A 461,373-nucleotide genomic window follows, 5' to 3' on the forward strand; every position below is an offset into this window, starting at 1 on the left:
ACCGTTGCCAGGAAATCACGCGTTCTTTGATGTACCGGTTCATCCAGCACCTGTTTTGCCGTCCCCGTTTCTACCACTTTCCCTTGATCCATAAAGATGATTTGGTCCGCCACTTCGCGGGCAAAACCGATCTCATGCGTCACCACCACCATAGTCATGCCAGAGTGCGCCAGGCCTTTCATCACCTGCAGCACTTCGCCAACCAATTCGGGATCGAGCGCAGAAGTGGGCTCATCGAACAGTAGTACCTCTGGCGTCATCGCCAGGGCGCGGGCGATCGCCACTCGCTGTTGCTGTCCACCAGAAAGCTCGCGTGGCCAGGCGTGAATGCGATGTTCCAGCCCGACGCGGGCCAGCAGCGCTTTTGCCCGTTCCACCACCAGGCTTTTCTTTTCCTTTTTGACCAGCAGCGGGGCTTCAGTAACGTTCTCCAGCACTGTGCGGTGCGGGAATAAATTGAACTGTTGGAACACCATACCGATGCTTTTACGCTGTTCGGCCACTTCGCGTTCCTTCAGTTCATACAGCTGGTTGCCTTTTTGGCGGTACCCGATGAGTTGCTCGCCCACCCGAATGGTTCCGCCGTCGAGTTTTTCCAGGTGATTGATGCAGCGCAGCAAGGTCGACTTCCCCGAACCGGAAGGGCCGAGGATCACCGTTACCGAGCCTGCCGGGATCTGCAGGCTGATATTTTTCAACACTTCGGTGCCGGAAAATGACTTGCGCACCTGGTTGATCTGAATGGCGGCGCTCATGATTGTGCCTCCTGTGACGGACTGGATGCGGCTTTGCGGGGACGGAACAGCCAGTTGCTGCGCACCGCCTGGCTACCTCGACCAAAATAGCGCTCAACATAGTACTGGCCGATCGACAAAATCGAGGTCATCACCAGATACCACAACGTGGCAACCAACAGCAGCGGGATCACCTCATAGGTGCGCTGATAGATGATCTGCGCCGAATAGAGCACGTCCTGCAGGGCAATCACCGACACCACCGCAGTGGTTTTAAGCTGCCCGATCACCTCATTGCCGGCAGGGGGCAAAATGGTGCGCATGGCCTGCGGTAAAACTACGCGCCACAGGATTTGTCCACGGCGATACCCCAAGGCCTTGGCGGCTTCCAGCTGGCCACTGCCGACGCTTTGGATACCGGCGCGTACAATCTCCGCCGCATAAGCCGACTGATGCATCACCAGGGCGATCACCGCCGCGCTGAAGGTACTGATGATGGTGTTGGTCGGAGCGCTGGCCACTTCACCCAGGAAGGGGATCCACAGACTGATGCGCGGGTAGAGTGCGGCGATGTTGTACCACAGGAAAAGCTGCACCAGCATCGGCACCGCGCGGAAGAACCAGGTATAAAACCAGCTCACCGCCACCAGCACCGGGTTGGCCGACAGACGCATCAACGCCAGCAGCACGCCCCCGGCGAAGCCGAAGATCACAGAAATCACGGTGAGCTTCAGCGTCATGATCACGCCATTGATAATCGACGCTTCGGTAAAGTTTTCCGCCACCACCGCCCATTCGAAGCGCGGGTTATGCAGCATCGAATTGGCGATAATGCCGACGATCAGCAGCACCAACAGGGCGCTGAACCAGCGCCCATAATGCCGATGACCGACGATGCGCAGTTCGGCATCACCGGTCGCTTGTGGCCCATTCATTTTGCAATCTCTTCATTGATGCCGGCGGTTTTCACCGCACCGAAGCCGATATCCCAACCGTCGAGGATTTTCTGGTAGCTGCCGTCGGCAATCAGCGAGTTAAGCGCCGCCTGCACCGGTTTCACCAGGTCGGAACCTTTCGGCAAGGCGATGGCGACCGTGGTGCCTTCAATGTTGATGTCGCCTGCCAGCGCCAGCGGTTTAACATGGGTAGCCTGATAACGCAGGCCTTCATACGGACCAAAGAACATCGGCACGCGTCCGCTGATTACGGCCTGAACACCGGCTGGACGATCGGGGAAAATCGGAATGGTGATCGCCGGTTTTCCGCCGCTGACGCAGCTGTCGCTGGCCTGCTGCAAGCGGGTAATTTGTGAAGTGCCGGCCCCGGCGCCGACGGTTTGTCCACAAAGCTGCGCCAGCTCGGTGTAAGGGCCGAGGGCGGCATCTTTACGGGCGATCAGCGCCAGCTTGGACGCGTTGTAATAGCCGACAAAATCGACCTGTTGGAAGCGCTTCTTGTTTGCGTCGATATTGGCCAGGGCAACGTCATAACGGCCGGATTTAAGGCCGGGGATGATATTGTCGAAGCCGCCGGTATCCTTCCAGTGGATTGCCACGCCGAGGCGATCGGCGATGGCGCTCATCACGTCGATTTCACGCCCGGCCAGCGTTTTGTTGTCCGCTTCATAGAAGGTGGTCGGGGGCGTATTGGGATTGGTGCCCGCCACGATGTAACCGGCTTTTTTTATTGCTTCCGGCAGGCTGTCGTGCAGTGCGGGATCGGCGTTGGCTTTTACCGCGGCGCGGAAGGGCACATCGCCTTCAGCGGCATAACCGACGGCCAGCGGAGCCAAGGTAGCGCCAGCCAGCAGCAGGGAGAGTACGGTGCGTTTGAGGTTGGTTTTCATCATGTTCCCCTGCGAATTAAGCCGATTTTACGTTAGCGAAGTTGATTGCCGGTTGCGGCAGGCCCAGGTTTTCACGCAGGGTTGAATACTGATATTCCTCGCGGAACAGGCCGCGACGGCGTAGCTCCGGGATCACCAGTTCGACGAACAGTTCCAACTGATTCGGCAATACCGCAGGCATGATGTTAAAGCCATCGGCACCTTGCTGTTCCAGCCACTGCTGGAAGTCATCGGCGATCTCTTCGGCGGTTCCCACCACCACGCGATGCCCGCGCGAACCGGCAGCAACCGCCGCCAGTTCACGCAGCGTCAGGTTTTCGCGTGCCGCCAGATCGGTCAGCAGCTTCACCCGGCTTTGGCCGCCTTCGGTCGCGCCGACGTCCGGTACCGGGCCATCGAGCGGGAAGCCGCTAAGATCGAAGCCGAAGCGGGCGGAAAGCTGTTCGATGCCGTTATCGATATCCACCAGTTGATTGAGCTGATACCAGGTTTCCTGCGCCTCGGCTTTGGTGCGGCCCACGATCGGCATCACGCCCGGCAGGATCAGCAGGTGATCCGGGTTGCGGCCGGCATCGGCGACAAATTTCTTCTGGCTGCGATAGAAGGCCTGGCCTTCCTCCAGCGTGGCGGCGGCGGTAAACACCACCTCGGCGGTTTCTGCGGCCAGCTGTTGTCCGGCCGGCGAAGAACCGGCTTCGATGATCACCGGGCGCCCCTGTGGCGAACGGGCAATGTTCAGCGGGCCTTGCACCGAGAAGTGCTTGCCTTGGTGGTTGGCCGCGTGGATTTTCTCGTCAATGGCATACACGCCACTTTGCTTGTCACGTACGATAGCCCCTTCCTCCCAGCCGTCCCACAGCTTGTAGCTGGCTTCGAGAAACTCTCGTGCCACTTCATAACGCTCGGCGTGCGAAGGCAGATCGTCACGGCTGAAGTTACGTGCCGCATCACTGGAGAATGACGTCACCACGTTCCAGGCGGCGCGGCCGTGGCTGATGTGATCGATAGAGGCCATGGCGCGCGCCAGGTGGAAAGGCTGGTCGAAGGTGGTGGAGGCGGTGGCCGCCAGGCCGATGTGTCGAGTTCTGACCGCCAGTGCCGCCAGCAGCGTCAGCGGCTCCAGGCGGGACAGGGTGGAAGGCAGACGGTGCACGCTGGTCGCCAGCGCATCGCCGACGAAGAACATATCAAAGGTGCCTTCTTCGGCCTTTTGGGCGATCCAGGTGAACCAGTCAATGTCCGTAGGCGAGCCGCTGGCCCCTTCGGCACGCCAGCCGCCGACGTGATGGCCCAGAGCCTGAACAAACAGGCCGAGACGTAATTGACGCGATGGTGTTGAAGGTGAAGTACTCATAATTATTCCTATATTTATTATTGGTTTAATAATTGGATTAAACGGCTCAGCGCGGCGGGCTGCGTTAGCGCGCAGTCCTCGATCACGCGGTCACCGTTCAAATGCGGCAGCAATAGCAGGATGCTGCGCAGTTTCGCACCGACGTCGGTCTGTCGGGCGGCGGTTTGCTTTCTTGTGACGATGTCACTTAACTGGCGGCCGTCGTGCAGCGTTAGCGTAACGCGGTGGAAACGTAACTCCGCATCCAGCTCGTCTGGCGGTGCCGTCAGGTCGGCATGGCGTTCAACCCGTGCCGCCAGGGCTGAAATATTTGGGTCAACGGGGGCCTCACCGTAGTGCATTAGCGGCACGCTGCCGCTGTACAACGCATCGGCGATGACGTATTCCAGGCTAAAACGCGCCTCAACGCCGTTTGACGGGCGGCGAATATAGGGAGCGGTATCGGCACCCGGTGGAAAACTGACCTGGATCTTGGCGATGGCAGCGGAAATATCCTCGACGGCAATGCCTTGTTCGAGCAGGCGTTCGCGCAGGATAAATGCGGCCTCCGCAGCGCTGTGGGTACCGCCGCAGGTGGGATAGCGTTTAAATTCCAGCCCCGGTTGCAGGATACGCCACGGTGCCCCCCAATCGGCCGTCAACAGCTCGGGCCGCTGCCGTCCGTCGCCATGCGAGCTCAACAGGCTGTCTATCACGCCTTCCGGCTGCCCGGCAAAACCCAGCTGCGCCAGCAGCACGGCATTGACTGCCGCCCGAGCGGCGATCCCTGCGTGCAACGGCTTGGCGGCTGACCCGAACTGACTGCGCAGCCCAGCGGCCTGGGTGGCCGCCAGCCCAAGGGCGATCTGCGTTTGGTGCAGCGTGAGGTGTAAATAGCGTGCCGCCGCCGCAGTGGCGGCAACGGCACCAAGGGTGGCAGTGCTGTGAAATCCCAACTGATAGTGCTGAGTACCGGCAGCCAGCCCCAGTCGCCCGGCTGCCTCTACGCCAATGACATAGGCGGTCAGTAGCGCGTCAACGTCGGGGTTATCGTCGGTCAACGCCAACAGTGCAGAGAGCACCACCGTGCTGGGGTGCCCGCGCAGCGCGGGGTGATAATCGTCAAAATCCAGCGAATGGCTGATATAGCCGTAATAGAGCGCACGGTTCTCGGTACTGGCGGGCGGGAACACTTTTTTTACCGCTGCCAGGCCACTGTCGGTGAGTACGCCCTGGGCGATCGGCAACGCGCAGGCAAAATAATCTATCAGCCCAAGGCGGGCGGCCGACAGGGCTGATGCTTCGGGCCGGCTATCCAGCACCAAATGGGCAAATTGAGCGGTTATGAGCGATGACAAGATATAAAACCTGATTTTTTATGCGGTTATGCGCCGGCCTGCGATTCAGATTTCATTGTGTGGCGATTTCATTAGCCCCGAAAGAACGAACGGAAATTTCATATTTCAAAATGGAATATGGTAGATGCCGATCCCGGCAATAAAGCTGGCTCAATACCGCGGGGCATCTGGCTTAGTCATTTTAAGGCAAAGCAAAGTCGCCATTTGGCTTAAGAAAAAAGGGCGCTAAAGCGGGAACAGTTGTTCACTCAGCAGATCGATAAACACCCGCAGTCGGGGCGTCAGGTGCTTGCTGGAGGGCCAGAGAATTTAACGTTGCCGAATTCCGCAAGCACCTGTTGGGAGCGTTGCTCTGCCACTAACAGGTGGAAGTAACCTTGGCCGACGGCGTCACTCAATCATTGCCATAACGCGTTGGAACAGGATGCTGTCGGGGTTGGCCAACTCGTTAACCAGCGTGAAATGGTTGTTGTGCCGATCTTCCAGCAGCGCCACATTCAGCCCTTTTTCTCGGCAGGCGGCGAAGTAAGCCAGCGTCTGGTTTCTGAACCCCTGGGTTTCTTTGGCGCCGACGTCGAGCAGGATCTGCGGCGCATGTGCCTTTTCCGGCAGCATAAACAGCGGACTGAGGGTTACCGCCTGCTCAGGCGACAGGCGCATCCAGTCATTGATGTAGATATCGCACAGCGGTCGTATGTCGTACAGGCCGCTCAGCGCCAGCGCCCCTTTGATCACGTTGACGGGCACCTGATACAGGTGCTGCCAGTCATCGGCAATCAGCATGCCGCACAGGTGGCCGCCGGCCGAGCTGCCGCTGACGAAGATGCGTTCTGGATCGATGCCGTACTGGCCGGCGTGGTGGTAAAGCCAGGCTATTGCGCTACGAACCTCGCGGACGATTTCTGCCAGCGTGGCTTCAGGTTGCAAGGTGTATTCCAACGTAGCGACCGCTACGCCATGCTGGGTGAAATTTGCCGCCATCGAACAGGCTTCTTCCTTACGCTGGGAGTGCCAATAACCGCCGTGAATAAACACCAACAGCGGTGACGGTTGTCTGGCGGCAGGGAACAAGTCCAGGCGCTCGGCGACGCCCATCCCGTAGTGGATATCGTAAATCCCCGGCGTCTGCGCTTTGGCCTGCGCGGCCAGTTGTTCATAGTGCGCCATACAGGCGTCAAAATCCTCTACCGAGGCACGGGCGTTGTACTGCACGGCGCGCATCGACAGATCGTCAAACAGCAGGTCGATTTTCATTATCTATCTCTCCTTGAGGGGGTGCCCTCATCATCTACCTGAAGCCGTTTTGGCGTTTGCTTCTTAATGCGGGTACAGGTCCGCCGTGACATGGCGCCTGGTGCACTAATAAACTGCATTTGCTGCGCCTTCCGCCTGCTCTCTGGACGGCATAGGCTACTGACAGGTTCTTTCAGGAGTCAGCAACATGAAGTCAATAACCCAACACGCCAGCCCGCCGGTCAATTTGCGTGGGATCCTTGCCAGCCTTTGTTTGTCGATGCTGGTTTCCTCACTGGGCGCCAGCATTGCCAACGTGGGCTTGCCGACGCTGGCGCAGGCGTTCAACAGCTCTTTTCAGGCGGTACAATGGGTAGTTATCGTCTACCTGCTGGCCGTTACCACGTCGATTATTGCCATGGGCCGCTTGGGGGACAGGATGGGGCGCCGCCGCCTGTTGCTGACGGGGATTGCTCTGTTCACCCTGGCGTCAGGATTGTGTGCTATTGCGCCGGGCATCTGGCTATTGTTGGCGGCGCGCGTTGCTCAAGGTTTGGGAGCGGCCGTCATGATGGCAATGACCATGGCGCTGGTTGGTGAGGCGGTGGGTAAAGAAAATACCGGCCGTGCCATGGGATTGCTGGGCAGCATGTCGGCCATTGGCACGGCGCTTGGCCCTTCGCTGGGGGGCGCACTGATATTGGGTTTCGGCTGGCGGGCGATGTTTCTGGTCAACATACCGGTGGGCGTAGTGGCTTTTCTGCTGGTTTATTGCTCCCTGCCGCAGGATGAACGGCAACGGCAAAAAGAACGCGGTCGGTTTGACTGGGCAGGGACCTTACTGCTTGGGGTAACGCTGGCCTGCTATGCGCTGTCGATGACGTTGGGGCGCGGTGACTTTGGCGTCGTCAACCTGACGTTGTTGCTGGGCGCGGCGCTGGGGATGGGGTTATTTGTCCGGTTGCAAAAGCGCACGGCGCTTCCCCTGATCCAGTTGGCACTGTTCCGCCAACCGGGGCTGAGCGTCGGGTTGGCGATGAGTGCGCTGGTCATGACCATCATGATGACGACGCTGGTGGTAGGGCCATTTTATCTGACGCATGGGCTGGGTTTGGCGGTTGGGCAAGCGGGACTGGCGATGTCGGCGGGGCCGATAGTGGCCGCGTTGCTCGGGGTACCGGCCGGTCGGTGGGTGGATCGCTTAGGAGCGCAAAGGATCACTTTGATGGGGCTGACGACCATGGCTGTCGGGGCAGGCATCATGTCGATGATGTCGCTGAATCAGGGCGTGTTCGGCTACGTGGCACCGCTGTGCCTGATGACGCTGGGTTATGCGCTCTTTCAGGTCGCCAACAATACGGCCTTGATGAAGCATGCCGCCCCCGAGCAGCGTGGGGTGATCTCGGGCATGATCAACCTCTCGCGCAACCTTGGGTTGATCACCGGCGCTTCGGCCATGGGGGCGTTATTTATGCTGGCAACCCACACCGGCGATATCAAGTTGGCTTCGTCGCACGCCGTTGCAAATGGCATGCAGATAACCTACCTGGTCGCCGGTGCGCTGGCGGCGTTTGCGCTGGTGATGGCTGCCAGAAACGGTGGCGTCCGCCCGCACGAGGATGATTACAGCAGGTCGCCCCGGTAGGCGATATGAATTTTGTTGCCGTCCGGATCGCGGAGATAAGCGCCAAAATATCCCTTGCCGTAATGGGTCCGCTCGCCGGCTTCACCTTCCGATGTGCCGCCCGCCGCCAGCCCGGCGGCATAGGCTTGCCGAACCTGTTGTTCATTCTGGGCGGTGAACGCCACCATACTGCCGTTGCCGGCACTGGCCGGCTGTCGGTTATAAGGTTGGTAGGCGTAAAAACGCGGCAATGTCCGGTCAGGCAATACCCAGCAACGAGCCCCGGGGCCGCCATCGGGCGTGACCGGGCGTTGCTTGAGTCCCAGTGGCAGCAAAATCGCATCGTAAAATGCAGCGGCTTTGTCCAGATCGCTGACGCCTACGGTGATATGACTAAACATAGTTTCCCTTATTTGACCTTGCTTACACGTTCCTTCAGCTTAGGCTTAATAGCCCCAAAAGGAACGACGCGGCGCTGAATTTTCAGCCCAGATATTCAATGATCGACAAACCGCCGTTGTAATCCGTGCTGTAAATGATCCCCTGAGCGTCGACAAATACGTCGCACGACTGAATAACCTGCGGACGATCGGGGCGTGTGTCCATCATCCTCTGCGGCGCAGCGGGAACCAAAGCGCCGGTTTCCTTCGGTTGATAAGGGTTGCTGATGTCGTAAGCGCGAACGCCGGCATTTTGGTAAGTGGCGAAAATCAGCGTCGAACTGATAAAGCTGCCAGGACGGTTCTCATGCAGATTATGGGGGCCGAAGTGTGCGCCTTTGCTGACGTAATCGCGTTCATCCGGCTGTGGGAAGGTCGCGATGCTCACCGGGTTGGTCGGTTGGCGAATATCAAACAGCCAGATCAACTTTTCGCCGTCCTGCTGGTTGTCGAGCACCGCCTCATCCAATACTACCAGCAGGTCCCGATCCGGTAGCGGTAGTGCGGTGTGGGTGCCGCCGCCAAACGGCGGGCTCCAGTTGCGATGGGCAATTAACTGCGGTTGACTGCGGTCCTTGATATCCAACAGGGTTAGCCCCCCGTCGCGCCAACTGGCATAGGCGGTATCGCCGCTGATGATCGCATGGTGCAAAGCGTAGCGCTTGCCCTCCGGCCAGTTGGGCGTTTCACCCCCGGCGCTGTGCATACCCGGTAGCCACCAACGCCCGGCGATTTGCGGATGACAAGGGTCGGCCAGATCGACGGTCAAAAAAATGTAGTCGCTGTAGCCGTCGATCAGCGCCGAAACGTAAGCCCAGCGCCCGCCCACGTACCAGATGCGGTGTACGCCGATCCCTTCCAGCGCCAGAAAACCAATCTCCCGTGGCCGGTCCGGGGCGGAAATATCGAAAATACGCATCCCGGCGCTCCAGCCGCGGAGATCGCTGCTCGATACCGTCTGGCTGATGGCGCGGGTGTAATAGACTTTTTCATCGGCAAAGCGGACGTCGGCAAATAAATCCCGGGCGTTAATCACCAGCAGCAAATCGTCATGCGCCTGTAAATGCACATTCCAGGTGCCGGGTGGCGCAGGGACAAAGCCGGCGGGTTTCGGATCCTTCGCATCGCGTACGTCGACGATGGAAAAGCCCTGCGAAACCATATGGCCGATATAGGCATAGCCCCGATGAACCATCACCTGTACGCCGTCCGGCCTGCCGCCCTGATCGCTGTGACCGATCAGCCGCATATTGCGGCTGTATTCGGGCTGCACAAGGGGTTGCGTTGCCATCATCGCTCCTTATTTCTTAGCCTGTTGCGCTTCAAGCGTGGCGAACCAGGGGGCGATGAAATCGTCTGATTTACCCCAGTTCGGGATCACTTTCGCCAGCGAGGCGACGTTGGTGGCCGCCGGATGGCTGAGCAGCAGGGCCTGCGGGATTGCCGCAGCTTTAAATTCATAGGTTGCAGGGGTTTTCTCGCCGCCAATTTTATTGGCCACCAGGCGCAGGTTAACGGCGCCGATCAGCTTGGGATCCACCGCCACGCTGAGCTTCCAGGCGCTGTCTTTAGCGCGCATCAGCGCCAGATCCTGGTTGGAGATATCGATACTGTAGAGTTTGATTTCGGTACGGCCATTCTCCTGCAAGGCCTTGTAGGCCCCCTGGCTAAACGCATCCCAGGTACCCCAAATGGCATCGATTTTGCCTTTTGGGTATTTGGCCAGGATCGCGCCAATTTTGTTGGCCGTATCGCCCTGAACGTCGGAGGACACCGCACCGATGGATTCCAGCTCTTTGATGCCGGGCTGTTGTTTAAGCAGTTTCTGGTACTGCGCCTGACGTCGCTCCATGGGCGGGAACCCCGCGACCCATAGCTTGATGATATTCGCCTGACCGTTGAAATCTTTTACCAGTTGGCCAAACGAAAGATCGGTCAACGAAGCGTCGTCCTGCTGGGTAATGGTCACGCCCGGAATTTCGCCCTGCACGGCGGTATCAAAGGCGGCCACCGCGATGCCGCTGTCGGCGATGCGTTTGAGCAGGGCGGTTGAGTAAGGATCGCGCCCCTGAGACAGAATAATGCCGTCGTACTTTTGGCTGATGGCCTGATTGACGAAGTCCTGGAATTTGGCGTCGTCACCGTTGGTCAGGAAGGTATTGACCTGAAAGCCGAGTTTGCGGCCTTCCTGCACCGCCCCGGATACGAACTGCGTGGTATTGTCGTCAGAACCCAAATTGCGGATCACCGCAATGCGGATCGGCCCTTGATGATTCGCTATCGCTGCCGGGATTGGGGCGGCAGTGGGGGCGGATAGTGCCGGAAACACGGCGAACAGGCTGAGCGCCAGAAGTGAGGTGTTGAACAATTTCATTGAGTTTTACCCTGCATGGTTAAGCATCATTAAAAAGCGAGAGGACAATTCATCGTCACCATTGGGATGGCTTTTTATTGAAAGGATGAATTGAGGCAGCCAGTTTCCATGGCCGACCGGCGGATGACAATGAACGAAAAAACATAAGCTAATGCAAAAGAGTATTAGTGATTGGCGTCCTCACCCCTATGATGGCAATAGCTGATAAAATAAGGACTTGAGCATGAGTGATAACTCCATCCGCGTGGTCGTCGGCCCCGCCAACTATTTTGCATTCCCCGGAGCCATTGACCAACTGGCGCAGTTTTATTCCCCGCAACAGCTGAGCAAGGCGCTCTGGGTGTACGGTGAGCGCGCATTGGCGGCGGCAAAACCCTGGTTACCGGCGGTATTCGACGACGCCGATGCTCGTCGGGTGCTGTTTAACAGCCACTGCAGCGAGAGCACCGTGCAGGATATCGTGCGCCAGGCCGGCGCGGATCGGCAGGTGGTGATCGGCGTTGGCGGCGGTGCGGTGTTGGACACGGCCAAAGTGGTGGCCCGTCGCTTAGGGCTGCCGCTGGTGGCGATCCCGACCATTGCCGCTACCTGTGCCGCCTGGACGCCGCTCTCGGTGTGGTACAACGACCAGGGGCAAGCATTGCGCTATGAGATTTTCCATGATGCCAACCATCTGGTGTTGGTCGAGCCGGAAATTATCCTGCGTGCTCCAAAGGAGTACTTGCTGGCTGGGATCGGCGACACCCTGGCGAAATGGTATGAAGCGGTGGTGCTGAGTCCGCAGCCGGAACGTTTGCCGTTAACCGTGCAACTGGGCCTCAATACCGCACTGACGCTGCGCGACGTATTGCTCAACCAAAGCGAGGCGGCGTTGCAGGCACAGGCGCAAGGACAATTGAGTCAGGACTTCCTTAATGTGCTGGAGGCGATTATCGCCGGTGGTGGTTTGGTGGGGGGACTGGGCGATCGCTATACCCGCATCGCCGCCGCGCATTCGGTGCATAACGGGTTGACCGCGCTACCGCAAACCGATGCCTTCTTGCATGGCACCAAAGTGGCGTACGGCATTCTGGTGCAGAGCGCACTGTTGGGGCAACCGGAAACCGTGGCGCAACTGATTGCGCTTTACCGGCGACTGGATTTACCGGTCAGCCTGGCAGCGCTGCAGGTGGATATCCACGATGAAGCGCAAATTAAACGGCTGATCGAACGCACCCTGCAGCAGGGCGAGTCGATTCACCTGCTGCCGATCACGATCGACGATTCCAGCTTGCGCGCTGCGCTTAGCTTTGTGGAGTCACACCATCGTTGAGGGGTACGGATGGCGCTGGGTGTGCGTCATCTGACGTCAGGCGTTGTCCACCCGAGGATTGGAGTGGGTCGGCTGGCTGGGATACTCCACCTGGTGTTTGTGCAGATAGTCACGTATCAACTGACGGATCACCTGAGAGGGGGTCACGTCCTGTTGCAGACAGAGTTCTTCCAGGGCTTTTTTCTTGTCTGGGTCGATGAGGACGGTCAGACGCGCCGTTTTCTTTTCCATGGTGATTGCTCCAGAGGATGATAATCAAATGATAATAGCAGGGCGGCAATACTGCCTTAGCTAAAGTGCAGCCGTTCAATTTTGCGTGACAGGTAGCGAAGATCGCAGCTAAAGCTTGGCCCGACCTCAGCGGAAAGGCGGCGCAGCAGGCTGAGTGGCGTTTCGGTATTGGCAAGCGCAGCGTAGATAATCACGTTGCCGCTGGGTGCCACGCAGTACAGAACCGTGTTAAACACCCGGTGTAAGCTGTGATACAGCAGTGAGCCCTCATCCGGCACTTCATGGTAGTTCAGTACTAACCAGCCTGGATCCGAAAGCCGCTCGGCGCACTGCGCCAAAAAGGCCTGTGTGCCCTGTTGCGGATCCATGGTAAAGGCGCTGTAGAGGTCGGAAAAAATCAGGTCATAGCGCCGCTGGGCGGGGGCTTGCAAGAAATCCGCGGCATCGGCGATGTGCATCGTGATGTTATGAACGGCAGGCAAAGTGAAGTATCGGCGGGCGACGGATACCACCGCCTGGCGCAATTCCACCACTTCCAACAGCATATTGGCATCATAGGCGTGCAGCGCCCGCACCAGGCCACCGCCGCCCAGCCCCAGGATCAGTGCCGAGGCGGGGGGCTGCCAGGCGACCGCCATCAGCATGGTTTTGATGTAGTTATGAACTGGCACCTGCGGCGCGCTGATGCACATTTTGCTCTGTTCGCAGATACCGTCAAAACGCAGGGTGCGGTAACCCTTGTGATCGGAGACGATAATTTCGCCGCAGTGATCCAACTCCCGTGCAATCACCTGACCACGAGGGGAGAAATCCAGGCTATTTAGCAGCTTATCAACCAATGACATAGTAGTTTCGTCGAGCCTCCATCCTAAAAAGGCAGCCTTACTTACGGGCGCACATAAATTCTGCGGTACAGATCCTGCGGCCATTGACCGACGCACGGCCAGAGAATCGGGCAATGCCGGAGCGCTGTCGGACAAATGTCACTTCCATACAGAGTTGGTCACCGGGCCGTGCCGAACGATAGAAACGGGCGCGATGGATGGCCGCAAAATAGTAATGCTCGCCTGGCAGCAACGGGCTGAGAAAATAATGTGCCAACAGACCGGTGGTTTGCGCCAACGCTTCCACCATCAATACGCCGGGAAACACCGTCATCTGATGATGGCCGGTCCAGAATGTCGGTTCGTTGGCGGTGATATTTTTGATGGCGCTAAGGCGGCCTTCGGCAATGCAAGTGCCGGCAGGCAGGATGCGGTCAACCAGCAGACAGGGAAAACGGTGTGGCAGGATAGATTGAACATCCTGGTACTGCAGTGGATTACCATTTAGCGGCATGTGTGTTTCGGATCCTGTCAGCGGGCAAAGCTCAGCTTGCGTGGGCCTCTGTGCCGGTCGAAGTGTAATGACATTATAATGTTATTATCATCAGATGCACCAAATGAAAGCCTTCTGGGTTGAAAAACAGCGAATAACGTCAGCCGATTCAAACGCCAGTAATTACAACTTGTTGAAGATATTGCGTGTTTCGAGGGGGAGGAAGTTAGCCGCCAGCAGGAGAGCGGCGGCTAAGGGGGATCAGTTTTTGTAGCGCGTCAGCTTATCGAGGTAGCCCATCACAAAAGCCGAAAGGACAAAGGTCAGGTGGATGATCACATACCACATCAGCTTGTTGTCCGGCACGTTTTTGGCGTCCATAAACACCCGCAGCAGGTGAATGGAGGAAATGGCGACAATTGAAGCGGCCACCTTGTTCTTTAGAGAGGTGGCATCCATCTTGCCCAGCCAGCTCAGTTTCTCTTTGTTTTCGCTGATATCCAGCTGCGAAACAAAATTTTCATAGCCCGAGAACATCACCATCACCAGCAGGCCGCCAACCAGCGCCATATCGACCAGCGAGAGCAGCGTCAGAACCAGATCCGCTTCGGCTATGGAGAAAATGTTCGGCAGAACATGGAATATCTCCTGGAAAAATTTAATCGACAGCGCCAGCAAGGCCAGGGACAGGCCGAAGTAAACCGGGGCAAGTAGCCAACGGGAGGCATACATGGCATTTTCTAGAAAGCGTTCCATAGTCATCTGAGTTCGTTACAAAAAGTGGGATACAGTATAACGCAAGAGGCCCGTCAAAAGGCAAGAGAGCCCGCGAGGATTGAAAGGGGATTTCGCCGGGATGAGGGAATGCCATACGAAAGAAATAAGCCCCTTTAATCACTGCGTGTTTTTAAGCTATTTACTCCGCAAAAAAATATTTTATCAATATATATTGAGCTATCCGAAAATCAGACTAGCCTTTAAATGCTGCATAATGACATTGCAGTGGGTTTTTATATCGCGAGCGAATTATATATAACGGAAATGAATTAACCTAATGGAGATGGATATGGATAATTCCCTAAATGGAAAAAACAACGGTTGGGATAGTGTTAATGATTTGCTGAATTACCATAATAGAGGCAATGGTTTAACCATTAATAATAAGCCTTCTTTTGATATAGCAGCGGCAGGCAAGCAAATAGCGCGCAGTGAACAAACCTGGAATGGAACTCACGTCCTCGGCCAAGGCGCCACCGTCACTTACTCCTTCCCGGATTGGGATTATAATCAGAGCAATTTAAATGGTCGCTTTGCCAGCCAAGACACCGGCCTAAGTGCCTTTACCGCCGATCAAAAAGCGCAGGCCAAGCTTTCCCTGCAGTCTTGGGCCGATGTGGCGAACCTTAATTTCGTCGAGGTAGCCCCAGGGCAAAAGTCCAACATTACCTTTGGTAATTATGAGGGCGACGGTCAGGCTTATGCGATTAAACCTTTTACCGGCGCAGGTACGGATTATCGCGGGCATAATACCGACGGTCAAAGCTGGTTCAATATTAATTACGACTATGCAGATCCCCGTGATGGTGTTTATGCCAATTTACATCCTGAATTGGGCAACTATGGCCGCCTGAGCATCACCCATGAATTGGGGCACACTTTGGGGTTGGATCACCCAGGGGTTTACAATGCCGGACAAAGCCCGAGTTATGCCAAGGCTACCTACGCCGAAGATACTCGCCAGTTCAGCGTGATGAGCTATTGGGATGAATCTGTCACCGGCGGCGATCACGGCGGTTATTATTCCGCGGCTCCGCTGGTCGATGATATTGCTGCCATTCAGTATTTATATGGTGCCAATACCACCACGCGCACCGGTGACACGGTATATGGATTCAACTCAAATTCCGGCAGAGATTTCTACACCGCGACGGACAGCAGCCAGAAACTGATTTTCTCCGTCTGGGACGCGGGCGGTAACGACACCCTTGATTTCTCAGGGTACTCGCAAGACCAGCGTATTAATCTGACCGAAGGCTCGTTCTCTGACGTTGGCGGATTGAAGGGCAATATTTCCATCGCCGTAGGCGCTGTCATCGAAAACGCCATTGGCGGTTCGGGGAATGATGTCATTGTCGGCAATGACGCCGCCAATATTCTTCAGGGCGGCGCGGGGAACGACGTTATTTACGGTGGCGGTGGGCAGGATCAGTTATCCGGTGGCAGCGGCAGTGATATTTTTGTTTTCTCCGCCGTGAGCGATTCACCGTTCAAATCGCCGGATAAGATCCTCGACTTTGAAACCGGTATCGACAAGATTGACCTGTCTTTCTTTAATCAGGGCGATAACGGTACCGACTTTATTCATTTCGTTGACAGCTTCAGCGGTCAGGCAGGTGAGGCCACGTTGACGTATAATTCACAAAGTGATTTTAGTGAATTGGCATTGAATATAAGTGGTCATGCGACACCGGACTTCCTGGTGAATATCGTAGGCCAGGCAAATACCGCCACTGATTTTATTGTTTAATTCTGTCACGGTGGGTTATGCCCACCGTTTTATTACGGTTTTATTCCCCTGCGTCCCACAATGTCTCTTCGCCACGTCGGCTACCGACGCCGCTTTGTAAGGATTTCGTAAACGGTTTGGAAGTATCTCATCAATGTATTTAATAAGGTTATAACGACGTTGCTTATGGTAAGCATTGTCATTATTATCAATTTACTGAGTCTGCGAAGAAAGACCTTTATTTTAGCATTATTAATTTCTTTTAATCCCTTTTAACTCGGTTAAACCCGAGTGGCGAAGCAACTGCGAGCGAATACTAATAATTAATGCAGGGCTAACACATGTGCAGAACTTTTAATTGCCGGGGAATTATCGGGCATTCCGCCTTATGGGGCGCATTAATCGCCAGTGCCTTTAACGCCAATGCGGAAGTTAAGAAAACCTCATTAGAAAAGACCACGCAAAGTGAAGAAGAAATAACGGTAGTGGCGCCGGTTATTGAAAATAAATCGGGGACAATCACCACTATTACCGCGCAAGACATGCAGAACAAAGGGGGCAATGATTTCGGCTCGATTATGCGCTATGAACCCTTGATCAGTGCCACCGGTGTCAGCGGGGGCTCATCATCGGGGAAAAGTGGTTTCGATCGCAGCGGGTATACCGGTTATAACATCCGTGGCCTGGAGAGCAATCGCGTCGGATTGGACGTCGACGGCATTCCACAGCCTGATGCCACCGGACGCAGCTACGTCAGCCGCGCCGGGCTCAATACCTTTGGCATCGGCAGGGACTATATCGACCCTTACATGTACGGCCAGGTGGAGATCGAATCGGGCGCAACCTCGATTGAACGCAGTAATACCTCTATTGGCGGTGCCGTTTCGTTTTTACCGAAATCAGCCGATCAGTACCTTTCCCCCACCAAACAGACCTACTTTGGTTACCAGAGCGATTATGATTCGTCCAATCGCAGCTGGCACAATGGCATTACCGCCGCTGCGGGCGATGAACAACTGCGCGGGGTGTTTGTTTACAGTCGCCGTGACGGCCAGGAAACGCGCAATAACAGCGGCACCCACCAGGCCTATCCGGCCAACTGGCACACCAATGCGCTGATGGCCTCCGGTATCTGGCAACCGAACGACGAACACAAACTCACGGGCACGGTGGATTACTATGACAAAACCAACCACACCCATTACGACAGTTGGAACTCGGCCGGCAGCGCCATTCTGGGGACCGCCCAACAGCAAAGCAATACGCGCCGTTGGGGAGTGAGCCTGAAAGATGAATGGACGCCGTACAACGATTTTGTCGATACCCTGACCTCAAAAGTCTATTACCAACAGACTCAGGCGCATGACAACACCTATATGCCCACCAGCACTGGCAGCATGGAACGGGTTTACTCCGACTACAACGTCAACACCTATGGTCTTGAAAGCCAGATAGCCAAAACATGGGGACGGCACACGCTGAGCGGGGGACTCAATGTAAGGTTGACCGATACCGAGCGACCGTTCCGTGAAGAGCCTGCACCCAGTGCATTTACCGCCATCATGCAGCCGGAGTCCGACAGTCGCAGCTATGTGCTGGGCGGTTATGTGCAGGACAGGATCCAGTTTGATCTCGACGGGCACGGCTTTGCCGTGGTGCCGGGCGTGCGCGTGGCTCACCAAAGCACCAAGCCGCAGAACCTGAGCAGTCTGACTACCGGCAGCACGGTGCTGACGGAGTCCGAGTTGGAAACGCTGTACGGCAAAAGCAACACCGATACCCAGGTCCTGCCGTCACTCAGCTTCCAGTACAATCTGACGCCGACGTTGATGACTTATCTCCAGTACAAACGCGGTGCGCAGTTCCCGAACGCCAGCCAACTTTATGGCTCATGGAACCTCGGCTCCAGCTACGCAGGCACCGCGCAGTATGCGTTGATCGGCAACGCCGATCTGAATACCGAGACCAGCAACAACCTGGAATGGGGCGTGAAGGGAGAGGTTGTCGAAGGCGTGACCCTGCGCACCTCGCTGTTCTACAACACCTATAAAAACTTCATTGCCTATACCCGCTACCAGCGCGCCAGCAGTCCGGACAAGTTTGCTAACGTGCCGTCCAATATCTACACCATTTATCAGGCAGAAAACCGCGACAAGGCCTACATCTACGGGGGTGAAATCAGCACCCGGCTGAATTTTGGCACCTGGTTTGAGCAGGTTAACGGCCTGAGCGCCAACTTTGCCCTGGGGTATAACCAGGGCAAGTCCAAGTCCAGTTACTCCGGCGATAAATATGTCGATATCGACAGCGTTGCGCCAATGAAGGCCATTGTCGGCGTGGCGTGGGACGATCCGGCGAAACGCTACGGCGCTGCGGTGACGGCGACCTTCGTTAAAGGCAAGCAGGCAACGGCCACCAACCGTGAAAGCTACAACAACGCCAGCGGCAGTACGCTCACCGACGCAACCACGGAATATCTGCGCGTGCCGGGTTATGGCCTGGTGGATATGTCCGCGTACTGGCAGGTGGCCCGCAATGTGAAGCTGAGTGGCGGTGTGTATAACATCACCGACAGAAAATACCGTGACTACCTGAGCAGCCGCGAACTCACGGACTCGACTCAACAGGATGCTTACGATAATGCGTTGGCCGTTATGCCGGGAAGAACTTTCCAGTTAGGCGTAAACGTGGATTTCTAAGCTCATCCGGTGGATGAAACCTTAACGTTCCTTATGCCGCCCTTCGCCAGTGAAAGGCGGCTTGGTCATCCATCTCCCGTTGAAGGAGACACCCCATGAAACTTTGGATTATCGGCTTGCTGGCACTGCCGTTTTCGCTCTTCGCCACCGAACGCGTGATCTCGATTGGCGGAGACGTCACGGAGATTGTTTATGCGCTTGGCGCCCAGCAAGCGTTGGTCGCACGCGACAGCACCAGCCTGCAACCGCCGCAAGCCACGGCGCTGCCCAATGTCGGTTATATGCGACAGCTCAATGCCGAAGGGATGCTGGCGATGAAACCCACGCTGGTGATCGCCAGCATGCTGTCACAACCCTCGATGGCGTTGCAGCAGGTCGAACAGGCCGGAGTAAAAGTCGTCACCGTGACAGGCAAACCTGAACTGAATGCGATCGACGAAAAAATAACCGCGATCGCCGCTATCCTGGGCCGCGAAAAAGAGGGGAAAGCCCTGCAGGCAGCGTTGGATCGCCAGCTCGCCGCGGTGCCGACGAACCCTCTGCCGGTCAGGGTGCTGTTTATCATGGCGCACACCGGGATCACGGCCATGGGGGCCGGCAGCGGTACCGCCGCCGATGGCGCCATTCGCAGCGCCGGGCTGCAAAATGCCATGGGCGGCGTAGCACGTTATCAATCGTTAACCCAGGAGGGTCTGGTGGCCGCTGCGCCCCAGCTGCTGGTGATAGGCAAAGGCAGTTTGCGACGGATGGGCGGTGAGGCGAATATCTGGGCGCTGCCGGGATTGGCTTTTACCCCGGCGGGTCAACAACGGCGCCTGTTGGTGATTGATGATAATGCGCTGCTGAGTTTTGGCCTGGCCATGCCGGCGGCCATTGGCCAACTGCGTCAGGCGGCTCAAGCCGTCACCCCTTAAACTTTCGTGCCTTTATTGTCTACGTGCCCTAATGAGCGCTCGGGGAAACAACGATCGCGCAAGCGCTGTTTCAATGCCGCCGCATCCGGAAAGCCGCCCTCGATTTTACGATCCCAAAGTACCACGCCGTCGACGGTGATTTCATAAATGCCGCCGGTACCGGGTACCAGGGTGACGGCGGCTAAATCGGTGCTGAAGGTGTGGAGCAACTCTTGCGCCATCCACGCCGCACGCAGCAGCCAGTTGCATTGCGAACAATAGTGAATGGTGACGGCAGGGGATGTTTTCATGGGCAGAACCATAGCGGCGAGAGAGAGCCTGCATCATCGAACGCCGCCGTAGTGCTGTCAAGCCGACTTCCTCAGGGACGCAGCAAGGTCAAATCAATCTGCCACCTGTTGATTTTATTGTACAAGGTGGTGCGCGAAAGCCCGAGCAGACGAGCCGCCTGTCGCAGATTACCGTTACTGGATTCAATGATTTGAATGATATGGGCGCGTTCATTGTCCTCCAGACGGCTTGAGGGGACGGCTTCCTGTTCAGGAAAAGCCTGGGCGATCTCCCTGGGCAAATCATCCACGTCGATCAGCAACCCTTCGCACAGGTTCACCATCCGCTCCACCAGGTTTTCCAATTCGCGCACGTTGCCGGGCCAGTGCCAGGCGTTAAGGCAAACCATGGCCTGCGGTGAGACCTGCGGCGGGATCTTCTTCATCCGCGTACTCAGCTTGTGAATAAAGCCGTTGACCAGTCCGGCGATATCTTCCCGACGTTCACGCAGGGGCGGAACGGGGAGGGAAAGGACGTTCAGGCGGTAATAAAGGTCACGACGAAACGCGCCGTTCTCCACGGCCTGCAGCAAATCGCAATGGGTAGCCGCAATAATTCGCACATTCACTTTGACCGGATGCGCCGCGCCAATCCGCAACACTTCGCCTTCTTGCAATACGCGCAGCAGGCTGGTTTGTGCATCCAACGGCATTTCACCGATTTCGTCGAGCAACAGCGTACCGCCGTCCGCCAGTTCGAATTTGCCCGCCGAACCGCCGCGACGCGATCCGGTAAAGGCGCCATCGACGTAGCCAAACAGCTCGCTTTGCACCAGATCGCGCGGCAGGGCGCCGCAGTTGACCGCGACAAAGGGTTCGTTGCAGCGCTCACCGCCGTTGTGGATTGCCTGAGCGAACAGCTCCTTGCCGGTGCCGCTTTCCCCCGTCAGCAAGACCGTGCTGTCACTGCGGCTGCAGGTGCGCGCCTGCATGATCGACTCCCGCATACGGCTGGAATGACCGAAAATCATCTCGAAGGTGTAGCTGGCGCTCACGCCCATGACTCGTCGGGTGATGGCCCGGATGCGCTGATTTTCGCGCAGGGAGAGCACCCGGCCATTATCCGGCGCAGGCATCAGCGAAATCACGCAGGAGAGGGCCGGCTTGCCGACGGGCATAAACACCATTTCACGATCGTTGCAAAACGGCATGGTTAACAACGATCCGGATTGAGGACGCAACAGCTCATCGATCGGCGTATCACCGGGTTCCAGCCCGCCAAAAATTTGGCGAGCATAGCGGTTGACCGTTTTCAGCCGGCCGTGCCCATCGCAGACCATCACGCCTTCATTCAGGGTTTCCAAAATGGACTGCTGCTCGGCCAACAGCCGGTGCAGCTTGAGCTGTTGACCGATGGCCTCCGCGGCCGCCTGCACGGTACCCAGAGTGTGGGCATTGAAATTGTCCGGCGTGGCGGTGAGCGTCAGCACGCCAATCATGACGCCTTCGGCGTTGCGCACCGGCGCGGCGGCGCATTGGCGATGCCGTTGCCGCAGGCCCATCTTCCAGTTTTCACCGCTGAGCACATACACCAGCCGCTGTTCAAGCAGGCAGCGTGCGGTGCAGTTGGTGCCCTGAACCTCTTCACGCAAGATGCTGCCGATCGGCGTCATGTCCGCGCCACAGTAGTGAAGGGTGACGCCATGGGCATCGGTCAGGTTGATGTGACCGTCGGGATTATAGGCCAGCAAATTTTCCATGATGCTGCGCGCCACGGCAATCAGCTCGGCATTGTGCGCCAGAATCGCCAGCAGTTGGTCAGCCGGTGGCGCGTGATAAACAAACTCATCGGGATCGATGCCGTATTCTCGCGAGCGTCGCCAGGATTGCAGGATCGACTTGCGTATCCAGCCGGGCTGGCCGCCTTCATTAAACGCCTGCCACCCTTGCCAAAACAGGCTGTCCCATTCACCGGATTCCGCCCCTTCAGGCAGGCTGAAGATCGGATCGCTCTCGTCTTTGATCGGCATCAGGCCGGCGGCTGTCTGCATGGTGCGCTCCGCTGTTTGGAATGTAATGTTCATTTTATTGACATGTGAAATTGACATGTCAATTTAGTTGTCACTTTGTTATGCCTATCTGTGCAACGTCTCACAAATTCCGCGTGTTTTGAGCTGGCATCCCCTTTGCAATACCCAGGGTGAACTCCGTTGCCCAATAGGGCGTTACCTCACATAAGGAATCACTATGAGTCATTCATCCCAACCTCTGCGTGTTGGTCTGATCGGTGCTGGCAGAATGGGCACTTTCCATGCGGAGTCGTTGGCACGGCGCGTGCCGGGTGCGGTGCTGGCGGCGGTGGCCGATCCTCTGCCGGGGGCGGCGCAACGGCTGGCGGAACGTTTGGGCGTTGAAGCCTACAGCGATTTGCAGGCGATGCTGGACAACCCGGCTATTGATGCGGTGGTAATAGCATCTCCGGCCCGCACCCATGCGGAGTGGGTGATTGCAGCGGCACAGGCCGGTAAGCATGTGTTCTGCGAAAAGCCGATGGCCATCACGCTGGATGAGGCAGACAGCGCCATTGCCGCCGCAAAACGGGCGGGCGTGGTTCTGCAGGTCGGATTTAATCGCCGTTTTGTCAGCGGATTTGCCGCCGCCATCGCCGCCGTAAAGGCGGGTGAGAATGGCACTACGCAGTTATCCCGTTCGGTGACGCGCGATCCCTTGCTACGGGATCCGGCGCCTATCCCGGCGTGGACCATCTTTCTTGAAACCTTGATTCATGATTTCGACACCTTGCTGCATTTCAACCCTGGCGCCAGGCCGGTAGAGGTGTATGCGTTGGCGGACGCCCTGGTGCGGCCGGACTTCAAAGACAAAGGGCTGCTGGACACCGCCGTGGTCACCATTCGCTTTGACAACGGGGCAATCGCCACCGCCGAAGCCAATTTCCAGGCGGTATACGGTTACGACGTACGCGGCGAGGTGTTTGGCAGCAAAGGCATGTTGCAGGCGGGCAATATCAACCTGAACAACTGCGTGCGTTATCACGCCGGAGGCATCGCCATAGAAACCTCGCGGCAGGACACCGATCTGCTGCGTGACGCTTACGTGGCGGAGTTGACCGAATTCGCCCAGAGCATCCGGCAGGGTTGCAGCCCGCGTGCTACCGGACAAGATGCGCGCAATGCGCTGGCGATAGCCTTAGCCTGTATCGAGTCGGTGCAGCAGGGCAAACCGGTCAAATTAGGGGGGCAATAATGGCCAGTTATCAGCTCTCTGTATGCGCAGAAATGGTATTTCTCGATCTGCCGTTTATCGAACGCGTGGCGCGTATCGATGCGCTGGGTTTTGGCGTTGAAATGTGGAACTGGGCCAATAAGGACCTTGATGCTTTAGCCGCCAGCGGGGCGCGCTTTACATCAATGACCGGCTATCTGACCGGCAACCTGACCGACGACGAAGACATTGCCCAACTGTTGCACAGCGCAGAGCAGTCATTGGCCGTTGCCCAACGCTTGAACTGCCCGAGCCTGAATCTTCACGGTACCGGGCTGGATCCTCAGGGATTACCGGTGAAACCGGTGGCGGTGGTAACCGGTGCGATGTGGCTCAAGGCGGCCGATACGCTAAGCCGGCTGGCGCACATGGCGGAGCAGACCGGGAAAGTCTTCACGCTGGAAAACCTCAATTTGCCACGCGACCACCCTGGCACACCCTTCGCCAAAGCCTGCGACACCCTGGCTCTGGTGGAGGCGGTAAACCGCCCGGGCCTGAAGATGAATCTCGATCTTTACCATGCGCAGATTGGCGAAGGGGATCTTATCGAACTGATCCGTCGCTGTGGCCCGGCAATAGGGGAAATCCAGGTGGCGGACGTGCCGGGGCGGCAACAGCCTGGTACCGGTGAAATCAATTACCGCGCCATCGCACGCACGTTAGAAGACATCGATTATCAGGGCGTGGTGGCGATGGAAGGGTGGGCATCCGGTGACAGCACCGAGGCGCTGTTACAGTTCCGCGACCATTTTACCCGATAGCCTGAACACATCCGGGCAGGGCCGCTGCCCGGCATTCAAAATGATGCGTTGATTTTAATAATAAATAAACCTCAACCTACAGGATGTCATCATGAAAACCAAAACCTTGCTACTGATACTGCTGAGCATCGTCATGAGCTTCAGCGCCCAGGCGAAAACCTACAAGGTCGGCGTGGCGCTGGCCAATTTCGACCTTAACTTTGTCTCTATTTTGCGTTCACAGATGGTGAGCGAACTTAAGCAGTTGGGGATGGACGGCCAGTTTGTCGATGCCAAAGGGGACGTGGCGCTGCAGGTGCAGCAGGTGGACGATTTTATCAACCTCGGGGTGGACGCCATTATCCTCAACCCGGTTGACACTCAGGGGGTGAAACCGATGATGGACGCCGCCGAACGGGCCAATATTCCGTTGATTTTCGTCAACCGCAAACCGGAGGTGAAACTGGGCAAGGACATGGCCTACGTAGGCTCTGACTCTGCGGTGGGCGGTGAAATGCAGATGGAAGCCTTGGCGAAAAAGATGAACTACCGTGGGAACGTGGCGATCCTGATGGGGGCGTTGTCCAATGAAGAAGCACGCGAGCGCACCCGCGCCGTGGAAGCGGTGATCGCCAAATACAAAGACATGAAGGTGCTGGAGAAGCAGACCGCCAAATGGCAGCGCAACGAGGCGGTGGACGTGGTGTCCGGTTGGCTGCTGAACGGCCGGCCGATTGACGCGATTGCCGCTAACAACGATGAAATGGCGATTGGTGCCATCATGGCGCTGAATCAGGCCAAAAACAAAACCATTCTGGTGGCGGGCATCGACGGCACGCCGGACGGTCAGCAGTTCATTAAAAACGGCGGCATGACGTTGACCATTTTCCAGGATGCCAAAGGGCAGGCCATCGGGGCGGTGCAGGTAACCAAGGCGCTGTTGGAAAAACAAAAGGTCGAGCCTTATAACTGGATACCTTACAAAACCATCACACAGCAGAATTTGGCAGAATTCCAGGCGGTTAATCAGAAGTAGATATAGTGCCCTTGGTGGCCGTGAGGCGATGGCATCTTAGCCGCAGTGACTGCGGCTATCGGTGATGTACTTTTCAGGCCGCCACGCGCGGGGCGGTTTTGGCGAACAACCTCATTGCCAGACCGCCAGCCGCCGTCAGCGTGGCCAACGTCACTACGCCAGGCCAGCCGGCAGCTTCCAGGATCTTGCTGCCCAGAGCAGCCCCGCCTGCCATGCCGATAAACACCAGCGTAAACATGATGGCGTTAAGGCGGCTGCGGGCGGCCGGATTGATAGCGTAAATAATGGTTTGATGGGCGACCAGCGTGGCCTGAATGCCGAGATCAAAACCTACCGCGCTCAGGGCAATCAACGCCAGTTGGGCGGGGAGCGACAGCAACGGCAGCAGGAACATCAGGGCAAAAGAAACCACCACCATGGCAGCGCCAATCTTAGTGACATAGTCCGGCCCGTGACGATCGGCCAGCATGCCTGCCAAGGGGGCAGCCAATGCACCTGCCGCACCGGCCAAACCAAAAGCCCCGGCGACGGCGCTACCCAACTGATACCGTTCCGCCAACATCACTGCCAGCGTAGACCAGAAAGCGCTGAACGCGATCGACAGCAAGCCTTGCGCCAGCGCTGCACGCCGCAACTCCGGGTAATCGGCCCACAATTGGCCCAATGAACGCAACAACGCCGGGTAGCTGAGGGCAGTATTGGGTTTTAAACGGGGCAATACGGCCCCGATGGCAAAACTGATCGCCAACACCGCCACGGCCGCCAGCAGGTAAACGCTGCGCCAGCCGAAATATTCCGCCACCACGCCGCTGAACACCCGTGAAAGCAAAATCCCCGCCAGCAGCCCGGTCATCACGGTTCCCACCGTTTTGCCCCGATTGGCGTCGGTTGCCAGCGTTGCGGCCGCCGGGATAATGTCCTGCGCCACCGTAGCGGCCAGGCCGATCGCCAGGCTGCTGAGCAGCAACAGCGGGAATGAGGATGAAAAACCACAGAACAGCAGGGTAACAGCCAGCAGCAAGCCTTTTATACGGATGATCTGGCGACGATCGTGACGATCGCCCAGCGGGGCCAACAGCAGGATCCCGAGCGCGTAGCCTGCCTGGGTGAGCGTAGGGACCCAGCCGGCGTCACTTACTCCGGCATGGAACGCATCCCCCATAATCCCCAGCATCGGCTGGCTATAGTAAATGGACGCCACGCTAAGACCGGCGCCGGTCGCCAGCAGAAAGACAACTTTGGCGGAAAGCGCATGGGCCGGTGTGGTGCCGGTATGATTGGCTGGTGAAATCAGGGTCATGGTGATTATCCCGTAGAGGTAAAGTGCGCTTATTTTTGCCAGTATTTGCCGCAAACTGTAGCCCCCGAACGGGTAGAACTGTTATACGTAATACGTATGAATAAAAACTCATTTCCCAATGGCGATCGCATAGCCATGATGCAAACGCTGGTGCGCATCGTAGACAGCGGCAGTCTTTCTGCCGCTGCGGCGCAAATGCAGACCTCACAACCCACCGTTAGCCGGCGCCTGCAGGTGCTGGAACAACTGCTGGGCGTTAAATTAATCCAGCGTACCACCCACAGTATGAAGCTGACGGATGACGGAGAGCGCTGTTATCAGCATGCGCGCAAGCTGATAGAGCAGTGGCAAATCATGGAGGATGAGCTGCGCGGCGTGCGCGATGAGCCGGTCGGCGTATTACGGGTACGAGCGCCGCATGCCTTCGGTCAGGATCAGCTAATCGGGCCTCTGGGTGACTATTTGCAACGCTATCGCCAGACCAGCGTGGAATGGACGCTTAACGACCACTCTCCGGATTTTATCCCCGAAGGCGTGGACTGCGCGATCCACGTGGGGGCCGTAACCGATCCTTCGGTGGTGGCGGTATTGCTGGCGGAAGTGCCGCGCATTGTGGTGGCAGCACCGAGCTTATTAGCAGGTCATGATCCTCTGAAGCAGATCGGTGATTTAGCGCAGTTGCCCTGGCTGGCGTTGAATAGCTTTTACCGTAACGAAGTCACCCTGACTCACAGGGATAGCGGTGAAGCCTATCGTTTTGACATTGCTCCCAGATTAAGCACCGACAGTCTTTATGCGGTGCGTAAAGCCGCGTTGAACGGCGTGGGGGTGGCGATGTTGTCCTCCTGGGTGGTCAAACAGGATTTGGAGCAGGGCGCTCTGATTCCTTTAATGCCAACCTGGCGTGCCGCGCCCTTGCCGATTTATCTGCTTTATCCGTACGCCAGCTATTATCCCGCCCGGCTGCGTAAATTCCTCGAGCTGATGAAAGAGGTGATGCCGCGTATCACCGGCGCAAATGCGCCAACGACCTAAAAACGCGTACAGCGGAATTTGTCGTTAGCGGAGCGATATACAGCGCAAATCTAGAGTGTCTGCGCGCGGATTCAACCTGATTGGCGGCGGTATCTGTTTGATAATCTAAGCAACAGTGACCGTCCCTTTCAATCGAGAGAATCGCCATGCACTTTACTCAAGCCATTGCCAGACTCCCTGCCGACAGCTGCGGCAGCGGACAAACTACCGCCCAATTGGGCGCGCCGGATATCGCGGCCACCGGCCGTCAGTTTTTGGCCTATGTGGACACCTTGCTCCGTCTGGGGCTAAAAGTGACCGTGTTACCGGCAGCACCCGCATTTCCGGATGCACACTTTGTTGAAGACACGGCGGTGGTGATGCCTGAGCTGGCGGTGATCAGCCATCCGGGCGCACCCAGCCGTCAGGGCGAGGTGGCCACCATTGCGCCCTTGTTTGAAGGCGAACGGCCAGTGGTGCGTATGAGCGAGCGCGGTCATCTGGACGGGGGGGATGTGCTGCTGGTCGATCGCCAGTTTTTCGTCGGCCTGACGGCCCGTACCGATGAGGCTGGTATTGGCGAGTTCGCTGCGGCGGTGGAGCCCTATGGCTATCGGGTGACGGCGATTGAAGTCAGCGCCGGTCTACACCTGAAGTCCATTGTTAATTACGTTGGCCGCAATACCTTGTTGCTGACCGAAGACTATCAGCACCATCCTGCCTTTAGCGGTTTCAGTTCGATCGTCATTCCCGAAGCGGAGTCCTATGCCGGCAATACGCTGTGGATCAACGATACGCTGATTACGCCGCAGGGTTATCCGTACACGCTTGCGCAAATCGAAAAGCTGGGCATGCCCATCGTTCAGCTCGACACCAGTGAATTTAAAAAAATGGACGGCGGCCTGACCTGCCTGTCACTTCGTTTCTAATCTTTTCTTTTACCGGGGATCTCAGCGATGAAAAAAACATTAGCGGTTTTACTGACCAGCCTGGCGTTGGGCGGTCCTGCGGCGGCTCAGGCCTTCGACACCATCAGTTTTGGCGTTGACGGTGGCTATCCGCCGTTTGACGTGCTCGCGCCCAACGGTGAGATCACCGGTTTTGATATCGATATCGCCAATGCGCTGTGTACGCAGCTGCATGCCAAATGCGTGTTCGTCAAACAACCCTTCGAAAGCATGATTGCCGCGCTCAATGCCCATAAGTTCGATGCCATTATCGCTTCGCTGACCATCACCGATGAGCGCAAAAAGGAAGTGGATTTCACCGATCGCTATTACCGCAGTTCCGCCCAGTTGGTGGCGCGTAAAGGCAGCGCTTTACTGCCTGACGTTGCCAGCCTGAAAGGCAAAACCGTCGGCGTGCAGACCGGTTCGATACATGAAGCCTACGCGAAACAACATTGGGGCGGAAAAGGGGTGAAAATTGTTTCTTACGCCAACCAGGATAATGTCTATCTGGATCTGATGTCCGGCCGCATTAATGCGTCGTTGCAGGACAATACTCAGGCCGCCAGCAGCTTTATCGATACCCCGCGCGGACAGAAATTTGCCTTTGCCGGCCCGGTGATTGAAGACAGCAGCATTTCCTCCGACGTCGGCATCGCGGTAGGCAAAGACAACCCGGCGCTGCGCGATGCGCTAAACGGTGCGATCAAGGCCATTCGTGCCGACGGCACTTACGAAGCCATCCAGAAAAAATATTTCAGCTTCGATATTTACGGTAACTAAACCGGCGCGCTAATGCCGGCTGGCCCGGCAATCTGTCAAGTATGGGAGGCCGGGTATGGTCACAGAGTATTTACCGTTGCTGGCGCAGGGGGCGGCGCTGTCGCTGTGCGTCATGCTGGTGTCACTGGCGGTGGCGCTGGCGCTTGGACTGGTCAATGCGCTGATCAAACTCTTTGGTCCGCGCTGGCTGCGCTGGGTTTCAACCGGCTACACCACGCTGGTGCGCGGTATCCCCGAACTGGTGATTATGCTGCTGTTGTTCTTTGGCGGTGAGATGCTGGTTAACGGAGCCTTGGGGCTGCTGGGGCTGGGGCCGCTGCGGTTCAACACCTTTATCTCTGGGGTGTTGGCGATTGGCTTCGTGTTTGGCGCTTACTATACCGAAACCTTCCGTGGCGCGTTTCTTACCGTGGAGCGTGGCCAACTGGAGGCCGCGATGGCCTATGGGATGAGCCCTGGCCAGGTATTTCGCCGTGTTCTGTTACCCCAGATGCTGAGCTTTGCCATCCCCGGCATCAACAACAACTGGCTTGGGCTGATGAAGGCCTCGGCGCTGGTGTCGATCCTCGGGCTGGAGGATATGGTCTGGCTGGCCGAGCAGGCCGGGCGGGCAACCCAAAAGCCATTCCTGTTTTATTTCCTGGTGGCGTTGATCTATATGGCGATCACGGCGATTTCCAGTTGGGGCTTTAGCCGGTTGTCGCGGCGGTACGCCTTGGCTTCCTCAAATGCAGGAGCCCGCTGATGAACCTGCAAAATATGCTGGAAGCCGCACCGAGTTTTCTGTGGAGTGACGGGTCCGACGTCACCGGGCTAGCGATGACTGCCAAACTCTTCTTGCTGTCGGTCGTCCCCGGTTTAGTGCTGGCGATGCTGATGGCGATCGGTCAGGTTTACGGCCCGCGTCCGCTATCTTATCTGATCCGCAGCGTGACCTACTTTTTCCGCAGTACGCCACTGTACCTGCAATTGATGCTGATTTATTACGGCCTGTCGCAGTTTGACGTGGTGCAGTTGGGTTGGCAGAACAACCAACCTTTCTGGCTGCTGTTTCGCGACGCGACCTTCTGCGCCACGCTGGCGCTGGTACTCAATACCAGTGCCTACGTCGCGCAGCTGCTGGCCGGCATGATGGAGACCTTCCCGCGCCAGGAGTGGATTGCCGGTGAAGCCTATGGCATGAGCCAGCGGCAGATCATTCGCCGGCTGGTGCTGCCGGCCACGCTACGACGCGGCATTCCAGCACTCAACAACGAAATGGTGTTTTTGCTGCATGCCACTTCGCTGGCCAGCACGGTAACGCTATTGGATATCACCGGCGTGGCACGGGCACTTTATGCCGCCACCTATTCGCCATTTATCCCGTTTTTGATGGCTGCGGCGCTCTACCTGCTGTGCACCTTCCTGCTGATATTCCTGTTTTCGCGGGCAGAGCGACGCTGGTTGGGCTTTATACGTCGTGATTGAGACCGTTCAGGAACGTTTGATGGATTGCAGTTCGGTCAGGGTGACGATTTTATCCACCCGGAATTTCTTGCTGGTCAGCCAGCTGTCGGCCAGCAACCGGTAGTTTTCCATGCTGCGACAGCCAATGCGCACCAGAAAATCGAAGTTGCCGCTGACCAGCCAGCAATCCAGCACCTCCGGGGTATTACGCATCTCCTGCTCAAACGCCGGTTGGGAATGACCGTGGTCGGCCAGCGCGATCTGAGCCTGGATCACGAACGCGTGCTCCGGTTCCGGCAGCTCGATGATGGCACTGTAGCCGCGGATGATGCCGTCGCGCTCCAGCCCACGCACCCGTTCCAGACAGGGGCGAGCGGTCAGATTGACCTGCTCGGACAGCTTTTGATAGGAAATGCGGCCATCCCGGCACAGTATTTCAAGGATTTTTTTGTCGATGCGATCAAGCCGGGCTTTCTTTTCCACAGATAGGGCGTCCAATGAAAAGTAAACATCATAAGTTACCTGAACATGCCCTGGGGGGGCAGCGCCAATTCACCAGTTTTCATTTCGGCCAGCCGGGCAAAGGCGAAAAAATTTACCTGCAGGCCGGTCTGCATGCCGACGAACTGCCCGGCATGCTGGTGCTGCATTATCTTAAAAGATTACTCAGCCAGGCGGAACGGCGTGGTGAGCTGCAAAGCGAAATAATTCTGGTGCCGCTGGCCAATCCTCCAGGGCTGGCGCAGGTACTGCTCAACGGCGGCGTAGGGCGCTTCGACCTGGTTAGCGGTCGCAACTTCAACCGCGATTTTCCCGACCTGGCGCGTCTGCTGCAAAACCACGATTTTACCGCCTCGGCACCTCTTCAGCCGCAAGTCCGGGCCGCCATGCGTACCGTTTTGCAAGCCATGACCGAGGGCAGTGAAGTCACGGCACTGCGGCGGCAATTGCTGCTACTGGCCTGTGATGCCGATGTGGTGCTGGATCTGCACTGTGACGATCGGGCGATCTTGCATATGTACGCCGATCCGGCCTGGGAACGGCAGGCCGAAATTCTGGCGCGCTTTATGAACATAGCGGCGGTACTGCTTTCGCAAGACAGCGGTGCCGGTTCATTTGATGAAGCCTGCGGTTTGCCCTGGCTTCGGCTGGCGCAACAGCATCCTGATCTAAGCCAGCTCAAACCGGGCTGCATGGCGGTTACGCTGGAGTTACGCGGACAGCGAGATATCAGCCATGAATTGGCCAGCGGTGACGCAGAACGCTTGTACAGTTATTTACAGCACCGAGGCGCCGTTGCCGGACCCTCTCCGGCGATACCGCAACGCGAAGTGGCGATGCTGCCGTTCGCCGCCGGGGAGATCGTTACCGCATCCGCCAGCGGTATTCTGCTGTTGTTGCGCCAGCCGGGGGAATGGGTGGAAGCCGACGAGGCGGTGGCCGAAATTATCGACCCGATCACCGATACGGTAAAAGCGGTGCGTGCCAAGGCAGGCGGGCTGATTTATGCCTGTCGGCAAGCGCCTTTTGTCACCCTGGGAGCCGAAGTGATGAAGATTGCCGGTAAAACTGCCTACGCGGGCGGTGGTGAGTTGGCATTCTGAGGGCTGTGTGGCCATCGCTCCAGGGTATGACTGATTTCTGGCCCGAAACCGGTAACCGAAAGGCTGTCGCCATCCAGTTCTACCACGACGAACGGTAGCATTTCATTGCCCTCTGCTGAGGATTTATCTGGTATCAATAATTGATGACAGTTGAGTGTCGACGGAGCTCCTTCCAGAAGAGGAAAGATGGCTCACTGTTAAGAAATGTTAATTATTTTGAAACCTTAATGTCATTTTAATAGATTAAAAAAACAACTATAAATACCGCGCTAAACTTAGGGAATGTGTGATGAATAACTATTTGTTACAAGGGAATGTGATTAAGCTAATGCCGCTGAACTACCCCCGTCATGAAGATATTGAGATCGGATCATGGGATATTATAAATAGCAGTACGTTGATTTTGCAGAACGGCATGCGCTCAGGGATAAATTATGAAACATTTATGATGAATGTAGAGGGTGCTTTAAAAACAAACAGAACTTCAATTTTGAAACATCGCTTGAGTGCCTATGTTGATAACATAATGTTTGCTAACGAAAACAAGAGCAGCAGAAAGGATTTCTTGGCTTTTTCATCTTCAGATAAGATACTCGTTGATATTTTAAGGAGTGATGATGATTTCATTGATTTCATTATTTTTATGGGGCTAAAATTCAGCACTGAAAATGGCATAAGAACAGTGAGTGTTAGGACTGTCCCTGAATTTGATGGAGGTTATACGGAGTTTTTGGATGTTCAGCATTTGTCAACAGAGCTAAGAAAGTTAAGGCGGTTTATTTTAAATAATCATACAGACAACAAGCTTTTTTGTTCAATTATTGCAGCGGTTTTCTTTATGCATATTCATCCCCTGCATGATGGGAATGGCCGTGTATCCAGAGTGTTATTCAATTTGATATTAGGCAGGGATATAAATAACTATATTCCAATGACAGAACTTTGTCACGTGGCCAGGAGTGGGTACGTTTTAAGCTTAAGGGAAGTATTTTTATTTTCAGAGTGGGGTTCAATTATTATTTTTTATTGTAAGTGCATAAGTATTATTCATGAAAATATAGATGAGTAACATGTCTAGCATGTGAATAAATGATCGCATGCTATACATCTTACTTTAATTTATAAAAGGAGCTTACATGCTGAGTGAAAGAGATCTTTTACTGATTAAAACAACAACCATGACTGATACTCAGGTTGACAAAATTGACCCAACACTGGGTTACAGAAGATTTATTAAGCGCTAAAACTAAAAGCATAGTGGGGATTCCCGCTATGCTTTGTGGTATGTGAAAAGGATGCTGGATGAATAAATTTTTATTTATAATCAGATACTTTAAAGGTACATCCAATTTATCAGCTAAGGGAAATTTTTTTGTCATTATAACCATTTCGCTTCTGTCTACGGTTTTAATATCAGTACAGCCGGTTATCATGGCAAAGTTAATCAGTGGAATTGAAAGTGAATCCGTTGATTTTAAGTTCATAATATATGCATTGGCGCTCAGTTACATTGTCGTAATGAGCTTAAGGAAACTCGCATCAGCTTTGAATTTTATTCTCATCACCTCTTTAAGAAGTAACTTGGTCATCAGCATGACAAATGACTATTTCAAAAGCTTGTTTTATAATGCTGATGCTATAAAAATCCATGAAAACACCGGCGACATCACTCAGCGGTTGAATCAGGCTATAGATGAACTCACCGTTTTGTTAAGAAATATCTCTCATAATTTTATACCACCACTGTTGCAGTTAGTTCTTAGCGTGGCTTTTATTGTCATTTCTGGTGATTACATTGTTGCGATGCTGTTCACGCTATATTTTTTGCTGTATTTCATCATTAAAGGGGTTTTTAATCCAAAGATTGTTGGTTTATACAATGATTTTTACAACACTTCAGTAAAAAAATACAGCCTAATCACTGACAGTGTCAAGAATATGGGGGCCGCTAAAGTCTGTAACTCTTATGACTATCTGTTTGGTCGCTATGAGGCTTTGCTTCATAAAATAGAAACAAAACATGAGAAATTGCTAAAGGCAGATATGCATTTTCTGCTGGTCGAGTCCGCCTGCAATATCATTTTTTTTGGTTTGTCTTTCCTCTATTCTTTGTATCAGGTTATGAGTGGAAATATCAGTATCGGCCATTTCGTGATGATTTCATCTTATATATTGTTGCTGTCTTCACCTTTGGAAAGCATGGGGTCCATGTATACTGCACTGCAGAAATCCACAGTGTCTCTTTACGGTTTTATTAGTGCCATGCCAATGATTGTGGCGAGACAGGTTGATTCAGAACAGATCAAGCCTGTCGATTCAATGACAATGAGAGACCTGAGTTTCTCGTATCAAGGTGAGGGGGGAGCTATCATCAAAGACCTTAATCTTGAGATCGATAAAGGACATTTCATCACCTTAACCGGACGTAGCGGTTCGGGAAAAAGTACGGTGGCTAAACTGTTAGCGGGAGAGCTTAAGCCAGAGCAGGGTGAGATCCTTATTAACAATATGAATATTAATGAATTATCTTCGGTTCAGCGGGCTGAGTTGGTTTTCCATGTTTCACAAAATGACTATATTTTTATGGATACGTTGAGATTCAACCTAAAGATAGCCTGTCCGGAAGCTACGGATGAACAATTAGCCGTAGCACTCAGGTTATCCAGGCTCGATGATCTGGTTAATGATGGGAACGCTGATTTGCTGGATATGAGAATCGGTGACAATGGGGTAACGCTTTCTGGCGGCCAACGTCAGCGGTTGTCTCTGGCTCGGCTTTTTTTACGGACGCCCAGTATCATCATTCTTGATGAGGTGACATCAGCATTGGATGTGATCAATGAGAGAGGGATCATGCACAATATTAAAATTTGCTTTCCCAATGCCTTGATATTGAACATCAGCCATCGGAGTTCCACCTTCGATTTCTCGGATGAAATCCTGGTTATGGACAGCGGCCGTATCGTCGCCAGCGGTGACTTTGTGACGTTAAAAAACAATAATGCCTATATTCAATCGATTCTGCGGCAAGAGGCGTTAAAGCAAGCCAGCTGAGGCAGAGCACGAGCAAGTCCGTAGCCGCCGGTCTCAGGCAGTGAGCATGCTGGCGGGAAAGATGGCTTGCGGACCGCGGTCCATGTTAAATTTGTGCCAGGTAACTCTGTATCCCTGATGACAAAGAGAATTTAACATGAAGATCGGCCATTTTTATCCCATCACGAAGGATGTTGCCCCCAAGGCCTGTAACGTGGCTCTGCGACTGCGGGCCATTGAATATCAGCGATAACCGATCCGCCCCGAAGAAGTCAGACGCTATGCGCACCACCAAACCACGCCGCCCGCATGGCCGATGGGTCTACTACATTCTGCATGAAGATATTCTGTGGCCCTGCCCGGTAAAATGGGAGTGGGAGAGCAGTTACCATGCCTGGTTGCCTTTTTACTATTCGCCAACGCTGGAGTTCGTTGCCGGTAACCCTGCCAAAGCGACAAAAATCACTAAAACCAAGCGTTAATCATTATTTTCGTTTCACGACCGCAATCGTGCTGTTGATATTAAATATTTGTTTTTAAACAAAACCCCACATTTCTTGCCCTCGGGGTTATGAGTAACTACATTAACAACTGTACTTCAACTCACCTGAGGAGAGAAATCCTATGAAAGCAGCCGTAGTGACTAAAGACCACAGTGTCGATATTCAGGATAAACAGCTTCGTCCACTGAAACACGGTGAGGCCGCGCTGAAAATGGAGTGTTGCGGCGTTTGCCATACCGATCTTCACGTCAAAAATGGCGATTTTGGCGAAGTGCCCGGCATCACCCTAGGGCACGAAGGGATTGGGGTAGTCACCGCCGTAGGTGAAGGTGTCACCTCGTTGAAAGTCGGAGATCGCACCAGCGTCGCCTGGTTTTATCAGGGATGTGGTCATTGCGAATATTGCGTTAATGGTAACGAAACGCTGTGCCGCTCGGTGAAAAATGCCGGTTACAGCGTCGACGGCGGTATGGCGGAAGAGTGCATCGTAGTGGCGGACTATGCGGTCAAGGTGCCGGATGGCCTGGACTCCTTTGCAGCCAGCAGCATTACCTGTGCCGGTGTCACTACCTATAAGGCGGTGAAAATTTCCGACATCAAACCGGGGCAGTGGATCGCGATTTACGGCCTGGGCGGCTTGGGCAACCTGGCATTGCAGTATGCCAAGAACGTGTTCAACGCCAAAGTGATCGCCATTGACGTCAACCAGGGGCAGTTGGATTTCGCCAAAGAAATCGGCGCCGATCTGGTCATCAACTCCAAAACTGAAAACGCCGAAGAAATCATTCAGCAAAAAGTCGGTGGCGCGCATGCTGCCGTAGTCACCGCGGTGGCGCGTTCAGCCTTTAATTCTGCGGTCAATGCGGTTCGCGCAGGGGGCAAAGTGGTCGCTGTGGGGCTACCGCCAGAGAGTATGGATCTGAGCATTCCACGCTTGGTATTGGACGGTATTCAGGTTGTGGGCTCGTTGGTGGGAACCCGTGAAGACCTTAAGGAAGCTTTCCAGTTTGCCGCCGAAGGCAAAGTGACGCCGAAAGTGACCAAGCGTCCATTGGGCGACATCAACGCGATCTTCGAAGAGATGAAGTCGGGCACTATCCGTGGCCGCATGGTTATCGATCTCTCCGCATCATAATCCCGCGCAAATAACTAAGGCCACCGAGGTGGCCTTAGTTTGCAGTAACGCTAAAAATCAAAACAGCCCGAGCGGCTTACTGTCGTAACTGACCAACAGGTTTTTGACCTGCTGGTAATGCGACAGCGCTACCTTGTGGGTCTCGCGGCCGACGCCGGAGTTTTTGTAACCGCCGAAGGCAGCATGCGCCGGATACAGGTGATAACAGTTGGTCCACACGCGTCCGGCCTTGATGGCGCGCCCCATGCGATAGGCGCGATTTACGTCGCGGGTCCACAAACCGGCACCCAGCCCGAACTCACTGTCGTTGGCCAATGCCAGTGCTTCGGCTTCGTCTTTGAAGGTGGTCACGCCGATCACCGGTCCGAAGATCTCTTCACGGAAGAAACGCATGCTGTTATTGCCGGTGATTAAGGTGGGCTGCAGATAAAAACCGCTTTGCAAAGTTTGCTCATGGCTGGCGCGCTCGCCGCCGGCAATGATTTTTCCGCCTTCGTTTTTAGCGATCTCGATGTAAGACAGGATCTTGTCGAACTGCTGCTGAGACGCCTGAGCACCGATCATGGTGTCGGTGTCAAAGGGGTCACCCTGGCGAATGGTGGTGATGCGCGCCAGCACTTTTTCCATAAATTGCGGGTAAATCGATTCCTGAATCAGGGCGCGCGAAGGGCAGGTACAGACTTCACCCTGGTTGAAGAAGCCAAGAATCAGCCCCTCAACCGCCTTGTCGATGAATTCGGGTTCCGCCTGCATGATGTCTTCAAAGAAGATGTTAGGCGATTTACCGCCCAGCTCCACGGTGCTGGGAATGATATTTTCCGCCGCGCAGGCCAGAATATGGCGGCCTACCGGGGTTGAACCGGTAAAGGCGATTTTGTCGATACGCTTGCTGGTTGCCAATGCCTCACCGGCTTCTTTACCGAAACCGTGAACCACATTGAGCACGCCCGGCGGCAGCAAGTCACCAATCATTTCCAGCAGCACGCAGATGCTGAGCGGGGTTTGCTCCGCCGGTTTAAGCACCACGCAGTTGCCGGCGGCCAGCGCCGGGGCTAGTTTCCATGCGGCCATCAACAGCGGGAAGTTCCAGGGAATAATCTGCCCAACCACGCCCAGAGGCTCATAGATATGGTAGGCCACGGTGTTTTGATCGATCTCAGCGGCGGTGCCTTCCTGTGCACGCAAACAGCCGGCGAAATAGCGGAAGTGGTCGATCGCCAGCGGAATGTCCGCGTTCAGCGTTTCGCGGATCGGTTTGCCGTTGTCCCAGCTTTCGGTCAGTGCCAGCAATTCGAGCTTTGACTCCATACGATCGGCGATCGCCAGCAGCACATTAGACCTTTCCTGAACGCTGGCTTTCCCCCAGGTTTCGGCTGCGGCATGCGCCGCATCCAGCGCTTGTTCGATATCTTTCGCGTCGGAGCGCGGGAATTCGGCGACAGTCTGACCTGTCATCGGGGAGGTGTCGGTGAAGTAGTTGCCTGAAACGGGTTCGACAAATTTGCCGCCAATGTAGTTGCCGTAGCGCTGTTTGAAAGAGACCAACGAACCAGGCAAACCAGGATGAACGTATTTCATGTAACACCTCTCATGGGAACGGAGACTGTAAGGGTGGTGCCTGATAGCCGGCACTCTACAGACACTTAAGCATTGCCCATGCCACATTGATGGAAAGCTGTGCCACATAAATAAATAATATAAAAATATCAACTAACTAAAACAGAATAATAGCTACCAATGCCAATAAAGCCCCTGGCTTACTATTCATTTCTATTGTTTTTTGTGTTCCATGTCGCAACGCATGAGACACATTCATGATACAAAAATGCAACACTTTAATTGGCGGGAGTTGGGTATGCTGCATAAAGACCAGACCACCCAGACCGGGTGTATCTCTGACGACGATCGCCTGTCACTCTCCGGCCCACTTTCCGAATCCTGGTTACGCAGCCGGCACTATGGCCTCAATCGAAGCGACGACCATGTTCCTTTTATCCGGCCGACCCTGTTGAAAGAAGTGCGGGGGCAAAACGGTTGGGTTGCGCAGCTCGCGCGGCCGCTGATCGAGCGCTTGGGTCGTGAGATCAACCGCCAACCCTCCATTGTGGTGGTGTCCGACGCCGGTGGACTGGTGCTGGAAACCTGTGGCAACACGCACTTTTTGCGTAAGGCATCGCGGGTTTCTCTGGCTCCGGGCAATCTGTGGGGCGAGCAGGAGCGTGGCACCAATGCCATCGGTACCGCTTTGGCAATGGGGGCGCTGTGCGAAGTCAATGGCGACGAGCACTTTCTCAATCAGAATGCCGGGCTTTACTGCTCCGCAGCGCCGATTTATCGCCCCGACGGCCTGATCGCCGGCGTATTGGATATCTCGACGCCGGCCCAACATCCTTACAGCGAAGCAGGTTCGTTGATTCTGCAGGCTGTCCGGCACATTGAACATCAATGGGTGAAAAGCTGTGTCACCGACCGACATTGGACACTGCGCCTGCACAGCGATGCGCGGGTTCTCGGCAGCGCCCATGAGATGATATTGGTGTTTCGCGATGAGATCCTCACCGCGGCCAACCGATTAGCGATGCAAGAATTCAATCTCAACGTGGCGGCCTTTGGGTCGATGGACTTTGCCACGCTGTTTCCGGAAATGTCCCTTCAGACACTGAATGCGCCGCGACAGACTCTGGCGGTGAATAATCGTCACTATTATTCACTGTTGCAGATGCCGGAACGCCCATCGCAGTGCGTCAGGCAGCAGTTGCAGCCTTATGATCGTGACGGAGCCGACAGACAGAAGGCCCTGCGTATTCTTAATGCCGGGCTGGCGCTATGCATTAGCGGGGAAACCGGCTGCGGGAAAGAGTATTTCAGCCAGCGTTTGTTCGAGGAAAGCCACCGGCGACAGGGCAATTTTGTGGCTATCAACTGTGCAGCCCTGCCGGAAAGTCTGATCGAGTCCGAACTTTTTGGCTATGCGCCAGGGGCGTTTACCGGCGCCAGCACCAAAGGGTACGTCGGCAAGATCAGAGAGGCCGACGGCGGGGTGCTGTTCCTTGATGAGATTGGCGATATGCCATTGAGTTTGCAGACCCGTTTATTGCGGGTGCTGCAGGAAAAGACGGTCACGCCGCTCGGCAGCCGCGTCAGCTATGCGGTCGATTTCTCGCTTATCTGTGCCACCCATCAGGATCTGGAACAGCGGGTCGCGGCAGGGGCATTCCGCGAAGATTTGCTGTATCGCATTCAGGAATTCAGCCTGCGCATCTTGCCGCTGCGGCAGCGCGCACACGTTGATCGTTTTATCCTCAATCTCTGGAGCGAATTGGGGGGTGATGCGCGGGGCATCAGACTGGCACCGGACGCTATCACCGCCTTGGCCGGTTATTCCTGGCCCGGTAATGTGCGGCAGTTGTTGAGCACCTTGAAAGTGCTGCTGGCTTTGGCCGATGACGGTAACCTGATCAGGCTTGAGGATCTGCCGGAGCAGTTTCATCTGCTTGCTCGCCCCGTAGCGCCGCAGAGCGTATCGGTAGACATGTTGACGGCTATTCGAAACGCCAAGGGCAATATCAGCCTGGCGGCAAAACGATTAGGGATCTCGCGCAGCACGCTTTACCGCAAGATGGAGAAACATCGCGCCGAGAGCTGACAAAGCGGGGGCCCATTCAGGGCCCCGCGTGGTTATTATTTATCGCCCAATCCCTGTGGGTTGATTTCGGATCGTTCGATTTTCTCGTCGCTTTCCGCCCAGCGATCCAACACTTTCAGATAACTGCCGTTGGCAATAGCGCTATTGAGCGACGCCTGCACCGCTTCCACCAAGCCATTGCCTTTCTTCAGCGTAACGGCAATGTTGGCGCTGCGCGGCCAGCCGCCCGGCACGATGCCGACCAACCGGGTTTTACCGGTCAATTTTGCCTGATAAGCGCCGGACACGTTCGGCCCGAAGGTCGCATCCGCACGGCCGGACTGGATGGCCAGCGTCGACGCCGCCTTGTCGGTGACGTAAATCGGCTGAAGGGCCGGTAACCCCTTGGCCTGGTTCTCTTTATCCCAGGCCAGCAGCACAGCTTCCTGATTGGTGCCGGAGTCTACAATGATCTTTTTGCCGGCAATGTCCGGCGCCGATTTGATCGAGGTGATCTTACTGTCAGATTTCACGTAGAAGCCCAACGTATCCTGGCGATAGGTGGCGAAGTCGAATTTGGTTTTACGTTCCTGAGTGACGGTAATGTTGTAAACCGCGGCGTCGTATTTACCCGAGGTGACGCCTAACGGCCAGTCTTCCCATGAGGTCGGAACCAGTTTCAGTTTCAACCCCAGGCCGTCGGCAACCAGCCTGGCAATATCCGACTCGCTGCCAATCACCGTTTTATTGTCGCGCGCGTACAGACCGAACGGTGGGCCGCTGCCCAAGATCGCGACGGCTACAGTCAGCGTCCCCGGTTCAACAAATTTGAACCCGGCGGGGATTTTGGCCGCAGCCTCGGGATCCTTCTGGGTATGAATAGGGGTTTCGTTGGCGATCAGGTCCAGCCCCGGTGCGGCATGGGCCAGGGCGGAAAGGCTCAGGAGAGCCGCCGCTGCGGTGAGTTTTGCGCTATATATCATTATTATTACCTGCATTATTATGTTGTTGAGGCGGTCAACTCACTATCCTTCAAGCCGCTAGATCTGTGAACGAACAAAATTGGCTAACTAATTTTACAAACGGTCAGGTTGCAAAGAAGGGGGAGCGCTCGGTGAGCGTGAGGGGCTTAAACGTCGAGATTTTTACGCATGAAAGCATTTTGCAGCACGATGCCGCGCAGGACCGGACTTTTCCGCTCAACGACCTGAAATCCCTGGCGCATAAAGAAGGGTTCTGCGGTTTTACTGACGTCTGAGGTCAGCTCTTTAAGCCCTAACAGTCTGGCCTCTTTATGGATTCGATTCATCAATAAGGTCCCAATGCCTTGTCGGGGACAGGTGCCGGATACATAGAAATGGTCGATATAGCCGTCAGGCTGGAGATCGGCATAGCCGACAATCTGTTTATCAATCTCCACGACAAAGGGATGCAAATCTCTCATGCGAGCCGCCCAAAGCTGGGGATCAGTATCGGCGGGAGCCCAGGCATTGACCTGCTCAGTGGTGTAGTCGCGTGATGCGACCTCATGCACCGCAGAGAAAAAAACGCGAAACAGCGCAATTTCATCGCCTTTGATGAACTGTCGAATCATCATGCCTTTCCTTAAGAAGTCCCGGAAAGTATTGTACCGGTTCAGGTGTTTGAAGGGACGTTTTCTCGTAGCATATTGATGACTTGGGTCGCTTCGACGGCCTGGCTGAACAGAAACCCTTGCCCCAGGTGATAGCCGGAATCACGCAGCGTTTGCCGCTGCAGCTCGGTTTCAATGCCTTCCGCAATAATATCAATGGATAATTTCTGCCCCAAAATTCCCATACTTTCCACGATGCCCAAAATCGCCGGTTCGTTATTCATGCGGCGGATGAAATCCCGATCCAACTTGATGCAGTCCAGAGGGTAGTCCATCAGGTGCGTAAAGGAGGAGTGGCCGGTGCCAAAGTCATCAAGCGCGATCCTGATCCCCATTTCCTTAAGCATTTGCAAGGCTCGCAGCACATACTTCGACCCATGTTTGTTGAAGGCATGTTCAGTGACCTCCAGCTCGATAAGATGGTGGGGGATGCGAAACATTTGCAGACGCCGCAGGAAAGTTTCGGCGTAGTTATCACGTAAAAATTCGATAGGTGCGGCGTTCAAAGACACCGGCAACACCTCCACGCCAGACGCGATCCAAGTGGCGATATCGGCAAAAACCTTCATCTGCATGGTTTCGCTGATCTTGGTTGCCAGTTCGTAATCGTTGAATGCTTCGACGACGGTATCTGGCATCTTCATACCATGATGCGGACAATACCAGCGCAGCAGCGCCTCAAAGCCCACAATGGCACCGGTTGCCAGGCTGACCTTGGGTTGGTAGCTGGGGCGGATTTGATTATCGCGAACTATCTGCCGTGCGTGATTAAGCTGCGCCGCACGCTCTTTGGCCTTATCCATCATCTGTGGATTAAACATGTACACGCCGCCCCGGCCGCCGTCCTTGAGTTCGTATAACGCGGTATCGGCGCATTTCATCAATTCCGAGGCGTCGCGGGCATCCTGAGGATAGAGGGCGCAGCCGATACTCATGCCGCAATGCAACGCCTTGCCGCCATGGGTAATGGGTGACTCAAGCTGCAACAGAAAGGTATTGGCGATTTTGTAAATATCCTGCTCGTTTTCGACGTCGCCGATCACAATCGCAAACTCATCGCCGCCCAGGCGGGAAACGAACGAGTTCGGATTTAAATAAGCCGTCAGCCGGCGGGACAACACGCGCAGCAGATGATCGCCGGCGGCGTGCCCTAGGGTGTCGTTAACCAGCTTAAAATGGTCCAGGTCCAGCAAAATCAACCCGAGCGATTTATTGCTGCTCAGGGCTCGCTTCATTTCCTGCTTTAATCTTTTCTTGAATAAGCGTCTGTTGGGCAAACCGGTCAGTTCGTCATACTGACTGGCGATCAGCAAACGTTTTTCAGCTATTCGCTGAGAGCTAACGTCGCGCGAGACGCACAATATATTTTCTATTCGATCCTCGTTATCGAAGACCGGACTGAGAATATTGTCCCAGTGCTGCAGCTTGCCGTCAGGCGTGGCGCTAAGGCCGGCGAAGCGGGCGTTTTTACCGGTTAGCACTTTACGCAGCGCTTTTTTGCCGCGCGAGCGCACTTCGGGTTGCAGCAGATTCAGCCAGGGCATGCCAAATTGCGGTTGGTTCTCATCGATGCCCAGCGCGACGCTGCCGGCTCTGTTGATGTGCAGCAGCGTCCCGTCATTATTGATGACCTTGATGCAGTCGACGCTGGCATCAAGCATGTTTTTCTGCGCGGCCAGCGTGGTGGTAATTCGCTGTTTTTCCAATACGGAATCATGGATATCGGTGCCGCTCAGATACCAATCTGTTTCCTCGCTATCAGGCTTTTTCTTCGCGCCGAAAGACAGTAAAAACCAGCGGTACTCGCCGTTGTACTGTCGCAGGCGAACTTCATTAACGAAAGAGGTCGCCGTGGCAATCGCCTGCTGCCATAGCGATTCGATAAGAGGATATTCGGCAGGGTGCAGGGCTTTCAACCAGCAAGCGCCTGGGTTATCAAATGAGGAGAGGCCGGTATATTCACACCAAAGCTTATTGAAATGTCCCCCGAGACTATTACCCATGCCAATGAGATTAGGTAAACCATTAAAAATTTCATTAGCCATATCCACAGGCGGTTTTTCATCACTGCGCTCGGGTAGAACACTCATTCGTCATTTCCTCTGAAAACCACCTGTCTTTTATGCTAGCCAATAAAAAGCCTGCGGGTGGAAATATTCAATAGCCGTTTCTGCGCAATAAAAAGCCGCCAGAGAGAATGAGATATAAAGTCGGTTAACACATTAGGAATACTCTCGTATTTCCGCCTTTTAATGGGCCAGTTTAATGAGATCTAGGCTATTAAACACGTGCCCGGGAATATAAAAAAGCCCCCGCGGTGAGGCGGGGGCTGCGATCATAACCTGTGGTTAGATTTATTTATCAAGTGCATAGGCAATGACGTAATCGCCACGGTCCGGCGACTGACGAGCGCCACCGGCGGAAATCACGATGTACTGCTTGCCGGTTGTCGGTGAAACATAACTCATTGGCGTGCCGCCGCTGCCGACAGGCAAGCGCGCTTTCCACACTTCTTTACCGGTGGAGGAGTCAAAGGCCCGCAGGTAGTAATCCTGAGTGCCGGCAATGAATACCAGGCCGCCCTGAGTCGCCAGAGTGCCGCCGAGCGTCGGCATGCCCACCGGCATTGGTGCACGCATTTTGATACCGAAAGGCCCGGTATCCTGAACCGTACCGGCCGGCACTTGCCACACCACTTTCTGCGTTTTCAGATCGATCGCCGACAGGGTACCAAACGGTGGTTTCTGGCAAGGAATGCCCAGAGGTGACATGAAACGATTTTTGTTCACGCCGTAAGGCGTGCCTTTTAACGGCACCGCACCCATACCGGCATTGACCGATTCACCGCCATTGCTGGCCGGGGTATTGGCATCGGTTTTTTGCGGGATCATCTGTACCCACAGGCCCAAACGCATGTCGTTGGCGAAGATGTAATGATTATTCGGATCGGTCGACAAGCCACCCCAGTTCATGCCGCCCAGAGAGCCTGGGAAGCTGAGTGAAATATCGGTGTCCGGTGCGGTAAACAGGCCGTCATAGCGCATGGATTTAAAGCTGATGCGACACATCAGCTGATCAAACGGCGTAGCGCCCCACATGTCGGACTCAGTCAGTTTTTCAGCGCCAATTTGTGGCATGCCGACAGAGAAAGGTTGAGTGGCGGAGTATTGCTCACCGGGAATGGTGCGGGTTTTCACCGGCAGCTCTTTCACTTCGGTCAAAGGCTTCCCGGTATGGCGATCCAACACGAAGATCTGACCGGTTTTGGCACCAATGACCAGGGCCGGTTTGGTGGTACCGTCCTTCATTGGGAAGTCGATCAGGCTAGGCTGCATCGGCAGGTCGAAATCCCACAGGTCGTTATGAACGGTCTGATAAACCCATTTCTCTTTACCGGTGGTGGCGTCCAACGCCAGGATGGAAGCGCCGTATTTGTGATCCAACGCGTTACGGTTAGCGCCCCACAGATCCACCGAGGAGCTGCCCATTGGCAGGAACACGGTGTTCATCGCCGGGTCATAGGACATCGGTGCCCAGGAATTTGGGGTGCTGCGTACAAAGGTCTGGCCGGGTTTTAAGGCCGAGTTTGGATCCTGATTACCCGGGTCGAACGCCCATCGCATCGCGCCGGTGATCACGTCGAAACCACGCAGCACGCCGCCAGGCATATCCGTTTGTACGTTATCGGCTACGCGGCCGCCGACGACAACGGTGGTGCCCGCCAGCGTGGGTGCGGAAGTCAGCTGATATTTTGGATCGGCCGCATCGCCCAGACCGACTTTCAGATCAACCACGCCCTGGTTGCCAAAGTTCTGACAGAATTCACCGTTATCGGCGTTGATTGCCACCAGGCGCGCATCGATGGTATTCATCAGAATACGGCGCTGGCAACTGTCGCCCGCAGCCAGGGTGACCGGTGTAGCGGGCGTAGAGCCGGGTACGGTCGGTTGTTGCAGGGGCTTGGCAACATCAAAGTAGGCCAGGCCGCGGCAACGGTTCCAGACTTGGGATTTCGCGTTGATTTCACGTTTCCAGATCTCTTTACCGCTGTCGGCATCGACGGCAATCACGTTGTTATGCGGCGTACACAGGAAGATACGGTTGCCGATTTGCAACGGCGTTTGCTGATCTTCAGCGCCGTTGCCATCCGGACTCAACGGAGTATCGCCGGTGTGGAAGGTCCAGGCGACCTTCAGGTCTTTCACGTTGTCGCGAGTGATTTGGTCCAGCGCCACGAAGCGGCTGCCACCCGGGGTATTGCCGTAGTTATCCCAATCTTTTTGTTGTTTGCTTTTGTCCACCGGGATCAGCGGCAACGGCTCACCGCTGAAAGCCACGGTAGGGTGTGGCTGGAACATCTGCACAAAGGTGCCGACCATGCCAACGGCCAATACCGCACTTAGCAGGTAAGACAATTTTGCCAACGGCGTTTTGCCTTCTGGCTTACGCAGTGCCGGCCAGCTCAGGAAGGCCAACAGCATCAAACCGGCAGGGACCATCAGCCGCGAAACCAATGGCCAGAAATCGAAACCGGCATCAACCACCGACCAAACCAGCGTGCCGACAAACACCAGCAGGAATAGCGGCACGGCCGAAGATTTGCGACGGAAGAATTGCACGGCGGAAAGCAGAGTTACGATACCGGCAATCAGAAAGTAGCTGCTGCCCCCCAGCGAAACCAGCTTACCGCCAGCAATGGCGAAGAATAAGCCGACAACGGTAAGGATTATCCCTAATAAACAACACCATAGTTTAAGTTTTATACCCGGACGGGCATTTGATTCAGGCATGTCTGAAAGACTCCAAGATAATGTTTTTCTTCATGTTTACCTCGAATGATCGCGTCCATGCCGTTCCCTGGTGGAGTGAAAGCAGAGCGTAAATCAAACGATGGAATGTCGATATTGTACCATTTGATTCATTATAAAGTTAAGGATATGTTGCCTGCTAACTAAATTCTTAGCCCGAATTGCAACAACTGCAGGGCAGCGTGCTCCATTCTGGAGAGAACGCGGCTTAGGCGTCCAGCAACTCCCCAAGCCCGCAAGGTACCCCCGCGCAAAATTTGTGATGCCTGGTTATTTAAAGGAAGGTAGCAGCCACATACGCCAGCCGTATCTGCTGAACTGCCGCAGTTATTATTTATTGCGTGAAGACAGGATGAGGCACCGCCTTACACAGAAGCAATGGCGAAAGCCTTTAATAGCCCCTGCATCATTGTTGAATGGGATGGGGCATACGCTCGCGTTTTCTGGATTAAAGCTGTGCGTTAATAATGCGGTTATTGACTAATTTATAAACCCTGAGGCGTTTGCTGGAAGTAAAAAGGACGAGTGTTATACAGAGAGAATATAACCCAGTCGCTTTTATATTTTTGCTCTGGCAACGAGGAAGGATTTTCAGGTTACTTTTCAGTTTCTTTAGTTACATAAGGTTATAGAAATTAATTCATTACGTTAACATTAGTATTCCACTATGCAGTGCTTCGATTGATTGGGCGTCATCGTTTTACTGTACTGCATAGTGGGCACTATTAAAGCATTATTAATCTTAAAGCGGAAAATCCCAAAAAACGCCGTCCTCTGCTAAATTTCCCGCTATCAATCACCTGTGAATTTTATCGTCCCACCTCGCCGTTATCTGGCTTATTCAACATTCGCACTAAGGTAGGTTGTCAGCTGTTCCTGACAGAAATCGAGATACGCCCGCACCAGTCGCGAGGGATGTCGTTGTGATGGATAGAGCAAGCTAAGCGTTTGTTCTGGCAACGGGTGAGAGGGTAATACTGCGCACAAACGGCCGGCGGCGATCTCCTTGTTCGCCATAAAGGGCGGTAACTCAGTGACCGCCTGACCCGCGACGGCTCTGCTGCGTAAAAGTGCGTAATCGTTCGCCACCAGTACCGCCTTCGGCTCAAACACCTGATGGCCCAGCCGCCAGAGACCACGGGCGCTGGAGTCCGCCGCCCAGCTCGCACAAGGGTAACGATGCAAATCCTCCACGCTGGCAGGTTGGCCAAACTGCGTCAGTAATGACGGCGCAGCGACCAGCAGATGCCGATACTTCAGCATTTGCCGTGCCACCATAGACTCATGCACGATGGTGCCGACGCGGAGCGAAACGTCAATGCCATCCTGTACCAGATCGATCCGCCGTTCCGTTGAAAATACGCTAACGCTGATTTCGGGAAACCGTTGTTGGAAAGCCCCCAGCAAGTCCCACCAGGGCTCAAAGTTGGGGGGCATCGACAGACGCAGGCGGCCTTTAAGCCGGGTTTCATCATTCATCACGGCCTGCTGAGCTTCATTCAGGGCTTCCACCCCGCGGCTGGCATGTTCATATAAACGGCTGCCGGCTTCAGTCAGCTTGATACCGCGCGGTGAACGCTCCAGCAACTGCACGTCAAGTTCGCGCTCCAGCTCACGTATGCGCCGGCTCAGGGTAGGGAGCGGCACATGGGTCTTGTCGGCGGCGGCCGAAAGACTGCCTGCTTGTACGACTGAGACAAACATTTTGGTTGCGTTGAAGTCCATACGACACTCCTCTCATTTATGAGATTGACGTTACCATTTTCGTGTATTCCCCATCAATATTGGAATCTATACAGTTCAACCTATCGGCGAGATAGTTCGTTGATTAACTCACTGTTGAACTGGAGAACGGTTATGAAAGCTTATGTGATTGAACAAGTTGGCGGCCCGGACGTTTTGCAACTGCGCGATATTCCTTCTGTCGCGCCAAAGGCGGATGAAGTTCGCATTCGGGTACGGGCGTTTGGTCTTAACCGCGCCGAAATTTACCGCCGTGCCGGTAAAATGGGCCCGATCGCCGGACAGGTTGTGCCTGGGATTGAAGCCGTAGGCGAAGTGATTGAGGATGCTTCAGGACTGTTTCGCCCCGGGCAGCATGTGGCCACCGCCATGGGGGGATTGCAGTTCACCCGCAACGGCAGCTACGCCGAGGAGGTCACGGTGTTACGCAGCAACGTCATCGATTTGGACGGCATCAGCCTTTCATGGGAAGAACTTGCCGCGCTGCCGGAGAGCTATCTTACCGTATGGGGGGCTCTGGGCCGCTTAATTGACAACGTACCGGGGCAGACGGTGCTGGTGCGCGGCGCGACCTCTTCGGTGGGTCAGGCTGCCGTGGCCTATGCCAAGGCGCGTGGACAGCGGGTTATCGCCACCACCCGATCGGCCAGTAACGCAGCCCGGCTGACCGCTATTGGCGCTGATGCGGTGGTGATTGATACCGGTGAAATTGCAGAACAAATACGGGGTGTAGCGCCGGAAGGCGTAGATGTAGCCCTTGAGGTGGTTGGCGCCGGCACGGTGCGCGATAGCCTCAATGCGCTCAAACCTTTTGGTACCGCAGTGGTAATAGGCCTGCTGGGCGGGGCACCGGTGTTGGATAATCTGCATCTGATGAACGATCTTCCCAATGCAACACGCTTGACCTTCTTTGGCAGTGGGTTGCTTGGCACCCCAGCGCTGCCTTTGGCCGACTCGCCGCTGAAGTGGATTGCTCAACAGGTAGCGGACCAGACCATGCCGTCGCTGCGGGTGAAAACCTTCGACTTTGACGATGTCGCCAACGCTCACCGCATGATCGAGAATGACCGTGCTCAGGGCAAACTGGTGGTTCGCGTCTGAGGCCAGCAAGGACCATGATGGGTAAAAAACAGTGAGGAAGCCTGTGACTGGCTTCCTCATTTGCCTTACTGTTCTGAAAGCTCAAGCTCGGCAATAACCGGCAGGTGATCGCTTGCCGTTGACCAGGTAAATTCAGGCGAATTATGTGGGATATCCAGATTCTTCACGTTCCACTTTTGCCCCTTAAATGTGAAGATATGGTCTATATCAATAGCGGGATTAACCGCTGGCCAACTGCGAGTATCGGCTCCATCTTTCGCAACTTCATTGAAAAAATAGCGTATTTCTTTCAATGGCTGTTCATCTTGAGTCGAGTTGAAATCGCCGGCGAGGATCTTAATCGAGGAAGCCATATCTTTGAAATCAGATGCGGCATCGCCAATACTCAAATCCAACAGGTAGCGTGCTTGTTCAGTGCGTATTGCCGGATCTTTTTGCCAGTCGAGATGGGTGACCATGATGATTGGCGCTGAATCAAATCCGGGAACCTCAACCTGCGCCAGTAATGTGACGCGCTGTTCGGCATCACCCGAGGGTAATTTCACCACCTGTGAATGTAGAATTTTATATTTGGAAAGCAGTCCTACCCCATACTCGCCGTCATCGAAATCAAGCGCTTTGCCAAAGGCATAATGCATTTTATTGGCATCAGCGATTTTTTTAAGCTGATCGAGTTTTTGACTGCGCTGGGTCTTATTGTCCACTTCCTGGATGGCGATGATATCCGCATCTATTCTTTTAATGGCCGAATTAAGTGCGGTGAAATCGGAGACGGCAGAGGAGGCTTCATTTTTACCGATGTTATAGGTGGCTATCTTCAAATGCGGTTTATCCTGCGTGTAAACCTTGTCTGGCACGCCGCCTTTTTGAACGGCAAGTATTTCATTACCAGCTAGTTTGTCGCTCGCCTGCGCGTTGGCGATAAGGCTGCCCAGCGCCATCATGGTGAATATAACTGTTTTTTTCATGTCACCTAATCTCCCGATAAAATAGATTCCTTATCAAAGAATACAGAAGAAAGGGGGCGGTTATTGTGATACCTGACTCATACTTCCGACGCGATGAAAATTAAGGCGCGAATATCTGCCGGCACAGTGCTTTCAGGTATTTAGCGTGGCAAAGCGTTGTTGAACCACCTTCAACACCCATTGCCGCAGCCAACGATGAGCAGCATCGGCCTCCAAACGCGGGTGCCACATCTGCGAAACGGTGATGCTTTGGGTTTTTACCGGCAGTTCAAACATATAAAGCGCAGTGCCCAGCGGTTGATTGATCAGGAAAGAAGCAGGGACCAATGCCACCAGATCGGACGCCTGAGCCACCGCCAGCGCGGCGGGAAAACTCGGCACCACGGCGGCTATTTTTCGTTCCAACCCCAATTCAGCCAATCCCTGATCTACCGGGCCGGTGACCAGCCCACGGCGTGATGCGACCACATGGCCACAGTCAGCATAGGCTCGCGCGGTGATGTCGGCTTTCTGCTCCAACGGATGGCCCTTTCTGACCACCGCGACAAATCGGTCGCGGAACAGCGCCTGCAAGCGAATTTCCGGCCCCATATCCCCCAAAACGCCGATCTCCAAATCAACCCGTCCCTCACGCAAATGCCGGGAGCTTTTTTCCGGTTTGGGCGCAAAACAGAGTCTCACCAACGGGGCTGCCGTTGCCACGGCGGAGATCAGTGCGGCGCCGAATGCTTCGACAAATCCCTCGTTGGCGCGCAGGGTAAATGTTCGTTCCAACGTTGATAAACTCAGTTCTGATACCGAAGGGCGCAGTATCGAACGTGCCTCAAATACGGTGTTTTGCGTACGCTCACGAATCTCTTCGGCATAGGGAGTGAGCACCATATTGCGGCCGGCCCTTACCAGTAAAGGATCTCCGGTGACTGCCCGCAGGCGGCCAAGCGTGCGGCTCATGGCCGAAGCGCTGAGGTTTAGGCGGCGTGCAGCTTCGGCCACGCTGCCGAGCGTAAGCAACGCATCGAGCGCAATCAGTAAATTGAGATCGGGTTCTGACATGTCGGGGATCCTGGTTTATTGATAGGAGCGGCGTCCGATGCAGGTGATTAGTACAAATGCTGCGTCTTCCGCAATCTATTCAGCATAGTTATATTTTTTACCGCACATGACAACGGAAACACAGAGGAATACTTTCATGCATGCAAACACCGCCAATACAGCAACAGACCATGCTGCTCATTGGCGCATACCGGGGGTTGGGTGTTGCGATGACTCACACATCTTGCCGGTAATTGGCTGGATATTTCGCGCTAAAATGATTGCGTAGATCGCGCGTTATCATTAGTTTTATCTGCCATTACTCAATGCGTTAAGGAAATGCCTCATGCTGAAAGAAAACTTCAATGAGCTGCAAATTTTCCTGGTGGTTGCCAGAGAGAAAAGCTTTACCAAAGCGGCGGCTAAGCTGGGGGTTTCTCAATCTGCATTGAGTCATGCGGTGAAGGCATTAGAACAACGTTTAAATACGCGTCTTCTGACCCGAACCACCCGCAGCGTCGCCCCAACGGAGGTTGGGGAGAAGTTAATCGCCTGTCTCGAGCCACGGCTTGCCGAGCTTGAGCATGAACTTGTAATCCTGCTCCAACCAAATGGCACCGCTTCGGGCAATATCAGACTTTCCGCCGGGGAGCATGCCGCGCGGTGCCTGCTGTGGCCGAAGCTAAAACCTTTTCTCCGGGAATACCCTGAAATCAATATCGAACTGGTGGTGGATAATGGCTTCGTTGACATCGTGGAAGGGCGTTTCGATGCAGGTATTCGCCTTGGGGAAAGCGTAGATAAGGACATGATTGCCGTAAAAATCGGACCGGACATGCGAATGGTGGTTGTGGGGGCGCCGAGTTACTTTGCCGAGCACGGGATCCCGCAGACGCCCCACGAGTTGCAGCAACATCGTTGCATCAACATGCGGCTTCCTACCGCCGGCGGTTTATACCACTGGGAGTTTGAGAAAGACGGTAAGCCGCTGCGTGTGAAAGTGGAAGGGCAACTGACATTTAATCTGTTGGCAGAGAGGATCGACGCGGCATCGTCAGGGTTTGGTATCGCCTGCGTACCTGAAGATATGATCCAAAACGCAGTCAAATCAGGGGGGCTTATCCAGATCCTGGATGAATGGTGTCCGACATTTCCCGGTTACTACCTCTATTATCCCAGCCGGAGGCAACATCCCCCGGCGTTTGCCTTGTTGATCGATGCGCTGCGCCATTAACGGGGTTTGGCCGGACACTGCTCGTGTTGCGTCGGTGACAGATTGCTGAAGGTGCTTTTCCTGCGGACGATGGTGACGATGGTAATGCTACTTCTGCCCAACAAAAAAGCCGATAACAAGCTAATGTTATCGGCTTTTGGCTGCCGGTTAGGGCAGAGCGGGCGGATTAGGCGGCAGGCAACTGCTGCGCGGTTTCTTCCACCAGCGCCAGCAGGACTTTGATATCGTCCAGGCTGACCGTAGGGTTCAACAACGTCATTTTCAGGCAGGTCACGCCGTTAAACTCGGTGACCCCGACGTTGGCGCGGCCAGATTCCAGCAACGCATCGCCGATCCGTTGGTTCAGCAATGCCACGGCGGCATCGCCGGCGGCGGCTAACTGCTGCGGACGATAGCGGAACAGCACGCTGGCCAGCTGCGGCTGCATGACCAGTTCCAGCGCCGGCCGATCGCCGATGTAGTGAGCCACCTGTTGCGCCAGCGTTACGCCATGATCGATGATCGCCGCATATTGCTCCTGCCCCAAAGCTTCCAGGCCCATCCACAGTTTCAACGCATCAAAACGGCGGGTGGTCTGCAAGGATTTGGACACCAGGTTAGGCACGCCCTGAGCTTCGTCGAACTCGGAGTTCAGGTAGGCCGCCTGATAACGCATCAGTTCATAGTGACGGGCTTCTTTCAGCAAGAAAGCACCGCAGCTGATGGTCTGGAAGAATTGTTTGTGGAAGTCCAGGGTGACGGAGTCCACCAATTCAATGCCATCCAGATAGTCGCGGTACTTCTCGGAAAGCAGCAAAGCGCCGCCCCAGGCCGCATCGACATGCACCCAGATCTGATGTTCCGCCGCCAATTGCGCAATGCCGCGCAGCGGGTCGATAGCCCCGGCATCCGTGGTACCTGCGGTGGCGACGATCGCCAGGATCTGCTCGCCATTGGCCTTGGCCTGCGCCAGTTTTTCGGCCAAATCGTTCAGATCCATACGTGCGAATTGATCGGTTTTCACCAGCGTCACGGATTGGTAACCCAGGCCGAGTAAAGCCATGTTCTTTTGCACCGAGAAGTGGGCATTTTCAGAACATAACACTTTAATCTTTCTCAGATTACCAACCAGGCCATCCTGCTGCACAGAGTGGCCCTGTTTGGCGAAGAAGGCGTCGCGCGCCAACATCAGCCCCATCAGGTTGCTCTGGGTACCGCCACTGGTGAACACCCCAGCGTCGCCAGGTTGGTAACCTACCTGGGTACGCAACCATTCAATCAGCTTCATCTCGATGAGGGTCGCTGACGGGCTTTGATCCCAAGAGTCCATGCTCTGGTTAGTGGCGTTGATCAACACTTCGGCAGCCTGGCTGATCACCAGGCTAGGGCAATGCAAATGCGCGACGCACTGCGGATGATGCACCGACAGGCTGTCTTTTAAAAAATACTCAATGGCGCGTTCGATAGCGACCTGGTTGCCCAGGCCCTGAGGGGTAAAATCAAGCTTGATGCGTTCACGCAGCTCGGCAACGGTTTTCCCCTGATACATCTCGGGTTGTTGCAGCCACTGCACCACGGCCTGACTGCTCTGTTCGATCGCTTGCTGGTACGCCTCTGTGCTTTGCGCAGAAGCGGCCAGAATCGGGTTTAACCGGGACATCGACTTCACTCCACATCCACCGGCTTGATGCCGGCAGCTAACAGGGCCTGTTCAAATTTATCCAGGAAGATAGCCAGTTCGTCGTTAGTGATCAGCAGGGAAGGCAGCAGACGCAGCACGCAGCCGTTACGGCCGCCGCGCTCCAGGATCAGGCCGGCTTCGAAGCATTTCTTCTGCAACAGGGCAGAGAGCTGGCCGTCAGCCGGGTAGCAACCCATGTGATCCTGCGCTTCGTTCGGTTTCACAATTTCCAAACCGATCATCAGACCCAGACCACGCACGTGACCAATCACCGGATAACGTTTTTGCAGCTCGGCCAGCTTGGCTTTCAGCCATTCGCCTTGCGCAGCAACCTTTTCGGCCACCTGATTATCTTTGAGGTGTTGCAGGGTGGTCAGGCCGGTAGCCATCGCCAGTTGGTTGCCGCGGAAAGTACCGGTATGGTGGCCAGGCTCCCAGGCGTCGAACTGTTTCTTGATACCCAATACTGCCAGAGGCAAACCGCCGCCAACCGCTTTGGACATCACGATGATGTCCGGCTCAATACCGGCGTGTTCGAAGGCGAACAGTTTGCCGGTACGGGCAAAACCAGCCTGAACTTCGTCGATGATCAGCAAAATGCCGTGTTCCTGCGTGACTTTGCGAATACGCTGCAGCCACTCGACCGGGGCCGGGTTAACGCCGCCTTCGCCCTGAACGGCTTCCAGAATGACCGCCGCAGGTTTGCGCACGCCGCTTTCGACGTCATTGATCAGGTTTTCGAAATAGTAAGTCAGCGCTTTGACCCCGGCTTCGCCACCGATGCCGAGCGGGCAGCGGTATTCGTGCGGGTAAGGCATAAACTGGACTTCCGGCATCATGCCGTTAATGGCTTCTTTTGGCGACAGGTTGCCCGTGACCGCCAGTGCGCCATGGGTCATGCCGTGGTAACCGCCGGAGAAGCTGATCACGCCGGTACGGCCGGTATGCTTTTTCGCCAGTTTCAGTGCGGCTTCTACCGCATCTGCGCCCGAAGGGCCACAGAACTGCAGGCAGTATTCCTGGCCTTGACCTGGTAATAAAGAGAGTAAATAGGCAGAAAACTCATCTTTCAACGGTGTTGTAAGATCGAGGGTATGTAACGGCAAGCCGCTGGTAATGACATTTTGGATGCTTTGGAGGACGTCAGGATGGTTATGACCCAGAGCCAGCGTACCCGCACCAGCCAGGCAATCAAGATATTGATTATTCTCAACATCAGTGATCCAAACGCCTTGGGCTTTCGCAATTGCCAACGGCAATTTACGGGGGTAACTCCTGACATTCGATTCAAATTCAGCTTGTCGCGCCAAATATGTTTCGTTATTTACATTTTCTAAATTCACACCGAAATTATCAATACGGACTTTATCCGTCATCATATCTCTCCTACAACTGGGGGTAACAATGACGCCCTAGTTGAATTATTGAATTGAACAATTAACTACCGTGAGAAAAACGGGCCCAATATATGGCTTTTTACCCCCCGGCTCAATAGTTATTTGGCCGGGGGGAATTTATGGTTTTTTTAATAAAAATCAATAAATTGCTTGTTTTGTGGCCAATAATGGCACGATTTAAGGGCGATTGCGGGCTTGACACGGCACAAAAAACCTCCTCAAGAAAAGTAAGGGTACCGGCCCAATACGTTTATTTTGAAGGTAATTTTCAAACAAAGGTCAGGAACATGCGGAAGGAATTTTGAAACAATGTCTTAATATAAATAAGGCATTGCTTAGACATTAACGGACTTTAGCGGAAAAGGGTGCCATTGGCGCATTACCAGGGAATTTCGCCATGACGATCAAAAAATCCTCCCGTTGGGCCATCGTTTGCGATTGAGGCCAGGGCCACGATCGCATCAGTACCCTCGGTTATCGTCTGGCAACCCAGAGGGTTGAGATCGGTTTGGGTAAAGCCCGGGTTAACGGCGTTAATCTTGATTTTCGGCAACGCCTTGGCGTATTGCGTTACCAGCATGTTGAGCGCCGCTTTTGAAGAGGGATAGGCCAGTTGCAATATTCTGGACTCGAAGGTGCCGCTTTTGCCGGTCATGGTATGAAACGAGCCCAGCGAGCTGGACACCATCACCACTCTGGGGTTGGCGGCGGCTTGCAGCAGGGGGAGAAAGGCCTGCATCATGCGAACTACGCCAAAAACCTGGGTTTGGTAGATTTCCGTCAGGGCTACGGCGCAGGTTTCCCTTGGGTGTCCCCAGGGGCCAGAAACGCCGGCGTTATTGATCAGAACATCTAGGCGATCGTGCACCTTGCTGAAATCCGCCGCCGCCTGACGCACTGACTCCTCGGAAATCACATCGATGATCAGCAATTCTGCATGCAGGCCCTGCTGCGCCAGCTCTTGAATGGCCTGTTCGCCGCGCAGGGGATCCCGCGCGCCGAGGACTACGTGCCACCCGCACCCGGCAAGACGCCGGGCGGTTTCATGACCCAGGCCCCTGTTGGCACCCGTAATCAATACGGTGGTTGTCATGGTTATGCCTTACTCGACAAAATCATGTCTGCGGCTTTTTCACCGATCATAATGCTGGGAGCATTGGTGTTGCCGGTAGGAATGACCGGCATCACCGAGGCGTCGATCACGCGCAGACCAGACAGACCGTGCACGCGCAATTGCGGATCAACCACTGCCATGTTGTCGGTCCCCATGCGCGCCGTACCGACCTGATGGTGGTAGGAAGCCGTCATTCGGCGAATGTAATCGCGCATTTTATCGCGGTTATTCACACCCTCCATGCCCATCTCTTTGCCGCGCCACGGTGCCAATGCGGTTTGCTTCATCACTTCGCGCAACAGCAGGGCCTTGTCGGTCATGACCTCAAGATCTTCGTTTTCAGAATAGACTCGCGGATCCATCAGTGGGGCTTGCAGCGGGTCACGTGAGTTGAGCCAGAGACGGCCACGACTTTTCGGTGCGACCAGACCGGGAGTGACAGTGTAACCCTGAGCGACGCCCGGCATGAACGGCATGGTGAACAGCAGGGACTGGGTGTCCGGCGCGGAAAGCTCCGGGGCTGACTTATGGAAAATCTGCGCTTCAATGCCGGAGGCCAGACCGACAGCCACCGGCTGCGGCGAAGACCAAACCATAGGACACACCAGATGATCGTGCAGGTTTTCACCCACGCCTGGCAGGTTGACCAGGGTCTTAATGCCCATTTTCTCCAGCTGCTCGGCCGGGCCGATACCGGAGTGCAGCAGAATGGAAGGGCTCATCAGTGAACCTGCGCACAGCAGCACCTCATGACGGGCCTCGATGCGATAATCGGTGCCACGATGTACAAAGTGCACGCCGGTAATGTGATCGCCCTGGTTAAGCAGCTTCAATACCCGAGCTTCGGTGATCACCGACAGGTTATCCGCTCCGCGAATGGCATCGCCGTAACAGACCCAGGCGCTGGCCCGTTTGCCGTCTGGCGTCATGGTGTACTGCGGGAAACTGACGCCGGTGGAATCCTGGCCGTTGTTGTAATCCTGCACCAGCCGCAATCCGGCCTGTTGTCCGGCCTCAACAAAGGCGTGGGCCAATGGCGTCATGGCGGGACGAGATACCTGCAGCAGCCCTCCGGTAGCATGCAGGTTAGACAAGCCATCGATATTGCAGTTTTCCGCTTTGCGGAAATAAGGCAGCACGTCCTTCCAGCTCCAGCCGGTGGCCCCCATCGCCGCCCAGTTGTCGTAATCGGAGGGCAGACCACGAACGTACATCATGCCGTTAATAGCGCTGGAACCGCCCAGGGTCTTGCCGCGCGGCCAGTAAATATCCTGTTTGCCGGCGTAAATCTGCGGTTGAGTCGAAAAACCCCAGTCAACGGCGGAATGCCACAGCGCCATGGCTTCCGGCGGGTTATGAATGGCCGGCATATCGTCGCGTGGCCCGGCTTCCAGCAGCAGGACCTTTAATCCGGCATCAACCAGCCGACGGGTCACCACCGAGCCGGCCGAACCGGCGCCGATTATAATGTAGTCGTATTTTTTGTCGTCGCTTCCGGTCCCGGTGCTGCGAGGGGCCGGCTGGCGGGCATAGCCGGAGAAAGGCAGTGCGGCTGCAGCGCTCATTGCCAGACTGGCGGCAATGAACCGACGGCGGCCGGCGTCGGTCTGTAGTTTATCTTGTTTCATGACGATCCCTTTTTATTGGTTTGGACGCAGGAGCTTAGTGAGCGTCGACGTCTTTCAGAGCAATCCAGGTGGCTTTCATTTCGCCGTATTGCCGCATCGCATGTAACGACAGGTCGCGGCCGATGCCTGACTGTTTGAAACCGCCGAAAGGCGAGAGAATATCGCGGGTCAGGAAGTGATTGACCCAGACGGTTCCTGCCTCCAGTTGGCGGGCAACGCGGTGAACTTTGGCGATATCCGGCGTCCAGAAGCCGGCGGTTAAGCCGTATTCGCTGTCATTTGCCAACCGGATGGCGTCTGCTTCGTCTTCAAACGCGATGACCGAAGCGACCGGGCCGAAGATTTCGTTTTGCGAGGCGGTCATGGTCGGGGTGGCGTTGTCGATAACCGTTGGCCAGAAGAAATGCCCGCCCTGGACGACGCTGTCGTCCGCATGGCCACCACAGACGATGCTGGCGCCTTCATCACGCGCGGAGTCGACATAACGCAGGACATTGGCCTGATGCCTGGCATCAATCATTGGCCCCATCATGGTTGCGGGATCGAGTGGATGCCCTGGCTGCCAGCGGTTCACTTCTTCAATCAGCAGCGCGACAAACTGCTCCTTGATGGATGACTGCACCAGCAGGCGGGTCCCTGAGGCGCAGACCGCCCCCTGATTGGCGCAAAAGCCCAAGGCGGCAAAACGTGCTGCACGTGCCAAATCTGGCGTATCGGCAAAAATGATATGCGCGTTCTTACCGCCGCCTTCGAGGTAGGTGCGTTTCATGTTGGACTGGCCGGCATAAATCAGCAGCTGTTTGGCCACCTGGGTGGAGCCGGTAAAGGCCATCACCCGCACGGTGGGGTGCAGCGCCAGTGCCTGTCCGACCTGAGCCCCGCCGGTCACCACGTTGAATACGCCATCGGGGATACCGGCCTGTTGCGCCAGCTGCGCCAGGCGGATGCCGGTTAACGGTGCTTTTTCAGAAGGTTTGAACACCACCGAGTTACCCATCGCCAGCGCCGGCGCAATCTTCCAGCAGGCAATCATCAGCGGGTTGTTCCACGGCGTCATCACCGCTACCACACCCAAGGCCTGGTAGGTGATCATGCCGTGGAAGCTGTCGCTGGTAGGGGCGATTTCGCCGGCAATCTTGTCGATCGCCTCGGCGTAATAACGCAGTGCGATCTGCACGTCCTGCATATCCATATCCAGCGACTCATGGATGGTTTTGCCGGTGTCCAGGCTTTCCAGCAGCGCCAGTTCCTCTTGATGCTGACCGACCAAATCGGCCAGGCGCAGCAGGGCGTTTTTGCGCTGTACCGGCGATTGGTCGCGCCAAATTCCAGATGCAAATGTTCGGGCCGCCGCCGCAACGGCTCGATCTACGGTGGCGGCGTCGCAGTCGGCAACCGCCGCTAGCAGCCGACCGTCGATCGGGCTGATATCGGCAAAAGTGGCACCGTCGGCAGAGTCCTGATACTGACCGTCGATATAGGCACGCCCTTCGATCTGCAGTGCGTTTGCCTGCTGCTGCCATTGTTCAAAGGTTTTCGTCTGGCTACTCATAGGGAGTCCTTGTTTCAGTCTGTGGGGATCCTCTTTCGAGGGATAAAGCTAAACTAGCTGTGGTCAGGCTGAACAACCAGAGGGCTTGCCGTATCACACTGGTGCCGAACAGGCACCAATGGATGACGTATATTGTGCTAATGACGAGCGTGCTGAAGGGACGTGAATGTGGACATGATGAATGCATTACGCATATTCAATGCGGTGGTAAAAGGCGGCAATTTTACGGCGGCTTCAGAGGCGCTTGACCTTTCCCGACCGCGAGTGAGCAAGAGTATTGCCGAGTTGGAACAGCATTTTGGCGTGCGCTTGCTGCACCGTACCACGCGGTCGATGACGCTGACGGAGGCCGGGCGGGAATGTTACGAATACAGCCAGCGCATTGCCGGCGAATGCCAGGCGTTGGAAGCCTATATGGGCAACCAGGGGCAGCCCGCAGGCACCTTGCGTATCAGTGCGCCACACCCCTATTGTCGGGCTGAACTGGCAACCATAGTGGCCGGTTATCAGCGTCGTTATCCGCGGGTGTCGGTGGAGTTCTGCCTCAGCGACCAGTTGATCAACCTGATCGATCAGGGGATTGATGTGGCGATCCGCGTGGCCAATCTGTCGGATTCGTCTCTGGTGGCGCGCAAGCTGTGTGAAATACCCCGAATACTTTGTGCGTCTCCCGATTATTTAAAGCACCACGGGACCCCAGACAACCCACAGGCACTGCGGGAGCACAATTGTCTGGTCTACTCACTGTTGCCCCGTGCGGAACAATGGGAATATCTGGATGAGGAGGGGCGTCTGATCGAGGTGCCGGTATGCGGATCGCTGCGAGCCAACAGTGGCGATGCCTTGTTGGCCAGCGCGCTGGAGGGCAGAGGCATTATTCTTGAGCCGGAGTTCGTGGTGAGAGAGGCGTTGGCCAGCGGCGCGTTGATCAGGTTAATGAGGGATTACACCTGGAGCCATCGATCGCTGTACGTGGTCTATGTTAACCGGCGCTATCTGCCGGTTAACATTCGCAGTTTTGTCGATTTTGTCGCGGAGTACTATCGGCAATCCAGATTACCGCCGGGGCAGAAACTCACGGACACCCCGCCGGCGGCCTGAACGCAGGGCTACTCTGCGTCGAACTTAAAGCGCGCGGCTTCTGCTATCAACTCCCGCGCCAGCGTTTCATTCGCCAACGCGTCCAGCAACAGCAGGTTAAGGCGAGTCAAAAATAGCGCCAGAGGTTCGCCGGTAAACGGCTCGGCGGCCAGATAGAACTGGCTGTACAGCTCATCGAGCTGCTGTTCGGTCAATTTAGCCTGCATCTTTTGCTCCTTGGTTATCGTTCTGCCAGCCGCTGGCCCGCAAGATGGCCTGTTCGATGACGGCAAAGTCCACATCATCACTCTGCGTCCAGCGCCAGCAGACGTGCCCGTCCGGTCGAATCAGATAGAGCGCGCCGGCGGGCCCGCTGTAGGCCGCGTGCACCTGCCCATCAGGATCTTCCACCCATCCGGCAGCGCCAGCCTGCGGTTGTCCAGGCCGCCCCAGAGTGACCACGCGCAGCAACGGATGGTCGCTGATTTCCACAGCGCTGGTAGCGTGCTGCGCCGGGAAGCGCAGCAGGGTGAAGAGTCGCGCATCCAGCAATCGGGTCAGGTGGGTTGGCTCACCATTCAGTAACAGGGGGAACTCCGGCAATACCGCGCCGAGTTTGGGCCCTACAGCCACGGGGGCCGTCACCGTCGGGGTATTCAAGGGCGAATCCCCGTAACAAATGCTGTGGGTCTGACGGGGATTGATCAGCGCGGAAAACTGCGGGTGACGAGCCGCCAGCGACAGCACCGCATTACGCAGCGTGCTGCCGGCCGGGGTCGCCGGGCACATAAACTCGGCGCTGCGGCTGGCTTGTCCGGCATTTTCACGCCAGGCCTTCTGACGTTCGCTGGAATAACTGGCCAATAGCGACGGTGGCGCCAACCCTTTCAGCACGTAGGCCAGCTTCCAGCCGAGGTTATAGGCATCGTCCAGCCCGCCGTTAAGCCCACGTACGCCGAAAATTGGCACTACGTGCGCCGCATCGCCGACGAACAGCACCCGGTCGTGATGATAGTTGTCCAGCGACAGCGCTTTGGCGTTGTACATGCTGATCCAAATCGGGCGCCATTTCCCTTTTTCACCGACCATATCGAGAAAACTCTCGACGACCGGCAGCACGTTTTCCGGCTTCAGTCCTTCTTCGTCGCTGACGCCGTCTTCCAGCAGGTAATCAATGCGCCAGATGTTGTCCGGTTGGCGATGCATCCACATTGGGCCAGGGCGCAGGGCGGTTTCGAACCACACGCGCCGTTCTGCCGGGGTCTCGCTTTCCAATTCAATATCTATGATGGCGAAGCGTCCATGATGCACATCCCCCTGCAGATGCAGACCCATTTGTTCCCGCACCCGGCTGCGGCCACCGTCGCAGGCAATCACCCAGTCGGCTTCTAACTGGTAATCGACCCCGACAGCATTCAGTGACAATGTCACACCTTCGTCATGATGCACCAGGCTCTGGAGCTCGGTACCCCAACGCAGTTCGATCAAATCCTCATGGCGCAGCACCTCGTCCAGCAAAAATTGCTCGATATAATACTGCTGCAGGTTGATCATCGCCGGAAACTGCTGGTTATCATCCACCAGCATGTCGAACTGCATCACCATCTCGCCCTGATAAAAGCTGCGTCCACGGGTCCAGGCGAGACCCTTGCCGACAAAGGTGTCTGCCAGCCCCAGTTTGTCGAGGATCTCCAGGCTGCGGCGGGAGATGCACGCCGCCCGGCTGCCGGTGCATACCTGGGTATCATTCTCCACTATCAACGAAGCGATGCCTTGTTTCGCCAATGCCAGCGCCAGCGATAAGCCCACCGGTCCACCGCCGACAATCACCACCCGATGCCGACGCTGTTCGCGGTTATCGTGCAGCGACGGTAGCTTGACCGCATATTGTTGATAACGGAATTCACCAATCACGTTTTCTTGTTGCATAAAGATTCTCCTTGCCGTTGCCGGTTACTCCGCCACAGGGGCGATCAACTCAGAAAAGGGATGCCGGATCTGGCCCGCCTGCATCGGCATTACCCAATCGGGAAGTTGCTGCGTGATTTCCACGTCCATCAACACCGCTTTTTCAATAAAATGCGCCAGATGCTCCATCGCTTCGGGCCGGGCATCGTGCAACACCATCACCGTCCAGGGCTGATTGGCGATATCTTCCAGCGCACGCGCCACCCAGGCGTCGGTTGGCAATTCCCAATCCCGCGGTACCGAGTTCCACAACACCAGACTGAACCCTTGCTGTTGCAGCACCTCAACCGCCTCTTGATTCAACACGTGCGGTCCGAGGATCCCTTTACCGGCATAGGGGCGAAACAGCGGCGGCGACTCGGCGTATTGACCCAGTCGGGCCTGGCCTTCGGTAATTTCGTGACGGGCAAAACCCGGAGCCCCCAGCCCCAGAGGCAGAGAGTGGGTCAGGGTATGAATGCCGACCCGGTGACCGGCGTCTTTCACCGATTTAACCAGAGCTTCACCGCCAGGCGCGGAGATCTTCTCGCCGATAGGGAAGAAGTTGGCCAGAATGCGGAACTCCTGCAGCGTCTTCAGCACCAGCGGGGTTCCCTGGGGATGGGGACCGTTATCAAAGGTCAAAGTGAGTTTTTTATGCATGTTCCTGCTCCTGAGAAGTGGCCAGCATCAAATCAACTGCGCGCTCTGCCACCATGATAGTCGGTGCATTGGTATTGCCTGCCGGGATGCGCGGGAAAATCGACGCATCAGCGATACGCACTCCCGCCAGGCCACGCAGGCGAAGTTCCAGATCCACCACGGAAGTCGCGGGATCTGCCCCCATGCGGCAGGTACCGGTAGGGTGATACTCCGTTTTGCCATGCTCACGCACGAACGACGCCAACTGTTCATCGCTGTTCAAATTCGGCGCGGGCAACAAAACCCGATCAATCAGTGACGCCAACGCCGGGACCTGGAACAGCTGCAAGCCCAGACGTACCGCTCTGACCTGCGCCGCGACATCTTCCGGCGTCCCCATATAATTGAGGCTGATGCACGGTAACGAACGTGGATTACCGTCGCGCAACCGGACTTCACCCCTGGCCTGTGGCCGCAGGTGCGCCAACTTGAGGGATAGGGCATGTTGGTTTTGCGCCTGTTTTCCCTTGTCGTCGACGTTATCCGACGCCGCCAGCCCCATCAGCTGCACATCTGGCCGATCGTCGTCGCCGGTGGCGAAAAAACCGCCGCACTCCAGCAGGTTGGAGGCGCAGATACCGCGTTTGAACAGCAGCCATTCCAGACCGTTCGCCAACGCCTTCAGGCCTTTGTCTTGCCCGAGCAGGCTAATCGGCTTTCGCAGGCTGGCAATCAGCGAAAAATGCAGATGATCCTGCAGGCGTTGGCCGACCAGAGGGCTGTCAACCTGGAGTTTGATGCCGACTTCGCGCAGATGCTCTGCTGGACCGATGCCGGACAGCATCAACAGTTTTGGGGTCCCGATGGCGCCGGCGCATAACACCACTTCCCGGCTGGCCAGCGCCTGTTGGCGTTTCCCCTCGGCGTCGGTAAATACCACGCCGGTGGCACGATCCTGCTCCAGCAACAGGCGCTCAACCAGCACGCCGGTCATCACCTGGAGATTCGCGTGTTGGCGCACCGGTGCCAGATAGGCTACTGAGGTGCTGCAACGGTGCCCCTGATAGGTGGTAGTTTGATAGAAGCCTATGCCTTGCTGGCTGGCGCCGTTAAAGTCATTGAGATAGGGATAACCCAGCTCCTGACCGGCTTTGACGATGGCGTAGCTGAGCGGATGGCGATAACCGGAGTCGCTGACTTTCAGGTGGCCGCTATCGCCATGATAGTCGTCGTGCAGGCTCTGGTTGCATTCCGACCGGATAAAATAGGGCAGCACATCGCGATAGCCCCAGCCGGTACAGCCGTCCTGGGTTTCCCAATCGTCATAATCCCTGGCATTGCCACGCACGTAGAGCTGTCCATTCACCGAGCTGCCACCGCCCAGAACACGGCCCTGCGGTACGCTCATCGACCGATTGTCCATATGGGGTTCGGCATCGCTTTGATAGGGCCAGACCAGCTTGCCGACAATTTCCGGAAATCCGGCCGGCATGCGGATGAAGATCCCTTTGTCTTCTGGCCCGGCCTCCAGCAGCAAAATGCGCGCCGAGGTTCTTTCCGCCAACAAACCGGCAACCACGCAACCGGCAGAACCACCGCCGACCACAATGTAGTCGTACCTTTCATTCTCTTTCATGCTCTCTCCGTGCAGATGAGGGTGGAAAATTTGCGATGGAAGAAAAAATATATTTTTTAATATAAAGAATATTTTTTGTTGATGTCACTATTTTTTGTCGATAGCATGACATTTATGCAACATCGCACGGCTCAGTCATGAGCTGCCTCGCTAGAAGGAGAGAACGGTTATGGATGTGAGACTGGCTGATAAACGCGCCCTGGTATGCGCTTCCAGCAGTGGTTTGGGTTATGCCTGTGCTGCAGCCCTGCTTAGAGAAGGGGTCAGCGTCTGGATTAATGGCCGCGACGAAGAGCGCCTGCTGGCCGCGCAGCAGCGGCTTAAGGCTGAGACCGGCGGGCGCGTTTTTACTGTCGCCGGTGACATAACCACCCTGCAAGGGCGCGAAGCCTTACTGGCTGCCTGCCCGGATGCCGATATTCTGGTCAATAATAACGCCGGGCCACCGCCGGGGAATTTCTTTGAGTTTGACGAGCAGACCTGGCTGTCGGCGCTGCAAGGGAATTTGCTGGCACCGCTGATGTTGATCCGCGCCTTGATACCGGGGATGCGCGAGCGGAAATTTGGCCGCATCATCAATATCACCTCGGCGATGGTCAGTACGCCGCGTGCGCACATGACGCTTTCCGCTGCGTCGCGCGCCGGTCTGACGGCCGCCTGCAAAGGGTTGTCCCGCGAATGCATTGTCGATAACGTCACCATTAACAATTTGCTGCCGGAACGTTTTGATACGCCTCGCCAGCAGCAGATGGCGCAGGTGGCGATGAAACAGAGCGGCATTACCTTCGAACAGGCGCGCCAACGACAGATTGACTCGATCCCCGCCGGTCGCATGGGCCAGCCTGCCGAATTCGGCGCGGCCTGTGTTTACCTGTGCAGCGACCTGAGCGGATTTATTACCGGGCAAAACATGCACCTGGACGGCGGCGCCTATCCAGCGTTGTTATAACCGTACAGCGAGATAAAACAGCGAATGAACAGCAAACAAACAGAAAACCTGCAATTGCAGAACGGGACTTTCAAAAGCCTGAGCGGCGCCGCCGTGGCGCTGATCCGCCGTCGGATTATCAACGGTGAATACTCGCCGGGCAGCAAACTGGTGATCGGCAATATCGCCGGTGAATTGGACATCAGCCCAGGACTGGTGCGTGAGGCGCTGTCGCGGTTGGTGACGGAAGGGCTGGTGACCGCCCACGAGCAACGCGGTTTTCGTGCCAGTGAGGTATCACTTAGCGAACTGAAAGACATTACCGCCAATCGACAACTGATCGAAACCCATGCTTTGCGGTTAGCGATTGCCAACGGTGATGCTGAATGGGAAGCGGGGATTATCGCCGCCTTTCACCGACTGACGCGCTGCCCGCGCATGGATGACGAAGATCACTCGGCAAACTGGAGCCAGCTCCATTACAGCTTTCATCGCAGCCTGCTGATGGCCTGCAATTCACCGTGGATGCTGCGCTTTTCCGACTTGCTGTTCGATCAGTCGGAGCGCTATCGCCGCCTGCGGTTCGGTTATGAGCTGGAAGGGATGGATGCGCCACGCGATGTCGACGGTGAACATCAGGCCATCATGGATGCGGTGCTGGCGCGCGATGCCGACCGCGCCGTCGAGCTGCTTAGCCAGCATTATCAAAGCACCGTGCAGCGAATTATCAACCAGGCCGACAGCACCATATTCAACGGCGCGGCTGCGTCCCCGGAGGCCAAATGAAGATCGTCAGTTTTATTAGCCAGGGGCGTGCAGGTTATGGCCTGCTGCGCGGAGACGACGAGATTGTCGACTGCAGCCAGTCATTGCCCTATCCGGACGTGCGCAGCGCGTTAGCCGCCGGCAGTTTTAACGTGTTCCTGCCGTTTGTGAATGCGCCTGCCACCCTGAAAGCCAGCGAGGTCAGTTGGTTGCCGCCGGTGCCCAACCCGGACAAAATTATTTGCGTGGGGCTGAATTACCGCCCGCACCTGCTGGAAACCGGCCGTGCTGAGCCCGATCGGCCAACGCTGTTTTTGCGGCTGCCTTCTTCACAGGTCGGACATCAGCAGCCGCTGCTGGCACCGCCGGAGTCGTCTCAATTTGACTATGAAGGCGAGCTGGCCGTGGTGATTGGTAAAGGGGGGCGCCGCATTGCCCAGCGCGATGCCATGCAGCATATCGCCGGTTACGCCTGCTACAACGACGGCAGCGTGCGCGACTGGCAGCGGCACAGCTCGCAATTCACACCCGGTAAAAACTTCCGCCACACCGCGGCCTTTGGTCCCTGGCTGGTCAGTGCCGACGACATTCCCGACCCGCGTGCGCTAACGCTGGAAACCCGTCTGAACGGACAGGTGATGCAACAGGCCTCTGTCGATGACCTGATTTTCTCGATCCCGGCGCTGATCGAATATTGCTCGGCATTTACCGATCTGCTGCCCGGCGATGTGCTGGTGACCGGTACGCCCGGTGGCGTTGGCGCATTCCGACAGCCACCGGTCTGGATGAAAGCGGGGGATCGGGTGGAGGTCGAGATTGCCGGTATCGGCACCCTGAGTAACCCAGTGATTGACGACGCCTGAGGGCGTTAAAGGACTCTTTTCCGACAAACGAGGTGGATTACGATGGCTGATATCAAAGTGCTTCCACAGGTTTCCGCCTTTCTGGCGCAGGAACATGGGCAGTTTATCGATGGACAACTGATCCCGGCGGCGGGCGGACAACGCTTGCCGGTAGTCAATCCGGCCAATGGCCAGACGATCGCCAGCGTGGCTGGTGCCACGGCCGACGAAGTGGAGCAGGCGATGCAATCGGCTGACCGGGCGCTGAAGGGCGAATGGGGAAAAAGCCTGCCGGCCCAGCGTCAGCAGATACTGTTACGCTTTGCCGATCTGCTGGAGGCCCACAGAGAGGAGATTGCCCAGCTAGAAACCCTGACCAACGGTAAGCTGATCGGTTCCTCCAGGCTGTTCGAGGTTGACCATACCTGCGTTTTCATCCGGTATTACGCCGGTTGGGCCACCAAACTGCATGGTGAAACCCTTGCGCCGTCAATCCCTTCGTTTAACGGCGAGCGATATACCGCGATGACTTACCGCGAGCCGGTGGGCGTGGTGGCGGCCATTATTCCCTGGAATTTCCCGGTGATGATCGCCATTTGGAAAATTGCAGCCGCCTTGTGCACCGGGTGTTGCATCGTGGTCAAACCCAGTGAGTTTGCACCTTTGACCCTGCTGCGTCTGGCGCAGTTGGCCCATCAGGCCGGGGTGCCTGCGGGCGTGTTCAACGTGGTCAATGGCGAACGCCAGGTGGGGCAGTGGCTGATCGAGCATCCACGGGTCAATAAAGTCAGTTTCACCGGTTCGGTTCCGGCCGGTATCGCGATCGGCCAGGCGGCGATAAAAGCCGATTTGACCCGCATCACCCTGGAGTTGGGTGGAAAAAACCCGGCGGCGTTTCTTGCCGACGTCGATACCCAGCGGGCGGTGGACGGCATTATGCTCGCCGGACTGGTGCATCAGGGGCAGGTCTGTTCCTCTGCCGAGCGGTTTTATATTCATGCGTCGCGCTTCGACGAGATTGTCGAGCAGGTTATCGCCCGGGTCGAGGCGCTGCAAATAGGTTCGCCGATGGACGAAGCCACGCAGTACGGTCCGTTGGCTAACCAGGCGCATTTTAACCGCATCAAGGCGATGTTTGATCAGGCGCACAGCCATGACCAGGTACTGAGTGGCGGTACGGTGCTGGACGGAGAGGGGTTCTATGTGACCCCGACGGTGATCCGTGCCACCGGTCAGGACGATCCGCTGATGCGTGAAGAAGCCTTCGCCGGGGTGCTGAGCTTTATGCCGTTTGAGGATGAAGAGCAACTCTTGCATTTGATGAATGATTCGTCCTATGGCCTGTCCGCCAGTATCTGGACCAATGACTTCAGCAAGGCGATGGATTTGATGCGGCGGATTGAGGCCGGAATGGTATGGGTAAATTCGCACACCATTATGGATCCGGCGGTGCCGTTCGGCGGGATGAAAGCCTCCGGTATTGGCCGCGAGTTCGGCAGCGCGTTTATCGAGTCCTATACCGAACTTAAATCCGTCATCATGTGCTACTGAATCCCACGGAAACGGGGCCACGGCCCCGGTAAGGAATCACAATGACCACATTGCCCCTCACCGAATACGATCCGCCATTTTCCATTACCCGCGCCAGCCATCTGGTGCTGACCTCGCGTGACCTGGCCGCCAGTGAGCTGTTTTACACCCAGGTGATCGGCATGGTGCTGACCCATCGGGAAGAGGACAGGCTCTATTTGCGCGGGCTGGAAGAGGCTTGCCACCACAGTCTGGTTATCAAGCTCAGTAAGGCGGAGCCCCACTGCGAACGCGTTGGCCTGCGTGTTTTTCGTGAAAAAGATCTGGAGTTGGCCAAGCTGTTTTTGGACCGGCAAGGGTTGGAGAATTGTTGGGCGGAGGTGCCGTTTCAGGGGCGTACTCTGCATTTCACCGATCCGACAGGTACGCTGATCGAACTGTGCGCCTCAATGCCCGTGGTGCCGCGTTTGCACCATCAGGTGCATCTGTACCGTGGCGGCAGCGCCCAGCGGCTGGATCACTTCCAGTTGCACACTCCCCACGTGCAGCGGGCAGCCGAATTTTACATGACGAAGCTGGGATTCCGGGCCACAGACATCTATTTCAATGAGGGTGGAATGGGGGCCGCATTCTTACAACGCAAAGGCAATACGCAGGATCTGGTGTACTTGCATGGCCCCGGCCCGCGTCTGCATCACTTCGGTTATACCATCCCCGATTCGCAAGAGATCCTGCGCGCCTGCGACACTGCCGGCAATCTGGGCTTTGGCAGCAGCATTGAACGCGGGCCGGGCAGGCACGGTATGGGCCATGTCCTCTATGTTTATCTGCGGGATCCGGACGGGCATCGTATCGAGCTGCACAACACCCCTTATCAGATAATCGACATTGAGCTGGAAACCAATATTCTTGCACCCGATCAACGCCAGCAGTTGCTGCCCTGGGGGCTGCCGCCGCAGCGCAAATGGGTCACCGAAGCCAGTGCCTTTGCCAACACGCCGGTAGAACCGACCACCGAGGGCTATCCGCTGGTGCTGGAAGAGTACTTATCCCGCCAATAGGGCTTGATGCCCGAACCATGCCAGGGCAACCCTTGGATAACCTTGTGCCCGGAAACTCTCCGGGCAATAACATCGGCCTTTACTTCCGTTTTTTTTCAACCAATATGGTCCGGCTGAAATGACAGTCGGAGCCGCCATGGCTCCGTTTATCCACAACGTCGTGGTTGTGGCACAAGGCATCGATACGGATATCCCGCCACGATGCCGAATGACGAACTGGAGAGGTTATGGCTAATCCCTATCGCGAACTTCTGACCACGCCCGGCGTCGGGGGGTTAGTGATTGCGAGCTCGGTTGCCCGTTTACCGCAGGCGATGATCGGCATCGGTATTATCACCATGTTGGTACAGCAGAGCGGTCACTATTGGTTGGCTGGTGCGGTAGCCGGTATATTTACGCTGGCGAACGCGCTCATGGGTCCGCAGGTATCGAAGCTGGTTGATCGGCGAGGCCAGAACAGGGTGCTTCCATGGGTCACCGCGTTTAGCATTACCATGCTGCTGGCGTTGATAACCGCTGCGCATATGCGTGCCCCAGTCCCGTTGCTGTGTATTCTCGCCATGCTGGCCGGCACTATGCCAAGCATGCCGGCAATGATAAGAGCGAGATGGACACAGCTTTTCCGGGGCAAGCCGCAACTCCACACCGCCTTCTCGCTGGATACGGTGCTGACAGAGCTGACCTTCGTTATTGGCCCCCCTTTATCTATTGGCTTGAGCACCGGTATCGCCGCCGAAGCCGGGCCCCTCGCCGCGATAGTGTTGCTGGTGATTGGCGTCACGGCTTTTCTTCTGCAACGACAGACGGCGCCCAAAGTCATCAAAAACACGACTGAACACCGCGGCTCGACCCTGCGTATCCCGGGCCTCGGCACCATCGTGCTGGCACTTTTAGCCATGGGGGTGATTGGCGGATCTATCGATGTGGCGGTAGTCGCTTTCGCCAACGCACAAGGGTGGCCGACGGCCGCCAGTTTGATTCTTGCTGCCTACGCGCTCGGTTCCATGGTTGCCGGTCTGGCTTTTGGCGCGATCAGGGTTAGCTTGCCGATAGAGCGTCAGTTCTTTATTGGGGTGCTGTTAACGGCGGCAACGTCGGTGTTGCCGCTCCTGTCTGCAGACGTTTACATTCTGATGGCGACCATTTTCGTGGCCGGTATGTCCTTTGCACCCACCATGGTTGTCGTGATGAACCTTGGCACTATCCTGGTACCGCCGTCCAGGCTCACCGAAGGGCTGACATGGATGACCACCGGCATCAGCATTGGCGTGGCGCTGGGTGCTGCGCTGGCGGGGCTGGTCATCGACGCTTATGGCGCACGCGCCGGCTTCGGCATCGCCATTGCTGCAGGCGTTGTGATGACGATTATCGTGCTTCTCGGTCGACGTACGCTCCACGCTGCCTCGATGCCCCAGGGGGGAGCAACCTGCTCTTAATGCAGCGGCAGCCAGGGATGACCGGGCTGCCGTAAGCGGACTAGACGCTTAACGAGTCATAATTTTTGCGGCGGTAATTGAGCGCGGACAAGATCCACAGCACCACAAACAGCACGATAGCGGCGTAACCGACGCTGCCCAGGTTGTCATTGAGCACCTCAACACCCCGCCACAGCCCGCCCTGTAGCCCCAGCTTATCGGCCAGTAGCCCCAGGCCTTCCAGCCCGCCGATCACCACAGCGATAACCACGCTGGTGGCGGTGATGGTCATGTTGTAATACAGCTTGCGGATCGGTTTATTGAACGCCCAACCGTAAGCGCCAACCATCACAAAATTATCCAGTGAGTCAATCAAGGCCATGCCGCTGGCAAACAGCAGCGGGAACACCATGATTGACCAGACCGACATGCCGGATGTAGCACCGGTAGCGGAGATCCCGAGCAGGCCCACTTCGGTAGCCGTATCAAAGCCCAAGCCAAATAAAAAGCCGACTAAATACATATGCCAGCTTTTATTCACCAGATTAAAAGCAAAGCGGTACAGCCGCGTCATTACGCCGCCGCTGCCGCTCACCAGCAGGGCTACGTCCTGTTCGACCAGGGTTTCTCCGCGCTTCACCCGACGGAAAATGCGGTAAACGTCGCGGAAGATCAGCCAGTTCAACAATGCCATCCCCAGTAAGAACAGCGAGGAGATCAGCGTGCCCAAAGTGGCGCCATACTGATGCAACCAGCCGATGCGATCGCCAAATGCCAATGAGGTGGCGGCAATCGCGATGCAGGCCAGTACCACAATGCTGGAATGCCCCAGAGAGAAGAAGGCCCCGACGGAAACCGGACGTTGGCCTTGTTGCATCAATTTGCGGGTGACGTTATCGATGGCGGCGATGTGGTCGGCATCCACCGCATGGCGCAGTCCGTAACCGTAAGCCAGCAGCGCGGCGGCAATCAGGGCCGGGTGATGGTGAAAAGCAGCAAAGGCCGCACCCCATGCCAGCAGGTTTAGCGCCACTAACGTCAACAACAGCCAAAAGGCGCGGGTATGGGTATGGAAAAACTCGCGGTTTAACATGTTACATCCTGTTGTGTTTTAAAGGGGAGGCGCGCCATGGGGATATGCTGCGCGCAGGCGACCAATGCCTGACCGAATGCCAACCCTCCATCGCCCGCCGGCAGCCGTTGTGGCAGCAGCACGTGCAGCGGGGCCAGATGATGCTGCAGCCGTTGGCGTAACAGGCGGTTGTGCAGTACGCCACCGCTTAACGCCACGTGCCGGAGGTTATGCTCTGCGGCAAAATGTTTGGCCAGGCCGGCAAATCCCTGCGCCAGGGCATCATGAAACGCCCAGGCCCGTTGAGCGGCCGGCGCTTGCCAGGCCAGCCACTGCCGCCACAACACGCCCAAATCGAGCTGTGCTGCGCAACGTGGCAACGTCACCGGGTGAGAGCAAGGGCCACTTTGGTGGGCCAGCGCCTCAAAAATACTGGCGGCTTCGCCTTCCCAACTTTGCCGTTCGGGCGCACATCCCAGCGTGGCGGCGGCCGCGTCAAACAAACGGCCACAGGAGGAGGCGAGCGGCGCATTGATGCCGGCGTTGATGGCTTGGAGCAGGGGGCGCCAGGCGCGTGTCAATAGCCGTTCGGCCTGTGGGCTGCTTTGCCAGTCAGGCACGAAGCGTGCAAAATGCGCCAACTGATTGCGCCAGGGTTGTTGCGCGGCCAGATCGCCGCCGGGCAGTGCCACCGCAGGCAATCCCCCCAGATGACGACAGCGGCGGTAATCGACCCACAGGCATTCGCCGCCCCACAGCGCGCCGTCCTGCCCGTACCCCAGCCCATCCAGCGCCAGGCCGATAACCGCTCCGCCTTCCAGTGGCCAATGGTGTTCGGCCAGGCACGCGGCCAAATGCGCATGATGGTGCAGCACCGGGGTCACCGGCAGCCTCTGTCGGGCGGCCCATTGGTGGCTGACGTAACCCGGATGAGCGTCGCTGGCTAAGCGCTGTGGCTGGCAATGGTACAACGCCATAAAATGCGCCATGGCCTGCTGCCACTGTTGCTGAATGTCTTCCTGTTGCAGGTCGCCAAAATGTGAACTGAGTACGGCATTATTTCCCTGCAGCAGGCAAAAGGTATTTTTGCGATCCCCGCCCACGGCCAATAGCGGAAGCTGTGAAGGGAAGCCCGGAGGCAATGGCAGGGCATCCGGAACAAATCCGCGCGCCCGACGTAACATTTCATGGCCTTCAGGCAGCAGACGCACCAGCGAATCATCGGCGCGCTGCAAGATTTCGCGATCGTGCAGCAACCACAGGTCGGCAATACCGGCCAAATCAGCCAAAGCCTGGCTATTGGTTAATGCCGGAGCTCGGCCGGTGGCATTGCCGGAGGTCATCACCAGGGGCCGTTGTATCCCCTGCATCAGTAAATGGTGAAGGGGATTGGCGGGTAACATCAGGCCCACTTCGTTCAACTGCGGGGCGATAGCCTCAGACAGCGGCGAATGGGGCGAGTGGGACACCAGCACGATAGGCGCGGCAGCGGACGCCAGCAAAACCTGTGTGCGCGCCAGATCAATGCCACGGGTGCAGCGCGTCAGCCAGTCGATATTCGGCAGCATCACCGCCAGAGGTTTGCCGGGACGCCGTTTGCGAAGCCGCAGACGTTCTACGGCCTCCGTCTGGGTAGCATCGCAAGCCAGGTGAAAACCGCCCAGCCCTTTGATGGCCACAATCTGCCCGGCAGCTAATGCGGCTACCGCCTGCTGCAGGGCTTCTTCCCCCTGATGCTGAGGTTGTCCCTCAACGGTGAAACTGAACAACTGAGGGCCGCAGTCGCTACAGGCGACCGGTTGGGCATGAAAGCGCCGGTCGTGCGCCGAACGGTACTCTTGGGCGCAGGGCGAACAGAGCGGAAACGGTGCCATGCTGGTTGCCGGGCGATCGTAAGGCATGGCACGAATAATGGTGAAGCGTGGGCCGCAGTGAGTGCAATTGATAAAAGGGTAGCGGTAACGCCGATCCTGCGGATCGTTCATTTCCTGCAGGCAGTTTGGGCAGGTCGCGGCATCGGGAACAATCTGGGTCGTCATAGCACCGCGTTGGCTGGCGCGGATGCGAAAATCATCGGGCTTTTTCAGCCAGGTAAAGGGCCGTTGCTGAATGTTGTCGATCTGCGCCAACGGTGGCGCCTGCTGGCACAACAGATGCAGCAACAGCTCAAGGTCGACGGGGTTCACCAGCCGAATCTCCACCCCGGCGCTGTCGTTCCAGACTTCGCCACGTAGATTGAGCTGGTTGGCCAGTTGCCAGACAAAAGGCCGAAAGCCGACGCCCTGTACTTTGCCGCTGATACGCAGCAGCAGCCCCGGATAGGACATGGTTTATTACCCTCTTTGGGTTTTTATAAATTATCAGGAGGCACAACCCTGCGTAGCCTCCTGTCAATTTATTCCCTGGTATTCCCTAAATAATTGGAGTTGCATCAAGGCGGCAAGAGCGGGGATCCCCAGGAGCTTACTTAAGTAAGTGACTGGGGTGAGCGCTTGCAGCCAACACAGATGCAGCTTCAAGTATGACGGGATTACATCACGTCTTCTGCGGCGCGGCGCAGGCGAGCTTTCATATCGCTGTAGCTTTGCTGCGCATAGTTCTCCGCCCAGTGCTGGTCGGTAATCGCCGCCAGTTTTACCGCACAGTATTTGGTTTCCGGCGTTTTGGAGATCGGATCCAGGTTTTCCTGCGTCAGTTCGTTACAGGCGCCAATCCACCACTGGTAGGTCATATACACCGCACCCAGGTTAATTCGCTCGTTATAGTTGGCTCGGCTGATCACTTTGCCGCGACGAGAGGCAACCCACACCAGTTGCTGGTCGGCAATGCCCAACGAGGCGGCATCCTGAGGGTTGATCTGCACGAAGCCGGGCTCATCCGCCAGCGTTTGCAAGGCGGCACAGTTACCGGTCATCGAACGACAGGAGTAATGCCCAACCTCACGCACGGTACAGAGCACCAGTGGGTAATCTGCATCCGGGATCTCGGCCGGCGCACGCCAGGTGGTGGCGAACAGTTGCCCTTTACCGGACGGCGTTGTGAACTGGTTACCCTGATACAGGTACGGCGTCCCTTGGCTTTCCAGCGAAGTGCAAGGCCATTGCACGTGACCGAGCTCGCCCATTTTTTCGTAAGTGGCGCCGTAAAACAGCGGGCAGAGTTCGCGCATTTCGTCCCAGATCTGCTGGTTATCCTCATAGTGCATCGGATAGCCCATTTCGCTGGCCAACAGGCTGATGATTTCCCAGTCGCGCTTGACGTTGTACTGCGGCTCAATGGCTTTTTCGAAACGCTGGAACCCGCGATCGGCGCAGGAGAAGACGCCGCCATGTTCGCCCCAGGAGGTGGCAGGCAAGATCACATCCGCCTGTTCGGCGGTTTTGGTCATAAAGATGTCTTGCACCACCACAAATTCCAGCGCTTCGAACGCGCTGCGCACCAGGCTCAGATCGGCCTCGGTCTGCAAGGGATCTTCCCCCATGATGTAGTAGGCCTTCACTTTGCCTTCATGCACCAGGTGCGGGATTTCGGTGATGCGATAGCCGACGTTGGGATCCATTTTTGTGGCGTCGATTCCCCAGGCTGCGGCGAATTTGGCGCGCACGGCCGCATCGGTAACCGCTTGATATCCAGGGAATTCATTGGGCAGCACGCCCATATCGCAGGCACCCTGTACGTTGTTCTGCCCACGTACCGGGCCGACACCCACGTTGGCGCGGCCCAAATTGCCGGTGAGCAGCGCCAAACTGGCGAGGCCTTTGACCACGTCAACCGCCTGGCCGAATTGGGTCACGCCCATGCCCCACATGATGGTGGCCGAAGGGGCGCTGGCATAGGTGCGCATGGCCTGGCGGATCTGCTGTGCGGTCACGCCGGTCAGGTGTTCCACCGCTTCTGGCGCATAATCCGCCAGTTGCTGCCGGTAGGCCTCGAATCCCTCGGTGTATTTGGCCACGTAATCGCGGTCATAAAGATTCTCTTCAATCAGCACGTAGGCGAACGCATTCACCAGCGCCATGTTGCAGCCGTTCTTGATCTGCAGATGCTGGTCGGCAATACGTGCAGTTTCTATCCGGCGCGGGTCGCACACGACGATCTGTGCGCCTTTCTCTTTAGCCTTCAGCACCCGGCGCGCCACGATGGGGTGCGAGTCGGCACAGTTGTAACCGATGATCAGCAGACACTTGGAGTTTTCGATATCGCCAATCGAGTTACTCATGGCACCGTTACCGAGCGTGGCCTGCAAACCCGCGACCGAAGGCCCGTGGCAGACGCGGGCACAGCAGTCGACGTTATTGGTGCCGATCACCGCGCGGGCGAACTTCTGCATCACATAGTTGGTTTCATTGCCGGTCCCGCGAGAGGAACCGGTGTGCATGATGGCGCTGGCACCGTGCTGGTCTTTAATCTGCTGCAGCCGCTGTGCGGTATAGCTGATCGCTTCATCCCAACTGACGGCCTCAAACTTGCCGCCTTTCTGCCGCCGAATCAGCGGCTGGCTCAGACGCGGGGTCAACAGTTTGGTGTCGTTCAGGAAGTCCCAGCCGTAATAGCCTTTCAGACACAGTTCACCCTGATTGGTCACGCCGTCAGCCGCCTCGGCGCGAATGATTTTGCCGTTATCGACCACCAGTTTCATTTTGCAGCCTGCACCGCAGTAAGGGCAGACGGTTGTGATTTTTTTCATCGGTTCAGTTCCTAAAACAGTGACGACATTGTGTCGAGCGCGGCGCGGCGGCGCTTCTCGGCGTTCATTTCCTGCAGCATGTTGCGATCGACGCAGTGCAACGCATTGGTTGGGCAGGTTTCCATGCAGGCCGGGCCGCTGTCGCGACCGATGCACAGGTCACATTTATGGGCTTCGGCTTTCTCGGAGGTGGCGCTCATCATGGCGCCGTTCTGGCGGACCACCGGACGGGTGATCACTTCCATGGCGCCGTAGGGACAGGCCACGACGCAGGTTTTGCAGCCGATGCAGCGTTCCTGCATCACCAGGACCATGCCGTTGGTGCGGCTGATGGCACCGTTAGGACAGACGTTGGCGCAGGGGGCGTCCTCGCACTGGCGGCAAAGCACGGCGGTGCTGACGTTGACGCCTTTAATCACATGCAGGCGCGGGGCAAAGCTGGTGGCGTTCAACGCCGAAATATCCTGGCTTTCGCTGTGCGCCATCACGCAGGCAATTTCACAGGTACGGCAGCCGATGCATTTTTTGGGATCGGCGATGATAAACCGGTTCATCAATAACTCCTGGGTTACCCTTCATCCGGGTATGGCAAAAGAGAGGTCGTGGCTCTGGTTAAGCATAAAACATGCCAATATTGAAAATACTTAAAAAGCAGAGGGTTATCTTTTTATGGCGCCGGGGTCGACAGCAGGTCGACAGAAATGACGATGCCGCGTCAGACATTCGTCACCTCCAGCTGCGGATAACCGCCATTGTCTGCCCAGTGAAACAAGCGTTGATGGAGCACCGTCACCGCCTGTTTCACCGCCGCGCTGATCGGGTAATAAAACGCCACCACTTCGGGCTGAATGCCGATAAAGGTAATTTCCGCTATGTCTTCGCGCAGTTGGTCGATCAGAAAGTTAAGCGGCAGGTTATGCGTCGTCATGATGAACATGGCGGCAATGTCTTTTTCGTCGATCACCCGTGTTTCACCCGGCGCGAGCCCCATGTCGGTGGCGTCGACGATCACCAGGCGATCAGGGCGCAGCGCGCGGATATGCCCGATGTCATTTTCCGGTGCCGCGCCGCCGTCAATCACCTGCCAACCCGCGGGGGGATGACCGGCACAGAGTTCAGCCAGCAGCGGCCCGGCACCGTCATCTCCCATCATGCAGTTGCCCACACACAATAAAACGTCAGTCATCATGCCTCCGGACCATCAGGTAAATGGCGGGTTCGTTTTCAATCGATTGAAGCAGGGCGATCAGCTGTTGGCTCCAGCTTTGCTGTTCAGTGTTCATACGCGGCGCCGCGTGGCTCAACGCCGTGGCCAACAGGTGGGTATGGCTGTTGTCGATACAGATTTCGCCAAACCGATCGACCCCTTCCAGTTTGCGCCGTGCGGTGCTGCCCGCAGGCAACTGCGCTATCCAGGCACGAAACCCCGCCAGCGGGCAGCTGAGTTTGGCTTCCAGGCAGTCGATCACCCCCAGATGATGGCCGATCGCCAGGCTGTAATAGATCACCTCCTGGGCCTTCGGCGGGGCCTTTTTCTCCTGCACAAACTTGCGGCTAAGGGAGTAAAACACCACCTGCCCTTGGGAATCGGTCATAGCCGCAGCTCCCCACGCAGCACCCGTTGATAAATGCCCTGCAGGTTGCCGACAATTTCATTCAGGCGCAGGTCATCTTGCTGGTGCAGATAAGCGGCGATGCGCTGTTCGACCGGTTCTGGTGTCTCTGCTGCCAGCAGTTGCATGAACTGGTCGGCGATTTGGCGACCATAGCGGTAACCGGCCATACGCCGGGCTTCGCGATCCAGCAGCACTCGCAGCGGCTGGGGCAGTTGCGGGTGCAACAGGCGCGTAGCTTCACCGTCGGTTTCATCATGCTGGTGGCCTTTGATTTTCTGATCCAGCAGGCCCAGCGCCATGGCGAAACCGTAAATGGTCGCCGCCGGCGTCGGCGGGCAGCCGGGAATATAGACATCGACCGGAACGATGCGATCGGTACCGCCCCACACGCAGTAAAGATCGTGGAAGATACCGCCGCTGTTGCCACAGGCACCGTAGGAGATGCTGATTTTAGGATCGGGTGAGGCCTGCCAGGCGCGGATCGCCGGAATGCGCATGGCGCGGGTCACTGCACCGGTGAACAACAGAATATCGGCATGTCTGGGGGAAGGAACCACTTTGATGCCGAAACGTTCCGCGTCGAACAGCGGTGAAATGGCAGCGAAAATCTCAATTTCGCAGCCATTACAGCCGCCGCAGTCCACCCGATAGACATAGGCCGAGCGGCGGATATCCTGCAGCAGGGTGGTTTTCAGCTTGGCGATGCTGTCATCGAGGGTGATTGGCACCGGCAGGCCATTTTCATCACGTGGTCCAATCAATGGCGAATTCATGAGATGACCTCCCGGGTCAAATGGCGGCCGATATCAATACGATCGGCCTGGGTCAGATTCTGCTGCTGTTTGCAGGCCGGGCAGGTTTCAAACTGCGCACGGCGGGTTGCCGCCTCCGAGCTGCTCAACCCGAGCAACGCCATCGCATAATCAATTTCCTTTTGCGCCGCATAGGGTTTGCCGCACTGTCGGCAATGACAAATGGCGAAGTCGGCTTGTTCGTACAGATCCTCTTTACGCCACACTGCCAGTTCGAACTGCTGCGAAAGCCGAATGGCGGCGGTTGGGCACACTTCCTCGCAGCGGGCGCAAAAGATGCAGCGCCCAAGAAACAGCTGCCAGCGCAAGGTGCCGCTGTTGAGATCGGGGGTCATGCTCAACGCGTTGGACGGACAGGCGTTGGCACAGGCACCACAGGCTATGCACTGCTGTGGGCTGTATTCGGGCTTGCCGCGAAAGTTCGGATCAATGGCCAACGGCTGGGCCGGATAGGCGACAGTGGCCGGGCCGGTCTTCAGCACTTTTTTAATCAGTTTCAGCATGATGGGCTCCGGTTAGAACGGCTTGTTTTTCCGCTCGATGCCGTAACGTTCGATCTCTTTGTACGGCACGATGATGGACTGGCGCTTGCGTACGTCGACGATGGTCATGCGATCGGTGCAGGAGTAGCAGGGATCGAGACTGCCGATAATCAGCGGGGCGTCGGATACCGTATTGCCGCGCAACATGTAACGCAGGGTGGGCCAATTGGCATAGGTGGCGGCACGGCAGCGCCAACGGAACAGTTTCTGGTTGTCGCCGGTCATGCTCCAGTGGATATCATCGCCGCGCGGCGCTTCGGCAAAGCCCAGGGCGAAGCGGTGCGGTATATAGGTGAAGCCGTCCACCGCCAGCGGTCCGCCCGGCAAGCTTTGCAAACCGAACTCGATGATGCCGAGCGAGTTGAACACTTCGTGAATGCGCACCTTGAGGCGGGAATAGACGTCGCAGCCGCTTTCCACGCATAACTCCACCGGCAGTTTGGCGTAGCCGGCAAACGGATGGTCGATGCGGGTATCGCGACGGTGGCCGCTGCCGCGGATCATCGGCCCCACGTTGCTGTAATCGCGGGCCACCTGGGGATCGAGACGCCCAACCCCGACGCTGCGTTGTTCGGTGTTGGGCGTACTGAGCAAGATATCGACCAAATCCACCAGTTCGCTGCGCATTTGCGCGGCCAGCTTCAGGGTTTGCAGCATGTCCTCTTTCAAAATATCTCGGCGGATACCGCCAATCAGGTTCAAACCATAGGTTTTGCGCGCGCCGGTCAGTATTTCTGCCATCTTCATCGACTGCTCGCGTACGCGGAAGAACTGCATAAAACCGGAATCGAAGCCGACGAAATGGCAGGCCAGACCAAGATTCAACAGGTGGCTGTGCAGGCGTTCCACCTCCAGCAGGATCGAGCGGATCATCTGGGCGCGTTCCGGCACCTGAATGCCCATCGCATTTTCGACCGAGCTGGTGTAGGCCACGCTGTGGGTAAAGCCGCAAATGCCGCACACCCGGTCCGACAGAAAGGTGACTTCGTTATAGCCCATACGGGTTTCGGCCAGTTTTTCCATCCCGCGGTGCACGTAGAACAAGCGGTAGTCGGCGTCGATGATGTCTTCTCCATCGACAAACAGGCGAAAGTGCCCGGGTTCGTCCGAGGTGATGTGCAACGGGCCAATCGGCACCACATTGGCTTTGGCTCCGGCCAGGCTCTCGAACGGATAGGTTTCCACATCGGTGGTGGGTGCGGGGCGTTGACGATAGTCCATCGCGTCTTTGCGTAGCGGGTAAAGATCGTCCGGCCAGTCGTCAGGCAGCACCAGCCGCCGCTCATCCGGCAATCCCACTGGGCGCAGACCGTACATGTCACGCACTTCGCGTTCGCCCCAAACGGCGGCGGGCACGCGCGGCGTGACGGAAGGGAACTCCAGCGTTTGGGCATCCACTTCGGCGCGCACCGTGATCCAGCATTTGGTGCCTTGCTCCATCGACAGAACGTAATACAGCGCGTAATGGCCGCACAGCGTGCGCTCGTCGTTGCCAAACAGCACCGACAACCAACCGCCTTGCTGGTAATACAGCCATTCCACCACGTCCGGCAGCGCGTTGAGCTTAACGGTGACCGTCAGCTGATCGGCAGTTTGCCATTCGGCTGCCAGCATGGCCGCAGGGAATTGTTGCTGCAACGCCGCCAGATAGTGCTGGCCTTGATGTTCGTTAGTCATTATTGATTGCCTTTGTCATTATTCAGCCGACGACCAGCCAGGAAACCAGCGCCAGAAAAGCCAGTCCAAAACCGGCCCAGGTGGTACGGGCCGTTTTCAGGAAGCGCAAACGTGCCACGCTATTTTCGATAATCGCGATCAGCGTCAGCGCGCACAGCAGCTTGAGCAGCGCCAGGACCAGCGCCGCCGACAGGTGAAGGACGGTGAATTGTGCCGCTTGCCCCCAGGGCAGAAACACGCCGAGGAACAGCTGCAGCACCACCAATTGTTTGAGGCTGATGCCCCATTTCAAAATGCCGAGCTCGGCACCGGAATATTCCGTCAGTGGCCCTTCCTGCAGCTCTTGCTCGGCCTCCGCCAGGTCAAAAGGCAGTTTGCCCATCTCGATATAGGTGGCGAACGCACAGGCCAGGGCGGCCAACAGCAGCGGCAACCAAGCGGGGTGTGGCAACGTCAGCAGGCTCTGCACCATGGCGCTCAACTGAGTCGAACCGGCCACCAGGGCGGTCACCCACAGCCCCAACAGCAGGATGGGTTCGACCAGAATGCCCAACACCGCTTCGCGGCTGGCGCCGATGGCGGTAAAGGGACTGCCGGTGTCCAGACCGGCAATGGCGAAAACAAAGCGCACCACGGCGAACAGATAGATCAGGGTGATCACATCACCGATGGCAGGCAGCGGCGAGGCGACAGTCAACATGGGTAACGCACAGGCGATGGCCAGCAGGGTGCCGGTCAGCAAGTACGGCATGGCATGAAAGGCCAGACCGGAAGCCGCCGGTGCTACGTTCTGACGCTTCAACAATTTGGCGATATCGCGGTATTCCTGCAGCACTCCGGGGCCGCGACGGTTATGCATTCGCGCGCGCAGCACGCGGCTGATACCGGCAAACAGTGGGGCGACGGCCAGTAACAGCAAGGCCTGCGCCAGACCGAGTAACACATTGGGATAGGTCATTGTCATCTCCTCAGGCAAAAGCCACCACCAACAGCACCGCAAACTCCACTGCGGCCAGGCCGCGGCAGAAGGCAACGAAGGCGTTACAATGTAACGGGTTGATCAAAGATTCCGGCAGCCAGCGGCGCAGTTGATAGAGCGGGGCGAACATCACCCGAAGCGGTTGGGCAAAACCGGTGGCGGTGATCACCATCGCCTCCTCATGACCATATCCGCAGGTCCAGGCGCTACCCTGTACCCGGCGAGGTTGACGACGGGTCTGATAACGTGCAGCAATCAATAGCGGCAGCAGCGGCATTGCCAGCAACAAAATGGCGATCAACGGGGTAGAAACCAAAGTGTCGGACACGGAGAGGGATTGTTCGGACGTCATGCCGATCAGCCGGGCAAACAGCGGGATGATCCAGGGCGCACCCAGGCCGCAAACCAGACACAGCAACGCGGGCAGCGCATGGCTCAGCGTCAGGAAGAGGTTAGCCTGCACGGCCTGGGCTGCCGCAGCGCAGCGCGGGGCTCCCAGACAGGCGACGCCAAACACCTTGCTGACGCACATCACTGCCAGCGCACCGGTCAGGGCCAGCGCCACCGCCAGCAACGGCCCGAACAGATGGCCAATAAAGCCAGAGGCCGCACTGAAATGGAACAGTCCCTGATAGATCAGCCATTCACTGGCGAAACCGTTCAATGGCGGCAGTGCGGCCATGGCCACCAGGCCGATCAGCAGAGAAATGGCGGTCCAGGGCATCAGCCGTGCCAGCCCGCCCATTTTCTCCATGTCCTTCAGCCCGGTTTGTTGTTCAATGGTACCCGCCGCCAACAGCAATGCGCTTTTGAACAGGCTGTGATTCAACAAATGGAACAGGCCGCCGATCAGGGCGAACGCCGTCAGTAATGGTTGTTGCAGCGCCATACCGACCATGGCACCGCCAATGCCCAGCAGGATGATGCCGATATTCTCCAGCGTGTGGTAAGCCAGCAAGCGCCGCAGATCGTGCTCCATCAGCGCATACAACCCGCCAAAAAATGCGGTGCCGGCGGCCAGCAGCAGGACCAGCAATCCCCACCACAGCGGGGGCGTACCCAGCAGATCCAGTCCTATCTTCAGGATCCCCAGCAGGCCGACCTTCATCAGTGCGCCGGAAAACAACGTGGCGGCCGAGGCCGGCGCGCTGCTGTGGGACTGAGGCACCCAGGCATGCAGCGGCATCACCCCGGCAAAAATGCCAAACCCGGCCAACGCCAGCAGGAAGACGCCGTTACGCAGTGCATCCGGTAATGGCGTCGCGCGGATCACGCTGAATTGCAGGCTATGGCTGTGGGTATAAATCAGTGCGAAAGCGATAACCAACAGCAGGGTGCCCAGGCGCATCAGCAAAAACTGGCTGTGCCCGGCCCGCAGACCTTTCGCGTTCGGGGCGTGGACAATCAAGAAATAGCCGCACAGCGCCGCCAGTTCTAACAGCAACAGCAAGGCCAGTGCATTATCGGCGATCGCGGCGGCGCTGAGCGCTGCCAGCATCAGATTGATCAGCCCGCCCAACCGGCCACCTGCACTGGCGTTCAGCTTCGCGACGCTTCCGATGTGATACAGCGCGGCGCAGATCCCACACAAAGCCATCACCAGCAATAACAACGCATTAATGCCGCTGATTTCCACCGCATAACTCAACCAGGGCAAACGGGCGCTGTGCAGCGGTGCGAACAGCAGTTGTCCCGCGGCCAACAAGGTGGCGATGGCACACAGCAAGGTGCCAACACCCAGCAAGGCATTGACACGCGGCCAGGGGGCCAGCAGCCAGCTCAGCAACGCGAACAGGAGATACCCGACGAATGCCAGAGTCAGCAACGACAATGGGTCGGGCGCAATGGGGTAAAACATCAATTCGGCTCCTTGCGGGATTCTGGGGCGGTAGCGAACGGCAGCTCGGCGCTGAGCGCCTGCATGGCGTTGCGCCTTTTCTGTTCGCTGGCGTTACGCACGTCGTGGTCGCTGACCAAGCGAATGGCCTGGGTAGGACAGGTACGGATACAGGCCGGGCCTAAGGGGGTGAAAGCGCAAAGGTCGCACTTGACCGCCACGGCGCGGACACCGGGCACACAATCCAGGAAGGCGCCGATCGGCCGCGGCGCTTTGGCGGCAGGCAGGGCCAGCGGTGTGTTGCAGTCTGAGGGGATCGCTAACGGGGTACTGCCGCCGAAGCCTATGGCGCCGAACGGGCAAGCAATACCGCAGAGTTTGCAACTGACGCACAGGCTCTCGTTCAGGACGATGGCATCATCCTGATGGCGAATGGCGTTTACCGGACAGACCTGCGCGCAGGGCGCATCCTCACATTGATGGCACATCACCGGTGCCGAATCGCGGGCGTTACGAATCACCTGCAAGCGGGGTAATGCCTGCAAACCCCGTTGCCGATGTTCCGCAGAACAACTGGCCATGCAGGTATTGCAGCCAATACACAATTTGGGGTCCGCAATAATAAAGCGGTTCATGCACACTCCTTGCTTCGTCATTTATGACGAAATCGTCAGTAAAAAATGACGTTTCGACAGTTTTCTGTCAGTGAGTAACGCCGACAGTCAGACGGACAGGGTTATTTTTTTCAGTGCGTCATGAATGGCGTGCCCGTCATGCAGCGAATCAAACAGGCATTGGTAAATAACGGCGATCTTATCCAGATAATGTTCAAATACCGCCGGCATATCGCGATTGTTTATTACACCGTCAATATTACCGTCTTCATCCAGCGAGGCATGGGCGAAGGGGGCGAAATTCTCGGCTTCATGCGGCGATGCCAAATTAATGCGATAGCAGATATCACGGCTGTAAAACCCCTCACTTAATTGAATGCTCACCGTGAAGTGGTTGAACAGTACAAAACGCAGATCGTCGTCCTGACCGTAAGTAAACTGATGATTAATCTTCTTTTTAGTGGTGGTAACCGCTTTGATTAAGGTGCTGTGGTAGGTTTGCCACTGCGCCATCAGGCGGTTGCTTTTGTTGGCGATATAATCGGCCTGGCTGGTTACTTCACTGATAGTACTCATTGTCGTCACTCAAAATTGATGGTCATTGTCGAATCGCTTCGGGTGAACGGCTTAAAGCATAAAGCGTGCCAGTCTCTGGTGATTTTCATTATTTCCTTTTAATTCAATCATCAGGGTTGGAATTAATCTTTAAATTGGATTGGGGGCTGCCAGCTAATTACTGTCGACGTCATGACACTCGACAAATATGCCGAATGGGTTTTGGCACCATATTTGCAACGCAGGGTGACGAAACGTTTTATCACCCTGAGTGGAGGCCGGATGCACGAAATAACCTTGTGCCAACATGCGATGGAAATAATGCAGCAACAGGCTCGTCAACATCGTGCGAAACGTATTACCGCGGTGTGGTTCGAAATTGGCGCATTTTCCTGCGTGGAGGCGGAATCGCTGCGGTTCTGTTTTGACATGGTATGTCGCGACACCCTGGCCGAAGGCTGTGAGCTGCATCTGACTGAACAACGCGCCTTGTCCTGGTGTTATGACTGCCAGGATGACGTCGAGCTGTTGATCCCGCAGGTTTTGGTCTGCCCGCACTGCGCCGGAAGAAACCTGCGGGTGCAGGCCGATGATGGGTTGCAAATAAAACGTCTGGAAATTGAATAACTGAAAGGAGAAAGAACATGTGCAGCACTTGCGGTTGTGCCCATGGGGAAATGACGATTGAAGGGCAAGCAAAGGTACCGTTTCGCCCGCAGCGGCCTCTGCAGGGGGACCTGCATTATGGACTGGGATTGGCGGGCACCCATGCGCCGGGCATCAGCCAGCGGCGAATGCTGGAAATAGAAACCCGGGTGTTGGATAAAAACGATCGTCTGGCCGAACGTAATCGCCAGTATTTTGCCGAGCAACACATCCTGGCGTTGAATCTGGTTTCCAGCCCCGGTTCTGGCAAAACCACCTTGCTGACCGAAACCCTGCTGCGGCTGCGCGGGATGCGTGAGTGCGCGGTGGTGGAAGGAGACCAGCAAACCACCAACGATGCCGAACGTATCCGCGCCACCGGCGTGCCGGCGATCCAGGTCAATACCGGCAAAGGCTGTCATCTGGATGCGCAAATGGTTCACGAAGCCGCCCAGCGTCTGGAGCTCAAAACCAGCAGCCTGCTGTTTATCGAAAATGTCGGCAACCTGGTTTGCCCAGCCAGCTTCGATCTGGGGGAGCGGCACAAGGTGGCGGTGCTGTCGGTCACCGAAGGGGAAGACAAGCCCCTCAAGTACCCGCATATGTTCGCCGCCGCACGTCTGATGCTGCTGAACAAGGTCGATCTGCTGCCGTACTTGAAGTTTGATCTGGCCGCCTGTATCGCCAATGCCCGTCAGGTTAATCCCGACATCGAGATAATTACCCTTTCTGCGACTCAGGGGGAAGGGATGGATCAGTGGTTGGCCTGGCTGGAGCGACAGCTATGTGCATAGGGATCCCCGGGCAGATCGTGGCGTTGGATCAACACCAGCCTCAGCACGCCTGGGCCGACGTCTGCGGCGTGCAGCGCGAAGTGAATATCGCATTGGTTTGCCGGGAGGGTGAACCCAAAGAAGCGATGCTGGGGTGTTGGGTATTGATTCACGTGGGCTTTGCGATGAGCCGCCTCGATCAACAAGAGGCCGAGGATATGCTGGCAGCACTGCAGGCGATGGGGGAAGTGGAACAGGACGTGGCGCTGTTTTTGGCGGGGGAGGATAACCATGGATTACGTAGATGAATTTCGCGATCCGCAGCGGGTAAAGAAACTGCTGCAACATATCTGGCACCGCGCCGCACAGTTGCCGTTTACCGCCGAACGACCGCTGCAAATCATGGAGGTGTGTGGTGGCCATACCCATGCGATATTCCGCTTTGGCCTGGACAAGCTGCTGCCGGCGCAAATCGAATTCATTCATGGCCCCGGCTGCCCGGTTTGCGTTTTACCTATGGGGCGCATCGACGCCTGCTGCGAAATCGCCGAGCACCCCGAAGTGATTTTTTGCACCTTCGGCGATGCGCTGCGGGTGCCAGGACAGCAGGGGTCTTTACTGCAGGCGCGCGAGCGCGGGGCCGACGTGCGCGTGGTCTACTCACCGCTGGATGCCCTGATGCTGGCGCGGCTAAATCCGCAACGGCAGGTGGTGTTCTTCGCGCTGGGTTTTGAAACCACCATGCCGGTCACGGCGATCACCCTGCAACAGGCGCGGCAGGAAGGCCTGGACAACTTCAGCGTATTTTGTCAGCACATCAGCCTGATCCCCACCTTGCGCAGCCTGCTGCAACAGCCGGATATACGCATTGACGGTTTTCTGGCACCCGGCCACGTCAGCATGGTGATAGGCACCGAGCCCTATCATTTTATCAGCAGGCAATACCACAAACCCCTGGTAGTGACCGGCTTTGAGCCACTGGATATCTTGCAAGGGGTGCTGATGCTGGTCGAGCAGTTTCTTGGCCGACAAAGCCAAACCGAAAACCAATACCGGCGGGTGGTACCGGAACAGGGCAACCGGCTGGCACAGCAGGCGATGAGCGAAGTTTTTGTCCTGGGAGGCGGCAGCGAATGGCGCGGGCTGGGCACCATTGCCGACTCAGGCATTGCCCTCACGCCAGGCTACCAGGCTTTTGATGCCGAACGTCGTTTTCGTCCGCAGCGGCGGCAAGTGGCTGACGATCCGCGATCCCGCTGCGGAGACGTGCTCACCGGGCGATGCAAACCGCGCGACTGTCCGCTGTTTGGTCGCGGTTGTACGCCACAAAACGCGTTTGGCGCGCTGATGGTCTCGTCCGAAGGAGCCTGCGCCGCCTGGTACCAATATCGCCGTGAAACAGAGGAGACGCCGGCATGAATAACGTGATTACTATGGCTCATGGCAGCGGTGGTGCTGCCATGCAGCAATTGCTGGATGATCTTTTCCTGCCGGCCTTTGCCAACCCGCAGTTGGATCAGCGAGAAGATCAGGCCCGGTTGGATTTGGCCGAGTTAACGCAGCAGGGCGATCGGCTGGCGTTTACCACCGACAGTTACGTGATTGACCCGATTTTCTTTCCGGGCGGTGACATAGGCAAGCTGGCCATCTGCGGTACGGCCAACGATCTGGCGGTAAGCGGCGCGTTGCCGCGCTATCTTTCCTGCGGCTTTATTCTCGAAGAAGGCTTGCCGCTGCCCGAGTTACAACGCGTGGTCGCCTCGATGGCCGCCACCGCGCAGCAGGCCGGTATTCGCATTGCCACCGGGGATACCAAGGTAGTGCAGCGTGGCGCAGCCGACAAAGTATTTATCAATACCGCCGGTATCGGGGTGATCCCGTCCGGTCTGAACTGGGCGGCGCAAAATATCCGCGTCGGCGATGCCGTGATTGTCAGCGGCACCCTCGGGGATCACGGGGCAACTATTCTCAACCTGCGCGAAAAGTTGGGTATGTCTCTGGGCGTGATCAGCGACTGCGCGGTGTTAACGCCGTTAATTGAGCCATTACGTGCCATTGACGGTGTGCGGGCGATGCGTGATGCGACCCGTGGCGGGGTGAATGCCATTTTGCATGAGTTCTCACGTGCGGCCGGCGTGGGTGTCGAGGTGCAAGAAAGCCTGTTGCCGATCGCCCCGGCAGTGCGTGGCATTTGTGAATTGCTGGGGTTGGACGCCATTAATTTTGCCAACGAGGGAAAACTGGTGGTCGTGGCCGCACCGCAAGCCGCACAGAACGTGCTCAGTGCCTTGCGTGCTCACCCATTGGGCGCGGATGCGGCGCTGATTGGTACAGTGACGGAGGGGCGACAGGTAAGGCTGCAGGGTGCTTATGGCATCAGCCGCCTGTTGGATTTGCCGCATGCCGAGCCTTTGCCGCGGATTTGTTGATCCCGTCGGGGGAGAACGTCGCGGCCCAGCGTTACACTTTGCGATGTGACTCACAAATCTTCATCGCGACTCAGGCAAGTGATAAACAATGTCGAATGCACAATTAGAAAAACAAGAACTACTGGAAATTACCCGCACGCTGCTGAGCCAGCGCAGTTTCACCGATCTGTTGCTGCAACTGCGTCAGATACTGCAACGCCTGCAATTGGCAGATCAGGTCACGCTGGTGCTGTTTGACCCTGACAGCGAACGGGTCAGCTTTTATGGCCTGGATGCGCATCGACAGCCGGTGAGCTATCAGGATGAGACCCTGCTGGCAAATGGCCCGGTAAGTCGGCTGCGACAAAGCCCGCTGCCACAGCGCTGGCAGAGCGATGATCTGCACGCGCGATATCCGCAAATCGGGGCTCTGGCGCTGTATTTACCCTTTAATCAGTATTGCCTGATGCCGCTGCATGCAGGCGGTACCCTGATAGGCGGCTGTGAAGTGTTACGTTGTCACCCAGCGCCGTTCGCCGACGCCAGCCTGGTGCAGTTGCAGACACTGATGGAGTTGGTGGCATTGGCGGCAGAGCAGCTCCAGCTGCGGGAGGAGGCGGAACTCCGTCAACGGCAATTGCGCCATGAACGAGATGATTACCGCATTTTGGTCGACGTGACCAACGCGGTGCTGTCGAAACTCGATTTGGATGATTTGATCGGTGAGATCTCAAAGGAAATTCACCGTTTCTTCAAAATCGACGCGATCAGCATTGTGCTTTGCGTCGATAAAACCGAACAAGTCACCATTTATTCCACCCACTATTTGCAAGAGGACGTGGTTGAGCGTCAGCAGTACAGCGTAGCGCTGGCGGGCACCTTGTCGGAACAGGTAATGCAAAGCGGTGAAATGCTGCTGTTGAATCTGAAGCATTCCGACCGGCTGGCGGCCTATGAGCGCCAGCTGTTCGATCTCTGGCATGAGCAAATTCAAACGCTGTGCGTACTGCCGTTAGTTTTCGGCAACAAAACCCTGGGCGTACTCAAGCTGGCGCAATGTCAGCCGGACAACTTCAACGCTGCCAACCTGCGGGTGTTGCAGCAGATCGCCGAGCGTATCGCGATTGCGGTGGATAACGCGCTGGCCTATCAGGAAATTAACCGGCTCAAAGAGAGCCTGGTGCATGAGAACCTGTATCTGACCGAGCAGATTAATGGTAATAACCCGGACTTCGGCGAGATTGTCGGCCGCAGCGTGGTGATGTCCGCCGTGCTCAAACAGGTGGAAATGGTAGCGAAAAGCGACTGTTCGGTGCTGATCCTCGGCGAAACCGGCACCGGTAAAGAGCTGATAGCCCGTGCCATCCACAACCTCAGCGAACGACGCGATCAGCGCATGGTGAAAATGAACTGCGCAGTCATGCCGGCCGGGTTGCTGGAAAGCGATCTCTTTGGCCATGAAAAAGGGGCATTTACCGGGGCGACCAATCAACGAATGGGGCGTTTTGAACTGGCGGACAAGGGAACGCTGTTTCTGGATGAGGTAGGCGAAATTCCCGTAGAGCTGCAACCGAAATTGCTGCGGGTACTGCAGGAGAGGGAGTTCGAGCGCGTTGGCGGTAACAAGGTGATTTCGGTGGACGTGCGCCTGATTGCCGCGACCAACCGGGATCTGCAACAGATGGTGGCCGACCGCGAGTTTCGCAGCGATCTCTTCTATCGGCTTAACGTCTTCCCGATCGTTATTCCGCCATTGCGTGAGAGGCCGGAAGACATCCCGCAGTTAGTGAAGTTTCTGACCTATAAAATTGCGCGCCGCATGAAACGTACCATCGACAGTATCCCAGCGGAAACCTTGCGCCTGCTGAGCCAAATGCCCTGGCCGGGAAACGTGCGCGAGCTTGAGAACGTCATCGAACGTGCGGTACTGCTGACGCGTGGTACGGTGCTGAACCTGCAACTGCCTGAGTTGCAATACCCGGTCCCTTCGATGGCGCTCCCGGTTCCCAAAGCGGAGCCCAGTCAGCCAGGGGAAGATGAGCGACAGCAGATTATCAGGGTGCTGAAGGAAACCAACGGCGTGGTTGCCGGCCCACGCGGGGCCGCTCAGCGCCTGGGACTGAAACGCACCACGTTGCTTTCACGCATGAAGAAATGGGGCATTTTGGTTAAGTGAAGCGCCGCGTGGGTTAGGGGCAGCTAATGAGGAATATCCCTCATTGCGGCTTTAGGCTGAGTTACCTAAGCTAAAGCTGCAATGCAAATCGCACATAAGGAGATCATCATGACTAACTTACCATCCGAAGATCGTAATCCTGCCCCTGATGCCGCTGAAGAAAATGCGTTCTTTCCGTCACCTTACTCTTTGAGTAAATACACGTCGGCAAAGACGGATTTTGACGGCGCCCACTATCCTGCGCCTTATAAAGGCGGCAAGTGGAAGGTGTTGATGATTGCGTCTCAGGAACGCTATCTGATGATGCAAAACGGAAAGTTTTTCTCTACCGGGAACCATCCTGTGGAGATGTTATTGCCCATGCACCATATGGATCTTGCCGGGTTCGAAATCGACATTGCAACGCCATCCGGCGACCCGGTAAAGCTTGAGATGTGGGCATTCCCTGGTGAGGATGCGGCGGTCAAGGCCACCTATGAGAAATATCGCCGTCAGCTCAAGCAACCGAAAAAGCTGACTGAGGTAGTGAAGGATTTGGATGCGGGTAATTATATCGGTGTCTTTATCCCGGGCGGTCATGGGGTACTAAACGACATTCCCTTCAGCGAAGACGTGAAAAAAGCGCTGTTCTGGGCCCATGACAACGACCGTTACGTGATTTCACTGTGCCACGGGCCTGCCGGATTGTTGGCGGCGGGTTTGGGTGAGGACAAGGAAAACTTCTTGTATCGCGGTTACGAGATCTGTGTGTTCCCGGACTCGCTAGATACCGGCGCCAATATCGATATCGGTTATATTCCGGGCCCAATGCCCTGGCTGGTCGGTGAACGCCTTCGCGAACTGGGCGTCACGATCCTCAACAGCGACATCACCGGGAAAGTCCACAAAGACCGTCGTTTGTTGACCGGCGACAGCCCGTTGGCCTCCAACAATCTGGGTAAGTTGGCCGCAGAGACATTGCTTGCCGACGTTGCGGCTCGATGAACGGCGTCAGTGACGCGACATAGGTTTAAGAACGGCGTTCTGTTTTGCCCTGGCATCTGCAAGGGTGAAATAAATCTGACGACGAAAAAACGATATTATTCAGAGGGGGAGTGATTAAGGCTCAACCCACGCCAGCAGGCGCGGGTTGAGCGGATTCAACAAGATTTATGACGTTGCGTCACCGATATCCATCGGCTTTTGTTTACGAAGCAGGTGCAGCAGCAATGATACGCGGCGCTCTGTCCGTTCCGGCGTGTCCGGTGGCAAGTTATAGCGCAGAGTGTAACGCTCGTTTTTTTCATTGAAGAAATCGATGACCAGTACGGGGACCGAAGCACCCACCACTTTTCGATAGTTCAATGAGATACCTGACAACCTTCTATTCATTGAAACATCCATTATTCATCACCCTACAGCCAGGGGACGACGGGTTGACATGGCGATGCGGCCGATGCCAAAACTGAGCGCCGCGCCCAACAGCAGGATCAGCAATGAACCCCATGCCGCGCGTGATACCTGTTTGGCCGCCACTTCTGCCGCTTCGCGGGCTTTTTGCTCGGCCTGCGCCTTCAGCTGGTCGACCTTTTGTACCGCCTGCTGATAAGCTTGGGCATAGTTGTCTACGATCTGGGTCGCTTCTGCACGGCTCTTGCCTGTACGGGCTGCGACGATATTCACCAGCGCATCCTTATCTGCCGCATTCAGGGTAGGCTCACCGGATTGCTTGACGCGCTCAAACCATTGCTTGAGCTCTGCAGCCGCCTGGGTTGGGTCAGTGGCTGCATCAGTAGCGGTTTGCTTACCATCCGCAGCGACGCTATCGCTCTTTTGTTCCAACTTGGACGGGTCCAGCTCAGCCTTGCCGCTTTGCTTGAGGGTGGTGGTTAACTGGTTTTCCAAACTGCTCCAGTCCAGGCTGATGCCATTTTTGTCTAACTGCTGTTTGACGTTTTCGCCAATGCCCGGCGCTGCGGCGGCAATACCGTTGCCGGCCAAAGAGAGCCCCTTGCCGACGGCGCTACCGGCCAGGCCGACCACGCCGCTCGCCACAGAAATCACCAGCCAGGTCGTCAGTAATGTGGTCACTGCCCAGCTCAGCAGACCGTGCAAACCGCCACGGTTTGGCGAAGTTCTGCCGGCGACAAATGCACCAGCCGCCAGCGAGACCAGGGTAGTGACAAACAACCAGATCCCGGTGCCCGTGCCAAAGCCACTCAGAGGGTTGCCCTCATGCAACGGATCCACGGCCGAAGCGCCGATGGCCGTGCCCAGCACGCTCAGTATCAGATAGGTCACCAACGCCATGGCACTCCCGGCCAATACCGAACCCCATGAAACGTGAAACGCAAAGCGATTGGATTCATAGACAGTGGTCATTGTTATTCCTTATATTGACTAAACAAGTGGTTGTACGCACAGCACAGGGCCGCGCCGACAGAATCAGTCTGCCGCTTGGCACCACTGACCGTCCCGGTTCATTTGCACCGACAAAGCTAGTGCATTCACACCCCGCGAATGCACCTGTTACGCACTATGCTGTTGGGAACAGCGCCACTATCAGGCACTTCGATCGCCGTCAGGCGGCCAAGCCACTTCGTCTTTTGGAGAAAACATGAGTCAGTCCATCCTTGCCAACGAAACTAACCGTAGCCAGCTACAGCAGATCATCTCAGGGTTGTCGGAAGGGGTGATCCTGGCCGAGGTCGACCAGACCATTCTGTGGGCTAACGAGGCAGCGCTGAGCATGCATGGGTTGAGCAAGTTGAGTGAGCTGGGTGCCAATGGCGGTGAATATGCTGAGCGCTTTGCCTTGCGTTATCGCAACAATCACCCTTTGACGCCGGAACAGTATCCGATTACCCGGGCCGCCAACGGCGAGACCTTCAGCGACGTACTGGTCGAAGTTCGGCCCGCCAGCGAATCGGAGTACCTGTGGGTTCACCGTTTACGCAGCCTGGTGATTACCGACAGTAAAGGGCAAGCCGAATTGCTGGTTTTGATCCTGAGTGATGCCACCGAGTGGGCCAGTGCCGAGCAGCGTTTTGAAAAGACGTTCAACGCCAACCCGGCACCGGCAGTGATCTGCAGCCTGAGCGACCTGCGCTACATAAAGGTCAACCAGGGGTTCCTCGATATGACGGGCTATACACGCGATCAGGTGATGGGCACTTCGGTGTATGCGCTGGACGTGCTGGAACAGGCGGAACGCAAGGAACAAGCGGTGCAATTGCTGAGTGAAGGGGCGACCATTCCACAGATGCAGGCCGAACTGAAGCTGCCGGCCGGCGGAACCAAGCTGGTGATCGTCGCCGGCCAGCCGCTGGACATCAATGAAGAAGATTGCATGCTGTTTACTTTTACCGACCTCGAACCCCGTCGCAAGGCGGAGTCGGCGCTGCGCGAGAGTGAAGAGCGGTTTGCCAAGTCCTTTCGTTTAAGTCCGGTGCCCACGCTGGTGTGCACCGCGGACAAGCAGCGGGTGCTGGACATCAATGAGGCCTTTATAAAAACCACCGGATACGCCGCCGAGGAGTTAATCGGCAAGACGGTCGAAGAGATCAATGTTATCGATGGGCAGGGGGAATGCCGTCGGTTATTTGCCACGTTGGAAAAAAGCGGTAACGTCGAGAATCAAGACCTTAAAATACGCAAAAAGAGCAATGAAACCATCGACTGCGTGGCTTCAGCGGATGCCGTGAGCATTCAGGATGCCCGTTGTTATCTCCTGGTACTGATGGACATTACCGAACGCAAACGCTCTGAGCTTGATCTGGTGGCTGCCATCGAGGAAGTCATGCAAGACGCTTCCTGGTTTAGCCAGACATTGCTCGAAAAACTGGCCAATGTGAAAAGTATCAATAAGCCTAACCTGGCGGGGTTTTCCTTCACCGATCTTACCGCACGTGAACGCGACGTATTGGGGTTAATTTGCGAGGGGCTGCCGGACAAAAAGATCGCCGCACGCCTTAATCTTGCCCCGAATACGGTGCGTAATCATGTGGCGACGGTCTATTCCAAACTCGACGTCCATAGCCGCGCCGAAGCCATCGTCTGGGCCAGAGAGCGGGGGCTGTTTGCCGGTGAACGGTCATCTAAAAATGGAAAGTAGGGTGCAAATGCACTGGCCAATCCCCTGCAAATTGACCTTATGAGCGGTTCATCAACGGCTTACTATCGTGAGACAAGGCAGGCATTTGCACTATGCAAGCGTCGAAACAAACCTCACTCAGGAGTGCAGAATGAACAGCGATAAAATCAACGGCGTGATGGATAAAGTGGTAGGCAAGGCGCAGGAAGTGGCCGGTGATGTTACCGGCGATGAGCGTTTGCAGGCTGAGGGATCTACCCGCTACGTTGCCGGCGCACTACAAGAAAAATATGGCGATGCTGTTAGCTGCGTCAGCGATCTGGTCAAGAAGAAACCTCTCACTACGGTAGCGATTTTTGCCGGCGTGAGCCTGTTGGCAGGCCTGCTGCTACGTCGCCGCTGAGGCTGTGGATTGACTGATTACCGCAAATAAACCCCAGCCTGACTCGCCCGCATCCTGCGGGCGAATGCTTTCCCCGCGCCACTGCACATTGTATTTTGTGACAAAAAAGCCTCTTTTACTCCCCTTCGTTTTTTGCGTCTGAGCCATAGGTTCTATATATTTATTAACAGGCTCTGAATAAAGATGCGAATATCAGCCCGCATTGTGCATCAGTGGCCAGTATAATCAGTTTGCAAAGATGTTGACGGAACATGTGCTTTCGGGAGCAGAGTAAAGGTCAGTGAGGAACCTATTGCCTCTTGATGTTGCAACCGAGCAGACAACGACTCACAGGTTACGAGGAACTATCATGCATAAAAGAACACTGGCGTCATTGCACTACGATAAAATGCCTTACGATGGGGTGTATTACCATATTTTGAAACGCGAGGCACATGGGCACACGGCGCTGTTGAAACTTGATGCTGGCAGTCACCAGTCAGCCCGCCTGCATCCGGGCTGGGTCAAACTGATGGTCCTGTCCGGTGAGCTTAAGATCGGCGACCAAACCTTGCAGTCCCATGAAATGTTTATGATCCCGGCCAATACCGCCTATACCGTGGATGCTCTCACAGAGGTTTACTGTCTCGCGATTTCCGAACTGGATGGCGTGGAGTTGGCGCGCTAATTCTTGTTCTGCCAGCCTGCCGAACACTGAGCGCAGGCGATAATCCCACTCTATTTTTCAGACCTGTCTATCACGGGCCAACCTTGTTGGCCTGTCAGGCAGTGCCAATAAGGAGGGCGCTTTGAGCCATTCCACAGCGTTGTTAACCAAAATCCAGTCTCTGGAAACGATGTTGCATCAGCCACTGCTGCGAAACGACTCGGTTACGGTGGAAAAACTGCTGCATGATGATTTTGAAGAGATCGGCCGTTCGGGACAGCGCTACAACAAGGGGCATACCATTGCGGCATTGCAGGAAGAAACTGGCCAGGTGCCTATTTATGCCGAAAATTTCAAGCTGTCCACTATTGCCGAAGGAGTGGTGTTACTAACCTACAGAAGTTTTCAGCGCGGCGCCGACGGCAACGTGACCCGCAGTACTTTCCGCTCTTCAATCTGGCTGCGATCGTCGAGCGAGAACGATGACCATTGGCAGATGCGATTCCATCAGGGAACGCCAACGACAGGGTGAATCCATGTAGTTACGGATCCTCCATCAGGCCTATCAACCGTTGCATATTGTCCCCACAGGAAATACCCTCCGGCCGATTTTTGAGGTTGGCGATCATAGCTAATACTGCTTTTTTGCTCTCCTTAAGTTGTTGTTGTAATTGTTCAATCTCGGCTACGCGGGTATTGAGGGAATGGATCAGCCCTTCGTGATCCCAACCCGCTTGATTGTGCGGCAGGAACTGACGTATTTGTTCAAGCGAAAAGCCTGCCTGCTGGGCGTTATCGATGATCTTCAGTACACCTGCAACTTCGGGTGAGTAGTTTCGGTAGCCATTGCCTTGACGTGGAGGAGGGCTGATTAAGCCTTCTGCCTCGTAGAAACGAATCCGGGAAGGAGAGAGCCCCGTTGCCTTTGCCAAATCCCCAATCTTCATACCGTTCGAAAAACCCCTATTGACCTTAAAGCTAACTTTAAACCTATACTCTCTAAACGGTCAACGCAGGACCGAAGGCAAATCCGCTTTCGGGTACAAGGTCCGGAACCGGCCTTTCCTGCGCGTGGCCGAGAAAAGCATCACCCTTTGACTAATTGCTGAATGGGAGAATTGATATGGGTTACGTAACCACTAGCGATGGCGTTGACATTTTCTACAAGGACTGGGGACCAAAAGATGGAAAAGTCATCTTTTTCCATCATGGCTGGCCGCTGTCTAGCGATGATTGGGATGCCCAGATGCTGTTCTTCGTAAACCAAGGATTCCGCGTTGTTGCGCACGATCGGCGTGGCCATGGTCGTTCCAGTCAAGTATCGGAAGGGCATGATATGGATCACTATGCGGATGACGTTGCTGCGGTAGTGAAACATTTGAGCGTGCAAGGTGCCATGCATGTGGGTCACTCAACGGGCGGGGGCGAGGTGGTGCGTTACATCACGCGTCATGGTGAGGATAAGGTATCGAAAGCCGTACTGATCAGTGCTGTGCCGCCGTTGATGGTGAAAACCGACAGTAATCCGCAGGGAACACCCAAATCGGTATTTGATGATTTCCAGGCGCAACTGGCCGCCAATCGGGCGCAGTTCTATTACGATGTTCCCGCGGGACCTTTCTACGGCTACAACCGGCCCGGCGCCAAGCCGTTGGATGCGGTCATCTGGAATTGGTGGCGGCAAGGCATGATGGGCGGCGCCAAGGCTCATTATGACGGCGTCGTCGCGTTCTCACAGACGGATTTCACCGACGATCTCAAACGTATTTCCATCCCGGTGTTGGTGATCCACGGCGATGACGATCAAGTGGTTCCATACCAAGATTCAGGCGTGCTCTCGGCCAAGTTGGTCAAAAACGGCAAGCTTATTACCTACAAAGGTGCGCCGCACGGCATACCTACGACCCATGCCGATCGGGTCAATAGCGATCTACTGGCCTTTGTAAATAGCTGATGCGGGAAACACGGTTCTCGTGAAAAAAACAGGCTCCTTCTGGAGGGGCCTGTCGCCCGGCCCCTTTGGCAGCGCCTATCTGAGTGCGTAAATAGCGCCATACTGCAAAGATGAGAAATTGAAATGCAAACGATTCTGGGGGCCAATGGCCAGATCGCCCAAGAGCTTGCGCGAGAGCTGAAGCGTTCATACACCGATGATCTGCGGTTGGTCAGTCGTAATCCGCGGAAGGTCAATCAAAGCGATGTGCTTATCGCGGCAGACTTGCTGGATGCACAACAGACTCTTGAAGCCGCAAAAGGCAGCGACACGCTTTACTTCGTTGCAGGATTACCACCGGATTCAGCACTGTGGGAGAAACAGTTTCCAACGATGTTAAAAAATGCGTTGGACGCGAGCCGCTCGGTAGGAGCTCATTTTGTTTACTTTGATAACACCTATATGTATCCGCAGAACAGCGATCTGCAAACGGAAGAAACTCCATTCGCGCCTAAGGGGCGAAAAGGGCAAGTGCGAGCATTGATGGCGAATATGGTGCTAAAGGAAATGGAGCAAAAAAATATTCCCGTCACTCTTGGACGTGCCCCCGAGTTCTACGGGCCGGGGAAAACGCAGAGCTTCACCAATGCGTTAATCATCGACAAACTCAAGGCGGATGAAAAACCGCGTGTCCCTGTACGTGACGATACACTACGTACCCTTATCTGGACACCTGACGCCAGCCGTGCGCTGGCTGTTCTTGGCAATACACCCGATACTTCCGGTCAAACGTGGCACTTGCCGTGCTGCGATGATCGACTGACTTACGCTCAATTCGTTTCTTTGGCCTGTGAGGTATTCGGGAAAAATATCTCTTACTCCGTCATCAACAAATGGGTCCTAAGTGTTGCGGGCCTGTTTTCAAAAGGAGCCCGTGAGATTCGGGAGCTGTTACCGCGATATCAGCAGGACAATTTGTTCGACTCGACAAAATTCAAACGCCGCTTCCCAAACTTTAACGTAACGACGTATCGCGAGGGGCTGGAGGAAATCAGGCGTGAGTGGCAGGGCAAAAAGGTTGGTTGAGCAGAAGCAGTTTCAGTGACAATGTCACAATATCGCGTTATGTTAAATAGAGCTTTAGGTGTCTGAGTTCAAATGACAGTGATAACTACATGTAAAACATGATGTTATTTGCTTTTTGTTAGAATTACGACTTACCGGATACTGAACTGAGTCGAAAATTGCTCCTGAATTTTTAGCGACACCTTAGAAACATGGACAGCGCAGCGACAAATTATCCTGGTAAACAGTTCACCGGTGAGCGGATATCCGCGGGTTTTACTCATGGCATAATCGCTCATCATCAACGAGGAAAGAGGATCTGTTTTACGTCAGGGCTACTGATTTGTGCTTTAATGCTGACCAACTCAGGGTGAATATGCAGATATATTGGTCGTTTTAATGCCAGTTAAACAGTGCATTTTGGCGAAATCTGCAAGGGAAATGCTGCCAAGCTTTCACAGATTTCGCGTAGCGCGATCAAAATAAAACAGGGAAAAAGGATGATGTTTAAGAAAGGCAGGCCGAAAATGCTTTTTCGCAGGGAGAACACCACTGCAAGGGGAGCAATCCGCCATGGTGGTGAGTACCGCTGGCAGCGCCATAAGAAACGCGCGATTGATGAGAACTCACCGATGCGGGAAGGCATGCACGGCAGAATGCAACAAGGTATTGATTACACGCCGTTGTTCAAATTTCTGCTGCGTAACGTTGGGCAACCGTGGGTTGATGTGCATCGTGAAGCAATAAGTCGACTGGATAAGGAAGAGCCGATTTTTTATTTGGTTGCATTACAGCGTAAAAATTTGAGCAGCTATGTACGTTATGGCGAATCGAGTTACTACAGCGGGCTTTGCATCGATGAGCAAGGATTGTTGCAGAAGGTTAATCCTGAATTCACTGCAGAAGACGTCCCGGTTCGATGCCGTTGTTGTACGTATACCTTCAATGGTGAACGAGTGCCTGTAACTGAAAAGAACTGGCTAAAACCTTACGAAAAGGAAAACTGGGAATGATGATGAAAGAACAGGTTCTACAGAAAGAAAACCCTTGGGGGCGGGTAGTCAGGTTAAGGACTCAGTTATCTCAACATGCAATTTAACATAATATACATTATGCGCACCTATGTGGCTCTACGTAGAATCTGAGCTTTTGGGCTTTACCATGGCCTTTTATTCATATCCCGTTATGCCGATGCTTTACGCTTAATGCCATGCTGATTCAAACACTCAATGTTTCATCCGGAATCTCTCCGCCATGAAAAGCAAATTCACACTGAGTTTCTTCTCACCGGTTTTGCACTGTGCACTAAAAAGCATTCTCCCTTGTGCCGATGTTTTCCAGAACAGATAACCTTCTTCACGCACAGGATTATGGCAGTTCTCATCTTGGTGATCGTGCATCGTAAATTGTGGCCTGGTGTTTTGGGATGAAATGACATCCATGGCCGGTGCACTAATATGAAACAGGATCAGCGTTTGAACTCATACTGCGTATACAGCAATTCTGGGATAGAAACATCAACTCGCACCTCACTCACCGTGACATTGTCACCTTAACCAAACTGCTTTTATCTGGGCATATGCCCTGTAACCCCGATTCATTCAGCTTGCGCTTGGTGTCCTGCAGCGTTTCCCGCTGATTACTCAGCGTCGCCATCATGCGATCAATCTCCTCAAGCCGCGCATCAAGCTTCTGCATAAGGCTGTCCTGGTACGCCATTCCTTCCAGCGACAGCACGCCGCGGATCGTATCCAGTGCAAAACCCAGATTTTGTCCGATCTGGATAAGATGCAAACGCTCCAGCGAGGTCTCGCTATAAACACGATACCCGTTGGCGCTGCGCGATGCCTTAGGCAGTAATCCCTGTTGCTCATAGTAACGTATTGCCGATGCGGCGAGACCCGAACGCTCTGCCAATTCCCCTATTTTCATTTCGCTTGACCTTAAAGTTAACTTTAATCTTAGGCACGCCAGAACGGTGCGCAGGTTTGGATGCAGATTAACCATCCTGGCCGCCAGGTCATGGCAAGTATGGGGGGCGAAGCCTGGGCACCGTCGGCCGTTCCCGTGGAAATGGGTAAGCACAGCAAGTTATTCGCACAACCGACGGCCATGAGCCAGGCGCAGATCGATGAGGTGATCGAACGTTTTGCTACCACCGCTTATGCTGCCGAACACGCTGGATTTACTGGCGTACAAATCCACGCAGCACACGGCTATCTGCTCTCGCAATTTTTGTCTCCCTTGACCAATAGACGTCACGATCAATGGGGTGGCAGCCTCGCTAATCGTGCTCGCTTACTGTTAGAGGTCGTGGGAGCCGTGCGTGAACGTGTCTCGCCAAGCTTTTGCGTTTCGATCAAGCTAAACTCGGCTGATTTTCAGCGCGGTGGCTTCTCTGAAGAAGATGCGCAACAAGTGATTTTGTTGCTGAATGAATTGCCAGTCGACCTGATTGAACTGTCAGGAGGCAGCTACGAAAGCCCAGCGATGCAGGGTAACGCCGCGGATGGACGCACATTGGCGCGCGAAGCCTATTTTTTGGAGTTTGCCCGCGATCTTGCCGCCGTCGCCCACATGCCGGTGATGACAACGGGAGGTATCGCCCGTAAGTCCGTGGCGCAGCAGGTGTTGGATAGCGGTGTCGCCGTGGCGGGTATAGCAACAGCCATGGCACAGGTTCCTGACCTGCCGCTCCAGTGGAAAGCCGGTAATGAACCTTATGCACTGCCAAAACCGGTAACATGGGAAAATAAAACCATGGCAGGCTTGGCACGAATGGCTTTGGTCACTCGCCGCTTACGCGCACTGGGCGAAGGGCGTACTCGCGCCAGCCGTTATTCCCCCCTGTTTACATTAATCATCAACCAGTTACGTACCAAGCGCATCACCCGTCGTTATCGTCAATGGCGCCAGCAGCGGGCCTAAGCCATCTCGTTACGTGCGCCCTGTCAGCAAAAATAAACTGCATAACATTCGATCGCTTCGCCCTGCTTATCGGGTGAAGCGTAGAGTTACCCTCTCTGTGAGGCGGCAATGGCAATCGTAAGCCATGGAAAGTACTCGCTCACGATTGCCGCAAAAGGATTGGCTTAGATTTAGATAATGTATGAAAGTAAAAAAGTCATCCCCAAAGCCAGCACCGAAGCGATAAAGGTTGCCGTGGTGTAGTACTTGAACGTTTCATTGAGCGTTGCGCCGCAATACTGTTTCACCAGCCAGAACAATGAATCGGTCACTATGGTGCAACCGATAGCGCCAGAGCCTATGGCAATGGTCACGATCTCCGGGCTGACGTCAGGATAGAGCGCTAACATTGGTGCGACAATGGCCGTTGCTCCCATCATGGCAACGGTGGCGGAACCCACAGCCGCATGAAGAATAAGCGCGACTAACCATGCCAACAAGATCGGATGCATATGCAGGTTGGAAAGCATTAACGCCAGGGTGTCCGCTAAGCCGCTGGTCTTCAATATGCTGTTGAAGGCCCCGCCCGCGCCGATGATCAACAAGATATTGGCTATAGAAGCAAAACCCGTTTCCGTGTGGCGCAACAGCGTACTCATCCCCATATGACGGCGGATGCCCAGAACGTAATAGGCCACAAACACGGCAATGAACATGGCGATAATCGGGTTGCCGATAAACTCCATCAGGCCAAACAGACGCCCTTCTTTAGCCAGGTTCAACTCCGCTACCGTCTTCACCAACATCAGCACAATCGGCAATAGCACCGTAAACAACGTTGCCCGCAGCGAAGGCAGCTCATGTTCTTCTCGTACGGTCAGATTGGAAAATTCGGGCGGTACCGGCTTAAACGGCAAGCGTTTCCCCAGCATTTTCAAGAACAACGGCCCACCGACCAGAGACGCTGTTAAACCGACGAGAAGACCGTAAACAATCACCGTTCCTACGTCTGCACCCAGTTTATTGGTCACAAACAGCGCCGCAGGATGTGGAGGAACGACGCAATGCACTGCCATCAATGCAGTACAAAGCGGTATGGCCAGTTTAAGCAGCGAGGTGCCGGTTTTTCTGGCGATGGAAAAAGCCAATGGAATCAATAACACCACGCCCACTTCGACAAACAGTGTGATGCCGCAAACCAAGCCTACCAATACCATAATGACATCGACGGAAAGCCAACGGCAGCGCTGCAGCGCGATACCAATGCGTTCTGCCGCACCGGAAACCTCCATCATCTTGCCAAGAATGGTGCCCAGCCCAATCACCGCGGCCAGGAATCCTAGCGTGCTGCCAATGCCATTTTCTATGGCATTGACCATATCAATTGGGCCCATCCCCATCATGCCACCGACAAAAAAGCTCGCTAACAACAACGCTAAAAAAGGATGAAACTTGAACTTTACGATGGTCAAAATGATGAGTGCAATACTGGCGATCAGCGTGCCGGCAACCCAAATGTGTGAATCCATGGCCCATATCCCCTGTCATTGAATTGTCTTTATTGGACAGGAAAACGACGATCGGTGACAAACGATATAAATCTCACCTCACATGAGCAATACAGAATCAAACGAGTGACTTGCGCCAAGAAATGGTGCAATTTAGCGACATGCATCAACTTTACTCACCAAACTGATGCGTAGAATGCAGGTTTTTATACTTTCAGGGGGAAATATGTCGGGGAACCATCTGCTAACGGGCCAGCACCGATCGCTTAATGGCTGGCAGCTATCACGGCTGTTTACATTTGAAGTGGCGGCTCGACACGAGTCTTTCGCCATGGCGGCGGATGAACTGTCGGTGAGCCCCAGTGCGGTAAGCCATACTATTAATCAACTGGAAGCAAATCTCGGCTTAAAGTTGTTTATTCGTTCTCATCGGAAAGTTGAACTCACCGCTGAAGGTGAACGGGTTTTTTGGGCGTTAAAAACATCATTGGGTACCCTGAACCAGGAAATATTGGATATCAAGAACCAGGCGTTGTCAGGCTCCCTGACGGTTTACTCCCGGCCGTCGATCGCCCAGTGTTGGATCGTGCCGGCCCTGGCCGATTTTTCTCGCCGTTATCCCGCCATCAACCTGACTATTCTGACTGGCAATGAAAACGTCAATTTCCAGCGGGCAGGCATTGATCTGGCCGTTTATTTTGATGCGACTCCCTCATCACAGCTTCATTACCAATACCTGATGGATGAGGCAATTATTCCCGTATGCAGCCCGGAATATGCAGCCAAATTTGAGCTGGTCAATTTTCCTGGCAACCTCTCACACTGCACCCTGCTCCACGATCGTCAGGCCTGGAGCTATGATTCTGGTACGGATGAATGGCATAGCTGGGCTCAACATTTCGGTGTCAATCTGGATACCTCGCCGGGAATAGGATTCGATCGCTCCGATCTGGCCGTCACTGCGGCAGTGAACCACGTTGGCGTTGCCATGGGCCGTAAGCGACTTATCCGCAAGCAACTCAGTACCGGCGAGCTGGTTGCGCCATTGCCCAAAATGGAGCTGAAATGCGATCAGCACTATTATGTATCAACGCTTTCCGACCGCCAGTGGCCAAAAATTGATGCCTTCATCGTTTGGTTAAAAGAGTTGGTAGACAAATCTGAATAGGTTTCACCACGCCAAAAAAATCAGTATCCCGATTGCCGATAATTGCCGTTATCGCATCGGGACTGCCTGGTAACAAGCGGCGTTATAATTATATCATCATCAAGTTAATACTATAATATTGCCAAACCAAATACCGTTTACTGTTTGGATCAGCGTACCTCTCAGAAAATTCGAACTCATTAATATAAATAGCACGTTTTCCAAAGTTGATAACTGTTATGTGTGCTGCCAGATTCTGCATCGCCAATGACGGTCATAATAAAGCACTATAATCCAACAAGTAATAACTTAGGTCACTATAATTAATGTCATTATGGTTATATATGACAACACCCTATCTTTACATCCATTTAATTTAACACCATAAATAAGGGAAATAATGGAACTACATACACGTAACAAAAGGCGAATTCTAACCCTGGCCGCTTTAGCAGGATTGAGTATCACCGCAATGTCTGCTAATGCTTTTGCGCAGGAGCTTTCACCTGTAGTTCAAATGAGCAAGGGGACTATCGAAGGCGTCAAAAATGACGGGTACCTTCAATTCAAAGGTATTCCTTATGCGAAGGCTCCTGTAGGCAGTTTGCGTTGGATGCCGCCGGTTGAAGAAGAAAAATGGTCGGGCACGTTAAAAGCGAACCATTTTGCCAATACATGTGCCACCAAGCTCACTTTGGGTGGGTTTGGGCCAGTAAGCGCTGCTGAAGATTGCCTCTACCTTAATGTTTATACCCCAGCGGTTTTGCCAGAAAACAACAGTAAACTGCCGGTCATGGTGTGGATACCCGGTGGTGGATTAGGTTCTGGTTCGGGTAATGAATACGATGCCAGCAAACTTGTCAGTAAGAATGTTATTGTCGTCACCATGAATTACCGCTTGGGTATGTTTGGGTACTTTTCACATCCGGCATTGAACCACGAGGGGCATAAGGCAATTAATTACGGCACCTTAGATCAGCAAGCTGCCCTAAAGTGGGTAAATAAGAACATCCAATCATTTGGTGGCGATAATCATAATGTCACGTTATTTGGTGAGTCTGCCGGCGGACATAGCGTATTGGCACAAATGGCTTCGCCCGGTGCCAAGGGGTTATTTAACCGCGCTATTGTTTCCAGTGGTTCATTTTCCCTAAAGCAGCCAACAGTGGCTGAAGCAACTAAAATCGGTGAACTGGTTGCCAAGAATGTCGGCTGTTCGGAAGGTACGGAAGAAAAAATGGCAGAATGTTTACGGGCAGTACCCACCGAAACCATTCTGGATAAAGGCGTTAACTATATGACCACCGCACAGGTTGTGACCGATGGTGAGGTGATGCCTGAATCATTGGAGGCCGCTTTTAGCTCCGGCCGCTACAACGTTGTTCCGATTATTAATGGATTTAACACCAACGAGGGCACCTTCTTTGCTGCCATGATGGAGCTGGATTCAGGTAAACCAATAGACAACATCGGTTTTTACGAGGGTCTGAAAGCTTTCTTTGGCGAGAGTGACGCAAACACGCTAATAAAGCGAGCTGCAATCCCTGCCAAGCAGGTCAATCTTGGCCAAGACTACGCAGATTTCTTTGGCCGAGCCAAATTTATCTGTCGCACGCCGATGATGAATAACCTTTTGGCTAAAAACACGCCGGTCTACAGCTATGAGTTTGCGGATAAAACGGCTCCTCAGTTTGCCAAACCTGTGTCGTTCCCGTACGCAGCCGCGCATACCAGTGATTTACAGTATATCTTCCGTGATTTCCATGGCACTACCGGCGAGTTGCATAAACTCAATCCTGCACAAGAGAAACTTTCAATCTTGATGGTGGATTACTGGACCAACTTTGCCAAAACCGGCAATCCAAATGCTAAAGGCCTGCCGGTATGGGGTGTCTACCACCCACAAACCGAATCGACCCTTTATCTACACACCCAAAACACCAAAATGATCGAGGGAATTTCAAAAACCTTCAATTGTGATGAGTTCGCAGGGGTACTCTGAGTCATCTTTAAGGGCCAGTGATAGAAGCATAAAGACCGCACCATGAATCCTCGGTGCGGTCTTTTTTTAAGGCGATTTTCACTGTTCACATTCCCCTATTCCTCACCACTGAGCAACAATAGTTTGAGTGTCTATCTCCGTAGCAGGATATATCATCACGCTTAGTGTCTGTATTATTTTTCGACAGGACTGCGATATATCCAAACAGTTAAAATGGTTGATAACGTGAACCAAACGGCAATTTCTTTTATCAATAACTCAACCATGTAGAAAATGTTTTAACATTTGCAGCATAAAACAGTACAATTCCGTCCGTTAATTTTGCACTGTTTTAGGATATATGTGTCGTTAATTCGGACTGCCACATCGCGAAGCCATCTCCCGGCCTGTCTGGGGATTTTTGCGATCCTGATGTTGTTCATCGCCCCGGTGATCTCTCGATCGCTGGAGCATGCGCGCGTGGGGCAATCTGAAACGGTCGCAATGACAGACTGCGGCATGGATATGTCTGCACATGGCCATCATCCGCCGCCAGAGCCTGGCGCACAAAGCATGACGATGACCATGCAGACCGGCAGCCATAATATGGCGATGATGATGGATGACAGCGCCTGCGGTTACTGTGTATTGCTGATCCATGTCCCCTTGTTAGACTTGGCCAGTTCACCGCTATTCTGGTCTGGTTCGCTGTTGTCGCGCGCCCCTCCGCTGCATTATATCTTCCCGCTATTCGCCCATGTGATCCACTCCGAGTCCCAACCTCGCGCTCCACCAGCATCGCTTCCGATGATTTAAAAATAAATAGACTGCAGCCAAATTATTCCTGTTGAGACTATTCAACCGGGCGGGTTATTTACGCCTGTCGGAATTCCCCACTGCACTCAATAAACATCGCAACCCTGTTGGCATTATTCTCACGCCAAAACCGGGCCAAAGCTTATTAACGGCGGCATGATGCTCCGGGTTTCACTGCGCCTAAATAACCGGCTATTGCGATGTAAAAGTATTTTTAGCGTCAAAATTGACATTAAGGAACGATGATGTTCGGAAAAACCAACAATTATAAGAAGCGCCCTCTCTCCCTGCATATTACTGCGGCTATGCCGCTGTTTGTCCTGGCGGGCTTCAATGCTCATGCTGCACAACAGCACCAGCATGAAGTAGCGGTAAAGGCCAATGATGGCGACGTGATCACCGTCACCGCACCGCTCTATTCGCCGATGACGATAGTGACCTCACCGAAAACCCCTCGCCAGCCAGTGCCTGCCAGCGACGGTTCGGATTATCTGAAAACTATCCCAGGTTTCTCACAGATCCGGAATGGCGGCACCAATGGCGACCCGGTGTTTCGCGGCATGTTTGGATCCAGGCTGAAAATTTTGACCGACGGTGGCGAAATGTTGGGTGCCTGTCCTTCACGAATGGACGCGCCGACTTCCTATATTTCACCAGAAAGTTATGACCTGTTGACGATTACCAAGGGGCCGCAAACGGTGCTTTGGGGAGCAGGATCCTCTGCCGGTACGGTGCGCTTTGAACGAGAACGCCCGCAGTTTGATAAACCAGGCATCAAAGGCAACGCCAGCATGCTGGCCGGTTCCAACGGCCGTTGGGATGAAAACATTGATGCCAGCCTGGGCGGTGAACAAGGTTATCTGCGCCTGATGGGCAATAAATCACGCTCTCATGATTACCAGGACGGCAATGGCGATCGCGTGCCCTCTCGCTGGGACAAATGGAATGGCGATCTGGCACTGGGCTGGACTCCGGACACCGATACCCTGCTGGAAGTGACCATGGGTCGGGGTAATGGTGAAGCGCGCTATGCCGGGCGTAGTATGGATGGTTCGCAGTTCAAGCGCGAAAGCCTGGGCATGCGGGTAGAAAAATCCAATATTGGCGAGGTGTTCGACAAGCTGGAAGCCCAGGTGTATTACAACTACGCCAACCATATTATGGATAACACCACCCTGCGTTCACCCGGCCAAGGCGGCATGGCGATGGGACACATGGGCATGGGGATGCCTATGCACGCAGGCATGACCATGCAGTTGGATCGTCGCACCGTCGGCGGTCGAGTGATGGGAACCTGGCTGTGGCAAGATTTTAAGTTGGAAAGTGGTATCGATACGCAAACCAACACGCATCGCAACAAACGGGGTAACGCCTGGCAAGAGGATGCGCAGTTCCATAACTACGGTGCCTTTGGTGAACTGACCTGGAGCGCGACCGAACAGAGTAAGATCATTAGCGGTGCTCGCCTCGATCGCACCCTGGTGGATAACTACAAAACCGGCAACGACACTGAGCGTTCCGATACGCTGCCGAGCGGTTTTAGCCGTATTGAGCACACATTGGCCGGCATGCCGTTGATGCTGTACGCAGGGATCGGCTATACCGAGCGTTTCCCCGACTATTGGGAGCTGTTCTCCCCGACATTTGGGCCTGGCGGCAACAAGAGTGCGTTTGACAGCGTGAAGAGTGAAAAAACCACGCAGATCGATATCGGTGCTCAATATACCGATAAGCGGTTTAACAGCTGGATATCGGCTTATGTTGGCCATGTGAATGACTTTATCTTGTTCAAATACGATCCGCATCACGCCCGTATCAGCCAGGCCGATAACGTTAATGCCACCATCATGGGCGGTGAAATGGGTATGGGTTACCAGTTGACCGAACACTGGAAGACCGATGCCAGCCTGGCTTATGCCTGGGGGAAAAACACCAGCGACAACCAGCCGTTGCCGCAAATTCCACCGTTGGAGGCTCGCTTTGGTTTAACCTACGAACGAGGCGACTGGAGCAGTACCGGCCTGTGGCGGGTGGTCAGCAGTCAGCACCGCGTAGCCATCAATCAGGGCAACGTGGTCGGTAAAGACTTTGCCGACAGCCCGGGTTTTGGCGTGCTGTCCGCCAATGTGGCTTATAAGGTGAACTCACACGTCAAGCTCAGCACCGGCCTGGATAACATTCTCAATAAAACCTACAGCGAACACCTGAATCTGGCTGGTAACAGTACCTTCGGCTATTCATCGAATACGTCGGTCAATGAACCGGGCCGCACCCTGTGGGCCAAGGTGAATGTCACCTTCTAACCAGGTGCTATGGGGCGGTGTATGCATGCCACCGCCCCATGTTTGTTATTGCTCCGCGCGCTGATTTTGTTATTCACGGGCAATTTGCTGAAATACAGCCGCTCACATGCCTGAAACCGTGCAGATATCTTATGCAACCGACGAGACAATATGCTCTCGCAGCCATTGATGCGCCGGATCGCGATGGGCACGCTCATGCCATAGCATGGTCATCTCGAAGCCCGGCAGCTCGACGGGCGGCTCCACCACCTGCAACGCGCTATTATTGCGTACCAGACGTGACGGCAGCATGGCCACCAGCTCTGAGGTTGCCAGCACCGACATCACAAACAGAAAATGCGGTACGGAAAGCACCACTCGCCGGGTCAAACCGGCTTCCGCCAACACTTTGTCGGTGATGCCGAAAAAGCCCCCGCCGTCCGGCGAAACCATCACATGTTCCAGCTCACAAAACTCAGCCAGTGAAGGTGGTTTTTGCAAGCCTGGGTGTCCGGCTCGTCCCACCAGCACGTAGCGTTCGCTAAACAAAATTCGTTGTCGCAAATGGGCTGGAGCCCCTTCACGGGTATGAAAGGCCAAATCTATCTCACCCTGCTCCGCCTGCCTGGCGATGCGTGAAGGCACTGTCTCGATCACTGCCAGTCTGCTGTTCGGTGCCGCAGCCCGCAGGCCCATCAACGCCGGCTGAACAATGGTTGACTCGCCATAGTCAAAAGCCGCTACGTGCCAGGTATTTTCAGCCACTTTGGGATCAAAGGGCGCTGAAGGTGACACCGCCTGTTCCAGTGCTTCAAGTGCCTGCCGCAGCGGTTCGCGTAACTCGTCGCCGCGTGCGGTGGGCCGCATTCCTCGTGGCCCCGGCAACAGCAGCGGATCGTTAAAGATGTCTCTGAGTTTGGCGAGATGCACACTGACCGCCGGTTGTGAGAAGTTTAAACGTTGTGCCGCCCGGGTAACGTTGTGCTCTGAAAGCAAGGCGTCCAGCGTGACCAGCAGGTTAAGATCCAGACGTCTGATATTATTCATGCTAATACCTGTAATATTAGAAATTCATTTCTAATATACCTTGCAGCAGCCTAACCTGCCTCCATCAATCAATGGAGGTTCCACAATGAATGTTTTAATCGTCTACGCCCACCCTGAACCGCAGTCATTAAATGGTTCACTCAAGGATTTTTCAGTACAGCGGCTCGAAGCTGCCGGCCATGCGGTGCAAGTTTCCGATCTGTATGCCATGCGATGGAAAGCGACGCTCGACGCCAATGACAGTACGGCCCAACCCGGTGATCGTTTCAATCCGTCGCTCGATTCCCAGCAGGCTTTTGCTCAGGGTTTACAGAGCAAAGACATTGAACTGGAACAGGAAAAGCTGCTGTGGGCCGATACGGTGATCTTGCAGTTCCCGCTGTGGTGGTTTTCGATGCCGGCGATCCTTAAAGGCTGGGTTGAACGCGTCTATGCCTACGGATTTGCCTATGGCGTCGGCGAGCACTCTGACGTCCGTTGGGGGGATCGTTATGGTGAAGGCACCCTCGCCGGTAAACGCGCGATGCTGATTGTCACTACCGGCGGATGGGAATCGCACTATGCGCAACGCGGCATCAATGGCCCGATCGATGACATTCTGTTCCCTATCCAACATGGCATCCTGCATTATCCGGGTTTCGAAGTGCTGCCGCCCTTTGTTCTTTATCGTACCGGCCGGGTTGATGAAGCGCGCTTTGCCGAGGCTTGTAACGCACTGGGGCAACGTCTCGATGAATTGGAGCAAACCTCGCCTATTCCCTTCCGTAGGCAGAATGCGGGCGAGTACGAGATCCCGGCATTGACGCTGAAACCCGATATTGCTCCCGGGCGTAAGGGCTTTAGCGCGCATATTGAATAATTAATGGAACCTTCTTCCAACCCACGGTATTGGCCGACGCTAATGAACAGATGCGGTTGGCGCATGAAGAAACTTTCGGGCCGCTGGCAGCCTGCTTCCGTTTCCATACCGAAGAGGAAGTGATTCGCCGGGCTAACGACACGCCTTTCGGATTGGCCGCCTACCTCTACACTCGCGATCTGGCGCGTGCATTCCGTGTCACGCGCCAGTTGGAAAGCGGTATGGTGGGCATCAATGAGGGCATTATCTCGACCGAAGTGGCGCCCTTTGGCGGCGTCAAAGAGTCTGGCCTGGGCCGTGAGGGCGCGGATGTGGGGCTCGAGGAGTATCTTGAGACCCAGTATGTCAATTTGGGGCAACTGGGCGGCGAATAAATAGCTGTTCGGTCATCAATTGCCCCCACTGTGTGCCCGGCTGCTCTTCTGCAAGCACGAAACCGACGCTTTCATAAAGATGCCGGGCCGCATCCAGCCCTTTGAAGGTCCACAGATGGGTTTCGTCAAAGGCATGCTCATCGCAAAAACTGACCGCCCGGTTCAGCAACTGGCGGCCAATACCGCTGCCACGCAGGCTGTCATCGATAATAAATGCGCGCAAGTGAGCACGGTTGTCTCCCAAGCTTTCGCCATCAATCGAAACAGAGCCGACAATGCGATCACCCTTCAGCGCGGACCAGGTCTGGTTTAATGGATTCGACAAACGCCCGGCCAGATCGGCCAATGCCGCGCCCACCGTAGCTTCGAAGAAGGCGCCGAAACCCACGGTGCGGGAATAGTATTGCATGTGCATTTCCAGCGTTCTGGCGGTGAACCCCGGCAGATAGCCGCTGACAATCTCGATGGGTGCTGCAGGAACCGGCGTTTCTCCCAGGCGATGTGCTCGCAACGCTGTGGCATAGCTCTGCAGTCCATTGGCAATGCTGACGCTGGCGTCTGCCGGTAACTGCTCCAGCGCGGTAAGCACTTGACGATCGGCAAAACGATTGATGCCCGCCAGGGTTTCGCGTCCTTGCACCGTCAGCCGCAGGATCTTCTCTCTGGCATCTCGCGCGCTGGCCTGCGTTTCCAACTCCCCGGCTTTGATCAGCTTGTTCAACATGCGGCTGACGCTGGATTTCTCCAGGTTAAGTACGTTGCAAAGCTCGGCGGCGGTATCAACCTGGCGATCGCCTATTTCAATCAACGCATGCACCGCCGATGGCGGCAGTTCGGTTCCTGCCAGGGTATTGCCCATAAAGCCGAGCTCACGCACCAAATGGCGCGACGCATCCCTGATCGGGTGTAAATACGGACTTGGTTGGGTGATTGACATGATCGGCACTCTGATATGGTTGTATAGTGCAACCATATCAGAGTTATTCAGCAGTGCAAAGGGGCATATGTCTTACAGGACAGCGGCCCGTCAACAGGCACGCTCAGGTTTTTTAGGCGCTCTCGCCCTTTTTTAACTCTTTCAGGTACTTGTAAACCGTGGCGCGGCCGAGGGATAACACGTTGGCGATATAGTCGGCGGCGCTTTTGGCTTTAAACGCCCCTTCGTTATACAGGTCAATCACCAACTGCTTTTTCTGTTCACGGCTCAATGAACCCAATGAAGCGTTTTGCTGGCGGATCCACTCGTGCAGGAAGGTATTGATCTTCTCCTGCCAGTCGTCTTTGAATAACTGCTGTGGCTGAGGCTGCAAACGGGTGACCGACAGGAACATATCCAGCGCATTTCTGGCATCTTCAAATGTCGCGGTGCTCAAATTAATGCACAGCAGGTAGCGGGGAACGCCCTGTTCGTCTTTCGCGGCAATGCTCACCGAACGCATTTTCTTGCCGTCCCAGTTGAGTTTTTCGTACGGCCCGGTCACCTGACCTTCGCTGTCGATGTCAAAATCCTCCAAACCGGCATCGTCACCCGGTTTGCGTTTCGACAGATTATTGGCGAGGTACGCCACCTTATTGGTAGAGAGATCGTGTATCACCACTTCCACATTGGGAAAAAACAGTGCAGCAATGCCGTCGGCAACCGACTGCAATAATTCTAATTGGGACGTGGTTTTCAGCACTCTGCTGTTACTCCATAGCGATAAGGCATGATGATATTGGCGAGTTTTCATCATTGGGTCAGCCGCTTAGCATACCTCAGTTGCCCCGCAATGCCGAGCGGGAGAACGGCTAACCGCCCTCCCGAGACTGGCTTATTCCGCCTCGCGATGGCTTTGGTAAAACACATAACCTTCCTGAGCCACGCTGTCTTTGATTCTAAAGCGCCAAACGATCGCCAGGGTGATAAACCACAGCGGCATGCTGCACAACGCTATCAGGGTATCGCGATCAAAGATCATCAGCACCAGCGTGAAGGCAAAGAATGCCAATGTCAGCCAGGTCATTATCACCCCGCCCGGCATTTTGAACAGCGAACGTGCATGCAGGTCGGGCCGCTGTTTGCGGTAAACCAGATAGGCCGCCAGGATCATGCCCCAGCTGTAAACCACCAGTATCGCCGCCACGGTAGACACGATAGTAAATAGCGTCATGACGTTCGGCATCAGGATCAGCAACATCGTCCCCACTACCATGCAAAAGCACGAGAACATCAGGCTGCGGATCGGAATGGCGGTAGTGCGCGAAAGTATCTTGAACTGCCCATGGGCATGCTTCTCCATCGACAAGCCATACAGCATGCGGGTACTGGAATAGACGCCACTGTTGGCTGAGGACATCGCCGAAGTCAGCGCCACAAAGTTGATGACCGCGGCGGCGGCAGGTAATCCCGCCTGATCGAACAGCATCACAAACGGACTGCTGTCCGGTGAAATATGGCTCCATGAGGTTACGGCGATGATCGCCAGCATGGAGAACACATAAAAGATGATGATCCGCACCGGGATAACGTTAATCGCCTTCGGCAGTACCTTGTGTGGATCCTTGGTTTCAGCCGACATGGTGCCCAACAGCTCAATACCGGTGCAGGAAAAGATGGCGATCTGAAAGCCGGCAAAGAAACCAAGAATGCCGTGCGGCATGAAAATAGCAGGATCGGTGATGTTGTTCACCGAGGCTTTAACCCCGTCTGGCGAAGTCCAGCCAATAAACACCATCCAGGCCCCGGTGACGATCAACGCGATAATGGCGATCACCTTGATGATGGCAAACCAAAACTCCGCTTCGCCAAACATCTTCACCGACAGCATATTGAACAGGCACAACAGGCCTAAGGTCAGTAAAGCCGGTAGCCAGGGTGAAACCTCGGGGTACCAGTACTGTATGTAGCCGCCGCAGACCACCACGTCGGCAATGCACGTCACCACCCAGCTCAGCCAATAGGACCACCCCAGAAAGAAGCTGGCTTTCGGCCCCAGGTATTCGGAAACGAAATCGGCAAATGAGCGGTAGTCGAGCTTGGTCAGCAACAGCTCCCCCATCGCTCGCATCACCATAAACATAAAGAAGCCGACAATCACATAGGTCAACACAATAGAGGTGCCGGAAAGCGCGATGGTTTTGCCCGATCCCATAAATAAGCCAGTCCCAATGGCGCCGCCGATGGAAATCAGTTGAATATGGCGCTCGCTGAGTCCGCGTTGCAATGTTTGGGCGCAGTCAGGCCCCTCGGTTGAAGAAGCCTTCAACCGATGTTGCTTACTTTTTGTCATGGTGTTACCTGTCCGTCATTAAGGCGATTAAGCAGCGGACAGCCGCTGCTGCAGGAGTGAAACGCATTGCGCGTTGTACCGGCAAAAAAATTCAGGCAAAACGATACCGTCCCTTTGTTAAAGGGAAGTTAAAAAATGTACGCATCAGAAAACGGCTGTTCGAGCTGCGCGCTAGCCCACATTTAGCATGCGAAGCATGAGCGTGGAGGGTGATTCATTTATTATCAGTCGGTTATGATTATTTTTGTTCAAGAATAAAACGCTGACAACGTCGATTTAACATGAATTTAACTCTGGCGTCAGGAAACGGCATTGTCAACACGACACTTAAATAAAATGAAACTTTTTGATCACATTCAAGCTTCTGAAAAATAGATAAAAACGGGTTTTATGCATTTTTTATGCATAAACCATGAGTAGCTGCCGCAACCACCGTACAAAAGTAATTAACTATTCATTTTTACGCCGTCAAACCGGCTTGAAAGCGGCCTGTGGCCCGATGAGTGGGGGCTAACAAGCCGCGTTTTTAATGGTAAATTTAGCGTCGCAAAAGTGTTATGCACTTAGTAATCCACGGTTAAACAAAATAAATACCTATATATAAAAAGGTTGGTTATGGAAAAGCTATCCTACGCTTCAGAAAGCAGCACAACGGCCTGGGCCACCTATCTGCAACAAATCGACCGCGTTGCACCTTATCTCGGTGAGCTGTCGCGTTGGGTTGATACCCTGCGTCACCCTAAGCGTGCGCTGATCGTTGATATTCCTCTGCAGATGGACGACGGTTCAATCCGCCACTTCGAAGGTTTCCGCGTTCAGCACAACCTGTCGCGCGGCCCGGGTAAAGGCGGCATCCGTTACCACCCAGATGTTGATCTCGATGAGGTTATGGCGCTGTCAGCCTGGATGACCATCAAATGTGCGGCAGTTAACCTGCCTTACGGTGGCGCCAAGGGGGGGATCCGCGTCGATCCTTTCAAACTGTCTGAAGGCGAGCTGGAAAGATTGACCCGCCGCTACACCAGCGAAATCGGCTTTATCATCGGGCCACAGAAAGATATTCCCGCACCGGACGTCGGCACCAACTCCAAAGTGATGGCCTGGATGATGGATACCTACTCCATGAACCACGGCACTACCATCACCGGCGTTGTCACCGGTAAGCCTATCCACCTGGGCGGCTCTCTGGGCCGTGAAAAAGCGACTGGCCGTGGCGTGTTCGTGACCGGTTGTGAAGTGGCCAAACGTTTGGGCGTACAGCTTGAAGGTGCCAAAGTGGCGGTACAGGGCTTTGGTAACGTGGGCAGCGAAGCGGCTCGTCTGTTCGTCGGCATCGGCGCACGCGTAGTCGTGATCCAGGACCACTCAGCGACCCTGTCCAACCCGGATGGCATCGACCTGAACGCATTGACCGAATGGCAAGCCAAGAACAAGCAGATCGCTGGCTTCCCTGGCGCTAAAGAAATCGAAAGCGAAGCTTTCTGGTCCGTCGACATGGACATCCTGATCCCAGCCGCCCTGGAAGGTCAGATCACCCGTCAACGTGCAGAAATCCTCAGCGCCAAGCTGGTACTGGAAGGGGCAAACGGCCCAACCTACCCAGATGCGGACGACGTTCTGCGTTCACGCAACATCACCGTAGTGCCTGACGTTATCTGTAACGCCGGCGGCGTGACCGTCAGTTACTTCGAGTGGGTACAGGACATGGCCAGCTACTTCTGGAGCGAAAGCGAAATCAACGAGCGTATGGACAAGATCATGACCGACGCTATGGTTCACGTTTGGAACAAGTCCGAAGAGAAGAAATGCAGCCTGCGCACCGCGGCCTATATCGTCGCCTGTGAGCGTATCCTGACCGCACGTAAAGAGCGTGGCATTTACCCAGGTTAATGCGTTATCCATCCCGGCTTGCACTGCAGGCCGGGATCATTTCAAAATATCCCCTTCTAACGCAGCAACCTTTTCAACACCTTTCCGGTGCTGGTCATCGGTAACCGCTCGACAAACTCCACGATACGCGGATATTTAAACGCCGCCAGTCGCTCTTTGGTCCAGGTAATCAAGGCTTCTTCCGTTACCGCCTCGTCCAGATCTTTCAACACCACCACCGCTTTAATTTCCTCTCCCAGCGATGGATGTGGCACCCCGATCACCGCCACAAACGAAACCGCCGGGTGGCGAATCATCAGTTCTTCCACTTCTCGCGGATAAACGTTAAAGCCGCCCCGGATAATCACGTCTTTCGACCTGTCGACGATAAAATAAAACCCATCGGCGTCGCGCCGTGCCAGATCGCCGGTTCTAAACCAGCCGTTTTCCAGAACCTCTGCCGTGGCCTCCGGGCGATTAAGATAACCTTTCATCACGTTGTGACCGCGCACCGCTAACTCACCGACCTGATCGATCTCCGTTATCGTTTTGCCGGTGACATCAACCAGCCGGACTTCAACGCCCCAGATCGGTTGGCCGATAGACCCCACTTTGTTGACGCGTCCTGGGTGATTGAAGGTAGCTACCGGGCTGGTTTCCGACAGCCCGTACCCCTCCAGAATGTTAACGCCGAAACGACGGGCAAAATCTTCAATGATTTGCACCGGCAAACTGGCCCCGCCGGAGACCGCCATGCGTAAATTTTTGCGCAACAGCGCCAGATCTACACTGTCGTCCAACGCGTTCAGCAGTGCCCAATACATGGTAGGTACGCCGGCGAAAAAAGTGATGGCGTGCTTTTGCATCAGCGAGATAGCCAGCTTTGCATCAAAACGGGGCACCAGCACCAGCGTTGCTCCCAAGGCGAAGCCGGCATTCATCTGGACGGTTGAGCCGAAAGTATGGAACAGCGGCAGCGTTACCAAATGGCGATCGGGGCGTTCAACCGAGCTATTGAATAACTGCACCGAACCCAGCGCATTCAACACCAGGTTGGAATGGGTCAACTCCGCTCCTTTGGCACGGCCGGTGGTTCCGCTGGTGTAAAGGATCACTGCGGTGTCGGACTCCAGGGTGCTGGCGCTGTCAAAATCGGTAGGTTGCTGGCGAATGGCCTGGCTGAAGCGGTCACCGCTCAGCGGCAGGCTGTCACCGATAATAATAAAGTCGCGGCACGGTTGCGTAGCATCGAACGCGATTTTTGCCTCTTGCCCCAAGGTTAATCCATGGCCCCCTTCAAAACAAAAGAAGGCCACCGCCTGCGAATCCTGCAGGTAGTATTCAAACTCCCCCGCCTTCAGCAAGGTATTTAACGGCACCACCACCGCACCCGCTTTGAGAATGCCGAAGTAAATCGCCGGAAACTCCCAACGGTTTGGGCAGGCCAACGCCACCCGCTCCCCCGGTTTCACGCCCCGAACCCTCAGCAGATGGGCAACCTGATTGGCGAGCTGATCGAGTTCGCCATAGCTAAGCTGGAATTCGTCCTGAACCAGCGCCAGACGATCGGGGAAAGTACGCGCACTCTCTTCAAGCAATGTGGCCAAATTAAGCATATGGGGGTCTCATGAGCAGAAACCGGGAAGCCCGGTCAGTCGATAATTGAGATACTGCGCCACCTCATTGAGGTTGATCTCCCTGAACCGCCTCCGGCGGTAAAATCAGTATAGATGCACCTACGCCAGAAGCAGGTTCGCGTTCCACACACCGGTAGGCTATATGTTAGGGATTATTCCTCCCGGAGATCCCCGTATGAGCAAGAAAAAGATCCTGATGCTGGTTGGTGATTACGCTGAAGATTATGAAACCATGGTGCCCTTTCAGGCATTGCAGATGATTGGCCATCAGGTGGACGCCGTCTGCCCGGACAAGGCCAAGGGTGATTACATCATGACGGCAATCCATGATTTCGACGGCGCGCAGACCTACAGTGAAAAACCTGGCCACCGTTTCACTCTGAATGCCGACTTTGCCGCGGCAAAAGAAGAAGACTACGACGCGCTGTTGATCCCCGGCGGCAGAGCGCCCGAGTATCTGCGCCTGAACCCGCAGGTGATCAAGCTGGTACAGGCTTTTGACGCCGCACGCAAACCCATCGCCGCGGTGTGTCACGGCCCGCAGCTGTTGGCCGCCGCCGGGGTGTTGAAAGGCAGAACCTGCAGCGCCTATCCGGCCTGCGCCCCGGAAGTGCAGCTGGCCGGTGGCCACTTTGCGGATATCGGTATCGATCAGGCCCATGTTGACGGCAATCTGGTGACCGCCCCTGCCTGGCCGGCGCATCCACAATGGCTGGCGAAATTTGCCGAGCTACTGGCACAGTAACTCCGTTAAAAGGCCCGCAATTTCTTTGCGGGCCTGAAACTGTATTCGGCGCGATGAGTTAACTCATCCAATATTGGGAATATCGCGATATCATTTTAATTGTTCAATCAGAAAGTGGATGTCGTAAAGCCAGCGTTTGGCCCGTGCGGATCGCACCAGCATATAAACATACAATGGCCGGATCCTTTCCATTTCAAGATCCCAGTGATTCGCGCGACGATTTGATGAGGAGAACAATAACGCCGACTTTGACTCCTGACGAAAATACAGCTCATGATTGTAATTGCTGCTGTCGATGAGAAAGGCGTCGAAATAGCCACGCATCAGCGTTTCCGACATTGGCAAGGAGAGGTGCAGCTCTTTGTTTATTTCCGTATTGAGAGTAACGGCAACTCCCTTTTTAAGCAGGCTGGGTGAATTATAGCGATCAATCACTGAAATGACCTGTTGCTGAATATCACTTTCCATTTCAACCTCAATATATTTGGCCGCGGGGATGATGCGATATTATTCAGACCCTGCTGATTGTGGCGAGTTCTCCATCGTCTGGTCATTTTCCCTTTCTTTACACTTCCACCACAGAATGAATATAAAAAAACGCAGCGCGCTATCACCACACTGCGTAATTTAATTATTGCCTGGGCTAAATCTTATTGGTTTAAAGATCTATTGTTGGCAACCACGCCATCGCCCTGCTTTTCTGCCGCGATACCCCCGCCCAGCACTTTATACAGAGTAATCAGGTTCTGATATTCGGTTTGGCGAGCAGCAATCAGCGACTGCTGGGCGGTATATAGCGTTCGCTGCGCGTCCAACATCACCAGATAGGTATCCACCCCATGGCGGTAACGCAGCTCCGCCAGGCGATAATATTCCTGCGAGGCCGCCACATAGCCGGTTTGCGCCGCTAACTGTTCCTGAATTGTGCCCTTGCGTGCCAACGCATCGGCCGTTTCCTGGAATGCCGTCTGCACCGCTTTTTCATAGGTGGCGACGTAGAGGTCTTTCTGCGCCTTGGTGTAATTCAACTGCGCCGTATTATAGCCACCGGTAAAGATCGGCAGGCTGATGCTCGGTGCGAACGACCAAACGCCCGCCCCCTGACTAAACAGGGATGAAAGTTCTCCACTGCCCACTCCGCCGCTGGCGGTCAGGCTGATAGACGGGAAGAACGCCGCTCTGGCAGAACCGATATTGGCATTGGCAGCCTTCAGGTTATGCTCGGCCTCCAGCACGTCCGGGCGGTTCAGCAGCACCTGCGACGACACATTGGCCGGTATATCTTTCATGATGCCAGACAACGCTTCGATCCCATCAGGCAACAGGCTCTCCGGCACGCTTTGCCCGACCACCAGATCCAGCGCATTTTTCGCCTGCGCCGCGCTGGTGGAGTAGCTGGCCACGTCCGAACGCGCCTGCTGATAGACCGTCTCCGCCGACGCCACGTCAACCATCGACAAAATACCGTTTTGCTGATTCTTGCGCGTTACCGCCAACGACTGTTTGGCACTTTCCATGGTGCCTTTGGCGGCGGCCAGATTGCTGCGTGCGGCCGCCACATTTACCCAGTCGGTCACGGTGTCGGCAATCAGCGCCAAACGGGTACTTTTCGCCGCTTCGGACTCCGCCAAATAGCTCTCGAATTTAGCGCGAGTCAGGCTGCGATTTTTGCCAAACAGATCCAGCTCGAAAGAACTGGTGCTTGCCGTCGCTTCGTAACTTTGGCTGATCGCCGTGGCATTGCCATTACCGGTCAATGCCCGGCCACGACTGCCGTCCACTCCGGCATTGATGGTAGGAAACAGATCGGCACGTTGCTCACCGTAGAGCGCCCGGGCAGATTCGATGTTGGCAATGGCCTCGCGCAAATCGCGACTGCTGCTCAGCCCCATCTCAACCACCTGCCGTAACCGGCTATCGACCACATAGTCACGCCATGGGATGTCCGGATAGCTTAATGACAATTTACCCGAGGGCGCAGTATAAGCGGCCCCTTGCGGCAGCGTTGAGGGCACCGGCGCCTGCGGGCGTTGATAGTCCGGATCCAGCGAGATACACCCCGCCAGCACCAGCGGAAAGGTCAAAGTGATTAAACGTTGCAGCACGTTATTCTCCTGCCTGCGGCGCAGTGTTTTCTGTTGGTTTGGCGGAGGTTGTTTTGCGTGAAAACATCCGGCGTACCAATACGTAGAACAAAGGAACGAAGAAGATTGCCAGTAATGTCGCCGTAATGGTGCCGCCGATGATCCCGGTACCTATGGCGATCCGGCTGTTGGCCCCGGCGCCGCTGGAAACCGCCAAGGGCAATACGCCGGCGCTGAATGCCAGAGAGGTCATCAGAATAGGACGCAGGCGCATACGGGAAGCCTCAACGGCGGCGGCGATCAAGGCTTCGCCGCGCTGGTAATTTTCTTCGGCGAATTCAACGATCAGAATGGCGTTCTTGGCTGACAGGCCGATGATGGTTAATAGCGCCACCTGGAAATAAATGTCGTTTTCCAGCCCGCGCAGCGTGATGGCCAGCAGGGATCCCACCACGCCCATCGGCACCACCATCATCACGGCAAACGGGATTGACCAGCTCTCATACAGCGCCGCCAGGCACAGGAACACCACTACCAACGAAATGGCATACAACGATGCCGCCTGCCCGCTGGTCAGGCGTTCCTGATATGACAACCCGCTCCAGGAGAAGCTGCTGGCGGAAGAGAACTGTGATGCCAGTTTTTCCATCTCGTCCATTGCCGTGCCTGAACTGGTACCGGGCGCGCCCTCGCCGGTGATTTCAAACGAGGACAGTCCGTTATAACGCGACAGGTTTTCCGGCCCGTAAATCCAATGTGAAGAGGCAAAGGCAGAGAACGGCGTCATGCTGGTCGTGCTGCTGGAGGTGCCGCGAACAAACCACTTATCGAGATCCTCCGGCTTTGACCGATACTCGACGTCACCCTGCATATAGACCTTTTTCACCCGGTTACGGTCGATAAAGTCGTTGATGTAGGTGCTGCCGAACGCGCTGGTGAGCGTGCTGCTGACGTCGCCGGCGCTCAGGCCCAGCGCCTGCAGTTTGTCGTTGTCGATGTCTACCTGCAGCTGTGGCGTATCCGGCAGGGTGTTGGCGCGCACCGCGCTCAGACTCGGGTTTTTCCCGGCGGCGGCGATGATCTGGTCACGCATCACTTGCAACTCCGCACGGGTGGTAGCCCCTTTAGCCTGCAGTTCGAAGGTGAAACCGTCGGACTGGCCGAAACCGTCGATCGCCGGTGGGCTCATCGAGAACACTTGGGCATCGCGAATAGTGGCAAAGTGCGCCATTGCGCGTTTGGCAATGGCATCGGCGGTGTTGGCACTGCCGGGCCGCTGGCTCCAGTCCTTGAGACTGACGAAGGCCATACCGGCGTTTTGCCCGCTGCCGCTGAAACCAAAACCATTGATGGTGAAAATGGTGCTGACGTTGGCCTTCTCGTCGGTGAGGAAGTAATCTTTTACCGCGTCGCTGACCGCCGATGTCCTGGCATCGGTCGCGCCAGCAGGCAAGGTGTATTGCACCATCACCACGCCCTGATCTTCATTGGGCAAGAAGCCGGTCGGCAGCCGCATATACATCACGGCGGCGGCAATCAGCAACAGACCATACAGCAGCAGATAGCGCATTGGGCTGTGTATCACCCGGGCGACCTTATCGGCGTATTTCTCCTGCAGACGGTTATAGCCACGGTTAAATTTACCCAGCAGGCCCTTATCGGTCAGATCGTCATGAGCTGGTTTGAGCAAAGTGGCACACAATGCCGGTGCCAGCGTCAGCGCCAGGATCACCGACAGCACCATCGACGCCACGATGGTAACGGAGAACTGACGGTAGATAACCCCGGTGGAGCCGCCAAAGAACGCCATCGGCAGGAACACCGCCGACAGCACCATGGCGATACCGACCAGAGCCCCGGTGATCTCCTTCATCGATTTTTCCGTCGCCTCACGCGGCGGCAGCTTCTCTTCCCGCATCACGCGCTCGACGTTTTCCACCACCACAATGGCATCATCCACCAATAGACCGATCGCCAGCACCATGCCAAACAGCGTCAGGGTATTGATCGAATAGCCGAAGGCGGCAAGCACGCCAAAGGTGCCCAACAGCACCACCGGCACGGTAATGGTCGGGATCAGCGTAGTACGCAGGTTTTGCAGGAACACAAACATCACGATCACCACCAACACCACCGCCTCTATCAGCGTTTTCACCACCTCTTCGATCGAGATATTAATAAAATCGGTGCTGTCTTTCGGGTAGGCCACCTTGTAACCGTTCGGCATTGAAGTCTGATATTCCGCCACTTTGGCTTTGACCAGCTTGGCGGTGTTGAGCGCATTGGCACCGGCGGCCAGCTTGACCGCAATCCCGGAGGCTGGATGGCCATTCAACCGGGCGCTGGAAGAGTAATCCTCGTTGCCCAACTCTACCCGCGCAACGTCGCCTAGGCGCACCAGTGCGCCGCTGCTGTCACTCTTGAGAATGATGTTGCGGAACTGCTCCGGCGTTTGCAGGCGCGACTGCGCTTTTACCGTGGCGGTCAGCTGCTGATCGGCACCGGACGGTAAATCGCCGACCTTACCGGCGGAAACCTGGGTATTTTGCGCTTCTATCGCCGTTGATACGTCGGAAGGCATCAGTGAAAAGGACGCTAGCTTGGTCGGGTCAAGCCAGATGCGCATGGCGTATTCCGATCCGAATACCTGCACATCGCCAACCCCTTCGATGCGCGACAGCGGATCCTGAATGTTGCTCACCAGATAGTCGGAAATGTCCGCCATGCTGGCCTTGTCGGTTTCGTCATACAGACCGACGATCAGCAAGAAGCTGCTCTGAGATTTTTTGACCGTAACCCCTTGCGCGGTGACCTCGGTAGGCAAACGGCTTTCCGCCTGCTGCACCTTGTTTTGCACCTGCACCTGCGCGATATCCGGATCGGTGCCCTGGTCGAAGGTGACATTAATGCTCACAGAACCGTCGGAGCTGCTGGTGGCTGAAAAGTAAAGCAGCCCGTCCAGCCCGGTAAGCTGCTGTTCGATGACCTGAGTAACGCTGTTTTCCAGCGTCTCGGCATCGGCACCCGGATAGGTGGCGGAGATGGAAATCTGCGGTGGGGAGACGTCCGGATATTGCGAAATGGGCAGCGAGTTGATCGACATCAGCCCACACAGCATGATGATGATCGCAATCACCCAGGCGAAAACTGGTCGCCGAATAAAGAACTGCGCCATGGTTACTGCTCCCCGCCGTTAGCCGTCGGTTGTTTCACATCAACCGCTTTGACCTCAACGCCCGCAGCCACCTTATTGGTGCCTTCAACGATCAGACGGTCACCGGCATTCAGGCCCTTGCTGACCAGCCAGTTGCTGCCGATAACCTGTTCGGTAATGACCGTGCGTTGCTCCACTTTGTTTTGCGCGTTAACAACCAGCGCCGTGGCTTCGCCCTTGGCGTTACGGGTGATCCCCTGCTGAGGCGCCAAAATCCCCTTGGGATCGACGCCGTTGTCTACCGTGGCGTGAACATACATGCCGGGCAGCAATTCGTGCTCGGGATTAGGGAACACCGCACGCAAGGTGACGGAGCCGGTCGACTCGTCTACCGCCACTTCCGTCAGCTCCAGTTTACCGGGGTGGGTATATGGCGTGCCGTCCTCGAGTTTGATGGCTACCGGCGTGACATCGTCACGTTGCAGCGATGCCTGCTGTTTACGCAGTTTGAGCAATTGACTACTGGACTGAGTGAGATCGACATAAATCGGATCGAGCGCGCGAATGGTCGCCAGGGCGTCGGTCTGACTGGCGGTCACCAAAGCGCCCGGTGTCACAGAGGAAATGCCGATACGGCCGGAGATAGGCGCGCGCACCTGAGTGTACGCGAGATTGATTTTGGCCGACTCCAAAGAGGCCTGATACTGTGCGACGGCGGCAACCGCCTCCAGATAGGTCGCCATGGCATCATCCGCATCCTGTTTGGAAACGCCATTCTCTTTTACCAGTGCGGCGTAACGCTGCGCCTTCAGGCGGCTGGACTTCACGGTGGCCTCAGCGCTTTTCAACTGAGCGGCAGCCTGATCGTAGCTGGCCTGATAGGTTGCGGGGTCGATCTGATACAACACCTGCCCGGCCTTGACCTCGGCACCTTCGGTAAACAGGCGCTTTTTGATAATGCCGTCCACCTGAGGACGAACGTCCGAGGTCATGGTGGCGTTCACGCGGCCGGTCAAATCGCTGCTCAGCGTTACCGGTTGAGCCTGCAGCGTCGCGACACCCACTTCTTGCACGCCACCGGCGCCGGCGGGTGCTCCACCGCTCTGGCCATCACAAGCGGCCAGCAATAACGACAGGCTGACAAGTAAAACCTTTTTCCTTTGCATCGACTATCTATCCTATTGAGAACGTTTATTCTCAATATATAGAAAGCGCCGTTTTTAGTCTGACAGGGTTGCGTAAGGATTGCGTAAAATTGCATCGCAGAGCATGAGGAGAACCGGTGCGCGCCTGCTTTACGCACCGGTTTTGGCGGTTTTACTTATGGCGAAGCGGCACGTCTTTCAGCAACCAGGTCAATGCAAAGGCCAGCGCCATGACCCCGGCGGCAATCTGATACACCGAGTGAATGGCCCCGCCAAAGGCTTGCAAATAGTCGTTCTGCAACGTCAACGGCAGATGGTGCACCGCCGCCGCGCCCAAGGAACGCGGTAACGCCGTCCCTTCAGGCAGCAAACTGGCCAACCGACTGTGCAGCACATTGGTAAAAATCGCGCCAAACACGGCTACCCCGATGGATCCGCCGATAGAGCGAAACAGCGTAGCGCTCGAAGTGGCAACGCCCATGTGTTTTGGCTCGACGCTGTTTTGCGCCGCCAGGATCATCACCTGCATCACCATACCCAATCCCAACCCCAGCAGGCTGATGTAGAGATACAGCAGATGTACCGGCGTCGAGTTTTTCAACGTCCCCAGCAGAATCATCCCTACCAGGGCACAGCAGGTGCCTATAATCGGGAAAATACGGTATTTACCACGCTTGCTGATTAACCGACCGCTAACGATGGAGCTGATCATGATCCCGCCCATCAGCGGCAGTAGCTGCATCCCGGCCTGGGTCGGCGTGGAATTCTTGACCACCTGCAAATACAGCGGCAGGAAAGTCACCGAACCAAACAGCGACATACCGACGATAAAGCCGACCAAGGCGCACAGCAAAAAGGTCCTGTTGCGGAATAAATCGAGCGGAATGATAGGCTCTCTCGCCAGGCGTTCTTCGTAGATAAAACCGCCTAATGACACCAAACCAAAGGCCAAAATGCACCACAGCTGCCCGTCAGACCAGGCCATGACCGTGCCGCCCTGACTGGTAAACAAAATAATGCAGGTCAGCGCGGCAGCCAGATAGCTGGCCCCCAGGAAATCGATTTCATGCTTGACCCGATTGACCCTGGATTGGAACACCGCGCCAATCACCAACAGCGCGAAAATCCCCAGCGGCAGGTTGATATAGAAAATCCAGCGCCATGAGAAATGCTGCACCAGCACCCCACCAATCAACGGGCCTACCACCGTCGCCAGGCCGAATACGCCGCCAAACAGGCCCTGATAGCGTCCGCGTTCGGCCGGCGGGATCACATCGCCCACCACCGCCATGGTGACGACCAGCAAACCGCCACCGCCCAGCCCCTGCAGGGCACGCATCAGGATAAGCTGGGTCATGTTTTGCGCCAATCCGCACAGCACCGAGCCGAGCAGGAAGACCACAATGGCAATCTGCAGCACGATTTTACGGCCGAACAGATCGCCGAACTTGCCATACAGCGGCACCACTATCGTCGATGCCAGCAAATAGGCGGTGACTACCCACGACAGATTTTCCAGGCCACCGAACTCGCCAACAATGGTCGGTAATGCAGTAGAGACAATGGTTTGATCGAGCGCCGCCAGCAACATGACCAGCAGCAATGCGGAGAACAACAGCCGGATCGAGGGCGCCTGCCCAGACGCCCTGCCGCTGTCTTCGCTGCCTGCCAGATGACTGATCCCCATTTAGATGAGCTCACTTGTAATTAATTAATCGAGTAATTAATATATGAGTGATTCTTTTCTCCGGTCAATGGATCTCACCGCGATGACAGCACAAAACGTTCAAGCCCCGCGCCGCCCTGGTCGGCCGAGCGGCGGCACCAAGGGCACAGAAAAACGCGAGCACCTGCTGGACACGGCGCTTAATTTGTTTGCCCGCCAAGGCATTGCCGATACTTCGCTCAATGCCATTGCACGTGAAGCCGGCGTCACCCCCGCCATGCTCCACTACTATTTTCACAACCGCGAACAGTTGCTGGACGTGCTGATCGAAGAGCGTTTCCTGCCGGTACGGCTGGCCGCCGGCAGCGTTTTCGACGCCAATGCGGACGATCCTATTGCTGCCTTCACCCAACTGGCCCAAAGGTTTATCGATATCTCCACCGCGCATCCCTGGTTCGCCCCGCTGTGGTTGCGAGAAGTGATGAGTGATAACGGCGTACTGAAGCAACGGATGGATGAGCGTTTTGGTGATGCACAGCGCAAAGCGGCCCTGAAGTCGATTATGCGCTGGCAGGCAGAAGGCAAGCTGAGTGCCGATCTGGAACCCTCTTTGCTGTTTATCACCCTGTTTGGCATGACGCTGCTGCCGCTGGCCACCGCGCCGAAATGGCACCGTGACAACAACAGCAGCAACGGCCCGCAGAGCGCTGAAGTCATCGCGCGGCACGCCATTGCATTATTAAGCTACGGGCTGGGACCGCAGCGCTAGAACGAGATCCATTTTGGTGCGACTCGCTCCTCCAACGAGCGTCATTTCGCATCGGTATAGATCTTTGTCCTCTGCTACCGCTAACTGTCTAACTGGCACCCTTTTTGCTTTGGCTAATCCTGCTAATTTGGCTTGTTAATCAGGGGTAGCTTATGTTTCAAACAATTAGAGTGGCATTGATCTGCTTCACCTTCAGCTTTGCCGGCGTGGCAAGCGCCGCCGGGGACTTACCGCACATCGTGATTTTAGCCACCGGCGGCACCATCGCCGGCTCTGCGGCCAGTAATACACAAACCACCGGTTATAAGGCTGGGGCACTGGGAGTGGAAACGCTGATTGCAGCGGTGCCGGAAATGCAGAAAGTCGCCCGCGTAGACGGCGAACAGATTGCCAATATCGGCAGCGAAAACATGACCAGCGATATCCTGCTCAAGCTGTCCAAGCGGGTCAATGAGCTGCTTTCACGCAGTGATGTGGATGGCGTGGTGATCACGCACGGTACCGATACGCTGGACGAATCGCCGTACTTTCTTAATCTGACGGTCAAGAGCAACAAACCGGTGGTATTTACCGCCGCGATGCGCCCTGCGACGGCCATCAGCGCCGACGGCCCAATGAACCTGCTGGATGCGGTCACCGTTGCCGCCGACAAGCAGTCCGTGGGGCGTGGCGTTATGGTCGTTCTGAACGATCGCATTGGCTCGGCCCGTTTCAGCACCAAAACCAACGCCACCACGCTGGACACCTTCAAAGCACCGGAAGAAGGCTATCTGGGCGTAATTGTCGGTGGAAAACCCTACTTTGAAACCCGAGTCGACAAGATCCACACCACTCGCTCGGTATTTGACGTGCGTGATGTCAAGGTGCTGCCAAAAGTCGACATTATTTATGGTTATCAGGACGATCCTGAATACATGTACGATGCGGCCATTCAGCATAAAGTGGATGGCATTGTTTACGCTGGCACCGGTGCCGGCTCGGTTTCAGTGCGCAGCTCTGCCGGGATCAAAAAAGCGGAGAAAGCCGGTGTGCTGGTGGTTCGCGCCAGCCGCACCGGCAGCGGTATTGTCCCGGAGGACAGCGGGCAACCTGGCCTGGTGTCCGATTCGCTCAACCCGGCCAAGGCGCGTATTCTGCTGATGCTGTCGCTGACCAAAACCCATAATCCTCGCGTCATTCAGGATTACTTCCACACGTATTGATCCACGTTATCTCGACAGGGCCAAGGCTGGCCCTGTTGTAACAAGGCTTAAACGGCCGGCAGCTGACTGGTCACGCAGTGGATGCCCCCACCACCGGCGGCGATAGCGTCGATATTCAACTGCACCACTTCACGCTGCGGGTAAAGCGCCGTCAATAATGCCAAAGCTGCGGCATCCGCCTCGGCATCGCCAAACTCCGGGGCGATAATCGCGCCGTTGATGACAAAGTAATTGATGTAACCGGCGGCAAAATCCGCATTGCCCTTGCTGAAGCGGCTACGGCGTGGACCCAGCGGTGGCGACACCGTATGCACCTGTATCTTGCGGCCATCGGCATCCGTGGCCTGTTTGAGGATCGCCAAATGATCCAGCGTGACCTGATGGTCGTAGGACTCAGGATCGCTATCCAGATTGGCGATCACCACGCCTGGGCTGACGAAACGGGCGTAAAAATCGACGTGAGCGTCGGTAATGTCTTTGCCTTTAATCCCCGGCAGCCAGATGATTTTTCGCAGGCCCAGCATCGCTTTGAGCTCTTGCTCTACCCGATCACGGCTCCAGCCAGGGTTGCGGTTGCGATTGATCCAACTGCTCTCGGTCATGATGCCGGTGCCATGACCATCCACCTCGATGCCCCCGCCTTCTCCTGTCAAGGCGCTGCGGCGCAGTGGGTTAACGCCGAAATGTCTTGCCTGGAAAGCGGCCAACTGAGCATCTTTGCCGTGCCGTTGTTTATTGCCCCAGCCGTTAAAGTTGAAGTCCACCGCCGCCAATTCACCCGCGTTGTTGGTAACGAAATTGGCAGCGATATCGCGCATCCAAATATCATCGAGCTCGGTAATGACAAAGGTCACATTGTGGCTACCGCATTTTCTCTCCGCTAACTCTCGTTCACGTTCGCGACAAAATACCGTCAGCGGCTGGTAAACCGCGATAGCACGGGCAATGCGCCCCAGAGCATCTTGCACGTCCGCCGTGAACGCCCCCCAAATCGCCCGCTGTGCGCCAAAGGCGATAAAGGCGCATTGCTGAGGCTCACCCTCATCGGGCATGCGCCAGTTTCCGCCAGCCGTTTTCTGAGCCGCGTGGCTGGACAATGATGCCAGCCCCATCGAGGCCGTCAGGCTAATGCCGGCAATCAGGGAAGCCTGTTTGATAAATTCACGACGTGTTGACATGGTTTGCTCCTGTATTGCCGCCAAAACAATAAGCTAAACTATTCAGCAAAAGACGGCGTGATGTCGATAACAGCTATGTTAATCCCTTTAATCCGGGTAAAACAAAGGATACATTTAGCGGACACCTGATTAGATAGGCTTATCAATAATGTTAAAGCACTGGCCCCCGATGAACGCCCTGCGCGGTTTTGAAGCCGCCGCCCGGCTGGGCAGTTTCCACCAGGCCGCCGATGAGCTGCACCTCACTCAGTCGGCGATCAGCCAACAAATTCGCAGCCTGGAAGCTTTCCTGGAGCAACCGCTGTTTTTCCGTAGCGGCCGCAGCGTCAGCCTGACAGATGCCGGTCAGGATCTCTACAGCACCGCCCAGGTGATGCTGCAACAGTTGGCCGTTGGCATCCGCCGTCTGGAGCAGTACCGCAAACCCAACCAGTTGATCGTCAACACCACGCCGGCGTTCGCCCGTCACTGGCTGGTTCCGCGCCTTAAAAGCTTCCACCGGCAGCACCCGGATATCGACCTTTGGCTGTTCACCACCTTCGACCCGCCGGATATGGCGACCGAAACCGTCGATCTGGCGATCCGTGACGATCTCAGTGCGCAAATTGAATGTAGCCTCAAAATGCTGCATCAGGATCGGCTCTATCCGGCTTGCCATCCTGAGCTGCTGAAACAGGACAAGGCACAACGCACCACCCTGCACGGCGAACGCGAGATGGACTGGAGCCATTGGGCCGTTCAGGGCGGCGCCAACGTTGGGCAAAGCAGCCACGGCCTGAACTTCTCCGATCCCGGCCTGCTGTTGGATGCGGCCTGCGACGGCCTGGGCATCGCTCTGGTCAGCGAAATGCTGGCGCAACAGGCTCAGGCACGTGGGGTATTGCAGCCGATGACGGAGCAAAGCGTGCGTGGCCCTCAGTGGGCCTGGCTTATTCATCGCGATAGCGAGAACAACCCGCTCGCCCGGCATTTTTGTGAGTGGTTACTAACACAATTGCCGGCGGTGATTTAACGTTCTACCTCACGCTTCCAAACGCCGGATAAAGCGCGGCGGATTGAGCGGTGCTACTTTCAATCAAGCGCCAGAAAAAGCTTAAACAATGGTGCTAAGTGGTTGTTGAGATTGAATTCACCTGTCATCGTTCAATTCGAAAAGGAAAGGCTATGCATTCTGGTTTATTGAAAACATTGGCACTCAGCGTGGCGCTGGCCACCCTCAGTCCTTCGGTATTCGCCGCTAATTTGAACGCCGGTGCCGTAGCGGCGCCGGATCAATACGGTGCCAAAGTGGCCGCACAAATTTTGCAGGCCGGCGGTAATGCCGTCGATGCTGCGGTCGCCACCGCCTTTACGCTGGCAGTGACCTACCCGGAGGCCGGCAACATTGGCGGCGGCGGTTTTATGACCCTGTACGTCGACGGCAAGCCCTACTTCCTCGACTACCGGGAAGTCGCCCCCAAAGCGGCCACTAAAACCATGTACCTTAACGAAAAAGGCGAAGTGATCGAGAACCTCAGCCTGGTGGGCACCAAGGCCGCCGGCGTACCCGGCACGGTACTCGGGCTGTGGGAAGCGCATAAACGCTTCGGCAAGTTGCCCTGGGCAGAACTGCTGACCCCGGCTATCGGCTATGCGCAACAAGGCTTTAAGGTGGCCGGTCAGCAATACCAATACCGTGAGGATGCCAATAAGCTGTTCGCCGACAAAACCAACTTCGGCGATTACTTTGGCAGCATGAAACCCGGCGCGGTGTTTAAACAGCCGGAGCTGGCCAAAACGCTGGAACGCATCGCTAACAAAGGTGCTGACGACTTCTATCAGGGGGAAACGGCCAAGCTGCTGATCGCCCAGATGCAACGCGATGGCGGCCTGATCACCCAGGACGATCTGACAGACTACCGGGTGAAATGGCGCGAACCGATGAAAATCGCCTGGCGCGGCAATACCCTTTATACCGCCCCGCTGCCGAGCTCCGGCGGCATCGCGCTGGCGCAGTTGCTGGGCATAAAGGAAGATCGTGCTGCAGATTTCAAAGGCGTCGAGCTGAACTCCGCCCGCTATATTCACTTACTGTCGGAAATCGAAAAGCGCGTCTTTGCCGATCGCGCCGATTACCTCGGCGATCCTGACTTTGCCAAGGTGCCGGTTGCTCAATTGGTCGCCCCGGATTATTTGCAAAAGCGGGCTGCGGAGATCAATCCGACCGCCATTTCACCGACCGAGAAGGTACGGCCTGGGTTGGAACCCCATCAAACCACGCATTTCTCGATTGTTGACGCGCAGGGTAACGCGGTCAGCAATACCTATACGCTAAACTGGGACTTCGGCAGCGGCGTGGTGGTGAAAGGGGCTGGCTTCCTGTTGAATGACGAAATGGACGACTTCAGCGCCAAACCGGGCGTGGCCAATGCCTTTGGCGTGGTCGGAAGCGACGCCAACGCCATTGAACCGGGTAAACGCATGCTTTCGTCCATGAGCCCGACCATTATCACCCGCGACGGCAACGTTAGCCTGGTGATCGGCACCCCTGGCGGTTCTCGCATTTTCACCTCGATTTTCCAGGTGATAAACAATCTCTATGATTACCAGTTACCGCTGCAACAAGCGGTGGCCGCGCAGCGCGTCCATCACCAACTGTTGCCTAAAGACACTATCTTCTACGACGCTTTTGCTCCACTGACCGGCAAAGTGGCTGAACAGTTGAAAGCGATGGGTTACACACTGGAAGATCAGGGCTGGTACATGGGGGACATACAGGCGATCCGCGTCAAGGGTGACACGCCGGAAACCGCCTCCGATCCGCGTGGCCGCGGTATGGGGCTGATAGTGAAAAAATAACGATAAAACACCGGGCGGATCCGTTAGAGGTGCGCCCGGTGTTTTTGTTTCTATTTAGTGACTACAGCAGAATTAACCCCGGCGTTCGCCAGCTCGCCATACACTACCTGGCCACGGAAGCCGCGCCGAACCTGCTGGAACAATGCGCGGAAGGCAGGATAATCCTGTGCCTGACAGAGCGCGTCCTTACCGCGAACGGCATTCAGCTGTAGCCGATGATTGACCACCACCTGTTGCCCTTCGAGCTGCCATTCAACCTGGTATTTGCCGGCCGCATTGCTGAACTGCTGGTTCTTGGGGATGGCGATAATCGGCACGTTGGCGGGCAGGTGCAGGCGATAGGTCTCGTCGTACTGCTGCGCGGTGCAGAAGAACGGCGTTTCGTTAGTCGGGGCGGACGTCGTCGAGTAAAGCGTACGGAAAGACTTGCCGCCGGGCGGCGTCGGTACGGCCATACCACCCACCACGCTGAAATCGACATAATCCTCGGCTTTGAATTTATAACTGTAGGCAAACGGCTTTTTGAGATCGAACGCATCGCCGTGCATCGCGATAACCCCACGGCCATCAATGCCTGAGGACGCCATGATGTTCTCTTCGACTCGCGCCCGGTTCTGCTGATTGATTTGCGAGAAATAGCCTCTCAGGTCGATCTCATCCACCTCACCCAGCTTGCGTTCGGTTTGGCCTCGCATATTGCCCGCTTTATCGAAGTAGAAGTCCACGCTGAGCGACGTATTGTTGCGCTGTTCGTCATTGTCAGGGGTACGCGCCAATTTGGCTTCGCGCGTCAGCAGGACCGGAGCCCCAAGGTCAGCCCCCGGCAGTTGGCCAAAGCGCGCCCAGGGGCTGGTAGAATCCAGATACAGATTGAACTCCGGCACGTAGGTAATCGCGTGGTTAAAACGGCCCAGCAGTGGGACCTTCGGCAATATCGGCCCTTGATCCATGCCGATCAGCACCGGTGAACTGACGATGCCCTTGGCGGCCAGCAACGCCTCGAGCATCACCACATGATCCTTGCAATCGCCATAGTGGTTATCCAGGATGCTCTGCGCCGAATTCGGCTCCAGCCCGCCGTTGCCCAAATAGACCGCCACATAACGAATATTCTGTGCCACCCAGCGATAAATCGCCGCCGTCTGCTCACGACGGTCGCTGATGCCGTCGGTAATTTTATCCGCCAGCGCCTGGATCGCCGGGGTCACCTTGGCCGCCTGATTGGCTTTCTGTTGATAGGCTTTGGCCAGCTGTGGCCATTCGCGGTAGGTACTGGCCATGATGGTTGGGCTGAATGTCCAGCTGTTCGCCGACCAGTTTTGCGCTTCTAGCGGTTCACTGCGCCGGTAATGCCAGCGCCAGTAGGCCTGACCGTCGCGGATCTGCGGCTTATCTGCGCCCTCTACTCCTCGGGTAAAGACATGCATCGGCACATTGGCCGGCGCCTGTAAATTGACCTCGGCGTCATCAAACTGGTCAAAGACGCTGAAGGTCTCCCACAGGCCGAAGTAGTCCGGGAAGTACGGGGTATTTTGCGTGCGCAACACCTGATACACCACGCGAGAACCGGGTGCCAGGTTGGAGAAGACGATCACCTTTACCTTGCGATCGGCATACAGTGGCGCAGAGGCGCTGGAGTAGCTTTCCTGGGTATAAATGCGATCGGGCGCGACATCATGGCGCAGTCCATCGGCCGTCAGCGTATAGGCCGAAACCACCTTCAGCGTTTCCATTTTTTCGCTGTAGCTCAGGCGGATTTGGCTGAACTTCTCGACTGCCGCCTTGGTTTTGAGCAGCACCTCATAACTCTCGGTCTTGGTGTTGCTGGCATTGGCATGGACTTGATAATCCGCGCGGTAACGCACAAAGCTGAAATCATTGCTAACGGCGGCATCCTTGGTGGCGACCGACGGCGCTTCCACGGCCAACAGCGTTGCCGGGTGCGTCGCCGCAAGTCCAGCGGCCAACACGAGAGAAGGGATGACAATTTTCATCTTCGTTCCTTGAAGTTTTTTAAACGATAACAGTGACATTGATAAAGTGCTGACCACTGACGCAAGAGCGGCACACTAATACAACTGAGAATCGTTTTCAATAAAATACCGATTCGGCCGGGTGTGACCGACCTAACCCTGCTCTATCAACATGACAGCCGTAGTATCGTTCTCCAAAGCGTCAAAAATATGCTCGCGGTCGGCGGAATAACTGATGTAATCCCCTGCGTTCAATTCTACCGGTTGGTCCGTCGGCCCGACTAGCGCCCTGCCACTGCTGATAATCACATGCTCAATGGTACCCGGCATATGCGGCCGCGAAATGCGGGCTTCGCCCGGTTGAACCTGTAGACGGTAAATATCGCGCTGTGCCCCTGGCGGGCAGGTCGCCAACAGGGTGGCGGCGTAGTTGGCCTGTTCGGAAACCGTGGTCACCCCTTCATGGGCACGGATCACCTGTACGTGCTGGCGTGGCTGAGAAATCAACCGGCTGACCGGCACATCCAACGCCATCGCCAACGCCCACAAGGTTTCCAGGCTGGGGTTGCCGCTGCCGGTTTCCAGCTGCGAAAGCGTCGATTTTGCAATGCCGGCTCGGCGAGCCAATTCGGTAACCGAGAGGCCCAATCGTTCGCGTTCACGGCGAATGGCGGCCGAAAGCAGCCCGATGGGCGTAGCGTTATTGCTGACAAAGTCGCTCATTGTTCACCATATCGTTCGTTTGTTCGTCTTGACGAACAGTTATCGAGTGTTCATCATAATGTTCAGTTGTTCATTTTAATGATAACCGCCAACGGCGGCAAGCGCACTAACAGGGAGAAGGGAAATGAAGATAAGAACCGGCGGCGTATTACAGATGACCCTCGCCATGGTCATTTCCGGAACCGTGGGCTGGCCGGTAATGCTGCTGGGGCAACCGCCCGCTACGGTGGTTTTCTGGCGCTGCGCGTTTGGCGCGCTAGCGATGCTGATCGCCTGCGCCCTGCTTGGCCTACTTAAAAAAGACATGTTAACCCGACGTCAGGCTGCCATTGCGGTGCTGGGCGGTGTAGCCCTGGTGTTGAACTGGGTAATGTTGTTCGGCGCTTACAGCCATGCCTCTATTGCGGTGGCGACCGTCACCTACCACGTCCAGCCCTTTATGCTGGTTGGGCTCGGGGTGCTGTTTTTCGGCGAAAAAATGACGGCGACCAAGTTTGGCTGGCTGGTACTGGCCTTCGTCGGCATGTTGCTGATCATTAGCGGTAAACAAGATGGCGGCGATACCAGTGCCGATTACTTCACTGGCGTGTTGCTGGCGCTGGGCGCTGCCTTTATGTATGCGGTAGCGGCGGCGATCGTCAAGCGTTTGAAAGGGGTGCCGCCGCACCTGATCGTGCTGATTCAGCTCACTCTGGGCGTCGTACTGCTGGCACCGTTCGCCGGCTGGGCCCAACTGCCGTCGACGGCTAACGGCTGGTTGCTGCTGGCGACCCTGGGTCTGGTGCACACCGGGCTGATGTCTTCCCTGCTGTACAGTGCCATCCAGAAAATCCCCACTGCCCTGGTAGGCGCGTTATCTTTCATCTATCCCGTGGTGGCGATTATCGTCGACTGGGCGGTATTCGGACACCGCCTTAGCCTGATGCAGCTGTCGGGCGCCGCCGCCATCTTGCTTGCGGCAGCGGGCATGAACTTTGGCTGGCGACTGGTGCGGGCGAGAAAACCCGTGCGCGTGGTCGGTGATCAACAACCCTGAGCGCGATTTTTAAAACCGTTCGTTGCCGAATGATAAGCGAAACGCCTATCCCAAAAATATCAAAAGCTCAGCGAATTAACGTATTCGCCCTGGCCGGCAAGAGCTGTTATTTATTTAACCAGACACGGGAGGAGTTAACGATGGCACGCTACGTGTGGAATGACCGACTGAAGCAGAGCATCCGTTTCAGTTACTGGAATGAGCTGTGCGTTATTGACGATAACGGGGCCTTGGTGGCCCCGCTTCTCAAGCTAATGGATCTATTTTTCCGCCGTTTGATCGCGTAAGTGACTGACCTGCGCTTGCAGCTCGGGCCACGGCGCTTTCCCCGCATAGTTTTGCCGCAGATAGTTAAGCAATTCGGCGATCTGCCTGTCGTTCAGGTTATGGCGAAATGCCGGCATATAGCCCAGGTTGCTATTGGCCGGCCGTTGAATGCCGTCCAGCACCACCCGAATGGCATTGTCCGGCTTATCGGCATACAGGTTGGTGTTCAGCGCCAGTGAAGGTCGAACGCCGATCAGCTGAGCCCCCTTTTCCTGAGCATGGCATGCCATACAGGCACCGGAGAAAATACGTGCGCCTTCCGTGGTTAACGGCTCGGTCCGCGACTCGGCCCATTCATTCAAACGTTTGGCTTCTGTCACCTTAGACTCGCTCGGATGATAAGTGCGCAGATAAGTGGCTATGGCCTGCAAGTCTTGCTCCGGCAACCGCGAAAGCCCCTCTTCGATCACCGGTGCCATCGGCCCGGCTGCCACGCCGTGATTTGCCGAATACCCAGTGCGCATAAAGCTGAGCAAATCATCTTGTGTCCACTCCAGCGGTGCCAAAGAGCTGCCGGTTAGCGACGGAGCAGTCCAGTCTTCCGCCACGCCGCCGCTCAGGTGCTCAGCGCCGCCTTTCTCGCCAAACATCAGGTTGCGCGGCGAGTGGCAGGCGCTACAGTGGCCAAGGCCTTCGGTCAGATAGGCCCCGCGATTCCATTCGGCGCTTTGTGTCGGATCGGCCTTCATGGCGCCAGGCTTGAGGAACAGCCAGTTCCAGGTGACGATGCCCTGGCGAATGTTAAACGGAAAACTCAACTCGGTGGCCGGCGGCTGATATTTCACGGCCGGTTGCGACATCAGGTAGGCGTACAAGGCCTGCAGATCTTCATCGCTGGTGCGGGTAAACGCCGTGTAGGGAAAGGCCGGGTAGAGATAGTGCCCTTCGCGATCAACCCCATGACGCATCGCTCGTTCAAAGGCGGCATACGACCATTTCCCAATGCCGGTGTCGTTATCCGGGGTGATATTGGTGCTGTAAATGGTACCGAACGGAATCTCCATCGCCAATCCGCCGGTATTGCGCTCGCCGCCGGGCCGGGTATGGCACACCGCGCAGTCGCCGAGATCGGCCAGCACTTTCCCTTGGGCGATCTGTTGCTGACTAAAAACGTGATGATCCTTTTCCTCCAGCGGCGCTATTTCTGATTGCCAGCTGGCTATCGCCCCAATGACCACGGCGGCAACGACCGTCAGACTGCCCCAACCGGCGATTTTCTTTATGCTGCTCATAGTGACTTATCCCTTTCTGCGCTGCCGGAAGCCTGCTGTTTTAACGCCTTTACCACTCGCTCAGGGGTAAAAGGTACCTCTCGCAGACGCACGCCCAGCGCGTCGAACAACGCATTGGCGATCGCCGCCGCGCTCGGCACCGAGGCAGATTCTCCTGCCCCCATAGAGGGTTCATCCGGATAGTCCAGCAGTTGGATATCAACCTGCGGTAACTCGTCAAACCGCAGGATCGGATAACCGCCCCAATCCAGCGACGTCACGGACGCAGAGTCAAAGGTGACGAACTCTTTCAGCACCCGGCTGGCGGACTGAATGATATTGCCGTGCACCTGGTGACGAACCCCTGCCGGGTTGATGATGCGGCCGCAGTCATGGGCAACGAAGATTTTATCCAGCTTGATCTGACCGCTGTGGCGATTAACGCTGAGATCGCACACCCAGGCCGCCCAGGCGGCACCAAACCCAGGGAATTTACTGTGGAAATAACGCGCATAGGCAAAGCCGCGCCCCGTCACCCATTCAGGATCGCCGGACACCGGGCTGCGGTAGGCCGGGCCATCCTGCCAATTGGCCTGCTTTTTCAACGCTTGAATCAGCGCCACGGCACGCGGGTCTTTCAGATATTGCAGGCGGAATGCGATCGGATCCTGCCCGGCTCGCCACGCCAGTTCATCAATCCAGGATTCGTGGGCGAACACGTTGGGTAACGCCGAGACCCCACGCATCCACGAAGCCCGCACAATTGGCGCCGCGTCCTGGCACACCACCCGCATATTGGGATATTCATATTGGGGAATGGCGGTTCTGTCGCCCATCTGCTGCACGTCTGCCAGATTGGGCACTTTACCGGCCAGTACCAGTGACAACGTCACAGCGTTGTTTGAAGGGTAGCTGGTTTTCAGTTCGTAAGCCGCCACCTGATTGTGCTTATCCAACCCGCCGCGGACTCGCATCAGTTGCCCGGTGCCCTTGGGTTCCCAACCTGCCTCTTGTTCACGCATCAACTGCACCCTGACCGGCTTGCCGGTGGCCTGCGATAACAGCGCAGCGTCAGCGGAGACGTCATCGGCACAGTTGCGACCATAGCAGCCGGAGGCTTCCATGCGATTGATATGGACCTGCTCTGGCCGCCAATCGAGCAAATGAGCGATGTCCTTACGCAAATCGTGAGGATTTTGCGTGCCTGACCAGATTTCTGCGCGATCGCGACCGACGTCGGCCACCGCACAGGACGGGCCGATCGACGCGTGTTGATGGTAAGGCCAGACGTAATCAGCATTGACCTCGGTATGCAACGAGGCCAAAGCGGCATCGACCCCGGCATCATCACGCAGCACGCGATCCGTTTTGGGGTTTTCCACCAGGGCCTTATGCAATCCTGTAAGCGAAAGATCGGGTAAACCGGACCAGGGACGCCAGACGGTTTTCAGTTGCCGCATGGCGGCAATCGCCTGCTCTTCGCGTTCGGCGACGATACCGATGAAATCGTTAATCACCACCAGTTTTACAATGCCAGGCAAATGGGCAATGGAATCATGGTCAACCGACAGCAGGCCGCTGCCCAACGGGGCGCTGCTGTCGGCGCCGATATAAGGCGGGCGCACCACTCTGCCATGCAGCATGCCCGGCAGGCGGAGGTCATGCACATAGGTCAGTTGGCCGGTCACCTTGGCCGGGATATCCACCCGCGGCACCGCCTTGCCCACGTAACGGCTCTCCGCCACGCTCTTCAGCCTGATGGTTTTATCCAGGGCCACCTGTAAATTTTGCCCGCGGGCCAGTTCACCATAGCTCAGACTGACGTTGGGTTTGTCCCTCGCAAATACCCGGCCATTTTCAGCCTGCAGGCGTTCCACCGGTAACGCAAAGGCCTTTGCGGCCAGTGCCAGCAGCAATTGTCGCACCTGTGCGGCTGCCTGGCGCAGCGGTATAGCGGTCACCTGAATCGTGGCGCTGGCGATGGTCGGCCCCTGATCCGGCGTGCGCTGGGTGTCACCCAAAATCACCGTAACGTGCTCGAAAGGTACGCTGATTTCATCGGCAACAATCTGTGCCAATGCGGTGCGAATACCGGTGCCAAGATCCACATGGCCGTTAAATGCGGTGACACGGCCATCGGCGGTCAGGCCGATAAAGCTGTCCACGCGATCGAGCGGCAGATCGCCGCCTACCTCTGGCGTCGTTGCCAGGGCATTAAGCGACACAGGCAACAGGCTGCTGACCATTACCAGGCCACCGGCCTGCAACAGGCGGCGGCGCGTTATTTCCAGGCGGCTCATGCTTGCCCCCTTTCCGCCAACAGCTGACGGGCTTTGGCGGCAGCACGCAGGATCTCAATATGGGTGCCGCAGCGGCACAGGTTATAAGCCAGCTCATTTTTGATTTCTTGTTCATCTGCCTGCGGATTTCGCTCAAACAGAGCAACCAGCGTCATGATCATGCCGTTGGTGCAATAACCGCACTGCGCGGCCTGCTCATCGATAAAGCCTTGTTGAACCGGGTGCAGTTGCCCCGCCTCGCTCAGGCCTTCCAGCGTAGTGATGGATTTATCGATAACGCCACTCAGTGGAATGGAACAGGAACGGGCGGCAACGCCGTCGATCAGTACCGTGCAAGCACCGCACTCCCCGAGGCCACAGCCATATTTGGGGCCATTCAGGCCCAGATCATTGCGTAACACGTAGAGTAGCGGCGTTTCGGGTGAAATGGCGCCCAGTGCGACCATCCGGCCGTTTATTTTTATTTCCATGGTGAATACATATCCTTAACCAAACGGATTGCTCCGTAATATCACTGCGGTGAATAATTCACAGCATGCTAATTATAATCATTAAAAGACTTTCTAATGTTAAGGGTATGTAGTGCCAATTGCTTTAACGAAAAGTGGGTATTTATCATCAATTTCGAGTGGCATTAGAGCAGGACGTAGTGATTGCGCACCAGTCGTTGACGGAAGGATCTACAGCGTACGGTCTGCTGGCGACCAACGAGGAAACCCGTGCCGCGCATGAAACTGAGAGGAAGTAAGTGGCTGATTATTTATCTATTAATTCGACTAACTAAGCCATATTCGGCATTTCACACCCGAAAATATTTTGCTTATCATCATGATCTGTCTCTGAGGTTTGCTTCAGGGCCTGTCTACCGGAATTTTTGTCCTTGTTTTGTTCTTCGTGAACGCTCGGCCGCACTCAGGTGCGGCTTTTCTTTTTGTTGCCTCCCCCCGCTTGTTACGCACCCATGTTACCCATCCGTTAAATGACCGGGATCTGCGCGCTCAGCCTGATTTTCGCTCGCAATACGGCAGTTTTTGCTGCTCTTCCCCGGTGACAGTCACCCTTTTCCTTCCGTCGATCACATTACGGGTAACACAGTTTTTTAACACTCTTCAGCGTGATATCTGTCGCAAAACCGCCTGCCGAAAACCGCTTTTATAGCAATACGAAGTAACGCTAATTATTGACAGGTGAAACCATGACGACCTCTACATCCAATGAAGTGCTGTTGATTGCCCCAGTAATGGATAACCTGCTGGCCCGCCTTGAGGCAGCCTTTGTGGTACATCGGTTGTATGAACAAGAGGGTGCGGCCGCTTTTCTGGCCGAAAAAGGTGCGGCCTTCCGTGCGGTCGTCACTCGGGGGGATATTGGGGTCGAGACGCCAGTGCTTGAACAATTACCCAACCTCGGGCTGATTGCGGTGTTCGGCGTAGGCACTGACGCGATTGATCTGAATTACACCCGTAAACACGGCATTGCCGTCACCATCACCTCCGGCGCCTTGACGGAAGACGTGGCGGATATGGCTCTGGGATTGTTGCTGGCTACCGCTCGTCAGCTGTGCCACAACGATCGTTTTGTGCGTGAAGGTCGCTGGCTGAAAGAAGCGCCGGGCCTGTCGGTGCAGGTCAGCGGCAAACGGCTGGGCATTTTCGGCATGGGTAACATTGGCCGCGCCATCGCCCAACGCGCCGCCGGTTTCAATATGCGTATTCAATACGCCAGCCACACGCAGGACAGTTCGCTGCCCTATCGCTATTTCCCAGATCTGCTGACTTTAGCGCGGGAAAGCGACTTCTTTATCATTGCTATTTCCGGCGGTAAAGACAGCGCCGGCCTGGTGGACAAGGCGGTATTCGACGCCCTGCCGTCGCACGCGCTGGTGATTAACATTGCTCGCGGCAGCATCGTTAATGAACCCGACCTGATTAGCGCCCTGCAAAGTGGCGCCATCGCCGGTGCCGGGCTAGACGTTTATGCCCACGAACCCGAGGTTCCTGCAGAACTGATCGCCATGGAAAACGTGGTGCTGCAACCGCATATCGCCAGCGCCACCCAGGAAACCCGGCAAAAGATGAGCGATATCGTGTTTGCCAACGTTGAAGCCTTTTTCAACCGGGCGCCGCTGCCCCACGCCATCGAGTAACTGACGCGTTTTCTTTTCGATTTTATTACCGCCGAATCACAGAACCTCTTCATTGAGAGGTTCTCCCTGCGCCCTATAAAGAGAGATCGCCATGGATAATAAAATACCCAACACCCGCTGGCTGCGGGTTATTGCCCCGATCCTGATCGCCTGCATCATTTCCTTTATGGACCGGGTTAATATCAGTTTTGCGCTGCCCGGCGGTATGGAGACCGACCTGGGCATTACCAGCCAGATGGCCGGGCTGGCCAGTGGCATCTTTTTTATCGGTTATCTGTTTTTGCAGGTTCCCGGCGGACGCATCGCGGTCAACGGCAGCGGCAAGCGCTTTATTGCCTGGTCCCTGTGTGCCTGGGCGGTGGTGTCAGTTGCGACCGGCTTTGTCACTAACCACTATCAACTGCTGGTATTACGCTTCGTATTGGGCATCTCTGAAGGCGGTATGTTACCGGTAGTGTTAACCATGATCAGCAACTGGTTCCCGGAAAAAGAACTGGGCCGCGCCAACGCCTTTGTCATGATGTTCGCCCCATTGGGTGGCATGCTCACCGCCCCGATCTCTGGCGCCATCATTAACGCATTCGACTGGCGTTGGTTGTTTATCATCGAAGGCCTGTTGTCGCTGGTGGTATTGGCCGTGTGGTGGCTGCTGATCAGCGACCGCCCACAGGAAGCGCGCTGGCTGCCGGCCCGTGAGCGCGACTATCTGATAACCGAACTAACGCGCGAACGGCAAGAACGCAGCAAACTGCAACCGGTCAGCAAAGCACCACTGAGAGATGTCTTCCGTAACAAGGGCTTGATGAAGCTGGTGCTGCTGAACTTTTTCTATCAAACCGGCGACTACGGCTACACCCTGTGGCTGCCCACCATTTTAAAAAACCTGACCGGCGGTAACATGGCCTCGGTCGGCTTCCTGGCAATCTTGCCATTCGTCGCGACGCTGTTGGGGATCTACCTGATTTCAGTGCTTACCGATAAAACCGGCAAACGCCGCCTGTGGGTGATGGTTTCATTGTTCTGCTTTGCTGCGGCGCTACTGGCTTCGGTGGTGCTGCGTCATAACGTGGTGGCGGCCTACATTGCGTTGGTAGTGTGCGGCTTCTTCCTCAAAGCCGCCACCAGCCCGTTCTGGTCCATGCCTGGGCGTATCGCCTCCGCAGAGGTCGCCGGCGGCGCACGCGGCGTGATTAACGGCCTCGGCAACCTGGGCGGCTTCTGCGGGCCTTATCTGGTAGGGGTGATGATCTACCTCTATGGCCAGAACGTGGCGGTATGCGGTCTTGCAGTCTCACTGATCATCGCCGGCATCATCGCCTGGCGTTTGCCGAAGGAATGTGACCTGACCGGCAGTGAACCGACGCACGACAAACTGCTGGACAACGCCAAACGGGCCTGAATAACAACGAAAACCACGAGCGGGCTACGGCAAAATCTGCTATGTTAGCCCGCTGATTAAGGTCTGTTGTTACTCGCTGGATTAGGTCTATGTTTACCCATAAAGCAATCGCCGAACTCAATGCGCTGGAATTGTTGGTTTATAACTACATCACCAAAAACAAGAACCCGGTGATGTATATGACCATCCGCGAACTGGCCGAGGCCGCCGGGGTATCCACCACTACCGTACTGCGCTTTTGCAAGAAAATGGGCTGCGACGGCTACTCCGAATTTCGCATCCGCTTCAAGCTGTATCTTGAGCAGACCGAAGCACCGCCGATGGATTTCGGCACCAGCGAAATCATCAGCTTCTTTAAAAGCATTAATAACGACGAATTTAATCAACTGTTAGATCAGGCGGTGCAGCATATTGCCGCTGCTGAGCGCATTATTTTCGTCGGCGTCAGCACCTCCGGAGCATTGGGGAAATACGGCGCGCGTTTCTTTTCCAACGTTGGAAAATTCAGCACCCATATCGACGACCCTTATTATCCCATCAATAGCGACATGTATAAAAGCGCGGTCGCAATAATACTTTCGGTGTCTGGAGAGACCGAAGAAATTTTGCGCCTCGCCAGCCAGTTCAGCCTGCATCACTGCAAAATCATCAGCATCACCAACAACGAAACCTCCTCGCTGGCACGCATGGCGGACTTTAACCTCTCATACCACGTTCCCCCGCAGTTGATCGCCGGGCAACACAATATCACCACCCAAATCCCGGTCATTTACATTATCGAAACCATCGGCAAGCGGCTTGGGCATATTAATTACGCAAAATAAAACAGCCTGTTTTTTTAATGTGACACGTCACCTGAGTGGTGATTTGTTATATCGTGACATTCCATTTCGGCTTGCTACTATATTCTCATTCCGGCAGTTCAGTGCTTTCTGATAATAATCCGATGAGAAACCTACGATGAAACAACAACAGTTACCGAAAGATTTTCTGTGGGGCGGCGCCGTGGCGGCGCACCAGGTTGAGGGCGGTTGGGATCAGGGCGGCAAAGGTCCAAGCATCGCCGACGTTCTGTCGGGCGGTTCTCACGGTGTGGATCGCGTTATGACCGACGGCGTGCAGGAAGGCTATCGTTACCCTAATCACCAAGCGGTGGACTTTTACGGCCGTTACAAGCAGGACGTGGCGTTATTCGCCGAAATGGGCTTTAAATGCTTCCGCACCTCTATCGCCTGGACGCGTATCTTCCCGAATGGCGATGAACATGAGCCAAACGAAGCCGGTCTGCAGTTTTACGACGATTTGTTTGATGAACTGCTGAAATACAATATCCAGCCGGTGATCACCCTGTCCCACTTTGAAATGCCTTATCACCTGGTGAAGGAATATGGCGGCTGGAAGAACCGGAAGGTGGTCGATTTCTTCGTACGCTTCAGCGAAGTGGTGCTGCGCCGTTATCAGCACAAAGTGAAATACTGGATGACCTTTAATGAGATCAACAACCAGAGCAACTACCAGTATCCGCTGTTTGGCTACTGCTGCTCCGGCGTGGTGTATACCCAGGAAGAGAACCCGGAGCAGACGCTTTATCAGGTCTTGCACCATCAGTTTGTTGCCAGCGCCCTGGTAGTGAAACTCGGTCACCAGATTAACCCGGAATTCCAAATTGGCTGCATGCTGGCCTGCGTCCCCTTCTACCCGTACTCCTGCAAACCGGACGACGTCATGTACAGCGTCGAAGCCATGCACTCGCGCTACCTGTACACCGACGTACAAGTGCGCGGCTACTATCCGTCGTACCTGCTGCGTGACTGGGAGCGCAAAGGCTTCCAGATTGAGATGCAACCGCAGGACGAACAAACCCTGCGCGAAGGTTGCGCGGACTACATCGGTTTCAGCTACTACATGAGCAACGCCCTGCAGGCCGATGCGGTGAGCAGCGACAACGAAATGTTCAGTTTCCCCGGTAACGTCCCGAACCCGCATGTCAAAGCCTCGGACTGGGGCTGGCAAATTGACCCGGTCGGGCTGCGTTACTCGCTGAACGTTTTGTACGAGCGTTACCAGAAACCGCTGTTTATCGTTGAGAACGGCTTCGGTGCATTCGACAAGGTAGAGGCTGACGGCCAGATCAACGATGACTATCGTATCGACTATCTGCGCGCGCACATTGAACAGATGAAAAAAGCGGTCATCGAAGACGGCGTGGACCTGATTGGTTACACCCCGTGGGGCTGCATTGACTGCGTGTCCTTCACCACCGGTGAATACGGCAAGCGTTACGGCTTTATCTACGTCGACAAACACGATGATGGCACCGGCACCCTCGAGCGTTCGCGCAAAAAGAGTTTCGACTGGTACCGCACCGTGATCGCCAGCAACGGCGAACAGCTTTAATCAGGGTGAATTTCTTCAGGGCGGTTTTACCGCCCTTTTTCATGCCCACGATATAACCTCATGCGGTATCGATAAAACATTACCGTCACCGCATGACAGCAGCGTAACCTGCACTTGCAGTTACCGGCTAGGGGGTCATAAACTTCTCATAGTTCTGGGGAGTAACCAGTTGGAAAGGAATAAAGTTCACGTCCTTGATAGCTTCCCCCTTTGCCGCTTGCTCCGCCATATCGACCGCGCCGTAGGCCTGCGATTTGGCATCCTGGAACACTGTGACCGTCAGCATGCCCTTTTTTATCGCCTGCAGGCCATTTGGTCCGCCATCGGTTCCACCAATCAGAATATCTTTACCGACGCTCTTGCCATTACTTTTAATCGCCATAGCTGCGCCAATCGCCATTTCATCAGCATTAGAGGAAAGAATATCGATTTTGTCGCCTGACAATATCCAGTTATTCATCAGATTCATGCCATCTTCACGCATCCACTTGGCCGTGTCTTCCAGAATGACGTGCATGTTGGGATTCTTGGCAATAATCTCTTTCGCCCCTTGGGTTCTAAAACGAGTGGCATCGTTACTCAATAGCCCTTTCATAATGGCGACGTTGACGCTTTTACGATCCTTGACCAGTTCAGCCAGGTATTGCATCTGTAACCTGCCGGCTTCAATCTCGTCGCTGCCGATATAACTGATGCCATTGCCCATGGTGGAGTCCGAGGGCATACGGTTAAGATAAATCAGCGGTATTTTGGCCTTTCTGGCGGCCTCGGTGATATTTTTGGTGCCCTGGGTGTCGACCGGATTAACAATAATCACGTCCACTTTCCCATTGATGAAACTCTGCACCTGACTCAGTTGCTTATCTACCGCCCCCTGGGCATCTTCAAACTGTAATTTTAGATCCGGGTGTGTTTTTGCTCTTTCGATAATGTAGCCACGTAACCTCGAGAGAAAAACATCATCCATTTGGGCAATGCTGACGCCAACCTGCACAGCAAATACCGAAGGGCTGAGCGAGAGCAATGAAAGACAGAGTAAGATAATTTTCTTCATAATCGTTTTCCCATTAATGGTGAATAGCGTGTAATTTCAGTACGAAGGGTTAATTATTTACTGCTATGACATTGCGTTGGCCTGTACGGCATAGCTAACGCAGGTGACGCCGCCCGTACGTCAGAACATCCCAAAAGGAACCTGCCATACGAACGGACTCGTCAGAGTGCGATCCAGTTTCGTTCCGCGGATGAGCGTACCGCAGCGTCCACCAGACGCTGTATTTCAACCGCCTCTTTAAAATCTGGCCCTTGTGAGTCTCCCTGCTGAATTGACTGAATGAACTCAAGCATTTCAATGGTTTTTAGATCGTTGAACCCCAGTTGGTGCCCCGGAGCCGGACAAAAAAGCCCGTAAGGCGCGTGCTCCGGCCCGGCAACCAGCGTTTTAAAGCCGTTCAGGCCGCTAGGGCCGTCATAACGGAAATACTGGATTTCGTTAAAACGTTCCTGATTGAAGCTCAGGGCCCCCTGGGTACCGGTGACTTCAAACCCCAGCTGCATTTTATGGCCCGTGGCGACCCAGTTGGCTTCTATATGACCGCGGCAGCCACGAGCAAATATCAGGGTCAGACGCGCAATGTCGTCAACCTCTACCGGTTTCAGCACCCTCGAACCTGCGCTTTCCGGCCGAGCTTTAATCACCGTATCGAGATCGGCGAACACTTCGCTTACCGGGCCGAGCAAAAATCTGGCCATACCCAAAATATGGCTGCCCAAATCCGCCACCGCGCCGGCCCCTCCGGCCGGATCTAACCGCCACGACCAGGGGATTGCAGGATCCGCCATGAAATCCTCCGCGTGGATCCCCCTAAAGCCGGTAATCTCGCCTAAATCGCCGTTGGCTATCATCTGGCGAGCCAACTTCAGCAACGGGTTTTTAATGTAATTGAACCCCACCTGGGTGAAGACACCGGCTTTCTCTGCCGCAAGGCGCATTCGCTCAGCGGTCTCGCTGTCCGGTGCCAAGGGCTTTTCACAGTGCACATGTTTCCCCGCCGCGATGGCGGCAAGGGCCTGTTCGGCGTGAAACCTGTTTGGTGAGGTTATCGAAATAACATCAATATCCGGATCGTCGATCAGATCTTGCCAGCGTTGGGTCCAGCGCATAAAACCAAACTGCTGCGCGGCGCTTTCAGCCGCAGCGGCGTCAATATCCGCCACGCTGATTAATACCGGCTGAATATCACCGGAAAGCGTGGCAGCGGCACGCCAGGCTCTGGCGTGCGATTTCCCCATAAAGCCGGTGCCAATAAGTCCAATACCGATTTTTTGCATCGCCATTCTCCTCAATCCAGCGCCACAGCCGCATGAGTGTCTGCGGAAAGCTGAGCGGCATCCGCCAACCTCAGGGCCATGCAACCGTCATGCACCGTGATCGGCATAGGTGTGCCCTGCTTAATTGCCGAGATAAAAGCGTCTATTTCCAGCCGGTAGGCATCGCTATAGCGCTCCATGAAGAAGTTAAGCAATGGCCCACGCGCTTCGGTTTCTTGCTTGCTATAACGTCTAACCGGAGTCGCCCGCAGGTTGTCATTCAACAACATCCCCCCGGAACCGAAGACCTCCATACGTTGGTCATAGCCATAGATTGCCTGGCGACTGCAGTTGATCTGACACTGTTTGCCTGAGGCGGTGCGCAATTGCACCATTACAGTGTCATAATCGCCCAACGCCTCCAGTTCAGGGGCGAACAGACGGCTGCCGGTTGCAAACACCTCCACCGGCTCTTCGCCCAGGATCCAGCGGGCAAGGTCAAAATCGTGGATCACCATGTCGCGGAAAATTCCTCCCGAGTTTTTCAAATAGCCCATGGGCGCCAATCCAGGATCTCGACTGGTAATGATCACCTGATGAAGGTCGCCAATATCGCCACTGCGGATACGTTGGTTAATCTCACTAAACCCCAGATCAAACCGGCGATTGAAGCCCAGCATGACCTGACTGGCATGCTCGCCCAGTGCCCTTTGCGCCGCATACGCCTTGTTGATATCCAAATCCACCGGCTTTTCGCACAGTACCGCCTTGCCGGCTTTAGCCGCGGCCAGCATCAGATCAATATGGGTATGCGTGGGTGTGCCTATGATGACGGCATCAATATCAGGGTTTTGAATGGCTTCAAGCGGGTCAGCTAACGCAACGCCCCCCCAGGCCGCGGTCAACGCTTTGGCATTTTCGATAACAGGGTCTGCAACAGCGGTAAGAAAAGCATCGTTATGACGAGCCACATTCGCCGCATGTACCTGACCGATACGCCCGGCACCGAGAATCGCAATTCTGATCATGACAGTCTCCATAAGAAGTCAGTTATTTATGGCCATGAAGCTTCAGGGCCTGCTGATTAACCACCAGTCCGCTCTCGAGCTGACCATTGAAAAAATCGAGGATATTGGAAGCGGCCGACACTGACATTCGCATCGCCGCCTCTGCAGTGAGCCCGGCAGAGTGTGGCGTGAGGATCAGCCGTTCAGTTTGCGCTAACAGTGTCGAGCCCAGGTTTGCCGGCTCCTGTTTCAGCACGTCTAAACCGGCGCCGCCGAGATGTCCGCTTTGCAAGGCTTCCGCGAGCGCCTCTTCATCGACAATTCCCCCTCGTGCGGTGTTGATCAACAGTGCGCCCGGTTTCATCGTCGCCAACTGCTGTCGGCCAATCAGCGGTTTCTCGTCACTGAGTGGAAGGTGAACAGTGACCGCATCGGCGGTCTTCAGCCCTGTGCTGATGTCACCCATTCTTTCAACGCCGAGCTGGGTAAACACCTCGTCTGGAAGATAGGGATCGTAGGCCGTAACGCGCATGCGGAAACTTTTAGCCAACCGGGCCACCTCCCTGCCAATACGGCCGAAACCCAGGATGAAAAGCGTCCTTCCGGCCATTTCCATCGCGGAAAACCCGTTGCGTCTGTTCCATTCACCTTCACGAATACTGCGGTCGAAGTAACAGAGACGTTTAGCCAAAGCCAACAGCAAGGAGAAGGTATGTTCAGCTACCGACAGTGAATTGACATCGCCGATAATGGTCAGTGGGATCTGTCGTTCGGTCAAAGCCGCCACGTCCACCGAGTCATAACCCACGCCATGGCGCGAGACGATCCTGAGTCGCCGAGCCGTCTGGATTTCTTTCGCGCTCAAGGGTTGGGTGCGAATCAACAATGCATCGGCCTCGGCAAGATAAGGCGCGTAACTTTCCACGCTCACTTCCGCCACCAGCTGTACCGTAAAGCCAGGTGCGTTGCGTAAGATGGCCAAACCGGCATCGTGGATTTTTCCGGCCACCAGTACATGCGGCATTTCAGTATCCTCCCCGAACGGCGTGCTCTGCGTCTTTGACTTCGCCATTCAACTGACGAAACTGCGCCACGCTGGCTGAAGCCGCGGACCGCAGCAGTTGTACGTCGTTGGATACCGTCACCAGGTCAAAGCCCCATTCAGCGGCTTGCGCGGCATAGGCGGCAGTGCCGTTATGCAACCCTGCCTTCTTGCCTGCACGATGCGCCGTGGCCAGGATATGCTTTATGGCTTCGATGATTTCGGGCTCGTCTCGATCAAACCCGGTACGGTATTTTCGACCGGTCAAGCCAAGCGTCAGATCCGCCGGGCCGATGTAAACGCCGTCCAGACCTGGCGTAGCCACAATGGATTCGATATTTTCAACGGCCTCGGCCGTCTCGATCATAGCCAGACAGACCACCTGCTCATCGGCAAATTGACCATAGTCCGCTCCGGCAGAAATCACCGCACGGGTGGGGCCGAAACTCCGGCTGCCAGTGGGGGGATAACGCACGCAGGAAACCAGGGTACGGGCCTGTTTGGCAGTGTTTACCATCGGGCAAATAATGCCCCAGGCCCCGGCATCCAGCGCCTTCATGATCATACCCGGTTCGAGCCAGGGCACCCTGACCAGCGGGGCTATACCGCTGGCGCGCATCGCCTGCAGCATATGGGTTGCCTGCTCGTAACCGACAAACCCATGCTGGAGGTCTATCGTGAGCGCATCGTACCCCTGCTCAGCCATAATCTCGGCGGTAAAGGAACTGGCAACGCTCAGCCAGCCGTTCAACACCGTTTGCCCCTCATCCCAACGCTTTTTGACGTTATTGCGTTTCATTGCGGCTCCTTAAACCACGATCTGTGCAAGTTTGGTGTTCATGTAGTCGTGGATACCTTCTGAACCCCCTTCACGTCCCATACCGCTGGCCTTGATCCCCCCGAACGGCACTTCAGCCGCTGCCAGCGCATAGCTGTTGATCCCCACCATGCCGGACTCGAAGCGAGAAACGGCTTCGCGGATCCGAGCCGGATCTCGCGTAAAGGCATAGGCCGAGAGAGCAAAATTGGAATTGTTAACCCTGTCCCATAAGGCTTCGCTGTCGCTAAAAGAAGTGATTGCCGCAATGGGGCCGAAATTCTCCTCAGCCATTGCGAGCGCATCGTCGGGTAAATCGGCAATCACCGTGGGCGCATAAAAATAGCCCCCGCCAAGTTCAAGACGATGCCCGCCAGTCACCACCCTTCCGCCTTTGGCGCGCGCGTCGGTAACGATGTCTTCGATCGCGTGAAGCCGTTTCATGTTGATAAGCGGCCCCATGGTGGTGCCCTCATCGAGCCCATAACCCACATTCAGCTGGCTGGCTCGCCGAGCGAAGCCTTCCACAAAGGCCTGATAGCAGTGTTCATGGACATAAAAACGATCGCCGGTTACACACACCTGACCACTGTTGGCAAATTTCGTGGCAACTGAGAGATCTAGCGCTTTATCGATATCGGCGTCGTTAAAAATGACTACTGGCGCATTGCCGCCCAACTCCATGCTGAGCCGCTTGATGGTTGATGCAGAATCGCGGATCATCTGCCGACCGATTTGCGTGGAGCCAGTCAGGGAAACCTTCCTGACCGTTGGCGATGACATTAAAGGCCCATAGGTGGTTGCAGTCGGCCCCACCACCAGGTTGGCGACGCCGGCCGGCAGCCCAGCCTGACGCAAACATTCGAAGATCAGCATCGCGGAACCCGGTACTTCACTCGAAGGACGTAATACCACCGTACAGCCTGCGGCAAGTGCGGGGGCCAGTTTGCGGGCCACCAATACCACCGGGAAATTCCAGGCGGTGAACGCCGCCACCACGCCGATCGGCTCATGCAGGACTTCGCAGCGGCCTGCGGGAACGCGACTTTCGACAATTCGCCCATAGATGCGCCGCGCCTCTTCCGCATGCCAAATAAACTGATCGACAGACAGCTCCCATTCACGTTTTGCCTGCGCCAAGGGTTTGCCACTTTCTTTCGAAACCATCACTGCAGCTTCTTGCGTTATCGCCACCATGGCACGCGCTACCGCCTGAAGCAGATCCGCTCGTTGCCAGGCCGGTGTGTTTTTCCAGCCGGGAAATGCTCGATCGGCACAGTCCAACGCAACCAGCGTATCCACCGCAGACGCCGCCTTAATCTGACCCAACTCGCAGCCCTTGCCCGGGTCGATCACCGTTATCCTTTCGGTGCCACGGCCGGTACACCACTCACCGTTGATAAACTGTCCAAAATTGTCATACATGATGGGTTGTCCCTCAGCATTTTGCTTCGGCAGAGTGCCGCTAAAGCATCAATATTTGCAATACTAGACACACAGCAATAAAAGTTGCAACAACACCACCTTGGGCAAAAAATCATAATTAAAATCGATTTAAACTCAAATATATCAAGACATTAAAAATTATTTTGGTTTGAAAATTTCAATGCGCACCCGTAATTGAAATAAATATTTTAGAGATGAATCACAAATCTCACGAAGAATTTTTCCCAGCCCAAGGCAAATGAGATAGAAATAATTGCATGTGAGTTTTACTTGCAATTTTTATTGCTGTAGCGTGCTGGAAAATGACTGGCTAATGCCTGGAAAGGAAATTCTGATGGTGAAAAAAACAGACCCAACTCTGGCCACACTTAAACCGCTACCTCATGACAATTACGAGCAGGTCGTCAACGAAATCACCCGACGCTATCCGCAGTTGTCGGAGCGCTATCAGCAGGCGGCACGCTACATAACCCAGAACCCCAATACGGTTGCTCTGGAGTCGATTAACGCCGTGGCGGCCAAATGCGGATTACATCCATCGGTGTTGGTGCGTTTTGCCCAGGCTTTTGGTTATAGCGGTTTTAAACAGATGCAGAGCGTTTTCCAGACGCGGTTGGCTACGGCAGCGCCCGGTTACAACGAGCGGATCACCGCACTGGAAAATGATCTGCGAAAAAATGATGAAAAAGGCAGCTTGGGTTTCCTGCAAAGTCTGGTCATTCGTGATATCGCAACGCTGCAGGAGTTATTGAATAACATCACCGAACAGGATCTCGATGAGACCGCCCATCTGCTGAAGGAAGCTGAAACTGTCTATATTGCCGGCCAGCTGCGCTCGGAACCTGTCGCGTCGTTGATGCGGTATCTTTTAACCATGCTCAATCGTCGCGTGATACTGCTGGATGCTGCCGGAGGACTGGCACCGCAAATGGCCAACAATATGCGGGAAAATGATGTGCTTATTGCCATAGCATTTCGCCATTACGCGAAAGAAGTGATCGCCATTGCGGATGATGCCGGTGCGCGTGGCATCCCTATTGTGGCCATTACTGACAGTCAGCTTTCACCACTGGCGAAAAGTGCAAAAGTGCTGTTTACCATACCGGAAGAAGAATACAGTTTTTCGCGATCTCTGGCGGCGCCGGTGTGTCTGGCGCAGAGCATTGCGATGGCATTGGCTGCGGCATTACAGCCGGAAAAAGCCCAGCCCTGCATTGAAACCATTACCGAGCGTGAAAAACGCAGTGAGGGGAACCGCAAGCGTCATCGCAGTTGAATCACGTTTAAAACAGACTTCTGCCCTGTCGGGATGGGAGTCTTGTCGTTTGAATTTGCAATTTTTATTGCCAATTAAAATAAACAGCAATTTAAAATGCAAAAAAAATAATCATGCTGCTTTCAGGCGTTCAATCCGAATGGGGGAAGATATGGCCAAGATTCGTTGTACAGCGGCTCAGGCAGTCGTTCGTTATCTGAGCAACCAGTTTACGGAAATCGAGGGTGAACGCGTCCCGCTTTTTCCCGGCGTGTATGGGATTTTTGGCCATGGCAACGTCACCTGTCTGGGTGAAGCGCTGGAAGCAGTACAGGATATTTTGCCAACCTGGCGCGGCCAAAATGAACAATCGATGGGTTTTGCGGCTATTGGTTTTGCCAAGGCGATGGTTCGCAGGCAGATCATGGTGGTTACCGCGTCGATCGGGCCGGGTACCGCCAACCTGCTAACCGCTGCCGGCGTCGCGCACACCAGTCGTTTGCCCATGCTGATGATTTGCGGCGACAGCTTTGCGCGGCGGCATCCGGATCCGGTAATGCAACAGATCGAGCATTTCAACGATCCGACACAAACCATCAACGATGCTTTCAAAACGGTAAGCCGCTATTGGGACCGCATCACCTATCCAGAACAAATCATGTCCTCGCTACCGCAGGCTGTGGCCACCATGCTAGATCCGGGCGACTGCGGCCCGGCCTTTATCGGCATGTGTCAGGACGTGCAGGAAATGGCCTGGGATTACCCGGAAGCCTTTTTCGCCCCGCAGTTGCATCTGATGCCTCGTCCACGGCCCGATCGCCTTCAGCTTGCTCACGCAGCACAATGCCTGATGAACGCCAAACGCCCATTGATTATCTCTGGTGGAGGCGTGCGCTACTCACAGGCGGAAGCTGAACTGGAGGCTTTCGCGGTTCGCCATGGCATACCCGTCGTGGAAACCATTGCCGGTAAAGGCGCTTTTACGCATGACCACCCTATCCATATGGGGCCGATTGGTATTCTTGGCTCCACCTCAGCCAATGAGTTGGCTTCCCGAGCCGATGTCGTGGTCGCCATAGGAACCCGGTTGATGGATTTCGTCACCGGCTCATGGACGGTATTCGATCAACAGGCACAGTTCATTTCACTCAATGCTGCGCGCTTTGATGCGCATAAACACCGCGCTATTCCGCTGGTGTGCGATGCCCGTGAAGGGATTATCGAGCTAAACCATGCACTGGGCGAATGGGTGGCCGCGCCCGCCTGGTTGGCTAAGGGACGAGCGGCTTTTGCTGACTGGAACGCACTGATTGCAAAAACCCAAGAACCTGGAGTCACCGCCGATGTCCCCAGCTACGCCCAGGTGATCGGCGTGGTGAATGCAGTGGCGGCGCCGGAAGATTACATCATCAGTGCCGCCGGCGGGCTGCCTGGCGAGTTGGTGAAAGGCTGGCGTGTCAAAGATCCCGGCACCTTCGATTGCGAGTTCGGTTTTTCCTGTATGGGTTATGAGCTCTCTGCAGGCTGGGGAGCCGCCATGGCGGGCAAAAAACAGGATGTCTTCGTCATGATTGGGGACGGCACCTACATGATGATGAACTCAGATATCTATTCGAGCGTACTGTCCGGTCATAAATTTATTTTACTGGTGTGCGACAACGGCGGTTATGCGGTGATCAACCGTTTGCAGAACGCCAAAGGCGGTGCTTCCTTCAATAACCTATTGAAGGATTGCCGCGTGAAAGAGCCTTTCCCGGTGGATTTCGTCGCCAATGCCGAGTCGATGGGGGCTTATGCCCGCAAGGTGACCTCGCTCGAACAGCTTGAAGACGCCCTTAAATGGGCCAAAGGCAACGATCGTACCACGGTAATTTCCATTGCCACCGACGCCCACCACTGGACGCCCGGAGATGCATGGTGGGATGTCGGCGTGCCGGAAGTGAGCGAGCGCGAGAGCGTTAACCAGGCGTATCGCGAACATCTCGAAGGACGCAAAAATCAGCGTATCGGCATTTAAAGAAGGGGCAGAACATGGTTCTTAAAGCAAAGCTTGGCATCGCGCCTATCGCTTGGTCGAATGACGATCTCCCTCAGCTAGGGGGCGAAACCTCGTTGGCAACCTGCCTGTTTGAAAGCCACCTTGCGGGGTTTCAGGGCGTTGAAACGGGCGGCAAATTCCCAAAAACCAGTGAGGAGCTCAAACCTACCCTGAAATACTTCCAGCTTGAACTGGTCTCGGGATGGTATTCGGGCACGCTGCTTGATAACAGCCTGAACGAAGAAATCAGCCGTTCGCTGCCACAAATGCAACTTTTCCGCGACTGCGGTGCCGCCTGCCTGGTTTACGGAGAGACTGCCGGTACCATCCAGAACCGGCAGAACGTCCCCCTGGCTGAACGACGTCGGTTGTCCGACGCAGAAATCAGCGAGTACGGCGACAAACTGTCTCGGTTCGCCGCCTTCTGCAAGGATTTCGGCGTGCCACTCGCCTTCCATCATCATATGGGCACGGCAATTGAAGATGAACAGGATATTGACCGCTTAATGGCGGCAACCAGTAAAGACGTTGGCCTGTTATTTGATACCGGACATTTGGTGTTCGCCGGCGTGGACCCTGTCAGGGTGCTGGAAAAACATGGCGATCGCATCATCCATGTGCATACCAAAGATGTCCGTTTGGACGTGCTAAACGGTATCGACCGCCATAAAGACTCTTTTCTGGATGCCGTATTGAAGGGGGTTTATACCGTACCGGGTGATGGATCCATCGATTTCACCGCCGTCATTAATAAGCTTGCCGCTATAGGTTATCAGGGGTGGTTTGTGGTTGAAGCCGAACAGGATCCGGCCAAAGCGCCGCCCCTTGAGTATGCCCGTCTCGGCTATAACACCCTGTGCAAAGCGCTCAGCGCGGCAGGCTATCGCTATACAGAAGGAGATATATGATGGATCAGTTAGTCGGAAAAGTGGCCGTCATCACCGGTGGCACGCAGGGGCTGGGGGCCGCAATCGCGCGCCATTTTAGCCAGCAAGGGGCCGCCGGGGTGATTATTTGCGGAAGAAACCAGGCAAAAGGCGCAGAAATCGCTGAGAGGTTAAATGCAGAAACTGACACCCCAGTGATTTTTGTACGCGCCGATTTATCTTCCGTGGAAGACTGTCGCCGGGTTATCGCTAAAACAGATGAATTATTTGGCCGCGTCGATGTTCTGGTCAACGCCGGGGGCATGACCGATCGCGGCACCATCATCGATACGGCCCCCGAGCTGTTCGACAAGATGTTTGCCACCAATGTTCGCGGGCCGTTTTATCTGATGCAAGAGTCGATAAAAATTATGCGTCGTGAAAATACGGCGGGCAGCATTGTTAACATCTGTTCCATGTCAGCGTTGGCCGGGCAGCCTTTTATCTCCGCCTACTGTTCGTCGAAAGGCGCATTGGCTACGTTGACACGCAACACCGCCTACGCCCTGTTACGCAACCGGATCCGCGTCAATGGTCTGAACATCGGGTGGATGGCATCCGAAGGGGAAGACCGCATAATGAAGCAATATCATGGTGCCGAGGATAACTGGCTGGAAAAAGCCGCCGCCGAGCAGCCTTTTGGTCGTTTGATTCAGCCAGAAGAAGTGGCACGTACCGTCGCTTTCCTGGCCAGCGATGAATCCGGCCTGATGACCGGTTCTATCGTTAACTTCGATCAGTCAGTCTGGGGGGGTTACGATCAGACGCCCTCTCCCTCCGCCCCGCTCTGATTCCTGCTTGCCACGCACATAAAAAGACACCCTGCACTACTCGCAGGGTGTCGGGTCAAAACTGTATTAGCGACTTCCAAGGCGACAACATTTGCCCAAAAATTCACCAAGCCATTTATTTTCCTTAGGCTGCATTCTATTAATGCAGGGTATTACTTCAGATTAAGCATCTTCCCAAGCAAAATGTCTGTGGGTTCGAGGATATCCGTATCAATCCCTGCAGAGGGGGTGAAGGTCAACTCGCCAAAGATGACTTTGCCATTGGAGATATAGAAATCGACACGAACAAACTCGAAGGGCGCCGACAATTTTCTCGCGTATTCAAAAAGATCGTCGTAACCCTCGGGTTTAACAAAAGCGTCGATCTCTTCTGGGCTAAGGGCCAGGCAGTCTTGGCTGTAGCACAGGAACTTGAAGTCTTTGTCAAAAAAGTAATATTTCGGCATGCCTTTATCCCTACCGACACAGAGTAACGTGCAGTAAGGTACGCCATTGAAACAGTATATTTTATAGTCTTCCGGACCATGGCCACCTGCAGACTCTATATACCTTTCACCTATTATCTTTTTATTTATCTTTTTATAGTTTAATTCTGCATAGACTTTCCAGTAGTCCTCTCGCATCCAGTTATCTATGATTTTAGAGGCTCGCCCAATGTCCAACTTACTTTTGTCCTGGCAAATCAGGTTGTAACCAGAACCATGGTTACCCTTGATCACAAACTTTTCGGGTAACGTATCCCAGGGGATCTCATGTACAGAGTCGCAGGCGAAGTACAGCTCGTTTAGAATTTCTTCACATCCCTGCGCCTTCAAATACTCTCGCACTGCGTATTTATCGGCACACTGCGTAACCAGCGCGTTGTTACTGTAATCGTTAAGTTTTAGATAATTTATTTTCTCGTTCCACGTTACCGGTGGATTGAGATTCAATTTTTTCCCGAATGCCTTTTTGTAGATAAATTTTGTCTTGAAGGTCGGCGTAAATGTCGCCAGTTGATTCATGATAAATTTATTAATATTTCTTCTCATACACCCTGTCTCATCATTTGACGACAAAATTAAAACGGTGACTGAATGGCACCAAAGGAAGCTGAAGCTATAGGTTGTTGCTGCTCACTGCGCCATTGGATCATCGCTGGGGGCGTGCTCAGATCAAATTGGTCATGGCCTAATGCGCGATTGAGGATCCGGGCCGAACGCCAGGCCATCAGACTGAGTTGAGGATCGGCAATACCGTGGTGGTGCATGCTGGCGTTAACGGCAAACAAGCAGTTCTCAGCTTCACCTTCGCGCTCAAAGGTGAAATCAGAGGCAATACGGTATTGCCCATCGGCGGTGGTTGATAGACCATGAGCCAGAGATTCAAGAAACGCCGGGCGCACCTGTTGGTAACCGGTAGCAAAAATCACCACGTCTGCATCAACGATTTCGTAGCCTTGATCAAGGTGATGCTGCGTCTCTAACCGATAGAAATTATCTTTGGCTGTAAGGGCGGTCACTGAACGGCTGGGCAACAGTTTCACCCATCGTTTCTCGCGAAGTACATCGAAGCGGTGATACATGGCACGATAGATAGCTAACAGAGACTCGCTGGTGATGCCATCAGATGTCATCTTTTGCTCATGCAACATGTGTTGCTTGGCTGAGTTGTTTAGCGTGCAGAATTTCTCGACATATTCTGGCGTAAAATACTCGTTGGCAAATGCCGCTTCATCAAGCGCGTTGTAGTTATTGCGGCGGGAAATCCAACTCAGCTGTTCTGGTTGGCCCCATTGCCCCTGAAAAATATTCAGGAACAGATCGGCCCCGCTTTGCCCCCCACCCACGATCGCCACACGTTTTCCGGTCAGGTTAGGCTGGCGTAACATCATTTCGCTGGCGTGGAAGCATTGATCATTTTGCTGAGTCACACAGTCTGGCAGCTTAATTTGTTTGCCGATGCCTACACAAAGGTGTTTGGCGTAAAATACGTCGTTTTGAGTGGTAACGACAAACTGTCGCTGACGGTCATCAAACTCCACCCGCTGAACCTCTTGGTTGAACACCAGTGAGTCCAACCCCGTTGCAGCCCAGTTGAGATAATCGGCAAACTCTTCACGAGAGGCGGTACGCTGTTCGCTGGTCAGAAAACGGTAGAACTTTTTCCGCTTCACCAGATAGTTGAGAAAACTGTAAGGATTGGTGGGTGAAACCGCCGTCACCAGATCCTTCAAAAAGTGGGTCTGCATACTGCTATCTGCCAGGATCATGCCCGGATGCCAAGAAAAGTGCGGTTTGCGCTCGAGGAATTTGCAATTAAACCCTTCGATCTCGCTACCAAGCGCAGCAATACTTAGGTTGGACGGACCGATGCCAATACCGATAAAGTCCAAACGCTGGTTCATTGAGTGTGCTCCTGAGTGAATAAATCTTTTTCCAGAAATATAATATTGGTCTGGTAAAATAACGTAACGAAATTTGATCTCGGCATTGACGTTAAAATAAATCGTGCAGCAGTGGCATCTATGTAATAACGCCAGACTTATTGCCATTGAGCTCTAACATCTCACAATGAATAGCTCTAAGATCAAAAGATTAAAACAACCGCATCAACCGCCATTATTATTCTCATGAAAACCTGAACATATCTCTTTTGGACAGTCGTTCTTCAGTTAAAATAAAACCATATTCTGCAGAGTTATAAAATGACATTGCTTTGAGAGAGATTTTCAAGACAATAACATCCACTGAATTAACAGAGTAATCCATAACATGTCCCTATGTTAACTTGCCTATTAAACATGACATCTTCCTTAATTAGACATTACGTAACAAGAGTAGCTTCAAAGCGGATGACTGGCATGTGAAAAAAAATAATATTAAAACCAAAATCGACGTTGTTAATGTAAAATTAAAAGTGAAATCGTAAAAAATCATAAAATTTCATCTTGGTTTAACCAGGGTTGGAGATCGTGTTTATCAAGTGAAACCCGCCGCCAAGCGGCTCTGAGCCTGATAACTGTCCTTACCCCGTACCTTTCCCCTGCAAATCAACTCTAGTTCTAACCTTAGACAGTCTTTTGGCAATGGAGGCTTTTCAATCTACAGAAAATTCAGATATTTCACCGATTATAGCGTGCTTAACCATGACGACTCAGCCCCGTTTTCCGCTTACGTAGGCACTTTGGCATAAATGGGCACGCTCTTAACATTGAGTCGCGTTAAAACCAACGCTGTTTTCTTTCGGATCTTTTCTTTCTTGATCAATGCCAAGGAAAGTTAATATTGAAATCAGGACATATTGGCAGGAGAAAAGGAAAAAAACATCTGAGCAAATATCATCCTGTTATGGGTAGTTAATGTTCTTAGGCTATCTTAGGATTTTTATGTAAAAGGCCCCTGCTTTCGAAACAATCCGCTCACCATTAACTGCAGAGACGAAAAAAAATCAACACGATTTCATGGCATTCTTTCTCAGCACGTTTATTCCCTTCACCCTATTTTTTGAACTACCGTTTAAGCATTCAAAAACCCTAGTGAATAATTATTGCTCACGCCCCAGTATCGGCCTTTGTGTCATTATTATTACTGAGCATACTGCATCGGCGTTTAGGATGACAATGTTCACAAAGCGCTAACCTGCCAGATTGTATTACCAGCTGACCCCGGTTAATCTTAGCCGGTGTCCTCCAAATTATAAGTGACTGATGTTTTGATGAATGATGAGATACCCGCAACCAAACGCAAAAATGACCCCGTTGGCCTGAAGCAACGTATTTTCGCTGCGGCATTAAGTGAGTTTGCCGAAGCCGGTCTTAAGGGTGGACGCATGGAGAACATTGCCGAGCATGCCGCCACCACCAAACGCATGGTGGTTTATCATTTCAAGAATAAAGAATCGCTCTACATAGAGGTATTGGAACACGTCTATCAGCATATTCGCGCTCATGAGTCGGGCTTGGATTTGCATGCTTTGCCCCCGGTAGAGGCCATGACCCGACTGGTAGAAGAAAGCTTTAACTACCATGCGGAACACCCCGACTTCATACGTGTGATCTGTATGGAAAACATGATGCGCGGCCAATACATCCGTCAGTCGTCACGCATCAAGGCGCTGAATCAAAGCGCCCTGACCTTGCTGGAGGATATTTTACAACGCGGTAAACAAGGGCAGCAATTCACTCCGGACGCCTGCGCCACGGACGTGCATCGCTTGATCAGCAGTTTGTGCTTCCACTATGTTGCCAACAGGTACACCTTTAATACGTTGTTTGAAAGTCAGGAACCGCCGGAAGATCAGGTGATCCGCAACCGTCGGTTGGCCGTCGTGGCAACGCTGCGCTATGTGGCGCTTTAACTAACAACCTGAGAAAGCTGTGATGACCAAAACCTGGCTGAGAAGCGTTTACCACGCCTGATGTTTTACTGTCCGCCCCGTGGTGACCTTTGCCAGGGGGCCTAAAGTTATGGCGTCGCTGGCCATATTGAGCCATTTACCCGGATACGCGTGACGACGCCCTGCAGCGCATTACTCTGATTTCGCTACTGCCCGTTTAAAGCGCTTGTGCCGCTTGAGCCAAATATTTCGCCATCTCAGCTTCCGGCACCATGCCGCCACCGGTTGCCCACACCAGGTGGGTAGCATGGTTCATCTGCTCCTCATTCAACCCCTGGCTCGCCAACCACTCCGCATCGGCCGCTACGCGCCATGGCCCCGGCATGCCGGCTAATGCCGAAGGCTCAAGCTGAATATGTTCATGTCGATCCAACAGGCCTAACAGCGCAAACATCTCAGCATCGCTCAGGGTATAGAACCCCGCAAGCAGACGTTCCATCGCACGGCCGACAAAACCGGAGGCGCGCCCCACCGCCAATCCATCCGCGGCAGTCTGGTTGTCGATACCCAGATCCTGGACCGAGATACCGTCGTGCAGCCCGGTATGCACACCAAGCAGCATGCAAGGCGAATGCGTCGGCTCGGCAAAGATGCAACGTACGTGGTCCCCGAAGGCCAGTTTCAAGCCAAATGCCACTCCGCCAGGACCGCCGCCGACGCCACAGGGCAGATAAACAAACAAAGGATGCTGAGCATCGACCCGAATGCCGCTCTCGGCAAACTGGCGTTTCAGCCGCCCACCGGCCACGGCATAACCCAGAAACAGCGTCTGCGAGTTTTCGTCATCGATGAAGAAGCAGCGTGGATCGCTCGCCGCCTGCAAACGGCCCTGTTCAACAGCGACCCCATAATCTTGTTCATATTCCACCACGTTGACGCCGTTATCGCGCAGCTTTTGCTTTTTCCATTCGCGGGCATCCGCCGACATGTGCACGCTGACGCTAAAGCCGAGGCGAGCGCTGATAATGCCGATTGACATGCCTAGGTTGCCAGTCGACCCTACGGCAATGCGATAGCCGCCGAAAAACTCGCGGAACTCCGGCGAAAACAGCTTGGCGTAGTCATCCGTCAACTGCAGCAGCCCGGCTTCCAGAGCCAGCTTTTCCGCATGCGCCAGCACCTCGTAAATACCGCCGCGAGCCTTGATCGAACCGGAGATCGGCAGATGGCTGTCTTTTTTAAGCAGTAACCGCCCGCCCAATGTCAGGCCATAGCGTTGATTCAATGCCGTTTGCATCGCAGGCAGAGCGACAACCTCAGACTCGATTACCCCTTTAGTGGCTTGAGTTTCGGGGAAGGCTACGCTCAGGTAAGGCGCAAAACGCGCCAGCCGCTGTTCTGCCTCAGCTACGTCTTCAGCGCCCAGCCCGACGTGGGGCAAGCCGACCTGCAAAGTCGTCGCTTGCGGGTTGAACCAGGTCACCGGCTTAAGGTCGATCAGCTCCTGCACCAGCGGGAATTGCGTCACTAATTGCTGAATCTGTGTCTTTTCCATTGTTTTTCTCTGCGCTGCAAAAAGGTTAGCCCTAGAGTGCAGCGATTCGCCTGAGCTGACAAATGATAAAAAATCAGCTTTAGATGAGCAGTATTGATGCAATAAGGTGATTTACGTCAATTTATAAACTTTTTGTAGGTTTTGAATGACAAGCAATCATCTAAAGCGCCCCGCAGGCGTACCTTCTGAGGGGCATTTGCCAAGGCCATATTACTCACGAGCCGCCGCTTCCAGCCCGGCGATATCCAGCTTGACCATCCGTAGCATCGCTTCGGTGACCCTTTTCACCTTCAGACTATCGGGGTCAGCCATCAGCTCCGTCAGCCGTTTGGGCACAATCTGCCAGCTCAATCCCCAGCGGTCACGCAGCCAACCGCACTGTTCAACGCTGCCACCGTCGCTCAGGGCTTCCCACAGCCGATCCACTTCCGCCTGATCCGCACACTCGACCATGATGGAAAAGCTGTGATTGAACGGATCCAGGGGCCCGGCTTCAATCGCCGCATAGCGCTGGTCGCCGAGAATAAAAGTCGCGAGTTTGACGCTGCCAGCCGGGCCGCTGGGGGTATCGGCGGGCAAGGTAGAATGCCAGGTCAGGGAGGAGCCGGGGATCAAATCTATGTAGCACCGCAGCGCCGCATCCATATCTTTTTCAAACCATAAGTGTTGGGTGATTTTCACGATATCCCCCTTCGCTACTGATCCAGGATCGGTTCGAAACCGCCGAAAATCATGCGTTTGCCGTCAAAGGGTATTTGGTCACCCAAGGCTTTCATGCGCGGATCGGCCATCATCTTCTGGTTGGCATCGTCACGCACCGCCTTGGAGGGGTACTCAATCCAGCTGAACACCACCACTTCATCGGCTTCGGCCTTCACCGCACCACGAAAATCGGTAAGTTTGCCGTCGGGGACATCATTGCCCCAACACTCAACAACGCGTGTGGCACCGAATTCCTTAAACAGAGGAGCTGCCGCAGCAGCCAGTTTTAGATACGCCTCCTTATTGGCGGCCGGCACCGCCACTACAAAGCCATCAACATATTTCATAGAAGATTCCTCTTGTCGATTCGACAGTCGGGGTGGCGCCGGCGGAGTTGCCGGCGCCCTCTACCATTTTAGACCCCATTAGTGGGGTCAACCATTCAGGCTGCTGGTGGCTTCAGAGGTCGGTATAAGCGCGGGAGAGTAATTCTGGCGTGGCGACCCGATTGCGGCCGCTGTTTTTAGCTTTGTAGACTGCCAGATCGGCGATTTTCAGCAGGTTGTCCAGGTTTTGGCCTGACCCACCAATGCAGGTGACCATGCCGATACTGACGGTAATTTGCAACGAGGTTCCGGCGGGCATGGTGATGGATTCGATTTCCACACGACGGCGCAGCCGCTCGGCCAGTGACAGTGCGTCCTGCTGCTGGGCTATCGGCGCAACAATGGCAAACTCTTCCCCACCCATGCGACCAAACAGATCCTGATCGCGTAGATCAGCGGTAATGGCCCGCGTGAAGGACAGCAGCGCCGCGTCACCGCCGGCGTGGCCAAAACGATCGTTGATCGACTTAAAATAGTCGATATCCAGCATCATGATGCAGACGTGTTCCCCTTTCTGGCTGACCAGCTTGGTACCGCGCTGCATAAACGCGCTGCGGGTTAATACGTGGGTCAATGCATCGTGATTCGCCACATGTTCCAGCCTGCGCAACAATGCATTGCGGGCATAGTTCATGCTGGCAACGGCGATCGGGCCCAACGCCAACAAAGCCACGCCAAGCCGCATCGACACCGTATTCTGCAACAGCTTCATGTCGAGATTGGTCGCAATCAGCCCCATGTCGATGGCGAAATGGCACTACAATACATAGGCCAGCACCGCGATCATGGTGCTGAACAAGGAAAAGGTCATTGCCAGCCACAACAGGATCGGCATCGGGAAAATCACCGCACCGGGGCCGCCGATCAGGACGCTGCAAATGCACGCCACCAGCAGCAGGATTAACACCCCCATTTTTCTACAGATGCTGTACCACTGGCTACGGCGGAACACCGCCTGGTTAAGGCTATGCAGGTAGCCTTTCCAGTCGGTGGGGAAAGTCAGGATAAACGGCATCAGGGTAATGTAATGGGTAAACTCCGAAGATAGCCACAGCGCCATGGCGGGCAGGAATTGGCGGTCGAAAAGCAGCACCGAAGCCCCGGCACCGACTAACCCCGTGGCGGTCGCGCTCGTCAGGCAGATGGCGAACAGAAAAATGCTGGACGAGGTGCGTTCCAGCGTTCTGACCTGCGGCGACAAACGCATAAACAGGAAAAACCCGACCGCGACACCGGTAATGTTGGCGCCATTGAGCAATGCGGCTTTCACGACCGTGCTGCCGGTGAACAGATCCGCCGCCATATACCCCAGAATCGCCATCAGCCAACCCCAGGGGCTGGCCAGCGCCGGATAACGCACCAGCAGCGCCAGCAGCACCGCATTGGCCGGCCAAAACGAGGACAGCAGCCCGGTGGGCCGGCTCACAATGCCAAACAGGCACAGGCCGAACACCAGCAGGAATACGATTAATGCGTGCTGTAATTTTGTGGCACCAGGTAACTCAGTGGTGTGCATCTTGCTTCCAGAAGCTTGCAAAAAATACGAAAAATCCTGTCTGCATGACGGCGTCCAACCCGCTGGCCGGCATGCCTGACGTCGCACGCAAAATGTGCTGTCAGACAGATATTATTGCCAGTTTTCACCGGACTGGCATCAGCTAATTGAAAATTTAAAAATATTATTATGTTTCAAGCTGTCACCTCTGCGGCAGCCTGAAGAGCAAGGGAGCGGATATCGCTATCTTGGCGATTAATCTTCAGATAAAAACACCGCCGACCGAATCCAACACGGAACAATGTGGCCAAATTCCCCCACCAGTGCCCGCTTGATAAACATTCACTACACAAATCCTACACATGCAAATTATAATAATAATGATAATCGTTTTTATTTATTAATTTGATATGGAATGGTATGCATCAGGTAGAAAACCCACGTCCGACTAAAACAAAAAAGCATCCGGCGCTTCGTACACTTCCCCTCCTCGTCACCGTTTTACCGGGGCTGGCCATGACCACCGTCTGGGCCGAAGATGACACGCTTACCGTGACCACGCGCTCACTTCCCACTGAGGGTTACAATGCCGACACGGCCTCAACGGGGAGTAAAACAGCCACTCCGCTCAGTGACGTGCCGCAGTCCGTCAGCGTCGTCACGCCTGAGATCATTAACGACTTTCAGGTTAAAAGCGTCAATGATGCGATGAAATTCGTCAGCGGCGTGACTCAAGGTAATACCCTGGGCGGCACAGAGGACGGCTTTGTCAAACGCGGCTTTGGCGTCAACTCTGACGGCTCGGTATTTGTCGACGGTGTTCGCAGCAATCAGGGGTTGAGCATGGATGCCACCACCGATCGCGTTGAGGTGTTGAAAGGCTCTGCCTCTTTGCTGTACGGAATTCTCAATCCCGGCGGCATCATTAATCTAATCAGCAAAAAACCGCAATACGACTGGAATACCCGCATCAGCGGTGCCACCAGCAGCTTTGGTGGCGGCAGTGGTACCCTCGACGTCACCGGCCCTTTAGGAAACGGTTTTGCTTTCCGTTTTATCGCCGAGCGTCAGCATCAGGATTACTGGCGCAATTTTGGCACCAATGAACATACGCTGTTAGCCCCCTCACTCAGTTGGTATGGTGATAAAGCGACCTTCAACATAGCCTACAGTGAGTATAAGTACGATATTCCTTACGATCGCGGCACTGCCTTTATCAATGGCACGCCGGTCGATGTCCCCTATAACCGCAGGCTGGACGACTATGCCAACCACGCCTGGGGCAAAAACAAACGCCTCAATACTCATTATGAGTACGCGCTGGACAGTACCTGGACCACCCGTTTTAACTATGCCTGGATGCAGCGACGCTATGACAGCAACGAAGTGCGCGCCACCGCCATCAACACTACAACCGGTGTGGTTTCACGCCGGGCGGATGCCAACCGCGGCTTCAACCATCAAACCTCTTACTATTCCTGGGACGTAAACGGGTCGCCGGTGGTATTGAGCATGCAGCATGACCTGCTGGTTGGCGTTGACTATGAAAAAAATGAAACGTACAAGGCCTACTCTTACCGCGGCAAGGTGTCGAATACCTTTAATATGCACGATCCGGTCTACGGAGAAACGCCGATAACCAACAGCAGCACTTACAATGATGCGTTAAGTAATCTGCGCAGCCGCTTATATAGCCGCTCGGTCTACGCCAAAGACAGCATTCATTTAACTGACCAGTGGATTGCCGTCCTGGGCGCACGCTACCAGTCGTACTACCAGAACAACAGCAACGGATTCCAAAACCCGCAAAACACACTGAATGACAAAGGCAACAAATTCCTGCCGCAGGCTGGCGTGGTATATAAGTTGACGCCGGGCGTTTCTCTGTACGCCAACTACAGTCAGTCCTTTACCCCCTCGACGGCGGTGGATGACAACGGTAACGTCGCGACGCCTGAAACCGGCACGACCTATGAAATGGGCGGCAAATGGCAAATCACTCCGGCGGTGGATGCCACGCTGGCGCTGTACCGTATAGATGAAGAAAACATGTCGATCTTCATCAACGGCGTGACCCGCAGCATTCCTAAGGCTCGCTCCACCGGCATTGAGCTGGAACTCAACGGTGAAGTGGCCCACGATTGGGATCTTACGGCCAATTACAGTTACGACAAAACCCAGATTGTCGAAGACAACCTCAATCCGGATAACGTCGGTAACCGGTTGGTCAACGCCCCAACCAATATGGGTAGCCTGTACCTCAGCCATCGCATCACTGTGCCGTTAGTGCCTGGTGATGTGCGCCTTGGTGGCGGCGGACGCTATGTCGGACGCCGCGCCGGCGATCCGGAAAACAGTTTTACCATGCCAGCATATACCGTGGCGGATGCGTTTATTGCCTGGGACAGCAAACTGGTGGGTAAACACACCCAGATTAAGCTGAACGTCAAAAACCTGTTCAACCGTGAATATTATGAGTCCAGTGCAGGGAACCTGCGTGTGATCGAGGGCGAACCCCGTAGCCTGAGTTTGCAGGCTACGGTAGATTTCTGATCCTGTCTCCTCGGATGCAGCCAGCTGCATCCGAGGAGAGCGAACACGGCCGGGATTAAATACAGCTGAGATTTTCTTGCCGCTGATAGACTCGAGTTTCATATGGGCGCAGCCTTTGCAGCTCACCGCTGTCCTGATAATTCCCTAATGCCAGCTGCCATTCACCCAGCGCTAATACCTGTGAATTTATCCGTTGCGCCTCGTTGCTCAAATTACAAAGCACCAACCTCTGTTGTGTACCCAGGGTGCGGCCATAAGCGTAAATATGTGGATGTTCCGCCAGTTGTAACTGATAGCGACCTTCGATCCACACTGGATCCTGCTTGCGCAGACGGATTAGCGCCCGATAGAAATTCAGTACCGAATCGGCTTCTTCGCGCTGACACGCCACGTTGATCTGCGGATAGTTGGCATTGACCGCAAACCAGGGCGCGGCTGAGCTGAAACCGGCGTTGGCGCTGTCGTCCCACTGCATTGGCGTGCGCGAGTTATCGCGTCCGCTGCGGCCCAGAAACGCCAGGATCTGCGCCTCGTCCATGCCCTGCTCGCGCAGCTTGGCAAAACGGTTTCTGGCGGCAATATCGTTAAAATCGGCCAGGCTATCGAAGCGGGTATTGGTCATCCCCAACTCCTGCCCCTGATAGATAAACGGTGTTCCCTGCATCAGGAAATACATCGCGGCGATGGCAGTGGCGCTTTCGCGCCAATACTGCTTATCGTCGCCCCATTTCGACACCACGCGCGGAATATCGTGGTTTTCAACATACAGAGCATTCCACCCCTTGCCCTCCAGCAGCGTCTGCCAGCGGGTAAAGATGTCTTTCAGGCCCAGCACGTCTGCTCCGGCATGCGGCGAATGCTGGTGGTTGTTTTCCCACAGCTTGACGTGCTCGAACTGGAAGATCATGTTCAAGCGGCCGTGCTGCTCGCCCACCCAGTCTTCACCCTGCTCCGCCGAAGCCCCGTTCATTTCGCCCACCGTCATGATGTCATAGCGATTAAACACCTGTTCGCACAGGTCATCGACATACTCCAGCAGGCCCTCATAGTTCAGATGCCGCTCGAAAGACGGCACGTAACGCAGCCCAAGCGGATTGGGCATGTCGGTCAGCCCCGGCTGCTTTTTCATATGGCAGATGGCGTCGATGCGGAAACCGTCAATGCCCTTATCCAGCCACCAGCGCATCATGTCGTACAGCGCCGCACGTACCTGCGGGTTTTCCCAGTTCAGATCCGGTTGACGCTCCGAGAACAGATGAAGGAAGTATTGCTCGCTGCCGGGGTCATATTTCCAGGCCGAGCCGTTGAAAATACTCTCCCAGTTGTTGGGTTCCGCGCCATTTTTACCGTCACGCCAGATATACCAATCGCGTTTGGCGCTGGCTTGAGATGATCGGGACTCAATAAACCACGGATGTTCGTCAGACGTGTGGTTAACCACCAGATCGAGTATCAGCCGCATTCCCCGGGCGTGTACTTCGGCCAGCAGGCAGTCAAAGTCGTCCATGGTGCCAAATTCAGTCATTATGGCCTGATAATCACTGATATCGTAGCCATTGTCGTCATTCGGCGAGCGGTACATCGGACAGATCCAAATCACGTCGATACCCAGCCACTGCAAGTAATCCAATTTGGCCGTAATGCCATTCAGGTCACCTATACCGTCACCGTTGGAGTCCATAAAGCTGCGCGGGTAGATTTGATACACCACCGCCTGCTTCCACCACTGTACTGTCTGCCCACCGCTCATGGCTGTGCTTCCTTAATAAATTAATGCGCCTGCGCCGAGGACAAAATGCGCTGAAACGCCCGACCTTGACGGTCAAACAGATAACAACACTCTACCGGCAGCCGCACGCCGACGGTATCGCCGGCCTGGATGCTGGAGCGCTCAGGATTGCGCAGCACCCAGGGTTCACCGGCGTTGCCGTTGTCCAGATAAAGGTAGGTCTCATTCCCCATGTGTTCGACAAACATCACCTCGCCCTGAAACTCGCACTCCGCGCGTTCGCCCCCCCGAATATGCTCCGGGCGAATACCGACATTGACGCTCTGGCCTTCCGCCTCGGGAGGCGTGGCGATCGGCAGTATCAGCGCCTTGCCGTTGTCCAGCTCGACCACGCTTTGCTGCTCACCGGCACGCCGTAGTATCGCCGGGATCAGGTTCATCTTCGGTGAACCGATAAACTGCGCGACAAACTCATTGGCCGGTTGGTCATAGAGTTCCAGTGGTGTGCCGACCTGCTCGACATGACCTTGGTTCAGCACCACGATACGATCCGCCAAGGTCATGGCTTCAACCTGATCGTGGGTAACATAAATGATGGTCGACCCCAGCCGCTTATGCAGCGACGCCACTTCCATACGCATTTGCACCCGCAGTGACGCATCGAGGTTGGACAGTGGTTCGTCGAATAAAAACAGCTTAGGCTCGCGCACGATGGCCCGACCAATCGCCACCCGTTGCCGCTGCCCGCCCGAAAGATCCTTCGGGCGGCGTTCCAATAGCGGCTCGAGCTGCAAAATGCGTGCGCTCTCGCGCACCCGGCTGTCGATTTCAGCCGCGGAATGGCCCGCCAGCTCCAGCGCAAACGCCATGTTTTTATAGACGCTCATATGCGGATAGAGCGCGTAGGACTGGAACACCATGCCAATACCGCGTTCAGCCGGGGTATCGTCGTTAACGTAGTTGCCATCGATATACATGCCGCCGCTGCTGATCTCCTCCAGCCCGGCGATCATCCGCAACAGGGTTGATTTACCGCAGCCGGAAGGTCCGACGATCACCACAAATTCCCCACTGTTGATGTGCAGATCCAGCGATTTAATCACCTCTGCGTTAGCGCCATAGCGTTTTTGCAGTTTTTCAAGCGTAAGTTGCGCCATATTCCCCCCGTTCTCACCCCAGTTGGCAGTCTGCGGGGCGCCAATGTGCGCCCCGCTATCCGGCTTATTTCAGATAATCAAGCCACGGACTCTGGCGTGAGATCATCACGTCGACCAGCTCAGGGATCGCACGGCATTTGTCGTTGACCGAATCCACCAGCAGCGCCTGGATCACCAGATCGCGCGAGCCTTCAATCACCGCATCGGCGGTTAAATCGTGAATGGCGATCTGGTTGCTGAGCAGCCCGCCGATACCGGCCGGCATATCCACTTTAATGCCGTGCACGCCTTTGCGATCGATAATCGCCGGTACCTCCACCGCAATAAAGTCCGGCAGCTGTTTGATAAAGCCCAGATTCGGTATATTGACCGCCGACTCCTCATAGCCGGAATCGGTCAGGATCCCTTCCATGATCGGCACCACGCGCTCTTTCAGCTTCAATTCGATTTTCGGCTGCACGTGCCCCAGGTAATTGCGATAGAAGGTGTAAAAGTCGAGAATGCCGCAATGATCGCTGACCTCGCTGGCCCAGCGGATATACTCGCCAAAGTGGCTGTCGCCGGTGATTGGCAGGTGGTGGAATTTCTCCAGAATCTCCTTGAACAGGGTACGGTCAGCCCAGGGATAAGCGCTGTCTTTGCCGCCCAACGCATCACGCTCAGTGCTGCCTTCGGTCTGCACCAGTTTACCGTGGGTGCGGGTATACGCCAGGATATCGCTGTAGCCCGGCAGGCGGGAGAAATAGTCCGGTGCCTTGGCGCGCACGTCGCCATAGGCATCCTTGCCGCTGTCTTTGTAACTGGCCTCCAACAACACGCTGAAGTGGTTAAGCCCGGCGGCGCGCAGGTTTAGATTCTCGAACGACGTGCCGAGCATTTCCGGTAAATAGCGCTCAAGTGAGGCGATTTCATGACACATGCCGACAAAATTGAGCTGCGGGAAGCGACGATGCACGGTGGTGCAAATGCGGCTCATCGGGTTGGAATAGTTAAATATCCAGGCGTTGGGACAGATGTCGGCAACGTCGGCACAAATGTCGAGGATCGGCGGAATAATCCGCAGCGAGTGGAACAGCCCGCCAGGCCCACCGTTTTCTCCGTATACCTGCTGGATGCCGTATTGCTGCGGGATCTGCCAGTCGAGATCCCACAGTGCGAAACGGTCACCCACTTCGATGGAGATAATCACGAACTCCGCCCCTTTCAGCGCAGTTTTACGATCGGTAGTGGCGCTGACGGTAAACGGCAGATCTTCAGCAGCCAGAAAGTCCCGGGCGGTTTTCTCGGTCACTGCCAGTGCAGACGGATTGATGTCGTGCAGCACAATCTCGCTGCCGTACAGCGTTTTGCTTTGGAAGATATCCCCCAGCGTGCCATAGCCGAATTGCGCACTGCCCGCACCCACTAAAACGATTTTTGTAGCCATTACTTTTCTCCTGCTTCAGGGTTAATCGAAAATCAGCCTTTTACTGCGCCGTTGGTTAATCCGCTGACGATGCGACGCTGGAATATCAGGACCAGTGCGATGATCGGCAGTGTGACAATGACCGAGGCCGCCATGATGGTGCCCCAGGGAAGTTCGAACTGAGAGGCGCCCTGCAGCATGCCGATGGCGACCGGCACGGTGCGCTTGCCGCTGGAAATGACAAACGTCAGGGCGAACATGAATTCATTCCAGGCGCCGATAAAGGCCAGCAGCCCGGTGGTCACCAGTGACGGCCCCATAATTGGCGCGAAGATGCGGGTGATGATGGTCCAGGTGCCGGCACCGTCGACGATCGCCGCCTCTTCCAGCTCCGCCGGGATCGCCTTCATAAAGGTGGTCAGCACCCAGACGGTAAACGGCAGCGAGAAGGTGGTATAGGACAGCACCAGAGCGCCCAGGGAGTCGTACAGCCCCATAAAACGCACCAACTCAAACATGCCGGACAACACCGCCACCTGCGGGAACATCGAGACGCAAAGAATGGTGAACAGCAGATACTTACGGCCGCGAAAACGGATACGCGCCAGAGCAAAAGCGGCGGTGATCGACACCAGCAGGCAAATGCCTACCGTCAGCGTCGCCACAACAATGGAGTTCAGCAGGCTGCGGGCAATGCCATTTTCCATCAATGCGGTCAGATAATTGCCCCAGTGCAGATTGCCCGGCAGATAAGCAACCTGGAACAGATCCTGCCCGGAACGCAACGAGGTGATCAACGCGTAGTAGAACGGAAACAGGCAGATCACACTGGCCAAGGCGGCCGCGGCGAAGATCAGCGTTTTATGGCCGTATTTCTGCTGTTGGCGGCTCAGTTTCATGCTTGTTTCTCCTTGTCGTTCAGGCGGCCCAGCGTAAGGAAGCAAGCGGCGATCCCCGCCACCATCATAAAGACCAGTACCGATGCGGCCGAGCCGGAGCCCATTTCCTGATAGCTGACCATGCGATCCCGAGCGTAACCGGACACCGATACCGTGGCTTCGCTGTTGGAAGTCAGCACGTAAATCAGATCAAACACCCGTAGCGCATCCATCACCCGGAAAATCAGCGCGACGATCATTGCCGGCATAATCAACGGCAAGGTGATACGGCGGAACCGCTGCCAGGCATTGGCACCGTCGACGCGGGCGGCCTCATACAGATCGCCGGGGATCAGTTGCAGCGCCGCCAGCAACATCAAGGCCATAAACGGCGTGGTCTTCCACACGTCGGCAATCACCACCGCCCACATTGACAGACCCGGCTCCGCTACCCAGGCCAAGGGCGTGGCGATAATGCCGGTTTTAAGCAGCAGGTCGTTCACCACGCCGTACTGATCGTGGAACATCCAGCCCCACATTTTGGCGGACACGATGGTCGGAATGGCCCAGGGCACCAAAATGGCGGTGCGCACCAGCCCCTGGCCGCGGAATTTTTGATTCATCAGCAGCGCCAGCAGCATGCCGAACACCAGTTCCAGCGATACCGACAGCAAACTGAAGCGCAGCGTGTTGCCTACCGCCAGCCACCAAAGCGGATCCGCCAACACCCCGTAGTGGTGGCCGCCCTCGGTCAGATCCAGATAGTTGGCGAAGCCGACAAACCGATAATCGTCCGGCGCGTCCAGCATGGCGTCGGTAAAGCTGTAAAACAGGGTGCGCAGCAGCGGCCAGCCGGCTACCACCGCCAGCAGCAACATCGCCGGTGCCACCAGTAACCAGGCGATGCGGCTACGCCGCTGCTGGTGATTAAGCTTGCTGCGCCTGGCCGGCAGCACCTGGGCTGACTCATCAGGGGTAGCCGTCAGGGATAAAGCGTGCGTATCGCGTTTCATGCATCAGACTCCGGCGGTTAATGGGGAGATGATTCAGCGCCATCCTCTGGCTTTGATCCGTTCCAGTCGCTGCTGTAAATCCGCCACGGCGGTGACACCGTCACTGTCACCGCGCAATACGTTAAAGGTGGCGTTGTAGATGGCTCGGGAAACCTGCGCGTATTGCCGTTTGGTTTGAGTGGCCGGGCGCGGCATGGCCTGCGCGAATATGCCCTTGAAATCTGCCAAATAAGGCGCCTGCGCCAATACTTGCGGATCGTCGTACAGCGCGGTGCGCGAAGGAGCCTGACCCAGTAACGCCAGCGCCCTTTTTTGCGATTCGGCATCGCTGACGATTTTCAGCAGCGCGATGGCCGCCTCGGGGTGTTTGGTATAGCCGTTGATCGCCCACTGCCAACCGCCCAACGCGCTGACCGAATGGCCGTCAGCCCCTTTCGGCAACGGCATCACACCCACTTTGCCGCGGATCGCGCTGCTACTGTCCTGCGCTAGCACGTAGGCGTAGGGCCAATTGCGCATAAACAGCGCATCGCCGTTTTGGAATACCGCCCGCGACTCTTCTTCCATGTAGCCAAGCGTGCCTTTCGGCGTGATTTTGCCAATCCAACCGGCGGCCATATTCAGCGCTTGCGCCGCTTGCGGGTTGTTAATGGTGATATTGCCCTGAGCATCAATAAAACTGCCGCCGTTTTGCGACGCTACCCACTCCAGGGCGTTGCAGGTCAGCCCCTCATAAGATTTTCCCTGAAACACCAGCCCCCAAAAGTTTTTGTGGCCGGCGGCACGCTCAGCTTGCTGAATGTGGGTTGCGACGCGGGTCAGATCGGCCCAGGTCTCCGGCGGTTGTTCACCGTATTTCTCCAGCAGATCCTTGCGGTAGTAGAGCGCACCGCTGTCCAGATAGGCTGGCACCGCTTTGACCCGGCCATTAACCACGTTGTTTTGCCAGGCGGCGGGGAAGAAATCCTGTTTGATGTCGCTCACGCTGTCGGTCAGATCCAGCAGGTGTTTGTTCAATACGCCGATCCATACGGTGTCGGCCTGAAACAGATCGATGGCGCTGGCGTCTTTGGCGGCAAACAGTTGCTGGAACAGCGACAGCTTTTCATCGGAGGCAGGAGGCAGATCGATAAATTCCAGGGTATGGCCAGTCTGAGCCTCAAAGCGCTGTTTGATCTCGTTGCAGTATTGGCGCCCTTCTTTGCTTGGCGCGCATTGCATACGCAACGTGTCGGCCAATACTTGCCCGGACATCAACGCCAGTGCGGCGGCAACCATACTCGGTATCAATCTTCTCATTGCATCCTCTCTGGTGGCGGCTGGGAATACCGGCATAGGAGCAAGCTATCGAAGGCAGGTCATTGGCGGAAATCGTTTTTCACCGCTACGATATAGAAACTTTCTATACCACCAGTGGAAAATATGATCGTGGACAAAATTCTGCGGCAGTTTATCGAAGTGGCGATGTTCAAAAATGTGAGTCATGCAGCAAACAAACTTTGCCTGAGCCAGCCGACGCTGACCCACAACATGAAGAAACTGGAAGAGAACCTCGGGGTACAGCTGCTGGAGCGAACCTCAACCGGGGTAAAAACCACCGAGTACGGCGATCTGCTGTTGGAGCAGGCGCAGATGATGCAGCGTATCTACGACAACACGCTGATCAAACTGGCATTTATCAAAGCACGTCAGGAGCAGAGCCTGCGTATGGGCACCGGTCATGCCTGGTGGTATATGTTTGTACGCGACAGCTTCAATGCCTACCGCAAGCTGCATCCGCTGGTGAATATCCATATCGATCTGGGCAACCACCTGCGCCTGATGGACCTGTTATTGGGCGGGGATATCGACTTGTTTATCGGCCATGAAATTCAGGGCCTGAACCCTAAAGCAGGCATCAGCTTTCTGCCGCTGTTTGGCACCACCGACAGTATGTTCGTGCGGCGCGGACACCCGCTGCTGGGACAAACGGTGGGCCCGGATGCGCTACTGGACTACCCCTGCGTTGAGCTGACGCCGGATGAAAGTCGTTATCATCATATGGTGGAAGATATGCAGCCGAAAAAGCTGGCGCGAAACCGTCTGCATCTGGCGGAGCGGGTAATTTGTTCGACCAATTCCATGATGTCGGCTGTAGACATGATCAACGATTCCGATGCGGTACTGCTGAGCTATCCCTCCTGTATGGCGGGTTATTTTGCGGATTACGGCATTGAACCCCTGCAGCTGATCCAGCCGGGACCACGTTGCACCGTCGGTATCTATCTGATGCGCGAAAAGACGGATGCCCCGCATGTGGTGCAGATGCAAACACTAATGCAGCAGCACCTGGAACAGATCCGCCCGCTGTTGTCGTAGTTACTTCTCGCCGGTCAGCGCCACCAGCGCCTGGTACAGCGGTCGGGCATTGCCCGGCCCCACCACCAGCTGATATTCGGTAGTCAGACGTGGAGTGTCGACCTCCAACAGCGCTTTAACACCGTTCAGGTCTTCGATGCCCGGTCGATCCAGCCGCCCGGCATCGCGCAGTTCCACCCTGATACGGCTGGCGCAGTAGCGTATTTTGGTCAGGTTTTCCGCTCCGCCAAAGGCGGCCAGCACCGACGCTGCAAGCTGATGTGTTTCCATTGTGCCTCCAGAAAAAGATTGCCTATGCAACAACAGCATAGAGCCGGCGGCAGGCCGAAGTGAAATTGGTTTCACCCGGTGCAATATAGACCCTATCTATAACGCATCATTCGGCGCCCCCAATCTGTTACAAGGCATATACTTAACGGAGTGTACAGATAGGAGGTAATTGAGATGAAAGCGATAATTCCCCTGTTTTTGATGCTGATGCTTTCCGGCTGCCTTGGCCGGGGCGGCCCACAGGATGTGCCGCCACCGCCGGTGCATAATGATCCACAAACCTGCAATAATTCCTCCGCCAGCGCCAACAGCGACTGCTCTCAGTCCGTGGTACCGGCGATGCACTAACGCAAGCCATGCGGGCCGCGATCAGATCTCTATACGCAGGCCCGCCGCTTTCCAGTCAGGAAATCCGTCTTCCAGCCTGCGGGCCTCGCGACCTTTGGCGCGCAGCGCAGCAACGGCGTTAACCGAAAGCACGCAGTAAGGGCCGCGGCAATAGGCGACCACTTCACGGCCTTCGGGTAACTCGGCCAATCGACGTTCAAGTTCTTCCAACGGAATGTTCAATGCGCCAGGCAAATGCCCCAGCGCATACTCTTCATGCGGGCGTACGTCGAGCAGAATTACGCCGTTTTCCTCTATCCGCGACAGCAGCTCTTCACGCGAAATGGCCTCTAACGCCTCAGGTTGCTGCAGGCTGTCCGTTACCAGCGCGCGGATTTCCGCTCGGTTATGTTCCGCATACTGACGCAGTGCCGCCAACAGGTTGAGCACCGGGCCGTCGCCGAGGCGATATAGCACCTGTTTGCCATCACGACGGCTCTGCACAAACCCGCTGCGTTTCAAGTGTTGCAGGTGCTGCGAAGCATTGGCGATCGTCAGCCCGGCAAGTGCCGCCAGCCGTTCCACCGCTCGCTCACCCTGGGCAATATGCTCCAACAACATCAGCCGATGCGCGTTCCCCAGGCTGCGTGCCAATTCCGCCAACTCGGCAAACAGCTGCGGTTGAGGATCGTTATCCTTGGTTGACATTCCATCCGCCCTCTTTCATCATTCAATAAATCAATTGAATGATAGTGTATCAAAAACCCCATGAATAATCGACCATCCCCAACAATAAGGAGAATGGGCAGTGAATAACGAAATGGAGTTTATCGTGGCATCGTTGACTCTCGGCACCGGAGCCACACTGGTTATGGATCTTTGGGCTGGGTTACTCAAGCGAGTGTTTGGCATCCCCTCGCTAAACTACGCGATGGTGGGCCGCTGGATCGGACATTTTCCACGTGGCCGCTTTAGGCATGAAAACATCGGACAAGCAGCGCAGGTACGCTTCGAAAAGCCGATCGGCTGGGGGGCCCATTACGCCATAGGGATAGTTTTCGCCGCCTTGCTGCTGGTCCTGGGCGGGCAAGACTGGCTGCGTCACCCTACGCTGTTACCGGCGCTAGCGTTTGGTGTGGTCAGCGTCTGCGCCCCGTTTTTACTGATGCAGCCCGGTATGGGTGCCGGTATCGCAGCCAGCAAAACACCTAATCCGCCGGTGGCACGGTTGCGCAGCCTGATGGCCCACGCCGTGTTCGGCGTAGGCCTTTATCTCAGCGCTGTCCTTTGCGCCGGGCTGTGGTAATCCCAGCTACGAAGATTGTTCTTCTTCGTTGGCCAGATTTTTCGCCTGCTGTTTCATAAACACCACTTCCTGCGGGCTCGACATGTTGACACGGTGTGCCCGCAGCAATTTGAGAATATTGAACAACAGTTCGCTCTTGGTTGAACCGACCATACGCGGGCTGGCGACATAACCGGTCACGCTGAGGATAATGCCGTCCGGGCCGAGCTGGCTGAAGCGCACATAGGGCGCCGGGGCATCCAGAATGGCTTCATATTCCTGATAAGCGCTCAGCAGGATGTTGCGAACCTGCTCCGGATCGATATCCGTCGGGAAGGTCAGCGCAATGGTTACCACCCCCTGCGCATTGCCCATGGTGGCATTACGCACGTTTTGAGAGATAAGTTGAGAGTTAGGTACGATCATCGTCGAGCGATCGCTAAGCTGGATCTCGGTGGCGCGCACATTGATACGACGCACGTCCCCCTCTACGCCGCCGATACCAATCATATCGCCGACTTTCACCGGGCGTTCGGTCAACAGAATCAAACCGGAAATAAAGTTCTTCACGATTTCCTGCAAACCAAAACCGATACCCACCGACAAGGCACTGACGATCCAGGCCAGGTTGTTCCACTGAATGCCCAGCGCCGCCAGGGTAATCAGGATCAACAGCACGTAGCCCACGTTGCTGAACAACGTCACCAGCGACGCACGAATACCGATATCTGCAATGGTTTTTGGCAGCAGTTCCTGGCTTAACCAGCGCTGGGTAACTCGCAGAATATAGATGCCAATGGCCAGGCAAATCACCGCATTGATCAGGTTGCCGGGCACAATGTTCAGTTGTTTCAGCCCTTCGCCGCTAAGAATGGCGATGATCTTTTCCAACAGCGAGTTGGGCGTCGTGGTGCCAAACGAGCCGTTAAACAACGAGACAATCATCAACAACAGCAGCGAGCACTTGGCGATGGCGGTGAAGATGATCGCCATCTGCTCCAGGTGGCGATCCTTAAAATTAAGCGACTTCTTCAGCATCTTGCCACTGGCGGTTTGCGGCGAGAAGATTGCCGCGCACAGGTCAGTGGCGAACAGCACCAGGAAATAGAACGTCATTAACACCAGCGCGATCCAAATCACCTGATAGGTCAGGAAACGGGCAAAAGCGATATACCCTATCAGCAGCGAAAGCAAGATCACGCTTGAACACACCAGGGTGCTCATATGCAAAAGCCCACTGATGGTGGAGCGCTTCTCTACGTGTTCGCCCTGCTGTTCCAACTGACGGCGGATACGCTGAGAACGCAGTGGCATCGCCAGCAACACCATGCCAATCAAGCCGGCAACCAGGCCGTTACCGAAAATGGTGGTGCTCAAACTGGCGCTGACGGCATTATTAATAAGTTCTACCGTACCAAATGCCAATGCCAGCCCGGCCAACAGCGGCGAGAAATAGCGCAGACCTGAGGCAACGGCATTATCCAGGGTGCCAAGGCGCCACGAAGGGCGATTAAGTGACAGCGTTGCGCGCCCCAGTCCGGCAATCAGCGCGCAGAAAATCCCTAACTGATAAAAACTCCCGGCGAAATCCTCCAGCATCACCGGTAAGGGTTGTACGCGTGTGAAGGTGAGGAACAGCAGGTTCAACGCAATGCTGGTAGTAACAACCGTGACGGTGACGGTCATGATTGCCATAAAACTGCGGCGCAAACGCCCGTCCGGAAGATAACGGATGCTCACCCACGCCAGGAAACGCTCGGAAAAATAGCGCCCCCACGACCAGATAACCACCGCCAATACCAACAGACCCAGGGTGCCGTAACGTGAATCTTCCTGCCAACTGGCGTCCCAGGTCTGTTTCATTGCGGCGTTGAACTGATCCAGGCGCTGCACGTCGTCATCGGCAGGCTTTATCACCGGCGTCCAAAATTTGGTGCCCAACACGCTACCGGTATTCAACGCCAACTGACTTTTGAACGCGACGCGACGTAAGTCACTGATTTGTTGCCCCAGATCGAGCACGCCAGCTCTCATCGCCTGTGCGCGTTGAACCGCTTCGTCGAGCTGCTTCTTGCTGTTATTCAAGGCATTGCGCTGTTGTACCACTGCCGCGTTTTCCGCCAACGCACCTGCCGCCGGTTGCGGCCCCAACACGTCCAGCTGCGCCTGCAGCTTCTCTTGCGCCGGTTGCAAGTCGGCCGCCAGCTTTTCCAGCTTGGCGGCCAGATCGTCAGTGGTCAATTTCAGCTTACTGAGCTGGGTATCGTTACTGGCTTTGGAAACCTGCTGTTTGATGCTGTCCAACTGCTTCTGGTAGTTTTTCAGGGCGGTCGCAGGGTCCGGCTGGCTTTCGGCTACCGGGCTGTCATCCTGTGCGGCAACGCTGGTCAGCGGCGCCAACTGCAAGCCAAACAGCAGGAACAGGAAAAGAATAATTTGACGGGGCTTTAACATAAATTCGGGGCTCAGCCTTTACATGATAGACAAACGAAACAGGCGGGCCGGTAGTCACCGACCCGCCTGGCTAATCATAAACTGAGATTATGATAACTGCTTAATCTCCGCTTAAATATCAGTATTACTCCCATTCAGCACGATTCTCATGGTGACAACGTCACTAAAAACAATGAAGAATTACCGCTTACCGCACTGATAACGCTGCGAATTTACACTAGCGCAACCTGCCAAAGCCCCCTATACTCAGCTCATTCATTAACCTACGTTATAAAAGGAGGATTACTATGCCGATGTGTGAATTGTTTTTTTACTCACACTTCTATAGTAATTGCCGCTGCTCAAGCATTACCGGTATCGTGCTGCGATAACCCAGGCTTGAGCGAAGCTTACTAACATTTGAGTCCCTTCCCTCCGGCTTACCGGGTTGTCGTCAGCGATGTTTGACGATAGGCATACGCATGCCTGTAACTCTTGAGTAAGCAATGAGCACATTACTTTCTGCATTATCTGTCGGCTACGACAACAATTTCGGCCCTCTGCTGGTTGAGGTTTCCTTTAGCCTGAAAAAAGGCGATCGCATCGGTTTAATCGGCCACAATGGCTGCGGTAAAAGCACTCTGCTTAAAATCCTCAGTGGCGATCTGCCCGCCAGCGCCGGCAGCGTAACCCCTGCCCACCAGTGCCTGATGGCGCGGGTGGAACAGCACCTGCCCGAAGCTCTGCACGACTGCAGCCTGCTGGATGCGGTCATGGCGCGACTACCGGAAAACCAACGCGTCAGTGAAAGCTGGCAAGGCGAAGTGCTGCTAAGCAGCCTGGGCTTTGCGCCAACGTCATGGACACTGACTGCGGGCACACTGAGCGGCGGCCAGCATACGCGCTTGCTGTTGGCGCGCGCGTTGATTCGCCAACCCGACCTGCTGCTGCTGGATGAGCCGAGCAATCACCTGGACCTGCCAACCCTGCTGTGGCTGGAGCAGTTTCTGCAAAACTGGTCCGGCAGCTTCGTGCTGGTATCTCACGATCGGCATTTGCTGGATCAGGTCACCAACTGCACCTGGATCCTGCGCGATAAAACCCTGCAGTTTTTCCGCCTGCCCTGTACCGCCGCACGCAAGGCACTGGAGGAACAGGATGAAGCGGACGCACACCGCCGTCAGGCGGAGCAGAAAGAGATCGACCGGGTGGCGAAAAGTGCCCAGCGGCTGGCCGTGTGGGGTCGGGTTTACGATAACGAAGACCTGGCTCGCAAGGCCAAGCAAATGGAAAAACGCGTTGATCGGCTGAAAGAAGAGCAAACCACGTTGAGCGCAGGCAGCCAATGGCGGCTCAGGTTAAAGGGCGAGGCACTGGATGCCGATCGCCTGCTGGCCTTGCCGCAACTGGATGTGCGCCCGGCGGCGGAGGCTCCGGTTCTGTTCAGGCTTGCATCGTTGCGGGTTAAAAGCGGGGATCGCATCGCCATCGTCGGGCGTAACGGCTGCGGTAAATCTTCGTTGCTACATCATCTGTGGCGCGAATACCAAGACCCAAACCAACGGGAAGCCGTATTCCACCCGCGAGTCCGTATCGGCTATTACGATCAGAGCCTGCAGCAACTGCGTGACGAGGATACGCTGAGCGAGGCGTTGTCGCATTTCGCGCCGCTGACCGAGGAACAGCGGAAAATGGCGCTGATTGGTGCCGGGTTCCCTTACCTGCGTCATCAGCAACGCATCAGCACCCTGAGCGGCGGCGAGCGTTCGCGCCTGCTGTTTGTTGGGCTGACGCTGGCCAACTACTCTCTGTTATTGCTCGACGAGCCGACCAACCACCTGGATATGGAAGGCAAAGAAGAGCTGGCTGAGACCCTGCGGCAGTTTGAAGGCGCAGTGATGCTGGTCACCCACGACCGAATGCTGATCGAAAATAGCTGTAACCGCTTCTGGTTGATTGACCAGCAAAAGCTGGAAGAGTGGCAGGATCTGGAGCCGGTCTACCACCGATTGGCACAAGCGACGGAGGCCGCGCCAATGACCACCTCGTCCCTGCAGCCTGCCAGTCGCGAATTGCAGCATGCAGACGAGGAGCGACTGTTGGCCGCGCTGTTTGAACTGGAAAGCAAACTGCAAGAAGATCTGGCGCGTAAACCCAAGCATCAAAAAGTGCAGCTGCAGCAGCAATGGCGAAGTGAAATCGCGACCATTACCGCACAGTTAAATCTGGACTAACCTGTACAGGCCGCCTGCGGGCGGCCTTTTCCTTAGGGAGCGGATATGAATATTCATCTCAGGTTGGCAACCCGTGAGGAGCAACCCTTGCTGGCGGCGATGCTGCCCAACTATTTGCGGGAGCTGGCTGCGGATACTGACTATCCACACCTGGCTCGCTATTGGCATGAAAACGGCAGGTACCCGTATCTGATAGTAAACCAGGCACAACCGGTGGGATTTGCCTTGGTCAGAACGCTGCTGCCAGCTACCACTATGGAAATGGCGGAGTTTTATGTCGCCAAACCCTGGCGAAAATACGGCATAGGTAAAAGTGCCGTGCAGGCACTGTTTGCCCTGCATCCCGGTCGTTGGCAGCTGTCGGTGCTGGCAGACAATCCGGGCGGCCTCGCCTTTTGGCTGTCGGTGATACCACCGACGGCTTACCGGGCCTGGGTTGAAAAACCAGGGATCCGGCCTCACTGGGCGCTGTCATTTTCCGTCGGCAGCGCCCAGTGATAAGCACCAGAAACTAGATGCCGGGTTTAGGCTTAATCGGCTCCACGTGCCCTACTGCCCGCGATATGCTGGGATAAAGTGCGCGTAACTGGCGTTCGATGCTGTCTACCGCAGCATGCGCGGACACAATAGAGGCCGCCGGGGAAACCCGGCAATGAAAGTTAACGATAATGCCGTTCGCAGTTTTGCGTGCGCGTATGTTATGCACATCCTGCACCATTTCACCGTTCTCTACCGCCACATGCAGGATCTGACGAATGTGCGCCAGCTCTTCCGGTGCAACATCTTCACTGGCTATCCAGTGGTGCGTCTGCGGTTCAAGATGAGTTTCAATTTCAGTCTCCTCGCCAATCGCCTCACGCAGCAAGGTTTCAATCTCACTGGCGATATCGTGAGCCTGTGCCACGCTGGCGCTGGCAGGTACGGCCAGATCCAGACTGATCGACATGCGTTCCGGCAGCTGTTGCAGGGCCAAATTTTGCACCACCGCTCCGTGGTTGGCGGCGATCACCCGGATACGGGTCGCCATGTCTTCGTCGCTGCGGGTTTGCGGGTTGGCAATCACCGTGGCTTCGGCATTGGCATATTGCCGTTCCAGACGTTCGGCAATCGACTTTTTCAGCGCGTTGATACGCTCCAGCGGCAAGGTGCGACACACGGCGACGGTGACCTCAATGAACAACATGGCACCGGCGTTGCGGATGCGAATATTCTCGGTGGCCAGTATTGCGGGGAAACTCTGGAGCAAGGCATCGATTTCTTCCTTGGCACCGGCAGGCGCGGTATCCATCAGCGAATCGAATGAACGTTTCCCCAGTTTCACCGCCGCGACCACAATAAAACAGGCTACGATCAACGCCGCGATGGCGTCTGCACGGTTGAAGCCGAGCATGACGAACACCATGCCCAACAGCACCACGGCGGAAGCCAACATATCTGAGAAGAAATGCAGCGCATCGGCCTCCAACGCCGCACTGTCAGTGGCCTTTGCCACGCGATTCAGCGCCCTGACGCGGAAAAAATCGACCACAATCGAGATCAACAGCACCGCAATGACCACAGGGGCAGCGACAATTTCATGCGCCTCCCCAAGCAGGCTTTTGCCAGCCTCGTAAACAATCCAGCCGGCAGCCCCTAACAGCAACAGTACTTCAAACAGCGCGGCCAGATTTTCGACCTTGCCATGACCAAAATGATGGTCGTCATCAGCGGGTTTGTCGCTGATGCGCACCGCCAGCCAGGTAATACTGGTGGCAATAAAATCGGTGAAAGAGTGGATCCCTTCAGAAATAAGACCAATACTGCCGGTAAAAATGCCGGCAATAAATTTCCCGGTCGCCAATAGCCCGCTGGCTATCATCGAATTTCTGGCAACGGATTGTTTTTCATTTTGCATATTACGGCTCACATTCAAAGGGGCATTCATTTCTTTATTTTAGTCGAGTATTGCCAGGCAAAAGCAACCAGCAGCATACTACCCGAGAATGTCAGCATTAAACTAGACAGAAATTCTGATTTTCCGGTTGAATAAAAATAAATCTCATTCACACCCACGGCAATCATCAAAATGGCATAGAGCAGACCAAGAATAGAAATAATCATTATCGTTATACTCCACAAAGCCGCATCAGGCGGTCAGAGTTTAATCGCATCCTCCCCGTCGTAATAAAACACTTCGGGGAGGATGCATCCAGGCGGATCTTTAGCGTTCATTAATCATCCCATTTAGAGCTCATATAGGCGGCGAACAGGCCCAGTGAGCTGATGATGCTCAGGAATCCTACAAAGAAGATCATGTTTCCCATTATTTCGTCCTCGATTAATTATTGTCGATAAAAGCCTCTTTAATTAAAAAGTGGATAATCTCATTATTCATGAATATTTACGCACCTCCTGTTTGCTGAGAATTAATTTCCGCTCCGGCAACCACACGGAGCGGAAGCCCCTTTATATCCCCAGCACGTGCTGGGCGATTTTGAAGTAGATAATCAGCCCGGTACCATCAATAAAGGTGGCGATAAACGGCGCCGACACTACCGCCGGATCAATGCCCACACGCTTGAGCAGCATCGGGATAATGGATGAAACAATGGCGCTCCAAACGGTAATCGCCACCAGCGACAGGCTGACCACCATAGTAACGTCCATGCCCACGCCCATGATCCAGGCGCGCGCCCAGGCTGCGATGCCGATAGTAGCGGCTATCAGCAGCGAGGTGGACACCTCTTTGCGGATCACCGCGCCCAGGTTACGCAGGCTGACCTCTCCCAGCGCCATGGCACGTACCAACGTAGAAGTGATTTGAGTACCGCTGTTACCGCCGGTACCGATCAGCAACGGAATGAAGAATGCCAGTGCTATCGCCGCTTCCAGCTGTTCTTCAAAGGCCTTTAACACATTGCCGGTATAGGCTTCGGCGACAAACAGCATCAGTAACCACACCGAACGCTTGCGCCACAATGCCCAGGGGCTGGTTTCGAGATAAGGCTTGTCCAGCGGCAGGCTGGCGCCCTGGCGTTGCGCATCCTCGGTATTTTCGTCTTCAATCAGCCGGGCGATTTCTTTTTCGCCCAGCACGCCCACCAGCGTTTTATTCACCACCACCGGTACTACGTCCAGCCCGCCCTTACCCAATAAATGGGCAACGTCATTACGGTCGTCATCGGGAGAGACCTGGAAATAGCTGTGGTTGATCATCACGCCAACGGGTTTATCATCGTCTTCGCACTGCAATAATTTTTTTACCGACAGCGTACCGCGCAGATGATAATCATCAGCAGTGACAAACAGCTGAGCGGGAATTTCATCTGTTTTTAACTGAGAAAGAAAATATTCCTTGGCTTTGTTGACCGTCATATTGCCGGGAACGGTAATAAAATCGGCGTTCATATAGCTCGCAATCGAAGACTCGTCTTGAGTTTCAGCACGGGCCAGCGCCGGGGAGAGGTAATTTTGATGTGACTTCATTATGTTAGTCCCTATTTCTGTTTAAACTTCAACAGCGAATCGCATAGGGGCGTTAACCACAGAGGGAGTGCAGAAAGCCTATCTCCGCGTCCAGGTTTTAGCACTATACAACGTATCTGATGTGTTAATCAGAAGTTACTTTGGGCTGAACCTTAATCCGATAAAGCCTGTCTTAACCTTGGGCATCTCTCGATGTCGTCAGATCAGTAACCTGTGTTTGTATAGGAGCCTCGCCAAACGAGATACTGCATATAAACTACGGGGGGCAGTATAGGCAGGGTTTTTAATCGATGGGCAAAAATCTGACTTGCCGTTGATGAAACATTTAGAAAAAACATTTTCGGTAAAAATAATAAAATGTGGGACGGAACAATCCTAACCCACATTATTTACCGTCAATGCGCGAGGATATACACGTTTTTGTCGTACAACGGCCCCTGGCGGGTAAAGTCGATGCCTTTCACATAGGGTTTGACCAGCGTGGCGTTAGCCTCGTAGTACACCGGGGCCACCGGCGTATCCACCGCCAACACATCTTCTGCCTGCTGGAAGGCCTGCTGCACCTGTTCCGGGCTTTGCGCCGCGGTAGCCTGGTGCAGTAGCCGATCGTAATGCTCATTGGCATATTTGGCCGAGTTCTCGCTGCTGGTAGAGCGGAATACATTCAGGAAAGTGGAAGGATCGTTGTAATCCGCCAACCAACGGCTGAACGCCGCACTGTATTGACCGTTGTTGATATTGTCCAATACCACCTTGCGCTCCTGATTTTGCAAAGTGACCTCTGCTCCCAGGTTCTTTTTCCACATCGCGCTAGCGGCGATCACTATTTTCTTGATGGTGGCGTCGTTGCTGTACAGCAGAGTGAAACGTAACGGATGCTGCGCGTTAAAACCGGCTTCCGCCAGCAGCTTTTTCGCTTGGGCAATGCGTTGCTCTTGCGACCACCCCGCCGCCACGCCAGGCTGTAAGGTAAAGCCACCGGCGCCGGTTGGGGTAAAGGTCCAGGCCGGCTGTTGACCATAGCCCAAGACCTTGCCGGCAATCACCTGTTTATCCAGCGCCAGATTCAGCGCCTGACGCACACGCACGTCGTTAAAGGGCGGCTGCCGGTTATTAAAGGCAAAGTAGCTGGTCGACAGCAGCGGATAAGTCACCAGTTGCTCATCGCCCAGGTTTTTTTTCAACTGTTGATATAACTCTGGCGGTGCGCTGTAACCCAGTTCGATCTCACCGGCGCGAAAACGCGCCACTTCCGGGAACCCTTGCAGCGGCAGGAATGTCACCTTATTGAGCACCGTGTGGGCGTTATCCCAATACTGGGTATTTCGCTCTAGGACCACTTTTTCATTCACCACCCACTGCGCCAGTTTGAAAGCTCCGTTACCGACGAAGTTTTGCGGTTGGGTCCAGTTTTTGCCGTATTGCTCCACCACTTTCCGATTTACCGGCAGCACCGGAAAATGCACCAGCTGTTTAAGCAAATAGGAGTTAGGTTCAGCCAGCGTCACCTGCAGGGTATGGGCATCCAACGCTTTCACGCCCAGTTCGCTCGGCGGTTTGCCACCGGCGTTAATTTCCGCCGCATTCAATACATAGGCCGACGCCAGATAGCTGCCGTAGGGTGAAGCGGTTTTGGGATCGGTCAAGCGCCGCCAGCTAAAGACGAAGTCATCGGCGGTCACCGGATCGCCATTTGACCATTTCGCTTCTGGCCGCAGATGGAAGGTCCAGACAGTCCCCTTAGTTTCCCACTTGGTGGCCAATGCGGGGATCACCTCGCCATTTTTTCCCACCCGCAGCAGCCCTTCAAACAGGTCATTGAAGATATAAAATTCCACGTTGCTTTCCGCCAGGTTCGGATCCAGCGTAGCCGGCTCGTAACCATTGGCCCGCACCAGCTCCTGTTTGGCGGCCAGTTGAACGCCCGCAGGCACCTCGGCGGCCTGCACCGCCACGCCAGCCTGCAAAGACAAGATGATTAGACCAGCCAATCCCTTAAGCTTGAATGAATATGTCACGTCGTTATCCCTTATTGGTGTTTTGTCGACGCCTATATTCATCGAAGCAGTTGAATAAATTAAATCATTAAACGCTATGACTCATAACCAAAATAACTGGAGTGAAACAACATGAATTTCTTTCATTATCAAACTCCTACTCGCCATCCTGATGAGTCTGTTTTTCACCAGGACTGAAGCAATGTTAACGGCTACCCGGCCAACACTTAATGGCGATGGTTGAATGCATTAAACGGCGTCACTCGTGGTTCTGAGGGCAGTTGCACCGACCGCGGAGATGACAGGCCAAACAGCGGGGTTATTGGTTTCATTTCACTGCCAATCGATTAACGCATTATAAATACTGATGAATTAGCGAATAAAAGAATCAATAATACTCAAGCTTAATTTTTCCTTAAGACAAGATAATTAGTGAGCAATTTATAAAAATAAATTAATACGAATCGTTTTCACTATCATTATTAATGTTCTTATATACAATCAGGGCTGCCCGGCATTCGTCAGGCCTTATTCATTCGCTTTTCTTCTCTGCACTCTCTCAATAAAAAGGATGACTGTATGAAGCTGCGTTTCACTTCTCTCGGCCCCATTGCCCTGTTGGCGTCGTCCATGATGCTGGCGTTTTCCGCCAATGCCGCATCTCAGGATGAAGGTATCGTTATTTATAACGCCCAGCATGAAAACCTGGTGAAATCCTGGGTGGACGGTTTTACCAAAGACACCGGCATTAAAGTGACCCTGCGTAATGGCGGCGACAGTGAGTTGGGTAATCAACTGGTGCAAGAAGGGAGTGCATCCCCCGCCGACGTTTTTCTGACGGAAAACTCCCCGGCGATGGTGTTGGTGGATAACGCCAAACTGTTTGCGCCCCTGGACGCCACTACCCTGGCCCAGGTTGAACCGCAGTACCGTCCACAGCATGGCCGTTGGATAGGCATTGCTGCCCGCTCAACGGTATTCGTCTACAACCCGGCTAAGTTGACCGAAGCGCAATTGCCGAAATCACTGCTGGATCTGGCCAAGCCGGAATGGAAAGGCCGCTGGGCAGCCTCACCTTCAGGTGCGGATTTCCAGGCGATCGTCAGCGCCTTGCTGGAGCTAAAAGGCGAGAAAGCCACCCTGGAATGGCTGAAAGCGATGAAAACCAACTTCACCGCTTACAAAGGCAACAGCACCGTGATGAAAGCGGTGAATGCCGGCCAAATCGACAGCGGTGTCATCTATCACTATTATCCCTTTGTCGACGGTGCCAAGACCGGCGAGAACAGTAAAAATATCAAGCTCTACTACTTCAAACACCAGGATCCAGGTGCTTTTGTCAGCATCTCCGGTGGCGGCGTGTTGGCCTCAAGCAAACACCAGCAGCAGGCTCAGGCGTTCGTGAAGTGGATCACCGGTAAAAACGGCCAGGAGATCCTGCGTACCAACAATGCGTTCGAATATGCCGTGGGCGTTAACGCAGCCTCCAACCCGAAACTGGTACCGCTGAAAGAGCTGGACGCGCCTAAAGTTGACGCCTCCGCGCTGAACGGCAAAAAAGTCGTCGAATTGATGACCGAAGCCGGTTTGTTGTAAGCCAGTCTTGTCCGTAAAGAGAGCTTTTAACCCTATGTCGAATATAGGTTTCAACGCTGCCGGTGCAGCGCCACGTTACGCTTCAGCCCGACGCCATCAGCGGCCGGGGTTGTTTATCGTGGCGGTCGCCATTTTACTCTCCCTGCTGGCACTGTTGCCGTTGGGGTTTGTCATTAGCGTGGCGTTTGAAACCGGTTGGCCGACGGTGAAAGCTCTGGTTTTTCGCCCCCGGGTGGCCGAACTGCTGCTTAATACTCTGTTGCTGGTGGTCTTCACACTGCCTATTTGTGCCGTTCTTGGGGTGGCATTGGCCTGGTTGACCGAGCGTACCACCTTGCCCGGACGGCGTATCTGGTCACTGTTAGCAACCGCACCGCTGGCGGTGCCCGCCTTTGTGCAAAGCTACGCCTGGATAAGCCTGGTACCTTCGATGCATGGCTTGGGCGCAGGGGTCTTTATTTCGGTCATTGCCTACTTCCCGTTTATTTACTTGCCGGCGGCCGCAGTACTGCGCCGGCTTGATCCCGGTATTGAAGACGTCGCCACTTCGCTGGGCACCCGCCCGCTGGCGGTGTTTTTCCGCGTGGTATTGCCTCAGCTGAAATTGGCGATTTGGGGCGGTTCACTGTTGATCGCTTTGCATTTGCTGGCGGAATACGGCCTGTATGCGATGATCCGCTTTGATACCTTCACCACCGCCATTTTCGATCAGTTCCAGTCCACTTTTAACGGCCCGGCGGCCAATATGCTGGCCGGGGTACTGGTGCTTTGCTGCCTGGTGCTGTTGCTGCTGGAAGCCGGCAGTCGAGGCCGAGCGCGCTATGCTCGCGTCGGTTCCGGCAGCGCCCGCAGCCAGAACGCTTACCGTCTTGGGCCTGCCGCTACCCTGTTCGGCCTGCTACTGCCCTTGGTGCTCACCGCGCTGGCGCTGGGGGTGCCCTTTATCACGCTGGCCCGCTGGCTGACCTTGGGTGGATTTGAGGTCTGGCGCAATGCCGAACTGCTGCCAGCCCTGCTGCAAACGCTGTCACTGGCGGCCAGCGGAGCGCTGTTGATCACCTTATGCGCCATCCCAATGGCCTGGCTTTCGGTACGCTATCCGGCACGACTGTATCGGATTTTGGAAGGCTGCAATTATGTCACCAGCTCGCTGCCCGGTATCGTCGTGGCGTTGGCGTTGGTCACCATCACCATTCACAGCTTCCGCCCAATTTATCAAACCGAAATTACCCTGCTGCTGGCCTATTTACTGATGTTTATGCCGCGAGCCTTGATCAACCTGCGTGCCGGCATCGCTCAGGCACCGGTAGAGTTGGAAAATGTGGCGCGCAGCCTCGGCCGATCCCCGGCGCAGGCGCTGTGGAGTACCACGCTGCGACTGGCGGCTCCCGGCGCGGCCGCCGGTGCGGCACTGGTGTTTCTGGCCATCTCGAACGAATTGACTGCCACCCTGCTGCTGGCCCCCAACGGCACCCGCACGTTAGCTACCGCTTTCTGGGCGCTGACCAGCGAGATCGACTATGTGGCGGCGGCCCCTTACGCGCTGATTATGGTGGTGTTATCACTGCCACTGACCTGGCTTCTTTATTCTCAATCCAAACGCACGGCGGGATTATGAGCACGCTTGAACTACAAGGCATCGGCAAGTCCTATAACGCGATCAAGGTGCTGGAGCATGTTGATTTGCAGGTGGCCCCAGGCAGCCGCACCGCGATTGTCGGCCCTTCCGGCTCGGGGAAAACCACCCTGCTGCGCATCATCGCCGGCTTCGAAATACCGGACAGCGGTCGGGTGATGTTGCAGGGCCATTCGATGGACAATGGCAGCGGCTGGGTGCCGGCGCACCTGCGGGGCATTGGTTTTGTCCCGCAAGATGGCGCGCTGTTTCCGCACTTCACCGTGGCCGGCAATATCGGTTTTGGCCTGAAGGGCAGCAAGCGCGACAAGCAGCTGCGTATAGATGCGCTGATGGACATGGTGGCGCTGGATCGTCGCCTGGGTGCACTGTGGCCCCACGAACTTTCTGGCGGGCAACAGCAACGCGTGGCGTTGGCCCGGGCACTCTCCCAGCAGCCGAAATTGATGTTGCTGGATGAACCCTTCTCCGCGCTGGATACCGGCTTGCGTGCCGCGACCCGCAAAGCGGTGGCAGAGCTGCTGGCCGAAGCCAAAGTGGCGTCTATTTTGGTGACCCACGATCAGACTGAAGCGTTGTCGTTTGCCGATCAGGTAGCGGTGATGCGCAATGGCCGTCTGGCACAGGTTGGGCCGCCGCAGGATCTTTATCTACGACCGGTCGACGAACCCACCGCCACATTTTTAGGTGAGACGCTGGTGCTCTCCGCCGATCTGGAACAGGGTTGGGCCCAGTGCGCGTTGGGGCGGATTGCCGTGGACGACTGTAGACGCCGTGGGCCTGCCCGCATCATGCTGCGGCCGGAGCAAATCCAAATCAGTCAGTCCGAGTCGCAACACTCCAGCCAGGCGGTAGTGACCCACATCGATTTCGCCGGTTTTGTCTCCACCCTGAATTTGCGTATGGCCAACAACGACGCCACGATTGAACTTAAAACCGTCAGCCGCGAAGGCCTTCGCGCCGGTACCCTGGTCAATCTGAATATCATCGGTCAGGCACATATTTTTGCCGGGTAATGCCTCCCACTCAGTCAAACCGGTGCCTGCAGAACAGGCATCGGTATCCCCCGAACCTGGCCTTCGCGTTGCAGTACTCTGGCGTCTCACTCAACTCGCTCAACGATAAAACCTATCGCAGCCATCGTTGAGTAAAAACCCTTTCATCAACTACGATTAGTTTGTGACCGGTGCAAGCATTCACCCGTCCGGAGATAACCCACAGAGGATTATCATAATTATTCATGCTGCTTAAAGCCGCCCTTCTTTGATGCGGCTAAGAAAGGTTAATTATGTCACGTACTACCCCCCTCGAACGCTACCGCAATATCGGCATCTCGGCGCATATCGATGCCGGCAAAACCACCACCACCGAGCGGATTCTGTTTTACACCGGGGTCAGTCACAAGCTGGGCGAAGTGCACGACGGCGCCGCCACCATGGACTGGATGGCGCAGGAGCAGGAACGCGGCATTACCATTACTTCGGCGGCGACGACCTGTTTCTGGAACGGCATGCAGCATAATTATCCGCAGCACCGCATCAATATTATCGACACCCCCGGGCACGTAGACTTTACCATTGAGGTCGAACGTTCGATGCGCGTGCTCGATGGCGCGGTCATGGTCTACGACTCGGTGGGTGGCGTACAGCCACAGTCGGAAACCGTCTGGCGCCAGGCCAATAAATACAAGGTGCCGCGGCTGGCGTTCGTCAACAAAATGGACCGCGTGGGCGCTGACTTTTTCCGCGTGCGCAAAATGATGATCGAGCGCCTTAAGGCCAATCCGGTACCGATCGTCATACCCATTGGTGCCGAAGACCACTTCACCGGCGTGGTGGACTTGGTGACCATGAAAGCAATCCTGTGGGACGAAGCAACCCAGGGGATGAGTTTCAGCTTTGAAGAGATCCCGGCGGAACTGCGTGAATCGGCACAGGAATGGCGGGATAAAATGGTCGAAGCTGCCGCCGAAGGCTCGGAGGAGCTGATGGACAAGTACCTTAATCAGGTACCGCTAAGCGAAGAAGAGATCGTTCGCGGCCTGCGCCTGCGCACCGTGGCCGGCGAAATTCAGCCGATGCTGTGCGGTTCCGCATTCCGCAACAAAGGGGTGCAACGCATGCTGGACGCGGTGATTGAGCTGATGCCCTCGCCGCTTGACGTTCCACCGATGGAAGGCCACGACGAGCGCGACAATATCGTGATCCGCCGCGCGTCTGACGATGAAAAGTTCTCGGCGCTGGCATTCAAGCTGATGACCGATCCCTTCGTCGGCCAATTGACCTTTGTGCGAGTTTATTCCGGCGTATTGGCCAAAGGCAGCAGCGTATACAACCCGGTGAAGGGGAAGAAAGAACGTATTGGCCGCATCGTGCAAATGCACGCCAACGATCGTAAAGATGTCGAAGAGCTGCACACCGGTGACATCGCCGCCTGCGTGGGGCTAAAAGATGTTACCACCGGCGACACCCTGTGCGATCCCAACGCGATTATCACGCTGGAGAAAATGGTGTTCCCGGAACCGGTCATCGCTCAGGCGATTGAGCCGAAAACCAAAGCCGATCAGGAGAAGATGGGCATCGCGCTGCAACGCCTTTCCTCAGAGGATCCGTCATTTCGCGTGCGTACCGACGAAGAGTCGGGCCAGACCATTATTTACGGCATGGGCGAACTGCATTTGGAAATTATCGTCGACCGCATGCGGCGTGAATTTGGCGTGGCGACCACCACCGGCAAACCGCAGGTGTCCTACCGCGAAACTATCCGCAAGCGCGTGACCGACGTGGAAGGCAAGTTCGTGCGCCAGTCCGGCGGTAAAGGCCAGTACGGCCACGTGGTATTGACGGTGGAACCCAATGAGCCGGGCAAGGGCTTTGAATTTTTCGATGAAATCAAAGGCGGCGTGATCCCGGGCGAATTTATCCCGGCGGTGAGAAAAGGCGTGCTGGAAGCCTTGAATAACGGCGTGCTGGCTGGCTATCAGGTGGTCGATGTCAAAGTGCACCTGACCTTTGGCTCTTACCACGACGTCGACTCCTCGGAGCAGGCGTTCCGTATGGCGGCCATCTTCGGTTTTAAAGAGGCCTGCCGTCAGGCGGATCCGGTGATCCTCGAACCCATTATGTCGGTAGAGGTAGAAACGCCCGAAGATTACGCCGGCAGCGTGATGGGCGATCTGTCGTCACGGCGCGGACTGGTGCAAGGGATGGAAGATATTCCGGGCGGCGGCGGCAAGGAGATTCATGCCAAGGTGCCGCTGTCGGAGATGTTTGGCTATTCCACCACCTTGCGCTCGATGTCGCAGGGGCGCGCCACCTACACCATGGAGTTCAGCCACTACGCCGAAGCCCCGCGCAATGTGGCCGAAGAGATCATTCACCACAGCAAAAAGTAAACTTACCGCCTGCCGCGCTCTGCGGCAGGCATTACTCCTTGGCCCCAATACTGACCACCACCGGCTGTGGCTTAATCCGCATCGCAGACACCACTCCCACGATCAGGCAGGCAATACCGCCCAACGTCAGCAGCGGTGGCCAGGCCTGGCGCAGCATAAAGGTGTAAGCCAACCCCGCCAGAATTTCGAAGACGATCAGCGGCCCGACCAACACCGTCGGCAGGCGCTGACTCGCCTCATTCCAGCACAATGCGCCAATCCACGAACACAACATGCCAATGGCAATCATCAACGGGACAAATACTTCAGGCCTGGGTCCGAAAGGCAATGCAAACTCCGGCTGGGTAAAAGCCAATTGACCGCAAACCACCACGTAACCGATCAGTGCCAGCGGCAGCGTCACCAGCCCCTGAGCCGTTGCCCAGGTCGCGGACCTTTGCCCCGGGTTCTCCCGCAGCCAGCGGGCATTACGCAATGGGAACCAGGTCCAGCACGCCACCGCCAACACCGCCAGACCCAAGCCGCTGGTATAACGCCAGACGTCAACCGGGGCCGTATTGCCCTGCAGTTCGGCAACGTTGACCAATGCCAGACCGCAGGCAATCAGCACCAGCGCCGGTGTCAGTTTACGCCAGGAAAGTCGGCCATCGTGCTGGCTGTAAAACAGGTTGGCGGTCACCGAAATGACCACCGGCAGCGTACCGATAATCATGGTAGAAACCGGCGCGCCAGTACGTTGAATGGCACTCGCCAGGCACAGGTAATACAGCAGGTTGCCAATCGCCGTTAGCTTTAACGCCTCCAGCCAATCGTGACGATGTAACTTTTTCAAACGATGACGATCAAACCACGCCAACGGCAAGGCAATCAGCCCAAAGGCCAGATAACGCCCGGTCGACTGCAACGCCGCCGGGTATTCAGGGATTAACACCGGGCCGACAAAAATCAGCCCCCACATCAGCCCGGCAGACAAGGCAAATAACACGCCGACAAACATAATGACTCCATCAACAACCGGGTACAGCAATGCGAACCCGTGATTAAATACTTAGAGTCAGCCTAACGAGCTCGGGCGGGAAAATATTGTAGCAGGTTGCTGTTTTAGCGGTTGGTGACCTGTTTCTGGTAGCGCACTGGCGTGACACCGTAACGATTGGCAAAGGCGCGCGTCAAATGCGCCTGATCGGTCAACCCCGCCGCTGCCGCCACCTGGGCCGCGGGCATACCGCGCCCCAGCATCAGTTTGGCCTGTGACAGACGGATCGCCATCAGCATCTGTTGGGGGGATACGTGATATTGGGCTTTGAATTTACGCAGGAAATGATATGGGCTGAGCGAAACCAGCGCCGCTAACTGCTCCAGCGTAATGACAGAGGCAAAGTTATCGTGCAGGTAGCTTTTGACGATATCAAAACGGTGCGCCGCCTCTGCCTTCAACGGACGTGCCGCCTGAATGTGTGGGCGGAAAATGGCAATGACCTGCATCAGCAAGTCGTCGATGGTCAAGGGATCTTTGGCTTGCCACAGCGCGGCCAGGGTGGCGGACAATCGCTGCGCCGCCAATGGATCCTCGCGTACCGCTTCGGTAAACCAGAACCCCTGCTCACCCGACAGCAATTCCAGCGTGTCCGGCTCCAGATACAGCATCCGGTAATTCCAGCCGCCGGCGGTTTCCGCCTCGCCGGTGTGCAACTCGTCCGGGTTCATCAATACCAACGAACCCGGCGCCGCCAAATGTTGCGCGCCACGGTAGCGGAAACGTTCAGCGCCAAAATCGACGGTGCCAATGGCGAATGCATTGTGCGTGTGCGGCTCAAAAACATAGCGCTCTATATGGGCGTGATAAAGCTCAACGCCCGACACCTGCGGCAAATGCCGAAACTGCGCGCTGTCTTTTTCAAAGGGAAACTGTTGTGGAACACCCTGCACCTTGCCACCCTGCTTCTATTTCGCTGGTGCCGATATGATAGTCAACGCGGCAGGTTTTGAGTAGTGCGTAACGCGGTTCTCTGGACGCTGGTACTCATTCAGCGTAGGGTATTTTACTCAGCGCCCGGCGTCAGCAAGCCGGCACCGGCGTCTTGATTATCCCGCCGCAGAACGGGAAACCCGTTTTTAACCCCTTGAAAGTAAGAGGCAACAATGTATCCAGATACTCAACTCTATATCGACGGACAATGGCGTAACGCAGTCGCCGGCAAAACCACGCCGGTCACCAACCCCGCGACCGATGAGGTGATTGGCAGCGTGGCGCATGCCGCCGCAGCCGATCTTGATCTGGCACTGGACGCAACCGAACGCGGTTTTAAAGTCTGGCGCGACACCTCCGCCTATCAGCGTGCAAACCTGATGCGCAAGGCCGCAGCATTGTTGCGTGAGCGCGCCGAGAAGATCGCCGCCATCATGAGTCAGGAACAAGGCAAACCAGTGGCGCAGGCCAAGGTTGAAATTCTTAATTCGGCGGATGTGATCGACTGGTTTGCCGGCGAAGCCAGCCGCACCTACGGCCAGATTATCCCGTCCCGCAGTCGCGATGTGCAGCAGCAAACCCTCAAGCTGCCGGTTGGGCCGGTTGCCGCCTTCACCCCGTGGAACTTCCCGATTAATCAGATCGTACGCAAACTGTCCGCCGCGCTGGCAGCAGGCTGTTCGATCATCGTCAAAGGCCCAGAAGAAACTCCGGCCTCACCGGCGGAGCTGATCAGAGCCTTTGCCGACGCAGGCGTGCCGGCTGGCGTTATCGCGCTGGTATACGGGACTCCGGCGGAGATCTCCGAGTACCTGATCCCGCATCCGACCATTCGCAAAATCTCGTTCACCGGCTCCACCCGCGTGGGTAAACATTTGGCGGCACTGGCCGGCCAGCACATGAAAAAAGCCACCATGGAGCTGGGTGGCCACGCGCCGGTGTTGATTTTTGACGATGCCGATCTGGACGCTGCCGCCAAAGAGCTGGCGTTGGCCAAATTCCGCAACGCCGGCCAGGTCTGCATCGCCCCGACCCGTTTCCTGATCCAGCAAGGCGTTTATGAAGCCTTCGTTGAGAAATTCACCGCTGCGGTGCGTGATATCAAGCTGGGCAATGGTCTGGAGGAAGGCGTCACCATGGGCCCGATGGTTCTGCAACGCAGCGTAGAAGCCATTGATGCCTTTGTGAAGGATGCGATTGCCCAGGGTGCTAAAGCCACGACCGGCGGTCACCGGGTGGCGGGCGTCGGCAATTTCTTTGAACCGACGGTATTACGTGACGTGCCGTTGAGTGCGCGCGCGCGATGTCTGAAGAACCTTTTGGTCCGGTAGCCCTGCTGCGTCCGTTCACCACTTATGAGGAAGCCATTGCCGAGGCTAACCGCCTGCCATACGGTCTGGCGGCTTACGCCTACAGCCGCAGCATCGCCACGGTGACGGCGCTGGGACGCGATGTGGAAAGCGGCATGCTCAGCATCAACCATATCGGTTTTGGCCTGCCGGAAACGCCGTTTGGTGGGGTGAAAGACTCCGGCCACGGTACCGAAGGCGGCAGCGAAGCGATCGAATCCTATCTGGAAACCCGCTTCGTCACCGTCGCCGGCCGTTAAGCCATTCAGGCCGGTACATATGCCCCGTATCATTCATACGGGGCATTTTTTATCAGCCAACCTTGTCGAACAACACCCGCGCCGCCGGGGTCAAGCCCAGCATGTGAATGCAGGCATGCACCATGCCCGGCAGCCGCTCGCAACGCACCGCTACGCCCGCCTCCTGTAACCGCTTGGCATAAAGCTCGGCTTCATCACGCAACGGATCGTATTCGCAGCTGAGAATGGTCGCCGGGGGTAACCGCTGTAACCTTGGGGCATGCAGTGGCTCTGCGTAAGGATCCTGCGGCTTGTCCGCTTCGCCCAGATAGGTGTTCCAACAAAACGCCATCACTTCCCGCGTCAAATAATACCCTTGCGCGTACTCCTCATAGCTTGCGGTATCCATAGCACGACTCAATGCCGGATACAGCAACAGCTGATGCTCAATCTGCGGCCCCTTGCGGTCTCGGGCCAATAACGCCACCGCCGCGGCCAGGTTGCCGCCTGCGCTGTCGCCGCCTACCGCCATGCGGGCAACGTCAACGCCCCACTCATCGGCCCTTTCCACCATGCCGCACAGGGCCTGATACACGTCCTCAAGCGGCCGTGGATAGGGATACTCAGGCGCCAACCGGTAATCAACCGACAGGATCACTCGCCCGGTGGCATTGGCCAGTGCCTGACAAGGCCGGTCATACAGCGCCAGCGATCCCAGACACCAGCCGCCACCGTGGGCATACAGCATCGCAGGCAAAGGTTCACCCGGCGTCGCTCCTCCCGGCGTATAGGCACGAATGGCGATAGCCTGCCCGTCGTCAGCTGTCACCCAACCATCACGGACGCCACCACTGGCTTCAGCTTCACCCTGCAGCGCCAACAAGCCGGCCTGGGCGACCTCCCGCATCTCACTGAGCGATGCAGGCGCTGGTGCCTGCGCAGCCTCCGACAGAAAACGAGCGATCTGAGGATCAAGCGGCATGGTTCTGGCTCCCTGACAGGAAGGGGATCACCAACGCGATAAATTCCTCGTGACACTCTTCGGTGATGAAATGGCCACAGCCGGCCACGGTTTCTCCTCGCAGATCCACCGCGTTGTCACGCAGCGTGACGAATGGCGCCTCGCCAGTAGCATGTTCTGCACCAATGGTCATCACCGGCATGGTTAGCCGAGTTTCTGCCCGCCGCTGGTTTTGGCGGATGGTTTCCGGAATGGCGCGGTAGTAGTCAAAACCGGCGCGCAGGCTTCCCGGTGCTGAATAGGCGGCAATATAGGTTTCTGCCGCCACCCGATCCCGACGATAGGACCAGCGGTTAAAGATATAGCTGAGATACTCCCTCTCACGGCCCAGCGTCAACGTCTCCGGCAGATCCGCCAGTTGGTTGAACATGAAGTGCCACAGGAAAATATTTTGATCTGCCGGGACAAAAATCGGTGGTGCCGGTGCCAGGCCGGGAATAACCGCTTCCGTCAGCACCAGCCCCGTCACCGCCTGCGGAAAGTCGCTCGCCATTGCATAGCCAACCCACATGCCGATGTCATGGCCGATCAGTTGGTAACGTTCATGCCCCAGTTGCAGCATGGTCTGGTGCAGCGTCGCGGCAACGCTGCCGGTGTCATACCCCCCGATCGGCTTGTCCGAATCGCCGATGCCCGGCGGGTCTACCGCTATCGCTTTAAAACCGGCCGCCGCCAGCGCTTGCATGACATGACGCCAGGTAAACCAGGTCTGCGGCCAGCCAGGGATAAGCAATACCGGCTGCCCTTCGCCCAGCGTGACGCAGTGGATGCGGTTACCCTTTACCCGCGTATAGACGTGTTCCGGCTCAGGTCCATTGGTCATGGACCCGTTATTTTGCAGTGTCATTGATGTTCTCCGTCGTGGAATTGCGGGCTCAGCGCAGGCCGAGCAAGGTATTGATTTGCTGTTGATCAACCGGCGCACCGGCGAAGTCATCAAACACCTTGTCGGTCACGTTGATGATGTGATCACGAATAAAGGCGGCACCTTCGCGAGCCCCATCCTGTGGATGCTTCAGGCAGCATTCCCACTCCAGCGTGGCCCAACCGTCGTAACCATGCTGCGTCAGCCGGGAGAAGATGCCCTTGAAATCCACCTGACCGTCGCCCAATGAGCGGAAACGTCCGGCGCGCTCGGTCCATGACTGATAACCGCCGTAAATGCCCTGCCGCCCGGTCGGATTGAATTCGGCATCCTTGACGTGGAACATGCGAATGAAATCCTTATAAATATCGATGTAATCCAGATAGTTCAGCTGTTGCAGCACGAAGTGGCTCGGATCGAACAGTATTTGGCAGCGCGGGTGTCCGCCAACACGCTGATGGAACATTTCAAAGGTCACGCCGTCGTGCAGGTCTTCACTGGGGTGGATTTCATAACACAGGTTCACCCCCTGTTCATCGCAGGCGTTGAGCACCGGCAGCCAGCGTTTGGCCAACTCATCGAACGCGGTTTCAATAAGCCCCGCCGGGCGCTGCGGGAACGGGAATAGATAAGGCCAGGCCAGCGAACCGGAAAAGGTGCCCATTTCGGTCAGGCCCAGTCGCGCTGAGGCTTTGGCCGCCAGCAGCAGTTGCTGGTGCGCCCACTCGCTGCGCGCCTGCGGGTTGCCATGCAATGCCGGTGGCGCAAAGCTGTCGCACAATGCGTCATAAGCCGGATGCACCGCCATCAGCTGACCGAAAATGTGGGTGGTCAGTTCGCTGACTACCAGTCCCTGCTCCGCAAGCATGCCGATCAGTTCGTCGCAATAAGTCTGGCTTTCCGCCGCGGTGGCCAGATCAAACAGTCGGCTGTCCCAGGCGGGGATCTGCAGGGCTTTAAAACCGGTTTCTGCCGCCCATTGAGCGATAGCCGGCAAGCTGTTGAATGGGGCTGCGTCGTCACTGAATTGGGCGAGATGCAGGCTTGGACCTTTCAGGGTTTTCATCGTAAACTCCTATTGTTTGTCGATTGACAAACAATAGGCTCAAATGAATCTCTCAGCAAGCGAATTTTAAAAACTCGTTGGTATTACAATAGATTTAAGCGATCCTGTTTCGCTGAGGGACAGGCAACCAGGAATTGATTAATGGCAGGCAGACCGCGCGAATTCGACCGTGAGCAGGCGTTACTGAAAGCACGAGATTTATTTTGGCGTCAGGGGTACGAGGGCACCTCGATGTCGGATTTGGTGACCGAACTGGGCATCGCTTCCGCCCGTATCTACAAGGCGTTCGGCTCGAAAGAGTTGCTGTTTCGTGAAGCCATCGAAAGTTACGAAAGTCATGAAGGCGGATTTGCCGATCGCGCATTCAGTGAAGAAAGCAGCGTGCGCCTGGCGATAAAACGCATGCTGGACGATGCAGTGGCGCTCTACAGCCGCGCAGACCTGCCGCAAGGGTGTATGGTGGTTTCCTCTGCCGCCAGCGTCAGCGACGAAAACAGCGGGATCAAAGCCTGGCTGGCGGAACATCGTCGGCTTCGCACCCAAGGCATTATTGATCGTCTGCACGCCGCCGTCGCCAGCGGTGAACTGCCGCCCGGTACCGATGCCGATGCTCTTGGCGACTATTTTGCCGCCTTCCTGCACGGGTTGTCGATTCAGGCGCGCGATGGCGTCAGCCGGGCAAGATTGGAAGCGGCGGTCAAAATTGCGCTCGCCACGTTGGATTGATCACTCCGGCAAATCAAAAATCACCAGGGTGCCCTGGCTGCCCGCCAACACCCGATGCGGCACGCCAGCGGCGGCCTGATACAGTTGCCCGGCGTTAACCGTGATTTCCTCACCCTGCACTTCAAGCCGCAGTTGCCCGGCGATCACCAGCAATCCTTCATGATAATCGTGGACCTCTTCGGCAATCTCACGCTGATCCATCAGCAACACTTTGATATTGGCCGCGCCTACCTTCCCAAGTACGCTGGAACGCCATGCCTGCGGCAAATCGGCGGCCAGCGCGGTAAGATCGAATAATGACATAAGCCCTTCATCAGCAAGCAGCGCCCTTCGCTGCCACGGCAATTTACTCCCTCGCGCTTCGACGGCTAAATAACCTTTGCTTTTAACCTATAGCCAGACGGATCAAACCGGCACCCGACGGCTGATCTCCACCACCTGATCGCTGGGCAAATAATAATAATCCGTCACGTGCATGCCGTTGCGCACCATCAGCGCAAAAATATTGCGCTGCCAGGCCGGTAATCGGTCACGGGTTTCACGGCGCACCACGCTTTCATGACCCAGGTAATAAGTAGCATCGTCAAAGTTCAGCCCGGTTTTCTGCGCCTCCGCATGCTGTAATAAACGCGGAATATTGGGCCGTTCCATAAAGCCATAGCTGGCTACCGCGCACCAGAAACCCGGCGACTGTTGCCGCATCACCAAACGTTCGGCATTTGCCACCCGCGGTTCGTTAACAATCATGATGTGCAGCGCCAGCACATTGGCGTGCAGCGAACCGTTGCGTTTAACCTGCCATCTCATCACCGGCGGCGTACCATTTAACGTTCGGGTCAGAAAAATGGCCGTGCCTGGCACCCTTGGGATGTTACGTTCTTCAAGATGCGCCAGAAAATCCGCCAGCGGCAGGTTCTTTTCCCCCAGCGTGCGAGAGGCCGCCAGCACCCCGCGGTGCCAGATTAACATCACGCCATAGACCAGCGTGGCCATCAGCAATGGGACATAACCGCCCTGCATGACTTTGCTGAGGTTAGCCAACAGGAAGCTGAGATCGACGATAAAAAAGCCGCCGGCAACCAACAGGCTGGCGAGCGTTCCCCAACGCCATACTTCGCGCATGGCCACAAACAAAAGCCCGGTGGTCATGATCATGGTGAGAGAAACCGCAATGCCGTAAGCCGCGGCCAGATTGTCGGAAGACTTGAAAAATACCGTCAGAAAAACCGTCACCGCCATCAGCAACCAGTTGATGGCACCGATATAGATTTGCCCGTAGCTCTCCTCAGTGGTCTGTTTCACCCGCAAACGCGGCAACCAACCCAGTTGGATTGCCTGACGGGTCATGGAAAAGGCGCCGCTGATGATCGCCTGACTGGCGATAATGGTGGCCAAGGTCGCCAGGATCACCAGAGGGATCTGCAGCATCGGCGGGCACAGGCGGAAAAAGATGTTTTGGGTGACATCGGCGCCGGAGAGGATCAACGCGGCCTGGCCGGCGTAGTTCAGCAGCAGGCTGGGGAAGACGATACCAAACCAGGCCAGCCAAATCGGCTTTTTGCCAAAGTGCCCCATGTCGGCATACAGCGCCTCTGCGCCGGTGACGCAGAGAAACACCCCACCCAACACTAAAAAGCTGGTCAGCCCGTTGGAAAACAGAAAGTGGATGCCGTACAGCGGATTCAATGCCATCAGCACCGCCGGATGCTGAACGATGCCCCAAATACCCAGCACCGCGATAGAGAAAAACCACAGCGCCATGATAGGCCCAAAGACTTTACCGATACGCGCGGTCCCTAAGGGCTGAATGGCAAACAAGCTCACCAGGATCAGCACCGCCGCAGGCAAAATATAGGGTTTCGACTCGGGCAGTACGATGTTCAGCCCTTCCAACGCCGACAGCACCGAAATCGCCGGGGTAATGGCCCCGTCGCCGTAGATCAGCGCCGCACCGAACAGGCCGGCAAACAGCACCATCGGCCGGGCCTTTTTCTTGCTGACCAGTAACGACATCAACGCCATAATGCCGCCTTCACCGCGGTTATCGATGCGCATGGCAAACATGGCGTATTTCAGCGAGGTGACGATCACCAGCGTCCAGAAAATCAGCGACAGCAGGCCCAGGATCACCGGCGCCGACGGCGCATCCCCCGAGAGATAGAGCACGGTTTTCAGGGTGTATAACGGGCTGGTGCCGATATCACCAAACACCACCCCCAGTGCGCCGCCGGCCAACAGCGGCATGCTTATTTTCGGCGTCTGTTCCTGTTCATTCCCTGTGCTCATCGAAGTTTCCTGAATAAGCCATTACGATTTATTCAGGATAGTCAATTCAGGCGGTTAGCGCGTGCCGATATTGGGTGAGAACCTTCAGTTCCCCGCCTCTTTCAGCAGCCAGCGCTGCAAGTTCAACCCTTCTGGTGACAGTTCATTGTCTTGCCGCACGCACAGGTAGTAATCGCGCCCATCGTCAATCGCCAGCTCAAACAACTTAACCAGCTCGCCGCTGTTGAGATAGGGTTCGATCAGGGGTTCACGCATCAGCGCGCAGCCCAGGCCCGCCTGCACCGCCGCCAACGTTAGCAGACCGTCTTCAAACATCGGGCCGGTACTGCGCAGCGGTCGTTTGACACCGGCTGACTGAAACCACTGCATCCAGGTAGCGCGCTCTTCGTCGTGCAGCAACGGCAAAGGTACAAGTTGCTCCGGCGTGTCCAACAGCCCGTGCAGCTTGATAAAGCTGCGGCTGCATACCGGCACCATTTTGCCGGACATCAGTTTTTCACTGCGATAGCCGCTCCATTGCCCCGCACCAAAGCGGATCGAGATATCTGCGGCATCGCTGAGGTAATTGCGATGATTGGCATACACCACGTTGATATCTATCTCGGGATTTTCGCGCAGAAAGCCGCGCAGTCGCGGAATGAACCAGCCCATGCCGAACAACGGGATCAGGCTGATGGTGACCTGCCGGGAAGCCGACTGCTCGCGCACCTGCTCGGTTGCCTGACGCAATACGTTAAATGCCGAGCGGATAGAACGGTAATAGTCCCGTCCTTCGCTGCGCAATATTAACCGGCGTCCCTGGCGTTCGGTCAGCGGCATTTGCAGAAAGGCCTCCAGCGTTTTGAGCTGATGGCTCACCGCCGAAGGCGATATTTCCAGTTCAAGCGCCGCGGCGCTGATGCTCCCCAAACGCGCGATAGCCTCAAATGCCCGCACGGCGCGCAGCGGTGGATCATTGGGTAACGACGCATTGTATTGTTCTGTTTTTTTCATATGTTGACTATTTTGCTGAAAAATCGCCGATGATTAAAAATTAATATACAAATAAATCAAACAATTAAAAACACACATTTTCTGTATAAGAAATTATTTTTCCGTATTTTACAATTTTTTTTAATTCTCTACTGTGAGCTTCCTGAATCATTATTTTTCGGGACTCCTTCCTATGGATACGCTGGTACAGCAGACCGTCAACGGACTGATGCTTGGCAGCATTTATGCATTGATTGCCCTGGGTTACACCATGGTGTACGGCATTCTGCGCATCATCAATTTTGCCCACGGCGATGTGCTGATGGTCGGCGCGCTGAGCGCGTTGTCCGCCATCGGTGTGTTACAACATCATTTCCCGACGCTATCACCTTACGTCACGCTGTTGCTGGCGGCGCTGATCGCCATGGCAGTCTGCTCGCTGGTATCGATGAGTATTGAGCGTCTGGCCTATCGCCGTCTGCGCAATGCCCCGCGCCTGGCGCCGCTGATCAGCGGGATTGGCGTTTCTCTGCTGCTGCAAACGCTGGCGATGCTGATCTGGTCACGCAATCCCTTAATGTTCCCGCAACTGTTGCCCATGGAGCCCATCGCCCTGACGTCTGGCAGCGCCAACCACGCGCCGGCAGTGATCACCGGTACCGGTATTGCCACGCTGGCTATCGCGCTGCTGGTGATGGCCGGGCTGCTGCTATTGGTCGAACACTCGCGCTTTGGCCGCGCCATGCGCGCCACGGCGGAAAACCCGCAGGTTGCCGGCCTGATGGGCATAGACCCCAACCGCATCATCGTTCTGACGTTCGCCCTCGGCGGTGCTTTAGCGGCCGTGGCGGGCATCATGATGGCCAGCAACTACGGCAATGCCGGTTTCTCCATGGGGTTCCTGCCGGGCATCAAAGCCTTCACCGCCGCCGTATTGGGCGGTATCGGCAACCTGCGCGGCGCCATGCTCGGCGGCCTGTTGCTGGGGTTGTTCGAGTCGCTGGGCACCGGTTATCTCGGCGAACTGACCGGGGGCACCTTCGGCAGTAATTATCAGGACGTTTTCGCCTTCCTGATATTGATCGCCGTATTGGTATTTCGCCCATCCGGCCTGCTGGGCGAACGCGTCGCCACCCGCGCCTGAGGATACAAGATGACTATTTTGACTCACCTACAGCAAACCGATTCCCCTGGCCGCGCCAGACTCGGCGTGGCGCTGTTTATGCTCGGCCTGCTGCTTGCCCCCTGGGTGGCCGGTGCCGCCGGTGGTAACTACTGGGTGCGGGTGATTGATTTTGCCTTGCTCTACCTGATGCTGGCGTTAGGGTTGAACATCGTGGTTGGCCTAACCGGTTTGCTGGACATGGGGTTTATCGCCTTTTACGCGGTAGGCGCCTACCTGACCGCTCTGCTGTCGTCACCCCACCTGACCGAGCAGTTTCCAATACTGTTGCAGTGGTTCCCCGATGGGCTGCATTTGTCTATTCTGCTGCTGATCCCGCTGGCGGCAATATTGGCAGCGTTGTGCGGCATTCTGCTGGGCGCACCGACGCTGCGACTGCGTGGAGACTATTTGGCGATCGTCACCTTGGGCTTCGGCGAGATCGTCCGCATTTTGATGCGCAATCTGGACCGGCCGCTGAACATCACCAACGGCCCCAAAGGGATCTCCGGCATCGATCCGGTTTCACTGTTTGGCCTGAAGTTTTCGGGCATGCATCAGTGGTTCGGTTTCCGTTTTTCGTCACTGTACCTCTATTACTACCTGTTCGCCGCCCTGCTGCTGCTGATCCTGTTTATCTGTCTTCGCCTGCAACACTCACGGGTGGGTCGGGCCTGGACCGCCATCCGCGAAGATGAAGACGCGGCACGGGCGATGGGCATCAATACGCGTAATTTCAAGCTGTTGGCATTCGCCATCGGCGCCACTTTTGGCGGCATCGCCGGCGCTTTATTCGCAGCATTTCAAGGATTTGTCTCACCGGAGTCCTTTACGCTGCAAGAGTCCATCGCGGTACTGGCGATGGTGGTATTGGGCGGCATGGGCCATATCCCCGGAGTGATCCTCGGCGCCTTGTTGCTGGCCGCCTTGCCTGAACTGCTGCGCAGCACCATGGGGCCGCTGCAACAGGCCCTGTTCGGCCAGGTGTGGATCGATCCGGAGATCATCCGTCAGCTGTTCTACGGGCTGGCGTTGATTCTGGTGATGCTGTATCGCCCGGCAGGCCTGTGGCCTGCACGTCATCCACAGGGGGCCACTTTATGACGCCGCTTCTCACGCTTAGTCACGTCAGTAAACGCTTTGGCGGATTGACCGCGGTGGACAATGTCAGTATCAGCATCCGTCAGGGAGAGATTTACGGCCTGATTGGCCCCAACGGTGCCGGCAAAACCACCTGCTTCAACCTGATCACCGGTCTGTACCGCGCCGACAGCGGCGAATTCCGCCTGCATGATCAACGCTACAAGCCGCAGGCTATCGATAAGGTGGCACAGGCCGGTATCGCCCGCACCTTCCAGAACCTGCGCCTGTTCAATGAGATGAGCGTGCTGGAAAACGTGATGGTCGGCTGCCACTTGCGCACCCGCAACGGCCTGTGGGCAGCGATTTCACGCCATCGGCGCGCCCGACAGGAAGAACAGGCCACGCGGGAAAAATCCCACGCGCTGCTCGACTACGTCGGCATCAGTCAGTTCGCGCATTATCGCGCCGGCGATCTTTCCTATGGCCACCAGCGCCGGCTGGAAATCGCCCGGGCATTGGCGACCGAGCCCAAATTGTTGGCGTTGGATGAACCCGCCGCCGGGATGAACGCGGCCGAAAAAGTGGCACTGCGCGATCTGCTGCTACGCATTCGAGACAGTGGCAAAACGCTGTTGCTGATAGAGCATGACGTCAAGCTGGTGATGGGACTGTGCGACCGCATGACGGTGCTCGACTACGGCAAAGTCATCGCCGAAGGCGAACCGGCACAGGTAAGGCGTGAGCCTGCGGTGATCCGCGCTTATCTGGGAGGCGCTGCCCATGTCTGAGCCCTTACTCAGCGTTAAAAATTTAAAAGTGTCTTACGGCGGCATTCATGCGGTGAAAGGCATCGATTTTACGGTGAACAGCGGCGAACAGGTGACGTTAATCGGCGCCAACGGCGCGGGCAAGACCTCCAGCCTGCGCGCTCTGACCGGCCTGCAGCCGTTTGAAGGAGAAATCCTGTTCGACGGCCTTTCCATTCGTGGCGTACCCCCGCATCGCTTGCTGCAGCAGGGGCTGGTGATGGTGCCGGAAGGCCGCGGGATTTTCGCCCGCATGACGGTATTGGAGAATCTGCAGCTTGGCGCTTATTCACGCTCTGACAAACCGGCGGTTCGACAGGATTTGGAGCAGGTTTGCGCGCTTTTCCCTCGCTTGCGTGAACGGCTGCGTCAACAGGCCGGATTACTTTCCGGTGGTGAGCAGCAGATGGTGGCGATCGGTCGTGCGCTGCTGAGCCGCCCGCGCCTGCTCATACTGGATGAGCCTTCTATGGGCTTGGCGCCTATCGTGGTTGAGGCCATTTTTGAGGTTATCAAACGTCTGTCGCGTGACGGTGTCACGCTACTGTTGGTTGAACAAAACGCCAGGCTGGCGCTGGCGTCGACCGATCGCGCTTATGTGCTGGACAGCGGCAATCTGAACCATAGCGGCCGCTCTGCCGACCTGCTGGACGATGAAAAAATCAAACAAGCCTATTTGGGCGAATAAACGTTTTTACTTTTAACCACACCGGGAGTTTTACATGCACAACATAACTCGCTTCAAGCCGTTGGCGTTGGCCGCCGCAATTCTGGTCAGCCTGGGTGCCGCCTCGTCGGCGCTGGCCGATGAAACCATTCTGATCGGCCTGGCCGGTCCTTTAACCGGCCCTTCCGCCCGTATCGGCAAAGATTTGGAGAACGGCGCTCAGTTGGCGATCGCCGATGCCAACGCCCAGAAACCCACGCTGAACGGTAAAGCGGTCACCTTTAAATTGTTGTCCGAAGACGATCAATCCGATCCGCGCACCGCCGTCGCCGTGGCACAACGTCTGGTCGACGAAGGCGTGGTCGGAGTGGTCGGCCATTGGAACACCGGCACCAGCATTCCTGCGGCGCGTATTTACCACGACGCCGGTATTGCCCAGGTTGCGCCGGTCGCCACCGGCCATGGCTATACTCAACAAGGGTTTGATACCAGCTTCCGCGTCATGGGCCATGACGACGATGGCGGTAATTACGCCGGGATCTATGCCGTCACACAGCTAAAAGCCAAGCGCATTGCGGTGATTGACGACCGCACCGCGTTCGGGCAAGGACTGGCGGATGAATTCATCAAGTCGTTGGCGGCTCAGGGTATCCAGCCGGTGGCGCGTGAATATGTCGACGACAAGACCGTCGACTTCAGCGCGGTGCTGACCACCGTGCGCAGCAAGAACGCCGATTTGATCTTCTTCGGCGGCGTCGACTCACAGGCAGCGCCGCTGGCGCGCCGTATCAAACAGTTGGGCATGAACACCCCGCTGATGGGGGCCGGTGGCTTCGTTAGCCAGACCTTCCTGACGCTGGCACAGAAAGAAGGCGAAGGCGTTGTGGCCCTTGAGCCTGGCTTACCGCTGGAGCAAATGCCCGGCGGCAAAGCCTTTGAGCAGGCCTATCGCGACCGCTATAAAACCCATATCGAACTGCATGCGCCGTTCGCCTACGACGCCACCCGGGTACTGATTGCCGCCATCGAGCAGGCGGGATCCGCCGATCCGGCCGATTATCTGCCGAAGCTGCGAGCCATTCATTATCAAGGCGTCACCGGCACCATCGCATTCGATTCGCAGGGCAACCTGCAACAGCCGAGCTTCACCCTGTACCGGGTGGTTGACGGCAAATGGCAGCCGCAGACCGTATTGGGCGGCGCAAAAAAACAATAAAAATCCGCAAGTAATGAGGAGCAAGGCGATGAGCGATGCAAAAAACGAGTTGGGTATTCTGGCACGGCGCCGCATAGAAGCGGAAATCATCAAACCGATCTACCAGATCCTGGTGCGCGAAATCGGCAAAGAGCGCGCACAGGCAGTGATTGGCGAGGCAATTGAAAATGCCGCCATTGAAGCCGGCAAAAACTTCGCCGCGCAGGAGCCGAATGGCGCGGATTTGCAAAGTTTCGCCGCCTTGCAGTACCTGTGGGAAAAAGACGATGCGCTGCAGGTGAAGGTGATCTACCAGGACGAGCAGCATTTTGACTATGACGTCACCCGCTGTCGCTATGCCGAGATGTACCATCAGATGGGGCTGGGTGAGATCGGCCATCTGCTGTCCTGCGCGCGCGACAGCCAGTTTATCGTCGGCTACGCGCCCGAGGTCGAACTGCAGCGCACCCAGACCATCATGTCCGGCGCGCCCTGCTGCGATTTTCGCTATGCCGCCAAAGCGCAGGGAGAAAAAAAGTGACGCATCGAGTAAACGGAGAACGCCTGTGGCAAAGCCTGCTCGACATGGCGCAGTTCGGGGCTATCCCGAAAGATGGCGTGACCCGGTTGGCCCTGAGCGAAGAAGACCGCATGGCGCGCAACCAGCTGCGCGAGTGGGCCCTGGAGGCCGGCTGCAGCGTACGCATCGACCGCATGGGCAATATGTTCCTGCGCCGTGAAGGCACTCGCCCGGATCTGGCCCCGGTGGTCACCGGTTCCCACGTTGATTCCCAGCCCAACGGCGGCCGTTTCGACGGTATTTACGGCGTGCTGGCCGGGCTGGAGGTGATCCGCACCCTGAACGATCGACAAATCGCAACCGAACGTGCGGTGGAAGTCATTAACTGGACGAATGAAGAAGGCGCACGCTTTGCGCCGGCAATGATCTCTTCTGGGGTATTTGCCGGCGTGTTCGAGCTGGAATACGGCCTGTCGCGCCAGGATGCACAGGGCACCAGCATCGGCGAAGCCTTGCAGCAAATCGGCTACGCCGGCGAGCATCCGGTGGGCAACACGCCGATTCATGCCGCCTTTGAGCTGCACATTGAGCAAGGGCCGATCCTCGAAGCGGAAAACATTGAGATTGGCGTGGTGACCGCCGCACAGGGGCAGCGCTGGTATGAACTGGAGATCACGGGGTTCAGCGCCCATGCGGGTACGACGCCAATGGATAGACGGCGCGACGCCCTGCTCGGCTTCGCCGCCATGGTCAAGGCGGTCAATGATATCGGTAACGACTTTATGCCGGATGCCCGTGCCACGGTAGGTATGGCGCAAATCACACCCAACTCCCGCAACGTGGTGCCGGGCAAGGTGTTTTTCAGCGTCGAGTTCCGCCACCCGCAAGAGGCCGTATTGGCGCAGATGGAGCAACGTTTGCTGGCTGCGGTGGCCGAAGTGGGCGTCGATGGGCTAAATGCCCATGCCGAGCGTATATTCCAATATCAGCCGATACGTTTTGATCCAGCTTGTATCGACAGCGTGCGGCAGGCCGCCAAGACCCTGGGCTATTCGCACCGGGATATGGTTTCCGGTGCCGGTCATGACGCCTGTTACCTGAACCGGGTAGCCCCTACGGCGATGATATTTATCCCCTGCGTGGACGGCATCAGCCACAACGAACTGGAAAACATCTCCCCGGCGTGGTCGACCGCCGGTGCCAACGTGTTGCTCAATGCCATATTGGCGCAAACTCACGCCTGATCCCCTGGCTCCGGCCTGTTTGTCGGAGCCAGAAAAAATATTCAACAAACTGGTTGAATATTAGCCTGCCTGTTCTATATTCAACCATATGGTTAAATTATCTTCCTCACAGCTGGACGCCATTTTCCATGCGCTCTCCGATCCGACACGCCGCGCAATATTGCGGTCGTTGGCCGGTGGCGAGCACAGCATTGGCGAACTGGCCGCGCCGTTGCAGATGTCGTTTGCCGGCGCTTCCAAGCATATCAAAGCACTGGAGCTTGCTGGGCTGGTGCAGCGTACCGTGCAGGGAAGAAACCATATCTGCCGGCTTGAACCCGAGCCTATGGCGCAGGCCATGCAATGGCTGCAAACCTACGAGCATTTCTGGACTGAGCGGCTGGACGCGCTGGAAATAGCGCTGCTGCAACCGGAACCGAATCCTCCCAAGGAGTGAACCATGAACGACTACGGCATGATTATTGAAACCGGCACGCTGCGTATTCAGCGGCTGCTGCCCGGCCCTATCGAACGGGTCTGGGCCTATCTGACGGAATCCGACAAACGCGCCACCTGGCTGGCCGCCGGCGAAATGAAGCTGGAAAACGGCGCCCAGGTAGAGCTGGTGTTTCGCAATTCCGAGCTGACCGGCGAACACGAGCAAACGCCGGCCAAATATAAGCACCTAAGCTGCAGCGTCAGTAACGTCGGCCATATCACCTGCCTTTTCCCACCGCGGCTGCTGAGTTTTACCTGGGCTGAACAGGGGCAAAGCCGCCCTTCCGAGGTGACCTTCGAACTGACCGAACAGGGCAAAGCCGTGCTGCTGACGGTCACCCACCGTCGCCTGGCCAACCGTGATGAAATGCTCAGCGTGGCCGGGGGCTGGCATACCCACCTGGATATCCTGGTCGATCGTCTGCACAATCGTCAGCCGCAGCCGTTCTGGAGCACTCACACTCGCCTGGAAGAAGAGTACCGGGCCAGACTGTGATCAGCCTTCATCCCGGCGTCTGAAAGCCAGATAGCCGGTAACCAGCGTAAAGCCGCCGACCAGCAACACCAGCAAAACAAAGCCGTGGTGGTTGCTGGCCAGCGGGATCCCCCCCACGTTCATGCCAAAGAATCCGGCGACGATATTGATTGGCAGTGCCAACACGGTGATCACCGTCAGGGTGTAGAGCGTGCGGTTGTTCTGTTCCATCTGCTTGGCGCCTATCTCTTCCTGTAACAAGCGAATGCGTTCGGTCAAGCTGGCGAGATCGTTTAGCACCACCGTGAACTCTTCGGTAAATTGCCGCAGATCCTGTACCACGTCCCGGCTCAGCCAGGTCGGTGGCCGGTTCAGCAAACGAAACAGCGCCGCGGGCTCCGGCGCCAGCAGACGCTGAAAACGCAGCAGCATACGGCGCATTCTGCCCAGTTCGGTACGGTTGCGTTTCACATGGTTGCTCAGCAGGCGATCTTCAATGGTATCGACGTACTGGTTGGCCTGCCGCACCACCTGCTCCAGCACCTCTTCCTGCTCTTCCAGCAAATGCGCCAGCAATTCGGTAGAAGACGCCAACTGCAGCGGCCCCAGTCGCCCCAGCAGCCGCTCAATCAAACGCAGCGGTTTGTGCCGCACCGTGACCACCAGGCCGCTACGGCAATACAGCCATAGCGTCGCAATCTCCGGGTTGTTCTCTTTCGGGTGGAAGATTACGTCGTTGAGCACCGCGAACAGATCTTCTCCCTGACGCTCTATGCGCGTGGTATGAGAACCGTGGCGGATCTCGTCAAAGAAAAACTCAGAAATCTCGAAGTGGTTTTTTAGCCATTTTTCCGCCGCGGCATGATTTAGGTTGAGATGCAGCCAGATAAATCCCTCCCCCGGCGACAGCGTCTGATAGGCCTGGCAGGCCTGCTGCGAAGAGACCCGCTGCGGTGGCTCTGACGTACGAAAAACGTGGCCGTAAATCAGCCCGGTGACCTCATCGTCAAAATCAAGTTTGTGTAATTTTTCCGCAACCGTCTGAGCCATAAACCTTTGTCCCGAATAACCGCACGCATGAATTAATCAATCTCAGTCTTTATATCAACCTTTAAATGCCAACGTTAATTATTTTCACTGTTCCCGATGATTAATATTAGCGTCATAAAAAAGTCACATTATTTCCCAATACTTTGATGGCAACACCGTACAGCACCGTCAGTAATCTAATGAAGCCTATCGGGAAGGTCCTTTATGAGCGATAACAGCGCCGTTCAAGCGGGTGCGCCATCTGCGTCAAGCCTGCCAAAAATCTACCAAAAGAACAGTCGACTCACTGTTCTTTTTTTTATTTTATTATTAGTGCTGGGGATAGCTTTTGCTGGCGTAAATCTATTTAACGACGTCAGCGATGCCGGCGCGGTTTATACCAGTTACGTTCCGTTTCTTTTATTGGGAATGGCGTTATTGATCGCGCTCGGCTTTGAATTCGTTAATGGTTTCCACGATACCGCCAATGCGGTAGCCACCGTGATTTATACCCATTCCTTGTCGCCGATGGTGGCCGTGGTTTGGTCGGGGTTCTTTAATTTTCTCGGCGTTTTGCTCTCCAGCGGCGTGGTGGCCTTCGGCATCATTTCGCTGCTGCCGGTTGAACTGATCTTGCAGGCCGGTACCGGCAACGGGTTCGCCATGGTCTACGCCCTGCTGTTCTCGGCGATTATCTGGAACCTCGGCACCTGGTGGCTGGGGCTGCCTGCGTCATCATCGCATACCTTGATAGGCTCGATCATCGGCGTAGGGGTGGCTAACGCCCTGATCCACGGCCGCACTGGCACCAGCGGCGTCGACTGGGGGCAAGCCATTAAAGTGGGGTATGCCCTGCTGCTTTCACCGGTGATCGGCTTCGTATTTGCCGCCTTGCTGCTGCTGGCGCTGAAGGTCTTTGTTAAAAACCGTCAGTTGTATACCGCCCCCAAAAATGACTCGCCGCCGCCGTTGTGGATCCGCAGCCTGCTGATCCTCACCTGTACCGGCGTTTCCTTTGCTCACGGCTCCAATGACGGGCAAAAAGGCATGGGCCTTATCATGCTGATCCTGGTCGGTACCATGCCGATTGCCTATGCGCTGAACCGTTCGATGCCGCCGGAGCAAATCCCCCGCGTAGCGGCATTGGCGGAAGTGACAAAAAACCAACTGCTGCAACAGTTCCCAGCGGTCAGTCAGGTTCCTGCACGTGAAGTCCTCACCGGCTATGTTCGCACCAGCGAGTTGACGCCGGAGGTGGTACCTGCCCTGGCCCAACTGACCGGCGCCATCGGCGATCAAATTCGCCAGTACGGGTCGGTCGACAAAATCCCTGCGCAGGCGGTATCCAACACCCGAAATGATATGTACCTGACGTCGGAGGTCATTAAGCACCTGAAGACGGAAAAACAACTTCAGATCCCCGCTGACTCGCAACGCAATCTGGACGCGCTGAAAGGCGAATTGGACAGCGCCACCCGCTTTATTCCGTTCTGGGTCAAGGTGGTGGTAGCGATAGCGCTTGGGCTGGGCACCATGGTCGGCTGGCGGCGCATCGTGGTCACCGTGGGCGAGAAAATTGGGAAAAGCCACCTTACCTATGCGCAGGGCGCCAGTGCCGAGCTGGTGGCGATGACCACTATCGGGGCGGCGGACGCCTTCGGCCTGCCGGTTTCCACCACCCACGTTCTTTCATCCGGCATTGCCGGGACCATGGCGGCCAACCGCTCCGGCCTGCAAATGTCCACCCTACGCAATCTGCTGATGGCCTGGGTGTTGACGCTGCCAGCCTCGGTGCTGCTTTCCGCCGGGCTCTACTGGATCTTCACCCATTTTTAAAACCGGGCTAACACGGAGAATCAACTATGGCTATGCATGAATTTAATCACGACGACACCTTCAACCAGCGCCTGCTGCAGGAATTCTACGACAGCTATGACGAAGAGCTGGAAATGGAACTGGACGACCTGCGCTTTGACGACACCGAGGTGGACAGCGACCAGAAAAAAGCCTGGCGCAAACAGTATTTTCGCGAATTGCTGCGACTGCAGGGTGAATTGGTCAAACTGCAGGACTGGGTGATGCGTACCGGTCACCGTCTGGTGATCATCTTTGAAGGCCGCGATGCCGCCGGCAAGGGCGGTGTGATCAAACGCATCACCCAACGTTTGAACCCGCGTACCTGCCGTGTGGCCGCGCTGCCCGCCCCCAACGATCGCGAACGTACCCAGTGGTACTTCCAGCGCTATATCGCCCACCTGCCGGCTGCCGGCGAAATGGTGTTGTTCGATCGCAGCTGGTACAACCGTGCCGGAGTGGAAAAAGTGATGGGCTTTTGCAACGACGAAGAATACGAAGAGTTTTTCCGCAGCGTGCCGGAGTTCGAAAAGATGCTGACGCGCAGCGGCATTCAAATCGTCAAGTATTGGTTCTCGATCACCGACGATGAGCAGGAACTGCGTTTCCTCAGTCGCATCCACGATCCGCTCAAGCAGTGGAAGCTCAGCCCAATGGATTTGGAGAGCCGCCGCCGCTGGGAGGACTACACCGAGGCCAAAGAAGTCATGTTAGCACGCACTAACATTCCTGAGGCGCCATGGTGGGTGGTTCAGGGTGTCGACAAGAAAAAGGCCCGGCTGAACTGTATCAGCCATCTGCTTAAGCAAGTGCCCTACGAAGAAGCCGAAGGCAACGTGATCACCTTGCCACCACGCAAACGCAGCCCGGACTACAGTCGCAGCCCGGTGCCGGATAATATGGTCGTGCCAGAAGTGTATTGATGCCCTGCCAGGGAGGCGCATGGCCGCCTCCCTGCCTTCCCCTCACGCCAGAACGTTACCGCCGGGTTTTCAGATCCGGAAGGGTCACCTTATTTTCTCCACATTTGCTGTGCAGACTCTTGCTGATATTTTTTCATCAGTCAGGAACGTAGTCACGGTTGCCATGCATTTATTGAATTCCCTTTTTCGCTTTTCCACCTCAGGCTTCGGCGTCATTTTGATTCTCACGCTGCTGTTGTTTCAGCCCTCTGCGCAGGCTGCTGCACCGCTGGCGCTTCACTCTGCTTCGGTATTGGTGGTCAATCAGCGTACCGGTAAAACGCTGTATCAGAAACAAGCCAACCGCGTGTTGCCGATAGCCTCGCTGAGCAAATTGATGACCGCCATGGTGGTATTGGACAGCAAACGCCCGCTGGGCAACCCGATAAAAGTCACTCCTGCCGACCGCGATCTGCTCAAGAAGACCCATTCGCGCCTGACCCTGGGCTCCATTCTCAGCCGGCGCGATATGCTGCATATCGCCCTGATGTCATCGGAAAATCGTGCGGCGGCCGCGTTGAGCCGCGGCTATCCCGGGGGACGAAAAGCCTTTGTGGCGAAAATGAATCAGAAAGCACGCAGCCTCGGCATGAAACACGCCCGTTTTTACGATCCGACCGGCCTGACGCCGCGCAACGTTGCCAGCGCCAGGGATCTGCTGAAAATGGTGAATCATGCCTACCGTTATCAGACCATTCGCCGTTTCAGCACCGACAAGCAGCAAATCGTCCGTCCTGGTCGGGGCCAGCTGATTTATCGCAGTTCCAATGGGCTGATCAACAATCGGGCCTGGAAAATTCAGCTGCAAAAGACCGGTTTCACCAACGAAGCCGGCCACTGTCTGGTGATGCGAACCCTGATCAAGGGGCAGCCGGTGGTGATCATCCTCCTCGGCTCAAAGCAGCGCTACGGCCACTACAGCGACGCTATTCGCCTGAAGGCCTGGCTGGAGTCCTGATGTGAATCGGGCGCGTCAACCACGCGCCCCTATACCACCTCGTGCATATCTAAATCCGTTTTTTATCAATGGAATATCCTATCTCCAATCAATATTACGCCGGTGGTGTTCTGCATGGTATTTGTCATCAATCATCGATGATAAAGGAACAGGAAAATGGCTTATGCCCTGAGCGTGTTGGAAAAAAGTCCGATTGCCGAAGGAGAAAGCGCCGCCGAGGCGCTCAAACGCACGCTGCATCTGGTACAGCAGGCGGAAGTTTGGGGGTACCGCCGTTTTTGGCTGGCGGAGCATCACAATACCCCGCAGCTGGCTTGCCCTTCCCCTGAAGTGCTGATTGCTTACTTGCTCGGACAAACCTCACGGATCCGTATCGGCTCCGGCGGCGTCATGCTGCAGCATTACAGCGCTTATAAGGTGGCGGAAAACTTCAATCTGCTGGCCACGCTGGCACCGGGCCGGGTTGATTTGGGCGTGGGAAAAGCGCCTGGCGGGCTACCGCTCTCGACTCAGGCGCTGCAGGCCGCGCACGATCAGCAGAATAAGCCTGACTTCCCTAAACAGCTCGCGCAGCTAAATGCCTATCTGAACGATGATGCACAGCCCGGCCTGAGCGCAACGCCACAGCCGGTTCAGCCGGCGCAACGCTTTCTGCTGGGCGCCAGCAATGAAAGCGCCCAACTGGCCGCCGAACACGGCTGGGCCTTCGTGTTTGCCGCTCATCTCAATGGCAACCCGGAGGACATCCGGCGGGCGCTGGCTCATTACAGTGAGCAAAGCGGTGGCCGAAAAGCCCTGTTGGCGGTGGCAGCGATCGTCGCCGACAGCGAAAGCCAGGCCAAGGATCTGGTAGCCGGGATCCAGCAGTATCGTGTCCACGTGACCGGTGGGCAAAGCGTGACCGTCGGCAGTCTGGAGCAGGCGGAAAGCTTTGTACAACAGGCCGGCGCTACCGATTACCGTATCGAACCGCGCGAAAGCCACATACTGCTGGGGACCGCCCGGCAGGTGCGTCAACAGCTGGATCAGTTACACCAACAGTACGGAGTAGAGGAGTTTGTGATTGATACCCCCATCAGCCAGCCTGCCGCCCGCCTCGCCTCTCTGCAATTGCTGGCGCTAGCGGGTGATGCTGTTTGATTCAGTTAACCACGGTGCCGGTGCCGATGGCGACGGCCAGATCCTGAGCCAACGTTTCCAGCTGCGCCGGCTCAAGGTTAGCCAGGCTGATGCGGATCGCCGGGCCGCTTTTCAGGCGGAAGGGCTCGCCGCTCTGCACCAGCCAGCCACGCTGCGCCATCATTTGGCTGGCGGCGGCTTCTGAACGCACCGGCAACCAGATATGCACTCCCTCTCCCGGCGATACCGGCACGCCGGTCAATGCGCGCAGCCGCTCGGACAAATCGTCACGCCGCTGCTGATAAGTTTGCTGCGCCCGTGCAAACAGCCCCTCTTGCTGGGCCTGCGTCCACAATTTAACGGCAATCTGCTGCAGGATATGGCTGACCCAGCGTTCGCGAATGTATTGATCCGCCCGCATGGTCTGCAGCAGCTGCGGCTTGCCGCAGGCCAGCGCAATACGCAGATCCGGGCTGAGGAACTTGCTCAGCGATAACACATACAGGCCATTGTCTGCGGTAAAGGGCAAATGCAGCGGCCGCTGCGACAGCGGTCCCCAGAAGTCATCGACGATCGCCAGACAGCCCGGGTTTTGCGACAGGAATTCCCGCCAACTCGCGGCCCGGCCCGCGCTTAATGACATGCCGGTCGGGTTCTGTGCCCGAGGCGTCAGGATCACCGCGGCTCCCAGAGGTGCGGCCTCTTTTTCCGGCAAGCGGCACCCTTGTTCATCAACCGGTAACGGCAAAGGCTTCAGCCGCAGATGCCGCAACAGCGTCAGTAGCGGTGGCCAGCAGGGATCTTCCACCCACACCGAGGCTCCCGGCGCCGCATGGATACGCAACGCCTTTTCGATAGCGTCCAGCGCGCCGGAAAACACCGCCGGTTCCCCCAACTCTGCGCCCTGCTGGCCCAGCCAGTCGCCGGCAAGCCGACATAACGCCGGTAAATCCCCGCTGACGTCATATCCGGTTTGCTGCGGGAAAACGTCTTCGGCGCCCAGCGACAGGGCCGGCAGCAGCGCGGCATCCAGATTACCACTCGCCAAATCCCCCATCCCCTCAGGCACTTGCCGAACATTGCGCACCGTCATTAAAGGTTGCTCAAGTACCTGAGTACCGGCACGCCCGCGGGTAGCCACCAAACCGGCATCACGCAGCTTGGCATAGGCGCTGGCGACGGTATTGGGGTTGACCCCCAACTCGCCGGCCAATTGACGCACCGGCGGCAGCAGGTCACCCGGCTGCAGATCACCCTGCTTTATCTGCGTGCTGATCTGTTCAGCAATCTGGACAGCGCTGCCGCCTTTTGCATACAATGAGCTCATACATAAAACCTTTTTGTATTAGTTCAAAATAGATTACCTGTTTCGAACGGAAAAGTTAAGGGGTAAAGATGGAAAAACATTACGTACTGGATATTAAACAGGGCGGGAAAGCCTTCGGTCGCTTGCAGATGTTCACGCCCTGGGCTGCCGATCAGCTTCAGCAGGCTCAGGCGCTGTTCCCTGCCGATCAGGGCTACCAGTTGAGTATCAGCCAGGTCAAAGAGCGCCGGATAGTTTATCAAAGCGGCATTGGCGGCATCACCATCCTGGGCGATACGCTGGAACTGGAACCTTACCCTCATAGCCAAGAGGTACCACAACAATGAAAAAAGTTGTCGCGATCCGACATGTGAATTTTGAAAACCTCGGCATTCTGGGCTCACTGCTGTCATTGCGTGGCTATCAGATTGATTATTTCGACGCGGGCCGTGACGACATCCGCACCATCGTTAACGAGGATACCGACCTGCTGGTGGTGCTGGGCGGGCCAATCAGCGCCGCTCAACACTTCGCCGGCCAGCAACACTATGCGTTTCTCAACGATGAGTTAGCACTGGTTACCCAGCGTCTCCAGCAAAAACGGCCTACGATCGGTGTCTGTCTCGGCGCGCAGGTGATTGCCCAAGCGCTGGGCGCCGAGGTCGTTTCACTTGGCGTGAAAGAGATCGGTTACGCTCCCTTAACCTTGACGGATAATGAAGACTCGGTGCTGGCGCCACTGGCGTCCACGCCGGTGCTTCACTGGCACGGTGATATGTTTATGATCCCTGAAGGCACGACCCGCCTGGCGGGTACCGAAATCTGCCCTAATCAGGCATTTGAGTATCAGGATTTCGCCCTTGGGCTACAGTTCCATCTGGAAGCCGATCACCGCGATCTGGAACGGTGGCTGGTGGGACATGCCTGTGAACTTGAGCTGGCCGGCATCGTGCCGCAGCTTTTGCGCCAACAGGCTGCGCGTTACGGCACAGAATTGGAGCAACGCGCCCGCCAGGTATTTACGCGCTGGTTGGATAAAATCGAACCAAGGAAGTGATAGATGCAACAAATTTCTCAATTACAGCCGCCGCAGATTGATGTCATCAGTATTCAATCTCAGGTGGTGTATGGCAGCGTCGGCAACGGGATAGCCTACCGCACGCTGTTGAAAAAGGGGCTGGAAGTGCTGCAGGTGCCCAGCGTGCTGTTCGGTTGCCCCCCTTATTACGGTACGCCCAGCGGCGGCGTAATCTCCGCCGAGTGGTTCGGCGGTTTTCTGGCGGATTTGCTGGCCCGCGGCGTGATGAATCGCACCCGGGCGGTGATTGTCGGTTATCTGGGCAATGTCGACCAATGCCATATTCTGGATACCTGGTTACAGCGCGTGCGCGCGATCAATCCGCAGATAAAGATTTATATCGATCCGGTGATGGGCGATTACGGCGAAGGTGTTTATGTCGATAAGCGCATTGTCGATTGCTACCGCTCCCCCTTCCTGCAATTGGCCAATGGCCTGACCCCTAACGGCTTCGAACTGGAGCAGCTTTGCGGTCACCCTCTGACCACTCAGGAACAGACGCGGCAGGCTGCACAGGCGTTGCTCAATGACACCACCGAGTGGGTGTTGGTGACCAGCGCACCGGGCGTGGCGGAAAACGACGATCAACTGGGGTTACTGCTGGTCAAGCACGACGAAGTGCAAAGCTATACCCACCCCAGAATTCAATCAAAGGTCAAAGGCACCGGGGATATGTTTGCCGCGTTGCTGGTCAGCCATCTGCTGCATGGCAAAAGTCTCGATGAGGCGATCGTGACCGCCGGGGGGGAAGTTTGTGATGTTCTGGCGGAAGCGGAGCATTTCGGCCTGGAGGAAATTGGCAGTCTGCGCGCTTTGAAATAGGCCGGGAGTGACGGGGCAGCCAGCTGCCCCTCGCGTCTTGGTTAGCGTTTTTTCTTTTTGTTGAAGTCCAATTCAAACGCAAACACCGCACTCTGAATTTTTCTTTCCATGGCCAAACCCAGTTTCATAAAGCGGCACGACAGGCGTGAAAAATGCACCATGTTGTCGTCGTCATCCAGCTCATGATCGTCGTTGATCACCACCAGCTCCATATTGACCTTGAAACTGCCGTAGCTGCCAAGATCCAACAACGCTTTTTTGAACTGGAAGCCGGGCTGTAGGTTTGGCGGTAACGGACCGTCAACGCGCAGCCCTACACCACCGGCGGACAGATCGTGGATCCTCAGCTGATATTCACTGCCATCGGCGTATTCACCACTGCACAAAAACTGGCGCCAGTGAGGGGTAGTCACACGGAACTGACGGCGGCGCTGGATGTAAACCAGCTGCTTCGGCAATTGGGTTGAACAGACATTGACGCCCTGCTGCTCGATGAATTCGGCCCGACCTACGGAGAACTCGATCTTCGCATCATGGCTTTCAATCACGATGGTGTATTCGCCATCAACCGTCGCATCCACCTCATCGCCGCTAAACACGATGTTGTCCGGCCCGACGCTCAATAACAAACTCTGAAACTGCTGCTTCTCATTTACGACCCGTAGCGGCGTGCGTTGTTTACAAATCTCACGCAGAATCGCCAGTACTTCAAAGCGCTCCTGCTTGATAAACAATCCGTTATCATTCTGCTCCACTTGACGCTCCTGGCACTTCCCAATGACGTTGACACTTTCCTTACAGTTATCATCACTGGGAATATTCCTAAAGTCAAATTTGCCAGCGATGCCAGGCTTGCGGTAACAGTCTGGCGAAGCGTTCTGCCCAGGCCTGTTGACCTTGTTGATCGGCAAGCAGATCCTGGCGGATCTCGATACCGACATAGGGCAATTGCCGGCGCTCAGCATGCACCGGCAGGGTGTAGTCCGTCGCGTCGGTCATGGCATAGGGCTCGTTGATGCCCACCTGCAAATCCCCTTCTTCACGCAGCAGCTCAGCCAGCAACAACGCGAACTCCGGCTGACGGTTGAACAACAGTCCGACCTGCCACGGGCGCGCGTTGCCTTTAAACACCGGCGTAAAGCTGTGCATGGCAACGATCGCCGTCGGCAAGCCGCTACGCTGGCGCGCATCCAGGCTGTCGGTTATCGCCTGATGGTAAGGCAGAAAAATCTCATGCTCGCGCGCCAGCGCCTGTTCGGCCGCAATGCCCACGTTGCCGGGGATCGGCGTCAACTCGGACAGTTCTGGTATGGAACTGGGGATGCCGGGTGTCCGATTACAGTCAATAACCAAACGCGAATAGCGCTGATGAATCAGCGGCGCGTCCAGCTGGCGACTAAGGTGACGTGAAACGTTCAGTGCGCCGATGTCCCAGCCAATATGACGGTCTATTTCGCCGGGCGGCAGCCCAAGATCGCCCAATTGCTGCGGTATTGCCTGCCCGGCGTGATCGCAAAGCAATAAGAAGGGCGCGAGGCCTTTTGGCGTTTCAATCGCGACGGCGGCGGGATCTTCGGCGGACAACAAAAACGGGGCGAACGGCTGTGGCATGAAAAACTCCGGCGGAGGAACAAAGCCTTATCTTAGGCTATTTTCCCCCGCCGGTGCCAAGCTTCGGATTAGATCAAAAACGCATGAGCGCCACGCCAATTACTCTATGCACGCCTCCTGCGGCTGATGCACTGCGATATAACGTTGGAAACGCGCAGGTTTAAGCCGAGTGAGATCGACCAGCACCAGCCCATCAATACAGTTATTGAAGGCCGGATCGGTGCCAAAATCGATGAACTGCACCCCGCCCGGTTCACACAGCTCGGTATATTGTTTATACAACGTGGGGATCGAACAGCCGATATTGCTCAACAGGCTTTTCAGTCGCACCAGATCTTCCTGGTAGTTATCGCCGGCAAACTGCGCCAGCACCTGAGGTAACGAGGCAGGATAAGGCTGCCGCGACTGCGCCAGCGCGCTGTCCGGCGAGAAATACAGCCGGTAGAAGGCGATCAGCAGATCGCGCGCCGTTACCGGCATGCCTCCGGATATAGACACCGGGCCAAAAAGATAGCGGTACTGCGGGTACTTCGCCAGGTAGGCGCCTATGCCCAACCACAGATAATCCAGCCCGCGTTTGCCCCAGTAGGCCGGCTGAATGAAACTGCGGCCCAGCTCAATGCCCTGCGCCAGAATAGGTGCCATATCGCGGTCATAATGGAACAGGCTGTTGCTGTAAATGCCTTCCAGGCCCTTGCGTTCCAACTGCTCGGCGGTTGGGATAAAACGGTAAGCGCCGACAATTTCCAACTCGTCCGCGTCCCACAGCACCAGGTGGTAATAGTCGTCGTCGTAGCTGTCCAGATCGCGGCGGCGACCGGAGCCTTCCCCCACCGCACGGAAAGCGATTTCGCGCAGGCGTCCTAGCTCACGCAGGATAGGCGTACGCGCTTCGTCCTGACGGCGATACAGGAAGATGATTTTGCCGTCCGGGGTAACCCCCAGCCGCTCACAGTTTGCCAGCGCTTTCTTCAGTTCCAGTCGGTCTTCCGGCAAGGCGATCGGAGATTCGCTGGCAAACAATCCTTCTTTACCCTGCCCCAGGCGATAAACGTGACGGCGGAAACGCTCCGCCAGATCTTTCGCGCTGGTATGGCCGTCGTGCCAGTTGGCAAAGGGAATACGGCCACCCACGCGGATTTTAATGCGCCCGCCCTGCTGCTGGAACATTTCGCGCACCAGTAATAGCGTGGACAGAGGTCGATAAACCAGGGAGGTGAAGTAGAATAAATTGCTGTTACGGGCGCTGATGTGGATCGGCACAATCGGTGCGCGCGCCTTGGCCGCCAGACGCAAGAAACCAGTATGCCAATGCCCGTCGCGAATGCCTTTCGGGCTCATGCGCGACACTTCGCCAGCGGGGAACAGGATCAGCGCACCCTGCTTGTCCAATTGCGCCTGCATGCCTTCAATTTGCTTGCGGCTGGTCTTATAGGCGACGTTGTCCACCGGTACGAACAGGCTGCGCAGCGGTTCGATGTAGGTCAGCAGTTGGCTGGCCACCACTTTGACATCCGGCCGCACCGCCGCGACCGCACGCAGCAGCACCAGTCCGTCAAGTGACCCTATCGGGTGATTAGCCACCAGCACCACCGGTCCCTGGCTCGGGATATTTTCCAGATCGCCATCCACCAGTTCACAACTGAGGTTGAAGTAGTCCACCACCTGCTCGATCAGATCCAGGCCTTTCAGATGGGGATAATCGGCGGCAAACTGTTTGAATTCTTTTTCGAAGAGTAAAGTTCTCAGCAGGCTACGCTGCCAGGCAGGGGTATTGCGGTGTGGAAATGCATCATGCAACAGAGAGTCCAAGCTAAACATCGCGTTATCTCCTGGCTTAGTCGCTGCAAAATTAAGCCAGCGCTATGACCCTAACATGTCAGTAACATGACAAAAAAATGAAATCCCTCGACCTATCAGGTATAGCAAATTATTGAAAACTTGGTGGCGACTCTCTGCTTGTCGCCCCCTCGCCGCATTTTATGCCAATTAAATCAGCGCTTCGATCCGCTGATTCACCGCTTCACGCAGCCGCAGCAGCGGTGCTGCCTGATGCGGATAACGTTTAAAAGTGATACGCATCCCCAGTTCCTGTTCAATCAATGCCTCTACCGTGTGGCGATCCGTCAGGCTTTCCAACAGCTGCAGCGCACGCATGTCCTGCAAGCCCTGATGCAGCACCCGTAACCGCAGCGACTCCACCGGCGTCAGGTTTTCGCCGGGGTAAACCACAAAGGCGTCGCCGGAAGGAAACGCATTTCGGCAATCGGTCACCGCGTAGGGGTTAAGTTTTTCTCGCGAATGGCCGCTGTTATAGAAGTTGAACCCCCAGTGCAGAAAACCGCTGATGTTGTACAGGTAAAGCTGGATGCCCAGAATACGATTACGCGCCGAAGGTTGAGCAAAGAAACGGTTGGCCACCTCGGTCTTTTGCACGCAGCAGTAATAGGCCCACAGGCCCGGAACCTGATGCTCAAGGAAAGCGTCTATATGGTCGGTAGCGGCCACTGGCGTTTCCACCAGTCCTTGCCGGTAAAACGCGTAGTCTGACAGCGCGTCAAAAGTGCGGAACCCGGCCAGCAGCGGGCGCAAGGCGGCAACGGCACGCTGATAAACGGCGATGTTCTCCAGCGTTGGCTCATCCGAGATATGGAACCAGACCTGCTGTTGCAACTGGCGATCGCGGAACCATGCGGTCAACGCCGGCAACAGAGCCTGCAAAAACTGTTGATACTCCTGCGCGTGGGCGTCAGTGTGCCAACCGAACAGCGGGCAAAGTGCGCCGTCGATCTCCGCCAGAATTTTTGGCGCATGCGCCGCCCCCCACTGGGTGAACAACGGGGCAATCTCAAAATGTTCAATCCCCTCTTCCTGCGCCATATCCACCCACTGGGCCAGCCGCTGGAAATCAAACCGATAACCCTGCGCGGAACGCTGTACGCCAATCAACTGTACCGTGGTGCGCTCGCCGCCGACGGCGGTATCCAGCGGTGGCGTGAAGATCGGCGTCAGCAGCATGTTGACTCCGCTGTTAACCGCACAGCGAACAAAGTTGCGTACCGCCAGCCAGTATTCGGGACTGAACACCGGCACGCGGTAATAATCCGCCAGACAATCGGTATGCACCCATTCGGTGTGCAACAGGGTTTGCGGCGGCAGTTCAACCGGGACGATATGCAGCGTCAGGGCGGCGCTGGCCAGGGCTTCGCCGCTGATAACATCAAACAAGGTCAGGTTCAGCGGGCAATCCCCGCCTGGCACAGGCGTCGACGGCGGTGTATAGGTCAGCCAAAGGCAGCCGTAATAATTGTTGGCGACAAAGAAACGCTGCTCGGTCAGCGGCATCAGCGGATCGGGAAATAACCCCGGCTCGGTACGCAGATAGTTCTCATCGGTCTGGGCATAACAGGGAAAGTGGCTGGGTACCGATTGCACCTGCCGCACGCTGATATACTCCGCCAGTGATCCCTCAAGACGGTAGCTTAATTCACGCCGAGTTTCGTTATCGGCCCGGTGAAGGCAATAAACCCCCTGCCAGGAAATCATTTCATTGCTCAGGCCACTCAACTTATTTATTTGATCAATCTGTGGTGCATTGTGGCTGTGGAATATCTTTTCCAGACTGTGAGTAAAAGTCAATGAAAGGCGCATAGCAATAATCTCGCTCTAATGGGGAAATACCGATGAGTCATTTTCAGGCTAGCCCCTTTTATCGATTCAAACAATAGTGGTCATTCAAAAAACGGCGTTTACGTCGAGGCAAAGCCTGCCGATACAATTTTTTTGTTTATTTGCATCACAAAAATGAAAGATACCCAGACATGCACAATAAAAATGTTTTTAATCCCCATTATGGTGCAAGGGTTATCACTTATTCCTATGACCCCAGCAGCCAGTCATTGCCCAACGGCAGGGCCAAAACTGCCGCAGAAGGTTAACGAATTGTGAACAACTTACGCTTTCGGTTTACGCCCCAACCCTTTCAATCTTAACAACATCGAAACATTCGCGCCCCATTTTTGGGCAGATCGGGGTGTATTGACACATTGAAAGTTAAGGGATAGAAAGAATTCACGTTACGAAAATATTTATTCGTCGTCCACCGAGGGGAAAGCAATGTCACCGATAAAAAATACCGGCCGTCTTCTGGCGCATTCTGCCATTGCGACGGCATTATTATTGCCGACCATGTTATATGCCGCCGATCAAATAACTTTGCGTTATGCCGTATGGGACAGAAATCAATTACCGGCCGAGCAGGAAATCGCCAAACGCTTTGAAAAAGAAAACCCAAACATTAAAATAGCCATAGAATTAACGCCGTCGGCACAATACTTCGTTAAATTGGATTCCGCCGCAGCTGGCGGCGTAGCGCCAGATATATTCTGGATAAATATGCCTTATTTTGTTCAATATGCCAAAAACGGCATTATGCAACCTTTAACACCTTATATTAGCGGCAGCAGCGTCAAGCTAAATGACGTGGTCGCCAGTTCGGTAAAAGCCTATCAGTATGACGGCCAACAGATGGCCATCCCGCGCGACGTGGACTCTATTGCGGTGTGGTACAACAAAAAGCTGTTCGATCAGGCCGGTGTCAGCTACCCCACCAGCGATTGGAACTGGAATGACCTGAAAACCAAAGCCGCAGCCTTGAAAACCGGCTTGAAAGGCAGTGCCTTCCCGTTGGTGATGGACCTTAGCATCGACGGCCAGGACAGCTACATGAACCTGCTGTTCCAGAACGGCAACCACATCGTCCCGAAAGACGGCCAGCCGACCGACATCGCCAACGACAAGTCCATCTGGGTATATCAGCAGCTGCAGTCAATGATGAAAGACGGGCTGATGCCCAGCGCCCAGCAAATGAGCGAAGTCAAAACCGAGAACATCTTCCAGTCCAACCGCGCGGCCATGGTGTATGCCGGCTCGTGGTTAGCGGCCCCGTTCGCCAACAACCCGCTGATTAACGACCATATCGGCGTGGTAATGATGCCGAAAATCGAACGTCAATCCGGCGTGGCGCACAGCCTGGCGTTCGCCATGTCCGCCAACAGCGCCCATAAACAAGAAGCCTGGAAATACATCGAGTTTATGAGCACCGAAGCTTCGCAAACCGAGTTGGCGAAAGTGGTGATCCCGGCCAATAAAGTGGCGGCGAAAGCCTGGGCGGCGGAGATCAAGAAGGTCGATGTTACGCCTTATATCGACACCCTCAACGTGACCGAGGCCTACCCGACCGCCGGGACCAACACGCCAAAATGGCAGAACATGTGGATAGCCAGTCTGAAGAAAATCTTTATGGGCGCGGATGCCAAACCGGAGATGGATAAGTCGGTCAAGAAGATCGAACGCATCATGGAGCAGTAATCGCCCCGTGCCGGCTGCGCCTGCCCGAAGGCGCGGCCTGCAACGGAACACCGCAAAGCCGTTACTGGTGAGGAATGGCAACATGTCGCTGGCAGATACCTACGGTGCCCTAAAACAACAAAAAAGCATCCCACGTCCTGCGCTCAGCCGCCTGGAGCGCGCCGAGCGTTTTTGGGGTTGGGTGATGATTTTACCGCTGTTGATTGGGTTGACGGTGTTTTACTTCATCCCTTTTTTGCAGAACATCTTTTACAGCTTTACCGACCTCAATCAGTTTATGCGCTGGAGCACCCTCAGCGTCGATAACTACGTCAATCTGTTTGAAGACGACGATTTCTACACCGCCGCCGGCAACACCCTGTTCTATGTGGTGGTGTGTGTACCGGTCAGCCTGAGTCTGTCGCTACTGCTGGCCATTGGCCTCAACCAAAATATCCGAGGCAAGGCGCTGTTGCGCACCCTGCTGTTCCTGCCGGCGGTCACCATGCCCGCCGCGGTGGCGATGGTGTGGCAATGGCTGTTCAACAAGGACTTCGGCCTGATTAACCAGGCGATTGGCCAACTGGGTATTTCACCGGTGGCCTGGCTATCCGATCCGGACGTGGTGCGCATCAGCGTTTCTATCATCATTATCTGGTCGTCGCTGGCGCTGAAAATCATCATTTTACTGGCCGGTTTGCAGAGCATTCCACGCCAGCTGTATGAGGCCGCCGACATCGATGGCATCAGCACCCTGCGTCGCTTCTTCTGTATTACCCTGCCGATGATGGTCCCGACGCTGTTCTTCGTTTCGGTAATGAGTTTTATCGAGATCCTGCAAATCTTTGACGTGGTGTTTTTGATGTTTGACCGCGCGCTGGTGGAAAGCGACGTGATGACCGTCACCAACCTGTTCTACAAATACGCCTTTTACCTGCAGGAGAAAGGTTACGCCTCCGCCATCACCGTGGTGCTGTTCGCCGTCACCCTGCTGATCACCCTGATTCAAATGATGATTGGCAAACGCCTGAAAGTGAGCTGAGGAGCCGCGACGATGAGCATAAGTAAAAGAACGCTGGTGTATCTGTTTATGGTGTTGGCGGCGTTGGCTTCGGTCGTGCCGTTTATCTGGATGCTGGTCACCTCGCTGAAAACTCAGGCCGAGAGTATCCAGATCCCGCTGACGCTGCTGCCGGCCCACCCCAGCCTGCAGGCCTACGGTAAGATCATGCGCGAAATCCCCTTCGCCGATTTTTACCTGAACTCGCTGTTGGCCACTTTTTTCACCGTCACCCTGCAAATGGTGATCGCCACCATGGCCGCCTACGGTTTCTCGCGCCTGCATTTTCGCGGCCGTGATGCGGTGTTTCTGGTGTGTATTTCCATCCTGATGGTGCCCGGGCAAGCCTTTTTGATCCCGCAATTTCTGGTGGTGCAAAAGTTGGGGCTGGTGAACAGCATCACCGGGCTGGTGTTGCCTGGCATCTTCAGTATTTATGCCACTTTCCTGCTGCGCCAGTTCTTCCTCGCGGTACCAAAGGAGATGGAGGAAGCCGCACTGATTGACGGTTACAGCTACTTTGCCATCTTCTGGCGCATCATGCTGCCGCTGATCCGGCCTGGCATTATCGCCTGCATCATCATCAACGGCCTGTGGAGCTGGAACAACCTGATGTGGCCGCTGATCGTCAACACCACCACCGAGAAGCTGACGCTGCCGGTCGGGCTGGCGTCGCTGTCGAGCCGCGCCGGGGTGGAGTATTCGCTACTGATGGCCGGGGCGCTGATGGCGGTGATCCCCATGCTGATGCTGTTCATTCTTTTCCAACGTTACTTCATCCAGGGCATCGCCAGCGCTGGGGTAAAAGGCTAACCGCGAACACAAGGTAAATAACATGGCCGGTATTCAGTTAAACAATGTGAAGAAGGTATACCCCAACGGTTTCAATGCGCTGCACGGGGTCGATCTGGACATTAAAGACGGCGAGTTTATGGTCTTCGTCGGGCCGTCCGGCTGCGCCAAATCTACCCTGCTGCGCATGATCGCCGGGCTGGAGAGCGTCAGCGAAGGCCAGATCCTGATCCACGATCGCTGCGTCAACGACACCATGCCAAAAGATCGCGGCATCGCCATGGTGTTCCAGAACTATGCGCTTTACCCGCACATGACGGTCTACAAGAACATGGCGTTCGGCCTGATCGGCAAGGAAAGCAAAGCCGAAATTGACCGTCGGGTGCGTGATGCCGCCGAAAAGCTGGAGATCACCAACCTGCTGCAGCGCAAACCGGGTCAGCTGTCCGGCGGACAGTGCCAGCGCGTGGCGGTCGGCCGCGCCATCGTGCGCAAACCCAAGGTGTTTCTGTTCGACGAGCCGCTTTCCAATCTGGACGCCAAGCTGCGCGTCTCAATGCGCGTCCAACTGATCGAACTTCATAACCAACTGAAACAGGAAGGCGCCGCCGCCACCATGGTGTACGTCACCCACGATCAGGTGGAGGCGATGACCATGGGCGACCGCATCTGCGTGATGAACCGTGGCACCATTATGCAGGTGGATAAACCCATTAACCTGTACCACCAGCCCGCTAACCGCTTCGTCGCCGAGTTTATCGGCAGCCCGTCGATGAACCTGCACGACATGGCGGTGACTCGTAGCGCACAGGGTATTGGGCTGCGCATCGGCAATGAATATCCGCTCGAACTGCCGCCGGCGCTGCAACAACAGCTGGAAAGTTATCCGCACCCGCGTGTGTGTCTGGGCATCCGTCCGGAGTCTCTGCGGCTGTGTGCGCCCGGCAGCAGCAACTGCTTCCCGGCGAAGATTGTCACCATCGAACGCATGGGCAACGAAGAGTTGCTGCACTGTGAACTGGCTGAACTGCGCTTTGTGCTGCGTATGGCGTCGCAACCAGACTGGGAACCACGTCTGGGAGAACAGATCCATCTGGCTTTCGATCTGACCCGTGCGCACCTGTTTGATGAAATCAGCGGCCAAAACCTCAAATAACAAGATCGGAGAACGAGCAATGTCGTCAGCTAAACAAAATGGTTTTGCCGGTCGCCCGGTTCAGGTTCTGGTGATTGGCGCCGGGGCACGCGGTGAAATTTACTCGCGCTACGCGTTGGCGCATCCGGATTTAATGCAGGTAGTCGCGGTAGCCGAACCGCGTGATGTTTATCGGCAGCAGTTCGTCGAACAGCACGGTATTTCGGCGGATAAGGTGTTCACCGACTGGCAACAGGCCGCCGACGCCGGAAAACTGGCCGATGCGGTGCTGATCTGCACCCAGGACACCCTGCACCTGGAACCGGCGCTGGCCTTTGCCAAGCAGGGTTATGCCATGCTGTTGGAAAAACCGCTTTCGCCGGTAGCCAGCGAGTGTCGCACCATCGTTGAAGAGGTGGTACGTCAAAAGCTGATTTTCTCGGTCGGCCACGTACTGCGCTACACGCGCTACACCCAAAAACTCAAGCAACTGCTGCGCGATAACGTGATTGGCGACATCGTCAGCCTGCAGCATCTGGAACCGGTAGGCTACTGGCATCAGGCACACTCCTTTGTTCGCGGCAACTGGCGCAACGACAATGAAGCCGCCTTTATGCTGCTGCAGAAGTCCTGTCACGACATTGACTGGATCCGTTACATCATGGAACTGCCCTGCGAACAGATCAGTTCGTTCGGCGGTTTACGCCATTTTCGCCAGGAGAACCAGCCTGCCGGTGCGGCTGACAACTGCCTTGACTGCGCCGTGGAAGCCAGCTGTCCTTACTCCGCCAAGCGTATTTACCTTGGCGACGATCACAAGGCCACGCCGGGCTTCCTGCGCGTATTAACGCCCGAGGTCAGCCAATCACACCTGCAGGCGGCGCTGCGCGACGGTCAGTATGGCCGCTGCGTCTACCGCTGCGACAATAACGTGGTCGATCACCAGGTGGTCAATATGCAGTTTGCCGGTGGCCGCACCGCCTCCTTCACCATGACCGCCTTTACCCGACTGGAAGATCGCAAAACCCGTATTTTCGGCAGCCACGGCTGTCTCGAGGGCGACGGTCGCTATATCCGTATCACTTCGTTCGTTGACGACAGTGAAAAAGTGTACGACGTCGAAGAAGCCGACGATCTGCATGCCATGTCCGGCCACGGCGGCGGCGACTACTACCTGATGCAGCATTTCATTGACGCGATCCGCACTAACGATCCGTCGCAGGTGCTGTCCGGACCGGCGGAAACGCTGGAAAGCCATCTGATGGTCTTCGCTGCGGAACGCGCACGCCGAGAATCTGCGGTAATTACCCTGAGTGGAGCCTGAAACGTGGAAATATCACAGATGCGTTACGGTTTCGACATCGGCGGCACCAAGATTGAAATGGCGGCCTACGATCGCCAATTGCGGCAGGTGCTGTGCCAACGGGTGAGCACGCCTACCGGCGATTACCGCGCATTTTTGTCCTGTATCCAGCAATTGGTCGATCATGCCGATCGCGAGCTGCACACCCAGGGCAGCATCGGCATCGGCTTGCCGGGCGTGACCGATCCCCGCAGCCGTAAGCAGTTGGCGGTTAACGTCCCCTGCCTCACCGGGCACTGCCTGGCGGACGATTTGGCCCATGAACTGGCGCGGCCGGTTGAAATTGAAAACGACTGTCGCTGCTTCGCCCTTTCCGAGGCCAGCACGCCGCAAACCGAGCATCTGGCGCTGGTCTTCGGCGCCATTATCGGCACCGGTGCCGGCGGCGGGCTGGTGATGAACAAGCAATTGCACAAGGGCCGTAACGGGCTGGCCGGTGAATGGGGCCATACGCCGATCTCTGCTCAGTTGGCGCAGCGTTACGATTTACCGTTGTTTACCTGCAATTGCGGCCTGACCGGTTGTTTTGAACGCTACGTTTCCGGCAGCGGTCTGCTGGCCCTAAGCCGTCATTTCGGCCATCGCGCCGACAGCGTACCGGCGCTGATCGCCCATTACCGGCACGGAGATCCGCTGGCACAGCGGCTGATAGGGATGTACGTCGATATTCTGGCCAGCGCCCTGGCAGGGCTGCAATTGCTGCTGGACGTTGACGCCTTTGTGCTCGGCGGCGGACTGTCGAACGTCGGGGAGCTGTACGCCCTGCTACCGCCGGCCATGAGCGCCTGGCTGTTGCCGGGTACCGAACCGGCGGCAGTCTATCCGCCAGTGCACGGTGACAGCAGCGGCGTACGAGGGGCCGCATTATTACGCCAAAGCTGGCAATAAAAAACAGTGAAACGCCAGACGGGAATAAATGAATGTCGTGGCTTTCATCCTGCTTTCGACAAATTACCCCAGGCGGTGAGTTGCCGCCTGATAAATAACGAATTACCGCTTTTCACTTTATTTTTCGGCCGCTTTCGGTTGATCACCAATCGAAAGCAAAAACAAATATAACCAGTTGATACATATAGATTTTTATAAATTTATCGGTTGCATTTCATTGTTTCGTTTGCTGTAATTTGCCACGAACAACTGAAAGCACTCCTGTCAGATTAGCTGCGACGCATTGCGCCGCGGCGGGGTATGACTACAGCTAAATCGGGAGTCACGCGTTAATGATAAATACCGTAAAACGACGGGAATTAATTATCGACCAGCTTTGTCGCGAAGGCTCGGTGCGCGTCGAGCAACTCAGCGCCCAGTTTTCTGTTTCCAGCGTCACCATCCGCAGCGATTTGCGCCAGCTGGAAAAAAGCGGCTGTGCGGTGCGCGCTTACGGCGGCGCAATGCTCAATAAACAGTTTGCCTTCGACCGCCCGCTGCAAGACAAGGGCCGCATCAATCGCGACGTGAAATACACCATTGCCTGCGCCGCGGCGGAATTGGTCAACAACGGTGATGCCATCATTCTCGACTCCGGCTCCACCACCAGCCAGATGGCGCAGCAACTGGTCGGCAAGAAAGACCTGGTGGTGATGACCAATGCGCTAAACATCGCGTTCGAACTGGCCAACAACGAACAGGTTGATCTGATGGTGGTGGGCGGCAGCGTACGGCGCAAATCCTGGTCGCTGTATGGCCCGGCGGCGGAGCAGCATATGCGGCAATTTCGTTTCGACAAGCTGTTTCTCGGCGTCGACGGTTTTGACCTGCTCAGCGGCATCACCACGCCAGATCCTGGTGAAGCGCAGCTCAACCGCGCGATGTGCGACGTAGCGCGCGAAGTGATAGCCGTTGCAGACGCCAGCAAATTCGGTCGCACCAGCTTTTGCATGATCCGTGAAATTGGCCAAATCCAGCGTTTGGTCACCGACAGCCGCATCCCGGAAAACTACCTGCATGCGCTGAACCATTTAGGTGTCGACGTGATTATCGCCGACCGTTAACCGAGGCTTTCAAGGAGTTTTCAACATGAACGGTTATTTTGCTTACGATGCGGGCTGGCTGGAACAACGGCATGCGCTGCATACCGCACGTGAGATCTGGCAACAGCCTGATTTATGGGACGCCCTGCACCGACAGCTGCAGGAGCAACAAGCCTTGTGGCAACCTTTTCTGGCACCGCTGTTGGCCAATCCTCGCCTGCAGATTGTGCTGTGCGGTGCGGGCAGCTCGGCCTTCGCCGGCCGCGCGTTAGCCCCCTGGCTGCGTGAAAAAACCGGTCGTGACGTGGTGGCCTATGGCACCACCGATATCGTCGCCAACCCACACCAATATCTGGATCTGACGCGCCCAACGCTGCTGGTTTCTTTTGCCCGTTCCGGCAACAGCCCGGAAAGTGTCGCGACAGTCGAACTGGCCGACCAACTGCTGCCGGAAAGTTATCACCTGATGCTGGTTTGTAACCCGGACAGCCAATTGGCGCACTATGCCCATCAGCGCGAGAACGTCTGTTCGTTAGTGATGCCGCAAGGCTCCAACGATCAAAGCTTCGCCATGACTTCCAGTTTCAGCTGCATGATGCTGTCCGCCGCGCTGTTGCTCGGGCCACACTCCCTTTCCGAGGCCCAACGCCCACTCGCGACCATGGTGGCGCGCTGCCGCGAACTGCGTGAAACGCTGCAACCGCAGGTAAAAGCGTTCGCAGCCAGCGGTTTTCGACGCTACATCACGCTGGGCGGCAGTTGTTTCACCGGGCTGGCGGAAGAGGCTTCGTTGAAAATGCTGGAACTGACCGCCGGGCAGATTGTCACCCGCTACGACTCACCGCTTGGCCTGCGCCATGGGCCCAAATTTATGGTCGATGACCAAACGCTGGTGCTTCTGATGTTCTCCAGCGGTGACTACGCCCGCCAATACGATCGCGATTTGTGGAACGAACTGCATCGCGATGGTCTGGCGATGCAGATGGTCGGCTTGACCGGCAGTGCGCAGCCGGTATCGGACATGATGCTGAACCTGCACCACGCCGAAGACGACGTCTGGCTGCTGTTCCCTTACCTGTTATTCACCCAAATGCTGGCCTTTGAAAGCTCGCTGGCGCTTGGCATGACGCCGGACAACCCATGCCCGACCGGTGAAGTTAACCGGGTGGTTAAAGGCGTCACCATTTACCGTTATCCGTCTTCTGTGGCGTAAGGAATCTCTATGTACCTGATATCCAACCGGGAAATGCTGCAAAAAGCACAACGCCAGGGTTATGCCGTACCGGCGTTCAACGTCCATAATCTGGAAACCGTGCAGGTGGTGGCGGAGACCGCCGCCGAATTGCGCTCGCCGGTGATCATGGCCGGCACGCCCGGCACCTTCAGCTATGCCGGCACCGACTATTTGATCGGTATCTGCCAGGCGGCCGCACGCCGTTACGATCTGCCGTTAGCGCTGCATCTGGACCATCACGAAGAGATGGACGATATCGAATACAAGGTCAAAAGCGGCATTCGTTCGGTGATGATCGACGGCTCACATCTGCCGTTCGAACAGAACATCGCCAAAGTGGCTGAGGCCGTCGCATTGTGCCACCGCTACGGTGCCAGCGTTGAGGCAGAGTTGGGCCGCCTCGGGGGCCAGGAGGATGACCTGATTGTCGACTCCACCGACAGCTTCTTCACCGATCCGGCCGCCGCGCGCGAGTTTGTCACCGCTACCGGCATCGATTCGCTGGCGGTAGCCATCGGATCGGCTCACGGGCTGTACCACGGCGAACCCAAGCTGGACTTCGACCGCCTGGCGCTAATCCGCGAGCAGGTCGACATTCCACTGGTACTGCACGGCGCATCCGGTATTCCAGAAGCCATGGTGAAACGCGCCATTTCTCTAGGGGTGTGCAAGGTCAACGTCGCCACTGAGCTAAAAATCGCTTTTGCCGACGCGGTGAAAAGCTATTTTTCACAACATCCCGATGCCAACGATCCGCGTAAATACATCGTGCCCGGCAAGCTGGCGATGAAAGAAGTGGTGGCAGAGAAAATCCGTATCTGCGGCAGCAGCGGCATGCTGTAACTCAGCATAAATCACCACGCTTGGCCGTAGTTTCAGTTTCAACTGCGGCCACTCCGCATTTTTTAACGTGATGCGCTTCACAGTAAAACCGCCATACTCCCTCGTCATTCATTAAGCCGACTTCACTATGATCTAAATCATGGTTTTGCCAGCCCCCCCTCCCTATTATCAAATCCATCAAGACTAAATATTAAGAATAGTATATAAACCATTCTACAAGGAGGGCGCGACTAATTCGATTTTTGGCGATCATCAATTTGCCTGATTGATTTTTGTTTAATTGGACTGTTTTATTTTCCTGTTTCATTTTTAAAAAGGAATTAATAATGAACCATTCACTCATGGCATTGATGCTATTGGCCCTGCTACCCGCAACCCTGCAGGCGGCTCAACGAACCAGTCACCACGTGGCTTCCGGTACTATACGCTTTATCGGCGAGATCACCTCACCGGCCTGTACTATCCAACATAGAAATGAAGAAATCATTTCTCGCTGTTCAGGTTTGGTATCGGCTCAGGGTCAACGCCCTATCACTACCTCATTGAACAATATGCCACCAGAATTAGTTTCCAACGTGACCACCGAGATAATCAATAATAACGACCGGTTGAAAAATATCACCATCAGCTATAAATAATGGAGGCATTTTATTGTTAACCCTGCTTGGGGTGATAAACATTATTGATATATTATAAATTTATTTTATAAATAAGCCTATTTGAACCCCACTCATTTTTCAGCCGTCAGTATGGGCAACCTGAGGTTGCCCATCTTCATGTCCGGAATCCGCCATCGTCCCGCCTGGTTTCGTGCAATAATCTGCCCATCAAACGAGAGGAGTGATCAAAATGCAGACTTTTTTTATTGATCGTATGGCGACGCCGGTGGGTGAACTGGTGTTGATTGCCGATGAGCAGGACCGCTTGCGCGCTATCGATTGGACGGAACACGAAACCCGCCTGATGAAGCTGCTGAATACCCATTACCGAGCCGATCGTTTTCAACTGGTGGACAAGGCTAACCCCGGTGGCCTGACCGATGCCATGCAGCGCTATTTTTCCGGTGAACTGGATGTGATCAACGATCTGCCGGTCATGACGGCCGGCACTGAGTTCCAGCGCACTGTCTGGCAGCAACTGCGCCAGATCCCGTGCGGCGAGATCATCACCTACGGCGAACTGGCTAAGCGTATTGGACGCCCAACGGCGTCCCGTGCGGTGGGGATGGCCAACGGCTCCAACCCCATCAGCATCGTGGTGCCCTGCCATCGGGTGATTGGCTCACAGGGCGCATTGACCGGCTATGCCGGTGGCGTTCAGCGCAAACAGTGGCTGTTGAAACACGAAGGCTACCTGCAAAACGATCTGCTTTAATTCAACCCACCGGAATAGCGCAGCTCACTATGGGCTATTCCGGTGGCTTATTAATGAGGAACGTAGTCCGGCGGTATAGTTGATGCAGGCTGTACATCCTCAGAGGTGTAACCGTAACAATGTGTATAAAAATTGGTCTCAACCCGCAAAAAGGCGCTCAAAAGGCAGGGTTAAATGCTGCTTACTGAAAAATACGCTGCGCTACCCCGCATTTCTTGCGGATACGGAGAACCAAGCGCGTCGACCGTCCCTTGGCGTAACTAGCAAATAAATCGAAATATTTCAGCCAGCTACAGAACAATCGGCTGCAAGCCTGCTTAATATTCGCACAGAATGCCCCCGTTCTTATTAATGCTACCCTTATCACCTGCCGGAAAAGATGTTAAAATTGACGCATATCAATTATTGAATGAGCGTAATCTATGATCCCGGAAAAACGCGTGATTCGTCGTATCCAGTCTGGTGGTTGTGCGATCCATTGTCAGGATTGCAGTATCAGCCAGCTGTGTATTCCTTTTACTCTTAATGCGCACGAGTTGGACCAGCTCGACAACATTATCGAAAGGAAAAAGCCTATCCAGAAGGGCCAGACCCTGTTCAAGGCCGGCGATGAACTGAAATCGCTGTACGCTATCCGCTCCGGGACCATCAAGAGTTATACCATTACCGAACAGGGTGACGAGCAAATCACCGGCTTCCATCTGGCGGGCGATCTGGTCGGTTTTGATGCTATCGGCGGTCTGAAGCATCCAAGCTTCGCTCAGGCGTTGGAAACCTCGATGGTATGCGAAATCCCATTCGAAACGCTGGATGACCTGTCCGGTAAAATGCCTAATCTGCGCCAACAGATCATGCGTCTGATGAGCGGCGAGATTAAAGGTGACCAGGACATGATCCTGCTGTTGTCGAAAAAGAATGCCGAAGAGCGTCTGGCTGCATTCGTCTACAACCTGTCGCGCCGCTTTGCGGAGCGGGGTTTCTCACCGCGCGAGTTCCGCCTGACCATGACCCGCGGCGATATCGGCAACTATCTCGGCCTGACGGTTGAAACCATCAGTCGCCTGCTGGGCCGCTTCCAGAAAAGCGAAATTCTCAGCGTTAAAGGCAAATACATCACCATCGAAAACGTCGATGCCCTGTCTGTGCTGGCCGGCACGCCACGCATTAACGTCACCGTAAACGCCTGATCCCTATGCTGGGTTAATCATTCGACAGAATTATTGACCCAGCACACCTCTGCCGCTGTTCTGTTTTTCAATGTTGGGTTACTCTGTAAATTGACAGACTGTTGATTTTCAGCTGTAAGGAGGCCCTATGGCGAAGTATCAGAATCTTCTGGTGGCTATTGACCCCAATCAGGACGACCAGCCGGCGCTGCGCCGGGCGGTATACCTGATAAAACGCAATGGCGGGCGCATTAAGGCCTTCCTGCCTATTTATGACTTCTCTTACGAGATGACGACCCTGCTCTCGCCGGACGAAAGAACGGCAATGCGGCAAGGCGTTATCAGTCAACGCGCCGCTTGGATCACCGAGCAATGTCGTTTTTATCTCGACGAAGGCGTGCCCATTGAAATCAAAGTGGTCTGGCATAACCGCCCTTATGAGGCGATTATTCAGGAAGTGATCGCCGGTAAGCACGATCTGCTGCTGAAAATGGCGCACCAACACGACCGTCTTGAATCCGTCATTTTCACCCCAACCGATTGGCATCTGTTACGCAAATGCCCGTGCCCGGTGTGGATGGTCAAAGATCAGCCCTGGCCTGAAGGCAGTAAAGCGGTGGTTGCGGTTAACCTGGCCAGTGAAGAACCCTATCACGATCCCTTGAACATCAAACTGGTGCAGGAGACCGTTGAGTTGGCGCATAACGTCAACCAAACGGAAGTGCATCTGGTCGGCGCTTACCCCGTCACCCCCATCAATATCGCCATTGAACTGCCTGATTTTGACCCCAGCGTTTACAACGATGCCATCCGCGGACAGCATCTGATTGCCATGAAGGCGTTAAGACAGAAATTCGGCATTAACGAAGAATTCACCCATGTCGAAAAAGGCCTGCCGGAAGAGGTAATCCCCGACCTGGCTGAGCACCTGCAGGCGGGCGTCGTGGTATTGGGTACCTTGGGCCGTACCGGCATCTCGGCGGCGTTTATCGGCAATACCGCCGAACATGTGATCGACCATCTGAAATGTGACCTGCTGGTGATTAAGCCAGAAAACTTCAACTGTCCGATCGAAGTTGACGAAGATGATGAGCACGACGACGAAGACTGATGTTTGACGCATAAAAAAACGGGCCCAAGGGCCCGTTTTTATTTGCCTGCGCGTTACGCCTGTAACGCACGCAGAATCGCTTCCACACTCTCTTTGGCATCACCAAACAGCATCTGGGTGTTCTCCTTGAAGAACAGCGGGTTCTGGACGCCGGCGTAACCGGTGTTCATCGAACGCTTGAAGGCGATCACATTCTGCGCCTTCCACACTTCCAGTACCGGCATGCCGGCGATCGGGCTACGCGGATCTTCCAGCGCGGCAGGGTTCACCGTATCGTTAGCGCCAATCACCAGTACGGTGTCGGTATCAGGGAAATCTTCGTTGATTTCATCCATTTCCAACACCACGTCGTAAGGCACCTTGGCTTCAGCCAGCAGTACGTTCATGTGGCCAGGCAAACGCCCGGCAACCGGGTGAATACCGAAACGTACTTTAATGCCACGCGCGCGCAGTTTCTCGGTGATTTCCGCCACCGGATACTGCGCCTGAGCGACCGCCATGCCATAGCCTGGGGTGATGATCACCGAAGTTGAGTTTTTCAACTGCTCGGCAACTTCTTCCGCGGTCGTTTCGCGATACTCACCCATTTCTTCCGCATTACCGGTCGAAGAACCGTCGGTACCGAAGCCGCCGGCGATTACGCTGATAAACGACCGGTTCATCGCCTTACACATAATGTAAGACAGGATGGCACCCGAAGAGCCTACCAGTGCCCCGGTCACGATCAGCAGATCGTTGCTCAGCATGAAGCCCGCCGCTGCCGCTGCCCAGCCCGAATAGGAGTTGAGCATCGACACCACCACCGGCATATCTGCCCCGCCGATGGAAGCCACCAGATGCCAGCCAAACGCCAACGCGATAGCGGTCATCAGCACCAATGCCACTGCCTGCCAGCCCACGCTGTCGGCACGAACGAACACCACCAGCAGCAGGAAGGAGACGACCAGGGCCGCCAGATTCATTTTATGGCGATTTGGCAGCGCCAAAGGTTTGGACGAGATGATACCGCGCAGTTTACCAAAGGCGACAATCGAACCTGTGAAGGTCACCGCACCGATAAAGATACCGAGGAACACTTCGGTCAGATGGATATTTTCCATCACCGGCTCCATCGGCGCACCGTGATCCAGATAGCTGTTTAAGCCCACAAGTACCGCCGCCAGGCCGACAAAGCTGTGCAGTACCGCCACCAGCTCTGGCATTTCGGTCATTTCGACCTTCTTCGCCAGATAGACCCCAATAGAACCGCCGATAATCATCGCGATGATGATCCAGCCCACGTTGCCGGAATCCGGCCCGAGAATGGTGGCGATCAGCGCAATCGCCATCCCTGCGATACCAAATAGATTGCCCCGCTTGGACGTTTCATGGCGCGATAAACCCGCCAGGCTGCAGATAAACAAAATAGCGGCAACAATGTATGCAGCTGTAACTAATCCTCCAGACATGTGCTACCCCTTAGTTCTTGCGGAACATCTTCAGCATGCGCTGAGTGACGGTGAATCCACCAAAAATGTTGATGCTGGCGATCAGCACGGCGATGAAGGAGAGGAAACTCACCCAACCGCCGTGGCCAATCTGCAATAACGCACCGACCACGATAATCCCTGAGATCGCATTGGTGACCGACATCAACGGGGTATGCAATGCATGGCTGACGTTCCACACCACGTAGTAACCCACCACGCAGGCCAGCGCAAACACAGTAAAGTGAGACAGGAACTCTTTCGGCGCGGCGTCGGCCAACCAACCAAACAGAATAATCGCCAACGCCATCAGGCCATATTTCAGCCAAGGTGATACCGGTTTTGCCTCCGGCTTGGCGACCGGGGCCGCCGCCTGCGCCTGTTTCGGTTGGGCAGAAACCTGGATTGGCGGTGCCGGCCAGGTGACTTCGCCACTGCGCACCACGGTCACGCCGCGGATCACGGTGTCGTCGAAGTCGACGTCAATTTCGCCATTTTTCTCTTTCGACAGCAGCTTCAGCAGGTTAACCAGGTTGGTACCGTAAAGCTGCGAGGATTGAGTCGGCAAACGGCTTGGCAGATCGGTATAGCCAATGATTTTCACGCCGTTATCGGTAACGGTCACGCGGTCGGCCACGGTCAGCTCGCAGTTACCCCCGTTTTGTGCGGCCAGATCGACGATCACGCTGCCCGGTTTCATCGAAGCCACCATTTCTTTGGTAATCAGCTTCGGTGCCGGTTTGCCCGGGATCAGCGCCGTGGTGACGATAATGTCAACCTCCGCCGCCTGAGCAGCGAACAGCGCCATCTCAGCTTTGATAAAGGCTTCGGACATCACTTTGGCGTAGCCGTCGCCGCTGCCCGCTTCTTCCTCGAAATCCAACTCGAGGAATTCCGCGCCCATGCTCTGCACCTGCTCTTTAACTTCAGGGCGCGTGTCGAAGGCGCGAACAATGGCTCCCAGGCTGCCGGCAGCACCGATGGCTGCCAAACCCGCGACGCCGGCACCGATGATCATCACCTTGGCCGGTGGAACCTTGCCCGCAGCGGTGATCTGACCGGTAAAGAAACGGCCAAACTCATGCGCGGCTTCAACAATCGCCCGGTAGCCGGCGATATTCGCCATAGAACTCAGCGCGTCCATAGACTGTGCGCGTGAGATGCGCGGCACCGAGTCCATCGCCATCGCGGTGACGTTGCGTTCGGCCAGCTTCGCAATCAGTTCAGGGTTTTGCGCCGGCCAGATAAAGCTGACCAGAGTGCTGCCCTCACGCATTAACGCGATCTCGTCCTCAAGCGGCGCGTTAACTTTCAAAATCAGATCCGACTGCCAGACATCGGCAGTGTCGGCGATCTCAGCCCCAGCGGCTTGATACGCGCCATCGTCAAAACTTGCCAGTTTACCCGCCCCGCTTTCAATCGCGACGGTAAAGCCCAGCTTCAGCAGTTGTTCCACCGTTTTCGGCGTTGCTGCGACCCGGGCTTCATTGGCCAACCGTTCTCTTGGTACACCAATACGCATAATGTTCCCTTCTCACCTGTCTTTGATGATGTTTATTATCGTCCTGCCCATAGCGATGGCGCCGGCTGACAGGCCTTTGCTTACGCTTGTCGGCATCGAATTAAGGCACCATCTATAACCTACTGAAAATATGATCGATGATCCATAATTGCTTACGCATTCAGGTCTGTTTTTACATAAAAACCCAGCTAACGACATGACAAATCGCAATTTAAAGTTAAAAAGCCCGTTGGAATGGCGCTTTAGCGGCCAGATTGCGATAGCACCCGGTGCGCGGATATCTGGCGCGACGCGGCTGGCACGCATAAAAGTTATAAAATTGTGAATAATTAACACTTATGACATCAAAGGCTTTATTATTGAAACTTATGGTGATGCTGCTCAGAATGACGGACATCATTCTTCCGGGAATTTGTCTCATGAGATGACATAAAATGCTGAGACACTGCTCGAGATTACATGTAATAATCGGCGGCTGAATTACACCTAAACAGTTCAGCACGTTATAAACGTTAATGCGCTAGGCGAAAGGATTTTTTATGAAGCTGAAGAACACGATCATCGCGTCAGCCTTGTTATCACTCACTGCGCTGTCCGCTCATGCGGCGCAAGAGTTAACTCCTGAAAAAGCAGCGGCGCTGAAGCCGTTTGATCGCATCACGATTACCGGCCGCTTTAATGCCATCAATGAAGCTGCTGATGCCATTTCCCGCCGTGCAGACAAGCTGGGTGCAGACGCTTTCTACATCCAGGACAGCAACAACAGCAACAACGGCGGCAACTGGCGTGTCACCGCCGATCTTTACCACAAAGATGCGCCGGAAGTGAGCAAACAACCGAAATACCGCGTGATTAACGGCGTTACTGAGCTGCCGAAAGAACAAGCCTTCCTGCTGGAGCCTTACGATACCGTAAGCGTCAGCGGTTTCTACCGCAGCCAGCCGGACATCAACGATGCCATCACCAAAGAAGCGAAAAAGAAAGGCGCAGCCTCCTTCTTTATCGTACGTCAGGTTGATGCCAACCAGGGCGGCAACCAGTTCATTACCGCCTACATCTATAAAGCCGATGCACCTAAACGTACCGTTCAGAACCCGGATGCCATCCCGGCCGACTCTGAAGCCGGTAAGGCCGCTCTGGCTGCCGGTGGCGCTGCTGCTGCCAATGTGGAAATCCCTGGCGTAGCCTCTTCAGGCTCACCAAGCCGTGACGTAGGCCGTTTCTTCGAAACCCAGTCTTCAACCGGTAAGCGTTATACTGTCACGTTGCCTAACGGCACCAAGATTCAAGAAGTAAACAACGTGACCGCCGCGCAGATGGTGCCGTTTGACTCAGTGACCTTTACCGGCCACTTCAACAGCATGACCGACGTTTCTACCGAAGTGGCGAAACGCGCGGCTGAGAAAGGCGCCAAGTACTATCACGTAACCCGTCAGTGGCAGAACAAGAGCGGCGGCAACCTGACCGTCAGCGCTGACCTGTTCAAATAAGTTTCACTTTGCGGTTTACCATCGGGCAGCCATTGAGCTGCCCGTTTTTTTTGCCCCGCCTGTCGCCCGCCAGTTGAATAATTTTTTGCAAAAATCGCATATTCAATCATTGCATCCGCAGAGATCCATCCGTAGAATTTGCGCGAATTTTTAGGGCTATTGTCTATTTGTTCAGTAATTACCATTACGTTGTTACTGCCGAGCAGTTCCCTCCCAGTTGTTTATTCTGTGTTCAGGATCCGTCATTGGAAAAGAAACTAGGTCTTACCGCGTTAACCGCATTGGTGCTCAGCTCAATGCTGGGCGCTGGGGTTTTCAGCCTGCCGCAAAACATGGCGCAAGTCGCCAGTCCGGCCGCCTTGCTATTGGGTTGGGCGATTACCGGTGTCGGCATCCTGTTTCTGGCTTTTGCCATGCTGTTGCTCACACGCCTGAGGCCCGATCTGGACGGCGGTATTTTCACCTACGCGAAAGAAGGCTTCGGCGAACTGGTGGGTTTCTGCTCCGCCTGGGGGTATTGGCTGTGCGCCGTTATCGCCAATGTTTCTTACCTGGTGATCGTGTTTGCCGCGCTAAGTTTGTTCACCGATCGCGGCGGCGATGTCATTTTAGGTGACGGCAATACCTGGCAGGCGCTGCTGGCTGAGTCGCTGCTGCTGTGGATTGTGCATGCGCTGGTACTGCGCGGCGTGCAAACCGCGGCCAGCATTAATTTGGTCGCCACCCTGGCCAAACTGTTGCCGCTAGGGATGTTTGCCGTCTTGGCGGCGGTTGCCTTCAAAATGGACGTATTCACGCTGGATTTCCACGGCGTCGCGCTTGGCAAACCGGTGTGGGAACAGGTTAAAAATACCATGCTGATCACCCTGTGGGTGTTTATCGGTGTGGAAGGCGCAGTGGTGGTTTCGGCCCGTGCACGCCATAAAAAAGATGTGGGCCGCGCCACTATGCTGGCCGTGGTTTCCGCACTGGCGGTTTATCTACTGGTAACGCTGCTCTCATTGGGCGTGGTACCGCGCAGCGAATTGGCGGAGATGCGCAATCCGTCGATGGCAGTGTTGATGGTCGATCTTATTGGGCCATGGGGTGATGTGATTATCGCCGCCGGACTGATCGTCTCGGTCTGCGGCGCTTACCTGAGCTGGACGATCATGGCTGCCGAAGTGCCGCTGCTGGCGGCGCAACACGGCGCGTTTCCCAAAATATTCAGCAAGCAGAACAAGAACCACGCGCCTTCGGCTTCGCTGTGGCTGACCAACCTCGCGGTACAGTTCGCTCTGGTGCTGATCTGGCTGACCGGCAGCAACTACAACTCGTTGCTGACTATCGCTTCGGAAATGATCCTGGTGCCCTATTTCCTGGTCGGCGCCTTCCTGTTTAAGGTGGCGATCCGTCGTCAGGACAAGCGGCTGATGTTTGCTGCGACGGGCGCTTGCCTGTATGGCATTTGGCTGCTCTATGCGTCAGGCTTGATGCATCTGCTGATGTCGGTGCTGCTGTATGCGCCTGGGCTGTTGGTGTTTATCTATGCAAGGCGCGGACATGGTGATGTCAAATTGCTGAATCAGCTGGAGAAAGGCAGTATTTTTCTGTTGCTGGTGGCCACGGTACCGGCCGGCTGGTTTATGTTGCAGTAGTGAAAAACGGCCGGGTGGAAACACCCGGTCAGTTAGATTGGGACAGACCCAGACTGATGCTCATGCGTTCACCCACCTGAGAGATAATCACTCCCTCAACGCACTCTTGTTGGATGGCTGCCAACTGCTGCTTATCGAGCGCATACGGTAGTTTAATGTCGAACACTGCCAGCCCCTGCTGCTGCGCCAGATCGATCAGACGCACAATGTTGGTTTCGTCGCTGACCTGGGTGGAAACCACCTGCAGCGCCAACGCCTTCAACTGCTCTTTCCGCGTTTGTGATGCGGAAGCCTGCGATTTCAATACCATGCCAAAAAACGGCATCACACCATAGATTGCATCTACAAAGCGCCAGTGCTTCTTGCACGATGCGGACAGAAAATCCATGTAATCAAAACAGATTTTCTCACTGCGGGCGACGGGTGCAAGGTGACTACTGTTCATCCCTTCCTCTCATTGCCAGTGTATTACATCCTGAAATGGATAATCGATGCGAAGCTTTAACGAATTTCCGCCGTATAATGGCATAATTCCCCTATTGTTTGCCAGTCTGTCCAGGAGCTTTAATCAATGGAACTTCACAACTCTGCACCGGTCCTGATCACCGGCGGCGCACGTCGGATTGGACTGGCCCTGGCCAGGTCATTCTTACAGCGCGATATCCCGGTGATCATTGCCTATCGCAGCACTTATCCGGCGCTGAGCGAGCTGAAAAGACTGGGCGCTACCTGTATTCAAGGGGATTTTTCCACCCATGAGGGCATTTACAGTTTTGCCGAACAGGTGCGCCAAACAGCCCCAAAACTGCGCGCGGTGATCCACAACGCCAGCGCCTGGCTGGCCGAATCCCCAGAGGTGCCACCGGAGCAGGTGATGGCGGCGATGCTGCAAATTCACGTTTATACCCCCTACCTGCTGAATCAGCTGCTTGAGCCCTGCCTGCTGGGTCAGGGTCAAGCCGGGGCTGATATCATTCACCTGACAGATTATGTGGTGGAAAAAGGCAGCGACAAACACATTGCCTATGCCGCCAGTAAAGCCGCCCTGGACAATATGACCCGCTCGTTTGCCCGCAAGCTGGCACCGGAGGTCAAGGTCAACGCCATCGCGCCTGCGCTGATTATCTTTAACCCGGGCGACGACGAGCATTATCGTCAGCAGGCGTTGGCAAAATCGCTGATGAAAATCGCCCCCGGCGAAAGTGAAGTGGTCAACCTGGTGAACTACTTGCTGGACAGTCGTTACGTCACCGGCCGAACCCATGGCGTGGATGGCGGAAGACCCCTGCGTTAGCGCATGATCTGCATGGCTTATCGCGGTGCCCCGCGCTATGCTGAATTTCGTTATTCTGATAAAACCGCTGAATATGCATAAAATTGTTTTTGTTGAAGACGATCCGGAAGTCGGCAAACTGATTGCCGCCTATCTGGGCAAGCACGATATTGAGGTTCTGATCGAGCCGCGTGGCGACAGCGCACAGGCTCGCATCGAGCTGGAGCAACCGGATCTGGTGCTGCTCGACATTATGTTGCCCGGCAAGGACGGTATGACGCTGTGCCGCGATCTGCGTCCGACCTTCGCAGGCCCGATCGTGCTGCTGACCTCGCTGGACAGCGACATGAACCATATCCTTTCGCTGGAAATGGGTGCCAACGATTACATCCTGAAAACCACGCCCCCGGCGGTGTTGTTGGCGCGGCTACGCCTGCATCTGCGTCAGCATGGCCATCAGCCAAAGGAAGAATCGACCCAACCAATCACCCAGCACAACGCCTTGCACTTTGGCTTGTTGTGCATCGACCCGGTCAACCGCCAGGTCACGCTGGGCGAAGAGATCATCACCCTTTCCACCTCGGATTTCGATCTGCTGTGGGAGCTGGCCACTCATGCCGGTCAAATCATGGATCGTGAAGCCCTACTGCAAAACCTGCGCGGCGTGAGCTATGACGGCCTTGACCGCAGTATCGACGTCGCGATTTCCCGCCTGCGTCGCAAGTTGTACGACAACGCACTGGAGCCTTTTCGCGTCAAAACCGTGCGCAATAAAGGTTACCTGTTCGCCCCGAACGCCTGGGAGTTCGTGCAGCAATGAGAAAGCTCTTTGTGCAGTTTTTCCTGCTGCTTTTCGTTTGCTTCCTGGTGATGGCGATGCTGGTTGGCCTGGTGTACAAAGTCACCGCTGAACGCGCCGGCCGCCAGTCGATGGACGACCTGATGAAAAGTTCGCTGTACCTGATGCGCAGCGAACTGCGGGAAATCCCGCTGAAAGACTGGAACAAGACCATCGCCACGCTGGATTTGAACCTGTCGTTCAAGCTGCACATTGAACCGCTGGGTAAACAGGATCTGAGTGAAGACCTGAAAAAGCGCCTACGCCTTGGCGAAATTATCGCGCTCGACGATCAATACACCTTTATGCAGCGCATTCCCCGTAGCCACTATGTGTTGGTGGTGGGCCCGATCCCTTATCTGTTCTATCTGCATCAAATGCGGCTGCTGGATTTGGCGCTGCTGGTGTTTATCGGCATGTCGCTGGCGCTGCCGGTGTTTCTGTGGATGCGCCCGCACTGGCAGGATTTGCTGAAGTTGGAAAATGCGGCACAGCGCCTGGGGGCCGGGCACCTGGATGAACGTACCCATTTCGATCCTACCTCCAGTCTGAACCGGCTTGGGGTGGCCTTTAACCAGATGGCGGATAACGTCAATACGCTGATCGCCAGCAAGAAGCAGCTCATCGACGGCATCGCCCACGAGCTGCGTACGCCACTGGTACGGCTGCGTTATCGGCTGGCGATGAGCGATAATCTGTCCGATAGCGAGCAACAGGCATTGAATCGCGATATCGGCCAGTTGGAGTCACTTATCGATGAACTGCTTACCTACGCGCGGTTGGATCGTCCCCAGGTGGCGCTCAATATAGAGCCGCTCGACTTGCCCAAATGGTTGGAAGACAAGGCGGATGACCTGCGGCTGATCCACCCGGAACGAGAAATTCAACTGGATATCCCCCACGTCGGCGATTTTGGCGGCGTTGATTTGCGTCTGATGGAGCGGGTGCTGGATAACCTGGTAAACAACGCATTGCGTTACTCCGAACAGCGCCTGCGTATCGGCCTGTGGTTTGACGGCGACAATGCCTGCTTACAGGTAGAAGACGATGGCCCGGGAATTCCGCCGGAAGAGCGTGAACGGGTATTCGAACCCTTTGTCCGCCTTGATCCGAGCCGCGATCGTGCCACCGGCGGTTGCGGCCTGGGCCTGGCCATTGTGCATTCGATTGCCGTGGCCTATCAGGGCCAGGTTTATGTAGACGCCAGTTCGCTCGGCGGTGCCAGCTTCCGTTTCTGTTGGCCAATAAAGCCCACTTTCGATTTAAAAGCAGACCCGGTGTAACCCTGTTCACGCGCAGCATGACTACGCGAAAGAGTGATCCGGATTAAAATAATATGGAGCTAAACGATGACATCTGCACATACCCCATCCTCATACGACGAGCTGCGCGCCCTGTTCACCCGCCTGTCGCGCTTCGGCCACCTTTCCGCTATTGCCGGTTGGGACATGCAAACCATGATGCCGCCGGGCGGCAGCAAAGCACGTTCGGAAGCGCTGGCTGAACTGAGCGTACTGCAACACCAAATTTTGACCGCAGATAAAACCGGCCGTCTGTTTGAACGTGCACAGCAGGAAACCCTGGATGACATTGACCGCGCCAACCTGCTGGAAATGCGTCGCCAATATGACAATGCGGTGCTGGTACCGGAGTCGCTGGTCGAAGCCAAGTCGCTGGCCGGCGCGCGTTGTGAACATGCCTGGCGCGCTCAGCGTCCAGCCAACGACTGGGAAGGTTTCGCGGAGAACCTGCGTGAAGTGGTCAAGCTTAGCCGACAGGAAGCGCAGATCCGTGCCGAAGCGGCAGGCACCAGCCGCTACGATGCGCTGCTGAATCTGTATGAACCGGGCATGCGCAGCAGCGATATCGACCGCATTTTTGGCGATCTGAAAACCTGGTTGCCTGACCTGCTGCAGAAAGTGGTGACCAAACAGGCTCAGGAACCTTGCCTGATCCCACAAGGGCCGTTCAATGTGGAGACCCAGCGTCAACTGAGTTTGAGCGTAATGAAACTGCTCGGTTTTAACTTTGATGGTGGCCGCGTGGACGTCAGTGCACACCCATTCTGCGGTGGCGTACCTGAAGACGTGCGCATCACCACTCGCTATAACGATAAAGAATTCCTGACGGCACTGCTCGGTATCGTGCATGAAACCGGCCATGCCCGCTACGAGCAAAACCTGCCGCGTGACTGGCTGGGCCAACCTGTAGCTCAGGCGCGCTCAACGGCCATCCACGAATCGCAAAGCCTGCTGTTTGAAATGCAGTTGGCGCGCGGCAGCGACTTCCTGAAGATCCTGCGCCCGTTGGTGACCCAGCAATTTGGCGAGCAGCCGGCGCTGGAAGAAGCTAACTTTATCCGTCTGAATCAGCGTGTAAAACCCGGCCTGATCCGCGTAGATGCTGACGAGGTGAGCTACCCGGCGCACGTAATCTTGCGTTATGAGATCGAGAAGGCCCTGGTTGAAGGCGAGATCGAGGTGGAGGACATTCCGGCACTGTGGAATGAGAAAATGAAGGGTTACCTCGGCCTGGACACCGTCGGCAACTACCGTAATGGCTGCATGCAGGACATTCACTGGACTGACGGTGCCTTCGGTTACTTCCCGACTTACACTCTGGGCGCCATGTATGCCGCGCAGCTGTTCCACAGCGCACGTGAAGCAATGCCATCGTTGAGCAGCGACATTGCCGAAGGCAACCTGAATCCGCTGTTCCACTGGCTGAAGCAGAATATCTGGCGCCACGGCAGCCGTTTCCCTACCGATACGCTGATCGCTAACGCGACCGGCGAAGCGCTTAACCCGGCCTATTTCCGCAAGCATTTGGAAAACCGCTACCTGTAATCCTGTCCCCAGGCACAATGTCCCGTGCCTGGGCATTTTCCCCTGCTTTGCCAGCATGATTCCATAGCGCACTTCCCCTTCCTACGACACCTTGGCCGCAGAGAGTGGGTCGGTAACTCTCTATATGTATGTTGTAACTAAAATGGAAAAATTCAGTGCCTATTGGGCATCCGCTCTAACCACGATTATCGCTCGCCGGCGCTTTCATCTCCCTTTTCTGTGGGTTCGTACATTAGGTTACACGCCGAAACCAATCACTCACGGAAAGCATTCTGGCGTTTGCCTACTATCTTTACACCGGCCCCGCAGTGGGCTCGATACATGATGAGTCATTTGAGGAATCTACAATGAAAAAAGTATTAGCTCTGGTTGTTGCCGCTGCAATGGGTCTGTCTTCTGTTGCCTTCGCTGCTGACGCTGCCACCACCACGGCAACCCCTGCTGCGACAGCGACCACCACCACCGCAGCTCCGGCTAAAACCACTCACGTGAAGAAACATCACGCGAAGAAAGCGCCAGTACAAAAAGCGCAGGCGGCTAAAAAGCACCACAAAGCTACTGCCAAAAAAGCGCCGGCTCAGAAAGCCCAGGCCGCCAAGAAACACCACAAAAAAGCCAGCCACAAAAAAGCCACCAGCACGCCAGCGGCATAATCGCAATCTGAAGTGAGGCTCCCCTCACCAGTCCAGGCTTGAGTTGTCCAACACCCGGTTCGCCGGGTGTTTTTTCATCGGGGGTTCTCATCATGCTGCGTCGCTACCTATTTGAAATCATTTTGGCCAGCCTGATCCTTTGCGGGCTCATTGCCGCCTTTTTTTATCTGTAGCCGCTCAGCCCCTCGGGATAAGAAATTATTGAAAAATCAATCACTGCCCATCCACACTGCGACTAAATCAGTCTATAGTTACCACTCAGTGTGTTTATGGATGACCCGTCATTTCCAGGCAAGAAACCTATGCGCATAACCGTTTTGCTGTTGCTGTGCTCATTCCCGCTCGCACTTTCCCTCTCAGCAAGGGCCGATAGCCCTTCCGATGCATCGATCGCTGAGCAAACACGCCTGTTTTTTGGCAAAGATGAACGCATCAAGGTCACCGAAACCGACGGCTGGCCGTGGCAGGCGATTGGCCAGGTAGAAACCGCCAGCGGTAATTTGTGCACCGCCACGCTGATCTCTCCTCATCTGGCACTCACCGCCGGTCACTGCGTGCTGGCACCGCCGGGCCAATTGGACAAGGCGATCGCACTGCGCTTTGTGGCCGGCAACAAGAGTTGGCAATACCAGACCGACAATATCGAGACGCTGGTTGACCGTAAGCTGGGCAAAAAGCTCAAGGCCGACGGCGACGGCTGGATCGTACCGCCCGCAGCCGCGGCGTATGACTTTGCCCTGATCCGCCTGAAGGATAAAAAGCCGCTGCCGATTAAGCCGTTGCTGTTGTGGCAAGGCGACAGCAAGGCTCTGACTCAGGCGCTGAAACAGGCCAAACGGCTGATTACCCAGGCCGGGTATCCGGGAGATCACCTCGACGATCTCTACAGTCACCAAAACTGTAAAGTGACGGGTTGGGCGCAACAAGGCGTACTGTCGCATCAATGCGATACCCTGCCCGGCGACAGTGGCTCGCCGTTATTGCTGAAAACCGCCGCTGGCTGGAAGCTCATCGCCATTCAAAGCTCCGCACCGGCAGCCAAAGATCGCTACCGTGCCGATAACCGCGCACTGGCGGTGACCGGTATCCGCGATGCGCTGGACGCACTGGCCGCGGGGAAATAAGCGGTTATAAGCCGGCGTGGGCTTCTGCGCCGGTTTCCCTTGAGACGTTTCCCGCCATAAAGCCCTTGGGCGTGGTGCCGGTGAACTGCCGGAAGAACGCGATAAAAGCGCTGTCGCTGGAAAAGCCCAAATGCTGTGCCACGGTGCTGACCCTGGGCATTTCCGCCAGCAGTTCAATCGCCCGCATCAACCGCCATTGTTGGCTCCACTGCTGATAGCTCAACCCGCTCTCGCGCTGAAAAATGCGCGTCAGCGTTTTGGCATGCAAATTCAATTCCTGTGCCAGTACGCTCAACCCCGGCAGTTCATCCCGCTTGTCGAGGTTCTCCAGCCAGCGAGCTAAACGGGCATCCCTGGGCAGTATCAGTCCGGTGCTCTCTAGCCGTGCCGCATTCAGTTCGTTGATCAGCACCGGCACCAGATCACGCGCCGCCCGGCATTCGATCGTCTGATTAAACGGCCAATAAGCGATACGTTCAATCACCGCTGCCAGCAAGGGATTGACCGCCAATACCGCGCACTCTTGCAGCCTGGCAGGCGCCAATTCAGGCTCCAGATAGATTGAGCGATAGGCCACCTGGCCGTGCAGCTGTACCCGATGCCGGATCCCACCGGGGATCCACAAACAGCGCGTTGGCGGTAAAATCAACCAACGATCGCTGAGCGTCACCGTCATGCATCCACGGGACGAATAGAGCAACTGAGCACGTCGATGGCAGTGCTCTTTAGAGTCATGATTGGCTAGCTCGGCGGCAATCCCCAGCACCGGTGCAGGCCAGCTATCCGGGTCGAAGGCATCCCGTTGGGCAATCAAGGCCATGAATTGTCCTTTTCTCGTTATTTTTTGTCCTGATGATTGTAATTGAACATTTTGGCTTTCCCTATACTGGCGCGATTATTCATTGTTAAAGGTCAATTCCCATGTCGCGCCTTCCTCTGCCATTGATGGTCGCCAGCATAATGGCGCCACAGGTGCTCGAAACCCTTTATAGCCCAGCGCTCACCGCGATCCGCGCCGATTTCAACGTCAGTGCCGCCCAGGCCAGCCAGACGCTATCGATCTATTTCTTCGCTTTTGCCTTCGGCGTCGCTTTCTGGGGGGTAATGTGCGATAGGTTTGGCCGCAGAGTGGCCATGTTGGCAGGGCTGACACTGTATCTGGGCGGTGCGGTGGTGGCGTTGCTGAGCTCGCATTTCACGCTGTTGTTGACCGCTCGCGCCACCATCGCCTTCGGTGCTGCGGTCGGCTCTATCGTCACGCAAACCATGCTGCGTGACGTGTATCAGGGGCACGCTCTGGGGAAAGTCTTCGCCACCCTCGGCATTGCCCTGTCGATCAGCCCGGTTCTGGGTATGTTGGCGGGGGGAATTTTGGTCAGTTGGGGCGGCAGTATGGCGATATTCATTGCCCAGGGGATGCTGGCATGGGCCCTGCTGGTTTGGTGCTGGTACGCTCTGCCGGAAACGCAGCCACCGGGCGGCGCATTACAAGCCTCTGCGGCAAGCAGTGGCTGGATTATCCTGCGCGACCGGCATATCTGGTGTAGTGCCTTATTGGTGGCAGGCTTTAATATTATGGTGTTCAGCTACTTCAGCCTGGCACCGTTCATGTTTGAACGACTGGGGCTAAGCAGCCGACAGTTTGGCTACTCTGGCATTGCCCTGGCGCTGGGCAGCCTGCTTGGCGCGTTAGTCAATCGCCATTTGTTGGCCAGGGATATCGGCGCAGAGCGTCAAATCCTGCTGGGTAGCCTGCTGGCGTGTGGCGCGGCGCTGGCATTAGGTTACTGGCAGCACAGCATAATGATGTTGCTGCCCTGCATGCTGATCAGCCTGGCCTTCGGCCTGGCGATCCCCAATGTATTGAGTCAGGCCCTGAATCGCTACCGGCAGCAACTGGGCACAGCCGGCGCGATTTTTGGCCTGCTTTACTACCTGCTGATTGGCGCCGGGCTGTCCCTGGCCGCCGTTGGGCAAAACCTGCCCGCAACGCTGCTGGTGTGCAGCCTGCTGTGCCTGGTCTGCACAGGCTGCCTGTTCGCGTTGCTCAGCCCGAAAGCTGCTCGATAGTCTGCAAGATACGCTTGTCAGAGATCGGGTAAGGCGTGCCGAGTTGCTGAGCGAACAGGCTGACGCGCAGTTCTTCGATCATCCAACGCACCTCTTTCACCTCTTCATCCTGCTGCCGCTTCGGCGGCAGTTTGTTCAGCCATTGTTGCCAGGCCTGTTGCACCTGTTCCACCCGCAGCATCTGCGCACGATCGCGATGCGGATCGGTCGCCAGCTTCTCCAGACGGCGCTCAATTGCCTGCAGATAGCGCAACGTATCCGACAGGCGCTTCCAGCCGTTGTTGGTCACAAAACCGCGATAAACCAGGCCGCCGAGCTGGTTTTTGATATCCGACAGCGCCAGCGCCAGGGAGATGTCCACCCGGCCTTTCAGCCGTTTATTGATGTTGAATACCGCAGTCAGGATCTGCTCGACCTGTTTGGCTACTCCTACCACCGTTTCATTCAGCTCGGCGCGCACTTTTTCCTGCAGGCGGGCAAAATCCTCTTCCTGCCAAACCGGCCCGCCGTGCTCGGCAATCAGCTTATCGATGCCGCACGAGATGCAGTCGTCAATCAAATCCAGCACCCTGCCATAAGGGTTAAAGTACAGCCCCAGCTTGGCTTTGTTAGGCAGTTTTTCATGCAGGTACTTGATGGGCGATGGAATGTTCAGCAACAGCAGGCGGCGCGTTCCCTGCCACATCGCCTGTTGCTGTTCCTGCTCGCTGTCGAACAAACGGATCGCCACGCTGTCTTTTTCATCCACCAGCGCCGGATAGGCCTTCATCGAATAGCCACCGCGTTTCTGCTCATAAAACTCCGGCAGTTTGCCGAAGCTCCAGATATGCAGATTGCTTTGCTCCAGCCCATCGTCCGCCACCGCAGACAGGGTTTCCTGCACCTTGTCTTTCAGTTGCAGCTTCAGCGCGGTCAGATTTTTGCCTTCCAGCAGGGTTTTGTGTTTTTCCCCCACCACCCGGAAAGTCATTTTAAGGTGATCGGGCACCTGTTCCCACTGCCAGTCATCTCGTGACACCGTCACACCAGTCATACGACGCAGCTCGCGCTCCAGCGCATCCAACAGCGGTAATTCCAGCGCGGTGACCCGTCCCAGAAAAGCCTCGGCATAGTTCGGTGCCGGTACAAAGTTGCGACGAACCGGCTTGGGCAGCGACTTAATCAGGGCGATCACCAATTCACGGCGAATGCCTGGAATTTGCCACTCAAAACCCTGATCCTCAACCTGATTAAGGATCGGCAGAGGAATATGCACCGTCACGCCGTCGGCGTCGGTACCTGGCTCAAACTGATAGGTCAGGCGCAGCTTAAGGTTGCCCTGATGCCAGGTATTCGGATAGTCCAGCGCACTGACCTTATTGGCGCCGTCCTTGATCAGCATCTCTTTTTCAAAGCTGAGCAAATCCGCGTTCTGTTTTGCGGCGTTTTTCCACCAGTTGTCAAAATGACGCCCGGAGATCACCTCGCCAGGGATGCGCTGATCGTAGAAACTGAACAGGGTTTCATCATCAACCAAAATGTCACGACGGCGCGACTTATGCTCCAGTTCCTCCACTTCCGCACGCAGCTTCAGGTTAGCACTGAAGAATGCATGGCGCGTCTGCCAGTCGCCTTCCACCAGCGCATGGCGGATAAACAGTTCCCGACACAGCAGCGGATCTATGGTGCTGTAATTAACCTGTCGCGCAGCGACGATGGGCAACCCGAACAGCGTCACTTTTTCGGTGGCCATCACCGCACCCTGGGATTTCGACCAATGGGGTTCGCTGTAGCTGTGCTTCACCAGGTGCTGGGCTAACGGCTCAATCCACTCCGGTTCGATACGTGCGGCGATACGCCCCCACAGGCGGCTGGTCTCAACCAGTTCGGCCACCATGGTCCATTTCGGCGGTTTCTTGAACAGACCTGAACCTGGGAAGATAGAAAATCTTGCGTTGCGAGCGCCCGTGTACTCTTGCTTATCAGCATCTTTCTGGCCGATATGCGATAGCAAACCGGTCAATAACGCGGTGTGTACGCTGCGGTAATCGGAAGGTTCGCTGTTGACCGGCAGCCCCAGCTCTTTCACCACCTGACGCAGCTGGGTATAAATATCCTGCCATTCACGCACCCGCAAATAGTTAAGGAAATCATTGCGGCACAGCCGACGGAACTGACTGGATGAGTGCTCTTTCTGCTGCTCTTTCAGCCAGTCCCACAGGTTGACGTAAGCCAGGAAATCCGAATCTTTGTCGGCAAAGCGTCGGTGTTTCTCGTCCGAGGCCTGCTGCTTGTCCATTGGCCGTTCGCGCGGATCCTGTATCGACAGCGCAGCGGTGATGATCATCACTTCACGCACGCTGCCGCTTTTCTGCGCCTCCAGTACCATGCGCGCTAAACGCGGGTCGATCGGCAACTGCGCCAATTGACGCCCCTGAGGCGTGAGCTGGTAGTGGCCATTGTCGGCCGTTTTAATTGCGCCCAGCTCTTCGAGCAGGCGTACGCCATCGAGAATATTGCGCTTGTCCGGCGCCTCAACGAACGGGAAAGCGGCGATATCCCCTAACCCAAGCGACGTCATCTGCAAGATAACCGACGCCAGGTTGGTGCGCAGGATCTCCGGATCGGTAAACTCCGGACGCGACAGGAAGTCCTGTTCCGAGTACAGACGAATGCAAATACCGTCGGAGACGCGCCCGCAGCGGCCCTTGCGCTGATTGGCGGAAGCCTGCGAAACCGGTTCGATCGGCAGGCGCTGCACCTTGGTGCGGAAACTGTAACGACTGATACGCGCGGTACCGGGATCAATCACGTACTTGATGCCGGGTACGGTCAGTGAGGTTTCCGCCACGTTGGTCGCCAGCACGATGCGTCGGCCGTGATGCGACTGGAATACCCGGTTCTGTTCGCTGTTCGACAAACGGGCATACAGCGGCAGGACCTCGGTATGCGGCAAATTAAGACGGTTCAGGGCGTCGGCGGTGTCGCGAATTTCGCGCTCTCCGCTCATGAAGATCAGGATATCCCCCGGCCCTTCGCGGCCCAGCTCATCTACCGCATCGAAAATCGCCTGCAGTTGATCGCGGTCGGTATCGTCGGCATCGTCCACTACCGGACGATAACGCACTTCGACCGGATAAGTACGACCAGAGACTTCGATAATCGGCGCGTTATTGAAATGGCGCGAAAAACGCTGCGGATCGATAGTCGCCGAAGTGATGATGACTTTGAGATCCGGGCGCTTTGGCAGCAGTTCACGCAGGTAACCCAGGATGAAATCAATGTTCAGGCTGCGTTCGTGTGCTTCATCGATAATCAACGTGTCGTACTGCATCAGCAGCCGGTCCTGCTGGATTTCCGCCAACAGGATCCCGTCAGTCATCAGCTTGACCAGGGTGTTTTCGCCGACCTGATCGTTAAAACGCACCTTATAACCTACGCTGCCGCCCAACGGCGTTTCCAGCTCGTCGGCAATGCGGTTGGCTACGGTACGCGCCGCCAGGCGTCGAGGTTGGGTATGGCCGATCAGCCCTTTTACCCCGCGCCCCAGCTCCAGACAGATCTTCGGCAACTGGGTGGTTTTCCCCGAACCGGTTTCACCGGCAACAATCACCACCTGATGGTCGCGGATGGCCTGCAAAATATCCTGTTTTTTCTGACTGACCGGCAGGTTTTCCGGGTAGGTGACTTTCGGACAGGATGCGGCGCGCGACTGCACTTTTTGCAACGCTGCCGTTATGTCACTTTCCAGCTCGGCGGCGACGGCCAGCTGAGCATCGGGATTTTTGATTTTTCGTGCGCCCTGCAGCCGACGTTGCAGACGTTGTTGGTCACGGAGCATCAGCTCGCCCAGTTGGGCAGACAGTGCCGCGAGCGGAGATTTCACGTTCGGTATTCCTTGTTTCATCGCTGCTATATCAAGCTTTAGCAGCGGTTTGGTAATGGGTTAGCGAGTTTTCAGCTTTAAGTGCGCAGAATAACATAAGCCCCTTTTTCCCCATAATCCCGCCGCTTATGTCCCGGCAGCTTATTCAATAAAATCGAACAAAGGTCTCGAAATATTGCGCTATCACTGCTGAAAAAATGTGAATAGAGTGTACTGCATGCAAAGGACGCGTTGTCCTGATGTCACTGTCATAACGTAAGGAATTACCGATGAGCAAAGTATTGGTTCTTAAATCAAGCATCCTGGCGGGCTACTCGCAGTCTAACCAACTGGCAGATTTCTTCGTTGAGCAGTGGGCAAAGGCTCATGGCAACGACACCATCACCGTGCGTGACCTGGCTGCACAGCCAATCCCGGTACTGGACGGTGAACTGGTTGGCGCCCTGCGTCCTTCCGACACGCCGCTGACCCCGCGTCAAACCGAAGCCCTGGCGTTGTCCGACGAGCTGATCGCCGAACTGCAAGCCAATGACACCATCGTTATGGCGGCCCCGATGTATAACTTCAACATTCCGACCCAGTTGAAGAACTATTTCGACCTGATTGCCCGTGCCGGCGTCACCTTCCGCTACACCGAAAACGGTCCGGAAGGCCTGGTGAAAGGTAAGCGTGCCATCATTCTGACCAGCCGCGGTGGCATTCACAAAGGCACCCCGACTGACCTGGTCGAACCTTACCTGCGTCTGTTCCTGGGCTTTATCGGTATCACCGACGTCGAGTTTGTGTTCGCTGAAGGTATCGCCTATGGGCCGGATGTTGCCACCAAAGCACAGGCCGATGCCAAAGCCACGCTGGCACAGGTTGTTGCCGCCTGATGCCCGTTGCAGGGGTGTGATGCCCCTGCAAAGCTTCAACAGAACAAGCTAAATCCTGTCAACCCCGCTCTACCCTCATAAAAATCCAATGTTATATCGCTATTGCGCGCCTCAGGGCGCGCTTTTTTTATTTCTTCAACCATTGGCCGTTTATGCCGCGTACGTATTCCCCCGCGGGGGCACGGGCGACCAGTTTTTGGCCGGCCATGCGCGCCACATCGTCGATGGCGATATGATTGCTGTCCGCCACCTGTTGGTATTTCTCGGTGCGACCGGCATTGATATTTTTCACCAGCGACAGCGTTTCGGCGTCCTGCTTCACCGGCGCAATATAGCCGTTGAGCGTTTCACCGACGCGCCCCTGTTGCTTGGCCTCATCCAGCGTCAATGCCATTGCCATGCTGCTGAACAGCCAGGCGGCGCCAATCAAGCCTAAATAACGTTTTTTCATGTTGGCTCCTAGAACAGACCGCTTTTGTCTTTCAGCAGATTCTCGACGTCTTTATCCACTTTGATGTGAATTTCATGTTCAATCTTGACGTTCATATTGATGGTGATCGGATCTTTAGGCGTGGCGACCTCGATGCGTGGCACGCAGCCGCTCAGCATTGAGGTGCCGAGCACGGCGGCCAGTAATGGCCCGCTGATGATTTTCATGGTTGTTCCCCAGGTTTGGTGAGGGCCTGTTCCAGCCACTCCTGTAAATTGTCGCCAAAGCGCAGGCTGCGCCAAAGCTGAAACACGTTTTCCTGATGGCTATAGTTCAGGATAACCTCTCTTTTAGCGCTTTTTTGCGGGTTAACCCCGTCAATTCGCGCCTTCAGCGTCAGTTCACCGAGGTTGTCGAGATCGACTCTGGCCTTGGAGCGGTTAATCTCCATATAGCGCAGCCAATCTATCGCGGCGCCGGTCGCCATATTATTACTGCCGATGGCATCGGCCATGTCCTTGTCCAGGCGCAGCGTCAACATGCCAGCGTTGGCAATCCAACCGTTGCGCACCAGCCATTTAGGATGATTCAGGAACAGCGGCAATTCACCGTCTACCCGTCCTGACATGGCAAACTGTTTTGGCTTCAACGCGGTAAACAAGGCACTGAGATCCACCTTATCCAGCTTCAATACGGCGGCGTCATGCTGCGGCATGCGCAGCGCAGACAGGCTGATGTGGCCGTTCAAAGCGTCCATACCGACGTTGCTCAGCGTCAGTGGTGCCTGCTCGCTGTAAGGATAAGCGCCCTGAAGATCGGCGGTAATATTCTGCATTTCGAACAGGTTGCGGAAAGACTTGATGCGCAGCATCATCGGTTGCTTGGCGCCGAGCTGCCAAATGTGATTTTTCAGGCGGTAGGACATGACGAAATCCAGCCCGCTCATCTCACCGTCTTTCAGCCACATGCCGCCCTGCTTCACCACCCAATGGCCACCGGCCTCAAAACCCTGCACCCGTGCGGCAGAGAAGGCCGATTGCGCATAGAATTCACCGTCGCGCAGTTTGATATTGAGATCCGGCGAGATGAGCGGTTGGAACACCTTCAGCGACTGCTTCGGCCACCAGCCCTCTCCGCGTAAACGCTCACCGTCCCAGCGGCCACGTAGCGCTATAGGGCCAATCTGTTCCGCCTGCAGTTTGCCCTGCAGCTGGAAATTATCCGGCGTTGTGCCCTTCATCTGAAGCGCCAACACCGGTGCCGGCAGGTAACCGCCGTTAGTAAAGCTGACCTTGCCCGAAACCAGTTGCAGTTCGCCATTAAACGCCGGGGCTTTCTCGTCCCGCTGCCAACGCAGCGGCTGGCTGAGGCTAAGGCGCGGCGCATCCACCGTTACCATGCTGTACTTCAAACGATCAAAACCAGTGGAAAGCCGATCGAGGATCAGCGTGCTGTCCTGCCAACTGCCGCTGCCGGCAACGTCCCAGGCAGCCTGCAACGGCGGTAATTGTCCGTTGCCCCAGTAGCGCCATTGCCAGTTGCCGTGGTCCGGCCAAAAATCTTGCGCCTTGCCGTCCAGATGCAGTTTAAAACGTCCCCAGTAGCTGTCGCTGGCGTTAATAATGGCCTGCAACCGACCGGTGATGCCGGCAGCAGTCACTTTCACCCCGGCCAACGGCAAACGCGCCTCTTCCAATTTCATTTCCGGCGTGGCGTTGCCCCACAGTCGCAGCAGTGAACCGGACTGTAAGACCAGCGTCGGGTTGAGGATGGTACCGCTGACAATACCGGGGATCGAGGCAGTCATTGAAAAGTCGGACAGATTCGCCTGGCCGGTCAGTTGGAAACGCAGATCGCTGTCGGTCAGGCCGACTTTACCCGGCCCCAGCGTCAATACCGCGTTGCCTTTGCCGTTATGGCCGTCGGTGATGACATTCAAACGGGCGCTGATCTGCGTCTCATCAAAACCTTTACTCCAGTCGTGCAGCGCAATGTTCACCCCGCCGTTTAGCGGTTGCTGGCTGTATGGCCAGCGCCATTCGCCCTGTTTAATGCTGACCTGTTGGGCGTTGATCTCCCAGGGTAGCGTCGCCAGGGGTTTGTTTTCACCCTTTTCCGTCAGCGTCAGCACGCCCTGCTGCTGTTGCCAGCGCATATCCAACAGTAAGGGTTTGTCCAGATAGCCGGTCTGCATTTCGCCCTGCAGCGCCCCTTGTGCCGGAATACTGTCCAAATCGAGCGGAATGGCTATTTTGCCGGTCAGGTGCAGCGGTTGTGGGCTGTCTGGCGCAGTGATCGTCAGGCCGTTGAGCGTCAATTGCTGCTGCGGATCCAACAGCGCATCGACCTGAATATTCGGCCCCTGATATTGCAGGCGCTGGCCCTCTGCAGAGGAATGTATCTGTAATTTACCGGCGTAGTACTGCCACGGCACCACCGCGAAATCCTTGATGGTAACGTCCAGCAGCGGCAGTTGTTTTTGCAATTGGTCCAGCGCCAGTGGTGCACTGCTGGCGTCAGCGGCGGGTAATTTTGATAAGCAGGCAGTATCGACATTCAGCTTATCGCTGATGAGCTCCCACCGCCCCTGCTGATAGGCCAATCGGGTCGGTCCGACGGCGGCAAGCAAACAGTCTTGTGCCAGAAAACGCGCGCCATCCAACTGCAATGCCCCCTGACGCCAATGCGGTTTGCCCTGCAAAACCAACTGGCTGCCCTGTGGCAGCCAGTGAGAGATCACACGCGGCAACCAGCGCGGCAGAGTTTGCCACAGCACCAGCAGTAAGATCGCCGTACTGACCACAATCCCTATGAATACTTTCAATCGCTTAGTCATTAAATGATTGCTTCATTCCTGAGTTAGGCCGCTTACCCTGGCCAGAGGGCGTTTTAAGTAAGTCTATGCCTGAATTGGCAATAATGATGGCATGAATTTGACATAGGGTGAAGCCAACGCCGACGAAGATGCCCCGTTTCGGCGCTTTTGCAGCTGTTGATAGGGATACTGTAAATTTTAGTTACATATTCATCACATGAATGCGAACTGTTTCGGACTTTTGTTATTGTCGTTACCTTTGATAATTAATAGTCTTGCAAGCATTCTAACAAAAGTCAGCTGCTAGCTAACTATACTAGAGAAGCCATTCCCCACACCCCCGTGGGGATTTTTTTGCCTGGAACCAACCTCTCTCTCATCTCTCGCGCTTCGCTTTTCAGCCACTCCGCGCCGAATATTCACCCTGTTGTGACGTTGCCAGCTACCCTTAATCAATACCCTTTGCGGCAACGATAACTGCTGCCATTCAACGCGCATCAAACAGGCTAACCAATTGTAGAATTTACTAAAATCTGTTAAATTGATCACAAAATCACGCGGGAGAAACCACGATGAAATTGGCGATATACAGCACCAAACAGTATGACCGTAAATATCTCGAACTGGTGAATCAGCAGTTTGGTTACGAGCTGGAGTTCTTCGACTTCCTGCTCAGTAAAAAAACCGCCAAAAACGCCGCCGGCTGCAAAGCCATCTGCATCTTCGTCAACGACGACGGCAGCCGTGAAGTGCTTGAAGAACTGGCGGCGTTGGGGGTCGAAATTTTGGCTCTGCGTTGCGCCGGGTTCAATAATGTCGATTTGGACGCCGCCAAAGAACTGGGCATCAAGGTGGTGCGCGTTCCGGCCTACTCGCCGGAAGCGGTCGCTGAACATGCCGTGGGCATGATGATGTGCCTGAATCGTCGTATTCACCGTGCCTATCAACGCACCCGCGATGCCAATTTCTCGCTCGAGGGATTGATCGGTTTCAACATGCACAACCGTACCGCCGGGGTGATTGGCACCGGTAAGATTGGCGTCGCCACCATGCGCATCCTGAAAGGCTTCGGCATGAAACTTCTGGCTTATGACCCGTACCCAAGCGAACAGGCATTGGAGCTGGGCGCGGAATATGTCGATCTGCAAACGCTGTACGCGCAATCTGACGTTATTACCCTGCACTGTCCGCTGACGCCGGAAAATCACCACCTGTTGAACACCGACGCTTTTGCGGCGATGAAAAATGGCGTGATGATCATCAACACCAGCCGCGGCGGTCTGATTGACTCATCAGCCGCAATTGATGCCCTGAAGCAACAGAAGATTGGCGCTCTGGGGATGGACGTGTATGAGAATGAACGCGACCTGTTCTTCGAAGATAAATCTAATGACGTGATCCAGGACGATATCTTCCGTCGTCTGTCCGCTTGCCACAACGTGTTGTTCACCGGTCATCAGGCTTTCCTGACCGAAGAGGCGCTGACCAGCATCTCGGAAACTACGTTGCAAAACGTGAGCCAATTGGATCGTGGTGAGCCTTGCCCTAATCAGCTCAACGCATGAAGTACAGCAAGGAGAACCCGATGAAAAAGTTTATGTTGGTGGCGTTAATACCGCTGCTATTAGCCGGGTGTGGAATGAGTCAAAACGGAAAGACGGTAAAGGAAAGCGACCTGTTACATCATAACTTTGTGCTGCAAAGCGTCGACGGTGTAGCGGTGAAAGCGGGCCAGGGCAAGCAGCCCAACATCGAGTTCGGTGAAACCCTGCACGTTTCCGGTGCCATGTGTAACCGTTTCTTTGGCAATGGCCAATTGCAAAATGGCGTGCTGACGGTAAAAGGTCTGGCCTCAACACGCATGCTGTGCGCAGACCCGCAACTCAATCAGTGGGATCGGGTGATCGGCGACGTGCTGGGCAAAGGAGCAAAAGTCACCCTCAGCGCTCAGCAATTAACGCTGAGCGGCGGCGACCATACCCTGGTTTATACACTGCGCGATTGGGTGCAGTGATCCCTGTGCACCAGGCTGCTCTGCGGCCTGGTGTTATTAACCGTTAGCCGGAGCTCGCGCAGGCACCCCGCCCCAGCGTCGACTCTTCGCACTGTTTACCATTCGGCATTTGGCACATTCTGATCGCTTCGCCGTTTAAATTGTGGGTCACGGTCGTGACGCCGCCAACAATGGCACAGTTAGCACTGGTCTGTAAGTTATTGATTCTTGCACTGTTAGCCTGCTGGACTGGTTCTTCGTTGTTGCTGCTGCAGGCGGCCAAAAGCAGTACGGTGCCGGCCAGCAACCCTTTTAATATTGTCATTAATCCACTCCTGAACCCGAAACTGCGCTGTGTAAAATCGCCATTGCCGATAACTCGCATCACTTTATTGCGGACACGTTAGGTTATCTTTGATGCAAACCTGTTTAATCTAGCCTGATATATAAATAATGAAAATATATTCCTGCAATTATTTGCCGTTTATTTGAACAGCGACGAAATTATTATGGTTACTGGATTTTTCCGCTCTGTCCGCGGAGCAAACGTCGAACATCCCTGCCCGACCTGAACAAGGGTCAGTCACAGCAGGGTTAAACAGGCATTTTAGGAGAGGTTAACGCTTTGAGGCGTGGCGGACAGCACGAAAATGCGGTGTCAAAATGGCGCATTTTTGCCGGTAAAAGGAAGATCCAAACTTGGGGGTAATCTATTATTTTCCGTTATTTATTAATAAGGTTTTCTGCCAGCGCCACTGAATGTCGCGCTGGCGATTGTTTCGGTTTAAATAAGGATCAGTGTGCTGCGGTTTTCGACAGTAAATTAATCACCAACACGCCAGCAATAATTAATCCCATCCCCAGTACGGCTGGCCAATCCAGCTTTTGTTGATAAACAAATACCGCGGCAATTGACACCAGAACAATACCCATGCCCGACCAGATGGCGTAAACAATGCCCAGCGGCATGGTTTTCACCACCATCGACAGCCCCCAGAAAGCTACGCCATAGCCGACCACGACCACCAGCGACGGCCACAAGCGAGTGAATCCCTCAGAGGCTTTCAGCATGGTAGTGGCGATCACTTCTGCGACTACCGCCATGGTTAAATACATAAATCCGCTCATCGTTTTTTCTTCTGTAAGTTTACCTATTCACCAGTATGACGCGCCGGAAATAAATTGTCGTTAAACAACGATGACAATTTTTCTTCAGGGCCATTTAAAGTCGTGAAATATCTCCTTGTCGCATTTTTTGTCGATTTATCATCCGCCACACAAACGCGATAAAGGGCCAATATATCCCTCTGCTAGACTTTGTTAATTACTGCGAGAGGTGACTTTCGCAGCTTTTTGAGCAATGAAAGGTAAAGTTGATGATTACTACAGATGGTAATAATGCAGTCGCTTCCGTCGTCTATCGTGCCAGCGAAGTGATTGCCATCTACCCAATCACCCCCAGTTCGACCATGGCGGAACAGGCGGATGCCTGGTCCGGCGACGGCCGTCAAAATATCTGGGGCGACGTGCCGCGAGTGGTGGAAATGCAGTCGGAAGGCGGTGCGATCGCCACGGTACATGGCGCATTGCAAACCGGCGCGCTGTCGACCTCGTTTACCTCATCGCAGGGCCTGCTGCTGATGATCCCGACGTTGTACAAACTGGCCGGTGAACTGACGCCGTTTGTGCTGCATGTTGCTGCGCGCACCATCGCCACCCATGCGCTGTCGATTTTTGGCGACCATTCCGACGTGATGGCGGTACGCCAAACCGGCTGCGCCATGCTGTGCGCCAGCAACGTCCAGGAAGCACAGGATTTTGCGCTGATTTCCCAAACGGCCAGTCTCAACAGCCGCCTGCCGTTTATTCACTTTTTTGATGGTTTCCGCACCTCGCATGAAATCAACAAAATCGTGCCGCTGAGCGACGATACCCTGCGCCAGATGCTGCCTCAGGACGCGATTGACGCGCACCGCAGCCGCGCACTGTCGCCTGATCATCCCGTGGTACGGGGCACCTCCGCCAACCCGGACACCTATTTCCAATCGCGCGAAGCCACCAACCCCTGGTATAACGCGACCTGCCAGCATGTGATTGACGCGATGGACAAATTCGCCGAGATCACTGGCCGGGCGTATCAGCCCTTCGAATATTACGGCCATCCGCAGGCCGAGCGCGTGGTGATCCTGATGGGATCCGCCATCGGCACCTGCGAAGAAGCGATCGACGCCCTGTTGACCCGTGGTGAAAAAGTCGGCGTGCTGAAAGTGCGGCTGTTTCGGCCGTTTTCCGCGCAGCACCTGCTCAGCGTGTTGCCGGAAAGCGCGAAGAAAATCGCCGTACTGGACCGTACCAAGGAGCCCGGCGCGCTGGCGGAGCCCCTGTATCTGGACGTGATGACCGCACTGGCTGAAGCGTTCAGCCGGGGTGAACGCGCCCATATGCCGATGGTGATCGGCGGCCGTTATGGGCTCTCCTCGAAAGAGTTTGGCCCTGACTGCGCGTTAGCCGTGTTTAACGAGCTGGCTCTGGATCGCCCGCGTCCACGCTTTACCGTCGGCATTTTCGACGATGTGACCGGTCTTTCCCTGCCACTCAGTGAAGAAACCCTGCCGCAGCGCGCGTCGCTGGAGGCGCTGTTCTACGGTCTTGGCAGTGACGGCTCCGTTTCCGCGACCAAGAACAACATCAAAATCATCGGCAACAGTACGTCCATGTATGCCCAGGGCTATTTCGTTTATGACTCTAAAAAGGCCGGAGGCCTGACGGTATCCCACCTGCGCGTCAGCGAACAGCCCATCAATTCGGCCTATCTGGTCAGTCGCGCCGACTTTGTCGGCTGCCACCAACTGCAGTTTATCGATACTTACCAGATGGCGGAGCGCCTGAAACCCGGCGGCATTTTCCTGCTCAATACTCCCTATGGTGCCGAAGAGGCCTGGTCGCGGCTGCCGCAGGAAGTGCAAGCCGTCTTGCAGCAACGTCAGGCACGCTTCTATATCATCAACGCGGCGAAACTGGCACGTGAATGCCGGCTCGGTGCACGTATCAACACCGTAATGCAGATGGCGTTTTTCCATCTGACCCAAATTCTGCCGGGCGACGTGGCACTCCAGCAATTGCGGGATGCTATCGAACGCAGCTACAGCAGCAAAGGCCAGGATATTGTTGAGCGCAACTGGCAGGCGCTGGCTGCCACGCTTGACGCGCTGATTGAAATCCCCCTGCAGCCGGTTAACGAAAGCAGCCCAATGCGACCGCCGATTGTCTCGGATGCGGCGCCTGACTTTGTCAAAACCGTGACCGCCGCGATGCTGGCCGGACTGGGGGATGCGTTGCCGGTGTCAGCCTTCCCGCCGGACGGTACCTGGCCGGTGGGGACCACCCAGTGGGAAAAGCGCAATATCGCCGAGGATATCCCCATTTGGCAGCCGGATCTGTGCACCCAGTGCAACCACTGCGTTGCCGCCTGCCCGCACTCCGCCATCCGCGCCAAAGTGGTTCAGCCGGAGGCCATGGAACATGCCCCTGCCTCGCTGCAATCGCTGGATGTGAAAGCGCGCGACATGCGCGGCCAGAAATACGTACTGCAGGTCGCGCCGGAAGACTGTACCGGCTGCAATCTGTGCGTTGAAGTCTGCCCGGCAAAAGATCGCCAGAACCCGGACATCAAGGCCATCAACATGGCATCGCGCCTTGAGCACCTGACAGAAGAAAAAGCGCATTACGACTTCTTCCTGCAGTTGCCGGAAATTGATCCCTCGCAGATCGAGCGGATCGACATCCGTACCTCGCAGTTGATTTCGCCGCTGTTCGAATACTCCGGTGCCTGTTCCGGCTGTGGGGAAACACCGTACATCAAGCTGCTGACCCAGCTTTATGGCGACCGGTTGCTGATTGCCAACGCCACCGGCTGTTCGTCCATTTACGGCGGCAACCTGCCGACTACACCTTATACCACCAATGCCGAAGGCCGCGGTCCCGCCTGGGCCAACTCGTTGTTCGAGGATAATGCGGAGTTCGGTCTGGGCTTCCGCTTAACGGTCGATCAGCACCGCAGCCGCGTACTGCGTTTGCTGAACACCCTGGCGCCGCAGCTGCCGGCACAGTTGGTCAACGCTCTGCAGATGACGGATATCGCACCAGAGCCGCGTCGCCAACAGATTAAGGAACTGCGCGGCTTGCTGGCGCAGATTGAAGGTCACGACGCGAGCCAACTGGCGACCGACGCCGATTATCTGGTGGATAAATCCATCTGGCTGATTGGCGGCGACGGCTGGGCTTACGATATCGGGTTCGGCGGGTTGGATCACGTCCTCAGCCTGACCGAAAACGTCAACGTGCTGGTGTTGGACACTCAGTGTTACTCCAACACTGGCGGCCAGCAATCGAAGGCCACCCCGCTCGGGGCGGTGACCAAGTTCGGCGAACACGGCAAGCGCAAGGCACGTAAGGATCTGGGCGTCAGCATGATGATGTACGGCCATGTTTACGTGGCGCAAATCTCGCTGGGTGCGCAGCTTAATCAGACGGTGAAAGCCATACAGGAAGCCGAAGCTTATCCAGGGCCATCCCTGATCATTGCCTACAGCCCCTGTGAAGAACACGGTTACGATCTGGCACTCAGTCACGACCAGATGAAACAGCTGACCGCGACCGGATTCTGGCCGCTATATCGCTTCGATCCACGTCGCGCCGATGAGGGCAAACCGGCGCTGGCGCTGGATTCCCGGCCGCCAAACAGCAATCTGACCGATACGTTGCTGAAAGAACAGCGCTTCCGCCGCCTGAACTCACAGCAGCCGGAAGTCGCCAGCGCGCTGTATCAGGCCGCAGAAAAAGAGTTGAAGGAGAAGTACGACTTCCTCAGCCTGCTGGCCGGCAAGGGGGAAACCTCCTCCGCCGAGTAAACCCACGGGGCGCGACCGGTTCGCGCCCCGCTTTTCTTTTTGGCCACTGCGTAACGCTCTCCACGCCAGACGCCCTTGCGCAACACAGTATTGAATAGCCTGAATCAGCCCTCAAAAACAGCTTGACCTTCCAAACGTGGTAAGTCCGATAAATGCAATCAGAGCCGCTTCGGCTCAATAAATCCCACTGTCGACTTCAGTCGCGAAAGGTCAAATGATGAAAGCCAAACGTGTCACTCTAATCACTGCGGCGATAAGCGTCGCATTCGCTGTCGCCGGTTGCAAAGAGACGGTGTCCGCAGCTGCCCCCGCCAAGCCTCCGAGCGTACCAGTAGCCGAAGTGGTCGTTCGCCCGGTCACGCCTTTTGTCGAGTTCACCGGTTCGCTAACCGCTGCCAAACAGGTTGAACTGCGCCCAAGAGTCGCCGGATATCTGCAAGATGTCAGCGTGCCGGAAGGTCGCTGGGTTGAGAAAGGCCAACGGCTGTTTCTCATTGACTCTCGGGTGTACGAAGCCGCGCTGAGTGCCGCCAAAGCTCGCTTGCGCGAGGCTGAAGCAGCAGCGCGGCTCGCTCAAACGGAATATGCCCGTGCCACACAGCTGTTTGCTCAAAAGGTTTTTGCGCGTGCTCAGCTCGATACGGCAACCGCTTCATTGAATGCAGGCAAAGCGCAGGTCGATGCCGCGAAAGCCGCCCTGACTGCGGCAGAGTTGGATATGGAGTTCACGCGCGTCACGGCGCCTATCAGCGGGCGCGTCGGCCAGGTGCTGGTCACCGAGGGCAACTACGTTACCAATGGCGTAACGCCGCTCACGACGATTGTCTCGACCAACCCGCTCCAGGTTTATTTCGACGTCGACGAGCGCACCTATTTGCGTTCGCTCGCCGCAGACCGCACTCGTGCCACCCCGCCGGCAACCAAGGTGATGGTCGCGCTGATCACCGACAAAACCTATACCCGAACTGGCCGTGTCGATTTTCTTGCCAACTCCGCCGACCGTGGGACGGGCACCGTGCGTATTCGCGCCGTTGTCGATAATGCCGATGGACAATTGACCCCTGGCCTGTTTGCCAAGGTCAAACTGGAAACCGGTGCACCGCGCGCCCGCGTACTGGTGTCCGATCAATCAATTGGCACCGATCAGGGCCGCCGCTATGTGTTGGTCGTCGGCAAAGGTGATAAAACCGAATATCGGCCAGTCGAGCTGGGCCCGATGGTCGAAGGCATGCGGGTGATCGAACAGGGTCTGCAGCCGGGTGAGCGTATCGTGGTCAAGGGCCTGGTACGCCCCGGTATGCAGATCACGCCGCAAACAACCGCCATTGATGGTGCTCCCATGACGGCACCGACAACCACGGGGGCCGCGTAATGACTTTTCCTCGTTTCTTCATCGCACGCCCGATATTTGCCATCGTCCTGTCAATTTTGATGGTGCTCGCCGGCAGCGTGGCCTTCTTCCAACTGCCGCTTAGCGAGTATCCGGCAGTCACTCCGCCAACGGTGCAAGTGACCGCATCTTACCCCGGAGCCAACCCCAAGGTGATCGCTGAAACGGTAGCGGCTCCGCTCGAACAGGCAATCACCGGGGTTGAGGGCATGTTGTACATGTCGTCGCAGTCGGCAACCGATGGCCGAATGATCCTGACCGTCACTTTCGCCCAGGGCACCAATGCCGATATGGCGCAGGTTCAGGTGCAAAACCGGGTTTCGCGCGCGCTGCCGCGGTTACCTGAAGAGGTTCAACGCCAGGGCGTCGTCACGCAGAAAACCTCGCCGGATATCCTGATGGTCGTTCACCTGCTGTCGCCCGATCAGCGTTACGATCCTCTCTACATTTCAAATTACGCTTACCTCCAGGTACGCGATGAGCTATCCCGCATCCCCGGAGTCAGTGACGTTTTGGTTTGGGGTGCCGGCGAGTACAGCATGCGGCTTTGGCTCGATCCTGATTTGATCGCTGCGCGAGGGTTGACGGCCGGTGACGTTATCGCCGCCGTACGTGAACAGAACGTTCAGGTGGCGGCCGGCTCGGTTGGCCAGACGCCCAACTCCAACGCCGCATTCCAGGTGACGGTCAATACCCTCGGCCGCCTGACCGACGAGGAACAGTTTGGCGATATCATTATTCGCACCGGTAGCGACGGCCAAATCACTCGCCTGCGCGATGTCGCCCGTATCGAAATGGGAGCTGATGCCTACGCGTTGCGCAGCCTGCTCGACGGTGAGCCGGCCGTCGCGCTGCAAATTATTCAAAGCCCGGGAGCTAACGCGCTAGACGTTTCTAAGGCCGTGAGGGCCACCATGCAACGGCTCGAAACTCACTTTCCGGCAGGACTCACTTCGCGCATAGCTTACGACCCAACGGTCTTCGTCAGTGCTTCTCTGGAGTCGGTAGCCACCACCCTGCTGGAGGCGATCCTGTTGGTGGTGATCGTGGTAGTGCTGTTCCTGCACAACTGGCGCGCGTCGTTGATCCCATTGATGGCGGTGCCGGTATCGCTGATCGGGACCTTTGCCGTCATGCATCTGATGGGCTTTTCGCTCAATACCTTGTCGCTGTTTGGCCTGGTGTTGTCGATCGGGATAGTGGTCGACGACGCGATCGTCGTGGTCGAAAATGTCGAACGTCATATCGAAAATGGCGAGGAGCCTCCCCAAGCCGCAAGACGCGCCATGGACGAAGTGACCGGCCCCATCATCGCCATTACCTCGGTGCTTGCCGCCGTATTCATCCCCACTGCCTTCCTGAGCGGCCTGCAGGGGGAGTTTTATCAACAATTTGCGCTCACCATCGCCATTTCAACCATTCTGTCGGCCATCAACTCCCTGACACTCAGCCCGGCGCTGGCCGGCCTTTTGCTGCGTCCGCGCAAGGCTGCGATCGCCCGAGATCCGCGCACCCTGCGCGGTCGAGCCGATCGGTTGTTCCGTGCGTTTGGCCGGCCTTTCCGACACGCGCCTAGCGCTTATGGCAATATGGTCCGCAAAGTGGTCCGGGTTAGCGGTCTGGCGCTTTTGGTCTACGGTGGCTTACTGGCACTGACCTTCTTCGGCTTTAAGGCGGTTCCGCCCGGCTTCGTACCGATGCAGGACAAATACTACCTGGTTGGTATTGCCCAACTGCCCAATTCGGCCTCGCTGGAACGCACCGATGCGGTCGTCAAACAGATGTCAAAAATCGCGCTGGCGGAACCCGGTGTCGAGAGCGTCGTAGCCTTCCCAGGGCTGTCGATCAACGGCTTCGTCAACGTACCGAATGCCGCCGTCATGTTCGTTATGCTTGACCCGTTTGAAGCTCGTACAACAGACGATCTCAGCGCGACCGCGATTGCCGGCCGCCTGCAAGCAAAATTCGCCGGCATTCCCGACGGCTTCCTCGGCGTATTTCCACCGCCGCCGGTACCGGGTCTGGGCGCCACCGGCGGTTTCAAAATGCAAATTGAGGATCGCAGCGGCGCCGGATTGGATGCTCTGGTTCAGCAGACCCAGATCCTGATGACCAAAGCCACCGAGTCGGGACAGGTGGCCGGACTGATGACCAGCTTTGACGTCAATGCCCCACAACTCGACGTTGCCATCGATCGTACCAAAGCCATGAGTCAGGGCGTCCGACTGGCGGATATCTTCGAATCTCTGCAGGTCTATCTCGGTTCTCTCTATGTCAACGATTTCAACCGCTTTGGCCGCACCTACAAAGTGACCGCCCAGGCCGATGCAGACCATCGCATGCAGGCAGAAGCCATCGGTCGCCTGCAAGTACGCAATGCTGTCGGGAAAATGCTGCCTTTATCTTCATTTGTTACCGTCACACCGAGCTCAGGCCCAGACCGAGTGATCCACTACAACGGCTATCCTTCGGCCGACATCTCCGGCGGCGCCATGGCCGGCATCAGTTCGGGTCAGGCGGTAGCCGTGATGGAGCGTCTGGCGAAAGAAGTGCTGCCGGAAGGCATGACTTTTGAATGGACCGACCTTACCTACCAGCAAAAGCTGGCCGGGGATTCGGCGTTGTTCATCTTCCCGCTGTGTGTGCTTCTGGCCTATCTCATCCTTGCTGCTCAGTACAACAGCTGGTTGTTGCCGCTGGCCGTCCTGTTGATTGTGCCGATGTGTCTGCTGAGCGCCATTATTGGCGTCTGGATGACCGGCGGTGACAACAACGTCTTTGTGCAAATCGGGTTGATCGTGCTGGTCGGTTTGGCCGCCAAAAATGCCATTCTTATCGTCGAGTTCGCCCGCACTCTCGAGGCCGAGGGCGCAAGCGCGCTGGATGCGGTTATCGAGGCTTGTCGGCTGCGACTGCGGCCAATCCTGATGACCTCCCTGGCCTTTATCGCCGGTGTGGTTCCTCTGGTTTTTGCCGGCGGTGCCGGGGCGGAGATGCGCCATGCAATGGGTATCGCCGTCTTCGCCGGCATGCTAGGCGTGACGCTGTTCGGTCTGTTCCTGACGCCGGTGTTTTATGTGGTGATGCGTAACCTGGCCGTTCGTATCGAACGCCGCCGGGCAGAATCGAAGCTGCGCAAACAGCGCATTAAGGAGATCACCTCATGAAAAGCCTCTATCAATCGCTGTGGTTCCCCCTGAGTGCGCTTACCCTGTTAACCGGGTGTTCATCTGTAGGGCCAGACTATTCGCCGCCTTCGCTGTCTTCGGCACGGCTTCCCGCCAGCTTTGGTGAAGCTTCGCCAGGCCTTAATTCCGGTACAGTGGAGGTTGAATGGTGGCGAGCCTTCGACGATCCGATATTGAACGGACTGATCCGGCAGGCGCTTTCGGTTAATCATGATATCGGCATTGCCGCCATGCGGCTCGAAGAAGCAAAAGCCCTGCTGCGCGAGAATCGTCAGAGCTTTCTGCCAAGCGGCGGCCCTGCTTTCAGCTATGAAAACCGTCGCAAGAGCGAGATAGAGACGTCGCCTGACCAGTCTCGTCAGCAGGAAACCTATCGCGGTGCCGTAGACAGCGCCTGGGAAATCGATCTGTTCGGTCGCGTGCGCCGTTCGGTTGAGGAAGCCCAGGCGCAGGCAGGTTCGCGTGAAGCCCTGCTGCGCGATGTGCAAGCCGGCGTTGCAGCAGCGGTGGCCGCCACCTGGTTTGAACTGCGCGGTATCGAGGCCGAGCGTGCTGTCGTTGAAGATATCACCCGAAGCCAGCGCGAGAGCCTGGCTCAGGTTGAACGTCTGGCGAATGCCGGTTCAGCCAGTGAGTTCGACCGACTGCGCGCCGAGGCGTTATTACGCAATGTCGAGGTTGTCGCCCCCGAGCTCGAGCGCCGTCGCGCGGTTTCCGTCAATGCGCTGGCGGTATTGCTCGGCGAAACGCCGCAAAGGTTTAGCCCTCCAGTCGCCATACCTGGGCGTGATGAACTGAAGGTTACCTCCCTCGCCGTCGGCAACCCCGAGGCGCTCCTGGCACGACGTGCCGATATTGCGGCGGCGGAACGCACTCTGGCGGCAGCAACAGCGCGGATTGGGGTAGAAACGGCAGGTCTCTACCCCGAGATCCAGGTACAAGGCTCGATCGGATTCGTTGCCGGGAACCTCGATGCAGTGAACGGTGCCGGAGCTTTGTCCGGTTTTATCCTTCCGGTCATTCGCTGGTCTCTGCTCGATAACGGTCGCGTCCGCGCGCGGATTGCCGCCAGTGAAGCTCGCGCCCAAGAAGCCCTGCTCCTCTACGATCAAACCCTATTGCGCGCGCTACAGGAAACCGACGACGCCTTCAAAACCTATAAAACAACAGGCAGCACGCTCGAACTGCGCCTGCTTGAATCAGCAGCCAATCGTGAGGCCGCTCGTCTCGCCCGGTTGCAGTTTTCCCAGGGGCAAGGCCTCTATCTGGAAGTCCTTGACGCAGAGCGTTCCGACTTTAACAGCCGGCGAGCGCTGGCGGTCGCACGCACCGAACAACAACTCGCCGTGGTCAGCATCTATAAGGCATTGGGAGGTGGTTGGCAGGTGTGTACTGTGGAGACGACGCTCTGCGGCGGTGCCAAAACGAGGCCGAACCTGCCCCTGGCAAAACAAATCCCTGACAGGTCTTGACCTTCCCACAGTGGGAAGCTTTAAGCTTTTCGATATCCGAATCAGTAAAGGGGTAGTTCAATGACTTCCGTCTCTGTGCAACAAGGTTCTAATTCAGCCCTGCGCACCACTCGTCTGAGTCTGCCGGTCGAAGGTATGACCTGTGCTTCCTGCGTTGGCCGCGTCGAACGTGCGCTAAAAGCCGTTCCCGGCGTGCAAACAGCAACGGTCAACCTGGCCACCGAGCGCGCCGATATCACTTTCGGCGATCCCGCCGATCCGCAGACAGCCGTTGGTGCCATCGAGAGCGCCGGTTACGCCGTTCGTGAAGAAACCACTGAACTCGGCATCGAAGATATGACCTGCGCGTCCTGTGTCGGTCGGGTTGAGAAAGCGCTCAGGCAAATTCCGGGCGTGATCGAAGCGAATGTCAACCTGGCGACCGAGCGTGCCCGGGTGCGCCATAGTGCCGGGATCGTCACCACGGCCATGCTTGAAGCCGCGGTCGAACAGGCCGGTTATAAGGCCCGCCGCTTGTCTGCCGCCACGGCAAGTTCGGACGATCAAGACAGTGAAAGGCGCGAGAACGAAGCACGTGGACTACGCCGATCTTTACTGATTGCCGCCCTCCTGACCTTGCCAGTATTCGTCCTCGAAATGGGCTCGCACCTGATTCCCGCGATGCATCATTGGGTGTTAGAGGTTCTGGGTGAACAGCGCAATGGGTATCTGCAGTTCGTGCTTACCACGCTGGTGCTGTTTGGGCCCGGCCTGCGCTTCTTCCGCAAGGGGGTGCCGGCATTGCTGCGCGGTGCCCCTGACATGAACTCGCTGGTGTCGGTGGGTACCGCGGCGGCTTATGGCTATTCGGTGGTGGCCACTTTCATTCCGCAAGTGCTGCCGCAAGGTACCGCCAACATCTATTTCGAAGCCGCCGCGGTGATCGTTACGCTGATTTTGCTTGGGCGCACGCTGGAGGCTCGCGCCAAGGGGCGAACCTCTCAGGCGATAAAACGGTTGGTTGGGCTGCAGGCCAAAACGGCGCGCGTCGAGCGTAACGGTGAAACCCTGGAAATCCCGCTCGACCAGGTGACCACCGGTGATGTCGTGTTCGTTCGCCCGGGCGAGAAGATCCCGGTCGACGGTCAGGTCGTCGAAGGTGCCTCTTATGTAGATGAAAGCATGATCACCGGCGAACCGGTGCCGGTGTCCAAGGGGGTCGATGCCGAAGTGGTCGGCGGCACCATCAACAAAACCGGGGCATTCAGCTTCCGCGTCACCAAAGTCGGTGCCAATACGGTACTCGCGCAAATTATCCGCTTGGTTGAGGAAGCCCAGGGTTCCAAGCTGCCGATCCAGGCGTTGGTCGACAAGGTGACCCTGTGGTTCGTCCCAGCGGTGATGGCGGCGGCAGCGCTGACGTTCCTGATCTGGTTAATCTTCGGACCGACGCCGGCACTGACCTTCGCGCTGGTGAATGCGGTGGCCGTGCTGATTATCGCCTGCCCTTGCGCCATGGGGCTGGCCACCCCCACCTCGATAATGGTCGGCACTGGCCGCGCCGCCGAGCTCGGCGTGCTGTTCCGTAAAGGCGAAGCCTTGCAGGCACTACGAGATGTCAGCGTTATCGCGCTGGACAAAACTGGCACCCTAACCAAAGGTCGCCCTGAGTTGACCGACTTGCTACCGGCCGAGGGCTTCGATTACGACGAGGTTCTGGCGTTGGTTGCCGCCGTGGAGACCCGTTCGGAGCACCCTATCGCCGAAGCCATCGTCGCCGCCGCAAAACAGCGCGACCTCAAGATCGCCGCTATTGAAGCCTTCGATGCCACACCGGGCTTCGGTGTATCAGCCAAGGTCAGCGGCCGAACCGTCTCCGTCGGAGCCGACCGCTTCATGACGCAGCTCGGCCTGGACGTGGCCAGTTTCCTGCCGGCCGCCCAGCGTCTCGGAGAGCAAGGCAAGAGCCCGCTTTATGCTGCGATAGACGGTCGTTTGGCGGCGGTGATCGCCGTTGCCGACCCGATTAAAGAGACCACGCCAGAGGCAATCAAGGCGTTGCACGCATTGGGGCTCAAGGTCGCGATGATCACCGGTGATAATGCAGCAACCGCCTCGGCAATCGCCCGACAGCTCGGTATCGATGAGGTCGCGGCTGAGGTTTTACCCGACGGTAAGGTCGCGGCGCTGAAGCAGTTCCGCAGCCATGGTGCACGCGTCGCTTTCGTGGGGGACGGCATCAACGACGCCCCGGCGCTGGCCGAAGCAGATGTTGGGTTGGCCATCGGTACGGGAACCGATGTAGCTATCGAAGCGGCAGACGTGGTGTTGATGTCCGGTGACCTGCGTGGTGTGGCAAATGCCATTGCGCTCAGCCAGGCGACGATCCGCAACATCAAGCAGAACCTGTTCTGGGCCTTTGCCTACAACGCAGTGCTGATCCCGGTTGCGGCAGGCATGCTTTACCCGATAAACGGCACCTTGCTTTCGCCGATCTTCGCCGCTGCAGCGATGGCGCTCTCCAGCGTCTTCGTGCTCGGCAACGCGCTCCGTCTAAAGCGTTTCCAGGCACCGATGGGTATCGAATCCCGCCCTGTTGGGCCAGAAAACGTAAAGGTTTAGGCGGCAACACTACAACACGTTTGAGGAGGCCAGCATGGCCGGTGAATTTCATCCTCAGGTCGTCATCTACACCATGCCGACGTGCTCAGACTGCCAAACGTTGAAATCCTGGCTCGAAAATGAAGGGATCGCTTTCGAAGAACGCGATCTCTCCAACCCCGAGATCAGCGAGGAGGCCAAGGCGCGTGGCGGTGTATGTATCGCGCCAACCACTCAGGTGAACGCGAAAGTGTTCTATCGCACCTATCACCTGGATTGGTTGTGGTACTCGATCTGTCCAATCGCGCCAGCGAGTGCCAGCGATAACGCTACCTGTCGATCCATAGCCGATCCCCCGCTTTAGGGGGATTTAATGAATCCCCCAGAAGGAGTGAATAATGAACATCGGTCAAGCAGCCAAGTCCTCTGGCGTTTCGGCAAAGATGATCCGCTATTACGAACAAATTGGCCTGATTCCGAAAGCCCTTCGTTCTGATGCCGGTTACCGGCATTACAGCTCACAGGACGTACACAGTCTGCGATTTATTCGTCGTGCACGCGATCTGGGGTTTTCTGTCGAGCAGATCTCGGCCCTGCTGGTCTTGTGGAACGACCGCGATCGTGCCAGCGCCGACGTTAAAGAGATGGCGCTTTCCCATGTTGCCAGGTTGAAAGCCAAGATCGCCGAACTGCAAGAGATGGCGCAAACTCTCGAATACCTTGCCGATCACTGCCATGGCAACGATCGCCCAGACTGCCCGATCCTGGCGGATTTGGCTGAGCCTGCCACAACCACGGAGCCCAGCCTGCAAACCCCTCGTGAGGCGCCACGCTTTGGCGCTTATACACCGGTATCGTCATTGAATTCAAAGCAAAAATTTTCACTGAAAAGCATTTGACCTTGCCACGTTGTCAACCCGCATAGTGGCCAGACACCCTAAAGAACCAGGAGATTGAGATGCACAGTTTCTACATTCCCAATATGACCTGCGGCGGTTGCGCGAAAACCGTAACCAAGGCACTACACAGTGTCGATCCGCAGGCCCAGATTGAAACCGACCCGGCCGCGCGTCAGGTTCAGGTCGATAGTATTCAGGACGAAAGTGATTTTCTCGCGGTGCTGCGTGAAGCAGGCTATCCGGCGCGAGAAGACCAATAGCCAACCCACATTGGTCTGAAAAGCTCACACTGAGCGAATCAACGTCGTCGCCAGTCTTAATCGATACAGGCCACAGAAAAGGAAATCACAGCATGAAAAACGTCAATCTGGCCCTCGCTGCCCTCGCACTGGCCACCCTGTCGTTCACGACCGTCGCCGCTACCCTGGTTGACTCAGCACCCACCGATCGGCAAAAAGCCGGGATCATTAGCGCCTGCGCAGCAAGCAATAATCTTTCTAGCCTACAGCGGGAACTGGAAGCCAAGGCGGCCGAAGCTGGCGCCGAGGTTTATCGCATCATCGGCGCCTCCGGCAATAACCGTCTGTGTGGCACAGCTGAAATTTATAAATAAAATTGAGTCGGTAAGACATGAGGCCCACATGCGGCCTCATGTGGGTTTGGCACCCATTATTTTCCGTTTTCCATCCCCACCACGCAAAACACGCTGGTATTCGTTCTCACAATCCGTACCATACACGCCACATTGATGCATGTTGGGTGCGTTTATCCCCAGACAACCAGGCATGACAGCACGCCAAGGTTCTTCACGGCCCCGAGAGCGAAATGAATAATGACCCAATCAGCCTGTTGAATGCTAAACTTGCTGCCTAAAACGTCATGCCCATAGTGCCCCCAATTGAGAACGAGCACGATTTAAATGTCAGAAAAACAAACCGTTAGTCAAAAAGAGCAATACAACCTCAACAAATTGCACAAGCGTCTGCGCCGCAACGTGGGCGAAGCGATTGCCGACTTCAACATGATTGAAGAAGGCGACCGCATCATGGTCTGCCTGTCCGGCGGTAAAGACAGCTACACCATGCTGGAAATTCTGCGCAACCTGCAGCAGAGTGCACCGGTCAATTTCTCACTGATTGCCGTTAACCTCGATCAGAAACAGCCTGGCTTCCCTGAGCATATCCTGCCCGCCTATCTGGAAAGTTTAGGGGTGGAATACAAGATCGTTGAGGAGAACACCTACAGTATCGTCAAGGACAAGATCCCCGAGGGCAAAACCACCTGCTCCCTGTGTTCGCGTCTGCGCCGCGGTATTCTTTACCGCACCGCTACCGAGCTGGGTGCCACCAAGATTGCGCTCGGCCACCACCGTGATGACATTCTGCAGACCCTGTTCCTCAATATGTTCTACGGCGGCAAACTGAAAGGCATGCCACCTAAACTAATGAGCGACGACGGTAAGCACGTGGTGATCCGTCCGCTGGCTTACTGCCGTGAAAAAGATATTGAGCGTTTCTCGGTGGCGAAAGCATTCCCGATTATTCCGTGCAACCTGTGCGGTTCGCAGCCTAACCTGCAGCGTCAGGTAATTGGCGACATGCTGCGCGACTGGGATAAACGCTATCCAGGCCGCCTGGAAACCATGTTCAGCGCAATGCAAAACGTGGTGCCTTCGCACCTTAGCGACTTTAACCTGTTTGATTTCAAAGGCATTCACCACGGCAGTGAAGTCGTTGACGGTGGCGATTTGGCCTTCGATCGCGAAGACATTCCGATGCAGCCGGTGGGTTGGCAGCCGGAAGAGACGGATGAACCTGCCCCGGCACGTTTAGACGTGCTCGAAATCAAGTAAGCCGTTGTTCCGCCCGCACACTGCGGGCGGCTCTTTACCCCCCTTCAGTTGGCGATCCCGCTCGCATTTTCAGCAGAATTCACCAGACAGTGCGGTTTTTATCCTATACTGTGTTTTTATACAGTCACCAGGAGATTACCGATGAACATCACGCCTTGCTTGTCTCACGTTTCTCTCGGCAGCAATAATTTTGACGCCGCAGCTGATTTTTACGATCGCACCCTCGCCGCCTTAGGTTGCCGCCGGGTTTTGGAACACCCAGGGGCCATAGGCTATGGCCGTGATTATCCGGAGTTTTGGTTGCAGCTGCCGATCGACGGCAAACCGGCTACCACCGGCAACGGCATTCATGTGGGTTTTTTCGCCACCAGCAAGCAGCAGGTTGATGATTTTTACCGGCAGGCGCTGCTGGCCGGAGCGACGGATGAAGGTGCCCCCGGTTCACGGCCGCACTATGGTGAAGCCTATTACGGCTGCTTTGTACGTGACCTGGACGGGCACAAGATTGAAGCCAGTTTCTGGGATGAGAGTGCGGCCTGAGGGCAAATTGCGGACAAAAAAATGCCGGTGATTAAACCGGCATCGTATGAATCAATGTGCTATGCAGTAATTCTAAATATAAGAAAGTAAGACAATTATGGAGCGCAACGCCCATCGCTTGACGTTGCATTCACCTGCGAGATAGATCATGCCTCATTTCCCCCCGACAAAAGTTGATATCGCTCAATGTTAACCGGGGTTTTACCTCTTTTTGGCTACAACCAACGACGTCGCTTCAGCCACCAGCCCACGCCGAACACCAATCCGGCCAGCATCAGGCAAAATGCCGCAAAGCCGAATGGATTACCGCCCCCAGGGATCCCGCCCAGGTTGACGCCGAACAAACCAGTCAAAAAGGTCGTAGGCAAAAACACCATCGCCAGGAGCGACATGGTGTAGGTGCGGCGGTTCATGGCATCGGCCATTACCGTGGTGATTTCGTCAGAAAGGATCGCGGTACGTGCAATGCTACCGTCCAGGTCATCCAGCCCGCGCCCCAGCCGATCGGCAATATCCTGCATGCGGCGACGATCGTCGTCATTCATCCAGGGCAAACGATCGCTGGCTAAACGCGAGAACACGTCGCGTTGCGGTGCCATATAACGACGCAGCACAATCAACTGTTTGCGGATCAGCGCCAATTGCCCCCGTTCGGGGACCTGCTGCTCCAGTAACGAATCTTCCAAATCGATGATTTTATCGTGCAGATCTTCGATAAACTCGCTGGCGTGGTCGGTCAATGCGTCCGATATCTCCACCAGCCAGTTACCACTGTTGGTTGGCCCACTGCCGCTTTGCAGATCGTTCACCACCTGGTCAATGGAATAGACCTTGCGATGGCGGGTAGAAACGATGAGTTTATCGGTCATGTAAACGCGGATAGTGACCAGCTGATCCGGCCGCGAGTTGGCGTTAAAGTTAATGCTGCGCAGCGTGATCATGGTGCCTTCGCCCACCTTGCTGACGCGCGGCCGGGAACTCTCCCCGGATAAGGCCTCTCTTACCGCATCCGGCAAAAGCGGTGTGGTAGCCAGCCACTCGGCGCTGGCTGGGTGCGCATAATCGAGATGCAGCCAGCAAGGCTCATCGCAGGTGACTTTATCATCGTAATCAATCGATGTTACACCGCCCTTACCATCAAGTTGGTAGGCATAGACTGCGTCAGGAACCTGTAACTCGCGCCCCTCAATGACTTCCATTCCTCATCCTCTTTGCTTTTCAGTTACCTCAGAGTCTAGCGTTAATGCCAGGCGGATCAAAGATGAAGCCGTGCGAATGCTACGCTCGAAATGGCCTTATAGGCTAACATGGAGTAATAATGCGCAAACCCTAAAGCTGGTGCTTAATGACCCCCACTCGAACATTGGTATTGGCCTCAGTAGCGGCGGTTATCGCAACCCCGTTTCATCCACTGTTTGCCGCAGATAGCACACTCGACACCCTTGCCGACGCATACCGGGTGAAACTGGGACCAACAGCAGGAAATTTGCCCTACTTTGTCGCGCAACCCCAGGTGATCACGCCAGATAGCGTCTTAATCGTGCTGCACGGACATCCCAGAGATGCGGGGAAAACCCTGGCCGCCGCGGTAAAAGCGGCTCAACTTGCAGGCAAAACCGGCCAGGCGCTGTTGGTCGCCCCGCTGTTCCCGGTCAGTAATGCTCAGTCCGCACGCTGCCATTCTCCCGGCGTTCCGCAAGCGCAGGCCGGGGACGCGCTGTGGAGTTGCAGTTCCTGGATCGAAGGCGGTTTGGACAACCAGGGAAGAACCAGCTCGTTTGCCGCGCTTGATCGCCTGGTTGCCGAATTGAAAGTAAAATGGCCGCAGATACGCTGGGTCACCGTTGCAGGGTTTTCCGCCGGTGCACAGTTTGTACAGCACTATGTCGGTTTCGCCAATCCGCCGCCCGGCGTAAAACTGCGCTTTGTGATATCCGACCCCGGCAGTTGGCTCTATTTTGACAGTCACCGACCGCGGCCGGTAAACAACGATCACCCTGTCGATTGGCGCGACTGTGATTCAACAGGGGGCTGCATCTTCGATTGGGTTGAGGTTAACAGTGACGCCTGCCCGAGCGTCAATCGTTGGAAATACGGCATTGAGGCTATTCCGAGCTACCTCGACCAACAGACTGAATCAGTACGCCAACGCTATGCCACGGCGAATATCACCTACATGGTTGGCGCAAAGGACAGCGGCGACGCGCCAGGAAGCTTCTACAAAATACTCGACAAATCTTGTGCGGCACAGGCGCAAGGCCCCGATCGTCTACAACGCGGCATCGCCTATGCGGCTTACGATCGACGTTTTATTGCCCCGCGCGCCAAACGTGATTTAGCGATCGTTCCCGACTGTGCACATGACGTGTCCTGCGTATTTCCCTCACCCATTGGGCGTCAGGTATTATTTAACAAAAATGCAGACTAATAATAACGGAGATGAAATAAAACCCGGCCGATAAATGCAGATATCGTGGAATAAAGCGCTGGCTATCGCGCCATTATTATGACTTAACATATTCACAGCAATCTTAATTCATAATGACAATAAAAAATTAACAAAAAGCTGTTCCAGCTCAAATTTGAGAGGCATATACTTCCCTCACTACGAGGAGGTAGTTATGTTACGCGACCATTTAAAATTAAACGACAGCGATACGCTGGAGAAAATCCGCAGCGTTAATTTTCAAAATCAGGGCCAGGAAGAGATCAGCGAGTTTATCGTTAAGAATGCCAGCGGTGCGCAGGTTGGCAAGGTGTCGGTACACGATCACCTCAGCACCCGGCGCTCATACCCAACCAGCTATCGCATTACCCAAACGGACATGAGCGGCCGCATCCTAGTTGATGCCATGCGGGACAGCTTATAAAGCATAAATAACGACCGGTTTTACCCACTATTCATTGCCGAATATAAAGGCCGCTCCGGTTATTTCAACGGACAGCATCGCCCTGGCTGATATAAGCCATTGGGGTTTGTTTTATTATTCGACAAATATTCATAACCAGGCCCCGAATTAACGGAGCCTGGTTAAATGCAGTTATTAATGCTTGATAATATACATCGTCTGGCTGTAGGCCACGTCTTCCGGATTGGTGATCGGGTAACCTTTTACCCAAGGCTTGATCAGACGGCCATTGGTGTATTGGTAAATCGGCGCGATCGGCGCCTGTTCCGCGATGATCTGCTCCAGTTTGTTGTAATCCGCCGTCAGGGCCGCGGCGCTGGTTTCACGGCTGGCCTGCGCCAACAGCTTGTCGTAATCCGCGCTCTTGAATTTGGCGATGTTGCCGCTGTGGGTGGAGCTCAACAACGACAGGAAGGTCGAAGCTTCATTGTAATCGCCCACCCAGGAAGCGCGCACCACGTCGAAATTGCCGGTGTTACGGCTGTCGATATAAGTTTTCCATTCCTGATTCTGCAACTTAACGTCGATCCCAAGGGTTTTCTTCCACATTGAGGCCACGGCGATGGCTATTTTCTGGTGGCTTTCTGAAGTGTTATACAACAGCGTCAGCTTCAAAGGGTTATTAGGGCCATAGCCGGCCGCCTGCATCAGCGCCTTGGCCTGGGCATCCAGTTCGGCCTGCGGCTGCTGTTGCAACAGACTCACTTCCGGTTTAAACCCTGCGGTCACATCCGGCGTAAAGTGATAAGCAGGTTTCTCACCGGTGCCTAACACTTTTTCGGCGATAATTTTGCGATCGATCGCGTAAGACAGCGCCTTGCGCACCCGCACATCGTTGGTCGGCGCCCGTTGGGTGTTGAAAGCATAATAATAGGTGCCGAGTTGGTCCGGGGTATACACCTGATCCGGAATGTCTTTCAGCAGTTTTTGGTACATGTTTTTAGGGAAGGATTCGGTGATATCGATATCGCCGGCCAGGTAGCGTTTAGTGGCGTTAGACTCCTGGTTGATTGGCACAAAGGTCACTTTGGTCAAAACGGTATGCGCATGATCCCAATAGTGTTCGTTGGGCGTCAGCACCAGTTTCTCGTTGACCACCCGCTCCTGTAGCTTATACGCACCGTTGCCCACCAGATTGCCGACTTTTGTCCAGTCATTGCCAAATTTCTCCACCACCGCCTTGTTCGCCGGGAACAGGCTGAAGTTGGCTGTCAGGCTGACAAAATAGGGTACCGGCTTATTCAACTGTACTTTTAAGGTGTAATCATCCAGCGCCGTTACGCCCAGCTTGTCCGCTGGCAATTTACCGGTAATGATCTCATCGGCATTCTGGATACCTGCCAGTTGAGCAAACCAGGCAAAGGGAGACAGACTTTTTGGTTCGACCAGGCGTTGCCAGCTATAGACAAAGTCTTTTGCCGTGACAGGGTCACCGTTAGACCAGCGTGCGTCCTTACGTAGTGTGAAAATATAGGTTTGGTTATCCGTGGTTTGCCAACGGGTGGCAACGCCAGGGATCACTTTGCCGTTGGCATCCTGATTCACCAAACCTTCAAACAGATCGCGCGCCAATTGTGCCTCCGGCAGCCCGACCGCCTTGATGGGATCGAGCGAAGCAGGCTCATCTTTGATATGGCGAACAATTTCCTGCTTTTCCGCCAGAGTGGTACCCGGGGGAACCTGCGCCGCCATTGCGCTGCTCAATCCTGCGCCGATCGCTACCGCACACAGCGCCAAACGAAAACCCTGTTGAATTATTTTTCTCGTCATTCTGATTTATCCCCGTTAACCATCTGAATTTTTTATCTTATAGCACAAGATTAGTCTCACCTAGAGTTCCAGGCGGACAAGATGTAAAAACTGGGGGCCAGGCAATAAAAAATGCCCGTACGACGAAGTCGACACGGGCATTTTGATCTCGACGAAGATTATTCGTAAAGATGGATGCTGTTGATACGGTAGCTGAATTCTTCGCCCTCTTCTTCATCGAAGATAGTGAAGAAGCCTTTCTCCACCAGCGGCTTGGCATGGATATCGGTCTTTTGCATCTGACGTGACTCGGCATCGTCATAGCCATAGTCCAGATAGAAGCTGTTTTTTTGATAGTCGACGTGCAGGGTAAACGGATAGTTGGACTCATCGCCGCGCCCGTCGTCGTTTTTCACCACGCCGAACCATTCACCCTGGCGGATTTGGTTTTCCTCGTCCACGCCGCACAGCAGCGTGATGGTATCTTTTTCATTTTCGCTATAGCTGGCAATAATTCTGGCTACTGGCATGTTAAATCCCCTGTTTGGTTATTGGGTTAGCTTTGCCGATAGTATAACAACAGCGAATTGACCGGCGGGGTTTTATTGTTACCTACGCTAACGCACAGTTCACATAACGCGCGATAGCTGAACAATAGCTCTGGGAAAGTGCAGCTAAAGCGTAATACACTGAATAAAATGATAATCACTCTCGACCTTTAAATCAGGGAACGCATCATGATCCAGCATCGACCGCGCAGTGAACGTGGCCAATTGGCCGTTGCAGGAGAGAATTACGGCAGTTCGCTGCTGGGCGCACCGCTGCTCTATTTCCCGGCGGCCATCAGTAGCCCAGATACCGGGCTGATCATCGCCGGTACGCACGGCGACGAAGGTGCCGCTATTGTCACGCTGTCCTGTGCGCTGCGCAGCATCGCCCCCAATCAGTTGCGTCACCATGTGGTGCTGGCCGTCAACCCGGACGGCTGCCAACTGGGGCTGCGCGCCAATGCCAACGGGGTCGACCTGAACCGCAATTTCCCGGCGGCCAACTGGCGCTCTGGCGACACGGTTTATCGCTGGAACAGCGCGGCGGAGGCTCGGGACGTTAAGCTTTCGACCGGTGGCCGTCCGGGTTCCGAGCCGGAGACCCAGGCGCTGTGCCACCTGATCCATCGGCTGAAACCTCGCTGGGTAGTCTCCTTCCACGAACCCTTGGCCTGTATTGAAGACCCTGCCAGCTCTCAGCTTGGCGTCTGGCTTTCGCACAAATTTGCCCTGCCGCTGGTCACCAGCGTCGGTTACGAGACGCCGGGATCGTTCGGCAGTTGGTGCGCCGATCTGTCGCTGCCCTGCATTACCGCAGAGTTCCCACCAATCTCTGCCGATGCCGCCAGCGAAAGCTACCTCGACGCCATGGTAGAACTACTGACCTACCCGGATTGAGTCGGTTACGGGGCGAGGTTGATCGCCCCACATTCGAAATCCAGACCCGGTTCAACGTCCTTCGCCAGCCAGGTTGGCCCGTCCAAATCGACGAATCGCGCCCCCGGAGCCAAGGGTAACGCCGCGCCGATCGCTCGAGAAGTGCAGAGCATGCAGCCCAGCATGATGGCGAACCCTTGCTCTCGCGCCAATGCCGCCAACGCCAACCCTTCCGTCAGACCGCCGGTCTTGTCCAGCTTGATATTGACCATCTGATAGCGTCCGGCCAACCGCGGTAGATCGCTACGCGTGTGGCAGCTCTCATCGGCGCAAATCGGTAACGGGTGGATAAAGTTTTCCAGCGCGCTGTCGTCCTTCGCCGGCAGCGGTTGCTCCAGCATCGCCACGTCCAGATCCGCCAACAGCTGACAACGTGCCGCCAACCCCTCCGCCTGCCAGGACTCATTGGCGTCGACGATCAAGGTGGCCGTCGGCACTGCCGCACGGATCGCCACCAGTCGTTCACTGATCAGGTGATTATCCAGCTTGATTTTCAACAGACTGGCCCCCTGTTGCTCAAGCTCACGCGCGGCGAACGCCATCGCCTCCGGCGAGCCGATGCTGACGGTTTGCGCCATCACAATGCGTTCCGGCTCTATGACTGCGCTGCGTTGCCACAGGCTCTGGCCGTTCAGGCGACATTCCAGATCCCACAATGCAGAATCCACCGCATTACGCGCTGCGCCTGCCGGCATAAGCCGCTGCAGTTGCTCCCGCGTCACGCCCTGCTCCACAGCCGTTGCCACTTCAGCCAGCTGCGCCATCACCGAGGCTTCACTTTCGCCGTAACGCGCATATGGCGTACATTCGCCGCTGGCACGCACGCCCTGCTGTTCAATTTCGACCACCACGACCTTGGCTTCGGTACGGCTACCGCGAGCTATCACAAAGGCAGTATGCAGCGGCCAGGCTTCTGGGTAAAAACGCATGCTTCTCATAACGGCTCCTGAGGCGAAAATTGCGCATAAACAAGGGCGACCAGAAGGATAAATTCTGGACACAACCTAATATATACAACTATTTAGCAAACTTTATATATCCAACCCGCAATTGTTGACATAAACTGATGCCAGGGTGTGAACCTAATGTTAAGCGCGGCGTAAAGTCCCTTTTCATTAGGCTCATGCCCTTTGTATAAACACCTGTAAAAGGAATCAAGCTAATGACTCAGACAGTACATTTTCAAGGCAACCCGGTTAGCGTTGCAGGCCATCTGCCACAGTCCGGCGAACAAGCCAAAGCCTTCTCTCTGGTTGCCAAAGACCTGTCAGATGTGGCGCTGAGCAGCTTCGCGGGTCAACGCAAAGTTCTGAACATTTTCCCAAGCATCGATACCGGCGTTTGTGCGACTTCAGTGCGTAAATTCAACCAGTTGGCCAGCGGCCTGGATAACACCGTAGTGTTGTGCATTTCATCCGACCTGCCGTTTGCACAGTCACGTTTCTGTGGCGCGGAAGGCCTGAGCAACGTGGTGACCCTGTCCACTCTGCGCGGTGCAGAATTCAAACAAGCCTACGGCGTTGAAATCGCCGAGGGCCCACTGGCCGGTCTGACTGCACGTGCGGTCGTGGTGCTGGATGGCCAGGATAACGTGTTGTACAGCGAGCTGGTGAATGAAATCACCAACGAACCAGACTATGACGCGGCGCTGGCTGCATTGAAGTAATGTCATAAGGCCCGCGAATGCCGGGCTCTGATAGCCAAGTATTAAAATGGGCGCCTAAGGCGCCCATTCTTTTTACTCTTCGCTTTCCCCAGCCGGCTTGCGGCTGCTAAGACCATACTCGCGCAGCTTGTTGGCGATCGCGGTATGTGAAACCCCCAGGCGTTTCGCCAGCTTTCGCGTGCTTGGGTAAGTGCGGTACAGCCGCGTCAACACCGAGCGTTCAAAACGCTTGCTGATGTCGTCAAGCGAGCCGTCCAACACTTCATCGCCCAGTGACATTTCAACTTCAAATTCCGGCAGAACGATATCTTGTGGACGAAGTTCGAAACCTTCCGTTTGCGTCAGCGCGCGATAGATGGCGTTCTTCAACTGCCGCACGTTGCCCGGCCAGCCGTATTTGCTGAGGAAGCTGCCCAGATCGTTGGACAATTTCGGCCGCGCAACGCCCTGCTCATCGGCAAAGCGCGCCACGAACAGTTCGGTCAGCGGCATGATGTCCTGCGGACGTTCGCGCAGCGGCGGAAGGGTAATGGTGAGTACGTTAAGGCGATAATACAAGTCCTCACGGAACTCACCGCGTTGCACCAGTTCGGTCAGATTTTTCTGCGTCGCGCAGATCACTCGTACATCGACATGCACTTCGTGTTCTTCGCCAACCCGGCGGAAAGTGCCGTCGTTAATAAAGCGCAGCAGTTTGGTCTGCATGCGCGGCGACATTTCACCGATTTCATCGAGCAATACCGAACCGCCGTGTGCCTGCTCAAAGAAGCCCTTCTTGCCTTCCAGCGCATTGGGGTAAGCGCCCGGCGCATGGCCGAACAGCTCGCTTTCCGCTACGTCGTCCGGCAAAGCGGCACAGTTTAGCGCCAGGAACGGCTGCTTGCCGCGCGGACTGCGCAGGTGACAGGCCCGGGCCAGAATATCTTTACCGGTACCGGTATCCCCGACAATCAACAGTGGCGCATCCAACATCGCCAGCTTGCGCGCCTGATCCAGCACCTGGCGCATTTTCGGGCTGGCGGCGACGATGTGATCAAATTCGGTATCGTCGTTCACCGACAAGTTCTGTAGCTGACGGCCCATGCGCGCCGTGGACTTCAGCATCACAACCGCGCCGACGGTATCTTTCTGCTGGTTTTCGTCTTCCAGATAGATGGGGGTGATATCCATCAGGAAATCCTGACTGCGGATCACCACCCGCTCAGATTGCGGAGTCGCCTGTTCGCTCTCCAGCCAGCGGCTGAAGTTATAACCGCCAATCAACGCAGTGGCGGTCTGGTTGCGGATTTTGTCTTCGCTGAAACCGAACAGCGCCTGAGCCGCCGGGTTAGCCAGCTCGACCTTGCCCTTCATATCTATCGAGAAGACCGGTTCCGGCATCGACTCCAGCAGCGCCCGCAGGGCGCGGTGCTCACGCTCGGACGGCATGAAATTCACGGTGCGTACGTCGGTCACGCCGGCGATGCGGCGGATCTCTGCCATCAAGGCACGGAAGGTGTCAAAATCCAGCTGGGAAAAATTGAGGTAAATGCGGCCGATGGGATCGATTTCGATGCCACGTAAATCTATGCTGCGCAATACCAAAAGATCGAGTAACTCTCGAGTCAGACCGATTCGGTCTTCGCAAAAAACTTCCAAACGCATCAGTATTGGCCTTATCTCTGCAGGTGCGGGGATGACTGGCAATGATGATACTCTCTCACCCCGAACGGTAGAAGCAATCTGTCAGCAAAAGTTGACAGAACTCTGATTTATCGCTGTTGTTGATGTTTTTAAACGCAAGTGAATAACACCATCGGCGTCATTTTAGCTGATCGGCAGAGAGTTATCACAACCGCCAATAAATTTGCAGATAAATATAATGTATTTGCAGGGGGATCGTCTTTCGTCAAGTGAAGGTTACGTATTGGCTTTGCACGGCGTGACAGAGGCAGAAAGGAAGCACGGCGTCCAAATGGACGCCGTGAGGAGATTATTTGGCTTTGCTGTCGCCTTTCTTCATGGTTTCTTTCAGTTGGCCGACCAATTGGCTGCGGAAATCACCCAGTTTGGGTTTCTCACCTTCCAGCCAAGGCAGTGGACGGCACAGCTCCATCGCCTTGATGCCTAGCCGCGCGGTCAGCAAACCGGCACCGATCCCCTGTGCTGCACGGGCAGACAAACGAGCCGCCAGATCTTGCGACATCCAGTCCATCCCCACTTCGCGCACCAGTTCGGACGCACCGGCAAAGGCAATGTTCAACAACACCAGGCGGAATAGCCGCAGACGACTAAAGTAGCCCAGTTCGATGCCATACAGCGCCGCGATGCGGTTGATAAGACGAATATTGCGCCAGGCGATAAACGCCATATCCACCAGCGCCAGCGGGCTGACGGCAATCATTAACGTAGATTCTGCGGCCGAACGGCTGATTTCACGCCTAGCCTGGTTGTCCAGCACCGGCTGCACCAGTTTGGCGTACAGCGCCACCACTTCACGGTCGTTTTGGGTTTCATGCAGCGAGGCCTGCCAGCGCTGCAACGCCGGATGCCCTTGATCCAGACCGGCCTGGCGTGCCAACTTCTCGCAGAACTCCCGCCCTTTGCCCAAACCGTGGCTGTGCAGTAGTTCTCGAGCCACATCTCGCTCTTCAGCACGCTGGCGCAGACGGTATAACCGGCGCCATTCGGTCACCACCGACCCCACACCGGCAAAGACGATCAAGCCACCCGCTACGCCACCGCCCATGGCAATCCAATCCTGCTGGACCCAGGCGGTATGTACCCACTGTACGCCCTGCGCCACCACGCTGACGCCAAACAGCGCCAGCCCGGCAGTGACCATTTTGCGCCACAGGCTGCGTTTGGGTTTCAGGGCCGCATTGATGATGCCTTCGGCGCGCCCCTCTTCGTCTTCCTGCTGCAGCTCCGGCGCCGCCGGGAAAAAGCTTTCCGCCTGCTGTTCGTCGAAAGCGACGTTAGCACGCAGCACGGGCTCCTGCGGCGGTTGCAGCGGTTGTTCAAAATCGATACGCGGTTTTATTGGCTCGCTCATCGCAATTTATCTCCCAGTAGAAACTCCATCACCGCGTCCAGGCGAATATGTGGCAACGGGCTGTCCACGCTCATCGCGCGTGGACGAAACTCATCGAAATGGAAGCCCTGGTTTTGCCAAAACGCCGGCCCAGGCAGGCGCGCCGGCACTTCGCCGGGGAAAACCGTCAGCGGCGCTCCGTCGTTCAGACGATTGCCTTTTAACGCCGGGATGCGCTGCCCCTGATGATCAACGATACCGCTCTCGGTAGCCTGTACTGAGGCCAGCCCAACGCAGTCCATGCTGATGCCTTCAAATGCGGCGTTCTGCCACGCTTCCTGCACCAACTGCTGCAGCAGCGACACCAGATTGGCGTGCTGATCGGCGGTAATATGGTCGGCTTTGGTGGCGGCGAACATCAGCTTGTCGATGGTCGGCGAAAACAACCGGCGAAACAGCGTGCGCTTGCCATAGTGGAAACTCTGCATCAACTGGGTCAGCGCCAGGCGCATGTCGTTAAACGCCTGCGGGCCGCTATTGAGCGGCTGCAAGCAGTCCACCAACACGATTTGGCGGTCGAAACGGACAAAATGCTCTTTATAAAAGTTTTTGACGATCGACTGGCAGTAATAATTGAAACGCGCACGCAGCATGCCGATATTGCTGTGTTTATCCGCCTGCGCCAGCTTCGACTCACCCTGAGCATCCACATTCGGCCACGGGAAAAACTGCAACGCCGGCGCACCGGCCAGATCCCCCGGCAGGACAAAGCGCCCCGGCTGAATAAAGTGCAGCCCTTCACTTTTGCAACGCAGGAGATAGTCGGTGTAGGCCTGGGCGATAGCCGCCAGTTTGTTTTCATCTGCCGGAGCCAGCGGATCGCAGCTTTTGCACAGCGCCAGCCAAGGCTTGGCCCACTCGGCGCGATCGCCCTGCAGCAGGCCGGCCATTTGCCGCGACCAGGCCAGATAGTCCTGTTCCAGCATCGGCAGGTCCAGCAACCACTCGCCGGGATAATCGACGATTTCCAGGTACAGGGTCGACGTGTCTTTGAAATGACGCAGCAGCGAATCGTTGGAGCGGTAACGCAGCGCCAGGCGAATTTCGCTGACGCCACGCGTCGGGGTCGGCCAGCTCGGCGGTGTGCCATACAGCTGCGCCAACCCTTCATCATAGGTAAAACGTTGAATGCCGAGATCGCGCTGCGGAATGCGCTTCACGCCCAGCAGGCGCTCTTCACGCACCGGCGAGAACAGCGGCATGCGCGCACCGCTGTGAACGTGCAGCAATTGGTTGACGAAAGCGGTGATAAAGGCGGTTTTGCCGCTACGGCTCAGACCGGTCACCGCCAGGCGCAGATGGCGATCCATTCCGCGGTTGACCAGCGACGTTAACTCATTTTGCAGTCGTTTCATTGTTCTCCTTGGCATAACGCCCAAATACCTTGTTCAGGCCTTTGCGGAACAGAGGTTCCAGCACCAGCGCCAATACAAAGCGAATCGGTTGGCGACCCACGGTCCGCAGCAGCCAGCCGGCCGCCCCTGCCGGGCCGTAATTCAGCAACGCTATGATGATGACTTTAGACACTGTCTTCAACATTGCACCTGCTCCTCGTTTAAATCCACCGGTTTTAGCGGCGCTTGCGGCATAGGTTTTGTTCATTATCAATGCCCTCCGGCACAGTTCGGGTCAATAAAGGATGATGACGGGTGCAAAGCCTGACCTGCGCACGGCGCAGGCCATAGCATGCGGGGCGGGTTACAGCTTGCGGAAACGGCTCTGTACGCCGAAAGTGTCCGACGTGACGTAACGCTCAACCTGTCGCAGCTGTTGTTCGCCGCTGCCCAGTTGATATTCAAGTTGGTCGAGCAACTGACGCGGCGTTTTTTGCTGTTCGCCGTCAAAACGGCTGGCCGGCGCTTCATCCAACACGAACACCAGCGCGAAATAAGCAATCAGGGTGAAGAAAAACAGCCCGAAGAACATCGATAACACCACGATCACCCGGATCAGGCGTACCGGCACGTCGAAATAATGGGCCAGACCGGCGCAGACGCCCTTCACCATCCCTTCTTCAGGTACGCGATAAAGCTTTTTACTGCCCAGAGTGTTGTTCATCAAGACTGTCTCCAGTTCGGGTGTTCTGCATCGAGGATCTCTTCCAGCGCCTGAATGCGTTCACGCATACGCTTGGCATCTTCTGCCAGCTGTGCCAGACGCTGCATTTCCTGATGGCTCAGTTGAATGCCGTTTTGTTGCCGATTGCTGTAATGCAGCCAAAGCCAAATCGGTGCGACAAACAACACAAAGATTGTCAACGGAATGGCAAGTAATAGAGCACTCATTTCTTTTCCTTCTTAATGCGTCTTTGGTGGGCGGCCACCCTACCGTGGCCGCCCAGGTTATTGACAAAGGGGGATAAAAGCGTGGTTTTTCCCCCTTTGTGTTATCAGCCGAAAATCAATAAATTGATTTTCCTGATTTATTTTCAAAACCTTTATTGCCTTACTCGGAACGATTCATTTTCGCTTTCAGCGCCGCCAACTGCTCGCTGATGGCGTCGTCGGCTTTCAGCTCGGCAAACTCTTGATCCAGAGACTTCTTTTTACCGATGCTGACGCTTTCCGCTTCGGCTTCCATGTGGTCAATGCGACGTTCGAACTGCTCGAAACGCGCCATTGCCTCATCGAGTTTGCCGCTGTCGAGCTGACGACGCACTTCGCGGGAAGACGACGCCGCCTGATGACGCAATGTCAGTGCTTGTTGGCGTGCGCGTGTTTCGGTCAGTTTGTTTTCCAACTCGCCGATTTCGCTTTTCATGCGGGCCAGGGTTTCTTCTACGGTCGAGACTTCATGAGTCAGCGTAGAGATCAGGTCGGCCACTTTTTGTTTTTCGATCAGCGCCGCACGGGCCAGATCTTCTTTATCTTTACGCAGCGCCAGTTCGGCTTTGTCCTGCCAGTCGCTCAGTTGGTTTTCACCCTGCTCGATACGGCGTAACAGCTGCTTTTTCTCCGCCAGCGCACGCGCTGAGGTAGAACGGACTTCGACCAGCGTGTCTTCCATCTCTTGGATCATCAACCGCACCAGTTTTTGCGGATCTTCTGCCTTATCCAGCAGCGTATTGATGTTGGCGTTCACGATGTCGGCAAAACGAGAAAAAATACCCATAATTCACTTCCTCTTGGTTCTGATGGCGTCTGAAGCGCCGCGTTAAATCATGCAGATTGCCCAAAGACTTAATCAAAACCCGTGCCAACTTTTATTTCGTTGAATAATAACGACTATTTATTTTTGACTCTCTGAACGCATCCTGTAGAGTGATTATTTTCACCAAACATTGGCGAATTTCATCATGAGCGAACAGTTAGAAAACCTGCTGGGCGAAGCAAACGCCTTTGTCGAAGTATTGGAGCAAGTCTCGCAACTGGCAAAGTTGAACAAGCCGGTGTTGGTTATTGGTGAGCGCGGAACCGGTAAGGAGTTGATTGCCCACCGTTTACATTACCTCTCCAACCGTTGGCAAGGGCCATTTATCTCGCTTAACTGCGCGGCCCTGAATGAGAACCTGCTGGATTCGGAACTGTTCGGCCACGAGGCCGGAGCTTTTACCGGTGCGCAGAAGCGCCACCTGGGTCGCTTTGAACGTGCCGACGGCGGCACTTTGTTTCTCGATGAACTGGCGACCGCACCGATGCTGGTACAGGAAAAATTGCTGCGGGTGATTGAATACGGCCATCTGGAACGCGTCGGCGGTAGCCAACCGCTGCAGGTCGATGTCCGGCTGGTGTGTGCCACCAACGACGACTTGCCCGCGCTGGCGGCGGCAGGAAAATTCCGCGCCGACCTGCTGGACCGCCTGGCGTTCGACGTGGTGCAGTTGCCGCCGCTGCGCCGGCGCCAGCAAGACATCATGTTGCTGGCCGAACACTTTGCGATCCAGATGTGTCGTGAGCTGTCGTTGCCGCTGTTTCCTGGCTTTACCGAGCGTGCCAGAGATACCCTGCTCGGCTATCACTGGCCAGGCAACGTACGCGAATTGAAAAACGTGGTGGAGCGTTCGGTCTACCGCCACGGCACCAGCGCGGAAGCGCTGGATAACATCGTCATCAACCCGTTCGCCCAGCGGGAAAGTGTGCCATTGCCTGTAGAGGCCGAAGCGCATGATGGCCTGCCGGTACTGCCGCTGGATTTAAAAGCCTGGCAATTGGCGCAGGAGAAGTCTCTGATCGAAGCGGCACTGCAACAGGGAAGGTTTAACCAACGTAAAGCGGCGGAGTTGCTGGGGCTGACCTATCACCAGCTACGCGGCATGCTGAAAAAACATGCGTTACTGCAAAATGGCGAGGCGGACGACGAATAGCGGGCAAAAAAAAAGCCAGCACCCGAGCTGGCTTAAAAAACACTGGAAGCAATGTGAGCAATGTCGTGCCTTCCACAGCAGAACCACAGGGAGTGGCCTTCCGTGAACTGCCAAGCGATGATAATAGTTATCAGTATCATCTGTAAAGCACTTTGTTGAGAATTTTTCTCATTACCACACTGTCATTGTGCAATTACCACTCAGGGAAGGGGTCGGCCATCTCGTGCCAGTAATCCACCCCGGCGGCCATTTCCTCATCGTTTAGCAGGCAAGCGTCCAGCAAACGCGTTATTTTGGCCTGCTGCAGATGCTGGCCGATGAACACCAATTCCTGGCGCATGTCACCGAAAGGCTCCACCCATTTCTCCATAATCTGCGCCCTCGTATCTTCATCTTCCGGCCATCTATCTTGCGCTATGGCGCGCCAGAAGGTGCCTGCCAACCCATAATGAGCAATCCCTCCCGCCTGGCTCCACTGCCCGGCCTGACGCGGGCGCGTCGCCAGCCAAAAGAACCCTTTGGAACGCAGTAGCTTGCCACCGCCCCAGTCACCGTTGATCACCCGGTAGAATTTGTCCGGCGCAAAGGGACGGCGCGCCTGATAAACAAAGCTGCTGATCCCGTAGTTTTCAGTTTCGGGCAGGTGCTCGCCGCGTAGCTCCTTCAACCAGCCCGGCGCCTGCTGCGCTTTGTCGAAGCTGAAACTGTTGGTGTTCAATACCGCCTCCAGCGGCAATTTGCCTGGCGATACGGGCAGAATACGGGCATCCGGATTCAAACTGGCCAGCAGCGCCATCACTTCTCCCTGCTGTTCTGGCGTCAGCAGGTCGGTTTTGCTTACCAGCATCACGTCACAGAACTCGATTTGTTCGATCAACAGATCCGCAACGCTGCGCAGATCGTCTTCGCCCAAGCTTTGACCGGCCTCCTGCAGCGTCTGCGCCTGCTGGTACTGCTGGATAAAATTAACCCCGTCCACCACGGTGACCAAGGTATCCAGCCGCGCAAATTGCGATAGGCTTTCCCCCTGTTCGTCCTCAAAGGTAAAGGTTTCCGCCACCGGCAAAGGTTCGGAAATGCCGCTGGATTCGATCAGCAGGTAATCGAAGCGCCCGGCCTGCGCCAGTTCGCGTACCGAAATCAGCAGGTCTTCGCGCAGCGTGCAGCAGATGCAGCCATTGCTCATCTCCACCAATTTTTCCTGCTGGCGATCGAGCTGGACTTCGTTCTCGACCAGCGCAGCGTCGATGTTGACTTCGCTCATGTCGTTGACGATAACCGCCACGCGCATGCCCTGACGATTGTTCAAAATATGGTTCAATACCGTCGTTTTACCGGCGCCGAGAAAGCCGGAAAGCACGGTTACGGGTAATGGATTCATGGGATTCCTCACTCAAAACTCATTGCGTAATGCCTGGTAACCGCGCACCAGTTCAACGTTGGTGGCGGCGACTTCTTCAGAAAATTGCAGTGCGCCGCGATCGACCTGCCGGTAAAGCGACAGATCGCTGTCGGCGCCGACGCGCTCGGTTGACGGGATATACAGGTTCTGCGGCAACGTCACGCCATCCACCACCGCGTTGTAGCGCACCACGCAGCCGGAACCGATGTGACAGTTGAACAACACGCTGTTGAAACCGATAAACACCCGGTCCTCGATGCAGCACGGCCCATGGACAATGGCGCGATGGGCGATGGAGCTGAAGCGGCCGACGGTAACCGCCGCGCCGCTTTTCGAGTGGATCACCACGCCATCCTGAATATTGGAATGAGAGCCGATCACGATCGGTTCCATATCTCCGGCCGCATTGAGTTCGTCGGCACGGATCACCGCGTACGGCCCAACGTAGACAAAATCCTCGATAATCACCCGGCCGCAGATTATCGCGGTAGGATCGATATAGGCCTGCGGTGAGACCTGCGGCAGGTGTCCACTGGGGTTTTTACGCAGCATCCTGATCCTCCCGCCAGCTCAACTCCGCCACGGCATTGTGGGCATGCAGGCTTTCCTGATGTTCGACCCGCAGCGAAAAGGCGCGGTGGCTGCACTGGCTGCGCAGCATTCGGTACAGGCGGCGAGCGGCATCTTCGCAGAACATCAGGTTCTGGCCGTTAGCCAGGGCAAACGCCTGCTCGTCACCGCGTTTCACCAGCGTCTGCAACGGCGTGCCGAGCGCGTGCTCAATACGATCTATCAGGTTGACCACCGGCAATGCCGTTTCGCGCTCATTGAGCGTCACCGTCACCCAGGCCCAGCTACGCTGACTGTGAGGCGTCCCCGGCATGCCGTGATCGCCCAGCCAGTCGATGACCTGCTGCTGGTCGACCTTTTGCGCCGAATGTTCGAAATCAAACTGAAACTGCTGCTGCGCCAATTGACGACTGAGCGCCGCCGAACTCGGACAAGTGGACGAATAGGGCACGCCCACCGTCAGCGTCAGGGTGAGTGTGCTTGCCAGCGAGGCACTAATTTCCAGCGGGTAGGCTTTCCAGCCCCGGTGTGGCGAAAGCAGCGCCGGACGCGACAACAGCAGCTCACCGCTGATGTGCAGGCTGGCGCGGTCGCTGTTTTCCGGCTGCGATGCCAAAAAAGCGTGCAGTTGATCGGCAATGCGTTGCGGCGTCAGTTCGCCCTGGGTTAACTCATCCAGCGCCAGATACAGCCGCGACATGTGTATACCCCGCGCACCTTGGCTGCCGGCGCGCAAATTGATCCCGGCGTTGACCCTTGCCATCAACGGCTTTCCAGCCAACTCCAGCGGCAACGCTATCCCTTGCATCCCGACCCAATCGAGCCCGACATCACTCATTGCGCCCTGCCAGGCCTGCGCGTCCGGCAGCGGCTGGCGTGGTGGAAGTGCAACCTTGTTCATACATCCCCTTGCTGTTATCAGTACATTGCCAGGGAACGGTAACATGATTTTGTTATGTTATAACATATCAATTGTAACTTTTTTGTCTGAAGTGCCGAATTGTTCAATCAAGTAGCAGAAAACTCAGCCATTTTGCTCAATGGATTGGGCTGTTCGCCAGAGTGCGATACACTAATGCTATTGCTTATTAACCCATGAAGCCTCTATGCGTGGTTTACCCCTTTGGATATTGTCACTGAGCTGCCTTGCCGGCAGCGCTCTGGCCTCCACACCCCCTGCGCCCACCGCGGCATCGCCATTGCCGGACATCCGCCAAAGCGGCTTTGTCTATTGCGTCAGCGGCATACTGAACACCTTCAACCCGCAGATGGCCAGCAGCGGCCTGACGGTCGATACCCTGGCCGCACAGCTTTATGACCGCTTGCTGGACGTCGATCCGTACACCTACCGGCTGATCCCCGAATTGGCGCAAAGCTGGGAAGTGCTGGATAACGGGGCCACTTACCGGTTTCACCTGCGCAAAGACGTGCCGTTCCAGACTACCGACTGGTTCAAACCGACCCGCAAGCTGAATGCCGACGACGTGGTCTTCAGCTTCGAGCGCGTGTTTAACCAAAAGCACCCCTACCATGACGTCAACGGCGGCGAGTACCCTTATTTCGACAGTTTGCAATTTGGCGACTCTGTGCAAAGCGTGAAGAAGCTGGACGAGTACACGGTGGAGATCCGCCTGCAAGCGCCGGACGCCTCATTCTTGTGGCACATCGCCACCCACTATGCGCCGGTATTGTCGGCAGAATACGCAGACGATCTGACGCGTGAAGGCCGTCAGGAGATGATTGACCGCGAACCGGTCGGTACCGGGCCGTTCATGCTCAATGAATATCGCTCAGGACAATATATCCGCCTGGCGCGCAACGATGTTTACTGGAAAGGTAAACCGCGTATGCCGCAGGTGGTGATCGATCTGGGCGCCGGCGGTACCGGACGGCTATCGAAATTGCTGACCGGCGAGTGCGACGTGCTGGCCTATCCCGCCGCCAGCCAGCTTTCAATTCTGCGCGATGACCCGCGCTTGCGGCTAACGCTGCGCCCTGGCATGAACATCGCCTATCTGGCGTTTAACACCCGCAAACCGCCGCTGAACGATTTGAACGTCCGTCAGGCGATTTCGCTGGCGATCAACAACCAGCGTCTGATGCAGTCGATTTACTATGGCACCGCGGAAACCGCCGCCTCCATATTGCCGCGCGCCTCCTGGGCCTACGACAATGAAGCGCACGTTACCGAATTCAATCCGGCCAAATCGCGCGAAATGCTCAAGCAAGCGGGTATTGAGTCGCTGAACCTGCGCCTGTGGGTACCGACTGCCTCGCAATCCTACAACCCCAGTCCGTTAAAAACCGCCGAGCTGATCCAGGCCGACTTGGCTCAGGTCGGCATTAACGTGACCATAGTGCCGGTCGAAGGCCGTTTCCAGGAGGCGCGGCTGATGGAGATGAATCACGATCTGACCCTCACCGGCTGGGCCACCGACAGTAACGATCCGGACAGCTTCTTCCGGCCGCTGCTGAGCTGCGCGGCCATCCGCTCGCAAACCAACTATGCTCACTGGTGTGACCCGGCGTTTGACGAAGTGCTGCAAAATGCCCTGCTGTCACAACAGCTGGCGCAGCGCATCGAAAACTATCAGAAGGCACAGAAAATTCTTGAGCAGCAGTTGCCGGTGTTGCCGCTGGCGTCTTCATTGCGCCTGCAGGCCTACCGTTACGACATAAAAGGACTGGTACTGAGCCCGTTCGGCAATGCGTCCTTTGCCGGGGTGTACCGTGAGTCTGCGGAGGGGCCGAAAAAGTGATTATCTTTACCTTACGCCGTTTCTTGCTGTTGCTGATCACCTTGTTCTTCCTGACATTGGTCAGCTTTAGCCTCAGCTATTTCACACCGCGGGCACCGCTGAACGGCGCTGCCCTGCTGGATGCCTACCAGTTTTACTTTGTCAGCCTGCTGCACTGGGATTTTGGCGTCTCCAGCATTAATGGTCAGGCAATCAGCGAACAGCTGCGCGAAGTGTTTCCTGCCACTATGGAGCTGTGCCTGCTCGCCTTCACTCTTGCTCTGTTTATCGGCATTCCTCTGGGCATTATTGCCGGCGTGATGCGTGGCAAATGGCAGGACACCGCTATCAGCACCTTTGCGCTGTTGGGCTTTTCGATGCCGGTTTTCTGGCTGGCACTGCTGCTGATGCTGTTTTTCTCGCTGCACCTCGGCTGGCTGCCGGTCTCCGGACGTTTCGATCTGCTGTATCAGGTCAAGCCCATTACCGGCTTTGCCCTGATTGACGCCTGGCTGTCCGATTCACCCTACCGCACGGAAATGATCGGCAGCGCGCTGCGCCATATGATTTTGCCGATTACCGCACTGGCGGTAGCGCCAACCACCGAGGTGGTGCGTTTGATGCGTATCAGCACCGACGACGTGCTCAATCAGAACTACATCAAAGCCGCCGCAACCCGCGGCTTATCCCGTTTCACCATTATCCGCCGCCACGTGCTGCACAATGCGTTGCCGCCTATCGTGCCCAAGCTGGGGTTGCAGTTTTCCACCATGCTGACGCTGGCGATGATCACCGAAATGGTGTTCAGTTGGCCGGGCCTCGGGCGTTGGATGATCAATGCCATTCGCCAGCAGGATTATGCGGCGATCTCCGCGGGCGTTATGGTGGTCGGCACGCTGGTGATCACCATTAACGTCCTGGCCGATATTTTAGGCGCTGCCACCAACCCACTGAAACATAAGGAATGGTATGCCCTTAGATAACGTATACCGCGAAAAGAAAATGCCGAGCCCGCTGCTGTATACCTGGCGGATTTTTTACGGCGATGCGCTGGCGATGATCGGCTTCTACGGCGTGATAGCGCTGCTGCTGCTTTCCGTGTTCGGCAGCCTGCTGGCCCCTTATGCGCTCGATCAACAGTTCCTGGGTTATCAACTGTTGCCGCCTTCCTGGTCACGTTACGGCAACGTTTCCTTCTTCCTGGGCACCGACGATCTTGGCCGCGACATTCTCAGCCGCCTGCTGACCGGCACCGCCGCCACCTTCGGTTCCGCATTGCTGGTTACCGTTGCCGCCGCCTTTGTCGGGGTGATCCTCGGGGTGTTTGCCGGGGTAACCCGCGGCCTGCGCTCGGCGGTGCTCAATCATATTCTCGACACCCTGCTCTCCATCCCTTCGCTGCTGCTGGCGATCGTGGTGGTGGCGTTCCTTGGGCCAAAACTCGAGCACGCCATGCTGGCCGTCTGGCTGGCGCTGTTGCCTCGCATGGTGCGCACTATCTACAGCGCAGTGCATGACGAGTTGGAAAAAGAATATGTGGTGGCGGTGCGTCTCGATGGCGCGTCAACCTTGCAAATACTGTGGTACGCCGTGATGCCCAACATTGTGGCGGTGCTGGTGACGGAGTTCACCCGAGCGCTGTCGATGGCGATCCTGGACATTGCCGCCCTCGGCTTCCTCGATCTTGGCGCACAGCTGCCGTCTCCTGAATGGGGCGCCATGCTCGGCGATTCGCTGGAGCTGGTGTATGTCGCCCCCTGGACGGTGATGCTGCCCGGCGCGGCAATCCTGGTCAGCGTGTTGCTGGTTAACCTGTTGGGCGACGGTATGCGCCGCGCAATCAATACGGGGGTGGAATAATGCCATTACTTGATATCCGCAACCTGACGATTGAATTTATGACCGCCGAAGGCCCGGTAAAGGCAGTCGATCGCGTCAGCATGACCCTGAGTGAGGGGGAAGTCCGCGGCCTGGTGGGCGAGTCCGGTTCCGGTAAAAGCCTGATCGCCAAAGCGATCTGCGGCGTCACCAAAGACAACTGGCGCGTCACCGCCGACCGTTTCCGTTTCGATGATATCGACCTGTTGCAGCTAACACCGCGTGAACGACGCAAGCTGGTCGGGCATAACGTGTCGATGATTTTCCAGGAGCCACAATCCTGTCTGGATCCTTCCGAAAGCATCGGCCGTCAGCTGGTGCAGGCCATTCCGGGTTGGACCTACAAAGGCCGCTGGTGGCAGCGCTTTAACTGGCGCAAACGCCGCGCCATAGAGCTGCTGCACCGCGTGGGCATCAAGGATCACAAAGACATCATGGGCAGCTTTCCTTATGAGCTGACCGACGGTGAGTGCCAGAAAGTGATGATCGCCATCGCCCTGGCCAATCAGCCGCGCCTGCTGATCGCCGATGAACCGACCAACGCCATGGAACCGACCACTCAGGCGCAGATTTTCCGTCTGCTGGCGCGTTTGAACCAAAACAACAACACCACCATTTTGCTGATCAGCCACGATCTGCAAATGATGAGCAAATGGGCCGATCGGGTCAACGTGTTGTACTGCGGGCAGACGGTAGAAAGCGCTCAGTGCGAAGACCTGCTGGCCGCACCGCACCACCCTTACACTCAGGCGCTGATCCGCGCAATGCCGGACTTTGGCCGCGCATTGCCGCATAAAAGCCGCCTCAATACCCTGCCGGGAGCCATTCCGTCGCTGGAGCATTTGCCGATAGGTTGTCGGCTGGGGCCGCGCTGCCCCTATGCGCAGAAGAAATGCATTGAGACACCTCGCCTGCGTCCGGTGAAAAACCACCTGTTCGCCTGTCACTTCCCACTGAACATGGAGGAGCAATAACATGGAAACGCTGTTGGAAGTGCGCAATCTGAGCAAAACCTACCGTTACCGCACCGGGCTGTTTCGCCGCCAGCATGTGGAAGCGGTCAAATCGGTCAGCTTTACCCTGCGTGAACGGCAAACGCTGGCGATCATCGGTGAAAACGGCTCTGGCAAGTCCACCCTGGCCAAGATGCTGTCCGGCATGGTCGAGCCCTCAGCCGGAGAACTGCTGATTGACGACCATCGGCTTAACTATGGCGATTATCGTTACCGCAGCCAGCGTATCCGCATGATATTTCAGGATCCGAGCACTTCGCTCAATCCTCGTCAGCGTATCGGCCAGCTGTTGGACGCCCCGCTGCGGCTCAATACCGAAATGGCAGCCCCTGAACGTGAGCAACAAATCAACCGAACCCTGCGTCAGGTGGGGATGCTGCCGGATCACGCCAATTATTACCCGCATATGCTGGCATCCGGCCAGAAACAGCGGGTGGCTTTAGCCCGCGCCTTGATCCTGCAACCGAAGGTGATCGTAGCCGATGAGGCACTGGCCTCGCTGGATATGTCGATGCGTTCGCAAATCATCAACCTGATGCTGGAACTGCAGGAGAAACACGGTATTTCCTACATTTATGTGACTCAACACCTGGGCATGATGAAACACATCAGCGATCAGGTGATGGTGATGCATGAAGGGGAAATCGTCGAACGCGGCAGTACGGCCGAGGTATTGGCTTCACCGCTGCATGAGCTGACCAAACGCCTGATTGCCAGCCACTTTGGCGAGGCGCTTACCGCAGACGCCTGGCGACGTGACGGCGGCAGATTCTGATCGTCAAATCATAAAGAGAACCCGCCTTAAAGCGGGTTCAGACTGCAGATATCCGTGAAAGGCTGAACCGGTAGGGGTCGAACATGTTCGACCCGATTTAACTCATTGATTATGCCATTGGGCGCAGCTTGCAGCGCCCCTACAGAAAAACAACAGAGCACTTCGTCAACGGTCTCAACCCGCCTTAAAGCGGGTTTTTTATCGCCCCGATTCAGTGAGCGCTTAGCCAAAAACCGCAAATACAAATTACAATCTTGCTATATATCATTATATTTTATTCCATTCAGTTATTGATTAGTCCTTAACATTATTTTATCTCGCCAATCGAATCGGTGAGGATATCCCCTACGTTGAGCTTATTAAACGACAGGATATCGCACTGATGAACAGCCATCGCAATCGCCGACTCTCGCAGTTTCTACTCGCTTTAGCCGCAGGTTTCTCTGTTTATGGCCACGCGCTGTGTTGTGATGACCAAGGCTGATCCTGTCATTCCGTGTCCCTCTGCGGGCATGTTGCCATTTTGTCTTGCCGCCGTTGCCTGCTGCACCGGTGGCTGTTGCTCATGATTAAGGATCATCCCCTATGGAACTACTACGTCGACAACATAATGCCCAGTGGTATCACGAAACCCAAAGCAGCGTGCGCGGTGAGCAGCCGTTGGAGCCGCAGGCGGCCGGGATCCGCGATCGATTTTTGCTGGGGCTGGGCGCTTTTGCCGACGAAGCGCTGAACACCGCGCTGACCGCACGCGCCGGGGTATTTAACGCCTCCCTGGCCGGATATCACGTGCTGTTTCCCGATCGGGTCGAATTGTCACGCACAGTGACATTGTCACCTTATGATCGCCTCAGCACCGCATTAACCGTGGCACAGGTGACCGGCGTTCAGTCTCTTTGTAGCCACTACGCCGCCCGCCTCGCCCCCCTGTACAGCCCCGACGCCTCACGTGAAAGTAATATCCGCCTGGCCCAAATCACCCAGTATGCCCGCCAGCTCGCCAGTCAACCGACGTTGATTTGCAGCAAGGCGTTGCAGCAGTTGAGCGACGTCGGGTTAAGCCCGGCGGATATCGTGACCTTTTCGCAGATTATCGGTTTTGTTAGCTACCAGGCACGCGTGGTCGCCGGCGTGGCTGCCTTGGCCGGGCGACCAACGGGAGTGGTGCCCGGTTTCCCGAACATCGCTGACGCCGAAGGCATTGTGTTCACCGAGGAAGAACTGACATGGCAAGCGCGTCTTCCCGTGGTGGTGCCGGAAGAGGCCCGTGCCGAACAGCTCGACGTGCTGGATCAAAGCCATCCCGACGCTCGCAGCGAATCCTATTATCTGTTGCTGGCCCACGATGCGCCCGCGCTGCGTGAACGTAATGGCGTGTTCAACAGTATCAATGCCGACGGTTATGGCCTGTCGGCGCGGCTGAAAGCGCTGGCGACGCTGGCAGTTTCCCGCATTAACGGCAGCCGCTACTGCGCAGCGACCGTCGCACAGGATATTCAACAAGAAGAACTGGTCGGCGCCCTGTTCAATAGCATTGAGCAGGGGCTGGAGAGTACCAATGACCCGGTTAACCAGGCTGTGATCCGCATAGCAACGGACCTGACCCGCACGCCTGAAAAGTTCACGCCGCGCAGCGTGCAGCCGCTGTTTAACAGTGGGTTGAATCAGGCGCAGGCGCTGGACGTGATCCTCACCGGCGCGCTGTATGCCTGGGAGAACCGCCTGCGTCAAACGCTCGGCGACACCCAACATCTCAGTGAAAACCTGGCGTAATCGCTAGCGCAGCAACCAACCTCGTGCGGCATCAAAGAAATGCTGCGCCAACGGCGATGCGCGTCCCGGCTCGGCGACCACGACCGCAGCATGACGTGACATCGCCGCGATCGCTATCGGTCGGTGTTGCAACTCCGGCATCATTGCCGGTAACAGGTTGCCATGCGGGAAAAGCCCACAGCCCAGACCGACGAAAATGCCCTGCAACAGTTGGAATATTGAGGTGGTTTCCATTCGAACGTGCAGCGTCAGTCCAGCTTCACGGAAGTTTTGATCAAGATAACGGCGGAAGTAACGCGTCGGCTCAGCCAGGCACAGTGGCAGCGTGGCTACATCCTCCAGCGTCAGGGGGGTATCTCCTACCAACTCAGGAAAATGCTGCGGGTGGAAAACCAGCTCGACCCCGGCGTCCGCCAATGGCTGGGACTGAAAGTGCAGCTCTTGCAGCGTGGAAAGCTCGAAGAAACCAATGCCGACATCTACGGTATGTGCCGTCAACGCCTCCAGCAACTGATCGGCACTCAGCACCGCTACCCGATAATCCAGCTGAGGGTAACGCTCACTGACGTCCTTTAACATTTGCGCCAGCGAGATGCTGCATTGCGGTACCACTCCGATGCGCAACGTGCCGTTAAGCCCGTGTTTAAGCGACTCGACCTCCAGCTTCAGCCCCTGATAAACCGACACGATCTCACGCGCCCACGACAGCACCCGCTCGCCTTCGGCAGTAAAACCTTCGAAGTTGTTACCGCGGTTGATTAAGGATACGCCCAGCTCTTTTTCCAAATTTTTCAGCCGCATAGACAATGTCGGCTGACTGACAAAGCTGGCCTCTGCCGCACGGCCGAAGTGGCGCTCGCGTTCGAGATTACACAGGTAGATCAGTTGCTTAATATCCATAAAACGGCTCAATAAGTCATGACTGACCTGAGTATACCATCGCTGTAGGGTTTCGGGCGCAGCTGGCTACGCCCGGAGGGGTCAAATCTTCAGTTTTACGTAGTCCATCAATCGTGAGAACGCGCCGCCTTGCTGGACCGGTTGCAATGCCACCAGCGGCAAGGTTTTGAGCAGCTTGCCGTTATCGCTGATACGGATTTCGCCAATCGTCTGCCCTTGGGTCAACGGGGCATCCAGGCGCGGAACGCTGACCACATACTGCGCCTTCAGTTTGTCGGCTTCACTTTTCGGCAGGCTGAGATATTCCTCTTTTGCACTGCCCACCGCGACCTCATGACGGTCGCCATACCACACTTTTTCCTGCCCCAGATTTTGCCCGGCGCTGAACAGATGCACGGTGGTGAAATCACGCAGGCCCCAGGTCAGCAATTTGCGCGCCTGCTCTTCACGCCCTTTCGAACTTTTACCGCCCATCACCACCGCAATCAGCCGCCGGTCTCCTTCGGTAGCAGAGGCAATAATGTTAAAGCCGGCCGAGGCGGTATGGCCGGTTTTCAACCCGTCGACGTGCAGGTTTTTATCCCACAGCAGCCCATTGCGATTTTGCTGGGTGATGCCGTTCCAGGTCAGCGATTTCTCGCTGTACATGTGATACTCCGCCGGTTCGCTCATGATGATAGCGCGTGAAATCACCGCCAAATCGCCCGCCGTAGTGAATTGCCCCGGCGCATCCAGCCCATGCACGGTTTCGAAATGGGTATTCTGCAGGCCAAGCTGGGCACTCTTTTCATTCATCAACTTAACGAATGCCGCCTGGCTACCTGCCACATAATCCGCCATCGCGACACAGGCATCGTTGCCCGAATCAATGATGATACCGCGGCTGAGATCGCGAACCGTGACCCTGTCACCTGGCTTTAAGAACATCAATGATGATCCCTTAAACACCGGGTTGCCCTGCGCCCAGGCGTCATTGCCCACCGTCACCACGTCATCCAGGCCAATTTTGTGCTGATCGAGCGCGTGATCAATCACCAATCCGGTCATCAGCTTCGTCAGGCTGGCTGGGTTGCGGCGCTGATCTGCGTTCGCCTGCGCCAACACCTGTCCAGTGGTGTAATCCATCAATACGTAAGAGGCGGCGTCTATCGCCGGCGGTGTGTTTTGCGCAATACTGGAGGGAACATCTGCTGCCTGTACCGCCAGCGGCACTAACATGCCGGCGATCATCACCCATACTGAACGCTTCAATCACTGTTCCTCAGGCCCTGTGGGCTAAATAAAATGCCAATATAATCCGTGATATAGACTGCATTAATTATCGGGAAAGCGGAATCGTTACTCTTTTTCAGCAGGTGTCATAATGCAACGATTTGTTTGCCCGGTACCGCTACGCGATAAATCTGCTCTATGCCGCCATTGTCCCATTCGATTAGACGCTCACACCGCCCCAACCTAAACTTGTGACATAAACACTGAAAGCGCTTAAAAAAGCGTTCACTTATTAGCTACATCACCTGCGAAGAACAATATGAAATTTAAACCGTCAATAAAGCCGTATACCGGCGCGGCGGGCGGCTGGGGTTCACTCGAAGCCACTACCCGCTATGTGCTCGACAGTAAACAGACGCTGCAAAACCTGCGTAACCTGATGCGCGTGAACAAGGCTCGCGGCTTCGACTGCCCAGGTTGTGCCTGGGGCGACGACAACCACAGCACCTTCAGTTTCTGCGAAAACGGCGCCAAAGCTGTCAGTTGGGAAGCAACGCGTAACGCGGTCGAGCCGGAGTTTTTCGCGGCTCACAGCGTCAGCACCCTGCTGCAGCAAAGTGATTATTTCCTGGAATACCAGGGCCGTCTCACCCACCCCATGCGCTATAACGCCGAAACCGACCACTACCAGCCGATCAGTTGGCCGGACGCGCTGGCGTTGATCGCCCAGCACATTAACCAGATGGATAACCCGAACCAGATCGAGTTGTATACTTCGGGCCGCGCCAGCAATGAAGCTTCTTATCTGTATCAATTGTTTGGTCGTATGCTCGGCACCAGCAATTTCCCTGACTGCTCCAATATGTGCCACGAAGCCAGCGGCGTGGGCCTGAAACAAAGTATCGGCGTAGGGAAAGGCACCATTCGCATGGACGACTTTGAAAAAGCCGATGCCATCTTCGTGTTTGGTCAGAATCCCGGCACCAACCACCCGCGCATGCTGCATAGCCTGAAAAATGCCGCCAACCGCGGTGCGCGCATCGTCAGTTTTAACACCCTGCGCGAACGTGGCCTCGAGCGTTTTGCCGATCCGCAAAGCCCGATTCAAATGCTGACGCCCAAGTCGTCGCCGATCAGTTCATCCTATTACCAACCCAACCTCGGCGGGGATATGGCGGCCGTGCGCGGCATGGTGAAAGCGCTGCTGGAAAGTCATCGTGAGCGCCTGGCGGCCGGTGAACCCGGCCTGTTCGATCAGGCATTCATCAGTCAACACAGCGTCGGCGTCGAGGCGTATCTGGCGCAGGTCGATGCTACGACCTGGCAACAAATCACCCAGCAGTCCGGCCTCAGCGAGGAACAATTGCGTCAGGCGGCGGCGATTTATCAGGGTGCCGAACGCGTGATCTGCACCTGGGCGATGGGCGTCACCCAGCATAAGCATTCTGTGCCAACGGTACGTGAGATCACCAACCTGCAGCTGCTGTTCGGTCAGTTGGGTAAACCGGGCGCCGGCCTGTGTCCGGTACGCGGCCACAGCAACGTGCAAGGCAACCGTACCATGGGCATTGATGAGAAGTCCCCCAAGGCACTGCTCGACAGCCTGGAGCAGCACTTTAACTTCTCGCCGCGACGCGAACCGGGCCATAACACCGTAGAGGCCATTGAGGCGATGCTGCGCGGTGAGGTTAAGGTCTTGCTGGCGTTGGGCGGCAATCTGGCCGCGGCTGCGCCGGACACCGAACGCACTGCCCGCGCCCTGCGCCGTTGTGATCTGACGGTGCATATCAGCACCAAGCTCAACCGCAGTCATCTGGTCACCGGCAAAGACGCGCTGATCCTGCCGACCCTGGGCCGTACCGAACAGGATATGCAGGCCAGCGGCCCACAGTACATTACGGTGGAAGACTCTTTCAGCATGGTGCACGCGTCGGAAGGCGTCGGTAAACCACTGGCGGAGACCCAGCGTTCTGAAACCGCCATCGTATGCGGCATCGCCGATGCGGTGTTGGGCAACCAGCAGCTCGACTGGCTGGAGCTGGTAGACGATTATTCGTTGATCCGCGACCATATCGCCGCCACCATTCCCGGTTTCGAAGATTTCAACCGGCGCTGCGACCAGCCCGGTGGTTTCTACCTGGGTAATGCCGCCGCAGAACTGCGCTTTGACACCCCAAGCGGCAAGGCCGAGTTTAGCGCAGCGCCTCTGCCAACCAGCCTGTTCCCGCAGTTGGATGGCCGACAGGCGCCCTTCACGCTGCAAACACTGCGTTCGCACGATCAGTACAACACCACTATCTACGGACTGGATGACCGTTACCGCGGCGTCTACGGCCAACGAGAAGTGCTGTTTATACACCCTGAAGATCTGGCGGCGTTGGATATGCAAGACGGTGAGCTGGTAGAGATTGAAACGCTGTGGAATGACGGCATTACACGTAAGGTCAGTGGCTTCAAACTGGTAAGCTACGATATCCCACGCGGTAATCTGGCAGCTTACTACCCAGAGACTAACCCGTTGGTTCCGCTGGCCAGCTTTGGTGACGGCACCGGCACGCCAACGTCGAAGTCGATACCGGTGGAGATCCGCCGTTGTGTGGCGCAACCGACGCTGCGTATTGCCTGAATGGATGCGCCCGGTTCACGCCGGGTGCATTAACAGATCGAGCGCCGTCTGCAACTCGTCAGAGAGCTGATGGCGGCGCCACACGAAGTACAAATTGCTGACCCCTTCAGCCCCCATTTCCACCACTTTTAACGCCTGCTCAGGCAGGATCATCGGCAGCAAAGACCCCGGAACACAGGCGACGCCACAACCCGCTTTTACGCAGGCTGCCATCGCCGTGTACGACTCCATCTCCAGCGTCATCCGCGGCTTTAGCTGGCGTGAGGCCAACCAGCGATCGATTTTCAGGCGGAAAGAGCACTCGCGGCTGAAGGTATAAAACTCTAACTGCGCCAGGGTTGCGGCGTCCAACTGCGGAACCGAGGCCGGCATCAACAGCACCAGGCGCTCATCAAACGCCGCGCGACTGGCCAGCAGCGGGTGCTCTATCGGCCCGTCGGTCAACGCCAGATCGATCTCGCTGTCAATCAGCATCCGTTCCAGCACCAGCGAGTCTCGGCTCAGCACGTTAACCTGCATGTGGGGCTGGCTGCGGCGCAAGTGAGCGATGCGTGACGGCAGGTGGCTGATCAGAGAAAAATCCAGCGCCCCAAGATTCAACAGGCCCTGCGGTTGCCGACCGGCGAACAATTGTTGGCTGCGGTCTGCCAGCATCAGGATGTCGACGGCCTGTTGATAGAACAGTCGGCCTTTCGGCGTGACATACAACCGGTTCTTATCGCGAAAAAACAACTTGCCGCCAAGTGAGTCTTCTAACTCTTTGATGCGCAACGTGACGTTGGAGGGGACACAGTGCAATTCCCGCGCGGCGGCGGCAATGGTTTTATACTCCACCACGGCGCAGAAAAATCTAAGCTGACTCAGCTTCATGGTTTATTCACTTTTAGTTAGTGTTTTGGTTAGAAACAATCACTTTAGATTAGCATTTATTTGCCCTAGAGTCGTATCGACAACCTAAGAGGGATCCCTATGCCACTGAATGATTTACTGAACCTGCCGGGCGTAACCGCGCAGCCGGAAACCGTCACCGACGGCTACGTGTTCAATCACACCATGATCCGCGTGAAGGACTTAACCCAAGCGCTGGACTTTTATACCCGCGTGCTCGGCTTTACCCCGGTGTATCTGGAAACCTTCAATGAAGCCGCGTTTACCATTTGCTACCTGACCCGCAGCCCGCGCGACCAGATCCCACAGGATGACGATGCCCGTAAACGCTGGGTCCTGAGTCAACCGGGTATTTTGGAGCTCACCCATAACCACGGCACCGAGCAGCAGGCCGATTTTCATTACCACAACGGCAACAGTGAGCCGCGTGGCTTTGGCCACCTCTGTGTGACGGTGCCTGACGTGCACGCTGCCTGCGAGCGTTTTGAGCGCCTTGGCGTGAACTTCCAGAAACGTCTGCATGAAGGTCGCATGAATTACGTGGCCTTTATCAAGGATCCCGACGACTACTGGATTGAAATCCTGCAGCCTACGCCGCTACAGAACTGATTTACCCCCCGTTTCCCCCCGGCGTTTCGAGCCGGGGTTTTCTTCCCGCCTTTTGAACGCCCAATATTCCATAAAATCGCGCCCCAACGCGGGAAAACCGTGACGTTTGGCTTGCCCGCAGCGGGTGATTCGCGTAAAACTGTCAGCCGCAAATCTTGCCACTCACAACCCATTCACTGGACGATATGTTTCAAGATAACCCGCTGCTGGCGCAGCTTAAACAGCAACTTCACTCTCAGACCCCGCGCGTTGAAGGCGTAGTAAAAGGGACTGAGAAAGGCTTTGGCTTTCTTGAGGTCGACGGTCAAAAAAGCTATTTCATTCCGCCACCGTACATGAAGAAAGTCATGCACGGGGACCGAGTGACCGCAACCCTGCATACCGAGAAAGAACGTGAAATCGCCGAGCCGGAAACCCTGATCGAGCCCTTCCTGTCGCGCTTTGTCGGCCGTGTGCAAAAGCGTGATGACCGTCTGTCCATCGTACCCGATCATCCGTTGCTGAAAGACGCGATCCCTTGCCGTCCGGTGCGTGAACTGAAACATAACTTCCAGGCCGGTGACTGGGCGGTAGCGGAAATGTGCCGCCACCCGCTGAAAGGCGATCGTGGCTTCAACGCCGACCTGACCCAATTTATTACCGACGGCGAAGATCACCTGGCGCCGTGGTGGGTCACGCTGGCCCGTCACAGCCTGGAAAAAGAAGCGCCTGAGATGATCGCGATCGATGAGCCGGATGCTTCCGTGCCGCGTGAAGATCTGACCGCTCTGAATTTTGTCACCATCGACAGCGCCAGCACCGAAGATATGGACGATGCGCTGTTTGTGCAGGACAACGGCGACGGCTCGCTGCAATTGACCATCGCCATTGCCGATCCGACCGCCTACGTCGCGCAAGGCAGCGCGCTGGATGAAATCGCCCGCAAGCGCGCCTTTACCAACTACCTGCCAGGTTTCAACATCCCTATGTTGCCGCGCGATCTGTCAGACAACCTGTGTTCACTGCGCCCGAACCAACGCCGTCCGGTGCTGGCTTGCCGCGTGACCATCGGTGCAGACGGCGCATTGGGTGACGATATTCGCTTCTTCGGCGCCGAGATCGAATCAAAAGCCAAACTGGTTTATGACGAAGTCTCCGACTGGCTGGAAGGCATTGCCGGCTGGCAGCCGCCGAGCGATGAAATCGCACAGCAAATCACCCTGCTCAAGCGCGTGTGCGATGCACGTAACGCCTGGCGCCACCAGCATGCTCTGGTATTCAAAGATCGCCCAGACTACCGCTTTGTGCTGGGTGAAAAAGGCGAAGTGCTGGAGATCATCACCGAACAGCGCCGCACCGCCAACCGCATCGTCGAAGAGTGCATGATTGCTTCCAACGTCTGCGCCGCCATTGTGCTGCGCGACCGTCTGGGCTTTGGCATTTACAACGTGCACACCGGTTTCGATCCGCTGCTGGTTGAGCAAGCCGTAACCGTACTGCAAGCCAACGGCGTTGAAGCCGAAGCCGAGAAGCTGCTGACGCTGGAAGGTTTCTGCGAACTGCGTCGTCACCTCGATTCGCAACCGACCCAGTTCCTCGACAGCCGTATTCGCCGCTCTCAGACGTATGCCGAAATCAGCACTACGCCGGGGCCGCACTTCGGTCTGGGCCTGGAGGCTTACGCCACCTGGACCTCTCCGATCCGTAAATACGGTGATATGGTCAACCACCGCTTGCTGAAAGCCGTTATCACCGGGCAGTCCGCAGAGAAACCGCTGGACGAAGTGACAATCCAACTGGCCGAACGTCGTCGTCTGAACCGGATGGCGGAACGTGACGTCGGCGATTGGCTCTACGCGCGTTACCTCAAGGATAAAGCAGGCACCGATGAACGCTTCAACGCGGAAATCATCGACGTAACCCGCGGCGGCCTGCGCGTTCGTCTGCTGGACAATGGCGCAGTGGCCTTTATCCCGGCGCCCTTCATTCACGCGGTACGTGATGAAATGGTATGCAGCCAGGATACCGGCACGGTGCAGATCAAAGGCGAAGTCGTTTATCGTCAGGGGGATACCCTGCAGGTATCCATCGCCGAAGTGCGTATGGAAACCCGCAGCGTGATCGCCAGACCGGCGGCTTAACCCGCAACATAAACGTTATGCCAGACAAACACCGGACGGGTCTCCCTCCGGTGTTTTTTTATTCCCAGTAACATCCTCATCACCTTGTTTTTACGCTATTACTCAACCGGCTTCACATTTCTCATCCGACCTGCTTCTCTTCGCCTGCAAAACTCCTACTTTTAATTTGTAGCCATTCTCCCTAAGAACACTTCTTTCTTTTTTTCTGCACACCAAGGAGTTGTTGAACATGAAAAACGTCAAGTCCGGGATCATCTGGCTGGTGGTGGCGTTGGTCGGTGCATTCGCCTTCGCCATGCTGGCGCTAAGCCGCGGTGAACACGTCAATGCGGTTTGGCTGGTGGTAGCGGCGGTCGCCTGTTACAGCATCGCTTACCGCTTCTACAGCCTGTTTATCGCCAAAAACGTCTTTGCGCTCGACGACCGCCGCATGACCCCGGCCGAACGTCGCAACGACGGGTTGGACTATGTCCCCACCAACAAATGGGTGTTGTTTGGCCACCACTTTGCCGCCATCGCCGGGGCCGGGCCGCTGGTTGGCCCTATTCTGGCAGCGCAAATGGGCTTTCTGCCCGGCACTATCTGGATCCTGGTCGGGGTAATGCTGGCCGGCGCCGTGCAGGACTTCCTGATCCTGTTCATCTCTACCCGTCGTGACGGTCGTTCGCTGGGTGAAATGGCCAAGCAGGAACTGGGTGCCTTCGCCGGTGTGATCACCATGCTGGGCGCGCTGGGGGTGATGATTATCATTCTGTCCGCGCTGGCGCTGGTGGTGGTTAAAGCCCTGGCCGACAGCCCCTGGGGCTTGTTCGCCATCGCTGCAACCATCCCAATCGCCCTGTTTATGGGCGTGTATATGCGTTTTATCCGGCCGGGTAAAATCGCTGAAATCTCGGTGATCGGTTTCGCGCTGATGCTGCTGGCGATCATCTACGGCGGCAACGTGGCACAAGACCCCTACTGGGGCCCGTTCTTTACGCTGCACGGCACCACGCTGACCTGGGTGCTGGTGGTTTACGGCTTTGTCGCTTCGGTGTTGCCGGTGTGGCTGCTGTTGGCACCGCGTGACTATTTGTCCACTTTTATGAAGATTGGCGTCATTATCGGGTTGGCTGTAGGTATCGTCTTCGCCATGCCGGAAATGAAAATGCCGGCGGTATCGCGCTTTATCGACGGCAGCGGCCCGGTGTTCGCCGGCTCGCTGTTCCCGTTCCTGTTTATCACCATCGCCTGTGGTTCGATTTCCGGTTTCCATGCGCTGGTTTCCAGCGGTACCACGCCGAAACTGGTGGAGCGCGAGAGCCATATTCGCTTTATCGGTTATGGCGCCATGCTGATGGAGTCCTTCGTGGCTATCATGGCGTTGATTTGTGCGTCGGTGATCGACCCAGGCGTTTACTTCGCCATGAACTCGCCGGCGGCGCTGATCGGCACCACGGTGGAAAATGCCTCTCAGGTGATTAACAGCTGGGGCTTTATGATCACCCCGGAAACCCTGACGATGATTGCCAAAGACGTCGGGGAGCACTCCATCCTGTCGCGCGCCGGCGGCGCCCCGACCTTCGCCGTGGGCATGGCACACATCATTACCGAGGTGTTTAACAGCCGCGCAATGATGGCCTTCTGGTACCACTTCGCCATTCTGTTCGAGGCGCTGTTTATTCTGACCGCCGTCGATGCCGGGACCCGTGCCTGTCGCTTTATGGTGCAGGATCTGGTCGGTGTGGCGATCCCAAGGTTAGCTAACAACCGTTCTTGGTTCGGTAATCTGGCGGGAACCACCGTGGCCGTCGCTGGCTGGGGCTTCTTTGTCTATCAGGGGGTGGTCGATCCGCTCGGCGGCATCAATACGCTGTGGCCGCTGTTCGGTATCGGCAACCAGATGCTGGCTTCGATGGCGCTGATCCTCGGTACCGTGGTGCTGTTCAAAATGAAAAAACAGCGCTATGCCTGGGTGACCATTTTGCCGACCGTCTGGTTGTTTATTACCTCAATGACCGCTGGCTGGCAGAAAATATTCCACGAGAAACCGAGCATCGGCTTCCTGGCGCAGGCGAAGAAATTCTCTGCCGGTATTGAACAAGGCACGCTGATCGCACCGGCCAAGACGCTGAAGGATATGGAGACCATCGTTTTCAGTAACCAGATTAACGCCACACTGTGCGCTTTCTTTATGCTGGTGGCGGTAACCATGCTGGTCTCCGCCTTCTTTGTGATCCGTCGCGCGCTGAATGCCAGCCAGCCTACGGCGCAGGAGTCGCCGATCGTCCTGCGTGAAAATGTTTAAATTCAGTTGGTTATAATCAGGGCGCTGCGGCGCCCTCAGACTGCTGACAAACCTGCGTAAAGGCTAAACCGGTAGGGGTCGAACATGTTCGACCCGATTTAACCCATTGATTATGCTATTGGGCACAGCATGCAGCGCCCCTACCATTAAACAACAGAGCACTTTGTCAACGGGCGCCCTTTTCTTTGCTTATGCGGTTCTCAGTTCAGCAGATTAGTGCCGAATGCCCCCTGCCAATCTTGCTCGAATTTCTCTACCGCGGCCTGAACCGCCGGTGCCGCGAGGAACTGCTCAGCCACGTCGACCGGCAGAGTGATGGCCTGACAACCCGCCAGCAAGCATTCCAGCGCCTGACGCGGCGTTTTGAAACTGGCCGCCAGCACACGGGCTCCCGGCGCGTGCAGCGTCAGCAATTGCTGCAGCTCGTGAACCATTTCAATGCCGTCACCGCCCTGCGCGTCCAGGCGGTTCACGTATGGGGCCACATACTCAGCCCCCGCCAGCGCCGCCAGCAGTCCCTGACCCGCACCATAAACCGCCGTCCCCAGCGTAGGAATCGACATCGACTTCAGTTTTTTAATCGCTGCCAGGCCTTCTGCGGTCGCCGGTACCTTAACCACCAGCCCAGGCACTCGCTGATGAAGCAACGCCGCTTCCGCCACCATGCGCTCGGCGTCGTTAGCCATCACCTGAGCAAAGAGTTTGCCGGTGCCCCCCAGCGCATCGCGCAGCGCCGGTAACACTTCCCAAATCGGTTTTCCCTCTTTGGCAACAATGCTCGGATTGGTGGTCACACCATGCAGAGGCAGGATGCGCGCCAGTCGTTTTACTGCGTTCACATCGGCGGTATCGAGATAAAGCTCCATTACGGACTCCTGAATCTTTTGTGGACGAATTCAAACTCTCATCATAGTAGGAACATGCAACGCATTTATATTTGATCGAAATCAAATCAACTTTCATTCGAAACAACTTTAATGACAAAAGAAAAGCAACCGAATGACAGGTGACTCGTGATCTTCAATCTGCAGCGCTATTCCACCCATGATGGTCCAGGCATCCGCAGCGTAGTGTTCCTGAAGGGCTGCTCGTTGGGCTGTCTCTGGTGCCAGAATCCGGAAAGCCGCTCGCGAAAAGCGGACTTGCTGTTCGATCCGCGTTTATGCCTCAGCGGCTGTACCCTGTGCGCCGAAGGCCATCCTCAGGCGATTCAACGAATAGACGACAACCTGCTGATCCAGCGCGAGTTACTCAGCCACGAAGAGTATGCCGCATTAGCCGCCCGTTGCCCAACCGACGCACTCAGCCTGTGCGGCAGCGCAGTAAATATCGACGATATCATGACCGAGGTGCTGCGCGATCGGCCTTTTTATCTGCGCACCGGTGGCGGCCTGACACTCTCCGGCGGTGAACCCTTTATGCAGCCTGCCGTGGCGGCAGAACTGCTGAAGCGCGGCCGTGAGGCCGGCATTCATACCGCGGTAGAGTCTTGCCTGCATACGCCCTGGTCACACATAGCGCCTTCGCTGCCCTGGCTCGATCTGATGCTGGCGGATTTGAAACACGTCGATGAAAAACGTTTCAAGCAGTGGACCGGCGGCTCCGCCAAACGGGTAATGGAAAACTTCCGCCGCCTGGCAGCCCACGGTACACAAATGACCGTGCGCGTCCCGCTGATCCCCGACTTTAACGCCGATCGCCGCTCAATTCGCGCGATTGTCGATTTCGCCGCCGATGAGGCCAGCGTTACAGAGATTCATTTCTTGCCGTACCACACGTTGGGTATCAACAAATATAACCTGCTCGGCGAGCCTTATCACGCGGCCCGCACCCCACTAGATGCCCCTGAACTGCTGGCCTATGCCGAACAGTACGCCGAGGCCAAAGGGCTGACTGCCATTTTGCGAGGATAACACCATGACTAAGCTGGATCTGACCACCCTGTCCGAACGCACCCAGGCTCACAAGAACGCGCTGATCCATATCGTCAAACCGCCGGTTTGCACCGAACGCGCCCAGCACTACACCGAAGCTTATCAGCAGCATCAGGACAAACCCTTGCCGGTTCGTCGGGCACTGGCATTGGCTAACCATTTGGCTAAGCGAACTTTGCGAATCGATAACGACGAGTTGATTATCGGCAACCAGGCCAGCGAATTACGCGCTGCGCCGATTTTCCCCGAATATACCGTCAGTTGGATCGAAGACGAGATTGACCAACTGGCCGACCGTCCGGGCGCCGGTTTCTCGGTCAGCGAAGAGAACAAGGCCATTTTGCATCGGCTATGCCCCTGGTGGCGCGGCCAGACGGTGCAAGATCGTTGCTACGGTATGTTTACCGACGAACAAAAGGCCCTGCTGGCCACCGGTATCATCAAGGCTGAAGGCAATATGACCTCAGGGGATGCCCATCTCGCGGTGAATTTCCCACTACTGTTGGAAAAAGGCCTCGACGGGCTGCGCGAGAAGGTCGATGAACGTCGCAGTCGTATCCGGCTTACCGACTGGGAAGAGTTGCATCAGGAGCAATTTCTGAAGGCAATCGATCTGACCCTGGAAGCGCTGAGCGCGCATATCTTGCGCTTTGCCCAGTTGGCGCGCGACATGGCGCAGACGGAAAACCGTTTGTGGCGGCGTGAAGAGCTGCAGACCATCGCGGAAAACTGTGAGCTGATTGCCCATCGGCCACCACAAACCTTCTGGCAGGCCCTGCAACTGTGCTACTTCATTCAACTGACGCTACAGATTGAATCCAACGGCCATTCGGTGTCTTTTGGCCGCCTCGACCAATATCTCTACCCCTGGTACCGTCGTGACGTAGAGTTGGAACAGACGTTGTCACGCGAGCGTGCGATTGAAATGCTGCACAGTTGTTGGTTGAAGCTGTTGGAGATCAACAAGATCCGTTCCGGCTCACATTCCAAGGCCTCGGCAGGCAGCCCGCTGTATCAGAACGTCACTATTGGCGGACAGCAACTGATCAACGGCAAACCTTGCGATGCGGTTAACCCCTTGTCCTATGCCATTCTGGAGTCCTGCGGGCGCTTACGCTCCACCCAGCCTAATCTCAGCGTGCGTTACCATGCAGGAATGAGTAACGACTTCCTCGACGCCTGCGTGCAGGTGATCCGCTGTGGGTTTGGCATGCCAGCCTTTAACAACGATGAAATCGTTATCCCTGAGTTTATCAAACTGGGCGTGGAGCCGCAGGATGCCTATGACTACGCGGCGATCGGCTGTATCGAAACCGCCGTGGGCGGGAAATGGGGTTACCGCTGCACCGGCATGAGCTTTATCAACTTCGCTCGTGTCATGCTGGCGGCACTGGAACAAGGGCGCGATGCGACCTCCGGCAAAGTTTTCCTGCCACAAGCAGGGGCGCTCTCGAAGGAAAACTTCTCCGACTTTGAGCAGGTGCTGGGTGCCTGGGACAACCAGATCCGCTATTACACGCGCAAGTCGATCGAAATTGAGTGCGTGGTCGATACCGTATTAGAAGAGAACGCTCACGATATCCTCTGCTCAGCGCTGGTGGATGACTGCATCGAACGCGGCAAAAGTATCAAGCAAGGTGGCGCAAAATACGATTGGGTTTCTGGTCTGCAGGTCGGCATAGCCAACCTGGGCAACAGCCTGGCGGCGGTGCGCAAGCTGGTCTTCGAACAAGGGGTTATTGGCCAACGGCAATTGGCGGCAGCGCTGGAAAATGACTTCGACGGATTGAGCGGCGAACAGTTACGCCAGCGTCTGCTCAACGCCGCTCCAAAATACGGTAACGACGAGGATGAGGTCGATCAACTGCTGGTGCGTGCTTATCAGACTTATATCGACGAACTGAAGCAGTACCACAACACCCGCTTTGGTCGTGGCCCGATAGGCGGCACCTACTACGCTGGAACGTCGTCGATTTCAGCTAACGTGCCCTTTGGCGCGGCTACCCTGGCCACGCCAGACGGCCGTAAAGCGCATACGCCGTTGGCGGAAGGAGCCAGCCCGGCCTCCGGTACCGATCATCTGGGACCGACCGCCGTGTTCAATTCGCTGTCCAAACTGCCCACCGCTTCTATCCTCGGCGGCGTGTTGCTGAATCAGAAACTGAACCCGGCGACGTTGGAGGATCCGCGGGACCGAGAAAAACTGATGTTGATGCTGCGCACCTTCTTTGAGGACTACCAGGGTTGGCACGTGCAATACAACATCGTGTCGCGGGAAACGCTGCTGAAAGCGAAGCAACATCCTGACCAATATCGTGATTTAGTGGTCCGCGTTGCTGGATATTCCGCTTTCTTTACCGCATTATCCCCTGACGCGCAGGATGATATTATTGCGCGAACAGAACATACTATTTAAACAATAAATATTAGCGGCCGCACATTGGTGGCCGCACATCAGGTTGATATGAATTCAAGACAACAGACAATACTTCAATTGGTAAACGATCGCCGGCGTATCAGCGTCAGCGATTTGGCCGCGGCCACCGGCGTTTCAGAAGTGACGATCCGCCAGGATTTGAACCTGCTGGAGAAACGCAGCTACCTGAAACGGGTGCACGGTTCCGCGCTGGCATTAGAAAGCGACGACGTCGATGCGCGCATGATGTCCAACTTCACCCTCAAGCAAAAGCTGGCGCAGTATGCCGCCTCGCTGGTTAACGACGATGAGACCATTTTTATCGAAAGCGGCAGCGCCAACGCGCTGCTGGCGCGTTATATCGCCGAGCGTAAACGCATCACGCTGATCACCGTCAGCCACTATATCGCCCATCTGCTAAAAGAGACGGATTGCGAGGTGATCGTGCTGGGCGGCATGTACCAGAAAAAGAGCGAGACCGTGGTCGGGCCATTAACCCGCCAATGCATTCAGCAAGTGCATTTCAGCAAGGCGTTTATTGGCGTCGATGGCTATCATGCGGATACTGGCTTCACCGGCCGCGATATGATGCGCGCCGACGTGGTCAACGCCGTGCTGGCGAAGGGCGTAGAAAATATTGTCCTGACCGACTCGTCAAAATTCGGCCAAATTCAGCCCAATCCGCTGGCCCAGCAGGGCAAGGTTCAGCGGGTAATCACCGATTCGCGGCTGTCGTTGGAGTATCAACACCTGTTGAAGCGCCAGGGAATACAGTTGGATATGGTGAGCGACTAGCCTTCAGACGAAACAACGGGAGAGCCGCCGACAGGCGGACCTCCTGATGCTCACTGGCCGTAGTAGGCGTTTTTACCGTGCTTGCGCAGGTAATGTTTGTCCAGCAGGGTTTGCTGCATATTCGCCAGGCCCGGCGACAACTGGCGCGAAAAAATCCCCATATAGGCAATTTCTTCCAACACCACCGCATTATGAACTGCGGTTTCTGCGTTTTCCCCCCAGGTAAAGGGGCCATGAGAATGCACCAGCACGCCCGGCACCGCCGCCGGATTTAACCGGCGCTGGCCAAAGGTTTCGACAATCACTCTGCCGGTCTCCCATTCATAGCGGCCATTAATTTCCTCATCCTGCATCCGCCGGGTACAGGGAATGTCGCCGTAGAAATAGTCGGCGTGCGTTGTGCCCCAGGCCGGAATATCCAACCCTGCCTGCGCCCAAATGGTGGCATGCCGCGAATGGGTGTGTACTATGCCCCCGGCATCGCCAAATTCCAGGTACAGCACGCGGTGGGTATCGCTGTCTGATGAGGGCTTTTTGTCCCCCTCCACCACCTTGCCGCTTTCCAGTTCCAGCACCACCATATCGTCACGGGTCATCACCCCGTATTCCACCCCCGAGGGTTTGATCACCATCAATCCCTCACGCCGATCGACAGCGCTGACATTCCCCCAGGTGAAGGTCACCAGACGATGGCGTGGCAGCGCCAGATTGGCCTCCAATACCTGCTGCTTGAGATCGTTAAGCATGTTTCTTTCCCGGTTAACCCTGTTGGGAATATTGTCGGCAGACAGGCTTGGGGGCGGTATGGCGTAAATCGCTAAAGACCGCGTAGTCTTCTGCTGGAAACGGCAATTTGCGCGCTGGGGATTAAATAGCGCGCAATGGACTTTAAGACTATTTACCTGTTTATCGTTCAGCAGAAGCTTATAGTGAATATTGGCGGAGGGAGCGCTCTGGGCGTTTCAATTATTCTGCCTTTAACAAAAAATGCCATTTTTTATATCGATACTTACTGGGAGCCACTAGCAGGCCGAAATTCGGGTTCATGCCTATACTTAATAGGCACTCCCAGATAGCCAATGCTAAGGAGAATTCATTATGATGATTATCAATAAACGTTTTGCCACCGCCGCTCTGGCGCTTACTCTGGCGTTTTCACTCAGCGCTTGTTCAAACATGTCCAAACGTGACCGTAACACCGCCATTGGTGCCGGTGCAGGGGCCGTAGGCGGCGCGGTGTTGACCGATGGTAGCGCACTGGGTACGCTCGGCGGGGCTGCGGTGGGGGGCATCATTGGTCATCAGGTAGGTAAATAACCTGTTCGGCCAGTATTCAGATACCTCTGCCGACAGGCTGGCAAAAGCGATATCGCTTTGACGTATTACGCATAATAAAGATTATTTCAGGTCTGTTTTACCTTTCATCGATGGCGGGTTGCCATCAACGGGTTAACGCCCGGCAGCAGTATCCCAGCCATGCCGCAGTATTGCACCGCGGCATGGCCATTCGCTCAGGCGATTCGATTAGCCCCCCGCCAGCTTGACCTTCATCCCTTTGGCTTCCAACAGCTGTTTAAGCAGATCCCGCTTATCGCCCTGGATCTCGATCACGCCCTCTTTCACCGAACCGCCGCAGCCGCATTTTTTCTTGAGCTCTGCCGCCAGCTTGTCCAATGCGGCATCATCCAGATCAACGCCGGTGATCAGGCAAACGCCCTTTCCCTTGCGCCCGCTGGTCTGGCGCTGAATACGCACGATACCGTCGCCCTTTTCACGCGGTGGTTTGACGTCTTCCTGCTTGATACGCCCGCTATCGGTGGAATACACCAGCCGGCTGTTATCGTTGTTCATTGTCGTCTCCTTAAGCCAGAGAAGCGCGGATCGCACTTAACGTAGCAGCGGGATCGGCGGATTGGGTGATCGGGCGCCCAATCACCATATAATCAACGCCAGCCGCTTGCGCCTGTATCGGCGTCATGATGCGTCGCTGATCGCCGGCGTCGCTACCTTCAGGACGGATACCCGGCGTCACCAGTTGGAATTGTTGGCCACAGGCAGCTTTGAGACGCTCGGCTTCGTGCGCTGAACAAACTACGCCATCCAACCCACAATCGCGGGTCAGACGTGCCAAGCGCTCCGCATGCTCGGCCGGAGAAAGCTCGATACCGATACCACGCAGATCTTCTGCTTCCATGCTGGTCAGCACGGTGACGGCGATCAGCAACGGGGCCTGAGCGCCATAGGGCAGCAATGCTTCTTTCGCTGCGGTCATCATGCGTGCACCACCGCTGGCATGCACGTTCACCATCCATACACCCAATTCGGCCGCAGCAGCAACGGCACGGGCGGTGGTGTTGGGAATGTCATGGAATTTCAAATCCAGGAACACGTCGAAACCACGCGAGTGTAAATCGCGCACCAGCTGCGGCCCAAACAGGGTGAACATTTCCTTGCCCACTTTTAACCGGCAGTCCTGCGGATCAATACGATCGGCAAATGCCAGTGCCGCGCCAATATCTGCGTAATCCAGCGCAACGATGATCGGAGATGATTTTAAGTCATTGTTATTGATGTTATTTTCAGACTTCATTTCTTCTACCTTCTGTAAAATGGACATAAATAGGTAATAACCCGCCAAACTGACCGCCGCATTCTACATGCCGGCCGACAGAAATCCCAGCCGCAGCGCGCTCTGCGCTTAAGTAATGTTATCCCCTCGTACGTCATCAAGCGTCAATAACCCCTGACCGCCCTTAACCCAGCCTGCGTAAACCGCCGTAAAGATGCGTAAATTATGAATCAAATAATTTGAACAACATGCTCAGCATTATCAGATTTTAAATCCCTGCGGATGCTTTATTATTCAACACATCGGAAGCATACGCCTTCCAACCTAAACAAACAGACTGGAGTCTCTCATGAAAAGCATCAAATATTTTGCAGCAACAGCCGTTATCGCCATGACCTCTTTCGCTACCTTCGCCGCTGAGCCGGTGGATCAGCAACAGGCCAGCAGCCTGACCGCTTCAGGCGTCGTTTCCGCCGGTCATGCCACTACCCTGAGTGGCCTGGAAGCCAAACTGGCCGCTAAAGCCGACGCCCAAGGCGCCAGCAGCTACCGCATCATTTCTGCCGGTGGTAACAACATGCTGAGTGGTACCGCAGTTATCTACAAATAAGCTATTAGGTATAGGGCCCGGCACGCCGGGCTTTACTTTATTTCCCCCGCCAGATCGTTCGCTATTCCCGCACTGCAATGTTACAAAAATATTAAATTTTTATTACACACTAGACTCTCTCCCCATAGTGGCTTAGCTTGAAGGCAATCCTCCCGCAGAAAGGCTTCAAAATGAGCGAGATATCTACATTAACCATTAAAATTCCTCTGGAACTCAAAGAAAAAATTCGTGCCATTGCTGCCGATAATCAACTCTCTCTGAGTGCCGAGGTTTGCCAGCGTCTAGAAAGCAGCTTCGATCTTCCGACCAAAGCGGAAAAAACCGCTAAAAAAGCAGCCGAGTTGCATCATGGCGAAATCGATAATCAGGGGATTGAGGAAGAAGTTGAGCAACCGCTGAATCAGAAAGAGTTGAAGAAGCTGCGTCAGCTGTTGAAAGGTAGCGCGAAGACCGGCAAGAAAAAATAAGTCGGTTTAGTGATCATAAGAAAACGGGGCCTGATTAGGCCCCGTTTTTTATTATTGTCGTTATTGTCCGTCCAACCCGCGGATCGGCTTAACCGATGACCAGGCCCGACATGACGGGCAATGCCAATACAGCGAGTGAGCGGTAAAACCGCATTTATGACAGCGGTAGCGCGGTTTGGTACGAATTTGCTCACCGACCATATCGCGCAGCAGTAACAGACTCTCTTTGGCACGACCATCTTCCGCATCCGCCAGGTGATAATCCATCAGGCGGTAAAATACTCGCATGGTCGGGTGGCGCTGTAGCTGCCGGTTGATATACACCTGCACCACGTCACGCCCTTCATGCTGCTCAATTATTTCCGCCAGCATCAGTTCTGCAGTAGCGCCGGTATTCTCTTCCACGCAGCGCTTGAGAAAGTCCGCCCAACCCTGCTGCTGTTCCAGATGCTGGTAACACTCTTGCAGCATCGGCAAGGTTTCGCTCACCAGTTCTTTATCCTGATTCAGCACGCGCTGTAGCGACTCAACCGCCTTGGCGTACTCACCCTGGGCCATATAAATACGTCCCACCATGATAGATACACGCGCACACTGATTGTCGGCGGAAGCCGCGCGTTTCAACAATCCCATCGCTTTATCGAGATCGTCGCTGCCCATCGCCTGCAAGGCCAGTTCGCAATAGAAATGTGCGATCTCGACGCGCTGTTTGTCTTTGCCTAATTTGACCAGTTTTTCCGCCACGTCGATGGCTTTCAACCAGTCGCTGGTGGCCTGATGGATAGCCAACAGCTGCTGTAGCGCAGAAAGACGGAAATCCTCTTCGCCAACCAGTTGGCCAAACATGTCTTCGGCACGATCGTACATGCCAGCGGCCATGTAGTCGCGGCCCAGCTGTTGCACGGCCAGCAAACGTTGTTCGAAGGTCAGGGAAGCGCTTTCCATCAGCGCCTGGTGGATGCGGATAGCGCGGTCGACTTCACCACGCGAACGGAACAGGTTACCCAGCGTCAGGTGGGCTTCAACGGTGTTGCTGTCCTCTTTCAACATATCAAGGAACAGATCGACCGCTTTATCCTGCTGGTTGGAGAGCAGGAAGTTAACCCCGGCCACGTACTCGCGCGACAGACGGTTGGCTTCCTGTTGTTTATCCTGTTGAGCACTTCTGCGCCCCATGTACCATCCGTACGCGGCAGCCACGGGCAGCAACAGAAACAGCAGCTCTAACATAGAAGATTATTCCTTGCTGACAACGGACTGAGCTGCCGGCTCAGCAGGTTGTTCAAGCTGCAGTTCCAGCCTTTTGATTTTGCGTTCGGCACGCCCCAGCGCAATGCGGGTACGCAGATAAAACAGGCCGCAAATGACCCAACCGAGAACAAAACCGGCGCCAAACAACGCCGCCAACAGGGTCGATACGCGATAGTCGCCCTGCGCAACCAGATAGTTAAAACTCACCACCTGATCGTTATGCGCGCCCAACGTGACAGAAATCACGAAGATCACCAGAACCAACAAAAAAATCAGCAAATATTTCACATTCTTTCCCGCGATGCCGAGTTAATCGGATGAACTATGCCAATACGTGGCGTCCCTAACTAATAAGTTAGCATTTCCCGTCGTAGCAGGGAAACCCTGCGGCACGATAAAACCATATATGCTGGCATATTCGACAGTAAACGGCACTCCCGAACAAATTAATGAGAAAGCTTCTCAAAATAATGGATTAATAAAGATATGGGGGCGTTAATGCGAATTGCAATGAAGTGCTATGTAAGTGGTTAATACGGCGCCATGCTGACGCCGTAAAAGTGACACAGTCACCTAGTTTTTGTCAGACAGAGTTCTTTCTGCGATTTCCTGTTGCTCTTGCGGTGGTGGCGTCAACGGCCCGAACCAGCGTTGCACCAGCCAACAGGCCAAGGTGACCAGCAACCAGCTAATCAAGGTCGCCACCGCCAGATCACGTGGCCAATGCATCCCCAGCAACAAACGGCTCCCCATCACCCCTACTGCCCAAACCATCAGTATCGCCACGGTCTTGTAGTGCCTACGCGGCCACAGCAACCCCACGCCCAGCAGCGCCCAACTGGCGGCAAACATGGTATGGCCCGAAGGAAACGCAAAACCGGTCTCAAACTGCCAATGTTCGCGCAACCATACGGGCACCAGCGGCTGGTCCTGCAGTTGCTCTTTGACCAACGCCCCCCGCTCTTTGCGCTTGAGTGAGTAGAAGTACTTTTCATCAATCTGATGGGCTGATTCCAGCCACAGCACGAAAGGCCGTGGCTCTTGTACCCGGTCCTTGATAAAGGACTTCACGCCCTGGCCAATCATTATCGACGCGCTGAGCAGCACCAGCAGGCCAATGGCCGGCTTGATGCGAAAGCGCAGGCACCACAGGAACCAGGCGCAGAGAATGATGTTGGTGATAATGCCCCATGGCGAAGTGACCGTTTCGGTCAACCAATACAGGCCTTTCAGAAGGCGTCCGTCGCCCCCCGGTTGCCATTGCCAGCCGGAAAGCCACACCGCCAAAGGCATCAGCAACAGAACTATGGCACCTGCCGCCGTGCGTTTTGCTATCTCAAACATTCCTATCGTCCTTTGCTTAAGCCAATTTGCAGTGTAACAATCTTGTAATATCGATAACACTCTAAAAATTAAACAGATAAAAAACCTATCGCAATAATAGTTGGCTGAAAACGCCGGATGCTGGTTTGCTGAGCACCGCAGGGCAAGAAGTTATGGCAAAATAGCCGATAATTAACGAAATGCCGATCGTCGTTGCGCATTTTAATACTGGTCAGTTCACCGTACCGGAAGTAGGATGCGCAACCATGATTGAATCGGATGTATTTGTGGAGAGCAACATGCAGCTTAAACGGGTGGCAGAGGCCAAATTGCCAACACCTTGGGGCGATTTCCTGATGGTAGGATTCGAAGAACTGGCTACCGGACACGACCATTTGGCGCTGGTGTTCGGTGATATTTCTGGCGCGACGCCGGTACTCTCACGCGTACATTCTGAGTGTCTGACCGGTGATGCATTATTCAGCCTGCGCTGCGACTGCGGTTTTCAATTGGAAGCGGCGCTGGAGCATATCGCAGAAGAAGGTCGCGGTATCCTGCTCTACCATCGTCAGGAAGGTCGCAATATCGGTTTGCTGAATAAAATCCGTGCGTATGCCCTGCAGGACAAAGGCGCGGATACGGTAGAGGCCAATCATCAGTTGGGTTTTGCCGCCGATGAGCGCGACTTCACCCTGTGCGCCGACATGTTCAAGCTATTGGGCGTCGATGCGGTACGCTTGCTGACCAACAACCCGAAAAAGGTTGAGATCCTGACGGAAGCCGGCATCAATATCACCGAGCGCGTGCCGCTGATCGTTGGCCGCAATCCGAAGAACGAACGTTACCTGGCCACCAAGGCAGCTAAAATGGGCCATTTGCTGGACCAGAAATAATTTTCCTGCGGGAAAAAATCAGGGCGCCGAATAAGGCGCCCTTTTTTATTACAGCATTTTCCTGATTACATAGTGCAGGATACCGTCGTTTTCATAGTAAGTGAGCTCGTTGCCAGTATCGATACGACAACGGGTATTCACCACGTCCTTGCGCCCGTCGGCATAGGTGATATGTACCGGCACCGTCTGCCCCGGCTGCAGCGTTTGCAGCCCACTGACGCTGATCTGCTCGTCACCGCTCAACCCCAGCGTTTTGCGCGTCACGCCTGCCGGGAATTCCAGCGGCAGAATGCCCATCCCAATCAGGTTAGAACGGTGAATACGCTCAAAGGACTCGGCAATCACCACCCGAACACCCAGCAACCGCGGCCCCTTCGCCGCCCAGTCACGGCTGGAGCCTGAACCGTATTCTTTACCGGCAATCACCGCCAACGGCACGCCTTCTTGTTGATATTGCATGGCGGCGTCATAGATCGACAGCTGATTCTGCGACGGAATATGGCGCGTGTAGCCCCCCTCAACACCCGGCACCATTTCGTTACGGATACGGATATTGGCAAAGGTGCCACGCATCATCACTTCGTGGTTACCACGGCGAGAGCCGTAGGAGTTAAAGTCCTGCGCCGCAACGCCATGATCGCTCAGATAACGTCCCGCTGGGCTGTCACGCTTGATATTCCCCGCTGGAGAGATATGGTCGGTGGTCACCGAGTCGGCCAGGATCGCCAGAATACGCGCATCTTTGATGTCCCGTACCGGGTCCGGCTTCACCTTCATGGTGCTGAAGAATGGCGGATGACGGATATAGGTGGAATCCGCCTGCCATTGATAAGTGGCCGAGCCGGTAACCTGAATCGACTGCCAGTTGGCGTCACCGTCAAATACCGCGCCGTATTCCTTATGGAACATCTCAGTGCGAACTTCTTCCACCGCCTGGGCGATATCTTTGCTGCTCGGCCAGATATCCTTCAGATAGACCGGCTGCCCGTCGTGACCTTCGCCCAGTGGCTCTTTGGTCAGATCAATCTTCATGCTGCCGGCCAGCGCATAAGCGACCACCAGCGGCGGCGAAGCCAACCAGTTGGTTTTAACCAGCGGATGGATACGACCTTCAAAGTTACGGTTGCCGGATAGCACCGCCCCTACGGTCAAATCACCCTCTTTAATCGCCTGCTCAATCGGATCAGGCAATGGCCCGGAGTTACCGATACAGGTGGTACAGCCGTAACCGACCAGATTAAAACCGAGTTCCTCCAGGTAGGCGGTCAGTTTGGCGCTGTCAAAATAGTCAGTCACCACTTTGGACCCCGGTGCCAACGAGGTTTTCACCCAAGGCTTGGTTCGCAAACCTTTGTTAACCGCGTTCTTCGCCAATAGGCCGGCTGCCATCATTACGCTGGGGTTCGAGGTATTGGTGCAAGAAGTAATGGCCGCGATAACCACCGCGCCGTTATGCAGCTCATGCTGCTGTTGGTTCAAAGTGAAGGTTTTGAATTCGGACTTGCGATGCTGATTGCCGATCTCGAGTTCGGTCGCGGCGTTGAACGCCTTAGGCACGTCCGGCAGCGCCACGCGATCCTGAGGGCGCTTCGGCCCTGCCAGGCTGGCGACCACCGTCGACATATCCAACGCCAGCGTGCTGGTAAAGACCGGTTCATCGCCCGGGTTACGCCACATGCCTTGCGCTTTGGCATAGGCTTCTACCAGTGCGATTTGCTCGTCGCTACGGCCACTGAGTTTCATGTAACCCAGCGTCACTTCGTCCACAGGGAAGAAGCCGCAGGTTGCGCCAAACTCTGGCGACATGTTGGCAATGGTTGCCCGGTCGGCCAACGGCAGGTCTGCCAGGCCGTCACCGTAAAACTCGACAAATTTCCCCACCACGCCGTGTTTGCGCAGCATTTGGGTCACGGTCAACACCAGATCGGTGGCGGTAATGCCTTCGCTCAGCTTACCGGTCAGTTTAAAGCCTACCACGTCAGGGATCAGCATAGACACCGGTTGACCCAACATCGCCGCTTCGGCTTCAATACCGCCCACACCCCAGCCCAGAATGCCCAGACCGTTGATCATGGTGGTGTGAGAATCGGTACCGACCAGGGTATCAGGGTAAGCGATACGCTGCCCGCTCTCGTCCGTGTGCCATACGGTTTGGCCGAGATACTCCAGGTTGACCTGGTGGCAGATACCGGTGCCCGGCGGCACAACGCGGAAGCGGTTAAAGGCTTTTTGCCCCCAACGCAGAAAGGTGTAACGCTCGTGGTTGCGCTCCATTTCAATGCGCACATTTTCTTCAAAAGCATCGTCATCGCCGAACTCATCAACGGTGACCGAGTGGTCAATCACCAAATCGACCGGTGACAGCGGGTTGACCTGGTCAACGTTCCCGCCTAAACGCTGCACCGCTTCACGCATCGCAGCCAAATCCACGACCGCTGGCACACCGGTAAAATCCTGCATCAGCACGCGGGCCGGACGGTAGGCAATCTCACGATCGGCATGGCCCGTTTGCAACCAGCCAACAATAGCTTTCAGATCGTCAACCTGCACGGTGTCGCCATCCACATGGCGCAGCAAGTTTTCCAACAGTACTTTCATTGATTTTGGCAGTCGGTCGATGTTGCCCAACTGTTTTGCCGCCAATGGCAGGCTGTAATAGCCATACTCAGTATTGAGCGCCACCAGCTTATCCATACTCGTTTCACGAAGATCGGACGACATAGCTCCTCCATTTCTTATTATGTCTAAAACAGGGTAATCACTGAGGTCTTATTTAAAGATAACACAAAGACGACGTAACGTTTTGATAACAACACGTTTTGATCATAACGATAGGCAATAACAATCAATGAAGGTAAGTGCTTGTTAGGTCTGCGGATTAGTCTAAGAATGGCAGCTAACTGGTCGGACATGCGTCTATGGCAGTGCAAAAGCAAAGGTTTCATCATCACACTAGTGGGAACATAGCGCGCAATGCCAGTATAGTATCGTTCGACAATGCCCCCGCGTCCCGACCTCCGTTGGCGCGGCGACGGATGGCTAACAACTTGAGCTTAAGGAGCGCGCAGTGGCATTTTTGGGGTTCGTCAGTGAACGGCAGTGTCGTGGCTGGCAAGATGCATCAGTTTACCTTCCCGCGTTCAGTTTTTATGAAAAACACCAGTCAGAACCTATCGACGCTGCCCCCGAAGCCATTATTCAAGCGGTGTTATCACTGGATATGGCGGAAGATCCGATCATCCGCAGGCTGCTGATGCTACGCCAACTGCCGGGCACGGTGCGCCAAAGGCTCTTCAAAACCGAGCTTACTACGCCGCCAGCGGCCTTTGGCTTCGACACCTTTACCCTGCTCCATCAGGACAGCCATGAAGTCTCGCTGGGGCTGGCCGGGCGTTTTTGGCGGCCTATGTTGGGCGTCAATAAACTGGCAACTGCAGAGGATTTTCACCAATTTAACGACCAGAAAGCCGCAAAACTGGTGCTGCGTTTTAAGGTTATCCCGGAGGCTTCCGGGCTCGCTATGCTGCGTACCGAAACCTTTATCTGGTGCCCGACATCGCAGGTTAAAGCGCGGCTTGCCGGCTATTGGGCGATGATCCGTCCTGCCAGCGGGTGGATCCGACGGCGCACCCTGCTTTCAGTACAGCGTAAACTGGCAAAAGGCGGTTAACAGAGGAACTAAAGCCTGAATGAAGGAAGTCAGTAAGAAGGGAAAGCAGGAGAGGAAACGCCTCTCCTGCTGCATAAATCTTTTTGTTAGTCGTTAGATTACCGGCTTATTTTTCCGGCAGCTTGATGTCCTTGAACATCGCTTCGATCTCTTCGTTGGAACGCAATGCAACCGCGTTGTCGACCACGTCACGCGTCAGGTGTGGCGCAAAACGCTGGATAAAATCGTACATATAGCTGCGTAGGAAGGTGCTGCGACGGAAGCCGATTTTGGTGGTGCTGTAGGTGAAGATATCACGAGCATCCACCGTCACCAGATCCGGATCTTGTATCGGGTCCACCGCCATGCTGGCGATCACTCCCACCCCAAGGCCCAGACGCACGTATGTTTTAATCACGTCGGCATCGGTAGCCGTAAATACGATGCGCGGTGTCAGTCCGGCACGGTTGAATGCCGTATCCAACTCAGAGCGGCCGGTGAAGCCGAAGGTATAGGTCACGATAGGATAAGCCGCCAGTTCTTCGATGGTAATGTGGCTTTTACCGGCTAAAGGATGATCGGGCTTCACCACTACCGCGCGGTTCCAGTGATAGCACGGCAGCATGATTAAATCGTCGTAGAGGTGCAGCGCTTCAGTGGCAATGGCGAAATCTGCCGTGCCTTTAGAGACGGCTTCCGCAATTTGCGTCGGCGATCCCTGATGCATGTGCAGAGAGACTCGCGGATAGCGCTCAATAAAGCCTTTAATGACGTTAGGCAGCGCGTAGCGCGCCTGGGTGTGGGTGGTCGCTACGTACAACGAGCCTTTGTCCGGGTAGGTATGCTCGCCGGCGACGGCTTTGATAGCATCCACTTTGGACAAAACTTCACGCGCAATACGGATGATTTCCAATCCTGCCGGCGTGACCTGAGTCAGGTGCTTGCCACTGCGGGCGAAAATCTGGATACCCAGCTCATCTTCCAGCATCCGTACCTGCTTACTGATGCCGGGCTGCGAGGTGTAAAGCCCTTCTGCCGTCGAGGAGACATTCAGGTTGTGGTTAACCACTTCCACGATGTAACGAAGCTGCTGCAATTTCATATCTTATACCATCCTAGGTTAAACACTGCGTTGAGCCGCAGCCAGGTATATCGGTGTCGCCCCGGTATGCTGAAAACGAATAAGCCATGAACACAGTGTTTCACTCAGAGGCTGAAGAAACCGCCGTTGCTAATAAGCTTTAATCATAAAAAAACTTTTTATATAACCACTATATCACGCTACAGCTTCAAGTATAGATCCGCGTCACACTATGGTAACGATTATTTTGCATTGCGATCAACGTGAAACCCGGGGGCCAGGATGGAAAAAGGAGCAAAGAATAGATCTGTTCGCCGGCTTTAGCCAATAAAAAACCAGCCACGGGGGCTGGTTTTTTTATGTTGCATTCAGGCTGCAAATTTACTTTTTGCCTTCAACCCATTTGCCATCGATGTAGAAAGCGGACCAGCCGGTGGCTTTGCCGTCTTTCTCCGAAGAGACATACTGCTGTTTGGTTTTACGGCTGAAACGCACCATGGTTTTGTTGCCTTCCGCATCCGTTACCGGCGCATCTGCCAGATAACGCAGCTTTTCAGGCAGGCGATCCTTGAAGCGAGCCAGTTCTTCCACCAATGGCGCACGGGTTTCGCGCGATTTAGGGAAGGTATTGGCCGCCAGGAACACCCCGGCTGCGCCGTCACGCAGAACAAAGTAAGCATCCGACTTTTCGCACGGCAGTTCCGGCAATGGAACCGGATCTTCCTTCGGCGGTGCAACATCACCGTTACGCAGGATCTTGCGGGTGTTTTTACAGTTCTCGTTGGTGCATCCCATGTACTTGCCGAAGCGCCCCATTTTCAGGTGCATTTCGGAACCACATTTATCGCACTCAACCACCGGGCCGTCATAGCCTTTCAGGCGGAATTCGCCCTCTTCGATCTCGTAGCCGTCACACGCTGGGTTATTACCGCATACGTGCAGCTTGCGCTGGTTATCGATCAGGTAGCTGTCCATCGCCGTGCCGCATTTCTGGCAACGACGGCGGGCACGCAATGCGTTGGTTTCCGCATCATCCCCTTCGAGAACGTTCAGCACTTCCGTTTCCGGCACCAGGTTAATGGTGGTTTTGCAGCGTTCTTTCGGCGTCAGCGCATAGCCGGAACAGCCAAGGAAGACACCGGTGCTGGCGGTACGAATGCCCATCTTGCGACCGCAGGTCGGGCAGTCGATGCTGGTCATCACCATCTGATTCGGGCGCATACCGCCTTCTTCAGGATCTTTTTCCGCCGTTTCCAGCTGTTCGCTGAATTCGGCAAAGAATTCATCCAGCACCGCTTTCCACTCGGCATGGTTGTTCGCTACCTGGTCCAGGCCATCTTCCATGCGGGCGGTGAAGTCATAGTTCATCAGCTCGCGGAAGTTTTCTTCCAGACGGTCAGTAACGATCTCGCCCATTTTTTCGGCGTAGAAACGGCGGCTTTCAACCCGCACATAGCCACGATCCTGAATGGTTGAGATAATCGAAGCGTAGGTAGATGGACGGCCGATACCGCGTTTTTCCAGCTCTTTGACCAACGAGGCTTCACTGTAACGTGCTGGCGGTTTGGTAAAGTGCTGGCTTGGGATCAGCTTTTGCAGTTCCAGCTCGCTGCCCACTTCTACATACGGCAAGGTGCGGTCTTCATCGCCCTTGCGCAGCGCAGGCATCACTTTGGTCCAGCCATCGAAACGCAGCGTACGGCCTTTGGCGCGCAACAGGTAATCAGCGGCTTTAACCGACAGCGTGGTGGAGTCGTACTGCGCCGGCGTCATCTGGCAGGCGACGAACTGGCGCCAAATCAGCTGATACAGTTTCTGCGCATCCGCTTCCATGTCTTTCAACTGTTCGGCCAGCACGTTCACATCCGAAGGTCGGATAGCTTCATGCGCTTCCTGCGAGTTTTCTTTGCTGCTGTACTGATTCGGCGCTTTCGGCAGGTACTTATCACCGAAGTTTTCGCCGATGTAACCACGCACCATGTTGAGCGCATCCTGGCTCAGGTTGGTGGAGTCGGTACGCATATAGGTAATGTGACCGGCTTCATACAGACGCTGGGCCATCATCATAGTTTTCTTCACGCCAAAGCTCAGACGGGTACTGGCTGCCTGCTGCAACGTGGAAGTAATGTAAGGCGCACCCGGTTTGCTGCTGGTCGGTTTGTCTTCGCGATCCAGTACCGTATAGCGGGCTTTTTCCAGCAGTTTAAGCGCGGCGTGAGTCTGCTCGCGGTTAACCGGCTTGAAAGGTTTGTCGTGGGCATGCGTAACTTCCATTTGCAGCGCGGTATCGCCCTTCGCTAACAAATCGGCGTGCAATTCCCAATATTCTTCCGGCACGAAGGCTTTGATATCGCGTTCACGCTCTACCACCAGCCGTACCGCAACGGATTGCACACGCCCAGCCGACAGGCCACGGGCAATTTTCTTCCACAGCAGTGGCGAAACCATGTAACCCACAACGCGGTCCATAAAACGACGCGCCTGCTGTGCGTTAACACGATCAATATTCAGCTCACCCGGCTGTTTGAACGCATTTTGGATCGCGTTCTTGGTAATTTCGTTAAACACCACGCGGCTAAAGCGTTTGTCGTCCCCCCCGATCACTTCCCGCAGGTGCCAGGCAATGGCTTCCCCTTCGCGGTCAAGGTCGGTTGCGAGATAAATGTGGTCAGCGTTTTCCGCTAACGACTTTAACTCGGCGACAACTTTTTCTTTACCCGGCAGAATTTCATATTGCGCTTCCCAGCCATGGTAAGGATCGACGCCCATCCGATTTACCAGCGCCGTCTTCTCATCTTTTTTAACTTTCTTCTTGGCTTTGTTTTCGGTTGAGTCAGCGCTCTTTTTGCTGGCTGAGCCACTGGTCGGCAAATCACGGATATGACCGACGCTGGACTTCACCACGTAGTCATTACCTAAGTATTTATTAATAGTTTTGGCTTTTGCCGGGGACTCAACTATTACGAGAGCTTTACCCATATTTACCTTTACCTAATTTTATTTCTTCTAAAAAGAAGTCTTTTATCTCGCCGTGCCGCAGCGATTCATATCTCTTTTTTATATTGCGGCAGTCTGGCAAGAGATCAACATGTTTTTTTCTGTTGGCTGCTTAACTGCTCAACCTGAACGCAAGTTGTTGATCCTGCCTGCTATTCACCCATGCCCCAGAAGTATGGCTGTGTGAGACTCATTTATGGCGTAAACAAAACCTTCCACCCGACGCCGCAAAATCCCACACTGTACCTGATAAAAAGCGTCACGCAACCTAATTAGCACGGAAAGGCAGATTTCGCCAATCGGCAGATACCGCTAGCCATCCAGACGGCAAATAAACCTTAGTCTGTTTGCGGATAAATGCGAACTGACGTTAGAATATGAGCAGAATTTATGTCTGGAGTGTAATAAATGCGCGCTAATACCTTACCCATTGATCGTGAAACCTTACTGCAAGAAGCAAATAACCTGATTCGCCAGCACGATGATTATCTGCATGGCATGATTGCTACCGATGTTGAACAAAAAGGCAGCGTTTTAGTTTTTCGCGGAGAATTCTTTTTAGATCCGGATGGATTGCCAACGGCAAAAACTACCGCAGTATTTAATATGTTTAAACACTTGGCTCACGTGTTTTCTGAGAAATATCATTTGGTCGATTAAGCATAAAAAAAGGGGGGCCAAGCCCCCCTGCTATTTAATCGCTACGCTTAAAGCAGCGGTTTTTCCCCGCGCTGCCACCAACGTAACAGCAGACGATCGACACTTTCGGCCGCGCTGCCGGTAAAACGGTCCATCAGGCGTTTACGACGTGCATAGCGCACCCCCACCACCTCGTGATTTTCCATTTCAGCAATCAGCAGATCGTCACTGGTGCCAATTGCATCAACCAACCCTTTTTCTTTCGCCTGGGTCCCGAACCAGTGTTCACCGGTCGCCACGCTGTCGATATCCAGCGATGGGCGCTGCTGATGCACAAACTCTTTAAACAGTTCGTGGGTTTCGTTCAGATCTTCACGGAACTTCTCACGCCCCTGCTCGGTGTTTTCGCCAAACAGCGTCAATGTGCGTTTGAACTCGCCGGCGGTGTGCAACTCCACATCAATATCATTCTTTTTCAGCAAGCGGTGGAAGTTCGGGATTTGCGCCACGACGCCGATCGAACCAATGATGGCAAAGGGCGCGGCCACAATGCGATCCGCCACGCAGGCCATCATGTAACCGCCGCTGGCGGCGACTTTGTCTACCGCGACCGTCAGGCGAATGCCGCCGGCACGCAAACGGGCCAACTGCGATGAGGCCAACCCGTAGCCATGAACCACCCCGCCCGGGCTTTCCAACCGCAGCAGAACTTCATCTTGCGGCGTCGCCACGGCCAGCACCGCGGAGACTTCCTCGCGCAGTGAAGTCACTTCATGGGCATCCATGCTGCCTTTGAAATCCAGCACGTAAAGACAAGGTTTGGTAGCTTCCACCGCCCCGGCTTTGGCACGTTGCTTCTTCAGTTTATCGTCGGCTTTGGTCTGCTTTTTAAACTGCTTGCTCCAGGCCTTTTGTTCCGCTTCGCCCATCCGCGCCAAACGCATATCGCGCTGCATGTCCCGGTATTGTTCTCCGAGGTCGGTAAGCTGCAGTTCCCCTTTGTGTCGGGCTTTGCGTTGCCCAAGGCTGACCGCCAGCAACGCCAGCGCGGCGATGGCAATCACAACCGTCGCGACTTTGGCCAGAAACAGGCCGTAAACAGATATAAACTCCACAGATTCCGCCTTTATTAACAGGTTGTTAGTACTATCTCATTCATTCTAGCCAACCGAAGCGGTGGCTGTCGCGACTAAATAAAAATTCCTTGTGCGGCCTCTTTACTATGTGGGCGGGTTTTGGCTTAACCAAGCTGGCCCCCTGCCATTTTTGTTACAAAAGAATGCCGTTTCTGCCGCCTAATCATTGAAAATACGATCCATTTAAGGCATATAACACGGATTATTCATCAAGATGATGATCCAAATTCGCTGCGGGGCCTGCATGCGGTCGAGCCTTTGCTCCTGTCATGGCCCCTCAATCCACCCCCTCCCCGATGCAAGCGGGAGACCAGCCACCAAGGCGCGAGGAATTATTGTGCATTACCAACCCAAGCAGGATCTGTTGCAACAACGTATTATTCTGGTCACCGGCGCCGGTGACGGCATCGGCCGCGAAGCCGCCCTCACTTATGCCAAATTTGGCGCGCAATTGGTGTTGCTGGGCCGTACCGAAAGCAAACTAAAGGCGGTACAGGCCGAAATCGCCAAACTCAGCGACGCCCCCACTTACACCATCACGCTGGACCTGCTGCATACTACGCAAGAGCAGTGCCAACAGGTGGCGAATGAGCTGGCAACCCGCGTCCCGCGTCTCGACGGCGTGTTGCACAATGCCGGCCTGCTGGGTGACATCGCCCCGATGGCCGAGCTGTCAATGACGATGTGGAACGAGGTGATGCAAGTGAACGTCAATGCGACCTTTATGCTCACCCAGGCGCTACTGCCTTTGCTGTTGAAATCCCCCGCCGGATCGCTGGTGTTTACCAGTTCCAGCGTTGGCCGCACCGGGCGTGCCAACTGGGGCGCCTACGCCGTGTCAAAATTCGCCACCGAAGGCATGATGCAGGTGCTGGCCGATGAATACAAAAATCGCAATCTGCGGGTAAATTGTATCAATCCGGGCGGAACTCGCACCCAAATGCGCGCATCTGCGTTTCCTGACGAAGACAAAAGCAAGCTAAAAACCCCGGCTGACATCATGCCGCTTTACCTCTATTTGATGGGGGATGACAGCCGCCGTAAAACCGGTATGAGTTTCGACGCTCAACCTAACCGTAAACCCGGCGCGGCCGAATAAAAGGGGCTTTATCATGGCTGAAGATCGCCACCAACAACGACAACAGCGCCTTAAAGAGCAGGTGGATGCGCGCATTGCTGCTGCTCAGGAAGCGCGGGGGCTGCTGCTGGTATTCACCGGCAACGGTAAAGGTAAAACCACTGCGGCGTTTGGCACCGTGACCCGGGCCGTTGGCCACGGGATGAAAGCTGGCGTCATTCAGTTCATCAAGGGTGAATGGCCGAACGGTGAGAAAAATCTGCTGCACCAGCACGGCGTCGAGTTTCAGGTGATGGCGACCGGCTTTACCTGGGAAACACAGGATAAGGCCAGCGATACCGCCGCCTGTCAGGCCGTATGGCAACACGGCAAACGTATGCTGGCAGACAGCAGCCTGGATCTGGTGCTGCTGGACGAACTGACCTATATGGTCAGCTACGGCTACCTTGAACTGGATGAGCTACTGGAAGCGCTACGACAACGTCCTGCGCGCCAGACGGTGATCATCACCGGGCGTGGCTGCCATCGTGATTTGTTGGAGCTGGCGGATACGGTGACCGAGATGCGGCCGGTGAAGCACGCGTTTGACGCGGGTATCAAGGCACAACAGGGAATTGACTGGTAACGAAAAGAAAAACGCCGCAGCCTGAATGGGCTACGGCGTGATAATCAGCTGCGTTTGCTCGGTTTACCCGGCTTGCTGCCCGCAGCACTGCGGCGACCGCTTCCAGCCACCTGGGTGTGACGCTTAACGGCACGACGGATCTGGTTAGCCTTCACACGGCGACGCTCGCGCTCAACAGGCATCTTGCTGACGGTTTCAGGCTTGAGGTCAACCAGTTCGCGCAGGTAGTTGATCGCCGGCAATTCCAGTTCGGTCCAACCGCCACGAGGAATGCCTTTTGGCAGGTCGATATCGCCGTAACGCACGCGGATCAGGCGGCTAACCTGAACGCCAACGGCTTCCCACAGACGACGAACCTCGCGGTTACGCCCTTCGGTCAGGGTTACGTTGTACCACTGGTTTATGCCTTCGCCACCCTGGAAAGTGATGGTGCGGAAAGCCGCCGGGCCATCTTCCAGTTGAACGCCTTTGCTCAGTTGCTTCACTTTTTCGTCGTCAATCTGGCCAAATACGCGCACGGCATATTCACGCTCAACTTCACGACTTGGGTGCATCAGGCGGTTAGCCAGTTCACCGTCGGTGGTGAACAACAACAGGCCTGAGGTATTGACGTCCAGGCGCCCTACCGCTACCCAGCGCGAACCACGCAGCTTGGGCAAGCGATCGAAGACCGTCGGGCGACCTTCTGGGTCGCTGCGAGTACACAATTCGCCTTCCGGCTTGTAATAAGCCAGCACGCGGCAAACCGCTTCTTCAGATTCTTTAACCGAAACGACGTGACCATCCAGACGGATTTTCATTGAAGGGGTTACTTCAACGCGATCACCCAGTTTGGCAATTTTACCGTCGACGCTGACGCGCCCGGCTTCAATAATGGTTTCGATTTCACGACGCGAGCCATGACCGGCGCGCGCTAAAACTTTCTGTAACTTTTCGCTCATTGAGCAACCTCTAGTGTCGCCTTCACAGACGTCAACGTATACTATACTTTCAATCAGTTACGGCCGCTAACGCCATAACCCTATAATCTTGCAAACATTTTGGAACACAGCATGTCAAACAAGGTGTCACACAAACTGTCACACACGATACAGCGTGGCCGGACATTCTACACAAATTTCCGACTGAATGATTCTAAAAAGTTTGTTCGTTTATCACTCAATACTGACAGTTTGAAACAGGCCCAAGTTACCATGTCCAGAATGACCCCTTACATCCCTTTGGTTCAATCTGGGGCAATGTCTGTAGATGAGTTCAAGGCAAGACTCAACGGTCTAAAAGACCTCACCAAACAAGATTTAGATACATTCCTGTTTCGCCACCTTGAAGGCGATTATGAAGAGGTCGAAAGACTGCCAAAACTCGGTGCACTAACGAAAGAATACTTTGGTGGGAGTATTGACCGTGAAGCGACGAAAAATGACGCTTCTGGCTATGCGAGAGCAACAATAGATAACATTCATTCCGGCTCAGATTTTGGCTTGGCCGCTATCAAACATTCCCTGCGTTACCGGGGGATTAATCCTGAGGGGCTACCGGAGGAAATGAGTGATGTCGTTAGCCAGATCGATATGTCCCTAGCTATGAAGTACCAAGCCTATGAGGCGTTCTATTCGGACGACTTCTTGAAGTATCGCCAAATTTTGGGATCACTTAAGGAACAGGTAAAGATCCTCTCAGATAAAAAGCCTATACAGAACCACACCCCACAGCAGCAACCCTCCGCTTCGGCTATACGGTTGTCAGAGGCTTGGAAAATGTATGTTGCCGACAAGGGGCAGAAATGGCGGCGGTCAGTCGCTAGTGAGAATCAACGCTTCTATGAGGTTTTGCTCTATGTAGTGGGAGATATCTCAGTAGACGGCATCAGTAGGCAGCAGATCAGAGAGGCCCTGAGGGTAGCAGAAAATCTACCAACGAGAACCCGTAAACCTTACTCAAGCATGAGCCTTGCCGAATGTATCGCCTACGATGTCCCTGAGGAGGATTTGATCTCAAGTGAACACGTACACAAACATTTAAAAATTTGGCGTTCATTCTTCAAAACTTACCTTGTGGAGCGTGAGGACCTGCTCACTACCTCACCCACAAAAGGGATCAATTACGAAACCAAACCTAACAGGGGCGGTAACTACAGCGCCAGTGAAATGAATAGTATTAAGCGCCACCTTGAGAATTTACCAGACCACGACTGGCGTAAATACTATTTCCTGACCCTTATCTATACAGGTGCTCGCCGTGGCGAGATTGCCGATATTCGGAAACACCACATCAGACAAGATGATGAAACGAGTCGCTGGTACATTTTCATCGAGGGTGGTAAGACAAACCATGCTAAACGCCAGATCCCAATCCACAAAAACTTAGAGGATGGACTGTTCGGACGTATTGCCCCAATGGCAGTAGATGACCTTGTGTTCGGCGATCTACCGGACTACACGACTATCACGAATAAATGGGTAGAAATAATGAGGGAACTATCCATGCCCGATTACACAGAGTTTGGGTTCAAAAGACGCATTCACAGCTTACGACATACATTTATCAGTAAAGCTCTACGCAGCATAGGCAATAGTACGCTAGTTAAATTTGCAGTTGGTCACAGTCATAAGAAAAATCTAGGAATAACTGACACATACAATCACACCCCTCCCCTCATTGATTTGCTCCCTGTTGTAGATTGTCAGCATGAATAACACGATTTGTTATGAGGGCTTAACCTATGTTCAATGAAATATCCTCTTGCTGGGGCAACTGCCAGCTCCTTTCTTTACTGTTGTCTCAGTTCTGTGACCATCACTGTAGACGCAAACCTTCCCACCTCGAGTTGGATAGGAATCAATCAATGTGAGAGTGTTGACCGAAGCATAACTTTTCGACAGCATTAATAATCCACATAGTGCTAATATCTTCAGTAAATGCATCAATGGTGTCTCGCCAAGAGTTTTAAGGATGTTAAAGCCCTGCCAGTTGTCCTCTACTGGCAGGTTTACTTCTCAATGCATCAATGCTTTGTTATTTTTCATTGTTCAATCATTGACGATCACTATGTACCTACCGCCGCGATCTTTGATTGTGTAGTGATAGATATCATCACAGTAAACCTCTACAGCACCGCCAGACCACTTGGCGTAGGCACCATTTACTACGTTGCATTTATAACCTGCTGACCTTATGACTGAACGTGCTTCGTCTTTTAACTCTTGGCTCCCCGTATCATTTGCAGACACCCCAAAGCTTGCGGCAAGCAAGATGCTACCCAGAAAGAGATTCGATTTCATGTTAATCCTAATTTTGTTATGTTTTACATATGGTTAAGAACAGGATAAAAAATATTCCAAACATTATTGATCTGTAGTAACTATCAATCAATTGATTTCGATCGTTTTTAACGATCAAAATGATTGAGGTGTAGCACGTTGCCAAGGTAACTTATAAGGCTGCTAATAGTTGCCGTGGTGCTGGTTTATTGTTGATTTTTTTAAATGATAACTATTCTCATTTGCTGATTTGTATGGTAAAATATATACATGGCATAATTACAAATGGAGGCTGCTTATTTGAGTTCACATAGCTACACCCCACCTGAGTTCTATAAACCTACCGATATACAACGTAAAGAATTGAGCGGGATCTTAAATGACGTGGGGCAGATACTGACTGTTCAACGCATTAGCATACTGCACTATCTGGCATCCCTGCCGTTTCCGACAGGCGTTGATTTGATTGCTAAGAAGACAGATGTTCCATTATCTACCACATATCGCGTTTTGCAGATATTGGCAGAATGTGGCTTGGCTGACTTTATTGTTGATAAGGCATCTATTCAACGTTGGTTTCTTATCCATGATGGAAGCAATAATGCTTGTTCCTCATGTGGACAGGTCTACCACACCGGTTATTAAAACAGCCGTTAATCTTAAACCTTTTGAAACACCATACCGTACCTGACACGGGTATTTTCCCCTGTGGGGTTTTGCGCGTTTGGCTGTTCGTTAAGTTAATTAATGGAAGGAGAATTATCCATGAGTACAAGAAATAAGGCAGTTATTCCTGAAGAGCTGAAAACATTCTTTGAGGAGATTAAGCAAGCATATCAGCCTGACCCTAATGAGCTGCAACGACGGGTTGACGAAGCCTTAACTCGATACGATGCAACTCAGAAAGTACAGCGGTTTTCTGAAAGACCACCGATGTTAATGACGAAACTGGAGGAACTGATTTTGAGTGGATGGCGCTTTGATATCAGTATTCCAAATCCAGTTCAAGCTAGTCCTACATTCATGAGCGTTGCGCTACGTAAGCCAACGGAACTTATTGAAAAGGAAATAGGTGTAGTTCGACAACAGGAGGTGGAACGGTATCAGGCGGAACTGTCGGTTGCTTTAGAGCATGAAATTGACGCTTTAACGGCGCAAGCGGCAAATGACGCAGAAGTGAAGGCTCAAGAACAGGCAATCATTGAACAGCATGCAATGCGTGAGAGGATCCGTGCTTTCCTAACTAACCCCGCATGAAGGGTAATCCTATGAAGTTGAATAATATTACCGTAAGTGCAAAAGTAGCCGATTGGATAACAGAGGCAAGGGGCGATGTTCCCTTGCCGAACTTTATCCGGCAGGTACTGACTCAGATTGCTTTAACACCTGAATTGCAAACAGCCTTATTAAATTTTATGTCTCCTGTGGAGGGAAAGAATGTCGAAGCAACAAAGCAAACAAGTAGCAACTGAAGATGCAGAAGATCGTGTACTTAATGCGTTTATTGATTATTTGAAAGGCGCTGGTTGGATGCTTAAATCAACTCAAATGGGGATGGAACTGTCTAACTGTCTTGACGGTAGTGTATTAAATTACCACAGTATTTCAGGTCTTTTTGGACAATGGGTAAACAGGAACAATCGCACAATTGATTCAGGAACACAGTACGATCCTTCGTGGTGGTATAAACTGAATGGGCGATTACCGTTCGTTACTCGTGATATATTTAGACCGGCATTTGAGGCGGAAATTTTTGTTCCTCTTGCTTCTGGTACGTTGGCTGTGAATACCTACAAGTGCTATAGAGCGGAAGAACCAGCGAACAACTTTGATCCCCATCCTGCACCGTGGCTTGAGTATCTTGAACGTTTGTTCCCGGCAATTGATGACAGGGAGGTTGTGTCCGATTGGCTTGCTCATATGTTTCAGCGTCCAGATCAGCGTCCCTCTTGGCACTTGCTATTTTCGGGAGATACAGGCACAGGGAAAGGATTCTTGTTCGATAAAATCCTGTCCCCGCTTCTTTGTAAGCAGACCGCTTCAGTGAGTAGTTTTTCGCAAGTGACAGAGAAACATAGCCAGCTGTTTACTAAGAACATGCTTGTACACATGGATGATATGTACACAACCAACAGCAATCAGATGAATAAGCTCAAATCTATTCTCTCCGAAGAGAGTGTTACGATCAGACCTCTGTACGAGGCTGAACGAACAGAGAGAGTTTATGCGAGAGTTATTTTTTCCAGTAATAAGATCTGCCCTCTAAAATTGGAGAGCAACGAAAGGCGATGGTATGCACCTGCTTTTATGGTTCACAAAGTCGATTTGTCCGAAACGCAAACATTCATCCAAGAAGTCCTTGTACCTTGGATTGATAGCGGTGGCTTGAATGTAATCCATGAGTGGCTCTTGGGGCGGGATCTACAGAACTTCAATCATAAGTACATATCTCAATCATCTACGTTGAAACAGATGGTCAATAATTCGGTTTCAGTATTGGATATAGAATTAGACTCTTGGTTAAGTCATACGCCTGTTTTCCAATTTGATGCAATACGGCGAGCATTCCCAGGTACACATCAGGCAGTAGCTGATTCACTCACTGAAAGGGGATATGGAAAGTGTCAGCCATTCCAGAATGTCTCTCATCCAATAACAGGAGAGAGGTCTAAAGCCGTATGGTGGAGACCGAAGGGCTATAGTACTAGTGATGTTCGTAACTGCATTGCGCAAGAATATGCACCTGCTGTCTATGATTCATCGTCACCACCATTCTGAGTAGGGGCTTCGGCCCCCTTCAACCCCAGCCTAGAGCTCAACAACCCCACACCAACCCCACCATCAACCTTGCGGTTAATTTTTCACATCATGCTGAATTATAAGTTAATTTTAATTTAACCTGACAAACCCCACCATGATTTACGCTTTTCCTAGGTATATACCATATACATGTGACGAACGTCGGTAAGTCACATGCTGTAGGCAATGGCTATGGCACAGCAAAGTTCGCCGAGCTGAAAGCATTTGGTGCCACAGTACCTAATGTGAAGGAAGTTAAGCAGAAGGCATGCTTTACCGGATGGCTAAGGCCAGATTAAAATTAATCTGCAATTCTCATTGATTACTCCCCATTGCCTGTGCTGTCTGGTCTGTCCGCGTTGAGCTCATACCGATTTTCTCAACTCAAATGGCAAGTAATCAGGATGAAGAAAGCGTTGACAGTGTAGTCTCAAAACCATCTCCTTTTGATACTGACAAAAGAGCATGTGAAACAGGGTGTTTCCATGTCCCAAAAGGTTGATTTGGCTATTTTGATACAATATAATTATGAGACTTACTTTTAAGACAATGAGTTTCCTATATGTCATCCGTCATCGGTTATGTCCGTGTATCAACTTCTGAGCAGACTATTGAGAATCAGAAGAAACAAATCAAAGAGGCTGGCTATCAGATTGGCAAGTGGTTCAGCGATGAAGCTGTTAGCGGCTCTGTAAAAGCGGTAGAGCGTAAAGGCTTCAGCGACCTGCTGAACTATGTCCGTGAAGGTGACACGCTAATTGTTATCGGTATAGACCGCTTAGGCCGTAACACGATTGATGTCCTCTCAACCGTTGAGATGCTACAGGCGAAAGGCGTGAAGGTTATCAGCCTGAGGGAGGAGTTCGACCTGTCTACGTCCGTTGGTAAGGCCATGCTAACGATGATGGCTGGGTTAGCATCGCTCGAGAAAGATCTAATAGCAGAACGCCGTACAGCAGGTATCAAGCGTGCTCAGAGTGAAGGTGTCCACTGCGGTAGACCGAGCAAGGCCACCAGCGAACAAGTTATGGTACTGCTAGCACAGGGGTTGTCACCTAAGCAGATCATGGCAGAGTTGAACATCAGTAAGGCTACATACTACCGGCTTAAAGTAGCCGCATAACCCCCTATGATATTTCCCAAATATTAGCATCGTTCATGGGGGCGGGTTAAGACTGCTAAGCAACGCTTCTAATGTGCGGGATGATGATTAGATGAAAGTTTCACCGCTTTTTACGCATAACATCGAGGAAGTAGCTGTAGTTACTTTTCTTCCTCCTCAGGGGCAGACTTTAATACAGGCGTTGTTGTTTTCCCTTTACGTATGCCAAGACTTAATCCTGATGGAAGTTTCTCGAGAGCAATCAATGTCCCACTGTCTACAATGATCCTTTTGTCATCCAAAACTGTATAAGTGGGATACCATCGAAGAGACTCTTGATCCCATTCATATGTTAGCTGTCGTGGTGGATTACCTCTAGATCTCAACGTTCCAATTAGCTGTTTTGCTTGTGCAGCGGCTTCTGGGAGGGCGTCATGAGCTGCATAGAGAAGCTTCACATTTTTTCCCCTAAACAGGAAAGAAACCTGACAGCCATCTTGATATGAGCTGATGTCGAGCAATGGATTCTTTCTATCAGCTAACTTTGTGAGTAACTTACGAACCCATTCATGAAGTGCTATATAGGTACGTTTGCCAGCTTCAGAAGCAATTGATGTTGTGAATGGATTCCATACTATCGCCAGAAAACTAATGCCGATTCTGATCAGTTCCTGTGTGACTTCCGCTGTGTTATGTGAAAGCTCTACGTATTTTATTTGTATTGGGGCACTGTTGGTAACCTGTTCTAACCACTTCGAATCAACTTCTCTTGGATCAGTTGCAAATTCAATCCAAGCGTTATCTGGTATCTCTGGAAGTTCCTCAGGGGATCGCTCGAATTTATTAGTATCGATACCTAATTGATTGAATTCTAAAACATCTCCACCAGCATAGAACCCTAAAATAGCAACAACGAATTTTGAGCCATTTTCATGTACGAAGTTTGCACTTTCAATCGTCTGCCCTTTTGGTCTCCCCGGATCATGGTTATGCAAGAGGATGAAGGGATTTCTATTGATTTTTGCCACAAGCTCAGTAGGGTCTGCTGGCACTATGAGTTCACCATCATCACCTCTAGCGTCTGTCCAAAGCACCGCCGGTACAAGTTTTCCATAAATACCTTTTGAGTGGCGCTCAATAGCGCTGTTTACCCAATCACGAGCACTTTCTGTTTCCAACAGATTAGGCATAAGCAATTTCCCCGTACCTTGCATTTTACTTTTCCTTCTAAATGACAGTGATGGCAGTTAGAAAACAAAGCTAACCAATTGATTAAAAATAACATTAACACAAAAACAACCAATAATGGTTAAGCACACGAATTTACATTGAATTATCAGTAATAAAACCTAAAAAACCATCAAAAAGCATAAAGAAAGTCTTAATTTTAAAAAGTGAGGCCGTGTACGCTTTTATTTTTCTGAAAATCAATAAATTATAAGAAAAAATAATCATTAAGGTCAAAAATGACACAGCAAATCCAACAAATCAGAGAGATTGTAGCTCAACGTGAGATCAAACAACTTGTGCATTTTACCCGCATAGAGAACTTAGAAAGTATCATGCAGCATGGCATTGTTCCGATTGCCGATACAGCAGAAAAACAAATCACAGCAGCAATAAATGATCAAGCTAGGTGGGATGGCCGGACCAAGGCATCTTGCCTGTCAATTACCCTTCCTAATTGCCAGATGTTCTTCAAGTATCGCCGAGAAAATCCAGATGTAAATTGGATTGTGTTAGGTGTTGACCCTTCAGTTTTATGGTTAAAAAACTGTGCATTCTGCCGCTACAACGCTGCTGATGCGAGAATCAGTGGTCAGTTACTAGAAGCATTGCAAACTCCGGCGTCTTTATCTGGAATGTTCGATGAAACCGAAGGGCTGGCATCTAGACAAGAACAACGTTTGAAAACCTTCGATACTACAGATGTGCAAGCAGAGGTGTTAGTATTTGACGTTATAGAACCTCAATACATTTTTGCGGCTGCTTTTAACAATCTAGAAACCAAGAATAATTTCGAGAAATTACTTGGGGAGAGACCAGCACAAATCAATCCTGTTGGCGGTGGATTCTTCGCCTCCCGTTCATACGTTCGTTAAGGTTATTCAATGGCACAAAGACCCGTATACATCCCTACTGGTGAAAAATCACTTTATGTCAAAACTGAGCTTATAGACTTCACTTGGTTTCCTGGCATGTCCGTTTCACAGAAGCAAAAGTCGATAGATTCTCTACACGACGCGGCTATCGACTGCTTACCAAACGTGAACAAAGTTCTGGAAATTTCCAGCAAGTCACGTGATAACCTTGGCATTGCTCTAAGCGCTTTCAATCTATCGTTCACCACGTTGAAACAACAACGAACCTTGACTATTGAATGTGCATTTCAAGGAAGTAAGGTTTTTCAACATGGAGGCCCATACACAGACATGTATGATATGCCCCCCCGCGAAGCAAAAAAAGATAAGCGCCTCTTAACTTCCGGACGGCTCAAAAACTTCAAGTTTTTTGGCACCGAATGGGAATTGGAACCACAAACAGCTTTTTATGACTGGCTCTACATTAGTGCATTGAGAAAACAGCCCCAACTTGCAGAGCAAATCATTGAATATGATGCATTTACAGATATCGAGTTTAATCCTGAGCGTTCAATCAATTGTCAGGCCTACTCTGCTGCGCTTTACGTCACACTGTGTAAATTAGGCAAACTAGATGAGGTTGTTTCTTCAAAGGAAAACTTCCTAGACGCTATTAAAAACGTGTCTATTAGTAACACACAACAAGATGAAACTACCCAATCAGGTTTCGGCTTCTAAGACATATGCTCCGACTGAGGCATGTCAGTCTCATTATTCAGTGTGCAAACTTAGCACCCCATGCTACTGAGACATTGAATATTGCTCTTTCGTGTAGGGGTATAAAAGTGGGAACGAGCTAAATCCTTCAACTGAACCCATCATCGTTCCCACACTTTCTGCTCTCTCCTACGAATAAAGATGAGTCTATTCCCGTGATACAAACCACTAATGTGCTCTGTAACACGTGTAGTGTTAAATGCTGGAATAGTTCATGTCATACAGCAAAGAGAATAGACTTGAAAATAGGTTTCAACACTTTGTTTTTTAACGTGAAATTAAAATTCAGTTGCGCCTTCACAGGCGTCGGGGGGATGACCGTCGCGGCGTCAGGCGCCACAGCGGTAACAATACGTTTACTTGGATCGAACCGCGCATTATACAGGCTTTCAATAGGGTTGAAACCCACTTTGTTGTCTGGTCGATTATCGAAAGCTATCGATTGCGTGAGAACTCGCTGAAAAGCGGGTCTGCCCCCGCTTTATAACCTACTCGGAAAACGGATTAATCATCGAGGAAATCGACTACCGCCCGATACACTGCCGCTGGCTGCTCAAGAATACCAAGGTGAGTACGGGCATTCTCCAGCCGCACGACCGAGAAAAATGGATGGTTGGCGGCAAAGCTCTGCTGTTGCCGCAAATAGTCTTCGCCACGATCCAGTGAGTAAATATGCCGGCAAGCAGGCGGTGAGGTCAATTCCCCCAGCCGGTTTAGCGGCGAACCGTATTGTCTGTAGGCTTGCTCAATCGCCACGCCGGCGGCCTGCCAAACGCGATAATCCTCCTGCGCCATTTCAACGGTCAAATGCTGTTTTACCTGTGGGTGTTCAATACCGCCCTGCCAGAATGTGAATAAATCATCACGCGCCGCTAGCCAGTGTTCAGGCCGCTGCATTTGCTGAACGGAATCGAAAAATGCAGGCTCAGGCTGGGTCATGATCCAATCGAGAAACACCATTCCCTGCATCTGCTGCGGCATGTTCTCGGCCAACGCCACCGCTATCCAACTGGCGTGCGCTACCGACAGAGTCACAAACCGCTCCACTTGCAACTCAAGCAGCAATTGCTGGAGATCTGCCAGCAGATCCTGTGCGCCAAGGGAGAGTCCGGCATCGCGATCAGACAGAGCGTGCCCCCGCCAGTCGAGGCTGATCACCCGATACTTTTGCGACGCCAGTGCGGTAAAGGGGGCAAATACGGTTTTTGGTTCACACCAACCGGGCAGCAGGACCAACGTCAGCGGGCCTGAACCGGAATCATGATAATCGAGAGAAAGGGTGCCATGGCGAAACGCTGTCATTTTGTCTCCTAAACGTCATATCCCCCACGATAAGGGGATTTGTGCATTAGCAGTAAAATGACAGCCTTCGTCAGTTTCATCTATTGGAATAGATGCTAAATAAGGGGCTTCGCACCTAATGAAAAAATACGCACTAAAAAAACGCGATTAATGCCGTTCACAGGGATAAGCGGCGGTTAATGCCAGCATAATCACCGAAGGCGCGGAATAGTGAAGCTGTTCCGGGTGTTCATTTAAATACTGCATCACCGCGTCCGCCGCCATCCCCACGCTCATCCCGGCATCCGGACAAATGCTACGATTGCCCTGCATTGAGAAGGTATCGAATACGCCGGCCACATAGCCCATAAACATCCCGCCGTCGAGCGCTTCGGCGACGGTAGCTGCTCCGTTCTTATTTTTCACATAGCCGCTGGTTTCCGACAGCAAGGCGCTGCCGGAATAAAAACCCGCGCTGGCCGCAGAGGAAAACAATATGGCCACCAAAAGAGAAATCCGCTTAATCATTGCTACGCATCCTGCCTATTATCAGTTTTTGATATTGTAGAATAGCGGCTTTACCGGCAAATGACGCCGTTACCGCCACTTTTCAGAAAATGAGCAAAAGCGGCAGCGTAATTATGCATCAACGGAAAGGCGTTGCGTCGCCTGCCCCTTCACGCACCACTTCCGGCGCGGACTCGGTCAGATCAATCACCGTGGTCGGTTGCTGGCCCAGGAAGCCGCCGTGGATCACCAGATCCACCTGCTTGCCCAGATGATCGTTGATCTCTTCCGGATCGGATTCGGCAAAATCATTGCCTGGCAGCATCAACGTGGTCGACATCATCGGCTCATTCAGCACTTCCAGCAGCGCCAACGCAATCGGGTTAGACGGCACGCGCAGACCGATGGTTTTACGCTTGTCGTTCATCAGGCGACGCGGGACTTCTTTGGTCGCTTTCAGAATGAACGTGTAGTTGCCGGGGGTGTTGTTCTTGATCAGTCGAAACGCGGTATTGTCGACATAAGCGTAAGTAGACAGCTCGGACAGATCGCGGCACATCAAGGTAAAATTATGATTGCTGTCCAATTGACGGATACGGCAGATGCGTTCCATAGCCGTCTTGTCTTCCAGTTTGCAACCCAACGCGTAGCCGGAATCGGTAGGATAGACGATCACCCCACCTTTACGCAGCACATCCACCGCTTGGTTGATCAGGCGCGGTTGTGGGTTATCTGGATGGATATAAAAAAGCTGACTCATGACTTGCTCCTAAAAATGATGCACGCGGGCGGCATCGCCCACGTTAAATCAACTGACCTTGCCCTGCTGCGGTTGTGGCCAGTCACGCCACACGGGTTCAACCCCGCCGGGTAACCACAGTTTGCGGCCCAGTTCGATCCACGAGCAGGGCTGATGAAAGTCAGAGCCCTGCGACGCCAATAATTGATATTCCTGCGCATACTTTGCCAGTTGCGAACGCTCATGCGGTGCCTGCTGACACTGGGCAACCTCCATCGCATCCCCCCCTTGTTCGGCAAAGTGCGCCAACAACCGTTTCAGCCATTTGGCCGTCAGGTCGTAACGGCCCGGATGCGCTATCACCGCCTGACCGCCGGATTGATGAATCACATCAATGGCTTGTTTTATTGTACACCACTGTGGCGGAACGTAGCCGGTTTTGCCTTTGGCCAGGTATTTCTTGAACACCTGAGCCATATTGTCTGCGATGCCAATCTGCACCAGATAACGGGCGAAGTGACCACGCGTCACCGCCCCACCGTCCGCCAACTTTTGCGCGCCTTCAAATGCACCGTCAATACGCGCTTTCGCCAGCCGGATGCCAATTTCCTGTGCGCGCAGGTTGCGGCGCTCAGTCTGCTCGGCCAACAATTGCACCATCGCCGGATGTGCAGTTTCAATCCCCAGACCCACGATATGAATCTCATGATTTTCCCACAGCGTGGAGATCTCCACCCCGTTCACCAACTGCAGCGGTAACGACAGCTCGGCAATGGTTGCGGCTGCGGCGGCTAAACCTTCGGTGGTGTCGTGGTCGGTAATCGCCAATACGCCTACCCGCATCTCGACGGCCCGCTGCACCAACTGCGCCGGCGTCAAATAGCCGTCAGAGGCGGTGGTATGGCTGTGGAGATCGTACAGGGTAAAGGCGGAAGGCTGGGGGCTGCTGTCTGTCAAAAGAAATATCCGTCAAAGGTTTGGCCTTCTATCATACCCGCGTTCGCCCGCAGGACGGAAATCTATTCTGGCCGACGGCCTGTTCCTCTCGATGAAAATTATTCACGCTTGCGGCTAAAACATTGTGTGAAAAGAGGGTTGACTTTATTCTCTCGAACCAGTTAACTAGTACACAAGTTCAGGGCGATACCCTGGTTGGATGATAAACAAGAGAGCACAGAAATGAATAAGCAAACTTCTCTTCTTCGTTGGTGGCGTACCTCCCTTTCGCGGGCGGTGTAATCACGCATACCTGTCATCTGACACTGCAGATTCCCTAAGCCCGCTGGTAACGCGGGCTTTTTTATGGACAAATTTTAACTGGAAGACCCAAGATGAAAATCAAACCACAGCTTAAATTACTGAAGGCGGAGGCCAGTTACCGGGGCGATCCGACCACCATTTTCCACCAGTTGTGTGGCGCGCGTCCGGCAACCTTGCTGTTGGAATCCGCTGAAATCAACAGCAAGCAAAACCTGCAAAGCCTGCTGGTGATCGACAGTGCCCTGCGTATCACCGCACTGGGTCGTATCGTCACCCTGCAGGCGCTGACCGCCAACGGTGCGGCAATGCTGCCGCTGCTGGATGAGGCGCTGCCGCCTGAAGTACAGATTCAGGTGCGCCCTAACGGCCGGGAACTGACTTTCCCGCCGATTGACGCTATCCAGGATGAAGACGCTCGCCTGCGGTCGCTGTCGGTATTTGATGCGCTGCGCACCCTGCTAACATTGGTGGATTCTCCCGCCGACGAACGTGAAGCCGTCATGTTTGGTGGCCTGTTTGCTTACGACTTGGTCGCCGGCTTCGAAGACCTGCCGGCACTGCGTCAGGATCAGCGCTGCCCGGACTTCTGCTTCTATTTGGCGGAAACCCTGTTGGTGCTGGATCACCAGCGCGGCGTCGCCCGTCTGCAGGCCAGCGTATTCACGGCCGACCCGACCGAGGAGCAACGCTTGCAACTGCGCCTGGAACAGCTGCAGGTTCAATTGAAACAGACGCCGCAACCCATCCCTCACCAGAAGCTGGAAAACATGCAGCTGAGCTGCAACCAGACCGATGAAGAATACGGTGCCGTGGTCAGCGAGCTGCAACAAGCCATTCGTCAGGGCGAAATTTTCCAGGTGGTGCCGTCGCGTCGTTTCTCGCTGCCCTGCCCGGCCCCGCTGGCCGCGTATCAGACGCTGAAAGACAACAATCCAAGCCCCTATATGTTCTTTATGCAGGATGACGAGTTCACCCTGTTCGGCGCGTCGCCGGAAAGTGCCTTGAAATACGACGCCAACAACCGCCAGATTGAAATCTACCCGATTGCCGGTACCCGCCCACGCGGTCGTCGTGCCGACGGTTCACTGGACCTGGATCTGGACAGCCGTATCGAGCTGGAAATGCGTACTGACCATAAAGAGCTGGCTGAGCACCTGATGCTGGTCGATCTGGCGCGAAACGATCTGGCGCGCATCTGCCAGGCCGGCAGCCGCTACGTAGCCGATCTGACCAAAGTGGACCGCTACTCTTTCGTGATGCACCTGGTTTCCCGTGTGATCGGCACCTTGCGCGCCGACCTTGACGTGCTGCACGCCTATCAGGCCTGTATGAACATGGGCACGTTGAGCGGAGCACCTAAAGTGCGCGCCATGCAGCTGATCGCCGCTTCCGAAGGCACCCGTCGTGGCAGCTACGGCGGCGCAGTGGGTTACTTCACCGCCACCGGTGATTTGGATACCTGTATTGTCATCCGTTCCGCGTATGTTGAAGACGGCATTGCCACCGTGCAAGCCGGTGCCGGCGTAGTGCTGGATTCTGTACCACAGGCGGAAGCCGATGAAACCCGTAATAAGGCACGTGCCGTGCTGCGCGCCATTGCCAGTGCGCACCAGGCCAAGGAGGTGTTCTGATGGCCGATATCTTACTGCTCGATAACGTTGATTCCTTTACCTACAACCTGGTCGATCAGCTGCGCGCCAGCGGCCACCAGGTGGTGATTTATCGCAACCAAATTTCTGCCGAGGTGATTATCGAGCGCCTTCAGCAGCTGGCCCAGCCGGTGCTGATGCTGTCTCCTGGCCCGGGTACACCGGCCGAAGCCGGCTGCATGCCGGAGCTGTTGCAGCGCCTGCGCGGCCAGTTACCCATTATCGGCATCTGTCTCGGCCATCAGGCAATCGTCGAAGCCTATGGCGGGCACGTCGGCCAGGCCGGGGAAATCCTGCATGGCAAGGCGTCGGCCATCAGCCACGATGGCGAAGGGATGTTTGCCGGTATGGTGAACCCACTGCCGGTAGCCCGTTATCATTCCCTGGTCGGCAGCAATATCCCGGCCGAACTCACCGTTAACGCCCACTTCGGCGACATGGTGATGGCAGTTCGTCATGACAAGCATCGCGTATGCGGTTTCCAGTTCCATCCGGAATCTATCCTGACCACTCACGGCGCGCGTTTGCTTGAGCAAACTCTGGCCTGGGCGCTGGCGAAATAACGAGAGGAAACGACGATGCAAACTATTCTTGAAAAACTGTACCGCTCAGAGTCGATGAACCAGCAGGAAAGCCAGCAGTTGTTCAGCGCCATTGTTCGCGGTGAGCTGGAGCCAAGCCAGTTGGCCGCGGCGCTGATCAGCATGAAAATTCGCGGCGAACGTCCGGAAGAGATCGCCGGCGCGGCTAAAGCGCTGCTGGCCGATGCCCTGCCGTTCCCGCGCCCGGACTACCCATTTGCCGATATCGTCGGCACCGGCGGGGACGGCACCAACAGCATTAATATTTCCACCGCCAGCGCCTTTGTGGCGGCCGCGTGCGGCGCCAAAGTGGCAAAACACGGTAACCGCAGCGTTTCCAGTCGGTCAGGATCATCCGATCTGCTGGCGGCGTTCGGCATTCGTCTGGATCTGCCAGCGGAACAGGCGCGCCAAGCGCTGGATGACCTGGGCGTATGCTTCCTGTTTGCGCCGCAGTATCACACCGGTTTCCGCCATGCGATGCCGGTACGTCAGCAGTTGAAAACCCGTACGGTATTCAACGTACTTGGCCCGCTGATCAACCCGGCGCGTCCGCCGCTGGCGCTGATCGGCGTTTATAGCCCAGAATTGGTGCTGCCGATTGCCGAAACCCTGCGCGTGCTGGGTTACCAACGAGCCGCTGTTGTGCACGGCGGTGGCATGGATGAAGTGGCGATCCACACCGCGACCCACGTGGCCGAGCTGAACAACGGCGAAATTGAAAGCTATCAGCTGACGCCAGAATCCTTCGGGCTGCAACGCTACCCGCTGGAGGCCCTGCTGGGCGGTTCGCCGGAAGAAAATCGTGACATTCTGGCAAGGTTGTTACAAGGTAAAGGTGACCCGGCGCACGCCGCTGCGGTGGCCGCTAACGTGGCGCTGCTGCTGAAGTTATTCGGGCATGAAGACCTGCGCCAAAACGCACAGCAGGCACTGGACATGATTCACAGCGGGAAAGCTTACGAGCGCGTAACCGCACTGGCAGCAAGAGGATAAATGATGCAGGAAACCGTGCTCAACAAGATTGTTCGTGATAAAGCGCAATGGGTCGCAGCACGACAGCAACAACAGCCACTGGCCAGTTTTCAAAATGAAATCGTCCCCAGCGAGCGTGGCTTTTATCACGCGCTGCAGGGTGCCAGAACGGCGTTTATTCTTGAATGTAAAAAGGCATCCCCTTCCAAAGGATTAATCCGCGAGAATTTCGATCCCGTGGAAATTGCTTCGGTCTACAAAGATTTCGCCTCGGCGATCTCGGTGTTGACCGATGAAAAATACTTCCAGGGCAGCTTCGACTTCCTGCCGCTGGTCAGCAAGACGGTGACACAGCCGGTGCTGTGCAAAGACTTTATTATCGACCCGTATCAGATCTATCTGGCGCGCTTCTATCAGGCCGACGCCATTCTGCTGATGCTGTCCGTGCTGAACGACGATCAGTACCGTCAATTGGCTGCGGTAGCGCACAGCCTGAACATGGGCGTGCTGACCGAAGTGATCAGCGAAGAAGAGCTGCAACGGGCCATTGCTTTGGAAGCGCGCGTGGTCGGTATCAATAACCGCGATCTGCGTGACCTGAGTATCGATCTGGATCGCACTCGCCAGTTGGCGCCTCGCGTCCCACACGGGGTGACGGTGATCAGCGAGTCCGGCATCAACAATTACGGTCAGATCCGCGAACTGAGCCACTTTGCCAACGGTTTCCTGATTGGCAGCGCATTAATGTCGGAAACCGATCTCCGTGCCGCCGTGCGCCGGGTGATCCTGGGCGACAACAAAGTCTGCGGGCTGACCCGTCCGCAGGATGCCAGCGCGGCCTATCAGGCAGGTGCGGTGTATGGCGGACTGATTTTCGTCGGGCGTTCACCGCGCTATGTTGATATCAACCGCGCCCGTGAAGTTATCTCGGGTGCCCCCCTGAAATATGTCGGCGTATTCTGCGACGCGCAGGTAGAGACCCTGGTTAAAACCGTCGAACGCCTGGGGCTGAAAGCGGTGCAACTGCACGGTTCGGAAGATCAGGCCTATATCAGCGCCCTGCGCGCCGAACTGCCTGCCGAGTGCCAGATTTGGAAAGCCTTGAGCGTAAAAGACCATTTACCGCAGCGCGATTTGCAGCACGTTGACCGTTATCTGCTGGATAACGGCGCGGGTGGCACCGGGCAGCGTTTCGACTGGTCGGTACTGCACGGCGAAAACCTGGAAAACGTGATGCTGGCCGGTGGCCTGAGCGCAGACAACTGCGTTGACGCAGCCAAACTCGGCTGTGCCGGGTTGGACTTTAACTCCGGCGTAGAGAGCCAGCCCGGCATTAAGGATCCTGCCCGCCTGGCGGCGGTGTTCCAGACCCTGCGCGCTTACTAATTATGATTAACGGATAATAACGGGAACTAAAATGACGCTGCTTAACCCCTACTTCGGCGAATTTGGTGGCCAATATGTGCCGCAGATTCTGATGCCGGCCTTAAAACAACTGGAAGAAGCCTTTGTCAGCGCCCAGCGCGATCCGGAATTCCAGGCTGAATTTATCGACCTGTTGAAAAACTACGCCGGTCGCCCGACGGCTTTGACGCTGTGCAAAAACCTCACTGCCGGTACCAAAACCAAGCTGTATCTGAAGCGTGAAGACCTGCTGCACGGTGGCGCGCACAAAACTAACCAGGTATTGGGTCAGGCGCTGTTGGCCAAGCGCATGGGCAAAACCGAAATCATCGCCGAGACCGGTGCCGGTCAACACGGCGTTGCCTCCGCACTGGCCTGTGCCCTGCTCGGCCTGAAGTGCCGCATTTATATGGGCGCCAAAGATATCGAGCGCCAGTCACCCAACGTCTTCCGCATGCGCCTGATGGGAGCGGAAGTGATCCCGGTGCACAGCGGTTCCTCCACGCTGAAAGATGCCTGTAACGAAGCGCTGCGCGACTGGTCCGGCAGCTACAAAACCGCCCACTATATGCTGGGTACCGCTGCAGGTCCGCACCCGTATCCGACGATTGTGCGTGAATTCCAGCGCATGATCGGCGAAGAAACCAAAGCACAAATGCTGGAACGTGAAGGCCGTCTGCCGGATGCCGTACTGGCCTGCGTTGGCGGTGGCTCGAACGCCATCGGTATGTTTGCCGACTTTATCGACGATACCAGCGTTGGGTTGATCGGCGTTGAACCTGCAGGTTTAGGGATTGAAACCGGCCAGCACGGCGCACCGCTCAAACACGGTCACGTGGGCATCTATTTCGGCATGAAGGCGCCGATGATGCAGACTTCCGAAGGCCAGATCGAAGAGTCCTACTCGATTTCCGCCGGCTTGGACTTCCCTTCAGTCGGGCCGCAACACGCCTATCTGAACAGCATCGGTCGGGCTGAATACGTGTCTATTACCGATGACGAAGCGCTGGACGCTTTCAAAGCGCTGTCGCGTAGCGAAGGGATTATCCCGGCGCTGGAGTCTTCCCATGCTCTGGCGCACGCGCTGAAAATGATCCGTGAAACGCCGCAAAAAGAACAGATTCTGGTGGTTAACCTGTCCGGCCGCGGCGACAAAGACATATTTACCGTTCACGACATTCTGAAAGCTCGGGGAGAAATCTGATGGAACGTTACCAACAACTGTTCAACCGTCTGGCAGATAAGAAAGAAGGCGCGTTCGTCCCGTTCGTTACCCTCGGCGATCCGAACCCGGCGCTTTCGTTGCAGATCGTCGATACCCTGGTGGAAGCCGGTGCCGACGCGCTGGAACTGGGCATTCCGTTCTCCGATCCGCTGGCCGATGGCCCAACGATTCAAAGTGCTGCGCTGCGCGCCTTCGCCTCAGGCGTGACGCCAACCCAGTGCTTCGAAATGCTGGCGGCGATCCGCCAGAAACACCCGAGCATTCCTATCGGTCTGCTGATGTACGCCAACCTGGTGTTCCATAAAGGCATCGATGCGTTTTACCAACGCTGTGCCGAAGTCGGCGTTGATTCGGTACTGATTGCCGACGTGCCATATGAAGAGTCTGCGCCATTCCGTGCTGCAGCAACGCGCCATGGCATTGCACCTATCTTTATCTGCCCACCCAATGCAGACGACGATTTACTGCGTGAAATATCCTCACACGGCCGCGGCTACACCTACCTGTTGTCGCGTGCAGGCGTCACCGGCACCGAAAGTCGCGCTGAATTGCCACTTCATCACCTGGTGAATAAATTGCGCGAATACCATGCGGCACCGCCGCTGCAAGGGTTTGGCATTTCCGAACCGGCGCAGGTTCGCGATGCGCTGCAGGCCGGTGCTGCCGGGGCGATATCCGGTTCGGCTATCGTTAAAATTATCGAGCAGAATCAAGCTAATCCGACAGAAATGCTGACGAAACTGGCGAGTTTTACGCGTGAAATGAAAGCGGCTACCCGGGCATAAGGCTTCAACGGCGGGTGCAGAAGATTGCGCCCGCCGATAACATCTTGTTTACCCTCAAAGTTGTGCGATTTTTTTTACATCTAAAGTTTGAACAAACCCAATTCTTGTCTCACACTTAGCGTTGCGCGTCGGGCATTTCTTTATTTTTAGGGGTGCACTACGTCTTCAGGTGAAAACCCGAATGTAGTTTCAACAATAACATTGCATGGAGAGTAATTTATGAAGCTATTTAAAACCCTTTCAGTCTTATGCATGGCTGCCGTTGTGGCATTCGCAGTGAGTGCCTGCGCGCCAACAGCGAAATCTGAAGGGACTGGCGGTTATATTGATGACACGGTAGTGACGACCAAGGTGAAGTCAGCGCTGCTGGCGGATAAAACCATCAAATCTACCGAAATCAGCGTCGAGACCTTTAAAGGTCGTGTGCAATTGAGTGGCTTTGTCACTTCGAGCGCCGATGCCAACCGTGCGGTGCAGGTAACTCGTGGCGTAGCGGGTGTGAAATCCGTCGAGAACGTCATGCAGATCAAGTAAAAATAAAACGGAGGCGCTGTATGCGCCTCCCTGTTCCACCGCTATCAGAAACGATAACCTGCCCCGAACATAAATACCCACGGATCCAAACGCGTATCTATGCTGTGATGATTACCGGCCGCATCGTCAAAGCGTGTTTTGGTTTCGATGTTCATCCACCAGACTGACATGTTCAGCATCCAGTGCTCATCCAGGTTGTAATCCAGGCCCGCCTGCGCGGCCACACCCCAGGAGTCTTTCAAACTCAGGTTGCTCAATCCGGCATCTTTGCCGTTGTCGTTGAATTTTTCATCGAAGAAGGTGGTGTAGTTCACGCCCACGCCCAGATACGGACGCAGTTTGTCCTGCTTGTCGCCAAAGTAATACTGCGCCATCAGGCTCGGCGGCAAGTCGTGCACCGTAGCGATATCACCGTTCACGGCGGAACCGTTCAAGCCCACCTTGTGGCGAAACGGCGTTGCGGCCAGCAGTTCGACACCAATATTGTCCGTAACCATATAGCCGAAGGTCAGGCCAAGCTGGGTGTTATTATTGGCGCTGAATGAGCCCTGCCCAAGTACATCATCCGATCCGGCATTTGGTCGTACGGTCGCAGAACCTGCACGGAAAAGAAAATCGCCTGCCTGATGCGCACTTGCCAACATAGGGGCCATCATCGCCGCCAATACCACCAGAGTTGTCTTTTTCATTATCCATTCCATTTGTGTGGTTATCATCCAAGGGGAATATACCTACTTACGGGTATTTATGATCCCATCGAGATCACATCTTATGTGTAAAAATTTTAATTCCTACTAAAAACAAGGTTACCTAAGAGACTAATAAATCGAGAATTGATCTGAATCAAAAAACGCTTTTTGTTGCAAATTATTTACATGTTCAAATATCAGTTGCTAAAAAAAACGCCGCTGCGTAATTTCATCTTCCGTGTTGGTTTTGGTTGGTGTCGTAAGGAGTCGGCGGGCAATCAAGATGAGCGAAATTCAAAATCCCTGTGTCAGTTGCGGCGCATGCTGCGGCTATTTTCGAGTGTCATTCTATTGGGCCGAAGCGGAAGATGGCGGCGGCGTGGTTCCTTTATCCCTAACAGAGCCGTTAACCCCCTTCCTGCGCTGTATGCAGGGGACCAACAGCAAGTCCCCACGCTGCACCGCACTCGACGGCGAAATCGGCAAAGCGGTTTCCTGTTCTATTTATCTTAATCGCCCCAGCCCCTGCCGTGAGTTCGATCAGTCCGGAGAGAATGGCCTGCGTAACGAAGCGTGCGACCGCGCTCGCGAACGTTATGGCCTGCCGCCATTGCCGGTTCCGTTGCCACTTTCTTTACCGATCGCCAAGATCGACGAAGAAATAGCCGTAGTGCAATTCGCGGGGTGCCACAGCGACGTGGAACAGGGTACAATCGCCCACTGATTTTGATTTATCTCTGTTTCTCGATGCCAAGGAGTCTGCATGCCTATCACGGCCAACACGTTGTACCGTGACAGTTTTAATTTTTTCCGTAACCAACTCGCCAGTATTCTGATACTGGCGCTGTTGACAGCGTTCATCTCTGTGATGCTCAATCAGGTTTTCAGCCCTGACATCGAGCAGTTGAAGATTCTGAGCGCAACGGAAGGTGACTTTGCTGCGTCCGCCGGTATGGGGATCCAGGAAATCATTCAACAAATGACGCCTGAGCAGCAGATGGTGTTATTGAAGGTCTCAGCCGCCGCCACTTTCTCTGCGTTAGTGGGTAACGTGCTGCTGGTAGGCGGGATGTTGACGCTGGTTCGCCTGGTTTCTCAGGGGCAACGCCTGAGCGCCCTGCGCGCTATCGGGGCTTCCGCGCCGGAACTGCCGCGCTTGCTGCTGCTGCTGTTTATTTGCACGCTGCTGATCCAACTGGGGCTGACGCTGTTTGTCGTGCCGGGTGTGATTATGGCGATCGCCTTCTCGCTGGCCCCGGTAATCACCACCGCCGACAAGAAAGGCGTGTTCGCGTCGATCAAACTGAGCTGCAAACTGGCTTTCGCCAATGCGCGCGTGATTGTTCCGGCAATGATGCTGTGGCTGGCAGCCAAGCTGCTGGTGCTGTTTATGGTGAGCCACCTGTCGGTGCTGACCCCGAACGTCGCCAGCGTGGTGCTGACGGCTCTGAGCAACCTGGTTTCCGCTCTGTTGCTGATTTACCTGTTCCGCCTGTATATGCTGCTGCGCAGCTGATCTTGCGACAGGATGCAAAAAAGGCACGCTTCTGCGTGCCTTTTTGTTTATGGGGCCGCGGCTGGTTCCGCCTGCTCCTTGCTTTGAATCAGCTTCAGTGCCAGGTACAAATCCGGTACCAGTATTAATTCCCGATCGCGTCCTACCCGGTTGATGCGGAACCAGCGCGTCAATTCGGTGCGTCGCCCTGCCAACACCAATTTAACGTTACGCTGTAACAAATCACGTTTCAACTCATCAATTGCCGCCAGCACGCTGATATCGGCATGGGTAAAGCTGGCCACGGCGTCCACCACCACCCAACGCGGTTGAAACGGCGTGCTATCCACCAGGTTCAGGATCCGTCGTTTGAAATACGCCACGTTGAAATAGGTCAACGGCGAGTTGAAGCGATACATCATCACCCCAGGCACCGGCTTGATGCCGTTATTGTTGCCCATCGAGTGGATCATGCCTTCGTCATTGACGCCCAACAGCTGCTCCGTCGGGCGGAATACCGTGCGCAAGAACTGCATCAACCCCAGTAATACCGCCAGGCCAATACCGCTGATTACCCCCACCAGCAGTACACAAAGGAAGGTAAACATCGCCAGCCTGAAGGCCTGCGCATTGCGGCGCCGCATGATCCAGATACCGCGAATATCCAACAGCGACCAGGCGGCATACATCAGTACTACCCCCAGTCCTGCCACCGGAATAAACTGCAACGGAGCCATCAGAAACAGCAACACAAAGGCAATCACCCCTGCCGCAATAATCGACACCAGTTGGCTCTTGCCACCGTTGGCGTCATTGACAGCCGTGCGCGAGTCAGCCCCGCTGATGGCGAAACCCTGCGATAACGCCGAGACGATGTTCACCAGCCCCAGTGCGCGAAACTCCGCGTCCGCATTCACCTCATAGCCGTTCTTGGCCGCAAAGCTGCGGGCGGTCAGCATCATGCTGACGAAGCTCACGACCGCCAGGTTAAGCGCCGGGATCACCATATCGCGCAGCAAGCCTGGCTGAAAATCCGGCCACTGCACGATCGGCAATACGTCGCTAAAACCGCCTACCGTCACTACGCCGTGCTGCTGCAGCCCACCGGCCCAGGTAACAAATGCCGCCAAAACGATGGCAAACAGCGGCGCCGGCCAGTTAGGCCGCCATTTTTTGAACCCGATCAGCGTAACCAGGGTCAGCAGCGAAACCGCCATGGTCAATACATCGCTGTGCATCAGATTGCCCGGTAAAGCGTAGATTCGCTCGATCAACTGCGCCGGATGCACGCCGAAACCCAGTACCTTGCCAATCTGATCGACCATGATGGTAATAGCCACCCCGTTGAGCAGCCCGCTGAGTATCGGTCTGGAGAGCAAGTCAGCAAGTGCGCCCAGCTTGAAACGGCTGGCTAACAGACACCAGGCGCCCATCATCGCCGTCATCATGATGGTGAGCTGCCAGTGGCGCTCCATGTTGCCCGCCGCCAGCGGCGTCACCACGGCGGCAATGACCGCACAGGTTGCTGCATCCGGCCCGACAATGAGCTGGCGTGAGGAACCGAAGAAGGCATAGGCAACCATCGGCAAAATACAGGAATAAAGCCCCACCACCGGACTAACCCCGGCCAATTCGGCATAAGCGATCGCCACCGGCAAGGCAACGGCAGCCACGGAAAGGCCGGCACGAATGTCCGGTTTAAGCCAACTGCGTTGATACCCTAATAAATGCGTCAAACCGGGCGTTAGCGCCTGGAGAGATTTCCACTGCATAACCTGTTTTCCGTTATAAATTATCCGGCTATTATTGGGCGTATCATGCGATGCCAATGCCGCGCTGGCAATCCACACGCCGCGAACTCGCGACTTCAATCGTAAGTTTATGCAAATTCCTGCTTTCATGGCGGAAATCCGTTGGCCAAACGCCGATAATCAGCGCTTCCCAGCGGTACACAGAACCCGCCAAATCCGGTATAGTCGGCCGATGAACAGATGATGGATTGATTTATGAAGCAGTTTCTTGATTTCCTCCCGCTAATTGTCTTTTTCGCCTTTTATAAGCTCTACGATATTTACGTGGCCTCTGGCGCGCTGATTGTCGCCACCGCCCTGGCGCTGGTGTTCACGTGGTTCAAGTACCGCAAAATCGAGAAGATGACGCTGATCACCTTCCTGATGGTGCTGGTGTTCGGCACCCTGACGTTGGTGTTCCATAACGATTTGTTTATCAAATGGAAAGTGACCATCATCTACACGCTGTTCGCGCTGGCGCTGCTGATCAGCCAACTGGTGCTCAAGAAGCCGTTGGTGCAGCGCATGCTGGGGAAAGAGCTGACGCTGCCGGATAAAGTCTGGAACAACCTCAATCTGGCCTGGGCGGTGTTCTTCCTGGTCTGCGGCCTGGCGAACATCTACGTCGCTTTCTGGCTGCCTCAAAGCGTTTGGGTCAATTTTAAGGTGTTCGGCCTGACCGCGCTGACGCTGGTATTTACCCTGCTAAGCGGTATTTATATTTATCGGCACATGCCGGAAGAACAGAAAAAATAGTTACAAAATTGTTAATGCCCGTAGCCTTTGCTACGGGCAGTATAGTGAAATCCCTTCTTTGATAAGCAGACAGCTATGACTCAACAACGACCTTTACCCAGTGGCGAAATGGTGCTGCGCACGCTGGCGATGCCGGCTGATACCAACGCCAACGGTGATATTTTTGGCGGCTGGCTGATGTCGCAGATGGACATCGGCGGCGCTATTCAGGCAAAAGAAATTGCCGAGGGACGCGTAGTAACAGTACGCGTCGATGGTATGACCTTCCTGAAACCTGTCGCCGTGGGTGATGTGGTATGTTGCTATGCGCACTGTATCCGTACCGGGCGCAGTTCTATCACCATCAATATCGAAGTGTGGGTCAAGAAAGTGTCCTCCGCCCCGATAGGCCAGCGTTATCGCGCAACCGAGGCAGTATTTACCTATGTCGCGGTGGACGATGAGGGCAATTCACGGGCCCTGCCCGACGGAAAAATGAATTTCCGTGTAGGTTTCGATGAATAAGCCGTAGCGACAAAATTCGTTTTCAATTAGCCCGATGCATCCCATCGGGCTTTTTTATTGCTGCTGATTAATCAACGCGTTTCAATAACGCCTTTTGGCGGTTAAAGGCCTGTATCTTGATTTTGCTTGTGTATAATCAACCGGGTACCCTCACGACGTGGGACGCCAGAGTCGGCCTATCGCTATCTTGGTCAGTGCTCCGCCTATCAATTCATCTTGTGGCATAAAACTGAGGTTATAAGTAGAGAATGGCTACCCTTAAAGACGTTGCACGCCATGCCGGTGTCTCTGTAACAACCGTATCTAACTTTATTAATAATAAAAAAAAGCTAAAAGATGATACCCGGCAGAGCATTCTGGAAGCCATTCAGGCTACCGGCTACCGACACAATGCCTTGGCCGCCTCACTCAAGAAAAACTCTGCCAGTTTAAAAAGCATTGGCATCATTTCGATCGTCGACCAAAACCCCTTTTTCTCCGAGCTGTTTTTCAAGCTTGAAAATGAATGCTTCAAGCAGGACTTTACCGTTATCTCCTGCTTCCGCCATGCCGATAAAGAGGATTTGCATACCTACATTAATTTAATGTCGGGCCGCGTGGACGGCATCATCCTCATATCGTTGAAGCGCGACAAAATTGATACCGTAATCAAACAGATCCATGCGGTGCCGGTGGTGGCTATCGCTTTCGATATCGGTGATGTGATGAGTTTGTGCGGGGGTACAGAGTTCAATTTACATAATGAGACTGGCGGCTATATAGCAGGACGGTTCTTGCTGTCCAAAGGGCACAAAAAAATTGCCTGTGTGACCGGGCCCGAAGCGTTAAAGACCACAACAAACCGTATCGCGGGTCTGAAAAAAGCACTGGGGGAATTTAACCTGCCTGAAGACTCCGTCGACTATATCGAAGGAAACTACACCTATCAGAGCGGCGTTGACGCCATGTATCAACTTTTCTCCTCCGCAGCGTTACCAACGGCCATTATCTGTCATAACGATTTAATGGCCATTGGCGTACAGAATGCGGCGAATGAACTGGGCTTGAAGATCCCCAGGGAGCTTTCAGTCATGGGTTACGATGATATAGAAATGTCCAAATTGTCTTTCCCGTCACTCTCCACGGTTAGAATTCCTTTGGACGACATTGCTTACCAAGCCCTGGAAGGCCTGACCATGAAAATGTCTCATCCAGGGAGTAAAGCCATAATATCAATAACACCTAGTCTGGTCGTCCGGGGATCGGTCAGTGAACCCGTCGATTTCGGAAAATGACGTTCAGAAACTAAACCGTCGCCTTCTCCACCATGGTCGCCATATAGAGGTCAAGCACCCCCTGGTGATCAACCTGAACGCAAACACGTTGCTTCGGTTTCCTGCTCCACTCATCAATCGGGTAACGTTTCCCCCCCTCTTTAAGCAGGGTATGCCCGATGGCCGGCCCTTCAGTAATCACCCGTATAGCGCCGACTTTGACGTCGAACAGCTCAGGGGCAATCGCATAGGCAATGGCCGAAGAGTCGTGCACATAAAACCCTTCCATACCCACTTCCCGTTGATGAAAGTCCGCATAAAAGCGCGTTATGCGATAAATGAACTCACCGTATCGGGCTGAATCCAGACGTAGTCGATCAATATATTCGCCGGTCATTACCGTTTGCTGAGTAACGTCCAGCCCAACGACAGTCACCGGCCAGTCAGCGGTAATGACCCTATCGGCCGCATGCGGGTCGCCGATGATATTGGCTTCCGCGAAGGGAGTCACATTGCCCGTATGGCCGTTATGGCCAAATGCTCCGCCCATCACAATCACCTCTTTGACCTGGCCGGCAATGCTGGGATCCTTTTCAACCGCCAAGGCCAGATTGGTTAACCTGCCGACGGCGATTAAGGTAATCTCGCCCGGATGGGCTTTTACGCTATCGATAATGTAGTCATGAGCCGCTCGCTTATCGATGCCGTGATACTCCCCCGCAGGAATATCTATATCCCCCAATCCATTTAACCCATGGACAAAAGTGGTTGGCTCACCCGCCGCGACGACCAGCGGAGTATCTGCACCCATCGCAACATCCGCAGTCAGACCAAACCGCTGCTTTAGATACAGCGCATTTCTGGTGGCATTCTCGATAGTCGCATTGCCAAAAACGGTGGTAATCCCCATCAGCTCTATCTCTGAACTGGCATGTGCCAGCAGCATCGCCATGCTGTCGTCAATGCCGGGATCCGTATCAAAAATGACTTTTCTCTTCATGAATATATTTCCTTTGTGGATTTGGTGTTTTCAATCTTCTCGAGTATCAGACAGGCAACAATGGCGATACAGACGGCGGTAAAGCCCAAGACGGTCATGACCATCGCGCTGGCCACCCCGAACCGATCAACGATGGCGGCAGACAAAGCCGGAGAAATCGTGCTGCCCACGGTTCCGCACGTCAGTAAAAAGGTAACCAGCACGGCCGGAGAATTTTTCACCTGTTGAGAGCCAACGGAAATGCCTAATTTATAGACGCACGAGGTCAGAAAACCGAAGCCCAGGGTGAGAGTCAGGAATACCCTTGGGTTGTGAGTTATGCTCAAGTAAAAGGTCACCAGGATCGCAATGATAGAGACCGCCACTAACATGACCCGTGCGGGGATTTTATTCACCAGTATGGCTGCGGTGATCAATCCAAACACGGATGGCCCCCAATAGTTGCCCACCGCCGCACCCGATTCCACCGCGGACAAACCAAACGCCTGCTGCAAGTAACTGGGCGACCAGGTCAGGAAAGTGCTCTGAGCAAACAGGTAAACACCGAGCGCAAACCCCATTAAAACCACTCTGGGGGTCATCACCTCTTTCCAGTTAAACCTGGCGCCTGGGGTGTTTGCTTTATCGGCTTCGGCCAAATCCCCTTTCGGATATTTCAATATAAAGGTGCTGATAAACACCAGCGCGGCAATCACACCCGCCAGTCCGTAGGCGGTAGTCCATTGCATATTGGCCGCAATGATCATTGTCGCCATCGAGGGAAAGATAAAACCGGAAGCGCTAAAGGCACAATCAGTGGCGATAAAGGCAGAAGCGCGTTTGTTTTCGTTGAAAACTTTGGAGATAAGCACTGCGCCGCCCGACAAACCGGTACCGCAACAGGTGCCCAAAACAAAAAGATAGAACGAAACAACAAACGGATTTCTGACATCCAGAAACACCAATGCGGCCAGAACAACCAGGAAAATGGCATAGGTGACGCGCAGGATGTGACGGATCTCAAATCGAGAATACACCGCCATCGAGATGAACGTTCCCAAAAGCGTGCCACCGGTCAGGTAAGAAAACATCGCCGCGGCGTCCGTGATGCCCATACCCAGATAAACTGACATCGGTTTAATAACAATGCCTATCTGAGTGAGGAGACCCGCCATCACCATATAGGTCATAAATGAGACAGACAGTAAGCTGGCTTGGTAAGAACTCATGGTTTTCCCCGAAAAGGTTTAACGTTACACCATTTCATTTTGTTTTATGTGCCGAAAAGTTGAAGTGATCGGGTCCACAATTAAGTTAAATGAGCGTTAATGTTGCGTGAAGTGAGAGGGCGATCGGCTTTTGTTCAATAAATCAGGTTGAGGTGCGTGTTTCACTGTCAGGCGCAGTGAGGCAGGTTTTCTCTAGCAGAGACTTATAAAGGTTTATCGTTACACCATTTAGCTTCAATAAGACGTATTGCAGGATTAAGGCAACGCATAGCGAATTTCAGGCAGCAAAAAGGGCCGCCGAAGCGACCCTTGTCTTTAATTAACCCTAACCTGTCGGTCAGTTCATTTCCGTGGTGCCGTTAATTTTAAAGCGAATATTCACGGTACGATCTTTCGCTTCTTTGGCTTCATAACGCCACTTACGCATTGCCTGCTTCACTTCACGCTCGAACATATTGCGCGGTTCCGCAGACAGAATACGCACGTTGCTCACACGGCCGTCGCTGTCGATATCGAACTGTACCCGTACATTGCCTTCAATCTGCAATGCTCTGGCACGCGGCGGATAAATCGGATCGACACGGCTGAGCGCCCTCGGTGCCACATCACGCGAATTACCCGCCACCGGGGCTGACGGTGCCTGCTTAACTGGCGCTTTGTCGATAGGCTTGGCCGGCTGGTTATTTTCAAACGGCGAAGGCTCACGCGGCTCAGTTTTCTGCGGTTCACGCTTGACCGTTTTTTCAACCTTCGGCTTAGGTTTTGGCTTCGGTTTGGGTTTTACCGGCTCAGGTTTCAGTATTGCCTTCGGCGGCGGCTCCGGGATCGGTTCTGGTTCCGGCTCGGGTTCAGGCTCCACCTGCGGTTCTGGCTCCGGCTCGGCCGGCGCAGGAGGTGGCGGCTCCGCCATCGCGGCGGTATTGACCATCATGACGCTGATTGGCGCATCTTCAGGTTTCGGCAACTCCATCACTTCTTTGACAGAAGCATAGAGCAGACCCGCCACCAGGGCGCTATGTAAGCCAACGGACAGGACAATCGGCACGGACAAACGGCGATTAAGGAACATCTTTTTTAGCGGCATAATGATTCTGTTTCCTCTGGTTCGCCAAGTTTAAATGCAAATAGCAATCATATTCAATAACGAATGGCAAACTATCGCTCTAATCGTCGTTATTCATCGCTAAAACCTGCAAACTCATGGGGATATTAACCTTTCATTTGCCTTTTCACCGAGGCTTTTACACGCTTCATTAACCTGATTTACCGCCGCCAAGAAGCAAAAAACCCGCCGTAGCGGGTTATTCGTTATCAATGTGGTGTTATTCTTCATCGCCGTAATACAGCACGCCCAGTTTGATCAACGGCCGGCCCTGTGCTTTGCGGTGCAGGTTGGTGTCACGAAGTGAATAAACGCAACCGCAGTACTCCTGTTGATAGAAGCGCTCACGCTTGCTGATGTCGATCATCCGCGAGGCACCGCCTTTTTTACGCCAGTTGTAATCCCAGTACTCAAGATCCGGGTATTTTTCTGCCGCACGCACGCCGCAGTCGGTGATTTGCTGCATATTCTTCCAGCGGGAGATGCCCAGCGAACTGGAAATGGTATCGTAGCCATTTTCGTGCGCATACAGCGCGGTACGTTCGAAACGCATGTCGAAACACATGGTGCAACGGATGCCGCGCTCGGGTTCATGCTCCATCCCTTTGGCGCGAGCAAACCAGTTATCGGTATCGTAATCGGCGTCAATAATGGGTACACCATGCTGCTCGGCAAAACGGATGTTCTCGTCTTTACGCAGCAGGTATTCCTTTTGCGGATGGATGTTCGGGTTATAGAAGAAAATGGCGTACTCGATGCCGGAGGCTTGAATGGCTTCCATCACCTCACCGGAACAGGGAGCACAGCAGGAGTGCAGCAGCAGTTTGCTTTTGCCCTCGGGCAAGTTGAGTTTCTCTCTAACCAGTTCCGTCATTTCTCTACCTCACAAACCTTGTCCGATGAATCGCGCGGCCGCACTATACGAATAAACACTAGCGGCTTCAAGGCATAAGCGCCAGCCGTGGCTAAATTCCAGCGGGCGGGCATTCCCTTGTATCGTCTTTTGCGCTACTTTAAATTTACCGTTCTATAGCAATGATTTTAAAGGTGAAACATGCTTTATCTGATCTACGCGCAAGACGTCCCCAACTCATTGGAAAACCGCCTGTCGGTACGCCCCGCGCACCTGGCGCGCCTGCAGGCACTGCGTGATGCGGGCCGTTTGGTGGTTGCCGGCCCCAACCCCGCCATCGACAGTAACGATCCGGGCAGCGCCGGTTTCAGCGGCTCCACTGTTATTGCGGAGTTCGCCTCGCTGGCGGACGCACAAGCCTGGGCTGAACAAGATCCCTACGTCGCCGCCGGCGTTTATGGTGACGTAACGGTCAAACCGTTCAAACAGGTGTTCTAGCGCGAAGACAGCCCACTGAACTCCCCCTCAGTGGGTTGTGACCACAAAGCATGGCCGGCTACGCCGACGATTGGCCTTACGTATATATCTCCTTCTTGGTTTAGCCTTGACTGGCACAACGACCTTCACCTTTCACGCTATTGTGCATGATGCGATGCGCTCATAGACTCTGGTTACTGTATATAAATACAGTAATTCCAATTTTCCCTATGAGGATCAAATGATGAACACCTGCCCTGATATTGCCACATTGAGAAGCACCGTACCTACCCTTGCCGGTGAGCTGATCGCAGTAACCGCCTATGATTCAAGCTGGAGCAGCAGTAACGGCCAACCTGCAGGTGGTGGCATCTTTGTCGCTAAAGCACAATCGACACCGGCAGACGACGGTGGCATGTTTATTCGCCCTAACTCGTCGTGGGTTTGGCTGCGTATATTGGAGGTGGCAGGTACAGTTTCACCTTATCTGTACGGTGCTAAAGGCGATGGTCTTGCTGACGATACGGATGCGATCCAAAAAGCGCATGACTATGCCAGTTCGTTGGCCAGTGCCAGTGGCTCCCGCGTGTTGAAAAACGGCAACCTAATTTTTGGCAATGGCCGTTTCAAGTGTACAAAGAAACTGATCTTTGACACCAAAACCGTCGATTATGATTTTTCCGGCGCATTGCTGGATTTCACGGATATGGCTCACGGCAGCCAAGATAAGCGTAATACCGCCATCGGATGGCAAAATGATGCCGGCTATGCTCAAGGCAATCTTAGTGTTAAAAATCTGCGTATGTTGGGTCCTGGGGCTGACACTTTTGTCGATGGGATGACATTTTCCACTTCGCTTTCGAAAAGTTACCCACGTAATTCTCTAACGTTCACCGGTGGTGGTCTTGAGGGGTTCGCCCATGGCCTGACAGGCACCACTAATTTCTATTTCCTACGCATGTATGCTTTTACCTTCAATCATTGCGACATCTGTTACTTCTTCCCAAACAACACTACAGACTCCGGTGAAGAGATGAACTTTCACAGCTGTGTCTTCGCGCAAAGTAACTGCGGCGTGAATCTTCAGGGAGGGTATAGCTATTTCTTCAACTGTTCCTTTGATTATATCTACGGAAAAAATGGGCAGCAGACATCGACGGACAGCCTGGGGAAATATATTCATATTGAAGGCGGACAGCACATTTTCCGCGATTGCCACGTTGAAGGCTATGGCCCACAGAATTACATCGTCAACATTCCGGATAATAAAAGCTGCAAGGTTAACTTTATTGGCGGTCTGTTCACCTTTAAAGCAGGAGGTAGCCCATCTACCTATCCCACCACGAGTAATCCATTTTATTTTGGCAACCTGGCCCGTGTCGTGTTTGAGAAGGTCAATATTGGACAGATGCAGCAAGGTGGGGATGCGAACGTCAGCGGTTGGATTGATGGCGGCGGCTCGGCATCATTACATGATACTCAATTGCCTATTGCCTGGCCCTATTTGCTGACACAGGTTCGTACCGATAGCGGTATTCAGGACAACTGGCTCGACAGCACAACCTATACCAGTGGCACTGGCAATGAGAAATGGACCGAGGAGGTTTGGGTTCTTCCGCCAGGAGGGATTAACAGCGTGCGCAAATCTCGTTACGGCTGGGGAACCGCAAGCAGCACCAATTTTAGCCTCATCCGGCAGGCCGACTTTGTCTCACTGGGGCGTAACGTCTCCGCAGGCAGCGGCGTGTTTCAAGCCGTGTTAGGGACAATAAAGCTAAAAGGCTACGGCAGCGTCATTCATCATCTTCGCGCCAATACTTTCGCTGGTGATGGACAAAGCTGCCAGGTAAAAATTGTATGGGCAAAACTGAACGAATTTGGTGCACAGCAAGATAAAGAGCCCCAAATACTGCTGCAGCAGACAGGTCACTCTTACACCTTTAATTTCAGTGGCGTTGAATCTGAACTGAAAACCGTGACTATACCTGGCCAAATGCAAGGTTACACCACTCAGCCGCCCAACTTTGAACGCGCCCCTGACTGGGCAACTCATGCTTTTCTACTGATTGATGTGTCAAAAATGAAAAGTAACTTCGACTTGCGCATCACCGATGTTTATATGCGCCAGGTATAAAGAATTTAACATTGACTACAGCCGCGGAGGATCGCGGCTTTTCGTTGCGGACAAAAAAAAGCCAGCACGGAGTGGCTGGCTAAAGGGTTCTTCGAGGGAATATCTTGTTCGATAAACATACTCTCTTCCCCATTTCATTCGCCATCTATCGGTGCGATAGGCACCGCCTGTACCGCTTATTTTTACCACTGCATGGAAAACCTACAGCTGCGACCTACACTTAAGCCGTAGTCATGTTCGAACTTATCCATTCGTTCTCTACGTAAAAGGAATAGTGATGAAAGCAACTAAATATCTGTTGGCTGTTCTGGTATTCGCCTCCTTCTCTTCCATGGCCGCCATTGAAATCACCAAGGAAGAAGCCGCAAAACACACCGAAATTGGCCCGGTGACCATCTCACAAGATGGCGATGATACCGTGGGCATCGATCACGCAAGATTGTCTAAAGCGGTCGATGAAAAAGGCGGGAAATACTATGTGATTATCGGTCGCGAAGGGAAAACCTCCTTCGAAACCATCAATGCCGTGGCCTACAAATAACGCCTGAAGACTCAAATGGCGTATTAACGCGGCGGTGACTCGGGCCGCGTTAATCCTGATCCACTAATAATCTTCAGCGACTCTGCACATTTTGCAAAATCAATGTCTGCATATCCGCAAACATGGCATCCCACTCCGCCGGATCAATCTCCATCAAGCCAAAGTAGCGCAGCATAAATGCTCCTTCGGTGGCCAAAAACGCCAACCGCGCACGCTTGCCTTCCTCAGTGGTTAAATCCAGTCCGGCAATCCGGCTGCGGTACCATTCACGCGTACTGTCCAGATGCTCCGGGGTTTGGATCAGGGTCGCCATCAGCCCGGCAGCCTTGGCGCTGGAGGCCTGATCGGAGCTTCGGGTTGCCTGCAGATGCGCTTGCACACTCGTCGTGGCCGAGGGGTTTTCGCCGGCAATCTCATCGAATACTCGTTCATAGGCTTTACCCCAGCGATCGAACATCGCATCGATCATCGCGTCTTTGCTGCCAAAGCAATATTGCACGCCACCTTTTGAAATCCCCATCGCTCTGGCAACAGAATCAATGGTCAGCCCGGCGGCACCCTGCGTGGCGACAATCTCTTCCGCCACGTCCAGAACCTTGTCACGATCGATGCTGCGTTGACGTCCCATTGAGAAACCCTCTTTTCAATACATACGTATGGATATATATTACGCCAGTATACCACCCGGCAATCCTGAGTGGTGACGATCTTATAGCTACGCCCCCGCGTAGCTTGTTTTTTTGGAATAATATTATGCACGTAAACAACCGCTGGTTGATCCTGGCAATGATTTCCAGCGCGCTATTTTTGATTATTATCGACATGACGGTACTTTACACCGCTTTGCCACGGCTGACCCTGGCGCTGGATGCCAGCGCTTCGCAAAAATTATGGATCGTAAATGCCTATCCACTGGTGGTAGCGGGTTTACTGCCTGGTGCAGGCATGTTGAGCGATCGCATTGGTCATAAACGATTGTTTATAGCCGGGTTGCCGGTGTTTGCCGTCGCCTCGCTTTGCGCGGCCTTTTCCCCGTCGGCCGAATGGCTGATCGCCGCCCGGGTATTCCTTGCGGTAGGTGCCGCGATGATGATGCCGGCTACCCTTTCCATTGTCCGTCATGTCTTTACTGATGAGCGTGAACGCGCCTTGGCCATAGGCATCTGGGCAGCGGTGGCCTCTGGCGGCGCGGCTATTGGACCGGTGGTTGGCGGCGTGCTGCTGGAATATTTCTGGTGGGGCTCGGTGTTTTTGATCAACGTCCCTGTGGTGTTGGCAGTACTGCCGTTTGCATGGCGTTTGATTCCACACTGCGGCGGCGAAAACAAAAGCCCTTACGATATCATCGGCTCGGTACAGATCATGGCCGGTCTGGTTGGTTGTATCTATGCGTTAAAGGAACTAAGCAAAGCGGCACCCTCCTTTACCGCGTTGGCGATTGCCGCCGCGATCGGCGTTGTCTCGCTCTGGCTGTTTGTTCGCCGCCAACGGCGGGCACGCTATCCGATGATCGACTTCTCGTTGTTCCAGAATCGGCTGTTTGCCGGTGGCGTCGGGGTAGCGTTAGTGTCGATGATTGCGTTAGTCGGCGTAGAGCTGGTACTGACTCAGCGGCTGCAGCTGGTGCTTGAACTTACCCCATTGCAGGCCGCGCTGTTTATTCTGCCGATCCCGCTGGCGTCAGCGCTGGCAGGCCCGTTAACCGGCTTACTGCTGCCGCGCTTCGGTGAGCGCAGCATGATACTCGGCGGATTTACTCTGACCGGCTTGGGTATCGCAGGCCTGGCTCTGCTTTACCAAAGCAGCCTGGTATTGCAGCTGATTTGCCTGTTCATCGCCGGTTTTGGTCTTGGCGGCGTGATCACCGCAGCCTCCACCGCCATCATGCTTAACGCGCCGGAAGAGAAGTCAGGTATGGCAGCGTCGATCGAAGACGTTTCCTATGAACTGGGCGGGGTTCTGGGCATCACCTTGCTTGGCGGATTGATGACCGCCATCTATAGCCACAGCCTGGCTCTGCCTGATAGCCTGCAGGTAAGTGATATCGCCTACGACAGCATCGATGAGGCGTTGAGGCTGGCCGCCAATCTGGCAGCCGATCAGGCTGAACAGCTTAAACAGCTGGCGCGCCTGGCATTCGACCGCGCATTTATCGTCGTGCTGATTGCAGCCGCTACGCTGATGGCACTGGGCGCCGGCGTGGCAAAAATGGCATTGCGCAAGTAATGGTCGAAAGCTGCTGTTGTTGTTAACGCATTCTGCTTAAACTGATTTGGCAATTTGCTTCGCGGATTTATCGATATTGGTTTTGACGATTGCATTGATGCTTTTGAACGTCTTTAACCCTGCGATAAATCCGGTTACTGTGTTTGTTATGGATATTGTGTAAATCATCGAATCAAATAATCAGGAGAAGATTATTATGGCAACGACGAAGAAAGCAGCAAAAAACCATATCGGCCTGGACAGCAAACAATCGGCAAAACTCTCGGAAGCCTTGAATGCGCTGCTGGCGAATTATCAGGTGCTGTATATGAACGTACGCGGCTACCACTGGAACATTTCAGGCCCGCACTTCTTCGAGCTGCACGTCAAATTTGAAGAAACCTATAACGACCTGCTGACCAAAGTCGATGAATTGGCAGAGCGTATTTTGACCCTGGGTTCACAACCGCGTCATGCTTTTAGCGATTACCTGAAAACTTCCGACATCAAGGAAGACACCAACGTCACCGACGATAAAGGCACGCTAAGCGGTTTGTTGCACGGCTATTCGGTGCTGCTGCAACAGCAGCGTGAACTGCTGACGCTGGCCGCCGATGCCGGTGATGAAGGGACTGCTTCCCTGATGAGCGACTACATCAAAGAGCAGGAAAAACAGGTGTGGATGCTTAACGCCTATCTGGGTAAATAACCCCCAGTCTCCGCTAACAAAACAGTCCCCTCAGGGACTGTTTTCGTTTTACCACTCGTATGACACCACAAACAGCAACGAACGTCGGTGCTGATCGTCCAGGCGACGCCGCACCCGAATGATATGCCGATTGCTGCATGACTGGCGTTCCAACCAGCGATGCCTGCGGCGCTGGCTCTGCCGCAACATCCGCCAGCGGCCCACTTCGTTTCTACTGCGTCTCATCGTTTCGTTACTCATTCGTCAAAAGCCAACGGCGGGCATTATAGCCCTTTCACCGTGCGATCCAAGCCACAGTTTTTCGTATTTTACTCTGGCCCGACAACGCTGCAGTTAGCCCAAAATGTCCTTTTCGTTTACAGCAAGTGCCTTAAGACAATCATATTTTTGCAACATAAGCGCGGAGAAAAGGTTTCCCCTTTACCATTCTGTGCGTACACTCATCGTTGGTGGTTTGCGAACGGGATTTTTCGCCTTTATGACAACATTTTATACCGTAATCAGTTGGCTCATGGTGTTTGGTTACTGGCTGCTTATCGCCGGTGTGACCCTGCGTATTCTGATGAAACGCCGTGCCGTACCGTCAGCGATGGCCTGGCTGCTGGTTATCTACATTCTGCCGCTGTTCGGTATTGTGGCTTATTTATCTTTTGGCGAATTGCATCTGGGCAAACGCCGGGCCGAACGCGCCAAGGCCATGTGGCCCTCTACCGCACGCTGGCTGAGCGAATTAAAAGAGAGCCAGCGGATCTTCGCTACGGAGTACAGCGAGGTTGCCAGACCGCTGTTCCAACTTTGCGATCGCCGTCAGGGCATTGATGGTGTCAAAGGCAACCAACTTCAGCTGCTGACCACGACGGATTCAACGCTGGAAGCGCTTATCCGCGATATTGAGCTGGCTCGCCATAATATAGAGATGGTGTTTTATATCTGGCAGCCGGGCGGATTGGTGGATCAGGTCGCCGAGTCGCTGATGGCCGCTGCGCGCCGGGGCGTACACTGCCGCCTGATGCTGGATTCTGCCGGTAGCCTGCAATTCTTCCGCAGTCCCTATCCCGGCATGATGCGTAATGCCGGTATCGAAGTCGTGGAAGCACTCAAGGTCAACCTGTTCCGTGTGTTCCTTCGTCGAATGGATTTGCGTCAACACCGTAAAGTGGTACTTATCGACAACTATATTGCCTACACCGGCAGCATGAACATGGTGGACCCGCGCTATTTCAAACAGGATGCCGGCGTCGGCCAATGGATCGATTTGATGGCACGCATGGAGGGCCCGGTCGCCAGCACCATGGGGATCGTTTATGCCTGTGATTGGGAGATTGAAACCGGTAAACGCATCCTGCCGCCGCCGCCGGACGTCAATATCATGCCGTTCGAACAGGAAAGCGGCCACACGATCCAGGTTATCGCCTCCGGCCCCGGCTTCCCTGAAGAGATGATCCACCAGGCGCTGCTGACGGCCGTTTACTCTGCGCGCGAACAGCTGATCATGACCACGCCTTACTTTGTGCCAAGCGACGACCTGCTGCATGCTATCTGCACCGCTGCCCTGCGCGGGGTGGAAGTCAGCATTATTGTCCCACGCGACAACGACTCGACGATGGTACGCTGGGCCAGCCGCTCCTTCTTCTCCGAACTGCTGGAAGCGGGCGTGCGGATTTATCAGTTCGAAGGCGGTCTGCTGCATACCAAGAGCGTGTTGGTCGACGGTCAGCTCAGCCTGGTGGGTACGGTGAACCTGGACATGCGCAGCCTGTGGCTGAACTTCGAAATCACGCTGGTGATCGACGATGACGGTTTCGGCAGCGATCTGGCCTGTGTACAGGATGATTATATTGCCCGATCGCAGTTGCTGAACGCACAGGAGTGGCAGAAACGGCCGTTCTGGCATCGGATTGTCGAGCGCCTGTTCTACTTTTTCAGCCCGCTGCTATAAATGCCGTGGCGGGCATGGTTTAATAACGCCAAATCATTTGTGATCAGGATTTAATTATGGATTTGAATAACCGCCTTACTGAAGACGAAACGCTGGAACAGGCTTACGACATCTTTCTGGAACTGGCCGGCGACAATCTGGATCCGGCGGATATTCTGCTGTTCAATCTGCAGTTTGAGGAGCGCGGTGGCGCAGAACTGTATGACCCTGCGGAAGACTGGTCGGAACATGTGGATTTTGACCTGAACCCGGATTTCTTTGCCGAGGTAGTGATTGGTCTGGCAGACAGCGATGGCGAGCCAATCAATGACGTTTTTGCCCGCGTGCTGCTGTGCCGCGAGAAAGACCACAAGCTTTGCCACATCCTGTGGAAAGAGTAACCTTCTGATGTTCATATAACCCTGTCGGTCATCGCGACCGGCAGGGTTGCTTACCCTCCTCAGGCCACAATCACCTGAAGATTCGCCGGGAAAACCAAGTTCTTCAGTTTCTTCTCCGGATCGCTGGTCACCAACCACGAGATATCTTTTAACTCTGCCACCAGCCCTGTCGCATGGTTATTCAACTTGTGCCCATCGGCAAGGACAATGGTTTTGTTGCTGTTTTTGATCATCTGACGGGCAATGGCGGCCTCGTTCAAATCCTGATCCATCACCCCTGCCTTTGGGCTCACCGCCCCGGCACCGATGACCGCGTAATCCGCATAGAAAGCGCTGATCCCCTGCAATGCCACCGGGCCAATGCACTCCATTTTCGACAGGCCAAATTGGCCACCAATCAGGATCAGGTTAATCGTTGAATTGTCATGGAACAGATTGGCGATCACCGGAGAATTGGTGATGACGGTAAGCTGATTAATACCGGCAATCTGCTTGGCAAACTCCAGCGTCGTAGTCCCGAAGTCGATAAACAGCGAGTCCCCGGGCTTGATCAATTCGGCCGCCTTAATGGCAATGGCCTTTTTGTCGTCTTCAGCCAATTTGGCCCGCTGATTAAATTCCAGCTCAAACCCAAACTGAGCGATAACCGCCCCACCATGGATTTTCTTGATGTGTTTCAGCTCTTCAAGCTTATTCAGATCTCTGCGAATGGTTTCCTGAGAAACATTAAAGTCATCAGCCAATTCATTGACGAACACCTGCCCACTATTTTTCAACTTATCGAGAATGATGTTCCTTCGTTCTAATGCGTTTGAGTAATCCATCTTCTGATCCATTATGCTGTTTTTAACATTATAAAAAGTGTGGGTTTGCAGGGCGTTTTATTGCTTGGTCGACAATTGTTTACCAACTCCTCACGTGAAGCAACTGCCCATTTCACTTTTCACAGGGCTAAAACCACAGCATAACCACACTGCCAGAAGCCAAAACCAAGATATTGGTCACAATTAAATCGAAAATTGTGAGTTTGATGTTGATTTAATGTGTAGTGATGATACTAAATAATATAAACGGGCACAATGACAACATATAAACCACAAAATAGACCTGAGGGCTTTATGCTGAACCAACGCTATGCAGCCATTGACCAAGGAACAACAGGAACACGCGTCGTGGTGTTCGGCGAGGACGGAAAACATTTTTCCCCCGCCGCCATCGCGCACAAACAATTAACGCCCAATCCTGGTTGGGTTGAACATGATCCCATGGAGATCCTGCGCAATATTCGCACCTGTCTTAGCCAGTGTGGGGTGGTGGATGCCATTGGCCTGGCGCATCAGGGCGAAAGCGTCGTCGCCTGGGATGCCCAGAGCGGCCTGCCGCTCTATAACGCCATTATTTGGCAAGACCAGCGTACCGAATCCGTTATCCGTCAACTGCGCAATGAAGGTTTTGAAGAGACCATCAGGGCGAAGACCGGCTTGCCACTGGATACGTATTTTTCCGGAAGCAAGCTGGGATGGATCATGCGCAATGTGCCCGGTGCCCGTGAGCTTTCACGCCGCGGCCATTTGCGACTCGGTACGATGGACAGTTTTTTCATGTTCCACCTGTGCGGGACACACATCACCGATTTCAACTCGGCTTCCCGAACCTCGTTATTCAATATTCATACCCTGCAATGGGACGAAGAACTGTGTCGGTTATTTGGCGTTCCAATCGAAGCATTGCCAAACATTCGCGACAATACCGGCCATTTTGGCGACGTGACCTATGCCGGCAATACCACGCCGCTGACAGCCTGCATTGTCGATCAGTTTGCCGGCACTTATGGTCATGGCTGCCTGCAGCCCGGTCAGATGAAAATCACTTTCGGCACCGGCGCGTTTTTGCAATCGATTACCGGTCCCAAGGTTCCCGACGCGCAAGGCTCAGGGCTGCTCCCGACATTATGCTGGAAATTACCGGGCGAGCCTCCGCTCTACGGCCTGGATGGCGGCGTCTATAACGCGGCATCAGCCATTAACTGGGCCAAAAAGATCGGCTTGTACAGCGATATCGAGGAGTTCTCCGATTTCCCGGATGAACCGGCCATCGCTCGCGGCTTGGCTTTTATCCCTGCACTCTCCGGCTTGGGTTGCCCCTATTGGGATCGCTCGGCAGCCGGATTATGGGCTGGGCTGTCGCTGGAAACCGAGCGCAAAGACATGCTGCAGTCCATTCTTGAAGGGATCGCCATGCGCTCGGCCGAGGTGATCTACGCCATGGACAAAGTTCGGCCCATTGGCGACACCATTTCGGTGGACGGTGGCTTATCGGCCAACCTCTACTTTAAGCAGTTCCTCGCCAGCCTGATCCAAAAACGCATCGTTACCCCTGCCAACCGGGAAATTACCGCGCAGGGTGTCGCTTTGCTGGCTCGCAAGGGCTTAGGCAACACCCACCCGATGAATGTCAGAACACAACACGTCACCACTGAGCCTGCAGAACGCGATCTGTCTCCTTATTTTGCAAAATATAAGGACATTATTTCCCGTTCCCGCAACCTGCGCGGCGAATAAATAATAAGAAAACGGAGGCAATTATGTCTGAGATTGGCAACATCATTATCTATATCATTATGGCCGGGACCCTGCTCGGCGCCATGGCTTCGGTGATCAAACCCGAAAGCGGATTGGGCAAAGAATTCGTCAATGGTATTCATTCCATTGGCCCGGTATTTCTGGCCCAGGCCGGTATTATGGCGGCGATCCCGATTCTTTCTTACGCTATTACCTACACCGTCGGCCCTCTGTTCCAATCAATGGGATCGGATGCGTCCATTGCCGCTCTGTCGATTATCGCCGTTGATATGGGCGGCTATCAGTTGGCAGACGCGATCGCGGCTAACCGTGATCAATGGATCACAGCCATGTTGGTTGGCTACACCTCCGGTGCCAGTATCGTTTATTTAATTCCGGTCGGCCTGGTCATGCTGCAACAAAAAGACCACAAATATCTGGCGCTGGGCGCCATGGCGGGGTTAATCAGCATTCCGTTTGGCGTACTGATTTCATTGATGATCATCACGCTTAATAATATTCCGGTACGGGATATCATCTCCACGGCATCCCCCGCCAACCACTATTTAAGCATCGACTTCTTCAATGCCTTGCAACTGCTTTCCCCCCTGTTCGTTTTTTGCATCCTGCTGGCGTTAGGGCTGAAATACCGAACCCTATGGATGGTCAAATGCTTTCTGTTCTTTGGCAAGATTATGGATGCCTTTATCAAAATGGTGCTGGCCGCCTGTATTATTCAGCACTTCACCGGGGTCTTTAGCAAAGTCTTTGGCGGTTGGGTGTTCGATCCTCTTTTCGCCGACGAAAAAGAACTTTACCGGGCGATTGAGATTGCGGGCTATATCGGCATCATGCTGGCGGGCACCTTCCCGATTTGCTACCTGTTCCAGAAGTACTGCCAGCGCCCGATGAAGTTTATCGGCCGACAACTTCGGCTCACGGATGCCGGGGCCATTGGCATGGTCATGGTGCTGGCCAACATCATCGCCGTTTATCACCTGTTCAAAGATATGCGTGCCCGTGACAAAGTGCTGTGCGTGGCCTTTGGTATCTGCGCCCAGGCGACCTTAGGCGACCATTTGGCCTTTACCGCCAACTTCCAGCCCACCCTGGTCCTGCCGATTATGGTCGGTAAATTCCTTGCCGGTGCCATTGCCGTGACCATCGCAATCTTTATTTCCGTCCCGGAGGCGCAACGGATGGAGCAGCGCGACGCACGCGAAGAGGCGGCAGCGCAAAACGATCGGCCAACCGTTCCCCTGGCCGTTTAATTTCCCGCTTAATTCCCCAGCAGTGCCTGGCAGCCAGGCACTGCTTTCTTTATGTAATCCTATGAGGTTCACCATGCGTAAGATATTCCTTGCCTGCCCCTACAGCCATGCCGATGAGAACGTGGTGCAGGAGCGATTTCTCGCCTGCAATAAAGTGGCAGCCAACATCATCGAGGCCGGTCATGCGGTTTTCAGCCAGGTCACCATGTCGCACCCAATTAATTTGCAGTTGCAACACACTGATAAAGCAGAGATTGGCAAAATGTGGGCGCCGGTGGATGCGCTGTTTTTAGCCATGATGGAAGAGTTGATTATTTTGGACCTTCCCGGTTGGGATCAAAGCGCAGGCATTAAACGAGAGATTGAGTTCTATCAATCACGCAATCAACGCGTAAGTCTGTGGTCAGAGGTTGAACACGAATTCAAATAGCTCTCTGGACATCAGAATAAACTAAGCCTGCATATGCAGGCTTTTTCATTGTGCTAAGTGGGGAAAATCGCTATCGGGCGATAACGGTCAAGTGACTGTTCGGTGTGAGACCGGAAATATCGATATTTTTAAGAAGAATGCGACGTTCAGGCAAGCAGCGGTGCTTTCCGCGGTAAAGCTCTTTTTCACCGTCGCGTACGATGATTTCGCCTTTATGGTAACGGTTAACACGGACATTGAGCGTGACGCGATCGGCGGCCGGTGCTGACACGGAAACCCGATTTGGCGCAGCAAGACGGAATACCTCGTCCAGTTGAATAGGAATCTCAAATCGCACAGCGTCATCCTGTTGCAGAGATCGGGCAACTTGCCGACCTACGCGCAACCCTTCCTGGTAACACTGATCGCCCATATCGGCGGGGTGCGTCATATTACCTGCAACATAATAGGCCGGATCGGAACAGCGACCGTGCTGGTCGAACCATGGGCGGCCAGTCTCAGGCTCATAGGCCAAATGGCTGTTACGGATCAGCGTATACTCGCCGGTAAAGCGGCCGGTAAAAATAATGCTGTCGCAGGCCAATTGTTGTGAGCTGCCGTCCGCGGCGGTAAATTCGATACTTTCCACCCGCTCGCCGCCATTGATTTGAGTGATGTGCGCACCCAGATGGAGCTTAACGCCCATAATACGGGCATATAACGCGGCCACGCGGAACGCCGTTGGCCGGGGGTTTTCATCAATCAGAGCCAGCGCCTTGATGCCCGCATTGCGCAGCGTCCAGATAGTGGAAAAGCTGACCAGCTCAGACCCGACGATCACCGGCTTAAAGCCCGGCTTGAGTTTTTTCAGATAGATAAACTGCTGTAACGCCCCTGCGGTCAGAACACCCTGCGGCCTTACGCCGCTGACCAGCCTGGCATGGCGTGGCGTTTCGCGCACGCCCGTGGCAATAATCACGCGTTTGGCACGCAAGGTTTCAAGGCCCCGATCGCCAGAGATGATTACCTCACCGCCGGGCTTGATATCTACCACCGTGGTACCGGTTCTGATTTCACAATTGTTTTGCACCAGATTCAGAATGCGCTCGGCCCAGAGGTGCCCTTTCATCGGCCGGTAGAACGTCTGCATGCCGAACGTAGGATGACGGCAATGGCGCGGTACGCCACCCGCCTGTTTTTCTCTTTCCAACAGCAGAACGCGGTTTACGCCTTCATCCCATAAAGCGCGGGCTGCGGCCAAACCGGCCGGCCCGGCGCCAATAATAATCACGTCATATGACTGACTCATTCCACCCTCCCAACGACCAGCGCGTTGTCCAGACGATCGCCCACGATTTCGGCAACCTGATTACTGCAGAAAAAGCCGTTGCAGCGTCCCATCATGACGCGGGTACGGCGACGCAAACCACCGATACATTCAGGCGGCACCGCCGAGTGGAATGCCGCCTCCAGCTCACGCCGCGTGACCAATTCGCAGTGACACACAATGCCGCCATTGCCCGAACAGGCATAATCACGCGGCTGATAATCAGACAGCATCGGCATCACCGGCCACTGGAGCTCAGCAGGCGGTTGATCGGTAAAGAGCGGATTAAAATGGTCGCGATAAAGTGTTTCTACATGGGCGGCAATCCCCAACGCAGCCGTCAGCCCGGTGGAACGGATCCCGCCCACGCTGATCCAATTTTCCTGCGGATAGTGATAAATTCGGTACTCTTTCTTTTCCGTTGCCGGCCGTAGCCCGGCGTAGGTGGCGGTCACACTGTATTGCGTCAAAGTCGGCAACATCCGGCTGCCTTTTTCAATCAGCCCTTTGAGCACCGATTCATCGACATCGGCCCGGTTACGGTCGGTTTGCTCTTCAGCCGTCGGCCCCAGGATCATATTGCCGAAAATGGTTCGACACAGCAGAACGCCTTTGGTAGTGGGCGTCGGAACCGGCAGGATGATGGCATTGATATCCGCCGCGGCGGCTTTGTCATAGACCAGAAACTGCCCTTTCCTTGGGCGGATTTCATAATCCGGTTTCCGCCACAGGCCATCGATCAAATCACCATGGTTACCCGCACAGTTGATCACCAACTTAGTACGCACGCTGCCCTGGTTAGTCTGCAATAACCAACCTTGCTCATCGCGTGTCGCCTTGGTCACTTCACAGTTAAAACGGTAAGCCCCACCGTGCATCACGGCCTGCGTAACGTAAGCGAGCGGCGCACTCCAGGGATCGATGACATATTCACCGGGGACTAATACCCCACCCAGCACGCCCTCCGCTAATTTTGGCTCTCTCTGGTATACTTCAGCGGCAGAAATTTGCGCCACGTCCGTCACCCCATTTTCATGTGCCTGTTTCACTATGCCAGGCAGCGCCGCGAGCTGTTCTTCGTTCCAGGCCACCACGATGGCCGTGGTCTGCAACAGCGGAAGGTTCATCTTTTCTCTGATCGCCAAATACTCGTCGTAACCCGCCTGCATGCATTGCAGCTCCAGGCTTCCCGTTGGCGCATCAAAACCGGTATGGAGGATCGCGCTGTTGGCCTTGCTGGCGCCGGACAAGATATCGCCGCCACGCTCCAGCAATAGCGTTTTCGCGCCCATCAGGGTGAAACGTCGGAAAACGGCGCATCCCACTACGCCGCCTCCGATAACTACCACATCAACATTTTCATTTAGCTGTGTCATACGCGTTTTCTCACCACGAAACATGTGATAATAAAACCACATAAACCACACCATTACAACATCAAAACCACACTTTAAAATCGCAAAGGGGACAGCGAAAATCATAGAAAAATAGAATTACTCATTGAATTTTATTTATTATTTTAAATAAATACGATGAGCTTCATTTTTAGCCGCGTGAGTTATTTGTGGTTTTTGTTGGTTTTCCCTTGTGGCGGGAATGCCATAAAAAAAGGGTTCATGCAAACATGAACCCTTCAGGCAACAAAATGGAATGAAATGGCCGTTTACAGCGGATCGACCTTCAGACAGGACACGGCATGGCGGAAGCTGCCTTCCAGCAGCGGACGCGTCTTGGCACATTCCGGCCCGGCGATCGGGCAGCGGGTGCGGAACACGCAGCCAGATGGCGGGTTGATCGGCGAAGGCAGTTCCCCTTCCAGTAACTGGATCTGCTTTTCCTTCTCCTTGTCCGGATCTGGGATCGGCACCGCCGACATCAACGCTTTGGTGTAAGGATGCTGTGGATTGTGGTACACCTCATCATACGTACCCAGCTCCACCGCATGGCCCAGATACATCACCAACACACGGTCGGAGATGTGTTTGACCACCGCCAGATCGTGGGCGATAAAGATCAGCGACAGGCCCATTTCACGCTGCAGTTGCTGCAGCAGGTTCACCACCTGCGCCTGAATCGACACGTCTAACGCCGAGACCGGCTCATCACAGATCACCAACTTAGGTTCGAGGATCAAGGCGCGTGCAATCCCGATACGCTGGCACTGACCGCCAGAGAACTCGTGCGGATAGCGGTTGATCAGGTTAGGCAACAGACCAACCTTCAGCATCATCGCCTTTACCTTGTCTTTCACTTCCTGACGCGGCATTTTTGGGTAATAGGTACGCAGCGGTTCCGCGATAATTTCACCGATGGTCATGCGTGGGTTCAGCGAAGCCAGTGGATCCTGGAAGATCATCTGGATATCACTGCGGGTTTTGCGCCAGTCGACGTCACTCATGCCAAGCAGGTCTTTACCCAACCAGGCCACGCGGCCGCTGGTAGCCTTCACCAGGCCGATAATGGCGCGGGCGAACGTCGATTTGCCACAGCCGGACTCGCCCACCACGCCCAGGGTTTCCCCTTCGAACAGGCGCAGCGTCACGCCATCAACGGCCTTGAGCGTTTTTGGCGGCTGCCAGAACCACTGTTTGTCATCATGAATGTCGAAGTGCACTTTCAAATCGGCCACTTCGAGCAGCACTTTCTTGTCGGTTACCGCAGTCATACCAACGCCTCCACCGGTTTAAAGCAGGCGCGCAGGCGCCCTTCACCAAACTGCTCCAATGGCGGAGCGCTCGAACATTGCGCCATCGCGTACGCACAACGCGGTTGGAACGGACAGCCCTTCGGCAGGCGCAGCAGGTTCGGCGGGTTGCCGGGAATGGTCATCAGCGCTTCGCCTTCGGCGTCAAGACGCGGTACCGCATTCAGCAAACCAATAGAATAAGGATGGCTCGGGTGATAGAACACATCCCGTGCGCTACCGTATTCCATGGTACGCCCGGCATACATCACCAAGACCTTATTACAGATACCGGCCACAACGCCCAGGTCGTGGGTGATCATGATGATCGCGGTATTGAACTCGCGCTTCAGCTCGTTCAGCAGCGTCATGATCTGCGCCTGCACCGTCACATCCAATGCGGTGGTCGGCTCATCGGCAATCAGCAGCTTGGGCCGGCACAGCAGTGCCATGGCGATCATCACGCGCTGGCGCATGCCGCCGGAAAACTCATGCGGGTACATGCGCATGCGCTTGCGCGCTTCCGGCATTTTGACCGCATCTAACATGCGAACCGACTCTTCGAAAGCTTCGCTTTTGCTCATGTTTTTATGCAGCATCAGCACTTCCATCAGCTGCTCACCAACGCGCATATAAGGGTTGAGCGAGGTCATCGGGTCCTGGAAAATCATCGAAATTTCTTCTGCCCGCAGCTTGTTGAGCTGTTTTTCCGGCAGGTTGAGGATTTCACGACCGTTAAATTTGGCCGAACCGCCAATGCGGCCATTGCTGGCCAGCAGTCCCATCAACGCGAAGGCGGTCTGGGATTTGCCGGAACCGGATTCGCCCACGATACCCAGCGTTTCACCGGCGCGCAGATCAAAATTCAGATCGTTCACTGCCGTCACGTCACCGTCCGGGGTGCCGAAGGTCACGCGCAGATCTTTTACATCCAGCAACAGCGACGACTTCACGCTGCCGGCGGTTTGCAACTGCGGATTTTCAATGGTGCTCATGATTGCACTCCTTAACGATCTTTCGGGTCGAGGGCGTCACGCAGGCCATCGCCGATAAAGTTGAAACAAAACAGAGTGACAACCAGGAAACCCGCCGGGAACAGCAGCAACCACGGTGAAACTTCCATCGAGTTGGCGCCATCGCTCAGCAATGCACCCCAGCTGCTTAACGGCTCTTGCGTACCCAGCCCCAGGAAGCTGAGGAAAGATTCGAACAAGATCATGCTCGGTACCAGCAGTGAGGCGTAAACCACCACCACACCCAGCACGTTCGGCACGATATGGCGCAGCACGATGTTGCGGCTCGAAACCCCGCACACCAACGCCGCTTCGATAAATTCTTTACGCTTCAGGCTCAGAGTTTGGCCACGCACGATACGCGCCATATCCAGCCACGACACCATGCCGATAGCGACAAAGATCAGCAGGATATTCTGCCCGAAGAAGGTCACCAGCAGGATCACGAAGAACATGAACGGGAAGGAGTTGAGGATCTCCAGCAGACGCATCATCACCGAGTCGATTTTACCGCCCAGGTAACCCGACATTGCGCCATACAGGGTGCCAACAATCACCGCCACCAGCGCAGCCGACACGCCAACCATCAGCGAGATACGCCCGCCAATTGCCACGCGCACCAGCAGATCGCGCCCCGACGAGTCCGTACCGAAGTAGTGCGCCGATTCGAGACTTGGCGCGGCCGACATCATCGCCCAATCGGTATCGTCATAGGCAAACTGCGACAGCCACGGCGCCGCAATCACAAACAGAGTAATCAAAGCCAATACGAACAGGCTGCTGAGCGCCGCCCGGTTGTGCACAAAGCGGCGACGGGCATCCTGCCACAGGCTGCGTCCTTCCACTTCGAGCTTCTCGCTGAAGTTCTCCAGAGCCTCGCTGTTCTTTTTCGTCAACATCATTTGCGTGCTCCAGCTTAATAACGAATTTTTGGATCGATAACGGCGTACAGCACGTCCACGATCGCGTTAAACAGGATAGTCAGAGCGCCAACCAGAATGGTCAGACTCAATACCAAAGAGTAGTCGCGGTTAAGCGCGCCGTTAACAAACAGCTGGCCGATACCCGGCAGGCCGTAAATGGTTTCGATAACCATTGACCCCGTGATGATGCCGACAAACGCCGGGCCCATATAGGAAAGCACGGGCAATAACGCAGGCTTCAACGCATGGCGCAATATAATGCGGCGCATAGGCAAACCCTTGGCGCGCGCGGTACGGATAAAGTTTGAATGCAGCACTTCAATCATCGAGCCACGCGTGATACGGGCGATACTGGCGATATAGGCCAACGACAGCGCCACCATTGGCAGGATGATAAATTTCGGTGCCCCGCCGTTCCAGCCCCCTCCCGGCAGCCATTTCAGCGTGATGGCAAAGATCAGTACCAGTAACGGCGCCACCACGAAACTGGGGATCACCACCCCGGTCATGGCAAAACCCATCACCGTATAGTCCCATTTGGTATTTTGATTCAGCGCAGCCACCACACCGGCGCTAACACCCAGGATCACCGCCAGCAAAAATGCGGCCAGGCCCAGTTTGGCAGAGACCGGGAATGAAGCAGCCACCAGATCGTTGACCGAATAATCTTTATATTTGAATGAAGGGCCAAAATCGCCCTGCGACAGCTGGGCCAGATAATGGCCGTACTGTTTCCAGATAGGATCGTTCAAATGATATTTGGCTTCGATGTTGGCCATCACTTCCGGCGGCAACGCGCGTTCGCCGGTAAATGGACTGCCGGGCGCCAGGCGCATCATAAAGAAGGAGATGGTGATCAGAATAAATAGCGTCGGGATCGCTTCCAATAAGCGACGAAATATAAATTTAAGCATTGCCCTAACCCTGTGTTGCAGCCTGATAACGGCTTATTATTCACAACATGGGCCGGCGGTTAACACCGCCGGCACTTACCGTATCAATGCTTGATGATGTACAGGTTTTTATCGTACACGTTATCAAGCGGGTCTTTACCGGTGTAACCCCCAACATAAGGCTTCACCAGACGGGCATTCACGTAATAATAAACCGGAACGATGGCAGAATCTTTATCCAGCTGAACTTCGGCTTTCTGATACAGCTCGGCACGTTCTTCTTTGGTTTTCGCCGTCAGCACATTGGCCATCAGCTTATCGAATTCGGCGCTCTTATAGTGCGGGGTGTTACTGCTGCTGTCAGACAGCATCATGTTCAGGAACGAGCTAGGTTCGTTGTAGTCTGCACACCAGCCGGCACGCGCAACGTCGTAGGTCCCCTGATGGCGGGTATCCAGGAAGGTTTTCCACTCCTGGTTCACCAACTTCACATCCACACCCAGGTTTTTCTTCCAGATGGAGGCTGCGGCAATCGCCAGCTTCTTATGCAGATCAGAAGTGTTGTACAACAGGGAGAAAGTCAGCGGTTTGCCTGGACCATAGCCTGCATCAGCCAGCAGCTTTTTCGCCACTTCATTGCGTTTTTCTTGCGTCCAGCTGAACCACTCAGGCGGAGTCAGTTTGGCGCCGTCGGTGTATGGCGGTGTGAAGCTGTAAGCCGGCAGATCGCCCTGGTTTTTCACTTTATTGGTGATGATGTCGCGATCCAGACCCAATTTCAGCGCTTCACGCACGCGTGCGTCAGTAAATGGCGCTTTCTGGTTGTTGATTTCGTAGTAGTAGGTACACAGATAAGGATCTACGTGAACCTCTTTCGGGATCTCTTTTTTCAACTTCTGGAACAGTTCGATCGGCATGTTGTTATAGGTCATGTCGATTTCGCCAGTGCGGTAACGGTTAACGTCGGTCACTTCCGAAGAAATTGGCAGGAAGGTCACTTTGTTGATGATGGTTTTCGCGTTATCCCAATATTCCGGGTTACGTTCCAGCACAATACGTTCGTTAACCACCCAATCTTTCAGTTTGTAAGCGCCGTTGCTGACGTAGTTGGCCGGTAAGGTCCACTTCTCGCCAAACTTCTCGACGGCTTCTTTATATACGGGCTTCATCGCATAGTGCGGCGTCATTTCAACCAGGTATGGCACCGGCTCGGTCAGGGTCACCTGGAAGGTGTGGTCATCAATGGCTTTCACGCCCAGGGTAGACTTATCTTTCTTGCCGGCGATGACGTCATCCACGTTTTCTACGTGGGCATATTGCAGGTAGCTGGCATAAGGTGATGCGGTTTTTGGATCCACCACGCGCTGCCAGCTATACACGAAATCTTGCGCCGTGACCGGCTTGCCGTTCGACCATTTTGCGTCTTTACGCAGATGGAAGGTCCAGACTTTAAAATCTTTGTTATCCCAGCTTTCCGCTACGCCCGGGACAATGGAACCATCCAGGCCGTTGTTGGCCAGGCCTTCCATCAGATCGCGCGTTACGTTGTTTTCAGGCACGCCTTCGATTTTATGCGGGTCGAGCGATTGCACTTCCGAACCGTTGTTCTTAACGATCTCTTGTTTGTCCGCCAGTTGCACGCCCGCCGGCACGTCGGCCGCAAAAGCACTTCCGGTTGCTGTGATACCCAGCGCGGCAATAATGCCGGCCGCAAGGATGGTTTTTTTCGTGATGTTGGTCATGTGTATACTCCAGTTTTTATTATCACAGGCTCATCGTGGAGCCTGCGTTGCCCGTGAGCGGACCTTGTTATACCGGCTGTCGCTGAACGAATACGGCAGGCGGCCTTCCCTGTATTACTCCACCGCTGATGGCGTGGCGTAATACCCCTCGTTACTGCTTGATGATGTACAGATTTTTCACATCGGTGTAGTCCAGCGGATCTTTACCGGTAAAGCCCCCCACCGACGGTCTGATCAGGCGGGCGCTGACGCGGTAATACACCGGAATCAACGCCGAATCTTTATCTAACTGAGCTTCTGCCTGCTGATAAAGGGCGGCGCGTGTAGCCTCGTCCGGCGCTTTTAGCGTGCCGGCCATCAGGGCGTCAAACGCCGGGCTCTTGTAAAAAATGGTGTTGATGCTGCTGTTGGAAAGCACCAGATTGAGGAATGCGCTCGGCTCGTTGTAGTCACCGCACCAAGTGGCACGCGCTATGTCGTACTGCCCCTGATGGCGGCTTTCAAGCGAGGTTTTCCATTCTTGATTGCGCAGTGTCACCTCAGCGCCGAGGTTTTTCTTCCACATCGAAGCGGCGGCGATGGCCTGCTGCTTATTTTGGTCGGAGGTGTTGTACAGCAGCGTGAACTTAAGCGGTTTGGCGGCGCTGAAACCGGCTTGCTCCAGCAGCTTCCTGGCCTCGGCATTGCGCTGTTCCTGGCTCCAACTCGCCCACGCCGGCGCGGTGAATTTAGCGCCCTCAGTAAAGGTTGGGGTGAAACTGAACGCCGGGATCTGACCCTGGCCCATGATTTTGTTGGCGATAATGTCGCGGTCCAGCGTAAGTTTCACGGCAGCGCGCACTCGCGGATCGGTAAAGGGCGCACGCTGGTTGTTAATTTCGTAATAAAAGGTGCACAGATAAGGGTTAACGTGCAGTTGTTCAGGGATCTCTTTCTTCATCTTCGCGAATAGGTTCGGCGGGATGGCGCTGTTGGTGATATCAATTTCACCACTGCGGAAGCGGTTAACGTCACTGACCTCGGAGGCGATCGGCAAGAACGTCGCCTTATCGATCACCGTTTTCTTGTTGTTCCAATAGCTCGGGCTGCGTTCAAGCACAATACGCTCATTCACCACCCACTCTTTCAAGCGATAGGCTCCATTGCCGACATAGTTCGCCGGTAGCGTCCATTTCTCGCCAAACTTCTCGATCACCGAACGTTTTACCGGCTTCAGCGAGGTGTGGCTCAGCATGCTAATGAAGTAAGGTACCGGTTCGCTCAGCGTGACCTGCAGCGTTTTATCATCGATGGCTTTAATACCCAGGCTTTGCGGCGTTTTCTTGCCGGTCAGGATGTCGTCGATATTTTCAATTTTGGCGTACTGCAGATAGCTGGCGTAAGGCGAGCCGGTTTTCGGATCGGCCAGGCGCTGCCAGCTATAAACGAAGTCCTGTGCGGTAACCGGGGAACCGTCGCTCCACACCGCGTCCGGACGCAGGTGGAAAGTCCAGGTTTTAAAATCCTGATTTTCCCACTGGGCTGCCGCCGCCGGTACCACATGCCCATTGGCATCGGTGCTGACCAGCCCTTCCAACAGGTTAAGAATAATATTACTTTCCGGTATCCCCTCGACCTTATGCGGATCCAACGAAGCCACTTCCGTGCCGTTGTTAATTACAATGTTCTGCTGCTGAGCCAATTGCACTCCGGCCGGAACGTCGGCCGCCTGAGCAGAATATACGGCGCTGATACTCAGCAAGCCGGCAATGAACATAGCCAATGGAGTACGCTTTCGGGTTTGCTGCATGGTCGAGGCTCCTTTTCACCAACAAGCATTGCTTATCGATATTCGTGAAGTATTTATAAGAATTCTAAATAAACAGACACCAGCAAAAATCATTCCCACTTTGACGACGCAATCGCGTTAATTGCGCGTAGAAAGTTGCTCGGAAATTAGCAGAAGGCAAATTCCATAGCCAATAATTTTTACAGAAATGTTAAGCAATTCTCTTTTATTGCATCAAGCCCGATCTGTACCCCCCGGACGAGGGTGACAGTTACATAACATAACTAATTGATTTTAATCAGATAAAATAAAGAAAGCCTTATCCTGACGGCACGAAGCAAACTGGCAAAACAGACAAAGAAACATTCAGTTAACAAACCGACCGTTCAAAGAACAAACACCTGCTTATGTGCGGTTAATCACTAATAACACCTGGATGAAAGCGAGACAAGCCCTACAGAATGATGTGATTAAATTAACAGCGGATTTGATGTTAGGAGGCAGAAAAAGGGCAAAAACTGGGGAGGATAAGGGGTAAAAACAACGCTTAGCGTTTTTATTGAGCAACAAATTGAGATTTATGCCACATCCTGGTGCAAGTGAATAAAATTCATTCATATTGCGCACTATATTAATGCGAACCAATAATTGATTTTAATTTTTAAAATTAATTTGAGTCGCGAATCACCCTATTCACGACTCCGTCGCCGGATTACAACAGTCCCGGGAATATGGCCTTAATACCGGTAACGATAAATTCGATACCCAAAGCCATCAGCAATAAACCCATGATTCGGGTGATGACGTTAATGCCGGTTTGCCCCAATAAACGCACCAACAAAGGCGCGGCCCGGAACAACAGCCAACAACAAAAGGCAAACAACGCGATAGCGAGAGTAAAGCCCAACAGGTTCTGCCAGCTATGGTAGCGGGAACTCCAAACGATGGTGGAGCTGATCGCACCCGGTCCGGCCATAAGCGGTAATGCCAGCGGCACGACGCCAATGCTTTCGCGGATCGCGCTTTCTGATTTTTCCTGTTTGTTCTGTTTGTCTTCCCCCAGTTTGCCGCTGATCATCGACATCGCAATGGTAACCACCAGGATGCCACCGGCAATGCGGAAGGAATCGATTGAGATGCCGAACATGCGCAAAATCCCCTCCCCCAAAAATAGCGAGGTCCACAGGATAATGGCGACCGACAGATTGGCGGTCAGGTTGGTTTTGTTGCGCCCGGCAGCTGCCTGGTAGCTGGTCATGCTGATAAATACCGGCAAAATGCCCACCGGGTTCACCAGCGCAAACAGGCCGACAAAAAATTTAATGTAGCCGGAAAAATCCAACAGAGATTGGCCCACAAATGACTCCGCTTTAATAGCTTTAAAAGTGACACTGCCTACGCGCGCTAATGTAATGGAATTGCCACGGGTTATCCATTGGTCATCAGCAGGATTTTTATCTATTAATACGTGTATTGATAAAGTAAATCACCATTGTTAACGTAATGTACGGTTTATGATTTTTTATGTTGAAAAAAGTGCCTGACATCGCAGTTATTAAGAATGATTCTCAAAAACCATAGCTGAATGGTGTCAGCATGCGATTTTTTTGATTTAAATCACATAATCACTACCCAAGAGTAGTTAAGCTCTTAGTCGTAGTCAGGGAGTAGAACAGGTTAAGGAAAAAGTGGCATCTCTGTTCGGCCCGCTGTCTTCTCCTGCTGAGGCATCGGGTAAAGCTCTTTAAGCAAATCAGCAACATGCAGCACAAAAAGATGGGAAACCTTTGTTTTTAAAACAGCATTTTCCACCGATCTGTCTATACTAGTTGCTCGCACGGCTGATTTACTGAAAGAGTTTAACATTATCAGGAGAGCATTATGGCTGTAACAAATGTCGCTGAACTGAACGAGCTAGTTGCACGTGTCAAAAAAGCCCAGCGCGAATATGCCAACTTCACTCAAGAGCAAGTTGATAAAATTTTCCGCGCTGCTGCCCTCGCCGCTGCCGATGCCCGTATTCCTCTGGCTAAAATGGCCGTTGAAGAATCCGGTATGGGTATCGTTGAAGATAAAGTGATCAAGAACCACTTCGCATCAGAGTTTATCTATAACGCCTATAAAGATGAAAAAACCTGCGGTATCCTGTCTGAAGACGATACTTTCGGTACCATCACCATCGCCGAACCTATCGGCCTGATTTGCGGTATCGTACCCACCACCAACCCAACTTCCACGGCCATTTTCAAAGCGTTAATCAGCCTGAAAACCCGTAACGGTATCATCTTCTCTCCGCACCCACGTGCGAAAAACGCCACCAACAAAGCGGCTGATATCGTGCTGCAGGCAGCGATTGCCGCCGGTGCGCCAAAAGACATCGTCGGCTGGATCGATCAACCTACCGTTGAACTCTCCAACCAACTGATGCACCACCCTGACATCAACCTGATCCTGGCCACCGGTGGCCCAGGCATGGTGAAAGCAGCCTACAGCTCCGGCAAACCGGCCATCGGCGTGGGTGCGGGTAATACCCCGGTAGTGGTTGACGAAACGGCGGATATCAAACGCGTCGTGGCCTCTATTCTGATGTCTAAAACCTTCGACAGCGGTGTGATTTGCGCCTCTGAGCAATCCGTCATCGTGGTTGACTCCATCTATGACGCAGTGCGCGAACGTTTCGCATCCCATGGCGGCTACATGCTGCAGGGTAAAGAGCTGAAGGCCGTACAGGACATCATCCTGAAAAACGGTGGCCTCAATGCGGCTATCGTCGGTCAGTCAGCACCGAAAATCGCTGAAATGGCAGGCATCAAAGTCCCGGCAAGCACTAAAGTGCTGATCGGTGAAGTGAAGCTGGTCGATGAGTCAGAACCTTTCGCTCACGAAAAACTGTCGCCAACGCTGGCTATGTATCGCGCCAAAGACTTTGAAGACGCCGTCAGCAAAGCGGAAAAACTGGTCGCGATGGGCGGTATCGGTCACACCTCTTGTCTGTACACCGATCAGGATAACCAGCCGGAACGCGTAGCCTTCTTCGGCGACAAGATGAAAACCGCGCGTATCCTGATCAACACCCCTGCTTCTCAGGGTGGGATCGGTGACCTGTACAACTTCAAACTCGCTCCGTCTCTGACGCTGGGCTGCGGTTCCTGGGGCGGTAACTCCATCTCTGAAAACGTCGGTCCAAAACACCTGATCAACAAGAAAACTGTAGCGAAGCGAGCAGAAAACATGTTGTGGCATAAACTTCCGAAATCAATCTACTTCCGCCGTGGCTCACTGCCAATCGCGCTGGAAGAAGTAGCGACCGACGGGGCAAAACGCGCCTTCATTGTGACCGACCGCTACCTGTTCAACAACGGCTATGCAGACCAGATCACCTCCGTTCTGAAATCGCACGGCATTGAAACAGAAGTATTCTTTGAAGTTGAAGCGGATCCAACGCTGTCCATCGTGCGTAAAGGCGCTGAACAGATGAACTCCTTCAAGCCAGACGTGATCATCGCGCTGGGCGGCGGTTCACCGATGGATGCTGCGAAGATCATGTGGGTGCTGTACGAACACCCTGAAACCCACTTCGAAGACCTGGCGCTGCGCTTTATGGATATCCGTAAGCGTATCTACAAGTTCCCGAAAATGGGCGTGAAGGCAAAAATGATTGCCGTCACCACCACTTCAGGCACCGGTTCAGAAGTTACGCCGTTTGCAGTAGTGACCGACGACGTAACCGGCCAGAAATATCCTCTGGCGGATTACGCATTGACACCAGACATGGCGATTGTTGACGCCAACCTGGTCATGAACATGCCGAAATCCCTGTGCGCCTTCGGTGGCCTGGATGCGGTAACTCACGCGCTGGAAGCTTATGTTTCAGTCCTGGCGAACGAATACTCCGACGGTCAGGCGCTGCAAGCGTTGAAACTGCTGAAAGAGTATCTGCCAACCAGCTATAAAGAAGGTGCCAAGAACCCGGTAGCCCGTGAGCGCGTGCACAATGCTGCGACCATCGCCGGTATCGCGTTCGCCAACGCCTTCCTCGGGGTTTGCCACTCAATGGCCCACAAACTGGGCTCCGAGTTCCATATCCCACACGGTTTGGCCAACGCCATGCTGATTTCCAACGTCATTCGCTATAACGCGAACGACAACCCGACCAAGCAAACGGCTTTCAGCCAGTACGACCGCCCACAAGCGCGTCGCCGCTACGCTGAAATCGCTGACCATCTCGGCCTGAGCGCACCGGGTGACCGTACCGCACAGAAAATCGAGAAGCTGCTGACCTGGCTGGACGAGATCAAGGCCGAACTAGGCATCCCTGCTTCAATCCGCGAAGCCGGCGTGCTGGAAGCCGATTTCCTGGCGAAAGTAGACAAGCTGTCTGAAGACGCCTTTGACGACCAATGTACCGGTGCTAACCCACGTTATCCGCTGATTGCTGAACTCAAGCAAATCATGCTGGATACCTTCTACGGACGTAAATTCAGCGAAGCGGTTGATGAAGAGGTTCTGGCCGCACCGGTTGTCGCCAAGACGGTAAAGAAGACCAAAAAATAACGGTTCATTGAATGAGCCAACAAAAAACCGCCGAAAGGCGGTTTTTTTATGCGGCGAAATCATTGGTCAAGCCGCCATGTCTGTTCAATAGCCCCCAAACGCGCCAGAAGGTGCTCTGTTGCGCTCGGGCAATCATTCCAAGGCCTGTATAGCCTCTTTGTAATGCTTACGGCAGACGGAGACGTAGCTTTCGTTCCCGCCAATCACCACCTGTTCGCCAGCATGCATCGCCTGCCCGTTCTCATCGAGCCGCAGCACCATATTCGCCTTACGCCCGCAATGACAAATGGTTTTCAACTCCACCAGTTTGTCCGCCCAAGCCAGCAAATATTGACTGCCAATAAATAGTTCCCCCAGGAAATCAGTACGCAAACCGTAGCACAACACCGGAATATCCAACTGATCGACAACATCGCACAATTGCTCAACCTGCTGTTTGGTCAGGAACTGGCTTTCATCGAGCAGAACGCAATGTACAGGCTGCTGCTGATGTTCCTGGGCAATCATCGCAAATAGCATAGAGTCATTATTGTAGAGCTGTGCCTGGGAAGACAGGCCGATCCGCGAACTCACCTTACCCACGCCAAAACGGTGATCTATTTCGGCGGTAAACACCAGCGTACGCATACCACGTTCTTGATAATTATATGAAGATTGCAACAACGCAGTAGATTTCCCTGCATTCATAGCAGAGTAATAAAAATAAAGTTGAGCCATGGGCCAGCAACTCCAATGGTATAAGAAATATTCAGCGGTTGATTCAGAAGCCAAGTGTAACATAAGGCGCCCGTCGGCTCACACCTTCGGATTAATCAATACCGCGGACAAAGCAATACCAGACTTTCAAATGAAACTTTTCGGTCTGCTCCCGTTAAGCTTTTGCATCTATTTACAAGATGCTTTCTGCCTGCCGTCACATTTAATTACTACTAATGATTAGCGTCCGGCATTAATGGTTATGCCAATGAAGTGAAGCGCCCCACAACAGCGGGCTGACGCAAGATTATATCTATTAACACCACTTGGCCTCCATACCAGAGTATTTAATGACATAAAGCAGCCAAGGGTACAGTTCTTGACGTTACCTTTACTGATATACCCCTATTGTTTACAGTGTTGGCAGACAAATCGCGTGATTTAACCCACAGAATTCGGCGTAATATTGATATAAAACACAATTATAACTTAGCCATGAATGCCATTCTGGCATAGTAAACATACCGCCGCTGTTGAAAATTTGACTTAAAAATGGAGGTTGTAATACTTATCTCCCCCGCCTATATTAACCAGAGAGTTCCGATTAGGTCTTTTAAAGGTAAATTTGAGCGTTCCTTTCAATTTGGCTATTGCAGAAAAGAAAAGAGCACTCTATTATTATCCAGACGCCCCCCACCAATATAATTTGAGACTAGGACAATGAGCGAAGCATTAAAGATTTTGAACAACATCCGTACTCTACGCGCTCAGGCCAGAGAATGCAGCCTGGAAACGCTGGAAGAGATGCTTGAAAAACTGGAAGTTGTTGTGAACGAACGTCGCGAAGAAGACAGCCAGGCTCAAGCAGAAGTTGAAGAACGCACTCGTAAACTGCAACAATATCGTGAAATGCTGATTGCTGACGGTATTGATCCAAATGAACTGCTGCAAACTATGGCTGCAACTAAAGCCGCAGGTAAAGCTAAACGTGCAGCACGTCCGGCTAAATACCAATATAAAGACGAAAACGGCGAACTGAAAACCTGGACTGGCCAGGGCCGTACCCCAGCAGTGATTAAGAAAGCTATCGAAGAGCAAGGTAAATCTCTGGACGATTTCCTGCTGTAATAGCATTCCGTTGCATGTTAAAAAGGCTCCCTTGGGAGCCTTTTTGTTATGCTTATTTTTCAGATTTTTTAGAGCGCCAATCAGCCTTTACGTAATAATCCTAATGGATGACCCGGTTTATCCGTTGGCGAACGACCACGCCCCTCTCTTTTACAAGGCATAAAAAAAGGGGCCGGAGCCCCTTATAGCATTACCGCATCGCTCAATTACTGAGCTTTATAAAACGACTTATACCATTCAACAAAGCGTTTCACACCTTCTTCAACGCTGGTTTCCGGTTTAAATCCAATCACGCGATAAAGCTCGGCAGTATCGGCACTGGTATCCAACACGTCGCCTGGTTGCATAGGCAACATATTTTTACGCGCTTCAATCCCCAACGCCTGTTCCAGTGCACTGATATATTTCATCAGCTTCACCGGGCTGCTATTGCCGATATTATAAACATGGTATGGAGCAGAACTGGTCGCCGGCGATCCCTGCTCTACCGTCCAGTCCGCATTTGGCTGAGGAATAACCGCCTGCAAGCGGACAATAGACTCGGCAATATCGTCGATGTAGGTAAAGTCACGGTGCATCTCACCGTGGTTATATACATCGATACTGTCACCCGCCAATATGGCCTTGGTGAATTTGAACAGCGCCATATCTGGACGCCCCCACGGACCATAGACGGTAAAGAAACGCAGGCCGGTGGTTGGGAGACCATACAGGTGAGAATAGCTGTGCGACATCAACTCATTGGCTTTCTTGGTTGCCGCATACAATGATACAGGGTGATCGACCGAATCTTCAGTCGCAAACGGCAACTTACGATTCAGGCCATATACCGAGCTGGACGAAGCATATAACAGATGTTCGACCTTATTGTGTCGGCAGCCTTCCAGCACGTTTAAATGCCCGATAAGATTTGCGTCCGCATACGCCAGCGGATTTTCCAGCGAATAGCGCACCCCGGCTTGAGCTCCCAGATGAATCACTCGCTGGAACTGGTGCTCAGTGAATAGCTGCGCCATCCCTTCTCGATCTGCCAAGTCCAGCTTAATAAACTGGAATGCGGGTTTATCCGCCAGCAGCTCAAGACGGGCCAATTTCAGCCCCACATCGTAATAATCATTCAGGTTGTCGATACCGACAACCTGATGCCCCGCTGCTAATAGCCGATCAGCAACGTGAAAACCAATAAAACCTGCTGCGCCTGTAACCAGGAATTTCATAGGTATCCCTTAAATAACCGGCTGAATGGACGCACCGCGTCCAATCGCATAATAAGTAAAGCCGCGGCTTTCCAGGCGCTCAGGGTCGAACAGGTTACGACCATCAAAGATCACTGGCTGTTTCAGCGCGTCCTTAATCACATCGAAATCTGGCGCACGGAAGTTCTGCCACTCAGTACAGATAACCAACGCGTCAGCGCCATGCAGCGCCGCTTCTTTGGTCCCTACCAGCTTCAGATCGTCACGTTGACCGTAAATACGTTGCACTTCATTCATCGCTTCAGGATCGTAAGCCTGAACGATAGCGCCCGCTTCCCACAGTTGTTCCATCAGCACCCGGCTGGAGGCTTCGCGCATATCATCGGTATTCGGCTTGAAAGCCAGCCCCCAAAGCGCAAAGGTTTTACCTTTCAGATCTTCACCAAAGTGGTGTTTGATGAACTTGGTTAACTTATATTTCTGCTGGTAGTTAACCTGCTCTACGGCCTGCAACAGTTTTGGCTGGTAGCCAATATGTTCCGCAGTGCGGATCAGCGCCTGAACGTCTTTCGGGAAACAGGAGCCGCCGTAGCCGCAGCCTGGATAGATAAAGTGATAACCGATACGGGAGTCTGAACCGATACCCTGGCGCACTTTCTCAATATCCGCGCCCAGCATTTCGGCCAGGTTGGACATTTCGTTCATAAAGCTGATTTTGGTCGCCAGCATGCAGTTGGCGGCATATTTGGTCAACTCGGCACTGCGAATATCCATCATGATCATGCGATCGTGATTGCGGTTAAACGGCTCGTACAGTTCACGAATAGGCTCGATCACATCTTTGTTATCGGTGCCGATTACGATGCGCTCAGGACGCATGCAGTCTGCTACCGCCGCCCCTTCCTTCAGGAACTCTGGGTTGGAAACCACATCGAAAGGCACTTTGCTGCCACGTTTTTGCAGGGTTTCTTCCATCACCTGACGGACTTTGTCTGCGGTACCGACCGGCACGGTAGACTTGTCGATCACCACTTTGTGTTCAGTCATATGCTCCGCGATGGTGCGCGCAACGGCAGTCACATATTTCAAATCGGCAGAACCGTCTTCGTCCGGCGGCGTTCCAACGGCAATAAACTGAATGGCGCCATGCGCAACCCCAGCTTTAGCATCGGTAGTAAAATGCAGGCGACCGGCTTCATAGTTTTGCTGAACCAATGGCGTTAAGCCTGGCTCAAAAATAGGGATATTCCCTTTCTTCAGGTTTTCGACTTTGCGTTCGTCTATATCAATACACATAACGTCATGGCCGACTTCAGCCAACACCGCAGCCTGCACCAGGCCAACATAGCCAATACCAAAAACTGTTACTTTCATGGGAAAATCCTAGTTTTTCAAATTAAGACGAAAGATAAATAAATTATTTCTTATCAGCGGCGAGTAACTGATTCAACCACTGCGAAAAATCTTTGCCGAGTGCCGGATGGCGCATGCCGTATTCGACAAACGCCTGCATATAGCCCAGCTTGTTGCCGCAGTCATGGCTGATCCCTTTCAGGTGATAAGCTTCAACCGTTTCTTGCTGCATCAGCATTTCGATGCTGTCGGTAAGCTGGATTTCATTGCCGGCGCCCGGAGGAGTTTTCGACAGCAGTGGCCAAATGTCGGCGGAAAGCACATAGCGACCAACGATGGCCAGGTTTGAAGGCGCTTCGTCCGGTGATGGCTTCTCGACGACGCTGACCATCGGAGCACTTTCACCCGGTTGCAGTGCATAGCCTTTGCAGTCGGCTACGCCGTAATTACCGACATCTTTATGCGGTACGGGTTCAACCATGATCTGGCTGATGCCGGTTTGCTCAAACCGCTGCAGCATTTCGTGCAAGTTGTCTTTTTTAAGATCGGAGCTGTACTCATCAAGGATTACGTCAGGCAAAATCACGGCCACCGGCTCGTCGCCCACCAGCGGATAGGCACACATAATGGCGTGCCCAAGCCCTTTGGCAACGCCCTGACGTACCTGCATCACGGTCACGCCCTTCGGACAGATGGACTGCACTTCGTCCAGCAACTGGCGCTTAACGCGCTTTTCCAGCATCGCTTCCAACTCAAAGCTGGTATCGAAATGGTTTTCGATCGAATTCTTGGAGGAATGGGTAACCAGCACAATCTCGTTAATCCCGGCCGCAATACATTCGTTGACCACGTATTGGATCAGGGGTTTGTCGACCAGCGGCAACATTTCTTTTGGAATGGCTTTTGTCGCCGGTAACATCCGTGTTCCCAAGCCTGCAACCGGGATCACAGCCTTTCTGACTTTACGATTTACAGCAGGCATTATTTCCTCTCTTAATAGCGCTCACTTTATGAGCTTTTTCGCCATATAAAAACCTTCGGAGTATACCAGCTTATGACTGTCTGGCATTAACCGCAGCACAAATAGAAAGAATTTAGGACAATTACCCAAGGGATTAACTGAGGTAAAAATAAACATCTCAAATATCTGGATTTCAAATACTATTTTAGCCGTTGGGATTATTCGGCACTGAGCATCAACCGCAGTCGCCCGCCAGACCCCCAAACCTGACACTGCCAGGCAGCACAGTGCTGGCTGATTTGATTCATGTACGTCGCGCCCAGCGTGCCGAGCGGCACGCCGTTGCTCAATTGAATTTGATTGTCGCCGGTATTCACATTGGCATGCAGGCCGGCGGAGACCAGAATCAGGTTTTTATATTCGGCGTGGTAATAACCCACCAGCAGTGGGAATTGCCCTTCCAACTTGCCTTGGCGTAATAATTGATTAACTTGCTTTAACAATGCGCTCATTTGCGGCAGCCTTTGACGCTGATTCGCTAAATGATCTTGCAGTAACCCATTAAATAAAGCTCGCAACAGTAGCGCCGCCAATACGCCATTATCCCCTGCACGCGTCACATCCAGACAATAGAAAGCCAGATCCTTATCCGACAGCGCCGCAATATCCAGTACCAGCCCGGGGTTTTCACCGGTGGTTAATTGCCGATAATTAATCCGGCAATGGGCAACGGTCTGCTGCACTGGAGGCTGCAACTGTTTGAGTAGCTTCACCGCTTCGGAGGGGTTTTTACTCAGCGCGTCCCAGTCCTGTAACAGCTCCACTTCTTCAATCGCCGGGGACGTGAACATATTAGGATACAGGCAACCCAGCACCGCTTCACGCAGACGATTAAGATCGGTCACCGGCTTTAACAACACGTCCTGTACGCCTAACCGCAGCATTTTGGCGATATCGGCCATTTTATCGGTTGCCGATATCACCAACACCGGAATTTGCACACCCTGCAGGCGCAGATGTTCGACAAACTCTATCCCGTCCATTTCCGGCATCGCCAGATCGCACAGGATTAAATCCGGATGAACGTCATCCACCAGACTCAAGGCCAGCAAACCATTGGGCGCCTCACTGGTTTCTGCTCCCAACGATTTCAAATAGCCAACAAGCACCGAACGAAAAACCAGTTCGTCCTCAACCACCAAAATGCGCTTGTGAGTCAATGGTAATGCCATCAGCCGTGCCTCTTCCCTTTCCATAGTGTAATAGTGGCTCAAAAAGGCCATTTATGCTTGCCGGAAATTTTTCCAACGGTGGAGTATTTTCCCGCAAACCGGTAGTTATTTGTTTTTTATCAACGGCAACAGCATATCGATCTGTTTTTCCACCGCCAGTTTTCCAGCGGCAATCGCCTCCTCGGCGCGATGGAAATCCAGCGTCGAAATCTGAGGGCAATAAGGCTGAATCAACACATCTGGCGGGTCGCCGGCCATGCGGTTACGTTTCAGGCGATTTTCCAGAACCTGGATCGACGTCCCCATGATTTCCATCGCAGTTGGGGTGAAATTAGGCTTTCTGGTCGTCATTTTGCTGATTCGTTCTCTTAAACGCCCTCGCCAGTTGCGCGCAGGAAGATCTTGCGGCGCCTCTACATCGTGATTGCGCACCGAGAATAGGTCCTGCTGCATTAAATGAGCATCATGCTGCAAATCGACGGCAATGACGATGTCGGCGCCCAATGCACGGGTCAATGAAATAGGCACAGGATTCACCACTGCGCCATCCACCAGCCAATAGCCATCAAACCAGACCGGTGCCAACAGGCCCGGCATGCTGCACGACGCACGCACCGCCTGATGAATATCGCCTTCCGTCAACCACAGCTCACGCCCGGTACTGAGATTGGTTGCCACAGCGCCGAATTTGAGTGAGCACTCGGCGATATCATCGATCTTCAGCAATTGTCCCACCGCGTTGAACACCCGTTCACCGCGTAGCAGCCCGCCCCGTTGCCAGGATAAGTCCATCAATCGGATCACGTCCCAATAGCTGAACGAACGCACCCAGGTTTCCATGGCGGGTAAACGATGGCTGGCAAAAGCGGCCCCCACCAGGGCACCCACCGAGCAGCCGGCTACTATATCGACCTCAACGCCCAACTTCTTTAGCGCGTTGATCACACCGATATGCGCCCACCCTTTCGCCGAACCCGCGCCCAATGCCAATCCAATCTTTATTTTTCGCATAGTTTCCGCCTTTTGCCCGGTGAATTGTATCAATGACGCTGTCAGCGTAGATTGTCACGATCGAATAATGTTAGGTAACATATGCGCTAAATTTCTTTCGGCATCGGCCCGTTCCTCAGGTTCCGGCCATTTTAGGAGTCACCTTGTCCGAATTATGCCCCTGCGGCGGCGGAGTGGAGTATAGCGCATGCTGCGAGCCCTACATCAACGGTAGCCAAACGCCATCGACCCCCGGACAGTTAATGCGTTCGCGCTTTAGCGCTTACGTAAAACACAACGTGGATTATCTGATTGCTACCTGGCACCCCGACTGCCACGCGGCAGAATGGCGCAATGGCATCGTCGACAGTTTCAAAGACACCGAATGGCTCGGCCTGACGGTGGTGGAAGAAAAACCCGGCCATGAGACCAGTGAAGGTTTTGTCGAATTCATTGCCCGCTTCATCGACGGCAGCACCGGTGAGCAAAGGGCGATGCACGAACGCTCGCGCTTCCTTCAGCTTGGCCAACGCTGGTATTATATTGACGGAACCAAACCTCAGCCTGGCAGAAATGCCATTTGCCCATGCGGCTCAGGAAAAAAATATAAAAAGTGCTGCGGGCGTTAGCCGGCAGTCACCGTGCTCAAGAGATTTCAGGCGATGGCCTGAAAATGAAAGCGATAAAATTCTCGCCTGCACAGACAGGACATACCGTATCAGACAGGATCCTCATCCCCATGCCACACCAAAATGTACAAAGAAAAGTTTTGCGCACCATTTGCCCGGATGCCAAAGGCCTGATCGCCAAGATCACCAATATTTGCTATAAGCATGAGCTCAACATTGTTCAGAACAACGAGTTCGTCGATCACCGTACCGGTCGCTTCTTTATGCGTACCGAGTTGGAAGGCATTTTCAATGACACCACGTTGCTGGCGGATCTCGACAGCGCGCTGCCGGCAGGCTCGGTTCGTGAACTGCATAACTCCGGCCGCCGCCGCATTGTCGTGCTGGTGACCAAAGAAGCACATTGCCTGGGCGACCTGCTGATGAAAAGCGCCTACGGTGGCCTGGACGTGGAGATCGCGGCGGTTATCGGCAACCACGATACGCTGCAAACGCTGGTAGAACGTTTCGACATCCCATTCCATCTGGTCAGCCACGAAGGCCTGACTCGCGATCAGCACGATCAGAAAATGATGGCCCAGATCGACCAATACCAACCAGACTACGTGGTACTGGCCAAATATATGCGCGTATTGACGCCAGCATTCGTACAGCACTACCCGAACCAGGTGATCAATATTCACCACTCCTTCCTGCCGGCCTTTATCGGCGCAAGGCCTTATCATCAGGCTTACGAGCGCGGCGTTAAAATCATCGGCGCCACGGCGCACTACGTTAACGATAATCTGGATGAAGGCCCGATCATCATGCAGGACGTGATCCACGTCGATCACACCTACTCTGCCGAAGATATGATGCGCGCCGGACGTGACGTTGAGAAAAACGCGCTTAGCCGTGCGCTTTATCACGTGTTGGCGCAGCGCGTATTTGTATACGGCAACCGGACGGTTATTCTGTAATTGCTCAATAAAGCGGTGCCTTTCGTTCAGGGATGCACCGCCAAGGGTAAAAAATCGGCAAACGATTCATTTTCTGCATTTCAATACTTTACACGCGCGCTTCATTTGATATGATGCGCCCCGCTTACCGAGACAGACGTTTCGCAAGCAAGGCCAGTGGTGGGGTTCCCGAGCGGCCAAAGGGAGCAGACTGTAAATCTGCCGTCACAGACTTCGAAGGTTCGAATCCTTCCCCCACCACCATCTTCTCTCTGCCAAGAGCGAAGACGCAGTAAGGAAACCGGCCAGGTTTCTTCCGGATAAAACCGGAACTACAATTTGTAAAGCCATGAATACCATGGTGGGGTTCCCGAGCGGCCAAAGGGAGCAGACTGTAAATCTGCCGTCACAGACTTCGAAGGTTCGAATCCTTCCCCCACCACCATCCTTGTATATTCCCCATAATAAAATCAAACCTGTAAATCCCAATATCACTCCTTTGCGGGAAGGATAAGAAGCTTCGACAAGGTTCGAGTCTCACGCAGTGAGACAACGCGCTTTAGCGCGGCCCGCAGGGTGAGTCGCCCAGCGACGAATAATCCTTCCCCCACCACCATCCTTGTATGCTCCCCTGAATCAAATCAATCCTTGGCACTCCGATATCTCATTTATCAATTCCCTTAACCCTTCAGCACATCCTCAACTTGAACTCCGGCCAACAATTCGCTATACCACTGGCTTCTTTAATGCAGTAAGGAAAAAAGTGCATGCGTAACAATATCTGCGTTTTTTGCGGAGCAAGCGAAGGTGTTAACCCTGCATATGCCGAAAATGCACGGCAACTGGGCCAAACTCTCGCGGCCCAGGGTCGACGTTTAATCTACGGTGGCGGTAAAAAAGGGCTAATGGGCATTGTCGCGGATGCCGTGTTAGCCGCCGGTGGCGAAGCCGTTGGCATCATTCCTGAGCGATTGGTCGAAGCAGAAACCGCGCATCGTGGCCTGACCGAGCTGGAAGTGGTCCCTGACATGCATACCCGCAAGGCGCGTATGGCGGCGCTGGCAGACGGTTTTATCGCCCTGCCCGGCGGCATAGGAACGCTGGAAGAACTGTTTGAAATCTGGACCTGGGGCCAGATTGGCTATCACAGCAAACCGGTGGGCCTGCTCGACGTGAACGGTTTCTACCGCCCGCTAAACAATTTCCTGCAGCACGTGGCCGATCAGGGCTTTATGCGCCATGACTACCTCGGCACCATGCACATCAGCGAATCCGCACAAACCTTGCTGCAACAATTCGACGACTATCAGCCCAAAAATTACGACCGCTGGGCGAAATAATCCGGCTTGCCAGCGGCGGCCATTGCCGCTGGCCCGCGTTACATTTCCGGCCAAACTCTGCTACTATCTCAACACATTTTTCTCGCATAAACGGCACCGCTCATGAAGTTTGTCTCTTTTAATATCAATGGACTGCGCGCGCGTCCGCACCAACTGGCCGCAATTATCGAGCAGCACCAACCCGACGTGATCGGTCTGCAAGAAACCAAAGTTCACGATGATATGTTTCCATTGGAAGACGTCAGCCAGTACGGCTATCACGTGTTCTATCACGGGCAAAAAGGCCATTACGGCGTAGCGCTGCTGACCAAAGAAAAGCCGCTGGCCGTGCGTCGCGGTTTCCCTACCGATGAGGAAGACGCACAGCGCCGCATCATCATGGCCGACCTAGCTACGCCGCAGGGCACTTTGACGGTGATCAACGGCTACTTCCCACAGGGTGAAAGCCGTGACCACCCGATCAAATTCCCTGCCAAAACGCGCTTCTATCAGGATCTGCAAAACTACCTGGAGCAGCAGATGTCGGTAGACTCACCGGTACTGGTGATGGGTGACGTCAATATCAGCCCAAGCGATTATGATATCGGTATCGGCGAAGAGAACCGCAAGCGCTGGTTGCGCACCGGTAAATGCTCTTTCCTGCCGGAAGAACGTGAATGGATGGATCGTCTGCTGAATTGGGGCCTGGTGGATACCTATCGCCACGCCAACCCAGAACGCAACGATCAGTTCTCATGGTTCGATTACCGTTCGCGCGGCTTTGATGAAAACCGCGGCCTGCGCATTGATCTGCTGTTAGCCAGCACGCCACTGGCGGCGCGTTGTATCGCCACCGGCATCGATTATGATATCCGCGGGATGGAAAAACCTTCGGATCACGCGCCGGTTTGGGCGGAGTTCTCGCTGTAATTAACCCAACCCCGGCCCCGGCCGGGGTTTCTCTCTGTGGTAAAGATGAAAATTATCGATGTCGTCGCCGCCATTATCGAAAAGAATGGCAAAATTTTACTGGCGCAACGCGATGCCGACAGCGATCAAGCCGGCCTGTGGGAGTTCCCCGGCGGAAAAGTTGAAGCGGGCGAAAGTCAGCCTCAAGCTTTGGCGCGTGAACTGGACGAAGAGTTGGGGATTGTGGCCAGCGTCGGCAATTACGTCGCCAGTAATACGTGGCAGCAAACTGAGCGGGTGATTAGGTTACATGCGTGGCGTGTCGAGGCATTCAGTGGCGAATTACAGAGCCGCTGCCATGCCGACTTTGTTTGGATCACGCCGGAGCAGGCGTTTGACTATCCGCTGGCTCCGGCCGACGTACCGCTGCTGACGGCGTATATTGCCAGTTTAACCTCAAAAGCCTGAGTCGCTGACGTTACCGCGTCACTTCTTCAGACGGATCCAGATCAGCGGATTGGTTCCCACCACGTTGGGATCGCGCACGCACTGCAGCACTTCCCCTTCCACCTTCAGTACCGCCCCTTCAGAATAGTTTTGGTCCTGATAAATACAGCAGCGGCTGCAAGGTTGCACGACAGGTTGAGCCGCCGCGCTTTTCGCCGCACCCCAAATTTCCGGTGACACTGGCACCACCACGTCTACATCGCCACGGTTGGCCATGACTGCCGACGAAAATAGCAGTGCGCCAGTGGTCAGCATCAGTAAGGCGTAATTCATTCGCTCTTCTCCCGCGCCTTGCCGGCGCTTTTCTTGCGTTTTTTTGCCCCGGAGGAAGGTGGCGGCGGCAACCCGCGAAACGCCATACTCGCCCGGCTCTGCTTGGCCTGATAAATCAGCTCCTGCAAAGTCCCCACCAGAGGTTGCATAAAGTCCTGATAGCGACAGGATTTCTCACTGATTTGCGTCAGCGTAGCCTCCCAGTTCGCCGTCATATCCGGACGGGCTGCAATATCCGGCAGCGAATGGATCAACGCCCGACCGGTTTCGCTGGAATGAATATAACGCCCTTTCTTATACAAAAACGCCCGCTTGAACAGCAACTCAATAATGCCTGCGCGCGTGGCCTCGGTCCCTAAACCATCGGTCGCTCGCAGGATTTTCTTTAGCGCTTTATCCTGAACAAAACGTGCAATACCGGTCATGGCGGAAAGCAGACTGGCATCGGTGAACGGACGCGGCGGCTGCGTCTGACGCTCAACCACTTCACCCCGTTCGCACAGCAGTTCGTCATCCTTCGCCACAACCGGTAATGGTGCGCCTTCGTTTTCTTCATCGCGCTCTTTGCTGCCCAAGAGTGTGCGCCACCCTGCTTCAGCCAGGAAGCGTGCCTTGGCGATAAACTTGCCTCCGGCGATATCCAGCTCAATGACGCATTTGCGGAACATCGCATCCGGGCAAAACTGCATCAGGTACTGTCGGGCAACCAGCCCATAAACGTTCAGTTCGTCCTGACTCAGGCTGACTTTGCTGGCACGGGCTGTCGGAATAATAGCGTGGTGGGCATCCACCTTCTTGTCATCCCAGCAACGGTTACGACGATCGCTGTCGATCACCGGCTGCGGATAAAGATCCGGTTGATGAACACTGATGGCGTTCAACACCGAATGACGCCCGGCGAAATGCTCTTCCGGAAGGTAGCGGCAATCAGAACGCGGGTAAGTGATTAACTTATGGGTTTCGTACAGGCGCTGACAGACATCCAGCACCTGCTGGGCACTCAAGTTAAAACGTTTGGAAGCTTCGATTTGCAAGGTCGACAATGAAAACGGCAGCGGAGCGGTATCTGATTCCCGTTTATCATTATAGGAGGTGACTAGCGCCGGTTGGCCCTCGATGCGCTTAAGCACGTGCTCCGCCAAAGGTCGATGCAGCAGACGCCCTTCCTCATCCTGATAGGGTTCGCAGGAGTCGCTGGGTTGCCACAGGGCGACGAATCGCTCCTCTTTCGGCGTCACGATGTGCGCTTTCACTTCGAAAAAGTCTTTCGACACGAAGTTTTCGATATCTTCGTCCCGCCGTACCACCAGCCCCAATACTGGCGTTTGCACCCGTCCAACGGACAACACGCCGTCATAACCGGCATTGCGCCCCAAAATGGTGTAGGCACGGGTCATGTTGATGCCATACAACCAATCAGCGCGGGAACGCGCCAGGGCAGATACACACAAAGGGATAAAATCGCGGTTATCACGCAGCCGCTCTATGGCACGTTCCACCGCCTGCGGGTTGAGATCGTTGATCAGGCAACGGCGTACGCTGTGGCGTTTTTCCGGCGTCAGCGCCAGATAGTCGAGCACTTCGTCCACCAGCAGTTGGCCTTCGCGATCCGGGTCACCTGCATGCACCACCTCATCGGCTTCATGCAACAGTTTTTTGATTGCATTAAGCTGCTTGCTCACCGACGGGCGCGGCTGCAACTGCCACTTCTCTGGGATGATTGGCAAGTCCGCCAGCGACCAGCGCGCATAGCGGCTGTCGTAGGCATCAGGCTGCGCCTGCTCTAATAAGTGGCCCACACACCAGGTCACCACATCATTGTTACCGCAGGCGATAAATCCGTCGCCGCGGCGATGCGGTTTGGGAAGTACGTCGGCAATGGCGCGCGCCAAACTCGGTTTCTCGGCAATAAACAGTCGCATTATTCACCGTTATTCTGGCTGTACGTCATCAGGAATTCTCTTACTTCAGCATAATTCCCGCGGAATACGATCCGCTGGGATTTCTTTTCCAATTGATAGTGATACATCGGATCATAGTAGTGCTGCAACAACGGCACCAGCCACTCCTGATGCGCGTCACTATTACCGCTGGCATATTGGCGCTGTAACGCCGATTCCAGGCTCTTCGTCAGCTGCTGAAAACGCTCCATACCCAAACGACGGCGAATGGCGAACAGCCCATGGTGCAGATACTCATCGTATTTTTGCCAACCCGGCTCCGCCCCCAGAGCCTGTTCAAACTCCAGGCGCATGCGATCGATATATTCATGCTGCAGCCGTGCCAGACGCACCTCGAACGGATCGTCGATAACGGCCACCGGCGCTTGCTGCATGCGATTGAAGATGGGTAACGGCAGATTGTTGCTGCCGATAATGCGCCCTTCATCCTCCAACACCCAGCGGCGGCAGCCACCATGCTGTTTTTTCAGCAATAACACAGCCAGACGATTCTCAAAATCAATCTGGCCGCTTTGTGCCACCAGCGTTCGGCCAAAAGATGAACCGCGATGCCGGGCCGCGCCCTCCAGATCGATACCTTCGGCCAGCTCATTGACCAACACCGTTTTGCCGCTGCCGGTATTGCCGCCGATCAGCACCATCGGCAGTTCGGCACTTTGTTCCAACGTGGTCAGCAAGAACTGACGCAGCGCCTTGTAGCCGCCAATAATGCGCGGATAGGTCACTCCAGCCTCACGTAGCCATTGCTGTACCAGTTGCGAACGCAAACCGCCGCGAAAACAGTAGAGGTAACCTTCTGGCCATTGCGCGCATTGCGCCAGCCACGCCGCCGTGCGCTGCTCGCGCAGTCGGCCGTTAACCAGGCTGTGGCCCAGGGCAATCGCCGCCTGCTGCCCCTGCTGTTTGTAACAGGTGCCAACCGCCTGCCGTTCATCGTCGTTCATCAACGGCAGGTTTACCGCATTGGCAAAAGCGCCCTGCTGAAACTCAACCGGCGCGCGCACGTCAATCAGCGGGATGTCCTGCAAAAAAATACGGCGATAATCCTGGGTATCTACCCGCTCCAGCGTAGTAGACACTACACAACCTCGATCAGCGGCTTGCCCGCAACGGCCGTATGCAGTTCACCGATGGCCTGTAGCTGAATGCCGTGACGTTCGGCAATCGCCTGAACCTGCTGTTCCGCTTCCGGCAACACAGCCAGCAGCAAGCCACCGGAGGTTTGCGGATCGCATAACAATTGCCGCTGCAGGCTGGTCATTTCACCCACCAGATGGCCGTAACTTTCAAAGTTGCGCCCGGTGCCGCCCGGCACGCAGCCTTCGTCAATATAGCGCTCGATGTCCGGCAGTTTTGGCACTTGCTCAAACCAGACCGTCGCCTGCAATCCTGACCCCTGGCAAACCTCACTCAGGTGGCCCAGCAGACCGAAACCGGTCACGTCGGTCATCGCCGTTACGCCTTCGACATCGGCAAAATCCGCGCCCGGTTTGTTCAGTTGGCACATGACCTCGGTCGCCAGACCTTCATGTTCAGGCCGCAGCTTACTTTTCTTCTCAGCGGTGGTCAGCACGCCAATGCCCAGAGGTTTGGTCAGGAATAACCGCGCTCCGGCCTGGGCCGCGCTGTTTTTCTTCACCCGCTCGGTGCTGACGATGCCGGTAACCGCCAGGCCAAAAATCGGTTCAGGCGCATCGATAGAATGGCCGCCTGCCAACGCGATCCCCGCCTGTTGGCAGGCATAGCGCCCACCGTCGATCACCTGTTGCGCGACTTCCGGCGGCAGCTTGGCTATCGGCCAACCCAGAATGGCAATCGCCATGATCGGTTTACCGCCCATGGCATAAACGTCGCTGATGGCATTGGTTGCCGCGATGCGGCCGAAGTCGAACGGGTTGTCAACGATAGGCATAAAGAAATCGGTAGTGCTGATAATGCCAACGCCGTTGCCGATGTCATACACCGCAGCATCGTCACGGGTTTCATTGCCCACCAGCAAACGCGGATCGACAAACTTCTCCCGCTCGCTGTGCAGAATAGTTTCGAGAACTTTCGGTGAGATTTTACAACCGCAGCCTGCGCCATGGCTGTACTGGGTTAAACGGATCGCTGGCGATGTCATATACCACTCCCTTCGGTTAACGGCATTCAAGATATCATAGGGTAGCGCTTGCCGAGGGGAATGGTAAGAGCGGGCTGTCGATAACCGAACAGCCTGCTCAGAAACAACACAGAATGGCGGGATTTAACGCATTTTTGCGGCAACCCTGCGCCGGAGTTTATTAGAAGTAGCTGACGAACGGCGTGCTGTCCGGTGCGACAACTTTGGTTGCGGCTTTCAACTGAGGAGTCCCCAAATACAGGAAGCCAACAATTTCGTCCTGCTCACGGCAGCCAAAGGCTTCGCGAACCAGAGGATGTTCGGTCCAGGCACCGGTACGCCAGATGCCGTTGAAGCCTTGTGCCAGCGCGGCCATCTGCATCGCCTGCACCGCACAACCGGCAGAAACTACCTGCTCCCAGCGCGGCACCTTGGTTTCTTCGGTGCAATGCGCCACTACGGTGATGATCAGCGGTGCGCGGAACGGCGCTTTTGTCGCCTTCTCAATAGCCGCTTCGTCCATTTCATCCTGCTTTGCAGCAGCTTGTAACAATTGGCTGAAGCGCTCCAGGCCCTGGTTTTCAATCATCACGAAACGCCATGGCTGCAATGCGCCATGGTCAGGTGCCCGCAGGCCCGCGTTGATGATATTTTGACGAGCCTCATTAGTGGGCGCAGGCTCGGCGAGGCGTGAGGCCGAACGGCGGTTCAGTAAAAGATCCAGTGCATCCATCGTAAACTCCTGATAACAATTTTCATTACGATCACGTTAACATAGCTAAACGGCGAGTGACAGCGTCGGTAATACCCTCTGTGACACACGATTTAAAGCTGACATTTCCTCGGCCGCTCATTAGGATAGCGGAACATTCTCGACTCTTGCTGGAGAGCACATGCGCACATTGTGGCAAATCATTGCCGGCGTTTTCAGGTGGACATGGCGTCTGCTGAACTTTATCAGGGAACTGATCCTTAATCTGTTCCTGGTGTTGCTGATCCTGGTTGGGGTTGGCATCTATCTTTCATTCCAGAGCGCAACCACCCCTGCCGTGCCTACTCGCGGTGCGTTACTGGTGGACTTGAGCGGCGTGGTCGTTGACCAACCCTCGATGAACAACAAAGTGCGCCAATGGGGCCGTGAACTGCTGGGTGCGTCCAGTAACCGTCTGCAGGAAAACTCCCTGTTTGACGTGGTTGACAGCATCCGCAAAGCCAAGGACGACAAAAACATTACCGGCATGGTATTGCAGTTAAATGATTTTGCCGGCGCCGATCAGCCTTCGCTGCAATACATCGGCAAGGCGCTGCGGGAATTCCGCGACAGCGGGAAACCGATTTTCGCCATTGGCGACAGCTATAACCAGACGCAATACTATCTGGCCAGCTACGCCAACAAAGTTTATCTGTCGCCACAGGGCGCCGTCGATCTGCACGGTTTCGCCACCAACAATCTTTACTACAAATCCCTGTTGGAGAAACTCAAGGTCACCACCAATATCTTCCGCGTGGGCACCTATAAATCTGCGGTAGAACCGCTGATCCGTGACGATATGTCACCGGCCGCCCGTGAGGCCGACAGCCGCTGGATTGGCGGGCTGTGGCAGAACTACCTGGATACGGTAGCCGCCAACCGTCAGATCACCGCGCAGCAACTGTTCCCGGGTGCGGCGGGCGTGTTGACCGGTTTGCAGGCCGCCGGTGGCGATACCGCCAAGTACGCGCTGGACAATAAACTGGTGGATGAACTGGCTTCCCGCACCGTCATTGAGAACCAACTGATCAAGACTTTCGGTTGGGACAAGCAGGCGAACGATTTCAACGCCACCAGCATCTATGACTATCAGCCAAAAGCGGCGCCAGATCAGGGAGGCAAAATTGCCGTGATCTTCGCCAACGGCGCGATCATGGACGGCCCGCAGACGCCAGGCACCGTTGGGGGTGACACCACCGCCGCGGAACTGCGTCAGGCGCGACTGGATCCGGCGATCAAAGCGGTTATCTTCCGGGTTAACAGCCCAGGGGGCAGCGTCAGCGCTTCTGAAGTGATCCGCTCCGAACTGGCCGCAGTACGCGCCGCCGGAAAACCAGTGGTGGTTTCCATGGGTGGTATGGCGGCATCGGGCGGTTATTGGGTCTCTACGCCGGCGGACTACATCATCGCCAGCCCGAGCACCCTCACCGGCTCTATCGGCATCTTCGGGGTGATCAACACCTATGAGCAGACGCTGGACAGCATTGGCGTGCATACCGACGGTGTGGCCACCTCGCCGCTGGCGGATCTGGCGGTGACCAAGGCGCTGCCACCAGAGTTCTCGCAGATGATGCAGTTGAACATCGAGAAAGGTTATCAAAACTTTATCGATCTGGTCGCCAAGGCCCGCAAAATGACGCCGCAGCAGGTTGACCAAATTGCTCAGGGGCACGTGTGGTTGGGCAGCGATGCCAAAACCAACGGTCTGGTCGATCAGTTGGGCGATTTTGACGACGCGGTGAAAAAAGCGGCCGAACTGGCGCAGTTGAAACAATGGCAGCTTAACTGGTTTGTCGATACGCCAAGCCTGACCGACATGGTACTCAGCCAGTTTGGCGTGTCTATTCACGCCATGCTGCCGGCAGCCATTCAGTCAATGCTGCCTGCGCCGCTGGCGTCGGTAGCCATGGCGGTAAAAGAACAGCCGGGTTTGTTCAACAACCTGAACGATCCGCAAAACCGCTATGCCATCTGTTTGACCTGCGGAGAAGTCCGCTAACAAATTAATCCTCAGCCCGGCACCCGCCGGGCTTTTTTTCTGCGCTTATCCCCCTATAATTCAGCCCATCATATTTCTGTTAAAACAATGACCATGCAAAAGAAATCGATTTACGTCGCTTATACCGGCGGTACCATCGGCATGCAACGCTCCGATCACGGCTACATCCCGGTGTCCGGTCACCTGCAACGCCAACTGGCCTTGATGCCTGAGTTTCACCGGCCGGAGATGCCGGACTTCACCATTCATGAATATGCGCCGCTGATCGATTCCTCCGATATGACGCCGGAAGACTGGCAGCATATCGCCGACGACATCAAAAAGAATTACCACCTCTATGATGGCTTCGTGATCCTGCACGGTACCGACACCATGGCCTTCACCGCTTCGGCCCTGTCGTTCATGCTGGAAAACCTGGCCAAGCCGGTGATCGTCACCGGTTCGCAAATCCCTCTGGCTGAACTGCGTTCCGACGGTCAAACCAACCTGCTGAACGCGCTGTACCTGGCCGCCAACCATCCGGTGAATGAAGTCAGTCTGTTCTTCAACAACAAACTGTTCCGCGGCAACCGCACCACCAAGGCGCACGCTGACGGATTCGACGCCTTTGCCTCGCCTAACCTGCCGCCGCTGCTGGAAGCAGGGATCCATATCCGTCGCCAGAACGGTATCGACAGCCCGGTCTGCAACGGTGAGCTGAAAGTGCATGACATTACCCCGCAGCCGATCGGTGTGGTGACGATTTACCCAGGGATCTCCGGCGCGGTAGTCCGCAACTTTTTGCTGCAACCGGTGAAAGCCTTGATCCTGCGCTCTTACGGCGTGGGCAACGCACCGCAAAAAGCGGAGCTGGTTGATGAATTGCGCGACGCTTCCGAACGCGGCATTGTGGTCGTGAACCTGACCCAGTGCATCTCCGGTCGGGTGAATATGGAAGGCTACGCCACCGGTAACGCGCTGGCCCATGCCGGGGTCATCAGCGGTTTCGACATGACGGTGGAAGCCGCCTTGACCAAGCTGCATTATTTGCTGAGCCAACCGCTGACGCCGGAGCAAATCCGCAGCCAGATGCAGCAAGACTTGCGCGGTGAACTAAGCATCAGTGGTTAACCCTAACCCCAAGACGGAGTCGCGATGAAAACAGCCCTGCTGCTAATCGATTTGCAAAACGATTTTTGCCCCGGCGGCGCACTGGCGGTGACAGACGGCGATGCCGTGATCGCCGTAGCCAATCGGGCAATAGAGGCCTGCAACGCGCGGGGCGAGCCTGTGGTCGCCAGCCAGGACTGGCATCCTGCCAATCACCGTAGCTTTGCGGTCAACGCCAACGCGCAGGTGGGTACGCTGGGCGAACTGGAGGGGTTGCCGCAGGTGTGGTGGCCGGTGCACTGCGTACAGGAAAGCCCAGGTGCCGAGCTTCATCCGCAATTAAACCACCGGGATATCGTCGCCGTATTCCGTAAAGGTCAAAATACGGATATCGACAGCTACAGCGCCTTCTTCGACAACGGGCATCGCTCACGCACCGAGTTGGACCGCTGGTTGAAAGCTCATGACGTGAGCCATTTGGCCGTGATGGGGCTGGCAACCGACTACTGCGTCAAATTCAGCGTCCTGGATGCTCTCGCGCTGGGATACCAGACCTCGATAATTACCGACGGCTGTCGCGGCGTTAATTTGCAACCTGGTGACAGTCAGGAAGCCCTTCAGGCCATGCAGCAGGCTGGTGCAAAACTCGTTACCCTGTCACAATTCATCGAACGATAATGCGTCGGGTGCTGATGGCACCCGCCCATTCCCCCACCGACAAATCTCGACATCGCTCACATTCCGACCATTCTCCTGTGATGACATCTTGTTCGCGTGCAGCACATTTGCTGTTATGACCGCTAATGCCTTGGCATCAATCAGTTATACGCATCCGGGCCCATTGAGCCCGGCTTTATGTTACCGCCTGAGGCGGTTTCGGGTCGGCCTTGCCGACCAAAGGAGATAACATGGTTTTCACCCGTAAACTGCTGCCTTTGCTGGTCGCGGTTCAGTTTGGTATGGCTGGTGCCGGCATGGCGCATGCCGCCTCTTACCTCTCCGTCGGTTATTTCAACGGCGGGGGTGACGTTACCGCCGGTCCAGGCGGTGACATCAACAAGCTGGACGTCACGCAAATTACCCACCTCAATTACTCCTTCGGCCTGATCTACAACGATGAGAAAGACGAATCCAATCCTGCGCTAAAAGACCCGGCTCGCCTGCACCAGATTTATCTGTCACCTAAAGTGATGGCCGATCTGAAGCTGCTGCCGGTATTGCGTAAACAGAATCCGGAGTTGAAAGTGCTGCTGTCCGTCGGCGGTTGGGGTGCTCGCGGTTTTTCTGGTGCGGCGGCAACGCCAGAGAGCCGGACTGTATTTATCCGTTCGGTGCTGGACGTCATCAAGCAGTACCAACTGGACGGCATCGATCTCGACTGGGAGTACCCGGTTAACGGCGCCTGGGGGCTGGTCGAAAGCCAACCGGCGGACCGGGCCAACTTCACCGTGCTGCTGAAAGAACTGCATAGCGCCCTGAATAAAAATAAATTGCTGACCATCGCCGTGGGTGCCAACGTCAAAAGTCCGCAGGAATGGGTGGACGTCAAAGGTATTGCACCCTATCTCGATTACATCAACCTGATGACCTATGATATGGCGTACGGCACTCAGTATTTCAACTCCAATCTGTATGATTCCAAACAGTGGCCGACCGTCGCGGCAGCCGATCGCTACAGCGCCAATTTTGTCGTGGATAACTATTTGGCCGCTGGACTTAAACCGGCGCAGTTAAATCTGGGCATCGGTTTTTATGGTCGGGTACCCAAACGCGCCACTGAGCCCGGCATCGACTGGGACAAAGCCGACGCAGAGAAAAAACCTGTCACCCAACCCTATTTCACCGCGCGTGAAACCGCCGTCTTCAAATCACTGGCGTTGGATCTGACCAAGGACAGCTACTTCAAATATAACGATATCGTCAGCAAGCTGTTAAACGATCCACAGCGGCGCTTCAGCGCCCATTGGGACAGCGATGCCCAGGTTCCCTATCTGACGATGAAATCCGCCGAGGGCAAACCTTTATTCGCCATTTCGTACGAGAACCCACGCTCGGTTGAGCTGAAGGCTGATTACATCAAAAGCAAGGGATTAGGGGGCGCGATGTTCTGGGAATATGGCGCAGACGACAATAACCGGCTCGCGCATCAACTGGCGGAATCGCTGGGGATCAACGGCGGGAAAGGCTAAACCCACGGGGCGATGTCACTATCGCCCCGTTATTCGATTTACTGCGGTTTCAGCTTAGCCAAGGGTTCAGCGATAAACTGCTGTTTCAGCTCTTGCTTGCTCTTCATCACAATCTGACCGTCGGTGCCGATACTCATGTGTTGCGGATCGGCATTGTGCAACGACTGCCACAGCATGACCGCCTGCAGGCTGTTTTCTTTCTGTTCCGGAGTCAGGGCTACGCCATCCGGCCACTTGCCCAGCTCAACGGCTAATACCAGCCGTTGATAGATTTCCGGCGTCATGGCGGCAATCAGGTCTTTCACATCCATCAGGGCCTTTCCTTACTCGTGCAAGAATAATTTGCTGAATCGATTTTTCTAACAACGCACTAGCTCTAGCCAGCCGTTTTCTCACCGTTCTCACCGTCGGTAAAACTGAGCGACGCCGAGTTAACGCAAAAACGTTCGCCGGTTGGCTGCGGGCCGTCGGGGAAGACGTGGCCCAAATGCGCGTCACAGTGACCACAGCGGATCTCAACGCGATGCATATTATGTGAATTATCATCAAGATAACGAATAGCATCGTCGGATACCGGCTGATAGAAGCTCGGCCAACCGCAGCCGGAGTCGTACTTGCTGTCTGAGTAGAACAGCGGGTGGTTGCAGCACAGGCAATGGTACACGCCCTCGCGTTTGTTGTGCAGCAATTTGCCGGAATACGGCGCCTCGGTACCACGTTCCTGAGTCACATAACGTTGGATTTCATTCAGTTCCGTGGCCGGATGGTCAGGGGTTGTCTCTTTAGCCATTTGTGCGTTTCTCTGAATGTGGATAATGTCAACGAAAACAATGAGTAATAATAACAAAAAATTAACAACACTGCAGCGCTTTTTGGCCTAAACTGTAGCCCATAAAGGTCACGTCGCGGCAATATGTGATACCGATCACATATCTTATATGGACTGACTTTATACTTGGCGGTTTGACCCCATATTACGGATGAGGCCGAACGCAAACGGAACGTGCAATAAGCGCTCAAACCAGGCTGCGAGGTTTGATTTGCAGCAAGTATTGACACGATTCCGCTTGACGCTTGGTAAGGTTTTTGTAATTTTACAGGCAACCTTTTATTCACTAACAAATAGCTGGTGGAATATATGACTATCAAAGTAGGTATCAACGGTTTTGGCCGTATCGGTCGCATTGTTTTTCGTGCTGCTCAAGAACGTTCTGACATCGAAATCGTTGCAATCAACGACCTGTTAGACGCAGAGTACATGGCTTACATGCTGAAATATGACTCTACTCACGGCCGCTTCAACGGCACTGTAGAAGTTAAAGACGGCCACCTGGTTGTTAACGGCAAAACCATCCGTTGTACCTCAGAAAGAGATCCGGCTAACCTGAAGTGGAACGAAGTCAATGTTGACGTCGTTGCAGAAGCAACTGGCCTGTTCCTGACTGACGAAACTGCACGTAAACACATCGCTGCAGGCGCTAAGAAAGTTGTTCTGACTGGCCCATCCAAAGACGACACCCCAATGTTCGTTATGGGTGTGAACCACAAATCTTACGCTGGTCAGGAAATCGTTTCTAACGCTTCTTGTACCACCAACTGCCTGGCACCACTGGCTAAAGTTATCAACGACAAGTTCGGCATCGTTGAAGCGCTGATGACCACAGTGCATGCAACTACCGCAACTCAGAAAACCGTTGATGGCCCGTCTCACAAAGACTGGCGCGGCGGCCGCGGCGCATCTCAGAACATCATCCCTTCTTCTACCGGTGCTGCTAAAGCAGTAGGTAAAGTTATCCCAGAACTGAACGGCAAACTGACCGGTATGGCGTTCCGCGTTCCTACCCCGAACGTTTCTGTGGTTGACCTGACTGCTCGTCTGGCAAAACCAGCTTCTTACAAAGAAATCTGTGCTGCTATCAAAGCTGCATCTGAAGGCGAGCTGAAAGGCGTGCTGGGCTACACCGAAGACGAAGTGGTTTCTACCGATTTCAACGGCGAAACTCTGACTTCCGTATTCGATGCCAAAGCCGGTATCGCTCTGAGCGACACCTTCGTGAAACTGGTTTCTTGGTACGATAACGAAACTGGTTACTCCAACAAGGTTCTGGATCTGATCGCTCACATCTCCAAATAATGGATTGATGCAAAGCTGATGATGAGGGCGACATTTTTGTCGCCCTTTTTTTGTTTCTACGGCGAACAAAAGGCCAACCGATGAACGAAAAAATTTTCACCCTACCCGTTACTCAGCAAATTTCTCCTTATATCAGCCAACGGCAACTCGACGAACTGCCCGTGGTGGTGGTTTCCCACCCGAAAGTGCGTGCGGCTATCACGCTGCAAGGCGCGCATCTATTGGCCTGGCAACCCAGCGGTGAAAAGCCGGTCATTTGGCTGAGCAACAACACGCCATTTAAAAAAGGCAATGCTATCCGCGGCGGCGTCCCCATTTGCTGGCCCTGGTTTGGTCCGGTGGCAAAACCTTCTCACGGTTTCGCCCGCAATCAGCCCTGGAGTCTGACGGCGCATGATGAAGATGACAACGGCGTCATTCTCACCTTCACGCTGAAAGATAATGAGCAAACCCGTAGCCTGTGGCCACACGCCTTTACGCTGATTGCCCGATTCAAGCTAGGCGAGGAGTGTGAGATAGAGCTGGAGTCCCACGGTGATTATCAGGCCACTGCGGCGCTGCATAGCTACTTCCAGATCGGGGACATTGAACAGGTTAAGGTAGCCGGCCTCGGCGTGCCTTATATCGATAAAGTCGCTGGAGGCGCAGAGGCCAAACAGACCGGTGACGTGACCTTCGTTGGCCAGACCGATCGGGTTTATACCCAGCCGGAGGCCTTTAGCCTGATCAAAGATGCGGCGCTCCAACGCACCATTGAGGTTCATCACCATCACATGAGTGATGTGATTGCCTGGAACCCTGGCGTAGAGCTTTCTTGCAGCATGGCGGACATGCCTAACGACGGGTATAAAACCATGGTTTGCGTGGAAACCGGCCGCGTCAGCAAACCGCTGATCGCCGCAGGGGAACAACCGGCACGGCTGGCAGTGACCTTCCGCACCCGCAAGAACGCGTGATCGCAGCAGGGCGGTGAAAACGCCTGCCCTGCATCATTGCACTACAGACGTGCAAAAGGGGCGCCAGCGCCCCTTTATGATGCTTACATTGCACTTTTTTTGTGCATTCGCTTTTTAGAAGCTGTAGCTCACACCCGTCATTAACACCCCGGTGTAAGATTTATCCACCATCGGGCTGTCTTTCACTTCATCAGACAGTTTGATGTAACGCCCCATAAAGAAGGCATTCCAGTCTTTGTTGATCTTGTAGTTGGCGCTCAGCTCAACGTAAGGTGCCCAGCTGTCGCTTGGCGTGTAGCTGTCCAGACCGCTGCGGCGAGATTCGTTATCGCTAACGCCGTAGTAGTATTTGTTCTGGTTTTTGCTGCTCCACGTCACACCCACACCCGGCACCAAGGTGAAGGCGTCCAGCTCAAACTTGTACAGATAGGCGAAGTCACCAATCATGCCGTTGCTGTAATCCAGGGTATCCCCGGTAAAGGTGGTACGCAGGATGCCCCAATCAGCATTATGCGTATAAGCCAGACCGGCCATCAACGTGCCGCGACGCTTGTCCAACTTCTTCATGCGATCGTCGTCACTGTCGCCCGGACGGTAGCCCAGCGGCGAGTAGTAACCCATCAGACTCAGTTGGTTTTCCTGATCTTTCCACAGGTAATAACCGGCGGTCAGGGTACGGAAGTAGAAGTCATCCCCTTCATAGTTGATGACGGGTACCGGATACACGCGGTCCTGATAGCCACGATACGGATCCGGGCTAACCAGCGCGGAAGCACCGAGTGACCAGGTCCCAGCCTGAGCACTTTGCGCACAAACCATTGCGGAAGCGATAATTGCTAGCGTTTTGAGTTGAAAAATCTTCACTGGTTCTTTTTCCATAAATAACAGAGTTAATAGCTGGCTTAGTTTATGTGAAATTGTCGTTACGCGCCTAATCTTTACAATAGAAAACAACCAAGATCGAATAACTTAGAATAGAAATATGAATTAATCATGGCGGAACAGTGACGTTTTTTGCCGCAGGCCGCGCCAGACAAGGCATTTGGCTATCCCTGTCATAACTGAGTCATTGATATGACTTAAAAAAAGCTTTTTACCACGCAGGAAATTTTCTGGTATGCAAACTAAGCTTAAATCAGAAGGTGAATGAATCCTGAGCCCAGTGGCAATACAGCGCAACTCGCGATAATAAGCGCACCAAGTTGGCATACGGGTTGCTGTACTCAAGGATAACTTCTTCTTTCGGGGGCCAAAACACAATCATCAGCTCCCTTTAACCTGTGCTAATAACGAAAGGACGGGCATCGCCATGAACATATTTGACCACTATCGCCAGCGCTACGAAGCTGCCAAGGACGAAGAGTTCACACTGCAGGAATTTCTTACCATCTGCCGGCAAGATCGCAGTGCATATGCCAATGCGGCAGAACGTCTACTCATGGCTATCGGTGAACCAGTTATGGTGGATACCGCGCTTGAGTCGCGTATGTCTCGCCTGTTCTCCAACCGCGTGATCGCACGCTATCCGGCATTCGAAGAGTTCTACGGTATGGAAGAAGCTATCGAACAGATAGTCTCTTACCTGAAACATGCCGCCCAGGGCCTCGAAGAGAAGAAACAAATTCTTTATCTGTTGGGCCCCGTCGGCGGCGGTAAATCATCGCTGGCAGAACGCCTGAAAGCGCTGATGCAACGCGTGCCCATTTATACCCTGAGCGCCAACGGCGAACGCAGCCCGGTAAACGACCACCCGCTGTGCCTGTTCAATCCGCAGGAAGATGCCACTATTCTGGAAAAAGAATATAACATCCCGAATCGTTACCTCGGCACCATCATGTCCCCTTGGGCGGCAAAACGCCTGCATGAATTTGGCGGCGACATCACCAAATTCAAAGTGGTCAAGGTGCGTCCGTCCATCCTGGAACAGATCGCCATCGCCAAAACGGAACCGGGTGACGAGAACAACCAGGATATCTCCGCGCTGGTCGGCAAGGTCGATATTCGCAAGCTGGAAAACCACGCACAAAACGATCCGGATGCCTATGGTTATTCCGGCGCCCTGTGCCGTGCCAACCAGGGGATTATGGAGTTCGTGGAGATGTTCAAAGCGCCGATCAAGGTGCTGCATCCTCTGCTGACCGCCACCCAGGAAGGTAACTACAACGGTACCGAAGGGATCTCTGCCCTGCCGTTCAGCGGCATTATTCTGGCGCACTCCAACGAATCCGAATGGGTGACCTTCCGTAACAACAAAAACAACGAGGCCTTCCTCGACCGCGTTTACATCGTCAAGGTGCCTTACTGCCTGCGAGTCTCGGAAGAGATCAAAATCTACGACAAACTCCTGGATCACAGCGAACTGACCCATGCGCCGTGCGCCCCTGGCACGCTGGAAACCTTGGCGCGCTTTACCGTGCTCTCACGCATGAAAGAGCCGGAAAACTCCAGCATCTACTCGAAGATGCGCGTCTATGACGGCGAAAGCCTGAAGGATACCGATCCGAAAGCCAAGTCGTACCAGGAATACCGCGACTACGCCGGGGTCGATGAAGGCATGAACGGCCTGTCCACCCGCTTCGCGTTTAAAATACTGTCGCGGGTGTTCAACTTTGATCACGCAGAGGTCGCCGCTAACCCGGTTCACCTGTTCTATGTGTTGGAACAGCAGATCGAACGTGAGCAATTCCCGCAAGATCTGGCAGAGAAATACCTGGAGCACCTGAAAGGCTATCTGATCCCGAAATACGCCGAATTTATCGGCAAAGAGATCCAGACGGCCTATCTGGAATCTTACTCGGAATACGGTCAGAACATTTTTGACCGCTACGTGACCTATGCAGACTTCTGGATCCAGGATCAAGAGTACCGTGATCCGGACACCGGCCAGCTGTTCGATCGCGAGTCCCTGAACGCTGAACTGGAGAAAATCGAGAAACCGGCCGGCATCAGCAACCCGAAAGATTTCCGCAACGAAATAGTCAACTTCGTGCTGCGCGCCCGTGCTAACAATAGTGGCCGTAACCCTAACTGGACCAGCTATGAGAAGCTGCGTACCGTGATCGAGAAGAAAATGTTCTCGAACACCGAAGAGTTACTGCCGGTGATTTCCTTTAACGCAAAAACCTCAACGGATGAGCAGAAAAAACACGACGACTTCGTCGACCGTATGATGGAGAAAGGCTACACCCGCAAACAGGTTCGTCTGCTGTGTGAATGGTATCTGCGGGTCAGAAAGTCTTCGTAACGTCTAATGAGAATTAGCGTCATGGAGATGGCGTATACCCAAAATAATTGGCGTTGCATCAAGGCGGCAAGAGCGCTTATCCCGATGAGCTTACTCTGGTAAGTGATTCGGGTAAGTGAACGCAACCAACACAGAGGCAACGGCAAGTATAACGAGTATAGAAAGTTGGCAACGTCGTTTGGGGGAAGTATGGCCTATTTCATTGACCGACGGCTTAACGGCAAAAACAAGAGCATGGTTAACCGCCAACGCTTCTTGCGCCGCTACAAGTCGCAAATCAAACAGTCGATTGCCGAAGCCATCAACAAGCGTTCGGTCACCGACGTAGACAGTGGGGAGTCCGTCTCGATCCCCGCTGGCGATATCAACGAACCTATGTTTCATCAGGGTCGCGGTGGCACACGCCACCGCGTTCATCCGGGCAATGACCACTTTGTGCAAAATGACCGCGTCGAACGCCCTCAGGGTGGCGGCGGTGGCGGCGGCGGTCAGGGTAACGCCAGCCAGGATGGTGAAGGCGAAGACGAGTTTGTTTTCCAGATATCCAAGGACGAGTATCTCGACCTGCTGTTTGAAGATCTGGCGCTGCCGAACCTGAAAAAGAATCAGTATAAGCAGCTCACCGAGTACAAAACCCATCGGGCCGGTTACACCGCCAACGGCGTACCGGCCAATATCAGCGTGGTGCGTTCGTTGCAAAACTCGCTGGCGCGCCGCACTGCCATGACCGCAGGGAAACGCCGCGCTTTGCATGAGTTGGAAGACGAACTCACCCAGATGGAAAACACAGAGCCGGTGCAACTGCTGGAAGAGGAACGACTGCGCAAGGAAATTGCCGAACTGAGAAAGAAAATCGAAAGCGTGCCATTTATCGACACCTTTGATTTACGCTATAAGAACTATGAGCGCCGACCGGAACCCTCCAGCCAGGCGGTAATGTTCTGCCTGATGGACGTGTCCGGCTCCATGGATCAGGCCACCAAGGACATGGCCAAGCGTTTCTATATTCTGCTCTATCTGTTCCTGAGCCGAACCTATAAAAACGTCGAGGTGGTGTATATACGCCACCATACCCAAGCGAAGGAAGTGGATGAGCAGGAGTTCTTCTACTCGCAGGAGACTGGCGGCACCATTGTGTCCAGCGCGCTAAAACTGATGAATGAAGTGGTTGAGGAACGTTACGATCCGGCGCAATGGAACATCTACGCCGCGCAGGCGTCGGATGGCGACAACTGGGCCGATGACTCACCGTTGTGCCACGAACTGCTGGCGAAAAAGTTGCTGCCGATGGTTCGCTACTACAGCTACATTGAAATCACCCGCCGCGCCCACCAGACGCTGTGGCGCGAATACGAGGACCTGCAGGCAAAATTCGAAAACTTTGCCATGCAGCATATCCGGGAACCGGACGATATTTACCCGGTATTCCGCGAACTTTTCCACAAGCAGACCGTATAATTACACATAAATTCATTTTAAATCAGCCGGTTAACTCTGTTTTCCGGCTGTTTTTTTACCGGTAAAAAGAAAACCACTTCAGGATCCTGCTCATCAAGATTATCAATACGGCCACTCTCAATAAATCCGGCCTTCGACAGTAGCTTTATCATCGGTAAATTCGAGCTATTGGTTGAGGTAAAAAGTTTTGGACGCATGCAGATCGATTTAAAATATTCGATAAATTTTAACCCCACCTTTTTACGCCTCATCAGGTTACCAACCATAAGAATTTCTATAAATCCACTGTCGTAAAAGTGATAGTGCAATACGCCGTAAGCCACGACCATGCCCTCAATTTCGGCTACATGGCAGACACCAGCCTCGCACCACTCGCCGATCTGAGCATAGCGACGTGGGTCCTGTGATGCCAAGGTATCAATGTCAATCAATAGGTTAGCATCCGTTACTGTTGCCAGGCGAAAAATCAATTTCGGCTCCCCGTTATTTTTGTGGTTAGTGAGCATTATCCGCTGAGGTAATTCCTAATTACGTTTTTACCCATTGCGCGAATTAGGAATATTCCTATTTAATGAATAGCCAAATTGCCATCTCAGGTGAATGCTATGGAATTACTTCCCTTCGCAATCATCGTCGTTTTGATCGCAGTTGTCGTATTTTCCTTTGTCATGTATTTGCGACAAAGACGAATAAGTACTTTCAACGCCAAGCGGAAACGACGTTAGGACGCCCTCACACAAGGAAGTGGTTCAACAATCCCCTATTAGCCACAGCCTCACCCTATCCCCTCCGGCTGGCTTTATCATCGAACCGATACCCAGCGTTTTTTCTGAGGATATTCTGATACCTGCATCATTACAGATTTTCTGCTTGTCGCTGAAATTCAGGTGCGTTACTGTCGCCATCTGGAGACACACACCATCACATAACCAGAACAACATCCAGTTTGTCGCTATCATCCCTTAATCCCGCCGCTGCGCGGGATTTTTTTATGCCGTAAAGAACCGCTCAACGATATGAGGCACCGATATCCCTGCTGCCAGAAACTGACAGTGGCTGCCATTACACTCGCCATACCTGCAGGACGAAACCTTCCTGCCCTTTATCTGCCACACAAGGAAATCGCCGCCAATGACGCGCATTGTGACCATTCTTACCGATAATTTCTCTGATTGGGAAACTGCCCTGATCAACTCTACTTGCCGCGGCTATTACGGTTTCGATACTCTCTTTGCCTCCCCCAATGGCGCCCCTGTCATTTCCTCCGGCGGCATGCATGTGACCCCCAATATGGCGCTCGAGGCTATCCAACTGAGCGAGACAGATCTGTTGATCTTATGCGGAGGCACGGTATGGCGAACTGATCAGGCCCCAGATATCGCTGGGATGGTAGCGGAGGCCCATAGCAAAAACATCGTCGTCGCCGGCATTTGCGATGGAACCCGCGTTTTGGCGCAGGCGGGCATACTTGATCATCTTCGCCACACCTCCAATTCGGCTGAGAATTTATCGCAGCTTAACTACGGCGGAGCTGAATATTATCAGGATGTGCCCTACGCCGTAGCCGACCAGCGCGTGGTAACCGCCCCCGGTAGCGCACCGGTCAGTTTTATGGCGGAGATCCTGGATATGTTAGGGGTTAGCGATAACAACCTTAAAGCCTACCTGGCCATGCACGCCGCTGAACACAGCAAACCAATTTAGTCCCGTTGGTTTCAGCCGAGTCAAACACGGCCCCCCGCCCTCACTTTTCAGCATAAAAAAGCCCCGCAAGTTGGACGGGGCTCCATCTAATAGAAATGCCTTATAAGCCGTTAGCAGCTTCATCTATCAAAGCGGCGATTTCTTTCGGATGCGAAGCAAGAGAAGCGTGGCTGGCGTCCAGCGTAATCACCTTTTTGGCCTTCAAACGCGCAGACATTCGCTGCTGGTTTTCGGGGGCTATCATCCGGTCATTGCTGGAGATTTGGTACCAGGAAGGTTTGTGTTTCCACGCCGGCTCAGCGATCGTATTGCCGAAGGTGCTGGCCAACGGCGCCTTTTGCGTTACCGCCATCACCAATGCCTCATCAGCAGGCAGATCCTGACAGAAGCTTTCGTGGAATTTGTCTGTCTTAATCCATAAATAGCCGTCGCTGTCCGGCGCCAGGTTCGCCGCCGCAATTGGCGGATGTTGCTGGGTAATGCCTCCGGGGCTTTCGCCGGCGTCCGGTGCGAAGGCGGCGATATACACCAATCCCACCACGTTGGGTTGATTGCCCATTTCACTGAGCACCGCGCCACCATAAGAATGGCCGACCAACAGCACCGGTCCCTGCTGCTGCGCCACCATCTTGCGCGTACGTTCAGCATCGTCTGCCAGCGACGTCAGCGGCATTTCAACCGCGTGAATCGAGTGATATCCCTTGTGCGATAATTCGGTAATGACTTTGCTCCAGTGCGCTGCACCGCCCCAAAATCCGTGGACCAGGACTACGGTAGGTTTTGCCTTCATTACAAGATTCCTTCTTTCGCGTGGAGACGCTACACCAAACTTGAGCGTCCGCACTGTTCACTTCCAGCACCCTCTGGCTCAAGCCTAAACGCCTTTATATACCCCCTTGTATATAGTTCACATCAAGAGTTTCCAGCAATAGCTACGAATAGTTAATCGAGATCGGAGCTCTTCTGATTCGCCCACCAGCTCACGCCATTCTCCAAATGTCAGTCGCCATAGGAGTAGCGTTCGGCAGTGCAACAAGATTAAAACTAGGATTTATACCTATAACGATCTAAAATCCCATGAAAAAACAAAGAGAAGTATTTTCAACAATATCAATAGGGAATTTTTACGTGAAGGAAATGATCTCCATTCTTTTTATCGTAAGCCTGCTGGCGACGCTTTTTTCGTGGTTATTTGTTTATAGCCTCAATATTCATTAACGCCGTGCGAGAATAAAAAAACCCCGGCATGCGCTGATGCCAGGGTTATCAAAGCCACACTATAGCCGTCCAGGTTTTACAACCACGGTGACTACTGTTTCGTCTGGATCCAGAATGCGTGGATCAGCCCCGGGAAGTAGCCAAACAAGGTGAGGATAATATTGAGGATAAACGCGCCGCCTATACCTTTATCCAGCAGTACGCCCAGCGGTGGCAGGATGATGGTAAATACGATTCTCCAAAAACTCATAATAGCGCCTCATTTTGTTCCATAAGCCACCAACATATTATATCTGCTTAACATTTTCAAATCTCACCCAGCAAATCGGTCTTCAACGTGGCATGAAAAATGCGTATAGCCACAGCAATTGTGTTGATACCTGCCTAAATTGAAGAAACAATTAATAAGCATTGATTATGTGGGGTTAAGCCCTTAAAATTTGTAACTTAACAATACAACTGGGTAAGGTTTCATGTCGTCGCTGTGGGTTGCAACACAATACTTTTATTTGATTGGCTTGGTAGTTTCTATGATTTTCACCTACCTGGTCAGCCGGGATACCATAAAAATTCGTTTTCTCAGTGCCTTAACGATTGGTTTAACCTGGCCCCTGAGCCTACCGGTAGTGTTGATGTTCTCCTTGTTCTGACGCTGCAGAAACCACCCCGTCAAACGCTGACGGGGCGATAGCACCGCCTCTTACATCAAAAATCGTACCCAACCGTCGCCACCACGGAGCGTTCTGCGCCCCAGTAGCAATAGCCGGTCCCATAGCAGGCCGCGACATATTTCCGGTCGGTCAGGTTATTCACATTCAGTTGCACATAGGCACCTTTCAACGACGGATTCACCCTGTCCAAATTCATCCGCACCGAGGCATCCAACAGCGTAACGGAAGGGATCCTCAACGTATTTTCGTTATCGGCCCACTGCTTGCCGATGTAACGCGCCCCAGCACCAAGATCCACACCGTATGAGGTGGCATATTTGCCCCACAGTGAAGCCATTTGGTCCGGTGCGAGATACGGTGTGTTGCCGTCGTTGCCATCAATGGCATCTTTGAATTTCACTTTATTGTAGGTATAGCCTGCGATCAGATCGAAGCGTTCGGTGATCTTGCTTCGGGCCTCCAGCTCAATCCCCTGAGAATGCACCTTGCCGGCCGGCAGGTAATAGCTTTGCTGAACCACGCGGTTAGCCACGTCTTTCTGCGTCAGGTCATACAGCGCCACGCTGTATATCGAGGAACTGCCTGGTGGCTGGTACTTCAGGCCCACCTCATACTGCTCGCTGGTGCTGGGTTTCAGCATATGGCCGTTTTGATCGGGCAATGCCTCCGGGGTGACTGCGGTGCTATAACTGACGTAAGGCGAGAAACCGTTATCGAAGCGGTACAACAGTGAGCCACGGCCGCTGAAATTGTCGTCGGTGCGGGCATCGCTGGTGGCGGTGTTGAGCACCGTATTTTTAGATTCGATACGGTCGAAGCGCCCTGACAGATTCAGATACCAATTCTGTAAGCTGATTTCATCCTGCAGATAAACGCCGGTCTGCTCATAACGACGTCGGGAATCGGTATGCGTCAGGTTGGTTAATGCGTCACCGCCGGACACGCCGGTGTAAGGATTAAGCTGTGAAGCTCCCGCCGACTCATCCCACAAATTATTACGCAGGCGCTGGTAATCCAAACCCAGCATCACCTTATGATCCAGCGGCCCGGTCGCAAAATCGGCTTCCAACTGGTTATCAACGGCGAAGGCATCCAGCGAAGTGGCTGAACCGCTGTAATAGCGATTCAATAGGCTGTGATCGTCATTCCAGCCAATCTGGTACACCTGCTGTAATTCAACATTGGAGTGGGTGTAGCTGGCGTTCTGGCGGAATGACCAAACGTCGTTAAAACTGTGCGAGAAAGCGTAGCTGTAAATCTGTTCCCAACGTTTGAACACATTGCGGCTGCTCTCGCCATCAAAGAAGCCACGCCCCAGCTTGTCACCGGAACTGGAATAGAGGCTGCCATCTGCCGGTACCGCACTGTGATAACCGCCAGAGGGATCTTTTTGCAGATAAGCTTTCAGCAGCAGCGAAGTATTTTCATCCGGCTGCCACAGTAATGACGGTGAAATGGCATAGCGTTCCTCACGTTGATGGTCATACATGGTTTCGCTGCTGCGCGTCATCCCGGTCAGCCGATAAGCCCACTGTTCAGACAGCGCGCCGGTCACATCGAAAGCGCCACCCTGGGTGTTGTTATTGCCTGCCATCAGGTTAACGTGCCCTTCCGTGGCAAACTGGGGGCGCTTGGAGGTCAAAGCGACCAACCCGCCCGGAATGCTTTGCCCGTACATGACCGATGAAGGCCCTTTGATAACGTCGATGCGTTCCAGGAACCAGGGGTCAACCTGCAAGGCATTATAGGTGCCGCCGTCACTCAATAACCGCAGACCATCAAGGAAGGTGTTATTAACGTCGCCACCGTGAAAACCACGTAACGCAATGGTGTCATAGCGCGTTGCACCACCGGCGAAGTTAGTGAAAACACCAGGTGTATATTTCAGGGCATCATTAACCGTTTGAGTATTCTGGTCGGTCATTTGTTGGCGCGTCACCACCGAAACGGACTGTGCAGTCAGAATCAAGGGTTTATCGGTTTTGGTCGCCCCTTGGCTGGTCGTCGCTTGATAGCCGTGGGTCGCTGCTTCCGCCGTATCAGCGGGTTTAGCAGTAACAACCAGAGTATCCTCAGCGAAAGACACCAGCGGCAGAAACATCGCAAACGCACACAAAACCCGCGACCGTTTGACAGGAAAAATCGTCGGCATACCTGTAATCCCCAGTAAAAAACATTAAATGACACCCAAATGTCCTGTCATCAACGCGGTTTAACAACGCTGTGCAGAGGTTATATCGGTGTGTTGTATGTAAATTAAGTGAAATATTAATGATAATTATTATCTTTATCGATAAAAATTTTCAAGCCTCTATGCCTTTTTATAAGCAAGCAAAGCAATCTGCACGGCAAATAAACCCTGGGCTGAATAGGGAATTAGTCGATTGAAAGATAACAATAAAAAAAGCCAGCACTAGGCTGGCAAGTAAACAGGAATAGATGTAAGCAATGTCGTGCCAGTTCGGAAGAGCGCATAAGGAGACAAACCTTTTCCTCTCGACTGGCACTCATAGATGATAACGACTATCATTATCCTTTAGTGCAGAGTTTCAATCCACCTCTTTTTGCTCATCCAGCGGCAACAACGCTCAGCGTGGTCGTTTAATAAACCATTTATGCAAACGGCTCACCACCAGCAGGATAGCGCCAAGCAAAATATTCGCTGACCCCCATAAAATGAGTATGTATATAAAGGTTTGATAAAGGGGTATTCCTCGTTCGGCAGAAAAGGGATTAATATGCCAAAACCGAATGACATTAAAGGGATTGAGATTGAACCACTGACAAAATAAAGCGACCACCATAGGTGGCAGAAAGAAATAAAACCCCAGCGTGGCAATCAGCAGATACATGGTGAAACGTTCGTTTTTATACTCTTTCATATCAATAAGTTGCCATTATTTTTCGATGGGAAAACACCCTAAACCTTATGGTTTCAACAGACCTGACAGGCCCTGATTAGTTCCCGACAGAGGGTAAAATAAAGCCTGTTTAGCGTTTAAATTCCATTTAGTTTTTGAATGTTATAACGCTAGTCAGCTCAGGAGGCTCCAATGATACCGGAATATTGCCCAATCTCGCCAACCCCCAAAAAACTGAAGGTTATCTATGGCTGGTATATATATACCGTGTATGCCCTACTGATCTTTAATATCTACCTGGCGGTATACAACGTCTGCGTCAGACACCCTTTTGAAGCTCCACTGATCTCCGCATGCCACAGCCTATTTATCGGGTTCATGCTTTACCACCTGCTCAAAAAACGCGCTAACTTTGCCTGGATGATGCTGGCCTATTATATTCTGATGCGGATTTATTACGCCAACGTGATGCATAGCGAGTTCAATATCTGGAGCCGAGGGTTGGTTTTTATTCTTCTGACTGTATTGCTCACCGGCCCCATCGTACTGGGTCAACTTGCAACGCCACCTCTTCGTCAAGATTGGTTTGCGCGCTTAGGGTGGCGACAATGGGCTACGTTAGCCGTTCTGTCGGGGGTGCTGACACCGTTAATTACCGCAGATTATTTAGGCTGACGGCCGAGATTTAGCGTGGGATATGGGGTTCCGAGATATCGACAAGACGGCAGACCTTGGTATAGTTTTCTGATTTTTCACATATTTTATCAGTGACAAACACGCCAAGGTAACTCAACACCAGCAGATAACCGGCCATGCACAAAATGAAAATAAGCGTTCTCACCGATAGGACCAACCTGCCAACAAAACCCTGAGTATTATACCTTGGTTAACCCACTTTAGCCTATTTCAAAGTATTTCATTAATCCGCTGGTCATTTCAGAGGCTGAAATGTTATGTTATTACATATCATAATAAACCAGCACAGATGCATTAATGGAAAGCCAAACCCCGCCGTTACTTACCGTAGAACACCTGACGCTCTCACTGAACGCAGAGGTCAAGATCCACGATCTGAGCTTCACTTTGCATGCAGGTGAACGTTTATGCCTGCTGGGCGCATCGGGTTCCGGCAAATCACTGACCGCCGCCGCCATTCTGGGCACGCTGCCGGTCGGCGCAACGGTTAGCGGTTCGATTCGACTGCAAGGGCGAGAAGTTAATGGTCTGCGTTTGCCACGGCGTAAAAACACTGATTTGGCAGCCATTTTTCAGGATCCTTTTACCAGCCTCAATCCTCTGGCCACCGTGGGTCAGCAATTGACCCTGGCGCTACGCAGCCAAAATGCCCTGACGAAATGCCAGGCCCAGCACTGCGCTGCGGAATTACTGACAGCGTTGGGAATATCGGCAGACAACGTCATGCCGCGCTACCCCGGTCAACTGTCCGGGGGCCAATGTCAGCGAATATGCGCAGCACTGGCCTTGCTCGGTGAGAAAAGGCTGCTTATTGCCGATGAACCCACCACCGCTCTGGACATGGTCAGCCAGCATCAGCTGATTGATATCCTGAAAAGCTACACCGAACGCCCCAGCGCGCCGGCGTTACTGTTTATTACTCACGATCTCGCCGTTGCCGCCGGTCTGTGTCAACGTGCCATCGTGCTGGTGAACGGGGAAATAGCCGAACAGGGTTCCTTCGGCCGATTGTTACAGCACCCCCAGCATCCATACACCCAACAACTGGTCGCCAGTGCTCAACGCCCGGCATTTAACCGGCCCCCATCACTGAGCCTGGCAGGGTAACGGCATGAACAATATGCCCATGAGTGGGGAAATGCCCTTCATCAGCCTGCAGCAGGTCTGCCGACAATATTCATCAGAGGCTGGTGGGCTACAACCTACCGATCTGAATCTGTACTCCGCACAACGCGTTGGATTAGTGGGCTGCTCCGGAGCCGGGAAATCAACGCTGCTTAAGCTGTTGCTGGCGCTAGAAGCGGCGGACGCCGGCCATATTCTGTGCCAGGGCGAGGAAATTCGCCCCGCCCCGGTTCATAGATTGCGCTGGTACCGGCGGTTAGTGCAGTACGTACCTCAGGACGCCCATGCTTCGCTCAACCCTCGCCACAGAGTAGTCGAACTAATTACCGCTCCCTTGCGCCAACTTGGTCCACGTCAGGATTGGGGTATCGCTGCCGAACGGGCTTTGCGACAGGTCGAATTGGATGAAAGCCTGCTGTATGTGCGCGCCGGACAACTTTCCGGCGGGCAGGCGCAACGGGTAGCCCTGGCGCGTGCTATTGCGCTGAAACCCCGTTTTTTACTGGCCGATGAACCGGTCAGCGGCCTGGACTTGCCGCTGCGTCAGCAGATCATCGCCCTGCTCGACCAGATTGCCCGTCAGCAAAATATGGGCATGTTGCTTGTTTCCCACGATATTTCACTGGTTGCCGCCTTATGTCAGCGCACGCTGGTGATGGCGTCTGGCGTCATTGTGGAAGACCGCCCCACCCATGAACTGCTTCACGCCCCGAGGCATTCCGCTACCCGCCGTTTGATCGACGCCATTCCGCTGTCGCCGTCCTTTTTCCAGCACTAAAATTTTGAGGAGTTTTGCATGTTCAACCCGCGCTTTATTGGCCCAACCGGCTGCCTGCTCGCCGGCAGTTTGCTGCTCGTCGGCTGCTTTGACCCTGTTGACCCCAAAGAAAGCACCGGCGACGAACGGCGCATTCGACTGGCGATGCTTCAGCCCCCACGCTCTGGGCTCACGCCGTTGAGCGATGACGCGTTTAAACTTTCGCGCTGGAGCACGGCCGAAACGCTGGTGGTGCTGAACGCCGACGGCGACGCTGAACCGGCGCTGGCAACCGAATGGCAACAGCTGGATCAACACCGCTGGCGCTTCGTACTACGATCGGGAGTCAATTTCCATGATGGTAGCGCGATGACCCCGGACAGCGTGGTGCGTTCGCTTTCAGCGGCGATGAACGCGGCCCCCAAACCGCGCATTCTTGACGGCGTCGAATTGGCTATCGTCCCAGAAGGTGATAATGCTGTCGTGATCACAACCGCCGTGCCCGATCCGCTCCTCCCGCAGCGGTTGTCCAGCCCACAATTGGCGATCCTCGCCGAACGGGCCTATGGCGCCAACGGGGTGGTTAATCCCTTGCAGGCCGGAACCGGCGCCTTTGTGCTAACAGAGATCAACGGCACCAGTAGCGCGCGTTTAAACCGCTTCGACGGCTATTGGGGCGAGAAAGCGGCCGCCCCAGGAATCGACGTCAACTTTGTCCCGGATAGCGCCGCCCGTGCTGCCGCCCTGCGCACCGGCAGCGCCGATTTGGTAGAGGCGCTGCCAGTCTCGCAGTTACCGTTAATTACGGCAGAATTGATCCACGAAGTACCCATGCCACGCACCAATACGCTGTATCTGAACACCCGGGTCGGTGCTTTCCGCGATCCGGCCATTCGCGCCGCCGCCGCTGCGGCGATCAAACGTCGCCCGTTGGTGGACAACGTTTACGAAGGCCGCGCCGATATTGCCTCCGGGCTGCTGGGGCCCGCGCTGCCTTGGGCCGCGCCGTTGCGCCAGCCGCAACCGACTCTGCCGCCAACCACGGTTGAAGGCAAAACCATCACCCTGGCCACCTTCAGCGATCGCGCCGAGCTACCCGAAGTGGCGGTGTATCTGGCGCAGCAACTCAGCGCCGCCGGTTTTGTGGTAAAGCAGGAAGTGCGGGAATATGCGCACATTGAAGCCGACGCGCTGGCGGGTAAATTCGACGCCTTTATCTTGTCGCGAGCCACGGTGCTGGACTCTGGCGATCCACTGGCCTACATGTACAGTGACTTCGCCTGCCGAGGTTCCTTCAATATTGCTCAACTGTGCGATCCGCAGGTGGACGAAGCATTGACTCAGGCCGCAGCCATTCCTGCCGGGCCACAACGACGCCAGGCCATCATCGCGGCAGAAAGCCGCATTATGGCAACCCATGCGGCGATACCCTTGCTACATGAACGCGTGATCCAGGGGGAAGCTGCCGTAATGAGGAGCGCAGAGCGCGATCCGCGTGAACGCCTGCTGGTGACGCCTCGCAGCTTCATCGCCCCAGAGCAACCTTGATGGAAAAAGCACTACGACTATTGCCACTCGCCTCACGCCTGTTCTCGCTGCTGGGGATGATCGTATTGATTGGCCTGATGCCTTGGCTGTCCGGGCGCGATCCTGCGCTCAGCTTGCTGCGGGCGCGTTCGGGTGAACAAGAGGCTACCCCGGAAGCCCTGAATGCCATTCGTCAGCAATATGGTCTGGACGACGGGCCCTTGCTGCTGCTTGGCCGCTGGTTTCACGGCGTGCTGCGGGGTGATGCCGGCAACTCGTGGATTTCCGGTCGCCCGGTGCTGGAAGGCATGTTGCAGGCCACAGGGGTTTCTCTGACGCTGATGGGCTACGCGCTTGCCGTCGCAGTAGTGGTGGCGATACTGCTGGCGCTGCCAACCCTGTGGCGCGGCCTGCATGGCGAGAACTACCGTCCCGCAGGCGTGTTGGCGGTGTCCCTGACTGCACTGCCCGAATTTTTGCTGGCGGCGCTGCTGTTGATCGTTGGCGCTGTCTGGCTGCAGTGGTTTCCTCCCTACGGCTGGCAAAGCCTGCAACATGCCATTCTGCCGGCACTGGCTCTGGGCTTACCGGCCAGCGGCCTGCTGGCGCTGTTGCTCAATGACGGCCTGGCCGCAACCTTCTCCGAACGCTGGTTGCTGACCTGGAACCTTGCCGGTATCGCCCGGCGGCATTGCCTGTTGGCCGTTCTGCGCCGCACGCTGCCTGCACTGCTGCCGCAGATCGGTTTAGTGCTGATTGGACTGACCGGCGGCGCGATCGCCGTCGAGAAAGTGTTCGCCATACCGGGACTGGGCCGGGCAACATTGGGGGCCGCCATCGCTCAGGATCTGCCCGCCTTGCAATGCGGGATCCTGATCCTGTTGCTGCTGGCCTTCGGCACCGGTTTCCTGATGCAGGGAGCCCATTACCTGTTGCTGGGCCGAATAGCCGCCGTATTACCCAATTCAACGCCACCACAGCACAGCAGCCGGGCGAGTTATATTTTCGCCGCCGTCGCGGCGCTGTTGCTGTGCCTGTTAGTGCTGAGCGGGATCATCCGCGATCCCTTTTCGTCACTGCATATCCGTCTGCAGCCACCCAGCCTGGATCTGCCCTTTGGTGCAGACGCCACCGGCCGGGACATTCTGGCACGTGTCGCCTACGGTGCACTGAATACCAGCCTGTTGGCGCTGGCAGTCAGCTTCGCTTCGCTGTTCTTGGGGATAGTGTTCGGGTTGATGCCTCGCCTGATGTGCGGGGTTATTGAGTTGGCCAACGCCACACCACCGATAGTCGCAGGGCTGTTGGTCACCGCTGTCACCGGGCCTTCCCCCTTCGGTGGTGCCTACGCGGTAATGCTGGTCAGTTGGGCGCCGCTGTCCGCTCATTGCGCTTCGCTGTTGGCTGAAGCCCGCACTCAGCCCTATATCCGCATGTTGCCAGTGTTGGGGATCGGCCGCTGGCGTACCCTGACGCACTACCTTTTGCCGGCGCTGTGGGTTCCCCTGCTGCGCCACGCCATGCTGCGCCTGCCGGGTATTGCGCTGGCGCTGGCGGCGCTGGGTTTTCTTGGCCTGGGGCCACAGCCACCCAGCGCGGAATGGGGGCTGGTATTGGCCGAGGGCATGCCCTATATCGAACGGGCACCGTGGGGCGTTTTGGCGCCAGCGGTAGCGCTGGTGCTGTTGGCAGTGCTGGCTGTCACGCTGGCAAATACCGCCGGTAATCGCCGACGCTGACGGCGCATCCTGATCCGGTTTGTAGTAACATTATTTGTATCTCTACCAGCCGGGAGTCCCCCATGCACCATCTGATGTTAGACATAGAAACGCTGGACATAAAACCGAGCGCAGTGATCCTGGTGGTGGCCGCCGTGTTTTTCGATCCCCAAACCGGCCAGCTCGGTGCCGAATTTGAAAATGCCGTCAGCAGCCAAAAAGATCAGCCAGGCAGAACCATCAGCCTGGATACCGTCTCCTGGTGGGCCAAGCAGTCGGATGAAGCACGCAAGCTGGCGTTTGGCGGCACGGAGAGCCTCAAGCGCACGCTGACCAATTTGAGTCGCTTTATCCATATGAACAGCACTGACCAGGTTAAAGTCTGGGGCAATGGCAAGGAGTTCGACTGCACTATCCTCGAGCATGCCTTTCAGCAACTGGACATGCCCTGCCCGTGGAAGTTTTGGGACACACAGGACGTGCGTACGGTGATCACTCTGGCCGAATTGCTGGGCTTTAATCCGAAAAAAGAACGGGCATTCGAAGGCACACCGCATCGTGCGCTGGACGACGCCAAACATCAGGCCCGCTACGTGGCGGATACCATCTCCGCACTTTACTATCGCAAAGCCGCGTCGCTATGATTCCAGCAAGTTAGGCATGCCGAAGGTCGGCCGACGTTTTGCCCCTTTCCATTTATCGCCAGAGTCTCTACTCTAGCCCTCTTTGTCACTCGGATGTGCTGTTTTTGTTATGCAAAAATTTCTGTTTCTGCTCCTTAGCCTGGTGCTGCTCGGCCCGCTGGGTATCGATCTTTATCTGCCGACTATCCCGGCCATCGCTCTTGGCCTTAACAGCAGTGAAGCGCTGATTCAGTCCACCATTTCACTGTTCATTTTGGTGCTGGGTCTTGGGCAGATTATCGCCGGGCCGCTGGTGGACAACTACGGCCGCAAACCCGTAGCGCTGGCCGGTATCGTCATCTACATGATTGGTGCCGCCATGGCCGCGCTGGCCACCACACCGACGGTGTTCGTCGCTTCACGTTTGCTGCAGGGCGTAGCGGTCTGCTGTACCGCCGTTGTGGCATTTAGCGGCGTGCGCGATCGGATGAACGGCGACGACGCGGCTCGCGCCTTCGGCTTCCTCAACGGCACGCTTAACATTATTCCCGCACTGGCCCCGCTGCTGGGTGGGTTACTGGCGGAAGCCTTTGGCTGGCGCGCACCTTTCTGGTTCCTGGTGTGTTATGCCCTGGCCGTGCTGGTGTTGATCGCTCTGCGCCTGCCGGAAACCCGCCCGGCAGACACGGTGCGTGTTAAAGGTTTACCGGTACGCCAATATGCTCGCATCCTCAAAGATCGCCGTTTTCTGTCCTTCGCCGTGGTCAACTCCGGCGCGATGGGTATGGCATTGACCTACGTCTCGCTGGCACCCAACGTGCTGATGGGCACCGCCGGCCTCACGCCATTGCAATTCTCTCTGGTGTTTGGTGCCAACGGTTTTTGGATCATGCTGGTGAGTTTCTTCGCCAACCGCATCATTCACAAGGTGGGACGCCCGGTGTGCCTGGCAACCGGGGGAATTCTGATGGGTATCGGGTGCGTAGGCCTGCTGCTCGGGGTTACCTGGCTTTCCGGCTCGGCGCAAACTCATTGGCTGGCCTATATGCTGCCCGTCGCCAGCGCCTGCGCGGGCTTAGCCTTCGTGATGGGCCCGGCGACCAGTTATGCGCTCGAGCCCTACTCCAACGAGGCCGGTGTCGCTTCTGCACTGGTAGGTTTTGTGCAGATGGCCGGCGGCGCAGGCCTGGGTCTGTTGGCGATGGCGCTGCCGTTGCAGCCCAAGCTGTCGCTGGCGCTGGTGATGCTGGTAGGTTGCCTGCTGGCGCTGCACGCACGGCAGCGCAGCAAGCAAATCAAGGGGCAACTGAAGAAAATTGCCTGAGGCTCAGGCCTCGGTAACGATAGGCACTCTGGCGGCCAACGCCGTCAGCAATTCATAGCCCAGCGTGCCTGCCGCAGCAGCGACATCGTCAACCGGCAGGCGCCGCCCCCATAACTCCACTTCAGCACCAATATTGGCATGCGGGCAAGGCGTCAGATCGACCGCCAGCATGTCCATCGACACCGTACCCAGCGTTCGCGTCAGCACGCCATCCACCCAGACCGGCGTGCCCGTTTGCGCATGGCGCGGGTAGCCGTCTGCATAGCCGCAGGCTACCACCCCGATGCGTTGTGCACCTTCGGCGCGATAACGCCAGCCATAGCCAACCTGATCGTTCTGTTTTAGCGTTTGAACACCAATAATTTCGCTGCTCAAGGTCATCGTAGGCTGCAGCCCGCTGTCAGCAATATCCTGCGATTGGCCGCTCGGCGAAGCGCCATAGAGAACTATGCCCGGCCGCACCCAACTGCAATGGGTTTCCGGATGCCACAAGGTGGCGGCAGAGTTGGCCAGACAGCGCGGCGCATTAATGCCCGCCGCCGCTGTCTTAATGGTCGCCATCTGCGCTTCGACGCCCTGTGGACCATCGGCGGTGGCGAAATGGCTCATTAGCGTCAGGCTGGCAATATTGCTTATCTGCTGAGCTTTCAGCCAAACGGCGTGCAACCGCTCAGGGGCAAAGCCCAGACGGTTCATGCCGCTGTTCACTTTCAGGTAAACATCCAGCGGTGCCGATAGTTTGGCTTCGGCTATCGCCGCCAGTTGCCAATCGCTGTGCACCGACGTCGTTAAACGGTAGCGATCCAGCAGGGCCAAATCCTGCGCTTTGAAAAAACCTTCCAACAGCAAGATCGGCCCTTGCCAACCTGACTCGCGCAGCATAATCGCTTCGGCGAGATCCAACAGGGCAAAACCATCCGTTTGCGCCATGCTACGCCAAACATGTTTAATGCCATGACCATAAGCATTGGCCTTGACCACTGACCAGACTTTGGCACTTGGAGCACAACGACGGACCACTTGCAGGTTATTTTCAAAGGCGCCAAGGTGCAGCGTGGCGGTAATCGGGCGAGGCATGGGAACTCCTACGGGCCTGCGAATGCGGTCACGAACCTACGTCCGCGACCGCAACATTGTCTAATTAAGGTTTTTAACGCGCGTGATGCACATCATTCAAGGGCGCAGTGTAAGCGCTGCGAAATCCGGCGCTGTAGCGCGCTACCGCCAGGTCATCTGACGGAATAGCCGGCGTGATGCCGGAAATCAGATCGGAAAGCAGCTGGCCAGAACCACAGGCCATTGTCCACCCCAGCGTGCCATGCCCGGTATTCAGGAACAGGTTTTTCAGCGAAGTCTTACCGACAATCGGCGTACCGTCCGGCGTCATCGGACGCAAACCGGTCCAGAAAGTAGCTTCCTCCACCCGCCCACCGTTAGGGTAAAGATCGCGTACCACCATCTCTAGCGTCTCGCGGCGTTTTTGTTCGAGCTGGGTATTAAAACCGACAATTTCCGCCATGCCACCGACGCGAATACGCTGGTCGAAACGGGTGATGGCGATTTTGTAAGTTTCATCCAAAACGGTCGAGAATGGTGCCGCGGCCTCATCCGTAATGGGAATGGTCAGTGAGTAGCCTTTCAACGGATACACAGGGATCGAGACCAGATCGCGCAGCAGCGCGGTGGAATACGAACCAAAGGCCACCACGTAGCTGTCGGCCTTGAAGATCTCCCCGCCACATTGCACGCCGCTGATTTTATCCCCTTCCACCAGCAGGCGATCGACGCTGCGGTTATACAGGAAAGTCACGCCCGCTTGCTGGGCCAGCTTGGCCAACTGCTGGGTGAAGAGTTGGCAATCGCCGGTTTCATCGTTTGGCAGTTGCAGACCGCCGGTCAGCTTATGCGCCACCTGCGCCAGCGCAGGTTCGACGGTGGCCAGTTGACTAGCTTCCAACAGTTTGTAAGGCACGCCGGCGTCTTCCAGCACCGCGATGTCCTTGGCGGCGCTTTCAAACTGTTGCTGGGTGCGAAACAGCTGCAGCGTGCCGCCCTGACGGCCTTCGTACTGAATGCCGGTTTCCTGGCGCAACGCTTTGATGCAATCGCGGCTGTATTCCGCCAACCGCACCATGCGACCTTTGTTGGTCATGTAGTGTTCGGTGTTGCAGTTTTTCAGCATCTGCCACATCCAGCTCAGCTGGAAACGGCTGCCGTCCAAACGAACCGCCAGCGGCGCATGGCGCTGGAACATCCATTTGATTGCCTTCAACGGTACGCCAGGCGCAGCCCACGGCGCCGCATAGCCCGGTGAGATTTGCCCGGCGTTTGCCGCGCTGGTTTCCATGGCCGGACCAGGCTGACGATCGATTACCGTCACCTCATGCCCCGCCTTCGCCAAATACCAGGCACTGGCAACGCCCACCACCCCACTACCTAAAATTACCACTCGCATCGCTGACTCCAGCTCAAGGCTTCACAAAGCATAATCTTCTGCTCACAGGAAATTAACTCAGTGGAAAAATCCGTCCAACATCTTCATCATCAAACGTGACAACATTCACAATTAATTTATCGTTCATGGCCGGTTCTTTTGCAATAGCTACCTATAAATAGCGATAAGATGTTGTCAAAGGCAGATTTAAGAGCGAAACGGCCCCTATTATGCTGTCATTGACAGCATTGAGAGCACTAAGAAAAGCTACGACGCGCAACAAGGTTTTAACAGAACATAAAAATGAAACAGGCCCACTGAAACAGAATAATAAACCACTAAAAAGCCATTTCATCGAGATAACATTTCATACGCATCCGCAGCCGCTTCAGCAGAAAAAACTCGCCCTAAAATGCCCCAGTCGCTTCCTGAGGCGGGAAGGCGACGTCAGATCGTTGAATTTTTAAGCTTTATATCATTATTACCTCTGCCCAGATTGAGCTACGATTGATCTAGGGTCTGCCGTTCGAGCAAGGTCCGTAATAACGAGGGTGCGCTGATGACTACTTCAACACATGAAAAGGTCAAGGAAGATAAACGTCTGAGCGATGGACCGGACTGGACGTTCGAGCTGCTGCAGGTGTATCTGGAGCACATCGATCGCGTAGCCAAACATTACAAGCTCGATACCTACCCGCATCAGATCGAGGTGATTACCTCAGAACAGATGATGGACGCCTATTCGAGCGTCGGCATGCCGATTAACTATACCCATTGGTCATTCGGTAAAAAATTCATTGAGACCGAGCAGCGCTACAAACATGGGCAGCAGGGGCTGGCCTATGAAATCGTCATCAACTCCAACCCTTGCATCGCCTACCTGATGGAAGAAAATACCATCACCATGCAAGCGCTGGTCATGGCGCACGCCTGCTACGGCCACAACTCGTTTTTCAAAAATAATTACCTGTTCCGCAGTTGGACCGACGCCAGTTCGATCGTCGATTATCTGTTGTTCGCCCGCCACTACATCAGTCAGTGCGAAGAACGCTACGGCGTTGAAGAAGTGGAGAAGCTGCTCGATTCCTGCCACGCGCTGATGAACTACGGCGTGGACCGCTATAAACGTCCGCAGAAGATCTCCCTGGTCGAAGAAAAAGCCCGCCAGAAGAGCCGCGAAGAGTACCTGCAGAGTCAGGTCAATACGCTGTGGAAGACCCTGCCGCGGGTAGAACGCGAAGAGGCGCCTGAACAAGCGCGTCGCTATCCAAGCGAGCCGCAGGAGAACATCCTCTACTTTATGGAGAAAAATGCGCCGCTGCTGGAACCCTGGCAGCGTGAGGTGCTGCGCATCGTGCGCAAAGTGAGCCAGTATTTTTATCCGCAAAAACAAACGCAGGTGATGAACGAAGGCTGGGCGACATTCTGGCACTACACCATCCTCAACCATCTTTACGATGAAGGCCGGGTGACCGAACGCTTTATGCTGGAGTTTTTGCACAGCCACACCAACGTGGTGTACCAGCCGCCTTACAATAGTCCTTATTACAACGGGATTAACCCTTACGCGCTGGGCTTTGCCATGTTCCAGGACATCAAGCGCATCTGTCAGTCGCCGACCGAAGAAGATCGCTACTGGTTCCCGGACATTGCCGGTAAAGACTGGCTGGAAACGCTGCACTTCGCCATGCGTGATTTTAAGGACGAAAGTTTTATCAGCCAGTTCCTGTCCCCGAAAATCATGCGTGACTTCCGGCTGTTCACCGTGCTCGATGATGATCGCAATAACTACCTGGAGATTGCGGCGATCCATAATGAGGCGGGCTATCGGGCGATCCGTCAGGAGCTGTCGGCGCAATATAACCTGAGCGACCACGAGCCGAACATTCAGATCTGGAATGTGGATTTGCGCGGCGATCGCTCATTGACGTTGCGTTATATTCCACAAGACCGGGCGCCGCTGGACAAAAGTCGGCGTGAGGTGATGAAACACCTGCACCGCCTGTGGGGCTTCGACATTATTCTGGAACAGCTCAACGAGGATGGCAGCGTCGAGCTGCTGGAACGTTGTCCGCCGCGGCCGACTCCGCTGTAGGATTAGTGATCATGACAAAGGGGCGCCACTGGCGCCCCTTTTGCGTAATGCGAGATGTGAAACTAACGGCGGGCTTCGGTCAGATCGCTCGGCATGGTGCCTTGCATGCTCTGCCAGATGGCCCCGCTGTCTTTACCGTAGTTACGCACGCAATCCATCACCTGATCGTACGACTTCTCATGGCACAGCGTCGACAGCTTGCTGTAGAAAGTCAGCGCCAGCTTGCGGGACTCCGGATTTGAGAAATAGTAACGACCGACACGGGTGTACAGGCCTTTGAGGCCGTTGAAGATCAGACCGTAAATCGGGTTGCCGGAAGCGAATGCGAGACCGCGGAAAATTTCGTAGTCTAACAGGTTGAAAGCGTCCGCCTGATCTTCCACTTGAGTCGCTTTCGCCAAGACTTCCTGAGCAGCCTCAGGATGATTACGCACCGCTGCGCGAATAAAGATCGCGGCAATATTGGTACGAACCGACAGCAAGTTGTCGATCAACTGTGGAACACTTTTGTGATCGAGGCGTGCCACCGTCTCAAGAATATTGAGGCCGGATGTTTCCCAGAAATTATTTACTTTGGTCGGTTTGCCATGCTGAATGGTCAGCCAGCCATCACGGGCCAGGCGTTGTAAAACTTCGCGTAACGTGGTGCGCGTAACACCAATCAATTCTGAAAGCTCACGCTCCGCGGGCAAAATAGAGCCAGGAGGGAAGCGATTATTCCAGATACTCTCGATAATGTATTCTTCCGCGAAACCGGCAGGACTCTGCGCCTTTATGACCATGTGTTTGACGTTCCGTAGCGACGATAATCAGTAATAGTAGTCGGCTGATCATACCAGATCGCCTTGGCATGACATAGCGTGAGCGAAAAACATTAAACGAAAGTGTGCATAAAGTGGCAAAAAACGTGCAAAAACACCGCGTCAGAGAAATTTCACGTCGTAAAGCAAGCCCGTATTGCTTCTGCCCCTGCGGCATTGTTAGGGTAATATGTGACAACTTATTTTCAGGACGTGTAACGCATAATGGAAACGACTTTACGCAGTGCCCTGGTGAAAAACTTCCTCGGGCAATCACCTGACTGGTACAAACTGGCCATCCTCATCTTCTTGTTGGTCAATCCGCTGGTTTTCTTCCTGGTCGATCCCTTCATCGCGGGTTGGCTACTGGTCATCGAATTTATCTTCACGCTGGCGATGGCGCTGAAGTGCTATCCCCTGCTGCCGGGCGGCCTGCTGGCCATTGAGGCGGTATTGATCGGCATGACCAGCCCCGATCGGGTGGGCGAAGAGATTGCCCATAATCTGGAAGTCCTGCTGTTGCTGATCTTTATGGTGGCCGGCATCTACTTTATGAAGCAGCTACTGCTGTTCGTCTTCACCAAGCTGCTGCTCAATATTCGCTCTAAAATACTGCTGTCTTTAGCCTTCTGTTTTGCGGCAGCATTTTTGTCCGCCTTCCTCGATGCGCTGACGGTGGTTGCGGTAGTCATCAGCGTCGCAACCGGTTTTTATTCGATTTACCACAACGTGGTGTCGAACCCTTCCGGCGGCGCTGCCGACGTCAACGACGACAGCAACCTGGTAAGCGACGATAACAAACAGACGCTGGAGCAGTTCCGCGCCTTTTTGCGCAGTCTGCTGATGCATGCTGGTGTCGGTACCGCGCTGGGCGGTGTGATGACCATGGTGGGCGAACCGCAGAACCTGATTATCGCCAAAAGCGCCGACTGGGGCTTTGTCGACTTCTTCCTGCGCATGGCGCCCGTCACTTTACCGGTATTGATCTGTGGTCTGCTGGTCTGCCTGCTGCTTGAGCGCTTCGGCGTCTTCGGCTACGGAGCAAAACTCCCGGAGCGGGTGCGCGAAGTGCTGACAGAGTTTGACCGCCAGGCGACTGCCGGGCGCAGTAAGCAAGAGCAGGTCAAATTAGTGGTTCAGGCACTTATCGGCGTTTGGCTGATTGTCGCCCTGGCCTTCCATCTGGCGGAGGTTGGCCTGATTGGCCTGTCGGTGATTATCCTCGCCACTTCCCTGTGTGGCGTAACCGATGAGCACGCCATCGGCAAAGCCTTCCAGGAGGCCTTGCCCTTCACCGCCCTGCTGACGGTATTTTTCACCGTGGTGGCGGTGATCATTGAGCAACACCTGTTTACCCCGGTAATTCAATTCGTTTTGCAGGCGGAACCCTCTTCCCAACTTTCGTTGTTTTATCTGTTCAATGGCTTGCTGTCTTCAGTATCCGACAATGTGTTCGTCGGTACGGTTTACATTAATGAAGCGCGCGCCGCATTTGAAAATGGCGCCATTTCCCTGAAGCAGTTTGAAATGTTAGCGGTCGCCATTAATACCGGGACCAATTTGCCGTCGGTCGCCACGCCGAATGGCCAGGCCGCCTTCCTGTTCTTGCTGACCTCCGCACTGGCCCCCCTGGTACGTTTATCCTATGGGCGAATGGTATGGATGGCATTGCCTTATACTGTGGTATTAACCCTGGTTGGTCTGTTGTGCGTACAGTTCACCCTGGCGCCCGTGACCGACCTGCTGACCCAGTGGCATTGGCTGACGCTGCCGTCGCTCGAAGCCGCTGCACACTAACCCTGTAAACCCGCCCCGCTGTCAGCGACTATTTTTGTGCTGAATCCGGCTCAGGTGGCTGGCAGCGGGGTTGAATTGGTTTACACTGCCAGTTCAATTGCTTACTGCATGGAAGAATAAATATATGTTGCAATTCTTTAACCGCTGCTCACAGGGGCGCGGTGCTTGGCTGTTGATGGCCCTGACTGCGCTGGCGCTGGAATTAGTCGCACTCTACTTTCAGCATGTAATGCTGCTGCAACCCTGTGTCATGTGCATTTACGAACGTTGCGCGCTGTTTGGTATTCTCGGTGCCTCGCTGCTGGGTGCCATTGCGCCGAAAACGCCGCTGCGTTATGCCGCTATTCTGCTGTGGATTTACAGTGCCTGGGAAGGCCTGCAGCTGGCGTGGAAACACACCATGATCCAACTGCACCCTTCGCCGTTTAATACCTGCGATTTCTTCGTCAGCTTCCCGTCCTGGCTGCCGCTGGACAAATGGCTGCCTGCGGTGTTCCACGCATCAGGCGACTGTTCGGTACGCCAATGGGAATTTTTGACGCTGGAAATGCCGCAGTGGCTGGTTGGCATCTTTGCAGCTTATTTGTTGATTGCTATCGTTGTGCTGCTGGCACAATTTGTCCGCCCACGCCGCCGCGATCTGTTTGGCCGCTGAGCATGACAGCATGAAAAACGGCGCCTCAGGGCGCCGTTTTTCATCGAGTGACTGATGATCTTCAGAGGTAATGCGAGATTAGGTATGTGTAAGGTAATAAACGAGCACTATTAGTGCTCCAGCTATGGCAAACAGGCGTATCATTTTCATTATTTTACTCTCGAAACTTAGCGTGAGAGCGCTCAAACTACCTAACATCAGGTTTAAAAAGAAGCATCTGGGCAGGATTTGACGCGTAATTTACATAACATTAAGTTAGAAGAGTAAAATGTCTTATCTACGAAAGCCTCGCTTCACTTTTTCGGTCTTACCTCACAAAAATACTGGCGCAACGATTTTCCTCGCCACTCACTTCATACAAAAAAATTCATCATAGCGATGCATTATTGCATCGATATTTTGATGAAGTTTTATCAGAGAATCCCTATAATATCCGCAAGTTAATATTTAACGATTTCCCTGGTGTTGTTGTGTGTCTTGCCCCTCATCTTTGCAGGGGCTTTTTTCCTTATCTCGCCCAGCTCGGTTTGTTCAAGATGTGATCCTGCCAGTCCACCACTTCACTTTCCCGCACCGCAATATGTCGTACCGTAATACGCTCACCGTGCATCGCAGCTTTAGAACCGCTGACCAGCGGGTGCCACGCAAACAGCGGCTTGCCTTCACCAATCAAACGGTATGCGCAGGTCGGCGGCAGCCAATCGAAGGTGGTGAGGTTTTCACGCGTCAGTTTGATGCAGTCCTCTTCCAGCTCAAAGCGGCGCTCATAGTTGCGGCACTGGCACGACTTAATATTCAGCTGGTTACAGGCTACGTTGGTGAAATAAATCTCGTCGGTATCTTCGTCGATCAGCTTATTCAGACAGCATTGCCCACAACCGTCGCACAGCGATTCCCACTCTTGTTCTGACATTTCCGCCAGCGTTTTTTGTTGCCAAAAAGGGGTTTGTGACATGTTCGCGTCCGGTATAGGTAAATGAATAGATAACCTGCAAGCAGGTTTTGAGGGTGCACTATATAGATATCCCAGCCAAATGGAAAGGCTGAAAACACAATATAATCATAGCGATAACAATATGTTCGCTTAAAAAAAACGCTATTTAAAACAACGGCATTCAACATTTTCGGCCAGTATTATCAGGCCGTTACCCTTGATGCTGAAAGGGATAAAACACACCAGGCATATCGTCTAATTATACGTACAAAACTCAGGTCTATCATCCTTTCGTTTCCCCCTCATCCATATCCCTGTTCATCATTATTCACGGGTAAGATTCATCTCATAAAGCACATTTTGCCGCCAAGAAGCGCATATCCCTGCTATGTTTAATGTTCGCCTTTTGAATGAAGATAAGGAACCAAGTATGTTTGGGAAAGCAGAAGACAAAGTAAATGAAGCTGCCGGCGCCGTTGAAGAAGCTTTTGGTAAAGCAACGGACTCACCGGATCATCAAGTCAAAGGCGCAGCCCGCAAATATGCCTCTCAGGCCAGTTACGCGGCTCGAGATGCTGCCGATACGGTGCGGACTCAGGTTGAATCTAACCCACTGGCCGGCGTAGCCATCGCCGCCGCCGTCGGGATTGTTTTCGGTTTCTTGCTGGGCCGTAAATAAGCGTTTTGACCTATCGTCACCGAAAAAAAGGCCCTGAGGGGCCTTTTTTATTGCGCTTTACCCAGGTTTCAAATCACGCGTGTGGTCAGTGATTTACCGTTGAGGGTGACTTTCAGCATGTCGCCAGAGCTCATCGGGCCGACGCCCTGCGGCGTGCCGGTAAGGATAATGTCGCCTGCACGCAACGTGAAAAAGCGGCTCATATAGCTGATCAGCGGCAGGATCGGCGTGATCATGTCGCGAGTATTGCCTTGTTGTCGCACCTGGTCATTGACCGTCAGGGACAGCTCCGCATTTTGCGGATCGCCAAACTCCGCGACCGGTATAAACCCGGATATCGGGCAAGAACCGTCGAAACCCTTGGCTTTTTCCCAAGGCTGCCCCGCCTTCTTGAAGCCCGCCTGCAGTTCCCGCAGCGTCAGATCAAGCGCAACACCGTATCCGGCGATGGCACGCGCCACGCGATCTTCATTAGCCTGCTTTAGCGGCGTACCGATCAGCACAGCCAGCTCCACTTCATGATGTACCGAACCAAACTCTTTGGGGATCACCACCGGCTGGCGAATATCGCACAGCGCCGTTTCAGGCTTGATAAACACTACCGGCTCTGCCGAGGTTGCACTGCCCATTTCCTTGATGTGATCGGCGTAATTACTGCCGACGCAAACCACTTTATTTACCGGAAAATCAAGTAATGAACCCTGCCAGTCTCTATGTTGATACATACCGCCTCTCCCTACAATCATGTAGGGGCTTAGCATGCTAAGCCCGTTATTCCACGCGCTGGTGGAGGCACCGCAGCCTTTTTCTATTGCCCGATACCGTCAGCCATCATACCCACACCGATCGCAAAATAGTAAGAGCGATTCCAGTGCATAATCGTGCGGAAATTATCATAAACCAGGAATGCACGGCCCTGCATGTCATCCGGTGTGATCAGCCAACTGCGCAGGCTGGAATGCGGCAGCGCTGAACCATCCGGACGCCGCACCCCGCGTTTTTGCCATTCATTGACGCTGTGCGCCTGGCTATCCTTTAACCCCACAGCCTCGGTGCTGAACCCGGCAGGCAACCTGACCTCTCTGCCCCAACCCACACCACGCTGCCAGCCTTCGCTCGACAGATAGCGGGCCGTGGAGGCAAAGACATCGTCAACGTTGTTCCAGATATCAATGCGGCCATCACCGTCGCCGTCCGCAGCATAGTTAAGGAACGACGTCGGCATAAATTGGCATTGCCCCATGGCACCGGCCCAGGAGCCTTTCAACTGCTCGCGGCTGACATGACCCTGCTCGAGGATTTGCAGCGCCGCCATCAGCTGTTGACTGAAGAACGCCTCGCGTCGCCCTTCAAAAGCCAAGGTGGCGAGCGCAGATATCACATCTTCACGCCCCTGGATTTTGCCGAAGGCGCTTTCCATGCCCCACAGTGCCACAACATAACGTCCCGGCACGCCGTAGTGCGCGGTGAGCCGCGAAAGCTTAGGATGATACTGCTGATATAGCGCACGGCCTTGTGCGATCTTGGCGGGTGGCAATACGCGTTTGAGGTAGTCGTCCAGCGTGATTTTCTTTTCCGGCTGATTACGGTCAGCCTTGATCACCCGATCGACAAAATGCACGTCGGTGAAAGCACTGTCGACAATCGCCGGGCTGATGCCCTGCGCCAGCGCCTGGCGCTTTAACTGTTCAACGTAGGCCGGGAACTGCGCAGGATCGCGACCCGTTTCAGAGAGTCGGCTCTGAGCCGCAGGAGTAGCTGTGCCCGACGAAGCTTCCGACGCCGATGTGGCCCCTTGCGCCATCGCCTGCTGACTGACTGTGCATCCTAACGTCAACAGCGTCGATAGCAGGGTTATTGCCGACAATCTCATCACGCGGCTCCTTTATCAGTTTTGAGCGCTTCCAGCCTCTCCTACATCTTCGCAGGTTATTTTTTGTCGCCAGACAAATGCTGGTTTAATAAATTTTCCAACGGCGGGGGGACCTGAAGATAAAACCCTTCTTCTTTCAGGGCTTCTTTCACTTTCTCAATATCCGCCGAGGCTAACTTTTCCCGCCCTTCAAGGGAAAGCACCATTGCCAATTGCGGCGTACCGAAACTTTTCATCAGATCTTCCGGCACACGGGAGAAATCGTCTTTTTTTTCGACATAAAGATAAGTTTGATCGCGTTTAGAACTTCTATAGATCACACAAAGCATGTTTTTAACTCTATTTAATTGGGGCAGCGTCTTGCCTGGATATAACTCTGACTATAACATGCTTATAGTACTTCGGAATATCGCACCCCGATTGGTATTCCGGGGATTTAAAGTTGCTGAGACTGAGTCAGGATAGATGTCACAATCGCCAATTGAGCTAAAAGGCAGCAGTTTTACCCTATCGGTTGTTCATTTGCATAATTCGGAACCCGAGGTAATACGTCAGGCGTTACTGGAAAAAGTAGAGCAAGCGCCCGCTTTTTTGAAAAACGCCCCTGTTGTTATCAACGTTGCAACGCTGAACGG

At 54.9% G+C, this 461,373-nt stretch carries 406 protein-coding genes, 2 tRNA genes, 1 other RNA gene, 5 pseudogenes, 1 riboswitch and 1 other annotated feature (2 of these 416 running past the window's edge); of the genes and pseudogenes, 217 read left to right on the plus strand and 197 right to left on the minus strand.

The window, feature by feature from the left end:
- From M495_RS11545 to M495_RS11570, 6 genes are all read right to left on the minus strand, one after another.
- A protein-coding gene (locus M495_RS11545; protein ID WP_020826835.1) for an amino acid ABC transporter ATP-binding protein crosses the window boundary here: on the minus strand, positions 1 to 755 show its 5' portion. 7 nt of this gene lie to the left of the window's left edge; 755 of the gene's 762 nt are visible here — the first part of the coding sequence; it begins with the start codon at positions 753 to 755; its stop codon lies beyond the left edge, outside the window.
- Positions 752 to 1,669, minus strand: coding sequence for an amino acid ABC transporter permease (locus tag M495_RS11550; protein ID WP_020826836.1), 918 nt, complete (start codon positions 1,667 to 1,669; stop codon positions 752 to 754). The genes M495_RS11545 and M495_RS11550 overlap by 4 nt, the downstream gene beginning before the upstream one ends.
- Entirely contained in the window at positions 1,666 to 2,580 is a 915-nt protein-coding gene (locus tag M495_RS11555; RefSeq protein WP_020826837.1) for an ABC transporter substrate-binding protein, read from the minus strand. The genes M495_RS11550 and M495_RS11555 overlap by 4 nt, the downstream gene beginning before the upstream one ends.
- A 16-nt stretch (positions 2,581 to 2,596) precedes the next feature.
- On the minus strand, positions 2,597 to 3,934 hold the full coding sequence (locus M495_RS11560; protein ID WP_020826838.1) for an LLM class flavin-dependent oxidoreductase: 1,338 nt from the start codon (positions 3,932 to 3,934) through the stop codon (positions 2,597 to 2,599).
- Positions 3,935 to 3,951: 17 nt separating this feature from the next.
- On the minus strand, positions 3,952 to 5,271 hold the full coding sequence (locus M495_RS11565) for an MmgE/PrpD family protein (RefSeq protein ID WP_020826839.1): 1,320 nt from the start codon (positions 5,269 to 5,271) through the stop codon (positions 3,952 to 3,954).
- A gap of 390 nt (positions 5,272 to 5,661) precedes the next feature.
- A complete protein-coding gene (locus tag M495_RS11570) occupies positions 5,662 to 6,525 on the minus strand; it encodes an alpha/beta hydrolase (protein WP_020826840.1) in 864 nt (287 codons plus the stop codon).
- 187 nt (positions 6,526 to 6,712) lie between these two features.
- On the opposite strand from M495_RS11570, the gene M495_RS11575 reads away from it, so the two are divergent.
- Entirely contained in the window at positions 6,713 to 8,149 is a 1,437-nt protein-coding gene (locus tag M495_RS11575; protein ID WP_020826841.1) for an MFS transporter, read from the plus strand.
- Here M495_RS11575 and M495_RS11580 read toward each other — a convergent pair.
- From M495_RS11580 to M495_RS11590, 3 genes are all read right to left on the minus strand, one after another.
- The gene (locus tag M495_RS11580) at positions 8,128 to 8,529 is read right to left on the minus strand and encodes a VOC family protein (protein WP_020826842.1); all 402 of its coding nucleotides are present in this window, start codon (positions 8,527 to 8,529) and stop codon (positions 8,128 to 8,130) included. The two genes, M495_RS11575 and M495_RS11580, sit on opposite strands and share 22 nt — an antisense overlap.
- Before the next feature lie 82 nt (positions 8,530 to 8,611).
- Positions 8,612 to 9,859 carry an LVIVD repeat-containing protein gene (locus tag M495_RS11585; protein WP_020826843.1) on the minus strand — a complete coding sequence of 416 codons (1,248 nt, stop codon included), beginning with the start codon at positions 9,857 to 9,859 and terminating at the stop codon, positions 8,612 to 8,614.
- Between the two features lie 9 nt (positions 9,860 to 9,868).
- Positions 9,869 to 10,942: a sugar ABC transporter substrate-binding protein gene (locus tag M495_RS11590; protein WP_020826844.1), complete on the minus strand. Its 1,074-nt coding sequence runs from the start codon at positions 10,940 to 10,942 to the stop codon at positions 9,869 to 9,871.
- Between the two features lie 223 nt (positions 10,943 to 11,165).
- Here M495_RS11590 and M495_RS11595 point away from each other — a divergent pair, with 223 nt between their 5' ends.
- Positions 11,166 to 12,254, plus strand: coding sequence for an oxidoreductase (locus M495_RS11595; protein ID WP_020826845.1), 1,089 nt, complete (start codon positions 11,166 to 11,168; stop codon positions 12,252 to 12,254).
- A 36-nt stretch (positions 12,255 to 12,290) separates the two neighbouring features.
- On the opposite strand, the gene M495_RS11600 is transcribed toward M495_RS11595, so the two are convergent.
- From M495_RS11600 to M495_RS11615, 4 genes are all read right to left on the minus strand, one after another.
- Entirely contained in the window at positions 12,291 to 12,485 is a 195-nt protein-coding gene (locus tag M495_RS11600; RefSeq protein WP_012145111.1) for a ribbon-helix-helix protein, CopG family, read from the minus strand.
- A 56-nt stretch (positions 12,486 to 12,541) separates the two neighbouring features.
- Positions 12,542 to 13,330 (minus strand): spermidine synthase, encoded by a 789-nt coding sequence (locus tag M495_RS11605; protein WP_020826846.1) that lies wholly within the window; start codon positions 13,328 to 13,330, stop codon positions 12,542 to 12,544.
- 37 nt (positions 13,331 to 13,367) lie between these two features.
- On the minus strand, positions 13,368 to 13,823 hold the full coding sequence (gene fabZ, locus M495_RS11610; protein ID WP_020826847.1) for a 3-hydroxyacyl-ACP dehydratase FabZ: 456 nt from the start codon (positions 13,821 to 13,823) through the stop codon (positions 13,368 to 13,370).
- A 240-nt stretch (positions 13,824 to 14,063) separates the two neighbouring features.
- Positions 14,064 to 14,558 carry a TIGR00645 family protein gene (locus M495_RS11615; RefSeq protein WP_041414553.1) on the minus strand — a complete coding sequence of 165 codons (495 nt, stop codon included), beginning with the start codon at positions 14,556 to 14,558 and terminating at the stop codon, positions 14,064 to 14,066.
- Between the two features lie 310 nt (positions 14,559 to 14,868).
- Here M495_RS11615 and M495_RS11620 point away from each other — a divergent pair, with 310 nt between their 5' ends.
- The 3 genes from M495_RS11620 to M495_RS11630 all read left to right on the plus strand — a co-directional run bounded on the left by M495_RS11620 (position 14,869) and on the right by M495_RS11630 (position 19,921).
- Entirely contained in the window at positions 14,869 to 16,329 is a 1,461-nt protein-coding gene (locus M495_RS11620) for a serralysin family metalloprotease (protein ID WP_041415375.1), read from the plus strand.
- Between the two features lie 320 nt (positions 16,330 to 16,649).
- Positions 16,650 to 19,007, plus strand: coding sequence for a TonB-dependent receptor domain-containing protein (locus M495_RS11625; protein ID WP_020826850.1), 2,358 nt, complete (start codon positions 16,650 to 16,652; stop codon positions 19,005 to 19,007).
- 95 nt (positions 19,008 to 19,102) lie between these two features.
- The gene (locus M495_RS11630; protein ID WP_020826851.1) at positions 19,103 to 19,921 is read left to right on the plus strand and encodes a heme/hemin ABC transporter substrate-binding protein; all 819 of its coding nucleotides are present in this window, start codon (positions 19,103 to 19,105) and stop codon (positions 19,919 to 19,921) included.
- Here M495_RS11630 and M495_RS11635 read toward each other — a convergent pair.
- A complete protein-coding gene (locus tag M495_RS11635; protein ID WP_041414555.1) occupies positions 19,918 to 20,211 on the minus strand; it encodes a SelT/SelW/SelH family protein in 294 nt (97 codons plus the stop codon). The two genes, M495_RS11630 and M495_RS11635, sit on opposite strands and share 4 nt — an antisense overlap.
- Before the next feature lie 71 nt (positions 20,212 to 20,282).
- The gene (locus tag M495_RS11640) at positions 20,283 to 22,241 is read right to left on the minus strand and encodes a sigma-54-dependent Fis family transcriptional regulator (protein WP_020826853.1); all 1,959 of its coding nucleotides are present in this window, start codon (positions 22,239 to 22,241) and stop codon (positions 20,283 to 20,285) included.
- Between the two features lie 196 nt (positions 22,242 to 22,437).
- On the opposite strand from M495_RS11640, the gene M495_RS11645 reads away from it, so the two are divergent.
- From M495_RS11645 to M495_RS11655, 3 genes are all read left to right on the plus strand, one after another.
- Positions 22,438 to 23,454, plus strand: coding sequence for a Gfo/Idh/MocA family oxidoreductase (locus tag M495_RS11645; RefSeq protein WP_020826854.1), 1,017 nt, complete (start codon positions 22,438 to 22,440; stop codon positions 23,452 to 23,454).
- Positions 23,454 to 24,233 (plus strand): TIM barrel protein, encoded by a 780-nt coding sequence (locus tag M495_RS11650; RefSeq protein WP_020826855.1) that lies wholly within the window; start codon positions 23,454 to 23,456, stop codon positions 24,231 to 24,233. The genes M495_RS11645 and M495_RS11650 overlap by 1 nt, the downstream gene beginning before the upstream one ends.
- Positions 24,234 to 24,324: 91 nt before the next feature.
- Positions 24,325 to 25,248, plus strand: coding sequence for a substrate-binding domain-containing protein (locus tag M495_RS11655; RefSeq protein ID WP_020826856.1), 924 nt, complete (start codon positions 24,325 to 24,327; stop codon positions 25,246 to 25,248).
- Positions 25,249 to 25,321: 73 nt separating this feature from the next.
- Here the strand turns inward: M495_RS11655 and M495_RS11660 are convergent, their stop codons facing one another.
- Entirely contained in the window at positions 25,322 to 26,548 is a 1,227-nt protein-coding gene (locus M495_RS11660; RefSeq protein WP_020826857.1) for an MFS transporter, read from the minus strand.
- A 96-nt stretch (positions 26,549 to 26,644) separates the two neighbouring features.
- Here M495_RS11660 and M495_RS11665 point away from each other — a divergent pair, with 96 nt between their 5' ends.
- From M495_RS11665 to M495_RS11685, 5 genes are all read left to right on the plus strand, one after another.
- Positions 26,645 to 27,583, plus strand: a complete 939-nt coding sequence (locus tag M495_RS11665; RefSeq protein WP_041414557.1) for a LysR family transcriptional regulator — start codon at positions 26,645 to 26,647, stop codon at positions 27,581 to 27,583.
- A gap of 146 nt (positions 27,584 to 27,729) precedes the next feature.
- Positions 27,730 to 28,491, plus strand: coding sequence for a dimethylarginine dimethylaminohydrolase family protein (locus M495_RS11670; RefSeq protein ID WP_020826859.1), 762 nt, complete (start codon positions 27,730 to 27,732; stop codon positions 28,489 to 28,491).
- Between the two features lie 27 nt (positions 28,492 to 28,518).
- Complete coding sequence (locus tag M495_RS11675) at positions 28,519 to 29,292, plus strand: ABC transporter substrate-binding protein (RefSeq protein WP_020826860.1); 774 nt, start codon at positions 28,519 to 28,521, stop codon at positions 29,290 to 29,292.
- 55 nt (positions 29,293 to 29,347) lie between these two features.
- Positions 29,348 to 30,037, plus strand: a complete 690-nt coding sequence (locus M495_RS11680; RefSeq protein WP_020826861.1) for an ABC transporter permease — start codon at positions 29,348 to 29,350, stop codon at positions 30,035 to 30,037.
- The gene (locus M495_RS11685; protein ID WP_020826862.1) at positions 30,037 to 30,759 is read left to right on the plus strand and encodes an ABC transporter permease; all 723 of its coding nucleotides are present in this window, start codon (positions 30,037 to 30,039) and stop codon (positions 30,757 to 30,759) included. The genes M495_RS11680 and M495_RS11685 overlap by 1 nt, the downstream gene beginning before the upstream one ends.
- A 6-nt stretch (positions 30,760 to 30,765) precedes the next feature.
- Here M495_RS11685 and M495_RS11690 read toward each other — a convergent pair whose 3' ends face one another.
- Positions 30,766 to 31,221, minus strand: a complete 456-nt coding sequence (locus M495_RS11690; RefSeq protein WP_020826863.1) for an Lrp/AsnC family transcriptional regulator — start codon at positions 31,219 to 31,221, stop codon at positions 30,766 to 30,768.
- A 14-nt stretch (positions 31,222 to 31,235) separates the two neighbouring features.
- Between M495_RS11690 and M495_RS11695 the strand changes: the two genes are divergently transcribed.
- The 5 genes from M495_RS11695 (at position 31,236) to adhP (ending at position 37,013) form a co-directional block, all read left to right on the plus strand.
- Positions 31,236 to 32,342, plus strand: a complete 1,107-nt coding sequence (locus M495_RS11695; protein WP_020826864.1) for a succinylglutamate desuccinylase/aspartoacylase family protein — start codon at positions 31,236 to 31,238, stop codon at positions 32,340 to 32,342.
- A 289-nt stretch (positions 32,343 to 32,631) separates the two neighbouring features.
- Positions 32,632 to 33,411, plus strand: coding sequence for a Fic family protein (locus M495_RS11700; RefSeq protein WP_020826865.1), 780 nt, complete (start codon positions 32,632 to 32,634; stop codon positions 33,409 to 33,411).
- Between the two features lie 233 nt (positions 33,412 to 33,644).
- Positions 33,645 to 35,396 (plus strand): ATP-binding cassette domain-containing protein, encoded by a 1,752-nt coding sequence (locus M495_RS11705; protein ID WP_020826867.1) that lies wholly within the window; start codon positions 33,645 to 33,647, stop codon positions 35,394 to 35,396.
- A gap of 260 nt (positions 35,397 to 35,656) precedes the next feature.
- On the plus strand, positions 35,657 to 35,857 hold the full coding sequence (locus M495_RS11710) for a hypothetical protein (RefSeq protein ID WP_020826868.1): 201 nt from the start codon (positions 35,657 to 35,659) through the stop codon (positions 35,855 to 35,857).
- A 142-nt stretch (positions 35,858 to 35,999) separates the two neighbouring features.
- Positions 36,000 to 37,013 carry an alcohol dehydrogenase AdhP gene (gene adhP / locus M495_RS11715; protein WP_020826869.1) on the plus strand — a complete coding sequence of 338 codons (1,014 nt, stop codon included), beginning with the start codon at positions 36,000 to 36,002 and terminating at the stop codon, positions 37,011 to 37,013.
- Positions 37,014 to 37,070: 57 nt separating this feature from the next.
- On the opposite strand, the gene exaC is transcribed toward adhP, so the two are convergent.
- Positions 37,071 to 38,591, minus strand: a complete 1,521-nt coding sequence (gene exaC, locus M495_RS11720) for an acetaldehyde dehydrogenase ExaC (protein ID WP_020826870.1) — start codon at positions 38,589 to 38,591, stop codon at positions 37,071 to 37,073.
- Positions 38,592 to 38,868: 277 nt separating this feature from the next.
- Here exaC and M495_RS11725 point away from each other — a divergent pair, with 277 nt between their 5' ends.
- Complete coding sequence (locus M495_RS11725) at positions 38,869 to 40,659, plus strand: sigma-54-dependent Fis family transcriptional regulator (protein WP_041415377.1); 1,791 nt, start codon at positions 38,869 to 38,871, stop codon at positions 40,657 to 40,659.
- A 35-nt stretch (positions 40,660 to 40,694) separates the two neighbouring features.
- On the opposite strand, the gene M495_RS11730 is transcribed toward M495_RS11725, so the two are convergent.
- The 5 genes from M495_RS11730 to M495_RS11750 all read right to left on the minus strand — a co-directional run bounded on the left by M495_RS11730 (position 40,695) and on the right by M495_RS11750 (position 48,804).
- Positions 40,695 to 41,621 carry an ABC transporter substrate-binding protein gene (locus M495_RS11730; RefSeq protein WP_020826872.1) on the minus strand — a complete coding sequence of 309 codons (927 nt, stop codon included), beginning with the start codon at positions 41,619 to 41,621 and terminating at the stop codon, positions 40,695 to 40,697.
- A 146-nt stretch (positions 41,622 to 41,767) separates the two neighbouring features.
- Positions 41,768 to 42,235 (minus strand): GNAT family N-acetyltransferase, encoded by a 468-nt coding sequence (locus tag M495_RS11735; protein WP_041414559.1) that lies wholly within the window; start codon positions 42,233 to 42,235, stop codon positions 41,768 to 41,770.
- A gap of 38 nt (positions 42,236 to 42,273) precedes the next feature.
- A complete protein-coding gene (locus tag M495_RS11740; RefSeq protein WP_041414560.1) occupies positions 42,274 to 44,361 on the minus strand; it encodes a bifunctional diguanylate cyclase/phosphodiesterase in 2,088 nt (695 codons plus the stop codon).
- 264 nt (positions 44,362 to 44,625) lie between these two features.
- On the minus strand, positions 44,626 to 47,061 hold the full coding sequence (locus tag M495_RS11745; RefSeq protein WP_020826875.1) for a glucose/quinate/shikimate family membrane-bound PQQ-dependent dehydrogenase: 2,436 nt from the start codon (positions 47,059 to 47,061) through the stop codon (positions 44,626 to 44,628).
- Between the two features lie 855 nt (positions 47,062 to 47,916).
- Positions 47,917 to 48,804 carry a LysR family transcriptional regulator gene (locus M495_RS11750; protein WP_020826876.1) on the minus strand — a complete coding sequence of 296 codons (888 nt, stop codon included), beginning with the start codon at positions 48,802 to 48,804 and terminating at the stop codon, positions 47,917 to 47,919.
- Between the two features lie 132 nt (positions 48,805 to 48,936).
- Between M495_RS11750 and M495_RS11755 the strand changes: the two genes are divergently transcribed.
- Entirely contained in the window at positions 48,937 to 49,923 is a 987-nt protein-coding gene (locus M495_RS11755; protein ID WP_020826877.1) for a zinc-binding dehydrogenase, read from the plus strand.
- 65 nt (positions 49,924 to 49,988) lie between these two features.
- Here M495_RS11755 and M495_RS11760 read toward each other — a convergent pair whose 3' ends face one another.
- Positions 49,989 to 50,891, minus strand: coding sequence for an endonuclease/exonuclease/phosphatase family protein (locus M495_RS11760; protein WP_020826878.1), 903 nt, complete (start codon positions 50,889 to 50,891; stop codon positions 49,989 to 49,991).
- Between the two features lie 132 nt (positions 50,892 to 51,023).
- Positions 51,024 to 51,944, minus strand: coding sequence for a LysR family transcriptional regulator (locus M495_RS11765; RefSeq protein WP_020826879.1), 921 nt, complete (start codon positions 51,942 to 51,944; stop codon positions 51,024 to 51,026).
- Between the two features lie 325 nt (positions 51,945 to 52,269).
- Between M495_RS11765 and M495_RS11770 the strand changes: the two genes are divergently transcribed.
- Positions 52,270 to 53,157, plus strand: a complete 888-nt coding sequence (locus tag M495_RS11770; RefSeq protein WP_020826880.1) for a LysR family transcriptional regulator — start codon at positions 52,270 to 52,272, stop codon at positions 53,155 to 53,157.
- 166 nt (positions 53,158 to 53,323) lie between these two features.
- On the opposite strand, the gene M495_RS11775 is transcribed toward M495_RS11770, so the two are convergent.
- The 5 genes from M495_RS11775 to M495_RS11800 form a co-directional block, all read right to left on the minus strand.
- A complete protein-coding gene (locus tag M495_RS11775) occupies positions 53,324 to 54,796 on the minus strand; it encodes a pyridoxal phosphate-dependent decarboxylase family protein (RefSeq protein ID WP_020826881.1) in 1,473 nt (490 codons plus the stop codon).
- Positions 54,797 to 54,801: 5 nt separating this feature from the next.
- Positions 54,802 to 56,193 (minus strand): diaminobutyrate--2-oxoglutarate transaminase, encoded by a 1,392-nt coding sequence (locus tag M495_RS11780; protein ID WP_020826882.1) that lies wholly within the window; start codon positions 56,191 to 56,193, stop codon positions 54,802 to 54,804.
- Positions 56,194 to 56,593: 400 nt separating this feature from the next.
- Complete coding sequence (locus M495_RS11790; protein ID WP_020826884.1) at positions 56,594 to 57,307, minus strand: SDR family NAD(P)-dependent oxidoreductase; 714 nt, start codon at positions 57,305 to 57,307, stop codon at positions 56,594 to 56,596.
- A 2-nt stretch (positions 57,308 to 57,309) separates the two neighbouring features.
- Entirely contained in the window at positions 57,310 to 58,956 is a 1,647-nt protein-coding gene (locus M495_RS11795; protein ID WP_020826885.1) for a GMC family oxidoreductase, read from the minus strand.
- Between the two features lie 34 nt (positions 58,957 to 58,990).
- Positions 58,991 to 60,508: an aldehyde dehydrogenase family protein gene (locus M495_RS11800; RefSeq protein ID WP_020826886.1), complete on the minus strand. Its 1,518-nt coding sequence runs from the start codon at positions 60,506 to 60,508 to the stop codon at positions 58,991 to 58,993.
- 174 nt (positions 60,509 to 60,682) lie between these two features.
- Between M495_RS11800 and M495_RS11805 the strand changes: the two genes are divergently transcribed.
- Positions 60,683 to 61,609: a LysR family transcriptional regulator gene (locus tag M495_RS11805; RefSeq protein ID WP_020826887.1), complete on the plus strand. Its 927-nt coding sequence runs from the start codon at positions 60,683 to 60,685 to the stop codon at positions 61,607 to 61,609.
- 8 nt (positions 61,610 to 61,617) lie between these two features.
- Here the strand turns inward: M495_RS11805 and M495_RS11810 are convergent, their stop codons facing one another.
- The 4 genes from M495_RS11810 to M495_RS11825 are packed head-to-tail and all read right to left on the minus strand — an operon-like array spanning position 61,618 to position 65,813.
- Complete coding sequence (locus M495_RS11810; RefSeq protein ID WP_020826888.1) at positions 61,618 to 61,815, minus strand: hypothetical protein; 198 nt, start codon at positions 61,813 to 61,815, stop codon at positions 61,618 to 61,620.
- On the minus strand, positions 61,805 to 63,517 hold the full coding sequence (locus M495_RS11815; protein ID WP_020826889.1) for an FAD-dependent monooxygenase: 1,713 nt from the start codon (positions 63,515 to 63,517) through the stop codon (positions 61,805 to 61,807). The genes M495_RS11810 and M495_RS11815 overlap by 11 nt, the downstream gene beginning before the upstream one ends.
- A gap of 24 nt (positions 63,518 to 63,541) precedes the next feature.
- Positions 63,542 to 64,198, minus strand: a complete 657-nt coding sequence (locus tag M495_RS11820; RefSeq protein ID WP_020826890.1) for a polysaccharide deacetylase family protein — start codon at positions 64,196 to 64,198, stop codon at positions 63,542 to 63,544.
- Positions 64,191 to 65,813, minus strand: a complete 1,623-nt coding sequence (locus tag M495_RS11825) for a GMC family oxidoreductase (RefSeq protein WP_020826891.1) — start codon at positions 65,811 to 65,813, stop codon at positions 64,191 to 64,193. The genes M495_RS11820 and M495_RS11825 overlap by 8 nt, the downstream gene beginning before the upstream one ends.
- A gap of 169 nt (positions 65,814 to 65,982) precedes the next feature.
- Between M495_RS11825 and M495_RS11830 the strand changes: the two genes are divergently transcribed.
- The 6 genes from M495_RS11830 (at position 65,983) to M495_RS11855 (ending at position 72,375) form a co-directional block, all read left to right on the plus strand.
- On the plus strand, positions 65,983 to 66,762 hold the full coding sequence (locus tag M495_RS11830; protein WP_020826892.1) for an SDR family oxidoreductase: 780 nt from the start codon (positions 65,983 to 65,985) through the stop codon (positions 66,760 to 66,762).
- Between the two features lie 24 nt (positions 66,763 to 66,786).
- Positions 66,787 to 67,527, plus strand: a complete 741-nt coding sequence (locus M495_RS11835) for a GntR family transcriptional regulator (RefSeq protein WP_020826893.1) — start codon at positions 66,787 to 66,789, stop codon at positions 67,525 to 67,527.
- Positions 67,524 to 68,369, plus strand: a complete 846-nt coding sequence (locus tag M495_RS11840; protein ID WP_020826894.1) for a fumarylacetoacetate hydrolase family protein — start codon at positions 67,524 to 67,526, stop codon at positions 68,367 to 68,369. The genes M495_RS11835 and M495_RS11840 overlap by 4 nt, the downstream gene beginning before the upstream one ends.
- 42 nt (positions 68,370 to 68,411) lie before the next feature.
- Positions 68,412 to 69,899, plus strand: coding sequence for an aldehyde dehydrogenase family protein (locus M495_RS11845; RefSeq protein ID WP_020826895.1), 1,488 nt, complete (start codon positions 68,412 to 68,414; stop codon positions 69,897 to 69,899).
- A gap of 41 nt (positions 69,900 to 69,940) precedes the next feature.
- Positions 69,941 to 70,939, plus strand: coding sequence for a VOC family protein (locus tag M495_RS11850; protein ID WP_020826896.1), 999 nt, complete (start codon positions 69,941 to 69,943; stop codon positions 70,937 to 70,939).
- Between the two features lie 227 nt (positions 70,940 to 71,166).
- Entirely contained in the window at positions 71,167 to 72,375 is a 1,209-nt protein-coding gene (locus M495_RS11855) for an MFS transporter (protein WP_020826897.1), read from the plus strand.
- A 40-nt stretch (positions 72,376 to 72,415) separates the two neighbouring features.
- On the opposite strand, the gene M495_RS11860 is transcribed toward M495_RS11855, so the two are convergent.
- The 13 genes from M495_RS11860 to hycA all read right to left on the minus strand — a co-directional run bounded on the left by M495_RS11860 (position 72,416) and on the right by hycA (position 86,766).
- Positions 72,416 to 73,447 (minus strand): HoxN/HupN/NixA family nickel/cobalt transporter, encoded by a 1,032-nt coding sequence (locus M495_RS11860; RefSeq protein ID WP_020826898.1) that lies wholly within the window; start codon positions 73,445 to 73,447, stop codon positions 72,416 to 72,418.
- On the minus strand, positions 73,441 to 75,753 hold the full coding sequence (gene hypF / locus M495_RS11865; protein WP_020826899.1) for a carbamoyltransferase HypF: 2,313 nt from the start codon (positions 75,751 to 75,753) through the stop codon (positions 73,441 to 73,443). The genes M495_RS11860 and hypF overlap by 7 nt, the downstream gene beginning before the upstream one ends.
- Before the next feature lie 203 nt (positions 75,754 to 75,956).
- On the minus strand, positions 75,957 to 78,113 hold the full coding sequence (gene fdhF, locus M495_RS11870; protein WP_020826900.1) for a formate dehydrogenase subunit alpha: 2,157 nt from the start codon (positions 78,111 to 78,113) through the stop codon (positions 75,957 to 75,959).
- A gap of 11 nt (positions 78,114 to 78,124) precedes the next feature.
- The gene (hydN, locus tag M495_RS11875; protein ID WP_020826901.1) at positions 78,125 to 78,667 is read right to left on the minus strand and encodes an electron transport protein HydN; all 543 of its coding nucleotides are present in this window, start codon (positions 78,665 to 78,667) and stop codon (positions 78,125 to 78,127) included.
- 161 nt (positions 78,668 to 78,828) lie between these two features.
- Positions 78,829 to 79,299 (minus strand): hydrogenase maturation peptidase HycI, encoded by a 471-nt coding sequence (hycI, locus tag M495_RS11880; protein WP_020826902.1) that lies wholly within the window; start codon positions 79,297 to 79,299, stop codon positions 78,829 to 78,831.
- A complete protein-coding gene (locus M495_RS11885; RefSeq protein ID WP_020826903.1) occupies positions 79,292 to 79,708 on the minus strand; it encodes a formate hydrogenlyase maturation HycH family protein in 417 nt (138 codons plus the stop codon). The genes hycI and M495_RS11885 overlap by 8 nt, the downstream gene beginning before the upstream one ends.
- Positions 79,705 to 80,502, minus strand: coding sequence for an NADH-quinone oxidoreductase subunit B family protein (locus M495_RS11890; RefSeq protein ID WP_020826904.1), 798 nt, complete (start codon positions 80,500 to 80,502; stop codon positions 79,705 to 79,707). The genes M495_RS11885 and M495_RS11890 overlap by 4 nt, the downstream gene beginning before the upstream one ends.
- Positions 80,499 to 81,044, minus strand: coding sequence for a formate hydrogenlyase complex iron-sulfur subunit (locus tag M495_RS11895; protein WP_020826905.1), 546 nt, complete (start codon positions 81,042 to 81,044; stop codon positions 80,499 to 80,501). Before M495_RS11895 ends, M495_RS11890 begins: the two co-directional genes overlap by 4 nt.
- A 12-nt stretch (positions 81,045 to 81,056) precedes the next feature.
- Complete coding sequence (locus M495_RS11900) at positions 81,057 to 82,760, minus strand: hydrogenase large subunit (RefSeq protein WP_020826906.1); 1,704 nt, start codon at positions 82,758 to 82,760, stop codon at positions 81,057 to 81,059.
- 22 nt (positions 82,761 to 82,782) lie between these two features.
- Positions 82,783 to 83,718 carry a respiratory chain complex I subunit 1 family protein gene (locus M495_RS11905; protein ID WP_020826907.1) on the minus strand — a complete coding sequence of 312 codons (936 nt, stop codon included), beginning with the start codon at positions 83,716 to 83,718 and terminating at the stop codon, positions 82,783 to 82,785.
- Positions 83,719 to 83,728: 10 nt separating this feature from the next.
- Complete coding sequence (locus tag M495_RS11910) at positions 83,729 to 85,597, minus strand: proton-conducting transporter transmembrane domain-containing protein (protein WP_020826908.1); 1,869 nt, start codon at positions 85,595 to 85,597, stop codon at positions 83,729 to 83,731.
- Entirely contained in the window at positions 85,597 to 86,211 is a 615-nt protein-coding gene (locus tag M495_RS11915; protein ID WP_020826909.1) for a 4Fe-4S dicluster domain-containing protein, read from the minus strand. Before M495_RS11915 ends, M495_RS11910 begins: the two co-directional genes overlap by 1 nt.
- Before the next feature lie 87 nt (positions 86,212 to 86,298).
- Positions 86,299 to 86,766 carry a formate hydrogenlyase regulator HycA gene (gene hycA / locus M495_RS11920; RefSeq protein ID WP_020826910.1) on the minus strand — a complete coding sequence of 156 codons (468 nt, stop codon included), beginning with the start codon at positions 86,764 to 86,766 and terminating at the stop codon, positions 86,299 to 86,301.
- A 261-nt stretch (positions 86,767 to 87,027) separates the two neighbouring features.
- On the opposite strand from hycA, the gene hypA reads away from it, so the two are divergent.
- From hypA to hchA, 7 genes are all read left to right on the plus strand, one after another.
- Entirely contained in the window at positions 87,028 to 87,372 is a 345-nt protein-coding gene (gene hypA, locus M495_RS11925; RefSeq protein ID WP_020826911.1) for a hydrogenase maturation nickel metallochaperone HypA, read from the plus strand.
- Positions 87,373 to 87,389: 17 nt separating this feature from the next.
- On the plus strand, positions 87,390 to 88,184 hold the full coding sequence (hypB, locus tag M495_RS11930; RefSeq protein WP_020826912.1) for a hydrogenase nickel incorporation protein HypB: 795 nt from the start codon (positions 87,390 to 87,392) through the stop codon (positions 88,182 to 88,184).
- Positions 88,175 to 88,471: a HypC/HybG/HupF family hydrogenase formation chaperone gene (gene hypC, locus M495_RS11935; protein ID WP_020826913.1), complete on the plus strand. Its 297-nt coding sequence runs from the start codon at positions 88,175 to 88,177 to the stop codon at positions 88,469 to 88,471. Before hypB ends, hypC begins: the two co-directional genes overlap by 10 nt.
- A complete protein-coding gene (gene hypD / locus M495_RS11940) occupies positions 88,455 to 89,582 on the plus strand; it encodes a hydrogenase formation protein HypD (protein WP_020826914.1) in 1,128 nt (375 codons plus the stop codon). Before hypC ends, hypD begins: the two co-directional genes overlap by 17 nt.
- Positions 89,579 to 90,592 carry a hydrogenase expression/formation protein HypE gene (gene hypE, locus M495_RS11945; RefSeq protein WP_020826915.1) on the plus strand — a complete coding sequence of 338 codons (1,014 nt, stop codon included), beginning with the start codon at positions 89,579 to 89,581 and terminating at the stop codon, positions 90,590 to 90,592. Before hypD ends, hypE begins: the two co-directional genes overlap by 4 nt.
- An 88-nt stretch (positions 90,593 to 90,680) precedes the next feature.
- A complete protein-coding gene (gene flhA / locus M495_RS11950) occupies positions 90,681 to 92,747 on the plus strand; it encodes a formate hydrogenlyase transcriptional activator FlhA (RefSeq protein ID WP_020826916.1) in 2,067 nt (688 codons plus the stop codon).
- Positions 92,748 to 92,855: 108 nt separating this feature from the next.
- The gene (gene hchA / locus M495_RS11955; RefSeq protein ID WP_020826917.1) at positions 92,856 to 93,731 is read left to right on the plus strand and encodes a glyoxalase III HchA; all 876 of its coding nucleotides are present in this window, start codon (positions 92,856 to 92,858) and stop codon (positions 93,729 to 93,731) included.
- A 165-nt stretch (positions 93,732 to 93,896) separates the two neighbouring features.
- Here hchA and M495_RS11960 read toward each other — a convergent pair whose 3' ends face one another.
- On the minus strand, positions 93,897 to 94,118 hold the full coding sequence (locus tag M495_RS11960) for a hypothetical protein (RefSeq protein WP_041414564.1): 222 nt from the start codon (positions 94,116 to 94,118) through the stop codon (positions 93,897 to 93,899).
- Positions 94,119 to 94,136: 18 nt separating this feature from the next.
- A complete protein-coding gene (locus tag M495_RS11965) occupies positions 94,137 to 95,108 on the minus strand; it encodes a hypothetical protein (RefSeq protein ID WP_020826919.1) in 972 nt (323 codons plus the stop codon).
- A gap of 235 nt (positions 95,109 to 95,343) precedes the next feature.
- Between M495_RS11965 and M495_RS11970 the strand changes: the two genes are divergently transcribed.
- The 4 genes from M495_RS11970 (at position 95,344) to M495_RS11985 (ending at position 98,400) form a co-directional block, all read left to right on the plus strand.
- Positions 95,344 to 96,840, plus strand: coding sequence for a helix-turn-helix transcriptional regulator (locus M495_RS11970; protein WP_020826920.1), 1,497 nt, complete (start codon positions 95,344 to 95,346; stop codon positions 96,838 to 96,840).
- A gap of 130 nt (positions 96,841 to 96,970) precedes the next feature.
- Complete coding sequence (locus tag M495_RS11975; RefSeq protein ID WP_020826921.1) at positions 96,971 to 97,222, plus strand: CsbD family protein; 252 nt, start codon at positions 96,971 to 96,973, stop codon at positions 97,220 to 97,222.
- Positions 97,223 to 97,571: 349 nt separating this feature from the next.
- Positions 97,572 to 97,889 carry a cupin domain-containing protein gene (locus M495_RS11980; RefSeq protein WP_020826922.1) on the plus strand — a complete coding sequence of 106 codons (318 nt, stop codon included), beginning with the start codon at positions 97,572 to 97,574 and terminating at the stop codon, positions 97,887 to 97,889.
- A 121-nt stretch (positions 97,890 to 98,010) separates the two neighbouring features.
- The gene (locus M495_RS11985; protein WP_020826923.1) at positions 98,011 to 98,400 is read left to right on the plus strand and encodes a nuclear transport factor 2 family protein; all 390 of its coding nucleotides are present in this window, start codon (positions 98,011 to 98,013) and stop codon (positions 98,398 to 98,400) included.
- A 10-nt stretch (positions 98,401 to 98,410) separates the two neighbouring features.
- Here the strand turns inward: M495_RS11985 and M495_RS11990 are convergent, their stop codons facing one another.
- Entirely contained in the window at positions 98,411 to 98,815 is a 405-nt protein-coding gene (locus M495_RS11990) for a MerR family transcriptional regulator (RefSeq protein ID WP_020826924.1), read from the minus strand.
- A 176-nt stretch (positions 98,816 to 98,991) separates the two neighbouring features.
- On the opposite strand from M495_RS11990, the gene M495_RS11995 reads away from it, so the two are divergent.
- From M495_RS11995 to M495_RS12005, 3 genes are all read left to right on the plus strand, one after another.
- On the plus strand, positions 98,992 to 99,822 hold the full coding sequence (locus tag M495_RS11995; RefSeq protein ID WP_020826925.1) for an alpha/beta fold hydrolase: 831 nt from the start codon (positions 98,992 to 98,994) through the stop codon (positions 99,820 to 99,822).
- A gap of 123 nt (positions 99,823 to 99,945) precedes the next feature.
- Positions 99,946 to 100,887 (plus strand): SDR family oxidoreductase, encoded by a 942-nt coding sequence (locus M495_RS12000; protein ID WP_020826926.1) that lies wholly within the window; start codon positions 99,946 to 99,948, stop codon positions 100,885 to 100,887.
- 479 nt (positions 100,888 to 101,366) lie between these two features.
- Complete coding sequence (locus M495_RS12005) at positions 101,367 to 101,879, plus strand: hypothetical protein (RefSeq protein WP_020826927.1); 513 nt, start codon at positions 101,367 to 101,369, stop codon at positions 101,877 to 101,879.
- A gap of 520 nt (positions 101,880 to 102,399) precedes the next feature.
- On the opposite strand, the gene M495_RS12010 is transcribed toward M495_RS12005, so the two are convergent.
- Positions 102,400 to 102,798 (minus strand): MerR family transcriptional regulator, encoded by a 399-nt coding sequence (locus tag M495_RS12010; RefSeq protein WP_020826929.1) that lies wholly within the window; start codon positions 102,796 to 102,798, stop codon positions 102,400 to 102,402.
- Between the two features lie 48 nt (positions 102,799 to 102,846).
- Here M495_RS12010 and M495_RS12015 point away from each other — a divergent pair.
- Positions 102,847 to 103,794, plus strand: a pseudogene (locus M495_RS12015) (oxidoreductase); the annotation flags it as partial.
- A 170-nt stretch (positions 103,795 to 103,964) separates the two neighbouring features.
- On the opposite strand, the gene dsdX reads toward M495_RS12015, so the two are convergent.
- Positions 103,965 to 105,302 (minus strand): D-serine transporter DsdX, encoded by a 1,338-nt coding sequence (dsdX, locus tag M495_RS12020; RefSeq protein ID WP_020826931.1) that lies wholly within the window; start codon positions 105,300 to 105,302, stop codon positions 103,965 to 103,967.
- Between the two features lie 205 nt (positions 105,303 to 105,507).
- On the opposite strand from dsdX, the gene dsdC reads away from it, so the two are divergent.
- The 4 genes from dsdC to M495_RS12040 all read left to right on the plus strand — a co-directional run bounded on the left by dsdC (position 105,508) and on the right by M495_RS12040 (position 111,528).
- Positions 105,508 to 106,449, plus strand: a complete 942-nt coding sequence (gene dsdC / locus M495_RS12025) for a DNA-binding transcriptional regulator DsdC (RefSeq protein WP_020826932.1) — start codon at positions 105,508 to 105,510, stop codon at positions 106,447 to 106,449.
- Between the two features lie 379 nt (positions 106,450 to 106,828).
- Positions 106,829 to 108,430, plus strand: coding sequence for a carboxylesterase/lipase family protein (locus M495_RS12030; RefSeq protein WP_020826933.1), 1,602 nt, complete (start codon positions 106,829 to 106,831; stop codon positions 108,428 to 108,430).
- Positions 108,431 to 108,772: 342 nt separating this feature from the next.
- Positions 108,773 to 109,225: a DUF2946 domain-containing protein gene (locus M495_RS12035; protein ID WP_071846564.1), complete on the plus strand. Its 453-nt coding sequence runs from the start codon at positions 108,773 to 108,775 to the stop codon at positions 109,223 to 109,225.
- Between the two features lie 242 nt (positions 109,226 to 109,467).
- Positions 109,468 to 111,528 carry a TonB-dependent copper receptor gene (locus tag M495_RS12040; protein ID WP_201766291.1) on the plus strand — a complete coding sequence of 687 codons (2,061 nt, stop codon included), beginning with the start codon at positions 109,468 to 109,470 and terminating at the stop codon, positions 111,526 to 111,528.
- Between the two features lie 129 nt (positions 111,529 to 111,657).
- On the opposite strand, the gene M495_RS12045 is transcribed toward M495_RS12040, so the two are convergent.
- On the minus strand, positions 111,658 to 112,554 hold the full coding sequence (locus M495_RS12045) for a LysR family transcriptional regulator (RefSeq protein ID WP_020826937.1): 897 nt from the start codon (positions 112,552 to 112,554) through the stop codon (positions 111,658 to 111,660).
- An 85-nt stretch (positions 112,555 to 112,639) separates the two neighbouring features.
- On the opposite strand from M495_RS12045, the gene M495_RS12050 reads away from it, so the two are divergent.
- Positions 112,640 to 113,413 (plus strand): NAD(P)H-dependent oxidoreductase, encoded by a 774-nt coding sequence (locus tag M495_RS12050; protein WP_020826938.1) that lies wholly within the window; start codon positions 112,640 to 112,642, stop codon positions 113,411 to 113,413.
- Positions 113,413 to 113,787, plus strand: a pseudogene (locus M495_RS12055) (aldehyde dehydrogenase family protein); the annotation flags it as partial. The gene M495_RS12050 and the pseudogene M495_RS12055, both read left to right, overlap by 1 nt.
- Here the strand turns inward: M495_RS12055 and M495_RS12060 are convergent.
- The 3 genes from M495_RS12060 to M495_RS12070 all read right to left on the minus strand — a co-directional run bounded on the left by M495_RS12060 (position 113,759) and on the right by M495_RS12070 (position 117,056).
- Positions 113,759 to 114,724 (minus strand): bifunctional helix-turn-helix transcriptional regulator/GNAT family N-acetyltransferase, encoded by a 966-nt coding sequence (locus tag M495_RS12060; RefSeq protein WP_048758876.1) that lies wholly within the window; start codon positions 114,722 to 114,724, stop codon positions 113,759 to 113,761. The pseudogene M495_RS12055 and the gene M495_RS12060 overlap by 29 nt on opposite strands.
- A 112-nt stretch (positions 114,725 to 114,836) precedes the next feature.
- The gene (locus tag M495_RS12065) at positions 114,837 to 115,466 is read right to left on the minus strand and encodes a helix-turn-helix transcriptional regulator (protein ID WP_020826941.1); all 630 of its coding nucleotides are present in this window, start codon (positions 115,464 to 115,466) and stop codon (positions 114,837 to 114,839) included.
- 132 nt (positions 115,467 to 115,598) lie between these two features.
- Positions 115,599 to 117,056, minus strand: a complete 1,458-nt coding sequence (locus tag M495_RS12070) for an amino acid permease (protein WP_020826942.1) — start codon at positions 117,054 to 117,056, stop codon at positions 115,599 to 115,601.
- 615 nt (positions 117,057 to 117,671) lie between these two features.
- Between M495_RS12070 and M495_RS12075 the strand changes: the two genes are divergently transcribed.
- Complete coding sequence (locus tag M495_RS12075) at positions 117,672 to 118,946, plus strand: Glu/Leu/Phe/Val family dehydrogenase (RefSeq protein WP_020826943.1); 1,275 nt, start codon at positions 117,672 to 117,674, stop codon at positions 118,944 to 118,946.
- 56 nt (positions 118,947 to 119,002) lie between these two features.
- Here the strand turns inward: M495_RS12075 and M495_RS12080 are convergent, their stop codons facing one another.
- The gene (locus tag M495_RS12080) at positions 119,003 to 120,541 is read right to left on the minus strand and encodes a long-chain-fatty-acid--CoA ligase (RefSeq protein ID WP_020826944.1); all 1,539 of its coding nucleotides are present in this window, start codon (positions 120,539 to 120,541) and stop codon (positions 119,003 to 119,005) included.
- Positions 120,542 to 120,737: 196 nt separating this feature from the next.
- Between M495_RS12080 and M495_RS12085 the strand changes: the two genes are divergently transcribed.
- Positions 120,738 to 121,307 (plus strand): DJ-1/PfpI family protein, encoded by a 570-nt coding sequence (locus tag M495_RS12085; protein WP_020826945.1) that lies wholly within the window; start codon positions 120,738 to 120,740, stop codon positions 121,305 to 121,307.
- A gap of 90 nt (positions 121,308 to 121,397) precedes the next feature.
- Here M495_RS12085 and M495_RS12090 read toward each other — a convergent pair whose 3' ends face one another.
- The 5 genes from M495_RS12090 to M495_RS12110 form a co-directional block, all read right to left on the minus strand.
- A complete protein-coding gene (locus tag M495_RS12090) occupies positions 121,398 to 121,775 on the minus strand; it encodes a DUF1493 family protein (RefSeq protein WP_020826946.1) in 378 nt (125 codons plus the stop codon).
- 182 nt (positions 121,776 to 121,957) lie between these two features.
- Entirely contained in the window at positions 121,958 to 123,412 is a 1,455-nt protein-coding gene (locus M495_RS12095; protein ID WP_020826947.1) for an efflux transporter outer membrane subunit, read from the minus strand.
- 1 nt (position 123,413) lies between these two features.
- The gene (locus M495_RS12100) at positions 123,414 to 126,566 is read right to left on the minus strand and encodes an efflux RND transporter permease subunit (RefSeq protein ID WP_020826948.1); all 3,153 of its coding nucleotides are present in this window, start codon (positions 126,564 to 126,566) and stop codon (positions 123,414 to 123,416) included.
- Positions 126,567 to 126,568: 2 nt separating this feature from the next.
- Complete coding sequence (locus M495_RS12105) at positions 126,569 to 127,711, minus strand: efflux RND transporter periplasmic adaptor subunit (protein WP_020826949.1); 1,143 nt, start codon at positions 127,709 to 127,711, stop codon at positions 126,569 to 126,571.
- Positions 127,712 to 127,862: 151 nt separating this feature from the next.
- On the minus strand, positions 127,863 to 129,377 hold the full coding sequence (locus tag M495_RS12110; RefSeq protein ID WP_020826950.1) for an MDR family MFS transporter: 1,515 nt from the start codon (positions 129,375 to 129,377) through the stop codon (positions 127,863 to 127,865).
- 82 nt (positions 129,378 to 129,459) lie between these two features.
- Here M495_RS12110 and M495_RS12115 point away from each other — a divergent pair, with 82 nt between their 5' ends.
- Together M495_RS12115 and M495_RS12120 are read left to right on the plus strand one after the other, a co-directional pair.
- Complete coding sequence (locus M495_RS12115) at positions 129,460 to 130,125, plus strand: TetR/AcrR family transcriptional regulator (RefSeq protein ID WP_020826951.1); 666 nt, start codon at positions 129,460 to 129,462, stop codon at positions 130,123 to 130,125.
- Between the two features lie 152 nt (positions 130,126 to 130,277).
- On the plus strand, positions 130,278 to 131,327 hold the full coding sequence (locus tag M495_RS12120) for a type II asparaginase (RefSeq protein ID WP_020826952.1): 1,050 nt from the start codon (positions 130,278 to 130,280) through the stop codon (positions 131,325 to 131,327).
- Positions 131,328 to 131,374: 47 nt separating this feature from the next.
- Here M495_RS12120 and M495_RS12125 read toward each other — a convergent pair whose 3' ends face one another.
- Positions 131,375 to 132,505, minus strand: a complete 1,131-nt coding sequence (locus M495_RS12125; protein ID WP_020826953.1) for an agmatine deiminase family protein — start codon at positions 132,503 to 132,505, stop codon at positions 131,375 to 131,377.
- Positions 132,506 to 132,653: 148 nt separating this feature from the next.
- Between M495_RS12125 and M495_RS12130 the strand changes: the two genes are divergently transcribed.
- Together M495_RS12130 and ggt are read left to right on the plus strand one after the other, a co-directional pair.
- Positions 132,654 to 133,517, plus strand: a complete 864-nt coding sequence (locus tag M495_RS12130; protein ID WP_041414568.1) for a LysR substrate-binding domain-containing protein — start codon at positions 132,654 to 132,656, stop codon at positions 133,515 to 133,517.
- Between the two features lie 152 nt (positions 133,518 to 133,669).
- Positions 133,670 to 135,343, plus strand: a complete 1,674-nt coding sequence (gene ggt, locus M495_RS12135; protein ID WP_020826955.1) for a gamma-glutamyltransferase — start codon at positions 133,670 to 133,672, stop codon at positions 135,341 to 135,343.
- 50 nt (positions 135,344 to 135,393) lie between these two features.
- Here ggt and M495_RS12140 read toward each other — a convergent pair whose 3' ends face one another.
- Positions 135,394 to 137,337 carry a DUF3857 domain-containing protein gene (locus M495_RS12140; protein ID WP_020826956.1) on the minus strand — a complete coding sequence of 648 codons (1,944 nt, stop codon included), beginning with the start codon at positions 137,335 to 137,337 and terminating at the stop codon, positions 135,394 to 135,396.
- A 132-nt stretch (positions 137,338 to 137,469) separates the two neighbouring features.
- Positions 137,470 to 138,039: a helix-turn-helix domain-containing protein gene (locus tag M495_RS12145; RefSeq protein ID WP_020826957.1), complete on the minus strand. Its 570-nt coding sequence runs from the start codon at positions 138,037 to 138,039 to the stop codon at positions 137,470 to 137,472.
- A 124-nt stretch (positions 138,040 to 138,163) separates the two neighbouring features.
- Here M495_RS12145 and M495_RS12150 point away from each other — a divergent pair, with 124 nt between their 5' ends.
- A complete protein-coding gene (locus M495_RS12150) occupies positions 138,164 to 139,075 on the plus strand; it encodes a DMT family transporter (protein ID WP_020826958.1) in 912 nt (303 codons plus the stop codon).
- A gap of 260 nt (positions 139,076 to 139,335) precedes the next feature.
- On the opposite strand, the gene M495_RS12155 is transcribed toward M495_RS12150, so the two are convergent.
- From M495_RS12155 to M495_RS12165, 3 genes are read right to left on the minus strand one after another with little or no spacing between them, the layout of a single operon-like run.
- Positions 139,336 to 140,634 (minus strand): cytochrome c, encoded by a 1,299-nt coding sequence (locus M495_RS12155; RefSeq protein WP_020826959.1) that lies wholly within the window; start codon positions 140,632 to 140,634, stop codon positions 139,336 to 139,338.
- The gene (locus M495_RS12160; protein WP_020826960.1) at positions 140,631 to 142,913 is read right to left on the minus strand and encodes a xanthine dehydrogenase family protein molybdopterin-binding subunit; all 2,283 of its coding nucleotides are present in this window, start codon (positions 142,911 to 142,913) and stop codon (positions 140,631 to 140,633) included. Before M495_RS12160 ends, M495_RS12155 begins: the two co-directional genes overlap by 4 nt.
- On the minus strand, positions 142,910 to 143,383 hold the full coding sequence (locus M495_RS12165) for a (2Fe-2S)-binding protein (RefSeq protein WP_020826961.1): 474 nt from the start codon (positions 143,381 to 143,383) through the stop codon (positions 142,910 to 142,912). Before M495_RS12165 ends, M495_RS12160 begins: the two co-directional genes overlap by 4 nt.
- A gap of 725 nt (positions 143,384 to 144,108) precedes the next feature.
- On the opposite strand from M495_RS12165, the gene M495_RS12170 reads away from it, so the two are divergent.
- The 4 genes from M495_RS12170 to M495_RS12185 all read left to right on the plus strand — a co-directional run bounded on the left by M495_RS12170 (position 144,109) and on the right by M495_RS12185 (position 148,855).
- Complete coding sequence (locus tag M495_RS12170; protein WP_020826962.1) at positions 144,109 to 145,059, plus strand: 2-hydroxyacid dehydrogenase; 951 nt, start codon at positions 144,109 to 144,111, stop codon at positions 145,057 to 145,059.
- A 91-nt stretch (positions 145,060 to 145,150) separates the two neighbouring features.
- Complete coding sequence (locus M495_RS12175) at positions 145,151 to 146,458, plus strand: MFS transporter (RefSeq protein ID WP_020826963.1); 1,308 nt, start codon at positions 145,151 to 145,153, stop codon at positions 146,456 to 146,458.
- Positions 146,459 to 146,547: 89 nt separating this feature from the next.
- Positions 146,548 to 147,282: a MurR/RpiR family transcriptional regulator gene (locus M495_RS12180; RefSeq protein ID WP_020826964.1), complete on the plus strand. Its 735-nt coding sequence runs from the start codon at positions 146,548 to 146,550 to the stop codon at positions 147,280 to 147,282.
- Positions 147,283 to 147,418: 136 nt separating this feature from the next.
- The gene (locus M495_RS12185; RefSeq protein ID WP_020826965.1) at positions 147,419 to 148,855 is read left to right on the plus strand and encodes a 6-phospho-beta-glucosidase; all 1,437 of its coding nucleotides are present in this window, start codon (positions 147,419 to 147,421) and stop codon (positions 148,853 to 148,855) included.
- Positions 148,856 to 148,982: 127 nt separating this feature from the next.
- On the opposite strand, the gene M495_RS12190 is transcribed toward M495_RS12185, so the two are convergent.
- The 6 genes from M495_RS12190 to M495_RS12215 form a co-directional block, all read right to left on the minus strand.
- On the minus strand, positions 148,983 to 149,909 hold the full coding sequence (locus M495_RS12190) for a substrate-binding domain-containing protein (RefSeq protein ID WP_020826966.1): 927 nt from the start codon (positions 149,907 to 149,909) through the stop codon (positions 148,983 to 148,985).
- Positions 149,910 to 150,070: 161 nt separating this feature from the next.
- Entirely contained in the window at positions 150,071 to 151,192 is a 1,122-nt protein-coding gene (locus M495_RS12195) for a Gfo/Idh/MocA family protein (protein WP_236615031.1), read from the minus strand.
- Between the two features lie 5 nt (positions 151,193 to 151,197).
- On the minus strand, positions 151,198 to 152,193 hold the full coding sequence (iolG, locus tag M495_RS12200) for an inositol 2-dehydrogenase (protein WP_020826968.1): 996 nt from the start codon (positions 152,191 to 152,193) through the stop codon (positions 151,198 to 151,200).
- Between the two features lie 22 nt (positions 152,194 to 152,215).
- Positions 152,216 to 153,196: a hydroxyacid dehydrogenase gene (locus tag M495_RS12205; RefSeq protein WP_020826969.1), complete on the minus strand. Its 981-nt coding sequence runs from the start codon at positions 153,194 to 153,196 to the stop codon at positions 152,216 to 152,218.
- Position 153,197: 1 nt separating this feature from the next.
- Positions 153,198 to 154,013, minus strand: coding sequence for an HpcH/HpaI aldolase family protein (locus M495_RS12210; protein WP_020826970.1), 816 nt, complete (start codon positions 154,011 to 154,013; stop codon positions 153,198 to 153,200).
- Positions 154,014 to 154,022: 9 nt separating this feature from the next.
- Positions 154,023 to 155,456, minus strand: coding sequence for an NAD-dependent succinate-semialdehyde dehydrogenase (locus M495_RS12215; RefSeq protein WP_020826971.1), 1,434 nt, complete (start codon positions 155,454 to 155,456; stop codon positions 154,023 to 154,025).
- Positions 155,457 to 155,811: 355 nt separating this feature from the next.
- Here M495_RS12215 and M495_RS12220 point away from each other — a divergent pair, with 355 nt between their 5' ends.
- The 4 genes from M495_RS12220 (at position 155,812) to M495_RS12235 (ending at position 160,487) form a co-directional block, all read left to right on the plus strand.
- A complete protein-coding gene (locus tag M495_RS12220) occupies positions 155,812 to 156,753 on the plus strand; it encodes a MurR/RpiR family transcriptional regulator (RefSeq protein WP_020826972.1) in 942 nt (313 codons plus the stop codon).
- Between the two features lie 151 nt (positions 156,754 to 156,904).
- A complete protein-coding gene (iolD, locus tag M495_RS12225; RefSeq protein WP_041415401.1) occupies positions 156,905 to 158,749 on the plus strand; it encodes a 3D-(3,5/4)-trihydroxycyclohexane-1,2-dione acylhydrolase (decyclizing) in 1,845 nt (614 codons plus the stop codon).
- A gap of 14 nt (positions 158,750 to 158,763) precedes the next feature.
- Positions 158,764 to 159,678 (plus strand): myo-inosose-2 dehydratase, encoded by a 915-nt coding sequence (gene iolE / locus M495_RS12230; RefSeq protein WP_020826974.1) that lies wholly within the window; start codon positions 158,764 to 158,766, stop codon positions 159,676 to 159,678.
- Positions 159,675 to 160,487 carry an SDR family oxidoreductase gene (locus M495_RS12235; protein ID WP_041414571.1) on the plus strand — a complete coding sequence of 271 codons (813 nt, stop codon included), beginning with the start codon at positions 159,675 to 159,677 and terminating at the stop codon, positions 160,485 to 160,487. Before iolE ends, M495_RS12235 begins: the two co-directional genes overlap by 4 nt.
- 152 nt (positions 160,488 to 160,639) lie before the next feature.
- Here the strand turns inward: M495_RS12235 and M495_RS12240 are convergent, their stop codons facing one another.
- Together M495_RS12240 and M495_RS12245 are read right to left on the minus strand one after the other, a co-directional pair.
- Positions 160,640 to 161,518, minus strand: coding sequence for an ATP-grasp fold amidoligase family protein (locus M495_RS12240; RefSeq protein ID WP_020826976.1), 879 nt, complete (start codon positions 161,516 to 161,518; stop codon positions 160,640 to 160,642).
- 29 nt (positions 161,519 to 161,547) lie between these two features.
- A complete protein-coding gene (locus M495_RS12245; RefSeq protein ID WP_020826977.1) occupies positions 161,548 to 162,873 on the minus strand; it encodes a lysine N(6)-hydroxylase/L-ornithine N(5)-oxygenase family protein in 1,326 nt (441 codons plus the stop codon).
- A gap of 1,310 nt (positions 162,874 to 164,183) precedes the next feature.
- Between M495_RS12245 and M495_RS12250 the strand changes: the two genes are divergently transcribed.
- Entirely contained in the window at positions 164,184 to 164,825 is a 642-nt protein-coding gene (locus M495_RS12250; protein WP_020826978.1) for a TetR family transcriptional regulator, read from the plus strand.
- A 196-nt stretch (positions 164,826 to 165,021) separates the two neighbouring features.
- On the opposite strand, the gene M495_RS12255 is transcribed toward M495_RS12250, so the two are convergent.
- From M495_RS12255 to M495_RS26155, 4 genes and pseudogenes are all read right to left on the minus strand, one after another.
- Complete coding sequence (locus M495_RS12255; RefSeq protein ID WP_020826979.1) at positions 165,022 to 166,359, minus strand: D-serine ammonia-lyase; 1,338 nt, start codon at positions 166,357 to 166,359, stop codon at positions 165,022 to 165,024.
- 210 nt (positions 166,360 to 166,569) lie between these two features.
- A complete protein-coding gene (locus tag M495_RS12260; RefSeq protein ID WP_020826980.1) occupies positions 166,570 to 167,040 on the minus strand; it encodes a VOC family protein in 471 nt (156 codons plus the stop codon).
- Between the two features lie 14 nt (positions 167,041 to 167,054).
- Complete coding sequence (locus M495_RS12265) at positions 167,055 to 167,408, minus strand: DUF1428 domain-containing protein (protein WP_020826981.1); 354 nt, start codon at positions 167,406 to 167,408, stop codon at positions 167,055 to 167,057.
- Positions 167,409 to 167,520: 112 nt separating this feature from the next.
- Positions 167,521 to 168,963 (minus strand): annotated as a pseudogene (locus M495_RS26155) (sensor domain-containing diguanylate cyclase).
- Positions 168,964 to 169,458: 495 nt separating this feature from the next.
- Here M495_RS26155 and M495_RS12275 point away from each other — a divergent pair.
- On the plus strand, positions 169,459 to 171,495 hold the full coding sequence (locus M495_RS12275) for a TonB-dependent siderophore receptor (protein WP_020826984.1): 2,037 nt from the start codon (positions 169,459 to 169,461) through the stop codon (positions 171,493 to 171,495).
- Positions 171,496 to 171,550: 55 nt separating this feature from the next.
- Here the strand turns inward: M495_RS12275 and M495_RS12280 are convergent, their stop codons facing one another.
- The 6 genes from M495_RS12280 to M495_RS12305 all read right to left on the minus strand — a co-directional run bounded on the left by M495_RS12280 (position 171,551) and on the right by M495_RS12305 (position 178,976).
- The gene (locus tag M495_RS12280; protein ID WP_020826985.1) at positions 171,551 to 173,245 is read right to left on the minus strand and encodes a glycoside hydrolase family 13 protein; all 1,695 of its coding nucleotides are present in this window, start codon (positions 173,243 to 173,245) and stop codon (positions 171,551 to 171,553) included.
- Positions 173,246 to 173,265: 20 nt separating this feature from the next.
- On the minus strand, positions 173,266 to 174,381 hold the full coding sequence (locus M495_RS12285) for an ABC transporter ATP-binding protein (RefSeq protein ID WP_020826986.1): 1,116 nt from the start codon (positions 174,379 to 174,381) through the stop codon (positions 173,266 to 173,268).
- 64 nt (positions 174,382 to 174,445) lie between these two features.
- Positions 174,446 to 175,807 (minus strand): family 4 glycosyl hydrolase, encoded by a 1,362-nt coding sequence (locus M495_RS12290; protein ID WP_020826987.1) that lies wholly within the window; start codon positions 175,805 to 175,807, stop codon positions 174,446 to 174,448.
- A gap of 32 nt (positions 175,808 to 175,839) precedes the next feature.
- Positions 175,840 to 176,685: a carbohydrate ABC transporter permease gene (locus M495_RS12295; protein ID WP_020826988.1), complete on the minus strand. Its 846-nt coding sequence runs from the start codon at positions 176,683 to 176,685 to the stop codon at positions 175,840 to 175,842.
- Positions 176,682 to 177,677 (minus strand): carbohydrate ABC transporter permease, encoded by a 996-nt coding sequence (locus M495_RS12300; RefSeq protein WP_020826989.1) that lies wholly within the window; start codon positions 177,675 to 177,677, stop codon positions 176,682 to 176,684. Before M495_RS12300 ends, M495_RS12295 begins: the two co-directional genes overlap by 4 nt.
- A gap of 33 nt (positions 177,678 to 177,710) precedes the next feature.
- The gene (locus M495_RS12305; RefSeq protein ID WP_041414574.1) at positions 177,711 to 178,976 is read right to left on the minus strand and encodes an ABC transporter substrate-binding protein; all 1,266 of its coding nucleotides are present in this window, start codon (positions 178,974 to 178,976) and stop codon (positions 177,711 to 177,713) included.
- Positions 178,977 to 179,099: 123 nt separating this feature from the next.
- Here M495_RS12305 and M495_RS12310 point away from each other — a divergent pair, with 123 nt between their 5' ends.
- Entirely contained in the window at positions 179,100 to 180,035 is a 936-nt protein-coding gene (locus tag M495_RS12310; protein ID WP_020826991.1) for a LysR family transcriptional regulator, read from the plus strand.
- On the opposite strand, the gene M495_RS12315 is transcribed toward M495_RS12310, so the two are convergent.
- Complete coding sequence (locus M495_RS12315; RefSeq protein ID WP_020826992.1) at positions 180,036 to 180,305, minus strand: PTS transporter subunit EIIB; 270 nt, start codon at positions 180,303 to 180,305, stop codon at positions 180,036 to 180,038.
- A gap of 174 nt (positions 180,306 to 180,479) precedes the next feature.
- On the opposite strand from M495_RS12315, the gene M495_RS25820 reads away from it, so the two are divergent.
- Positions 180,480 to 180,653 (plus strand): hypothetical protein, encoded by a 174-nt coding sequence (locus M495_RS25820; RefSeq protein WP_020826993.1) that lies wholly within the window; start codon positions 180,480 to 180,482, stop codon positions 180,651 to 180,653.
- 21 nt (positions 180,654 to 180,674) lie between these two features.
- Here M495_RS25820 and M495_RS12320 read toward each other — a convergent pair whose 3' ends face one another.
- Positions 180,675 to 181,340: an ArsR/SmtB family transcription factor gene (locus tag M495_RS12320; protein ID WP_020826994.1), complete on the minus strand. Its 666-nt coding sequence runs from the start codon at positions 181,338 to 181,340 to the stop codon at positions 180,675 to 180,677.
- A 100-nt stretch (positions 181,341 to 181,440) separates the two neighbouring features.
- Here M495_RS12320 and M495_RS12325 point away from each other — a divergent pair, with 100 nt between their 5' ends.
- Positions 181,441 to 181,938, plus strand: a complete 498-nt coding sequence (locus M495_RS12325; RefSeq protein ID WP_020826995.1) for a DUF2938 domain-containing protein — start codon at positions 181,441 to 181,443, stop codon at positions 181,936 to 181,938.
- A 6-nt stretch (positions 181,939 to 181,944) separates the two neighbouring features.
- Here M495_RS12325 and M495_RS12330 read toward each other — a convergent pair whose 3' ends face one another.
- Positions 181,945 to 184,371, minus strand: a complete 2,427-nt coding sequence (locus M495_RS12330; protein WP_020826996.1) for a DUF3772 domain-containing protein — start codon at positions 184,369 to 184,371, stop codon at positions 181,945 to 181,947.
- A gap of 485 nt (positions 184,372 to 184,856) precedes the next feature.
- Here M495_RS12330 and M495_RS12335 point away from each other — a divergent pair, with 485 nt between their 5' ends.
- Positions 184,857 to 186,584, plus strand: a complete 1,728-nt coding sequence (locus M495_RS12335) for an ABC-F family ATP-binding cassette domain-containing protein (protein ID WP_020826997.1) — start codon at positions 184,857 to 184,859, stop codon at positions 186,582 to 186,584.
- A gap of 45 nt (positions 186,585 to 186,629) precedes the next feature.
- On the plus strand, positions 186,630 to 187,082 hold the full coding sequence (locus tag M495_RS12340) for a GNAT family N-acetyltransferase (protein ID WP_144079314.1): 453 nt from the start codon (positions 186,630 to 186,632) through the stop codon (positions 187,080 to 187,082).
- Between the two features lie 13 nt (positions 187,083 to 187,095).
- Here M495_RS12340 and M495_RS12345 read toward each other — a convergent pair whose 3' ends face one another.
- The 5 genes from M495_RS12345 to M495_RS12360 all read right to left on the minus strand — a co-directional run bounded on the left by M495_RS12345 (position 187,096) and on the right by M495_RS12360 (position 192,109).
- A complete protein-coding gene (locus M495_RS12345) occupies positions 187,096 to 188,478 on the minus strand; it encodes a cation diffusion facilitator family transporter (RefSeq protein WP_041415406.1) in 1,383 nt (460 codons plus the stop codon).
- A gap of 26 nt (positions 188,479 to 188,504) precedes the next feature.
- Positions 188,505 to 188,684, minus strand: coding sequence for a hypothetical protein (locus M495_RS12350; protein ID WP_020827000.1), 180 nt, complete (start codon positions 188,682 to 188,684; stop codon positions 188,505 to 188,507).
- A 110-nt stretch (positions 188,685 to 188,794) separates the two neighbouring features.
- Complete coding sequence (mgtS, locus tag M495_RS25570; protein WP_020827001.1) at positions 188,795 to 188,887, minus strand: protein MgtS; 93 nt, start codon at positions 188,885 to 188,887, stop codon at positions 188,795 to 188,797.
- A 142-nt stretch (positions 188,888 to 189,029) separates the two neighbouring features.
- On the minus strand, positions 189,030 to 190,052 hold the full coding sequence (locus M495_RS12355) for a magnesium transporter (protein WP_081667701.1): 1,023 nt from the start codon (positions 190,050 to 190,052) through the stop codon (positions 189,030 to 189,032).
- A 72-nt stretch (positions 190,053 to 190,124) separates the two neighbouring features.
- A riboswitch (M-box (ykoK) riboswitch) is annotated at positions 190,125 to 190,298 on the minus strand.
- 146 nt (positions 190,299 to 190,444) lie between these two features.
- Positions 190,445 to 192,109 (minus strand): ABC transporter substrate-binding protein, encoded by a 1,665-nt coding sequence (locus M495_RS12360; RefSeq protein ID WP_051150513.1) that lies wholly within the window; start codon positions 192,107 to 192,109, stop codon positions 190,445 to 190,447.
- Between the two features lie 516 nt (positions 192,110 to 192,625).
- Here M495_RS12360 and M495_RS12365 point away from each other — a divergent pair.
- From M495_RS12365 to fusA, 4 genes are all read left to right on the plus strand, one after another.
- Complete coding sequence (locus tag M495_RS12365; protein WP_020827004.1) at positions 192,626 to 193,642, plus strand: iron ABC transporter substrate-binding protein; 1,017 nt, start codon at positions 192,626 to 192,628, stop codon at positions 193,640 to 193,642.
- A 34-nt stretch (positions 193,643 to 193,676) separates the two neighbouring features.
- Positions 193,677 to 195,260: an ABC transporter permease gene (locus M495_RS12370; protein WP_020827005.1), complete on the plus strand. Its 1,584-nt coding sequence runs from the start codon at positions 193,677 to 193,679 to the stop codon at positions 195,258 to 195,260.
- Positions 195,257 to 196,294, plus strand: a complete 1,038-nt coding sequence (locus M495_RS12375) for an ABC transporter ATP-binding protein (RefSeq protein ID WP_020827006.1) — start codon at positions 195,257 to 195,259, stop codon at positions 196,292 to 196,294. The genes M495_RS12370 and M495_RS12375 overlap by 4 nt, the downstream gene beginning before the upstream one ends.
- Before the next feature lie 272 nt (positions 196,295 to 196,566).
- Positions 196,567 to 198,672 carry an elongation factor G gene (gene fusA / locus M495_RS12380; protein WP_020827007.1) on the plus strand — a complete coding sequence of 702 codons (2,106 nt, stop codon included), beginning with the start codon at positions 196,567 to 196,569 and terminating at the stop codon, positions 198,670 to 198,672.
- Positions 198,673 to 198,703: 31 nt separating this feature from the next.
- Here fusA and M495_RS12385 read toward each other — a convergent pair whose 3' ends face one another.
- On the minus strand, positions 198,704 to 199,669 hold the full coding sequence (locus M495_RS12385; protein ID WP_020827008.1) for a DMT family transporter: 966 nt from the start codon (positions 199,667 to 199,669) through the stop codon (positions 198,704 to 198,706).
- A 104-nt stretch (positions 199,670 to 199,773) separates the two neighbouring features.
- Complete coding sequence (locus M495_RS12390) at positions 199,774 to 200,601, minus strand: AraC family transcriptional regulator (protein ID WP_020827009.1); 828 nt, start codon at positions 200,599 to 200,601, stop codon at positions 199,774 to 199,776.
- Between the two features lie 213 nt (positions 200,602 to 200,814).
- On the opposite strand from M495_RS12390, the pseudogene M495_RS12395 reads away from it, so the two are divergent.
- Positions 200,815 to 202,250: pseudogene (locus tag M495_RS12395) on the plus strand (NAD-dependent succinate-semialdehyde dehydrogenase).
- Positions 202,251 to 202,302: 52 nt separating this feature from the next.
- Here M495_RS12395 and M495_RS12400 read toward each other — a convergent pair.
- The 3 genes from M495_RS12400 to M495_RS12410 are packed head-to-tail and all read right to left on the minus strand — an operon-like array spanning position 202,303 to position 205,181.
- Positions 202,303 to 203,211, minus strand: coding sequence for an alpha/beta hydrolase (locus M495_RS12400; protein ID WP_020827011.1), 909 nt, complete (start codon positions 203,209 to 203,211; stop codon positions 202,303 to 202,305).
- Positions 203,201 to 204,097: an alpha/beta fold hydrolase gene (locus tag M495_RS12405; protein WP_020827012.1), complete on the minus strand. Its 897-nt coding sequence runs from the start codon at positions 204,095 to 204,097 to the stop codon at positions 203,201 to 203,203. The genes M495_RS12400 and M495_RS12405 overlap by 11 nt, the downstream gene beginning before the upstream one ends.
- 28 nt (positions 204,098 to 204,125) lie before the next feature.
- Positions 204,126 to 205,181, minus strand: a complete 1,056-nt coding sequence (locus M495_RS12410) for a sugar phosphate isomerase/epimerase family protein (RefSeq protein WP_020827013.1) — start codon at positions 205,179 to 205,181, stop codon at positions 204,126 to 204,128.
- Positions 205,182 to 205,322: 141 nt separating this feature from the next.
- Here M495_RS12410 and M495_RS12415 point away from each other — a divergent pair, with 141 nt between their 5' ends.
- Positions 205,323 to 205,907, plus strand: a complete 585-nt coding sequence (locus M495_RS12415) for a TetR/AcrR family transcriptional regulator (RefSeq protein ID WP_020827014.1) — start codon at positions 205,323 to 205,325, stop codon at positions 205,905 to 205,907.
- On the opposite strand, the gene M495_RS12420 is transcribed toward M495_RS12415, so the two are convergent.
- The 3 genes from M495_RS12420 to M495_RS12430 all read right to left on the minus strand — a co-directional run bounded on the left by M495_RS12420 (position 205,908) and on the right by M495_RS12430 (position 209,186).
- A complete protein-coding gene (locus M495_RS12420) occupies positions 205,908 to 206,210 on the minus strand; it encodes a cupin domain-containing protein (protein ID WP_020827015.1) in 303 nt (100 codons plus the stop codon).
- A gap of 102 nt (positions 206,211 to 206,312) precedes the next feature.
- Complete coding sequence (locus M495_RS12425; protein WP_020827016.1) at positions 206,313 to 208,193, minus strand: potassium transporter Kup; 1,881 nt, start codon at positions 208,191 to 208,193, stop codon at positions 206,313 to 206,315.
- A gap of 84 nt (positions 208,194 to 208,277) precedes the next feature.
- Positions 208,278 to 209,186 carry a LysR substrate-binding domain-containing protein gene (locus tag M495_RS12430; RefSeq protein WP_020827017.1) on the minus strand — a complete coding sequence of 303 codons (909 nt, stop codon included), beginning with the start codon at positions 209,184 to 209,186 and terminating at the stop codon, positions 208,278 to 208,280.
- A gap of 172 nt (positions 209,187 to 209,358) precedes the next feature.
- Here M495_RS12430 and M495_RS12435 point away from each other — a divergent pair, with 172 nt between their 5' ends.
- From M495_RS12435 to M495_RS12475, 9 genes are all read left to right on the plus strand, one after another.
- A complete protein-coding gene (locus M495_RS12435; RefSeq protein ID WP_020827018.1) occupies positions 209,359 to 210,309 on the plus strand; it encodes a branched-chain amino acid ABC transporter permease in 951 nt (316 codons plus the stop codon).
- A gap of 9 nt (positions 210,310 to 210,318) precedes the next feature.
- Complete coding sequence (locus M495_RS12440; RefSeq protein WP_020827019.1) at positions 210,319 to 211,431, plus strand: ABC transporter permease subunit; 1,113 nt, start codon at positions 210,319 to 210,321, stop codon at positions 211,429 to 211,431.
- Entirely contained in the window at positions 211,428 to 212,198 is a 771-nt protein-coding gene (locus tag M495_RS12445; RefSeq protein ID WP_020827020.1) for an ABC transporter ATP-binding protein, read from the plus strand. The genes M495_RS12440 and M495_RS12445 overlap by 4 nt, the downstream gene beginning before the upstream one ends.
- Positions 212,191 to 212,904 (plus strand): ABC transporter ATP-binding protein, encoded by a 714-nt coding sequence (locus M495_RS12450; protein WP_020827021.1) that lies wholly within the window; start codon positions 212,191 to 212,193, stop codon positions 212,902 to 212,904. The genes M495_RS12445 and M495_RS12450 overlap by 8 nt, the downstream gene beginning before the upstream one ends.
- A gap of 34 nt (positions 212,905 to 212,938) precedes the next feature.
- Entirely contained in the window at positions 212,939 to 214,099 is a 1,161-nt protein-coding gene (locus M495_RS12455) for a branched-chain amino acid ABC transporter substrate-binding protein (protein ID WP_020827022.1), read from the plus strand.
- Between the two features lie 28 nt (positions 214,100 to 214,127).
- On the plus strand, positions 214,128 to 214,619 hold the full coding sequence (locus tag M495_RS12460) for an L-2-amino-thiazoline-4-carboxylic acid hydrolase (protein WP_020827023.1): 492 nt from the start codon (positions 214,128 to 214,130) through the stop codon (positions 214,617 to 214,619).
- Complete coding sequence (locus M495_RS12465) at positions 214,616 to 215,842, plus strand: Zn-dependent hydrolase (protein ID WP_020827024.1); 1,227 nt, start codon at positions 214,616 to 214,618, stop codon at positions 215,840 to 215,842. The genes M495_RS12460 and M495_RS12465 overlap by 4 nt, the downstream gene beginning before the upstream one ends.
- 88 nt (positions 215,843 to 215,930) lie before the next feature.
- A complete protein-coding gene (locus M495_RS12470) occupies positions 215,931 to 216,278 on the plus strand; it encodes an ArsR/SmtB family transcription factor (protein ID WP_020827025.1) in 348 nt (115 codons plus the stop codon).
- A 3-nt stretch (positions 216,279 to 216,281) separates the two neighbouring features.
- Positions 216,282 to 216,815 (plus strand): SRPBCC family protein, encoded by a 534-nt coding sequence (locus M495_RS12475; protein ID WP_020827026.1) that lies wholly within the window; start codon positions 216,282 to 216,284, stop codon positions 216,813 to 216,815.
- On the opposite strand, the gene M495_RS12480 is transcribed toward M495_RS12475, so the two are convergent.
- Complete coding sequence (locus M495_RS12480; RefSeq protein WP_020827027.1) at positions 216,816 to 217,844, minus strand: transporter; 1,029 nt, start codon at positions 217,842 to 217,844, stop codon at positions 216,816 to 216,818.
- Between the two features lie 204 nt (positions 217,845 to 218,048).
- Here M495_RS12480 and M495_RS12485 point away from each other — a divergent pair, with 204 nt between their 5' ends.
- The 4 genes from M495_RS12485 (at position 218,049) to M495_RS12500 (ending at position 222,737) form a co-directional block, all read left to right on the plus strand.
- Positions 218,049 to 219,659, plus strand: a complete 1,611-nt coding sequence (locus M495_RS12485) for an inorganic phosphate transporter (protein ID WP_020827028.1) — start codon at positions 218,049 to 218,051, stop codon at positions 219,657 to 219,659.
- Positions 219,660 to 219,685: 26 nt separating this feature from the next.
- Positions 219,686 to 220,600, plus strand: a complete 915-nt coding sequence (gene ppk2 / locus M495_RS12490) for a polyphosphate kinase 2 (protein ID WP_020827029.1) — start codon at positions 219,686 to 219,688, stop codon at positions 220,598 to 220,600.
- 163 nt (positions 220,601 to 220,763) lie between these two features.
- Positions 220,764 to 221,597 (plus strand): D-alanyl-D-alanine endopeptidase, encoded by an 834-nt coding sequence (gene pbpG, locus M495_RS12495; RefSeq protein WP_020827030.1) that lies wholly within the window; start codon positions 220,764 to 220,766, stop codon positions 221,595 to 221,597.
- A gap of 156 nt (positions 221,598 to 221,753) precedes the next feature.
- Positions 221,754 to 222,737, plus strand: a complete 984-nt coding sequence (locus M495_RS12500; protein WP_020827031.1) for an MsnO8 family LLM class oxidoreductase — start codon at positions 221,754 to 221,756, stop codon at positions 222,735 to 222,737.
- Position 222,738: 1 nt separating this feature from the next.
- Here M495_RS12500 and M495_RS12505 read toward each other — a convergent pair whose 3' ends face one another.
- A complete protein-coding gene (locus M495_RS12505) occupies positions 222,739 to 224,043 on the minus strand; it encodes an aminotransferase class I/II-fold pyridoxal phosphate-dependent enzyme (RefSeq protein ID WP_020827032.1) in 1,305 nt (434 codons plus the stop codon).
- 68 nt (positions 224,044 to 224,111) lie between these two features.
- Between M495_RS12505 and M495_RS12510 the strand changes: the two genes are divergently transcribed.
- The 3 genes from M495_RS12510 to pdxY are packed head-to-tail and all read left to right on the plus strand — an operon-like array spanning position 224,112 to position 225,922.
- Positions 224,112 to 224,369 carry a hypothetical protein gene (locus M495_RS12510; RefSeq protein ID WP_020827033.1) on the plus strand — a complete coding sequence of 86 codons (258 nt, stop codon included), beginning with the start codon at positions 224,112 to 224,114 and terminating at the stop codon, positions 224,367 to 224,369.
- Positions 224,366 to 225,079: a glutamine amidotransferase gene (locus M495_RS12515; protein ID WP_020827034.1), complete on the plus strand. Its 714-nt coding sequence runs from the start codon at positions 224,366 to 224,368 to the stop codon at positions 225,077 to 225,079. Before M495_RS12510 ends, M495_RS12515 begins: the two co-directional genes overlap by 4 nt.
- Positions 225,080 to 225,082: 3 nt before the next feature.
- On the plus strand, positions 225,083 to 225,922 hold the full coding sequence (pdxY, locus tag M495_RS12520; protein ID WP_020827035.1) for a pyridoxal kinase: 840 nt from the start codon (positions 225,083 to 225,085) through the stop codon (positions 225,920 to 225,922).
- 41 nt (positions 225,923 to 225,963) lie between these two features.
- On the opposite strand, the gene M495_RS12525 is transcribed toward pdxY, so the two are convergent.
- The 4 genes from M495_RS12525 to M495_RS12540 form a co-directional block, all read right to left on the minus strand.
- Complete coding sequence (locus tag M495_RS12525; protein WP_020827036.1) at positions 225,964 to 226,677, minus strand: flagellar brake protein; 714 nt, start codon at positions 226,675 to 226,677, stop codon at positions 225,964 to 225,966.
- A gap of 73 nt (positions 226,678 to 226,750) precedes the next feature.
- A complete protein-coding gene (locus M495_RS12530; protein ID WP_020827037.1) occupies positions 226,751 to 227,533 on the minus strand; it encodes an N-formylglutamate amidohydrolase in 783 nt (260 codons plus the stop codon).
- A gap of 99 nt (positions 227,534 to 227,632) precedes the next feature.
- Positions 227,633 to 229,354 (minus strand): ornithine lipid synthase OlsF, encoded by a 1,722-nt coding sequence (gene olsF, locus M495_RS12535; RefSeq protein ID WP_020827038.1) that lies wholly within the window; start codon positions 229,352 to 229,354, stop codon positions 227,633 to 227,635.
- A 168-nt stretch (positions 229,355 to 229,522) separates the two neighbouring features.
- Positions 229,523 to 231,184, minus strand: coding sequence for a DUF4091 domain-containing protein (locus M495_RS12540; protein ID WP_041414580.1), 1,662 nt, complete (start codon positions 231,182 to 231,184; stop codon positions 229,523 to 229,525).
- Between the two features lie 465 nt (positions 231,185 to 231,649).
- Here M495_RS12540 and M495_RS12545 point away from each other — a divergent pair, with 465 nt between their 5' ends.
- From M495_RS12545 to uspE, 13 genes are all read left to right on the plus strand, one after another.
- Positions 231,650 to 232,903 (plus strand): ABC transporter substrate-binding protein, encoded by a 1,254-nt coding sequence (locus M495_RS12545; RefSeq protein ID WP_020827040.1) that lies wholly within the window; start codon positions 231,650 to 231,652, stop codon positions 232,901 to 232,903.
- An 82-nt stretch (positions 232,904 to 232,985) separates the two neighbouring features.
- Positions 232,986 to 233,924, plus strand: coding sequence for a carbohydrate ABC transporter permease (locus M495_RS12550; protein WP_020827041.1), 939 nt, complete (start codon positions 232,986 to 232,988; stop codon positions 233,922 to 233,924).
- Positions 233,925 to 233,936: 12 nt separating this feature from the next.
- Positions 233,937 to 234,755 (plus strand): carbohydrate ABC transporter permease, encoded by an 819-nt coding sequence (locus tag M495_RS12555; RefSeq protein ID WP_020827042.1) that lies wholly within the window; start codon positions 233,937 to 233,939, stop codon positions 234,753 to 234,755.
- A 22-nt stretch (positions 234,756 to 234,777) separates the two neighbouring features.
- Positions 234,778 to 235,890 carry an ABC transporter ATP-binding protein gene (locus M495_RS12560; protein WP_020827043.1) on the plus strand — a complete coding sequence of 371 codons (1,113 nt, stop codon included), beginning with the start codon at positions 234,778 to 234,780 and terminating at the stop codon, positions 235,888 to 235,890.
- 19 nt (positions 235,891 to 235,909) lie between these two features.
- Entirely contained in the window at positions 235,910 to 237,193 is a 1,284-nt protein-coding gene (locus M495_RS12565; RefSeq protein ID WP_020827044.1) for a Gfo/Idh/MocA family protein, read from the plus strand.
- 18 nt (positions 237,194 to 237,211) lie between these two features.
- Positions 237,212 to 238,120 carry an ROK family protein gene (locus tag M495_RS12570; protein ID WP_020827045.1) on the plus strand — a complete coding sequence of 303 codons (909 nt, stop codon included), beginning with the start codon at positions 237,212 to 237,214 and terminating at the stop codon, positions 238,118 to 238,120.
- A 332-nt stretch (positions 238,121 to 238,452) separates the two neighbouring features.
- Positions 238,453 to 239,223: a transcriptional repressor AgaR gene (gene agaR, locus M495_RS12575; protein WP_020827046.1), complete on the plus strand. Its 771-nt coding sequence runs from the start codon at positions 238,453 to 238,455 to the stop codon at positions 239,221 to 239,223.
- A gap of 25 nt (positions 239,224 to 239,248) precedes the next feature.
- Positions 239,249 to 240,415 (plus strand): SIS domain-containing protein, encoded by a 1,167-nt coding sequence (locus tag M495_RS12580; RefSeq protein ID WP_020827047.1) that lies wholly within the window; start codon positions 239,249 to 239,251, stop codon positions 240,413 to 240,415.
- A 9-nt stretch (positions 240,416 to 240,424) separates the two neighbouring features.
- The gene (locus M495_RS12585; RefSeq protein WP_020827048.1) at positions 240,425 to 241,279 is read left to right on the plus strand and encodes a tagatose bisphosphate family class II aldolase; all 855 of its coding nucleotides are present in this window, start codon (positions 240,425 to 240,427) and stop codon (positions 241,277 to 241,279) included.
- Between the two features lie 326 nt (positions 241,280 to 241,605).
- Positions 241,606 to 241,917: a hypothetical protein gene (locus M495_RS12590; RefSeq protein ID WP_020827049.1), complete on the plus strand. Its 312-nt coding sequence runs from the start codon at positions 241,606 to 241,608 to the stop codon at positions 241,915 to 241,917.
- Between the two features lie 211 nt (positions 241,918 to 242,128).
- On the plus strand, positions 242,129 to 242,653 hold the full coding sequence (gene ogt / locus M495_RS12595; RefSeq protein ID WP_020827050.1) for a methylated-DNA--[protein]-cysteine S-methyltransferase: 525 nt from the start codon (positions 242,129 to 242,131) through the stop codon (positions 242,651 to 242,653).
- A 422-nt stretch (positions 242,654 to 243,075) separates the two neighbouring features.
- Entirely contained in the window at positions 243,076 to 243,840 is a 765-nt protein-coding gene (locus M495_RS12600; RefSeq protein ID WP_012145310.1) for an FNR family transcription factor, read from the plus strand.
- A 127-nt stretch (positions 243,841 to 243,967) separates the two neighbouring features.
- Positions 243,968 to 244,930 (plus strand): universal stress protein UspE, encoded by a 963-nt coding sequence (gene uspE / locus M495_RS12605; RefSeq protein WP_020827051.1) that lies wholly within the window; start codon positions 243,968 to 243,970, stop codon positions 244,928 to 244,930.
- 53 nt (positions 244,931 to 244,983) lie between these two features.
- Here uspE and pntB read toward each other — a convergent pair whose 3' ends face one another.
- A complete protein-coding gene (gene pntB / locus M495_RS12610) occupies positions 244,984 to 246,378 on the minus strand; it encodes a Re/Si-specific NAD(P)(+) transhydrogenase subunit beta (protein WP_041414583.1) in 1,395 nt (464 codons plus the stop codon).
- A 10-nt stretch (positions 246,379 to 246,388) separates the two neighbouring features.
- On the minus strand, positions 246,389 to 247,918 hold the full coding sequence (gene pntA / locus M495_RS12615) for a Re/Si-specific NAD(P)(+) transhydrogenase subunit alpha (protein ID WP_020827053.1): 1,530 nt from the start codon (positions 247,916 to 247,918) through the stop codon (positions 246,389 to 246,391).
- A gap of 539 nt (positions 247,919 to 248,457) precedes the next feature.
- Between pntA and ydgH the strand changes: the two genes are divergently transcribed.
- On the plus strand, positions 248,458 to 249,408 hold the full coding sequence (gene ydgH / locus M495_RS12625; RefSeq protein WP_020827055.1) for a DUF1471 family protein YdgH: 951 nt from the start codon (positions 248,458 to 248,460) through the stop codon (positions 249,406 to 249,408).
- Between the two features lie 245 nt (positions 249,409 to 249,653).
- A complete protein-coding gene (locus M495_RS12630; protein WP_020827057.1) occupies positions 249,654 to 251,045 on the plus strand; it encodes an amino acid permease in 1,392 nt (463 codons plus the stop codon).
- A 28-nt stretch (positions 251,046 to 251,073) separates the two neighbouring features.
- On the opposite strand, the gene M495_RS12635 is transcribed toward M495_RS12630, so the two are convergent.
- Positions 251,074 to 251,490, minus strand: coding sequence for a hypothetical protein (locus M495_RS12635; protein ID WP_020827058.1), 417 nt, complete (start codon positions 251,488 to 251,490; stop codon positions 251,074 to 251,076).
- 126 nt (positions 251,491 to 251,616) lie between these two features.
- Here M495_RS12635 and folM point away from each other — a divergent pair, with 126 nt between their 5' ends.
- From folM to M495_RS12665, 7 genes are all read left to right on the plus strand, one after another.
- Positions 251,617 to 252,339: a dihydromonapterin reductase gene (folM, locus tag M495_RS12640; protein ID WP_020827059.1), complete on the plus strand. Its 723-nt coding sequence runs from the start codon at positions 251,617 to 251,619 to the stop codon at positions 252,337 to 252,339.
- 73 nt (positions 252,340 to 252,412) lie between these two features.
- Positions 252,413 to 253,138, plus strand: coding sequence for a two-component system response regulator RstA (rstA, locus tag M495_RS12645; protein WP_041415408.1), 726 nt, complete (start codon positions 252,413 to 252,415; stop codon positions 253,136 to 253,138).
- Entirely contained in the window at positions 253,135 to 254,439 is a 1,305-nt protein-coding gene (gene rstB / locus M495_RS12650; protein WP_020827061.1) for a two-component system sensor histidine kinase RstB, read from the plus strand. Before rstA ends, rstB begins: the two co-directional genes overlap by 4 nt.
- A 66-nt stretch (positions 254,440 to 254,505) precedes the next feature.
- A complete protein-coding gene (locus M495_RS12655; protein WP_020827062.1) occupies positions 254,506 to 256,002 on the plus strand; it encodes a carboxypeptidase M32 in 1,497 nt (498 codons plus the stop codon).
- Positions 256,003 to 256,349: 347 nt separating this feature from the next.
- Complete coding sequence (gene asr, locus M495_RS12660) at positions 256,350 to 256,655, plus strand: acid resistance repetitive basic protein Asr (protein ID WP_020827063.1); 306 nt, start codon at positions 256,350 to 256,352, stop codon at positions 256,653 to 256,655.
- A 92-nt stretch (positions 256,656 to 256,747) separates the two neighbouring features.
- Positions 256,748 to 256,828 carry a small membrane protein YdgU gene (gene ydgU / locus M495_RS26265; RefSeq protein ID WP_455567193.1) on the plus strand — a complete coding sequence of 27 codons (81 nt, stop codon included), beginning with the start codon at positions 256,748 to 256,750 and terminating at the stop codon, positions 256,826 to 256,828.
- 129 nt (positions 256,829 to 256,957) lie between these two features.
- A complete protein-coding gene (locus tag M495_RS12665) occupies positions 256,958 to 257,779 on the plus strand; it encodes a trypsin-like serine peptidase (protein ID WP_020827064.1) in 822 nt (273 codons plus the stop codon).
- 4 nt (positions 257,780 to 257,783) lie between these two features.
- On the opposite strand, the gene M495_RS12670 is transcribed toward M495_RS12665, so the two are convergent.
- The gene (locus tag M495_RS12670) at positions 257,784 to 258,599 is read right to left on the minus strand and encodes an AraC family transcriptional regulator (RefSeq protein ID WP_020827065.1); all 816 of its coding nucleotides are present in this window, start codon (positions 258,597 to 258,599) and stop codon (positions 257,784 to 257,786) included.
- Positions 258,600 to 258,700: 101 nt separating this feature from the next.
- On the opposite strand from M495_RS12670, the gene M495_RS12675 reads away from it, so the two are divergent.
- A complete protein-coding gene (locus tag M495_RS12675) occupies positions 258,701 to 259,849 on the plus strand; it encodes an MFS transporter (RefSeq protein WP_020827066.1) in 1,149 nt (382 codons plus the stop codon).
- Here the strand turns inward: M495_RS12675 and hrpA are convergent.
- Positions 259,827 to 263,714 (minus strand): ATP-dependent RNA helicase HrpA, encoded by a 3,888-nt coding sequence (hrpA, locus tag M495_RS12680; RefSeq protein WP_020827067.1) that lies wholly within the window; start codon positions 263,712 to 263,714, stop codon positions 259,827 to 259,829. The genes M495_RS12675 and hrpA overlap by 23 nt on opposite strands.
- Before the next feature lie 269 nt (positions 263,715 to 263,983).
- On the opposite strand from hrpA, the gene azoR reads away from it, so the two are divergent.
- On the plus strand, positions 263,984 to 264,589 hold the full coding sequence (gene azoR / locus M495_RS12685) for an FMN-dependent NADH-azoreductase (RefSeq protein ID WP_020827068.1): 606 nt from the start codon (positions 263,984 to 263,986) through the stop codon (positions 264,587 to 264,589).
- A 127-nt stretch (positions 264,590 to 264,716) separates the two neighbouring features.
- Here azoR and M495_RS12690 read toward each other — a convergent pair whose 3' ends face one another.
- Genes M495_RS12690 through M495_RS12700 form a run of 3 tightly spaced genes read right to left on the minus strand, consistent with a single transcriptional unit; the run spans position 264,717 to position 267,855 of the window.
- Positions 264,717 to 265,040, minus strand: a complete 324-nt coding sequence (locus tag M495_RS12690) for a YdbL family protein (RefSeq protein ID WP_020827069.1) — start codon at positions 265,038 to 265,040, stop codon at positions 264,717 to 264,719.
- Between the two features lie 8 nt (positions 265,041 to 265,048).
- Positions 265,049 to 265,246 carry a YnbE family lipoprotein gene (locus M495_RS12695; protein WP_020827070.1) on the minus strand — a complete coding sequence of 66 codons (198 nt, stop codon included), beginning with the start codon at positions 265,244 to 265,246 and terminating at the stop codon, positions 265,049 to 265,051.
- Positions 265,243 to 267,855 (minus strand): YdbH family protein, encoded by a 2,613-nt coding sequence (locus tag M495_RS12700; RefSeq protein WP_020827071.1) that lies wholly within the window; start codon positions 267,853 to 267,855, stop codon positions 265,243 to 265,245. The genes M495_RS12695 and M495_RS12700 overlap by 4 nt, the downstream gene beginning before the upstream one ends.
- 551 nt (positions 267,856 to 268,406) lie before the next feature.
- On the opposite strand from M495_RS12700, the gene M495_RS12705 reads away from it, so the two are divergent.
- A complete protein-coding gene (locus M495_RS12705) occupies positions 268,407 to 269,399 on the plus strand; it encodes a 2-hydroxyacid dehydrogenase (RefSeq protein WP_020827072.1) in 993 nt (330 codons plus the stop codon).
- A 20-nt stretch (positions 269,400 to 269,419) separates the two neighbouring features.
- Positions 269,420 to 269,848 carry a heat shock protein HslJ gene (gene hslJ / locus M495_RS12710; protein ID WP_020827073.1) on the plus strand — a complete coding sequence of 143 codons (429 nt, stop codon included), beginning with the start codon at positions 269,420 to 269,422 and terminating at the stop codon, positions 269,846 to 269,848.
- Positions 269,849 to 269,891: 43 nt separating this feature from the next.
- Here hslJ and M495_RS12715 read toward each other — a convergent pair whose 3' ends face one another.
- Both M495_RS12715 and M495_RS12720 read right to left on the minus strand, forming a co-directional pair.
- Positions 269,892 to 270,152: a putative hemolysin gene (locus tag M495_RS12715; RefSeq protein WP_020827074.1), complete on the minus strand. Its 261-nt coding sequence runs from the start codon at positions 270,150 to 270,152 to the stop codon at positions 269,892 to 269,894.
- A 470-nt stretch (positions 270,153 to 270,622) separates the two neighbouring features.
- Positions 270,623 to 270,955 (minus strand): SMR family transporter, encoded by a 333-nt coding sequence (locus M495_RS12720; RefSeq protein WP_020827075.1) that lies wholly within the window; start codon positions 270,953 to 270,955, stop codon positions 270,623 to 270,625.
- A gap of 248 nt (positions 270,956 to 271,203) precedes the next feature.
- On the opposite strand from M495_RS12720, the gene nifJ reads away from it, so the two are divergent.
- From nifJ to M495_RS12775, 11 genes are all read left to right on the plus strand, one after another.
- Positions 271,204 to 274,737 (plus strand): pyruvate:ferredoxin (flavodoxin) oxidoreductase, encoded by a 3,534-nt coding sequence (gene nifJ, locus M495_RS12725; RefSeq protein WP_020827076.1) that lies wholly within the window; start codon positions 271,204 to 271,206, stop codon positions 274,735 to 274,737.
- Positions 274,738 to 274,951: 214 nt separating this feature from the next.
- Entirely contained in the window at positions 274,952 to 276,109 is a 1,158-nt protein-coding gene (locus M495_RS12730; protein WP_020827077.1) for an efflux RND transporter periplasmic adaptor subunit, read from the plus strand.
- Positions 276,109 to 279,294 (plus strand): efflux RND transporter permease subunit, encoded by a 3,186-nt coding sequence (locus M495_RS12735; protein WP_020827078.1) that lies wholly within the window; start codon positions 276,109 to 276,111, stop codon positions 279,292 to 279,294. Before M495_RS12730 ends, M495_RS12735 begins: the two co-directional genes overlap by 1 nt.
- Positions 279,291 to 280,787 carry an efflux transporter outer membrane subunit gene (locus M495_RS12740; RefSeq protein WP_020827079.1) on the plus strand — a complete coding sequence of 499 codons (1,497 nt, stop codon included), beginning with the start codon at positions 279,291 to 279,293 and terminating at the stop codon, positions 280,785 to 280,787. The genes M495_RS12735 and M495_RS12740 overlap by 4 nt, the downstream gene beginning before the upstream one ends.
- A 60-nt stretch (positions 280,788 to 280,847) precedes the next feature.
- Entirely contained in the window at positions 280,848 to 283,388 is a 2,541-nt protein-coding gene (locus tag M495_RS12745) for a heavy metal translocating P-type ATPase (RefSeq protein ID WP_020827080.1), read from the plus strand.
- Between the two features lie 34 nt (positions 283,389 to 283,422).
- Complete coding sequence (locus tag M495_RS12750; RefSeq protein ID WP_081667702.1) at positions 283,423 to 283,731, plus strand: glutaredoxin family protein; 309 nt, start codon at positions 283,423 to 283,425, stop codon at positions 283,729 to 283,731.
- A gap of 34 nt (positions 283,732 to 283,765) precedes the next feature.
- Positions 283,766 to 284,266 carry a Cu(I)-responsive transcriptional regulator gene (cueR, locus tag M495_RS12755; protein WP_020827081.1) on the plus strand — a complete coding sequence of 167 codons (501 nt, stop codon included), beginning with the start codon at positions 283,766 to 283,768 and terminating at the stop codon, positions 284,264 to 284,266.
- A 59-nt stretch (positions 284,267 to 284,325) separates the two neighbouring features.
- Positions 284,326 to 284,526, plus strand: a complete 201-nt coding sequence (locus M495_RS12760; RefSeq protein WP_020827082.1) for a heavy-metal-associated domain-containing protein — start codon at positions 284,326 to 284,328, stop codon at positions 284,524 to 284,526.
- Between the two features lie 92 nt (positions 284,527 to 284,618).
- Complete coding sequence (gene bhsA, locus M495_RS12765; RefSeq protein ID WP_020827083.1) at positions 284,619 to 284,879, plus strand: multiple stress resistance protein BhsA; 261 nt, start codon at positions 284,619 to 284,621, stop codon at positions 284,877 to 284,879.
- A 306-nt stretch (positions 284,880 to 285,185) separates the two neighbouring features.
- Complete coding sequence (ttcA, locus tag M495_RS12770; protein ID WP_020827084.1) at positions 285,186 to 286,118, plus strand: tRNA 2-thiocytidine(32) synthetase TtcA; 933 nt, start codon at positions 285,186 to 285,188, stop codon at positions 286,116 to 286,118.
- 141 nt (positions 286,119 to 286,259) lie between these two features.
- A complete protein-coding gene (locus M495_RS12775; RefSeq protein ID WP_020827085.1) occupies positions 286,260 to 286,658 on the plus strand; it encodes a VOC family protein in 399 nt (132 codons plus the stop codon).
- A gap of 215 nt (positions 286,659 to 286,873) precedes the next feature.
- Here the strand turns inward: M495_RS12775 and zntB are convergent, their stop codons facing one another.
- Positions 286,874 to 287,857: a zinc transporter ZntB gene (zntB, locus tag M495_RS12780; protein ID WP_020827086.1), complete on the minus strand. Its 984-nt coding sequence runs from the start codon at positions 287,855 to 287,857 to the stop codon at positions 286,874 to 286,876.
- A 146-nt stretch (positions 287,858 to 288,003) separates the two neighbouring features.
- Between zntB and M495_RS12785 the strand changes: the two genes are divergently transcribed.
- Both M495_RS12785 and M495_RS12790 read left to right on the plus strand, forming a co-directional pair.
- Positions 288,004 to 289,086 carry a hypothetical protein gene (locus tag M495_RS12785; protein ID WP_041414586.1) on the plus strand — a complete coding sequence of 361 codons (1,083 nt, stop codon included), beginning with the start codon at positions 288,004 to 288,006 and terminating at the stop codon, positions 289,084 to 289,086.
- Positions 289,087 to 289,279: 193 nt separating this feature from the next.
- The gene (locus M495_RS12790) at positions 289,280 to 289,528 is read left to right on the plus strand and encodes a hypothetical protein (protein WP_020827088.1); all 249 of its coding nucleotides are present in this window, start codon (positions 289,280 to 289,282) and stop codon (positions 289,526 to 289,528) included.
- A 174-nt stretch (positions 289,529 to 289,702) separates the two neighbouring features.
- Here M495_RS12790 and M495_RS12795 read toward each other — a convergent pair whose 3' ends face one another.
- Positions 289,703 to 291,337, minus strand: coding sequence for a peptide ABC transporter substrate-binding protein (locus M495_RS12795; protein ID WP_041414588.1), 1,635 nt, complete (start codon positions 291,335 to 291,337; stop codon positions 289,703 to 289,705).
- 158 nt (positions 291,338 to 291,495) lie between these two features.
- A complete protein-coding gene (locus tag M495_RS12800) occupies positions 291,496 to 291,846 on the minus strand; it encodes a hypothetical protein (RefSeq protein WP_020827090.1) in 351 nt (116 codons plus the stop codon).
- A gap of 207 nt (positions 291,847 to 292,053) precedes the next feature.
- On the opposite strand from M495_RS12800, the gene mpaA reads away from it, so the two are divergent.
- Positions 292,054 to 292,761 carry a murein tripeptide amidase MpaA gene (gene mpaA / locus M495_RS12805; RefSeq protein ID WP_020827091.1) on the plus strand — a complete coding sequence of 236 codons (708 nt, stop codon included), beginning with the start codon at positions 292,054 to 292,056 and terminating at the stop codon, positions 292,759 to 292,761.
- A gap of 5 nt (positions 292,762 to 292,766) precedes the next feature.
- Here the strand turns inward: mpaA and ycjG are convergent, their stop codons facing one another.
- A complete protein-coding gene (ycjG, locus tag M495_RS12810; RefSeq protein ID WP_041414590.1) occupies positions 292,767 to 293,738 on the minus strand; it encodes an L-Ala-D/L-Glu epimerase in 972 nt (323 codons plus the stop codon).
- Between the two features lie 224 nt (positions 293,739 to 293,962).
- Between ycjG and tpx the strand changes: the two genes are divergently transcribed.
- Entirely contained in the window at positions 293,963 to 294,466 is a 504-nt protein-coding gene (gene tpx / locus M495_RS12815; RefSeq protein WP_020827093.1) for a thiol peroxidase, read from the plus strand.
- Positions 294,467 to 294,538: 72 nt separating this feature from the next.
- Here tpx and tyrR read toward each other — a convergent pair whose 3' ends face one another.
- The 7 genes from tyrR to pspA all read right to left on the minus strand — a co-directional run bounded on the left by tyrR (position 294,539) and on the right by pspA (position 300,650).
- Entirely contained in the window at positions 294,539 to 296,110 is a 1,572-nt protein-coding gene (gene tyrR / locus M495_RS12820) for a transcriptional regulator TyrR (protein WP_020827094.1), read from the minus strand.
- A 328-nt stretch (positions 296,111 to 296,438) separates the two neighbouring features.
- The gene (locus M495_RS12825) at positions 296,439 to 297,500 is read right to left on the minus strand and encodes a YcjF family protein (protein WP_020827095.1); all 1,062 of its coding nucleotides are present in this window, start codon (positions 297,498 to 297,500) and stop codon (positions 296,439 to 296,441) included.
- Positions 297,497 to 298,894 (minus strand): YcjX family GTP-binding protein, encoded by a 1,398-nt coding sequence (locus M495_RS12830; protein ID WP_020827096.1) that lies wholly within the window; start codon positions 298,892 to 298,894, stop codon positions 297,497 to 297,499. The genes M495_RS12825 and M495_RS12830 overlap by 4 nt, the downstream gene beginning before the upstream one ends.
- Positions 298,875 to 299,141: a phage shock protein PspD gene (gene pspD / locus M495_RS12835; RefSeq protein WP_020827097.1), complete on the minus strand. Its 267-nt coding sequence runs from the start codon at positions 299,139 to 299,141 to the stop codon at positions 298,875 to 298,877. Before pspD ends, M495_RS12830 begins: the two co-directional genes overlap by 20 nt.
- A gap of 96 nt (positions 299,142 to 299,237) precedes the next feature.
- Positions 299,238 to 299,597 carry an envelope stress response membrane protein PspC gene (gene pspC, locus M495_RS12840; protein ID WP_020827098.1) on the minus strand — a complete coding sequence of 120 codons (360 nt, stop codon included), beginning with the start codon at positions 299,595 to 299,597 and terminating at the stop codon, positions 299,238 to 299,240.
- On the minus strand, positions 299,597 to 299,824 hold the full coding sequence (gene pspB, locus M495_RS12845) for an envelope stress response membrane protein PspB (RefSeq protein ID WP_012145351.1): 228 nt from the start codon (positions 299,822 to 299,824) through the stop codon (positions 299,597 to 299,599). The genes pspC and pspB overlap by 1 nt, the downstream gene beginning before the upstream one ends.
- 160 nt (positions 299,825 to 299,984) lie before the next feature.
- A complete protein-coding gene (gene pspA, locus M495_RS12850; RefSeq protein ID WP_020827099.1) occupies positions 299,985 to 300,650 on the minus strand; it encodes a phage shock protein PspA in 666 nt (221 codons plus the stop codon).
- Between the two features lie 184 nt (positions 300,651 to 300,834).
- On the opposite strand from pspA, the gene pspF reads away from it, so the two are divergent.
- Positions 300,835 to 301,842, plus strand: coding sequence for a phage shock protein operon transcriptional activator (gene pspF / locus M495_RS12855; RefSeq protein ID WP_020827100.1), 1,008 nt, complete (start codon positions 300,835 to 300,837; stop codon positions 301,840 to 301,842).
- Positions 301,843 to 302,035: 193 nt separating this feature from the next.
- Here pspF and zigA read toward each other — a convergent pair whose 3' ends face one another.
- From zigA to folE2, 3 genes are read right to left on the minus strand one after another with little or no spacing between them, the layout of a single operon-like run.
- Entirely contained in the window at positions 302,036 to 303,223 is a 1,188-nt protein-coding gene (gene zigA, locus M495_RS12860) for a zinc metallochaperone GTPase ZigA (protein WP_020827101.1), read from the minus strand.
- A gap of 12 nt (positions 303,224 to 303,235) precedes the next feature.
- A complete protein-coding gene (locus M495_RS12865; RefSeq protein ID WP_020827102.1) occupies positions 303,236 to 303,796 on the minus strand; it encodes an LbetaH domain-containing protein in 561 nt (186 codons plus the stop codon).
- Positions 303,786 to 304,715, minus strand: a complete 930-nt coding sequence (folE2, locus tag M495_RS12870) for a GTP cyclohydrolase FolE2 (RefSeq protein ID WP_020827103.1) — start codon at positions 304,713 to 304,715, stop codon at positions 303,786 to 303,788. The genes M495_RS12865 and folE2 overlap by 11 nt, the downstream gene beginning before the upstream one ends.
- 205 nt (positions 304,716 to 304,920) lie before the next feature.
- Here folE2 and sapA point away from each other — a divergent pair, with 205 nt between their 5' ends.
- The 6 genes from sapA (at position 304,921) to M495_RS12900 (ending at position 311,991) form a co-directional block, all read left to right on the plus strand.
- A complete protein-coding gene (gene sapA, locus M495_RS12875; RefSeq protein ID WP_020827104.1) occupies positions 304,921 to 306,573 on the plus strand; it encodes an ABC transporter substrate-binding protein SapA in 1,653 nt (550 codons plus the stop codon).
- Positions 306,570 to 307,535, plus strand: coding sequence for a putrescine export ABC transporter permease SapB (gene sapB, locus M495_RS12880; protein WP_020827105.1), 966 nt, complete (start codon positions 306,570 to 306,572; stop codon positions 307,533 to 307,535). Before sapA ends, sapB begins: the two co-directional genes overlap by 4 nt.
- On the plus strand, positions 307,522 to 308,412 hold the full coding sequence (gene sapC, locus M495_RS12885; RefSeq protein WP_020827106.1) for a putrescine export ABC transporter permease SapC: 891 nt from the start codon (positions 307,522 to 307,524) through the stop codon (positions 308,410 to 308,412). Before sapB ends, sapC begins: the two co-directional genes overlap by 14 nt.
- Complete coding sequence (gene sapD, locus M495_RS12890; RefSeq protein WP_020827107.1) at positions 308,412 to 309,404, plus strand: putrescine export ABC transporter ATP-binding protein SapD; 993 nt, start codon at positions 308,412 to 308,414, stop codon at positions 309,402 to 309,404. The genes sapC and sapD overlap by 1 nt, the downstream gene beginning before the upstream one ends.
- 1 nt (position 309,405) lies before the next feature.
- A complete protein-coding gene (gene sapF / locus M495_RS12895) occupies positions 309,406 to 310,218 on the plus strand; it encodes a putrescine export ABC transporter ATP-binding protein SapF (RefSeq protein ID WP_020827108.1) in 813 nt (270 codons plus the stop codon).
- 585 nt (positions 310,219 to 310,803) lie between these two features.
- Positions 310,804 to 311,991, plus strand: a complete 1,188-nt coding sequence (locus tag M495_RS12900; RefSeq protein WP_020827109.1) for a CMD domain-containing protein — start codon at positions 310,804 to 310,806, stop codon at positions 311,989 to 311,991.
- A 3-nt stretch (positions 311,992 to 311,994) separates the two neighbouring features.
- Here M495_RS12900 and M495_RS12905 read toward each other — a convergent pair whose 3' ends face one another.
- Positions 311,995 to 312,891: a LysR family transcriptional regulator gene (locus M495_RS12905; protein ID WP_020827110.1), complete on the minus strand. Its 897-nt coding sequence runs from the start codon at positions 312,889 to 312,891 to the stop codon at positions 311,995 to 311,997.
- A gap of 81 nt (positions 312,892 to 312,972) precedes the next feature.
- A complete protein-coding gene (dacD, locus tag M495_RS12910) occupies positions 312,973 to 314,142 on the minus strand; it encodes a serine-type D-Ala-D-Ala carboxypeptidase DacD (protein ID WP_041414592.1) in 1,170 nt (389 codons plus the stop codon).
- Positions 314,143 to 314,422: 280 nt separating this feature from the next.
- Here dacD and M495_RS12915 point away from each other — a divergent pair, with 280 nt between their 5' ends.
- Entirely contained in the window at positions 314,423 to 316,729 is a 2,307-nt protein-coding gene (locus M495_RS12915; protein WP_020827112.1) for an FdhF/YdeP family oxidoreductase, read from the plus strand.
- A gap of 15 nt (positions 316,730 to 316,744) precedes the next feature.
- On the opposite strand, the gene M495_RS12920 is transcribed toward M495_RS12915, so the two are convergent.
- The gene (locus M495_RS12920) at positions 316,745 to 317,599 is read right to left on the minus strand and encodes a LysR family transcriptional regulator (protein ID WP_020827113.1); all 855 of its coding nucleotides are present in this window, start codon (positions 317,597 to 317,599) and stop codon (positions 316,745 to 316,747) included.
- A gap of 99 nt (positions 317,600 to 317,698) precedes the next feature.
- Here M495_RS12920 and gloA point away from each other — a divergent pair, with 99 nt between their 5' ends.
- From gloA to M495_RS12935, 3 genes are all read left to right on the plus strand, one after another.
- Positions 317,699 to 318,226, plus strand: coding sequence for a lactoylglutathione lyase (gene gloA / locus M495_RS12925; protein WP_020827114.1), 528 nt, complete (start codon positions 317,699 to 317,701; stop codon positions 318,224 to 318,226).
- A 185-nt stretch (positions 318,227 to 318,411) separates the two neighbouring features.
- Complete coding sequence (locus M495_RS12930; RefSeq protein ID WP_020827115.1) at positions 318,412 to 320,346, plus strand: exoribonuclease II; 1,935 nt, start codon at positions 318,412 to 318,414, stop codon at positions 320,344 to 320,346.
- Positions 320,347 to 320,575: 229 nt separating this feature from the next.
- Positions 320,576 to 322,633 (plus strand): carbon starvation CstA family protein, encoded by a 2,058-nt coding sequence (locus M495_RS12935; RefSeq protein ID WP_020827116.1) that lies wholly within the window; start codon positions 320,576 to 320,578, stop codon positions 322,631 to 322,633.
- Positions 322,634 to 322,833: 200 nt separating this feature from the next.
- Here the strand turns inward: M495_RS12935 and fsa are convergent, their stop codons facing one another.
- A complete protein-coding gene (gene fsa / locus M495_RS12940) occupies positions 322,834 to 323,499 on the minus strand; it encodes a fructose-6-phosphate aldolase (RefSeq protein WP_020827117.1) in 666 nt (221 codons plus the stop codon).
- 147 nt (positions 323,500 to 323,646) lie between these two features.
- Here fsa and M495_RS12945 point away from each other — a divergent pair, with 147 nt between their 5' ends.
- Genes M495_RS12945 through M495_RS12955 form a run of 3 tightly spaced genes read left to right on the plus strand, consistent with a single transcriptional unit; the run spans position 323,647 to position 327,778 of the window.
- On the plus strand, positions 323,647 to 324,546 hold the full coding sequence (locus tag M495_RS12945; RefSeq protein ID WP_020827118.1) for a glycyl-radical enzyme activating protein: 900 nt from the start codon (positions 323,647 to 323,649) through the stop codon (positions 324,544 to 324,546).
- A gap of 4 nt (positions 324,547 to 324,550) precedes the next feature.
- Positions 324,551 to 326,983 carry a formate C-acetyltransferase/glycerol dehydratase family glycyl radical enzyme gene (locus M495_RS12950; RefSeq protein ID WP_020827119.1) on the plus strand — a complete coding sequence of 811 codons (2,433 nt, stop codon included), beginning with the start codon at positions 324,551 to 324,553 and terminating at the stop codon, positions 326,981 to 326,983.
- Between the two features lie 48 nt (positions 326,984 to 327,031).
- Positions 327,032 to 327,778 carry a DeoR/GlpR family DNA-binding transcription regulator gene (locus M495_RS12955; protein ID WP_041414595.1) on the plus strand — a complete coding sequence of 249 codons (747 nt, stop codon included), beginning with the start codon at positions 327,032 to 327,034 and terminating at the stop codon, positions 327,776 to 327,778.
- A gap of 50 nt (positions 327,779 to 327,828) precedes the next feature.
- On the opposite strand, the gene araD is transcribed toward M495_RS12955, so the two are convergent.
- Positions 327,829 to 328,524: an L-ribulose-5-phosphate 4-epimerase gene (gene araD, locus M495_RS12960; protein WP_020827121.1), complete on the minus strand. Its 696-nt coding sequence runs from the start codon at positions 328,522 to 328,524 to the stop codon at positions 327,829 to 327,831.
- Between the two features lie 352 nt (positions 328,525 to 328,876).
- Here araD and osmB point away from each other — a divergent pair, with 352 nt between their 5' ends.
- Entirely contained in the window at positions 328,877 to 329,095 is a 219-nt protein-coding gene (gene osmB, locus M495_RS12965; RefSeq protein WP_004945176.1) for an osmotically-inducible lipoprotein OsmB, read from the plus strand.
- 207 nt (positions 329,096 to 329,302) lie between these two features.
- Here osmB and yciH read toward each other — a convergent pair whose 3' ends face one another.
- Both yciH and pyrF read right to left on the minus strand, forming a co-directional pair.
- Positions 329,303 to 329,629, minus strand: a complete 327-nt coding sequence (yciH, locus tag M495_RS12970) for a stress response translation initiation inhibitor YciH (RefSeq protein ID WP_020827122.1) — start codon at positions 329,627 to 329,629, stop codon at positions 329,303 to 329,305.
- 10 nt (positions 329,630 to 329,639) lie between these two features.
- Positions 329,640 to 330,368 carry an orotidine-5'-phosphate decarboxylase gene (gene pyrF, locus M495_RS12975; RefSeq protein ID WP_020827123.1) on the minus strand — a complete coding sequence of 243 codons (729 nt, stop codon included), beginning with the start codon at positions 330,366 to 330,368 and terminating at the stop codon, positions 329,640 to 329,642.
- A gap of 328 nt (positions 330,369 to 330,696) precedes the next feature.
- Here pyrF and bhsA (M495_RS12980) point away from each other — a divergent pair, with 328 nt between their 5' ends.
- Entirely contained in the window at positions 330,697 to 330,957 is a 261-nt protein-coding gene (gene bhsA / locus M495_RS12980) for a multiple stress resistance protein BhsA (protein ID WP_020827124.1), read from the plus strand.
- Between the two features lie 170 nt (positions 330,958 to 331,127).
- A complete protein-coding gene (locus tag M495_RS12985) occupies positions 331,128 to 331,424 on the plus strand; it encodes an Arc family DNA-binding protein (protein WP_020827125.1) in 297 nt (98 codons plus the stop codon).
- Positions 331,425 to 331,484: 60 nt separating this feature from the next.
- Here the strand turns inward: M495_RS12985 and lapB are convergent, their stop codons facing one another.
- From lapB to pgpB, 3 genes are all read right to left on the minus strand, one after another.
- Positions 331,485 to 332,654: a lipopolysaccharide assembly protein LapB gene (gene lapB, locus M495_RS12990; RefSeq protein ID WP_020827126.1), complete on the minus strand. Its 1,170-nt coding sequence runs from the start codon at positions 332,652 to 332,654 to the stop codon at positions 331,485 to 331,487.
- Between the two features lie 6 nt (positions 332,655 to 332,660).
- Positions 332,661 to 332,963 (minus strand): LapA family protein, encoded by a 303-nt coding sequence (locus M495_RS12995; protein WP_020827127.1) that lies wholly within the window; start codon positions 332,961 to 332,963, stop codon positions 332,661 to 332,663.
- A gap of 285 nt (positions 332,964 to 333,248) precedes the next feature.
- On the minus strand, positions 333,249 to 334,019 hold the full coding sequence (gene pgpB, locus M495_RS13000) for a phosphatidylglycerophosphatase B (RefSeq protein ID WP_020827128.1): 771 nt from the start codon (positions 334,017 to 334,019) through the stop codon (positions 333,249 to 333,251).
- A gap of 278 nt (positions 334,020 to 334,297) precedes the next feature.
- Between pgpB and ribA the strand changes: the two genes are divergently transcribed.
- Entirely contained in the window at positions 334,298 to 334,891 is a 594-nt protein-coding gene (gene ribA, locus M495_RS13005; protein WP_041415420.1) for a GTP cyclohydrolase II, read from the plus strand.
- Between the two features lie 48 nt (positions 334,892 to 334,939).
- On the opposite strand, the gene acnA is transcribed toward ribA, so the two are convergent.
- Positions 334,940 to 337,612: an aconitate hydratase AcnA gene (acnA, locus tag M495_RS13010; protein ID WP_041414600.1), complete on the minus strand. Its 2,673-nt coding sequence runs from the start codon at positions 337,610 to 337,612 to the stop codon at positions 334,940 to 334,942.
- 346 nt (positions 337,613 to 337,958) lie between these two features.
- On the opposite strand from acnA, the gene M495_RS13015 reads away from it, so the two are divergent.
- A complete protein-coding gene (locus M495_RS13015; protein ID WP_020827131.1) occupies positions 337,959 to 338,561 on the plus strand; it encodes a hypothetical protein in 603 nt (200 codons plus the stop codon).
- Between the two features lie 106 nt (positions 338,562 to 338,667).
- Here the strand turns inward: M495_RS13015 and cysB are convergent, their stop codons facing one another.
- Together cysB and topA are read right to left on the minus strand one after the other, a co-directional pair.
- Entirely contained in the window at positions 338,668 to 339,642 is a 975-nt protein-coding gene (gene cysB / locus M495_RS13020; RefSeq protein WP_020827132.1) for an HTH-type transcriptional regulator CysB, read from the minus strand.
- 360 nt (positions 339,643 to 340,002) lie between these two features.
- Positions 340,003 to 342,600, minus strand: a complete 2,598-nt coding sequence (gene topA / locus M495_RS13025; protein WP_020827133.1) for a type I DNA topoisomerase — start codon at positions 342,598 to 342,600, stop codon at positions 340,003 to 340,005.
- Positions 342,601 to 343,026: 426 nt separating this feature from the next.
- Between topA and M495_RS13030 the strand changes: the two genes are divergently transcribed.
- Positions 343,027 to 343,278, plus strand: a complete 252-nt coding sequence (locus M495_RS13030; protein WP_020827134.1) for a YciN family protein — start codon at positions 343,027 to 343,029, stop codon at positions 343,276 to 343,278.
- Between the two features lie 47 nt (positions 343,279 to 343,325).
- Here M495_RS13030 and sohB read toward each other — a convergent pair whose 3' ends face one another.
- Positions 343,326 to 344,372, minus strand: a complete 1,047-nt coding sequence (gene sohB, locus M495_RS13035) for a protease SohB (protein ID WP_020827135.1) — start codon at positions 344,370 to 344,372, stop codon at positions 343,326 to 343,328.
- A gap of 358 nt (positions 344,373 to 344,730) precedes the next feature.
- Between sohB and M495_RS13040 the strand changes: the two genes are divergently transcribed.
- Both M495_RS13040 and cobO read left to right on the plus strand, forming a co-directional pair.
- Positions 344,731 to 345,492: a YciK family oxidoreductase gene (locus M495_RS13040; protein WP_020827136.1), complete on the plus strand. Its 762-nt coding sequence runs from the start codon at positions 344,731 to 344,733 to the stop codon at positions 345,490 to 345,492.
- A gap of 13 nt (positions 345,493 to 345,505) precedes the next feature.
- On the plus strand, positions 345,506 to 346,096 hold the full coding sequence (gene cobO, locus M495_RS13045; protein ID WP_020827137.1) for a cob(I)yrinic acid a,c-diamide adenosyltransferase: 591 nt from the start codon (positions 345,506 to 345,508) through the stop codon (positions 346,094 to 346,096).
- A 44-nt stretch (positions 346,097 to 346,140) separates the two neighbouring features.
- On the opposite strand, the gene rluB is transcribed toward cobO, so the two are convergent.
- Complete coding sequence (gene rluB / locus M495_RS13050) at positions 346,141 to 347,037, minus strand: 23S rRNA pseudouridine(2605) synthase RluB (RefSeq protein ID WP_020827138.1); 897 nt, start codon at positions 347,035 to 347,037, stop codon at positions 346,141 to 346,143.
- Between the two features lie 111 nt (positions 347,038 to 347,148).
- Here rluB and M495_RS13055 point away from each other — a divergent pair, with 111 nt between their 5' ends.
- Positions 347,149 to 348,792 (plus strand): tyrosine-type recombinase/integrase, encoded by a 1,644-nt coding sequence (locus tag M495_RS13055; RefSeq protein ID WP_020827139.1) that lies wholly within the window; start codon positions 347,149 to 347,151, stop codon positions 348,790 to 348,792.
- A 333-nt stretch (positions 348,793 to 349,125) separates the two neighbouring features.
- On the opposite strand, the gene M495_RS13065 is transcribed toward M495_RS13055, so the two are convergent.
- On the minus strand, positions 349,126 to 349,377 hold the full coding sequence (locus tag M495_RS13065; protein ID WP_020827140.1) for a hypothetical protein: 252 nt from the start codon (positions 349,375 to 349,377) through the stop codon (positions 349,126 to 349,128).
- A gap of 264 nt (positions 349,378 to 349,641) precedes the next feature.
- Here M495_RS13065 and M495_RS24995 point away from each other — a divergent pair, with 264 nt between their 5' ends.
- The 5 genes from M495_RS24995 to M495_RS13080 all read left to right on the plus strand — a co-directional run bounded on the left by M495_RS24995 (position 349,642) and on the right by M495_RS13080 (position 353,278).
- Entirely contained in the window at positions 349,642 to 350,001 is a 360-nt protein-coding gene (locus M495_RS24995) for a helix-turn-helix domain-containing protein (protein ID WP_071846565.1), read from the plus strand.
- A 120-nt stretch (positions 350,002 to 350,121) separates the two neighbouring features.
- A complete protein-coding gene (locus M495_RS13070; protein ID WP_020827141.1) occupies positions 350,122 to 350,613 on the plus strand; it encodes a hypothetical protein in 492 nt (163 codons plus the stop codon).
- 11 nt (positions 350,614 to 350,624) lie between these two features.
- Complete coding sequence (locus M495_RS25580; RefSeq protein ID WP_144079315.1) at positions 350,625 to 350,828, plus strand: hypothetical protein; 204 nt, start codon at positions 350,625 to 350,627, stop codon at positions 350,826 to 350,828.
- The gene (locus M495_RS24670) at positions 350,794 to 352,134 is read left to right on the plus strand and encodes a primase-helicase family protein (RefSeq protein ID WP_020827142.1); all 1,341 of its coding nucleotides are present in this window, start codon (positions 350,794 to 350,796) and stop codon (positions 352,132 to 352,134) included. The genes M495_RS25580 and M495_RS24670 overlap by 35 nt, the downstream gene beginning before the upstream one ends.
- 583 nt (positions 352,135 to 352,717) lie before the next feature.
- Entirely contained in the window at positions 352,718 to 353,278 is a 561-nt protein-coding gene (locus tag M495_RS13080) for a recombinase family protein (RefSeq protein WP_020827143.1), read from the plus strand.
- 140 nt (positions 353,279 to 353,418) lie between these two features.
- Here the strand turns inward: M495_RS13080 and M495_RS13085 are convergent, their stop codons facing one another.
- The gene (locus M495_RS13085; protein ID WP_020827144.1) at positions 353,419 to 354,471 is read right to left on the minus strand and encodes a hypothetical protein; all 1,053 of its coding nucleotides are present in this window, start codon (positions 354,469 to 354,471) and stop codon (positions 353,419 to 353,421) included.
- A gap of 252 nt (positions 354,472 to 354,723) precedes the next feature.
- Here M495_RS13085 and M495_RS13090 point away from each other — a divergent pair, with 252 nt between their 5' ends.
- Both M495_RS13090 and M495_RS13095 read left to right on the plus strand, forming a co-directional pair.
- Positions 354,724 to 355,359 (plus strand): DarT ssDNA thymidine ADP-ribosyltransferase family protein, encoded by a 636-nt coding sequence (locus M495_RS13090; RefSeq protein WP_020827145.1) that lies wholly within the window; start codon positions 354,724 to 354,726, stop codon positions 355,357 to 355,359.
- Positions 355,360 to 355,368: 9 nt separating this feature from the next.
- Positions 355,369 to 356,076, plus strand: coding sequence for a DarT1-associated NADAR antitoxin family protein (locus tag M495_RS13095; protein WP_020827146.1), 708 nt, complete (start codon positions 355,369 to 355,371; stop codon positions 356,074 to 356,076).
- A gap of 543 nt (positions 356,077 to 356,619) precedes the next feature.
- Here M495_RS13095 and M495_RS13100 read toward each other — a convergent pair.
- The 4 genes from M495_RS13100 to rnm form a co-directional block, all read right to left on the minus strand.
- Entirely contained in the window at positions 356,620 to 357,417 is a 798-nt protein-coding gene (locus M495_RS13100) for an alpha/beta fold hydrolase (protein ID WP_020827147.1), read from the minus strand.
- Between the two features lie 147 nt (positions 357,418 to 357,564).
- Positions 357,565 to 357,924 carry a Rap1a/Tai family immunity protein gene (locus M495_RS13105; RefSeq protein ID WP_020827148.1) on the minus strand — a complete coding sequence of 120 codons (360 nt, stop codon included), beginning with the start codon at positions 357,922 to 357,924 and terminating at the stop codon, positions 357,565 to 357,567.
- Positions 357,925 to 358,042: 118 nt separating this feature from the next.
- Positions 358,043 to 358,663, minus strand: coding sequence for an L-threonylcarbamoyladenylate synthase (locus M495_RS13110; RefSeq protein ID WP_020827149.1), 621 nt, complete (start codon positions 358,661 to 358,663; stop codon positions 358,043 to 358,045).
- Positions 358,664 to 358,711: 48 nt separating this feature from the next.
- On the minus strand, positions 358,712 to 359,599 hold the full coding sequence (rnm, locus tag M495_RS13115) for an RNase RNM (RefSeq protein ID WP_020827150.1): 888 nt from the start codon (positions 359,597 to 359,599) through the stop codon (positions 358,712 to 358,714).
- Positions 359,600 to 359,842: 243 nt separating this feature from the next.
- Positions 359,843 to 359,946 (plus strand) — a sequence feature (Trp leader region).
- A gap of 27 nt (positions 359,947 to 359,973) precedes the next feature.
- Between rnm and M495_RS13120 the strand changes: the two genes are divergently transcribed.
- From M495_RS13120 to M495_RS13150, 6 genes and pseudogenes are all read left to right on the plus strand, one after another.
- A complete protein-coding gene (locus M495_RS13120; protein WP_020827151.1) occupies positions 359,974 to 361,533 on the plus strand; it encodes an anthranilate synthase component 1 in 1,560 nt (519 codons plus the stop codon).
- A pseudogene (trpD, locus tag M495_RS26035) lies at positions 361,533 to 363,128 on the plus strand (bifunctional anthranilate synthase glutamate amidotransferase component TrpG/anthranilate phosphoribosyltransferase TrpD). Before M495_RS13120 ends, trpD begins: the two are co-directional and overlap by 1 nt.
- Before the next feature lie 3 nt (positions 363,129 to 363,131).
- Positions 363,132 to 364,493, plus strand: coding sequence for a bifunctional indole-3-glycerol-phosphate synthase TrpC/phosphoribosylanthranilate isomerase TrpF (gene trpCF / locus M495_RS13135; RefSeq protein ID WP_172958990.1), 1,362 nt, complete (start codon positions 363,132 to 363,134; stop codon positions 364,491 to 364,493).
- 31 nt (positions 364,494 to 364,524) lie between these two features.
- Positions 364,525 to 365,715, plus strand: a complete 1,191-nt coding sequence (gene trpB, locus M495_RS13140; protein WP_020827155.1) for a tryptophan synthase subunit beta — start codon at positions 364,525 to 364,527, stop codon at positions 365,713 to 365,715.
- Positions 365,715 to 366,521, plus strand: coding sequence for a tryptophan synthase subunit alpha (gene trpA, locus M495_RS13145; RefSeq protein WP_020827156.1), 807 nt, complete (start codon positions 365,715 to 365,717; stop codon positions 366,519 to 366,521). Before trpB ends, trpA begins: the two co-directional genes overlap by 1 nt.
- A gap of 219 nt (positions 366,522 to 366,740) precedes the next feature.
- Complete coding sequence (locus M495_RS13150; RefSeq protein ID WP_020827157.1) at positions 366,741 to 367,055, plus strand: BON domain-containing protein; 315 nt, start codon at positions 366,741 to 366,743, stop codon at positions 367,053 to 367,055.
- Positions 367,056 to 367,099: 44 nt separating this feature from the next.
- On the opposite strand, the gene ompW is transcribed toward M495_RS13150, so the two are convergent.
- Entirely contained in the window at positions 367,100 to 367,744 is a 645-nt protein-coding gene (ompW, locus tag M495_RS13155) for an outer membrane protein OmpW (RefSeq protein ID WP_020827158.1), read from the minus strand.
- A 283-nt stretch (positions 367,745 to 368,027) separates the two neighbouring features.
- Between ompW and M495_RS13160 the strand changes: the two genes are divergently transcribed.
- Positions 368,028 to 368,468 carry a YkgJ family cysteine cluster protein gene (locus tag M495_RS13160; RefSeq protein ID WP_020827159.1) on the plus strand — a complete coding sequence of 147 codons (441 nt, stop codon included), beginning with the start codon at positions 368,028 to 368,030 and terminating at the stop codon, positions 368,466 to 368,468.
- Between the two features lie 39 nt (positions 368,469 to 368,507).
- On the plus strand, positions 368,508 to 369,260 hold the full coding sequence (locus M495_RS13165) for a YciC family protein (RefSeq protein WP_020827160.1): 753 nt from the start codon (positions 368,508 to 368,510) through the stop codon (positions 369,258 to 369,260).
- 47 nt (positions 369,261 to 369,307) lie between these two features.
- Here the strand turns inward: M495_RS13165 and M495_RS13170 are convergent, their stop codons facing one another.
- Positions 369,308 to 371,011, minus strand: coding sequence for a SulP family inorganic anion transporter (locus tag M495_RS13170; RefSeq protein WP_020827161.1), 1,704 nt, complete (start codon positions 371,009 to 371,011; stop codon positions 369,308 to 369,310).
- A 234-nt stretch (positions 371,012 to 371,245) separates the two neighbouring features.
- Here M495_RS13170 and M495_RS13175 point away from each other — a divergent pair, with 234 nt between their 5' ends.
- From M495_RS13175 to M495_RS13185, 3 genes are all read left to right on the plus strand, one after another.
- Positions 371,246 to 371,785 carry a septation protein A gene (locus M495_RS13175; protein ID WP_020827162.1) on the plus strand — a complete coding sequence of 180 codons (540 nt, stop codon included), beginning with the start codon at positions 371,246 to 371,248 and terminating at the stop codon, positions 371,783 to 371,785.
- Between the two features lie 75 nt (positions 371,786 to 371,860).
- On the plus strand, positions 371,861 to 372,289 hold the full coding sequence (gene yciA, locus M495_RS13180) for an acyl-CoA thioester hydrolase YciA (RefSeq protein ID WP_020827163.1): 429 nt from the start codon (positions 371,861 to 371,863) through the stop codon (positions 372,287 to 372,289).
- Between the two features lie 248 nt (positions 372,290 to 372,537).
- The gene (locus M495_RS13185; protein ID WP_020827164.1) at positions 372,538 to 373,563 is read left to right on the plus strand and encodes a LacI family DNA-binding transcriptional regulator; all 1,026 of its coding nucleotides are present in this window, start codon (positions 372,538 to 372,540) and stop codon (positions 373,561 to 373,563) included.
- 10 nt (positions 373,564 to 373,573) lie between these two features.
- On the opposite strand, the gene M495_RS13190 is transcribed toward M495_RS13185, so the two are convergent.
- From M495_RS13190 to M495_RS13205, 4 genes are all read right to left on the minus strand, one after another.
- Positions 373,574 to 374,542, minus strand: a complete 969-nt coding sequence (locus tag M495_RS13190) for a nucleoside hydrolase (protein ID WP_020827165.1) — start codon at positions 374,540 to 374,542, stop codon at positions 373,574 to 373,576.
- Positions 374,539 to 375,750 (minus strand): MFS transporter TsgA, encoded by a 1,212-nt coding sequence (gene tsgA / locus M495_RS13195; protein WP_041414607.1) that lies wholly within the window; start codon positions 375,748 to 375,750, stop codon positions 374,539 to 374,541. The genes M495_RS13190 and tsgA overlap by 4 nt, the downstream gene beginning before the upstream one ends.
- Positions 375,751 to 376,087: 337 nt before the next feature.
- Positions 376,088 to 376,834, minus strand: coding sequence for a TonB system transport protein TonB (gene tonB / locus M495_RS13200; RefSeq protein WP_020827167.1), 747 nt, complete (start codon positions 376,832 to 376,834; stop codon positions 376,088 to 376,090).
- Between the two features lie 238 nt (positions 376,835 to 377,072).
- A complete protein-coding gene (locus tag M495_RS13205) occupies positions 377,073 to 377,726 on the minus strand; it encodes an epoxyqueuosine reductase QueH (protein ID WP_020827168.1) in 654 nt (217 codons plus the stop codon).
- 180 nt (positions 377,727 to 377,906) lie between these two features.
- On the opposite strand from M495_RS13205, the gene M495_RS13210 reads away from it, so the two are divergent.
- The 3 genes from M495_RS13210 to M495_RS13220 all read left to right on the plus strand — a co-directional run bounded on the left by M495_RS13210 (position 377,907) and on the right by M495_RS13220 (position 380,857).
- Positions 377,907 to 378,203 carry a YciI family protein gene (locus tag M495_RS13210; RefSeq protein WP_020827169.1) on the plus strand — a complete coding sequence of 99 codons (297 nt, stop codon included), beginning with the start codon at positions 377,907 to 377,909 and terminating at the stop codon, positions 378,201 to 378,203.
- Between the two features lie 220 nt (positions 378,204 to 378,423).
- Positions 378,424 to 380,316 carry a hypothetical protein gene (locus tag M495_RS13215; RefSeq protein ID WP_235437210.1) on the plus strand — a complete coding sequence of 631 codons (1,893 nt, stop codon included), beginning with the start codon at positions 378,424 to 378,426 and terminating at the stop codon, positions 380,314 to 380,316.
- 277 nt (positions 380,317 to 380,593) lie between these two features.
- On the plus strand, positions 380,594 to 380,857 hold the full coding sequence (locus M495_RS13220) for a DUF1471 domain-containing protein (RefSeq protein WP_020827171.1): 264 nt from the start codon (positions 380,594 to 380,596) through the stop codon (positions 380,855 to 380,857).
- A 73-nt stretch (positions 380,858 to 380,930) separates the two neighbouring features.
- Here the strand turns inward: M495_RS13220 and M495_RS13225 are convergent, their stop codons facing one another.
- Positions 380,931 to 381,485: a TetR/AcrR family transcriptional regulator gene (locus tag M495_RS13225; RefSeq protein WP_020827172.1), complete on the minus strand. Its 555-nt coding sequence runs from the start codon at positions 381,483 to 381,485 to the stop codon at positions 380,931 to 380,933.
- Positions 381,486 to 381,610: 125 nt separating this feature from the next.
- Between M495_RS13225 and M495_RS13230 the strand changes: the two genes are divergently transcribed.
- Positions 381,611 to 383,083, plus strand: coding sequence for an MFS transporter (locus tag M495_RS13230; protein ID WP_020827173.1), 1,473 nt, complete (start codon positions 381,611 to 381,613; stop codon positions 383,081 to 383,083).
- Positions 383,084 to 383,279: 196 nt separating this feature from the next.
- Positions 383,280 to 383,771, plus strand: a complete 492-nt coding sequence (locus M495_RS13235) for a Dps family protein (RefSeq protein ID WP_020827174.1) — start codon at positions 383,280 to 383,282, stop codon at positions 383,769 to 383,771.
- Between the two features lie 48 nt (positions 383,772 to 383,819).
- Here the strand turns inward: M495_RS13235 and M495_RS25000 are convergent, their stop codons facing one another.
- Positions 383,820 to 383,996, minus strand: coding sequence for a YciY family protein (locus M495_RS25000; protein WP_071827036.1), 177 nt, complete (start codon positions 383,994 to 383,996; stop codon positions 383,820 to 383,822).
- Between the two features lie 253 nt (positions 383,997 to 384,249).
- On the opposite strand from M495_RS25000, the gene cls reads away from it, so the two are divergent.
- Positions 384,250 to 385,710 carry a cardiolipin synthase gene (cls, locus tag M495_RS13240; RefSeq protein WP_041414608.1) on the plus strand — a complete coding sequence of 487 codons (1,461 nt, stop codon included), beginning with the start codon at positions 384,250 to 384,252 and terminating at the stop codon, positions 385,708 to 385,710.
- 56 nt (positions 385,711 to 385,766) lie between these two features.
- The gene (locus M495_RS13245; protein ID WP_004945300.1) at positions 385,767 to 386,090 is read left to right on the plus strand and encodes an HI1450 family dsDNA-mimic protein; all 324 of its coding nucleotides are present in this window, start codon (positions 385,767 to 385,769) and stop codon (positions 386,088 to 386,090) included.
- Positions 386,091 to 386,149: 59 nt separating this feature from the next.
- On the opposite strand, the gene M495_RS13250 is transcribed toward M495_RS13245, so the two are convergent.
- Positions 386,150 to 386,914, minus strand: coding sequence for a DeoR/GlpR family DNA-binding transcription regulator (locus M495_RS13250; RefSeq protein WP_020827176.1), 765 nt, complete (start codon positions 386,912 to 386,914; stop codon positions 386,150 to 386,152).
- A 294-nt stretch (positions 386,915 to 387,208) separates the two neighbouring features.
- On the opposite strand from M495_RS13250, the gene M495_RS13255 reads away from it, so the two are divergent.
- The 3 genes from M495_RS13255 (at position 387,209) to M495_RS13265 (ending at position 390,352) form a co-directional block, all read left to right on the plus strand.
- Entirely contained in the window at positions 387,209 to 388,651 is a 1,443-nt protein-coding gene (locus M495_RS13255) for a glycerol kinase (RefSeq protein ID WP_041414611.1), read from the plus strand.
- 23 nt (positions 388,652 to 388,674) lie between these two features.
- Positions 388,675 to 389,922: an ethanolamine utilization protein EutH gene (gene eutH, locus M495_RS13260; RefSeq protein ID WP_020827178.1), complete on the plus strand. Its 1,248-nt coding sequence runs from the start codon at positions 388,675 to 388,677 to the stop codon at positions 389,920 to 389,922.
- Between the two features lie 73 nt (positions 389,923 to 389,995).
- On the plus strand, positions 389,996 to 390,352 hold the full coding sequence (locus tag M495_RS13265) for a DUF1937 family protein (RefSeq protein ID WP_020827179.1): 357 nt from the start codon (positions 389,996 to 389,998) through the stop codon (positions 390,350 to 390,352).
- 70 nt (positions 390,353 to 390,422) lie between these two features.
- On the opposite strand, the gene M495_RS13270 is transcribed toward M495_RS13265, so the two are convergent.
- From M495_RS13270 to M495_RS13310, 9 genes are all read right to left on the minus strand, one after another.
- Positions 390,423 to 391,640 carry an FAD-dependent oxidoreductase gene (locus M495_RS13270; RefSeq protein WP_020827180.1) on the minus strand — a complete coding sequence of 406 codons (1,218 nt, stop codon included), beginning with the start codon at positions 391,638 to 391,640 and terminating at the stop codon, positions 390,423 to 390,425.
- The gene (locus M495_RS13275; RefSeq protein WP_041415426.1) at positions 391,637 to 393,034 is read right to left on the minus strand and encodes an NAD(P)/FAD-dependent oxidoreductase; all 1,398 of its coding nucleotides are present in this window, start codon (positions 393,032 to 393,034) and stop codon (positions 391,637 to 391,639) included. The genes M495_RS13270 and M495_RS13275 overlap by 4 nt, the downstream gene beginning before the upstream one ends.
- A 287-nt stretch (positions 393,035 to 393,321) precedes the next feature.
- Positions 393,322 to 394,323 carry a murein tripeptide/oligopeptide ABC transporter ATP binding protein OppF gene (oppF, locus tag M495_RS13280; protein WP_020827182.1) on the minus strand — a complete coding sequence of 334 codons (1,002 nt, stop codon included), beginning with the start codon at positions 394,321 to 394,323 and terminating at the stop codon, positions 393,322 to 393,324.
- A complete protein-coding gene (gene oppD / locus M495_RS13285; protein WP_020827183.1) occupies positions 394,320 to 395,336 on the minus strand; it encodes an ABC transporter ATP-binding protein in 1,017 nt (338 codons plus the stop codon). The genes oppF and oppD overlap by 4 nt, the downstream gene beginning before the upstream one ends.
- Positions 395,337 to 395,347: 11 nt before the next feature.
- On the minus strand, positions 395,348 to 396,256 hold the full coding sequence (gene oppC, locus M495_RS13290; RefSeq protein WP_020827184.1) for an oligopeptide ABC transporter permease OppC: 909 nt from the start codon (positions 396,254 to 396,256) through the stop codon (positions 395,348 to 395,350).
- Positions 396,257 to 396,270: 14 nt separating this feature from the next.
- Positions 396,271 to 397,191: an oligopeptide ABC transporter permease OppB gene (oppB, locus tag M495_RS13295; RefSeq protein WP_020827185.1), complete on the minus strand. Its 921-nt coding sequence runs from the start codon at positions 397,189 to 397,191 to the stop codon at positions 396,271 to 396,273.
- A gap of 83 nt (positions 397,192 to 397,274) precedes the next feature.
- Entirely contained in the window at positions 397,275 to 398,912 is a 1,638-nt protein-coding gene (gene oppA, locus M495_RS13300; RefSeq protein ID WP_020827186.1) for an oligopeptide ABC transporter substrate-binding protein OppA, read from the minus strand.
- 151 nt (positions 398,913 to 399,063) lie between these two features.
- Positions 399,064 to 400,701, minus strand: a complete 1,638-nt coding sequence (locus tag M495_RS13305) for an ABC transporter substrate-binding protein (RefSeq protein ID WP_020827187.1) — start codon at positions 400,699 to 400,701, stop codon at positions 399,064 to 399,066.
- Between the two features lie 691 nt (positions 400,702 to 401,392).
- Positions 401,393 to 402,037, minus strand: coding sequence for a YchE family NAAT transporter (locus M495_RS13310; RefSeq protein WP_020827188.1), 645 nt, complete (start codon positions 402,035 to 402,037; stop codon positions 401,393 to 401,395).
- 524 nt (positions 402,038 to 402,561) lie between these two features.
- Here M495_RS13310 and adhE point away from each other — a divergent pair.
- Positions 402,562 to 405,234, plus strand: a complete 2,673-nt coding sequence (gene adhE / locus M495_RS13315; protein WP_020827189.1) for a bifunctional acetaldehyde-CoA/alcohol dehydrogenase — start codon at positions 402,562 to 402,564, stop codon at positions 405,232 to 405,234.
- Between the two features lie 132 nt (positions 405,235 to 405,366).
- Here adhE and M495_RS13320 read toward each other — a convergent pair whose 3' ends face one another.
- A complete protein-coding gene (locus M495_RS13320) occupies positions 405,367 to 405,951 on the minus strand; it encodes a thymidine kinase (RefSeq protein ID WP_020827190.1) in 585 nt (194 codons plus the stop codon).
- A 699-nt stretch (positions 405,952 to 406,650) separates the two neighbouring features.
- On the opposite strand from M495_RS13320, the gene hns reads away from it, so the two are divergent.
- A complete protein-coding gene (hns, locus tag M495_RS13325; RefSeq protein WP_006321188.1) occupies positions 406,651 to 407,058 on the plus strand; it encodes a histone-like nucleoid-structuring protein H-NS in 408 nt (135 codons plus the stop codon).
- Between the two features lie 206 nt (positions 407,059 to 407,264).
- Here the strand turns inward: hns and M495_RS13330 are convergent, their stop codons facing one another.
- From M495_RS13330 to rssA, 5 genes are all read right to left on the minus strand, one after another.
- Positions 407,265 to 408,275: an NAD-dependent epimerase gene (locus M495_RS13330; protein ID WP_020827191.1), complete on the minus strand. Its 1,011-nt coding sequence runs from the start codon at positions 408,273 to 408,275 to the stop codon at positions 407,265 to 407,267.
- A gap of 9 nt (positions 408,276 to 408,284) precedes the next feature.
- Entirely contained in the window at positions 408,285 to 409,628 is a 1,344-nt protein-coding gene (locus tag M495_RS13335; protein WP_020827192.1) for a UDP-glucose dehydrogenase family protein, read from the minus strand.
- Between the two features lie 43 nt (positions 409,629 to 409,671).
- Positions 409,672 to 410,589, minus strand: coding sequence for a UTP--glucose-1-phosphate uridylyltransferase GalU (galU, locus tag M495_RS13340; protein ID WP_041414615.1), 918 nt, complete (start codon positions 410,587 to 410,589; stop codon positions 409,672 to 409,674).
- Positions 410,590 to 410,786: 197 nt separating this feature from the next.
- Positions 410,787 to 411,800: a two-component system response regulator RssB gene (rssB, locus tag M495_RS13345; RefSeq protein WP_041415428.1), complete on the minus strand. Its 1,014-nt coding sequence runs from the start codon at positions 411,798 to 411,800 to the stop codon at positions 410,787 to 410,789.
- Positions 411,801 to 411,905: 105 nt separating this feature from the next.
- Complete coding sequence (gene rssA, locus M495_RS13350) at positions 411,906 to 412,811, minus strand: patatin-like phospholipase RssA (RefSeq protein WP_020827195.1); 906 nt, start codon at positions 412,809 to 412,811, stop codon at positions 411,906 to 411,908.
- A gap of 143 nt (positions 412,812 to 412,954) precedes the next feature.
- Here rssA and M495_RS13355 point away from each other — a divergent pair, with 143 nt between their 5' ends.
- From M495_RS13355 to M495_RS13385, 8 genes are all read left to right on the plus strand, one after another.
- Entirely contained in the window at positions 412,955 to 413,419 is a 465-nt protein-coding gene (locus tag M495_RS13355; RefSeq protein WP_041414618.1) for a YchJ family protein, read from the plus strand.
- Between the two features lie 110 nt (positions 413,420 to 413,529).
- The gene (purU, locus tag M495_RS13360; RefSeq protein WP_020827197.1) at positions 413,530 to 414,378 is read left to right on the plus strand and encodes a formyltetrahydrofolate deformylase; all 849 of its coding nucleotides are present in this window, start codon (positions 413,530 to 413,532) and stop codon (positions 414,376 to 414,378) included.
- 158 nt (positions 414,379 to 414,536) lie between these two features.
- Positions 414,537 to 414,621 (plus strand) — tRNA-Tyr (locus M495_RS13365).
- 96 nt (positions 414,622 to 414,717) lie between these two features.
- Positions 414,718 to 414,802 (plus strand) — tRNA-Tyr (locus M495_RS13370).
- A gap of 44 nt (positions 414,803 to 414,846) precedes the next feature.
- Positions 414,847 to 414,973: non-coding RNA, RtT sRNA (locus M495_RS25005), on the plus strand.
- A gap of 151 nt (positions 414,974 to 415,124) precedes the next feature.
- Entirely contained in the window at positions 415,125 to 415,697 is a 573-nt protein-coding gene (locus tag M495_RS13375) for an LOG family protein (RefSeq protein ID WP_020827198.1), read from the plus strand.
- 102 nt (positions 415,698 to 415,799) lie between these two features.
- The gene (xthA, locus tag M495_RS13380; protein WP_020827199.1) at positions 415,800 to 416,606 is read left to right on the plus strand and encodes an exodeoxyribonuclease III; all 807 of its coding nucleotides are present in this window, start codon (positions 415,800 to 415,802) and stop codon (positions 416,604 to 416,606) included.
- A gap of 45 nt (positions 416,607 to 416,651) precedes the next feature.
- On the plus strand, positions 416,652 to 417,053 hold the full coding sequence (locus M495_RS13385; RefSeq protein ID WP_020827200.1) for a pyrimidine (deoxy)nucleoside triphosphate diphosphatase: 402 nt from the start codon (positions 416,652 to 416,654) through the stop codon (positions 417,051 to 417,053).
- 18 nt (positions 417,054 to 417,071) lie between these two features.
- Here M495_RS13385 and M495_RS13390 read toward each other — a convergent pair whose 3' ends face one another.
- The 5 genes from M495_RS13390 to M495_RS13410 form a co-directional block, all read right to left on the minus strand.
- Positions 417,072 to 417,365, minus strand: coding sequence for a DUF1496 domain-containing protein (locus tag M495_RS13390; RefSeq protein WP_020827201.1), 294 nt, complete (start codon positions 417,363 to 417,365; stop codon positions 417,072 to 417,074).
- Positions 417,362 to 419,287 carry a DNA topoisomerase III gene (locus M495_RS13395; RefSeq protein WP_020827202.1) on the minus strand — a complete coding sequence of 642 codons (1,926 nt, stop codon included), beginning with the start codon at positions 419,285 to 419,287 and terminating at the stop codon, positions 417,362 to 417,364. Before M495_RS13395 ends, M495_RS13390 begins: the two co-directional genes overlap by 4 nt.
- Positions 419,287 to 420,405 carry a tRNA 2-selenouridine(34) synthase MnmH gene (gene mnmH / locus M495_RS13400; protein WP_020827203.1) on the minus strand — a complete coding sequence of 373 codons (1,119 nt, stop codon included), beginning with the start codon at positions 420,403 to 420,405 and terminating at the stop codon, positions 419,287 to 419,289. Before mnmH ends, M495_RS13395 begins: the two co-directional genes overlap by 1 nt.
- Positions 420,405 to 421,448: a selenide, water dikinase SelD gene (gene selD / locus M495_RS13405; RefSeq protein WP_020827204.1), complete on the minus strand. Its 1,044-nt coding sequence runs from the start codon at positions 421,446 to 421,448 to the stop codon at positions 420,405 to 420,407. The genes mnmH and selD overlap by 1 nt, the downstream gene beginning before the upstream one ends.
- A gap of 160 nt (positions 421,449 to 421,608) precedes the next feature.
- Complete coding sequence (locus M495_RS13410) at positions 421,609 to 422,160, minus strand: NAD(P)H nitroreductase (RefSeq protein WP_020827205.1); 552 nt, start codon at positions 422,158 to 422,160, stop codon at positions 421,609 to 421,611.
- Positions 422,161 to 422,320: 160 nt separating this feature from the next.
- Here M495_RS13410 and sppA point away from each other — a divergent pair, with 160 nt between their 5' ends.
- The 4 genes from sppA to M495_RS13430 all read left to right on the plus strand — a co-directional run bounded on the left by sppA (position 422,321) and on the right by M495_RS13430 (position 427,455).
- Positions 422,321 to 424,177: a signal peptide peptidase SppA gene (gene sppA / locus M495_RS13415; RefSeq protein WP_020827206.1), complete on the plus strand. Its 1,857-nt coding sequence runs from the start codon at positions 422,321 to 422,323 to the stop codon at positions 424,175 to 424,177.
- 93 nt (positions 424,178 to 424,270) lie between these two features.
- Entirely contained in the window at positions 424,271 to 425,287 is a 1,017-nt protein-coding gene (gene ansA, locus M495_RS13420) for an asparaginase (RefSeq protein ID WP_041415430.1), read from the plus strand.
- Positions 425,288 to 425,311: 24 nt separating this feature from the next.
- Positions 425,312 to 425,944, plus strand: coding sequence for a bifunctional nicotinamidase/pyrazinamidase (gene pncA, locus M495_RS13425; RefSeq protein WP_020827208.1), 633 nt, complete (start codon positions 425,312 to 425,314; stop codon positions 425,942 to 425,944).
- 230 nt (positions 425,945 to 426,174) lie between these two features.
- Positions 426,175 to 427,455 carry a glycoside hydrolase family 18 protein gene (locus M495_RS13430; protein ID WP_020827209.1) on the plus strand — a complete coding sequence of 427 codons (1,281 nt, stop codon included), beginning with the start codon at positions 426,175 to 426,177 and terminating at the stop codon, positions 427,453 to 427,455.
- A gap of 38 nt (positions 427,456 to 427,493) precedes the next feature.
- On the opposite strand, the gene M495_RS13435 is transcribed toward M495_RS13430, so the two are convergent.
- Together M495_RS13435 and msrB are read right to left on the minus strand one after the other, a co-directional pair.
- The gene (locus tag M495_RS13435; RefSeq protein ID WP_020827210.1) at positions 427,494 to 427,766 is read right to left on the minus strand and encodes a YeaC family protein; all 273 of its coding nucleotides are present in this window, start codon (positions 427,764 to 427,766) and stop codon (positions 427,494 to 427,496) included.
- Between the two features lie 65 nt (positions 427,767 to 427,831).
- The gene (gene msrB, locus M495_RS13440; protein ID WP_020827211.1) at positions 427,832 to 428,245 is read right to left on the minus strand and encodes a peptide-methionine (R)-S-oxide reductase MsrB; all 414 of its coding nucleotides are present in this window, start codon (positions 428,243 to 428,245) and stop codon (positions 427,832 to 427,834) included.
- A gap of 348 nt (positions 428,246 to 428,593) precedes the next feature.
- Between msrB and gapA the strand changes: the two genes are divergently transcribed.
- Entirely contained in the window at positions 428,594 to 429,589 is a 996-nt protein-coding gene (gene gapA / locus M495_RS13445) for a glyceraldehyde-3-phosphate dehydrogenase (RefSeq protein ID WP_012145453.1), read from the plus strand.
- A gap of 80 nt (positions 429,590 to 429,669) precedes the next feature.
- Entirely contained in the window at positions 429,670 to 430,545 is an 876-nt protein-coding gene (locus M495_RS13450; RefSeq protein WP_020827212.1) for a D-hexose-6-phosphate mutarotase, read from the plus strand.
- 114 nt (positions 430,546 to 430,659) lie between these two features.
- Here the strand turns inward: M495_RS13450 and M495_RS13455 are convergent, their stop codons facing one another.
- Positions 430,660 to 431,424 (minus strand): MipA/OmpV family protein, encoded by a 765-nt coding sequence (locus M495_RS13455; RefSeq protein ID WP_020827213.1) that lies wholly within the window; start codon positions 431,422 to 431,424, stop codon positions 430,660 to 430,662.
- A 430-nt stretch (positions 431,425 to 431,854) separates the two neighbouring features.
- On the opposite strand from M495_RS13455, the gene yeaG reads away from it, so the two are divergent.
- The gene (yeaG, locus tag M495_RS13460; protein WP_020827214.1) at positions 431,855 to 433,789 is read left to right on the plus strand and encodes a protein kinase YeaG; all 1,935 of its coding nucleotides are present in this window, start codon (positions 431,855 to 431,857) and stop codon (positions 433,787 to 433,789) included.
- Between the two features lie 189 nt (positions 433,790 to 433,978).
- On the plus strand, positions 433,979 to 435,247 hold the full coding sequence (locus M495_RS13465) for a YeaH/YhbH family protein (RefSeq protein WP_020827215.1): 1,269 nt from the start codon (positions 433,979 to 433,981) through the stop codon (positions 435,245 to 435,247).
- Positions 435,248 to 435,264: 17 nt separating this feature from the next.
- On the opposite strand, the gene M495_RS13470 is transcribed toward M495_RS13465, so the two are convergent.
- Positions 435,265 to 435,717, minus strand: a complete 453-nt coding sequence (locus tag M495_RS13470) for a GNAT family N-acetyltransferase (protein ID WP_041415432.1) — start codon at positions 435,715 to 435,717, stop codon at positions 435,265 to 435,267.
- 661 nt (positions 435,718 to 436,378) lie between these two features.
- On the opposite strand from M495_RS13470, the gene M495_RS13480 reads away from it, so the two are divergent.
- Positions 436,379 to 436,951, plus strand: a complete 573-nt coding sequence (locus M495_RS13480) for a type 1 glutamine amidotransferase family protein (protein ID WP_020827218.1) — start codon at positions 436,379 to 436,381, stop codon at positions 436,949 to 436,951.
- Positions 436,952 to 437,051: 100 nt separating this feature from the next.
- On the opposite strand, the gene M495_RS13485 is transcribed toward M495_RS13480, so the two are convergent.
- Together M495_RS13485 and M495_RS25025 are read right to left on the minus strand one after the other, a co-directional pair.
- Positions 437,052 to 437,741: an alpha/beta hydrolase gene (locus tag M495_RS13485; protein ID WP_020827219.1), complete on the minus strand. Its 690-nt coding sequence runs from the start codon at positions 437,739 to 437,741 to the stop codon at positions 437,052 to 437,054.
- Between the two features lie 519 nt (positions 437,742 to 438,260).
- Positions 438,261 to 438,419, minus strand: a complete 159-nt coding sequence (locus M495_RS25025; RefSeq protein WP_020827220.1) for a YqaE/Pmp3 family membrane protein — start codon at positions 438,417 to 438,419, stop codon at positions 438,261 to 438,263.
- A gap of 223 nt (positions 438,420 to 438,642) precedes the next feature.
- On the opposite strand from M495_RS25025, the gene M495_RS25030 reads away from it, so the two are divergent.
- Positions 438,643 to 438,819, plus strand: coding sequence for a GhoT/OrtT family toxin (locus tag M495_RS25030; RefSeq protein ID WP_020827221.1), 177 nt, complete (start codon positions 438,643 to 438,645; stop codon positions 438,817 to 438,819).
- Positions 438,820 to 438,874: 55 nt separating this feature from the next.
- On the opposite strand, the gene M495_RS13500 is transcribed toward M495_RS25030, so the two are convergent.
- Together M495_RS13500 and M495_RS13505 are read right to left on the minus strand one after the other, a co-directional pair.
- Entirely contained in the window at positions 438,875 to 440,992 is a 2,118-nt protein-coding gene (locus M495_RS13500) for a TonB-dependent siderophore receptor (RefSeq protein ID WP_020827222.1), read from the minus strand.
- Between the two features lie 436 nt (positions 440,993 to 441,428).
- Positions 441,429 to 441,722: a hypothetical protein gene (locus M495_RS13505; RefSeq protein ID WP_020827223.1), complete on the minus strand. Its 294-nt coding sequence runs from the start codon at positions 441,720 to 441,722 to the stop codon at positions 441,429 to 441,431.
- 171 nt (positions 441,723 to 441,893) lie between these two features.
- On the opposite strand from M495_RS13505, the gene M495_RS13510 reads away from it, so the two are divergent.
- The 7 genes from M495_RS13510 (at position 441,894) to M495_RS13540 (ending at position 449,471) form a co-directional block, all read left to right on the plus strand.
- Entirely contained in the window at positions 441,894 to 442,376 is a 483-nt protein-coding gene (locus M495_RS13510; protein ID WP_020827224.1) for a hypothetical protein, read from the plus strand.
- Between the two features lie 318 nt (positions 442,377 to 442,694).
- On the plus strand, positions 442,695 to 443,504 hold the full coding sequence (locus M495_RS13515) for an ATP-binding cassette domain-containing protein (RefSeq protein ID WP_020827225.1): 810 nt from the start codon (positions 442,695 to 442,697) through the stop codon (positions 443,502 to 443,504).
- Positions 443,505 to 443,517: 13 nt separating this feature from the next.
- Entirely contained in the window at positions 443,518 to 444,300 is a 783-nt protein-coding gene (locus M495_RS13520; protein WP_373417535.1) for an ABC transporter ATP-binding protein, read from the plus strand.
- 18 nt (positions 444,301 to 444,318) lie between these two features.
- On the plus strand, positions 444,319 to 445,827 hold the full coding sequence (locus M495_RS13525; protein WP_020827227.1) for an ABC transporter substrate-binding protein: 1,509 nt from the start codon (positions 444,319 to 444,321) through the stop codon (positions 445,825 to 445,827).
- Positions 445,827 to 447,545, plus strand: a complete 1,719-nt coding sequence (locus tag M495_RS13530; RefSeq protein ID WP_020827228.1) for an ABC transporter permease subunit — start codon at positions 445,827 to 445,829, stop codon at positions 447,543 to 447,545. Before M495_RS13525 ends, M495_RS13530 begins: the two co-directional genes overlap by 1 nt.
- Before the next feature lie 62 nt (positions 447,546 to 447,607).
- Positions 447,608 to 448,168: a 3'-5' exonuclease gene (locus M495_RS13535; RefSeq protein WP_020827229.1), complete on the plus strand. Its 561-nt coding sequence runs from the start codon at positions 447,608 to 447,610 to the stop codon at positions 448,166 to 448,168.
- A 109-nt stretch (positions 448,169 to 448,277) separates the two neighbouring features.
- Positions 448,278 to 449,471, plus strand: a complete 1,194-nt coding sequence (locus M495_RS13540; RefSeq protein ID WP_020827230.1) for a multidrug effflux MFS transporter — start codon at positions 448,278 to 448,280, stop codon at positions 449,469 to 449,471.
- A 3-nt stretch (positions 449,472 to 449,474) separates the two neighbouring features.
- Here M495_RS13540 and dadX read toward each other — a convergent pair whose 3' ends face one another.
- Together dadX and M495_RS13550 are read right to left on the minus strand one after the other, a co-directional pair.
- Positions 449,475 to 450,548, minus strand: coding sequence for a catabolic alanine racemase DadX (dadX, locus tag M495_RS13545; protein WP_020827231.1), 1,074 nt, complete (start codon positions 450,546 to 450,548; stop codon positions 449,475 to 449,477).
- 73 nt (positions 450,549 to 450,621) lie between these two features.
- On the minus strand, positions 450,622 to 451,926 hold the full coding sequence (locus M495_RS13550; protein ID WP_020827232.1) for a D-amino acid dehydrogenase: 1,305 nt from the start codon (positions 451,924 to 451,926) through the stop codon (positions 450,622 to 450,624).
- Positions 451,927 to 452,464: 538 nt separating this feature from the next.
- Here M495_RS13550 and M495_RS13555 point away from each other — a divergent pair.
- Entirely contained in the window at positions 452,465 to 454,000 is a 1,536-nt protein-coding gene (locus tag M495_RS13555; protein ID WP_020827233.1) for a SpoVR family protein, read from the plus strand.
- 62 nt (positions 454,001 to 454,062) lie between these two features.
- Here M495_RS13555 and fadR read toward each other — a convergent pair whose 3' ends face one another.
- Complete coding sequence (gene fadR / locus M495_RS13560) at positions 454,063 to 454,782, minus strand: fatty acid metabolism transcriptional regulator FadR (protein WP_020827234.1); 720 nt, start codon at positions 454,780 to 454,782, stop codon at positions 454,063 to 454,065.
- A gap of 243 nt (positions 454,783 to 455,025) precedes the next feature.
- On the opposite strand from fadR, the gene nhaB reads away from it, so the two are divergent.
- Both nhaB and dsbB read left to right on the plus strand, forming a co-directional pair.
- Complete coding sequence (gene nhaB / locus M495_RS13565; protein ID WP_020827235.1) at positions 455,026 to 456,597, plus strand: sodium/proton antiporter NhaB; 1,572 nt, start codon at positions 455,026 to 455,028, stop codon at positions 456,595 to 456,597.
- A gap of 124 nt (positions 456,598 to 456,721) precedes the next feature.
- Entirely contained in the window at positions 456,722 to 457,252 is a 531-nt protein-coding gene (dsbB, locus tag M495_RS13570; protein ID WP_020827236.1) for a disulfide bond formation protein DsbB, read from the plus strand.
- A 508-nt stretch (positions 457,253 to 457,760) separates the two neighbouring features.
- On the opposite strand, the gene M495_RS13575 is transcribed toward dsbB, so the two are convergent.
- A complete protein-coding gene (locus tag M495_RS13575; protein ID WP_020827237.1) occupies positions 457,761 to 458,207 on the minus strand; it encodes a YcgN family cysteine cluster protein in 447 nt (148 codons plus the stop codon).
- Between the two features lie 409 nt (positions 458,208 to 458,616).
- On the opposite strand from M495_RS13575, the gene M495_RS13580 reads away from it, so the two are divergent.
- A complete protein-coding gene (locus tag M495_RS13580; RefSeq protein WP_012145476.1) occupies positions 458,617 to 458,865 on the plus strand; it encodes a CsbD family protein in 249 nt (82 codons plus the stop codon).
- A gap of 68 nt (positions 458,866 to 458,933) precedes the next feature.
- Here the strand turns inward: M495_RS13580 and M495_RS13585 are convergent, their stop codons facing one another.
- The 3 genes from M495_RS13585 to M495_RS13595 all read right to left on the minus strand — a co-directional run bounded on the left by M495_RS13585 (position 458,934) and on the right by M495_RS13595 (position 461,067).
- The gene (locus tag M495_RS13585) at positions 458,934 to 459,590 is read right to left on the minus strand and encodes a fumarylacetoacetate hydrolase family protein (RefSeq protein ID WP_020827238.1); all 657 of its coding nucleotides are present in this window, start codon (positions 459,588 to 459,590) and stop codon (positions 458,934 to 458,936) included.
- Positions 459,591 to 459,673: 83 nt separating this feature from the next.
- Positions 459,674 to 460,738, minus strand: a complete 1,065-nt coding sequence (locus M495_RS13590; protein WP_041414629.1) for a lytic murein transglycosylase — start codon at positions 460,736 to 460,738, stop codon at positions 459,674 to 459,676.
- Between the two features lie 56 nt (positions 460,739 to 460,794).
- Positions 460,795 to 461,067, minus strand: coding sequence for a YcgL domain-containing protein (locus M495_RS13595; RefSeq protein ID WP_020827240.1), 273 nt, complete (start codon positions 461,065 to 461,067; stop codon positions 460,795 to 460,797).
- 136 nt (positions 461,068 to 461,203) lie between these two features.
- Between M495_RS13595 and minC the strand changes: the two genes are divergently transcribed.
- On the plus strand, positions 461,204 to 461,373 hold the start of the coding sequence (minC, locus tag M495_RS13600) for a septum site-determining protein MinC (RefSeq protein ID WP_020827241.1). The gene runs 532 nt beyond the window's last position; the window shows 170 of its 702 coding nt (coding positions 1-170); its start codon is at positions 461,204 to 461,206; its stop codon lies off the right edge, out of view.

This window comes from Serratia liquefaciens ATCC 27592, assembly GCF_000422085.1.
In the GTDB taxonomy this organism is placed as follows: Bacteria; Pseudomonadota; Gammaproteobacteria; order Enterobacterales; family Enterobacteriaceae; genus Serratia; species Serratia liquefaciens.

What these genes read in the sequence shown, in the direction of transcription:
- M495_RS12590 (WP_020827049.1), top strand. Translation starts at nt 241,606, where the DNA reads ATGAACCATTCACTCATGGCATTGATGCTATTGGCCCTGCTACCCGCA.
- fadR (WP_020827234.1), bottom strand. Translation starts at nt 454,782, where the DNA reads ATGGTCATAAAGGCGCAGAGTCCTGCCGGTTTCGCGGAAGAATACATT.
- M495_RS13550 (WP_020827232.1), bottom strand. Translation starts at nt 451,926, where the DNA reads ATGCGAGTGGTAATTTTAGGTAGTGGGGTGGTGGGCGTTGCCAGTGCC.
- M495_RS13540 (WP_020827230.1), top strand. Translation starts at nt 448,278, where the DNA reads ATGCAAAAATTTCTGTTTCTGCTCCTTAGCCTGGTGCTGCTCGGCCCG.
- zntB (WP_020827086.1), bottom strand. Translation starts at nt 287,857, where the DNA reads ATGGAAGTCATTGAGGGGCGCGAGTTACAGGTTCCTGACGCAGTCTAT.
- azoR (WP_020827068.1), top strand. Translation starts at nt 263,984, where the DNA reads ATGAGCAAAGTATTGGTTCTTAAATCAAGCATCCTGGCGGGCTACTCG.
- M495_RS11600 (WP_012145111.1), bottom strand. Translation starts at nt 12,485, where the DNA reads ATGGAAAAGAAAACGGCGCGTCTGACCGTCCTCATCGACCCAGACAAG.
- M495_RS11635 (WP_041414555.1), bottom strand. Translation starts at nt 20,211, where the DNA reads ATGAAAACATCCCCTGCCGTCACCATTCACTATTGTTCGCAATGCAAC.
- M495_RS11840 (WP_020826894.1), top strand. Translation starts at nt 67,524, where the DNA reads ATGAAGATCGTCAGTTTTATTAGCCAGGGGCGTGCAGGTTATGGCCTG.
- M495_RS11765 (WP_020826879.1), bottom strand. Translation starts at nt 51,944, where the DNA reads ATGTCAGAACCCGATCTCAATTTACTGATTGCGCTCGATGCGTTGCTT.
- M495_RS12030 (WP_020826933.1), top strand. Translation starts at nt 106,829, where the DNA reads ATGGAACTACATACACGTAACAAAAGGCGAATTCTAACCCTGGCCGCT.
- pgpB (WP_020827128.1), bottom strand. Translation starts at nt 334,019, where the DNA reads ATGTTTGAGATAGCAAAACGCACGGCGGCAGGTGCCATAGTTCTGTTG.
- M495_RS13210 (WP_020827169.1), top strand. Translation starts at nt 377,907, where the DNA reads ATGCTTTATCTGATCTACGCGCAAGACGTCCCCAACTCATTGGAAAAC.
- M495_RS11585 (WP_020826843.1), bottom strand. Translation starts at nt 9,859, where the DNA reads ATGGCAACGCAACCCCTTGTGCAGCCCGAATACAGCCGCAATATGCGG.
- M495_RS12140 (WP_020826956.1), bottom strand. Translation starts at nt 137,337, where the DNA reads ATGAAAATTGTCATCCCTTCTCTCGTGTTGGCCGCTGGACTTGCGGCG.
- M495_RS13090 (WP_020827145.1), top strand. Translation starts at nt 354,724, where the DNA reads ATGACACAGCAAATCCAACAAATCAGAGAGATTGTAGCTCAACGTGAG.
- M495_RS12300 (WP_020826989.1), bottom strand. Translation starts at nt 177,677, where the DNA reads ATGAAACGCGATACGCACGCTTTATCCCTGACGGCTACCCCTGATGAG.
- hypC (WP_020826913.1), top strand. Translation starts at nt 88,175, where the DNA reads ATGTGCATAGGGATCCCCGGGCAGATCGTGGCGTTGGATCAACACCAG.
- M495_RS13245 (WP_004945300.1), top strand. Translation starts at nt 385,767, where the DNA reads ATGGATTTGAATAACCGCCTTACTGAAGACGAAACGCTGGAACAGGCT.
- ansA (WP_041415430.1), top strand. Translation starts at nt 424,271, where the DNA reads ATGCAAAAGAAATCGATTTACGTCGCTTATACCGGCGGTACCATCGGC.
- M495_RS11680 (WP_020826861.1), top strand. Translation starts at nt 29,348, where the DNA reads ATGGTCACAGAGTATTTACCGTTGCTGGCGCAGGGGGCGGCGCTGTCG.
- M495_RS12000 (WP_020826926.1), top strand. Translation starts at nt 99,946, where the DNA reads ATGCAAACGATTCTGGGGGCCAATGGCCAGATCGCCCAAGAGCTTGCG.
- M495_RS12900 (WP_020827109.1), top strand. Translation starts at nt 310,804, where the DNA reads ATGGAACTACTACGTCGACAACATAATGCCCAGTGGTATCACGAAACC.
- M495_RS12285 (WP_020826986.1), bottom strand. Translation starts at nt 174,381, where the DNA reads ATGGCGCAACTTACGCTTGAAAAACTGCAAAAACGCTATGGCGCTAAC.
- purU (WP_020827197.1), top strand. Translation starts at nt 413,530, where the DNA reads ATGCCACACCAAAATGTACAAAGAAAAGTTTTGCGCACCATTTGCCCG.
- M495_RS11620 (WP_041415375.1), top strand. Translation starts at nt 14,869, where the DNA reads ATGGATAATTCCCTAAATGGAAAAAACAACGGTTGGGATAGTGTTAAT.
- M495_RS12185 (WP_020826965.1), top strand. Translation starts at nt 147,419, where the DNA reads ATGAAACAACAACAGTTACCGAAAGATTTTCTGTGGGGCGGCGCCGTG.
- M495_RS12435 (WP_020827018.1), top strand. Translation starts at nt 209,359, where the DNA reads ATGGATACGCTGGTACAGCAGACCGTCAACGGACTGATGCTTGGCAGC.
- M495_RS12265 (WP_020826981.1), bottom strand. Translation starts at nt 167,408, where the DNA reads ATGAAATATGTTGATGGCTTTGTAGTGGCGGTGCCGGCCGCCAATAAG.
- cueR (WP_020827081.1), top strand. Translation starts at nt 283,766, where the DNA reads ATGAACATCGGTCAAGCAGCCAAGTCCTCTGGCGTTTCGGCAAAGATG.
- M495_RS12365 (WP_020827004.1), top strand. Translation starts at nt 192,626, where the DNA reads ATGAAGCTGCGTTTCACTTCTCTCGGCCCCATTGCCCTGTTGGCGTCG.
- M495_RS11810 (WP_020826888.1), bottom strand. Translation starts at nt 61,815, where the DNA reads ATGCAGGCTAAATTGACCGAACAGCAGCTCGATGAGCTGTACAGCCAG.
- M495_RS12430 (WP_020827017.1), bottom strand. Translation starts at nt 209,186, where the DNA reads ATGAAAAAAACAGAACAATACAATGCGTCGTTACCCAATGATCCACCG.
- iolD (WP_041415401.1), top strand. Translation starts at nt 156,905, where the DNA reads ATGGCCAAGATTCGTTGTACAGCGGCTCAGGCAGTCGTTCGTTATCTG.
- M495_RS12370 (WP_020827005.1), top strand. Translation starts at nt 193,677, where the DNA reads ATGTCGAATATAGGTTTCAACGCTGCCGGTGCAGCGCCACGTTACGCT.
- M495_RS11805 (WP_020826887.1), top strand. Translation starts at nt 60,683, where the DNA reads ATGATGAATGCATTACGCATATTCAATGCGGTGGTAAAAGGCGGCAAT.
- M495_RS12545 (WP_020827040.1), top strand. Translation starts at nt 231,650, where the DNA reads ATGTCACCGATAAAAAATACCGGCCGTCTTCTGGCGCATTCTGCCATT.
- bhsA (WP_020827124.1), top strand. Translation starts at nt 330,697, where the DNA reads ATGAAAAGCATCAAATATTTTGCAGCAACAGCCGTTATCGCCATGACC.
- dsbB (WP_020827236.1), top strand. Translation starts at nt 456,722, where the DNA reads ATGTTGCAATTCTTTAACCGCTGCTCACAGGGGCGCGGTGCTTGGCTG.
- M495_RS12315 (WP_020826992.1), bottom strand. Translation starts at nt 180,305, where the DNA reads ATGGAAACACATCAGCTTGCAGCGTCGGTGCTGGCCGCCTTTGGCGGA.
- M495_RS12425 (WP_020827016.1), bottom strand. Translation starts at nt 208,193, where the DNA reads ATGAGCACAGGGAATGAACAGGAACAGACGCCGAAAATAAGCATGCCG.
- M495_RS13450 (WP_020827212.1), top strand. Translation starts at nt 429,670, where the DNA reads ATGAACGAAAAAATTTTCACCCTACCCGTTACTCAGCAAATTTCTCCT.
- M495_RS12330 (WP_020826996.1), bottom strand. Translation starts at nt 184,371, where the DNA reads ATGTTAAAGCCCCGTCAAATTATTCTTTTCCTGTTCCTGCTGTTTGGC.
- M495_RS12580 (WP_020827047.1), top strand. Translation starts at nt 239,249, where the DNA reads ATGAACGGTTATTTTGCTTACGATGCGGGCTGGCTGGAACAACGGCAT.
- M495_RS11780 (WP_020826882.1), bottom strand. Translation starts at nt 56,193, where the DNA reads ATGACGGATAAAGTCCGTATTGATAATTTCGGTGTGAATTTAGAAAAT.
- M495_RS13225 (WP_020827172.1), bottom strand. Translation starts at nt 381,485, where the DNA reads ATGGGACGTCAACGCAGCATCGATCGTGACAAGGTTCTGGACGTGGCG.
- M495_RS12920 (WP_020827113.1), bottom strand. Translation starts at nt 317,599, where the DNA reads ATGAAGCTGAGTCAGCTTAGATTTTTCTGCGCCGTGGTGGAGTATAAA.
- M495_RS12695 (WP_020827070.1), bottom strand. Translation starts at nt 265,246, where the DNA reads ATGAAAATCATCAGCGGGCCATTACTGGCCGCCGTGCTCGGCACCTCA.
- M495_RS12655 (WP_020827062.1), top strand. Translation starts at nt 254,506, where the DNA reads ATGACATCTGCACATACCCCATCCTCATACGACGAGCTGCGCGCCCTG.
- rstA (WP_041415408.1), top strand. Translation starts at nt 252,413, where the DNA reads ATGCATAAAATTGTTTTTGTTGAAGACGATCCGGAAGTCGGCAAACTG.
- M495_RS12750 (WP_081667702.1), top strand. Translation starts at nt 283,423, where the DNA reads ATGGCCGGTGAATTTCATCCTCAGGTCGTCATCTACACCATGCCGACG.
- M495_RS25820 (WP_020826993.1), top strand. Translation starts at nt 180,480, where the DNA reads ATGAAAGCGATAATTCCCCTGTTTTTGATGCTGATGCTTTCCGGCTGC.
- tpx (WP_020827093.1), top strand. Translation starts at nt 293,963, where the DNA reads ATGACTCAGACAGTACATTTTCAAGGCAACCCGGTTAGCGTTGCAGGC.
- pspD (WP_020827097.1), bottom strand. Translation starts at nt 299,141, where the DNA reads ATGAACAAAACCTATGCCGCAAGCGCCGCTAAAACCGGTGGATTTAAA.
- M495_RS12935 (WP_020827116.1), top strand. Translation starts at nt 320,576, where the DNA reads ATGAAAAACGTCAAGTCCGGGATCATCTGGCTGGTGGTGGCGTTGGTC.
- M495_RS12220 (WP_020826972.1), top strand. Translation starts at nt 155,812, where the DNA reads ATGGTGAAAAAAACAGACCCAACTCTGGCCACACTTAAACCGCTACCT.
- M495_RS13390 (WP_020827201.1), bottom strand. Translation starts at nt 417,365, where the DNA reads ATGAATTACGCCTTACTGATGCTGACCACTGGCGCACTGCTATTTTCG.
- M495_RS13410 (WP_020827205.1), bottom strand. Translation starts at nt 422,160, where the DNA reads ATGGATGCACTGGATCTTTTACTGAACCGCCGTTCGGCCTCACGCCTC.
- M495_RS13535 (WP_020827229.1), top strand. Translation starts at nt 447,608, where the DNA reads ATGCACCATCTGATGTTAGACATAGAAACGCTGGACATAAAACCGAGC.
- tsgA (WP_041414607.1), bottom strand. Translation starts at nt 375,750, where the DNA reads ATGAGTTCTTACCAAGCCAGCTTACTGTCTGTCTCATTTATGACCTAT.
- M495_RS11800 (WP_020826886.1), bottom strand. Translation starts at nt 60,508, where the DNA reads ATGAGTAGCCAGACGAAAACCTTTGAACAATGGCAGCAGCAGGCAAAC.
- topA (WP_020827133.1), bottom strand. Translation starts at nt 342,600, where the DNA reads ATGGGTAAAGCTCTCGTAATAGTTGAGTCCCCGGCAAAAGCCAAAACT.
- hypE (WP_020826915.1), top strand. Translation starts at nt 89,579, where the DNA reads ATGAATAACGTGATTACTATGGCTCATGGCAGCGGTGGTGCTGCCATG.
- sapF (WP_020827108.1), top strand. Translation starts at nt 309,406, where the DNA reads ATGGAAACGCTGTTGGAAGTGCGCAATCTGAGCAAAACCTACCGTTAC.
- M495_RS25025 (WP_020827220.1), bottom strand. Translation starts at nt 438,419, where the DNA reads ATGAGTTTTTGGAGAATCGTATTTACCATCATCCTGCCACCGCTGGGC.
- M495_RS12500 (WP_020827031.1), top strand. Translation starts at nt 221,754, where the DNA reads ATGGCTTATGCCCTGAGCGTGTTGGAAAAAAGTCCGATTGCCGAAGGA.
- cysB (WP_020827132.1), bottom strand. Translation starts at nt 339,642, where the DNA reads ATGAAATTGCAGCAGCTTCGTTACATCGTGGAAGTGGTTAACCACAAC.
- M495_RS12445 (WP_020827020.1), top strand. Translation starts at nt 211,428, where the DNA reads ATGACGCCGCTTCTCACGCTTAGTCACGTCAGTAAACGCTTTGGCGGA.
- pspC (WP_020827098.1), bottom strand. Translation starts at nt 299,597, where the DNA reads ATGAACAACACTCTGGGCAGTAAAAAGCTTTATCGCGTACCTGAAGAA.
- M495_RS13150 (WP_020827157.1), top strand. Translation starts at nt 366,741, where the DNA reads ATGAAGCTATTTAAAACCCTTTCAGTCTTATGCATGGCTGCCGTTGTG.
- M495_RS12105 (WP_020826949.1), bottom strand. Translation starts at nt 127,711, where the DNA reads ATGCAAAGGAAAAAGGTTTTACTTGTCAGCCTGTCGTTATTGCTGGCC.
- M495_RS12045 (WP_020826937.1), bottom strand. Translation starts at nt 112,554, where the DNA reads ATGAATAATATCAGACGTCTGGATCTTAACCTGCTGGTCACGCTGGAC.
- M495_RS12460 (WP_020827023.1), top strand. Translation starts at nt 214,128, where the DNA reads ATGAGCGATGCAAAAAACGAGTTGGGTATTCTGGCACGGCGCCGCATA.
- M495_RS11665 (WP_041414557.1), top strand. Translation starts at nt 26,645, where the DNA reads ATGAATAAAAACTCATTTCCCAATGGCGATCGCATAGCCATGATGCAA.
- folE2 (WP_020827103.1), bottom strand. Translation starts at nt 304,715, where the DNA reads ATGAACAAGGTTGCACTTCCACCACGCCAGCCGCTGCCGGACGCGCAG.
- M495_RS12215 (WP_020826971.1), bottom strand. Translation starts at nt 155,456, where the DNA reads ATGTATGACAATTTTGGACAGTTTATCAACGGTGAGTGGTGTACCGGC.
- M495_RS12635 (WP_020827058.1), bottom strand. Translation starts at nt 251,490, where the DNA reads ATGAACAGTAGTCACCTTGCACCCGTCGCCCGCAGTGAGAAAATCTGT.
- M495_RS12700 (WP_020827071.1), bottom strand. Translation starts at nt 267,855, where the DNA reads ATGACTAAGCGATTGAAAGTATTCATAGGGATTGTGGTCAGTACGGCG.
- oppC (WP_020827184.1), bottom strand. Translation starts at nt 396,256, where the DNA reads ATGATGTTGACGAAAAAGAACAGCGAGGCTCTGGAGAACTTCAGCGAG.
- M495_RS11835 (WP_020826893.1), top strand. Translation starts at nt 66,787, where the DNA reads ATGAACAGCAAACAAACAGAAAACCTGCAATTGCAGAACGGGACTTTC.
- M495_RS13375 (WP_020827198.1), top strand. Translation starts at nt 415,125, where the DNA reads ATGCGTAACAATATCTGCGTTTTTTGCGGAGCAAGCGAAGGTGTTAAC.
- trpA (WP_020827156.1), top strand. Translation starts at nt 365,715, where the DNA reads ATGGAACGTTACCAACAACTGTTCAACCGTCTGGCAGATAAGAAAGAA.
- xthA (WP_020827199.1), top strand. Translation starts at nt 415,800, where the DNA reads ATGAAGTTTGTCTCTTTTAATATCAATGGACTGCGCGCGCGTCCGCAC.
- M495_RS12210 (WP_020826970.1), bottom strand. Translation starts at nt 154,013, where the DNA reads ATGAAACGCAATAACGTCAAAAAGCGTTGGGATGAGGGGCAAACGGTG.
- M495_RS12455 (WP_020827022.1), top strand. Translation starts at nt 212,939, where the DNA reads ATGCACAACATAACTCGCTTCAAGCCGTTGGCGTTGGCCGCCGCAATT.
- M495_RS12385 (WP_020827008.1), bottom strand. Translation starts at nt 199,669, where the DNA reads ATGTTTGTCGGCGTGTTATTTGCCTTGTCTGCCGGGCTGATGTGGGGG.
- M495_RS13555 (WP_020827233.1), top strand. Translation starts at nt 452,465, where the DNA reads ATGACTACTTCAACACATGAAAAGGTCAAGGAAGATAAACGTCTGAGC.
- M495_RS12100 (WP_020826948.1), bottom strand. Translation starts at nt 126,566, where the DNA reads ATGGCGCAGTTCTTTATTCGGCGACCAGTTTTCGCCTGGGTGATTGCG.
- M495_RS11725 (WP_041415377.1), top strand. Translation starts at nt 38,869, where the DNA reads ATGCTGCATAAAGACCAGACCACCCAGACCGGGTGTATCTCTGACGAC.
- M495_RS12745 (WP_020827080.1), top strand. Translation starts at nt 280,848, where the DNA reads ATGACTTCCGTCTCTGTGCAACAAGGTTCTAATTCAGCCCTGCGCACC.
- M495_RS13525 (WP_020827227.1), top strand. Translation starts at nt 444,319, where the DNA reads ATGTTCAACCCGCGCTTTATTGGCCCAACCGGCTGCCTGCTCGCCGGC.
- M495_RS12665 (WP_020827064.1), top strand. Translation starts at nt 256,958, where the DNA reads ATGCGCATAACCGTTTTGCTGTTGCTGTGCTCATTCCCGCTCGCACTT.
- galU (WP_041414615.1), bottom strand. Translation starts at nt 410,589, where the DNA reads ATGCCTGCTGTAAATCGTAAAGTCAGAAAGGCTGTGATCCCGGTTGCA.
- M495_RS13160 (WP_020827159.1), top strand. Translation starts at nt 368,028, where the DNA reads ATGAGCGAAATTCAAAATCCCTGTGTCAGTTGCGGCGCATGCTGCGGC.
- M495_RS12420 (WP_020827015.1), bottom strand. Translation starts at nt 206,210, where the DNA reads ATGTCATTATTCGATCTTACCGCGCTGGCCGCCGATTTGCCGCAGGCA.
- M495_RS12165 (WP_020826961.1), bottom strand. Translation starts at nt 143,383, where the DNA reads ATGGAAATAAAAATAAACGGCCGGATGGTCGCACTGGGCGCCATTTCA.
- M495_RS11700 (WP_020826865.1), top strand. Translation starts at nt 32,632, where the DNA reads ATGAATAACTATTTGTTACAAGGGAATGTGATTAAGCTAATGCCGCTG.
- tyrR (WP_020827094.1), bottom strand. Translation starts at nt 296,110, where the DNA reads ATGCGTTTGGAAGTTTTTTGCGAAGACCGAATCGGTCTGACTCGAGAG.
- M495_RS11555 (WP_020826837.1), bottom strand. Translation starts at nt 2,580, where the DNA reads ATGAAAACCAACCTCAAACGCACCGTACTCTCCCTGCTGCTGGCTGGC.
- M495_RS12120 (WP_020826952.1), top strand. Translation starts at nt 130,278, where the DNA reads ATGTTTCAAACAATTAGAGTGGCATTGATCTGCTTCACCTTCAGCTTT.
- folM (WP_020827059.1), top strand. Translation starts at nt 251,617, where the DNA reads ATGGAACTTCACAACTCTGCACCGGTCCTGATCACCGGCGGCGCACGT.
- M495_RS12800 (WP_020827090.1), bottom strand. Translation starts at nt 291,846, where the DNA reads ATGCCAGTAGCCAGAATTATTGCCAGCTATAGCGAAAATGAAAAAGAT.
- M495_RS13515 (WP_020827225.1), top strand. Translation starts at nt 442,695, where the DNA reads ATGGAAAGCCAAACCCCGCCGTTACTTACCGTAGAACACCTGACGCTC.
- M495_RS11740 (WP_041414560.1), bottom strand. Translation starts at nt 44,361, where the DNA reads ATGAGTGTTCTACCCGAGCGCAGTGATGAAAAACCGCCTGTGGATATG.
- adhP (WP_020826869.1), top strand. Translation starts at nt 36,000, where the DNA reads ATGAAAGCAGCCGTAGTGACTAAAGACCACAGTGTCGATATTCAGGAT.
- M495_RS13500 (WP_020827222.1), bottom strand. Translation starts at nt 440,992, where the DNA reads ATGCCGACGATTTTTCCTGTCAAACGGTCGCGGGTTTTGTGTGCGTTT.
- M495_RS12130 (WP_041414568.1), top strand. Translation starts at nt 132,654, where the DNA reads ATGTTAAAGCACTGGCCCCCGATGAACGCCCTGCGCGGTTTTGAAGCC.
- M495_RS12240 (WP_020826976.1), bottom strand. Translation starts at nt 161,518, where the DNA reads ATGAGAAGAAATATTAATAAATTTATCATGAATCAACTGGCGACATTT.
- M495_RS13030 (WP_020827134.1), top strand. Translation starts at nt 343,027, where the DNA reads ATGCGCGCTAATACCTTACCCATTGATCGTGAAACCTTACTGCAAGAA.
- M495_RS12125 (WP_020826953.1), bottom strand. Translation starts at nt 132,505, where the DNA reads ATGTCAACACGTCGTGAATTTATCAAACAGGCTTCCCTGATTGCCGGC.
- mpaA (WP_020827091.1), top strand. Translation starts at nt 292,054, where the DNA reads ATGATCCAGCATCGACCGCGCAGTGAACGTGGCCAATTGGCCGTTGCA.
- hycI (WP_020826902.1), bottom strand. Translation starts at nt 79,299, where the DNA reads ATGACTGACGTTTTATTGTGTGTGGGCAACTGCATGATGGGAGATGAC.
- M495_RS12570 (WP_020827045.1), top strand. Translation starts at nt 237,212, where the DNA reads ATGCGTTACGGTTTCGACATCGGCGGCACCAAGATTGAAATGGCGGCC.
- fusA (WP_020827007.1), top strand. Translation starts at nt 196,567, where the DNA reads ATGTCACGTACTACCCCCCTCGAACGCTACCGCAATATCGGCATCTCG.
- hycA (WP_020826910.1), bottom strand. Translation starts at nt 86,766, where the DNA reads ATGAGTACTATCAGTGAAGTAACCAGCCAGGCCGATTATATCGCCAAC.
- M495_RS11695 (WP_020826864.1), top strand. Translation starts at nt 31,236, where the DNA reads ATGAAAAGTAAACATCATAAGTTACCTGAACATGCCCTGGGGGGGCAG.
- pncA (WP_020827208.1), top strand. Translation starts at nt 425,312, where the DNA reads ATGAAAACAGCCCTGCTGCTAATCGATTTGCAAAACGATTTTTGCCCC.
- osmB (WP_004945176.1), top strand. Translation starts at nt 328,877, where the DNA reads ATGATGATTATCAATAAACGTTTTGCCACCGCCGCTCTGGCGCTTACT.
- M495_RS13170 (WP_020827161.1), bottom strand. Translation starts at nt 371,011, where the DNA reads ATGCAGTGGAAATCTCTCCAGGCGCTAACGCCCGGTTTGACGCATTTA.
- M495_RS12955 (WP_041414595.1), top strand. Translation starts at nt 327,032, where the DNA reads ATGAATTCAAGACAACAGACAATACTTCAATTGGTAAACGATCGCCGG.
- pspF (WP_020827100.1), top strand. Translation starts at nt 300,835, where the DNA reads ATGAGCGAACAGTTAGAAAACCTGCTGGGCGAAGCAAACGCCTTTGTC.
- M495_RS11650 (WP_020826855.1), top strand. Translation starts at nt 23,454, where the DNA reads ATGGCCAGTTATCAGCTCTCTGTATGCGCAGAAATGGTATTTCTCGAT.
- M495_RS13080 (WP_020827143.1), top strand. Translation starts at nt 352,718, where the DNA reads ATGTCATCCGTCATCGGTTATGTCCGTGTATCAACTTCTGAGCAGACT.
- M495_RS11710 (WP_020826868.1), top strand. Translation starts at nt 35,657, where the DNA reads ATGCGCACCACCAAACCACGCCGCCCGCATGGCCGATGGGTCTACTAC.
- M495_RS11770 (WP_020826880.1), top strand. Translation starts at nt 52,270, where the DNA reads ATGCTGAAAGAAAACTTCAATGAGCTGCAAATTTTCCTGGTGGTTGCC.
- M495_RS12010 (WP_020826929.1), bottom strand. Translation starts at nt 102,798, where the DNA reads ATGAAAATAGGGGAATTGGCAGAGCGTTCGGGTCTCGCCGCATCGGCA.
- pyrF (WP_020827123.1), bottom strand. Translation starts at nt 330,368, where the DNA reads ATGAAGTCTGAAAATAACATCAATAACAATGACTTAAAATCATCTCCG.
- M495_RS13305 (WP_020827187.1), bottom strand. Translation starts at nt 400,701, where the DNA reads ATGCAGCAAACCCGAAAGCGTACTCCATTGGCTATGTTCATTGCCGGC.
- M495_RS13265 (WP_020827179.1), top strand. Translation starts at nt 389,996, where the DNA reads ATGCGTAAGATATTCCTTGCCTGCCCCTACAGCCATGCCGATGAGAAC.
- gapA (WP_012145453.1), top strand. Translation starts at nt 428,594, where the DNA reads ATGACTATCAAAGTAGGTATCAACGGTTTTGGCCGTATCGGTCGCATT.
- M495_RS13255 (WP_041414611.1), top strand. Translation starts at nt 387,209, where the DNA reads ATGCTGAACCAACGCTATGCAGCCATTGACCAAGGAACAACAGGAACA.
- M495_RS11640 (WP_020826853.1), bottom strand. Translation starts at nt 22,241, where the DNA reads ATGCAGACAGCCGCCGGCCTGATGCCGATCAAAGACGAGAGCGATCCG.
- exaC (WP_020826870.1), bottom strand. Translation starts at nt 38,591, where the DNA reads ATGAAATACGTTCATCCTGGTTTGCCTGGTTCGTTGGTCTCTTTCAAA.
- M495_RS13455 (WP_020827213.1), bottom strand. Translation starts at nt 431,424, where the DNA reads ATGGAAAAAGAACCAGTGAAGATTTTTCAACTCAAAACGCTAGCAATT.
- ydgH (WP_020827055.1), top strand. Translation starts at nt 248,458, where the DNA reads ATGAAGCTGAAGAACACGATCATCGCGTCAGCCTTGTTATCACTCACT.
- M495_RS11910 (WP_020826908.1), bottom strand. Translation starts at nt 85,597, where the DNA reads ATGTTTTACCCCATTGCGCCCGACCCATTGTCGTTGCTGACTCTGGCA.
- M495_RS11730 (WP_020826872.1), bottom strand. Translation starts at nt 41,621, where the DNA reads ATGATATATAGCGCAAAACTCACCGCAGCGGCGGCTCTCCTGAGCCTT.
- M495_RS12440 (WP_020827019.1), top strand. Translation starts at nt 210,319, where the DNA reads ATGACTATTTTGACTCACCTACAGCAAACCGATTCCCCTGGCCGCGCC.
- asr (WP_020827063.1), top strand. Translation starts at nt 256,350, where the DNA reads ATGAAAAAAGTATTAGCTCTGGTTGTTGCCGCTGCAATGGGTCTGTCT.
- M495_RS13465 (WP_020827215.1), top strand. Translation starts at nt 433,979, where the DNA reads ATGGCCTATTTCATTGACCGACGGCTTAACGGCAAAAACAAGAGCATG.
- M495_RS12505 (WP_020827032.1), bottom strand. Translation starts at nt 224,043, where the DNA reads ATGAGCTCATTGTATGCAAAAGGCGGCAGCGCTGTCCAGATTGCTGAA.
- pspB (WP_012145351.1), bottom strand. Translation starts at nt 299,824, where the DNA reads ATGAGTGCTCTATTACTTGCCATTCCGTTGACAATCTTTGTGTTGTTT.
- M495_RS11790 (WP_020826884.1), bottom strand. Translation starts at nt 57,307, where the DNA reads ATGACAACCACCGTATTGATTACGGGTGCCAACAGGGGCCTGGGTCAT.
- M495_RS11845 (WP_020826895.1), top strand. Translation starts at nt 68,412, where the DNA reads ATGGCTGATATCAAAGTGCTTCCACAGGTTTCCGCCTTTCTGGCGCAG.
- M495_RS11905 (WP_020826907.1), bottom strand. Translation starts at nt 83,718, where the DNA reads ATGACCTATCCCAATGTGTTACTCGGTCTGGCGCAGGCCTTGCTGTTA.
- M495_RS11890 (WP_020826904.1), bottom strand. Translation starts at nt 80,502, where the DNA reads ATGAATTCGCCATTGATTGGACCACGTGATGAAAATGGCCTGCCGGTG.
- ttcA (WP_020827084.1), top strand. Translation starts at nt 285,186, where the DNA reads ATGTCAGAAAAACAAACCGTTAGTCAAAAAGAGCAATACAACCTCAAC.
- M495_RS11995 (WP_020826925.1), top strand. Translation starts at nt 98,992, where the DNA reads ATGGGTTACGTAACCACTAGCGATGGCGTTGACATTTTCTACAAGGAC.
- nhaB (WP_020827235.1), top strand. Translation starts at nt 455,026, where the DNA reads ATGGAAACGACTTTACGCAGTGCCCTGGTGAAAAACTTCCTCGGGCAA.
- M495_RS12670 (WP_020827065.1), bottom strand. Translation starts at nt 258,599, where the DNA reads ATGGCCTTGATTGCCCAACGGGATGCCTTCGACCCGGATAGCTGGCCT.
- M495_RS12040 (WP_201766291.1), top strand. Translation starts at nt 109,468, where the DNA reads ATGATGTTCGGAAAAACCAACAATTATAAGAAGCGCCCTCTCTCCCTG.
- M495_RS11570 (WP_020826840.1), bottom strand. Translation starts at nt 6,525, where the DNA reads ATGAAAATCGACCTGCTGTTTGACGATCTGTCGATGCGCGCCGTGCAG.
- M495_RS11655 (WP_020826856.1), top strand. Translation starts at nt 24,325, where the DNA reads ATGAAAACCAAAACCTTGCTACTGATACTGCTGAGCATCGTCATGAGC.
- M495_RS11735 (WP_041414559.1), bottom strand. Translation starts at nt 42,235, where the DNA reads ATGATGATTCGACAGTTCATCAAAGGCGATGAAATTGCGCTGTTTCGC.
- M495_RS11850 (WP_020826896.1), top strand. Translation starts at nt 69,941, where the DNA reads ATGACCACATTGCCCCTCACCGAATACGATCCGCCATTTTCCATTACC.
- oppD (WP_020827183.1), bottom strand. Translation starts at nt 395,336, where the DNA reads ATGAGCACCATTGAAAATCCGCAGTTGCAAACCGCCGGCAGCGTGAAG.
- M495_RS12150 (WP_020826958.1), top strand. Translation starts at nt 138,164, where the DNA reads ATGAAGATAAGAACCGGCGGCGTATTACAGATGACCCTCGCCATGGTC.
- M495_RS11855 (WP_020826897.1), top strand. Translation starts at nt 71,167, where the DNA reads ATGGCTAATCCCTATCGCGAACTTCTGACCACGCCCGGCGTCGGGGGG.
- M495_RS11900 (WP_020826906.1), bottom strand. Translation starts at nt 82,760, where the DNA reads ATGACTAACGAACATCAAGGCCAGCACTATCTGGCGGCGTTGCAGCAA.
- M495_RS12825 (WP_020827095.1), bottom strand. Translation starts at nt 297,500, where the DNA reads ATGAGCGAGCCAATAAAACCGCGTATCGATTTTGAACAACCGCTGCAA.
- M495_RS11575 (WP_020826841.1), top strand. Translation starts at nt 6,713, where the DNA reads ATGAAGTCAATAACCCAACACGCCAGCCCGCCGGTCAATTTGCGTGGG.
- dsdC (WP_020826932.1), top strand. Translation starts at nt 105,508, where the DNA reads ATGTCGGGGAACCATCTGCTAACGGGCCAGCACCGATCGCTTAATGGC.
- M495_RS13175 (WP_020827162.1), top strand. Translation starts at nt 371,246, where the DNA reads ATGAAGCAGTTTCTTGATTTCCTCCCGCTAATTGTCTTTTTCGCCTTT.
- pdxY (WP_020827035.1), top strand. Translation starts at nt 225,083, where the DNA reads ATGCAACAAATTTCTCAATTACAGCCGCCGCAGATTGATGTCATCAGT.
- M495_RS12335 (WP_020826997.1), top strand. Translation starts at nt 184,857, where the DNA reads ATGAGCACATTACTTTCTGCATTATCTGTCGGCTACGACAACAATTTC.
- M495_RS13185 (WP_020827164.1), top strand. Translation starts at nt 372,538, where the DNA reads ATGGCTACCCTTAAAGACGTTGCACGCCATGCCGGTGTCTCTGTAACA.
- M495_RS12785 (WP_041414586.1), top strand. Translation starts at nt 288,004, where the DNA reads ATGACCCCCACTCGAACATTGGTATTGGCCTCAGTAGCGGCGGTTATC.
- oppF (WP_020827182.1), bottom strand. Translation starts at nt 394,323, where the DNA reads ATGACTGCGGTAACCGACAAGAAAGTGCTGCTCGAAGTGGCCGATTTG.
- M495_RS25000 (WP_071827036.1), bottom strand. Translation starts at nt 383,996, where the DNA reads ATGAGACGCAGTAGAAACGAAGTGGGCCGCTGGCGGATGTTGCGGCAG.
- M495_RS12305 (WP_041414574.1), bottom strand. Translation starts at nt 178,976, where the DNA reads ATGAGAAGATTGATACCGAGTATGGTTGCCGCCGCACTGGCGTTGATG.
- M495_RS13580 (WP_012145476.1), top strand. Translation starts at nt 458,617, where the DNA reads ATGTTTGGGAAAGCAGAAGACAAAGTAAATGAAGCTGCCGGCGCCGTT.
- M495_RS11820 (WP_020826890.1), bottom strand. Translation starts at nt 64,198, where the DNA reads ATGCATAAAAAACTCACTTTGACCTTTGATAACGGTCCCCATCCCCAG.
- araD (WP_020827121.1), bottom strand. Translation starts at nt 328,524, where the DNA reads ATGCTTAACGATCTCAAGCAGCAGGTATTGGAGGCCAATCTGGCGCTG.
- M495_RS12410 (WP_020827013.1), bottom strand. Translation starts at nt 205,181, where the DNA reads ATGAAAACCCTGAAAGGTCCAAGCCTGCATCTCGCCCAATTCAGTGAC.
- trpB (WP_020827155.1), top strand. Translation starts at nt 364,525, where the DNA reads ATGACGCTGCTTAACCCCTACTTCGGCGAATTTGGTGGCCAATATGTG.
- M495_RS11595 (WP_020826845.1), top strand. Translation starts at nt 11,166, where the DNA reads ATGAGTGATAACTCCATCCGCGTGGTCGTCGGCCCCGCCAACTATTTT.
- M495_RS12375 (WP_020827006.1), top strand. Translation starts at nt 195,257, where the DNA reads ATGAGCACGCTTGAACTACAAGGCATCGGCAAGTCCTATAACGCGATC.
- M495_RS12360 (WP_051150513.1), bottom strand. Translation starts at nt 192,109, where the DNA reads ATGAATATAGGCGTCGACAAAACACCAATAAGGGATAACGACGTGACA.
- M495_RS13590 (WP_041414629.1), bottom strand. Translation starts at nt 460,738, where the DNA reads ATGAGATTGTCGGCAATAACCCTGCTATCGACGCTGTTGACGTTAGGA.
- M495_RS12930 (WP_020827115.1), top strand. Translation starts at nt 318,412, where the DNA reads ATGTTTCAAGATAACCCGCTGCTGGCGCAGCTTAAACAGCAACTTCAC.
- ribA (WP_041415420.1), top strand. Translation starts at nt 334,298, where the DNA reads ATGCAGCTTAAACGGGTGGCAGAGGCCAAATTGCCAACACCTTGGGGC.
- M495_RS13505 (WP_020827223.1), bottom strand. Translation starts at nt 441,722, where the DNA reads ATGAAAGAGTATAAAAACGAACGTTTCACCATGTATCTGCTGATTGCC.
- olsF (WP_020827038.1), bottom strand. Translation starts at nt 229,354, where the DNA reads ATGTTTAGCTTGGACTCTCTGTTGCATGATGCATTTCCACACCGCAAT.
- nifJ (WP_020827076.1), top strand. Translation starts at nt 271,204, where the DNA reads ATGATTACTACAGATGGTAATAATGCAGTCGCTTCCGTCGTCTATCGT.
- hns (WP_006321188.1), top strand. Translation starts at nt 406,651, where the DNA reads ATGAGCGAAGCATTAAAGATTTTGAACAACATCCGTACTCTACGCGCT.
- M495_RS13595 (WP_020827240.1), bottom strand. Translation starts at nt 461,067, where the DNA reads ATGCTTTGTGTGATCTATAGAAGTTCTAAACGCGATCAAACTTATCTT.
- fdhF (WP_020826900.1), bottom strand. Translation starts at nt 78,113, where the DNA reads ATGAAAAAAATCACAACCGTCTGCCCTTACTGCGGTGCAGGCTGCAAA.
- M495_RS12730 (WP_020827077.1), top strand. Translation starts at nt 274,952, where the DNA reads ATGATGAAAGCCAAACGTGTCACTCTAATCACTGCGGCGATAAGCGTC.
- dsdX (WP_020826931.1), bottom strand. Translation starts at nt 105,302, where the DNA reads ATGGATTCACACATTTGGGTTGCCGGCACGCTGATCGCCAGTATTGCA.
- M495_RS11760 (WP_020826878.1), bottom strand. Translation starts at nt 50,891, where the DNA reads ATGAAAAAAACAGTTATATTCACCATGATGGCGCTGGGCAGCCTTATC.
- M495_RS11795 (WP_020826885.1), bottom strand. Translation starts at nt 58,956, where the DNA reads ATGAAACAAGATAAACTACAGACCGACGCCGGCCGCCGTCGGTTCATT.
- M495_RS12295 (WP_020826988.1), bottom strand. Translation starts at nt 176,685, where the DNA reads ATGAAACTGAGCCGCCAACAGCAGAAATACGGCCATAAAACGCTGATC.
- M495_RS12415 (WP_020827014.1), top strand. Translation starts at nt 205,323, where the DNA reads ATGGCAGGCAGACCGCGCGAATTCGACCGTGAGCAGGCGTTACTGAAA.
- M495_RS12720 (WP_020827075.1), bottom strand. Translation starts at nt 270,955, where the DNA reads ATGAGCGGATTTATGTATTTAACCATGGCGGTAGTCGCAGAAGTGATC.
- M495_RS13480 (WP_020827218.1), top strand. Translation starts at nt 436,379, where the DNA reads ATGACGCGCATTGTGACCATTCTTACCGATAATTTCTCTGATTGGGAA.
- M495_RS12115 (WP_020826951.1), top strand. Translation starts at nt 129,460, where the DNA reads ATGACAGCACAAAACGTTCAAGCCCCGCGCCGCCCTGGTCGGCCGAGC.
- M495_RS12735 (WP_020827078.1), top strand. Translation starts at nt 276,109, where the DNA reads ATGACTTTTCCTCGTTTCTTCATCGCACGCCCGATATTTGCCATCGTC.
- M495_RS11825 (WP_020826891.1), bottom strand. Translation starts at nt 65,813, where the DNA reads ATGAAAGAGAATGAAAGGTACGACTACATTGTGGTCGGCGGTGGTTCT.
- pntA (WP_020827053.1), bottom strand. Translation starts at nt 247,918, where the DNA reads ATGCGTATTGGTGTACCAAGAGAACGGTTGGCCAATGAAGCCCGGGTC.
- M495_RS12205 (WP_020826969.1), bottom strand. Translation starts at nt 153,196, where the DNA reads ATGCCGCATGTACTGGTGGCCGGAAAAATCCACGATGCCGGTTTGGCC.
- M495_RS11580 (WP_020826842.1), bottom strand. Translation starts at nt 8,529, where the DNA reads ATGTTTAGTCATATCACCGTAGGCGTCAGCGATCTGGACAAAGCCGCT.
- M495_RS12400 (WP_020827011.1), bottom strand. Translation starts at nt 203,211, where the DNA reads ATGCCGCTTGATCCTCAGATCGCTCGTTTTCTGTCGGAGGCTGCGCAG.
- M495_RS11745 (WP_020826875.1), bottom strand. Translation starts at nt 47,061, where the DNA reads ATGCCTGAATCAAATGCCCGTCCGGGTATAAAACTTAAACTATGGTGT.
- M495_RS13220 (WP_020827171.1), top strand. Translation starts at nt 380,594, where the DNA reads ATGAAAGCAACTAAATATCTGTTGGCTGTTCTGGTATTCGCCTCCTTC.
- M495_RS12795 (WP_041414588.1), bottom strand. Translation starts at nt 291,337, where the DNA reads ATGACGAGAAAAATAATTCAACAGGGTTTTCGTTTGGCGCTGTGTGCG.
- M495_RS12090 (WP_020826946.1), bottom strand. Translation starts at nt 121,775, where the DNA reads ATGGAAAGTGATATTCAGCAACAGGTCATTTCAGTGATTGATCGCTAT.
- rluB (WP_020827138.1), bottom strand. Translation starts at nt 347,037, where the DNA reads ATGAGCGAAAAGTTACAGAAAGTTTTAGCGCGCGCCGGTCATGGCTCG.
- zigA (WP_020827101.1), bottom strand. Translation starts at nt 303,223, where the DNA reads ATGAATCCATTACCCGTAACCGTGCTTTCCGGCTTTCTCGGCGCCGGT.
- M495_RS13235 (WP_020827174.1), top strand. Translation starts at nt 383,280, where the DNA reads ATGGCAACGACGAAGAAAGCAGCAAAAAACCATATCGGCCTGGACAGC.
- cls (WP_041414608.1), top strand. Translation starts at nt 384,250, where the DNA reads ATGACAACATTTTATACCGTAATCAGTTGGCTCATGGTGTTTGGTTAC.
- M495_RS13575 (WP_020827237.1), bottom strand. Translation starts at nt 458,207, where the DNA reads ATGTCACAAACCCCTTTTTGGCAACAAAAAACGCTGGCGGAAATGTCA.
- M495_RS12515 (WP_020827034.1), top strand. Translation starts at nt 224,366, where the DNA reads ATGAAAAAAGTTGTCGCGATCCGACATGTGAATTTTGAAAACCTCGGC.
- M495_RS13070 (WP_020827141.1), top strand. Translation starts at nt 350,122, where the DNA reads ATGAGTACAAGAAATAAGGCAGTTATTCCTGAAGAGCTGAAAACATTC.
- M495_RS13055 (WP_020827139.1), top strand. Translation starts at nt 347,149, where the DNA reads ATGTCAAACAAGGTGTCACACAAACTGTCACACACGATACAGCGTGGC.
- M495_RS13485 (WP_020827219.1), bottom strand. Translation starts at nt 437,741, where the DNA reads ATGAAGGCAAAACCTACCGTAGTCCTGGTCCACGGATTTTGGGGCGGT.
- M495_RS12190 (WP_020826966.1), bottom strand. Translation starts at nt 149,909, where the DNA reads ATGAAGAAAATTATCTTACTCTGTCTTTCATTGCTCTCGCTCAGCCCT.
- ycjG (WP_041414590.1), bottom strand. Translation starts at nt 293,738, where the DNA reads ATGAGAAGCATGCGTTTTTACCCAGAAGCCTGGCCGCTGCATACTGCC.
- acnA (WP_041414600.1), bottom strand. Translation starts at nt 337,612, where the DNA reads ATGTCGTCCGATCTTCGTGAAACGAGTATGGATAAGCTGGTGGCGCTC.
- M495_RS13520 (WP_373417535.1), top strand. Translation starts at nt 443,518, where the DNA reads ATGCCCATGAGTGGGGAAATGCCCTTCATCAGCCTGCAGCAGGTCTGC.
- sppA (WP_020827206.1), top strand. Translation starts at nt 422,321, where the DNA reads ATGCGCACATTGTGGCAAATCATTGCCGGCGTTTTCAGGTGGACATGG.
- eutH (WP_020827178.1), top strand. Translation starts at nt 388,675, where the DNA reads ATGTCTGAGATTGGCAACATCATTATCTATATCATTATGGCCGGGACC.
- M495_RS13510 (WP_020827224.1), top strand. Translation starts at nt 441,894, where the DNA reads ATGATACCGGAATATTGCCCAATCTCGCCAACCCCCAAAAAACTGAAG.
- M495_RS12915 (WP_020827112.1), top strand. Translation starts at nt 314,423, where the DNA reads ATGAAATTTAAACCGTCAATAAAGCCGTATACCGGCGCGGCGGGCGGC.
- M495_RS12740 (WP_020827079.1), top strand. Translation starts at nt 279,291, where the DNA reads ATGAAAAGCCTCTATCAATCGCTGTGGTTCCCCCTGAGTGCGCTTACC.
- M495_RS12790 (WP_020827088.1), top strand. Translation starts at nt 289,280, where the DNA reads ATGTTACGCGACCATTTAAAATTAAACGACAGCGATACGCTGGAGAAA.
- selD (WP_020827204.1), bottom strand. Translation starts at nt 421,448, where the DNA reads ATGACATCGCCAGCGATCCGTTTAACCCAGTACAGCCATGGCGCAGGC.
- M495_RS12050 (WP_020826938.1), top strand. Translation starts at nt 112,640, where the DNA reads ATGAATGTTTTAATCGTCTACGCCCACCCTGAACCGCAGTCATTAAAT.
- M495_RS12275 (WP_020826984.1), top strand. Translation starts at nt 169,459, where the DNA reads ATGACCACCGTCTGGGCCGAAGATGACACGCTTACCGTGACCACGCGC.
- M495_RS12540 (WP_041414580.1), bottom strand. Translation starts at nt 231,184, where the DNA reads ATGCGCCTTTCATTGACTTTTACTCACAGTCTGGAAAAGATATTCCAC.
- M495_RS11645 (WP_020826854.1), top strand. Translation starts at nt 22,438, where the DNA reads ATGAGTCATTCATCCCAACCTCTGCGTGTTGGTCTGATCGGTGCTGGC.
- M495_RS11915 (WP_020826909.1), bottom strand. Translation starts at nt 86,211, where the DNA reads ATGAACCGCTTTATTATTGCGGACCCCAAATTGTGTATTGGCTGCAAT.
- M495_RS11685 (WP_020826862.1), top strand. Translation starts at nt 30,037, where the DNA reads ATGAACCTGCAAAATATGCTGGAAGCCGCACCGAGTTTTCTGTGGAGT.
- M495_RS12865 (WP_020827102.1), bottom strand. Translation starts at nt 303,796, where the DNA reads ATGCTGCGTAAAAACCCCAGTGGACACCTGCCGCAGGTCTCACCGCAG.
- M495_RS12405 (WP_020827012.1), bottom strand. Translation starts at nt 204,097, where the DNA reads ATGACACTGCAAAATAACGGGTCCATGACCAATGGACCTGAGCCGGAA.
- M495_RS13120 (WP_020827151.1), top strand. Translation starts at nt 359,974, where the DNA reads ATGAAAATCAAACCACAGCTTAAATTACTGAAGGCGGAGGCCAGTTAC.
- M495_RS13165 (WP_020827160.1), top strand. Translation starts at nt 368,508, where the DNA reads ATGCCTATCACGGCCAACACGTTGTACCGTGACAGTTTTAATTTTTTC.
- M495_RS12775 (WP_020827085.1), top strand. Translation starts at nt 286,260, where the DNA reads ATGAACATCACGCCTTGCTTGTCTCACGTTTCTCTCGGCAGCAATAAT.
- M495_RS13250 (WP_020827176.1), bottom strand. Translation starts at nt 386,914, where the DNA reads ATGGATTACTCAAACGCATTAGAACGAAGGAACATCATTCTCGATAAG.
- M495_RS11980 (WP_020826922.1), top strand. Translation starts at nt 97,572, where the DNA reads ATGCATAAAAGAACACTGGCGTCATTGCACTACGATAAAATGCCTTAC.
- pbpG (WP_020827030.1), top strand. Translation starts at nt 220,764, where the DNA reads ATGCATTTATTGAATTCCCTTTTTCGCTTTTCCACCTCAGGCTTCGGC.
- rstB (WP_020827061.1), top strand. Translation starts at nt 253,135, where the DNA reads ATGAGAAAGCTCTTTGTGCAGTTTTTCCTGCTGCTTTTCGTTTGCTTC.
- hypB (WP_020826912.1), top strand. Translation starts at nt 87,390, where the DNA reads ATGTGCAGCACTTGCGGTTGTGCCCATGGGGAAATGACGATTGAAGGG.
- oppA (WP_020827186.1), bottom strand. Translation starts at nt 398,912, where the DNA reads ATGACCAACATCACGAAAAAAACCATCCTTGCGGCCGGCATTATTGCC.
- ydgU (WP_455567193.1), top strand. Translation starts at nt 256,748, where the DNA reads ATGCTGCGTCGCTACCTATTTGAAATCATTTTGGCCAGCCTGATCCTT.
- M495_RS13395 (WP_020827202.1), bottom strand. Translation starts at nt 419,287, where the DNA reads ATGCGACTGTTTATTGCCGAGAAACCGAGTTTGGCGCGCGCCATTGCC.
- M495_RS12160 (WP_020826960.1), bottom strand. Translation starts at nt 142,913, where the DNA reads ATGAGCCGCCTGGAAATAACGCGCCGCCGCCTGTTGCAGGCCGGTGGC.
- M495_RS13335 (WP_020827192.1), bottom strand. Translation starts at nt 409,628, where the DNA reads ATGAAAGTAACAGTTTTTGGTATTGGCTATGTTGGCCTGGTGCAGGCT.
- M495_RS25030 (WP_020827221.1), top strand. Translation starts at nt 438,643, where the DNA reads ATGTCGTCGCTGTGGGTTGCAACACAATACTTTTATTTGATTGGCTTG.
- bhsA (WP_020827083.1), top strand. Translation starts at nt 284,619, where the DNA reads ATGAAAAACGTCAATCTGGCCCTCGCTGCCCTCGCACTGGCCACCCTG.
- sapC (WP_020827106.1), top strand. Translation starts at nt 307,522, where the DNA reads ATGCCCTTAGATAACGTATACCGCGAAAAGAAAATGCCGAGCCCGCTG.
- pntB (WP_041414583.1), bottom strand. Translation starts at nt 246,378, where the DNA reads ATGTCTGGAGGATTAGTTACAGCTGCATACATTGTTGCCGCTATTTTG.
- M495_RS13435 (WP_020827210.1), bottom strand. Translation starts at nt 427,766, where the DNA reads ATGGATGTGAAAGACCTGATTGCCGCCATGACGCCGGAAATCTATCAA.
- M495_RS12350 (WP_020827000.1), bottom strand. Translation starts at nt 188,684, where the DNA reads ATGATTATTTCTATTCTTGGTCTGCTCTATGCCATTTTGATGATTGCC.
- adhE (WP_020827189.1), top strand. Translation starts at nt 402,562, where the DNA reads ATGGCTGTAACAAATGTCGCTGAACTGAACGAGCTAGTTGCACGTGTC.
- M495_RS11550 (WP_020826836.1), bottom strand. Translation starts at nt 1,669, where the DNA reads ATGAATGGGCCACAAGCGACCGGTGATGCCGAACTGCGCATCGTCGGT.
- M495_RS11590 (WP_020826844.1), bottom strand. Translation starts at nt 10,942, where the DNA reads ATGAAATTGTTCAACACCTCACTTCTGGCGCTCAGCCTGTTCGCCGTG.
- M495_RS12255 (WP_020826979.1), bottom strand. Translation starts at nt 166,359, where the DNA reads ATGGAAAAGACACAGATTCAGCAATTAGTGACGCAATTCCCGCTGGTG.
- M495_RS13530 (WP_020827228.1), top strand. Translation starts at nt 445,827, where the DNA reads ATGGAAAAAGCACTACGACTATTGCCACTCGCCTCACGCCTGTTCTCG.
- yeaG (WP_020827214.1), top strand. Translation starts at nt 431,855, where the DNA reads ATGAACATATTTGACCACTATCGCCAGCGCTACGAAGCTGCCAAGGAC.
- M495_RS12310 (WP_020826991.1), top strand. Translation starts at nt 179,100, where the DNA reads ATGATCGTGGACAAAATTCTGCGGCAGTTTATCGAAGTGGCGATGTTC.
- M495_RS13100 (WP_020827147.1), bottom strand. Translation starts at nt 357,417, where the DNA reads ATGACAGCGTTTCGCCATGGCACCCTTTCTCTCGATTATCATGATTCC.
- M495_RS12510 (WP_020827033.1), top strand. Translation starts at nt 224,112, where the DNA reads ATGGAAAAACATTACGTACTGGATATTAAACAGGGCGGGAAAGCCTTC.
- yciA (WP_020827163.1), top strand. Translation starts at nt 371,861, where the DNA reads ATGACTCAACAACGACCTTTACCCAGTGGCGAAATGGTGCTGCGCACG.
- M495_RS12950 (WP_020827119.1), top strand. Translation starts at nt 324,551, where the DNA reads ATGACTAAGCTGGATCTGACCACCCTGTCCGAACGCACCCAGGCTCAC.
- dadX (WP_020827231.1), bottom strand. Translation starts at nt 450,548, where the DNA reads ATGCCTCGCCCGATTACCGCCACGCTGCACCTTGGCGCCTTTGAAAAT.
- M495_RS12320 (WP_020826994.1), bottom strand. Translation starts at nt 181,340, where the DNA reads ATGTCAACCAAGGATAACGATCCTCAACCGCAGCTGTTTGCCGAGTTG.
- M495_RS11965 (WP_020826919.1), bottom strand. Translation starts at nt 95,108, where the DNA reads ATGACCACTGTCTATGAATCCAATCGCTTTGCGTTTCACGTTTCATGG.
- M495_RS12560 (WP_020827043.1), top strand. Translation starts at nt 234,778, where the DNA reads ATGGCCGGTATTCAGTTAAACAATGTGAAGAAGGTATACCCCAACGGT.
- M495_RS12905 (WP_020827110.1), bottom strand. Translation starts at nt 312,891, where the DNA reads ATGGATATTAAGCAACTGATCTACCTGTGTAATCTCGAACGCGAGCGC.
- M495_RS12675 (WP_020827066.1), top strand. Translation starts at nt 258,701, where the DNA reads ATGTCGCGCCTTCCTCTGCCATTGATGGTCGCCAGCATAATGGCGCCA.
- M495_RS12085 (WP_020826945.1), top strand. Translation starts at nt 120,738, where the DNA reads ATGAGCAAGAAAAAGATCCTGATGCTGGTTGGTGATTACGCTGAAGAT.
- M495_RS12280 (WP_020826985.1), bottom strand. Translation starts at nt 173,245, where the DNA reads ATGAGCGGTGGGCAGACAGTACAGTGGTGGAAGCAGGCGGTGGTGTAT.
- iolG (WP_020826968.1), bottom strand. Translation starts at nt 152,193, where the DNA reads ATGATCAGAATTGCGATTCTCGGTGCCGGGCGTATCGGTCAGGTACAT.
- lapB (WP_020827126.1), bottom strand. Translation starts at nt 332,654, where the DNA reads ATGTTAGAGCTGCTGTTTCTGTTGCTGCCCGTGGCTGCCGCGTACGGA.
- M495_RS12080 (WP_020826944.1), bottom strand. Translation starts at nt 120,541, where the DNA reads ATGCTTAATTTGGCCACATTGCTTGAAGAGAGTGCGCGTACTTTCCCC.
- M495_RS12195 (WP_236615031.1), bottom strand. Translation starts at nt 151,192, where the DNA reads ATGGCGATGCAAAAAATCGGTATTGGACTTATTGGCACCGGCTTTATG.
- sapA (WP_020827104.1), top strand. Translation starts at nt 304,921, where the DNA reads ATGCGTGGTTTACCCCTTTGGATATTGTCACTGAGCTGCCTTGCCGGC.
- M495_RS12060 (WP_048758876.1), bottom strand. Translation starts at nt 114,724, where the DNA reads ATGTCAATCACCCAACCAAGTCCGTATTTACACCCGATCAGGGATGCG.
- M495_RS12485 (WP_020827028.1), top strand. Translation starts at nt 218,049, where the DNA reads ATGAGCGATAACAGCGCCGTTCAAGCGGGTGCGCCATCTGCGTCAAGC.
- M495_RS12585 (WP_020827048.1), top strand. Translation starts at nt 240,425, where the DNA reads ATGTACCTGATATCCAACCGGGAAATGCTGCAAAAAGCACAACGCCAG.
- M495_RS13585 (WP_020827238.1), bottom strand. Translation starts at nt 459,590, where the DNA reads ATGTATCAACATAGAGACTGGCAGGGTTCATTACTTGATTTTCCGGTA.
- gloA (WP_020827114.1), top strand. Translation starts at nt 317,699, where the DNA reads ATGCCACTGAATGATTTACTGAACCTGCCGGGCGTAACCGCGCAGCCG.
- M495_RS11960 (WP_041414564.1), bottom strand. Translation starts at nt 94,118, where the DNA reads ATGAATAGAAGGTTGTCAGGTATCTCATTGAACTATCGAAAAGTGGTG.
- M495_RS11605 (WP_020826846.1), bottom strand. Translation starts at nt 13,330, where the DNA reads ATGTCATTGGTTGATAAGCTGCTAAATAGCCTGGATTTCTCCCCTCGT.
- M495_RS13430 (WP_020827209.1), top strand. Translation starts at nt 426,175, where the DNA reads ATGGTTTTCACCCGTAAACTGCTGCCTTTGCTGGTCGCGGTTCAGTTT.
- mgtS (WP_020827001.1), bottom strand. Translation starts at nt 188,887, where the DNA reads ATGGGAAACATGATCTTCTTTGTAGGATTCCTGAGCATCATCAGCTCA.
- M495_RS11615 (WP_041414553.1), bottom strand. Translation starts at nt 14,558, where the DNA reads ATGGAACGCTTTCTAGAAAATGCCATGTATGCCTCCCGTTGGCTACTT.
- M495_RS12345 (WP_041415406.1), bottom strand. Translation starts at nt 188,478, where the DNA reads ATGCAAAATGAAAAACAATCCGTTGCCAGAAATTCGATGATAGCCAGC.
- M495_RS12250 (WP_020826978.1), top strand. Translation starts at nt 164,184, where the DNA reads ATGAATGATGAGATACCCGCAACCAAACGCAAAAATGACCCCGTTGGC.
- rssB (WP_041415428.1), bottom strand. Translation starts at nt 411,800, where the DNA reads ATGGCATTACCATTGACTCACAAGCGCATTTTGGTGGTTGAGGACGAA.
- hypA (WP_020826911.1), top strand. Translation starts at nt 87,028, where the DNA reads ATGCACGAAATAACCTTGTGCCAACATGCGATGGAAATAATGCAGCAA.
- M495_RS12450 (WP_020827021.1), top strand. Translation starts at nt 212,191, where the DNA reads ATGTCTGAGCCCTTACTCAGCGTTAAAAATTTAAAAGTGTCTTACGGC.
- M495_RS13085 (WP_020827144.1), bottom strand. Translation starts at nt 354,471, where the DNA reads ATGCAAGGTACGGGGAAATTGCTTATGCCTAATCTGTTGGAAACAGAA.
- M495_RS11990 (WP_020826924.1), bottom strand. Translation starts at nt 98,815, where the DNA reads ATGAAGATTGGGGATTTGGCAAAGGCAACGGGGCTCTCTCCTTCCCGG.
- M495_RS12530 (WP_020827037.1), bottom strand. Translation starts at nt 227,533, where the DNA reads ATGCCACAGCCGTTCGCCCCGTTTTTGTTGTCCGCCGAAGATCCCGCC.
- M495_RS11885 (WP_020826903.1), bottom strand. Translation starts at nt 79,708, where the DNA reads ATGACCGATTCCCAAGGGCAGGTGGTGTTTTACTCCCTTAGCCGCAAG.
- fsa (WP_020827117.1), bottom strand. Translation starts at nt 323,499, where the DNA reads ATGGAGCTTTATCTCGATACCGCCGATGTGAACGCAGTAAAACGACTG.
- M495_RS13230 (WP_020827173.1), top strand. Translation starts at nt 381,611, where the DNA reads ATGCACGTAAACAACCGCTGGTTGATCCTGGCAATGATTTCCAGCGCG.
- M495_RS11975 (WP_020826921.1), top strand. Translation starts at nt 96,971, where the DNA reads ATGAACAGCGATAAAATCAACGGCGTGATGGATAAAGTGGTAGGCAAG.
- M495_RS12075 (WP_020826943.1), top strand. Translation starts at nt 117,672, where the DNA reads ATGGAAAAGCTATCCTACGCTTCAGAAAGCAGCACAACGGCCTGGGCC.
- pspA (WP_020827099.1), bottom strand. Translation starts at nt 300,650, where the DNA reads ATGGGTATTTTTTCTCGTTTTGCCGACATCGTGAACGCCAACATCAAT.
- M495_RS12145 (WP_020826957.1), bottom strand. Translation starts at nt 138,039, where the DNA reads ATGAGCGACTTTGTCAGCAATAACGCTACGCCCATCGGGCTGCTTTCG.
- M495_RS12470 (WP_020827025.1), top strand. Translation starts at nt 215,931, where the DNA reads ATGGTTAAATTATCTTCCTCACAGCTGGACGCCATTTTCCATGCGCTC.
- ogt (WP_020827050.1), top strand. Translation starts at nt 242,129, where the DNA reads ATGCAGACTTTTTTTATTGATCGTATGGCGACGCCGGTGGGTGAACTG.
- tonB (WP_020827167.1), bottom strand. Translation starts at nt 376,834, where the DNA reads ATGCCGCTAAAAAAGATGTTCCTTAATCGCCGTTTGTCCGTGCCGATT.
- yciH (WP_020827122.1), bottom strand. Translation starts at nt 329,629, where the DNA reads ATGAACAACGATAACAGCCGGCTGGTGTATTCCACCGATAGCGGGCGT.
- ggt (WP_020826955.1), top strand. Translation starts at nt 133,670, where the DNA reads ATGCATTCTGGTTTATTGAAAACATTGGCACTCAGCGTGGCGCTGGCC.
- hchA (WP_020826917.1), top strand. Translation starts at nt 92,856, where the DNA reads ATGACTAACTTACCATCCGAAGATCGTAATCCTGCCCCTGATGCCGCT.
- M495_RS13205 (WP_020827168.1), bottom strand. Translation starts at nt 377,726, where the DNA reads ATGACGGAACTGGTTAGAGAGAAACTCAACTTGCCCGAGGGCAAAAGC.
- uspE (WP_020827051.1), top strand. Translation starts at nt 243,968, where the DNA reads ATGGCGAAGTATCAGAATCTTCTGGTGGCTATTGACCCCAATCAGGAC.
- M495_RS11895 (WP_020826905.1), bottom strand. Translation starts at nt 81,044, where the DNA reads ATGCTGAAACTGATTAAAAAAGTGCTGAAGACCGGCCCGGCCACTGTC.
- M495_RS12070 (WP_020826942.1), bottom strand. Translation starts at nt 117,056, where the DNA reads ATGACAAAAAGTAAGCAACATCGGTTGAAGGCTTCTTCAACCGAGGGG.
- M495_RS11970 (WP_020826920.1), top strand. Translation starts at nt 95,344, where the DNA reads ATGAGTCAGTCCATCCTTGCCAACGAAACTAACCGTAGCCAGCTACAG.
- M495_RS12175 (WP_020826963.1), top strand. Translation starts at nt 145,151, where the DNA reads ATGGATAATAAAATACCCAACACCCGCTGGCTGCGGGTTATTGCCCCG.
- M495_RS11830 (WP_020826892.1), top strand. Translation starts at nt 65,983, where the DNA reads ATGGATGTGAGACTGGCTGATAAACGCGCCCTGGTATGCGCTTCCAGC.
- M495_RS13215 (WP_235437210.1), top strand. Translation starts at nt 378,424, where the DNA reads ATGATGAACACCTGCCCTGATATTGCCACATTGAGAAGCACCGTACCT.
- agaR (WP_020827046.1), top strand. Translation starts at nt 238,453, where the DNA reads ATGATAAATACCGTAAAACGACGGGAATTAATTATCGACCAGCTTTGT.
- M495_RS12245 (WP_020826977.1), bottom strand. Translation starts at nt 162,873, where the DNA reads ATGAACCAGCGTTTGGACTTTATCGGTATTGGCATCGGTCCGTCCAAC.
- fabZ (WP_020826847.1), bottom strand. Translation starts at nt 13,823, where the DNA reads ATGCCGCTAAATGGTAATCCACTGCAGTACCAGGATGTTCAATCTATC.
- M495_RS12235 (WP_041414571.1), top strand. Translation starts at nt 159,675, where the DNA reads ATGATGGATCAGTTAGTCGGAAAAGTGGCCGTCATCACCGGTGGCACG.
- M495_RS12550 (WP_020827041.1), top strand. Translation starts at nt 232,986, where the DNA reads ATGTCGCTGGCAGATACCTACGGTGCCCTAAAACAACAAAAAAGCATC.
- M495_RS13330 (WP_020827191.1), bottom strand. Translation starts at nt 408,275, where the DNA reads ATGAAATTCCTGGTTACAGGCGCAGCAGGTTTTATTGGTTTTCACGTT.
- flhA (WP_020826916.1), top strand. Translation starts at nt 90,681, where the DNA reads ATGTCGAATGCACAATTAGAAAAACAAGAACTACTGGAAATTACCCGC.
- M495_RS11860 (WP_020826898.1), bottom strand. Translation starts at nt 73,447, where the DNA reads ATGTTAAACCGCGAGTTTTTCCATACCCATACCCGCGCCTTTTGGCTG.
- M495_RS24670 (WP_020827142.1), top strand. Translation starts at nt 350,794, where the DNA reads ATGTCGAAGCAACAAAGCAAACAAGTAGCAACTGAAGATGCAGAAGAT.
- M495_RS24995 (WP_071846565.1), top strand. Translation starts at nt 349,642, where the DNA reads ATGGAGGCTGCTTATTTGAGTTCACATAGCTACACCCCACCTGAGTTC.
- M495_RS12690 (WP_020827069.1), bottom strand. Translation starts at nt 265,040, where the DNA reads ATGAAAAAACGTTATTTAGGCTTGATTGGCGCCGCCTGGCTGTTCAGC.
- M495_RS25580 (WP_144079315.1), top strand. Translation starts at nt 350,625, where the DNA reads ATGAAGTTGAATAATATTACCGTAAGTGCAAAAGTAGCCGATTGGATA.
- ppk2 (WP_020827029.1), top strand. Translation starts at nt 219,686, where the DNA reads ATGGCTATGCATGAATTTAATCACGACGACACCTTCAACCAGCGCCTG.
- M495_RS13320 (WP_020827190.1), bottom strand. Translation starts at nt 405,951, where the DNA reads ATGGCTCAACTTTATTTTTATTACTCTGCTATGAATGCAGGGAAATCT.
- M495_RS11625 (WP_020826850.1), top strand. Translation starts at nt 16,650, where the DNA reads ATGTGCAGAACTTTTAATTGCCGGGGAATTATCGGGCATTCCGCCTTA.
- M495_RS12715 (WP_020827074.1), bottom strand. Translation starts at nt 270,152, where the DNA reads ATGACAATATTAAAAGGGTTGCTGGCCGGCACCGTACTGCTTTTGGCC.
- M495_RS12475 (WP_020827026.1), top strand. Translation starts at nt 216,282, where the DNA reads ATGAACGACTACGGCATGATTATTGAAACCGGCACGCTGCGTATTCAG.
- M495_RS11705 (WP_020826867.1), top strand. Translation starts at nt 33,645, where the DNA reads ATGAATAAATTTTTATTTATAATCAGATACTTTAAAGGTACATCCAAT.
- M495_RS12155 (WP_020826959.1), bottom strand. Translation starts at nt 140,634, where the DNA reads ATGAGCAGCATAAAGAAAATCGCCGGTTGGGGCAGTCTGACGGTCGTT.
- M495_RS12830 (WP_020827096.1), bottom strand. Translation starts at nt 298,894, where the DNA reads ATGAAACGACTGCAAAATGAGTTAACGTCGCTGGTCAACCGCGGAATG.
- M495_RS13105 (WP_020827148.1), bottom strand. Translation starts at nt 357,924, where the DNA reads ATGATTAAGCGGATTTCTCTTTTGGTGGCCATATTGTTTTCCTCTGCG.
- M495_RS12290 (WP_020826987.1), bottom strand. Translation starts at nt 175,807, where the DNA reads ATGGCTACAAAAATCGTTTTAGTGGGTGCGGGCAGTGCGCAATTCGGC.
- M495_RS12555 (WP_020827042.1), top strand. Translation starts at nt 233,937, where the DNA reads ATGAGCATAAGTAAAAGAACGCTGGTGTATCTGTTTATGGTGTTGGCG.
- M495_RS13270 (WP_020827180.1), bottom strand. Translation starts at nt 391,640, where the DNA reads ATGAGTCAGTCATATGACGTGATTATTATTGGCGCCGGGCCGGCCGGT.
- M495_RS12005 (WP_020826927.1), top strand. Translation starts at nt 101,367, where the DNA reads ATGATGTTTAAGAAAGGCAGGCCGAAAATGCTTTTTCGCAGGGAGAAC.
- hypF (WP_020826899.1), bottom strand. Translation starts at nt 75,753, where the DNA reads ATGTCCTATCCGGGGCTGCTGCTGCGTATCAGCGGCAAAGTACAGGGC.
- M495_RS11775 (WP_020826881.1), bottom strand. Translation starts at nt 54,796, where the DNA reads ATGTCCCGGTTAAACCCGATTCTGGCCGCTTCTGCGCAAAGCACAGAG.
- M495_RS12180 (WP_020826964.1), top strand. Translation starts at nt 146,548, where the DNA reads ATGTTTACCCATAAAGCAATCGCCGAACTCAATGCGCTGGAATTGTTG.
- M495_RS11660 (WP_020826857.1), bottom strand. Translation starts at nt 26,548, where the DNA reads ATGACCCTGATTTCACCAGCCAATCATACCGGCACCACACCGGCCCAT.
- M495_RS12760 (WP_020827082.1), top strand. Translation starts at nt 284,326, where the DNA reads ATGCACAGTTTCTACATTCCCAATATGACCTGCGGCGGTTGCGCGAAA.
- M495_RS12985 (WP_020827125.1), top strand. Translation starts at nt 331,128, where the DNA reads ATGAGCGAGATATCTACATTAACCATTAAAATTCCTCTGGAACTCAAA.
- msrB (WP_020827211.1), bottom strand. Translation starts at nt 428,245, where the DNA reads ATGGCTAAAGAGACAACCCCTGACCATCCGGCCACGGAACTGAATGAA.
- M495_RS13095 (WP_020827146.1), top strand. Translation starts at nt 355,369, where the DNA reads ATGGCACAAAGACCCGTATACATCCCTACTGGTGAAAAATCACTTTAT.
- M495_RS12565 (WP_020827044.1), top strand. Translation starts at nt 235,910, where the DNA reads ATGTCGTCAGCTAAACAAAATGGTTTTGCCGGTCGCCCGGTTCAGGTT.
- M495_RS11815 (WP_020826889.1), bottom strand. Translation starts at nt 63,517, where the DNA reads ATGCAACAAGAAAACGTGATTGGTGAATTCCGTTATCAACAATATGCG.
- trpCF (WP_172958990.1), top strand. Translation starts at nt 363,132, where the DNA reads ATGCAGGAAACCGTGCTCAACAAGATTGTTCGTGATAAAGCGCAATGG.
- rssA (WP_020827195.1), bottom strand. Translation starts at nt 412,811, where the DNA reads ATGCGAAAAATAAAGATTGGATTGGCATTGGGCGCGGGTTCGGCGAAA.
- M495_RS11755 (WP_020826877.1), top strand. Translation starts at nt 48,937, where the DNA reads ATGAAAGCTTATGTGATTGAACAAGTTGGCGGCCCGGACGTTTTGCAA.
- hydN (WP_020826901.1), bottom strand. Translation starts at nt 78,667, where the DNA reads ATGAACCGGTTTATCATCGCCGATCCCAAAAAATGCATCGGCTGCCGT.
- M495_RS11560 (WP_020826838.1), bottom strand. Translation starts at nt 3,934, where the DNA reads ATGAGTACTTCACCTTCAACACCATCGCGTCAATTACGTCTCGGCCTG.
- M495_RS13190 (WP_020827165.1), bottom strand. Translation starts at nt 374,542, where the DNA reads ATGAAGAGAAAAGTCATTTTTGATACGGATCCCGGCATTGACGACAGC.
- M495_RS13110 (WP_020827149.1), bottom strand. Translation starts at nt 358,663, where the DNA reads ATGAGTCAGCTTTTTTATATCCATCCAGATAACCCACAACCGCGCCTG.
- cobO (WP_020827137.1), top strand. Translation starts at nt 345,506, where the DNA reads ATGGCTGAAGATCGCCACCAACAACGACAACAGCGCCTTAAAGAGCAG.
- M495_RS13065 (WP_020827140.1), bottom strand. Translation starts at nt 349,377, where the DNA reads ATGAAATCGAATCTCTTTCTGGGTAGCATCTTGCTTGCCGCAAGCTTT.
- oppB (WP_020827185.1), bottom strand. Translation starts at nt 397,191, where the DNA reads ATGCTTAAATTTATATTTCGTCGCTTATTGGAAGCGATCCCGACGCTA.
- sapD (WP_020827107.1), top strand. Translation starts at nt 308,412, where the DNA reads ATGCCATTACTTGATATCCGCAACCTGACGATTGAATTTATGACCGCC.
- M495_RS12340 (WP_144079314.1), top strand. Translation starts at nt 186,630, where the DNA reads ATGAATATTCATCTCAGGTTGGCAACCCGTGAGGAGCAACCCTTGCTG.
- M495_RS12170 (WP_020826962.1), top strand. Translation starts at nt 144,109, where the DNA reads ATGACGACCTCTACATCCAATGAAGTGCTGTTGATTGCCCCAGTAATG.
- M495_RS12600 (WP_012145310.1), top strand. Translation starts at nt 243,076, where the DNA reads ATGATCCCGGAAAAACGCGTGATTCGTCGTATCCAGTCTGGTGGTTGT.
- iolE (WP_020826974.1), top strand. Translation starts at nt 158,764, where the DNA reads ATGGTTCTTAAAGCAAAGCTTGGCATCGCGCCTATCGCTTGGTCGAAT.
- M495_RS12705 (WP_020827072.1), top strand. Translation starts at nt 268,407, where the DNA reads ATGAAATTGGCGATATACAGCACCAAACAGTATGACCGTAAATATCTC.
- hypD (WP_020826914.1), top strand. Translation starts at nt 88,455, where the DNA reads ATGGATTACGTAGATGAATTTCGCGATCCGCAGCGGGTAAAGAAACTG.
- ompW (WP_020827158.1), bottom strand. Translation starts at nt 367,744, where the DNA reads ATGAAAAAGACAACTCTGGTGGTATTGGCGGCGATGATGGCCCCTATG.
- M495_RS11750 (WP_020826876.1), bottom strand. Translation starts at nt 48,804, where the DNA reads ATGGACTTCAACGCAACCAAAATGTTTGTCTCAGTCGTACAAGCAGGC.
- M495_RS11630 (WP_020826851.1), top strand. Translation starts at nt 19,103, where the DNA reads ATGAAACTTTGGATTATCGGCTTGCTGGCACTGCCGTTTTCGCTCTTC.
- M495_RS13385 (WP_020827200.1), top strand. Translation starts at nt 416,652, where the DNA reads ATGAAAATTATCGATGTCGTCGCCGCCATTATCGAAAAGAATGGCAAA.
- hslJ (WP_020827073.1), top strand. Translation starts at nt 269,420, where the DNA reads ATGAAAAAGTTTATGTTGGTGGCGTTAATACCGCTGCTATTAGCCGGG.
- M495_RS12110 (WP_020826950.1), bottom strand. Translation starts at nt 129,377, where the DNA reads ATGGGGATCAGTCATCTGGCAGGCAGCGAAGACAGCGGCAGGGCGTCT.
- M495_RS11670 (WP_020826859.1), top strand. Translation starts at nt 27,730, where the DNA reads ATGCACTTTACTCAAGCCATTGCCAGACTCCCTGCCGACAGCTGCGGC.
- M495_RS11675 (WP_020826860.1), top strand. Translation starts at nt 28,519, where the DNA reads ATGAAAAAAACATTAGCGGTTTTACTGACCAGCCTGGCGTTGGGCGGT.
- M495_RS12480 (WP_020827027.1), bottom strand. Translation starts at nt 217,844, where the DNA reads ATGGCTCAGACGGTTGCGGAAAAATTACACAAACTTGATTTTGACGAT.
- M495_RS13275 (WP_041415426.1), bottom strand. Translation starts at nt 393,034, where the DNA reads ATGACACAGCTAAATGAAAATGTTGATGTGGTAGTTATCGGAGGCGGC.